Genomic DNA, 450130 nt, shown 5'->3' on the forward strand with positions numbered 1-450130 from the left:
CGTCCAGCTGCTCCGGCGGGAGGTGCGTCAGGTCCAGGTAGACGTGGTCGCCCTCGGGACCGCAGCCGCGGCCCTCGCGGATCTCCGTGTAGATGGAGCGGGAGACGACGTCACGGGACGCGAGGTCCTTCATGACCGGCGCGTACTTCTCCATGAAGCGCTCGCCGTCCTTGTTGCGCAGGATGCCGCCCTCGCCGCGGGCGCCCTCCGTGAGCAGGATGCCCATGCGCCAGATGCCCGTCGGGTGGAACTGGAAGAACTCCATGTCCTCCAGGGGCAGGCCGCGGCGGTAGCAGGCGGCCTGGCCGTCACCGGTCAGGGTGTGCGCGTTGGAGGTCACCTTGAAGAACTTGCCGGTGCCGCCGGAGGCGTAGATCACGGCCTTCGCCTGGAAGATGTGGATCTCGCCGGTGGCCAGCTCGTAGGCGACGACGCCCGCGGAGTGCTTGACCCCGTCGACCTCGGTGATCAGCTGGTCCAGGACGTAGAACTCGTTGAAGAACTCCACGCCCTCCTTGACGCAGTTCTGGTACAGCGTCTGGAGGATCATGTGGCCGGTGCGGTCCGCGGCGTAGCAGGACCGGCGGACCGGGGCCTCGCCGTGGTTGCGGGAGTGGCCGCCGAAGCGGCGCTGGTCGATGGTGCCGTTCGGGGTGCGGTTGAACGGCAGGCCCATCTTCTCCAGGTCGAGGACGGCGTCGATGGCCTCCTTCGCCAGGATCTCGGCGGCGTCCTGGTCGACCAGGTAGTCACCGCCCTTGACCGTGTCGAAGGTGTGCCACTCCCAGTTGTCCTCCTCCACGTTCGCCAGCGCGGCGGCCATGCCGCCCTGCGCGGCGCCCGTGTGGGAGCGGGTGGGGTAGAGCTTCGTGAGCACGGCGGTGCGGCTGCGCTTCGTCGCCTCGATGGCGGCGCGCATACCGGCGCCGCCGGCGCCGACGATGACGGTGTCGTACTTGTGGATCTTCATGAGTGGATTACCTCAGCCCCGTGCCTAGCGGATGTTCGGGTCGAAGGTGAAGATCACCAGCGTGCCCAGAAGGATGGTGAACACCGTGGCGGTGTACAGCAGGCCCTTGAGCCACAGGCGCGTGTTGGCCCGCTCCGCGTAGTCGTTGATGACCGTACGGAGGCCGTTGGCGCCGTGCAGCATGGCGAGCCAGAGCATCAGCAGGTCCCAGACCTGCCAGAACGGGGACGCCCAGCGGCCGGCCACGAAGGCGAAGCCGATCTTGGAGACGCCGCCGTCCAGGAAGAGCTGGATCAGCAGGTGGCCGAGGACCAGCACGACCAGGACGACGCCCGAGAGGCGCATGAAGAGCCACGCGGCCATCTCGAAGTTGCCGCGGGTCGCGCGCGGGGTCTTGCCGGTGCGCTTGCGGGGGGCCTCGATGTACGGCGCGGGGTTGTCCACGTCGTAGTGGGGGGCGCCCTCGACGGGGCCGATCGCGGAGGTGGTGTCAGTCGACATGTCTGGCGTCAGCTCCCGAACAGTTCACGTGCGGCGTGCCCGAGGATGGGGTACAGCGAGCCCGCCATCAGCACGACCCAGATGCCCACGACGGTCCAGAGCATCTGCTTCTGGTAGCGCGGGCCCTTGGACCAGAAGTCCACGGCGATGACGCGGAGGCCGTTCAGCGCGTGGAAGAGGATGGCGGCGACGAGGCCGTACTCAAGGAGAGCGACGATCGGCGTCTTGTAGGTCGCGACGACCTCGTCGTAGGCCTCCGGGGAGACGCGGACGAGAGCGGTGTCAAGGACGTGTACGAACAGGAAGAAGAAGATGAGGACGCCGGTGACTCGATGAGCCACCCAGCTCCACATTCCTTCCCGGCCGCGGTACAGCGTTCCAGCCGGCACGGAAAAACCCTCCGGGAGCGGGGATCAGGGCCGGCCGGCTTCTCTGTCGGTCTGGCCCGGCCGGGTACGGTCCACCGGCCCCGGTCATCGTAGCGACGAGTTGTCGGTTCGCTCGCGCGGGGTCCATAGGTGTGATCAAACAGGCACGGACGGGCTATCGCACAGGCCGGAATCACCGCATTGCGGACGGAATCACGCGCCGGGGTGTCGGGATGTGAGCCCCTCGGCCAGCCGGAAGGCGAGCCGGGCGCGGGCGAGCCGGCGCAGTTCCTCGGCCGCGATCACCCGCTCCTCCTCCGGTTCGTTGCCGAGACGTGACCGGATTCCGGCCAGAACCTGGTCGAGCCGCTCCCCGGGGCGCACTCCGTCGAGGCTGATCACGAACGCGTGTCCGAAGCTGCTCTCGTACGCGGCGTGCGCGGCCCGCAGCGCGGTCCGGGCGGCGGGCGGGGCGTCGGGGTGCGGCAGCGCGGAGGACTCGGCGGCCAGGGCTCCGTCGAGATCGGCGCGGGGCAGGTCGTAGCCGGCCTCGTCGGCGGCGGCGAGCAGCGCGTCCACCGTGGGGTAGGGGCGGTGGGCCGCCACCCGTTCGGCCCAGCGGAGGCTGTGGCAGCAGGAGAGCAGCAGGGCCACGGCCTCGGCGGGGGCCGCCGCGTTGAAGCCCACGAGGCCGCCGGGGTGCCGGGGCGCGGAGTGCTGGACGGGTATGGCGGGGGTGTCCGTGGCGCCCGGCTTCCGGCAGGGGGTGTGGGTGTCGCTGGTCAGCGTGGGCTCCGGTTACTCCGGGACGGGTGGGGTGGGCGTGACGCAACGTTATCGACGGGACGGGGGAAGTGTCCGACGGATGCGCGATTTTCACCCGGAAGGGAGAGTTTCGGAACATCTGATGGACTCCGGGATTCCGCTCGCCCGACCGTGGGTGAACACGGCATGACGATCGTCCCCCTCGCCGCCTTCGTGGCCGCTGCCTCCCTTGTGGACGGCATCGGGGGTTCCGGCGTTCCCTCCGCGGCGGATGCGGGGGTTCCGATTTCGCCATCCGTCCGGTCCGCCCCGTCGCCCGATTGGCCGGACCCTCATCCGTAGGGGAGGATTCCGATTGATGCGGTACTCCATACGGGGGCCCCGGCGGGGCCCCGCACTCCTGGCGACCTCGGTGGCACTGGCCACCGCGGCGGCCTGCTCCGGCGGCTCCGCCTCGGGCCCGGCCTCCGCCCCGTCCCCCGGCCCGGCCACGAGCGCGTCGCCCACCGGCGCGCCGCCCTCGCCGAGCCCGACCCCGACGCCGACCCGTACGTATCCGCTCTCCAGCGCGCCCCTCACGGTCCCGGCCGTCCGCGCCCACGAGGCCGCCCGGGGCCCCGGCTGGAAGCCGGCGCCCACGGGCGGGGTCGTCGTCGCCGCGAACAGCGGGGGCCTCGCGGACGAGGGGAAGCTGATCGCGGGCGAGCTGGGCATCCCCTACCGGGGCGCGGTCGCCGCCGGGCCCGGGGACGTCGAGCTGGCCCTGGGCGGGACGGGCGCCCCCGAGTCGTACACCCTGACCGTCCGGGACGGCCGGGTGCGGATCAGCGGGCCCGACGAGGCCGGGGTCTTCTACGGGACCCGCACCCTCAAGCAGTCGGTGAAGGCGACCGGCGCGATGCCCGAGGGGACGGTGAACGACCGGCCGGCCAAGCCGCAGCGCGGGCTGAACGTCGACACCGCCCGCAAGCACTTCACGGCCGCCTGGATCGAGGACCGCATCCGGGAGATGGGCGACCTCAAGCTCAACCAGCTCGGGCTGCACTTCTCCGACGACCAGGGCTTCCGGATCGAGTCCGACAGCCACCCCGAGGTGGTCTCCGCCCAGCACCTCACCAAGGCCGAGGTGCGGCGGATCCTCGCCCTCGCCGCCGAGCGGCACGTCACCGTCGTCCCCGAGATCGACTCCCCGGGACACCTCGGCGCGGTCATCGCCACCCACCCGGACCTCCAGCTCCGCAGCGCGACCGGCCGGGCCCCGCGCGGCGCCGTCGACATCGCGAACCCGGAGTCGGCGAAGATCGTCGACGACCTGCTGCGCGAGTACGCCCAGCTCTTCCCCGGCGCGTACTGGCACCTCGGCGCCGACGAGTACGTGGCCCTCATGGCGAAGAACCCCGAGGCGACCTATCCGAAGCTGGCGCAGGCGGCGAAGGCGAAGTACGGGCCCTCCGCCCGGGTCCAGGACCTGGCCACCGGCTGGCTCAACGACCGCGCCGCCGTGGTCCGCCCCACCGGCAAGACCCTCAAGGCCTGGAACGACGGCTTCTTCACGGGCGGGGTCGTGAACGCGGCGCAGGACCTGGAGGTCGAGTACTGGACGGGCAAGGAGATCGGCGCCCGGCCGCCCGTCTCGTACCTGAGCCAGGGCCGGAAGATGGTCAACCTCAACGACGAGTACCTCTACTACGTCCTCGGCGAGCCCAACGACTTCGCGTACCCCACAGGCCGCCGGATCTACGAGCAGTGGACCCCGCTCGTGGTGCGCGGCACCGCCCCCGTCCCCGCGAAGTACGACGCCCAGATCCTCGGCGCCCGCTTCGCCGTCTGGTGCGACCTGGCGAACTCCCAGACCCCGGCCCAGGTGGCCGCGGGCATCCGGCTCCCCCTGGCGGCCCTCTCCCAGAAGGTCTGGAACCCGGCGAAGCCGACGGCGAGCTGGGAGCGGTTCAGGGGGTTGGCGGAGCGGGTGCGCGGCTGAGCAGGGCTTTTGGCATGGACGTACCGACTTCGCATCGCGTACGTTCCCCCGGCGGCGGTCGCACGGCCGCCGTCGGCGCCTCGGGGAGGGGCGCCGACCTTCCCCGGGGGGACCCCTGTCTTGATGCTCCGCAATCCGAACGGCCTTTCGCACGCCGTCGTGGCCCTGCTGGCGGGCAACGTCGTCTTCGACGTCCTGTTCGCCGCGATCGAGCTCCGCTTCCTGACGACCGACGTCAACACGGACTTCTTCGATCCGGCCGTCTTCGGCACCCTCGACCTGAACGTCACCTACGACATGGCGCTCACGCTGTACGTGGCGACCGGGATCGTCTTCATCGTCTGGTTCCACCGGCTGCGGAAGAACGCCGAGGTCTGGGCCGGTGACCTGCAGGGCCGCAAGCCCGGCTGGGCCATCGGCGGGTGGTTCATCCCCTTCGCCAACCTGTGGATCCCGCGCGGGATCGCCGCCGACATCTGGCGGGCCAGCCGGTGGCAGCCGTACGCCGCCGACGGCGCCCGGGAGCTGACGCTCCTCAACGCCTGGTGGACGTTCTGGGTCGCCGACATGGTCGTGGAAAGGATCGGCGCGCAGCTGTACAAGCGGGCCGAGACCGCCGAGGCCTACATCACGGCCTCCTCCTGGTCCCTCGCGGGCTACGTGCTCGACATCGCCGCCGCCGTCCTCGCGATCCTCTTCGTCCGGCGCCTCACCTCTATGCAGCACGCCAAGGCCACTGGCATGATTCCGGCCACACAGTGACGAAAAGGCGACTCCCCGCCACGTAAGGGGAACCGCCGCGTCCACATCGGGTGGCGAGGAGGCGTCCATGACGTCGGGGAACGACCGGAGTCTGCGGGAGCTGATCGACGGGGCCGACGAGCGGGCACTGGCCGCGGCCGGCCTCGCCTGTCTCGACCGCTGCCTCCCGCTGCTCGCCGCCGACCGGAGCGACGTCCTGCGCCCCGCCTGGGCGGCCGTCGCGCGCGCCGACGGCGGGGCGTGGGGCGAGGCCGTCGCCAAGGCCCGCGTCGAACTGGACGCCGGGGGCGGCGGGGACGCGGCGGAGGCCGTGCGCGGGATGCTGGCGTCCGCGCCCGCGGAGTGGTCGCCGGAGGCCCTGCGTGCCTGGGTCGGCACCTGCTCCGGCACCGCCCTCGCCCTGCACGGACGGTACGACGCGGCCGGCGCCGACGAGGGCCTCGTCGAGCGCTGCCGCGCCGGGGACGCCGACGGCGCGGGCCCGCTGCTCGCCGGGGAGCTCCGCCGCCAGCGGGCCGTCCTCGAATCGGCCGCCCACGGCCCGACCGGCCTGCGCCGGGCCCGCGAGCTCTCCGTCGAGGGCGGCCGGGTACTGCGCGCGGTCGTCTCGCGCCGGGCCCGCACCACGGCCTGAGGAGGTCACGGCCCGAGAAGACCGCTGCCCCAGGGGACTACCGCCCGGGGCAGCCGCCGCCCCGGGGCGGCGGTCAGGCCTCCGGCTCGGTCTCGGGGGCCCGGACCGTGATCGAGGCGACCGCCTCGGAGATCTCCCGCTCCGCCGTCGCCTTGTCCAGGCCGAGTCCGCTCAGCACGCCCTGCCCGTCCTCGTGCTCCAGGAGCGCGAGCAGGATGTGCTCGGTGCCGACGTAGTTGTGCCCGAGGCGCAGGGCCTCGCGGAACGTCAGCTCCAGGACCTTCTTCGCCGCCGCGTCGTACGGAACGAGCGCGGGCGGCTCGGCGACGGCCGGCGGCAGGGTCGCGGCCGCGGCCTCGCGCACCCGGTCGGGGGTCACGCCCCGCGAGGCGATCCAGTGCGCCGCGAGCCCCTCGGGCTCGACGAGCAGGCCGAGCACCAGGTGGGAGGGGGTGATCTCGGCGTTGCCGACGGCGGTGGCCTCGTTCTGGGAGGCCATGACCACGTTCCGCGCGCGGGGCGTGAAGCGGCTGAACCCGGCGTTCGGGTCCATCTTCTCGGCGTCCGGCTCCTTCGGCACGAACCGCTTCTGCGCCGCCTGGCGCGTGACGCCCATGCTGCGGCCGATGTCGGTCCAGGAGGCGCCGGAGCGCCGGGCCTGGTCCACGAAGTGGCCGATGAGGTGATCGGCGACGTCGCCGAGGTGGTCCGCCGCGATCACCGCGCCGGAGAGCTGCTCCAGGGCGTCCGGGTGGACCTTCTTGATGGCTTCGATGAGTTCGTCGAGACGGACGGGAACGGTCGGGCCGACTGGATTCGTCATGAGGCAACCCTAGGTTGACACCCCAGGGGTGTCAACCGTCAGTTGACATGCGGGAGGGCGTACCGCGCCCACGAGGGTCCGGAGACCGGAAAAGGGGGAAAGGGGAGGGGAAAAGGAGAGACGACCGGGGCCGCCACCCCCCACAGGAGAGGCCCCGGTCGTCCTCCACGGAGCCGCAGCACGGCTCCGTACTCCTTTCAGCGCCGGGAGTGCGCTTTCTGTCACACCGGATCCGGCCACTGGAAGGTTGCAAGTTGTACAAGGGGCGGGCACCGCGTGGACGAGGTGCCGGAGCACCACGTAGCGTGCTGGTGTGTTGGACGGTGTGGCGGCGGTGACCAGCCGCGACGAGACGACGCGACCGACGAACAGGGTTTGGGGAGTGCTGGGGGACGACGCGGAGCTGACGGCCGCGGTGCTCGCCGCACAGCACGGGGACGAGGACGCCTTCCGTGCTGTGTATCGCGCCGTGCACCCCCGGCTGCTCGGCTACATACGCACGCTGGTCGGCGACACCGACGCGGAGGACGTGGCCTCCGAGGCCTGGCTCCAGATCGCCCGCGACCTCGACCGCTTCGGCGGCGACGCCGACCGCTTCCGCGGCTGGGCCGCCCGGATTGCCCGCAACCGCGCCCTCGACCACATCAGGATGCGCGGCCGGCGCCCCGTCGTCGGCGCCGACGAGACCGAGCTCACCGACAAGCCCGCCGAGTCCGACACCGCGAGCGAAGCCCTGGAGGCCCTGGCCACCGGCCGCACCATGGACCTGATCGCCCAGCTCCCGCAGGACCAGGCCGAGGCCGTCGTGCTGCGCGTCGTCGTCGGCCTGGACGCCAAGAGCGCCGCCGACACCCTGGGGAAGCGCCCCGGCGCCGTGCGCACCGCCGCGCACCGCGGCCTCAAGAGGCTCGCCGAACTCCTCGGCGTCGAGGGCGCCCCGGACGGCACCGGCGGGACCGTCGTCCCCCTGGACGGCGTGCCCCCGCAGCGCGGCCGCGCACCGGGAGCGGTGGCGCCCGGCCGTGTGACGCAATCGCGTCCGCGTACGCAGAAGGACATGTGATGGCCGACGAGCGGTACCAGTGGCTCGACGAGGAGGCCGCGGAGCGACTGCTCCGCGGCGAGCCCGCCGACCCCGCCCACCCCGCCGACGGCCTCGCGCGCCTGCGGGCCGACCGTCTCGCGGCGGCCCTCGACGCGGTCCGCGCCCCGGCCTCGGACGCCGTACTGCCGGGTGAGGAGGCGGCCCTCGCCGCCTTCCGCGAGGCCGCGGCGGCCCGCGCCGCCGCCGTACCCGGACCGGCGGGCACGGCCGGAAACCCCGCCGACCTGGGCCGGGTCCGCCTCGCGCGCGTCTCCGCCCCGCCCCGCCGCTGGGGCCGCTCCGCGCGGTACGGTCTCGCCGCCGCGGTCGCCGCCGTCGCCGTCGGCGGGGTCGCCGTGGCCGCGGGCACCGGCGCCCTCCCGCTGGTGGGCCCCGCGCCCGCCAGCTCCGTCTCGGCCGGGGACACCGCCCAGCCGCTCCTGTCGCCGGAGCCCGACGTCATACGCGAGGACCTCGGCATACCCGGCCCCCCGCCGCCCGGCGAGGACCGCACGCCCCGCCCGTCCTCCTCCACCGGCACGGACGCCCCGGCACCCACCACCCCGGCCCCGGACGGCGGCGACGCGGAGGGCGACGGGGACGCGGAGGGCGACGGCGTGAACAGGCCGAAGCGGGACGTCCCGGAGCCCGGCCGGAGCACGGCGGGCACGGACGGCGCCCCGGACCCGGGCCGCACGGGCGGCCGGGACCGCGACCGGGACGGAAACGGCGGCATGGAGTTCCGGGAGAAGGCCGTCGAGGCCTGCCGGGCGTACCGCTCGGGAAAGCTCGACGACAACGGCCGCCGCAAGCTCACGAACACCCTGCGCGACGGCGAGACCCTGCGCCGCTACTGCGACCGCGTCCTCTCCGGCGCCACCGGGGACGCCCCCAAGGGCGGCGCCAAGGACGACCGCCCCGGCACCGGCGGCTCCGAGAACCGCCCCGGCGACGGCGCGAAGGGCGACGGCCGCCCCGGCGGCGGGGGCTCCTGGAACAGGGGCGGAGACGCCCGGCCCTCGGCCCAGCCCTTCGCCGGACCGGCCTCCGCGACCCCCGGGCGACTCCCCGGAACCGGCGCGACGACGCGCCTCCCGCTCGCGGTGTAACACTTTCCGGACCGTCGGCGCAGTACGTAATGCCGACTGGTCATCGGCCGCGCGATGAGCCGGGGTTCCCCCCGTACCTACGGCTCGGCGCACCCGGCGCGGGTGGGGCACGTTCCCCCGGTCCCACCCGCGCCCTTTCTCTTCTCCGTGCCTACCGGAGGATCACGTGCCTACCAGTGGACGACGACCTTGTCCCCGACCTTCACCTGGTCGAAGAGGGTCGCGAGCTTGGCCCGGTCCCGGACGTTGACGCAGCCGTGCGAGGCCCCCGCGTAGCCGCGGGCCGCGAAGTCCGAGGAGTAGTGCACGGCCTGGCCGCCGCTGAAGAACATCGCGTACGGCATGGGCGTGTGGTAGATCGTCGACGTCCACTCGCGGGCCTTCCAGCCCACGCTGAACGTGCCCTCCCGGGTCGGGGTGTTCTCCGAGCCGAAGCGGACGTCCATCGACGAGACGACCTTGCCGTCGATCATCCAGGCGAGGGTCCGGCTCTCCTTGCTGATGCAGAGCACCCGGCCGGTCAGGCACGCCGGGGCCGGGGTGTCCAGGGCGTTGGTGGTCGACGGCTTCAGCTCGTCGGCGGTCGGCTTCCGGCTGGCGCCGAGCAGCCGCTGCCAGGTCGTCTCGTCGACCGAGCCGGTGCCGGGCAGCCCCTGCTTCTTCTGGAAGGCCGTGACCGCGCCGGCCGTCATCTTCCCGTAGAAGCCGGTGGGGGCGCGGTCGAAGACGCCGAGCTGCCGCAGCCGCGCCTGGAGCTCGCGCACCCGCTCGTTCTCGTCCCCGTCCTTCAGGACGGCCGGGGACGCCGGGGTGCCGGTGGAGGCGGAGTCCGAGGGCTCCGGCGTGGGGAAGGTGGGGGAGGAGGACGGCGCCTTGCCGTCGTCCGTCGGGGAGGCCTCGGGGGTCGCCGACTCCGAGGCCGGGTCGGAGGCCGACGGCGACGCCGAGTCCGACGCGGAGGAGCCGCCCGAAGGACTCGCGGAACCGCTCCCCCCGGCGCCCCCCGTACCGGCCGCCTGGGCCGTACAGCTCGCGACGAGCGCCACCGAGGCCGCCGCCAGTACCACTCTCCGTACGACACCTCTGCGCACGACGGCCGAAGACCGCTTCATCGTTGCCCCCCGGGGAAACTCGTTCTGTACGGAGAGGGATGCTTCCCGGGCGCCCGTGGTTGCGCGCCACGACCGAAAACAGCCCGTCCCCCGTCACTCGACACCTTTCCGTGATGCGAAACACGCGGGCGGAACGTCGTACGCACATGCGACACTCCGGCCATGCTGGGTGTCACCGATCTGCCGACCTACCTCGCCGGGCTCGTCCTCATCATCCTCCTGCCCGGACCGAACTCGCTCTACGTCCTCTCCGTCGCCGCCCGCAAGGGCACCCGGACCGGATACAAGGCCGCCGCCGGCGTCTTCACCGGCGACACGGTCCTCATGACCCTGGCCGCCCTCGGCGCGGCCTCCCTCCTCCAGACCACCCCGGTCCTCTTCATGGTCGTGAAGTACGCGGGCGCCGGATACCTGGCCTGGATGGCGTACGGGATGCTGCGGGCGGCCTGGTCGATGTGGCGCTCACCCGCGCGGGCGGCCGAGGAGGAGCCCGCGGGCGCCCCGGCCGCCCCCGCCGAGCGCCCGTACCGGCGCGCGCTGATCATCAGCCTCTTCAACCCGAAGGCGATCCTCTTCCTGATCTCCTTCTTCGTGCAGTTCGTGGACCCCGGCTACGCCTACCCGGCGCTCTCCTTCCTGGTCCTCGGCACCCTGCTCCAGCTCGGCAGCTTCCTCTACCTCACGACCCTCATCTTCGGCGGCACCCGCCTCTCCGCCGCCTTCCGCCGCCGCCGTCGCCTCTCCGCCGGCGCGACCTCGGCGGCCGGCGCCCTCTTCCTCGGCTTCGCCGCGAAGCTCTCCCTCAGCAGCGCCGCCTGACCCCCTCCCCGGACACCGCTTGACCCTCACACCGTGTGAGGCCGTTCCGTAGGGGGCGTCATGTTCACCATCGGAGACTTCGCCCGGCACGGGCGGGTGTCGGTCCGGATGCTGCGCCACTACGACGCCGTCGGACTGCTGCGCCCGGCCCGGGTCGACCCGCACACCGGCTACCGCTTCTACGCGGCGGAGCAGCTGGCCCGGCTCAACCGCGTCATCGCGCTCAAGGACCTCGGCTTCACCCTCGAACAGGTGGGGGCCGTCCTCGACGAGCGGGTCGACGCGCACGAGCTGCGGGGGATGCTGCGCCTGCGCCAGGCCGAGCTGGAGACGGCCCTGGCGGAGGCGCGGGCCCGGCTCGACCGGGTCGGCGCGCGGCTCCGGGCCATCGAGGAAGAGGGACACATGTCCACCCAGGAAGTCGTCGTCAAGAAGATCCCCGCCGTCCGCGTCGCCGAACTGAGCGCGGTCGCCGCGAGCTTCGGCCCGCAGGACATCGGCCCCGTCATCGGACCGCTGTACGACGAGCTGTGCGGCCGGCTCGCGGCGGCGGGCCTCACCGGCTTCGGCCCGGCCGTCGCCTACTACGAGGACGCGGGCCGGGGCGACGGCTCGGTCGTCGTCCACGCCGGGACGACCGTCCCCGAGGGGACGGCGGCGGAGGGCGTCCTCGTGCACGTCCTGCCCGGCGTCGAGGAGGCGGCGACCGTCGTCCACCACGGTTCGATGGACGGCGTGCTGCCCACCGCGCAGACCCTGGCGACCTGGATCGACGCCAACGGCTACGCCTCCGCCGGGTACGCCCGCGAGCTGTACCTGGAGTGCCCGGAGGACCCGGCGGGGTGGGTGACCGAACTCCAGGAGCCGGTCGTCCGCGCCTGAGCACGCGGGCGCGTACGCGCGCGGAGCCCGGGCCCCCGCACGGGTCCCGGGCTCCGGCGCTCCACGGTGGCTATCTCCTCAGCGCCGCGCGCAGCCGCAGCGCCCGGCGGGCGAGGCGGCGGACCTTCGGGTGCCGGGGGAGGGGCAGACCGCCGGGCAGGCCCAGGGCGGTGAGGCGGCGGCGGGTGAAGTGGTGCCGGGTGCGCGCGGCGAGCGGCCCCGACAGGTGCCGTACCGCCGCCGTCCGCAGCTCCGGCCGGATCTTCGGCTGCATCGCGAAGCCGACCGCCGCGACCAGGTCGTTCAGCCCGTCCGTACCGATCGCCGGGCCTCCGCCCGCCGGGTCCTCCAGGGGCGGGACGACCGCGTCCACGACCGTGAGCGGGATCCGGTTGCTGTTCTGGAACGGGGTGAGCCGCTCCAGGAGGGCGCGTGTGCCGACCCGGGCGACCGGCAGGCCGTAGAAGGTGCGGGCGGTGAGCAGCGCCGTCGAGAAGCAGCCGACGACCAGGGCGGGCCGCAGCTCGCGGTAGAGCACCTCCGCGAGGACCGGCCGGTCCTCGACCGTCAGCTCGGCGCCCAGCTCCTGCGCGGTGCGCACGAGGCTCCGCGACCAGGCGTCCGGGGCCGTCGGGTGCGGCTTGAAGACGAGCCGCCGGTGGCCCCGGGCGATCGCGCCCCGCACCATCCGCAGGTGCAGCTCCTCCTCCTCGGCGGCGGTCAGCAGGTTCAGGGCGGCCAGGTACTGGCCCAGGAGCAGGGCCGGGCCCTCCTCGGCGGCCGTACCCGGGTCCGGGCCCGCCAGCTCCTCGACGCACTTCGTGAACGCCTCGACGGGTACGGCCTCCGGCACCGCCCCGAACTCCCCGAGCAGCAGCGGCGCGAGGCCGGGGACCAGGTCCAGGTGGAGCAGCCGGGACACCCGCCCGCCGATCAGCGGGTCGATCTTGTTGCGGGTCGGCCCGTAGCTCATCAGCCCGTCCGCGTACACCGTGATCGACGCCTCGGGGAGGAGCTGGGCGATCGCGAGCGCGGGCGTCACCTGGATCGACTCCAGGGCCAGTTCGACCCGGTCGTCCCCGAGCCCCCAGAGCCTGCGCAGATGCCGCTGGAGGAGCGGCAGGTCGCTCGCGCGGGGGGTCCAGCCGCCCGGGTGGAGCGGGGAGATCACCTCGTTCCAGGAGAGGACGGAGTCGAAGCGGCCGCGCAGCCGCGCGAAGCCCTCGGCCTCGTCGAGGGCGGGCGTCGTCTCCGGCACGGGCGCGTTGTTGGTGACCAGCAGGATCCGGCGGTCGGCGGCGCCGAAGCAGCCGCTGTCGATCGCGGCGGCGAGCGTCACCGCCCCGTAGAGGGTGGAGGCGCAGAAGACCTGGGTGGTGCGGCGGGGACTCACGCGGCCACCTCCGGCGCGGCGGGGGACGGAGAGGCGGGGGAGGCGCCGGGGCCGGACGGCGGGCCCTCCGGCCTCGGGCCGGACGCCGTGCCCGGGCCCTCCGGCGGCGGCGCCGGCCTCCGCCTGCGCAGTCTGCGCAGCAGCGCCGCGCGGTCGCCGCCCATCGCCGTCAGGGCCTCGTCGAGGACGTCCTGCGGCATCCGCCGCAGCGCCCCCGCGCTCATCGCCCGCAACTGCCGGGCCACCTCCGGCTCGAACCTGCCGATCGAACCGACGTGGTGGGAGATCACCGCGCAATAGGTGCGCACGGCTTTAGGGAGAAGGAGGTCCGCGTCCCGGTCCCGCGCCGTTTCCTCGATCACCTGGTCGAAAGCGCGGATGAAATCCAATTGCCGGACGTCGCCGATCTGGGTGAGGGACGTCGCCACTCCGCGCCGGTAGAAGATCCCGAGTTCCCCGACCGCCGCGAACGATTCCGCCTCGCGGTGCAGCCGCCAGATCCACGGCCGGTCCTCGGCCGTCCGCAGCCCGGGCGTGAAGTGCAGCAGCCCCCGCTCCAGGAGCCGCCGGTGGTAGATCCCGGCCCAGGCGTACGGGTAGTCGACGGAGGTCGTCCGGTGCGCCGGCAGGATCGCGTCCCTCGGGCGCAGCACCTCGCCGCGCCGGGGGACCGGCACCCGGCGCACCCCCCGGTCGCGGCCGGTCACGGAGACGTGGTCGGTGCGCAGGAAGTCGCAGCCCAACTCCTCGGCGGCCGCGACGAGCCGGTCGTAGTGGCCGGGGGCGAGCCAGTCGTCCCCGTCGAGGAAGGCGACGTATTCGCCGCGGGCCGCGTCGAGCCCGGTGTTCCGGGCCGTGGCGAGGCCCTCGTTGCGCGCGTGCCGGAGCAGGACGGCGCCCGGGATCTCGCGCGCGGCCCGTTCGAGGAGCTCCGGGGTCCCGTCCGACGAGCAGTCGTCGACAAGCAGGAACTCGAAGTCCTCGCGGGCGTTGGCCCGCAGGCTCGTGAGGGTGTCGGGGGCGTATGTCTGCACGTTGAAGAACGGCACGACGACGGAGAGCTTGACCACGCGGCCGACGCTAGGCGCCGGCCCGGCCTTCCCCCCGACCGGCGGGGGGATGTCCGGTGAACACCAAGCGGCGGGCCGATTAACCGCCTTTTCCGGAGGGGGAAATCAGGCCGCGGACGACCGGATATCGGCCCGCTTCAGAATGCGGTGAGGCTCTGTTCACCGGCTGTTGCGGCCCAGTTGGGCCGGAAAGCGGAATGCCCTTCTAGCGTCCTCGACGTGCCATCACGTACCCGAGAAGCGATACGGGTCGCCGTACTCGCGGACTCCGACACCCGGTGGAAATGGGGCGCCCTCACCGCGCGCCGCATCACGGCGACGAGCGCCGAACCCACCGGCTTCGTCCTGCGCGGACGCGCCACCCCCACCGCCCGCCAGCTCGCCGAGACCGGGGTGTCCACGCACCCCCCGCGCGAGGTGACGGGCGCGGAGTTCCTGCGCGCCGTACGGGACGCGGAGGCGCGCGGCGAGGGGTACGACGTGCTCGTCCTCGCCCTCGTCGGCGGCACCGTCCGGGCCGTCCTCCAGGGCCTGGCCGACCTGGGCCTCGCCCGCCGCCCGGTGATCGTCACCGGCTACGTCGGCGTGGTCTACGAGAAGCTGACCGACGGGCTCCTGCTGCGCCACGGCGCCGACGTCGTCCTCGCCAACTCCCGCCACGACGCGGAGCGCTTCCGCGCCGTGTACGAGGGGGTGGGCGCGGGCGCCGAGCCGGTCGTGGAGGCGGCGCTGCCCTTCCTCGGCGGCGCCCCGTACGCCCCCGTCGCGGGCCGCGACACCCTGGTCTTCGCCGCCCAGCCCTCCGTGCCCGCCACCCGCGCCGAACGCGCCTACGTGCTGCGGCGGCTGATCGGGCACGCCCGGCTCCACCCGGGCCGCGAGGTGCTCCTCAAGCTCCGCTCCAAGCCGGGCGAACACACCACGCACCTGGAGGAGTTCCCCTTCCAGAAGCTGGTCCGCGAACTCGACCCGCCGGACAACTTCCGCCTGGTGTACGGGCACATGGGCGAGGTCCTGGACCGCACCGACCTGCTGGTCACCGTCTCCTCGACGGCCGCCCTCGAAGCCCTGCACCGGCGGATCCCCACCGCGATCCTCACCGACCTCGGGGTCCGCGAGGCGCTCGGCAACCACCACTTCGTCGGCTCCGGCCTGCTGACCTCCTTCGACCGGCTCGACAAGGGGGCCGTGCCGACGCCCGACGCGACCTGGCTGGCCCGCCAGGGAGTCGCCTCCGACGGCTCGTACGAGGAGGCTTTCGACGCGGCCCGCGACCGGGTCGCCGCCCTCCTGGCGCTGCCGGAACGGCCCCCGATCACCCCCTACTACACCGCGGAGACGGCCCCCGGCTACCTGCCCGGGATCCTCGCCCGCCACCGCCTGGACGTCACCGCGCCGGAGCCCCGCGAGAGCGGCCTGCGCCGGATCGTCCGGGAGGCCGCGCGGGGCGCGTACCGCCACGGCGTGCAGCGCGTCGCACCCGTCGTCCGCCGCCTGGGAGAACTCTGATGACCGCCGCACCCGCTTCCGGGACCGCCGTACCCACCCCCGGGACCGCGCCCGCCCTCGCCGGGCCTGCGTCCGTACCTGACGCAGCCGCACCCGCTTCCAGGACCGCCGTACCCGCCTCCGCACCCGCGACCACCCCGCCTGCACCCGGTGCCGCCGCACCCGCCTCCGGGACCATGCCCGCGACCAGGACCGCCACATCCGAGCCCGCGGCCGCGCCCGCGCCCGTCGTGCTCGCCGTGATCCCCGCCCGGGGCGGCTCCAAGGGCGTGCCCGCCAAGAACCTCGCGCCGGTGGCCGGGGTCCCCCTGGTCGGCCGGGCCGTCCACGCCTGCCTCGGGGCCCGCTCCGTCACCCACGTCGTGGTCTCCACCGACGACCCCGCCATCGCGGCGGCGGCCCGCGCGGCCGGCGCCGAGGCCGTGCACCGCCCCGCCGCGCTCGCGGGCGACACCGCCACCAGCGAGGCCGCCGTCCTGCACGCCCTGGACGCCTTCGAGGCCACCCACGGCCGCGCCGCCGACGTGGTCCTCCTGGTCCAGTGCACCAGCCCCTTCCTCACCCCCGCCGAGATCGCGGAGACCGCCGAACGGGTCCTGACCGGCGCCGCCGACACCGCCTTCACGGCCGCCCCGTCGCACGGCTTCCTCTGGCGCGAGACGGCCGAGGGCGCCGAGGGCGTCAACCACGACAAGGCGCACCGCCCCCGCCGCCAGGACCGGGAGCCCGAGTACCTGGAGACCGGCGCCGTCTACGCCATGGCCGCGCCCGGCTTCCGCACCCACCGGCACCGCTTCTTCGGCCGCACCGCGCTCGTCGCCACCGACCCCGCCCGGGTCCTGGAGATCGACGACCCGCACGACCTGGCCCGCGCCAGGGCCCTCGCCCCGCTCCTGGACGCGCCCGTCACCCCCGGCTTCGCCGACGTGGACGCGGTGGTCCTGGACTTCGACGGCACCCAGACCGACGACCGGGTCCACCTCGACGCCGAGGGGCGCGAGTTCGTCTCCGCGCACCGCGGCGACGGCCTCGGCATCGCCGCCCTGCGCCGCGCCGGACTCCCCGTCCTCATCCTCTCCACCGAACAGAACGCCGTCGTCGCCGCCCGCGCCCGCAAGCTCCGCATCCCCGTCCTGCACGGCATCGACCGCAAGGACCGGGCCCTCAAGGAATGGTGCGAGGCCGAGGGCATCGACCCGCAGCGCGTCCTCTACGCCGGCAACGACGTCAACGACCTGCCCTGCTTCCACCTCGTCGGCTGGCCCGTCGCGGTGAGCAGCGCCCACGACTCCGTACGGGCCGCCGCCCGCGCGGTCACCGTCACCCCGGGCGGCGCCGGAGCGATCCGCGAGATCGCCGCCTGGCTCCTCGGACCCGAGCTCGACACCCCCGCACGCACGACCCCCGAATCCTAAGGAACAGCACCATGAGCACCCGTCTCCGCACCCTCGGCGCCAAGACCGCCGGCCCCGGGCAGCCCGTCTACGTCACCGGCGAGATCGGCATCAACCACAACGGCGACCTCGCCAACGCCCTCGCCCTCATCGACGTCGCCGCCGAGGCCGGCTGCGACGCGGTCAAGTTCCAGAAGCGCACCCCCGAGATCTGCACCCCGCGCGACCAGTGGGACATCGAGCGGGACACCCCGTGGGGCCGCATGACGTACATCGACTACCGCCACCGGGTGGAGTTCGGCGAGGAGGAGTACCGGGCCATCGACGCGCACTGCGAGGAGCGCGGCATCGACTGGTTCGCCTCCCCGTGGGACACCGAGGCCGTCGCCTTCCTGGAGAAGTTCGACGTCCCCGCCCACAAGGTGGCCTCCGCCTCCCTCACCGACGACGAGCTGCTGCGCGAGCTGCGCGCCACCGGCCGTACGGTGATCCTCTCCACCGGCATGTCGACGCCGAAGCAGATCCGGCACGCCGTCGAGGTCCTCGGCAGCGACAACATCCTGCTCTGCCACGCCACCTCCACCTACCCGGCCAAGGCCGAGGAGCTGAACCTGCGCGTCATCGAGACGCTCCGGGAGGAGTACCCGAACGTCCCGATCGGCTACTCCGGCCACGAGACCGGCCTCCAGACCACCCTGGCCGCCGTCGCCCTCGGCGCCGTCTTCGTCGAGCGCCACATCACCCTCGACCGCGCCATGTGGGGCTCCGACCAGGCCGCCTCCGTCGAGCCCCAGGGCCTGACCCGCCTGGTCCGCGACATCCGCACCATCGAGACGGCCCTCGGCGACGGGGTCAAGAAGGTGTACGAGTCGGAGCTCGGCCCGATGAAGAAGCTCCGCCGGGTCCAGGGCGCCGTCGCCTCATGACCGGGCAGCTGGCGTTCGTCGAGAGCCCGGTCCAGCTCCTCAACGTCCTGGAATGGGCGCACGCCCGGACCCCGTCCGGGCCCCCCGGCACGGCGGGCGGCGGAACACCCGCACCCACGCCCGCGCCCGGCACGGCGTCCGACACCACGCCGGCGCCCCTCACGGTCGTCGTCCTCTCGCCGACCGACCCCATGTCGCGGGGCCAGCTGCGCCGGATGGCCCAGCTGGCCCGCGACGAGGGCCTCACCGTCCACTGGCAGGAGGCCCGCGGCGGCCGGGGCGCGCTCGTCCGCACCCTGCGCCGGCTCGCCGGGCCGCTGCGCTCGGCGGAGCGGGTGATCATCGGGGACCCGTTCTCCCGGTACGTCCAGCTGCTCCTGACCCTCTTCGGCCCCCGGCACCTGACCGTGGTCGACGACGGCACCGCGACCATGGAGTTCGCCGCCCAGCTCGGCCGCGGCGAGCGCCTGGTCCGCTGGCACCGCAAGGGCGGTCTGGGCCCGCGCGAGCTGGTCCTCGCCCCCGTGACCACCCTGGCCCGGCGGCGGCTCGCCCCGGCCCGGGGCCGTACCGTCGAAATCTTCACCTCGCTGCCCGTGGAGGCGCCGGAGGGCGTCGAGGTCACGGCGAACGCCTACGCCTGGACCCGCGCCCGCTTCGGCCCGCCGCTGCTCACCGGCGGCGCCGACCTGGTCGGCACCTCGCTGGTGGAGACCGGGGTGGTCGACGCCGGCCACTACACCCGGGTGGTCGGCGAGCTCGCCCGGACCCACGGCGCCACCCGCTACTTCGCGCACCGCAGGGAGAGCGCCGAGAAGCTGCACCGGATCGCGGTCGAGACGGGCCTCCAGGTGGTCCGGCCCGAGCTGCCCCTGGAGCTGGTCGCCCGGCGCGGCCCGATCGGCCGCACGATCGTCAGCTTCCCGTCCACGGTCGTCCACACCCTGCCGCTGGCCCTGGCCGGCACGGGCGTGAAGGTCGCCGTCTGCGAGGTGGCCCCCGAGTGGCTGCGGGCCACCGCCTCGCCCCGCGCCCAGGGCTTCCTGTCCGGGGTGACGGGCACGGCGGCCCACGAGGTCGACCGGCTCACGGCACGCAGGACCCCCTCCGTGGACCGGCTGGGATTCGGCTGAGGTTTCCCGCCGCCACGGCGGGGCAATCGGGTGAGGATACCCACATGGGGTGGTCCTTAAGCCCGGAAAATCGAGGTTCTTTCCCCTAACGGACTGAACTTTTCGTGATCAACGGGCAGTTGACCACCCTGAAGGCCTACCCTTCAAAAGGTGAACCAGTTGATGTCCCGTGAGCCAGGCTCCGCCACTCTGCCCGGAAAGCTGCCCGCAACCCTGCGCGACGAACTGATCATGTTCCGCAGGGACTTGCACATGCACCCCGAGCTCGGGAAGCAGGAGTTCCGTACGACCGCCGCGCTGAAGGCCCGCCTGGAGGCGGCCGGCCTCGCGCCGGAGGTCCTTCCGGCCGGCACCGGACTCCTCTGTGACATCGGCACGCCGGACCCGGACCGGCCCATGCTGGCGATCCGCGCCGACCTCGACGCGCTCCCCATCCCGGACGTCAAGACCGTCGCCTACCGCTCCACCGTGGCCAACCGGGCCCACGCCTGCGGACACGACGTCCACACCACCTCCGTCCTCGGCGCGGGCCTCGTCCTCGCCGAGCTCGACCGGCAGGGCCTCCTCCCCAACGCCGTGCGGCTGATCTTCCAGCCCGCCGAGGAGGTCCTCCCCGGCGGCGCCGCCGACGCCGTCGAGGCCGGCGTCCTGAACGGCGTCGGCCGGATCATCGCCGTCCACTGCGACCCGAGGGTCGACGCGGGCAAGATCGGTCTGCGGGCCGGCCCCATCACCTCCGCCTGCGACCGGCTCGAAGTCACCCTGGACGGCCCCGGCGGCCACACCGCCCGGCCGCACCTGACCACCGACCTGGTCACCGCCGCCGCCCGCGTCGCCACCGACGTCCCCGCCGTCCTGGCCCGCCGCGTCGACGCCCGCTCGGGCCTCTCGGTCACCTGGGGCCGCATCGAGTCCGGCCACGCCCCCAACGTCATCCCGCAGCACGCCGAGCTCTCCGGCACCGTCCGCTGCCTCGACCTGCCGGCCTGGCGCGACGCGCCCGACCTGGTGCACGCGGCGATCGACGAGATCGCGGCTCTGCACCGGGCCAAGTCGACCGTCACCTATGTCCGGGGCGTCCCGCCGGTCGTCAACGACGCGACCGTCGCCGAGCTGCTCCGCGACGCCATGACCGCCCGGCGCGGGGTGCACGCGATCGAGGACACCGAGCAGAGCCTCGGCGGCGAGGACTTCTCCTGGTACCTGGAGCACGTCCCCGGCGCCATGGCCCGCCTCGGCGTCCGCACACCCGGCGACACCCGCGTCCGCGACCTGCACGCCGGCGACTTCGACGTGGACGAGGACTCCATCGAGACGGCCGTGGAACTCTTCACGGCGGCGGCCCTGCTCACCGACACGACCCCGGAGGCCTGACCCCGGCCACGCGCCCGGACCTCAGGCCTGACCCCGGCCGCGCGCCCTGGCCTCAGACCTGACCCCGGCCGCGCGCCCTGGCCTCAGACCTGACCAGGGCCGCGCGTCCTGGCCTCAGACCTGACCCGGGCCGCACGCCCGGACCCCGCCCCCGTTCGTATACCCGAGCGACGTTTTCCGGCCGGACGGACCCCTTCATCCGTCCGGCCCACGCCGTCCCCCGTCCGGCCCAGCGCCCGGCGTGTCAGGCGTACGCCCCCTGTCGCACCGGGCGCCCCCGCCGGTATAACCGGCGGTACCGGGCCGAACGCCCTCGGTCGCCCCGCGCGGCCGGTTCGCGACGATCCGATAACGACTCATGAACGGGTCTTTAACTGACATCTACGCGCGTTACGATCGCCGCGAAACCAGCGCCGGAAGAGGCGCTTTCGGTCAGTCTTGAAGGGACCCTCCTCTTGCGCCGGATCACCAGGATCACGACCGTGGGCATCGCCTCCGCGGCGCTCGCCCTCTCCGCCACCGCGTGTGGCAAGTCCTCGACGGACACCGGTTCCAGCTCCAGCTCGGACTCGAAGAACATCACGGCCGCCATCGCGTACGACATCGGCGGCCGCGGTGACCAGTCCTTCAACGACGCCGCCTACGCGGGTCTGAAGAAGGCCGAGGACGAGCTCGGCGTCAAGGGCAAGGAGGCCGAGCCGTCGGAGGGTGAGGGCGACGCCGACAAGGTGCAGCGCCTCACCGCCCTCGCCCGCGCCGGGAACAACCCGGTCATCGGTGTCGGCTTCGCCTACGCCCCGGCGATCGCCAAGGTCGCCAAGGCCTACCCGAAGACCACCTTCGGCCTCATCGACGACACCTCGGTGACCGCCCCGAACATCGCCAACCTCGTCTTCAACGAGGAGCAGGGCTCCTACCTGGCCGGCGTCGCCGCCGCCAAGACGTCGAAGACCGGCACGGTCGGCTTCATCGGCGGCGTCGAGGTCCCGCTGATCAAGAAGTTCCAGGCGGGCTTCGAGCAGGGCGTCAAGGACACCAACCCCAAGGCGAAGGTGCTCGTCCAGTACCTGACCCAGCCGCCGAACTTCGACGGCTTCTCCAAGCCCGACCTCGGCAAGGCCGCCGCGCAGGGCCAGCTCGACAAGGGCGCCGACGTGATCTACGCCGCCGCCGGTCTGGCCGGCTCGGGCTCGATCGAGGCCGCCGCCGCCGCGGACAAGTGGGCCATCGGCGTCGACTCCGACCAGTACAACCAGGCGGGTCTGGCCTCCTACAAGGACCACATCCTGACCTCGGTCACCAAGGACGTCTCGGACTCCGTCTTCAACCTGATCAAGTCGGTCAAGGACGGCAAGCCGCAGAGCGGCGAGGTCCGCTACGGCCTGGCCCAGGACGGCGTCGGCCTGGCCGACTCCAACCCGGCGTACAAGAAGATGACCGACGTCATCGCCGCCGTGGACGAGGCGAAGAAGAACATCGTCGACGGCAAGATCACGGTCAAGACCGCTCCGTAAGGAACCGCAGGTCACCGACCTCAGGGCCCGGCGACGGTGGGACCCCCACCGGAGCCGGGCCCCGTTCCCGTACGGATTTTCACTTTCCGGCAGCGCTACGCGTGTAGATGTCTCCCTGGCACGATAGCTTCGCCCCGCCCTGCCCTCCCGCTCCCACTCCTTCCGGCCAAGGAGAGTGCGTCATCAACGCGTCCAGCCCCCCTGCCGTAGAACTGCACGGCATCACCAAGCGATTCCCCGGCGTCGTCGCCAACAAGGACATCGCCATCACGGTCCGCAAGGGCACCGTGCACGCCCTCATCGGCGAGAACGGCGCCGGCAAGTCGACCCTCATGAAGATCCTGTACGGGATGCAGAAGCCGGACGAGGGCACCATCGCCGTCGACGGCGAGCAGGTCGCCTTCTCCAGCCCCGGCGACGCCATCGCGCGCGGCATCGGCATGGTGCACCAGCACTTCATGCTCGCCGACAACCTCACCGTCCTGGAGAACGTCGTCCTCGGCGGCGAGAAGCTCTACGGCATCGGCGCCCGGGCCCGGAAGAAGATCCGCGAGATCTCCGACCAGTACGGCCTCGGGGTCCGCCCGGACGTCCTCGTCGAGGACCTCGGCGTCGCCGACCGGCAGCGCGTGGAGATCCTCAAGGTCCTCTACCGCGGCGCCCGGATCCTCATCCTCGACGAGCCGACCGCCGTCCTGGTCCCGCAGGAGGTCGACGCGCTCTTCGACAACCTGCGCGAGCTCAAGTCCGAGGGCCTGACCGTCATCTTCATCTCGCACAAGCTGGGCGAGGTCCTGAAGGTCGCCGACGACATCACCGTCATCCGCCGGGGCACCACCGTCGGCACCGCCGACCCGAGGACCGCCACCACCAAGCAGCTCGCCGAGCTGATGGTCGGCAGCGAGCTGCCCTCCCCGGAGACCCGCGAGTCGACCGTCACCGACGTGCCGATGCTCCAGGTCCGCAACCTGACCCTGTCCGAGGCCGGCGCCGTCGCCGCCGCCCCGCTCACCAGCGCGGCCCCGCCGGACCCGGCCAGGGCCGCCACCGTCCTGGAGGAGGGAGCCGAGGGCCGCAAGCTCCTCGACGACATCTCCCTCACCATCCACAAGGGCGAGATCCTGGGCATCGCGGGCGTCGAGGGCAACGGCCAGACCGAGCTCATCGAGGCCCTCATGGGCATGGCCACCCCGGACTCCGGCGTGATCGCCCTCGACGGGCAGGACATCTCCAAGGTCTCCGTGCGCAAGCGCCGCGAGGGCGGCATCGGCTACATCCCCGAGGACCGGCACCGCCACGGCCTGCTCCTGGAGGCCCCCCTCTGGGAGAACCGCATCCTCGGCCACGTCACCGAGGCCCCCAACTCCAAGCGCGGCATCCTCGACCCGAAGGCCGCCCGCAAGGACACCGAGCGGATCGTCCGCGAGTACGACGTGCGCACCCCCGGCATCGACGTCACCGCGGCCTCCCTCTCCGGCGGCAACCAGCAGAAGCTGATCGTCGGCCGCGAGATGAGCCACGCCCCCAAGTTCCTGATCGCCGCCCACCCCACCCGCGGCGTGGACGTCGGCGCGCAGGCGCAGATCTGGGACGCGATCCGGGACGCCCGCCGCGAGGGCCTGGCGGTGCTGCTGATCTCCGCCGACCTCGACGAGCTGATCGGCCTCTCCGACACCCTCCGGGTCATGTACCGCGGCAAGCTGGTCGCCGACGCCGACCCCGCCACCATCACGCCCGAGGAGCTGGGCTCCGCCATGACCGGCGCGGCCTCCGGCCACCTCGAAGGCACCGAAGAGCAGTCCGAAGACGGTGACGCCCGATGATGAAATTCGACAAGGACCGGCTGATCCTGGGCGCGGCGGGACCGGTGCTCGCGCTGGTCTCCTCGTTCGTGCTCACCGTGCTGGTGCTGCTCGCGACCGGACTCGACCCGATCGAGCCGATCCGGATCATGATCGAGAACGCCGGGTACGCCGACATCCAGGTCCTGATCGTCAACCAGACCGGGATCTACTACCTCGCGGCCCTCGCCGTGGCGGTCGGCTTCCGGATGAACCTCTTCAACATCGGCGTCGACGGCCAGTACCGGCTCGCCGCGATGGTCTCCGCCCTCGTGGGCGCCTCCGTCGAGCTGCCGGGCCCGCTGCACATCCTGCTCATCGTGCTCGTCGCGATGCTGACCGGCGCCTTCTGGTCCGGCATCGCCGGCATCCTCAAGACGACCCGCGGGGTCTCCGAGGTCGTCTCGACGATCATGCTCAACGCCATCGCGACCTCCCTGGTGGCCTGGCTGATCCTGCCGAAGAACTTCGGCGTCCAGCCCGAGGGCTCGAACAACCTCACCACCGGTGAGATCGCCGAGTCCGGCTGGTTCCCCGGCATCGACATGGGCCAGGGCAACGGCGTCATCTACGGCTTCACCTTCGTCGCCCTCGCGCTCGGCGTCGTCTACTGGTTCGTCCTCAACCGCACCCGGTTCGGCTTCGACCTGCGCGCCACCGGCGCCAGCGAGTCCGCCGCCCAGGCCAGCGGCGTCGACGCCAAGCGGATGATCCTCACCTCGATGCTGCTCTCGGGCGCGCTCGCCGGCCTCTCCGGTATGCCGACGCTGCTCGGCGAGTCCCACACGTACAGCCTCGACTTCCCGGTCGGCGTCGGCTTCACCGCCATCACCATCGCGCTGCTCGGCCGCAACCACCCGGTCGGCATCCTCTTCGCCGCCCTCCTCTTCGCCTTCCTCGACAAGGCGTCCTCGTCGCTCGACACCTTCGGTTACCCGAAGGAGATCACCAAGATCATGCAGGGCATCATCGTGATCGCCGTGGTCGTCTCCTACGAGCTCGTCCGCCGTTACGGCCTCCGTCGCCAGCAGCAGAAGGTCGGCGAGGAACTCGCCGCCGGCGGCGCCCTCAAGACCGACAAGGAGGTCTCGGCATGAGCACCGCCGCTGCCACCAAGCCGAGCGCCGCGCCCAAGGGCGGCGGACGCCGCAAGCTCACCCTGCCGTGGATCATGCTGATCGTCGCGGCCGGCCTCGTGCTCTTCTCCCTGGTCCGGGCCGTGTCCGGGGCCAACGACCTCACCTCGGTGGGCCAGGTCTCCGGCGCGCTCCAGCTCGCCGTCCCGATCGGCCTCGCCGGTCTCGGCGGTCTGTGGGCCGAGCGCGCGGGCGTCGTCAACATCGGCCTCGAAGGCATGATGGTCCTCGGCACCTGGTTCGGCGCCTGGGCGGGCTACCAGTGGGGCCCCTGGGTGGGCGTCCTCTTCGGCCTCCTCGGCGGCGCGCTGGGCGGTCTGCTCCACGCGATCATCACCGTCACGTTCAACGTGAACCACATCGTCTCCGGTGTGGCGATCAACATCCTCGCGGTCGGCTTCACCCAGTACCTGTCGAACTTCACGTTCGCCGAGGCCGAGGGCGGCTCCTCCAAGCAGTCCCCCCGCATCGAGGCGATCACCAAGATCACGATCCCAGGGCTGTCCGACTGGTTGCAGGACCTCCAGGCCAAGCACTGGTTCCTGATCTCCGACCTGGCCGGCATCCTCGGCGGCCTGGTCACCAACCTGTCGCTGCTCACCGTCGTCGCGATCCTGCTGATCCCGGCCACCTGGTGGATCCTGTGGCGCACGGCCTTCGGCCTGCGGCTGCGCTCCTGCGGCGAGAACCCGGTCGCCGCCGAGTCCCTGGGCGTCAACGTCTACAAGTACAAGTACATCGCCGTCACCGTCTCCGGCGCCCTCGCCGGCCTCGGCGGCGCCTTCCTCGCGATCGTCGCCACCGGCATCTACCAGGAGGGCCAGACCGGCGGCCGCGGCTACATCGGTCTCGCCGCGATGATCTTCGGCAACTGGATGCCCGGCGGCATGGCGCTCGGCGCCGGACTCTTCGGCTTCACCGACAGCCTCAAGCTGCGCGGCGGCGCCGAGAACGTCCACGCGCTGCTGCTCCTGGTCGCGCTGCTCCTGGTGATCGCCGCCCTCTGGCAGCTGTACAAGAAGAAGTACGTGGTCGCGGTGGTCTCCGCCGCCTTCTCCGCCGTGTTCTTCCTCTGGTACGCGCTGACCGACGAGGTCCCGAGCCAGTTCGTCGACGCCGCCCCGTACGTCACCACCCTGCTCGTGCTGGCCCTGTCGGCACAGCGCCTGAGGATGCCGAAGGCGGACGGGTTGCCCTACCGGAAGGGCCAGGGCAAGTGACCGCGGAGCTCTCCGAGGCCGACTGGGAGGCCCTGCGGGTCACGGCCCGCGAGGCGATGTCCCGCGCGTACGCCCCGTACTCGGGCTTCCCGGTCGGCGCGGCGGCCCTCGTGGACGACGGGCGGACGGTCTCCGGCTGCAACGTGGAGAACGCCTCCTTCGGCCTCGGCCTGTGCGCCGAGTGCGGGCTCGTCTCGCAGCTCCAGGCGACCGGCGGCGGCCGGCTGACCCACTTCGTCTGCGTGGACGGCCGGGGCGAGCCCCTGGTCCCCTGCGGACGCTGCCGGCAGCTGCTCTACGAGTTCGGGGGCCCCGAGCTCGTCCTGGAGACCCCGGCCGGGCTGCTGCCCCTGGCCGACATGCTCCCGCAGGCCTTCGGCCCGGACCACCTGTCGCGGTAGCACTTCGGAGCGGCCCTTCCGGCACGATGGAAGGGCCGCTCCTCCTTTCCCCCTCTATGCGCGTAGAAAGAGGCACCACCACATGGACGTCATCTCCGTCATCCGTACCAAGCGGGACAAGGGCGAGCTGAGCCCCGAGCAGATCGACTGGGTCATCGACGCGTACACCCGCGGCGCGGTCGCCGACGAGCAGATGTCCGCCCTGGCCATGGCGATCCTGCTGAACGGCATGAACCGCGACGAGATCGCCCGCTGGACCGCGGCCATGATCGCCTCCGGCGAGCGCATGGACTTCTCCTCGCTCTCCCGCCCCACCGCCGACAAGCACTCCACCGGCGGCGTCGGCGACAAGATCACCCTTCCGCTCGCCCCGCTCGTCGCCGCCTGCGGCGCGGCCGTGCCGCAGCTCTCCGGGCGCGGCCTCGGCCACACCGGCGGCACCCTCGACAAGCTGGAGTCCATCCCCGGCTGGCGCGCGCTGCTCTCCAACGAGGAGATGCTGCACGTCCTCGACACCACCGGCGCGGTCATCTGCGCGGCGGGCGACGGCCTGGCCCCGGCCGACAAGAAGCTGTACGCGCTCCGCGACGTGACCGGCACGGTCGAGGCGATCCCGCTGATCGCCTCCTCGATCATGTCCAAGAAGATCGCCGAGGGCACCGGCTCGCTGGTCCTGGACGTGAAGGTCGGCACCGGCGCCTTCATGAAGAGCATCGAGGACGCCCGCGAGCTGGCCTCCACCATGGTGCAGCTCGGCACGGACAGCGGCGTGAAGACGGTCGCGCTCCTCACCGACATGTCGACCCCGCTCGGCCTGACCGCGGGCAACGCCCTGGAGGTCCGCGAGTCCGTCGAGGTCCTCGCGGGCGGCGGCCCGGCGGACGTCGTCGAGCTGACGGTCGCGCTGGCCCGGGAGATGCTCGACGCGGCCGGGATCAAGGACGCCGACCCGGCGAAGGCCCTCGCCGACGGCTCCGCGATGGACGTCTGGCGCCGGATGATCGCGGCCCAGGGCGGCGACCCGGACGCGACCCTCCCGGTCGCCCGCGAGCAGCACGTCGTGACGGCCCCGTCCTCCGGCGTCCTGACCCGCCTCGACGCCTACGACATCGGCATCGCCGCCTGGCGCCTCGGCGCGGGCCGCGCCCGCAAGGAGGACCCGGTGCAGGCGGGCGCGGGCGTCGAGCTCCACGCCAAGCCCGGCGACACGGTCACGGCGGGCCAGCCCCTCCTGACCCTTCACACGGACACCCCGGAGAAGTTCGACTACGCCCTGGGCTCCCTGGACAACACCTGGGACATCGCCCCCACGGGCACGCCCTTCACGGCCTCCCCGATCGTCCTGGACCGCATCGCCTGACGCTTGGGCATATGCACCTGACACCTTCAGGCGAACGGGACCGGTGGACCCCCACCGGTCCCGTTCCCCATGCTGGGATGACCGCGTGAACACGTACGACGCCCCCGCCGGCCCGGGCGACGACTGGCCCGGCCTGGTGCGCCTCTGGGAGGTCGTGGACGCTCCCAAGAACTGCAAGGTGGAGATCGTCGCGGGGATCGTCACCGTGGCCCCGCCCGTCGACAACTACCACCACCTGATCGCCGGAGGCGTGCAGCGCTCCCTGTACGGGGTGATCCCGGAGACGTGGGGCATCTACCAGACGTAGGCCGTCGCCGTCCCGCCCCTCTTGGGGATGTACGTCCCCGACCTGCTGGTCGCACCCAAGACGGCCCTGCACGGGCCGGGCTTCTCCTTCCCCGCCTCGGAAGCCGAACTGGTCGTCGAGATCACCTCGCAAAGCAACGCGAACCACGACCGGGTCGCCAAGCTCCACGGCTACGCGACCGCCGCCGTCCCCCTCTACCTCCTCATCGACCGCCGGCACTCCGACCGCCCCACCGCCACCCTCTACGGTGAACCGGAGAACGGCCTGTACCGGGTCCTCGACGCGGTCGAGTTCGGCCGGGAGCTCCACCTCCCCGCCCCCTTCGACCTCACCCTCGACACCGGAACCTTTCCGCTCGGCTAGAGCCCCGTCCCCGCCAGCAGCCCCGGCAGCGTCCGCATGTCCTCGAAGACCACCGTGTCCGGGCCCGCGAGGCGGTCCGCGCGGGTCAGGCCGCCGCAGTAGCCGAAGGCGCGCATTCCGGCGGCGCGGGCCGCCTCGACGCCGTACGGGCTGTCCTCGACGACGGCGCAGCGACCGGGCGGGACGCCCATCGTGGCGGCGGCGTGCAGGAAGAGGTCCGGGGCGGGCTTGCCCCGGGCGACGTCGTGGGCGCTGAAGATCCGGTCCTCGAAGCGCTCCAGGAGCCCGGTGCGGCCGAGGTTCCGCCGGATCGTGGGGCGGCTGCCGTTGGAGGCGAGGCAGTACGGGACGGACAGCGCGTCCAGGACGTCGGTGACGCCCTCGACGGCGGTCAGCTCGGCGTCGAGCGCGTCCTCGTACCGCTGCCGGAAGGGCTCGTGCCAGCCGGGCTCCAGGGGGCGCCCGATGCGCTCCTCCAGGATCGCCGTCAGGACCTCGTGGGAGGAGCCCACGAACCGCTCGACGATCTCCGCCTCGGTGAACTCCGCCCCGAGCCCGGCGAACACCTCCCGGTCCACCCGGCAGTAGATCCGCTCGCTGTCCACCAGCACGCCGTCGCAGTCGAAGATCACCAGTTCGACAGGTTCGAGAGTCATGATCGGGAGCCTAGTCAGCGGGTCCTCCGATGAGTTCCCGCCCCCGGCCCGGTCTCATCGGACGTGGACACCAGTCGGCCGGGCACCAGCCGGCCCCTCGTCGTGACCCTGACCGCCCGGCCCGGGCGGGAGGAGGTCGACCGTCTCTGCGCGGAACTCGCCGCCGCCCCGCCGACCGAGGTCGTCTGCGAGGCAGGCGCGCTCGCGCCCGCAGGCCTCGCCGCCGTCGACGCCCTCGCCCGGCTGAAGCTCACGGCGACCCGGCACGGCCACCGCCTCCGCCTCCACGGAGCGGGCCCCGAGCTGCGGGCCCTGCTCCGGCTCACCGGGCTCGAAGACCGCCTAGGCCTCCAGCCGTGACGGCAGGTCGAAGAGCGGGAACCAGCGGTCGGTGTCCAGGAAGAAGTCCATCCCCGCCACCTTGCCCTCCCGCAGCTCCAGGACGATCAGCGCCCACGGGCCGAAGCCGCCCGCCGGGTCCGGGTGGTACTGCGCGAACGCCGGCGAGCCGTTCGCCACGGTCGGCACCAGCCTGGAGCCCGCGCAGACCTCGCCCACGCCCAGCATCCAGCCCACGATGTCCTCGTGACCCCGGAGCCACAGGTCGTACGGCGGCATGGACATCGTCGCGTCCTCGTGGAGGAGCGCGGTCAGCGCCTTCATGTCGTAGCCCTCGAAGGCCGCCACGTACCGCTCCAGGAGCGCCTTCTGCTCCTCGTCCAGCGGGTCCGCCGGGTCGGAGGCGGCCGGCGCCTGCTCGGCCAGGGTCGCGCGGGCCCGCTGCAGCGCGCTGTTCACCGAGGCCACCGAGGTGTCGAGCAGCTCCGCGACCTCGCTCGCCCGCCACGCGAGCACCTCGCGCAGGATGAGGACCGCCCGCTGCTTGGGCGGCAGGTGCTGGAGCGCGGCCACGAACGCGAGCCGCACGGTCTCCCGGGAGACGGCCGCCTCCGCCGGGTCCGCCACCGAGGGCAGCACCCGCCCGTCCGGCACCGGCTCCAGCCAGGTGATCTCGGGCTGCTTCACCAGCTGCGCCCGCGCGACCGGCGTCGGCGACGTCAGGTCCATCGGCCGCGCCCGCCGGTTCCCCGCGCTCAGCGCGTCGAGGCAGACGTTGGTCGCGATCCGGTACAGCCAGGACCGCAGCGAGGAGCGGCCCTCGAAGGAGTCGAGCGCCTTCCAGGCCCGCACCATCGTGTCCTGCACCGCGTCCTCGGCCTCGAAGGAGGAGCCGAGCATCCGGTAGCAGTAACCGGTCAGCTCACGGCGGTACTTGTCGAGTTCCTCGGTCGTCGCGACCACGGTGTCGCTCATCGGTCCACACCCCGCTCACCCTCACCGGCACCCGTCCGGTGCCGATGAGAGCGAAGCTACCGCAGCCCACTGACAGCCGCGGTCACGTTCCCGGCTTGCGCCCGTAGACGTAGACGTCGTCCCCGTTCCGCAGCAGGTTCCAGTACGCCTTCGCGTCGGCCGACGTCATGTTGACGCAGCCGCCCGAGCCCGGCGGGTTCCACATGGACTTGGTGGTCGAGTGGAAGGCCTGGCCGCCGTCGAAGAACTGCGAGTACGGCATGGAGACGTTGTAGAGCGTCGACCAGTGGTTGATGCTCCGCCAGTAGACCTTCTTGAGGCCGGTACGGGTCTCGGTCCCGTCCTTGCCCGTGCGCACCGGCACCGGACCGTACTTCAGCTTGGCGCCGTCCTGGATCCAGCTCAGCTGCCGGGTCAGGTCCACGCAGGCGATCCGGCCCTTGTTGGTCGGACACTTGCGGTCCTTGTTCGGGTTCTTCCCGGCCGCCCGCTGCTGGAGCATCGTGTTCATGGTGCGCCAGGTGATCTCCCCGGCGTACCCGGCGGTCGGCGTGATCCCGTGCTTCTTCTGGAAGCCCTGGATGGCCTTGCAGTCGGCGGACGACTGGCGCCCGTCGGCCTTCAGGCCCAGGAACTTCTCCACCTGCTTCTGGTACGGGCCGGTGGTCACGTTGCAGGAGGCGGCCTCCGCCGTCCCCGTCCCGAGCGCGACCGTCAGCGGCACCACCAATGCCGTCAGACCGGCCGTGACGGCCGCCTTCCGACCCGTCCGGCGTATGACTTCCCTCATGATCCTCTGCACCCCCTGGAGTCCTGTCCCTGAAGACGTACGGGGGAGCCCGGCGGTTGCGGCCCGCCCCGGGAAGTACGGGGCCGGGAGCACGGGCCGTCAGACGGTCGCCGGACGGATCCGCCGGGCCTCCACGCGCGCGCTGTGCGTGCCGTACAGGGTGATCGAGACGACGCCGAGGACCGCGACCAGACCGATCAGGACCGTGCCCGCCCAGCCGCCCGCGTGGAAGGCGACCGCGCCGAGCGTGCCGCCCGCGCTGGAGCCCAGGTAGTACGCCGACTGGTACAGCGCCGAGGCCTGCGCCCGACCGGTCTTCGCCGTGCGGCTCACCGAGGAGGACGCGACCGCGTGGCCCGCGAAGAAGCCGGCCGTGATGAGGACGAGGCCCGCCAGGACCGCCGGGAGCGCGTCGGAGAGCGAGAGCAGCAGGCCCGCGGCCGTGGTGGAGACCGCCAGGTAGAGCGCCCCGCGCCGGCCCAGCCGCCCGACCAGCTTCCCGGCCGCCGCCGAGGAGACCGTGCCGACCAGGTACACCAGGAAGATCGAGCCGATCACGCCCTGCGGCAGCGAGAACGGGGCCTCCACCAGGCGGTAGCCGATCACGGTGTACACCGCGCCGAAGACCGTCATGAACAGGGCGCCGATCGCGTACAGCCGCATGAGCAGCGGGTCGGCGAGGTGCGTGCGGACGGTCCGGGCGAGCGCCTTCGGGTTCAGCGTGCCGGGCGTGAAGTGGCGGGCCTTCGGGAGCAGCGCCCGGAAGGCGAGCGCGCACGCCAGGGAGAGCAGGCCGACGGCGGCCAGGCCCGCGCGCCAGCCCCACAGCTGGGCGACCCAGCCGGACACGATCCGGCCGCTCATGCCGCCGATGGAGTTGCCCGCCACGAAGAGGCCGATCGCGCCGATCAGCGCCTTGGGCCGCACCTCCTCGGCCAGGTACGCCATCGCGGAGGCCGGGAGCCCGGCGAGCGCCGCGCCCTGGAGGGCGCGCAGCGCGACAAGCGACTCCAGGTTCGGCGCGAGCGGCACCAGGAGCGCGAGGGCGACGGCGACGGCGAGGGAGGCGGTCATCAGCGTGCGCCGGCCGAAGCGCTCCGAGAGGGCGCTGAGCGGCAGGACGCACAGGGCGAGGGCGCCGGTCGCGGCGGAGACCGTCCACGAGGCGGCCGACGCGGTGGCGCCGAACCCGGCGGAGATCGCCGGGAGGAGGGCCTGCGTGGAGTAGAGGAGGGTGAAGGCGGCGAGTCCGGCGGCGAAGAGCGCGAGGCTCATGCGGCGGTAGCCGGGGGCACCGGGGGCGAGACGGGTGTCGGCGGACGCGAGGGTGGCGGCCGCCTTGGTACTGGCGGAAGGCATGTCACGAACGTAGGACGGCAGGTTTCATGCGTCCAATGCACGGAACTGCTGTAATCGTTCCCATGGCGCATGAGTACAGGTCACAGCCCCGGCTGTCACCGAGCAGTAACGAAGAAGACATGGGACCGCTGCTCGCGCCCCGGCTCGCGTACTTCGCGGCCGTCGCCCGGCACGAGCACGTGACCAGGGCCGCGGCCGAGATGGGCGTCCCGCAGTCCACGCTCTCGCGGGCGATGGTCCGGCTCGAACAGGACCTCGGCGTGGCCCTCTTCGCCCGCCGGGGCCGCACGGTCTCCCTCACCCCGGCGGGCCGCCGCTTCCTCACCGCCGCCGAGCGGGCCCTCGCCGAGGTGGAGCGGGCCGCCGACACCGTACGGGCCGACGCCGACCCGGCCGCCGGGCGGGTCGCCTTCGGGTTCCTGCACACCATGGGCTCCGAGACCGTCCCCGGGCTCATCCGCGCCTTCCGGGTCGACCACCCCCGGGTCCGCTTCACCCTCGTCCAGAACTACGGCGAGGCCATGATCGAGCGGCTGCGGGCCGGCGACCTCGACCTCTGCCTGACCTCGCCGGTGCCGGACGCCCCCGACCTGGTGGCCCGGCGCCTGGACGAGCAGCGGCTGCGGCTGGTCGTCCCGGACGACCACCGGCTCGCGGGCCGCAAGCGGGTGCGGCTCGCGGAGGCCGCCGACGAGACCTTCGTGACCCTGGAGCCGGGGTACGGGCTGCGCCGCATCACCGACGACCTGTGCGCGGAGGCCGGGTTCAGGCCCCGGGTCGCCTTCGAGGGCGAGGAGGCCGAGACCCTGCGCGGCCTGGTCGCCGCCGGTCTCGGCGTCGCCCTGCTGCCCCCGCCGGCCGTGCCCCGGCCCGGGGTCGTCGAGCTGACCGTCACCGCCCCGCGCGCGGTCCGCGAGATCGGGGTCGCCTGGCTCGACGGCCACCCGGACACGGCCCCGGTGGCCGCCTTCAAGAAGTTCCTCCTGAGCAGACGCGGCCACCTGCTCCCGAAGGAGCCCTCGCCGCCGGCGTGAGACCGCTCTCCGGGGCCTACTTCCGCCGCGCGCCCCCGAACCCCGCCGCGAGCGGCATCCGCAGCCCGAGCGGCGGGGGCGCGGCGAAGGCGTCGGTCAGCGGCCGGGCGACCGGCCGGGCGAAGAGGGCGCCGAGGACGAAGTCGGCGGCCAGGGCCCGGACCTCGTCCGCGTACTGGCGCAGCGCGTGGCCGTCCGAGTGCACCTCGAAGCGGCAGGTGTCCCGGTTCGCCTTCTTGGCCCGCTGGGCGAAGCGGAACGACAGCTCCGGGTCGGTGCGCGCGTCGTTCGTGCCGTGCACGAGCAGCACCCGGCGCCCCGTCAGCTGCCGTACCGGCTCCGGCTCCGCCGCCACGTCGTCCTCCGGCAGCCAGGGGGCGAGCGCCAGGACCGCGCCGACCGCCTCCTCCCCGGCCGCCCGCAGCGCGGCCCGCCCGCCGAGCCCGTGCCCGGCCAGGCAGACCGGGACGTCGCCGTAGCGCCGCACCGCCTCCGCGACCGCCCAGGAGGCGTCCGCCGCGAGACCGGCGTCCGTGCCGTTCCAGCCGCGCGCCCGGTAGCGCACCACGTGCGCCACCAGCCCCTCGGACCGGCCCGCCCGCACCAGGGCGCGCCCGAGCGGGAGCATCGCCGCGTGGGCCCGCGCGGAGGCCCGCCGCCGCGACGACGGCTCCCCGTCCGGCAGGAGCAGCACCACACCGCCCACCGCCGACGTGCCGGAACCTGCGACGGACCGTCCGAGCCGGGGTCTCCGTGCGTCGGGCGGCCCCACGAGTGCGAAGTGCGCCATGGCAGAACAGTCTCAGAAGCCGAGGTGTACGCCAGCCGTACGCGCGGTCACTGTTACGTATCGCCGCCCGCGCTTCGAACGGACGTGCCCGGCAAGCCCGTTCGACGCCGAGGGGCGCCGCCGCGAACGGACGGGAGGACGTGCGCCACGAGGGGCGCTCTACGCGCGTAGGGGCTAGAGTGCGGCAATGACGAGCCAGACCCACAGCGTCCCCACCGCGGACCAGATCCGCCGCGCCCCGAAGGTGCTGCTCCACGACCACCTCGACGGCGGGCTGCGCCCCGGCACGATCATCGAACTCGCCCGCGAGCAGGGCTACGAGAACCTCCCCGAGACCGAACCCGACAAGCTCGGCGTCTGGTTCCGGGAGGCCGCCGACTCCGGGTCCCTGGAGCGGTACCTGGAGACCTTCGCGCACACCTGCGCCGTCATGCAGACCCGGGAGGCCCTCTTCCGCGTCGCCGCCGAGTGCGCCGTCGACCTCGCCGAGGACGGCGTCGTGTACGCCGAGGTCCGCTACGCCCCCGAGCAGCACCTGGAGGGCGGCCTCACCCTCGAAGAGGTCGTGGAGGCCGTCAACGCGGGCTTCCGCGAGGGCGAGCGGCAGGCCAGGGCCGGCGGCCACCGCATCCGGGTCGGCGCCCTGCTCACCGCCATGCGGCACGCGGCCCGCTCCCTGGAGATCGCCGAACTCGCCAACGCGTACCGCGACTCCGGCGTCGTCGGCTTCGACATCGCGGGCGCCGAGGCCGGCTACCCGCCCACCCGCCACCTCGACGCCTTCGAGTACCTGAAGCGGGAGAACAACCACTTCACGATCCACGCCGGCGAGGCCTTCGGGCTCCCCTCCATCTGGCAGGCGCTCCAGTGGTGCGGCGCCGACCGCCTCGGCCACGGCGTCCGGATCATCGACGACATCGAGGTCGCCGACGACGGCTCGGTGCGCCTCGGCCGCCTCGCCGCCTACGTCCGCGACAAGCGCATCCCGCTGGAGATGTGCCCCTCCTCCAACCTCCAGACCGGCGCCGCCGCCTCGATCGGCGAGCACCCCATCGGTCTGCTCCGCACCCTGCACTTCCGCGCCACGGTCAACACCGACAACCGCCTCATGAGCGGCACGAGCATGAGCCGGGAATTCGAGCTCCTGACCGAGGCGTTCGCTTACACGCTCGACGACATGCAGTGGTTCACGGTCAATGCGATGAAATCAGCGTTCATTCCTTTCGATGAACGACTCGCCATGATCAATGAGGTCATCAAGCCCGGATACGCCGAGCTCCGGTCCGAATGGCTGTTCCAGCAGACCGCCGCGACCAGCGGATCTTCCGGTACGGAGGACTGAACGGAGCCCTCGGGAAGGGACGGAGGCGGCCGGGGCGGCGCGACACCCGGCCGCTTTCCGGTGTTTGCGGAGGGGTCCGGCGCTGGTTAGGTTGCAGAGCCGCTCTGCATTCCCCATTCCCCGGATTTCCCCGCACGGCTTTCCCGAAGCCCCCGGATTCCCCCAAGGAAGATTCTCAGATGAAGCAGTCCGCCAAGAAGCTCGGTGTCGTCGCCCTCGGTGCCGCTTTCGCCGCTGCCGCCGCCGGCACGGCCTCCGCCGCCCCGGTCGCGCCCGCCGCCCCCGACGCGCTCGGCCTGGTGACCCAGACCCTGCCGCTGGGCGACGGCCTCACCGAGCTCCCCGACGGTGCCGCCGAGTCCCTCGGCGCCGGGCAGGGCGCCCTCGGCCAGGGCCTGGACCAGGGTGTGAAGACCCTCCCGGCCGCCGCCGGCCAGGCCACCCAGAACCTCCCGCTCGACGCCGCCACCGGCGGCCTCGGCGCCACCCCGCTCGGCGGCCTCCTCGGTGGCCTGCCGCTGAACGGCCTCCCCCTGAACGGCCTGCCGCTCGGCTGACCCACCCCGTACGCACGCCGAAGGGGCGCACCCCCGGAACCTTCCCGGGGGTGCGCCCCTTCGGCGTGTGCCGGCGGCCTCTACCAGGCCTCGCGCGCCGTCTTCCGCTCCGACGGCAGCAGCAGCCACAGCGCCAGGTACAGCAGGAACTGCGGGCCCGGCAGCAGACAGGACACCAGGAAGATCACGCGCATCGTCGTCGCGGAGGTGCCGAAGCGCCGGGCGAGCGCCGCGCACACCCCGCCGATCACGCGTCCGTCACGGGGGCGGATGAGTGCGGCCATGGTGGGCTCCTTCGGAGTCGGTCCGGGAGCCGCTCCGTCGGGCTCCCGATGACTCCATACTGCCGCCGGAAAGGGGACGAAGCGTCGGTCTACCGGGCGATCGGGACCCTGGGAATCGTCGGGGTCGCACCCTGAGAACCCTCGTTCCGCAGCAGGGCGGAACCCCGGCCGCGACCGGTCCCTCCGGAGGACCCCGGACGGCCCGCGTCCGACCTGCGGCGCAGCCAGGTCCGCCCGGCCGGGACGAGCAGGAGGTGCGCGAGGACCACGCCCGCCGTGTTCAGGAGCACCGAGTCCACGTCCACCACCTGCCCCGGCACCGCGGTCTGCAGCAGCTCCACCGCGAGCGACACCAGGGCCCCGGCGGCGGCCGTCCGGACCAGCGAGGCCCAGCCGGGGACGTCGAGCCGCCCGTCGGCCATCGGGAGCAGCACCCCGAGCGGGGCGAGCAGCAGCAGGCCCTCGCCGATCAGCCGGGCCGCCTCGACGGAGCCCAGCGCGAGATCGGCCCGGAGGCCGTCCAGGGGGATCGTGTTCGGCGCGGTCACCCAGGCCACGTCCCGTGGGCGCAGGCTGACCCAGGCGACGAGCAGCAGATGCGCGACGAGGAGGACGAACCCCGTCGCGCGGACGACCACGGCGGCACTGCCGCCCGAACCTTGACGCTGCACGCCCCCCAAGACGTCCCCCGGAGCGGAATCGGTTCCGCCGGGCGACGACTCAGCCGGTCGGGGCCGCGGGCGGCGATCCCGGGACCGGCCCCGAGGCCGAGGCCGTCGCGGTCGGCGGCGGGGCCGTCGGCGGGGCGGACTCCGGGCGCTCGCGCAGCTCCGTCGTACAGCGGTAGCGCTTCGGCGCGTACGAGCCGGGGCCGCCGAGCAGGACCGTGCGGTCGCTCGTGCCCGCCGAGCTCTCCGCGAAGGAGCAGACCAGCTGCGACAGCGCGACCGGCGCCAGGTCCTCCGGCTGCCGGCTCAGCCGCAGCGTGCCCGCCGGATCGTTCCGCTGCCCGCCGCCCACCGTCAGCGGACCGCGCACCGCGGTCGTGAACCCGGCCCGCCGCTCGCTCTCCGAGGGCGCGGCGAGCAGCTGCGTCAGCAGCAGCCGGGCCGTCCGCACCGGATCGGCGTCCGCCTTGCCCTCCGGCAGCGGCGACCGGCGCTCCACCGTCTCCAGCTGCGAGCCGCAGACCAGGAACACCCGGACCGGCACGCCCCGGGCCGCCGTCCCCGGCGTCCCCTCCTCGGCCGTGCTGCACGGCACCCGGGACGGGGCTGCGCCCGCGTCCACCGGGACCGACGTCGTCCTGATCCCGCAGCCGGTGACCAGGGCGGCCAGCACGACCGCTCCGGCCGTGCGCCCGAAGGTGCCGCGCCTCACGCTTCCTCCACCTCGCCCCGGCCGCTGCGGGTCTTGACCTCGCTCGTGATCCCCGAGGCGTCCAGGGGCAGCCGCAGCACGAACACCGCGCCGTCCACCGTCCCGTCCTCGCCCACCGAGTTCGACGCCGTGATCGAACCGCCGTGGATCAGGGCGTTCTCCATGGCGATCGACAGGCCCAGACCGCTGCCCTCCGACCGGGGCCGGGACGCGCTGGCCTTGTAGAAGCGGTCGAAGACGTGCGGCAGCACCTCCTCGGGGATGCCGGGACCGTGGTCGCGGACCGCGATGACCAGCTCCCCGTCCTCCGTGCGCACCGACACCCGCACCGGCGAACCGCCGTGCTTGAGCGCGTTCCCGATCAGGTTCGCCAGGATCACGTCGAGCCGGCGCGGATCGAGCGGCGCCACGATCCCGCGCTCGGCGTCCAGGTCCACCGCGTCCAGCCACGCGCGCGCGTCCACGCACGCCGTGATCTGGTCGGCGATGTCCACCTCGTCGAGGACCAGCCGGGCGGTGCCGGCATCGAAGCGGGTCACCTCCATCAGGTTCTCCACCAGGTCGTTCAGGCGCCGGGTCTCACTCACCACGAGCGCCACCGCCGGGGCGATCATCGGGTCCAGGGAGTCCTGCTCGTCCTCCAGGACCTCCGTGACGGCCGTCAGGGCGGTCAGCGGGGTCCGCAGCTCGTGCGACATGTCGGCCACGAAGCGCCGCGAGGACTCCTCCCGGGCGCTCATGTCCGCGACCTTCTTCTGCAGCGACTCGGCCGCCCCGTTGAACGTCCGGGTGAGGTCGGCCAGTTCGTCCGCGCCGGTGACCCGCAGCCGGGTGTCGAGCTTGCCCTCGCCGAGCTGCCGCGCCGCCTCCCCGAGCCGGTGCACCGGGCGCAGCACGGTCGTCGCCGCGACCTGCGCGAGCAGCACCGAACCGGCCACCGCGAGCGCGGTGGCGATCCCGAGCGACCAGGCCAGCGAGTTCAGATCGGCCTTCTCCGCCGCCAGCGACTTGAACATGTAACCGGCGGGGCCGCCGCCGTCGATCCGCGTCCCGCCCACCAGGTACGGCGTCCCGCCCCGCTCCGTCCGCTGCCAGAACAGGTGGTACGGATACGGGTTGGCGTCCGTCACCGGCCGCCGGGTGTCCACCGCGTCCCGCAGCGAACGCGGCACGTCGGCCAGGGTGAAGTCGTCCGGGTCCGAGGCGCCCACGATCGGCTTGCCCTCGTCCCGCTCGCCGAGCAGCAGCACCTGGTAGCCCGCGCTGCCGCTCGCCATCTGCTCGGCGGTCCGCCGCAGGTCGTCCTGGCCGGGCCGCAGCGGCAGCGTCGCCACCCGGTTCTGCATCTCCTGCCGGAAGTCGTTGAGCGCCCCGTCCTGGGTGCGGGTCAGCACCGCCTCGCGGTTGAGCCAGTACGCGATGCCGGAGGCCGCGACGGCCGCGGTGAGCGCCACCAGCGCGAAGACGACCACGAGCCGCAGGCGCAGGCTGGAGAGGCGCAGCCGCGCGAGGATCCCTCGGCTCACGCAGGAACGTCCAGCCGGTAGCCGACGCCGCGCACGGTGCGGATCAGGGTCGGCGAGGACGGCACGTCCTCCACCTTGGCGCGCAGCCGCTGCACACAGGCGTCGACGAGCCGCGAGTCGCCCAGGTAGTCGTGCTCCCACACGAGCCGCAGCAACTGCTGCCGGGACAGCGCCTGCCCGGGCCGCCGGCTCAGCTCCAGGAGCAGCCGCAGCTCGGTCGGGGTCAGCTGGAGGTCCTCGCCGTTCTTGGTGACCGTCATCGCCGACCGGTCGATGACCAGCGAGCCGTACGTCGCCGAGTCCGTCGACTCCCGCTCCCCGCGCCGCAGCACGGCCCGGATGCGGGCGTCCAGGACGCGGCCCTGCACGGGCTTGACGACGTAGTCGTCGGCCCCGGACTCCAGGCCCACGACCACGTCGATGTCGTCGCTGCGCGCGGTCAGCAGGATGATCGGCAGCTGATCGGTCCGGCGGATCCGCCGGCACACCTCGAAGCCGTCGATGCCGGGCAGCATGACGTCGAGCACGACCAGGTCCGGCCGCTGCTCGCGCAGCAGCTGGAGGCCGTCCTCGCCCGTGGCGGCGGTGGCCACCCGGTGACCCTGCCGGGACAGGGACAGCTCCAGGGCCGTACGGATGGCGTCGTCGTCCTCGATCAGCAACAGAAAAGGCACGGCAGCATTCTGTCTCATTCGGCCGTCCGAGTTCGACCGCCAGGAACCACGCTTCCGCGACGGGCCCTGTGACACGCCTGTGACAGTCGGCGGACAACGCCATGAAGTCCCGGGGGCAAGCTTCTTGGCACACGGACCGAAACACACTCCAGCCGACGGGGGGCGCGAGATGAACGCACTGCACAGCACCAGCTCAAGCGCAGTTGTCACGCGTCTCCACGACGTCGTGCGGAGCACGGAGAAGTCCGGCGCGGTAACGAACGGACGGGGGTGCGTTCGCAGCGTCGGACGTCAGCGCAAGGCGCCGTACATGGTGGCCGTCGCTGACGGGGGAGCGGTGTACGGGGAGGCCACGGGGGAACGCTCCGGCTGTTCGGAGGCCGAGTTCACGGCCTACGTCCAGGAGCGTCGGGCCTCCCTGTACGCCACCGCCTACCACCTCACCGGTGACCGTTTCGAGGCCGAGGACCTGCTCCAGAGCGCGCTGTTCTCCACGTACCGCGCCTGGGACCGGATCAGCGACAAGGCCGCGGTCGGCGGATACCTCCGCCGGACCATGACCAATCTGCACATCAGCGCCTGGCGCCGGCGCAAGCTCAACGAGTACCCCACCGAGGAGCTGCCGGAGACGGTCGGCGAGACGGACGCGATGCGGGGCACGGAGCTGCGCGCGGTCCTGTGGCAGGCGCTGGCCCGGCTGCCCGAGCTCCAGCGCACGATGCTGGTGCTGCGGTACTACGAGGGCCGGACCGATCCGGAGATCGCGGAGATCCTGGACATCAGTGTCGGCACGGTGAAGTCGAGCATCTGGCGCTCGCTGCGGCGACTGCGCGAGGACGAGGTGCTGAGCTTCGGCCGTGACGAGGAGGAGTCCTTCGGCGAGCTGGTGGCCTGAAGGTCGGGGGGAAAGACCCCCGGGAGCCCACGGGGGAAACGGGGCTCGCGGGGGGACCACGGGGGAACGTGGGGGGACCGTACGGGGGTACGGGGGAAAAGAAGAAGCGGATCGTACGGGCCCGGGGGTCTCGTACGGTCCGCTTCTCGCGTGTCGGGGAAAGTCCCTACGGGCGGGCGGCCGGGGTGCGGTGACGGCCCGCCGCCGCGGCGGCCAGCCGGCCCAGGGCCTCCGGCTTGGCGCAGGGATGGGCGCCGAGCTCCGCCTGGCGGGCCACGATCGCGCGCTCGGCCCGCATCAGGCGCCAGCCCCGGCGCAGCAGGAACGGCACCGACTTGCGGCCCTCCCTGAGGTCCCGGGCGAGCCGGCGGCGGAACGTCGTCGAGGGGCGGCCGCGCAGACAGATCGCGTCGGCCAGCACCCCGAGGTCGCGGCAGCGGGCCACGATCTCGGCCGCGAAGATCCCCTCCGCCACGAACAGCGGGGTCCGGCCGATGTCCAGCCCCTCCCGGCCCGTGCGGGAGCTGGTGGCGAGGTCGTACACGGGGACGTCGGTCCGCCCCGTACGGCACAGCTCGACGACGGCGGAGACGGCGGCGTCCGCGTCCCAGGACTGCGGCGAGTCCCAGTCGATGTCGGCGCTGCCGTCGACGAGCGGGAGCGACGGGTCGTCGTGCTCCTTGTAGAAGTCGTCGAGGCGCAGGACCGGGAGGCCGGTGACGGCGGCGAGGGACGACTTGCCGGAGCCGGAGGGGCCCGTCAGCAGGACGACCCGGGTCGGGATCGGTTGGGAACTCACGGAACACCAGTGTGAGGCATTCCCCCGTGCAGGGGACCCTCAGGGAGGGCGTTGGTATCGGGCGTCACACCTCCACTACTGTCGGTGTCCGCCCGAACACCCCCTGGAAGGAACGCCATGGCGCGTCACGCAGCCCCCCGCACCTCCCGTCGCAGCGCCCTGCTCAAGGCCGGACTCACCGTCACGGCGGCGGGCGCCGCGCTGGTCGGCGCGGGGGCCGGGGCCCAGGCCGCCGCCCCGGTGCCGCTGCCGGTGGACTCCCTGGCGCGGACGGACGCCGCGGCGGCCGGGGCGGGCGCGCTCGGCGGGGTCGGCCACGCCCTCGGCCCGCTGACCCGGCTCCAGCTCGACCCGCTGGCCAACACCGGCGTCGACCCCCTCGACAACGGACTCGGCACCCAGGTCGCCGACTTCAAGCCGGTCGGCACGAACCTGGTCACCGACCACCTCACGAAGGGCGGGGCCGTGGCGGACCTGCCGGTGGTCGGACCGCTGACGCAGGGGCTGGTGCCGTAACGCGGACGCGGCGAAGGGCCCCCGGGGTCGCCCCGGGGGCCCTTGCCGTGCGCGTCTTCTAGTACGAGGAGCCGGAGGCGCCCAGGCTGCCCGTCGGGTGCCAGACCGTCTTCGTCTCCAGGAACGCGGTCATGCGGTCCGTGCCCGGGGACTCCGCGAAGTCCTCGGTGCGGCGGCGCAGCACGCGCTTCAGGTTGTCCGCGGCCGCGATCTCCAGCTCGCGGGCGAGGTCGTCGTCGGCCGCGCCCGTCAGGTCGATCGCGTTGACGTCCTGGTGGGCCGCGAGGTGCGGACCCATCTCGGAGGCCTTGCCGGAGAGGACGTTGACCACGCCGCCCGGCAGGTCGGAGGTGGCGAGCACCTCGCCCAGGGAGAGCGCGGGCAGCGGGGCCTTCTCGCTCGCGACCACCACGACCGTGTTGCCCGTCGCGATCACCGGGGCGATCACCGAGACCAGGCCCAGGAAGGACGAGTCCTGCGGGGCCAGGACCGTGACGACACCGGTCGGCTCCGGGGTGGAGAGGTTGAAGTACGGGCCCGCGACCGGGTTGGCGCCGCCCACGACCTGGGCGATCTTGTCGGTCCAGCCCGCGTACCAGACCCAGCGGTCGATCGCGGCCTCGACGACCGCGGCCGCCTTGGACTTCGACAGGCCCTCCGCCTCCGCGACCTCGCGGACGAACTGCTCCCGGCGGCCCTCCAGCATCTCGGCGACGCGGTAGAGGATCTGGCCGCGGTTGTACGCGGTCGCGCCCGCCCAGCCGCCGAAGGCCTTGCGGGCGGCGACGACCGCGTCACGGGCGTCCTTGCGGGAGGACAGGGGCGCGTTCGCCAGCCACTTGCCTTTGGAGTCCGTCACCTCGTACACCCGGCCGCTCTCGGAGCGGGGGAACTTGCCCCCGACGTACAGCTTGTAGGTCTTGAAGACGTTCAGACGGTTCGCGTCAGACATCGAGGTAGGCCTCCAGACCGTGACGGCCGCCCTCGCGGCCGAAGCCCGACTCCTTGTAGCCGCCGAAGGGCGAGGTCGGGTCGAACTTGTTGAACGTGTTGGCCCAGACGACCCCGGCCCGGAGCTTGTTCGCCACCGCGAGGATGCGGGAGCCCTTCTCCGTCCAGATGCCCGCCGACAGGCCGTACTGGCTGTTGTTGGCCTTCGCCACGGCCTCGTCGGGCGTACGGAAGGACAGCACCGACAGGACCGGGCCGAAGATCTCGTCGCGGGCGATGGTGTGCGCCTGCGTGACGCCCGTGAAGAGCGTCGGGGCGAACCAGTAGCCGGCGGACGGGATCTCGCAGGCGGCGGTCCAGCGCTCGGCGCCCTCCGCCTCGCCCCGCTCGACCAGGTCGGTGATGCGGGCCAGCTGCTCCGAGGAGTTGATGGCGCCGATGTCGGTGTTCTTGTCCAGCGGGTCGCCGAGGCGGAGCGTGGACAGGCGGCGCTTGAGCGCGTCGAGCAGCTCGTCCTGGACGGACTCCTGGACCAGGAGGCGGGAGCCCGCGCAGCAGACCTGGCCCTGGTTGAAGAAGATGCCGTTGACGATGCCCTCGACGGCCTGGTCGATCGGGGCGTCGTCGAAGACGATGTTGGCGCCCTTGCCGCCCAGCTCCAGGGTCACCTTCTTGTCCGTGCCCGCGACCGAGCGCGCGATGGCCTTGCCGACGGCGGTCGAGCCGGTGAAGGCGACCTTGTCGACGTCCGGGTGCTCGACGAGCGCGGCACCGGCGTCCCCGTACCCGGGAAGGATGTTGACGACGCCCTTCGGCAGCCCGGCCTGGCGGCAGATGTCCGCGAAGAACAGGGCGGTCAGCGGGGTCGTCTCGGCGGGCTTCAGGACGACCGTGTTGCCGGTCGCGAGCGCCGGGGCGATCTTCCACGCCAGCATGAGCAGCGGGAAGTTCCACGGGATGACCTGGCCGGCCACGCCCAGCGGGCGCGGGTTCGCGCCGTAGCCCGCGTGGTCGAGCTTGTCGGCCCAGCCCGCGTAGTAGAAGAAGTGCGCGGCGACCAGGGGGAGGTCCGCGTCGCGGGTCTCCTTGATCGGCTTGCCGTTGTCCAGGGTCTCCAGGACGGCCAGCTCGCGGCTGCGCTCCTGGATGATCCGGGCGATCCGGAAGAGGTACTTGGCGCGCTCGGAACCGGGCAGCGCGGACCACTTCTCGAAGGCCTTGCGGGCCGCCTTCACCGCGCGGTCGACGTCCTCGGCGCCCGCGCGGGCGACCTCGGACAGGACCTCCTCGGTGGAGGGGGAGACGGTCTTGAAGACCTTGCCCTCGGCCGCGTCGACGAACTCGCCGTCGATGAACAGGCCGTAGGAGGGGGCGATGTCGACGACGGACCGGGACTCGGGCGCCGGCGCGTACTCGAATGCAGATGCCATGTTGATCAGTCCACCGTCACGTAATCGGGGCCGGAGTAGCGGCCGGTCGCCAGCTTCTGGCGCTGCATCAGCAGGTCGTTGAGCAGGCTGGAGGCGCCGAAGCGGAACCAGTGGTTGTCCAGCCAGTCCTCGCCCACGGTCTCGTTGACGAGCACCAGGAACTTGATCGCTTCCTTGGTGTTGCGGATGCCGCCGGCCGGCTTCACGCCCACCTGCACGCCGGTCTGGGCGCGGAAGTCGCGCACGGCCTCCAGCATGAGGAGCGTGTTCGCCGGGGTGGCGTTGACCGCGACCTTGCCGGTCGAGGTCTTGATGAAGTCCGCGCCGGCCATCATGCCGAGCCAGGAGGCGCGGCGGATGTTGTCGTACGTGGACAGCTCGCCGGTCTCGAAGATCACCTTGAGGCGGGCGCGGTCGCCGCACTCCGCCCTGATCGCGGCGATCTGCTCGTACACCTCCAGGTAGCGGCCGGCGAGGAAGGCGCCACGGTCGATGACCATGTCGATCTCGTCGGCCCCGGCGGCGATGGCGTCGGCCGTGTCGGCGAGCTTCACGGGGAGCGCGGCGCGGCCGGCCGGGAAGGCGGTGGCGACCGAGGCGACCTTGACGCCGGAGCCCGCGAGGGCGGCCTTGGCGGTGGCCACCATGTCGGGGTAGACGCAGACGGCGGCGGTCGTCGGGGTCGTGCGGTCGGTCGGATCGGGGTGGACGGCCTTGGCGGCGAGCGCCCGGACCTTGCCCGGGGTGTCCGCGCCTTCGAGCGTCGTCAGGTCGATCATGGAGATGGCCAGGTCGATGGCGTACGCCTTGGCCGTGGTCTTGATCGAGCGGGTGCCGAGGGACGCGGCGCGCGCCTCCAGGCCGACGGCGTCGACGCCGGGCAGCCCGTGGAGGAAGCGGCGCAGCGCACGGTCGGACGTGGTCACGTCGGCGAATGCGAGTGCTGCGGTTGCAGTGGTGGGCATGGTCACCAGTCGAGCATATCTACGCGCGTAGCGACCTGTACAGGGGAGGGGGCCCGCAGAGCCCGAGGTCACAGGCGGGCGGTCGGCGTGGTGGCCGGTGCGGGAGGGGCGAGTGACCCCTGTCACAGGCTCGTGACATGGAGCGGACAAGTCCTGAATGCAAGATCAATAGATTTCTTCTTGCAGCCGGCCAGACCTCACCGGAATCACGACGGACCGAGAAAAAGCGGCATGCGGCTCTCCATCCACCACCTGCCTGAAACACAGGAGTCGTTATGCGCACCGCCCTTCGCACCGCCATCGCCACCGCCCTCGTCGCGGGCGTCGCGATCACCGCCCCGGCCTTCGCCGCCGGTGCCGCCTTCGCGGCCGACGGCCCGGTGGCCATCCCCTCGGCCCCGGCCGGGCCCGAGGCCCCGTCGACCGGGACCGGCGGTGCGAAGAAGGAGGCCTCGAAGGAGGAGACCCCGAAGGCGGAGGCCCCCGAGGGCGAGGCGCCGAAGGAAGGGACCCCGAAGGGCGAGGCGCCGAAGACCGGGGACCCGAAGACCGAGGCTCCGAAGACCGGGGACGAGAAGGAGCAGGGGGCCGGCACCTTCGTCCGCAACCAGATCCTGCCCAACGGCGCCATCGCCAAGATCATCCGGCTCGACGCGGACCACTACCGCGCCGAGATCTACAAGCAGGACCAGCGCGTCGGCACCCTCGACGCCGACGGGCGCCCGGTCGCCGGCAACGACGACGGCACGTTCCTCGTGCTCTTCGAGACCGGTCTGACCTCCACCTGGCAGGGCAACTACTTCCCCGGTGCCCGGCCCGGCGTGTACGAGCTGGCCAACGGCTCCCGCGTGGAACTCGCCGTGGTGTACGGCGCCCACACCCTCCGCACCGCGGGGAACGGCGAGACCCGCGTCCTCACCACCCTCAACGGCACCCGCCAGGTGGTGCAGTACGGCAAGGCCGTCATCGTCGTCGAGCCGGACGGAGGCTTCGCCGCCTACATCAACGGCAGCGTGAACCAGGCCGCCCCGCGCCTCGTCGAGCCCCCGGCCACCGCCCCCACCCCCGGCCCCGCCGTCAGCACCGGCGAGTGCGCCGTCCGGCAGGTCGTGCCCTCGGTCTTCGGCGTCGGCTGGAGCGTCACCCTCAGCAACGGCCTGGAGCACGGCCCGAAGGCCGTCCTCATCGACGACCAGGGCAAGGTGCAGGGCATCGCCGACCGCGCCCACCCCTTCGACAGCCGCGTCGGCCTCAAGATCGACCGCGTCAACACCTCCACCCCGCGCCTCGGCCAGCGCACCCAGGGCGGCGACACGCCGTTCCGCTGGAGCTCCTTCCCGTCGCTGCCCAAGGGCTGCGCCAAGGAGGACTCCGCCACGTCCCCGGCGCCCTCCGCCACCCAGGGCACGAACGTCACCACGAACAACGCCGGTCAGACCACCGTCGTCCCGAAGGGCGGCGTCGCGGCCGGCGCCGAGCTCGGCACCGGGGGCGACTCCACCGCCCTGATCGCGGCCGGCGCCGGCGCCGCCTCGCTCGCCGCCGCAGGCCTCGGCTTCGTCGTCCTGCGCCGCCGGGCGGCCGCCGCCCGCGTCTGATCCCGTAAGGGGACGATCCCGGACGGGGGAGATCCCGTACGGGGGAGATCCCGTACTGGGACGAGCCGTACGAGGGCGATCCCGTACGGGGGTGATCCGTACGCCGTCCCCCACCGCACCACCCGTCTCCCCGCCCCTTGACCCGAGCGGGAGCACCACCCCACCCCAGGCCGGTCGCCGCGTCCCGCGCGGCGGCCGGCCGTACCCCGTCACCCGCCCGCCCGGAGCCCCGCCGTGAACCGCACCCGCACCCGCCCCCGTACCGCCGTCCTGCTCCTCGCCTCCCTGGCCTCGCTCGCCGCGCTCACCGGATGCTCGACCGGGGCCGGGGCCGGGGCCGGGGAGCAGGCCGGACCGCTCGCCCGGGTCACCGAGACCGCCGCGCCCGCGCCGAGTGCCGCCCCCGTCCGGCCGCTGGCGCGCTCCCTGCCCGTCCGGGTCCGGATGGCCTCCACCGGGGTCGACACCGGACCCGTCCCGGAGCTGGGGCTCGCCGCCGACGGCACCGTCGAGGTGCCCTCCGTCGCGGACGCCGACCGCATCGGCTGGTACGGCAAGGGCGTCACACCCGGCGAGACCGGCCCCGCCGTCCTCATCGGGCACTTCGACACCGCACGCGGCCCGGCCGTCCTCAAGGACGTCTCCCGCGCCCGGGCCGGCGACGAGATCGCCGTCACCCGCGCCGACGGGAAGACCGCCGTCTTCCGCGTCAGGGAGCTGGAGCAGGTCGACAAGGACGCCTTCCCGACCGCCAAGGTGTACGGCGACACCGCCCGGCCCGAGCTGCGCCTGATCACCTGCGGCGGCGAGCTGACCGGCGGCCACCGCCCCGACAACATCATTCTGTACGCCGACCTCGTGGCCGTGCGGGCCGCCTGAGCCCCCGTCCGTCCGCTGAGGCAGAATCGGCGGCATGACGACCCCCGAGCCGACCCCCGAGCCGCGCCACGAGCCGAGCTCCGGGTCGACCCCTGAGCAGTCCTACGCCGACCGGGTCTTCCGGTCGCCCCTCGGGATCGCGAGCGGGGTGTTCCTGCTCGCGCTCGCGGCCGTGTTCGCCGGTGACGCGATGCTCCGCGGCGAGGGCCGGACCCCCTGGCTCGCGCTCGCGGGCCTCGTCCTGGCCGTGCCGCTGATCGTCGCCTTCACGATCCGGCCCGCCGTGTACGCCAACGACCGCCGGCTCCGCGTCCGCAACCCGTTCCGGTCGATCGTGCTGCCCTGGGCCTCCGTCGCCGACGTCCGCGCCGGGTACTCCAGCGAGGTGTTCACCCAGGAGGGCGAGAAGTACCAGCTCTGGGCCGTCCCCGTCTCGCTGCGCCAGCGCAAGAAGGCCGCCCGCCGGGCCGCCCGCGCCTCCCAGGACGACCCCCACGGCCGCACCTCCGTCAGCGCCGACGTGCGGCAGAGCGCCTCGCGCACCGCGCCCACCGACCAGACCGTCGCCGACCTGCGCGAGCTCGCCGAGCGGCACGCCGGGAGCCCGGAGGCGCAGGGCGAGCCGCGGGTGCGCTGGGCGTACGAGATCATCGCGCCCGCCGTCGCCGGGCTGCTGCTCCTGGTGATCCTGGGCGCGACGGGCTGAGCGCCCGCCCCCGGACGCGCGTCGGGGCCGGTACGGAAATCCCTTCCGTACCGGCCCCGACGCGTGTGCCGGCGGCTTACAGCCCGGCGGCCTCCGCCAGGTCCCGCTTGAGCGCGCCGAGCAGCTCCGCCGCCGTGGCGCGGGCCGCCGGGAGCGCGTCCGCGCCGGGGACCGGGACCACGACCTCCAGGTAGCACTTGAGCTTGGGCTCGGTGCCGCTGGGGCGCACGATCACCCGGGCCCTGTAGTCGCCCTCCAGGTGGTAGCGCAGGCCGTCCGTGGGCGGCAGCGCCTCCGTGCCCTTCGTCAGGTCCTCGGCCGAGACGACCGTCAGACCGGCGAGGGCGACCGGCGGGCGCTCGCGCAGCGCGGCCATCGCGTGCGCGATGATCCCCAGGTCCTCGACCCGCACCGACAGCTGGTCCGTGGCGTGCAGCCCGTGCTCCACGGCCAGGTCGTCCAGGAGGTCGGTCAGGGTCCGGCCCTCCTCCTTGAGCACCGAGGCCAGCTCGGTGACGAGCAGCGCGGCCGTGACGCCGTCCTTGTCGCGGACGCCCTCCGGGTCGACGCAGTAGCCGAGCGCCTCCTCGTAGCCGTACCGCAGGCCCTCGACGCGGGCGATCCACTTGAAGCCGGTCAGCGTCTCCTCGTACCCGACGCCCGCCGCCTCCGCGATCCGGCCGAGCAGCGAGGACGAGACGATCGACTCGGCGAAGACGCCGGTGACGCCCCGGCGCACCAGGTGCGCGGCGAGCAGCGCGCCCACCTCGTCGCCCCGCAGCATCCGCCAGCCGCCCCCGGCGGCCGGGTCCGGCACGGCCACCGCGCAGCGGTCGGCGTCCGGGTCGTTGGCGATCACCAGGTCCGGGGCCACGGCGCGGGCCGCCTCGAAGGCGAGGTCCATCGCGCCCGGCTCCTCCGGGTTCGGGAAGGCGACCGTCGGGAAGTCCGGGTCCGGGTCGGCCTGCTCGGCCACCAGGGCGGGCGGCGGGAAGCCGGCGCGCGCGAACGCGGCCGTCAGGACGTCCTTGCCGACGCCGTGCATGGCCGTGTAGACGGTCCGCGCGGTGCGGGGGGAGCCGGGGGTCAGGACCGCGTCCGTACGCTCCAGGTAGGCGTCGAGCACCTCGTCGCCGAGGGTCTCCCAGCCGTCCTCCGGGCGCGGCACGTCGTGCAGCGAGCGGACGGCGGCGATCTCGGCGGCGATCTCCGCGTCGGCGGGCGGCACGATCTGCGAGCCGTCGCCCAGGTAGACCTTGTAGCCGTTGTCGCGCGGCGGGTTGTGGCTCGCGGTCACCTCGACGCCCGCGACGGCCCCCAGGTGCCTTATGGCGTACGCGAGGACGGGCGTCGGCAGCGGGCGGGGGAGCAGCGCGGCGCGCAGCCCGGCGCCGGTCATCACGGCGGCGGTGTCGCGGGCGAAGTCGGCGGACTTGTGGCGGGCGTCGTAGCCGATGACGACGAGGCCGCCCTCCTCGCCCTTCGCCCTCAGGTACGCGGCGAGGCCGGCGGCGGCGCGGATGACCACCGAGCGGTTCATCCGCATGGGGCCCGCGCCCAGCTCGCCCCGGAGTCCGGCCGTGCCGAACTGGAGCGTGCCGGCGAAGCGGACGGCGAGCTCGTCCGTCGTACCGGCCCGGCCGGCCTCGATGAGCCGCGCGAGCTCCTCGCGGGTCTCCTGGTCGGGGTCCTCGTCGAGCCATGCCTGGGCCCGGGTGAGGAGGTCGTCGTCCTGCGTCACGGTGTGCCTTTCGGAGGGGACGGGGGCTTGTGCGGGGGCGGGGCTTCGGTGCGGGGGCGGGTGCCGGTGGGTGGGGGTGCGCGGGCCGCTGCGCGGAGCCTTTCCCCACCCCGCCCCTTCCCGTAACCGGGGGCGAGCCCCCGGACCCCGTACGGCCTTCGGCCGTGTCCTCAAACGCCGGACGGGCTGAAAACCCAGCCTCGCCGGCGTTTGAGGCGCGGGGTCCGGGGCGGAGCCCCGGTTACGGGAAGGGGCGGGGTGGGGGGAGAGGCCCCGCGCAGCGGTGTGCCGACCGTGGGGTTCGGTCAGATCCGGTCCAGGACCCGCGTCAGCAGCTCGCCCATCCGGGCCGCCGAGTCGCGGCCCGCCTGGAGGACCTCCTCGTGGTTGAGGGGCTCGCCCGAGAGCCCCGCCGCCAGGTTGGTGACGAGGGAGATGCCCAGGACCTCGGCGCCGGCCTCGCGGGCCGCGATGGCCTCCAGGACGGTGGACATGCCGACGAGGTCGCCGCCCAGGACGCGGACCATGTTGATCTCGGCCGGGGTCTCGTAGTGCGGGCCGGGGAACTGCACGTAGACGCCCTCTTCGAGGGTCTCGTCGACCTCCTTGCACAGCGCGCGCAGCCGCGGCGAGTACAGGTCGGTGAGGTCCACGAAGTTCGCGCCGACGATCGGGGAGGCGGCCGTCAGGTTGATGTGGTCGCTGATCAGGACCGGCTGGCCGGGGCGCATCCCCTCGCGCAGACCGCCGCAGCCGTTGGTCAGGACGACGGTCTTGCAACCGGCGGCGACGGCGGTGCGGACGCCGTGGGCGACGGAGGCGACGCCCCGGCCCTCGTAGAAGTGGGTGCGGCCCAGGAAGACCAGGGCGCGCTTCTCGCCGATCTTGTACGAGCGGATCGTGCCGCCGTGGCCCTCGACGACCGGCGGCGGGAAGCCGGGGAGCTCGGTCACCGGGAACTCGGCCTCGGGGGCGCCGAGGGCGTCGACGGCGGGCGCCCAGCCCGAGCCCATGACCAGGGCGACGTCGTGGCTCTCGACTCCGGTCAGCTCGCGAAGACGCGCGGCGGCGGCCTCGGCGGCCTCGTACGGGGTGGCAGTTGCGTTCACTGACTTCTCTCGCCTCGGGGAGGGGAGTCCGAGGCGGACCCCGGACGATTTTGATACGCGAAGAAGCGTAGCCGGAGAATCCCTACGCGCGTAGATGACGGTGCTGACGGACATGCGATCGTTGTCTTGTCGTTTCCGACGAAAGCACGGCCGGACGGGTCCGCGGGCCGCTCAGCAGGGGCGCTTGCGCAGTTCCATCACGTAGTCGTGCGGGGCACCCGCCGACTCGGCCGCGTCCGCGACCTCGCCCAGGTAGCGGGCCGACGGGAGCCCGCCCTCGTAGCCGTTGAGGACGTACGCCCAGGCGGGTTCCTCGCCGTCCAGGGTGTGCGCCCGCACCCTCATGCGCCGGTACACGTCGAGGCCCACGCCCTCCCAGCGGTCCATGGAGTCCTCGTCCATCGGCGCGATGTCGTACAGCGCCACGAAGACCTGGGAGCGGGGGGCCTCCACGATGGTGGCGAGCGCTCCCTCCCACCCCATCTGCTCACCGCCGAAGGTGAGCCGCCAGCCGTTCAGCCAGCCCGTCCCGCGCAGCGGGGAGTGCGGTGCGCGGCGGCTCATCAGCCGCGCGTCCAGGTTGCCGGCGAAAGCGGCGTAGAGGGACATGGGACCGAGGGTACGGGAGGGGGCGGAGGGGCGGACCGCCTTCCCTGAGGGCCGCCGGACCCCTTCGGAGCCCCCGCCGCGTGACCGCGCCGGACGTGCGGGACAATGGGGTACGCACTTGAAGCGTGCGGGACAATGGCGTACGCACTGCACCCCAGCGGGGGGACCCCCCGGCAGAACGAGAGCGCGAGGCGTAGATCCCAGTGACCCGGATCGTGATCATCGGCGGCGGACCCGGCGGATACGAGGCGGCCCTGGTGGGCGCCCAACTCGGCGCGGAGGTGACCGTCGTCGACACCGACGGCCTCGGCGGCGCGTCCGTCCTGACCGACTGCGTCCCCTCCAAGACCCTGATCGCCACCGCCGAGGTGATGACCACCTTCGACTCCTCGTACGAGGAGCTGGGCATCATCGTCGCGGACGACACCCCGCACGTGGAGCAGGCCGCCCGGGTCGTGGGCGTCGACCTCGGCAAGGTCAACCGGCGGGTGAAGCGCCTCGCGCTCGCCCAGTCGCACGACATCACCGCCTCCGTCACCCGCGCGGGCGCCCGCGTGCTGCGCGGCCGCGGCCGGCTCTCCGGCCGGCAGGCCGTGGACGGCTCCCGCCAGGTGATCGTGACCGCCGCCGACGGCACCGAGCAGACGCTGACCGCGGACGCCGTGCTGATCGCGACCGGCGGCCACCCGCGCGAGGTGCCCGACGCCGCGCCCGACGGCGAGCGGATCCTGAACTGGACGCAGGTCTACGACCTCAAGGAGCTCCCCGAGGAGCTCATCGTGGTCGGCTCCGGCGTCACCGGCGCCGAGTTCGCCGGCGCCTACCAGGCGCTCGGCTCCCGGGTCACCCTGGTCTCCAGCCGCGACCGGGTCCTGCCCGGCGAGGACCCGGACGCCGCCGCCGTCCTGGAGGACGTCTTCCGGCGCCGCGGCATGAACGTCATGGCCCGCTCCCGCGCCGAGTCCGCCAAGCGGGTCGGCGACCGGGTCGAGGTCACCCTCGCGGACGGCCGGGTCATCTCCGGCACCCACTGCCTGATGGCGGTCGGCGCGATCCCGAACTCGGCCGGCATGGGCCTGGAGGAGGCGGGCGTCCGCCTCAAGGACTCCGGGCACATCTGGACCGACCGGGTCTCCCGCACCTCCGCCCCCGGCGTCTACGCGGCCGGCGACGTCACGGGCGTCTTCGCGCTCGCCTCGGTCGCCGCCATGCAGGGCCGGATCGCGATGTACCACTTCCTGGGCGACGCGGTGACCCCGCTCAACCTCAAGACGGTCTCCTCGAACGTCTTCACCGACCCCGAGATCGCCACCGTCGGCTACACCCAGGCCGACGTGGACGCGGGCAAGATCGACGCCAAGGTCGTCAAGCTGCCGCTGCTGCGCAACCCGCGCGCGAAGATGCAGGGCATCCGGGACGGCTTCGTCAAGATCTTCTGCCGCCCCGGCACCGGCATCGTGGTCGGCGGCTGCGTCGTCGCCCCGCGCGCGAGCGAACTGATCCATCCGATCTCGATCGCGGTCGACAACAATCTGACCGTCGAACAGATCGCAAATGCTTTCACCGTGTACCCCTCCCTGTCGGGCTCGATCGCGGAAGTGGCACGGCAGTTGCAGACCCGAAAGTCGGCGGGCGACGCCTAGTCGCCGCGTCCGGCCCGGCTCCCGCCTGCGGGAACGGTTCTCCGACTCGGACAACCCCCGGCAAGCCGGGGCATAGAACGATCAATGACGGGGCCTCCCATACCACTTGGAGGCCCCGTCCATGCGCAACTTCTGCAATTCGCCGCATACTGCTGAAAAGCATCGCGCGGCCACGTTACTGTCAGTTTCGTGTTCGCTGCAGAACGTCGCCAGTTGATCCTCGAAATGGTGCGCGCCAACGGAGCCGTGTCGCTCCGCGAGCTCGCCCGCGTCGTCCAGACCTCGGAGGTGACCGTACGGAGAGACGTACGGGCCCTGGAGGCAGAAGGACTCCTCGACCGCCGTCACGGCGGTGCGGTGTTGCCGGGCGGATTCACGCGAGAATCCGGCTTCCCGCAGAAATCCCATCTCGCGACCGCGGAGAAGACGGCCATCGCCGACGTCGCGGCGAGCCTCGTCGAAGAGGGCGAGGCCATCGTCGTCGGCGCCGGGACGACCACGCAGGAGCTGGCCCGCCGGCTCGCCCGCGTGCCCGGCCTGACCGTGGTCACCAACTCCCTGCTCGTCGCCCAGGCCCTCGCCCACGCCAACCGGGTCGAGGTCGTCATGACCGGCGGCACCCTGCGCGGCTCCAACTACGCGCTCGTGGGCAGCGGCGCCGAGCAGTCGCTCCAGGGGCTGCGGGTCTCCCGGGCCTTCCTCTCCGGGAGCGGCCTGACCGCCGAGCGCGGCCTGTCCACCTCCAACATGCTCTCCGCGAGCGTGGACCGGGCGCTGGTGCAGGCGGCCGCGGAGGTCGTGGTCCTCGCCGACCACACCAAGCTGGGCTCCGACACCATGTTCCAGACGGTGCCCACGGACGTGATCACCCGGCTCGTCACCGACGAGCCTCCGGCCCATGACGAGCGGGCCGCCACCGAGCTCCAGGCCCTCGCCGACCAGGGCGTGCAGATCGCCGTCGCGGGCACGGGCGCGGGGTCCGGACCCGCCGGCGGTGATCAGCTCCCCCCCGGGGCCCGGCCCCGCCGTGACGTGCCGCTCCCGGGCCAGCGCGGCCGGATGGTGGCGGGGCAGTTCCGGGGCCCGGGCGGCGGCATGGCCGCGGAGACGCTGGAGCGCACGGCCCGGGTGGCGGACCTGCGCCGCCGCTGAGCGGCGGCGTCCGGCCCGCCCCGGGGGCCCCGCGCGCCCGGAGGCCGTACGGGCCCTCAGGCCTTGATGCCCCGCAGGGTCAGGGCGAGCAGACGGTCCGCCAGCTCCGTGTCCTCCGGGCACTGTTCCGCCGCGAGCGCGATCGCGTTGGTCAGCTGCATCAGATCGCCGATCGACACGTCGGCCCGCACCCGGCCCGCCTCCCGGGCCCGCGCGAGCAGCCGGTCGCCCGCCGCGCGCAGCGGGTCGCTGCACCGGGAGAGCGCCGAACTCCGGTCGTGCGAGGCGGACATCAGCGCGTGCGCGAGCCCCCGGTACTCGCCCGCGTGGGCGACCAGGGCCCGCAGCCACTCCACGAGCGCCCGGCACGGCTCGTCGGCGTCCGCCAACGCGCGCGAGCGGTCGAGGAGTTCGGCCAGGGCCTCCTGGAAGACGCCGTTCAACAGGTCGGCGCGGGTGGGGAAATGACGGTAGAGGGTGCCGATCCCTACGCCCGCGCGGCGCGCGATCTCCTCCAGGGGAGCGTCGGCGCCCTGACCGGCGAAGGCGGCGCGGGCCTCGACGAGCAGGCGTTCGTGGTTGCGGCGTGCGTCGGCGCGCATGGGTGACGGAGGCCCTCCCCTCGGCGAAGGGCCCGCAGGCGGCTGCCTGCGGGCCCTCCGTACCGTACTGGGTGCGACGGTCAGTCCTTGATGTCGCAGATGGTGGCGCCGGAGGTGACCGAGGCGCCGACCTCGGCGGTCAGGCCCTTGACGGTGCCGGAGCGGTGCGCGTTGAGCGGCTGCTCCATCTTCATGGCCTCCAGGACGACGATCAGGTCGCCCTCCTTGACCTCCTGGCCCTCCTCGACCGCGATCTTCACGATCGTGCCCTGCATCGGGGAGGCGAGGGTGTCGCCCGAGGCCGCCGGGCCGGACTTCTTGGCCGCGCGGCGCTTCGGCTTCGCACCGGCCGCCAGGCCCGTACGGGCCAGGGACATGCCCAGCGACGACGGCAGGGAGACCTCCAGGCGCTTGCCGCCGACCTCGACGACGATCGTCTCGCGGCCCGCCTCGTCCTCGTCGGCGTCCGGGCCGGCCGGGGCGAAGGGCTTGATCTCGTTGACGAACTCCGTCTCGATCCACCGGGTGTGGACCCGGAACGGGTCCGCGGTGAACGCCGGGTCGACCACGACGGCCCGGTGGAACGGGATCGCGGTGGCCATGCCCTCGACCTTGAACTCCGCCAGGGCGCGCGCGGCGCGCTGGAGGGCCTGCTCGCGGGTGGCGCCGGTGATCACCAGCTTGGCCAGGAGCGAGTCCCAGGCCGGGCCGATGACCGAGCCGGACTCCACGCCCGCGTCCAGGCGGACGCCGGGGCCGGTCGGGGGCTGGAAGAGGGTGACGGTGCCGGGCGCGGGCAGGAAGTTGCGGCCCGGGTCCTCGCCGTTGATGCGGAACTCGAAGGAGTGACCGCGCACGGCCGGGTCGCCGTAACCCAGCTCCTCGCCGTCGGCGATCCGGAACATCTCGCGGACCAGGTCGATGCCCGTGACCTCCTCGGTCACCGGGTGCTCGACCTGGAGGCGGGTGTTGACCTCCAGGAAGGAGATCGTGCCGTCCAGGCCGACGAGGAACTCGACCGTGCCGGCGCCGACGTAGCCGGCCTCCTTCAGGATCGCCTTCGACGCCGCGTACAGCTGCTTGTTCTGGTCCTCCGTCAGGAAGGGGGCCGGGGCCTCCTCGACCAGCTTCTGGTGGCGGCGCTGGAGCGAGCAGTCGCGGGTGGAGACCACGACCACGTTGCCGTGCTGGTCGGCCAGGCACTGCGTCTCGACGTGGCGCGGCTTGTCCAGGTAGCGCTCCACGAAGCACTCGCCCCGGCCGAAGGCCGCGACGGCCTCGCGGACGGCGGAGTCGTACAGCTCCGGCACCTCTTCGAGGGTGCGGGCGACCTTCAGGCCGCGGCCGCCGCCGCCGAAGGCGGCCTTGATGGCGATCGGCAGGCCGTGCTCCTTCGCGAAGGCCACGACCTCCTCCGCGCCCGAGACCGGGTCGGGGGTGCCGGCGACCAGCGGGGCGCCGGCGCGCTGCGCGATGTGACGGGCCGCCACCTTGTCGCCCAGGTCCCGGATCGCCTGCGGCGGCGGGCCGATCCAGGTCAGGCCGGCGTCGAGGACGGCCTGCGCGAACTCGGCGTTCTCCGAGAGGAAGCCGTAGCCCGGGTGGACCGCGTCCGCGCCGGAGTCCTTCGCGGCCTGGAGGACCTTGGCCATGTCCAGGTAGCTGGTGGCCGGAGTGTCACCGCCCAGAGCGAACGCCTCGTCGGCCGCACGGACGTGCAGGGCGTCCCGGTCCGGCTCGGCGTACACGGCCACGCTGCCGATGCCGGCGTCCCGGCACGCCCGGGCCACACGGACAGCGATTTCGCCACGGTTGGCGATGAGCACCTTGCGCACGATGGCTCCCTCCTGGAAACAAGCTGAGTTTAGGGACTGCCGACACGGCCTTTCGACCCGTCCCCAGTGGTGAGCTTGCCCACACGGAGGGTGACCCCGGGCCTGCTCGGGTCGTGAATTCCCTTGTCGCACCACGGTACGCAGGGTTCCTTTACGGCACAGTAGCTCCGAGGTGTGGCGCAGGTCTCTGTTCATGCGGCCAGTCGCCGTTCGGGTTTCTTTGTGGGGTCCCTACGAACGGTTCGGCGTTTCTTTGCCCGGCCGTCGGTCGTGGCCCGGCGTGTGCGCACTCTTGTCCAGGGGTTTACCGGCCAGTAGCCTTCCCGCTGTCGATCGTACTGCTGGTAACAGGCGAATCCAGGGGGTGGCCGAGGTGGCCCGCAGACCGATAGCCCTCGTGACGGCCGCGGTACTCCTTCTGGAGGCACCCGGCATCGTCGCGATCAACGCCGTCATGGCGCGCTTCGTGGAGGCCCAGTCGATGTCCCTCGACGGCATGGACCCCGACGCCGTGGTCACCGGCACCTGGGCCCTCGGCATCGCCTCCGGGGCGGCTCTCGTCCTGTGCGCCCTCGTCGCCCTCCTCGCGGGCCTCCGCGACCGCGCCCCGGGCCGCTTCGGCCGGGGCCTGCTCATCGGCTGCGCGATCGTGCACGGCGTCCTCGGCGCGGTCGCCGTCGGCCTCCTCGGCTGGGAGGCCTTCGCCTTCCTGATGGTGGTCCTCGGCCTGATCGTCCTCACCCTGGTGGCGTACGGGAAGGGGGCCGGGGAACCGGTCGCGGAGAAGGCGCCGGTTCCCGCGTAGCCGCCGGGGCCTCAGGCCCAGAGGTCCGTGATCCCGACGTCCAGCTTGCGCAGCAGCCGCCGCAGCAGCGGCAGGGACAGGCCGATCACGTTGCCCGGGTCGCCGTCGATGCCCTCGATGAACGGCGCCGAGCGCCCGTCCAGGGTGAACGCGCCCGCCACGTGCAGCGGTTCGCCGCTCGCCACGTACGCCGCCACCTCCTCGTCCGTCGGCTCGCCGAAGCGGACCACGGTGGAGGCGGTCGCCGACTCGTAGCGCTTGGCGGCCGTGTCGTACACGCAGTGACCCGTCTGGAGGATGCCGACCCTGCCGCGCATCGCCTTCCAGCGGGCCACGGCCTCCTCGGCGTCGGCGGGCTTGCCCAGCGCCCTCCCGTCCAGCTCCAGGACCGAGTCGCAGCCGATGACGAGCGCGCCGGACGCCTCGGGCCGGGCGGCCACGTGGGCGGCCTTCGCCTCCGCGAGGGCGAGCGCGAGTTCGGCCGGGGTCGGGGCGTGGACCTTGTCCTCGTCGACGCCGCTCACGATCACCTCGGGGGCGAGTCCAGCCTGCCGGAGCAGACCGAGCCGGGCGGGGGAGGCGGAGGCGAGCACGACACGGCGCGGATCAGCAGTCATGGGGGCAGCGTAGCCAGTGCGGGAGGCCCGGACCCACCGGACCGCCGGGCACGCGCGCGGGGGTCAGCGCACGCCGACCACGAACATCAGCACCACCATCGCGAGCGCCAGCAGCACGCCCGCGCGGCGGATCATCGCCTGCATCTCGCGCATGAACTTCGGCGGCTGGTTCTTCGGGTCGGACCACAGCATGTCTCCGATCCTGCGGCCGCGGGGGCCGCGGCGCCTGAGTACGGATACTCAACCGGCCCGGTGTCCCCGGACACACGCGCGTAGGAGCCGGAAAACGCGGAGCCGGAAAACGCGGGGCACGCGCGTGGGGCCGGAAAACGGAGGCACGCGCGCGAAGGGCCGGACCCCCCGCACACGGGGTCCGGCCCTCCGGCCCTGACGTCTAGGCGGGCCAGTACGACCTCGCCCAGGCCCGCGGGCCCGGACGGGACCGTACGGCCCGCGCGATGCGGGAGGGGTCCGACCACCCCTCCGGCACCGCCGGGCCGCCGCTCCCGGCGGACGCCGCCGCCGTGGCCGCGGCCCGGGCCTGGACCACCGCCAGTGCGGCGGCCAACTCCTCCGGGGTCGGGTTTCCTCGTACGACCTTGATCATGTCGGCTCCTTGGAGGTCCGGAGGGGCTGCTACAGCGGGATGTTGCCGTGCTTCTTCGGAGGCAGGGATTCCCGCTTCGTACGGAGCTGACGCAGGCCCTTGACGATCTGCGGGCGCGTGTCGGACGGCAGGACCACGCCGTCGATGTACCCGCGCTCGGCCGCCGTGTACGGGTTGAGCAGGGTGTCCTCGTACTCCTGGATCAGCCGCGCCCGCGTCGCCTCGACGTCCTCCGCCTCGGCGATCGTCCTGCGGTGCAGGATGTTGACCGCGCCCTGCGCGCCCATGACCGCGATCTGCGCCGTCGGCCACGCCAGGTTCAGGTCCGCGCCCAGGTGCTTGGAGCCCATCACGTCGTACGCGCCGCCGAAGGCCTTGCGGGTGATGACCGTGATCAGCGGGACCGTGGCCTCCGCGTACGCGTAGATCAGCTTCGCGCCGCGCCGGATGATGCCGCCGTACTCCTGGTCCACGCCCGGCAGGAAGCCCGGCACGTCCACGAAGGTCAGGACCGGGATGTTGAAGGCGTCGCAGGTGCGCACGAAGCGCGCGGCCTTCTCGGAGGCGTCGATGTCCAGGCAGCCCGCGAACTGCATCGGCTGGTTGGCGACCACGCCCACCGGGAAGCCCTCGACCCGGCCGAAACCGGTCAGGATGTTCGGCGCGAACAGCGCCTGCGTCTCCAGGAACTCGCCGTCGTCCAGGACGTGTTCGATGACCTTGTGCATGTCGTACGGCTGGTTCGCCGAGTCCGGGATCAGCACGTCCAGCTCGCGGTCCTCGTCCGACACCTCGGTGTCCGCGGACTCCGGGAAGGCCGGCGGCTCCGACAGGTTGTTCGAAGGGAGGTAGGAGAGCAGGGACTTCACGTACTCGACGGCGTCCTTCTCGTCCCCCGCCATGTGGTGCGCCACGCCCGAGGTCGCGTTGTGCGTCCGGGCGCCGCCCAGCTCCTCGAAGCCCACGTCCTCGCCGGTCACCGTCTTGATGACGTCGGGACCGGTGATGAACATGTGCGAGGTCTGGTCCACCATCACCGTGAAGTCGGTGATCGCCGGGGAGTACACCGCGCCGCCCGCACAGGGGCCGACGACCAGCGAGATCTGCGGGATCACGCCGGAGGCGTGGGTGTTGCGGCGGAAGATCTCGCCGTACATGCCGAGCGCGCTCACGCCCTCCTGGATGCGGGCGCCGCCGGAGTCGTTGATGCCGACGACCGGGCAGCCGGTCTTCAGCGCGAAGTCCATCACCTTGATGATCTTCTGGCCGTACGTCTCGCCGAGCGCCCCGCCGAAGACCGTGAAGTCCTGCGAGAACACCGCCACCGGACGCCCGTCGACCGTGCCGTAGCCGGTGACGACGCCGTCGCCGTACGGACGGTTCTTCTCCAGGCCGAAGTTGGTGGAGCGGTGCCGGGCGAACTCGTCCAGCTCGACGAACGACCCTTCGTCGAGGAGGAGGGCGATCCGCTCGCGCGCGGTCAGCTTCCCCTTCGCGTGCTGCTTCTCCACCGCACGCTCCGAGCCGGCGTGGGTGGCCTCGTCGATACGGCGCTTGAGGTCCGCGATCTTGCCCGCGGTCGTGTGAATGTCGATCTCGTGCTGCTCTGCCGGCTCGGACATCGGGATGCGGCTCCCTGCCTGGTCACGGGGGGTTCGTTGACTGCGAATGGGCTACTGCTGCCCTACTGACCCGTAGCGTATCCACGCCGATACGGTTCGGCACTGCGGTCTTTGCCACACCTACTCTGACTTGCATGACGTCCTCCCAAGGCTCCGGCGGGCGCTGGTCCGACCTCGACCGGCCCCCGCTCAACGAGACCGCCCTGCGCCGCGCGCTCGTCCTCCCCGACGGACTGTGGACCTCGCTCGACGTGGTCCCCACCACGGGATCCACCAACACCGACCTCGCCGCCCGGGCCGGCGAACTGCCCGAGGGCGCGGTCCTCGTCGCCGAGGAGCAGACCTCGGGCCGGGGCCGCCTCGACCGCACCTGGAGCGCGCCCGCCCGCTCCGGCGTCTTCGTCTCCGTGCTGCTCAAGCCGGACGTGCCCGCCCACCGCTGGGGCTGGCTCCCGCTGCTCACCGGCGTGGCGGCGGCGACCGGCCTCGCGAAGGCCGCCGGCGTCGACATGTCCCTCAAATGGCCCAACGACCTCCTCGTTTCCGTACAGGGCGAGGAGCGCAAGACCGGCGGCATCCTCGCCGAGCGGGCCGGCCCGGACGGCGTCGTCGTCGGCCTCGGCCTCAACGTCACCCTCCGCGAGGACGAACTCCCCGTCCCCGGCGCCGGGTCCCTCCTCCTCGCCGACGCGGTCTCCACCGACCGCGACACCCTCCTGCGGGCCGTCCTGCGCTCCCTCGCCCAGTGGTACGGGGAGTGGACGCGGGCCGGCGGCGACCCCGGGGCCTCCGGGCTCCAGGAGGCCTACGCGGCGGGCTGCGCGACCCTCGGCCGCCGGGTCAGGGCCGAGCTGCCCGGCGAGCGGACCCTGGAGGGCGAGGCGATCGCCCTGGACGGCGACGGACGCCTCGTGGTGGCCACCGAGGGCGGCGGCACGGAGGCGGTGGGCGCGGGCGACATCGTCCACGTACGGACGCCGAACGCCTGACGGCCCCCGGCGGGTCCCGCGACGGTCACGGGAGGCCCCGGGCCCGGCCGCGCGGGGCCCCGTCCCCCGTCCGGGGGACGGAACGGCTCGCCTTCCGGGCGTGAGCCATTCCACACCTGTCGTATCGTGGAGCGCGATCCAGGCGACAGATCGGCAGGGCAAGTGGGCAGGGAACGGGCAGGAGGCGGCCGGTGACCGTCGACGACGAGGACTCGGGCGGCGCGCCCGAGCCTCCCGCGTACCCCACCCCCCATCACGAGGTCGACCACACGGCGGAGCCGAGCGACGACCCCCTCGCCATCCGCCTCGAACAGCTCATCCTCGGCGCGGACCGCCGCTACACCCCCTTCCAGGCCGCCCGCACCGCCGGCGTGTCCATGGAGCTGGCCTCCCGCTTCTGGCGCGCCATGGGCTTCGCCGACATCGGACAGGCCAAGGCGCTCACCGAGGCCGACGTGCTCGCCCTGCGGCGGCTCGCGGGCCTGGTTGAGGCCGGACTGCTCAGCGAGCCGATGGCCGTGCAGGTCGCCCGGTCCACCGGACAGACCACCGCCCGGCTCGCCGAGTGGCAGATCGACTCCTTCCTGGAGGGCCTCACCGAGCCGCCCGAGCCCGGCATGACCCGCACCGAGGTCACGTACCCTCTGGTCGAGCTGCTCCTGCCCGAGCTGGAGGAGTTCCTGATCTACGTGTGGCGCCGGCAGCTCGCCGCCGCCACCGGCCGGGTCGTGCAGGCCGCCGACGACGAGGAGATGGTCGACCGTCGGCTCGCCGTCGGCTTCGCGGACCTCGTCGGCTTCACCCGGCTCACCCGCCGCCTGGAGGAGGAGGAGCTCGGCGAGCTGGTCGAGGCCTTCGAGACCACCTGCGCCGACCTCGTCGCCGCGCACGGCGGCCGGCTCATCAAGACTCTCGGCGACGAGGTGCTCTACGCGGCGGACGACGCCGGCATCGCCGCCGAGATCGCGCTGCGCCTGATCGAGACCCTCGGCCACGACGAGACGATGCCCGCGCTGCGCGTCGGCATCGCCTTCGGCACCGTGACGACCCGGATGGGCGACGTCTTCGGCACCACCGTGAACCTCGCCAGCCGGCTCACCTCGATAGCCCCGAAGGACGCCGTCCTGGTCGACAGCGCCTTCGCGAAGGAGCTGACCAGGACCGGCGAGGCGCCCGTCTCCGAGGCGGAGGCGGCCGAGGAGGCGGCCCGCGCGGAGAAGGAGGGCCGCACGCCCGCCGCGTACCGCTTCGCGCTCCAGCCGATGTGGCAGCGCCCGGTCCGGGGCCTCGGCGTCATCGAACCCTGGCTCCTGGGCCGCCGTCCCACTTAGGATCTCCTCCGTGAACGCCGGTTAACAGCCGTTAACGGGCGGAGCCGGCTGGTGGGAGGGTGTGCGGTCATGTCCGAGCAGCGTTTCGGTGAGTACGTGGTGGTCCGGCGGGAGGGGCACGTCGCGGAGCTGGTCCTCGACCGGCCCAAGGCGATGAACGCGGTCTCCTCCGAGATGGCCCGCTCCCTCGCGGCCGCCTGCGACGCGCTCGCCGCCGACGCCGCCGTCCGCGTCACCGTCCTCACCTCCTCGAACGACCGGGCCTTCTGCGTCGGCGCCGACCTCAAGGAGCGCAACTCCTTCACCGACGCCGAGCTGGTCCGCCAGCGCCCGACCGCCCGCGCCGCCTACACCGGCGTCCTGGAGCTGCCCATGCCGACCGTCGCCGCCGTGCACGGCTTCGCCCTCGGCGGCGGCTTCGAGCTGGCGCTCGCCTGCGACGTGATCGTGGCCGACGCGACCGCCGTCGTCGGCCTGCCCGAGGTCTCCGTGGGCGTCATCCCCGGCGGCGGCGGTACGCAGCTGCTCCCGCGCCGGGTGGGCGCGGCCCGCGCCGCCGAGCTGGTCTTCACGGCCCGCCGGGTGGAGGCCGCCGAGGCCCGCGAGCTCGGCCTGGTGGACCTCCTGGCGGAGGACGCGCGGACCGGCGCCCTGGAGCTCGCCGGGCGGATCGCGGCCAACTCCCCGGTGGGCCTGCGTGCCGCGAAGAAGGCCCTGCGGCTCGGCCAGGGCCTGGACCTGCGGGCGGGCCTGGAGGTCGAGGACGCGGCCTGGCGCTCGGTGGCCTTCTCGGGCGACCGGGCCGAGGGCGTGGCGGCCTTCAACGAGAAGCGGAAGCCGGAGTGGCCGGGGGAGTGACCCGGCCGATCCGCCCGACGGGTCACTTTCCGTGACGTCCCGAAGGGGAAAACGGATCAAACCTCCCTAAGCTGGAGGAATGGGTGAGGACGGGCGGCTGCGGGCCGTAGTGGCGCTGGCGCAGGGGATGGCGGCGGCGCACACGCCACGGGAGTTCTGGCGGGCGGCGGCGCTCGGGGCCCGCGACGGGCTCGACGGGAGTTTCGCCGCCCTGTCCGTCTGGGAGCGGGACCACGGACGGCTCAAGGTCCTGGTGAACGCCGGGGAGCGGGCCGTGGGGGAGGAGGAGTTCCCGGACGCGGAGACGTATCCGGTGCACCAGTTCCCCGAGATCACCGAGTTCCTGCACGAGCGGTGGGCGGGCGGCGGCGAGCCGGACGCCTGGGTGGAGACCGCCGCCGACGCCGTCCCCACCGGCCGCGTGGCCGGTCTGCGGCGGCGCGGGCGGGGCTGCTGCGTGGTCGCCCCGATCGTGCTCCACGGGCGGGCCTGGGGCGAGCTGTACGTGGCCCGGCCGCTTCAGGAGAAACCTTTCACCCGCGCGGACGCCGACTTCGCGACCGTCCTCGCGGCGGTCGTCGCGGCGGGCATCGCCCAGGCCGAGCGCCTGGAGGAGGTCCGCAAGCTGGCCTTCACCGACCCCCTGACGGGCCTGGCCAACCGGCGGGCCGTCGACACCCGTCTGGACGAGGCCATCGAGCGCTACCGGACGGACGGCTCCGTGGTGAGCCTGGTGGTCTGCGACCTCAACGGCCTCAAGCGGGTCAACGACACCCACGGGCACGCGGTCGGCGACCGCCTCCTCGAACGCTTCGGCTCCGTCCTCTCCCGCTGCGGCGCCCGGCTCCCCGGCGCCCTCGCGGCCCGCCTCGGCGGCGACGAGTTCTGCCTCCTGACGGTCGGCCCGACGGCGGACGAGGTGGTGGCGGTCGCCGAGGAGCTGTGCGTACGGGCGGCGGAGCTGGAGCTGGGCGAGGGCGTGGCCTGCGGGGTGGCGTCCACGGGCGACCCCATCGGGCCCCTCAAGTCGGCCCGCCGCCTCTTCCGGCTCGCGGACGCCGCCCAGTACCAGGCCAAGGCCGGCCGCTCGGCGAAGCCGGTGGTGGCGGGGCGGGACGGCACGGTCGTGCGCCTCGCGGACGCCCCGCCGGGGGCCCGCGACCGCCGCCGCTTCCGCGACGCGCCGACGGTGGAGCTGCCGGAGCCGGGGGCGGCGGCGGTCCCTGGCCCGCCGGACCCGGCCCCGGACCCCGGCCCCGCCCCGGGGCCCGAGCGCCCCGGGGGCACGGCCTGGCCCGTGGAGCCCCCGGGCGAGGAGCCGACGGAGACGGCCCTCCGACTGGAGGAGCCGTCGGCGGAGGACGGGTGAGCGGGCCGTACGGGTCTGTACGGGGGCCGTACGGGGTCCGGCGGGCCGGGTTGCGGTGGGCGGCCCGGCAGCGGCGGTCGGTGACGGCGGTACCGGTGACAGCGGCGGCACTGGGACCGGCGGCAGCGACGGCACCGGGGCTGGCGGCGGGCTTGGCTGCGGCGGTCCGGCAGCGGCGACCCGGCGACAGCGACAGCACCGGTACCGGCGGCAGCGGCGACGGCAGGACGGCGGCAGCGGAAGCCCCGCAGCGGCAGCGGGACCGGCGACAGCGGCGACAGCGGCACCTGTGGCAGCGACGGCGCCGCTACCGGCGGCAGCAGGACCGGAAGCCGCGGCGGCAGCCGGGCCCGCGGCAGCGGTGACACCGGAGGCGGACGCGGTGACGGCACCGGCCCGGTAAGGGACAACCCCCGTCCGGGACGGTGACGAAATCCCCTAGTGACAGGTCGGTCTTCAATCCGTAGGGTGCTGAATATGGATATGCAGACAGTCGTCCTCGGCACGTCCGGCACGACCCCGCAGGACGTCATCGACGTCGCCCGCCACGGCGCCCGCGTCGAGCTGTCGACCGAGGCCGTGCAGGCCCTCGCCGCCGCCCGGGAGGTCATCGACGCGCTCGCCGCCAAGCCCGAGCCCGTCTACGGGGTCTCCACCGGCTTCGGCGCCCTCGCCACCCGGCACATCAGCCACGAGCTCCGCGCGCAGCTCCAGCGCAACATCGTCCGCTCGCACGCCGCCGGCATGGGCCCCCGCGTCGAGCGCGAGGTCGTACGCGCCCTGATGTTCCTGCGCCTGAAGACCGTGGCCTCCGGCCACACCGGCGTCCGCCCCGAGGTCGCCCGGACCATGGCCGACGTCCTCAACGCCGGCATCACCCCGGTCGTGCACGAGTACGGCTCCCTCGGCTGCTCCGGCGACCTCGCCCCGCTCTCCCACTGCGCCCTCGCGCTCATGGGCGAGGGCGACGCCGAGGGCCCCGACGGGCAGGTCCGCCCGGCCGGCGAGCTGCTCGCCGAGCACGGCATCGCACCCGTCGAGCTCAAGGAGAAGGAGGGCCTCGCCCTCCTCAACGGCACCGACGGAATGCTCGGCATGTTGATCATGGCCCTCGCCGACCTCGACACCCTCTACAAGTCGGCCGACGTCACCGCCGCGCTCTCCCTCGAAGCCCTCCTCGGCACCGAGAAGGTCCTCGAACCCGAGCTGCACGCCATCCGCCCCCACCCCGGCCAGGCCGCCTCCGCCGCCAACATGCTGGCCGTGCTCAAGGGCTCCGGCCTCACCGGCCACGCCCAGGCCGGCGAGGCCCCCCGCGTCCAGGACGCCTACTCGGTCCGCTGCGCCCCGCAGGTCGCCGGCGCCGGCCGCGACACCCTCGCCCACGCCCGCCTCGTCGCCGAGCGCGAGCTGGCCGCCGCCGTCGACAACCCGGTGGTCCTGGGCAACGGCGAGGTGCGCTCCAACGGCAACTTCCACGGCGCCCCCGTCGCGTACGTCCTCGACTTCCTCGCGATCGCCGCCGCCGACCTCGGCTCCATCGCCGAGCGCCGCACCGACCGGCTCCTCGACAAGAACCGCTCGCACGGCCTGCCGCCCTTCCTCGCCGAGGACGCCGGCGTCGACTCGGGCCTGATGATCGCCCAGTACACGCAGGCCGCCCTGGTCAGCGAGATGAAGCGGCTCGCCGTCCCGGCCTCCGCCGACTCCATCCCGTCCTCCGCGATGCAGGAGGACCACGTCTCCATGGGCTGGTCCGCCGCCCGCAAGCTGCGCACCGCGATCGGCAACCTCACCCGGATCGTCGCCGTCGAGCTGTACGCCGCCACCCGGGGCGTGGAACTCCGCGCGGGCCTCACCCCGGCCCCCGCCTCGCGGGCCGTCATCACCGCCCTGCGCGAGGCCGGCGTCCAGGGCCCCGGCCCGGACCGCTTCCTCGCCCCCGACCTGGCCGCCGCCGACGCCTTCGTCCGCGCGGGAGGGGTGGTCGCCGCCGTGGAGCCGGTCACCGGCCCGCTGGCGTAAGGCCGTTGGAGCACGCGCGAGGGCCCGCTCCCGCCGGAGGATTCCGGCGGGAGCGGGCCCTCACCCGCAAGTGCGCGGCGGGGGAACGCGGTTCAGGAGGCCCGGCCCCTGCGGCGCATCGCGAGCACCACGAAACTGGCCCCGACCGCGAGGAACGCCGTCCCGCCGAGCACGTACGGCACGGTGTCCCGGCCGCCGGTCTCCGCGAGGCGCCCGTCGCCCGTGGCGGGGCCGACCCCGCTCACCCCGACCCGTACGCCGCCCCGCTGGTCGGCGGCGTTCGCGGACGGCACGAACCACAGGGCGCACAGCAGCGTTCCCGCGACGGCGGCGGTCAGCAGGAGGCGTCGGGCGGCGGACACGGAGATCTCGATCCTCCTTGCGGAAACCACGAATTGTTCGGCGTGCAGATGCTAATGAACACAGCGGGTCGCGGGAAAGCCGAGACCCTCCGGACCCCTACGCTCCGGAGCATGAGCACTTCTGACACCGCACGCTATGTACGCCTTCGCGTCGATGTGGTCCTGGAGGTCGACGGACCCGCCGAACTGACCGCGGCCGCCGAGGCCCGGATCGACGCCGACGAGTTCATGCCGGAGGAGGAGCGGACCCACGCCCGCGCCGCCGCGCGCGAGGACGCCGCCGAGGCCCTCGCCCACCTCGTCGAACCCTTCGACCTGATCCGCGACGTCCCCGGCATCGAGATGGTCCAGGCCTCCTGGAGCAGCGAGGAGATCGATTACGACCCCGATGCGCTGGAATGGGACCTCGGGGAGGAAGATGGGGCGGAGGAAGACGAAGACGACCGCCCCTGAGGCCGGTGTCCTGCCTGTTCACGGGCCCCGGGACACCGTCCCGGGGCCTTCCCGCGACACCGGGCGCCCGGCGGGGAACCGAACGCTCCGCCGACGCGTGTCGATCAGTGGTGTTCCCCACAAATCGTCCGGTTCCCGAACCGAACGGGTTGTCATGGGTAGGGAAGCAAGCGTGCACAGGGAATCGGCGACGATGGAGAAGCGTGTGATGACGGAAGGCAAGCGCCGCAGGAGCCTGGCCGCCGCGGCTGCCCTGCTCAGCGGTGTGTTGGTGCTCTCGGCGTGCGACGACGGCGACAAGGGCGGCAGCGGCGCCTCCGGAACCGCGACCCCCCAGTCGCAGGAACAGGTCGACGAGGCGGCGGCGCAGAAGACCTCCAAGGCCCGGATCACCATCGAGCCGAAGAACGGCGCCCAGAACGCCTCCATCAACAACGACGCCAAGGTCACCGTCGCCGACGGCAAGCTCACCGAGGTCGTCATGACCTCCGCCGAGGGCGACGCCGTCAAGGGCGAGATAGCGGCCGACGGCCTGAGCTGGAAGCCGACCGTCGCGCTCAAGAGGGCCACGGTCTACAAGATCACCGCCACCGCGGCGGACGCGGCCGGCCTGGAGGCCCACGAGAACTCCTCCTTCACCACCGTCTCGCAGGCCAACAGCTTCATCGGCAACTTCACGCCCGAGGACGGCTCGACCGTCGGCGTCGGTATGCCGGTCTCGATCAACTTCAACAAGGCGATCACCGACAAGAAGGCCGTCCAGAGCGGCATCACCGTCACCTCCAGCTCCGGCCAGGAGGTCGTCGGGCACTGGTTCAGCCCCCAGCGCCTCGACTTCCGCCCCGACGCCTACTGGACCGAGGGCTCGACCGTCACGCTGAAGCTGGACCTCGACGGCGTCGAGGGCGCCGACGGCGTCTACGGCGTCCAGCAGAAGACCGTCACCTTCAAGATCGGCCGCAACCAGGTCTCCACCGTCGACGTCGCCACCAAGACCATGACGGTCAAGCAGGACGGCAAGACGGTCAAGACCATCCCGATCTCCGCCGGCTCCCCGGAGAACCCGACCTACAACGGTCAGATGGTGATCTCCGAGAAGTTCAAGGAGACCCGGATGAACGGCGCCACCGTCGGCTTCACCGACGACGACGGCAAGGGCGAGTACGACATCAAGGACGTGCCGCACGCCATGCGCCTGTCCAACTCTGGCACCTTCATCCACGGCAACTACTGGGGCCCGGACTCGATCTTCGGCTCCTCGAACACCAGCCACGGCTGCGTGGGCCTCAACGACGTCAAGGGCGCCGGCGACCCCAACCAGACGGCCGCCTGGTTCTACGACCACTCGCTCATCGGCGACGTCGTGATCGTCAAGAACTCCAAGGACAAGACGATCGCCCCCAGCAACGGCCTCAACGGCTGGAACATGAACTGGTCGGAGTGGAAGGCCGGATCGGCCGTCTGACCCCGCGCGCACGTGAAGGGCCCCCTCCCGTCCGGAGGGGGCCCTTTCGCACATGCGCCCCGGACGGCCTCCGGGGCGCATGACCCCGGGGGTAATCGACCCGTACGCCCCGCCCCGGCACGCTGTCCCCATGACCGCATACGCCCTCGGAAACCTGCACCCGAAGCCCGTCCTCGACGAGGAGGTCCTCACGTACATGGAGCGCGTCCAGGACACCCTGGACCCCTACGGCGGCCGCTTCCTCGTCCACGGAGCCCCCACCCGCGAGGTCCCGGAGGGCACCTGGCCCGCCGCCCTCGTCGTCATCGCCTTCCCGACCTACGAGAACGCCCGCACCTGGTACGCCTCCGCCCCCTACCAGGCCCTCATCCCCCTCCGCACCCGCCACATGACCGGCGACGTCCTCCTGATCGACGGCGTCCCGGAGGACTACGACCCGGCGGAGACGGCGGCCGCGCTGCGCCGGTCGGTCACACCGTCCGACTGCCCCTGACGCCGGGGTTTCTCGCACCGGCCGGCGCGCGGGTGCGGCGGTCCCGGGTCACCGGTCAGGGTGCAATCCGCGGCGGCCGTGCGCGTTCGGCCGGGTCGGGGGGTGTCGTCCTCCTAGCGTGGGCCGGGAACGATTCCGGCGGGCCGCCGCCGGGATCCGGATCCTACGGAGGTAGCCGGCCATGTCCGTCCCGCTCGCTGAGCTCACCGGGGACTACGTCCTCGACCCGACCCACACCCGGATCGGCTTCGTCGCCCGCCACGCCATGGTCACCAAGGTGCGCGGCGCCTTCCACGAGTTCGAGGGCACCGCGCACCTGGACGGCTCCGACCCGGCCCGGTCCACCGGACAGGTGGTGATCAAGGCCGAGAGCATCGACACCGGCGTCGAGCAGCGCGACCAGCACCTGCGCACCAACGACTTCCTGGACGCGCCGAACTTCCCGGACATCACCTTCCGCACCACCGGGGTCGAGCAGAAGTCCGACACCGAGTACCGGGTCACCGGCGACCTCACCATCAAGGACACCACCAAGCCGGTCACCATCGACTTCGAGTACACCGGCAACGCCGTCGACCCCTACGGCAACCTGCGCGTCGGCCTGGAGGGCTCGGTGACCGTCTCCCGCAAGGAGTTCGGCATCACCTGGAACGCCGCCCTGGAGGGCGGCGGCGTGCTGGTCGGCGACAAGATCGTCCTGGAGTTCGACGTCTCCGCGATCAAGCAGGGCTAGGGGCTTTCCGTGCCGTGCGGCCCCCGGTGCCGGGGGCCGCACGGCACGGGCTCAGCCGTCCGCCTTGGCCACCCCGATCGGGCACGAGACCCCCGTGCCGCCGATCCCGCAGTAGCCCGCCGGGTTCTTGTCCAGGTACTGCTGGTGGTAGCCCTCCGCCGGGTAGAACGGGCGGTCGTCGGCCGGCAGGACGTGGGTGGTGATCTCGCCGTAGCCCGAGCCCGTCAGGACCTTCTGGTAGGCCTCGCGGGAGGCCTCGGCCGCGGCGGCCTGGGCGGGGGAGTGGGTGTAGACCGCCGAGCGGTACTGGGTGCCCACGTCGTTGCCCTGGCGGAAGCCCTGGGTCGGGTCGTGGGACTCCCAGAACAGCTTCAGGAGCGTCTCGTACGACACCTTCGACGGGTCGAAGACCACCCGGACGACCTCCGTGTGACCGGTCAGGCCCGAGCAGACCTCCTCGTACGAGGGGTTCCGCGTGGAGCCGCCCTGGTAGCCGACGAGGGTCGTCCAGACGCCCTCGGTCTGCCAGAACTTGCGCTCGGCGCCCCAGAAGCAGCCCAGGGCGAAGTCGGCGACCTCCAGGCCCTCCGGGTACGGGCCGACGAGCGGGTTGCCGAGGACCGTGTGGCGCGCGGGCACGGAGAACTCCGGCTCGGCGCGGCCGGGCAGGGCCTGCTCGGGGGTGGGGAGGACGGGGGTGCGGGACAGGAACATGCTGCATCTCTCCTCGACGGTCGGCAGCCCGTACAACAAGGGACGGGACACGGGGATTCCCCCGTCGGGTCAGCGCGGCAGCGTCAGCGGGCTGCCGCCGTTCGCCTCGTACCCCGCCACCGCCAGGTTCCGGAAGACCGTGTACTCCGCCGCCGGGTCCGCGCTCAGCGTCCACGGCACCGCGCCCACGTGCCCGTCCACCTTCACCAGCTGGTGCATGGCCTCCGCCCAGCGCTCGCCCCGCACCAGGAACCAGATCAGCAGGTGGCGGACGTGCGCCAGCATCGGGTCGTCCGGACGGGCCGAGTGCACCGCGTACAGCGCGCCCTCGACCGCCTTCGACACCACCGCCGTACGGAAGAAGTCCTGCACGAGCACCACGTCCGGCACGTGCTCGTACACCGCGAACAGCGGCAGCGCGGCGAGCAGCGAGCCGCGCGGGGCGCGCGCCGCGGCCGTCGTCGCGAAGTGGTCGGCCTCCTCGCGCGAACCGTGCCACTTCTCGCACCAGTAGTGCAGGGCCGCCAGGTGCGCCCCCATGTGCTGCGGCGCCCGGTCGATCACCTTCGCCCACACCTGGTCGAACCGCTCCGGCCCGTAGCCCAGACCGCGCGCCACGGCCAGCTGCGTGATGTACGGGACGGGGTCGCCCGGGGCGAGCAGCGCCGCCTCCTCGGTGACCTTCAGCGCCTCCTCCAGGATGATCCGGAAGTCGTCGCTCCCGGCCGCCGAGGAGCGCCACGCCTGCTGCACCAGGAACTCGGCGTGCACGGCCGCCCCGCCCGGGTCCTTCGGCGCGTCCGCCCGCCAGGCCCGCAGCCACGCCCCGCCGGCGCCCGGCCGCTCCTGGAGCTCCAGGGAGGCCGCGCCCGCGAAGGCCTGCACGCGCTGCCAGCGCACCTCGCCGTCCTTGCCGGTGCTGGCGAGCAGCTGCGCGGCCGCCTTCCAGTCCTGCGTGGCCTGCACGACGTTCAGCACGTCGAGCAGGTCCTCGTCCGCCCCCGGCAGCCGCACGTCCTGGTCCTCCTGCGGCACGAACCCGTACGCCGCCGGGTCCGCCGCGTCGGGCGCCCCCGGCACGGCCAGCCGGATGCCACCGCCCCTGCGGCGCAGCAGATAGGGGCCGAGGACGCCGAACAGCAGCCCGAGCGCGATGAGGAACCAGAGAATGTCCATGCCTCGATTTTCGCAGGGACGCCGCGTTTTCAAGCCGGGTGGGTGATCCGGGGCCCGAAGGGGCCGGAAGGCACGGCACGGCGGAGCCGCGGACGCCGTCAGGAGACCGTCGGAAAGCCTTGGTGATCTCCCGGAGTTATGATCACGTTGCACAAAGTGATCGACTGGGGGTGGGGTGGGTTGATCCGTGCGTACAAGTTCCTCATGCGGCCCACCGCGGGTCAGGAGATCGCCCTGGGGGAGATGCTGCGCGATCACCGCTCGCTGTACAACGGGGCCCTGCAGGAGCGCCGTGACGCCTATCGGCACGTTTCGAGGACGAGCGTCGGGTACGCGGCGCAGTCGGCGCAGCTCAAGGACATCCGGGCTTTCGACCCGGACCGCCAGGGCCGCTGGTCGTTCTCCTCCCAACAGGCCACCTTGCGCCGCCTGGACAAGGCCTTCGCGGCCTTCTTCCGTCGGATCGGGTCCGGCGGGAAGCCCGGCTACCCGCGCTTTCGAGGCGCGAACCGGTTCGACACCGTCGAATTCCCCAGGGACGGCGACGGCTGCCGCTGGAACTCCACTCCGCACGACCCGGCCACCCGCGTCCGCCTCCAGGGCGTCGGCCACGTCAAGGTCAACCGGCACCGGCCGGTGGTCGGCAAGGTCAAGACCGTGTCGGTCAAGCGCGAGGGACGCAAGTGGTTCGTCGTACTGGCCACCGAGCGGACCCGGCCGGAGCCGCTCCCCGCGACCGGCAGCGCGGTGGGCATCGACATGGGCATCGCGAACTTCCTCGCCGATTCCGACGGCGGGTTCGTGCCCAACCCGCGCCACGCCCGCACCGCCGCCGCGAGGATCGAAGCCGCGCAACAAGCGCTCGGTCGGTGCGAGCGGGGATCGAAGCGCCGCCGCAAGGCCGCGCGGAAGGTCGCCGACCTGCACCGCAAGGTCCGGCGCCGACGTCTGGACCACGCGCACAAGACCGCCCTCGACCTCGTGCGCGCACACGACCTCATCGCACACGAAGACCTCGGGATCCGGAACATGAGCGCCGCCCCCGCGCCCAGGCCCGTCCCGGGCAGACCGGGCGCGTTCCTGACCAACGGGGCCGCCGCCAAGGCCGGACTGAACCGTTCGATCAACGATGCCGGATGGGGGGTGTTCCTGACGATCCTGCGCGCCAAGGCTGAAAGCGCCGGACGGGCGGTGATCGCCGTGGACCCCCGCCACACCTCCCGGACCTGCCCCGCGTGTGGGCACGTCGCCAAGGAGAACCGGCCCGTACAGGAGAAGTTCCGCTGCGTCGCCTGCGGCCACACCGCGCACGCCGACACGGTGGGCGCCCTGAACGTCCTACGGGCCGGGCTGGTCCGTCGTGAAGCCCCACCGGCCCAGCGAGAAGCCCCTCTCTCGTGAGGGGAGGAGTCACGTGTCCATTGTCCAGGATGTTCTGGAACACCCCATGAGACGAACGCGGCACCGGACGTCCCGCGGCACTACGCTCCTGAGCATGAGCGACCAGCACATCCACCAGAGCTTCGAGACCCGCGCGATCCACGCGGGCAACACCGCCGACCCGCTGACCGGCGCGGTCGTGCCGCCCATCTACCAGGTGTCCACGTACAAGCAGGACGGCGTGGGCGGGCTGCGCGGCGGTTACGAGTACAGCCGCAGCGCCAACCCGACCCGTACCGCCCTGGAGGAGAACCTGGCGGCCCTGGAGGGCGGCCGGCGCGGTCTCGCCTTCGCCTCCGGCCTCGCCGCCGAGGACTGCCTGCTGCGCGCCCTGCTGGTCCCCGGCGACCACGTCGTCATCCCGAACGACGCCTACGGCGGCACCTTCCGGCTCTTCGCCAAGGTCGCCCAGCGCTGGGGCGTGGAGTTCTCGGTCGCGAACACCTCCGACGTCGCCGCCGTGCGCGACGCGATCAACGACCGCACGAAGCTGATCTGGGTCGAGACCCCCTCGAACCCGCTCCTCGGGATCACCGACATCGAGGCCGTCGCGGGCGTCGCCCGCCAGGCCGGGGTGAAGCTCGTCGTCGACAACACCTTCGCCTCGCCCTACCTCCAGCAGCCGCTGGCGCTCGGCGCGGACATCGTCGTGCACTCGCTCACCAAGTACATGGGCGGCCACTCGGACGTCGTCGGCGGCGCCCTGGTGACGGCCGACGCGGCCCTCGGCGAGGAGCTGGCGTACCACCAGAACGCGATGGGCGCGGTCGCCGGGCCGTTCGACTCGTGGATCGTGCTGCGCGGCATCAAGACCCTCGCCGTGCGCATGGACCGCCACGGCGAGAACGCCGAGAAGGTCGCCGAGATGCTGACCCAGCACCCGAAGGTCACCCAGGTCCTCTACCCGGGCCTCCCGGAGCACCCGGGCCACGAGATCGCCGCCAAGCAGATGCGGTCCTTCGGCGGCATGGTCTCCTTCCGCGTGGAGGGCGGCGAGGAGGCGGCCGTCGAGGTCTGCAACCGCGCGAAGCTCTTCACCCTGGGCGAGTCCCTGGGCGGCGTCGAGTCCCTCATCGAGCACCCGGGCCGGATGACCCACGCGAGCGTCGCGGGCTCCGCCCTGGAGGTCCCGGCCGACCTCGTCCGCCTCTCGGTCGGCATCGAGAACGCCGACGACCTGCTCGCCGACCTGCGCCAGGCGCTGGGCTAGACAGTGCTGTAGAGACCGCGTGCGACGGCCGGGCGGGGCCCTGAAAGGTCCCGCCCGGCCGTTCCCGTCTCCTCAGGCCGGGACCTTCTCGTCCTCCAGGTCCGCGCGGACCATGGCCCGCAGCTCGGGGGTGTCCTCGTGGCCGTGGACCGAGACCGCGTGCTCGGCGGCGGCCCGGACGACTTCCTCCTCCTCACCGACGATGGTGAGGGTGCAGTTCATGACGCTCGGCGTCCTGCGGCAGTCGGCGACTTTCCTGGTCATGACAGCCTCCTCGGCACCCGTGCGCGTGCCGTCTCCCTCCAGCGTAGGCCCGTCCTCACCAGGCTTCGAGCGGCGGCGTCGTCCCGGCCGGCGGGGGCTCCCACGGGCGGGCCGCCGACGCCCACACCACGAGAACCAGGAGGGCGAGCGCGGCCAGGGTCCACAGCAGGCGCCGGACCCGCCGGGCCCTGCGCAGCCGTCGCGCGCCGAGGGCCGCCGCCCGGGGCACGAGGTCCCGGGGGACCGGCGGGTGCGGGGTGTCGAGGAGCCGCCGGACCGCCTCCTCCCGGCCCCCGGGCCCCCGGCGCCTCACGCGGCGTCCCGCAGCACGGCGACCGCGCGGTCGCAGACGGCAAGGACGTACGCCTCGGACACCCCGAGCAGCGCCGCGGCCTGCTCCTCGGCGACCCCCTCGTACAGGCGCAGGACGACGACGAGCCGCTCCCGGGGGCCCAGCGCGGCGAGGACGCCGCCGCGTCCGCCGCGGTGGCGGCGGGCGGTGCGCGCGAAACGGAGCACGAGGTCGCCGCGCGCGTACGCGTACGGATCGTCGTCGCGCAGCCGGTCCCACACCGCGTACGTACGGGCGAGGGCGTCCGTCAGGAGGGCGCGGGCGTACGGGTTCCGGGCGCGGGTCTCGGCCGTCAGGAGAGTCGCGACGTGCAGCAGCCGCCCCGCCGCCCCGGCCGCGAACGCGTCGAACTCCCGGGTGCGGGAGGCGCGTCGGACGTCCCGGCCGCTCCGCCGCTCTCGCACCCCCTCATCCGACGACAGCGCGCGGACGGGGTCAAGAGGCCGGGGCCGACTCGCTTCCGCCCGCGGTCCCCGGCTCGGCCGGGAGGTGCCCCGCGTGCGCCGACTGGCGTGCGGACAGGGCGGTGTTGAAGCGGGTGAGCAGGGTGCAGAAGGCCTCGCGCTCGTCCGGCGTCCAGCCCTCCGTGACCTCGACCATCAGCTGGCGGCGCGAGGCGCGGACCTCCTCCAGGCGCGCGAGCCCGCGCGGCGAGAGCTGGAGGACGACCGCCCGCCCGTCCTCCGGGTGCGAGGTGCGCTTCACCAGGCCGGTGTCCACCAGCGGGGCGACCTGGCGGGTCACGGTCGAGGAGTCGATCCCCATGCCCGCCGCGAGCGCCTTGACGCCCATCGGGCCTTCCCGGTCGAGCCGGTTGAGGAGCAGGTACGCGGCCCGGTCCATGGAGTTGCGGAGCTGGCCGGTGCCGCCGAGGCGGGTCTGCTCGGCCCGGCGGGCGAAGACGGCCACCTGGTGCTGGAGGGCGTCGAGGAGACCGGGGTCGAGAGCGGTCGTCATGTCCTGGGACGGGGGCATGGCTGTGGGTCTCTCTCGTGCGGGAGCGGTCGGACGGTGGGGGACAGAGTACGCGGACCCGGGGGGGTCCGTACCGGGCCCGTCCAAACCCGTCGGGACGCCCGTCCGCCGGGCGGTCACCAGGGCCGTGAGCTGCGAGACTTGCTGTCATGAGCTTCCGTACACCACACCCCTTGCACCGGCTGATGCTCGACGACGTGCGCGGGGCGCAGAAGATGCTGTCCGGGGTGGCCCGCGTGACGGCGATGGAGGGCAGCCGGCACCTGTCGTCCCTGGTGGGGGCGCCGGTCCACCTCAAGTGCGAGAACCTCCAGCGCACCGGCTCCTTCAAGCTGCGCGGGGCGTACGTGCGGATCGCCGGGCTGCGGCCCGAGGAGAAGGCCGCCGGGGTCGTCGCCGCCTCCGCGGGCAACCACGCGCAGGGCGTCGCGCTCGCCTCGAAGCTGCTCGGGGTGCGGGCCACCGTCTTCATGCCGGTCGGCGCCCCGCTGCCGAAGGTCGCGGCGACCCGCGACTACGGCGCCGAGGTCCGCCTCCAGGGGCAGGTCGTGGACGAGACGCTCGCGGCGGCGGAGGAGTACGCGCGGGAGACCGGCGCCGTCCTCATCCACCCCTTCGACCACCCCGACATCATCGTCGGGCAGGGCACGGTCGGCCTGGAGGTCCTGGAGCAGTGCCCGGAGGTCCGCACGATCGTGGTCGGCGTCGGCGGCGGCGGTCTCGCGGCCGGCATCGGGCTCGCGGTGAAGTCGCTGCGCCCGGACGTGAAGGTGATCGGCGTGCAGGCCGAGGGCGCCGCCGCCTATCCGCCCTCGCTGGCCGCCGGGCATCCGGTGGTCGTCGAGTCGCCGGTGACGATGGCCGACGGCATCCGGGTGGGACGCCCCGGCGACGTGCCGTTCGACCTGGTCAGGGAGTACGTGGACGAGGTCCGCACGGTCTCCGAGGACGCGCTGTCCTCCGCGCTGCTGCTCTGCCTGGAGCGCGCCAAGCTGGTCGTGGAACCGGCGGGCGCCAGCCCGGTCGCGGCCCTGCTCTCCGACCCGGAGTCCTTCCGGGGCCCGGTGGTCGCGGTCCTCTCCGGCGGCAACGTCGACCCGCTGCTCCTCCAGCGCGTCCTGCGGCACGGCATGGCCGCCGGGGGCCGCTACCTGAGCCTGCGGCTGCGCGTGACGGACCGGCCGGGGGTGCTCGCGTCGCTCCTCGCGGCCCTGACGGTGGTCGACGCCAACGTCCTGGACGTCAGCCACGTACGGACCGACCCGAGGCTCGGACTGACCGAGGCGGAGGTCGAACTGCACCTGGAGACGAAGGGTCCGGAGCACTGCCGGGAGGTGACGGAGGCGCTGCGGGACGCCGGATACACGGTGCTCGGCTGACCCCGCACGCCCCTGACCTCGGCTTGTGGCGCGGATCACTTATTCGCTGGGCGCGGGCCGTCTCCCAAACCTAGGATCGGTGGGAAAAAGTCCCGATCCATGGGGAGTATCCACATGCCAGGCGCGATCTACGCCGAGGGTCTGGTGAAGACCTTCGGCGACGTACGAGCTCTGGACGGGGTGGACCTCGACGTGCCCGAGGGCACCGTCCTGGGCCTGCTCGGCCCGAACGGCGCGGGGAAGACCACCACCGTGCGCGTCCTGACGACCCTTCTGCGGCCCGACAGCGGGCGGGCGGTCGTCGCCGGGATCGACGTCCTCAAGCATCCCAACGAGGTCCGCCGGTCGATCGGCCTCTCCGGCCAGTTCGCGGCCGTCGACGAGTACCTCACCGGCCGCGAGAACCTCCAGATGGTCGGACAGCTCTACCAGATGAAGGCGAGGGCGGCGAAGGCGCGGGCGGGCGAGCTGCTCGAACGGTTCCACCTCGCCGAGGCCGCCGACCGCCCCGCCAAGACGTACTCGGGCGGCATGAGGCGCCGCCTCGACCTGGCGGCGGCCCTCGTGGTCTCCCCGCCGGTCATGTTCATGGACGAGCCGACCACCGGCCTCGACCCGCGCAACCGGCAGGAGCTCTGGGAGGTCATCAAGGAGCTGGTCGCCGGCGGTACGACCCTGCTCCTCACCACCCAGTACCTGGAGGAGGCCGACCACCTCGCCCACGACATCTGCGTCGTCGACCACGGCCGGGTCATCGCGCGCGGCACCTCCGACCAGCTCAAGGCCCGGACGGGCGGCGAGCGCGTCGAGGTCGTGGTCCGCGAGCGGGAGATGCTCACCGGCGCCCGGGAGGTCCTCGGCCGCTACGGCGCCGAGGGGACCGGGGGCGCGGGCCGCGGCGAGGTCTCCGTCGAGGAGCACACCCGGATGCTGACCGTCCCCGTCACCGGCGGCGCCAAGCTGCTCGCCGAGGTCATCCGCGACCTGGACGCCGTCGGCGTCGAGATCGACGACATCGGCCTGCGCCGCCCGACCCTCGACGACGTCTTCATCTCCCTCACCGGCCACGCGGCCGAGCAGGAGGAGCCGGAGGGGGACGGCGCCCCGGACCGGCAGGGCGGCCGCGGCCGCAAGCACCCCGCGAAGGAGGAGGCGAAGTGAGCACCGTGACCACCGAGGCCCCGACCCGGGCCCCGCGGCCGCGCGGCGGGATCGCCCAGTCCGTGGGCGACTCCCTGGTCGTTGCCAAGCGCAACCTCATCCGGATGACCCGGATCCCTGAGATGATCCTCTTCGGGGTCATCCAGCCGGTGATGTTCGTGGTGCTCTTCACGTACGTCTTCGGCGGCTCGATGGCGATCGGCGGCACCCTCGACCCGGACGTCTACCGGGACTTCCTGATGGCGGGCATCTTCGCGCAGACCGTCACCTTCGCCACGGCGGGCTCGGCGGCCGGCATCGCCGACGACATGCAGAAGGGGATCATCGACCGCTTCCGCTCCCTGCCGATGGCGCGGGGCGCGGTCCTCACCGGCCGCACCGTCGCCGACCTCGTGCAGACCTCCGTCACGCTGGTCGTCCTCGCGGTCGTGGCGCTGCTCGTGGGCTGGCGCACCGGCTCCGCCGAGCCGACCAACGCCGGAAGGGTCCTGGGCGGCTTCGCCCTGCTGCTCCTCCTCGGCTACGCCTTCACCTGGATCGGCGCCCTGATCGGCCTCTCGGTCCGCACCCCGGAGGCCGCCACCTCGGGCGGCATCATCTGGCTCTTCCCGGTCACGTTCATCTCGAACGCGTTCGTGGACTCGGACCAGATGACGCCGTGGCTGCGGCACATCGCCGAGTGGAACCCGTTCAGCGCCACCGTGCAGGCCTGCCGGGAGCTGTTCGGCAACCCCGGCGTCTCGACCTCGGACGCCTGGCCGATGCAGCACCCGGTCTGGGCGTCGATCATCTGGTCGGTCCTGATCATCGCCTTCTTCCGGACCCTCGCGGTCCGCAAGTACCGCTCGGCGGCGTCCTGACCCCGGGCCGGGGGCGGAGCCGGAGACGGCTCCGCCCCCGGCCCCGTCAGGGCAGGTAGCCCGAGACGACGAGGCCGTCCGGGAGGGGCACGAAGGCGGCGCCCCCGGCGGTCAGCAGCTCTCCGGCGACCTGCGCGGTGAAGCCCCGGGGCAGGGCGAACCGGTAGGACGCGTCGTTCCCCGTTCCGGCGGGGCCGGCGGCCGGATAGGAGCGGACCTCCGCCTCGTCCGCGACCACGACCCGGTCGCCCGCGAAGTAGACGCGGTCCGCCGGGACGCCCGACACCCGCCACCGCTCCCGGCCGCTCTCCAGGTCGTACACGACGAGCGCGCCGCGCCCGGTCACCCGATCGTCCCCGCCGTCCTCGGCGATCACGGCGACGAGCCCGTCCGCGCGCACGGCGGGCCCGGCCGTGACCCCGGTGCCCAGGGTGCGCAGCGGCCGCAGCAGCGCGGAGTCCAGCACGGCGACGGAGCCGTCCTCGCGGATACGGCAGAGCACCCGGCCGCTCTTCTCGTGGACGGTGAACCCGCCGCAGTACTCCGTCCCGCGCGCCGTCTCCTTCCCGGTGCGGGCGTCGAGGGACACCGGCGCGGTGCCCACCGGGACGAGCACCCGGCCCGCCCCCGCGACCGGCTCCTCCGGCAGGCCGTCGAGCGGCGAGCGCCACAGCTCCTTCCCGTCGCGCAGGCGCACGGCCGTGACCAGGCCGGTCCGCTCGTCGCGCACGTTGACGTACGTGGAGTAGAGGACCCCGTCCCCCAGGTCGGTGCCCTTCACGGCCCAGTCGCGCCCGGGCCCGGGAACGCGGCGCCGCTCCTTCCCGTCCGCGATCCCGTACGCGACGACCCCGTCCGGCCCCGTGACGTACGCGGTGTCGCCGACGACCGCCGGGTACTGCGGCGCGCTGCGCAGCCCCTCGCCCCGGGCCGGCACCTTCCACAGCTCCTCGCCGTCCGCCGCGCCCAGGGCGGTGACCGCGCCGCCCTCGCCCGGGCAGACCAGCGCCTTCGGGGCGAGCGCGCAGGCGCCGGTGCCCCGCTCCACCTCGGCCGTCCAGGGCGACCAGCCCGCCGGGCGGTGCGCCCGGTCCGTGCCCACCGTGCCGAAGTCGTTGGCGCGGCCCGCCCCGCCGTACGGCAGGACGACCCGGTCGAGGGCGGCCGGTGCCGGTGCCGTGGTGGTGCCTGTGGAGGCGCCTCCGTTCCCGCCGGGTTCGCCGCTCCCGCCGTCCGACAGCACCACGCCCGCCGTCGCCAGGACGGCCACCGCCACCGCGCCCGCCGCCAGGGCGCCCCACCGGCGCCGCCGCCCCGCCGGGACGGCCGCCGGGGCGACCGGCCGGTCCGTCACCGCCGTGGGGGAGTACGGCACCACGGGGCCGAGCGTCGGCAGGTCCGCCACGCCCGCGCCCGAGGCCGCCGCCTCCCCGGCCGTGCGGGCCGCCTCCCCGTACTCCGCGAGCAGCGAGAGGACCCCGCCGGGCCACGGGAAGGCCCCGGGCGCGCCCCCACCGTCCCCTTCGAGGAGCGCCGCCAGTTCGGCCGCCGTGGGCCGCTCCGCCGGGTCGAGCCGCAGACAGCGCTCCAGTACGGGCGTCAACTCCCCGGGAACGCCGTCCAGTTCGGCCTCCGCCCGGCTGATCCGGTAGATCACGGCGGCCATCTCGTCGTCGTGGAACGGGCCCCGGCCGCTCGCCGCGAACGCGAGCACCGCCCCCAGGCAGAACACGTCCGACGCGGGCACCACCGCCCGGCTCCCCACCAGGTGCTCCGGCGCCATGAACCCCGGCGAGCCCACCACCAGACCGGTCGACGTCAGAGCCGTCGCCTCGAAGGCCTGGGCGATCCCGAAGTCGATCAGCTTCGGCCCGGCCGCGCCGAGCAGCACGTTCGCCGGCTTCAGGTCCCGGTGCAGCACCCGCGCGCCGTGCACGGCCGCCAGGGCCCGGGCGAGCGCGGCCCCCAGGGCCCGTACGGCCGCGACCGGCAGCGGCCCGGTCCGTACGACCGCCTCCGCGAGCGAGGGACCCGGCACGTACTCCGTCGCCAGCCACGGCGAGGGCGCGTCCGCGTCGGCGTCCACGAGCCGCGCCACCCCCGGGCCGTCCACGGTCCGCGCCGCCGCGATCTCCCGCCGGAAACGGGTCCGGAAGTCCCCGTCGACCTCCAGGTCCCCCCGCACGGTCTTCACGGCGACCATCCGGTACGGATCGGCCGTCGGCGCGTCCGCGCGGCAGGCGAGGTGCACCTCGCCCATGCCGCCCGCGCCGAGCCGGGCGAGCAGCCGGTACGGTCCGACGAGCCGGGGCGGCCGCTCCGGGGACAGGGCTTCCAGCAAGGGACTACTCCTTCTCTCCGGCGGCGGGGGCGGGGGCGGGGGCCTCGCCGAGGGCCTCGCGGGGGAGCCCGACGGAGACGACGACCCCGGTGTCGTACACGACGTGCGCCACCCCGCCCAGCGGCAGCACCTGGGGCGGGCGGACCTCCCGGTCCAGATAGGTCCCGCCCGCGAGGTCGTACTTCTCGTCGGCGCGCGGCCCGGGCGCCCCCGGCACCGGCACGGCCCGCTCCGCGCCGGGCCGGCCGTCCGCGCCGAGCGGCACCACCCGCAGGGCCGAGAAGTCCGCGTACACCAGCGCGCTCCCCGTGATCAGCGGGTTGGAGACGAGTTGGCGCCGGCCGTCCGCCGTGGTGAGCGGGGGGAGCGGGTAGTGGCCGAGGCTCTTGCCGGTGGCCGGGTCGAGGACGTACACCCCGCCGGGCTCGCCCTTGTTCCCGCTGCTCGCCCAGCGCATGGGGCCCGCGTCGAGGACGACGGCGGCGCGGTCGGACACGGCGGCGGGCCAGGCGCCCGACGCGGCGACCCCGGCGGGCACCGCGAGCCGCCCCGGCCCCACCGGGGAGAGCGTCACGGCGTCCAGGCGGTACAGGACGAGCGGGTTCTCGTTCAGCGCGTCGAGCGGCGCGCAGTACGCGTACCGGCCCCGGACGAGCAGGGCGCCGCACCCCTTCGCCTCCGGCGGGACCTGGCCGCGCTGGTCGCCGGTCCTCGCGTCGTACGCCACGAAACCGGCCTCGCTCAGCGCGTACACCAGCCCGTTCGCGTACGCCACCGGCTCGAAGTCCCGGTACTCCGCCCGCGCGAGGTCGGCGTTGGTGAGCGCCTTGGACCACCGCTCGCGCCCGTCGGCCAGCGCGTAGGCCGTCATCCGGCCGCTGGTGTCGTCGCCGGTCGGGACGAAGACGGTGCCGTCGCCGACGACGGGCCGGGTCGCGAGCCCGCCCCCGTTCGGGCCCTCCTTCTCCCAGCGGACCGTGCCGCTCCTGGCGTCCCTGACCTGGAGGCGTCCGCCGGAGAGCAGGACGGCGTACGGGCCGTGGACGGCGGGCACGCCGGTGCCGCCCGCCACGAAGACGCCGCCGGTGGGGCCGATGAAGCTCTGGTCGTCGCGCGGGTCCTCGACCAGGTCGGCGGCCCACAGCCGCTTCCCGTCCGCCGGGTCGAGCGCCTCGTACCGCCCGTCCGTCGTCCGGCAGACGACCGCCGCCTCGCCGGCCGAGCAGCCGAACGCGGGCGCGCCCAGCTTCGCCCGCCAGGGCCGCCACCCGGCCGGGCGCTGGGCCGCGTTCTGCGCGACGACCCCGGACGCGTCGGCGGGGCCCCGGTCGTCGACGCCCGGCACGCGGGGCCCGGCGGCCTGCGCGGGCGCCTTCCCCTCCCCGTCGCCCTCCGGCCACAGCAGGTACGCGCCGGTGCCGCCGGCCGCGACCGCCAGGGCCAGGGCGGCGGCGAGCAGCCGGCCCCGGCGCGGGCGCCGCCGCGGGTGACCGGCGGGGGCGGTCGACGGGGACGCGGGGGCGAGCGTCGGTACGGAGTGGAGGCCCTGGGAGGCCGGGGCGACGACCGGCCCGAACCCGGCCGGCGCCGCCAGGAGCGGCCCGCCCGAGGCGACGAGCTGGGCCAGCTCCCTGCCGTACTCCCCGATGTGCTCCCGTACGCCCTCCGGCCACGGGAAGACCTTCGCGGGCGCCGGTTCGAGGAGCTCCACGAGCCGCTCCGGGTTCGGCCGGTCCGCCGGGTCCACGGCCAGACAGGCGGCGACCGCGCCGCGCAGCTCCTCCGGGACCCGGGACAGGTCGGCCTCGGCGCGCGAGACCCGGTAGAGGACGGCGGCGAGGGGCCCGTCGCCGAAGGGCTCCTCGCCGGTCGCCGCGTAGCAGAGCAGCGAGCCGAGGCAGAAGACGTCGGAGGCGGCCGTGACGCGCCGGGCCCCGGCCACGTGCTCGGGGGACATGAAGGAGGGGGAGCCGACCATCACGCCGGTGGCGGTCATGGTGGTGGCGGTGCTGCTGCGGGCGATGCCGAAGTCGATGAGGCGGGGGCCGTCGACGGAGAGCATGACGTTCCCCGGCTTGAGGTCCCGGTGCAGGACCCCGGCCCGGTGCAGATCGGCCAGGGCGCGGGCGACCCCGGCCCCGAGCGCGCGCACGGCGCCGACGGGCAGCGCCCCGCCGCGCCGCACCGCCTGCGAGAGGCTGGGCCCGGGGACGTACGCGGTCGCCAGCCAGGGCGTCTCCGCGTCGGCGTCCCCGCCGACGGGCGCGGCGGCGTACGGGCTGTCGACGAGCGAGGCGACCCCGATCTCCCGCCGGAACCGCTCCCGGAAGGCGGGCTCCCCGGCGACGTCCCGCCGCACGGTCTTGACGGCGACGAAGACGTCCTGGACGGGGGCGCGCGGGGGGTCGTTGTCGGCGCCGGGGGGCCTGCTGATTCCGATGCCCGGGGTGCCGCCGGTCCCGGCGCCCGAGGGACCACTGGTCCCGACATCCGGGGGCCCGTCGATTCCGGCACCCGGGGTATTGCCGGTCCCGGCACCGGGGAGCCCGCCGGTCCCGACGCCCGGAAGCCCGCCGGTCCCGGCACCGGGGAGTCCGCCGGTCCCGACGCCCCTCGCGAGGAACACCTCCCCCATGCCGCCCGCGCCGAGCCGGGCGAGGACCTCGTACGGGCCGATCCGGCGTGGCGCGTCCTCGCGCAGTGGTCCCAGCATCTCGTCGTCCCCCCTGTGACGCGTCCCCCTGAGACGCCCCTCTGCGACGCCCTCTCGGGGTGTCCCCCTGTGACGCCCCTTCGTGACGTCCCTCGTGACGTCTCCCCGTGACGCGAGCGTGACGCCACGTCAGCGCCGCATCATCGCACGCGCACCCGCACGTATGTGCGTACGGGCGCGTGTGTGCGTACGGGCACGCGTGTCCGCGCACGACGGAGGGCCGGACCCCGTGGGGTCCGGCCCTCCGTGGAAGAGCGGGGTCTCAGCCGGCGTACGGCTTCGCGCTGAGGATCTTCACGGCGGCCTTCTTGCCGTTCGGCAGCTCGTACTCGGCATCGTCGCCGGCCTTCTTGCCGTTGACGCCGACGCCCAGCGGGGACTGCGGCGAGTAGGTCTCGATGTCACCGCTCGCGTACTCGCGGGAGGCGAGGAGGAAGGTCAGGGTGTCGTCCTCGTCGCCGTCGAAGGCGATCGTGACGACCATGCCGGGCTCGACGACGCCGTCGTCCGCCGGGGCCTCGCCCACCTTCGCGTGCTGGAGCAGCTGGGTGAGCTGACGGACCCGGAGCTCCTGCTTGCCCTGCTCCTCCTTGGCCGCGTGGTACCCGCCGTTCTCGCGCAGATCGCCCTCTTCGCGCGCGGCGGCGATCTTGGCGGCGATCTCGGTACGCGCGGGACCAGACAGGTACTCAAGCTCGTCCTTGAGCTTGTTGTACGCCTCCTGGGTGAGCCAGGTGACGTTGTCGCTGGTCTGGGTCACAGGTGCTCCTCGTAGGTACTGGGAATACAAAGCATCGCCCTACACGGGAATGCTGTGCTGTCCCGGGTGGGCGAAACCACGAGCCTAACAATGAGTGGCGAAAAGCGGGAGGACATAAACCACGGAATGGCGTCACCCCAGGTCACGGTGGTGACCCGCCGGGACTCGTCACCGGCTCCCTACCCACCGCTACCGGGTCGTACACCCGATCAGTTCGGCGCTCGTCGCGCGCGCGGTGGTGCGCAGCGAGAAGACCTGGTCGACCCGGGCGGCCGGGTCGTCGATCCGCACGTCCTTGCGGGCCACCTCGGCCCCGTCCTCGGAGCGCGAGCGCAGGGTGCAGACGCCCTCGACGCCCTCGTCCTTGCGGACCTCCAGGTGCACCTGGACCTCGGTGGCGCTCACCACGTCGAACTTGATCATCTCGGCGCTGATCCTGCTGTCGACCACGTAGTACCAGCCGAACCAGCCGAGCAGGCCGAGGAAGAGGACCCCGAGGACCGACCCGACGACCTTGAGCCTGCGGTCGGCCCGCTCGTCCGCGGAGCGCCCGTAGCGCCCCTCGGGAAGCTGCTCTCGCACCGCGCTCATGATCGATCCTCTCGAAGCCGGGGGGTGGCGGAATTTTCGGCCCCCCGATTCCGTCACTATAGAGACCTCCCTCCGCGACCAATCACTGAGGATCGAGTCTTGACTGACCAGCTGCGACTGATGGCCGTGCACGCCCACCCCGACGACGAGTCGAGCAAGGGCGCGGCCACGATGGCCAAGTACGTGTCCGAGGGGGTGGACGTCCTGGTGGTGACGTGCACGGGCGGTGAACGCGGCTCGGTCCTCAACCCCAAGCTCCAGGGCGACCCTTCCATCGAGGAGAACATCCACGAGGTGCGCCGCAAGGAGATGGACGCGGCCCGCGAGATCCTGGGCGTCTCCCAGGAGTGGCTGGGCTTCGTCGACTCGGGCCTGCCCGAGGGCGACCCGCTGCCCCCGCTCCCCGAGGGCTGCTTCGCCCTCCAGGACGTCGACGAGGCGGCCGGCCGGCTGGTCCGCAGCATCCGCTCCTTCCGTCCGCAGGTCATCACGACCTACGACGAGAACGGCGGCTACCCGCACCCCGACCACATCATGACCCACAAGATCACGATGGTGGCCTTCGACGGGGCGGGCGACCCCGAGGCGTTCCCCGAGGACGAGTTCGGCCCGGTCTGGCAGCCCCTGAAGCTCTACTACAACCAGGGCTTCAACCGCCCCCGCACCGAGGCCCTGCACCAGGCGCTCCTCGACCAGGGCCTGGAGTCCCCCTACGGGGAGTGGCTGGAGCGCTGGAAGGAGTTCGAGCGCAAGGAGCGGACCCTGACCACCTTCGTGCCCTGCGCCGACTTCTTCGAGACCCGGGACCGGGCGCTGATCGCCCACGCCACCCAGATCGACCCGGACGGCGGCTGGTTCCGCGTCCCCATGGAGATCCAGAAGAAGGTCTGGCCGACGGAGGAGTACGAGCTCAGCAAGGCGCTGGTGCCGACTTCCCTCCCCGAGGAAGATCTCTTCGCGGGCATCCGCGACAATGCCTGACATGAGCGCACACCTGGCACTGACCCAGCTTGTCCCCTTCGCCGCCGAAGAGCTGGACAAGAACAAGGTGACCCCCGGCGTCCTCGGCTTCGTCGTCTTCGCCGTCCTGGCCCTGGCGGTCTGGATGCTGATGAAGTCGATGAACCGCCACATGGGCCGGGTCTCCTTCGAGGAGGCCCCGGACCCGGCGGCCGCGGCGGCGACGCCGGCGGAGACCCCGAAGAAGTAGCGGCTTCCCGGCCGGCGGGCGCCCCGCCCCGGGAAGCACCGGCTCACGGCCGCCCCGCCCTCCGGGCCGTACCCCCGCGGTACGCCCCGGAGGGCGTCCGCGCGTCCGGACGCGTGCGGGGCGGATACCTGTGGGGCGGATGCCTGTGGGGGCGGACACCTGCGCCTTCGCACGCCCGCGCGTACGGAGGGCCGCGCGTACGGGTGGCCCGCTCGCCCGGTGCTTTCACGCGGGCGAGCGGTGGGCGGTGGGCCGCAGGCGGTACGGGTCGGGGCGCGGCCCCGGCGGAGCGCGGCTCCGGCGGAGCGCGGCTCCGGCGGGGGAGGCCCCGACGCCCGGAGGCCCTACGCCCCCGGTGTCCCCGGCACTCCCGGTGCCGTCGGCACCCCCAGTACCTCCCGGGACCGGCGGTTCGGGACCAGGCCCAGGTCCCAGGCCTGCCACGGCGTGCCCGTGGCCACGCCGCGCGCCAGGACCGCCCCGTACGCCTCGGCGCAGTCGTCCAGGCGCGGGTCGCGCGCCGGGTGCCGGTCCGCGACCAGGGCCGCCAGCTCCTCGCGGGCCGTCGCCGTCCCCGGCTCGGGGGAGCCCGGCACGGCATGCGGGAGCAGGGTGCAGCGCAGGAAACGGGCCCAGTCCGCGCCGCGTAGGTCGCCGTACGAGGCGAACAGCGCCCGCGCCTCGTCGCACAGGCCCAGCGCCTGCGGCACGCGCGCGTTGCCCGCGTCGACGACCGCCAGCTCCAGGCAGGTCCAGGCCTCCCCGTGGGCCACCCCGATCCGGTGGTAGTCCGCCCGCGCGTCCACGAGCAGCTGACGGGCGAAGCCCGAGTTCCGCAGGCCCCCCGTACGGGCGGCCGCCTGGTCGCGGGTGACCCGGCCCGAGTGGTGCCGGGCGCCGGCCAGCCCGTACACGTCCCGCATCCGGGAGAACATCGTCCGCGCCCGCCCCAGCTCCCGCACCGCCTCGTCGCGGTCGCCGCGCTCCTCCAGGGCGTGCCCCAGGTGGTACAGCGTCCACGCCTCGCCCCGCGCGTCCTCCTGCTCCCGGTGGCGGGCGAGCGCCCCGCGCAGCCCCTCCACGGCCGGCTCGGCGTCCCCGGCGGCGAGCCGGGCCCGGGCCAGCTGGGTCAGCGCCCAGGCCTCGCCGCGCCCGTCGTGGATCCGCCCGTACCCGTCGAGGGCGGCCCGCAGCTCGGTCTCGGCGCCCGGCACGTCGCCGCGCAGCAGCAGCACCTGCCCGCGCTGGAAGTGCGCCCACGCCTCGCCGTGCGGGGACTCGTGCGCCCGGTGCAGCGCGAGGGACCGGTCGAGCAGCTCCGCCGCCTCCGCGAGCAGCCCCCGGTCCCGCTCCACGGCCGCGAGCGCGTGCAGCGTCCAGGCCCGGTCGGCGGCCAGCGCCTCCGGCTCCTGGAGCGCGAGCGCCTCCCGCAGCCGGTCCGCCGCCTCCGCCAGCTTCCCCTGGTGGTGCAGGGTGATCCCGAGCGAGCAGAGCGCGAGCGCCGCCCCCGGGTCCTGACGTTCCTCCCGGTACGAGGAGACGACCGAGGCCAGGGTCGTGCGGGCCCGGTCGAGGTCGCCGATCTGCCGGGCCGCGATGCCGGTCCGCCACCGCACCGAGCGGGACAGCGGCCCCTGCCCGAGGGACGCGGCCAGCTCGTCGATCTCCCCGAGCCGGTAGAGGTCGCCGCGCAGCAGGCAGTAGTCGCAGAGCGCGCCGAGCAGGTCCAGGACGGTCTGCTGGTCGGCGCCCCGGTGGTGCCGCAGCGCCGCCGTGATGAAGCTGGTCTCCTCGTCGAGCCAGCTCAGGGCGGCCTCCAGGGAGCCGAAGCCGTGCCCGCCGAACCGGTCGGCGCGGGTCGACATCTTGCCGTCGACCATCCGGATCACCGCGTCCGCCAGCTCCGCGTAGTTGCGGACGAGCCGCTCCTGCGCGGCGGCGATCTCCGCCGTGTCCTCCTCGTCGAGGAGCCGGGCCGCCGCGAAGCCGCGCACCGCGTCGTGCAGCCGGTACCGCTCCCCGCGCACGTGGTCCAGGAGCCCCGCGCCGGCGAGGCCGCGCAGCAGCCGCGCCCCCTCGGCGCCGTCCGCGCCGAGCAGCGCCCCGGCCGCCGCCGCGCCCAGCGAGGCCCGCCCGGCGAGCGCGAGCCGCCGCAGGAGCCGCCGGGAGTCGTCGTCGAGGTCGAGGAAGTAGCGGGCGTCCAGGGCGCGTTCGACGGGACCGGCGCCCCGCCCGGGCCGGCCGAGCAGCTCCGCCACCTCGTCCATGGGCCGCCGCCCGAGCAGCGAACCCGCGACCCGCAGCGCCAGCGGGAGCCCGCCGCACAGCTCCCGGATCCGCCCGGCCGCCTCCGCGTCGTACGGCCCGGGGTCGCCCGCCCCGCCCGCCGCCCGCAGCAGCTCCTCCGCCCCGGCCGCGTCGAGCGCCGCCACCTCGAGGGCGTGCACGGCGGCCGGTACGTCCGGGCCGAGGTCCAGCGGCTCCCGGCAGGTCACCAGGACCAGGCTCCCGGAGCGGCCGGGCAGCAGGGCCCGCACCTGGGCCGCGTCCACGGCGTCGTCCAGGACCACGGTCACCGGCGTCCCGGCCAGCTGCCGGTGGTACAACTCGGTGAGCCCCCGCACCTGTTGCTCCACCGAAGCGCCCTCCCGGAAGAGCAGCCGCTCGCGCGGGGCGCCGAGCCGGTTCAGCAGGTGCAGCAGCGCCTCCCGGGTCGCGACCGGCCCCTCGCCCGCCGTACCCGGCAGGGCCGTGACGTTTCCCCGCAGGTCCACCACGCAGGCCCCGCGGAACCGGTCGCGCAGCGCGTGCGCGGCCCTGACCGCGAGCGCGGTGCGCCCCGAGCCCGGCTCGCCGTGCAGCAGCACCACCGTGGGCCGGGTCTCCACCGAGGCCCTGTCCTCCCGTACCCACCCGGCGATCCGCTCCAGCTCCTCCCGCCGCCCCGCGAACACCCCACCGGAGTCCGGCAGTTGCCCGAAGGACCGCTCCAGGACGGTACGGCTCCGGGCCGCCGCGCTCCGGTCGACACCGCGCAGGGGCGGGGCGACGGGGGCGGCCCGCTCCCGCTGGCGCTCCAGGAAGGGCCGCACCCCACGGCTCTCCAGGGCCGCCAGCCACCGCGCCCGCGCCTCCTCGACGCTCCCGCCGCCCGCCGCCCGGCCCCCGGACGTGGCCTTCAGCACGGTCGCGGCCGCCCCGGCCACCGCCACCACGGCACCCGCGCCGAGCGCCGTCCCCGCCGACGTACCGAGCACCAGGTCCGCACCGACGGCGGCGACGGCCGCGACCCCGACGACCAGCCCGGGCGCCCCGCCCCGGACGCCCCGCCCGCCTCCCGCCTCCCCGGCTTCCCCGGCCTCCACGGCCCGCAGGAACTCCGCGTACTCCGCACCGGCCCCCGCCGCCATCACGTCCAACTCGGCCCGCCCCCGCGCGAGCAGCACCCCGGCGTCCCCCCGGCCCCCGCCCCGCACCTCCTCCGCCACGACCCGCTCCAACAGCCCCTCGGCCTCGGCCCGGTGACTCTCCCTCATCCGCGTTCCCCCTCCGCACACACCCGCCGGACGGGCCCCAGTCTCCTGCGTGACGCGCCCGAGCGCGAGGGAGCGGGGGCGGAGGTGAGGAGACGGCACCTGCGGCGGGGCGAGAAAAGCGGTCTCGCATTTCACTCGCCTTCACCTTGAATTCACCCTTCATTGCGTTATTCGCTCCGCACCTCCTTTCCTGCCTCCGCGAGGAAAAGAAATCATTGACCATGCGCGTTCAAGAAGGGCATAGTCGGCAGCCGCTGTGATGATCGTGTACATCCCGGGGGGAAGTTGTGCTGTCGATGTCGGCGCGCCGTGCCGAGCGCGGGGCCCGTCGCAGAGTGGGCAGAGCACGGGGAACGGCCGCGTTCGCCGTGGTCGTGGCCGTGTGCGGGACCACCGTCCTGGCCGGCGTCCCGGTCCCGGTCCCGGCGGCGCACGCGCAGCCCTCCGCCGCCCGGGCCGCGGAATCCGGAGAGCCGCCGACCGAGGCCGAAAAGGCCTCGGAAAAGGCCGCGGAAACCGGCGAGCGCGTCGAAATCGTCGGAGAGCGCACGCCGTACGAAACGACCTACGCCAATCCGGACGGCGACACCTATTCCCTGTCGATGTCCACCGTGCCGGTGCGGGCGCGGGCCGGGGACGGCTCCTGGACCGAACCGGACGCCTCGCTGGAGCGCCGGCCCGACGGCACGGCGGGTCCCCGGGCGGCCGTCGTCGACGTGTCCTTCTCCGGCGGCGGCGACGGCGCGGACCTGGTGAGCGTGACCGACGGAGACCGCTCGCTGACGATCGGCTGGCCCGGCGAGCTGCCCGCGCCGACCCTGGACGGCCCCACCGCCCTGTACCCGGAGGTGCTGCCGGGCGTCGACCTGCGGCTCACCGCCACCACACAGGGCTACCGCCAGGTCCTGGTGGTGAAGTCGGCCGAGGCGGCCGCCAACCCGGCGCTGAGGGAACTGGAGTTCCCCGTCGACGCCGACGGCCTCACCCTCCGCGGAGGCGCGGGCGGCGGCCTGGAGGCCGTGGACACCGACGGCAACCCGGTCTTCCGCACCCCGGCCGCCCGGCAGTGGGACTCGGCGGGCGACGCCGCCGACGCCCCCGCCGGCCGGGCCTCCGCCACGGCGGGCCGGCCGCTCGCGCTCCCCGGGAAGAGCACCGCCGCCCCGGTCGACGCGGACGGCGAGCCGGACGCCGACCCGGCCGCCGGGCCGGGCGACGGCGACGTGACGGCGGTGCTCCCCGTCACCGTCGGCGCGGACTCGATCACCGTCGTCCCGGACGCCGGACAGCTCGCCGGCACCGGCACCGTCTACCCCTTGTACATCGACCCCGACGTCTCCTGGGGCGAGTCCGAGCGCACCCTGCTCTCCTCCGACGGAGACACCTTCTACAACTTCTCCGGCGGCGACGACGGCAAGGGAGTCGGCTACTGCGGGACCTACGTGACCGGCGGCTACGCCTACGTCTGCGGATCCGGCTACAAGCAGCGCATGTACTTCGAGTTCGCGCCCACGGCCCTGCGCGGCAAGCGCGTCCTGGACGCCACCTTCCGGGTCACCGAGCGCTGGTCGATGTCCTGCACGAAGACCCCCGTACAGCTGGTCCGCACCCCCAACATCTCCTCCGGCACCAAGTGGCCCGGCCCCACCACCAACTGGGACGTCATGGGCGACCGCACGGTGTCGGCCGGCCGGGGCACGGCCTGCTCCCCGAGCCAGCCCGACGCGCCCATCGAGTTCAACGACGACCCGGCGCAGAGCTACGAGAACCTCACCCCGACCGTACGGTCCTTCGCGAACGGCGACTTCTCCCGGCTGACCCTCATGCTGAAGGCCGCCGACGAGTCCGACCCGAACGGCTGGAAGCGGTTCGACGACGACGCCGTCCTCGACGTCGACTTCGTCGGCGTCCCGGCCCCGCCGACCAGCCCCGGAGTGCTCTCCGGCGAGGTCTCCTCGTGCGAGACCGACGCGAGCGCCCCCGACGTCCTGTCCGACCCCACCCCCACCCTCACCGCCGTCGCGCAGACCGCCCCCGGCGGTGAGAGCGGCGCCGACCTGCGCCTCCGCTTCTACGTGCAGCGGCTCAACGGCAGCAGCTGGGAAGTGGCGACCGAACCGGTGCGGCCGTTCAGCCCCGCCTACGTCAACGACGGGCAGAAGGTGTCGGAGAGCTCACCGGTCACCCTGGCCAACGGCGGAACCTACCGGATGGCGGTCTTCACCCGCTCCTACTACAACGGCGGCGGAAGCCACCTGGAGTCGCACAGCACCCTCACCACCAAGGGCTGGTGCTACTTCAAGGTCGACACCACCGCCCCCAAGGCCCCGGTGATCACCTTCAACGGCCCGTACTCGCCGTGCACCGCCAACGACTGCGCGGCGGGCGGCGGCCCCGGGGTCAAGGGCTCGTTCACCTTCTCCCCGGCGTCCGGCGACGCGAGCACGGTCGTCGCCTACCGGTACAAGCTCGCCTCCGCCTCCGCCTGGTCGGCACCGGTCAGCGGCACCACGGTCACCCGGGCCATCGCCCCCGACCTGGCCGGCACCCAGGTCCTGCAGGTGCGCGCGCTGGACAACGTGGGCAGCGGACGCTGGGGAGCCGTCGCCGGCGTGCGGTTCAACGTACGGGAGGGACAGGGCGCCACCGGCCGCTGGACCTTCCTGGACGGCGCCGCGAACCCGGCCTCGAAGACCGCCTCCGACACTGCCACCGCACCCGGCACCCGGCACCCGGCGACCCTGTACCCCTCCGGTTCCGGCTGGTCCGCGCTGGCCCGGCGCGGCGCGGGCGACCGCTCGCTGTGGCTCAACGACACCTCCGACAGCACCCAGCAGACCGGTTACGCCGCCACCTCGGCGTCCGTGGTCAACACCCAGTCCTCCTACACCGTGTCGGCCTGGGCCTACCTCACCGACACCTCCGCCTACCGGGCGGTGCTCTCCCAGACCGGCACCGACCACTCGGGCTTCGTCCTCTACTACTCCGCGGGCGTCAAGCGCTGGGTCTTCCGCTACAACTGGCTCGACGGCTCGGGCACCCGGCAGATGGTCACCATGAACGCGGCGGCCGAAGGCCCCCCGCTCAAGGTGTGGACCCACCTCGCCGCCGTCTACGACGCCGAGGCGCGGACCATCCGGCTCTACGTCAACGGCCGCCCGCAGGGCGCCGGGGTCGCGGTGCCCGCCGGCGGCGAGAAGCAGACTCCCGACGGCGCCTTCCAGATCGGCCGCGCCAGCTACGTGTACGGCGACTTCACCCAGTACTGGAAGGGCCGGATCGACGAGGTCGCCGTGTTCCAGGAGGCCCTGACACCGGCCGAGGTCGCCAAGGAGGCCCGGCTGCTCGATGCCGACAGCACCGCCACGGCCACCGAACTGGTCGCCGCCTGGAACCCGGACGGCGCCTCCGGCACCTCCCTCACCGACACCCTGACCGGCTACAACCGCGTGCTCGCCCTGTCCGGCGGCGCCTCGCTGGACGGCGAGGCGATCGTCCTGGACGGCACCGACGACGCCGCCGTCACCGCCGGGCCGGTCGTCGACGGGACGGGGTCGTTCACCGTCACCACCGAGGTCGAGCTGGACCGGGCGCGGCTCCACGCCAAGGGGACCGGATTCATCGGCCAGGTCCTCGGCCAGCGCTCCGCCGACGGCTCCGCCTGGGGCCTGTGGTACGAGACGACCGGTACCGAGACCCGGTTCGACGACGAGGACAACCCCTACGAAGTGCCCGTCGGATTCTGGCGGTTCGGCCGCCTGGACGCCTCCGGCACCTTCACGGCCGTCGACTCCGACAGCGCGGCGGTGGTGGGCAGCCGGGTGCGGCTCACCGGCGTGTACGACGCGCAGGCGGGAACCATCGCCCTCTACCTGGACTCCACCCAGAACGACACGGACACCCCGTACACCGCGACGGTGGGATCCGGCGACTTCGCCGTCGGCAAGGCCTACGTGGGCGGCTCCTGGGGCCGTCACCTGCCCGCGCGCGTCTCCGACGTCCGGATCTGGGCGGGCGCGGCGGCGAGCGGCACCCAGGTGGACTCCCTCGTCAACGGCTGAACCCCGGCGGGCGGTGTCCTCCGGCCGACCGGACGGGCACCGGCCGCCTCCTCCGGCTCCTTTCCATCCTCCTCCGGCCGTACGCGGCCGTGCCTCGACAGGGGTGTGTCGTGAAAACCGGTACAGCAACACCGCGCTGGAAGCGCGGCGGACGGGCCGGGGCGGTCGCCGCCCTGGTGCTCGCGCTGGCCTCGGGCGCGCTGCCCGGCGCCGGGCCCGCCTCCGCGGCGCCCGGCGGCGGCCTCGGCCGCCCCCAGGTGCCCGAGCAGCGGGACAGCGACGTGAGGGCCGTCACCGGCCTGGGCGCCGAGCAGACCAGGGCCGCAGTGGCCGCCGTACGGGCGGACAACGAGAACCGGGTGCGCCGGGCGACCGCCGAACGGCACGTCGCCTGGCCCGCTGCGGGCCGCGCCTCCCTCACCCTGCCCGGAGGGCGCTCCCGGTCCGTGACCGCGGCGCCCGGCGGGCTGCCCGTCACCGTCGTCGCGTCCGGCGACCCGAAGGCCGCCGCGGGCGCCTCCGACGTCCGGGTCCTGGACCGGTCGTCCGCCGAGGCGGCCGGGGTGCACGGCCTCCTGCTCACCGCCTCCGCCGAGCGGCCCGGCCGGGCACGCCTCACCGTCGACTACGGTGCCTTCGCCTCCGCGTACGGCGGCGGCTGGTCGGGCCGGCTCGGTCTGACCCGCCTGCCGGCCTGCGCCCTGACCACCCCCGGCAGGGCGGAGTGCCGCACCGGCACCCCGCTCGCCACCACCAACGACCCCGCCGCGCGGACCGTCTCCGCCGACGTCCCGCTCGGCGCGGCCGCGGCGGGCGCCACCGTCCTCGCGCTCGCCGCCACCTCGCCCTCCTCGGCGACCGGCGCGGGGACGTACGCCGCCACCCCGCTGTCGTCCTCCTCCACCTGGCAGGCGGGCGGCAGCGCCGGATCGTTCACCTGGTCGTACCCGATGAGCGTGCCCCCGGCGGGCGCCGGTCCGGCCCCCGTCCTGCAGCTCGCCTACGACTCCGGAGCGATCGACGGACGCACCGCCTCCACCAACAACCAGACCACGCAGATCGGCGAGGGCTTCGACCTGTCGACCTCGTCCTACGTCGAACGCTCCTACGGAAGCTGCGACAAGGACGGCCAGAACGACAAGCACGACCTGTGCTGGAAGTACGACAACGCCTCGCTCGTCCTCAACGGCAAGGCGAGCGAACTCGTCAAGGACGACACCACGGGCACCTGGCGGCTGGCCGACGACGACGCCTCCACCGTCACCCACCTCACCGGCGGGGCCAACGGCGACGGCGACGGCGAGCACTGGACGGTGACCACCGGCGACGGCACCCGGTACTGGTTCGGCCTGGACAAGCTCCCCGGTGCCGGGACCGAGCGCACCGGCTCGGTGTGGACCGTCCCGGTCTACGGCGACGACAGCGGCGAACCCGGCCACGCCCAGGGCTCCTCCTTCGCCGACCGCTCCACCGTGCAGGCCTGGCGGTGGAACCTGGACTACGTCGAGGACCCCTCCGGCAACGCGGCCAGCTACTGGTACACCAAGGAGACCAACGCCTACGGCGCGAACGGGGCGGAGAAGGCCACCACCGAGTACGTCCGCGGCGGACACCTCGACAGGATCCTCTACGGCCAGCGCAAGGACTCCCTGTTCACCGGCGTCACCGCCGACAAGGTCACCTTCGGCTACGCCGAGCGCTGCACCGCCGCCGACTGCTCGGAGCTGAAGGAGTCCACCGCCTCCGACTGGCCGGACGTGCCCTTCGACGCGATCTGCCGGAAGGCCGCCGACTGCGACGCCCACAGCCCGGCGTTCTTCACCCGCAAGCGACTCACCCGGATCGACACGTGGGCCTGGTCCGCCACCACGTCGGCCTTCGCCCCCGTCGACTCGTGGGCGTTCGCCCAGGAGTACCTGGACGGCGGTGACATCGGAGACAGCTCCGACCAGACCCTGACCCTGAAGAGCGTCCGGCGCACCGGGAAGAACGGCACCGCGATCACCCTCGACCCGATCGCGTTCACGTACCAGATGCGCGAGAACCGGGTCGACGCCACCGACGACATCCTGCCGCTGAGCCGCCCCCGCGTGGAGAGCGTCACCTCCGAGACCGGGTCGATCACCCGGGTCTCCCTCTCGCAGCCGGAGTGCGTGCGCGGCACGACCATGCCGGCGGCCGAGGACGACAACGCCCGCCCGTGCTACCCCCAGTTCTGGGGGATCAACGGCGCCGCCGAGTCCACGATCGACTGGTTCCACAAGTACCGCGTCCTCGCGGTCACCGTCTCCGACCCGACCGGCGACAACGACGCCACCCAGACCTCCTACGCCTACGCCGACCCGGCCTGGCACTACAACGACAGCCCGCTGGTCGCCCCCGACGAACGGACCTGGTCCGTCTGGCGCGGCTACGGGCGGGTCACCACCACCAAGGGCGCCGGAACCTCCGCCGTCAAAACGGTCACCGTCTACCGGCAGGGCATGGACGGGGACCGGGTCCTGGGGCCCGACGGCGAACTCGACCCCACCGCCCGCCGCTCGGCCACCGTCCGGGGCATCGGCTTCACCGGCCTGACGGTGCCCGCCCAGACCGACAGCGACCAGTACGCGGGCATGGTGCGCCAGCAGATCTCCTACAACGGCTCCACCCCGGTCGGCGTCACCGTCCTCGACCCCTGGTCGAAGCGGACCGCCACCCAGCACAAGTCGTACGCCGACACCGAGGCGTACTTCGTCCGCACCGCGAAGACCTCCACCCACACCCATCTGACGGCCACCGGCGGCTGGCGCACCACGACCACCGCCACCACCTACGACGACTACGGCATGGCCGCCACCGTCGACACCACCGGAGACACGGCCAAGACCGGCGACGAGACCTGCACCCGCACCTGGTACGCCCGCAACGACGCGGCGGGCATCAACTCGCTGGTCTCCCGCACCCGCACGGTCGGCCGCCCCTGCTCCGCCGCGGAGAGCGCGCTGAACCTCCCGGCGTCCTCCGCCGTCCGCGGCGACGTCCTGTCGGACACGGCCACGTCCTACGACGACCCCGCAGCGACCGCGTGGAGCGCCCACCAGACCCCGACCAGGGGCTTGAAGACCTGGGGCGGACGGGCCTCGGCCTACCCGGCGGCCGCGACCGGCGGCGAGCGCCACCCCACGGCCTGGCAGACCACCGGCAGCAGCGCCTTCGACGCCCTGGGCCGGGTGACCACCTCCACGGACGGCGCCGGCCGGTCCACCACCATCGCCTACACGCCCGTCGCCGCGGGCCCGATGACCCGCATGGTCCTCACCAATCCCAGGACGCAGAAGTCGTACACCTACCACGACCCCGGAAACGGCCAGGTCACCAAGGTCTACGACGTCAACACCCGCCTCACCGAGACCACGTACGACGCCCTGGGCCGCACCACCGCCGTCTGGCTGCCCAACCGCAGCCGGTCGGGCGGGCAGAGCGCCAACTACGTGTACGGCTACTCCGTCGGCAACGACCGGCCGTCCTGGACCTCGGCCGGGTCGCTCAAGGCCGACGGCGACACCTACAGCACCTCCTACACCGTCTACGACTCGCTGCTGCGCACCCTGCAGACCCAGTCGCCGACCGCGCTCGGCGGACGGCTGCTGACCGACACCCGCTACGACAGCCGCGGCCTGGTCCACGAGACGTACGCGGACGTCTTCGACGCGGACCACACCCCGAACGGCACGTACACGCGCGCCGAGTACGGCGAGGCGCCCAAGCAGACGGAGACCTCCTTCGACGCGGCGGGCCGTCCCGTCACCACCACCCTGTACGTGTACGGCGTCAAGCGCTGGACCACCCGCACCGGCTACACCGGCGACTCCACCGCCACCACCGCCCTGCCCGGCGGCTCCGGCGTCCGGGACGTCATCGACGCCCTCGGCCGCACCGTGGAGCGCCGCGAGTACGCCGGGACCGCCACCACCGACGCCGCCTACGACGGAGTCGCCGGCGCCTCCTACACCAGCACCGGGTTCACCTACACCCCCGACGGCAAGCAGTCCACGGTGACCGGCCCGGACCGGGCCACCTGGAGCTACGGCTACGACCTGTACGGCCGCCAGGTCTCGGCGACCGACCCGGACAAGGGCACCACGACCACCGCCTGGACCGTGCTCGACCAGGTCGCCCGGGTCGGCGACGCCCGTGGCGCCGCCCTGCTCTACGAGTACGACGTGCTGGGCCGCAAGACGGGGGAGTGGTCGGGCTCCAAGACGGACGCCAACAAGCTGACCGCCTGGGCCTACGACACCCTCGCCAAGGGGCAGCTGGACTCCACCACGCGCTACCAGGGCGGCGTGACGGGCACCGCGTACACCAAGAGGGTCACCGCCTACGACGCGCTGTACCGGGCGACCGGCAACCAGCTGGTGCTGCCCGCGGGCGACCCGCTGGTCACCTCCGGCGCGGTGAAGTCCACCCTCGACTTCTCCACCGCCTACAACCTCGACGGCACCCAGCAGCACATCGACGAGCCGGCCGCCGGCGGGCTGGCGGCGGAGAAGGTGGAGGCCTCGTTCAACGACGTCGGCCTGCCCACCGCGCTCTCCGGCAAGAGCGGCTACGTCCTCGGCGCCTCCTACTCCGCACTCGGCGAGAACAACCAGCTCACCCTGGGCGTCTCGCAGGCGACCGGAGTCAAGAAGGCCTACCTCACCCAGACCTGGGAGGAGGGCACCGGACGGCTCGCCCAGTCGGTGCTCACCGACCAGACGCACCCCTACGAACTCCAGGAGCTCAACTACACCTACGACGACTCCGGGAACGTCACCTCCATCAAGGACCCGACCACCCTGGGCGGAACCTCCGCCGCCGACAACCAGTGCTTCGCCTACGACGGCCACCGCCGCCTGACGGAGGCCTGGACCCCTGCGGGCGGCGACTGCGCCGCCCCCCGCACCGCCTCCGGCCTGGGCGGACCCAGCCCCTACTGGACCTCCTACACCTACACCGACGCCGGACTGCGGGCCACGGAGACCAACCGGTCCGCCACCGCCTCCACCACCCGCACCTACTGCTACGGCTCCGCCAAGCCGCACGCCCTGACCGCGACCACCACCGCGGCCTCCTGCACCGGCGTCGCCGCTGCCTACACCTACGACGAGGCGGGCAACACCAGGACCCGGCCCGACGGCGCCGCCGCCCAGACCCTCTCCTGGTCGCCCGAGGGCAAGCTGGCCGAGGTGAAGGAGGGCGCGTCCGCCACCGGCTACCTCTACGACGCCGACGGCAACCTGCTCGTCCGCCGCAACGCCTCCGGGGAGACCGTCCTCTACCTCGGCACCACCGAGGTCCACCTGGACGGCACCACCGGAAAGTTCTGGGCCCAGCGCTACTACGGGTTCGACGGCAACGCGATCGCCCTGCGCAGCAACAAGTCCGGCACGGACACGCTGTGCTGGCTGGCCGCCGACCGCCACGGCACCTCCACGGTCGCCGTGGACGCCACCACCCAGGCCGTCGCCAAGCGCTACACCACCCCGTTCGGCGCCCCCCGCACGGGCGGCACCGGAAACTGGCCCGACGACAAGGGCTTCCTCGGCAAGACCGCCGACGCCTCCACGGGTCTGACCCACGTCGGGGCCCGTGAGTACGATCCGCTGACCGGCCGGTTCATCAGCGTCGACCCGCTCCTCGAAACGGACAAGCAGCAGACCCTCAACGGTTACACCTACGCCGCCAACAACCCGGTCACCTTCTCCGACCCGACCGGCAACGCCGTACCCGAATGCCTGACCGGACAGATCAAGTGCCGGGCCGGCATCCCCGTCTCCACCGTCAAGGACTCCGGATCCGGCGACAAGGGCAAGGGCAGCGGCAGCGGCAACGGCAACGGCGGGGGAGGCAACGGGAACGGGAGCGGCGGCAACGGCGGCGGGGGCGCCACCGTCGTCCGCAACGGCGGCGAGAGCAACGTCGGCAGCGCCTGCGCCCTCACCTTCGGGATGAGCGGCCACGACGCCGCCGTCTGCCAGTCCGGCTACGCGGCACAGGTGTGGGCCATGGAGTACAAGGTCGAGGGCTACGTGACCGTCGACGTCGGCGACGGCGGCACCACCGCCAACTCCGTCCCGAACGCCAGCGGCAACGCCACCGGCAACGACGGCGCCGCGGACGTCATCCTGTGGACCAAGGACAAGGTCTACATCTGGGAGGTCAAGCCGGGCAACGAATACGGCAAGAAGGACGGGCCCAAGGACCTGACCCGGTACGTCGAGGGGATGAAGGACCACTTCGAGGACGTGGGCGACGGCCGGGAGGTCGAGCGGGGCAGGGACCTGCTGCCCGGCAAGGCGGCTTCCCGCGAGGGCCTGATGAACGTCTGGTCCAAGGCGGACTACCCGGGTATGCGCTTCTACGGGCGGTCCGACCGGCGCAAGCCCACGCCCAAGCCCAGCCCGCTGCCCAGGCCCGGAGCGACCGCGCAGAAGCCGGTACAGGAGCCCGCACCCGGCACCGTCGACGCCCCGATGCCCGAACCCGCGCCCGGCCTGACCGGGTCGCCCGCCGGCAGCAACTCGGGCAACGGCGGGTTCGAGATCTCCCCGGGCACCCAGAAGGCGGGGGCCGGCGCGGCCGTGTTCGCGGGCGTGCTGTTCACGGTCGGCTTCTTCATCAACGGCCTGACCGGGGGAGCCTTCGCCTGACCCGGTCCGCCGCCCGGCCCGATAGGGTCGGGCGGCGGCTAGCCCCAGCACGACGAGGAAAGGAAACCACCGGTGGACGACGAGACCCCCAGCACGGACGTCACCCTCCGGGCCACGCTCGACGAGCAGGCCGCCGCGCCCCGCGGCGAACTCCTCGCCCACTGGTTCCGCACCGCGACCGACCTCCTCTTCCCCGCCGGGGAAAAGGAGTTCTCCGACTCCTGGGCACTGGTCACGGAGTCGATCGACGGCGGCCGGGAGGTCCGTGTGCGCGATGTACGCGCCCACTGGCCGCACCTGGCCGACGCGCTGCGGCCCTCGCCGTTCTACGCGGCGGCGGGCTTCCACGAGCCGTCCCCCGGCGACAGCGACGACTGGATCGACGACTCCGGCCGGATCGGCGGTGTACGAGCGGGCCGCGGCGGCAGCCACACCGAACTGTCGGTACAGCTATGGGGCGGCGAGCGCGTCGCCGACGCCGCCTGGTGCGCACACCTGGTCGACTTCCTCGCCACCGCCCTGGACGGCGCCGACCCCGCCTTCGCGCGGATCGACCACCTCTCCTTCGAGGAGACCACCGACCTGGAGGCGTCCCTGAAACGCCCCCACCGCCAGGCGCTGCGCGAATCCCGAACCCTCCTGCGCGGCTACTCCTGGGTCACCGGCGTCCCCGCTGAACTGGCCGCCCGGCTCGGCGGCCCGGCCACCCTGAAAGCCACCGGCGCCTTCCACGCGGTACACGAACTCCACGCCGGCGGCCTCCTGCTCCAGGCCACCGAAACCCTCGCCGACTACGACCACCCGCACCTGGAGGCGGTGTTCCACGCCCTGGCCCCGGTACTCCCACCGGGCACCCCGGAAGAGGCCCCCGACCGCCCCACCCCCCGAATCGTCTTCGCGGACGCGAGCCGCCTCCGCCCCAGCAGCGGTTCGTGACCTCGACAGTCTGTCCGTCCCTCTGCCGGTCGACCGCTCCGTATGTCACCGGGTCCGGCGCACTCGCTGAATCTGTAAGTGTCGAACAGGCGCGATGCCTTACGGCGCCTGGTGTTGATTCCCGTGTTGCAGTGAGGCGAGAGCGTGAACACGGTAGGCAGGGACGGCGGATCGCGGACTCGTCGTGGTCAACGTGTCTGCCCTTCCACACCTGCCGACCACCTGTCTGCTCAGCAGTGGTGGGAAGCCGTCTCTCCTGGGACGTGCAGACCTTGACCATGAAGGCATTGGTACGCCTTCGACTGCTCTCCGCCTACCTGATTAACAGACCGGTGAGGCCAGTCCGTAGTACGGACTGGCCTCACCGTCGTCCCGGCCGCAGAGGCTGCGTCTGTTTGCGCGGCGACGAGAGATATCAGGACCGCAGGTCCTTCAACGCTTTGATTGCCGCAGGCATGGCGAGGAGGATCCTGGCAGCTGCCGCGGAGGCGGCGATGCCTGCGATCCACGCAGCTGTTGTCGGGACACCGGAACGGCTGGCAAGTGCATATGCGAGCAGACCGGTCACGGCCGAAAGGAATCCGGCGACCGACATCCACGGCAGCACCCAGGCGCCCGAGCGGTTCTGAGCAGGACGGCCAGCCTCGGGACGTTTTCTCCCAGGGCAGCGGAGGCGATAGCGACTCGGCCGGTTCGAGGAGGGCGGACCGCAGGTCGACGTGGAAGCCGAGCTCGCCTGCCACCCTCTGGTTCGAGCGTGATGAGGGCATGAGCGTCGTGCCGTGACCTTCCGCACCGTGCCCGTGCGCAGGAGTCGTGTCTCCTCGGATGGGCTCGAACATCGAAGTGGGCCCTGAGTACTGAGCTTTGGTCGGCCGGTAACGGCTGAGGGGCTACGCCCGTACCGGGAGAGGTGCCGACAGCTTCGTCTCGGAAAATCGACCAGGGTGACGCAGGCAGCCCAAACCGCGGGTGCCACTCGACGCATCGTTCCTTCTGAGCGGCGCGCGCTGCCAATGGTAGACAGGCTGCTCGGCAGAAAGCGCGAAAGGTGTGCCCGATGGTGTGAGTCGCCTTGGTTCCGGAGCGGGTTTTTACTACCCTGGTGGACGGCTCTCGATTTTGATGAGGGCATACTGAAGCCCCCTTCTGGGACGGTGTCCCTACGTGGGTGGGTGAACGGAAGGGCCCTGGCGGGGGCAGAATTGGACCTCTTCACCGCCAGGGCCCCGCTTTTGGGGCTGCTTCTTTTCGCGACGGCCGCGAGCGCGGATCTAGAGCTTGATGCCCTTGGCGCCTGTAGTGACGTCGACGAAGCGGCGCAGTCCCCGATACATGGAGAGCAGCTCCTCTTCGCTGAGTTGAAGCAATTCATGCAGCATGATGGGCCGCCCGGCGAGTTCGCCCAAGTGGACGAGTTCTGTCAGCTGCGACATCGGCTGAGCTGTCTGGGCGTCAACGCTCCGGGCTGCCTGTGGCGGGATCGCATCCACCCGCAAGAGGGATCCGTCGTCCGGCGTCGGCTGGGCGTCGGGGGCGTCTTCGCTGTCGAGCATCTCGTCCTCGGTGATCCCGGCCCGGCCGACCGTGGTATGGGGGTAGTCAGGAAGAGGTTCTGATGGAGTTTCCTCGAACGAGGCAGCGGTATCCGATTGGCTATCCGGATCACACTGGGCAGAGTTCGGGGGTGAGTCGACCACAGGATCCGTTGCCGTCGCCCGACTGGCATCCGCGCCGTGTGAGCTGCGCTTGGGGTCGATGGCCTCGGGTCCCACCTGATGCGCTGTTTCCGATGACTCGGCGGCGAAAGCATGGTTGAAGATCTGCTCGCCATCGCTGGCGCTGGTTACGTCCTCCTTCAGCTCTACTGCCGTTGCCGTATCTGCCGCTTCAGTGGATGCAGTGACACGGGCTTCGGCATTCCAGCGGACGTATCCCTCACGTACAGGAACGAGCAGCCGAGCTTCCAGCAGCCACATGATGAGGATCTCCACCTCACCGCGCCGATCCTCCGGTGCGCGGGCGGCTACCAGCAGGCGATTTGCCAGATCGGCGCGCTGCCCACCATGTTCCCCGAGCGTCTCACGAGCGATTGCGGCGAACCAGGTGCTGTCCAACACGATCGCCAGCTCGCGACGTCCGAGCGTCTCGCTGCGTTCCCAGGCTTCCGCGATCCTGCGTGCTGCCGGCGTAGCACGGTAGATGCCCCGACCGCCACCACGCATCAGCAAGCCGCAAGAATGTAGAAACGCGATCACCAGTCCTTTTCGATGATCGGAAACGCCGGGCACCTCCAGCTGTCGGCTCGTGAAGACGCCCATATGACGCCCGACAGCGAGCGCGACCTTCAATTGATCCGGTTGGCGCGTGCGCACTGTGGGGAGCTGGTGACGCAACGCGCTTTGTTCCCTTTTTTTCCGTGGCTGGCTCATCTGCCTCCCTCCTACAGACGATCTTGCTGTTTTCTGAAGACAGCAAAGCAGAGTCAGCTGCTTTCAGGGATGAGCGACACGGCCAGTGCAGCTGTGGGGGTGCAGCCATTGACGGCTTGACGGGGATTCCGTGTGACCGTACGTACCAGCAGGTCAGCGAGGCATGAAGACATGCTTCAGGATGGTGAGGGCGCCCTTGGTTGCCGTGCTTGTTTCGGTGGCTCGCATGTCAGTGACGGCACCTTTCGCTGTCATAGGGGCTTCCTTCGGTGCCTTCACATGTTGCAGCGTTCCGGATCCATGCATGTGCTCGTGTGGTGAAGCGTCCTGCTTGGGTCATCTCGACTTGACAGGCTTCGTCGCGAGTGTGCTCTGGTCAATGCAGATTGCATAGCCGGGACCAGCGCACACGTGTGTACCGGTCTGAGGGCATGTGGCCTCACCCGGGAGTTGATCGACCTGCGAACCATGGCTGGCGGTTACTCATCACCGAAGCTCACCCCATGTGCCGATCGTGCTGCCAATTCGGATGCCACGCAGTGGCTTTAACTGTTCTGGGTAGTGTGCATTCAGTCAACGAAGGCTAAATGGAACGAAGTTGTTGGCGTGGTGTTGTTCGGCCCGTCGTGCGCCTGGACGTCTGTCACCCTCTCTCCGTCAGGTCTGGCAAACTCCACGAAAGCTTAGATTTATGAATCAACTCTCTTGTAAATCAAGGAGCTTAGGCGCTGTTAGCTTTTACGCGACTGTGAAAGGTGCGGGCCCTGGCGATTCACGTCGTCACGGGCCTCAAGTGGTCGAGGGGGTCTGCGTCTCTGCAGGGTGAAACACTGCGTTGGGCGCCCTGGCCATCCGTGGGTGACAGGTCCACGCCCGACGTTGTCCATAGGCCTTGAAGTTATCGACTGTGCACGGGTTGAAGTGCAGTGGCCCCTCTCTTCAGCGTGCTGACTCACCTTCGTGGTCCGGAGGGTGAGTGAAACGTTCTGCATACGAACGTCGGGGTCCGTCTCGACCTTCCGGCCCGGCCCCACAGCGACATCCAGTGTGTTGGCCAGGGTTTGGGGGGCCGGTCGGTCGTTCTGCTGGGGGCGTGCGGACTCATGGTGACCACCCCGTCCAGGAAGCCAACGCCGACGTACTGTTTTGCAGTGATCCGTGTGCACGTCCACATGGACGTCATCTCCCGGCGGTCACAGAGTGTCTCTGCGGAGGTTCCCTGTGAGGCTCGCCGCAGTGCGCCCGGCTAGCTGCCTCAACGATTGGATTGCCCAGGCGGGTTGTACGGGCGGCAAGGTTGCGGAAAGCGGCGTAAGCGCAATTCGGCCGAGCGAGACGAGTCGATGGGGGTTTCGCCGGTCGCGCCAAGTGCTGTGAGAGGCTGGACCGTATGAACCGGCTGGCTGGTGTGACCTCCCCGTATCTGCTTCAGCACGCTGACAACCCGGTCGACTGGTGGCCGTGGGGACCCGAGGCGTTCGAGGAAGCGAAGCGGCGCGATGTGCCCGTGCTGCTGTCGGTCGGTTACTCCGCGTGTCACTGGTGCCAGTGAACTTACACAACCAGGTAGTCCTACCCTGGGGTGTTGCCAGAAGGTAGCCGCATGGACACATACGATGAGCAGCCGGACGCAAGCATCAACGCTTGGGTAGAGGCCGAGTTGGACGCCTCGCCCGAGTGGGGGCCAGAGAAGTACACCACCATCCGCCAAGCTCCTGGAGGACAGCTCACCCGCTGTCGCTGCCGAGTAGTAGCGGCACGGAGCCGTAAACTGCGGCCCGCGCGCACGGCACCACTGGGACTGGGGCAGTTTTCGTGGTCGCGACTGTGTGAGTCCGGGGTGGTTCAGCCGAGGTCGGGCTTCCCGCAGAGCTGGTCAGCCCGACCGGCAGCGCTCCACCACCCGCAGGCCGTCGCACCGCCTGGCTGAGAGTAACCGCCTCTTTGCGCTGCAACAGACGACACTGCGCTGCGTCTGGCCGGTAGTTTTCCCAAGCTAACTGCCGCTGCGGAGGGGATGGTTGCCATCAAAGAGCCATCTCATTTGGCGAGCCTGCGGCGGGAGATCAGGGGCAGGCGGTACTGGTAAAGGCGAGGAAGCGATCAGCCTTGCGTTCGTAGCCTCGGTGGAGGCGGCGGCAGTCGGCGAGTCAGGCCATGGTGCATTCCACGGTCCAGCGGTGGCGGGCCAGCCGTTGCGAGGGCTCGGCTCCCTTGCGGGCGATGCCGCGTTCACGTCACCATCGCCGCAGGTGGGCGTAGTCGTAGTCCCTGTCGGCGTGAAGTTTGCCGGGATTACGCCGTCGTCGGCTGCGGCGTGAGCGGATGGGCGGGATGCCCTTCACGAGCGGGATCAGGGCCTGGCTGTCGTGCAGGTTGGCCCCGGAGATGCCGACGGATAGGGCACCTGATCGTTCCGCGATCAGGTCGATCTTCGAGCTGTACTTGCCCCGGTCGACAGGGTTCGGGCCTGTCAGGTCCCCCTTTTCAGGGCCTGCATGTTCACCGAGTTGATCGCGCAGCGCGACCAGTCCATCTCGCCTCGGGCGCCGAGTTCGTCAAGGACCAGGCGGTGGAGCTTGGCCTAGACCCTGGCCTTCGACCACTCCGAGAAACCGCCGGCGGACGGTCGCCCAGGACGGGCCGAACGACGCTGAAGGTAACTGCTGCCAGGTACAACCCGACGTAGTTACGAGGGGACGATCACGGCCAGCACCTCCCGGTCGCCGTGTCGACGCCCCCGCCCTGCGGCCGCGACGGCGCCTCCGGCACCACCCGCTGGAACAGTTCCCACAACTCGTCCGGCACCCGCCGCTCAACGATCCCCACCATGACTCACAGACCACCGAATCCCCCAAATGCGATGACTTCTTAGCATTCTAGAAAATTGCCGCATCGGACGGGAAGCGTTTCGTTCAGTGGCTTTCCACTGAAGCGAACTTGGCTGCAGTGATCGATTTTTGAATGTAAACGTTCATCATCGATCAATCTACCTGTTCGGTGACGTTTCGTAGTCAAGTCCAGTAGGCTTTTGGAATGGTCATCGATAGCGGGCTTCCTCTGGATGCGCCCACGCCCCGCCTCGTTCAAGTCACTCCAGGGATGGCGGAGATCCTGCTGTCTCGAACAGTAGTAAATCGTCGCTTGGACTGGGGGCAAGTAGATTTCTTGGCTGATTCAATTATCCGCGGAGAGTGGCAGTTGACACATCAGGGAATTGCCCTCGATGGGCCCCTTGATACTGGATTTCTACTTGACGGACAGCACCGATTGAATGCCGTCATCAAGGCTGGCGTCGCAGTGTGGATTTACGTTTTTGAAGGACTTCCGAGAACGGCCTTTCCTGTCCTGGATACCGGGAAGCGTCGAAGCGGCGTGGACACTCTTTCTTCCACCGGTGAGAAGTATCTGCCCGTGCTTTACTCCACGATTCGCCACGTTATTCTGTTTAAAAACATGCCAGATTCCTCATGGAGTGGCAATGGGGCTCGAATCGCGAACGGTCGGATTCTTGCGGCCTATAACGAGGATAGCGGAATGTATCGAGATGCAGTGGCGATGGGCCGTGAGATTTCTAAGCATGTATTTGCTAGTCAAACCGGAATGGCGGTGGGATATTTTGTCACGACTGAGGCGGCCCCTGCAGTGAAGGCGGAAAGTTGGATTGACGGACTAACCTCAGGCGCAAACCTTGAAGTTGGAGATCCGCGGCTTGCTCTGACCAAGGTCCCTCATATGAAGAAGAGGGGTGCCAAGCGTCGATATACCATGCGTGAGCAAGTGGCAATTTACATTAAAGCGTGGAATGCGTGGGTTCAGGAAGAGAAGGTCGAGAAACTGAATTTCAAGAAGACAGAGAACATGCCGATGCCTGTAGAAGAGAAGTTCGACCGATGAATCGATGGCAAGCACACTAAGGTAGGCCAGCGCTGCTGCGGAATAGTGCGTCCCCTGACTCGTTCATTACGACCACAGGTCTGCTTAGAGACTTGGCCAAACGTTCAATGAAAGCGCGTGACAAAAATGCGCTACCGTCTGTCGGGTGTCGTGCAGTAATACTCACCTCGGTATTTCCCCATGAGGACTTAGTTACCCGCCATCCGATTTTCGTAAATGATGCCTGGATGAACTCATCTTCGCTGATGCGTCGGCTGCGCGACAGCTTTTCCTCTGCTTGATTCACTTCCCCTTCTAGGCTCACTCCACGATATTCTAGTTTTCGAACCAGCAGTAGAATTTCCTCAAGCATCTCCGCCTCAGACCGTTCAGCTGGATTTCGCACACCTTCTGGGAGGGGCACTTTTTGGGCCTCCTGGAGGGCACTTTCCAATTCGGGCCAACTTCGCGTGAATGATCGTTCAAGGCGGTCCTCCGAAACCGTTCGCCCGGATGATGCCTTGTTCAGGTCGCCAATGAGCTTCCGGACGTCTTGCCGATTTCCCCCTACGGTTGCCTGGAACTTGGATAGCGGTCCGGTTAGGTCTGTAATCTTCATGTCGATGAGGAACGGGGTGACATGTGCAATCTCAAATTGTTTTGCAAGTGCCCCTGCTTCGAAGTTGATCCACGTCGATGCCTTGTTCTCGGGAGTCACGCAAATAATCCCGAAATCCGTTGTGGCAAGTTCGTGGGCGAGCTCATCCATCCCCCTACCGCCTTTGGCGATGTCTTGACTTGAGACCCATGGATCAATCTCTTGGATAACATCCGGAAGCCAGTGCTTGAGAGCTTCGGCAACTTTTCTGGAGCGCTCTCCGGACCAACTCAAGAACACTTTCATGAGGGAGCTCTTCTCTTCAGCAACTCACTGTCAAAGGGCCAAGTTGTCATGGGCGTCGGTTTGATTTCAGCAGTTCCTCTTGCTCGACTTTGAGCGTGATGTAAGATTCGCGCACGTACGATAGAAAACCGCTTCCCGGGTGACGGATCAACGTAGAATCGTTGACGGCAACGGTTTCCCAGTCGGCCAATAGGGCATCGTAGGTCGCTGCATGGGCGCAGAAGTCAATTACCACAGACGGCATCTCTCTTTCAATAATGAGATCTCCGCGAGTGGTGACGATTTCTCTTATCTGTTGGGCCCTTGGGGCGAATACCGTCTTAACCCACACGTGCCAACGCGTCGACACCGACTCGGTCAGCGAGCGCTCTGGCGATTCTTCCGGATCGAATGGAAAGTATGTGCTGCGGTATTCTCTCCATGCTCTTTCGTTAGTTTCCGCCAAAACGAGAAGCGGGCCGTATAGGTCTTTTAGCTGGCTACTAACCCAATTGATCCGTTCCTTTCTGAGAGATCTGCGAACTTCACCTCGGTGATTCATCCAGAAGACCATGATCGCGATTGCGACACCGGCTCCAGCCGTCACGATTGATGCGTACATCCCTGTCCTCCATGGTGTGGTCCGCAAGGTATCCAGGTGAAGTCGACACTAAACCTCTCCGCCAATAGAGGTATTGTAATTTTGTCTGCATTTCTGGGGTTGGTGAGATTGATTACTGTGGCCGATGGTCAATCGCTTCCAAGCGGCTGCCAGGATATGAAATGCCCAGATTTCTGTTGCCCATAGACCCCTCACCGGCCGCGTTGCTGGTGGCTCCCATGTGCCGTGCGGTGCTCCCTGGTGCAGCGCCTTGCTGTCCGGCCGCAGTCGACCGTCGGAGGGTACGTTCGTGTGCTGGTGGAGCTCGTCCAGATCCTGGCTGCCGCGCATGCGACGTCCTTGCCGAGCGCCCACGATTATCTTTGCTGCTTCCTGCAGTGATGCCTCCGGCCGTCATCTGGGATGCGCAAGTACGTGATCAGGGAGGCTGCGTAGGAATGAAGGTGGGTAATCTCGTCCGGTGGTGCGAGGCCGATGATCTCACCTGAAAGTCAAGGTCGCTCGCACATGTCTTTACCCTCAAAGAGGCACGCTCCATGACTATGGGCGCTTCGACGTGTATAGCCCGGGAACTCCCATGAGCAGGGTGGACTCTGCAAGAAGCCTGTCGAGGGCGGCCTGAGCCTCAGGGGTTGGCGGACGCAAGGGAGGGGCGTCGACCGGGATGGCATAGGCGATCAGTACCGTGACCACCACGGTCCGGTCCGCCGTCAGTCACGGCACCACCCTGAGGCGAGGAGCGCCGATGCAGACGTGAGCTCTTTCCCCTTTCAGGTGGTTCCGAGGTCGACAGTGACGGGGAACGGAGCGGCAGTCTTGATCGCGCCGGTGAACATCTCGCCGTCCCTGTAGGCCTTGGTGGCGGGGTCGAGGACGTAGGTGTAGACGATCGGGACGCCGGTGGCGGCCTGTTCAACGCGCCAGTAGAAGTGGATGCCCGCCTTGGCGTACTGGTCCACCTTCACGATCCGGTCCGTCGTCTCCGAGCCGGGTGACACGACCTCGACGACCAGGAGTACGTGCTCGGGCCGGGTGGGTGTGAGGTCGATGGTGTCCGCCCGGTAGACGATGACGTCCGGACGGCGGTTGGTGAGCGGAACGTCTTGCAGACGGACGTCGAAGTCCGTGTCCGCGTTCCACTCCGGGCCTGCGGCGGCGTCCAGGGCATTGGCCAGGACCCGGGCCAGCCGGTTGTGCCGCTTCGAGGCGCTCGGGCTCACGACGACCATCCCGTCCACGACCTCGATGCCGGCGCACTGCTCCTCGGACCAGGAGTCGTACTGCTCCGCGCTGATCTGCGTGTGCATCCACGCGGGCGCCACCATCTCGGCGGACATGGTGTACCTCCTTCGAGGAGCCTCGACAGGGCAGGTGCTGTTGCGCCCAGCCTACTGTCGGGGGCTGCCGGGCCGCCCGGTTCGGCGGAACACCGGGGGGCTCGCGCCGCTTTCACCGGCCGCGTCAGCCGCTGTGAGAGGCTGGACCGTATGAACCGGCTGGCTGGTGTGACCTCCCCGTATCTGCTTCAGCACGCTGACAACCCGGTCGACTGGTGGCCGTGGGGGCCCGAGGCGTTCGAGGAAGCGAAGCGGCGCGATGTGCCCGTTCTGCTGTCGGTCGGTTACTCCGCGTGTCACTGGTGCCACGTCATGGCCCACGAGTCCTTCGAGGACGACGCCACCGCCGCCCTGGTCAACGACAACTTCGTCGCCGTCAAGGTCGACCGGGAGGAGCGGCCGGACGTCGACGCCGTTTACATGGAGGCCGTGCAGGCGGCCACCGGGCAGGGGGGATGGCCGATGACCGTCTTCCTCACGCCGGATGCCGCGCCGTTCTACTTCGGGACGTACTTCCCGCCCGAGCCCCGGCACGGGATGCCCTCCTTCGGTGAGGTCCTGGTGGGGGTCCGGGACGCCTGGGCCGGGCGGCGGGGGGAGGTGGACGAGGTCGCGGAGCGGATCGTCAAGGACCTCGCCGGCCGCTCCCTCGCGTACGGCGGCGACGGCGTCCCCGGCGAGGAGGACCTCGCGCAGGCCCTGCTCGGCCTCACCCGCGAGTACGACGCCACCCGCGGCGGCTTCGGCGGCGCGCCCAAGTTCCCGCCGTCGATGGTCCTGGAGTTCCTGCTCCGCCACCACGCCCGCACGGGCTCCGAGGGCGCCCTCCAGATGGCCTCCAACACCTGCGAGGCGATGGCCCGCGGCGGCATCTACGACCAGCTCGGCGGCGGCTTCGCCCGCTACGCCGTCGACCGCACCTGGACGGTCCCGCACTTCGAGAAGATGCTCTACGACAACGCCCTGCTCTGCCGGGTATACGCGCACCTCTGGAAGGCCACCGGCAGCGACCTGGCCCGCCGGGTCGCCCTGGAGACCGCCGACTTCCTGGTACGGGAACTGCGCACCCCCGAGGGCGGCTTCGCCTCCGCGCTCGACGCCGACTCCGACGACGGCACCGGAAGGCACGTCGAGGGCGCCTACTACGTCTGGACCCCCGGGCAGCTCGCCGAGGTCCTCGGGCCCGAGGACGCCGCCGTCGCCGCCGCCCACTACGGCGTCACCGAGGACGGCACCTTCGAGGAGGGCAGTTCCGTCCTCCAGCTCCCGCAGGACACGGGCGTCGCCGACGCCGGGCGGATCGCCTCGATCGCGGACCGGCTCCGCGCCGCCCGCGACGAGCGCCCGCGCCCGGGCCGGGACGACAAGGTCGTCGCCGCCTGGAACGGCCTCGCCGTCGCCGCGCTCGCCGAGACCGGCGCCCTCTTCGACCGTCCCGACCTGGTCGAGCGCGCCACCGAGGCCGCCGACCTGCTCGTCCGGGTCCACATGGACGAGGGCGCCCGCCTCACCCGTACGTCCAAGGACGGCCGGGCCGGGGCCAACGCGGGCGTCCTGGAGGACTACGCCGACGTCGCCGAGGGCTTCCTCGCCCTCGCCGCCGTCACCGGCGAGGGCGTCTGGCTGGAGTTCGCCGGCTTCCTCCTCGACCTCGTCCTCGACCGCTTCACCGCCGAGGGCGGCGCCCTGTACGACACGGCCCACGACGCCGAGGTCCTCATCCGGCGCCCCCAGGACCCCACCGACAACGCCACCCCGTCCGGCTGGACCGCCGCCGCCGGAGCCCTGCTCTCGTACGCGGCCCACACCGGCTCCGAGGCCCACCGGGCCGCCGCCGAAGGGGCCCTCGGCGTCGTCAAGGCCCTCGGCCCGCGCGCGCCCCGCTTCATCGGCTGGGGCCTGGCCGTCGCCGAGGCCCTCCTCGACGGCCCCCGCGAGATCGCCGTCGTGGGCGACCCCGGCGACGAGGCCTTCCGGGAGCTGCGCCGTACCGCCCTCCTCGCCACCGCCCCCGGCGCCGTCCTCGCCGCCGGCGCCCCCGGCGGCGAGGAGTTCCCCCTCCTGGAGGACCGGCCGCTGGTGGCCGGGGGACCCGCCGCGTACGTCTGCCGCCACTTCACCTGCGACGCCCCCGTCACCGACCCGGACGCGCTGCGCCGGAAGCTCTGAGAAGGGCCCCGGAACGGGGACGGCCCCGCCACCCCTCCGAAGAGGGGCGGCGGGGCCGCTCCGGAACCGGGGCCGGTCGCTCAGCCGTTGCCGGCGCCGTTGCCCGACAGGACCGGGATGTCGCTGAGGATGTGCGACAGCGGCTCGTCGCCCTTGGCCTGGGTGGAGTTCTCGACGCACTGCTGGTTCTGCGGGGAGGACAGGACGTTGATGTCCTGGACCGTGATCGGGACGAGGCCGATCAGCGAACCGGCGTTGACCTTGGCCGGCAGGCCCACGCACGGCTTGTTCAGCGAGCCCTGGACCAGCGCCAGCTGCGGGCTCATGTTGCCGTAGGTCGCGGAGTTGCCGTACACCTGGCTGGCACCGTTGCCGCTGAGCGAGGTGGTGCCCCCGTCGTCGGCGATCGCGAGCGCCTGCCCGGCACCCGTCGCCGTCACGCCGAGGACGGACGCGGCCACAGCAGCCGTAGCGAACAGCTTCTTCATCAGTTCAGGCCTTTCGGATACTGGCCCGCCGATTGCCGGGCCGCACTGATCAACCGGTCAAAATCCCGGAGGTTCCGGGAAGTCCACCGGACGGACTACGAGCAGATGAGCGAAATCCCCTCGCCCGCGCCACTTTTCGACTGCCCGCACCGTGTTTCGACCCGCTCGCACACAGGTGCGCGACGCGACATGAAGAGGGTGAATCACCCTCCCGCGGCCTTTGTGTAATGATGCGGGAATCGCAGCGGAAGGAGCGAAGATGGCGCCGGACCCCGGTAAATGGGAACGGATGGCCTTCATTCCGAAGAGCCGGTACGTGAGCGACCCGACCCCCGCCGACCGCACCCCTTTCCCGGTCTATTCCGCCCTGGTGACGCAGTGGACGCAGGCGGGCCGCGCGGTGCCGGGGATGCCGGACCGCGAGTGGGAGCGCCTGATGGCGGCCCCGGTCTGGCCCCGCTGAGGAGTGAAGGCCGAGCAGCGAGGGCCGAGGGGTGAAGGCCGAGAGACGGAAGTCGAGCAGCGAAAGGGGCCGCTCCCTCGGGAGCGGCCCCTGACGCGTGGACGCGAACGTCAGTTGTTGCCGACGCCGTTGCCCGACAGGATCGGGATGTCCTCCAGGATGTGCGACAGCGGCTCGTCGCCCTTCGCCTGGGTGGAGTTCTCGACGCACTGCTGGTTCTGCGGGGACGACAGGACGTTGACGTCCTGGACGGTGATCGGGATGAGACCGATCAGCGAACCGGCGTTGACCTTGGCCGGCAGGCCGATGCAGGGCTTGTTCAGCGAGCCCTGGACCAGCGCCATCTGCGGGCTCATGTTGCCGTAGGTGGCGGAGTTGCCGAACGCCTGGGTGGCACCGTTGCCGCTGAGCGAGGTGGTGCCGCCGTCGTTGCTGATGGCGAGCGCCGGGGAGGCCACGGCGGCGATGGAGACGGCCGCGGCCGCAGTGGCCATAACCTTCTTGAACACGGGAGTTCCCTTCATAGAACCGGCTCCGTGCAGGGAGCCACCCGATCAACAGGGAGCCGGACGCCGGGGTTCCGCCGTGTCACCCTCTTGGCGGAGCGCGCGCGGCAGCGCGAAACGGGGCCCCAGTCGAACGGGTGAAGGGCCGGAACCAAACCCTCCGACGGCAGTTGAGCCGGTCGCATCAATCAGGTCGATTGGTGGGAACAGGAACGGAATCACCGTGATCAAGAAGATTGTGGCGGCTGCGGCTGTTACGGCCTCCGTCGTCGGCGCTTCTGCCGCGGCGGCCTCCCCGGCGCTGGCCATCGCCGACGACGGCGGCACCACCTCGCTCAGCGGCAACGGCGCCTCCCAGGCGTTCGGAAACTCGGAGACCGCGGGCGACCAGAGCCCGCAGCTCACCCTGGTCCAGGGCTCGCTGAACAAGCCCTGCCTCGGTATTCCGGTCAAGGGCAACCTCGGCTCCCTCATCGGTGGCATCCCGGTCACCGTCCAGGACGTCAACGTCCTGTCCTCCCCGCAGAACCAGCAGTGCGCGGAGAACTCCACCCAGGCCAAGGGCGACGAGCCGCTGTCGCACCTCCTCAGCGACATCCCCGTCCTCTCCGGGAACGGCATCGGCAACAGCTGATCCGGAGCGCGTACGACCGGATTGCCGCGACAGGGCCGGAAGGGAACCCCGTGTTCCCTTCCGGCCCCGTCCGTTTCCGGAACCGTTCCGTGCGCATCCGCTGCTGTTCCGTATGAGCGGTTCCGTGCGGGCAATGGGGTGAAACAATCCCCTCCGGAGTTATTCCGGTTTCCTTTGTGCGGGATGTTCGTTGTGTTGTGTACAGCGGAGGCCGGGGAACTTCCCTCCCCGGGCATCACGAGATCCGTGAGAATTCTTCCGCCGAGGAAAGGATCCAGACGAAATGAACTGTAAGAAGGCTGCGGCCGTCGTCGCCGGAATCGTCCTGGCCATGGGTGTGGCGTCGCCCGCCTTCGCGGACGCCGACGCGGAGGGTGCGGCCGTCGGCTCGCCCGGCGTCCTGTCCGGCAACGTCATCCAGGTCCCGATCCACATCCCGGTCAACGTCTGCGGCAACAGCGTGAACGTCATCGCGCTGCTGAACCCGGCCTTCGGCAACGTCTGCGTCAACGACTGACCCGACGCGGTACGCGGACAGGCACGGGGCCGGCCCCGGGAGCACGCGCTCCCCGGGGCCGGCCCTTCGTCGTGCCGCCACCGCGTTCAGCGGGGGGTGAGCCGGTCGGAGGAGTCCTCCGGCGCCCCGCGCGGCGCCGGAGGCCCGGTGGCGGCCGCCGGGCGCGCCCCGCCGGACGCCCACCGCCCGCGCAGCGCCGCCAGGGCCTTGCGCAGCAGGTGGGCGAGCCAGGTGCGGCCCATGACCAGCGCGGGCAGCGGGTCGTCGGCCGCCCACCACGCCCACTCGGTCCGCCGCCGCACCCCGCCGGTCTCGGCCGCGTACCTCCGGCGCGGGACGGCGAGCAGCGAGAGCAGCGCGTAGTTCTCGGCCACGAACCGGCGCCCGTACGCGGGGGAGGGAGGGGGTACGGGGCGCCCGGTGAGGTCCAGGTGCAGCGCCCGGACCGCGTCCAGGCCGTCCTGGTCGGCGAAGAGCCGGAACTGCGCGCCGGGCCGGGGGTTGAAGTCGAGCAGGTGGTACGCGCCGGTCGTCCGGTCGAGCCGGAAGTCCAGGTCGCACACGCCCCGGTAGCCCAGCGCGTCGAGCAGGGCGCGGGCCGTCCGGTCCACGGCCGGGTTCACCGTCCAGCGGCCCGTGGCGGTGAGCCCGGCCCCGGTGGGCCAGGCGCGCTCCTTGCGGCCGGTCGCGCCGGTCGGGCAGCGGCCCGCGGAGTCCACGTACCCCTGGAAGAACCAGTCCAGGTCGCGGCCGGCCGGGAGGAGTTCCTGGAGCAGCAGGCGGCTGCCGGCCTCCGGGGAGCGGGCGTACAGCTCCCGGACCTCGGCGAGCGAGCGCACGATCGACGTGCTGCGCAGCCCGGCGCCGGCCGGCAGCAGCCAGGGCCTGCTCCACTTGGCGACCACCGGCAGGCCGAGCGCCCAGGCCATGGCGGCGGCCTCGTCGGCGCCGGTGGGGAGCGCGGTACGGGGGTGGGGGAGGCCCAGGGCCGCGCAGGTCTCGGCGAGCGCCGCCTTGTCGGCGACCCGCAGCAGTTGCGCCTCGGTCTGCTCGGGCAGCAGGAAGCGCGGGGCGAGTTCGGCGCGGCGGCGGGCCAGGGCGAGCGCGGTGACGTCGTCCAGCGGGACGGCGACCAGGGAGGCCGAGGGCCCGTCGGAGACCTCGTCCCCGACCCGGAGGAGGAAGTCGGCCAGCTCGGCGGAGGTGGCGGCGGCGGGGCCGGGGCGGGCCGACCGGAGGTGGCGGGAGCGGGCCACCGGACTCGTCCGCGATTCGACGACGGCGTGGACCGGAATTCCCGCCCGGCCCAGGGAACGGACCGCCCCGAGGGTGCCGTGGTGAAAGGGGTTCCGGTCGAGCCGCACGAGGACGGCCGGGACGCGGGTGTCAAAACTCGGCACGTCGTGCCCTTCGTCTCGGTGCACCAACCGGGCGATCAAATCCTCTAATGGACTAGCGAGCAGAGGAAAGCCGAGTTCACGGACGGCTTATTAGGAATACTTTCAGAACATCGGATTGACGATCCATCACCTGGCGCACGACGCGGAGGAGCGGCCATGAAAGCTGCATGTCGGAGAAGTTCGAGAGCGTGGCTGGGGGTGTTCACCGCCGGCCTTCTCGCCTCGGGTTCCCTCGCGCTGTCGCCCCCCGCCGGCGCCGCCGAATCCGCCACGGAACGGGAGGCGGAAGGGACGGGGAGGACGCGGGAGGCGCGGGAACCCGCGCCCTCGGTCGCCGGTGCCATGGGCGCCTTCCTCTCCTCGGGCGCGTACGGGGTCGCCCGCATCGCCGAGCTCGAACGCTGGCTCGGCGGCCGCGAACTCCGCGTCGGCCACACCTATCTGCCCGGCGACCGCTGGAAGAACATCGAGGGCCCCCCGGGCTTCCTCGACGCCTGGGCGGACTGGCGCAACGAGAAGGCCGACCGCCTCTTCGTCCTCAACGTCCCCATGATGGAGCGCAACGAAGCCCGCGTCCCCGACGCCGAGGTCCGCCGCCTGCTCCGGCTCGGCGCGTCCGGCGCCTACGACCACCACTTCAGGACCCTCGCCCGGCGCCTGGTCGAGCTGAACGCGAACGACACCGTCCTCGTCCTCGGCTGGGAGATGAACGGCACCACCTACACCCACCGGTGCGGCCCCGACCCCGAGGCCTGGAAGGCGTACTGGAACCGCATCGTCGCCGCGATGCGGTCCGTCCCCGGCCAGGCGTTCCGCTTCGACTTCAACCCGAGCCGCGGCCGCGACGCCGTCCCGTGGACCGAGTGTTACCCGGGCGACGGCGTCGTCGACATCATCGGCATGGATTCGTACGACCAGCCGCCGGGGAGCAGTTTCGACGAGCACGTCAACGAGCCGTACGGCCTCCGGAAGCAGGTCGAATTCGCCGCCGAGCACGGAAAACTGATCTCCTATCCGGAATGGGGCCTCTTCCGGAACGGCGACAATCCGGAATACATGCGCCGGATGCTCGAATGGATGAATCAGCACAAGCCGCTGTACCACACGATCACCGATTACTGCCCGCACGGCGTCTGGCAGTGCGACGACAACCCGCGCTCCTCGCTGGTGTTCCGTCAGATGCTGTACGGGAAGGAGCCGGAACTCCCGACGCAGCCGGAGCCGACGCCCGTGCCGACGCAGCCCACGGAGCCGACGCCCACGGAGCCCGTTCCGACGGAGCCCACGCAGCCGGAGCCGAAGCCCGAGGCGACGCCGATTCCGACGCAGCCGACCCCGACTCCGACCCCGACTGCGACGCAGCCGACTCCGGTCCCGACGTCCACTCCCACGCCCACCCCGACCCCGACGCAGTCCGAGCCCAAACCCGCACCCACCCCGACGCCGACCCCGACTCCCACCCCGACCCCGACGCAGCCGAAGCCGGAACCGGAGCCCACGCCGACCCCCACCCCGACCCCGACTCCCACCCCCACGCAGCCCGAGCCCAAGCCCGCGCCGACCCCCGTGCCCGAGCCCACGCCCGTACCCCTGCCCACCCCCACACCCACTCCCACCCCCGCCCCGAACTGCTGGACCGTCAACCTCGGTTCCTGGGTGGAGAGCTGGATCGGCGGGCCCGTCTGCGTCCCGAAGGAGTCCTGGAAGAAGGAGGCCGACCTCGGCTGGAAGGACGCGCTCAAGGGCGTCTGGCCCTTCTGACCGGAGCGGAGCTCATCCGCCGCCGTGGGGCGGGCGCCCCTTGACCCGGTCGAGCGCCCGCCCCGCCCAGGCCCGTTCCCGCGCCTGGCGGGCCGCCCAGTTCCGCGCGCCGGCCGCGCCCGCGCGGAGCCAGAGCAGCGGGGCCGTACCGGGCCCGGCGAGGAGCAGCCGGCGGTTGCGCACGGGCTCCGGACGCCAGTGCTGCTTGTACGGTTCGCTGCCCCGCAACATGCTCAGCGTGGCCCGCCCGCCCGCACTGGTCTCGCGGGCCCCGTGCCGCAGCAGCATCGCCGCCACGTCGACCTTGCGGGCCCGCAGCTCGGGGTCGGCCCCGTACAGGTAACCGCCGGCCAGGCGCGGCGACATCAGGGTCAGGTCGGCGGCGACCACGTCCCCGGCCAGCCGGAACTCGGTGACCATCGCGTCCCCCCGCTCCACCATGGGCCGCACGGCCCGGTTCAGGTGCTGGGCGAAGCGCTCGCTGGTGTGCTCGGCGGTGACGCCCCGGCCCTGCCACTGGAGCCGGTGCAGCGCCAGGAGCCGGTCCAGGGCGGCCGGGACCTCCTCGCCGGTCACCACGCGCGCGTCGATGCCGAGCGCGTCCAGCTTCCGCAGCTTGGCCCGTACCCGCTGGGCCTTCCCGGAGGGGATCCGTTCGAGGAGGCCCTCCATCGGGACGGCGGGCAGCTCCAGGCACAGCGAGTCGGGCAGCCGCCTGCGCGGCCCCCGCCAGTGCGCGAAGACCCGCTCGCCGGCCGCGCCGGGCCGGACCTCCCGCAGGTCGACCACCGCGCCCCGGGCGACCCGCGCGACCGCCCGGGCCAGGGCGGGAGCCGCCTCCGGGCAGCCGTCGTCGAGGAGCACGTCCGTGAAGTCGGTGATCGAGCCGCCGAGCAGGGTGAGCACGGGCAGCGGACCCCGGACCCGCATCAGGGGCGCGGCGGCGACCAGCACGCCGTCCCCGCGCCGTACGAGCACCACCCGCAGCGCACCGGGCCGCCCGTACGAGAGCCACCAGGAGTGCAGCCAGGAGTGGGACTGGAAGGGGGTGGCGGAGGAGCAGCGGCCGTACAGCGCCGTCCACTCGGCCGCGAGCCGCCCGAACCCCTCCTCGTCACGGCAGACCTCCGTCCGCAGGGCGCCCGCGCTCACACCGTCTCCGGCTGGTGCGCGGCCGCCGCCGGGGCGGGCACCGAGGTCCCGCCCCGGCGGGAGTGGCGGGACTCGCCGCGCGCGGCGGCGCGCTTCGGGCGGACCAGCAGGCCCAGGCCGCCGAGCAGACCGCCCGCGCAGCCGCCGACGAGCGCGGAGAGCGGCGCGGACGGGGAGACCGGGTCGACGGGCTTCGTGGCGCGGGAGAACTGCACGACCTTCACGCCCGTGCTGGCCGCCACGTGCGAGCTGTCGAGGATGAGCGCGCGGGCCACCCCGTCGGCCATGGACACGGCCTTCGAGGGCCGCTCGGCCCGTGCGGTGATCGAGATCATCGGGGCGTCCGGGGAGGTCTCCGCCGTCACCTTCTTCCGCAGCGTCGCGGCGGTCACCCCGGCCCACACCTGGGCGTCGCCGGTCACCGCGATGTCGGTGGCGACCCGCCCGTACGCCTGGGCGAAGCCGAGCGCCCCCGCCGGGTCGGACTTCCCGGCCGGTACGACGATGACGTAGCTGGTCGCCGCGTACTCCGGGGTCTTCAGGGCCCCGTAGCCGCCGCCGAGCACGGCCCCGGCGAGGACGGCGGCGGGCAGCACGGCCCAGCGGCCGGGGAGGCGGAGCCCGGCGGACGGGAAGGCGCGGGACGGTGTGGTGGTCTTCATGGGTCGGGCTTCTCTCAGTTCACGCGGGTCGATGGGGTGGGGACGGCCTGGTCGTAGAGGGACAGCAACTGCCGTGCGCTGCGCGCGATGTCGTAGTGGCGGGCGGCCTCCGGCACCGGGAGCCGGGCGGGCCGGGCCTCCCCGAGGCCGCGGAGGGCGGCGGCCAGCCCGGGGACGCCCCCGCCGGTCCGGCGCGCGCCCGGGGCCGCGTCCGCCGGCAGGTCCTCGATCGCCGGGCAGGCCGCGTACAGGACGGGGAGGCCCGCCGCGAGCGCCTCGACGACCGCGAGCCCGAAGGCCTCGTCGGGGGAGGCGGAGACGAAGACGTCCATCGCGGCCAGCAGTCCGGGCAGCGAGGGCCCGGCCGACCCGGCGGGCGGCGGGTCCTCGCACGCCCCCGGGAGCAGCACCCGGTCGGCCGCCCCGAGGGTGCGGGCGAGCCGCAGCAGCTCCTCCCGCTCGCCGCCCTCCCCGACGAGCAGCAGCCGGGCCTCCGGGACCGCCGCCACCGCCCGTACGAGCAGGTCGAAGCGCTTCCCGGGGGCCAGCCGCCCCACCCCGCCGACGACGTACGCGTCCTCGGGGAGGCCGAGCGCCGCCCGGGTCCGGCGGCGGGCGTCCGGGTCGAACGCGAACCGGGCGGTCTCGATGCCGTTCGGCACCACCCGGATGCGCTCCTCGGGCACCCCCCAGTCCGCGAGGCGGCGGGCCACGCTGGGCGAGACGGCGACCGTGGAGGTGCCGAGCCGCTCGGACGCCAGGTACAGGGCGCGGGTGCCCGCCGACAGCGGCCGGCCCTCGATCTGGTGCTCGCCGAGCGAGTGCTCGGTGGCCACGATCCGGCGCACCCCGGCGAGCCGGGCCGCCGTCCTGCCGTACACGCACGCCCGGTACAGATGCGTGTGCACGAGGTCGTAGCGGCCCTGCCGGACGATCCGGGCGAGCCGGGGGAGCGCCCCGAGGTCGCGGTTGCCGGTCATGCCGAGGTGGGTGACGGGGGTGCCGTCCGCCTCGATGCCCGTGGCGACCGCGCCCGGGTTGGTGAGCGTCACCACCCGGCCCTGGACGGGGAGGTGGCGCAGCAGGAGCCGCAGCTGCTGCTCGGCGCCGCCGATGCCGAGCCCGGTGATGACGTGCAGGACCCTCATCGCGCGCCCACCACGGCCGGGCCGTACGGGACGGGGACCGCCAGGTCGGCGGGGTGACGGCGGCGCAGCGGGTGCAGCAGGCGCTTGGCGGCGAGCCGCCAGGAGGTGTCGTTCTCGCCGATGTGGATCCGGGGCAGGGCGTACGCGCCGGTGTACGGGCCCGGGTCGATCGCGCAGGCGTAGCGGTAGCCGGCCCGGCGCACGGCCCGCATCGCGCGCGGGTCGACCCGCCCGTACGGGTAGCAGAAGCCCTCCACCGGACGGCCCGTCATCTCCTCCAGGAGCTCGCGGCTGCGCCGGGTCTCGGCGGCGAGCGTCCGGTCGTCGGCCTCGGGCAGCGCCACGTGCGTCAGGCCGTGCGAGCCGATCTCCATCCCGGAGCGGGAGATCCGCCGGATCTCCGCCCCGGAGAGCAGCCGCTTGCGCGGACCGGCCGCGTCCCAGCCGTTCTCGCCGCCGAGCCGGCCCGGCAGGACGTACACCGTGGCCGTGAAGCCGTGCCGGCGGAGCAGCGGCAGCGCCGAGTCGGCGAAGTCGGCGTAGCCGTCGTCGAAGGTCAGGCCCACCAGGCCCTTGGCGCGGCCCTCGGCGGTGGCGGCCAGCAGCTCCCGCACCGACACCCCGCGCAGCCCCCGGTCGCCCAGCCAGCGCAGCTGCCGGGCGAAGCGCGCCGGGGAGACGGTCACCCGGTACGGATCATCGGCGGTGTCCGCGACCGAGTGGTACATCGCCACCCACAGGGGCGCCCTTCCCCGTGCGGGAGGGGCGTTTCGCGGGGGAGGGCTCCCGAGCGGGGGAGGGCTCCCGAGCGGGGGAAGGCTCCCGAGCGGAGGAAGGCTTCCCCGCCGGGGCAGGCTCCTTCGCAGGGGCGGCTTCGGCAGCAGACGGCTCAGCGCGGTGACGGCGGGCATGGGGGGTCCTCCGATAGGCGGAGCGGGGCAGGGACGGAAGGCCGGACGCCTCGGGGGCGCAGGCGAGGAGGAGCAGGAAGACGCCGCAGACGGCGAGGGCGGCGACGGCGACGGCGAGGACGGCGGGTCCGATCGCGACCGAGCAGAGCCAGCCGGCCCCGGTGGCGGCCGCGCCGGCGGCGGCGAGCCGGAGCAGCCCCGTGCCGAGCCGGCCGGCCCGGACCGGGACGGACTGGCGGTGCGCGCCCCGCAGGAGCAGGACGGCGGTCAGGGTGATGCCCAGCGCGTTCGCGGCGGCGATGCCGACCGCGCCCCAGTACTGGGCGCCGGGCACGCCCGCGACACCGGTCGCGACGAGCCCGGCGCCCATGGCGGCGGCCGGGTACCAGAGCGGGCGGGCGGCGGAGAAGTAGCAGCGGACCAGGGCGCCGACCATCGTCTGGCCCAGCAGGCCGAGGGCGTACACCCGCATGACGGCGGCGGTCGCGGTGGTGTCCGCCCCGCCGAACTCCCCCCGCTCGAAGAGGATCTCGACGATCCGGGGGGCGGCGGCGATCACCGTCGAGGCGCCCAGGAGCACGACGACGGCGGCGAGCAGCAGGTCCCGCTCGACCCGGTGGCGGGCCGTCTCCTCGTCGCCCGCCGCGAGGGCGCGGGCGACCACCGGGAAGCTGACCGTGCACAGCATCAGGGAGAGGATCATCGGCATCTGCGCGACCTTCTGCGCGTAGTTCAGGTGCGAGATGGCCCCGGCGGGCAGCGGCGAGGCGAGGAAGCGCTCGATCAGCGTCTGGGACTGGCGGCACAGCGAGAACGCGACGACCGGGGCGATCAGGCCGAGCACCAGGATCCGGCCGTCCTGCGCGCTCCGGGACGCCCGGGGCCGGAGCCGGGGCGGGGGCGGGGGCGGCGGTACGGCCCCGGAGCGCAGCTCCCGGACGAGGGAGGGCCCCTGGACGAGGACCATCAGGACCCCGCCGACCGCGACCCCCACGGCGGCCGACCGCACCCCCCACGGCTCGCGCAGGACCAGGATCGTGCCGATGATCCCCACGTTGTACGCCGTGTAGATCATGGCCGGCGGCAGGAAGCGGCCGTGCGCCCGCAGCGCGGCCGAGCAGTAGCCGACCAGGGCGAAGGAGAGCACGCAGGTCGCGGTGAGGCGCGTGCAGTCGACCGCGAGCGCCGGGTCGGGGAGGCCGGGCGCGAGGGCCGTGACGATCAGCGGGGCGGCGACGACGAGGACGACGGCGGCGAGCCCGACGGTGAGGGTGAGCCGGGGGAGCGTCCCGCGCACGAGCGCGCGCACCGGGTCGTCGAGCGCGCCGTCGCCGCGCCGGGCCAGGGCGCGGGAGAAGGCGGGCACCAGGATCAGCGCCATCGCGTCCTCGATGAGCAGCGTCGAGGCGAACTCGGGCACCGTCCACGCCACCAGGAACGCGTCGGTGGCGGCCCCGGCCCCGAAGTACCCGGCCAGGATCTGGTCCCGTACGAGTCCGAGCACCGCCCCGACGGCGGTGAGCGCGGCCGTCACGGCCGCCGCCTTCGCCAGGAAACCCCGGCCCTGCGCTTCTCCGGCCCGTGCCCGGCGGCCCCGCGCGCGCGTGCGGGCGTGGGCCCGGCGGCCGGAGCGGGGGGCCGGGGTCGGAGCCGTCGTCGGCCGCGGTGTCGAAGCCGTGGGCGCGGTGGTGGTCGCGGTCGTGGTCGTGGTGGCCGTACCGCCGGACCGGCTCCGCACGGCCACCGGGCGGGCCCCGGCGAGGCCGCCCGTGGGCACGGCGGCCCCCGGGGCCCACGGGGAGTCCGTGGGGCTCAGGGGCGAGGCCGACCAGGGGTCGGCCAGGGGGGTGCCGCAAGGCCGCCGGGGCGACCACGGCGCGGGGCGCGGCCCGTCGGACCGCGACGGGTCCGCGGGTCCCGCGTCCGTGGGCTCGGGTTCCCCGGCCCACGGGTCACGCACGTCTCGCCCCCACCAGCGACCACCAAGCCGCCAGGCCGAGGACGACCGACATCAGGACCGTCGAGGGGCCGCCGATGTCCGCGTAGAAGAAGTCGACGAGCTGCCAGACCAGCAGGCCCGTGGCGACGAGCGCGCAGTCCGCGCCGGAAACGGGACCGGAGCCGGGGCCCGAGCCGGGGCCTGATCCGACGCGGCACCCCCGCAGCGCGCCCACCAGCAGCGCCGACCAGCTGCCGACCAGGGCCAGCAGCCCCACCAGGCCCTGCTCGCTCAGGACCAGCAGGTACATGTTGTGCGGGGAGAGCAGCGGCTGCCGCTGGAAGACGGCGCCCGCGCCCGCCGTGTCGCTGCCCGAGGACAGCGCGACCGAGGCGTGCGCGTCGCGGTACTGCGGGAAGCCCTTCAGACCGACGCCCGTGAGCGGCTCCGCGCGCCACATCTCCCCGGCCGCCGCCCACATCGTGTACCGGTCGGTCACCGACTGGTCCGGCGCCCCCGTCACCCGCGTGATGCTGGCGACCCGCTGCTCCACCAGGTCCGAACCGATCCCGAGGCCGCCGACGAGGACCACCCCGAGCGCCCCCGCCGCGAGCCCGACCCGCACCGCCCGGAGCGGCCCCGCCAGGACCAGCTGGAGCGCGCAGGCGAGCACGGTCGCGATCCACGCGCCCCGGCTGAAGGAGAGGACCAGCGGAAGGAACAGCAGCCCCGCGCAGACCAGCGCGGCCGTCCGGGCCCGCCCCGGACCGCTGCCGAGCGCGATCCCCGTGACGACGACCAGACCGTACGAGACGACGGTCGCCATGCCCATCACGTCGGTGGCGCCGAAGGTGCCGACCGCCCGGATGTCCTCGCCCTGGTACGAGGCGCCCGTGCCGGTCAGGTACTGGGCGACGCCCACCGCGCCCTGGAGCAGCGCGAGCCCGACCAGGGTCCAGGCGACCACGGCGAAGTCCCGCCGGTCGCGGACCGTCAGGAGCACGGCCGCCGGGACCAGGACGAAGACCTGCACGTAGCGGGCGACGCCCGGCAGGCTCGACGCCGGGTCGTTCGAGGTGATCGCGGCCAGACAGATCCCGAGGACCGGGAGGCCGAGGACGACGGCCGCCGTACGGGTCAGCGGCCGGGCCCCGCCGCGCACCACCCGCACCAGGCAGATCAGGACGAGCAGCCCGGAGGCCGCGTCCGCGACCGTGCCCGTGCCGCCGGTGCCGCCCCGCGCCCCGCCGCCGCCCGGGACGAGCAGCAGCGCGATCACGGCGAGGACCGGGGCGAGCGCCCCGGCCCTGCGGAGCCGGTCCCGCGCCGCCGGGCCGACCACGGGCAGCGTCGCGGCCGTGGCCATCCTCAGCTCCCCGTGGGTCGGACGAGCTCGGCGGCGGTGCGCAGCAGGATGCAGACGTCCTGCCACAGCGACCAGTGGTCGATGTAGTGGTTGTCGAAGCGGCAGCGGTCCTCGATCGAGGTGTCGCCGCGCAGCCCGTGCACCTGCGCGAGCCCGGTGAGCCCCACCGGCATCCGGTGGCGGGCCGCGTAACCGGCGTGGATCTTGCTGAACTGGGCGACGAAGTACGGGCGTTCCGGCCGGGGCCCGACCAGGCTCATGTCCCCGCGCAGCACGTTCCACAGCTGCGGCAGCTCGTCCAGGGAGGTCTTCCGCAGGAAGCTCCCGGCCGCGCTCATCCGCCGGTCGCCCGCCACGTTCCAGCGGGTGGCCGACTCGGTGTCGTCCGAGGGGCGGAGCGTACGGAACTTGAGCAGCGTGAAGTGGCGTCCGTGCTGGCCCACCCGCTCCTGCCGGAAGAGGATCCCGGGGCCGTCCGAGAGGCGCACGGCCAGCGCGCAGAGCAGCAGCACGGGCAGCGCGAGCAGCAGCGCGGGGGCGGCGAGGACGATGTCGAGGGCCCGCTTGGCGGTCAGGCCGCGCCGCTCGTCCAGCGGGACGATCCGGTGCCAGGCGTACCCCCACATGTGCTCGCCCATCGGGCCGTCCTGGTGCCGGCCGCCGACCCGCCAGGTGGTGCAGCCGTACTGCTGGAAGAGCGTCACCAGACCCGGGTCGTCGTCGAGGAACACCGCGTCGCGCACGGTGTTCTGGATGACGGCCCGGTGGATCTCCTCGGTCGTGGTGAGCACCGGGAGCCCGGCCTCCCCGGCCGTCCGGGCGCCGCCCTGCTCCGGCACGCCGACGATCCCGACCGGCAGCACCCCGTACTCGGGGTGCTGGACGGCCGCCGCCGCGAACCGGCGCGCGTCCCCCGTCCCGCCGACGACCAGCGCCGACCGGGGGTGCGCCCGCGCCACCCGGCGCCGCCGCCCGATGACCAGGGCGCGGACCGCGCAGACGAGGAGGACGTGGACGGCGTACGCGGCGGAGAGCCGCAGCGGTCCGATCGCCAGGTGCGGGGAGTGCGCGGCGACGCCCGCCGCCGCCAGGCACCAGGCGACCCCGGCGCGGGAGGCGAGCGCGGGCAGCTCGTCCAGGGCCCGGACGTGCGCGGCGGGCCGGTAGAGCCCGGCGTGCCCGTCGAGGAGCAGGACGACCGCCAGGACCGGCAGGACGAGCCGGGCGTCGTGGTGCGCCGCGCTCAGGACCGAGGCGGCGGCGACGACCGCCAGGGCGTCGACCGCCACGAGCGGCGCGACCCCGGACCGCGGCCGGGTCCGGGGGCGGCGGTGGCGCGGCAGCGCGAGCCGGCCGGGGGCGCGGCGGGGCGGCGCGAGGGAGGCGAGGCCGAAGGCCCGGCCCTGGTTCGCCGCGGGCCAGGGGCCCGGCGAGGAGGGGACGCTGGTGCTTTCCGTGGTCACTGTGCGATCGGCTCTCTGTGCTCGGCCCCCCGCACTCCGGCCAGCTCGCGGTAGACGTCCGCGACGGCCGCGCCGGTGCGCCGGACATCGAAACTGCTGAGTACGTGCGCGTGGGCCTCCCGGCCCAGGCGGTGCCGCAGCTCCGGCCTGCCGAGGAGGCGGCCGAGAGCGGCGGCGAGCGCGGCCGGGTCCTCGGGCGGGACCAGGCACAGGGGTTCGTGGGCGGGCGGCAGGCTCTCCCGGGCCCCGTCGACGTCACTGACGACGACGGGCCGGCCGCTGGCCATGGCCTCCAGGGGCGCGAGCGCCATGCCCTCCCAGCGGGACGGCAGGACGACCACGTCGGCGGCCCGGTACCAGGGGACGGTGTCCCCGACGGCCCCCGCGAACCGCACCGAGGGTCCGGCGGAGGCCCGCAGGCCCTCCGCGTCCGGGCCGTCACCGACCAGGACGAGCCGGGCGGCGGGCACTTCCGCGAGGACGGTGGGCCAGGCCGAGAGCAGGACGTCCTGCCCCTTCTGGCGGCAGAGCCGGCCCACGCAGACGACCGTGGGGGCCGGATTGCGGGGCGGGCCGTCGTTCGCGAACCGGGCGGTGTCCACGCCGTTGTGGACGACCGACCAGTCCGCCTCGACCCCGGCCGCCTCGCCGGTGCGCCGCTCGGCCTCGCTCACACAGAGGATCCGGTCGGTCCAGCGGGCGCCGAACCGCTCCCAGCGCCGGGCGAGCGCGGCGGTCGTCCCCCGGACGGCCTCGAAGGACCAGGCGTGCGGCTGGTAGACCGTGGGGATCCGGCCCCGCAGGACGAGCCGGGCGCACAGCCCCGCCTTGGCGCTGTGCGCGTGGACGAGGTCGGGCCCGACCGTACGGACGAGGCGGGCCAGGGACGCGGTCTCGCGGACGAGGGCGGGGCCCGGGTCGCGGCCGGCCCGCCAGTCGTGGACCTCGGCGCCCTCGGCGCGGACGGCGGCGGACAGGACGGTGCCGGGCGGGCAGGCGACCGCAACCCGCAGGCCGGCGGCGCGCTGGGCGCGGACGAGGTCCACGACGACGCGGGCGACCCCGCCGTCACCGGGCTGGACCGCGTGCAGGACGGTGACGGACCCCGGGTCCGTGTCGAATGGTGACATCACGTCAGCGCCGGACGTCCGCCCGGGCGGCCGACATGCCGCGGGGCACGGCAAGAACCGCTGAATTCCGCATACAGGTTCTCCGCTTTGATGAGAGGAGGAAGGGAAGACCCGCGAAGGCCGGGAGGGGAGAAGGTTTCGTCCGCACGAAATGGGTGAACGCGCGGCCGGCCCGGAAGCAACGTTCGGGAAAGTTATAACCCCGAAGCGGGGCGATAGTAAGCATTAGATGCCCGGTAGTGCTAACTCCCGTATCCACGTGGCCCGTTCCTCGTTGTGCGTGTTGCGCCATTCCGCGCCCGGATGCCCCCGGACCCCTCTTTCGGCCCAAAGGACGGCCGGACGTCACCCGTTCGGGAGAGCAACCGATGGAAAACGGGGGCGTTGTTGAAGGAGTCGGACCGACCAGTCCGCGCAGTCCGATCCGTATGAATTCGATCGAGGAGTACTTCTCCATGTCCCGTATCGCCAAGGCCGTTGTCCTGTCCATGGGTGCCGCCGCCGCCGTCGCCGGTACCGCCGGTGCCGCCGTCGCCGACGCCGGCGCCGAGGCTGCGGCCGTGAAGTCCCCCGGTGTCCTCTCCGGCAACATCGCGCAGGTCCCGGTCCACATCCCGGTCAACGTCTGCGGCAACACCGTCAACGTCATCGGCGTGCTGAACCCCGCCTTCGGCAACACCTGCGCCAACGTCTGATCCGGCACGCCTGATCGGTCCTTCCGAGGCCGGTGCGCCCGCTTCCCGCGAGGGAGGGGCGCACCGGCTTTTCGTTTGTCGTCATGGGCCGTCATGTGTGGTCATGGGCCGGCACTCGCTCGGGCGCACTCCCGCGCGCCGCCCGGTGCAACGGCGTACGCCCCTTTCCGGAGCAGGGCGCGCGGGGGATTCACCCGAACGGATGCGTGGCGCTCCGTAGTTCCACGGTTGCGGAGGGCTATGGCCGCAGGCCTCGCGGGGTGGCGGCCGCCAGGGCCGCGAAGAGGGGGAACGCGTGTGCGGTCGGCAAATAGCACCGGTCTCATCGATCGGGTGCAGTGTCGAGAAATCCTTCTTCCCGGAGTTTCCGGGAAGCGCACTTCCTCGTTACAGAAGAAGAACGGCGCACGGGATTCGTCCAAGAACCCTGTGCGAGAAGTGACTTGAAAGCACATCGGAAGGATTCACCCCATGAAGCCCACCAAGGTCGCCGCGGTCGTCGCCGGTTCGCTGATGGCCCTGGGTGCCGCCGCGCCCGCCATGGCCACGGAGGCGCTCACCCCCACCAGCCTGAACGGCGGCCTGGAGGCGATCGCCGCCAACGGTCTGAAGACGGACGTGCTGAGCAGCACCACGGAGGGCTCCCCGGTGAAGACCGTGACGGACACGGCGACCCAGCTGAATCAGGCCACCAAGGGCGCGCCGCTGCTCGGTGGCCTCCCGCTCCCCGCCGGCCTTCCGCTGGGCGGCTGACCCCACATCAGTACGGGCTGCCCCCACGGGCATTCCGGAGGCCTTCGCGCCCCGTTCCCCACGGTCGGCTGATCGAATGATTTTCAGATCATCTGCCGTGTGGCCCATGCTCCACGCCCCGCTCCGGCTCTTACTCTCACGCCAGTCCCACGCGCACGTCGGTGGGTACCAGGCCGGTCGGAGCGAGGGGGGAGCCTCGTCGGCCTCTCCTTTTCTCAGAGGAAGAGCGGTATGCGGTCCATCATCAGCAGGAAAGTACTCACCGCGGCGGCAGCGACCGGAATCCTGTCGCTGAGCGGCGGATTCGCCCTTGCCGCGAGCTCCCACCCCGGCGCGGGCGACGGACCGGGCCCGGGTGCGGCCGGCCACGTCCAGGGCCCCCTGACGGCGGACGTCTGCGGCAGGATCGCGGAGAAGGGCGCCGCCGCCGCGGCGGCCGTCGGGCACCTCTGCGGCCACCCGGGAGGCCAGGGCGGCGGCTACGGCCAGGACGACGGCGGTTACGGCGGGGACGACGACGGCGGTTACGGCGAGGAGCCCTCGCACCCGCCGACGAAGCCGCCCACCACCCCGCCGACCACGCCGCCGACGACGCCTCCCACCAAGCCGCCGACGACTCCGCCGACGACTCCCCCCACCACGCCGCCGACGACCCCGCCGACGACGCCTCCCACCACACCCCCCACGACGCCGCCGACGACGCCTCCCACCACCCCGCCGACGACGCCGCCGACCACGCCTCCCACCACGCCTCCGACGACGCCTCCCACGACGCCGCCGACCACGCCTCCCACCACGCCTCCGACGACGCCTCCCACGACGCCGCCGACCACCCCGCCCACCACGCCTCCGACGACGCCTCCCACGACGCCGCCGACGAAGCCCCCGACCACTCCGCCGACGAAGCCGCCGACGACGCCTCCCACCAAGCCGCCGACGACTCCGCCGACGACCCCGCCCACCACTCCGCCGCCGACGACGACCACGCCGCCGACGACACCTCCCACCACGCCGCCGACGAAGCCCCCCACCACCCCGCCGCAGCTCCCCGAGACCGGTAGCGAGCCGGCGCTCATGGGGGCGGCCGCTGCCAGTGCCGCGCTCGTCATCGGCGGTGCCGTGGTCTACGTCCGCGCCGGACGACGGTTCGCGCGCCGGCACTGACCCCTCGTACGGACGCCGCGTCAACCGGGGCCCCCGCCTTCACCGGTGGGGGCCTCGCGCGTTGCTGCACACAGGGGACACCCGCCACGTTCTCCCCGAGGCCTCGTTGTCAGAACATGAATCTGCGTTCTCACGCCGGCATGGGTCTCCTCATGACCGCACTCGCCTCCGTCGCCCTGGCCGCGCCGGCCTCCGCCGTCGAGGCGCCGGTGATCGTCCCGCTCGAAGGGCTGGAGCCCGTCCTCCCCATGGACGCTCCCACGGTGGCCACCGGCGTTCCCGTCCCCGTGCCCGGCGCCCCCACCGGCTTCCAGGAGGGCACCGGCACCCTGCCCGGCGTCACCCTGCCCGCCGTGCCGCTCGCCGGCACCCTCCCGAAGACCGTGGTGGACGCCCCGCTGCCCGAGCTGCTGCGCGGCAGCGAGCCCGGCCACGCCCTCCTCACCACCCCGCACTCGGAGATGGCGGCGACCACCCCCGGCGCCACCGTCGGAAACCCGATGGAAGCGCCCCGCGGCAACGGCCTCGACGGGCTGCCCGACCTCACCCTGCCGCGCGTCGGCCTGCTCGCCCCGGCGCTGAGCGGCGCCCTGGACTCCCGGCTCGGCCTGGCGCCCGAGGGGCACTGACCGGGCGGGTGCAGGGACGATTCTTCCCGTCATCTGTCACCCGTCGCCCCGCACCCGTCACCCCGGTGGGTCGTCGATCGTTGCAAGAGAAGGCTTGTCGCATGGCCGAGGCCCGCGGACCGATTCCGTCCCGTCGTATCCGACGGCGGACGGAATTCCGGTCCGCGGGCCATTTTTTCTTTTTTCCTCTTCCCGTTCGGCCCAATGGCCGTGACCCGTACCGCCGACCGGCGTTGAACCGGAATGACGGCCGTGATCCCTGCGGTCGCTTTCCACGTCCAAGGAGTTCTTGATGTCTCGCATCGCGAAGGCTGCCGCTGTTCTCGCCGGCACGGGTGCCGTTGCCCTCAGCGGAGCCGGCCTGGCCGTCGCCGACTCGGGCGCCGAGGCCGTCGCCGCCCACTCGCCCGGTGTCGCCTCCGGCAACGTCCTGCAGGTCCCGGTCCACGTCCCGGTCAACCTCTGCGGCAACACCGTCAACGTCATCGGTCTGCTGAACCCGGCGTTCGGCAACACCTGCATCAACGCCGACGGCGAGGACCGCGAGGACGACGGCGGCTACGGCGGCTGATCCCCCTCGCTCCACGCGCGTGTCCCCCCGGCCCGACAGGACCGGGGGGACACGCGCGTACGGGCCCGGGCGCGCGGACCCGGACGGGACGGCTCAGGCGTACCGGTAGATCCGGCTGTGGTCGAACATCGAGGCCGGGGTCACGCCCCACGGCGCCATCGGCTGGTGCCGGGCCACCACCTTGCGGTACTGGGCGTCGCCCAGCGGGGGCGGCTCCGCCGGCAGGTAGGCGGACCGGGGGTTCCGCTGCTGCCAGCGGGACCAGACCAGGTCCACGAAGGCGTGGTGCAGCCAGAAGACCGGATCGTTCACCGAGCCGCCGCCGAGCATCAGGCCGCCGACCCAGCGGTGCACCCGGTTGTGGATCCGGAACCGGTCGTTGCCCTGCCCCGAGGACCAGCCTTCGAGGCGGTTGCGGAAGCCGGACGGGCTCGTCGAGTTCCAGGGCGTCACGTCGTACACCCGTTCCCTCAGCACCTCCTCCAGCTGGGCCTGGGTGGGGAGCGTGATCGGGTCCCGGGGACGCCCGAAGTCCCTGGTCAGGAAGCGGCCCTCGGACATCGACTGGGTGACGGTCCAGCGGCCGGAGGAGTGCGCGAAGGGGCCGGTCATCACCTGGAGGTCGGACCGGCGCCCGTTGCCGCCCATGAAGTCCTCGCCCCAGATCGACGAGGCCGGGCTGTTGTCCCGGGTCCAGTCCCAGTAGGGGACGGTCACCGAGGGGTTGATCCGGCGCAGCGCCGTCTCGAACTCCAACAGGAACTTCCGGTGCCAGGGCAGGAAGCTCGGCGTCATGTGCGCGATCCGCAGCCTGCCCTCCCCGTCGGCCACGTAGTGGTCGATGTGGGTGCGGACGAAGCGGTCGTACGCCCCGCTGCGCTTGAGCTCCAGGACGGCGGCGACGAACGCGCGGCGCTCGGCGCCGGTCAGGTCGCGCTGGTTCTTACGCGTGTACACCACGCGGACTCCCTCCCGTCGGGTCCGTGGGGACGCCGTGGGCGCCCGCGAGGGGGGAGAGCGGGGCGGTGCCCAGCTCGTCCACGGCCGCGCGGACCGCCGCCAGGGGCGTCGGGCAGGACTCGTAGTGGTCGATCGGGGTGACGTAGCCGCCGTCGGCACAGCGCATCAGGTGCAGCGGGCGGCCGTCGACGAGGGCCACCGGTTCGCCGCCGGGGCCGGAGAAGCCCAGGATGCGGCGGCCGCCGTACATCTCGTCGAAGGCGTGCGGGTCTTCGGCCCGTGGGTCGTCCGGCCCTCCGGCCGGGGCGCGGAGCGCGACGCGGCCGAGGGCACCGCCCGTGAAGGCGGTGACCGCCAGGGCGTAGAGGGACCGCAGTGCGAAGCGGCGCGAGACGATCATCAGTGGTCTCCAGATGGTCGGCTGGGAGTTCCCCCGCCGCGGGTAGGGGGAGCCCTCAGGGGCACAACGATGAAAACCCGGGTTCGTTGCGGCGGAAATGCCAGCGGCCCGAATGTCGGCCGTTCGAGTGAAAGGAGCGTGGGGAATGGGCGGTTGGAGCACTAGCATCCGATTCATGACCACTTCCAACGTCGTTTCCTCGGCCCGCAGCGCCTCTCCGCTGGGAACCCTCACGGTGATCCCGTGGTCCAGCGAGCCCTCCGCCGAGTCGGCGGGCACGCCGTTCCTGATGGCGTATTCGCTCGGCGACGGCCGGGACGGCCCGGAGGCCGGTCAGCAGGCGATGCGGGCGGCCCTGGAGGCCATGGGCCTCTCGGTCGGCGACCGGCTCTTCGACCTGGAGACGGACACCGGGATCAACGCCTCGCTGCTCGTCGAGGGCGGCTCGGCCGTGCTCGGCCTGCCCTTCCTGAAGGTGCAGTGCCCGGTGCCGGACGAGTGGCAGGCGGCCGCCCGCGAGAGCGGCAAGGTGTATCTGATCTGCTCGGTGCGGCCCTGGCCCGAGGCGGTCCCCGGCCGGCCCGTCGACGAGGCGCGGCTGCGGGCCTTCGTGTCGGACGAGGAGATGCTCGCGGACAGCGCCCACGTCCTGCTGCCGGTCCGCCGCGTCCAGGGCTGAACGGGAAGAACCGGGAAGAGGGGTCGCGCCATGGCGACGGTGGACGTACGCGGCGGGGTGCCGGGGCAGCGGCGGCAGGATGCCTCCCGGGAGGCCGACGGCCCGGTCGGGGCAGGCCGGGCCCTCGCCTGGCTCCTGGTGGTCACCGGCGCGGCGGGCGCCCTGGCCGGCTGGGTGATCACGCTCGACAAGTTCAAGCTCCTGGAGGACCCCGGTTTCACCCCCGGGTGCAGCCTGAACCCGGTGGTCTCCTGCGGCAGCGTCATGAAGAGCGAGCAGGCGGCGGTGTTCGGGTTCCCCAACCCGATGCTCGGGCTCGTCACGTACGCCGTCGTCGTCGCGATCGGGGCCGGGCTGCTCGCCGGGGCCCGCTACCGGGGCTGGTTCTGGCTCGGCCTGAACGCCGGGACGCTCTTCGGGGTCGGCTTCTGCACCTGGCTGATGCACCAGTCGCTGTACGAGATCAACGCGCTCTGCCTGTGGTGCTGTCTGGCCTGGGCCGCGACGATCCTGATGTTCTGGTCCGTCACCGCGCACAACGTCCGGACCGGGGTGCTGCCCGCGCCGGCGGGGGTGCGGACCTTCTTCGGGGAGTTCGCCTTCGCCCCGCCGCTGCTGCACGTCGGGATCGTCGGGATGCTGATCCTGACCCGGTGGTGGGACTTCTGGACGAGCTGACGTGACCTCCCTCCCCTCCCGTCTCCTCCGGCCGCGAGCCGCACTGACCGTGCTGTTCGCGGCCGTCCTCGTCCTCTTCCCGTCGTCCGACCGGCTCGCGCCCGGCGGACGGCACGCCGGGGAGCGGCCGCCGGAGGTGCCCTCGGGGTTCTTCACCGGCTCGGACGAGGCGGGGGTGCGCCGGATCGCCGAGGTGCAGGCCTGGCTCGGCGGCGGGGTGCTGACCGTCGGGCACACGTACCTGCCGGGGGACCGCTGGTCCAACATCGAGGGGCATCCGGCGCTGTTCGGGCCGTGGGCGCGCTGGAAGGAGGAGCGGCCGGGACGGCTCTTCGTGCTCAACGTGCCGCTGCTCGACCGCAGCGAGGCGGGCCTGCCGGACGCCGAGGTGCGCGAGGGGCTGCGGCGGGGCGCGGAGGGCGCGTACGACGGGCACTTCCGGGCCCTGGGGGAGCGGCTGGTGGAACACCGGCTCGGGGACGCGGTCCTGGTCCTGGGCTGGGAGATGAACGGCACCACGTACAGCCACCGCTGCGGCCCGGACCCGGAGGCGTGGAAGGCGTACTGGCGGCGGACGGTGGAGGTGCTGCGGGCGGTGCCGGGGCAGCGCTTCCGCTTCGACTTCACGCCGAGCCGGGGGCGCGACGCCGTGCCGTGGCCGCTCTGCTACCCCGGGGACGACGTCGTCGACATCATCGGCATGGACGCCTACGACCAGCCCGAGGGCCTCTCCTTCGAGGACCAGGTGAACGAGGAGTACGGCCTCGCCCACCACGTCCGCTTCGCGGCGGAACACGGCAAGCCCGTCTCGTACCCGGAGTGGGGCCTCTTCCGCAACGGCGACAACCCGGCGTACGTCCGCGGGATGCTCGACTGGTTCACCGTCCACCGCCCCGTCTACCAGACGGTGACGGACTACTGCCCGCACGGCGTGTGGGAGTGCCCGGACAATCCGGAGTCGGCGCGGGTGGTCAGGGGGGCGCTGGGAGCGCGGGGCCGGCCTTGAGGGTGTCGAGGGTTTGGTCGAGGAGGGGGACGAGGTCGGTGGTGCGGTCGTGTTCGGCCCAGTAGGCGGTCGTTTCGCGGAGGGCGCCGAGGACGGCGGCGGTGAAGACGCGGACCTCCAGGGCGTCGGGGGCGCGGCCGGTGCGGGCGGCGAGGACGCGGGTGAGGCGGCGGCCGGTCTCGGTGGTGGTCTCGGTGAGGCGGGCGCGGACGGCGGGGATCTCGACCATGAGGCGGGCGCGCAGCCGGGTCTCCTCCGGCTGTTCCGCGAAGGCGGTGCGGGCCGCTTCGAGGAGGACCGCACGCAGGGATTCCAGGGGGTCCTCGCCCTCGGGGCGGGCGCGCAGCCGGGCTTCGAGGAGGGCGTCGTCCTCGTCGGTGAGGAGGATGTCCTCGCGGACCGGGAAGTAGCGGGCGACGGTCGAGGGGGAGACCTCGGCCGCCGCCGCGATCCGGTCGGTGGTGGCGGCCTCCCAGCCGTGCTCGGCGGCGAGCCGGTAGGCGGCCTTCCGGATCGCCGCGCGGGTCTTCGCCTTCTTGCGCTCGCGAAGGCTGGGACGGGTGGGGGCATCGGCGGCCATGCCGCCATTCTTCCAGGTCAGGCGTGCTGGTACGCGACCAGCGAGATGCCGACGTAGTGGACGATGAAGGCGGCCAGGGTCAGCGTGTGGAAGACCTCGTGGAAGCCGAACCAACGCGGGGAGGGGTTCGGGCGCTTGATGCCGTAGATGATCCCGCCCGCGCTGTAGAGCAGGCCGCCGACGACGACCAGGACGAGGACGGCGATGCCGCCCGCGCGCATGAAGTCGGGCAGGAAGAAGACGGCGGCCCAGCCCATCGCGATGTAGCAGGGGGTGTAGAGCCAGCGGGGCGCGCCGACCCAGAAGACGCGGAAGGCGATGCCGGCGAGGGCCGCCGCCCAGACCGCCCACATGAGCGGCTTCGCGGTGGAGTCGGGGAGCAGGAGCAGGGTGAGCGGGGTGTAGGTGCCCGCGATGATCAGGAAGATGTTGGCGTGGTCGAGGCGCCGGAGGACGGCCTCGCCGCGCGGGCCCCAGGTGCCGCGGTGGTAGAGCGCGCTGATGCCGAAGAGCAGGCACGCGGTGAGGACGTAGATCCCGCAGGCGATGCGGGCGCGGGGCGAGTCGGAGAGGGCGACCAGGACCAGGCCCGCGACGATCACGGTGGGGAACATGCCCGCGTGCAGCCAGCCTCTCAGCATGGGCTTCAGCGGGAGCGCCGGGGCGGGGGCGGCCGGGGTCACGTCCGGTGCTGCTGCAGTCATGACGGAATCGTACCTACGGGCCCGTAGGTCCCGGATACGAGTGGCGATGCTCACGTGTGCAGCCCTCTGGACAGATGGGCGGATCCGTCGGATGATCAAATGAGTGCGGTCGGCACCGGATGAGCAAGCTACGAAGCATCCGGGTCGCGGCCCCCACGGGGCAGACACCTAAAAACCCCTCAAAAGGAGCAATCGTGGCGCGCGACAACGCGGCTCCCACCACCGTCCCCACCCAGCACCAGGAGCTCGTCTCCTGGGTGAACGAGATCGCCGAGATCACCCAGCCGGACAACATCGTCTGGTGCGACGGCTCCGAGGCCGAGTACGAGCGCCTGTGCGAGGAGCTCGTCGCCAAGGGGACGTTCAAGAAGCTCGACCCGACCCTGCGCCCGAACTCCTACTACGCCGCCTCCGACCCCTCCGACGTCGCGCGCGTCGAGGACCGCACCTTCATCTGCTCCGAGAAGGAGGAGGACGCGGGCCCGACCAACCACTGGAAGGCCCCGGCGGAGATGAAAGACGTCTTCGCGGGCGAGGACGGCATCTTCCGCGGGTCGATGCGCGGCCGCACCATGTACGTCGTGCCCTTCTGCATGGGCCCGGTCGGCTCCCCGCTCTCCGCCATCGGCGTCGAGATCACCGACTCCGCGTACGTCGCCGTCTCCATGCGCACCATGACCCGCATGGGACAGGCCGTCCTCGACGAGCTGGGCGACGACGGCTTCTTCGTCAAGGCCGTCCACACCCTCGGCGCCCCCCTCGCGGAGGGCGAGCGGGACGTCCCGTGGCCCTGCAACTCCACCAAGTACATCTCGCACTTCCCCGAGACCCGCGAGATCTGGTCGTACGGCTCCGGCTACGGCGGCAACGCCCTGCTCGGCAAGAAGTGCTACGCGCTCCGCATCGCCTCCGTCATGGCGCGTGACGAGGGCTGGCTCGCCGAGCACATGCTGATCCTCAAGCTCACCCCGCCCCAGGGCGAGTCGAAGTACGTCGCCGCCGCCTTCCCGTCGGCCTGTGGCAAGACCAACCTGGCCATGCTGGAGCCCACGATCTCCGGCTGGACCGTCGAGACCATCGGCGACGACATCGCCTGGATGCGCTTCGGCGAGGACGGTCGCCTGTACGCGATCAACCCCGAGGCCGGCTTCTTCGGCGTCGCGCCCGGCACCGGCGAGCACACCAACGCCAACGCCATGAAGACCCTCTGGGGCAACTCCGTCTTCACCAACGTCGCCCTCACCGACGACGGCGACGTGTGGTGGGAGGGCATGACCGAGGAGGCCCCGGCCCACCTCACCGACTGGAAGGGCAACGACTGGACGCCCGCGTCCGGGACGCCCGCCGCCCACCCCAACGCCCGCTTCACCGTCCCCGCCGGACAGTGCCCGACCATCGCGCCGGAGTGGGAGGACCCGAAGGGCGTGCCGATCTCGGCCATCCTCTTCGGCGGCCGCCGCGCCTCCGCCGTCCCGCTGGTCACCGAGTCCTTCGACTGGAACCACGGCGTCTTCCTGGGCGCGAACGTCGCCTCCGAGAAGACCGCCGCCGCCGAGGGCAAGGTCGGCGAACTGCGCCGCGACCCCTTCGCCATGCTGCCGTTCTGCGGCTACAACATGGGCGACTACATGGCCCATTGGGTCAAGGTCGGTGCCGACGCGGACCAGGCGAAGCTGCCGAAGATCTACTACGTGAACTGGTTCCGCAAGAACGACGCCGGAAAGTTCGTCTGGCCCGGCTTCGGCGAGAACAGCCGCGTCCTCAAGTGGATCGTCGAGCGCCTCGACGGCAGGGCGGAGGGCGTCGAGACCCCGATCGGCATCCTGCCGACCGCGGAGTCCCTCGACACCGACGGCCTGGACCTGCCCGCCGAGGACCTGGAGTTCCTTCTCAAGGTCGACCGTGACGTGTGGCGCGAGGAGGCCGCCCTCGTCCCCGACCACCTGAACACCTTCGGCGACCACACGCCGAAGGAGCTGTGGGACGAGTACCGCGCGCTCGTGGAGCGCCTCGGCTGATCCCGCACCCCGAACTCGTGGTGGGTTGCCCCGAAATTCCGCCCTGACCAGTGGGGTCACGACGGCCCACCACGATCCGCCCGGCCCCCGGAGCCCCCTCAGGCTCCGGGGGCCGGCGCATGGGCCCGGCCGGAACCGGAGGTACCGTGAGCCCGTCGTGAGGGGGGTGTTCACGTGCCGCGCTGGGTGGTCGTACTGCTGGTGGTGACGGGTGCGCTGGTCGTGCTCGTGCCGGTCGGAGGCATCGCCGCGTACATCTACGCGGTCGGGGAGAACCACAAGGACATGAGGTTCCCGTCCGAGGACGTGACGGTGGCGCGGTGCGCCCCCGACCCGGCCACCGGGCGGCCGGTGGCCGAGCTGTCGGTCACCAGCCGGGCCGCCCGCGCGGGCACCTACCGGGTGACGGTGGAGTTCCGGGACGAGGACGGGAAGACGGTCGACCGGGGGACCGGGACCGTCGCGGACCTCGCGGTCGGCGCGACCGGCCGGACGGTGGTGAAGGGCGCGAAGGCGTACGGGGGCGGCACGCCGGTGTGCGTCGTGGAGTACGCGGAGTTCGAGTCGACCGTACCCGTGGCGACCGCCACCGGGTGAACGCGTCCCCGCGCGGGGGTGGTTGGCACCCGGTCCGCGCGGTTCGTGCCGCGCGGACCGGGGCCGTCAGGGGGCGGCGACCAGGGTGGGTTCCCCGGACAGTGCCGCGGTGTGCGCGTCCATCCGCTCGGCGGAGAGGATCGCGGCGGCCGTGTCGGCCCGGGAGGCGGCGACGACCAGGGCGCGGCCCGCGAGGGCGTGCGCCTTCGTGTGCAGCTCCCGCGCGGACGAGCCGCTCAGGGCCGCGTGCCGTGCGGGCGGTGCGCCGCGCAGCCGCGCCACCTGCCGGGCGATGAGCTCGCCGGCCTCCGTGTCGCCCAGCTCGTCGGTGACGGCGAGCAGGGCCGCGAGGTGTCCGGCGAGCTGGATGTCCAGCTCCTCCTCGCGGGAGCGGTGCGGGTACGCGTCGTGGTCGTCGTCGGCCATCCGGTGGACCGACTTGGTGCGGATCGGTTCGTACATGGGACGGCCTCCTGAGGTGCTCTGGAGCCATCCTAGCTTAGATTGAGTCTAAAGTTGAGCGAGGTCCGGAAGGGGGGCGTCCGGGGGCGGGGGGCTACGGCTGGCTGTAGCCGTCCAGGAACCGCCCGATCCGCGTCACCGCGTCCGCCAGGTCCGCCGCCGCCGGCAGCGTCACGATCCGGAAGTGGTCCGGCTCGTGCCAGTTGAAGCCCGTCCCGTGCACCACCATGATCTTCTCGGCCCGCAGCAGGTCCAGGACCATCTGCCGGTCGTCCTTGATCTTGTAGACGTTCGGGTCGAGCCGGGGGAAGAGGTACAGCGCGCCCTTCGGCTTCACGCACGTCACGCCCGGGATCTGCGTCAGCAGCTCGTACGCCGTGTCCCGCTGCTCCAGGAGCCGTCCGCCCGGCAGGACCAGGTCCTCGATCGACTGCCGGCCCTGGAGGGCGGCGGCCACCGCGTGCTGCGCCGGCATGTTCGCGCAGAGGCGCATGTTGGCCAGGATCGTCAGGCCCTCGATGTACGAGGACGCGTGGTGCTTCGGGCCGCAGACCGCGAGCCAGCCCGAGCGGAAGCCGGCCACCCGGTAGTTCTTGCTCATCCCGTTGAAGGTGAGGCAGAGCAGGTCGGGGGCGACGGCGGCGGTCGGGGTGTGCGTGGCGCCGTCGTAGAGGATCTTGTCGTAGATCTCGTCCGAGCAGACGACCAGGCCGTGCCGGCGGGCGATCTCCGTCAGGGAGCGGAGCATCTCGTCGTCGTAGACGGCGCCCGTCGGGTTGTTCGGGTTGATGATCACGATCGCCTTGGTGCGGTCGGTGATCTTCCGCTCGATGTCCGCGAGGTCCGGCATCCAGTCGGCCTGCTCGTCGCAGCGGTAGTGCACGGCCGTGCCGCCCGCGAGCGACACCGAGGCCGTCCACAGCGGATAGTCCGGCGCCGGGACGAGGACCTCGTCGCCGTCGTCGAGGAGCGCCTGCATCGCCATCTGGATCAGCTCGGAGACGCCGTTGCCGAGGTAGATGTCCTCGACGGAGAGCGGGATGCCCTTGGTCTCGTAGTGGCTCATGACCGCCCGGCGGGCCGCGAGCAGCCCCTTCGCGTCGCCGTAGCCGTGCGCGTCCGCGAGGTTGCGCAGCACGTCTTCCAGGATGGCGGGCGGGCACTCGAAGCCGAAGGCGGCCGGATTGCCGGTGTTGAGCTTGAGGATGCGATGACCCGCGGCTTCGAGCCGCATCGCCTCTTCGAGCACCGGACCCCGGATTTCGTAACAGACGTTGGCGAGCTTCGTGGACTGGATCACCTGCATGACGAGAGCTTACGGCCGGGGCGGCCGGGACGCTTCGTGTTTTGGGCCACGTCGGGGGTGGCGCGGTTCCGGGCGGCCGGGTGCGGTGCGGCCCGGCGCGGCCGGATAGGTTGGCACGCCATGTGGGTCTTCAGTGCCTCCGGATGCCGGTGGCTGGGTGCGGGCGGGTCGCTCGCCGTCGCCGTGGGCGGATGGTTCGCCGGGACGCTGCCGGTGCGCGGCGGCTGGGGGCTGTGGGAGCGGCACGGCACGGCGCCCTCGGTCGCCGGGGCCGTCCTCGCGTACCTCGGCCTGACCCTGCTCGTCGCCGCGTGGTGGCGGTACGGCGCGCTGCTCGTCCGGGGCGCCGGGGCCGTACGGGACGGGGTCCTCAAGACCCTCGCCCTCTGGACCGCGCCGCTGCTCCTCGCCCCGCCGCTGCACAGCGCCGACGTGTACAGCTACGTCGCCCAGGGCGCGATGGTCCTCGAAGGGCACGACGTGTACGGCGCCGGGCCCTCCGTCCTCGGCCCCGGCGAGCTCGGCGCCGAGGCGGCGGCGAGCGTCGGCGGGCACTGGACCGACACCCCCGCCCCGTACGGGCCGGCCTTCCTGGTCCTCGCGGCGGCGGTCGTGAAGGTCACCGGCGGGGCCGTCGTGCCCGCCGTCCTCGGGATGCGCCTGATCGCCCTCGGCGCGCTCGCGCTCACCGTGTGGGCCGTACGGGGGCTCGGCGGCGGGCCCGGCGGCCGGGCGGGCGCGCTGTGGCTGGCCGTCCTCAACCCGCTCTTCCTGATCCACGTCGTCGGCGGCACCCACAACGACGGCCTGATGATCGGGCTCGTCCTCGCCGGGGTCCTGCTCGCGACGCGCGGCCGGTGGGTCCTCGGCAGCGTCCTCGTCGGCCTCGCGCTGACGGTGAAGTCCCCGGCGGCGGTCGCCCTGCTCTTCATCGGGGTGATGGTCGCCCGCCGGGCCGGGGGCGGCGCCCTGGGCCTGGCGAAGGGCCTCGTGCTTCCCGGGGCCGTCGCGGGGGCCGTGGCGGCGGGGGCGACCGTGCTCGCCGGGACCGGGTTCGGGTGGCTGCGGACGCAGAGCGTCGCCGGGACCATCCACACCGCCCTGTCGCTCACCAGCGACCTGGGGCTCGGACTCGGGCTGCTCCTCGCGGACGACCCCGACCCGGTCAAGGACCTCGTGCAGAAGCTGGGCCTCGCCGCCGCGCTCGTCCTCATCGCGGTCCTCGCATGGCGCGCCTGGCGGGGCCTCCTCGACCCGGTCCTCGGCCTCGGCCTCTCCCTGGTGGCCCTGGTCGCGCTCTCGCCGATGGTCCAGCCCTGGTACCTGCTGTGGGGGACGGCCGTCGTCGCGTCGGTGGCCTGGTACGGCCGGGCGGGACAGGTCCTCGCGGTGCTGTCGGCGGCCCTCGTGTACGAGACGGCGCCGTCCGGCCGCACGCCCTGGTACGGGTTCGTGGCGGCGGGGGCCGTGGCCGCGCTCGGTCTGCTGTGGGCGCGGCGGGAGCCGTGGCGGGCCGGCGCGGAGGAAGGCGCCGACTCCGTGGGCGCGCCCACGGCCCGTCCGGCGGATCGGGGCCGGGGCCGCGACCCCGATCCGCAGGACGGGTCCTAGCGGGAGACCGGCGTCCTCCTGATCGCGCGGCCCGCCAGGACGTCCGTGCGCCTGCCGTCCTCCATCACGAACCTCCCCCCGATCAGGACGTGCGGGATGCCCGTCGGCGGGGTCCTGGGGTGCTCGTACGTCGCGCCCGAGGCGACCGTCGCCGGGTCGAAGAGGACCAGGTCGGCCACGTACCCCTCGCGGACCAGGCCCCGGTCGGGGAGCCGGAGGCGGGCGGCCGGGCGGGAGGTCAGGTGGGCGACGCACTCCTCCAGGGACAGGACGCCCAGGTCGCGCGCGTACCGCCCCAGGTACTCGGGGAACGTGCCGTACGCGCGCGGGTGCGGCTTGAGGCCCTGGAGGATGCCGTCCGAGCCGCCCGTGTGCACCCGGTGGCGCATGATCGTCCGGACGTTCTCCTCGTGGCCCACGTGCTGGAGGATCGTCGTGCCGAGCCGGTCCTCGACCAGGAGCCGGCGGGCCGTGGCCCAGCCGTCGACGCGGCGGCCGACGAACTCCGCGAGCCCGGGCCCGGTCACCCCCGAGACCTCGATCGTGGACCAGTCGACCGGGACGCCGTGGCAGCCGTCCGAGCCGACCTCCTCCAAGTGGTGCCGGATCCGCTCGGCCGTCGCGTCGTCCCGGAGCCGTGCGAGCACCGCCTCCGGGCCGCCCTCGCCCGCCCAGCTCGGCAGCACGGCCACCAGGGTCGTACAGCCGGGGGTGTACGGGTACGTGTCCAGGCTGATGTCCGCACCCGCGTCCAGGGCCGCGTCCAGGAGGGCGAGCAGCTCGGGGGCCCGGCCCTCGTTCACGCCGAAGTTCATGGTGGCGTGGGCCAGGTGCAGGGCGCACCCGGCCTCGCGGGTCAGGGCGATCATCTCCGCGTACGCGTCGAGGGCCCCGGCCCCGTACGAGCGGTGGTGCGGGCAGTAGTAGCCGCCGTACTCCGCGACGACCCGGCACAGCTCGGTCAGCTCGGCGTCCGGCGCGTACATCCCCGGGGTGTACGTCAGGCCGGAGGACATGCCGACCGCGCCCTGCTCCAGGCCCTCGGCGACGAGCCGCCGCATCAGGTCCAGCTCGGCGTCCGTCGCCGGGCGGTCCTCCCAGCCGACCGCCCGCATCCGGACCGTCCCCTGGGGGACGAGGTAGGCGGCGTTGACGGCGATGCCCCGGCCGCCGTGCGCGCCGTCGAGCCGGTCGAGGTACTCGCCGACCGTGCGCCAGTCCAGGTCCAGGTCGGAGCCGTCGCCGTTCCAGCCGGTGATCGCCCGCCGCACCTCCGCGCGCGTGCGGTCGTCCACCGGCGCGTACGACAGGCCGTCCTGGCCCAGGACCTCCAGGGTCACGCCCTGCGCGGCCTTCGCGGAGTGGTCCGGGTCGCGGAGCAGCGCGAGGTCGCTGTGGGCGTGCATGTCGACGAAGCCGGGGGAGAGGACGAGCCCCTCGGCGTCCAGGATCCGGCGGCCGGTGGGCCGCTGGCAGCCGGCGGCGGCCGCCTCCTGGACGATCGTGGTGATCCGGCCGCCCTCGACGCCGACGTCGGCCCGGTAGGAGGGGCCGCCGCCGCCGTCGACGACCTCGGCGTCGCGGATGACGAGTTCCAGCACTGTTCCGGCTCCCCGGTGCCTAGAAGAACGTACGGATGTGGTCGACCACCGTGCCGTCGGCCTCGACCAGCGGGATGAGCTGCCACTTGTCGAACGACGTGCACGGGTGGGAGAGGCCCATCCCCACCCAGTCCCCGACCTCCAGGTCCGCGCCCGGCTCCGTGCGCAGCCAGGCGTGCTGGTCGGAGAGGCCCGTCACGGTGATGCCCTCGGCGGGGCGGATCTCGCCCGTGCGGGCGTCGCGCACCACCTGGGCCTCGGGGAGGTGCAGGTCGTGGGCGGCGTCGCGCTTGCCCGCGTTGGTGAAGGCCTGCTCGGCGGTGGGCCGGGAGACGACCTGCGACCAGAGCCGGAACGCGGGCTGGAGCGCGCCCTCCGCCGGGACCCGGTTGAAGGGGGTGAGGTGCCGGTAGTGGCCGTCGTCGTGCGAGACGTACGCGCCGGAGCGCAGCAGTTTCAGGACCGGGAGGGAGAGGGCGGGCAGCTCCGCGAAGACCTCCGCGACCGTGTCGAACCAGGCGCTGCCGCCCGCGCTCACCACGATCTCGCCGATCCCGGCGTCGAAGCGGCCCTCCGCGTCGAAGGCGGCGGCCAGGCCGGTGAGCCGCAGCAGCCAGGCGCGGACCCGCTCGGGGTCGGCCCGCGGGACCTCGCCCTCGTACCCGGCGACGCCGACGAGCCGGAGCGTGCCGGTGCCGGCGACCGCGTCGGCGACGGCCGCGCACTCCTCCTCCGTACGGACTCCGGTACGGGCCCCCTCTCCGGCGCCCAGCTCGACGACGACGTCCACCGGGCGGCCCGCCCCGGCGGCGCGCAGGGCCTCGTCCATCAGCTCGACGCCGCGCACGGAGTCGACGTAGCAGACGAAGCGGAAGTCCGGGTCGGCGTCGAGCTCGGCGGCGAGCCAGCGCAGGGCGACGGGGTCGACCAGCTCGTTGGCGAGGAAGATCCGGGCGATGCCGTGGGCGCGGTAGACGCGGGCCTGGTGGGGCACGGCGGCGGTGATGCCCCAGGCGCCGTGCTCCAGCTGCCGCTCGAAGAGCCGGGGGGCCATGGAGGTCTTGCCGTGCGGGGCGAAGGCGAGGCCGTGGCGCTCGGCGTACGTCTCCAGGAGGCGCAGGTTGTGCGCGACGGACTCGGCGGAGAGGGCCAGGACGGGGGTGGTGTAGCCGCCGGTGAAGAGGTCGCGGCGCTGGGCGGAGAGCTCGCCGACGGTCAGGCCCTCGGCGTCCGGGGGGAGGGCCTTGAAGCGGTGGTCGACGCGTTCGGCGGCGAGGTCGGGGACCTCGTGCGCCTTCCGCGCGGGCGTCTCGTTCACCGGGCCGGGCATGGGCTCCTCCTCGTGGGTGTTGCATGATGTGCAACAGTCATTGCGCACCTTGCTCATGGCTGTCTAACATCCGGGCCAAGGCCGGGTCAATGGACCCGTGGGACTCGCAGGGAGCACGAGAGTGAGCGGACACGCGCCCCTGTCGCCGGAGGCGGGCCCGGGCGTGGGCCTGGAGATGGGCCCGGGCGTGGGTCCGGGCGTGGTCCGTGCGGTGGACGTCGCCGGGGGTGTGGACGTAGCCGGGTCTGTGGGAGCGGCCCGGTCTGTTGGTGGTGGCCGGTCCGTCGGTGGTGGCGGGTTCGTCGGTAGTGGCCGGCCTGTCGGTGGTGCCCGGCCTGGGGACGCTGCTGCCTTGCCCGTGAGCGCCGCTCGGTCCGCCGATGCCGCCCGGCCTGTCGGTGGTGCCCGGCCCGTGGACGCTGCCCTGCCCATGAGCGCCGCCCTGCCCACCGACGCCGCCCGGTCCGCCGACGTCACCCCGCCCGGCGGGCCCGTCGACGTCGTCTGTCTCGGTGAGTCCATGGTCACCTTCCTTCCCTCCCGGCCGGGCCGCCTCGCGGACGTGCCCTCCTTCAGCCGGGCGATCGGCGGGGCCGAGTCCAACGTCGCCTGCGCCCTGGCCGCCGCCGGGCACCGGGCCAAGTGGGTCGGCCGGGTCGGCAGGGACGGCTTCGGCGACCACCTGGTCGACGTCATCGGCGGCCACGGCGTCGACGTCACCGCCGTCGGCCGCGACCCGCGCCGGCCGACCGGGATCTACTTCCGCACGGACGAGGACCGGGCCACCGACGCCCACGAGGTCGTCTACTACCGGGCCGGTTCCGCCGCCTCGGCCATGTCGCCCGCGACCGTCCCGTACGAGAGCGTCGCCGGGGCCCGGATCCTGCACCTCACCGGCATCACCGCCGCCCTCTCCGGGGACTGCCTGGCCCTGGTGCGGGAGCTCACCGCCCCGCGCCCCGGCCGGCCGCTGGTCTCCTTCGACGTCAACCACCGGCCGGCCCTGTGGCACGACGGCGACGCCCCCGGCGTGCTCCTCGGCCTGGCCCGCCGCGCCGACGTCGTCTTCGTCGGGGCGGACGAGGCGGAGCGGCTGTGGGGCCTGGAGGACCCCCGCGCGGTCTTCGACGCGCTCCCCGAACCGGGGACCGTCGTGGTCAAGCTGGGCGGGACCGGGGCCGTCGCCGTCGACCGGGGAGCCCATGGGAACGCGGCGGACGCGGCGGACGCGGCGGACGGGGTCTTCGTGCCCGCCCCCCGCGTCGACGTCGTCTCCCCGATCGGCGCCGGGGACGCCTTCGCCGCCGGTTTCCTCTCCGCGACCCTCCGCGGCCTCGGCCTCGGGGCCCGGCTCCGGCACGGGCACCTCGCGGCCGCCGCCGCCCTCACCGTCCCCGGCGACCTGGCCGCCCCGCCCCGCCGGGACCGCGCCGACCGCCTGGCCGCGCTCGGCGACGCGGCCTGGGGGACACTTCACCTCGGCCCCGGCTGGACGGAGGCCGACGAGAAGGACCCCGGGCGGACGGGCGACGGCCCGGAAGGCCCCGGCCGCGCGGGGGACGACCAGGAGGTACGCACGCCATGAGCCAGACCGTCGACCGGGCGCTCAGCATCCTGCCGCTGCTCGCGCGGGGCCCCGCCGACCTCGGGCAGGTCGCCGAGAGCCTCGGCGTCCACAAGTCCACGGCCCTGCGGCTGCTGCGCACCCTCCACGAGCACGGTCTCGTCCACCGCCAGCAGGACCAGCGCTACCGCCTCGGCGCCCGGCTCTTCGCGCTCGCGCAGGAGGCCGTCGAGAACCTCGACGTCCGGGAGATCGCCCACCCCTACCTCACCGCCCTCAACGAGCGGATCGGGCACACGATCCACCTCGCGGTGTACGAGGAGGGCGAGGTCCTCTACATCGACAAGGTCGAGAGCCGCTACCCGGTGCGGATGTACTCGCGCATCGGCCGGCCCGTCGCGATCACCGTCGCCGCCGTGGCCAAGCTGCTCCTGGCCGACCTGCCCGAGGCCGAGCGGCGCGCGGTCGCCGCGAAGCTCGACTACCCCCCGTACACGCCCCGTTCGACGCCGAACGCCGCCGCCTTCCTCAAGGAGCTGGCGACCGTGCGCGAGCAGGGGTGGGCCACCGACCTCGGCGGCCACGAGGAGTCCATCAACTGCGTCGGCGCCCCCATCCGCGGCGCCGACGGGCGGGTCGTCGCCGCGATGTCGGTCTCGGCGCCCAACGTGGTCGTCACGGCCGAGGAACTCCTCACCCTCCTCCCGCAGGTGCGCCGCACCGCGGACGCCATCAGCCGGGAGTACTCCGGCACCGCACCGACCAAGGACACCGCATGAGCGAGCAGCCGACCGAGAAGACCGCCCTGACCCCCGCCACCCACACCACCCCGCCCGCGAAGTTCTCGCACGGCGTGAAGAAGGGCAACATCCTCCAGGTCGCCGGCCAGGTCGGCTTCCTGCCCGCCGTCGAGGGGCAGGCCCCGACCGTCGCGGGCCCGACCCTGCGCGAGCAGACCCTCCAGACCTTCGCCAACGTCAAGGCGATCCTGGAGGAGGGCGGCGCGACCTGGGACGACGTGATGATGACGCGCGTCTACCTGACGGACGTGGACCACTTCGCCGAGATGAACGAGATCTACAACCAGTACTTCGAGGAGCAGGGCCTCAAGGCCCCCGCCTCCGCCCGCACCACCGTCTACGTCGGCCTCCCCGCCGGCCTCCTCATCGAGATCGACGCGCTGGCGGTCCTGGGCTGAAAAGCCCTTCCGTGTGCGACGGTTGACCCTCGGGCCACGAGGGGGGACACCGGATGGGACGCACCAGGAGAACGAAACCGTTCGGCATCGGCGTGCCGGTCGCGGCCGTACTGTGCGCGGTACTGCTCGCGGGCTGCGGCGGGGCGGAGGAGAAGCCGGACCTGGCCGACCAGGACCGCTTCCTCGGCCGGTACGTGGAGCTGCTCAACGCCTCGGACGAGCCCGGCCTGGCCGGCCTCCTCGCCGCCCATCCGCACGGCGGGGACGACGCCCGCGCCCGGATCGAGCGGTACGGCGGCCGGGACTGGGACGTGACGTGGAAGCGCACCTCCGAGTTCCCGGACGTCTGGAGCGTGCGGCTGACCGGCACCGCCGGGGAGCGGAGGCGTCCGGTCGCGGTCGTGGAGACCGTGAGCCGGGAGGACGGGCACTGGCTGCTGACCCCGCTGGACGGGGTGGTCCCGAAACCGTCCGGCGCGGCGGACACGGCGCGCCCGCGCTGACGGGAGCGGGCCCGCACCCCCGGAGGGGTACGGGCCCGCACCGGGCCTTCCGGATCACGCCGCGCAGTACTGCCCCTGCTTGCCGATCGAGCGGTACATGCAGTCCGCGTTCTCCAGGAGTTGGAGCACCGCGTCCCGGTTGCGGGCGGTCTCGCGTTCGATGACCTCGTCGGGCGGGTAGAAGCCGCCGTTCCAGGAGGACGTCGGGTACATCTCGAAGGTGTACGCGAAGATCCTCTGCGCGCCCCACAGGTAGTCGTCGATCGAGCCGTCCGTGACGTACAGGTCGCTGGACTGCTCGGGGGTGTAGCCGTTGCTCGCGGCCATCTTCTTGCCCACGGCCGCGAAGGCGTTCCGGTCGTCCTGGGTCATGCCGGGGGCGGTGTCGGCGGTGGTCCAGCCGAACGGCCACAGCACCAGTTCGCTGTACGTGTGGAAGTCGATCGACGCCTTGATCTGCTGCTTCCCGCCGACCACCCGGGAGCGGACGAAGTCGGCGACGACCTTCACCTCGGGGGCGGACTCGGGGGCCGTGCCCCGGTAGGTCTCGGAGCTCTTGGTTCCGGAGGAGCCGCCGCAGCAGCCCCACTTGTAGTCCCAGTTCCGGTTCGTGTCCGTACCGACGTACGAGGAGCCGGAGTTGGGCTGGCGGTTCTTGCGCCAGCTGCGGTAGGAGCCGGACGCGATGTCGTACTCGCCGCCGTCCGGGTTGAGGTCCGGGACGATCCAGATCTCGCGCCCGTTCACCGCGTTGGTGATCCTGCTGTCCGTGCCGTAGCCCGCGCCGAGTTCGCGCAGCAGGTAGAGCGCCATCTCGACGGTGAGGTGCTCGCGGGCGTGCTGGTGGTGGGTGAAGAGGACCTCGGGCTCGTTCTCGTCGACGGCCACGTTGTCGCTGACCTTGATCGCGACGATGTCCCGGCCCTCGTACGACTTCCCGATCACCCGCTTGCTCATGATCGAGGGGTACTGGGCGAGCCGCTGGTTGATCTCCGCGGTCGCCTCGGCGTAGTTGTGGTAGCGGGAGTCCGCCGACGGGAAGTCCAGCGGGCCGAGCGCGGACCGGCCGGCCTCGCCCCGGTCCGGCGGGCCCGGCAGGGCCACGGGCCGGTAGCCCAGGGCCCGGACGCGCCCGAGCTGCCGGGCGTTCGCGCTGACCACGACCGCGCGGGCGTCGACCTCGTCGATCGAGACCCCGGTGGCGGCGAGCGCGGTGCGGGCGGCCGGGGTGGCGGGCCCGGCCACCTCGTACTGCCGGACCACCTCCTCGTCCGCGGCGGAACGGGCGGCGGGACGAGCGGAAGTGCCGGCGGCGGCCGACGCCGGGTCGGCCCCGGCGGGCGTCGAGAGCGCGGAGAGGGGCGCCACGAGGGCGAGCGCCACGAGGGTCGCGAGGAGGGCGGGCCTCCTGCCCGGCCTCCTGGCGCGGAGGGAACGTCGCATGGTGTCTCCTGGGTGGGGAGGGTGGGGGGTGCGACAACGGCGAAGCGGAACGGCGGCATTGCGAGGGGGAGGTGCGAGGGGGTGGTGCGGGTCGTGCGGGGTCCTGCGGGTCGTGCGGGGTGTTCCGGACATGGTGGAGTCATGTCATGGACCGGTCAAGGTGCGGACTTCGGCCATACTGTCCCGCGTGGGGACCCTCATCGGCAGATACGTCATCGAGCACAAGCTGGGCGAAGGCGGCATGGGCACCGTCTACCTTGCCCGATCGCGCGGCGGCCGCGCCGTCGCCGTCAAAGTGGCGCGGCCGGAACTCGCCTCCGATCCCTCCTTCCGCGCACGCTTCCGCGCCGAGGTCGCCGCCGCCCGGCAGGTCGGCGGCTTCCACACCGCGCAGGTCGTCGACGCCGACCCCGACGCCGAGGCGCCCTGGCTCGCGACCGCCTACGTCCCCGGCCCCACCCTCGCCGCGCTCGTCACCGACGAGGGCCCGATGGACGAGGCGCGGCTGCGCGCGCTCGGGGCCGCGCTCGCGGAGGCCCTGGAGGCCATCCACGCCTGCGGCCTCGTCCACCGCGACCTCAAGCCCGGGAACATCGTCATGGCCCCCGACGGGCCGCGCGTCCTCGACTTCGGGATCGCCCGCGCCCTGGAGTCGACCCGGCTCACCGCCACCGGCTCCGCCTTCGGCACCCCCGGCTACCTCGCCCCCGAACAGGCCCTCGGCGAGGAGGTGACGGGCGCCGCCGACGTCTTCGCCCTCGGCGCCGTCCTGGTCGCCGCCGCGGGCGGCCGCCCCTTCGGGGAGGGGACCCCGATGGGCCTCATGTACCGCTCGGTCCACGAGGCCCCGGACCTGGCCTCCGTCCCGGAGGCCCTGCGCGGCCTGATCGCCCGCTGCCTCGCCAAGGACCCGGCCGAACGCCCCACGCCGGACGAGATCCTGGACGCGCTGGGCGAGGGGGAACCGCACCCCGCCACGCTGGTCGTACCGGCGGCCCCCACCCACGGGCCCCCGCCGGGGCCCGTACCTCCGCACGTACCGCCCCAGGGCTTCGGACCCCCGCAGGGCTTCGGCCCGCCGGGCGCCTTCGCCGTACCGCCACCGCCTTCCCTGCCGCCCTCGGCCCCGCCCGGAGCCGTACCGCCCGGTTTCGTGCCGGAGTTCGTGGCCGCCGACCGGGTGTCCGGGATCGTCGTCGACGGCTCCGGCGTGCACCTCCAGCTCTACGGCGAGGAGATCGACTTCGGCTGGGACGAGATCTCCGGGATCGACCTGCTGCGGACCCGCCGCGGCCGGGGGCTGCGCGTCGTCGTCTCGCTCCACGAGGGCGGCGCCTACACCTGCGAGCTCGACGGCCGCCGCGCCGCCCGGGTCGAGGAGTGGGTGGCCCGGCTCGACCCGGTCCTGGCCACGTTCCTGCCCCGCCGCTGAGCGGCCCGGCCGCCGGACCCCGGGAACGACGCAGCGCCGCCGGGGGAGCGGCGGCGCTGCGGAGCCCGTACGGGGACGGGGAAGGATCCCGTTACGGGAGGCCGTGCACGTGCGGACCGACCGCGTTCGACCAGGCGTTGCCGGCCGTCGCGTCCCAGTTGGTGGACCAGGTCATGGCGCCGCGCAGGGACGGCCAGGCCTGGGCCGGCTTGAAGGAACCGCAGTTGGTGAGCTTGGTCAGGCAGTCCAGCGCGTTGTTCACGATCTGCGGGGAGACGTAGCCGCTGCCCGCGCCCCGGGTGGAGGCGGGGACGCCCAGGCCGACCTGGGACGGGTCGAGACCGCCCTGGATCTGGATGCAGGCGAGCGCGGTGAGGAAGTCCACCGAGCCCTGGCTGTAGACCTTGCCGTCGCAGCCCAGCATCGAACCGCTGTTGTAGTACTGGGTGTTGATCACCGTGAGGATGTCCTTCACGGCGAGCGCGGTCTTGAAGTACTCCGTGCCCGTGGACTGCATGTCGATGGTCTGCGGGGCCATCGTCAGGACCAGGCTCGAACCCGCCTTCGCGGAGAGCTGGCGCAGCGCCTTGGTGAGGTACGTGGAGTTGATGCCGTGCTCGAGGTCGATGTCGACGCCGTTGAAGCCGTACTCCTGCATCAGGGCGTACGTGCTGTTGGCGAAGGCGGTCGCGCTCGCGTCACTGTTGATCGTGACGTTGCCCTTCTCGCCGCCCACCGAGATGATCACGGACTTGCCGGCCGCCTTCTTGGCCGCGACGTCCGACTTGAACTCGGCGACCGAGGAGTAGCCGACGGCCGGGTCGAGGTTGAAGACGATCTGGCCGGGCGTGGCGGTCGAGTCGGCGAAGGAGACGGCGATGATGTCGTACGCCGCCTGCACGTCCCGCAGCTTCTGCTTGGCCGCGCCGTTGTCGAAGTTCTGCCAGTAGCCGGTCACGGCGTGCTTGGGCACGGCCGGGCCGGGGCCCGTCTGGTTCTTGGCGGTGCGCGCCGTCACGGCGGTGGACTTCGCGGACTCGCCCGCGGAGTTCGTCGCGGCGACCTGGAACTGGTAGGCGGTGTCGGCGGTGAGCCCGGTGACCGTGGTGGAGGTGCCGCTCACGGTCTGCGGGTTGGCGCCGTCCCGGTACACCTTGTAGGCCGTCGCGCCGGAGACCGCGCCCCAGCTCAGGTCGACGGAGGAGGAGGTGACGGTGCCCGCCGCGAGGCCGGCCGGGGTGGTCGGGACGACCGGGTCGGGGTCCTGGCCGCCGCCCCCGTCGGGCCCGAAGACGCTCACGTCGTCGACGAGGTAGGGGGAGGTGCCGTACCAGCCGTGGGTGTAGATCTGCACCGAGGTGGTGGTGGCGCCCGTGCTGAAGGTGGTGGTCAGCTGCTTCCAGGACGGCGAGTCCGGCGTCCAGGTGGAGACCGAGCCGGTGCCGGTCCCGGTGCCGCTCGCGCCGAGGTAGGCGTAGCCGCCCTGGACCCAGGCGCTCAGCGTGTACGTCGAGTTGGGCTTCACGGCCACGGTCTGCACGCACTTGGCGTTGTCGAGACCGGCCGGGGTGGCCTTCAGGGCGCCGGCGCCGGTGCGGACCGGCGAGGAGACGGCGGCGCCGCTCCCGGCGGAACAGGCCCAGTTGGCGAGCCCGTTCTCGAAGCCCGCGTTCTTGGCGACGTTGACGTCCGCCGCCTGGGCGGTGCCGGCTCCGCCGACGAGGACGAGCCCGGAGCCGACGGCGAGCGCGAGGGCTCCACCGAGCCATCTGCGCCCGCGCGGGCGGGTGGTGGTGCGGTCCACGTGCATCCTCCGTGGGGGAGTTGGGGATGTGGAGGTGCCGTACGTCGTCGTACGGAGGGGGTTCGTACGGGGGTACGAGGCGGTACGAGGGGTACGGGTACGGACGGTGGCCACCGTTGTGCGAACAAGCTGGTCCAGACCAATCGCGTTGTCAAGACCTCTGACGACAAGCGGTGTTCGGACGGCGGGGGGATTCCGGGGCGGAAAGGGCCGTGGGGCCCAGGCGCCGGGCCCAGGTTCCGGGCCCAGGGCGGGGGCCCGGCACCCCCGGGGGCCGGGCCCAAATAAATGGGGCAGCTTGGCGGATTGTGTGTTCACCACCCCGGGGGACGTGGATAAGGTGCAGAGGCGGCCGCACCCCGGTGTGACGTCGCGAACGCGGTAAGTGAGCCGTGACCCCCGTGACCCCGGGGGCCGGAGGGGACGGGGGCCCGACGTGCCGACAGCGATCGCGGTCACCAGCGCCGACCTGGTGCTGCCGCCGACCGACCCCGGGACCCCGCGCGCCGCCGTACTCCCGCCCCCCGAGGGACGCCCGCTGGACGCCTCGGTCGCGGACCTGCAGCAGCTCCTCGCCCGGTACGGACACGTGGTCGTCGTCTGCCCCACCTCCGCCCCGGCCGCCGTCGAGCGCCGCCTCCACGCCGTCCGCTCCCTCCTGGAGAGCGACCGGATCGCCCTGGTCAGGACCGACCTGCCGCCGCTCGGCGCGGCCGTCCTCGTCCGCCAGCTGTGCCTGCTCGCCGGGTACGACTTCAGCCCCGGAGTCCTCGCCTCCGCCGCCCGGCTGCTCGCCCACTACATCTACGCCGGGGCCGTCCTCGGCTCCGTCTCCCGGCTCGACCGCGTCCCCGTCGGCCTCGGCTCCCACCTCAAGAGCTGGCTGCCCGGCGCCCACTTCGCCGTCCTCGCCGGACCCACCCCGCAGATGGTCCGCGTCGGCGACGGCGGAGAGGCCCTCGCGGGACCGGAGTTCACCACCGAACTCCTCCTCGCCCGGGGCCGCCTCCAGACCGACTGGCCCGCCACCGCCCTCGTGCCCCGCTGGCGGATCCCCGGCCCCGTCCAGGAGACCGCGCTGCCCGCCGCCTCGCCCGGCTGGTGGGGCACCGGCAAGCTCGTCGAGTTCGCCGCGTACCTCCCCGACCCGGCCGTCCTCCACCAACTCGTCTCCTCCGTACGGCGCGAGACCTGCCACTGGTGCGGCATGGACCTCATCGGCGACCGCTGCGGCTTCTGCGCGGCACCCCTGACCCATCCGGAACCGGGGGGACACGGGTACGGAGGTTCCTACGGGGAGGCGGGGGGCGCGGATCCGCGCGCGGGCGCGTACGCGACCACGTATCCGGGCGGTCCCGGCACGGACCCGCACGCGGTGGGCCCGGCGGACCCGCGCGCCGTGGGACCGGCCGATCCACGTGCTCTGGGCCCGGCGGGCCCGCGCGCCGTAGACCCGGCCGATCTGCGCACCGCAGACCCGACCGATCCGCGCGCCCTGGACCCCGCGGACGCCCCCGCACCCCACGCCCTGAGGCCCGCCGTCCCGCACCCCACCCGGTCCCTCGGGCCCGGCGCGCACACCCCCCGCGCCCTGCCGTGAACCGCGCCCGGGACCCCCGCCCCCGTACGCCCGTCCCCGTCCCCGTCTCCGTACGCCCGCCCGCCCACCGTCTCCGTCCGCCCGGACCCACGTCTCCGATCGAGGTAGTACGGCCATGAACTCCCGCCAGCGCCGCGGCGTGATCCTGCTGCTGCTCTCCGTCCTGTGCGCCCTCGGCGCCTTCGTCGGCGTGCTCGCCGTCATCGGGGACGTGAACTCCAAGGTCGGCCCGGAGACCACCGCGTACCGGATCAAGGACGACGTGGAGCCCTACCAGGCCCTGAAGGCGGACCAGTTCGAGAAGATCACCATGCCCAAGCGCTGGCTCTCGGAGACCGCCGTCACCGACCTCGCGCGGATCCGGGGCAAGATCGCCGTCACCCGGCTCAAGGAGGGCTCGCTCCTCCAGGAGGACATGATCGTCGACCGGCCCGCCCTCCAGCCGGGCCAGCAGGAGATCGCCATCATGATCGACGCCGGCACCGGCGTCGCCGGCAAGATCACCGCCGGCGCCACCGTCAACATCTACGCCACCTTCGCCGGCGAGAAGAAGGGCGACCCCGACCAGTCCCGCATGATCGTCTCCGGCGCCCGCGTCCTCGACGTCGGCAAGCTCACCCCGGCCTCCGAACGCTCCGACCGCGCCGACCGGGCCACCTCCACCGTCCCGATCACCTTCGCGCTCTCCACCCTCGACACCCAGCGCGTCGCCTACGCCGAGTCCTTCGCCGAACACGTACGCCTCGCCCTCGTCGCCCCCTCCACGGGCGGCGCCCCCGTCGACCAGCGCGACCGCACCTACACGCTCGACAAGGACAATTGAATCCTCCCCTCCCTAGCGGGAGGGGATTCCTGGCTCACGTCGGCTGCGGACCGGCGGTCCATCAGCTCTTGCACGATCGGCACCAGCCGGGTTGACACCAGCCCGGATCAGCATCACACGGGCGGAGTTCTTGTCCCTGGGGGACACGGTTCCACACGCAGTGCAGGTATAGGTACGTTCCGAAAGAGGTAGCGCGTGCTTGGTTCTCGCTCCGCACTGTGCACAGTCCATGGTGGTGTGCGCGGGATGCACGAGGCGGATGTCCCGCCCGTGCTTACGGCCCATCTCGATCAGGGCCGCCTTGGTCGCGGCGATGGCGGCGTCCGCCGCCCTGCGTGCCATGGTCGTCTTGGCGAGGAACTTCGGCCGGAAGTCCTCGACGGCCAGCACGTCGTGGTCGGTCACCACGCGCTTGGCCCACTTGCGGCCGGTGTCCCGGCGCTGCCGGGCGACTTTCTTGTGGAGCTTCGCGGCCTGCCGCTTGGCCTTCTCGTAGCCCTTCGAAGCCGGTCGGCCGCGCCCGGGCTTGCGGCGGGCCATCATCCGCTGGTACCGGGCCAGGCGCTGCGCGGCGTTCCTCCCGTGTTCCGGATGGGGGAGGTCGTGGGCGTCCGAAGTGGTGGTGGCGGTCTCCTTGACTCCCCAGTCGATGCCGATCGCCCGACCGATGGCGGGCAGGGCCTCGACGGCCGTCGCTACGACGAACGAGGCGTACCAGTGACCGAGGTTGTCGCGGTGGACGCGGACGGAGGACGGCGGCCCGGGGAGGTCGCGGGACCACACGACCGTCAGGACGATGCCGCCCGCGAGGCACAGGCGCCCGTCCTTCAGGCGGAACCCGCGCCGCGTGTAGTTCAGCGACGGGGCGGCGACGCGCTTCTTCTTGTGCTTCGGCATCCCGGCGCGCTGCCGCTGCGGAAGCCGGGCCCCGATGTCCTTCAGCGCTTTCGCGCGGGACGTGGCGAAGGCGCGGACGGTCTGCTGTTGTGGAACCGAACAGCCTTCTCGCAGCCAGGAGTTCGTGGCACGGGCCGCGGTCAGCATCTTGTCCAGCCGGGCGGGCCCGCAGGCCTCCCCGGAGGCGTACGCCTTCTTCGAGCGGGCGCAGCACTCGTTCCAGATCCACCTGCACCGCGCCCATTCCGCGAGCAGGGCGACGCGGGCGGTCGCCGACACGCGGAGCCGGTAGGTGTACCGGGCGAGCCCGATGCCCTCCCGTACGTCCTGTGGTGTCGTCATGGTGTCAGTATGGCACCGTCCAGGTGTCAGGAAGTCATTACAGTGCAGTCATGGACGAAGAGAAGCGCATCACCCTCCGCCTGCCGGCCGACCTCCACGCGTGGCTGGCGGCCGAGGCGAAATCCGCCCGCAGGTCCCTCAACTCCGAGATCATTCACCGGTTGGAGGCCGAACGAGATGGGGCCCTGCCGGGCAGTTGAAAGCGCCGACGGTGATCCGCTTGCTTCCCTCGCGCCTTGCAGGGGCCGGACTCCCTCCCGCCCCGAAGGCCGAGGTGCCTTCCGGAGGGGCCAGGTGAGGCCGGTATGACCACGAGGATCCTGCCGGCCGTCGGCGACCCCGACGCGGCGCGGGCCGTCAGCACGCTGCTCAGTCAGCTGCCCGACGCCGAGCCCGCGCCGCCGGTCGCCGACTCCACCCAGCTCGTCGACACCCTCGCCCGGCTCGCCGCCGCCTCCCTCGACGAACTCCCCGAGGTCGTCCTCGTCCACGAGCGGATCGGGCCCGTCCCCGCGCTCGAACTCGTCCGCGAGGTCGCCCTCCGCTTCCCCGCCGTCGGCGTCGTCCTCATCACCGGCGACGCCGGGCCCGTCCTGTTCTCCGCCGCCATGGACTCCGGCGCCCGCGGCCTCGTCACCCTGCCCCTGGGGTACGAGGAGCTCGCCAGCCGCGTCCAGGCCGCCGCCCAGTGGTCCGCCGGAGTCCGCCGCCACCTCGGCACCGGGCCCGAGCAGGGCACCGGACCCGGCGGCACCGTCGTCACCGTCGCCGGCGCCAAGGGCGGCGTCGGCACCACCGTCACCGCCGTCCACCTCGCCCTCGCCGCCCGCGCCTCGGGCCGGAGCGTCGCCCTCGTCGACATGGACCTCCAGAACGGCGACGTCGCCTCGTACCTCGACGTCCAGTTCCGGCGCTCCGTCGCCGACCTCGCCGCCATCACCGACATCTCGCCCCGCGTCCTCCAGGACGCCGTCTTCGTCCACGAGACCGGCCTCTCCCTGCTCCTCTCCCCGGCCGAGGGCGAACGCGGCGAGGAGGTCACCGACCGCGCCGCCCGCCAGGTCGTCAGCGCCCTGCGCGGCCGCCACGAGGTCGTCGTCGTCGACTGCGGCTCCCGGCTCGACGGCGCCAACGCCGCCGTGATCGAGATGGCCGACACCGCCCTCCTCGTCACCACCCCCGACGTGGTCGCCGTCCGGGCCGCCAAACGGACCGTACGCATGTGGGAACGGCTCCAGGTCCGCAAGGCCGAGGAGACCGTCACCCTCGTCAACCGGCAGCACCGCTCCAGCGAGATCCAGCCGCCCCTCGTCCAGAAGATCACCGGCACCCGCGTCGCCGGCGTCTCCGTCCCCGCCCACTTCAAGGAGCTCCAGGCCGTCGTCGACGCCGGCCGCCTCCACGAACTCGACGCCAAGTCCACCGTCAAGCAGGCCCTCTGGTCCCTCGCGGGCGAACTGGGCCTCGTCCACGCGCCCCGGGCCGCGGGACAGCCCGGCAAGCAGCTCGCCCGCACCGGCGACCGGGGCTCCCTCGGCCTGCGCCGCCGCACCGGGGGCCGCTGAGCCATGCGTGTCCACCGGGGCGACGACAAGGGGCAGGTGGCGGTCGAGTTCCTCGGCATGGTCCCGCTGATCCTGCTCACCCTCGCCCTGCTCTGGCAGGTCGTCCTGGTCGGCTACACGTACACCCTGGCGGGGAACGCGGCGGACGAGGGAGCGCGGGCGGCCGCCGTGGACGGCGACTGCGAGGGGGCCGCGATGCGGCACCTGGACGGGGCGTGGGCGTCCGGCGCGAGCCCTTCCTGCGGCTCCCCCTCCGGCGGCATGGTGACCGTCACCGTCACCGTCCGCGTCCCCGCCCTGGTCCCGGGCTTCGGAGGCCTGTTCCCGGTGGAGGGCCGGGCGGGCGCGGTGTACGAGGGGGAGGCGGGATGAACGTGAGACGTGGGTTCGCGGGCGGGCGCGGAGGCGTCCCGGAGCACTTGGACCATCCGGAGTACTTGGAGCACTTGGAGTACTTGGAGCACTTGGACCGTCCGGGCCACCCGGAGCACCTGGATCACCTGGACCGTCCGGGCCACCTGGACCACCCGGATCACCTGGACCGTCCGGGCCACCCGGACCGGTCCTCCGGTCCCGCCTCCGCGTCCGCCCGACCGCTCCGTGGCCGAGGCTGTGGCTGTGACCGGGACCGGAACCGGGGCCGGGGCCGTGGCGGGGGCCGAGCCCGTGACCGGGGCCAAGCCGCCATCGAGTACCTCGGGTTCCTCCCGATCCTGCTCCTCGTCGGCCTCGCCGGCCTCCAGCTCGGCATCGCCGCGTACGCCGCCCAGCAGGCGGGCACGGCGGCGCGGGCGGCGGCGCGGGCGGCGAGCAGCGACGACGAGGACGGACCGAGCCCGGACGCGGCCGCCAAAGCCGCCGTGAGCGGCTGGATCGCGCGCCGCTCCACCGTCTCCCCCGGAGGGGGGAGCGGCGAGGCCACCTACACCGTCACCGTCGAGATCCCCTCGGTCGTGCCCTTCTGGGGCGGGTTCGACCCCGTGCGGAAGACCGCCACCATGCCGATGCCCGACGAGGAGGACCTGCCGTGAGCCTGCGCGCCCGCATCAACGCCCCCGAGGACCGAGGCGGCGGTGCCGCCGCCCGCGAGGACGGCCACCTCGTCGCCTCCTTCCGCGCCAAGCTCCTGGAGGAGATCGACCTCACGGAGATGTCCGCGCTGGCCGCCGCCGAGCGGCGCGCCCGCCTGGAGCGCGTCCTCGGGCACATCATCAGCCGCGAGGGCCCGGTCCTCTCCACCGCCGAACGCTCCCGGCTGATCCGCCGGGTCGTCGACGAGGCCCTCGGCCTCGGCGTCCTCGAACCGCTCCTCGAAGACGCCTCGATCACCGAGATCATGGTCAACGGCCCCGACCAGATCTTCATCGAGCGGGGCGGCCGCGTCGAGCTCCTGCCGCTCCGCTTCGCCTCCCACGACCAGCTCATGCAGACGATCGAGCGGATCGTGTCGACGGTCAACCGGCGCGTGGACGAGTCGAATCCGATGGTCGACGCCCGCCTCCCCTCCGGGGAGCGCGTGAACGTCATCATCCCGCCGCTCTCCCTCACCGGCGCGACCCTCACCATCCGCCGCTTCCCCCGCGCGTACACGCTCCACGAGATGCTCGGGCTCGGCTCCCTGGACGAGCAGATGCTGCTCCTGCTCTCCGGGCTCGTGCAGGCCAAGTTCAACCTGATCGTCTCCGGCGCGACCGGCACCGGGAAGACCACCCTCCTCAACGCGCTCTCCGGGCTCGTCCCGGACGGCGAGCGGATCATCACCATCGAGGACTCGGCCGAGCTCCAGCTCCAGCAGTCCCACGTCATCCGCCTGGAGGCCCGGCCGCCCAACATCGAGGGCCGAGGCGCCATCTCCATCCGCGACCTGGTCCGCAACTCCCTCCGGATGCGGCCCGACCGCATCATCGTCGGAGAGGTCCGCGGCGGCGAGACGCTCGACATGCTCCAGGCGATGTCCACCGGCCACGACGGCTCGCTCGCCACCGTGCACGCCAACTCCGCCGAGGACGCCCTGATGCGGCTCCAGACCCTCGCCTCGATGTCGGAGGTGAAGGTGCCGTTCGAGGCGCTGCGCGACCAGATCAACAGCGCGGTCGACGTCCTCGTACAGCTGACCCGGCACCCCGACGGCACCCGCCGGATCACCGAGATCGCCGTCCTCGCCTCGCACGGCCGCGAGCGCTTCCTGCTGGCCACCGTCTGCCGCTTCCACGCCGAGCCGCTCGCCGCCGACGGAAGGGTGTACGGACGGTTCACGTACCACCCGCTGCCGCGCCGGGTCGCCGAGCGCCTCTACCTGGCCGGGCAGCCCCTGCCGCAGGCCTTCGGCGTGGCCCCGACCGACGCGCACCTGGCCGTCCGGGAGGCGGAATGACGACCGGCGGGTACGGCGGGTACGACTGGCACGCGTCCGTCCGGGAGGCGGAATGACGACCGACGGGTACGACGGACGCAACGGACGCGCGTCCGTCCGGGAGGCGGAATGATGACCGACCCCTTCTGGCTGACGATCGGCGTCGCGCTGCTCTGCTGCGTCCTGGGCGTGACCGGCGTCCAGTTGTACGCGAGCGGGGCCCGCCGCCACGCGGACCTCGTCGCCCGGCTCGACGAGACGGCCGGACCCGAGGCGCCCGGCCGCCGCAGGCGCCACTTCCGGGGCGTCGACCGGCGGGTGCGCGCGACCGCGCTCGGCCGGAAGCTGGAGCTGCGGATCGCGGCCACCGGCCTGGACGTCACGCCCGGCGAGTTCACGGTCGCCCTCACGGCGACCGTGGCGGTCCTGTGGGCCGTGGGGCAGGCGGCGCTGTCCTCCTTCTTCGGCCCGATCTGCGGCTTCCTCGGGATCTGGGTGGCCCTCGGCTACCTCAACTGGCAGCGCCAGAAGCGCATCGAGAAGTTCATCAACCAGCTTCCCGAGCTCTCCCGCATCCTGGCCAACGCCACCCAGGCCGGACTCGCGCTCCGGATGGCCCTCAGCCTGGCGGCCGACGAGCTGGAGGCCCCGGCGGGCGTCGAGCTGGAGAAGGTCGCCCAGCAGCTGTCCGTCGGCACCTCCCTCGACGACGCCCTCGGCGAGCTCGCCGAACGCCTCCCCTCCCGGGAGCTCGTCGTCCTGGTCACCACCCTGGTCCTCGCCAACCGGGCCGGCGGCACGGTCGTCTCCTCGCTGCGCAACCTCACGGAGACGCTGGAGGAGCGCAAGGAGACCCGGCGCGAGGTCCGCACCCAGCTCTCGCAGGTGAGCATGACGGCGTACTCGGTCCCCGTGATCGGCGTCGGCTCCCTCCTCCTCATCGACAACATGCAGCCGGGGGCCCTGGACCGGATGACGGGTTCGGGCCTCGGACAGTTCGCCGTGATCGCGGCGTTCGCCCTGTACGCGGTCGGCTTCGTCATCATCCGCCGCTTCTCGAAGATCGACGTGTAGGGACGGCCGCCGTGGACCTCCTCCTCGCCCTCCTGGCCGGCCTCGCGGTCGCCGGTGCCTGCTACGGCGTCCGGCTCTACCGGGCCGACGCCAAACTCCCCGACGACCTCCGGCTCGCCCTGGAGGTCGGCGCGACCCGTACCGGCGCGGTCGACTCGGCGGTCGACCGCCTGGGGATGCGCTGGTCGCCCGCCGTGCTGCGGCTGATGGGCCCCAAGCGGGTCAACGCGGTGCGCCGCCGCATCGACCTGGCCGGGAACCCGGGCGGCCTGACGATCGACCGGTACGGGGCGAGGCGGGCGGTGTACGGCTTCCTGGGGGCCCTGGGCGCCCTCCTGATGCTGTCGAAGGGCTCGTACCTCACCGCGCTCCTCCTCCTGGCCTTCGGGGCGTTCTGGACGGAGGTGGGGATCTGGTCGGCGGTCCGGATCCGCAAGGACCAGATCGAGCGCACGCTGCCGGACTTCCTGGACGTCCTCGCCGTCGTCGTCTCGGCGGGCCTCGGCTTCCGGCAGGCGCTCGAACGGGTCGCGGAGAAGTACGAGGGGCCGTGGTCCGACGAACTGCGCATCACCCTGCGGCAGATGGACATGGGCGTCAGCCGCCGCCAGGCCTTCGACGAACTGCGCCGCCGCAACGACTCGGAACAGGTGGCGCAGTTCGTCACCGCGCTCCAGCAGGGCGAGGAGCTGGGCGCCCCGATCGTCGACACCCTGATCCAGATCGCGAACGACATGCGGCGCACGGACGCGCAGAACGCCCGCCGCAAGGCGGCGAAGGCGGTCCCGAAGGCGACGATGGTGATCACGACCCTGATGGTCCCGGCGACGATGATCCTCCTCGGCGCGGGCCTGTTCCTGGGCACGGGGACGGACTTCGGCTCGGTGACGGGCGAGTGAGCCGCTGATGCCGACGCTCCTCACGGTCCTGGTGGTGGACGACGACCCGGTCGTACGGGCGGGCCTGCGCGCGCTCCTGGGCGGCCGTCCCGGCTTCGAGGTCGTCGCGGAGGCGGCGGACGGCCGCGAGGCCCTCCGGGAGACCCTCCGCGTCCGCCCCCACGTGGTCCTTCTCGACGGCCTGACGGCCCTCCCGCGCCTCGCCCGCCTGTCCCGCGTCCTGATGCTCACCCACAGCCGGGAGCCGGAGACCGTGGAGGAGGCGCTGCGCCGGGGCGCGGGCGGCTACCTGGTCCACGGCGAGTTCACGACGGACGAGCTGGTGAGCGCGGTCAGGGACGTGGGGGAGGGGAGGGCCCGGTTCACGGCGACGGCGTCGGGCATCCTGCTGAAGTCGCTGCGTGCGACTGCACACGCAGCGATACCGCCAACTTCCAAAAACCGGCCTTTCTTCGAGAACCCCTCTTCGCATATGCAACCCGATCTGCCACAGTGTGGACTGAGCGCGAGGGAGGCGGAGGTGATGGACCTGATCGCCACGGGCCTGAACAACCGGCAGATCGCCGCGGCCTGTTTCATCACGGAGAAGACGGTCAAGAACCACATCAACCGAATCTTCGCCAAACTCCACACCAACACCCGCGCCGAGGCCATAGCCTCCTGGCTGGGCACGAGGTCCCTCCCATGACCCGACCTGACGAATGGGCCCCGGGACCCTGTGCCCCCACGGCTCCATCGGCATACCGTGCCGGAGCGCAGGCGTCCGAACGCGGAGGGGACCACGATGAACGACGCGATGCTGAAGGCTCTGATCAAGGCCAGGCTGGAATTGACCACTCGTGTGCTGTCCAGGGACCGGGGGCAGACGGCGGTGGAGTATCTGGGGATCATTGTGGTGGTGGTGGCGATTGTGGTGGCGATCACCGGTACGGACATCGGAAGCACGATCATGACGGCGATCAAGAACAAGATTGCCGAACTGGCCGGCTAGCTTTGGGCGGTGGCGGCGGGAGGGACTCGGGGCAGGCGTTTCCCGTTTACATCGCTGCTATCGGAGGGGTGCTCTTCCTGGCTTTCGCCTACTTCATGGTGGGGCAGGTCGCCTCCACCCGTAACGGTGCTCAGACCGCCGCAGACGCAGCCGCACTCGCGGCTGCCCAGGACGCGCGGGATCAGTTGCGTGAGGGGTGGCTCGACGTGATCCTCGACCCTGCGCAGTGGGACAGGTTCCGTGAGGCGAAGGACTACACCACCTCGTCCGCGTGCCGGCAAGCGGCCGTCTTCGCTGCCAGGAACGGCGCGAACTTTGCGGGGGACGAATGTGTTCGCCTTGCTGGGGGGCGTGAGGGATTCAGCGTCACGGTGCGGACGGCAGGAGCGGAAACGTGGCATGTGACCGCTTCCGCGACGGCTGTGATCGAGCCGAAGTGCAGCTTCGAGGCACCGGAAACGCCGGCACCGGAGGAAACCGAGCCGGGGCCCGACCCCGAGGAACCGGAGGATCCGGAACCGGAGGAGGAGCCGGAGCCTATTACGGGCCTGATCTGTGAGGGCGATGCCTGGACGATCGATCCCGCTGACCCGGAACTTCCCAGTGTCACTGATCTCTTCACTGTTCGACTGACCGGCGACGACGAGTAAAGGAAGCACGCTTGATGAACGTTCGACGCGTACGCAAGGGGGTGGCCTCGCTCGCAGTCGCATCAATCGCCCTTCTTGCGGTCGGCTGCGGTGCAGAGGAAAAGCCCAAGGCCGACAAGCCTGCCGCGACGGCGACGCCCTCTCGGGAGGGTGGAACAACGAAGGATTCTCAGCCGACCGACGAGCCGACGGAAACGCTGGCCGTTCTCAAGGGGCAAGACGGATTCGAACTCACCATCAGTTCTGCGGTACGTGACGGTGGTGGGTTCTTGACCCTCAAGGGGGCGCTGAAGAACACCTCCGACAAAGGGCGAGCAGTTCCCGATGTCCTGAGAGGGGACGAGACGGAGGTGCTGAAGCACGGCACATCTCTGGGCGGAGCCACTCTTGTGGACTTCGCGGGGAAGAAGCGTTACTACGTCCTGCGAGACACTGACGGGCGACCGTTGACCACGACAGGTCTGGGGATCGTCTCGGCCGACGACTCGGTCGAGGTCTTCCTGCAATTCCCCGCACCCCCCACCTCCACCACCGAAGTCTCCTTCCAACTCCCCACCTTCGAACCCGCCACCCTCAAGCTCTCCTGAGGCGACGCCATGACGACGACACACCGCCGCCTCGCCGCAATCGCCCTCGTCTCCGTGGTCCTGTGGCCCGCCGCGCCCCTCGCCCACGCCGACGACCCGCCCGGCTCCGCCGGCAGCGCCTCCCCCGTGCCCGTCATCGACGAGACCGCGCCGGGGCTGATGCTGCCCGACGGCGCCGTCCTCGCACCCCCGAAGGTCCTCGACATCAAGCAGATCGTCGAGGAGGAGGGCGGGGCGCAGCGCCGGCAGGACACCAACGTGGACGTGACGTTCGCGCTCCAGGCCGAGGTGCTGTTCCCCAAGGACAGCGCCAAGCTCGGAGCCGCCGCCACGAGCCGCCTCGCCGCGATCGCCGCCGAGATCGACAAGCAGGGCTCCGGCCGCGTCCGGGTCTTCGGCTTCACCGACAACCTCGGCACGTACGAACACGGCCTGAAGCTCTCGAAGCAGCGCGCCGTCGCCGTCCAGCAGGTGCTCGCCCGGAGCCTGGGCCCCGGCACCACCTTCGACATCCGCGGCTACAGCGAGGACTACCCGATCGCTGACAACGCCACCGAAGAGGGCCGCAAGAAGAACCGGCGGGTCGAGATCTCCTTCCCCCGCACCACCCCGCCCGCCACCCCCTGACCGGCGCGGCTCAGCCGCCCGGCGGCCGCCCGGCTCCGCACCTCCGCGACCGGGAGGCCGCGGGGCCCGGGGGCCACGGGACGTTCGCCCCGGCGCCCCGCAGGTGCCGCATTCGAGGATCCGGAGCGGGGAGGGGCGGCAGCTTGTCGCCGAGGCGACGGCGCACGAGGCCCGCGGGGTGGTGGACGGCCCGGGGGAGACCGGTGGTGAGGGCCAGTGCGGTCTTGCCGACCCCGGGGAGGCCGGTCACCACCGTCGTGCTCGCTCCGTCGGGCGCCAGGGCGGCGAGGAGTGTGTCGGTCCGCTCCTTCCGGCCGGTCAGCGGCCGGTCGGGCGGCAGGGAGGCCGTGGCCTGGGGGGCGGGGCCCGAGCCCCAGAAGTGCTGGTCCCGGCCCGCCTGGTGGACCTGGCCGTGGTCGGACGCGCGGGCCCACTGCCGGACGCCGTTGTCCGGCTCCTCGGAGCCGTACCGCTCGCCCAAGGTCTCAGGGCCCCTGGACCGGCTGGTCACCGCCGGTCTGGGCGATGTTTCCGCGGCCGGAGGCCTTCGCGCGCTGTTCGAGCCGGTCGGCGCCGCCGCCCGTCTGGGCGACGGTCGCGTCGTCGGAGGCCTCGGCGTGCTGGTCGACCCGGGAGGGGGCGCCGTTGGGGGGAGGCTGGCCGCCCGCCTGGGTGACCCGGGCGTTCTCGGAGGCCGTCGCCTCCTGCGTCACCGTACGGAGAGGAGTGGGGGCCGGGGGCTGTTCCCGCGAGGCCCACCAGATGCCCACCGCCAGCACCGCCCCGGCCGTCACCGTGCCGAAGGCGAGGGCTGTGTCGAGCCGGGGGCCCTCGCCCTGGGGCAGCCACCCCCACGACACCGCCCGCACCACCCACACGCACACCCCGAACGTGGCGGCGGCCGCCACCACGGTCACCAGCCACCGCACCGCGCGCGTCATCCCCGTCCCCCTTCACGAGATCCTTCCGCCCGGTCACGTCACGGGCCGCTCCCATGGTCCCGGACGGAGGCCGTGCCCGTCACGCCGTACACCGGATCGGGACGACCGGAACGCGCACCGCGCTCAGCCGCGCGGCTTCCACAGGGTGACCCGGAGGCCGATCTGCGTGGGCGGTTCCCCGATCTCGTCGGAGTTGCCCCCGATGAAGCCGGTGACCACGACCCGGGCGATGTTGCCCTTGTCGGTCACGACGCAGAGGACGGTCTTCGCGGGAAGGTCCCACTCGTGCATCTTGACCTCGGTGAAGCCGCCGACCCGGGCCGCCCTGGCGCAGTCCTCGGCCTTCTCCGAGGGGTCCGTGGGCTGGAGCTGGGCGGCGTTGCGGCCGTTCTGCAGGGTGAGGAAGCCGTTGAAGTAATGCCGGTACGTCAGGTCGGCCTCCACCGGGGCCCCGTCCCCGTCGGCCTTCTCCGCCAGGGCCTTCCACTCGTCCTCGGTGTACCGGTGGGTGCCCGGCGCGTCGAAGTCGATGGTGCCGAGGTCGGAGCCGGGCGGCAGGCCCAGGGACATGGTCTGCTTGTCGTAGAAGACCTCGTACGCCCGGTCCGCCGGAGGCGCGGACTCGTCGGCCGACGACTCTCCGGACTCTCCGGACTCCCCGGGCGGCGAGGCCGGCGAGTCCGAGGAGACCTGGGAGGGGGGCTCGGAGGCGGTGGTGGTCGGAGCGGGGGGCCCGGTCGTCACCGTGGGGGACGGTCGCGCGGACGGCTTGGCGTCCGACGGGTCGTCCCCCCGGTCCGTGAGGGCCGCGGTCAGGACGGCGCCCCCCAGTGAGAAGACGCCGGCGATGACCGCGCCGATGATCGTGATGCGGACGCCCTCGCTCTGCCGGGCGAACCAGCCCCGCCGCCGGGGCGGTCGCGGGGGAGGCGGCGGGAACGGACCCATGGGCGCACCGGGGCCCGGCTGCGGGTGGCTGCTCGGAGGCGGGGGAGCCGTGGACACCGGAAGACCTTTTCCTCTCGGCCGCTGACGGTCGTGTTCGAACGTGGTCAACGGACCTTACCGTGAGCCCCGTTGCCGTCACCCGGCCATATGTATGGCGACCGGCCCTACCTCCATGCGTACGCGCGTCCGGTGCCGCACGAAAGGGGGACACCAGGGGCCTTCTGGGGAAAGCCTCGCGAAAGTCATTCCCGGGAAAGTGCAAAAGGGGCGGGACGCGGTCGCCGGACAGGAGCATTCTGGACGGATGACGACGACGCCGAGCGTGACGCCGAGTGTGCAGTTGGTCAGTGACCTCGTCGCCCGGATTCCCGAGTTCCGCGAGGCCTACGAGACCCATGTGCTCCACCAGGGCGGCGTGCTGCCGCACGTGTTCTTCTGGGCCGTCGTCCAGGACACCGTCCGTTCCTTCCTCGGCGAGGACCCGGCCGCCCCCGACTGGCGCCGCACCCTCGCCTTCCTGGAGGAGGAGAGCCGTCGCGGCGTCCTCGGCGTCGACGAGGTCATCGTCACCTCCTTCCTGGCCGACCTGCCCTCCCCGCACGAGCCCGGCCACGCGATCGTCCACCGGCTCGGCCCCGTCATGGCCGGCAAGTTCGCCCGCATGAGACCTCGCGGCTGAGGCCGGGCCACCCCTCCCGGAACCTCAACGGACTTGCTCGACAGGCCCGTTGGGTATCGTTCTGCGGATACGCCGGGGGCGACGCCTTCCGGCGCGAACCGGGGGGTGGCGGAAGCGTGCTGAGCGACGAGGACGTCCTGGCGGCGGTGCGGCGCAGTGTCCAGGAGCGCGGCGAGACCGGCCAAGTGCTGCCGGAGGAAGCGGACATCGGTCGGCACCTCCTCATCGAAGGGGAGATCCTGCGCTCCGTCGAGACCCGCACGGAGGAGGAGCGGTTCCACCAGGGCTTCATAGACCTGTCGGACCGGCCCGTGTACCGCTCCGGCCTCGACCGGCACCGCATACCGCCGCCCGAGGACCCCGGGGCCGAGACGACCCTGTTCCTGGTGCGGCGCGGTTCGGTGGACGACCGGGTCTGCGACTGCGGCAACGGCACGGTGGCCTGCGAACGCTGCAAGGCGACCGGCGAGCTGTCGTGCCCCCCTGCCAAGGCCTGCGGCGACTGCCACGGCATCGCCGCCTGCCTGTGGTGCGACGGCACCGGCCGCCGCAGCCGTCCGTCGCACGACCGGACGGGCGCGGGACAGGCGGGCAGGGAGGGACGCGTCACCTGCGGCCAGTGCGGCACCAGGGAAGCGGCGTGCGCCGGATGCGGCGGGCGCGGCAGGACCACCTGCGCCCGGTGCGGCGGATCGGGGTCCCGGGCCTGCCCCGACTGCGACCGGGCGGGCACCGTCCCCCACCGGTACTGCGGCGGCACCGCGAGGACCGTGACGTGGACCGAGGGCGTCGTCACCAGGCGCCCGGTCATCGAGAAGGTCAAGGTCTCCACCCCCGTCCTGCCGTACGGGGCGTGGAGGAGCGCCCGCGCGCACGGCGACTGGACCGACGTCCGCGTCGTCGGCGAACGCGCCGCCCTGGCGCGCGACGTCGACACGCGCGTGGCCGGGATCCTGGAGCCGCGGCTCCTCCCGCGCGAGGACGAGGTGGGCCGCCGGGTCACCCTGCGCCATCTGTCCCTGGCCCGCGTCACCCTCGCCTCGCACCCCCACCGGGTGTTCTTCGTCGTCCCCGCGCCCGGCGGACCCCCGCACGTCGCCGTGTGGCCCTCCGAGCGGCGGGCCCGGCTCATCGGCGCCGTCGCCCTGGCGGCCCTGGTGGTCCTCGTCGTCGTGTGGCGCCTCCTGGCCTGACCCGGGCCGGGACGGAGCACTCACCCCGGACCAGGCCGGAGCACCCGCCCCGGCCCCCGCGTCCCGGCCCCCGGAATAATCGCCCCCATGCCCCCGCCTCACCTCACTCACCCCACCCACCCCTCCCGTCCCCTCCTCCTCGCCCTCGGCGGCTACGCCGCCACCCGTGCGATCGGCCTCGTCGTTCTCGCGGTCGCCGCCGCCGCGACCGGCGAGGACGGGCTGCACCGGCTCAAGGGGCGCTGGGACTCCGTCTGGTACGTGCGGATCGCCGAGCAGGGGTACGGGTACGAGGTCACCCTCCCGAACGGGGACGTCCACTCCGACCTGGCCTTCTTCCCGCTCCTCCCGGCCCTGGAGCGGAGCCTGTCCGCCGTGCTGCCGCTCGACGCGGCCGGTGCCGGGCTCCTCGTCTCCTGGACGGCGGGGCTCGCCGCCGCCTGGGGGATCTTCCGGTGCGGCGCCCACGCCTTCGGGCCGAGGACCGGGGTCCTGCTGGCCGTCCTGTGGGGCGTGTACCCGACCGCGTTCGTCCAGTCCATGGCGTACACGGAGACCCTCTTCACCGCCCTCGCCGCCTGGTCCCTGTACGCGGTCCTGCGCGACCGCTGGATCCTCGCCGGCCTCCTCTGCGCCGCCGCCGGGCTCACCCGGCCCACCGCCGCCGCCCTGATCGCCGCGCTCGGGATCACCGCCCTCGCCGCCCTCGTACGAGACCGCCGCCTGCCCGCCCGCACGGTGGCCGGCGTGCTGATCGCCCCCCTGGGCTGGCTCGGGTACGTCGTGTACGTGGGGGTGCGGGAGGACAGCCCCACCGCCTACTTCGAGGTCCAGGCCGCCTGGGGCAACTCCATCGACGGCGGCCTCGCGCTCGCCCGCTTCATCGCGGGCCTGCCCTGGCCCGCCGCCCTCGGCCTGACCGCCGCGCTCGCCCTGCTCGCCTGGCTCGTCGTCCTCTGCGTGCGGCAGCGGCAGCCGCTGCCCCTGCTCGTCCACACGATCGGCGTCGTCCTGGTCTCCCTCGTCGGCGCCGCGTACTTCGGCTCCCGACCGCGCCTGATGATGCCCGCGTTCGGGCTGCTGCTCCCGCCCGCCGCCGCCCTCGCGCGGCTCCGGAACCGCGCGGCCGTCCCGGTCCTGGCCGGACTCGCCCTCGCCTCCGCCGCGTACGGCGCCTTCACCCTGCTGGGTCCGGGCCCTCCGTAAGACCTAGGGCCCCTCCACGCGCACGCGTACCCCCGCCCGTACCCCCCACCTCGCCATCGCGCCCGCCTCCGCCTCCAGGACGTGCCGGCCGCGCGGCCGGACCATGCCCAGCCGTCCCGGCCGCATCGTGACCACGGACAGGACCCGGAACGAGCGGTCCAGATACGCCACGTCGATCGCGAACCGCATCCCGAAGGTGTGCACGCTGTTCGTCCGGACGATCAGCAGCGCCCCCGCGATCCCGTCCCGCCCGAGCAGCCCCCGCCGCCGCGCCCGGTACGACGCGGCCACCTCCAGCGGAACCTCCGCCGATTCCCCCGGCACCACCAGCGACCCCGCCCCGTCCGCCCATTTCCCCATGCGCCAGACCGTAGCCCCCTCCGCTCTCCAGGGGGTGTCTCGCCGATCATGCCGGGCTCGCGGGGTCCGGCACCGCACCTCGCCGCGTTGTCGTCACTCGCCAGGGCTCCGCCCTGCCTCCCTCCTCCGCCTTGCGATGCACGGCACCGGACCCCGCTCCCTGATCCGGCCTGATCGGCGAGACACCCCCTAAGGTCTGCCCGTGGACGTCTCGCTGCTGATCACCGCCGCCGCCCTGTGGGGCGCCGCCGCCGGGATGCTCGTCCCGCGGGCCGCCCACCGGCTCGCCGTGGAGCCGGAGGAGCCCTGGCGGGACCGCTGCCCCGCCGGGCACGTGCTCGTGGGGCCCGCGCGCGGCTGGCTCGGCGGGCCCGGCCGGGGGGAGTGCGCCACCGCCGCCCCGGTCGCCGCGCCCCTGCTCACCGCCCTGGTCTGCGCCGCGCTCGCCGCCGCCACCGGCACGCCCCGGCCCGAGCTGGCCGTCTGGCTGCTCGCCGCCCCCTTCGCCGTCCTCCTCGCCTGCGTCGACGCCCGCGTCCACCGGCTGCCGGACGGACTGACCCTGCCGCTCGCCGCCGCCCTGCCGCTCCTCCTCGGGGCCGCCGCCCTCCTGCCGTACGACGCCGGTTCCTGGCTCCACGCGCTGCTCGGCGCGCTCGCCCTCGGCGGCGGCTACCTGGTGCTCTTCCTGGTGAACCCGAGCGGCCTCGGCTTCGGCGACGTGAAGCTGGCGCTCCCGCTGGGCGCGGCCCTCGGCTGGTACGGCTGGGGGATCCTCTTCGCCGGGGCGTTCGCGGGCTTCCTGCTCGGCGCGGTGTACGGCCTCGGTCTGGTCCTGCTGCGACGGGCCGGCCGCTCCTCGGCGATCCCCTTCGGGCCCTTCATGCTCGCGGGCGGACTGCTCGGCCTCCTCCTCGGCGCGTTCACCGCCGTCCCCTGACGGCCCGCCGGAGACCCCCGCGTCAACGTCGCGCCCCCGCCCCCGCGTCCCCCCTGGGAGGGACGGAACCCCGCCGCCACGCCGGGGCGTAAACCCGCCACGAGGCCCCACAGCCCTTGTCCCGCACGGGATCCGGGGGATCGCGCGCGGGACTTCCGGCGGAGGTGGCGCGCGGGACGACTAACGAAGGGTTATGGTGGAAACCCCCCCTCGGGCCGGTCCGTATCCCCCCCACGGACCGGCCCGTTTTTTCTTTCCGGCCCTCCTCCAGGGGAAGGCCCGGGACGTCAGCCCCGGCCGGCCCAGATGTTCGCGCCCGCCGTGTCCACCGCGAACGAGTCGATCTCCGTCAGCTCCTCGTCCGTCAGGGGAGCGCCGGCCAGCGCGGCCACGTTCTCCTCCAGCTGGGCGACGCTGGACGCGCCGATCAGCGCCGACGTCATCCGCGGGTCCCGCAGCACCCACGCCAGCGCCAGCTGCGCCAGGGACTGGCCGCGCCGCTCCGCGATGTCCGCGAGGCCGCGCAGGCGCCGCAGCACCTCGTCGGAGAGCAGGTTCGGGTCGAGGGACTTGCCCTGGGTGGCCCGCGAGCCCTCCGGGATGCCCTTCAGGTACTTGTTGGTGAGCAGGCCCTGCGCCAGCGGCACGAAGGAGATGCAGCCCATGCCGGCCGCCTCCAGGGTGTCGAGGAGGCGGTCCTCCTCGGTCCAGCGGTTGATCATCGAGTACGAGGGCTGGTGGATCAGGGCCGGGACGCCCAGCTCCTTCAGGATCCGCGCGGCCTCGGCGGTCTGCTCGCCGGTGTAGGAGGAGACGCCGACGTACAGCGCCTTGCCCTGCTGGACGGCGGAGGCCAGGGCCCCCATCGTCTCCTCCAGCGGGGTCTCCGGGTCGAAGCGGTGCGAGTAGAAGATGTCGACGTAGTCGAGGCCCATCCGGTCCAGGGAGGCGTCGAGCGAGGACAGCAGGTACTTGCGGGAGCCCCACTCGCCGTACGGCCCGGGGTGCATCAGATAGCCGGCCTTGGTCGAGATGACCAGTTCGTCCCGGTAGGGGGCGAAGTCCTGGGCGAAGAGCTTGCCGAAGTTCAGCTCGGCCGAACCGGGCGGCGGCCCGTAGTTGTTCGCCAGGTCGAAGTGGGTGACGCCCAGGTCGAAGGCGCGGCGCAGGATCGCGCGCTGCGAGTCCAGCGCGCGGTCGTCGCCGAAGTTGTGCCAGAGGCCGAGCGAGACCGCCGGGAGCTTGAGGCCGCTGCGGCCCGTGCGGCGGTACTCCATGGTGTCGTAACGGTCCGCGGAAGCGCGGTACGGGGAGGAATCAGTCACGTATCTCTGCTTATCACGGACTTGTGACCGTCCCGGGCTGGGAGCCCGCGGCCCCCGCGCAGTAGTGTGGCCGCTTGCGGACCGCCGATGCCTGGGGTCCGTCGCTGCACAGAGGGGTAAAGAACGGTGAACCTGCGCGACCTGGTGTACGGGCTCTACGCACGCCGGGTGGAGGGCCGTCTCGACCACGCCCAGGTGCCCAAGCACATCGGCGTCATCCTCGACGGGAACCGGCGCTGGGCCAAGGCGTCCGGCGGGACCCCCGAGCAGGGACACAAGGCGGGCGCGGACAAGATCCAGGAGCTGCTCGGCTGGTGCGCCGAGACCGACGTCGAGGTCGTCACGCTCTGGATGCTCTCCACGGACAACCTGAACCGGCCCGAGGCGCAGCTCGTCCCGCTGCTCGGCATCATCGAGAACGCCGTGCGCGCGCTGGCCTCCGACGGCCGCTGGCGGGTCCACCACGTCGGCACCATGGACCTGCTGCCCGCCCGCACCCAGTCCGTCCTGAAGGAGGCCCAGGAGGCCACCCGGGACAACACGGGGATACTCGTGAACGTCGCCGTGGGCTACGGCGGCCGCCAGGAGATCGCCGACGCGGTCCGCTCGCTGCTCCTGGAGCACGCCGAGCGGGGCACGAGCTTCGAGGAGCTCGCCGAGATCGTCGACGTCGAGCACATCTCCGAGCACCTCTACACGCGCGGCCAGCCCGACCCGGACCTGGTGATCCGCACCAGCGGCGAGCAGCGGCTCTCCGGGTTCATGCTGTGGCAGAGCGCCCACTCCGAGTACTACTTCTGCGAGGTCCACTGGCCGGCCTTCCGCAAGGTCGACTTCCTGCGGGCGCTGCGCGACTACGCCGCCCGGCACCGGCGCTACGGGACCTGAGGCGCCCCCCGGCACCGCGGCCGGAACCGATCACCTCGTGTTCACGAACACGTCGTCATATGCCATGGCATGGCGGGGCTCGTTCGAGGGCATATCCCTGGTGAAGTGAGCGGCACGGAGTCCGCCACCCGGGAGGCCCCTTGCACCAGGACGACCGTGCGGGACACGCACGGGAGAAGCGGAGGGCCGTGGTTCGGCCCGCGCATCGTGGCCTGAACCCGGTCCCATTCCGCAGCGACACCGGTTCCGTCGCGCCCCGACCTCGCAAGGGTCTTCAGAGGGGGTCTGTCCTTCCGTGGTGACCAGCACGAAGCGCCGCCTTTCCGACCGGCGCACCTATGTTCTCGACACCAGCGTCCTGCTGGCCGACCCCAACGCCGTGTCCCGTTTCGAGGAGCACGAGGTGGTGCTCCCGATCGTCGTGGTCACGGAGCTGGAGGCCAAGCGGCACCATCCGGAGCTCGGCTACTTCGCCCGGCAGGCCCTGCGCCTGCTCGACGACTTCCGGGTCCGGTACGGACGCCTCGACGCCCCCCTCCCCATCGGGGACCTGGGCGGCACCCTGCGTGTCGAACTCAACCACTCCGATCCCGGCGTCCTGCCCGCCGGCTACCGGTTGGGGGACAACGACTCACGGATCCTCGCGGTCGCGCGGAACCTCCAGGCCGAGGGGTACGACGTCACGGTCGTCTCCAAGGACCTGCCGCTGCGCATCAAGGCCTCCTCGGTCGGGCTCCTCGCCGAGGAGTACCGGGCCGAGCTCGCCATCACGGACGCCAACGGCTGGACCGGCATGTCCGAGCTCGCCCTCTCCGCCGACCAGGTCGACCTGCTCTACGACCAGGAGACGCTGTACGTGCCGGAGGCCGCCGAGCTCCCGGTCCACACCGGGCTGGTGCTCCAGTCCGAGCGCGGCAAGGCGCTCGGCCGGGTCACCGCCGAGGGGAACGTGCGGCTCGTCCGGGGCGACCGGGAGGCCTTCGGGCTGCGCGGCCGCAGCGCCGAGCAGCGGATCGCGCTCGATCTGCTCCTCGACCCGGACGTCGGCATCATCTCCATGGGCGGCCGGGCCGGCACCGGCAAGTCCGCGCTCGCGCTCTGCGCGGGCCTGGAGGCGGTCCTGGAGCGCCGCCAGCACCAGAAGGTGATGGTGTTCCGTCCGCTGTACGCGGTCGGCGGCCAGGAGCTCGGCTACCTGCCGGGCAGCGAGGCCGAGAAGATGAGCCCGTGGGCGCAGGCCGTCTTCGACACGCTGTCCTCGGTCGCGAGCCGCGAGGTCGTCGAGGAGGTGCTCGGCCGGGGGATGCTGGAGGTCCTGCCGCTCACCCACATCCGGGGCCGCTCCCTCCACGACGCGTTCGTCATCGTGGACGAGGCCCAGTCCCTGGAGCGGAACGTCCTGTTGACCGTTCTGTCCCGGATCGGGGCGAATTCACGGGTCGTACTCACCCATGACGTCGCCCAGCGCGACAACCTCCGGGTGGGCCGGTACGACGGAGTCGTCGCCGTCATCGAGAAACTGAAGGGGCATCCGCTCTTCGCCCACGTCACCCTCACCCGTTCCGAGCGCTCCCAGATCGCCGCGCTGGTGACGGAGATGCTGGAGGACGTTCAGATCTGACCGTTTCGTACCTTTCTGTACGGGTACGGAAGTTGACGCCGCCCGGCGAAGCGCAGGAGCTTAGCCGGGCGGCGTCGCCATGTCCGCCACATCCGCCAAAACACCTGCCCCATTCGCGATGTGAGCTTTCACACGCAACACAGAATTGCCTTGCGGCATCGCCGTCCGGCAAAGTCTTGCTTCCGTCAGGCCCCGCATACGGCACCCGTGCACCCTTCGGGAGCACACACCGCACAACTCAACAGCCGTCCGCCGTATGCCGCCCACAGCACCACGGGCCCGTGTCTCCTGTGACCCCGTACGTCGGAGACCAGTGCCAGGGGCAAGATTTCGCCCGTGTGGTCACCTGTGCGGGCGATGCTGGAAGGAAACCGTGTGAGCCGGATCTCGGTCCGGGGATTCGCGGTGGCTTCGGCCACTGCGGTCACCACCGTCGGCGCCGTCGTCGGCGTCGCCTCGGGCAACGCCGCGCAGCCCGCCGAGGACAACTTCGAGGCCGCTGCCGCCGACACCACGCTGCTCGCGGACATTCCCGCGGGCGAGCAGGCACAGGTGCAGGTCTCGTCCCTCGCGGAGCAGGCCTCCGTCCAGGCCGCCGCAGCCGATTCGGCCGCGAAGAAGTCCGCCGAGGAAGCGGCCCGCATCCGCGCCGCCAAGGACGCCGAGGCCAAGAAGGACGCGGCCGACAAGGCGGCGGCCGAGGCCGAGGCGAAGGCCAAGGCGGAGAAGGAGCGCAAGGCCAAGGAGGAGGCGGAGCGCGCCAGCCGTTCCTCGGCCCGCGACATCTCGTCCTTCGCCGCCCAGGGCTCCTACACCATCGCCGAGGTCAAGGCGATCGCCCGCCAGATCGTGCCGGCCTCGCAGTTCCAGTGCTTCAGCAACATCGTGGACCACGAGTCCAGCTGGAACTACCGCGCGACCAACCCGTCCTCGGGCGCCTACGGCCTCGTGCAGGCGCTGCCGGGCACCAAGATGTCCTCGGCCGGCGCCGACTGGCGGACCAACCCCGCCACCCAGATCAAGTGGGGCCTCAACTACATGGACAGCCGCTACGGCAGCCCGTGCGGTGCCTGGTCCTTCTGGCAGGCCAACCACTGGTACTAGAAACCGGTCCGCGACCCGCCCGAAAGCGGGTCGCGGAGCGCGCACGGCACGGATGCCGGGCGCCCCGGCACGGCCGCGTCCCGTACGCGGCCCGCCCGGGGCGCCCGGCTCCGTCGTTTCCGCGCCGGATCCCGGCGGGCGTGCCGCCGGTGACCCCCCGTCAGGGGCGCCGGCCCCCGTACAGGCCGATCCGCTCGATGGACCGGATCAGCCGGTAGTCCTCCTCGACCGCGCGGGCGGCGCCGGTCAGCACGAGTTCGCCGGGTGACGAGGCGCGGTCGAGGGTCTTGCGCAGCGGGCGCCCCGGCCGCGCGAACCGGATGACGTGGGCGAGGGTCGGCAGGGCCGAGATGGTCCGGAGCAGGGTGGCGTCGAGCGCGCAGCCGTCGGCGGGGGCCGCCAGGGAGACCCGCATCACGGCCCGGTCCCCGCTCGCCGAGGCCCGGCCGAGGCCCTCGGTCGTCGCCGCCCGGGCCGCTGCGGCGATGTGGCTGACCGAGGGGGAGTAGTCGTCGGCCGGGGACGGCTGGGCAAAGGCGCGCGCCGACAGCAGGACCGGCCCGCGCCGCTCGCACCACGCCACCCGGAGCCGGGCGGCGCCGTGGACGATCCCGAGGACGGGCAGCACCCGCAGGGCGTAGGGCGACAGCGCGCGGAAGAGCGGCGCGCGGTGGTCGAGCAGTTCGGAGCGGTCGTGCACCTGCGCGTCCGTCCGGCTCTCGGCCCAGATCGCGGACACCAGGTGCTCGCCGGACGCGGTGCCGCTGACGGTGTGGACGAGGTACTGCGGGCCCGGAACGCGCTCCTGGACCACCACTTCGCCCGACCCGGTCTGGTACCGGGCGGCCCGGTGCGCCCGGCACCAGGCCGCCGTGATCTCGTCCGGCGTGGAGCAGACGGCGGGCCGCGCCGTCACCGAACTGTCGGCCGCCGCGACGACGTAGGACGGGAAGCGGACCATCTCGGCCCATCGCAGGGCGTCCGTCACGTCGGTGGAGTACACCGAGGGGACCGAGGCGATCCCCGAATCGCCCAGCGCGGCGGCCTGGATCGCCCGGTTGGTCCTGACGAACGTCGTGCCGGGGTCGTTTCCCGGGAGGCCGAGGAGGTGGGAGAGGCGGTCGGCGAGCTCCACGCCCAGGCCGCTGCCGGCGACCACCCGGTCGACGCCCCGGCCCGCGAGCTTCCGCACCGTGCGCCGCATCCCGGTGTGCGCGACGGTGCCGGAGCGGTCGGGGGCGTCCGCCGCGCGGTGGGCGGCGGGGCGCTCGTGGTCCGGCAGGGTCACGGTGACGCACTCCCAGCCGAGGCGGGAGTACTCGCGGAGGTGGCCGTCGTCGTCCCCGTACGGCGCGACGACCGCGACGGTGCCGGGAACGGGCCGGCGGGCGGAGGGGGCGTCCGGTGCGCGCGACATGACTGGGCTCCCTCTGGCGGGCAGGGGAGCCGACCGGGCCGCGACCGGGAGCGCTGCCGTCCGGGGCGGTGGCCGGGAGCTGTTCCCGGGCGGCGCGGTCGCACCGCGCCGGCTGCGGAGCACCCCTGCGGTGCGGGTCGATCTTCGTACGGGTGGCGGCGGACCCGGACCGGTCGCCGGCGGCCGCGGAGCGGCGACGCCGCGTCCCGCCCGGACGGGACCCCCGTACCCGTCCCCCGGAACTCCGCGCGCCGGCCCGCGCGCCGCCGCGCGAGGTCACCGTGCGAAGTCCCCGCGGGGACAAGCACGTTCACCGATCCTGCTGCACGCGCCCGGCGGTGTCAACAATTGTGAACTTCCTGGCCGGAGTCGCCCCCCGGAACGGCCGGAGCCCGTGACTCGGGCGGAGACGGGCGGCTAACCTGCACCCAACCGACCGCCCCCGCCCCGCTGGAGACCGCCTCGCATGAACGCCGTCGACCCGCCGCAGGACGACCTCGCGGCGCTGATCACGGCGATCAACGGACTGCTCCCCTCCACGGCGATGACCCACGAGGACCTGGAACTCGACTCGGTGGCCCGCCGGACCGGCATCCCGGAGGACGTCGTCCTCGCCCTCCTCCGGGGCGAGCCGGTCCCGGACGACGCATTGAACCCGGGCTTCACCGACCGCCTGGCCTTCCTCCTCGACACCCGGCGCGCACCGGACGGCAAGCCCTACCGGCAGGTCGACATCGCGGACGCGCTCGGCCTCTCCCGGGGCATGGTCTCCGCCCTCCTCTCGGGCAACCGCGAGGCGGGCAGGGCCGTGACGGCCTCCCTGGAGGAGTTCTTCGACGTGGACCCCGGCTTCCTGAGCACGAGCGGCCGCCGGGCCCTCGCCCGGGCGCTGCGCCCCGTCTACGCGAGCCTCCTCACGCTGAGCACCCTCCGGGGGGAGCGCGTCAGCGGCCTCGCGCTGCGCGGCGGCGTCGACGTCGCGGACATCCGGCTGGCCGACCAGCTCAGGGAGGCCCTCGCGGCGGTCCTCACCCCGCCCCCGCCGGAACCCGAGGCGGACCCGCACGAGCAGGAGCTCCGGGAGATCACCGACCAGGTCCGCGCCCTCGCCCCGCCCTCCCGCACCCGCCTCATGGGCAAGATCCGGGGCCTGCTGCGGCAGCCGTGACGACCCGTCAGGCCCTGCCCTGCCTGTCACACCCCGGGCCTGTCACGCCCCGTTAGACCCTGCCCGGCCGGTCACGCCCCGCGCCCCGGCGCGCCAGTTCCCGGAGCAGTACGGCGGCGCACCCGGCCGGCGGGGGCCCGCACGGGCGGGACACGAGCGACGCCCCGGCCTTCCGCACCGCCGCCGCCCGCAGCTCCTGCACCCCCAGGACGGCGCGCAGGAACGGGCGGTGTGCCCCGGCCGCGAGGTCGACGACCGGCCGGGCCTCCTCCAGGAAGGCGGCGGCGACACCGGTCTGACCGGCGACGAGCGCCGCGACCCGGTCCGCGCGCGCCGTCTCCGGGCGCAGGTCCCGGACCGTCAGGCCGTGCCGGGCGAGGGCCTCGTCCGAGACGCCGACCCTCCCCTCCTCGACGTCCTGCGCGAGGTCCTCCAGGAAGTCGAGCCGCTGCATGGCCGTGATGAGCGCCAGACAGGCCCGCTCGAACGCGGCCGCCTCCGCCCCGTCGCCGGGCGCCAGCAGGCCCATGGACAGCATCAGGGCGGGCAGCGAGTACCCCTCGACGTACCGCTCGACCTCGGCCTCCGTGCCGAACCGCTCCCAGGTGACCTCCTGGACGGCCCCGTCGAGGAACGCCCGCACGCGCCCGCGCAGCACCGGATGCCGGGCCGCCGCCCACGCGAGCGTCCGGAGCACCGGGTGCGGGGACGTGCCGGTGGCCAGGGCCCCGTCCGTGAGCGCCCGCCACCGCCGCAGCGCCTCCTCGCGCTCCGGCAGCCCGCCGCGGTCGATCCGGTCGTCGGTCTCGTGCATGAAGGCGACCAGGACGACGACGTCGGGCTGGAGCGCCGCCGGCAGCAGCAGCCGCGCCGCCGTGTACTCGGCCGGCGCGAACCGGCGCACCGCCCGGCGCTGTTCGGTGTATCCCCGGCGGGCCTCCGGCTCCCGGATTCCCGCACGGTCGAGGACGCGCTTCCACATGCCGGGCTCCCCTCAGCCGTTGATCAGGACGCGGGCGGCCCGGGCGAGGAACCGCACGTCGGTCAGGGCCTTCGGCGGCAGCTCCATGTTCACGACCCCCATGTACCGGGCGTTCACGGCGGAATCGAGCACGGACGCCTCGGTGAGCCGGTCGGCGACCCACTTCCGCACGCGGTAGCCGCGGGGGTACGGGCCGGTGACGTGCGGCTGCGCGAGGTCGGCCGCCGTGGAGAGCTCCCAGGCCCCGTCCACGACCGCCTCGGCGAGGCGGAAGTAGTCCCGGGCCGGGACGTGCGGGGACGGGGCCGAACGCAGGTGGGCGCCCAGGGCGTTCGCCGCCAGCGCCGCCAGCGTCAGGCCCTGCCCGTAGACCGGGTTGACGCTGGCCAGGGCGTCCCCCACCACGACGAGGCCGCCGGGGAACCGGTCCAGGCGGGTGTGGACCCGGCGGCGGCTCTCGACGAAGCGGTACGTCCTGACGCCGCCGATCCTCGCGGAGGCGTCCGCCACCGTCCGGAACGGTTCGACGCAGCGGCGCATCCGCCGCAGGAACTCCTCGGGGTCGGGCCCGGGGCGGTGGCCGGCGTAACCGGCCAGGACGACCGACCAGCGGTCGCCCTCCACCGCGGTCAGGGCGCCGGGCTCCGTCACCGTGGGCAGGTAGCCGCTCGCGGGCCCCGGGCTGGAGTGGGCGACGACCGTACCGCCCAGCTCGTCCCCGCGCCGGAACAGGGCGGTGGCGTACCCGAGGTCGACCCTCATGGCCTCGACGGGCGCCCGGTCCCAGCCCTGCCGGACGAGCCAGTCCTCCAGCGGGCTGTTCCGCCCCATCGCGTCCACCGCGAGATCGGCGTCGAACGTCTCCCCGGGCCCGCCGTCGGGGGCCTCCGTGGTCACGCCGGCCACCCGGTCGCCCCGGAACACGAGACCGGTGGCCCGCGCCCGGACGGACCGCACGTTCCCCAGCCCCTCGACCCGGCGCCGCAGGTGGCCCTCCAGGAACGGCCGGGTGGCGCCGAGCATCCGCGCCCCGGGCACCGGGGCCTTCAGCCGCCCGTCCAGGTAGAACCGCACGTCGTCGCCCTCGCCCAGGAGCGCGCCGCCCTTCACCAGGTCGTCGGTGATCCCGGGGAACCAGCGCTCCAGCTGCGTGTGCCCCATGGACAGCAGGGCGTGGAGCTGGTGCCGCTGCGGGGTCCGCAGCCCGAGGCCGTCGGGCCCGATCGCGTCGGGCTCCACCACCACGACGTCCTCGGCGTGGTCGCTCAGCACCCGGGCGGCGAAAAGCCCCGCGTAGCTCCCGCCCATGACGACGGCCCGCTTCATGTGCCCCCCGTTTCGGCGCAACGGCCGAGTCCTCGAACGCTGTTGGCGGCGCCGTGCCGCGCGCCGGCCGGTCAGGACATTACCGCGCGGTCACCGGAGGTCCCGCGCGGGCCGGCGTCCCCGGGCCACAGCTCCCGCAGCGCCGAGGCGACGAGCGGATGGTCCAGGTGGGCGGCGACGAGCAGGAGCCGGCCCCGCTCGTCGGACGCGGCCGTGTCCTCCCCGGGAAGCGGGGCGACCGGGCCGTCCGGCGGAACCGGACGCGCCCGCCGCGACCGGGCCGCGTCGCGCCGCGCCTCCCGGAGGCGGAGCCCGGCGTCCCGCAGCACGGCCGCCGTCACGACCGCCTGCCGCTCCGCCGCCGGGAGGGGCGGGACGGCCGCCGCCGCGTGACGTACGGCGGCCCCGGCCGCGTCGGCCGACGACCAGGCCCGCAGCACGCGCATCCCGTCGAGGATCTCGACCACCCGGCGGTGCAGCGTGAACCTCACGCGGGTGAGGCGCAGCCCGGCGCCGCCCGGGTCCAGCGCGAGCCTCTCGTCCACGTCCTTCACCGTCAGGTCCCACAGCGGTTGCAGGGCCTTGACGTCCCGCCGTTCCCGCAGCCACGCGCTGACGGCGGCGCCGGTCATCCCGTAACTGGTGAGGACCGCCGCGACGGTGCCGAAGAACGACCCCAGGGTGCCCACGTCGTCGAGGGCGTGGCTGCCCAGGCTCGCGGCGAGGACGGCCGGGGCGTTGCACACCACGTACCCGAAGCAGATCACCATCGCCACGCCGAAGTACCGGACCGCGTGCCGCAGGTCCGGATCCGCCGGGACCGTACGGCGGGCCAGCCGGGCGGTGCTGAGCGTGGCACAGGACAGCGCCGCCAGGAACAGGACCAGGAAGACGAGCACCAGGGGCTGCCCGGCGAAGTCCGTGTTGAAGCGCAGCGGGTCCGCGGGCCGCCCGTCCAGGTCCGCCGACCAGAAGGCGGCCCCCATGGCCACGATCACCACCCCGTACGCCCCGGCCCACGCCCGGGCCCTCCGGTGCACCCCGGCGCGCCCGCCGGGCGACGGGGGCACGGTCCAGAGCACCGTGAGGACGTGCGTGATCGCGTAGCACACGACGATCCCCGCGTACACGGGAAGGGTCGCGGCGCTGGGCCGCCCCGTGGCCTCGCCGAGGCCGCGGTAACCGGCCGGGCTGGCCGCCGCGTACACCAGGACCGACACGGCGAAGCTGAGGGTGATCAGGGCCAGGGTGACCGTCCGCTCCCGCAGGAGGGCCGCGCCCTTCCAGAGGCTGATCAGCAGGTTGACCGCCGCCACGACGAGGTAGACCGCCGTGGTCGCGCGCTCAGACACCGGCGCTCCGGTGCGCGAGGGCGGACGAGACGGGCTCGTCCCCGCGCGCCCCGGAGAGGCGCAGCCGCTGGAGCATGAGCGTCGCGAACGTCTCCGCGCCCAGCTCGGCCCGCTGGGCGTAGTGGGACCTGGTCAGGACCTTCAGTACGGCCCCGGGCCGGAGGCCGGGCAGGAGCAGGCGGATCGTGGCCTCGTCCATCCCCGGGGCGTGACCGCCCTCCTCGGCGGGGTGGTCCTCCCAGAGGTGGAAGAGCTCGTGCAGGGTGGCGTGCGCCCGGGTCAGCTCGCCGGCCTGCGCGTCGACGACGACGTAGTCCCGGTCGTGGCCGCGGACGCAGAAGGCGGACACCTCCGGCGGGAGCGGGACCCCGACCATCACGATCCGCCGGCCCCGCTTCTCCTCGACCGCCCCGACCACCGCGGCCATGTCCCCGGCGCCCATGAGGCCCGGATCGCGGTGGATGAGCCGTCTGGCCCGCCGGGCCGCCGCCCACAGGTGCCCCTGCTCGCGCACGGCGGCCCACCGGCCGCCCGCCCGCCGGCCGCGTGCGCCCGGAGGGCGCGGCTCCTTCAGCGGCATCCTGGACTCCTCCTCGTGATCGCGTCTGTCCCGGCGCGGCCCGACCGCGCGGCGGCGATCAGTCCCAGTCGGGCTCGTGGGGCGAGGCCGGCCCCGACGGCGGGAGCGGCGCGGCCCGGTCCGGCGCGGCCGAGACCACGGACCGGGGCGCGGACTCTCCGGCGGACACGGCCGTCACCACCCCGAAGGACAGGGCGGCGAGGGCCGCGGTTCCGGCAAGTACGGCGACGGCCCTGCTCGCGGTGCGCATGAAGCGGCTCCTTCGTCCCGGTCGCCCCGTGGACGGCACGGCGCGCCGCACCGCGCCACGGAGGCGTTCCGCATGTCTCGTCATGTCTCGTCATCCGGCCGGGAGTTAGGCTGCCGTACCGGTTCGGCGCTCGCAAGGAATCGAGGGGTGCCCATCGGCGCATTGCGCGGATGGGCGGGGAGAGACTGTGGACGAACGCGGCGAAGAGGTCCCCGAGGCCGGCGACCTCGGTCTTTCCGAGGCCGACGTGCGGCTCTACTGGCAGGTCCGGCGCGGGAACGACGACCTGGAGGCGGACGATCCGCGCCTCGAGAACCTCCGGAGCGCCGGGGTCGTCTTCACCGAGCCCCTCACCGACCGGCCCAGCACGAGGCCGCTGCCCCACGTCGAGCGGGAGCTGATCCGCAGGGAACTTGACGAAGTCGAACGCCGCCTCCGGCGCATCCGGCGCATCCCGTCGGTCCTGGGCACCCTGGACCGGGCCGTGTCCGAAGGCCGCTCCGACAGCGACGCCGTCGAGATCGTCACCTCCCCGAAGGCCGTCCACCCCCTCCTCCACAACGCGATCGAGACCTCCACCGCCGTCTGGTCGTCCCAGACGCGGCCGAGGCACCCGGAGCGGATGGCGGCGTCGACCGTCCGCGACGTCGCCCTCCTGCGGAGGGGAGGCGTCCGCTACCGGGACCTCTACCCGGCGAGCGCCCGGACCCGGACCCCCGAGACCGACCACGCCAGGAGGACCGCCGAGACCGGGGCCGCCGAGAGCCGGACCTCCTCGCGCAGGTTCCCCCGCATGATCATCACCGACACGCTGGGACTGATCTCGGACCGCCGGGTCGGCGAGGGGAGCGGCGAGCCCGCCATCGTCGTCCGGGACCCGGCGCTGCTCGCCTGGCTGAGGGAGGAGTACGAGCTGCACTGGGAGGCGTCGGACCCCTGGTTCCCGGCCCCGGCCGACGGCCCCGGCGACCGCGAGCTCGTCGAACGCGACATGCTCCGGATGCTCTCCGAGGGGAGCACCCGCGAGGCCATCACCCGGACGCTCGCCATCAGCCCGCGCACCTACACGACCTACATGGCCGCCCTGCGCGACCGCCTCGGGGCCAGGACCAACGAACAGCTGATGTACGAGCTCGGCAGGCAGGGGCGCACGGCCGTCGGCGGATGATCCCGCCCCCCGCCTCCACGCCGTCCGGCACCGGCGTCTCAACCCCGGGAAGCCCCCCGCCGTCCTACGGTGGGGGGCTTCCCGGCACGGGCGTGTAGGTTCGGGGATCCAGGGGCACCCGGGGAGTCACCGGCAAGAGCAGGTGGGGGAAAGAGGGAAGAACATGTCGAGAGTGCCAGGGTGGCTGAACCGGCTGGGCGAGGGTCTGAGCCGCGCGGGCCGACGACTCGACGAGCGCAGGGCCGAGGCGGAGCGGGACGACGAGCTCGACCTGCCGTACGGGAGACCCGCCGACCGCCCCCGCGCGGCCGCGACCGTCCCCGCCCGGCCCGGGGCCGACCCGGACACCGCCGCGCCCCTGCCGGACCCGGAGGACGCCACCGGCGACGACGAGGCCGCGGAGTCCGGCCTCTCCGTCCCCGCGCCCCCCTCGTACGCCCCCGCCGTCGCCGCCCGCCCCGACCCCGCCGCCGCCATCCCCTGGGGGATGCGGGTGGCCGCCGAGGCGGGCTGGCGCCTGCTCGTCCTCGCCGGGACGGTCTGGGTCCTGATGAAGGTGATCAGCTCCGTGCAGCTGGTCGTCCTCGCCTTCGTCGCCGCGCTCCTCGTCACCGCCCTGCTCCAGCCCACCGTGGCCATGCTGCGCCGCAGGGGCCTGCCCCGGGGACTCGCCACCGCCGTCACCGCGATCTCCGGCTTCGTCGTGATGGGACTGGTCGGCTGGTTCGTGGTGTGGCAGGTCATGGACAACATCGACAACCTGTCCGACCAGGTCAAGAACGGCATCGAGGAGCTCAAGCGCTGGCTCCTCAACAGCCCCTTCCACGTCACCGAGCAGCAGATCAACGGGATCGCCAAGAACCTCAGCGACTCCGTCGGCACCAACGCCGAGCAGATCACCCAGGTCGGCCTCCAGGGCGTCACGGTCGTCGTCGAGACGATGACCGGCATCCTCCTCGCCATGTTCTCGACGCTCTTCCTGCTGTACGACGGGAAGAAGGTCTGGGAGTGGACGCTGAAGCTGGTCCCCGCCCAGGCCCGCCCGGGCGTCGCCGGCGCCGGGCCGCGCGCCTGGCGCACCCTCACCGCCTACGTGCGGGGCACGGTCCTCGTCGCCCTCATCGACGCCGTCTTCATCGGCATCGGCCTCTACTTCCTCGACGTGCCGATGGCCGTGCCGCTCGCCGTCTTCATCTTCCTCTTCGCCTTCATCCCGATGGTCGGCGCCGTCTTCTCCGGCGCCCTGGCGGTCGTCGTCGCCCTCGTCACCAACGGGGTGTTCACCGCCCTCATGGTGCTCGTCGTCGTCCTCGCCGTGCAGCAGATCGAGGGCCACGTCCTCCAGCCGTTCATCCTCGGCCGCGCGGTCCGGGTCCACCCGCTGGCCGTCGTCCTCGCCGTCGCCGCGGGCGGCCTGACCGCCGGCATCGGCGGCGCCGTCGTCGCCGTCCCGCTGGTCGCCGTCGCCAACACGGCGGTCGGCTACCTGCGCGCGTACAGCACCGAACAGGCCCTGCGCAGCACACCGGAGCCGCGCGGGGCGACCGCGTACGAAGTGGCCCCGACGCCGGCCCCCGGCTCGGTGCGGGGCAAGGGGGAGGACATGTGATATCGGAACCGGAGCTGGTGGGCGGCGGGGGATTCGAGAGACCCGAGGTGCTCACCGAGGCGCCACCGCCCCGGCCGCCGAGGGCCCGCCGCCCCTGGCTGTGGGCCCTCGGCGGCGCGCTCACGGCCTCGGCGGTCTGGGGCGGCGGGCTCTACGCGTACGAGCGGGGGAAGCCGGCGGGGCCGGACCTCCAGGGGTACCGGCACGTGGAGGACCTCTGCGAGGTGGTGGGCTTCGAGGCGCTCGCCGGCGTCCTGGGCGAGCGGCGGGAGAGCGGCTCGTCCCCCGTGGTGAACGAGCCGGCGATCAGCGAGGCGTCGTGCTCGGTCGCCTTCGGCCCGCAGGAGAGCGGACAGAGCGTCGACATCACGTACACCCTGCACAAGGTGACCGACCCGGGGCCCGAGTTCGAGGTGCGCGCGCAGCAGGCCGGCCTCCTGCGGAAGGTCGACGGCATCGGCGAGACGGCCTTCTTCGACGACATGGAGGAGGAGGGGGGCCGGCTCCGGGTCCTCGACGGCCAGGCCGAGTTCCAGGTCGACATCTTCAGCCAGGACTACACGATGGACGGGGAGGAGATCGTGTCGTCGCTCGACCTCTCCGGCATCGAGGTCCCGATGACCCAGGACGTACTGGCCCTGATGGCCGCGCTCAAGAAGTGACGGACGCGCGGAAGGGCCCCGGAGCGGGAGGCTCCGGGGCCCTTCTCGTACGGCGCGCGGTCAGGCCTGCTCGGCGAGGACCGCTTCCGCGTCGAGGGTGACGCCGACCGCCTGGATGACGGCGGCGATCTTCACGGCCTCCTGGATGGTGGCGCGGTCGAGACCGGCCTGGCGCAGGACCTGCTCGTGCGAGTCCAGGCACTGGCCGCAGCCGTTGATCGCGGAGACGGCCAGCGACCACAGCTCGAAGTCGACCTTCTCCACGCCCGGGTTGCCGATGACGTTCATCCGCAGACCGGCGCGCAGCGTCCCGTACTCGGGGTCCGACAGCAGGTGCCGGGTCCGGTAGAAGACGTTGTTCATCGCCATGATCGCGGCGGCGGACTTGGCGGCCTGGTACGCCTCGGGCTTGAGGTTCTCCCGGGCCTCCGGCTCCAGCTCCTTGAGCACCTTCGGCGAGCGCGAGGCGATCGCGCAGGCCAGGACGGTGCCCCAGAGCTGCTGCTGGGGGAGGTCGCTGTTGCCGATGACCGAGCCCAGGTTGAGCTTCAGGTCCTTGGCGAAGTCCGGTATGGCGGCCTTGAGTTCATCGAGAGCCACGGCGGATCACTCGCCCGAGAGGAGCTTGACGGGGTCGAGGGTGTTCTCGCCCTTGCTCCAGTTGCACGGGCACAGCTCGTCGGTCTGCAGGGCGTCCAGGACCCGCAGGACCTCCTTGGGGTTACGGCCGACGGAGCCGGCGGTCACCATGGTGAACTGGATCTCGTTGTTCGGGTCCACGATGAAGACGGCGCGCTGCGCGAAGCCGTCCTCGCCCTCGACGCCGCAGTCCCGCATCAGGTCGTGCTTGGAGTCCGCGAGCATCGGGAAGGGCAGGTCGCGCAGGTCGTCGTGGTCCTTGCGCCAGGCGTGGTGCACGAACTCGGAGTCGCCGGAGACGCCGAGGATCTGGGCGTCGCGGTCCGCGAACTCGTCGTTCAGCTTGCCGAACGCGGCGATCTCGGTCGGGCAGACGAAGGTGAAGTCCTTCGGCCAGAAGAACACCACGCGCCACTTGCCCTCGTAGGACTTGTGGTCGATCTGCTCGAACTCCTTGCCGCTCTCCAGCGACACGCAGGCGGTCAGGTCGTAGGTGGGGAACTGGTCACCGACAGTGAGCACGCGCTCTCCTTGCAGCGGGGAAGCGCCCCTTTTGAGGGGCTTCCTTGGGGGTTGGACGGATCACCAGCATGGCACGGAGTGCATTGATCAGTGAAATAGCTAGAGTGGGTCGTGTTGATCGAAGGTGGTTATCAGTGGCATCCCCGTACAGCCCCCCGCACGGCCCGCACCGCACCAAGCAGCCGAGCCTCTCCCAGCTCAGAGCGTTCGCGGCGGTCGCCGAGCATCTGCACTTCCGCGACGCGGCGGCCGCCATCGGCATGAGCCAGCCCGCGCTCTCGGGCGCGGTTTCGGCACTCGAAGAGGCACTCGGTGTCCAGCTCCTCGAGCGTACGACGCGGAAGGTGCTGCTCTCGCCCGCCGGGGAGCGGCTGGCGGTCCGCACGCGGACGGTCCTCGACGCGGTGGGCGCGCTGATGGAGGAGGCGGAGGCGGCCCGGGCGCCGTTCACCGGGGCGCTGCGGCTCGGGGTGATCCCGACCGTCGCGCCCTATCTGCTGCCCACCGTCCTGCGCCTGGTTCACCGGCGCTACCCGGAGCTCGACCTCCAGGTCCACGAGGAGCAGACCTCCTCGCTCCTGGAGGGGCTCGCGGCCGGACGGCTCGACCTGTTGCTCCTCGCCGTCCCGCTCGGGATGCCCGGCGTCACCGAACTGCCGCTCTTCGACGAGGACTTCGTCCTGGTCACCCCGGCCGGGCATCCGCTGGCCGGGCGGGAGGACATCCCGCGCGAGGCCCTGAAGGAGCTGCGGCTGCTGCTCCTGGACGAGGGGCACTGCCTGCGCGACCAGGCCCTCGACATCTGCCGCGAGGCCGGGCGCTCGGACGGCGCCGAGGTCACCACCACCGCGGCCGGCCTCGCCACCCTGGTCCAGCTCGTCGCCGGGGGCCTCGGCGTGACCCTGCTGCCGCGCACCGCCGTCACCGTCGAGACCGCCCGCAACACCGCCCTGTGGACCGGCCTCTTCGCCGAACCGGCCCCCTCCCGGCGCATCGCCCTCGCGATGCGCACGGGCGCGGCCCGCCAGGCCGAGTTCCAGGAACTGGCGGAGGCACTGCGGGGAGCGATGCGGGGCCTTCCGGTACGGGTGGTGGGCGACGGGTCCTGAAAGCCGGGGCGCGGCGGCTCCTGGAACGCACTGCGCGGCGGCTCCCGAAGCCCCCCGGCATCAGGAACCGCCGCCCGTATCCGTACGTGCGGTCGACGGGTTACTCCGTGCGCAGCCCGTCCGCGCGCATCAGCCGCCACAGGACCGGCATACTCAGCAGCGTCACCAGCCCGATCAGGGCGGCGCCGATGCCGACGACGGGCAGGAACACCCACCAGTCCCGGACCTGTTGCCCGCCCATCCTCAGGAGGACGAGCCCGAGCGCGAGCCCGCCCGCCACGGCGAGGGCCAGGCCGAGGGCGATCGGCACCGCCGTCTGCCACAGCACCGACCAGCTCAGGGTGGAGCGCCGGGTGCCGAAGGCGACCAGCGAGGAGAGCAGCCGCTTGCGGTCCCTGAGCTGCTCCAGGGTGGTGACCAGGAGCGAGGCCGCCACCAGGAGCATCGTCAGGGTGGAGCCGACGAGGATGCCGGTGCGGACGCTGGAGAAGGCCGCGTCGCGCTCGGTGTCCTTCAGGTCCTTCACCCAGACGGTCGGGTCGATCGCCGCCGCCGTGTTCCGCACGTGCTCGGCGGCGTCGGGCACGGCCGGGTCGAGCCGGATCATGCTCTGCGCGTAGGGCGCGTCGAGCCGGGCGGAGTCGATCGCCGACGGGGTGACGAGGACGCCGTACCGGTACATGCCCGTCGGGTCGGGGCGGGAGTCCACGACCTTCGCGTGCGCGGGGATCTTCCACCGCGGCAGCGGGCCGTTCGCGGGCCGCTCCGACCCGTCCCGGGGCGGGTGCGGGTCGCGCAGGGCGACCGTGGCGCCCGGCCGCGCGACCGCGGTGATCCGCGCGTCGTCCGGGGCGCCCTGCGCGCCGTGCGCGAGGGCGACGAAGACGTCGCCGTCCCGGCAGGAGGGCAGGGCGGCGAACTCCCGCAGGGAGGCGCAGTCGCCGACCCTGACCGAGGCCGACGGGGCGAAGTCCCGGCCCTCGTCCGGCGGGCCGGGCCGCCACGCGTTCGACTCCAGGACGGACAGCGCCCCGGTGACGCCCTCGGTCCGCGCGAAGCGGGCGGTGATGTCGCGGGCCTCGGCGGCGGTCCTGCCCTGGAAGCCGACGGCGATCCGGCTGCGGGACGGGTCCTCGCCGGTCGGCACCGTGAAGTCGTGCTCCATCGCCTGGAAGAGCATCTGGAGCGCGATGGCGCCGGTGGCCGCGACGACGATGCCGCTGACCGCGCGGGCCGCCGTGCCGCTGCTCAACTGGAGCCTGCGGACGGCGAGCTGCCAGGCCACCGGGCCCGCGTGCAGCCGCTTCACCCCGGCCTCGACCAGCCACGGGAGCAGCGTGGTCAGACCGATGAGGAAGAGGACGGTGCCGGTCACGACGGGCACGGTGTCGATGCTGGTCTCGGTCACCTCGACCCGGCCCATGAGCGGGGCGAGCAGGGCGACGCCGGCCGCCAGGAGCAGCAGCCGCCACCACAGCCGGCGGCGGCGCGGCGCGGAGGCCCGGACGACGCCGAGCGGCTCGATCGCCACCCCGCGCAGCGCGACGAGGGTGACCACGACCGAGGCGACCGGGACCACGACGAGGGCGAGGGCGGCGAGCGCGGGCATCGGCACGACGTCGGAGGGGAAGGCGTTGGCGTCCCAGATGGTGAAGGATCCGGCGAACCGCCGTGCCACCGCGAAGAGTCCGGCACCGGCCAGGAGGCCGAGGAGCGCGCCCGCGAGGGACTCGCCGGCCGCGATCCGCCGGGTCGTGGGGACGTCCGCGCCGACCAGCCGGAGCGCCGCGAGCCGCCGGTCGCGCTGTTCGCCGCCGAAGCGGACGGCGGTCGCGACGAAGACGAGCACCGGCAGCAGCAGGACGACGCAGGCGACGACCACGAGCAGGATCATGAAGGCGTTCATCGGCTCTTCGGGCACCGACCAGCCGAAGCGCTGGCCGCGCCCGTCGAAGTTGTCGGTGTCCAGGAAGTCGGCGTGGGCGACGTACCGCAGATCGGCCGGGCCGATGAGCCCGTCCTTGCCGAGGGTCCCGACCGCCTCGTAGGGGAGCCGTTCCTTGAGCAGGGCGCCCTCGGGGGAGTCGAGCAGGTCGCGGAGCGCGGGGGAGACCAGCATCTCGCCGGCCCGGGGGAACGCGGTCGCGCCCGGGGGGACCGAGGGCGCGTCGCCCTCGGGGCGCAGCAGCAGCCCGGAGACGACGTCGTCCCGGTAGACGGTGGCGCGGGTGAGGTGGAGAAAGGTGTCGGGCCCGGGGGCGGTGACCTCCCTGCTCCCGTCGACGGCGCGGACCGCCTCCCGCACCTCGCGCTGGAAGAGGATGTTCGGCAGCGAGGCGGCGAGCAGCAGCAGCGCCACCCCGAAGCCGACGCCGGTGGCGGTCAGCAGGGTGCGCAGCAGGCCGGGACGGCCGCCGGTGACGGCGAACCGGGCACCGAGCGTCAGGTCACGGGCCCAGGTGCGGAGCTTCATGCCGCCCACTCCGCGTCCCGCACCCGGCCGTCGCGCACGACGATCTCGCGGTCCGAGTAGGCGGCGACCCTGGCCTCGTGGGTGACGAGGACGACGGCGGCGCCGGTGTCCCGGGAGGCCTCGGTGAGCAGGCCCATGACCCGCTCGCCGTTGAGGGAGTCGAGGGCGCCGGTCGGCTCGTCGGCGAAGATCACCCGGGGGGCGGTGACGAGCGCGCGGGCGACGGCGACGCGCTGGCCCTGGCCGCCGGAGATCTCGCCGGGGCGCTGGGTCGCGACGCCGTCGACCTCCAGGCGGGCGAGCCACTCGACGGCCCTGGCCTCGGCGGCCCTGCGCTTCTCGCCGTTGAGGCGCAGCGGGAGGGCCACGTTCTCCACGCAGGTCAGCTCGGGGACGAGCTGGCCGAACTGGAAGACGAAGCCGAAGTCGGTGCGGCGCAGGGAGCTGCGCGCGGTGTCGGAGAGGGCGGTGAGGTCCCGTCCGTCGTAGGCGATGGTGCCCGCGTCGGGGCGGACGATCCCGGCCAGGCAGTGCAGCAGCGTGGACTTGCCGGAGCCGGAGGGGCCCATGACGGCGACGACCTCGCCGGCCCGCAGCGAGAAGTCGGCGCCCGCGAGCGCCGGGGTCGGCCCGTAGGCCTTGTCGAGGCCGGTCGCCCTGAGGAGCGGTGCGGAGGTCATCGGCGGGCCCTTCGTCCGTCGTGTCCGGGGAGGCGGGTGGTCATCGACGGACCTCCTCGGCGAGCCGGTCGAGCCGGGCGGCGGTCAGTTCCAGCCAGCGCAGGTCCGCCTCCAGGTGGAAGAGGGCGTGGTCGCAGATGAGCTGGTCGGCCAGGTCGCCGCCCTTCTTGCGCCGGGTGAGCTCGCGCATCAGGCGCAGGTGCTCGGAGCGCTGGGCGTCGAGGATCTCGTCGGCCCCGCGGCCGGTCAGCAGGGCCAGGACGACCTTGGTGTAGAGCGTGGACTGGAGGTACGGCTCCGGCTTCTCGGGGGTGGCGAGCCACTGGGCGACATCGGTGATGCCGGCCTCGGTGATGGCGTACCGCTTCCGCTCGGGGCCGCCGCCCGCCTCGACGCCGTCGACGACCACGAGGCCGTTCTTCAGGAGCCGGGACATGGTCGAGTAGACCTGCCCGTAGTGGAGCGGCCGGTCGTGGCCGAATCTGTCGTCGAAGGCGCGCTTGAGGTCGTAGCCGTGGCGCGGGCCGGACTCCAGGAGCCCGAGGAGGGTGTGACCGATGGACATGCCGGTCACTGTACATGGTGTGTATACGCGCGATGTATAGCGGAGGGGAGGTAAGCGGAATGGTCCCTTCATGCAACCGTTCGACGGATTTGCGCGTCGGTTTCTCTGGGCGTGGGTGCTGATTCTCACGTCATGAAAAGACGTGATCGGTCTCCTTTGTCCGTCCTGTCGGTGTTAGCTTGCTGAGCTGATCCGGTGCGCGGGCACACGCCGGAGTGCCGGGACACACGACGAGCGGAGCGACGGGACACATGGGCCGACCTGACACGGGCAAGGCGAAGAAGAGCGGCATACGCCGCCTCTTCTCCTGGAAGAAGCTCCTGGGCACCTTCATCGTGTGCTGCCTGCTCGGCATGGGCGCCCTGTACGTGGTCTACCTGATGGTCCCGGTGCCGACGGCCAACGCCGAGGCGACGATGCAGAGCAACATCTACAAGTACGCCAACGGCAAGATCCTCGGCCGCACCGGCGAGGTCAACCGCGAGATCGTCGGCCTCGACAAGATCCCCGAGCAGGTCCAGAAGGCGTTCGTCGCCGCCGAGAACAAGAGCTTCTACAAGGACAACGGCGTCGACATCAAGGGCACCACCCGCGCCGCCTGGTCCACCGTCACCGGCAAGGGCAAGCAGGGTGGCTCGACCATCACCCAGCAGTACGTCAAGAACTACTACCTGAGCCAGGACCAGACGGCGACCCGCAAGCTCAAGGAAATGGTCATCGCCCTCAAGGTCGACCAGAACATGAGCAAGAACGAGATCCTCGCCGGGTACATGAACACCAGCTACTACGGGCGCAGCGCCTACGGCGTCCAGGCCGCCGCCCGCTCGTACTACGGCGTCGACGCCTCCCGGCTCACCACCGCCCAGGGCGCCTACCTCGCCTCCCTGCTCCAGGCGCCCAACCAGTACGACTGGACCTCCGCGAACGCCACCGGCCGCAAGCTCGTCGAGGAGCGCTGGAACTACGTCCTCGACAACATGGTCGAGGAGGGCTGGCTCCCGTCGTCCGAGCGCGCCGGCATGAAGTTCCCCGTGCCGCAGAAGCCCAAGCCCCTCCCCGGCATGGAGGGCCAGACCGGCTACATCGTCGAGGCAGCCAACCAGGAGCTGATGCGCCAGGGTGTCAGCGAGGAGGACATCAAGGCCGGCGGCTGGACGATCACCCTCAACATCGACGAGAAGAAGCAGAAGGACCTCGTCAAGGCCGTCGACGAGGAGCTGGAGTCCAAGCTCGACCGCAAGGGCAACGAGAAGCACGCCGTCGTCCAGGCCGGCGCCACCTCCGTCGACCCGAAGACCGGCGCGGTCGTCGCCATGTACGGCGGCATCGGCGCCACCGAGCACTGGATCTCCAACGCGACCCGCCGCGACTACCAGCCCGCCTCCACCTTCAAGCCGCTCGTCCTCGCCTCCGCCGTCGAGAACCACGCGAAGACCCAGGACGGACGCCACATCGGCCTCGGCACGATCTACGACGGCACCAGCGGCCGCGACGTCGTGGGCAGCGACATCCCCTTCAGCCCGGAGAACGAGGACGACCGCAGCTACGGCCCCGTCACCGTCCAGCGGGCCACCAACAGCTCGATCAACTCGGTCTACGCCCAGATGATCGTCGACGTCGGCCCCGCCAAGGTGAAGAAGACCGCCCTCGCCCTCGGCATGAAGGACGGCAAGGACTTCCCCGAGGCCCCCGCCATCTCCCTCGGCGTCATGAACGCCTCCACCCTGGACATGGCCGGCGTCTACGCCACGCTCGACAACCACGGCAAGCGGGTCACCCCGACCCTGGTGAAGTCCGCCCAGCACAAGGACCGCACGGTCCGGGGCGCCGACGCGATCGGCGACCAGGTCATCACCCGCGAGGCCGCCGACACCGCCACCAAGGCCATGACCGGCGTCGTGCGCAGCGGCTCCGGCACCCGCGCCGCCGGGGACTACGCGGCCGCCGGCAAGACCGGCACCTCCGAGAACAACCGTTCCGCCTGGTTCGTCGGCTACACCCCCGAACTCGTCACCGCCGTCGGCCTCTTCGGCGAGGACGCCAAGGGCAACCAGGTCACCCTGACCAACACCATCAACCCGGGCCGCGCCAACGGCGGCCGGACGCCCGCGAAGATCTGGGGCGACTACACGACCCGCGCCCTGAACGGCGGCTCCGACGCGACGTTCGACCTGGAGACCGAGGGCACCGACCCGGTCGAGCCCGCCCCGGACCCCACCCCCACCACCGAGGCCCCCGAGGAGCCGACGGACGAGCCGACCACGGCCACGCCCGGCACCACGCCCCCGACCACGAGCGACCCCGTCACCACCCCGCCGGCCCCGACGACCGACCCGGTCACCACCCCGCCGGAGCCCACCGAGGAGCCGACGACCGACGAGCCGTCCCCGCCGCCCTCGATCGACCCGCCGGACGGCGGTGGCGGCACCGACCCCGGCGAGGGCGAAGGCGCCACCGGAAAGCCCCGCAACGGCCTGCCGGTACCCCGGTGACGTCGTAGCGCCGGTACGCGGACGCGCGGAAGGCCGGACCCCCTCGGGGGTCCGGCCTTCCGGCCGTCCGGGCGCGGCCCGCTCGTCGCTCAGGTACGGGTCGCCAGCTCGAACCAGACCACCTTGCCGCCCGAGAGCCGGGTCGCCCCCCAGCGCCGGGCCAGCCGGTTCACCAGGAAGAGCCCGCGCCCGCCCTCGTCCGTGTCCCGCGCCCGCCGCTGCCGGGGCAGCTGCGGCGAGTCGTCGCCGACCTCGCAGCGCAGCACGTCCGTACGGAGCAGCCGCAGGGTCACCGGCCGCTCCGCGTACCGCACGGCGTTCGTCACGACCTCGCTGATCAGCAGCTCCACCGAGTCCGTCAGGTCCTCCAGGTCCCAGCGGGCCAGCGCCCGCCGGGCGAGCCGCCGGGCCCGGCCCGGGGCCGCGTCCTCCGGATCCAGGAACCAGTACGCCACGTCGCTCGGCGCGATCCCGTCGAAGCGGGCCGCCAGCAGCGCGATGTCGTCGTCCCGGTCGCCCGGACCCAGCATGTCCAGGACGTCGTCGCAGAGCGCCTCCAGGGGCGGCGAGTGGTCCGGGCCGGTCAGCTGCGCGGTCGCCGCCAGACGCTCCCGCAACTGCTCGATCCCCGTCCACACGTCCCGCAGCCGCGACTCCACCAGACCGTCGGTGTAGAGCAGCAGCGTGGCACCGGCCGGGGCGTCCAGCTCGACCGCCTCGAAGTCCACCCCGCCCACCCCGATCGGGGCGCCCGGCGGCACCCGGAGGACCTCCGCGCGCCCGCCCAGGTGGAGCAGTATCGGCGGCGGATGGCCGGCGTTCGCCACCGTGATCCGGTGCGAGACCGGGTCGTACACCGCGTACATGCAGGTCGCCATCCGGTTCTCGCCGAGCCGCTGCGCCTGCTCGTCCAGGTGGTGCAGGACCTCCTGCGGCGGCAGGTCGAGCCCGGCCAGGGTCTGCGCGGTGGTGCGCAGCTGGCCCATGATCGCCGCCGAGGTCATGGAGTGGCCCATGACGTCCCCGACGACCAGGGCGACCCTGCTGCCGGGCAGCGGGATCGCGTCGTACCAGTCGCCGCCCACCCGGGCCGTCTCGGCCGCCGGGAGGTAGCGCGAGGCCAGCCGGACGCCGGTCGGCTGCGGCAGCGAGTCCGGCAGCATCGTCCGCTGGAGCTCGTCCGCGATGTACGCCTCCCGGCCGTACAGGACCGCCTTGTCGATGCCGAGCGCCGTGTGGGTGGCCAGCTGGGCCGCCACGAGCAGGTCGTTCGGCTCGAAGCCGGACCGCTCCGGACGGCGCAGGAACACGGCCGCGCCGATCACCCGGCGCCGACCGCGCAGCGGAGCCAGTATCGCCCGCAGCCCGCCGGGCAGCGGATGGTCGGTGCCGAGCAGCTCGGACAGCGCCTCCCGGGCGGCGGCGGAGTCGCCGAAGACCGGCCGCACCCCGCGCAGCACCTCGGCGAGCGCCCCGCCGGACCGCACCTCGCAGAGTTCGGCCGCGGGGGTCGGATCCGGATCGGGCACGAGGACGAGCTCCTCGGACTCCGGGTCCGTTAACCGCAGCCGGTCCGTCCGCCGCAGCCGCAGCACGAAGGGCGCCACCGGCCGCTCGTCGCCCACCGGCAGCGGATCGCGCAGGTAGACCAGGATCTCGTCGGAGAAGGTCGGCACGGTCGCCCGGCACAGGCCGAGGACGATCTCGTCCAGGTCGATGCCGCGGGCGATCCGCCGGGTGGCCGCCCCGACGAACCGCAGCCGCTCGCCCTCCCGCCGCGCCGAGGTGCCCCCGGCACCGCCGGACGGCTGCGGGGAGACGGCGACGGCCACGGCGCCGGAGCCGCCCGGGGCGCCGGGCCCGAGGGGCGCCGCGGGCGCGGCGGGCGCCGCCGGGGACTCCGTACCGGGGGCCGCCGCCCCGCCCGGCTGGGCGGGCACGTCGGGCAGGCCGGCCGCCGCCTCCTGGCGGGGTCGCGCACGTTCCTGCGGCCGGGCAGCCAGGGGCTGCCGGCCTTCGTGGGAGGTGGGATGCTCCGTCACGCGTGGGATTCCGTCCGTCCGGGCCGGTGGTGCGATGCACTCGCTCTTCTCGCCGATGCCGCGCCTTCGGCGGGGATAAACCCCTCGTATGCAGCGGATGTGGACGCTCCGCGAGTCGCGGCGACGACGGGGGTCGGAACACCCGGGCAGACGTCCGGCACTGCTCTCCCCCTCGTGGGTGACTGGCGGTCAGGTCCAGTGTGCTATTCGGTCGCTGACGTACTGTTCGGTAGCTCTGACGTGCTGTGCGGTGCCTCTCCGACGTGCGGAGGACGATCCTACGTTTGAACCCCGGGGGCGCATCAAGGGTCTCACGGCCCGGTCCGGGCCGGGGTGCGGTCCCAGTCCGCCGGCAGTTCCGGAACCCGCCACGCCGGATCCGGCCGCCAGTGCTCCCAGCCGTCCGCGAACGGCGGGCCCCACGCCCGGATCAGCTCCACCGCCCGCCGCCCGGCGGCCCGCACCTCCGCCGCCTGCTCCGGGCCCATCAGACCGGACCGCTGGGCCTGCGCGAACTCGTCCTCGTCCCGCCACAGCCAGCTGCGGTCGGGGTAGACGGAGATGTCGAGGAAGTGGTCCTCGGAGTCGAAGCCGCCGGACCAGCGGGTCCGGGGCTCCTCCAGGTTCACGTACCAGCTGCGGAAGCGCCAGCCGCGCTCCCAGAACAGCCACACCGACCACGGCTCGCCGGGCCGCGCCAGCTTCAGCACCCCGCTGCCGGCCCAGCGGGCCCGCTCGGTGGTGCGGGGAGCGGTGTAGCGGGTGGCGAGCGGCTCCTCGTGGACGGGGGTGCCGTCGGCGAGCACGGGCCGGACGCACTCGGTGCCGGGCGCCATCCAGACCGCGAGCAGCTCGGGCGTGTCCCGGACGACCGTCACCGGCCGGCAGATGTGCACCGCTCCGGTGCCGTTGCCGCGGTAGCGCCAGAGGACGTGGTCCCCCGGCGCCCAGTGCTGGAAGCCGCCCGATCCTGTCATGCGCAGATCTTAGGGGGTGCCTCGCCGGTCGGGCCGGGCTCCCGGTGCCTGGCACGCACGCTCGCCGCGTTGTCGTCGGTCGCCATGGCTCCGCCATGCCTCCCTCCTCCGCCTTGCGATCGCACGCACCAGGCACCGCTCGCTGATCCGGCCCGACCGGCGAGGCACCCCCTGGCGCGCTCCCACCGCCGCTGCGATCCGGGTCACGGACGAGCCAGGCAGCCCCTTGCTACGGGTGCGTCATCCGCAGCACGTCCAGCGCCTCGTCCAGCTGTTCCACCGTGAGGTCGCCCCGCTCGACGTAGCCGGACTCCAGGACCACCTCGCGGATGGTCTTGCGCTCCGCGAGGGACTTCTTGGCGACCTTCGCGGCCTCCTCGTAGCCGATGTACTTGTTCAGCGGGGTGACCACGGACGGCGAGGACTCGGCGTACTCGCGGGCGCGCTCGACGTTGGCCGTGATCCCGTCGACCGTGCGGTCCGCGAGCAGCCGGGAGGCGTTGGCCAGAAGCCGTACGGATTCCAGCAGGTTCTTGGCCATCACCGGCAGCATCACGTTGAGCTCGAAGTTCCCGGCCGCGCCCGCCACCGCCACCGTGGTGTCGTTTCCGGTCACCTGCGCGGCGACCATCAGGACCGCCTCGGGGATCACCGGGTTCACCTTGCCCGGCATGATCGAGGAGCCGGGCTGGAGGTCGGGGAGGTTGATCTCGGCGAGGCCCGTGCGCGGCCCGCTGGCCATCCAGCGCAGATCGTTGGCGATCTTGGTGAGCGAGACGGCGACGGTCCTGAGCTGACCGGACGTCTCCACCAGGCCGTCGCGGGCGCCCTGCGCCTCGAAGTGGTCGCGGGCCTCGGTCAGCGGCAGTCCGGTGGTCCGGGCGACCTCCGCGATGACGGCGGCGGAGAAGCCGGCCGGGGTGTTGATGCCGGTGCCCACCGCCGTCCCGCCGAGGGGGAGTTCGGCGAGCCGGAGGAGCGCGCCGCGCAGCCGCTCGACCCCGTACCTGACCTGCGCCGAGTAGCCGCCGAACTCCTGGCCGAGGGTGACCGGGGTGGCGTCCATCAGATGCGTGCGGCCGGACTTCACGACCTTCGCGAATTCGGCCGATTTTCGCTCCAGGGAGGCGGCCAGGTGCTCCAGCGCGGGGACCAGGTCGTGGGCGACGGCGCCGGTCGCCGCGATGTGGATGGAGGACGGGAAGACGTCGTTGGACGACTGCGAGGCGTTCACGTGGTCGTTGGGGTGCACCTCCCGGCCCTCCGGCAGCCGCTCGGTGGCGAGGGTGGCGATCACCTCGTTGGTGTTCATGTTGGACGAGGTGCCCGAGCCGGTCTGGAAGACGTCCACGGGGAAGTGCTCGTCCCAGCGCCCCTCCGCGACCTCCTCCGCCGCCGAGGCGATCGCCTCCGCGCGGTCCTGGTCGATCACCCCGAGCCGGGCGTTGACCTTCGCGGCGGCCGCCTTGATCCGGGCCAGGGCCTCGATGTGGGCGCGCTCCAGGCGCTGGCCCGAGATCGGGAAGTTCTCCACCGCCCGCTGGGTCTGGGCCCGCCACTTGGCGTGCGCGGGGACCCGCACCTCGCCCATGGAGTCGTGCTCGATCCGGAAGTCCCCGGCCCGCTCGCTGTCGTTCATCTTCTCCAACCTCCCGCAAAAGTTGAGCACTTGTCTTGTTCGATGTATTCCCAAGGCGCGTACCGGCCAGTAAAAACCGTGGGTAACCCCACTTCCAGGAGGCGCAATGACGCGCACCAGGTACAGATTCCGCCGGCCCGTCGCCGCCGTCGCCACGGCCGCCGCGGTCCTCGGAACGATGATCGCGGCCGCCGCCCCCGCCGGCGCGGCCGACACGACCGCGGGCACGAGGACCGCCGCCACCGCTTCCGTACCCCTTCCCCCCGCCCTGGAGACGATCCGGGCGGCCGAGGCCACCAGGATCTACGGAAGTCCCGAGGAGCGCCCGCTCGACCAGCGCAAGAGCGGCCTGATCTCGCTCGGCGACAGCGAGATCTCCGGCGAGGGCGTCGGCACCTACGAACCCCCCACCAACGGCCCCACCAACTGGTGCCACCGCTCGCCCGACGCCGCCATCCACCGCACCGGGATCGCCGCGGACCTCACGTTCAACGTGTCCTGTTCCGGCGCGTACAGCGGAAACATCAAGATCGGCGGATCCAAGCAGTACGCCGACGAACTCGTCCAGAGCGACAACCTCGCGATCAAGGCCCGCAACACCCGGATCAAGATGGTCCTGCTCGTCGCCGGGGCCAACGACGACCTCCAGTTCGGCCCGGTCATGACCGACTGCGTCACCCGCTACCTGCTGAGCCAGGGCGCCTGCGAGCCCAAGTACGCCCCCGGCTGGCAGGCCCGCGTCGACGGACTCGTCCCCAAGGTCGAGCAGACCGTCCGCGACCTCAGGACCGTCATGCGCGACGCCGGGTACGCCGACGGCGACTACAAGCTCGTCCTCATGGGCTACCCGAGCCCGATCGGCCCCGACTTCCGCGACAACCCGAACTTCCCCGGCAAGCTGGTCTGCGGCGGCCTGGGCTACGACTCCGACACCGTCTGGGGCCGCAACACCGCCGTCCCCGCCTTCGAGCGCGGGATGCGGAGGGCCGCCGCGTCCACCGGAGCCACCTACCTCGACAACTCCCGCCTCTTCCACGGCCACGAGGTCTGCATGGAGGACCCCTGGGCCCGGGGCCTCTACATCGACCTCTCCAAGCCCGGCCTCCCGGACGAGAACTCCGTCCGGCAGTCCTTCCACCCCAACGCGCGCGGGCACGCCGCCTTCGCGTCCTGCCTCACCCAGCTCTACGCCTCGGGCCTGCGCGAGGCGAGCTGCGCCGACGTCGACTCCACCGGGAAGCCCACCCTCTTCCCGCTCGCCTGGGACGACGTCTACCGGCCGCTGAGGAACCAGGCGACCGGCAACTGCCTGGACGTCGACGCCGCCACCAGCGCCAACGGCACCCGGGTCCTCGGCTGGGACTGCCACGACGGCCGCAACCAGACCTGGTGGTACGACTCCGCCCGGAAGACCGTCCACACCGGCCTCACCCAGGACCGCTGCCTGGACGTGCCCGACCTCCAGTACCGCGCCGGCACGGGCCTGATCCTCTGGAACTGCCACGGCGGTGCGAACCAGAAGTTCGTCCGCGACGGCGCCACCCTCCGGCCCGCCGCCGCGACCGGCATGTGCCTCACCCAGGGCGCGGCGAAGGAGCAGATCAGGCTCCGGGCCTGCGACGGCTCCGCGAACCAGAAGTTCGCGTAGCCCGTACCCCGTACGGAACGCCGCGGCCCCCGTCCGGTGCGGGACGGGGGCCACGGCTCAGAGCGCCTTCAGGCTCGTGCGGGCCAGCTCGTACGCGGGGAGCATCGCGCGGTGCTCACCGGTGTCCATCCCGGCGAGGTGGACGATGACCGTCCCCGCCGGGACGGCGACGGCGAAGGCCCGCTCCTCCTTGTCCTCGTCGAGGAGTGCGCTCCGCACCGTGTAGGTCACCTCGACGGCGGGCAGCGCGCCCGCCGTCGTCTCCCGGTACGAGGCGCCGGAGCCGCCCTTCTCCGCCTTCACGAACCCTTCGAGGGCGGCCCGGGCCGGGCCCTTCCCCGCCGTCCACACCCGCAGGAAGCCGACGTGACCGGCCGGCTTGGCGTCCACCTCGCAGCGGACGGTGGCCGGTCCCCGCCGGGTGAGCTCCGCGAAGTCCGGGTCCTCGGGCTCCTCGACCGCCTCCGGCTCCCAGGCCTTCGCGAGGGAGAAGGAGACCGGCAGCGCGCAGGCCGTCCCCGGCCCGCCGAGGGAGGCCGCCGCGACGGGCTTCGCGGCGGAGGCCTCCGCCGTCGGCCGGGCCCCCGGGGCGACCTCCGGGAGCGGCTCGGGGCCGCCGCAGCCGGTCAGCAGCGTCCCCGCCGCGAGGAGGGCGGGGACCAGGGGCCGTATCGGACGTCGCATGATCGTCAGCGTAACCGCGTACGGCCCCCGCGACCGACTCAGGAGAGCTTGCCGCCGTAGTCCGGCAGCTTGAAGGTGCGCTCGGCGTGACCGCCGACGAGGTCGGTGGTGTTGTTGCCGATGTTCGCGATGATCGTGTAGCCCTTGGCCTCGATCTCCGCGCGCTTCTCCGTCTTGTACGCGCTGACTTCGGCGAACAGGTCGGGCAGCGAGCGCACGTACAGGCCGTCGACCGGGTAGCCGGCCTTCTTCAGGTTCCAGTCGGTGAGCGAGTGGATGATCCCGGGCCGTGCGGTGACGAAGAAGACGGCCACCCCGCGCGCGTGGGCGTCCCGGACGAGGGCGCGGACCTCGGCGATGGCCGGGGTGGGCAGCTCCCAGAACGGGTGGAAGTCCGTCTCCAGGGAGCTGTTGTCGATGTCGAGGACGAGGGCCTGCTTCTCGCGCCCGGCGTCCTTCGCGCGCTCCTCGACGTACGGACGGGCCTCGGCGACGACGGCCGCCACGTCCCGGCGCCAGGTGCCGTAGTCGACGCCCGCGAGCGCGGCGGTCGACACCAGGTGGGCGTCCGGGTCGGAGGCGGTGGCGGCGGACGCGGCGGGCGCGGGCCCGACGACGAGGGCGGCGGAGAGGGCGAGGACGGCGGTGGAACCGGCGGCGGCGCGCCGGTGGCGGGGGGTGGAGGGCATGGGGGGCTCCCGAGAGGTCGACCGACTCAGTGGTTGACATGCTCACGGCCCATACTGACGGGTAGGTGACGGGAGGACTACCGGTCGGTAGCGACTTTCTGAGCGCCCGTCATCAAGAGGTGGCACCGCTTCCGGCGGGGTGACGTGCGTCCCGTTGTGGACGCGGTCCGGGGCCCCGGATGATCGGAGGACCGAACGGGAGGGAACGCCATGCGGTACGCCGAGGGGCCCAGCGTCCACTGCGACATCCACATCGGGGCGGCCGTGCCGCTGGTCTGGGAGCTGGTGACCGACATCCTGCTGCCCGCCCGCTTCAGCCCCGAACTGCGCCGCGCCGCCTGGCTCGACGGCGCGGAAGGACCCCGGGTGGGCGCCCGCTTCGAGGGCCGCAACCACCACCGGCTGCTCGGCGAGTGGCGGACCGTCTCCCACGTGACCGAGCTGGACGGCACGGGCGGGCGGCGGGTCTTCGCCTGGGCCGTCACGGACGCGGACGGCCGCTTCGGCGACCCGGCACCGGACCCGGCGCGGCCCATGGCGGCCTGGCGCTACGAACTCACCCCCGAGGACGGCGGCACCCGCCTCCGCCAGTCGGCCCGCCTCGGCCCGGCCCGCAGCGGCGTCTCCCTGTCCCTCGACCGGTGGCCGGACCGCGAGGAGGAGATCGTCGCCGCCCGCCTGGAGGAACTGCGCACGGGGATGGGGACCACCCTCGCGGGCATCAAGTCCCTGGCGGAACGGGGCGCGTGAAGGGAAGAGCCCCCGCGCCGCTGACGGCCGGGGGCTCTCCGGGGTGCTGCCGCGGGCTCAGGCGAGCCCGGGACCGCGCACCGGGATGTGCGTGAACGTCGGCTCCGGGGCCGGGTTCTGGAAGAAGTCGTTGCCCTTGTCGTCCACGACGACGAACGCCGGGAAGTCCTCGACCTCGATCTTCCAGACCGCCTCCATGCCGAGCTCCTCGTACTCGACGACCTCGACCTTCTTGATGCAGTCCTGCGCCAGGCGCGCGGCCGGGCCGCCGATCGAGCCGAGGTAGAAGCCGCCGTGCGCGCCGCACGCGTCCGTGACCTGCTTCGAGCGGTTGCCCTTGGCCAGCATGACCTTCGAGCCGCCCGCCGCCTGGAACTGCTCCACGTACGAGTCCATGCGGCCGGCCGTCGTCGGGCCGAAGGAGCCGGAGGCGTACCCCTCGGGGGTCTTCGCCGGGCCCGCGTAGTACACCGGGTGGTCCTTCAGGTACTGCGGCATCTCCTCGCCCGCGTCCAGGCGCTCCTTGATCTTGGCGTGCGCGATGTCGCGCGCCACGACCAGCGGGCCGGTCAGCGAGAGCCGGGTCTTGACCGGGTACTTGGTCAGCTCGGCGAGGATCTCGTCCATCGGCTGGTTGAGGTCGATCCGCACCACGTCGGACGTCTCGTCGAGGTGCTCGTCGGTGGTCTCCGGCAGGAACCGCGCCGGGTCCGTCTCCAGCTGCTCCAGGAAGACGCCCTCGGCGGTGATCTTCGCGACGGCCTGGCGGTCGGCCGAGCAGGACACGGCGATGGCGACGGGCAGCGAGGCGCCGTGGCGCGGCAGGCGCACCACGCGCACGTCGTGGCAGAAGTACTTGCCGCCGAACTGCGCCCCGATGCCGATCTTCTGCGTCAGCTCGAAGACCTTCTCCTCCAGCTCCTTGTCGCGGAAGCCGTGGCCGGTCTCGGCCGAGCCCTCGGTGGGCAGCTCGTCCAGGTAGTGCGCGGAGGCGTACTTCGCGGTCTTGAGCGCGAACTCGGCGCTGGTGCCGCCGACGACGATCGCCAGGTGGTACGGCGGGCAGGCGGCCGTGCCGAGCGAGCGGATCTTCTCCTCCAGGAACTTCATCATGGAGGCCTCGTTGAGGACCGCCTTGGTCTCCTGGTAGAGGAAGGACTTGTTGGCGGAGCCGCCGCCCTTGGCCATGAAGAGGAACTTGTACGCGCCGCCGTCGGTCGCGTACAGCTCGATCTGCGCGGGCAGGTTCGAGCCGGTGTTCTTCTCCTCCCACATGGTCACCGGGGCCATCTGCGAGTACCGCAGGTTCAGCTTGGTGTACGCGTCGTAGACGCCCTTGGACAGGGCCTCCTCGTCGCGGCCGGAGGTCAGCACGTTCTGGCCGCGCTTGCCCATGACGATCGCGGTGCCGGTGTCCTGGCACATCGGCAGGACGCCGGCGGCGGCGATGTTCGCGTTCTTGAGGAGGTCGAGCGCGACGAACTTGTCGTTCGAGGACGCCTCGGGGTCGTCGATGATCCGGCGCAGCTGCGCGAGGTGCGCCGGGCGCAGGAAGTGCTGGATGTCGTGGATCGCCTCGGCGGCCAGCCGCCGCAGCGCCTCCGGCTCCACCTTGAGGAACGTACGCCCGTCGGCCTCGAAGGTGGAGACGCCTTCGGCGGTCACCAGGCGGTAGGGCGTGGTGTCCTCTCCCAGGGGGAGCAGATCGGAGTACGAAAACTCTGGCATGACGGCGGTCATTCCTCACTCGGCGGGCGGCGGCGCCGCCTCCGTTGGCAACGCGCCCTCCAGCGTAGAACGCCCCCGTTCCGCCGATCCTGTGAGGTAAGGCTCACTTGGCGCGCGCCCCGTCGGATCCGGTCTCGTCCACAGGTCCCGGCCCCGCCCCCTGGTCGCGATCTATCGCGTTTCGCTAGGCTGGCTCCGTGGACCTCGAAAAGCAGCCCGAACCCGAGAAGCAGCCGCAGCCGCAGCGGTCGGCCGCACCCGCCGAGACCGCCCCCGCGGGGCCCGCCTTCGCCGATCCGCAGGGCTCGCTGCGGGCCTCGGACGCGGACCGGGACCGGATCGCCGACATCCTCAGGGACGCCCTGGCCGAGGGGCGGCTCGACGCCGAGGAGCACTCGGACCGGATCGACGCGGTCTACCGGGCCAAGACGGTCGGGGAGCTGGAGCCGATCGTCCGCGACCTGCCGGCCGCCCGGACCTCCCGCCCCGAGCCCGAGCCGGCGTACTCCTACGGCCCCGACGACCAGGACGGCGCCCCGGACAACCTCGTCGCGATCTTCTCCAGCACCACCCGCAAGGGCCGCTGGCGGGTGAGCCGCCGGACGAACGCCTTCGCGCTCTTCGGCAACATCGAGATCGACCTGACCGAGGCGATCTTCGCCCAGCGCCTGACCACGATCAACGCCACCTCCATCTTCGGCAACGTCGAGGTGCGGGTCCCGGAGAACATCAGCCTGCGCGGCAACGGCAGCGGGATCTTCGGGAACTTCGAGGTCGTGACCCTGGAGGGCGTCGACCCGCAGGCCCCGGTCGTCGTCATCAACGGCTACTCGGTCTTCGGGAACGTCGAGGCGCGGCCCAAGCGCGGCAAGTGGATCACGGACCTCCAGGGCAAGCTGCGCAAACACCTCGGCCACTGACGGACGTTCGCGAGCGGGGAGCCCCTTCGGGCGGATGACCGGAATGCGTCTCCGGGCCTCCGCAGTGCGGAACGGCGCGGCACCCAGTGCATAGGCGCGCGCACAGCGGGTAAGGCTCGTGGCATCGCCTCTCGCTCGCGAAGTCGTCGTCAGTCGTCAGGAGTAGACCGTGCTGCAACTGCCGCATCAGCCCCTCCAGGCCGTCGCCGTCCCCCCTCCCCGTACCCCGGCCCGCGAGGACGAGGGCGGCCCGTGGCACGCGGAGGCGGTGTGCCGCCGTGACGAGGCAGGACTCTTCTTCGCCCCCTCCAAGGAGCCGACGGCCGCGCGCCTCGCCCGCGAGGAGGCCGCCAAGCGGGTCTGCGCGCGCTGTCCCGTGATGGTCGAGTGCCGCGAGCACGCGCTGCTCCAGCCCGAGCCGTACGGGGTGTGGGGCGGGCTCACGGCGGCCGAGCGCCGCGTCGTCCTCGCCCGGCGCCGACGGCGCGAGGTGGAGCTGAGGAAGGCGGCCGCGACCGAGCGGATCGCCCAGGCGGGCTGACGGAGGAGCGGAGAGTTCCGCCGGCCCGTACGGGAAGGGGCGCCCCCACCGCACATGGGGGCGCCCCTCTTCGTACCGTCCGGCGGGCGGGCGACCGCCCCCGGCCTACTTGGCCCGGTCGAAGTCGATCTTGCTGTACGCGCGCAGCTTCGAGAGCCGGTGCGTGGAGTCGATCTGGCGGATCGTGCCGGACTTCGAGCGCATCACGAGGGACTGCGTGGTCGCCGTCTCGGCGCGGTACCGCACCCCGCGCAGCAGCTCGCCGTCCGTGATGCCGGTCGCGACGAAGAAGACGTTGTCGCCGCTGACCAGGTCGTCCGTGGAGAGGACCCGGTCCAGGTCGTGGCCCGCGTCGAGCGCCTTCTGCCGCTCGGCGTCGTCCTTCGGCCACAGCTTGCCCTGGATCACGCCGCCGAGGCACTTGATGGCGCAGGCGGAGATGATGCCCTCGGGGGTGCCGCCGATGCCCATGAGCATGTCGACGCCGGTGCCCTCGCGGACGGCCATGATCGAACCGGCGACGTCGCCGTCCGAGATGAACTTGATCCGGGCCCCGGTCTCGCGGATCTCCTTGACGATGCCCTCGTGGCGGGGGCGGTCCAGGATGACGACCGTGATGTCCTCGGGCGAGGAGTTCTTCGCCTTGGCGACCCGGCGGATGTTGACCGAGACGGGGGCGTTGATGTCGACGAAGTCGGCGGCCTCCGGGCCGGTGACCAGCTTGTCCATGTAGAAGACCGCGGACGGGTCGAACATGGTGCCGCGGTCGGCGGCGGCCAGGACGGCGATCGCGTTCGGCATCCCCTTGGCGTTCAGGGTGGTGCCGTCGATCGGGTCGACCGCGATGTCGACCTCGGCGCCGGTGCCGTCGCCGACCCGCTCGCCGTTGAACAGCATGGGCGCTTCGTCCTTCTCTCCCTCGCCGATGACGACGACGCCGTCCATCGAGACGGTGGAGATCAGGGTCCGCATGGCGTTGACCGCCGCGCCGTCCGCGCCGATCTTGTCGCCCCGGCCGACCCAGCGTCCGGCGGCCATGGCGGCGGCCTCGGTGACGCGCACCAGTTCGAGGGCGAGGTTGCGGTCGGGGGCCTCGGGAGAGACCTCCAGTTCGGGCGGGAGGGTGTGCTCGGTCATCGTTGCGCACCTTTCTGTACGGCGACGGCCGGAAAATAAGAGGGTGCTGCGACTCTATCGTCAGGTCGACAAATTGAGCAGAGGGGCCCACGTATGAGCGCGGGACCGTGATGCGACCATGGGGGGCGTGGCAGGTATGCGAGGCAGGCAGACGGTACGCGGGATGTTCCAGTCCCTCGGTGTGATCATGGTCGCCGCGGGCGTGATGTATCTCTTCATCCCGCACGACGAGCACGCGGACCCGGTGAAGGCGAAGGACTACCGGGTCGAGCTCCTGACGGCCCAGCGGGCGGCGCCGTACCCGGTGCTGGCCCCCGAGGGCCTCGACGAGGGCTGGAAGGCGACGGTCGTCTCGTACAAGCGCGAGAACGCCGACGCCTGGCAGCTCGGCTTCCTCTCCCCGGACACGCAGTACGTGGCCGTCCACCAGTCGACGGCGGAGCCGGGCACGTTCGTGCCCAAGGTGACGCAGAAGGCGAAGGACACCGGGAAGACCCAGACGGTGGCCGGCCAGGTCTGGCAGCGCTGGGAGGGCCCGAAGTACGACGCGCTCGTGCGGACCGAGGGCGGCGCGACAACCGTGGTGACCGGCACGGCGTCCTTCGAGCGGCTGGCCGAGATGGCCGGCTCGCTCCGGTCGCGGAAGGTCTGAGCGGTACGTCCGCGCGGACGTACGGAAAAGGGCCCCGCACTCGTGGAGTGCGGGGCCCTTCGCCGTGCCCGTACGGGCCGTGGTCACCGGTCTCAGACGGTGGTGACGACCTCGTCGAAGGAGAGGCGCGGGGAGCGCGGGAACCAGGCCTCCTCGCCCGGCTTGCCGATGTTGACGACCATCAGCGGGGTGTGGTCGGCGTCGAGGAACTCCTTCTGGACGCCGGCGAAGTCCAGGCCGGTCATCGGGCCGGCGGCCAGGCCGGCGGCGCGGACGCCGACGATGAAGTACGCGGCCTGGAGGGCGGCGTTCAGCAGGGCGGACTGCTCGCGGACCGGGCGCTCGGCGAAGAACATGTCCTTGGCCTGCGGGAAGTGCGGGAGCAGCGCCGGGAGCTCCTCGTGGAACTCGTTGTCGGCGGAGAGGATCGCGACGAGCGGCGCGGTGGCGGTCTTGGGACGGTTGCCCTCGGCCATGTGCTTGACCAGGCGCTCGCGGGCCTCGGGGGAGCGGACCAGGGTGATGCGCAGCGGGGTCTGGTTGAAGGCGGTGGGGCCGTACTTCACCAGGTCGTAGATCGCCTGGACCTGCTCGTCGGTCACCGGCTCGTCGGTGAACGTGTTGGCGGTGCGGGCCTCGCGGAAGAGGAGGTCCTGGGCGGCGGGGTCAAGGGCGAGAGACATGCTGCGTACCTTCCGGACTGCACAAAACTGCACAAGGTGGGGGTTGCTCGTACAAAGTTCGAGCGACGTCCCCGACAGTACGCCCATGATTGGTGAAAGTTCAACTATCCAATCCGGATAGTGATCCGGTTCACTCGTGAGTCTACGCCAGGACGGGCCCGGCCCGAAAGGGCGCCGGGGGTGCGGGTGGCGATGCGGGTCGCCGGTGCCGGTCGTCGGTCGCCTGTGCCGACCGCGTCTCCGTCCTCGTGGGCCACCGCCCGTGCCGGTGCCGTCCGTGTTCTGCTCCCGTCCCCGTAGGTCACTCCCCGTCGCCGGTGCCGTCCTCGCCGTCCGCGTCCGCCGCCAGCGCGGCGTCCAGGCGGGCCCGGGCGCCCTCCAGGCGGAGCCGGCAGACCTTCGCCAGCTCCTCGCCGCGCTCCCAGAGCGCGAGGGAGCCCTCCAGGGTGGTCCCGCCCGCTTCGAGCCGCCGGACGACCTCGATCAGCTCGTCCCGCGCCTGCTCGTAGCCGAGCGCCGCCTCGTCCGTGTCCTTGCGCGTACCCGTTGCCATGTGCGTCGTCCTTCTGCCGATGTGCTGGTGGACCGTCGATGTGCTGGTGGACCGTCGGTGTGCTGGTGGAGGGGAGGGGCCCGCGGCCGCTCAGCCGGAGTCCGCCACGCGCCGTACCGCGAAGTCGCCCTCCGCGACCCGGGCCCGCAGCTCCTCGTCCCCGGCGACCTCCTCCGGGGAGCGGACCACCGTGCCGTCCGCCCGCTGGAGCACCGCGTACCCCCGCTCGAGCGTCGCCGCGGGCGACAGCGCCCGGACCCGCGCCCGGGTGTGCGAGAGCTCCGAGTCGGCCCGGTCGAGGAGGTGGCCGAGGACTCGCCGGCTCCGGGCGAGCAGCGCGGACACCTCGTCCTCGCGGACCTCGACCATCCGCAGCGGCCGCTCCATGACGGGCCGCGCGAGCGCGTGCGCCAGGCCGCGCTCCTCCCGGTCCAGGAGCCCCTGCACGGTCCGCAGCGCCCGGTCGCGCAGCCCGCGCACCCGCTCCAGCTCCTCGCCGACGTCCGGGACGACCTTCTTGGCCGCGTCCGTCGGCGTCGAGGCGCGCAGGTCGGCCACCAGGTCGAGCAGGGGCGAGTCCGGCTCGTGCCCGATCGCGGAGACCACCGGCGTACGGCAGTCGGCCACGGTCCGGACGAGCTGCTCGTCCGAGAACGGCAGCAGGTCCTCGACGCTGCCGCCGCCCCGGGCCACGACGATCACGTCGACGTCCTCGTCCGCGTCGAGCTCCCGGACCGCCTGGACGACCTGGGGGACCGCCTTCACGCCCTGTACCGCGACGTTGCGCACCTCGAAGGCGACGGCGGGCCAGCGGCGGCGCGCGTTCTCCAGGACGTCCCGCTCGGCCGCCGACGCGCGGCCGCAGACGAGGCCGATCCGGCGCGGCAGGAACGGCAGCGGCTTCTTCCGGTCGGGCGCGAACAGCCCCTCGGCCGCCAGGGACCGCTTCAGCTGTTCGAGCCGGGCGAGCAGCTCCCCGATTCCGACCGGCTTGATCTCGGCGGCCCGCAGCGACAGCTGCCCGCGCGGCGCGTACCACTCGGGCTTGGCGTGCACGACGACCCTGGCCCCCTCCGACACGACGTCCGCGACCGCGTCGAAGACCTGCCGGTAGCAGGTGACGCCGACGGAGACGTCGTGCGAGGGGTCCCGGAGCGTCAGGAAGACGACCCCGGCGCCGGGGCGCCGCGACAGCTGCGTGATCTGCCCCTCGACCCAGACGGCCCCGAGCCGGTCGATCCAGCCCCCGATCATCCGGGAGACCTCACCGACGGGAAGCGGCGTTTCGGCGGACGTAGTCAGAGCCATGGACCGAGCGTAACGGCGCGGTACGACAACGTCAGGACGGCGGACGGGGGCGGGAGGGCCGTACGGAGCGGGCTTACGGGGTGGGGGCGGCCGTATGGGGCGGGGGTGGCCGTACGGGGCGAGGGTGGCCGTGCGGGGCGAGGCGCGACGCGGGCGCCGCTCCCGTACGACCTCCGCCCGTGCTCACCGGGCCCGTACGCCCCCGCCCGTACGCCTGCCCCCGCGCCCGTACGCCCCCCGCCCGTACTCACCGCGTCCGCGAAGCCCCCTGGACGGCCAGGGCCACCAGGCCGACGCCCAGCCACACCACGCCCACCACCTGGGCCGCCGCCGAGGCCTCGACGATCACCGCGACCAGGATCGCGGCGCCGACGACCGGCGCCACCACGTGCTTCAGCACGTGCGGCGGCCCCTCCGCCCTCCGTACGGCGAACCAGCCCACCACGCTCGCGTGCAGCAGGACGAAGGCCGTGAGCGCGCCGACGTCGACCACCGACACCAGGTGGTCGAGGCCGTCGTCCCGCCGGGCCGCCCACACCGCCGCGACCATCGTCACCGTGGCCGACACCAGCAGCGCCACGCGCGGCACGCCCCCGTCCGTACGGGCCAGCAGGTGCGGCAGCCGCCGGTCGCGGCCCATCGCGAAGAGCAGCCGCCCGCCGGCCGCCTGCCCGGCGAGCGCCGCGAAGGCCGCGCCGATCGCCTTGGAGGCGGCCACCAGGTCGTGCAGCCAGTCCCCGACCGAGGTGTCCACGGCGTCGTAGAAGGCGGACCCCTGCTTGCCGGGGTCGGCGGCCAGCTCGGCCGAGGAGACCGGTTCGAGCAGCGCCACCAGCCAGGTCTGCGCCACGAAGAGCACGCCCGCGAGCGCCAGGCAGAAGAGCAGCGCCCGCGCCACCTTCGCCGAGCCGCCCGTGACCTCCTCCGCGAAGGAGGCGATCGCGTCGAAGCCCAGGTAGGAGAGGACGGCGACCGAGACCGCGCCGAACACCGCCGCGAGCGAGAACGACGCGTCGCCGGTCAGCGGCGACCACCAGTCGCGCTGCGCCCCGTCCCGTACGAGCACCACCACCGCCGACGCGACGAAGACGAGCAGGACGGCGATCTCCATCGCGAGCACCGCGAAGCCGACGCGGGCCGCCGCCCGGACGCCCCACAGGTTGAGCAGGGTGGTGAGGACCACGGCGATCCCGGTCCACACCCACCGGTCGACCGCCGGGACCAGCGCCTCCATGGCGATGCCCGCGAAGAGGTAGGCGACGGCCGGGATCAGCAGGTAGTCGAGCATCGCCATCCACCCGGCGACGAAGCCCGGCCCCTCCCCGAGCCCCTTGCGGGCGTACGTGAAGACGGAACCGGCCTGCGGGGCGACCCGCACCATCTGGGCGTAGCTGAACGCCGTGAACGCCATGGCGACCGTCGCCACCACGTACACGAGCGCGACCGCGCCGTGCGACTTGGCGTCGAGCGTCCCGAAGACGCCGACCGGCGCCATGGGCGCGATGAAGAGCAGTCCGTAGACGACCAGGTCGCGGAACCCGAGGTTCCGGCGGAGCCCCGTGTGGTCCGTACCGCCCCCGTCGCCCTTGTTCCCGCCCGCCGCCACCTGCGATTCCTCGGCCATGGGGTCAGTTTCGGCCACGACGGCGGCCGAACCGCTGAGCGACGCGGCCGTGGCGGGACGGCGGCGCGGACGCCCGCCCGGGGCGCCCGCCGACGCGGGCGCGCGGGGACGCGGCCTTACGATGGGACGCATGACTGCAACGCCCGCGCCGACGCCCGATTCCGCCTCCGCGACGAACCGCCCGAAGCGTGTCCTGCTCGCCGCTCCCCGCGGCTACTGCGCGGGCGTGGACCGTGCCGTGATCGCGGTGGAGAAGGCCCTGGAGCAGTACGGGGCCCCGATCTACGTCCGGCACGAGATCGTCCACAACAAGTACGTCGTCCAGACCCTGGAGCGGAAGGGCGCGATCTTCGTCGACCAGGCGACCGAGGTGCCGCCGGGCAACATCGTGATGTTCTCCGCGCACGGCGTCGCCCCGACCGTCCATGAGGAGGCCCGGCAGGGCCGGCTCGCGACCATCGACGCCACCTGCCCGCTGGTCACCAAGGTCCACAAGGAGGCCGTCCGCTTCGCCAAGGAGGACTTCGACATCCTCCTCATCGGCCACGAGGGCCACGAGGAGGTCATCGGCACCTCCGGCGAGGCCCCCGACCACATCCAGCTGGTCGACGGCCCCGAGGACGTCGCCAAGGTCGAGGTCCGCGACCCCTCCCGGGTCGTCTGGCTCTCCCAGACCACGCTGTCGGTGAGCGAGACGATGGAGACGGTCGACGCGCTGAAGGAGAAGTTCCCGCAGCTGATCTCCCCGCCGTCCGACGACATCTGCTACGCCACGCAGAACCGCCAGACCGCGATCAAGGAGCTGGCCGGGCAGGCCGACCTGGTGATCGTCGTCGGCTCGAAGAACTCCTCGAACTCGATCCGCATGGTCGAGGTCGCCAAGCAGGCCGGCGTGCCCGCCGCATACCTCGTGGACTTCGCGAGCGAGATCGACGAGGCCTGGCTGGAGGGCGTGACCAGCGTCGGCCTCTCCTCCGGCGCCTCCGTCCCGGACGTCCTGGTGCAGGAGGTCCTGGAGTGGCTGGCCGAGCGCGGCTACGCGGACGTCGAGATCGTCAAGACGGCCGACGAGTCCCTGACCTTCTCGCTCCCCAAGGAGCTCCGCAACAAGGACCTGCGCGCCGTGGCGGAGCGGCTCGGCGCGGGCGGGCCGGCCGAGAAGTAGCCCGGCCGGCCGGTCGCGCGCCGACCCGGTCGAGGAGTAACGGGCCGCCCCAGCCCTTACGGTGGGTCCATGAACGTCTTCGGAGTGGACATCGGCGGCTCGGGCATCAAGGGCGCTCCCGTGGACCTGGAGCGCGGCGCGCTCGCCGAGGAGCGCCACAAGGTACTGACCCCGCAGCCCGCCACGCCCGACGGTGTGGCGGGCTGCGTCGCGGAGGTCGTGGCGCACTTCGGCTGGACCGGCCCGGTGGGGGTGACCTTCCCCGGCGTGGTGACGGGCTCCACGATCCGTACCGCCGCGAACGTGGACAAGTCCTGGATCGACGTCGACGCGGGCGCGCTCATCGGCGAGCGCATCGGGGGCCTTCCGGTGACCGTCCTGAACGACGCGGACGCGGCCGGGATCGCGGAGATGACCTTCGGCGCGGGCCGGGGCCGCAAGGGCACGGTGATCGTGCTGACCCTCGGCACGGGCATCGGCTCGGCCCTCTTCGTGGACGGCCTGCTCGTCCCGAACACGGAGCTGGGGCACCTGGAGCTCAAGGGCCACGACGCGGAGAAGCGGGCCTCGACGAAGGCCAAGGAGGACGAGGACCTCAGCTGGGAGCACTGGGCGACCAAGCGGGTCCAGAAGTACCTCGCGCACGTGGAGATGCTGTTCTCGCCGGAGCTCTTCATCATCGGCGGCGGCGTCAGCCGCAAGGCGGACAAGTTCCTGCCGCTGATCGAGGGCATCCGCGCGGAGATCGTCCCGGCGGAGCTGGAGAACAACGCGGGGATCGTGGGGGCGGCGATGGCGGCGACGGCGGCGGCGGGAAGGGCGTAGGGGCCACCGGGGCGGCCCGGCGGCTCACCGGGCCTTGGCGGCTTTGGCGGCCTTGGCGTTCTTGGTCACGGGGGCGACGGGGCCGACGGACGCGGCGGTCCCGGTGGTCCTGCCGGTCCCGGTGGCGGTCCGGGCGCGCTGCTGGCGCCGCCCCATGTCCCGCACCTTCCGGACGCTGGCGATGACGCCGGCGACCAGGGTGCCGCCGTACAGCCATCCGGCGTGCACGGCGAGGGCGGTCACGACGGCCATGGCCTGGCCGCCGAGGCCGCCCGTGCCGCCCGCGATGGGCAGGACGCCGACGGCGAAGGCGATGGGGACGGAGATGGGGGCGGTGACCAGGTCGGCGGTACGGACCCAGAGCGCGGTCAGGGCGCTGACCGGCAGGAACAGCAGCCCGTAGGCGACGGGGGAGCCGTCGAGGAGCAGCAGGTCGAGGAAGCCGACCGTCAGCATGACGGCGGAGGCGAAGAGCCCGGCGCCGAGCCCGGTGAGCCGGGGCGCGGGCAGCCGCCGCAGGGCGAGGACGACGGGGGGCACGGGCCGGCCGCCGGGCCGCCGTCCGGGGACGGCCCCGGGGGCGCGGCCGGGAGCGCCCGGCGCCGGGGCCCGCTCGACGCGGGCGCCGCCGGGGGTACGGGGGGCTCTGCCGGTCACGCGGTACACGGCGGCGCCCTCCACGGGCGGTCCGGAGGGCGCGGCGGGCGGCGGGGCGGCGGCCGGTGAACCGGACGTTTTCGGCCGTCGGCGCCCCTGGGGCTGACTTGTCCTGTGCTGCTCCACCCGACCAACGTAGGTCGGGAGGGGGCGGGAAACAGGTCCGGGACACGCCCTTTGGGTGACCTTGCCCCCGAGAACGACCGAAGGCGGGCGTCACTGGCCGGTTCGCCCCGCCCGTAAACTGGGGGATCGGCCCACCATCCACACTTCAGGAAGTCGCCACCGTGTCGCTCACGATCGGAATCGTCGGTCTGCCGAATGTCGGCAAGTCGACCCTGTTCAACGCCCTGACCAAGAACGACGTGCTGGCGGCCAACTACCCGTTCGCCACGATCGAGCCCAACGTCGGCGTCGTCGGCGTCCCGGACGCCCGGCTGACCAAGCTGGCGGAGATCTTCGGCTCGCAGCGCGTGCTCCCGGCGACGGTCGACTTCGTCGACATCGCGGGCATCGTGCGCGGCGCGAGCGAGGGCGAGGGACTCGGCAACAAGTTCCTGGCGAACATCCGCGAGTCGGACGCGATCTGCCAGGTCATCCGCGCCTTCAAGGACGAGAACGTCGTGCACGTCGACGGCAAGGTCTCGCCGAAGGACGACATCGAGACGATCAACACGGAGCTGATCCTCGCGGACCTCCAGACGATCGAGAAGGTCCTGCCGCGCCTCCAGAAGGAGATGCGGATCAAGAAGGACACGGCGCCCAAGGTCGCCGCCGTCGAGGCCGCCCAGGCGATCCTGGAGAAGGGCGACACCCTCTTCTCGCAGGGCATCGTCCAGGGCTCGGAGAAGGCGGAGCTCCTCCACGACCTGCACCTGCTGACGACGAAGCCGTTCCTCTACGTGTTCAACGTGGACGAGGACGAGCTGACGGACGACGCCTTCAAGGCCGAGCAGAGCGCCCTGGTCGCCCCGGCGGAGGCGATCTTCCTGAACGCCAAGCTGGAGCAGGACCTGGCGGAGCTGGACGAGGAGGACGCCATGGAGCTCCTCCAGTCCGTCGGCGCCGAGGAGCCCGGCCTCGCCACCCTCGCCCGCGTCGGCTTCGACACCCTCGGCCTCCAGACCTACCTGACGGCCGGCCCCAAGGAATCCCGCGCCTGGACGATCAAGAAGGGCGCCACGGCCCCCGAGGCGGCCGGCGTCATCCACACCGACTTCCAGAAGGGCTTCATCAAGGCCGAGGTCATCTCCTTCACCGACCTCGTCGAAACGGGCTCGGTCGCCGACGCCCGCGCGGCGGGCAAGGCGCGGATGGAGGGCAAGGAGTATGTGATGCAGGACGGGGACGTGGTGGAGTTCCGGTTCAACGTGTGAGCGGATCATTGCTGCGAGCCAAGCGCTCCGCCGCGTTCACCTGTGACAGGGGTCGGCTTTTCCGGAAGTCGGCCCCCTGTTGTCTCCCGCGCCGAGATGTGTCGATAGTGGCACGTCATCCGGTACCACTACCGGGGAGGGGCAAGGACATGTCCACCACTGCGATTGAAGCCCGCAAGGCACTCTTTCCGCTGATCAAGAAGGTCAACGACGATTACGAGGCCATCGAGATTTTCTCCGAGCACGGCAATGCGGTGTTCGTCTAGGCCGAAAACTAAGCGGTGCTGCGTGAAGGCTCGTACCTCCTGGGCCCTCCGGCGAACGGACGCCGGTTGCTCAAGGCCTACGAGAACGCCCTGAGCAACATCAACGTGTCCGAGCGAGAGCTGATCGACTCCGTTTCGCCGAGGCACGTGGCGCGTGAGGGCGCCGAGTGAGTTTGTCTTCGGCCAGGGCTGGGAGGACTGCACGTCCTGGCTAAAGAACGACCGCAAGATGCTCGCCCGGATCAACGAGCTTATCGAGGACGTCAAACATGACCCCTTCGCGGGGAACGGTAAGCCCAAGCTGCTGAAGTGCCACTTGCCAAGATCTTGGTCGCGCCGGATCGACGACGAGCATCGCCTTGTCTACGTGGCCGCCGATAAGGAAGCGGTCATTCTCGCAGCTTGCTATCGCTACTGACATTCGGCGCTTTTTCTTGTGGGTGTGGGCCCGGCGGTAAATTCCAACCACGGAAGGTGCTGCTCAGTCCACAGTCGGCGAGTTTTGTTACCTGTGGATTGCTGCGATCGGGAATCGAATCGTGAGCAACTTGGAGAAACTTCTGGAAGACTGACCGCCGGGTGCTGCCGCCGGTCAGCCGGAACTCAACTTGACCTCAACCTGGGTGACTAGGTCGCGGCACTTCGTGGTGTTCTTGAAGAGCGGTGCGAGATAATTGTTTGAGTAGGTGCTCTCGATGGCCCCGGTTAGGTGGTCAAGGGCGATTCCGGTCACTTTGTGGACCTTCTTGATCTCCTTTTCCCAGTCGTATTTTGCGTCGTTGATCTTGTCCATTCTGAGCTGATTGAAGACCAGCTGCAGCACGATCCTGTTTCCGTGTGCGGCCACGGCGAACTCTCTGTCGACAAGATCCTTCCGGCGATCGGTCAAGTCCGCATCAACCGCACGCATCACCTGGACGCAGCGCCATACCCGGTGCGCGCTGGTCCCGCTGTTGAACAGGTTTGTGTAAGGTGCTCGTTCGGTATTTTCGGACAGGCGACCAACCGCACTCTTCGCCAGAACCGTGTAGTACGGATTGTTGTGCGCGCAGGCGAGGGCGACGATTGCATCTTCGACCGTGCAGCCGTCGCTTTCTGCGGGTACGTTTTCTCCACGCTTGACAGAGTATTGCTTGCGCAGTGACAGGAGCATGTCCCGACGAATGCGTTCCTGCTGTTGGTCAAGCGCGACGAAGTCGCGGCTCTCGACGCTGTTTTGTGTGTTCGTCGCCCGAGTCACAGCTGTGGCGAAATCAGGTGGGCACCCCTCGAGCGAGATGAATCGGACCCATACGCGAGCCTCTTCGAGGGACTTTTCCTCCTTCTTCGTGGCCCGGTGAATGCTTGCCACAGTCTGAGCTCCGTTGACCACACTCACGCCCTCGATCGTGAAGTCCCCGTAGGCGTGAGTAGAGCCACCGCGAGGTGTCTTCTTGATCGACTCACATAGTGCGGTAATTCCATTATTGAAATACCAGAAGTTCTCGCCCTGAGTGAGCAGTGTGTGGGTCAATCCCTCGTTCACCTCGGTATTTCCGAGCGACTTGCGCAGGTTCTGCGAGAAGAGTCGGTCGCCGTGTTGTTCGAACCATGAGGCGATTTCCGTTGCCTGAACAAGTCCGTAGTACGCCTGATACGGAAGGTCGACCTTGCCCCACTGCTCGATAGGCACGACCAGTTCGATCCTTGGTCCTGCTGTCCCTTCGACCACCATGGAGTGAAATTCTCGTAGGCCGAGCACTTCCAGGGTGACTACTGGGTCGTTTTCGTTGGCCTCCTCCAGGAAGTCGTCGAACACGTACTGGGCCTCTGCCGGCAGGGTGCTTCGGCCTGTAGTAGCGACAACCACGATGAAGGTGATTGCGGCGTCGCTCAAGGCTGCAGTGATTTCTGTACGACGCGCTTGGAGCTTGGGGGAGAAGCGGTCGAACTTCATGTTGAACAGGTCACTGCAGCCATTCCGGATCTTAAGGGCATCAGCCTGGGAAAGTCCGGAGTTTCCCGAACTGTCCAATTTTGACTGGACGATGATGATCCGGCGGTTCTCCTCGTCGATGGCCAGAGCGTCGATCCCGTTGTCGCGAAACCCATCGGTCACGGCGGCTGCAGCTTCGTCGAGGGTGCAGCCCGTGAAGCGCTGTACGGCGCGAGCTGCCAATGCCCTGCTGAGAAAGACCGTTTCGGATTGTGCACGCTGACTGTCTGTCAAATCGCTCAAGTCGATGAGGCCGGTGAAGTCCTGACTGAGTGAATCCTTGACATGGTGAACGTGCAGTGTGCGCACGGCGGTTCCCGCCCCTCGTTGTTCTGTGAACCAAGAGATCCAGGATAGCCCTTGGGAATGGCGTAGCCTTGGCCTTTTCGTGAGGATGGCACAGCTGTCAGGCTCTGACTCCGACCGAGATCCGAGCCGGGTGCGGACTGCGGCAGGGATGGCAGAGCCGAGAAAGGTGGACGCCCTTGTCGTCATGGCGTGTGGCGATGGCCTGCAACTGCGCAGGCTTGCTGATTACGGCTCGACGGTGTTGTCCTTTTTGTGTCGTGTGGAGTCGAAGTCCGGGGCTGGATGCCCGACCAGCGTCGACACTGGCGTCCAGCCTGCCGGCGCTGTCGGGTTGTGGACAGTACGGATGGTGTCCTCCCCTGGGCGATAGGGTCGTTGATCGGTGAAGCGCCCGGACCGTTCATCTACTTCCCCACGCGATACGCATGGCCGGGGTCTTCGGTCTACGCCGCCGATCTTGCGACGTCATTGGGATTCGTCTGCTACGCCCCGCAGGCTCGGCGGCTGCGGCCGTGACCGCGTTCGGATTGATGGAGGGTGCTGCGGCTGCAGCCAGGTCCAGCCGTTGGCGAAGTCGCGGTGGAGGTCCGTTCATCGGTGAAGCTCGGCCCGGGGGTTGCTGGGGTAGCCGAAGCGTCCAACGCCCTTGTCCCGCTCGTCCCAGAGGCCGCCGAGTTTCGTGAAGCGGTCGGCGCGATGGGTGCCGAAGCGGGCCAGGGCCAGGCTGTAGGCGCTGCCGGAGTAGCAGACCTCGCCAGCCAGGAGCAGGTCGCCTAGGGAGTTCCCCTCAGATCTTCTGATTGTTGGTTGATGCGTCTCGTTGACTGACGCACAGTGGGCGAGGATCGATTCGTTGCTGCCGGACCGGATGCCGAAGCGGGGTTGACGGTGGCGTGATCACCGGCAGATGATCGACACGGTCGCGTTCAAGTACCGCACCGGGACAACGTGGATGGACCTGCCCGAGCACTTCGGCTCGTGGAAGGGCGTCCACAACCGGCTGCGGAAGGGGGCCGCCGACGGTACCTGGGAGAAGGTCTTCACCGCTCTGCTCGCCCAGGCCGACGCCGAGGGCGACCTCGATGGATCGTCTCGGTCGACTCCATGATCGTCCGGGCTCATCAGCACGCTGCGGGGCCCGTCAAAGGGGCCCCGGCTGGTGAGCCGGACGACCATGCCCTCCGGCGGCCCGGCGGCGGGCTGACCACCAAGATCCACCTTGCGGCCGATGGCCGTTACCGACCGCTGGCGTTCGTCCTTACCCCAGAACAGGCCAGTGACACAGCCGCGTTTCCCCAGGTCATGGCCCACCTACGGGTACTGCGGCCCATCAGCCGGCCAGGACCACACCAGGCGTGGTCCTGGCCGACAAGGCGTACTCGTCGAGCGCCATCCGGACCCGTCTGCGTCAGTGCGGGAGCCGGGCCGTGATCCCGCAGCCATCCGACCAGGTCGCCAACCGGAAGAAGCGATGTCGAACCGGTGGCCGTCCGTCGGCCTTCGACCGCGAGCCTTGCAAGCAGCGGAACACCGTCGAACGCTGTATCAACAGGCTCAAACAGTGGCGCGGTCCTGGCGACCCGTTACGACAAGACCGCCACCATCTACCTCGCCGCACTGCACATCGCTGCCATCTTCATCTGGTCAGCCAGGTGGCTCCAGCCGGGCTGCCTAAACCCATCCCTGGTCGAGGTAAACCGTCCAGGTGTCTCCCACTGCCTTGTGCAGTTCAACCAGGATCGCAACATCGGCGATGGCTGTTGGGGCATCGGACACTCGCAATGGGGAGCATCGTTGAACCATGCGGGACAGTTCTCCGCAGCCCACGCAGCTGCGGCGTCGACACGATCCACATGCACCAGTAGACGCTCAGGAGCAGGCCCACCGCTTAACTGCACGAGGAAGCCGTGAGCGTCCGCTGCCCACCAATCCCACATGGATCCGGGGCGGGGGGTGCCGCAGGAGTGTCGTCATGCCGTCACCGTATCCAGGCCAGATAAGGCTATCGAAGGTGACCCGAAGGAAACAGCCTAGGCGCGTCCGGAACTGTTCACGGCGATCGGACGCCGATCAGCCAGCCAACGGTGAGGCGCGAGCGCCATTCGTATCCAAGGAAGGTTTCCAGTTCCTCATCGGCGATCGCGGTGGTGTCGGCGATCAGATGCCGGGTGAAGCGGGTGGTGTGCCACCACTGGGGGCCTGGGAACCGTCCGCCGTTCAGTGCGAGATAGCGCGGGCAGCCGCCGTACGTCCTCGTCACATAGCTCTCGACCACGTGGCCGCAGCTGATTTTCTCAAGGCGCGGGGACGGCATTGGTCAGCTCTCCGGGTGCGGGTCGGTACGGTCGATCCGGGTGGGGCGACGAAGATGCCGTCGTCGAGGGCTTTGGAGGTTTCAGGGAGGGGACGATGCTCCTCGACCGGCTGCTCCTGGGGCCCAGTCCAGTCGAGTTCCCGATCAGGGGCGGTATGGGAGATCCTGGTCTGCCCCGCCTGCCATGGTCGGCCGGCGGAGCTGGACCCCGTTGTCCTCGTGGAAGCAGACGGGACAGATGCCGTACGAGCCGTGCATTGCGTCGAACACGCGGTGCCCGCAGCGAGGGCAGGGCAGGAGCCACTCGCTTGCGCAGTTTCCATACAGGCCGTCGGTGTGCCAGGAATTTCGCCGCCTCGGAGGCCCCGGCCGGTCCGCCGGGCACTTGTGGACAGCCGCCTGGGGCCCACGAATGACGGTCATACATCCGAGGATGCGCGTGACCGCCCTGAAGCCCGTTCGCTCGGCAGGAAGCTACGAACGCCCGTCGAAGCCGGGTGTGGGCGGTGGGAAGATGCGAGGAGGGTCGGAGAGGGGCGGGAAGCGTGGGGCGTGGCGAGCGGGAGACAGTCGCGAGGGGAGCGCGACTGCATGAGGCGGCGCAGGCAGTGGTCGGTGACCACGGAAGGGCAGTGGAGGCGGTAAGGGCGGCACTGAAGCCGATCCACGATGCGGCGGTCAAGCGCGAGCTCGACGCCATTCCCGTGGCCCGGCTGCAGGACGTCACCGAAGGGCGGCTGCGGCTGGGGAGCGTCGAGAAGAGCGGACTGCGCACCCTGGGCAGTGTTCTCGAAGCGGGCCCCTACCGGCTGCGGCAGATTCCCGGTGTGGGGCAGCGCACCGTCGACCAGATGCTCGCCGCCGCCCGCAGGCTCTCCGAGGCCGTGCACGAGACCGTGGCCGTCCACATCGACGTGGACCGACCGGAACCGCGCACCACCGCGCTCGTCACGGCCCTGCACGTCCTGGTGGAGGCCGGCCCGGACACCCGGCGCGCGGTCGACAAGGCCACCGTCCTGGCGGAACGGCTCGGTCCGCTGCTGGTCGACGCCAGGCCCGCCGCCGGAAGGGTCCGGATGCTGCTGGCCGGCCGGGAGAAGAAGGCTCGCGCGTGGGCAGCGGTCGCCGAGACCCGGTCGCTGGTGGACGAGGCGGAGCAGGCCGGCCTGCCCGAATTGCTCGCCCAGGTGTCGGTGGACCTGCTCCGGGGGCCCTCGTCCGACGTCGCGGCCTGGGTGGACTTCGAACTCCGCTCCGCCGAGTACTACAGCCTGCTCGCCGAGATCTCCGGGCGGCTGCCGGACGCGGCCGCCGCGGAGGGCTTTCTGCCGGACGAGATCGCGGAGCGGGTACGGACCCAACACCTCGACGACACGCACCGGCGGGTTTCCCTGCGCGGCTACCAGGCGTTCGGCGCACGTTTCGCGCTTGCGCAGCGCAAGGTGATACTCGGCGACGAGATGGGCCTCGGGAAGACCATCCAGGCGATCGCCGTCCTCGCGCACCTGGCAGCCGAGGGGCAGAGTCACTTCGTGGTCGTCTGCCCGGCGAGCGTTCTCGTGAACTGGACCCGGGAGATCGAGGCCCGCAGCGCCCTTCGCGTCATGGTGCTCCACGGCCCCGACCGGCACGACGCGTTCGCCGACTGGAAGGGGCGGGGCGGGGTGGGGGTGACCACGTTCGACGCACTGCGCGGATTTCCGGCGCCGGGCGGTGGGGAGGTCGGACTCCTCGTCGTCGACGAAGCGCACTCCGTGAAGAACCCGCAGGCCAAACGGTCTCAGTCGGTCGCCCTGTGGGCGGAGCGCTGTGAGCGGAGCCTCTTCATGACGGGAACCCCGATGGAGAACCGGGTCGTGGAGTTCCGCAACCTGGTCCGGATGCTCGACGGCGACGTCGCGGACTCCCTCGGTGAACGGGACGCGCTGGCCGGATCGGTCGCCTTCCGCAAGGCTGTGGCCCCTGTCTATCTGCGGCGCAACCAGGAGGACGTGCTGACGGAACTCCCGAGCCTTCAGCAGACCGACGAGTGGGAGGAGCTGAGCGCTTCGGACGAGGAGGCGTACCGCGAAGCCGTGCGCGCGGGCAATTTCATGGCCATGCGCAGGGCCGCGTACATGCGCCCCGAGAAGTCGGCCAAGCTGGAACGACTTCGGGAGATCGTTCAGGAGGCCGGCGAGAACGGGCAGAAGACGGTGGTCTTCTCCAACTTCAAGGACGTACTGGGCGTGGTGAAGGAGACCCTCGTGGCCGGAACCGCCGGGGCCGCTCCGGTGTTCGGTCCGTTGACCGGCGGCGTCCCGGCCCAGCGTCGCCAGGAGATCGTCGACGACTTCGCCGGTGTCCAGGGCCCGGCGGTGCTCCTGGGGCAGATCCAGGCAGCGGGCGTCGGCCTCAACATGCAGGCCGCCTCCGTCGTCGTCATCTGCGAACCCCAGATCAAGCCGACCCTCGAACATCAGGCGGTGGCCCGGGCCCACCGCATGGGCCAGGTCAGGCCGGTTCGCGTGCACCGTCTCCTCGCCACCGGAGGCGTGGACGAACGCATGGTGAAGATGCTGGAAACCAAGACGCGCCTGTTCGATGCCTATGCCCGGCGCAGCGCCGTGGCCGAAGCCACCCCGGACGCGGTCGACGTGTCGGACACCGAGCTGGCACGTCGGATCGTCGAAGAGGAACAGGCGCGTCTGGGTATGACGGACGAGAGGCCCACGTCATCCGGGTGAGGGTGTCCTCCGGCCCGTAGCCAGTCCGCAGAACACCCGTAAATAGCCGTCGGGAGCCAAGGCGCGCCGTCCAGGAAGTCCCGGGCCAGGGTCCTGCGCAGGGCTCCGCCGCAGGTCAGGAGCTGCATCCAAGCATTCCGCTGCAATGCCTGACGCGTACGGCGAGAGGCCGCTCGGCCCGTGACGGAGTGGGCCGGGCGGCCTCTCATCGTGTCGGGCCCTCCTGCGCGGCGGGGTCAGTCGTCGTCCACGCCTCCCCGTAGGCCCCACTCGTCGAGGCCGGAGTAGATCATCGCGGTGCGGCCCCGGGGGAAGTCGAGGGCCTTGGCCTCTCCGTCGTAGAGGGCGACCAGTGAGTCGGGTCCGCGCCACCAGGTGTCGGTCAGGCCCCGTACTTCGCGCACCGGTGCGTAGCCGGTCAGGTCGATGCCGTCGACGTCGTCGCCGACGAGTTTGGTGACCTGTTGGGCCCACTTGGAGGCGTGGTACGTCAGGGCGAGCGATTCCACCCAGCCCTCGACGGTCGCGTGGAGGGGAGCCCACTTTCCCGCGTGGATGCCGAACTCGCCGGACGGGCCGATCATGAAGGAGTAGGGGACCGCGGTCCGCTGCATTCCGGCTTCGAACCACCACCCCGCGGAGTCCGCTTCGGGCGCGTCCGGATCGAGGTACTTGGGGCCTCCGTCGTACTTCGGCGCGGGTGGCAGGAGCAGACCGCCCCATCGCTCCTGGTAGGCCGTCATCCGGTCGATCGCCGAGGCCGGGACGTCCCGTTCGAGCCACCACTGCCTGTGCCCCTCGACGGGGCGGACGTCGACCTTGACGCCGTGCGCGGAGACGAAGGACCGCGCTCGTAAAGTCAGGCCGTCGGGCACGTGGTCGATGAGGTGAAGCCGCATCCGGGGATGCTACTCAGCGGGCCCGGGGCGCCGCCGACCCTCCACGTGCCGGGCGAGCGTCTGTATCGCGAGCTTCGCCTGGAAGAGGTCCCGGCGCTGTTCGTGCGTCAGGTGCGCGGGAAGGAGATCGGCCTGCTCCCAAGCCGCGCTCCTCAGCCGGCGGGCCAAGTCGAGCTGCCGGTGCCTCAGGGCGACCTTCAGGCCGAGGAGGCTCGCATCCAACTGCTTGAGGGCGGCCCGCTGCTTCTTCGGCAACTTCTTCCGTGGCGTCGGCTCCGCCGCGGCTCGCCGCTCTTCCCAGGCCGGGCCCCCGGTGAGCAGATGAACTCGAGGTCGACCCCTGTGCGTCATGAACTCTCCTGGCGGGCCACGCGGCATGTTCCGAGGCCACAGTGTCTCCCGTACCGGACGGCAAGAGAGGATCTCTCGGAGGGTGAGAAAGCCGTCTCTCTGCCAGCGGTCAAGAGCCGTGGGTGGGGCCGGCCCCGGCGGTGTCGCGGATCCGCCTGGTGCGGCCGAGTTCAGCGAGGATTTCCACGGCCTCGGTGTTCGTCCCGGCGGCGGTCTTGAGCTGGAGCCAGTCGGACGATGCGAGGAGGTCGTCCGGCCACCGGGGCAGCCCGAGCGTGACGGCGCGGAAGAGGGACCGTTCCCGCAGGCGCCGGACCAGGAAGGGGCGGTCGGCCGTGGCCTCGGTCATCGCCCGCGCCCACTCCTCGTAGGCGGGCCGGGGTGGAGGTCGGCGGCTCGGCGGTCCAGGCGCCGCGGTACGGCGCACCGGGCCATGGTCCCGTCCGGGTGCCACGGGATGTCGTGGGCGTTCACGCGGTCCGCCCCTCGCGTTCGGCCCAGGGGTGGCGCTCGTAGGAGGGCTCGGGTGCCGTGAAGCCGAGACCGTTCTCGTCGAGCGCGTTGAAGACGGTGACCCGGCCGTGCGGGAAGACGAACCCGACGGCCACCGTCCCCCAGGCCGCGTCGTCACCGCGCCACTCCAGGAGCTCGACGTCCTGGAGCACCCGGCCCTGGAGCGAGGCCAGGGCCGGCACCGCGTCGTGGCGCCAACGCAGGTCGAAGCCCGGCCAGTGGGCGGACCCCCGGGGAGCGAGGGAGTTCCAGCCCACCGCGAGGTCGTCGAACTTCCGGTGCTGGATCTCGACCTGCTCCCCGCCGAAGTCGAGCAGCACGGGACCGTCCGCGAACCACGTGTCGTCCGCGACGTCCCAGAGCAGCCAGGCCTGTACCAGCGTCCTCCCCACGAGCGCGCGCAGACGGTCGCCGTGGCGGGCGGCGATCGCGGCGCGGCCGCGCAGCCACTCGGGGGCGTAGGTCTCGATGTCGAAGTCGAACACCGGGGCATTGTGCCAAGCGCGTGACGGGGCGCTCCGTCGGTGGACGGCCCTCGCCGGGCCCACCCCCTCCCTACAGATCCAACGTCAGACGCGCACTCCTCGAACGGCCCACGCAGATCATCATCGTCGTGCCCGTCTCCCGTTCCTCGTCCGTGAGGAGCATGTCGTGGTGGTCCGGGGTGCCCGCGAGGACCTTTGTTTCGCAGGTGCCGCAGAGGCCCTGTTCGCAGGAGGAGGGGACGTTCGGGACCGCTTCGCGGATCACGTCGAGGAGGGTGCGGTCGGCGGGGACGTGGAGGGTCGTTCCGGTGCGGTGGAGTTCCACCTCGAAGCCTCCGTCGGACGGGGGGAGGTCGGGCCGGTCCGGGGCGCGGAAGCGCTCCAGGTGCAGGGCGCCCGGCGGCAGCAGGCGGTCCGTGCGGTTCCGTACCGCCTCCAGCAGGCCCTCCGGGCCGCAGCAGTAGACCGCCGTGTCCGGCGGGAGTCCCGTCAGCGCGCGGTCCAGGTCCGGCAGGCCGTGGCTGTCCTGCGGCCACAGGACGACCTCCCCGCCGCGCAGCGCGGACAGTTCCGGCCGGAAGGCCATGGTGTCCAGGGAGCGGCCGCCGTAGAGGAGCGACCAGGGCGGCGCGTCCGGGCGGTCCGACAGTGCGCGGAGCATCGGCAGGACGGGCGTGATGCCGATCCCGCCCGCCACGAACACGTACCGCGAGGCCGGCACCAGCGGGAAGTGGTTGCGCGGGCCGCGCACCGTCAGCCTCCGGCCGGTCAGCCCCGTCGTGTGCAGCTCCTCCGACCCGCCCCGGCCGTCCGCGACGCGCAGCACCGCGATCCGGTACGCGTCGCGGTCCCCGGGCCGGCCGCACAGCGAGTACGAGCGGACGAGGCCCGACGGCAGCTCGACGTCGACGTGCGCCCCCGGCGTCCACTCCGGCAGCGGGCCGCCGCCCGGGTCCGCCAGCGTGATCCCCAGGACCCCCTCTGCCTCCGGCTCCGCGCGGACGACCGTCAGCTCGCGCACCGGTTCTGCGGTGTTCATCGACGTACTGCCTCTCCTCGGCGTTCGTGGGCGACGGGCACCCATCCTGTGCCGCCCCGCCCGGCCGCGCCACGCCTCCTCCCCGGCACGAAAGTGCATCGCACGAAACTGCCGCGACAGCCGCCTCCACCAGTGGTTTTCCCGGTTCCCCGGGCGTTTTCTGGCACACCCGTGCCATGCATCTTCGTGGCACCCGGGAAGCGGTGACAGGCGGCCCGGACCGCGTGAAGCTGAGTTCCGCCGCAGTACGCCGAGTACGTCGATCACGCCGAGTACGCCGGGCGGACCGGCCCACCCGCACACCCCGAGAGGAACACCGTGCCGACACAGCTGCATCCGGAGACCCAGGCGATCCATGTAGGGATTCCCGATCTGGGTGGGGCCCGGCCGCTGAACACGCCGCTCTACCAGACCGCCAACTTCGGCTACGACGACCCCGAGGACCTGGCCGAGGCCATCAACAGCCCGGAGTCGTTCGCCTACCTGCGCAACTCCAACCCCACGGTGCGCACCCTGGAGGACGCCGTCTCCGCCCTCGAAGGCGCCGCCGCCAGCCTCGCCGCCTCCAGCGGCATGGGCGCGATCCACACGGTGCTGCACACCCTGCTCGGCAGCGGCGACCACGTCATCGTCCAGAAGCACCTGTACGGCGGGACGTTCGCCCTGCTGCGCGACCTCTCCACCCGCTACGGCGTGGACGTCACCTACGTCGACGGACGCGACGCGGCCGAGGTCACCGAGGCCCTGCGGCCCACCACCAAGGTCCTGTACCTGGAGACCCTCTCCAACCCCACCGCCCAGGTCACCGACCTGCCCGCCTTCTTCGCCGCCGGCCGGGCCGCCGGGCTGACCTGCGTGGTCGACAACACCTTCGCCACCCCGATCGGCTGCCGGCCGATCTCCCTCGGCGCCGACGTGGTGGTGCACTCCTCCACCAAGTTCCTCTCCGGCCACTGCGACGTCCTCGGCGGCATCGCCTCCTTCGCCGACGCCGCCCTGCACCGCCGGGTGTGGTCCCGCTCGCTGGAGACCGGCACCATCGCCGACCCGTTCGCCGCCTGGCTGACCCTGCGTGGACTCGCCACCCTGGGGCTGCGGATGCGCCGCCACCACGAGAACGCCGACGGCCTCGCCGCGTTCCTGTCCGGCCACCCGCGGATCGCCGAGGTGCACTGGCCCGGACTCCCCGGCCACCCCGGCCACGAGCTGGCCCGGCGCCTGCTGCCCGACGGGTACGGCGGCGTCCTGGCCATCGACGTCGAGGGCGGCCGCAAGGAGACGATCGAGTTCACCCGGCGGCTGCGGCTCGCCGACCGCGCCGTCTCCCTCGGCGGCTTCAAGACCCTCGTGCAGCAGCCCTCCGCCACCTCCCACCGCTCGATGGACGCCGAAGGGCTGCGCACCATCGGGATCACGGAGGGGACGGTCCGCATCGCCGTCGGCCTCGAACACCTCGACGACCTGAAGGCGGACTTCGCCCAGGCGCTGGACTGACCCCCCGATCCCGGGCCCCGGACGCCCCGATCCCGGGCCCCGGACCCCGGACACGTCGACCCCGGCCCCCGGACACGCCGATCCGCCGCCCGCCCCGCACCCGTAAGGAGCACCCCGCACATGTCCCACCGCGCCACCCTGACCCCGCAGATGCTGCAGTACTCCGAGAAGTTCGACGACCGCGGCGACATCCGCTGGATGCCGTACCTCATGTACTTCCACGCCGCCGGCCACCGCTCCGACGTCGTCAACACCGACCGGCTCGGCTTCCGCCTCTCCCACGGTCCGGACGGGCGGACCGCCTCGGTCGGCGGGCCGCTCCCCGAGGGGCCGGTCCGGCTGTTCGCCGGCAGCTCCACCTCGTTCGGCATCGGCGCCAGTGCCGACCGCCACACCCTGCCCTCGCGGCTGTGGAGCGAGCACGCCCCGTCCCTGCCGTGGCTCAACTTCGCCGGCCGCAGCCACAACTCCACCCAGGAACTACTCCTCTTCACCCTCTACCGCCACCTGCTCCCGCAGGTCGACGAGATCGTCCTCTTCTCCGGCTTCAACGACCTCGGTCTGAGCCGGCTGCCCTCCTCCGTGCGCGGCGACAGCGGCGCGTTCTTCAACTGCAACGACTTCTACGGGCAGATGGAGGAGCTGCGCACCCGCAACCGCAAGGCGTCCGGCGGGCGCGGCCTGTTCGGCGGCCGCGGCCGGCCGGCCCCCGAGCCCGTCGACACCCGGGTCCCGGACCTCTCGGAGCAGATCGACATCGGCTCCGACACGACCCTGCGCCACCTGGACGGCTGGCGGCTGCTGGCCGAGGGCATGGGCGCGAAGCTGACCTTCGTGCTCCAGCCGCTGGCCACCTGGGTCCGCGAGGAGCCCGCCCCGCAGGAGAAGCTGATCTTCGAGGAGCTCGACAGGATCTCCAACTTCGGCGCGGTCTACGGCGACATCTCGTCCATGGACGCCCGGGAGACCTACTCCAAGGCCCTCCAGGCCGGCTGCGAGCGGATGGGCGTGCGCTACCTCGACAGCAACCCGGTCATCGCCGACGCGATCGGCAAGGACGACTGGCTCTTCGTCGACCGCATCCACTTCACCGACGAGGGCCACGACCTCGTCGCCGGCCTCCTCGCCAGGGAACTCGGCCTCCGCTGACCCCCGTCACCTCCACCTCATAAGGACACCGTCATGACCCTCCTGCGCAACCTCGTCAACAAGCTCCTCGGCCGCCGGCCGAAGCCGAAGAACGACGCCTCCATCTACCCGATGTTCTGACCGGTCCCCGACCGGAACCCCCGCACCCGAGAGACCCGAGAGACCGAGAGAGAGGAACGACGTGGCAGCGCCCACCGTGGCCGCGGTACCGACCCGCCCCACCGGCCCGGACCCCACCCCCGCCGCCGAACCCGCCAGGGCCGTCTACGGCAGAGTCGTGGACCCCGAGGCGGCCCTGCCCGCCGGCCGTCTGCCCGGCCAGATCCGCGCCGAGCTCACCGCGGGCCCGGACCCGGACGGCAGCCTGGACGACCTGCGGCAGCGGGCGGCCGACTGGTCGGCGACGGAGGCCCTGCGGTTCCAGGAGCTCGTCGGCCCGCTCGACCCCGGCACCCGGGCCGTGCTCGTCCGGCGCGCCGCGCTGGCCTGCGCGCCGCTCGCGCTGATGTCCGGCGCCTGGCTGCAGTGGCTCAGCTCCCCGGGCAACGGGGACGACCCCGCCGTCCTGGCCGTCCTCGCGCTGTACGCGTCGGACCTCGGCGTCGGCGACCCGCGCGCCTCGCGCGGCGACGCCTACCTGCCGGTGCTGCGGCACCTGGGCGTCTCCGAGAACGCCGTGCCCGCCGGCCGGCTCGCGGCCGACCAGCGCCTGGACGACGGCCACTTCCGCCTCCCGGCCCTGCTGCTCGCCATGAGCCGCCGCCCGGACGACTTCCTGCCGGAGATCCTCGGCGCCGACCTGTGCCTGCGGTCGGCGGGCCTGCTGCCGGCCCTCGCGCCGGTACGGACCGAGCTGCCGGCGGTCACCCGCTGGGAGACCGTCGACCCCGCCACCGGGCGCGGCACGGGCCCCGCCGGCGCCGACCTGGCCCTGACCGCGGTGCGGCGGGTCGTCGAGCGGGACGGCGAGGACGCCCGCGTACGGGTCGCCACCGGCTTCCGCTGGGCGCTGGCCGCCCTCCGGGAGTGGACGCGGCGGGTGTACGACGAGCTGGCTGCCGCCGTCGACCCGGCGTTCGAGATGGCCGAGCTGATGCGGCAGCGGGCCCGCGAGGGCGCGGTGTACCACCACGGGTTCCCCCTGGAGGGGCGGCCGCTCGCCGACTGGCTGAAGGAGTGCCAGACCGACCCGCGGCCCATGCTGGGGGCGCTGTCCCGCAGCCGTCTGGTGCGCCCCGGCGACCCGGGCAGGAGCATGTTGGTCAACGGCCTGGTGGGGGAGAACGGCCAGATGTTCCGGGTGTTCTCGCCCGAGGACCTGGACGTGGTGCGCCGGTGGATCGGCTCCCTGCCCGGGCCCGCCGTCGGCACCCCCGAGGGCGGCGCGGCCCTCGCCCCGTCCCGGCCGCTCGGCCTCACCGCCTGGCGGGCCGAGTCCGACGGGCGGCCCCCGGCGGACCTGCGGGAGGCCTACCACCTGCTCCTGAACCGCACCGACACGCCCGCCGTGCGCGCCTGGGCCCACGAGTACGCGCACGGCTGGCTCGGCCGGTCGCGGCACGGCATGGACGAGGCGGAGATGCCGCTGCCGCAGCGGTGGACGCCGAGGGGCCTGCGGCCCTGGCTGGTGGACATGCACGACCGGCACAGCGAGGCGTTCGAGCAGGGCACCGCGCAGGAGCTGCCCAGCCGCGAGGCGCTCGTCGACTCCACCGTGCAGCTCGCCCCGCTCACCCTGATCGACGGGGCCTGGATCATGGGCTTCACCGACTACGAGCACGCCTCGTCGGAGATCGGGCACTCCCTCTTCGACACCTACTGGGACGAGCTGGGCAACGGCGAGGCGGACCTGAACCACCCGCTCATCTACCGCGAGGTGCTCACCGAGATGGGCGCCGACCTGCCGCCCACCGCCGACCGCGCGTTCGCGGAGTGGGAGGGCTTCCGGGACTCCTCCTTCGAGCTTCCGGTGTACTGGCTGAGCATCGGCCGGTTCCCGCAGACCTTCATGCCCGAGGTGCTCGGCCTGAACCTGGCGATGGAGCTCTCCGGCGTCGGCGGCACCTACCGGCGGGCCCGGCTCGCCCTGAAGAAGTACGGGTTCAGCACCCGCTTCGTCGACATCCACAACACCGTGGACAACGTGGCCACCGGGCACTCCGCGTGGGCCGCCGACGCCATCGACACCTACCTCTCGTCCCTCACGGTCTCCCAGGGCGCGGGCGCGCTGGACGCCGCCTGGGCGCGCGTGCGCACCGGATACCGCTCGCTCAACCCGCCGACGGGCTTCCGGGCCCGCCAGGCCGCGCGCCGGGCCGTCCGCTCGGCGGGCAAGCCCCGCTGACCCGGCCACCCGGCTGCCTACTGACCCGGCCGCCCGCCGGACCGCCCGCCTCACCCCGCAGGTCCCGCAGGTCCCGACCCCATCGACGTACCCCACCGTCGCACCCCACCGACGCACCCACCCCGAGGAGCACTCCCATGCCCGATCTGATCCTGGGCATAGCCGCCTACTACCACGACAGCGCGGCTGCCCTGATCGTCGACGGCGTCCCCGTGGCCGCCGCCCAGGAGGAGCGGTTCAGCCGCGTCCGGCACGACTCGGCCTTCCCCGCCAACGCCATCCGCTACTGCCTGGACGAGGCGGGCGTCACCCTCGACGACGTCTCCGCCGTCGCCTACTACGAGGACCCGGAGCTGAAGTGGCGCCGCGTCCTCACCACCTTCGCCGGCGCCGCGCCGGGCGGCTTCCCCTCCTTCCGCGACACCCTCCCCGGCTGGCTGAAGTGGAAGCGCCGCACCGCCGACGTGGTGCGCGGCGAGCTGGCCGACCTGGGCCTCGGCCGGGTCCCCGAGCTGCACGTCCGCCGGCACCACGAGTCGCACGCCGCCTCGGCGTTCTACCCGAGCCCCTACGAGTCCGCCGCCGTGCTGTGCATCGACGGGGTCGGCGAATGGGCCACCACCACCCTGTGGCACGGCCGCGGCAACGAGCTGAAGGCCGTCTCCGAGATCCGCTTCCCGCACTCCCTCGGCCTGCTGTACTCGGCGTTCACCTACTTCTGCGGCTTCAAGGTCGACTCGGGCGAGTACAAGCTGATGGGCCTCGCCCCCTACGGCAAGCCCCGCTACGCGCAGCTGATCCGCGAGAAGCTGATCGACATCAAGCCGGACGGCTCCTTCCGGCTCGACATGGAGTACTTCGAGTACCTGCGCGGGCAGGTGATGACCGGGCGCGGCTTCGAGAAGCTCTTCGGCGGACCCCGGCGCGCCCCCGAAGGGCCGCTCACCGAGCGGGAGTTCGACCTCGCGGCCTCGGTGCAGCAGGTCACCGAGGAGGTCGTCCTGCTCCTCGCGAAGCACGCCCGCGAGGTCACGGGCGAGCGCCACCTGGTGATGGCCGGCGGAGTGGCCCTGAACTGCGTCTCCAACGGAAAGATCATCAACGCGGGGATCTTCGACGAGGTGTGGGTCCAGCCCGCGGCCGGCGACGCGGGCGGCGCGCTCGGCGCGGCCCTCGCCGTCGCCTCGGACCGGGGCGCCGGGCGCGACCACCTCGGCAACGGCACGGACGGCATGTCCGGCTCGCTGCTCGGCCCGGAGTTCGACGACGAGGCGATCGCGGCCTACCTGGACGGCCAGGGCGTCCCGTACACCCGTCTCACCCCCGGGGAGCTGGCCCGGCAGACCGCGGCGGAGCTGGCCGACGGGAAGATCGTCGGCTGGTTCCAGGGCCGGATGGAGTTCGGGCCCCGGGCGCTGGGCGCCCGGTCGATCATCGGCGACCCGCGCGACCCGGTCATGCAGTCCGCCATGAACCTCAAGATCAAGTTCCGGGAGTCGTTCCGGCCCTTCGCCCCCTCGGTGCTCGCCGAGGACGCCAAGGACTACTTCGAACTCCACCAGGAGAGCCCGTACATGCTGGTGGTCACCGGCGTCTCGCCCGCCCAGCGGATCGAGACCGAGACGGGGGACGAGGGCGTCAGCGGACTCGACCTGCTCAAGGTCCAGCGCTCCACCATCCCGGCCGTCACCCACGTCGACCACTCGGCCCGGGTGCAGACCGTCACCGCCGAGCGGAACGCCCCGTACCACCGCCTGCTCACCGAGTTCAAGGAGCGGACCGGCTGCTCCGTCCTGGTCAACACCTCCTTCAACGTGCGCGGCGAACCGATCGTCGCCACCCCCGCCGAGGCGTACGCCTGCTTCATGCGGACCAACATCGACCGCCTCGCCGTCGGCAACTTCCTGCTCCGCAAGGAGGACCAGCCGGTCTGGCAGGAAGAGACCGACTGGCGAGACGAAATCCCCCTCGACTGACCGGAAAAGCGTCAGAAACCGTCAGAAAGCTACAGAAAGGGCGTACGAGCCGTGCGTACCGTACTCCTGGCCATCGTCTACTACCTGGTGGTCACCCCCATCGGCCTCCTGGCGAGGGCGGTCCGCGACCCGCTCACCCGGGCCGTCGACCCCGAGGCCGCCAGTTACTGGGCCGAACCCATCCCGTCAGCGGTCTGAGTCCCGCCGGCAACCGGGGGGAGAGGGACCACCGAACCCCCTCTCCCCCCGGACGCCCGGGCCCCCACGAACACGAACTCGCAGGAGAGACCATGCGCGCATCGCCGCCCCCCACAGAACGGACGGACCACCGGCAGCCGGAAGGAGGCTTCGGGGAGGCCGTCCGGCTCACCGTGCCCGTCGCCATGGCCTACATCCCGCTGGGAGTGGCGTTCGGCGTGCTGCTGACCGCGAGCGGCATCAACTGGTACTGGGCCCCGCTCTCCACCCTGCTGATCTACGCGGGATCCATCGAATTCCTCGCCGTCGGCTTCATGGTGGCCGGACTGCCGCTCTACCAGGTCGCGTTCACCTCGCTGATCGTGAACTTCCGGCACATCTTCTACGGCCTGTCCTTCCCGATCGACCGGCTGCGCGGGAAGACGCGGAAGGCGTACGGCGTCTTCGCCCTGACCGACGAGACCTACGGCATCACCTCCGCCGGCCCCGGAATGCACCTGACCGGCCGGCAGATCACCGTCCTCCAAGTGGTCAGCCACGTCTGGTGGTTCCTCGGCGCGCTGCTCGGCGCCCTGCTCGGCCAGGTGATCCCGGAGAGCGTGAAGGGCTTCGAGTTCGCCCTCACCGCCATGTTCCTGACCCTCGCGGTCAACGCGGTCCGCACCAGCCGGAGCGCGACCCTCGTCCTGCTCGCCCTGGGCGCCGGAGCGATCGGCTACCTCGTGGACCGGTACGTGGTCGGGGAGTCGTTCCTCATCGTGAGCCTGCTGCTCTACGTGGTCGTCATCAGCGCCATGTACCGGAAGGACCGGGGCAGGAGCACGGACACCGAAGGGCCCGCGAGCACCGGCGGACTCACCGACACCGAAGGCCTCACGGACACCGACGAGAACAACAAGGAGCAGGCGAAGTGAACACCCTCTCCGACGCGCACGCCTTCGCCGTCGTCGGCGTGATCGCCCTGGTGACCCTGGCCCTCCGGGCCGCCCCCTTCGTCGTCCTGGGGAAGCTGGCCGCGAACGGCTACCTGCGCTACCTCGGCGAGAAGATGCCGACCGGCGTGATGGTGCTCCTCGTGGCGTACACCATCAAGGACCTCGACGTGACCGTCTACCCCTTCGGGCTGCCGAAACTGGTCTCGCTCGCCGTGGCGGCGGTCATGTACTGGAAGACGGACAACGCCCTGCTGTCGATCGGCGGCGGCGTCGCGCTGTACATGGTTCTCGTCAACGGGGTGATCTGACATGGGGACGCGACGAGAGGCCGGCGGGACCGGGGGCGCGGTGCTCGTCCTGGAGGACGGCCGCAGTTTCCGCGGCCGCGCCTACGGGGCCGTGGGCGAGACGTTCGGAGAGGCGGTCTTCAACACCGGCATGACCGGCTACCAGGAGACCCTGACCGACCCGTCGTACCACCGGCAGGTCGTGGTGATGACCGCCCCGCACGTCGGCAACACCGGCGTCAACGACGAGGACCCCGAGTCCGGCCGCATCTGGGTCTCCGGCTACGTCGTCCGCGACCCCGCCCGCGTCTCCTCCAACTGGCGCGCGAAGCGCTCGCTGGACGAGGAGCTGGAGCGCCAGGGCGTCGTCGGGATCTCCGGCGTCGACACCCGCGCCCTCACCCGCCACCTGCGCGAGCGCGGCGCCATGCGCGTCGGCATCTTCTCCGGCGACGCGGTCGGGGACGAGGCCGCGCTCCTCGAACGGGTCCGGCAGTCCCCGCCGATGAAGGGCGCGGACCTCTCCGCCGAGGTCGCCACGGCCGAGCCGTACGTCGTCCCGGCCGTCGGCGAGAAGCGGTTCACCGTCGCGGCGATCGACCTCGGCGTCAAGGGCATGACCCCGCAGCGGATGGCCGAGCGCGGCATCGAGGTCCACGTCCTGCCCGCCACCGCCACGCTGGACCAGGTGTACGCGGTGGCGCCGGACGGGGTCTTCGTGTCCAACGGCCCCGGGGACCCCGCCACGGCGGACCTGACGGTGGTCAAGGGAGTACTGGAACGCGGAACGCCGCTGTTCGGCATCTGCTTCGGACACCAGCTGTTCGGCCGGGCGCTCGGCTTCGGCACGTACAAGCTGAAGTACGGCCACCGGGGCGTCAACCAGCCGGTCCAGGACCGCACCACCGGCAAGGTCGAGGTCACCGCGCACAACCACGGCTTCGCCGTGGACGCGCCGCTGGACGGCCCGGTGGACACGCCGTTCGGCCGGGCGGAGGTCACCCACGTGTGCCTGAACGACCGGGTGGTCGAGGGCCTGCGCCTCCTCGACCGGCCGGCCTTCTCGGTGCAGTACCACCCCGAGGCGGCGGCGGGCCCGCACGACGCCGCGTACCTCTTCGACCGCTTCGTATCCCTGATGGAGACCGCCCGCATGGAGACCGCCCGCATGGAGGCCGAGCGTGCCTAAGCGCACCGATATCCAGTCCGTCCTGGTCATCGGCTCCGGCCCGATCGTGATCGGCCAGGCCGCCGAGTTCGACTATTCGGGTACGCAGGCGTGCCGGGTGCTGAAGGCCGAGGGCCTGCGGGTGATCCTGGTGAACTCCAACCCGGCCACGATCATGACCGACCCGGAGATCGCCGACGCCACCTATGTCGAGCCGATCACTCCCGAGTTCGTCGAGAAGATCATCGCCAAGGAGCGCCCCGACGCCCTTCTGCCCACCCTCGGCGGCCAGACCGCGCTGAACACCGCGATCTCCATGCACGAGCAGGGCGTCCTGGAGAAGTACGGGGTGGAGCTGATCGGCGCGAACGTCGAGGCGATCCACAAGGGCGAGGACCGCGACCTGTTCAAGGGCGTCGTCGAGGCCGTCAAGGGCAAGATCGGGCACGGCGAGTCCGCCCGCTCGGTGATCTGCCACTCGATGGACGACGTCCTCAAGGGCGTCGACACCCTCGGCGGCTACCCCGTCGTCGTCCGCCCCTCCTTCACCATGGGCGGCGCCGGCTCCGGCTTCGCCCACGACGAGGAGGAGCTGCGCCGCATCGCCGGCCAGGGCCTGACGCTCTCTCCCACCACCGAGGTGCTCCTGGAGGAGTCGATCCTCGGCTGGAAGGAGTACGAGCTGGAGCTGATGCGCGACAGGAACGACAACGTCGTGGTCGTCTGCTCCATCGAGAACTTCGACCCGATGGGCGTGCACACCGGCGACTCGATCACCGTCGCCCCGGCGATGACGCTGACCGACCGCGAGTATCAGCGGCTGCGGGACATCGGCATCGCGATCATCCGCGAGGTCGGGGTGGACACGGGTGGCTGCAACATCCAGTTCGCGGTGAACCCGGACGACGGCCGGATCATCGTCATCGAGATGAATCCGCGTGTGTCCCGGTCGAGTGCTCTGGCGTCGAAGGCGACGGGTTTCCCGATCGCCAAGATCGCGGCCCGTCTGGCCGTGGGCTACACGCTGGACGAGATCCCGAACGACATCACGGAGAAGACCCCGGCGTCCTTCGAGCCCACGCTCGACTACGTCGTGGTCAAGGTGCCGAGGTTCGCCTTCGAGAAGTTCCCGGCCGCCGATTCGACGCTGACGACCACGATGAAGTCGGTGGGCGAGGCGATGGCGATCGGCCGGAACTTCACCGAGGCCTTGCAGAAGGCCCTGCGGTCGGTGGAGCGGAAGGGGTCGCCGTTCGCTTTCACCGGGGAGCCGGGGGACAAGGCGGAGCTGCTGCGGGAGTCGGTCCGTCCGACCGACGGCCGGATCAACACCGTCATGCAGTCCATCCGCGCGGGTGCCACTCCGGACGAGGTCTTCGACGCGACGAAGATCGACCCGTGGTTCGTGGACCAGCTCTTCCTGATCCACGAGGTGGCCGGGGAACTCGCGGACGCGCACGAGATCACCCCGGAACTGCTGGCGTACGCGAAGCGGCACGGCTTCTCCGATGCCCAGATCGCGGAGATCCGGGGTCTGCGGGAGGACGTGGTCCGTGAGGTCCGGCACGCGCTCGGCGTCCGCCCGGTCTACAAGACGGTGGACACCTGTGCGGCGGAGTTCGCGGCGAAGACGCCGTACTTCTACTCCTCCTACGACGAGGAGTCGGAGGTCGCGCCGCGCGAGAAGCCGGCGGTCATCATCCTCGGCTCGGGTCCGAACCGGATCGGGCAGGGCATCGAGTTCGACTACTCGTGCGTCCATGCCTCCTTCGCGCTGAGCGAGGCGGGCTACGAGACCGTGATGGTCAACTGCAACCCCGAGACGGTCTCCACGGACTACGACACCTCCGACCGGCTGTACTTCGAGCCGCTGACGCTGGAGGACGTGCTGGAGATCGTCCACGCGGAGCAGCAGGCCGGGCCGGTCGCCGGTGTCGTCGTGCAGCTCGGCGGTCAGACCCCGCTCGGTCTGGCGCAGGCGCTCAAGGACAACGGCGTTCCGATTCTGGGTACTTCTCCGGAGGCCATCCACGCCGCCGAGGACCGGGGCGCCTTCGGGCAGGTCCTCGCCGATGCGGGGCTGCCCGCGCCCAAGTACGGCACCGCGTTCTCCTTCGAGGAGGCCGCGCGGATCGCCGGGGAGATCGGCTACCCGGTGATGGTGCGCCCGTCGTACGTCCTCGGTGGACGCGGGATGCAGATCGTGTACGACGAGCCGTCGCTCGCCACCTATCTGCGGCAGCACGCCGGGCTGATAGCCGAACACCCGGTGCTGGTCGACCGGTTCCTCGACGACGCGATCGAGATCGACGTGGACGCGCTCTACGACGGCGAGGAGCTCTACCTCGGCGGGGTGATGGAGCACATCGAGGAAGCCGGTATCCACTCCGGTGACTCGGCCTGCGCGCTGCCCCCGATCACCCTCGGAGGCCACGACATCAAGCGGCTGCGGGCCTCCACCGAGGCCATCGCCAAGGGCGTCGGGGTCCGTGGTCTGATCAACATCCAGTTCGCGATGGCCGGGGACATCCTCTACGTCCTGGAGGCCAACCCGCGTGCCTCGCGGACCGTGCCGTTCACCTCGAAGGCGACCGCGGTGCCGCTGGCGAAGGCGGCGGCCCGGATCTCGCTGGGTGCCACCATCGCCGAGCTGCGTGCGGAGGGCCTGCTGCCGAGGAACGGTGACGGCGGGACCCTGCCGTTCGACGCGCCGATCTCCGTCAAGGAGGCCGTCATGCCCTGGTCGCGTTTCCGCGACATCCACGGCCGGGGCGTGGACACCGTCCTGGGGCCGGAGATGCGGTCCACCGGTGAGGTGATGGGCATCGACTCGGTCTTCGGCACCGCCTACGCCAAGTCGCAGGCCGGCGCGTACGGGCCGCTGCCGACCAAGGGGCGGGCGTTCATCTCGGTCGCCAACCGGGACAAGCGCTCGATGATCTTCCCGGCCCGTGAGCTGGTCGCCCACGGCTTCGAGCTCCTGGCCACCTCCGGGACCGCCGAGGTCCTCAAGCGCAACGGGATCAACGCCACGATCGTGCGCAAGCTCAGCGAGGGCGAGGGCCCGAACGGCGAGAAGACGATCGTCCAGCTCGTCCACGACGGGGAGGTCGACCTCATCGTCAACACCCCCTACGGCACCGGCGGCCGTCTGGACGGCTACGAGATCCGTACCGCCGCCGTCGCCCGCGGCGTCCCGTGCCTGACCACCGTCCAGGCCCTCGCCGCAGCCGTCCAGGGCATCGACGCGCTCCGGAACCTCCCCGGCGAGGTCCGGTCGCTCCAGGAACACCACCGTGCGGTCCGCCGGGACGAGGACCGGGACCGGGACCGGGACCAGGGCTGGAACCAGGCACCGGTCGCCGGTGTCACACACCGCGTGGACCTGGTGGACCGGGTGGTCCTGGCGCCGGGGTCCGGGCACGACGCCCTGGCCGCCGAGCTGGAGACCGCGCTGACGCTCGACCCGGCGCCGAGGTTCCGCGAAGAGGCGGCGCTCGGCGCACGATGAGCCCCCGGCGCCCGCACGCGCCGCCCCTCCCTCCCCTCCTCCCTCCCCTCACGTTCCTCCCCCAGCCGCCGCACCTCCCGGGAATCCCCTGCCATGAACACGTATGTCGTCACCAGCGCCCCTCCGAGCCCCGACGCCGACCCGCACCTCGGGCGGCTCACCGGCTCGTTCCTCGGCGCCGACGTGCTCACCCGCCATCTGCGCCAGCGGGGCCACCACGTGCGGTACGTCGGCTACTGCGACGAGTACTCCCCCCGGGTCGCCTCCCGCGCCGCCGAGGCCGGGGTCACGCCGCACGCCCTCGCCCGGGTCGTCGGCGACCGGATCGCGGACGCCCTCGCGCTGGGCGCGATGCGCCCCGACTGGTTCACCCGGCCGCTCACCGACGCCGCGCACGCCCAGTGGGTGCGCCGGTTCTTCCTCGCGCTGTGGGAGGCGGGCGCGCTGGAGGCGCGGGAGCTGCCGGTCTTCCGCTGCGCCCCCTGCGACCGCTATCTGCACGGGGCCGACGTGCGCGGCGGCTGCCGGCACTGCGCGGCGCCCGTCGACGGCGCGTCCTGCGGCACCTGCGGGCTCCCGCAGGGCCCGGAGGAGCTGGTCGACCCCCGGTGCGCCGACTGCGGGACGGTCCCCGACACCGTCCTCCGGCGCCGGATCGCCTTTCCGCTGGAGCGCCACCGCGAGCGGCTCGTCGCGCACTACGCCGGGGCCCGGGACCGGGCCGGTGCCTTCCTGGACCGGCTGCTGGCCGCCGAACTGCCCGTCGTCCCGGTCAGCGGGGTGGCGGACCACGGCATTCCCGTGCCGCTGCCGGAGTGGGAGGGGCACGTCCTGGACACGGCGTTCAGCGGCGTCTGGGGCCTGTTCGCGGCCACCGAGCGGCTGGCCGAGGCGTACGGCGAGAAGGACGGGGCGCTGCCGCTGTGGTCCGACCCGGACACCCGGATCGTCTCCTTCACCGGTGTCGACCAGCTCTTCGCGCACGTCGTGCTGTGGCCCGCGCTGCTCCTCGCCGAGGGCACGCCGGGCCTGCCCGCCCGGGTGGTGGCGGGCGAGGACGTCCGGCCGAGGGACGCGGAGTCGAGCGCCGTGTGGGGCGTCGACTTCCTGCGCCGGACGAACGCCGACGCGCTGCGCTTCCACCTCTGTCTCACCGCGGCCGAACGAACGGAGGACGAGCCCTTCCCGAGCCACTCCTCTCCGAACCATCCTTCTTCGAACCACCCCTCTTCGAACCACCCCTCTCCGAACGGCTCCTCCCCGGCCGAGTTCTCCCTCGGCGAGTACGCCGACACCGTCGCCACCGTGCTGGCCGGCGGCCTGGAGACGTGGACCGACACCGTCCTCGACCTGCTCGCCGGGGACTTCCACCGCACGGTCCCCCCGGCCGCGCCGGACGGTCCGATGACGGCCGAGCGGCGCGACCTGACCCGGCGGATCGCGGACGCCCTCGCGCCCGGGACGTACGCGCCGGCGCGCGCCGCCGAGGCCCTGGCCGCCGTCGTGGAGCGGGCGCTGATCGACGTGCACCGGCTGCGGGTGCTCCGCGACGCCGGGCAGGAACGGGAGTACGCGACGGGGCTCGCCGCCCACGTCGAGCTGCTCGCCGCGTTCACGGTGACGGCGGCGCCGCTGATGCCCGGCTGGTCCGCCTTCCTCGCCGGGGAGCTGGGCATCGCCGTCGACCGGGAGACCCGGCTGCCGCTCTGGGCCGGCGAGGACGAGCGCCTCGTCCCGGCCGGGACGGTCCTGCCGGAGTCGGTGCCGGTGTACTTCCACGAGCAGGGGTGAGGGGCGGCCGACGCGCGACGGCCCGGGGCGGCCGCACCCGGTGTCGGATGCGGCGGCCTCGGGCCGTCGAGGAAAAGCGGGAAAGCGGGAAAGCGAAGGAGCCGGGGGAGCCGGGGGCGTCAGCCCCAGATGGGCTCCTCGTTCGCCGCCGCGACCTTGGCCGGGAAGCCGATCGCGAGCGCCGGACCGTCCTGCCGCTCCGCCGCGGTGGCCGTGCCGCCCAGGGCGACGAGGGCGAGGGCGACGGCGGTGACGGTGGTGGCGACGGCGGCGCGCAGCATGAGGTGTCCTTTGTTCGCTGGGTGACGGTTCGTGACTGCCGGTGTTCCCCGGCGGTACCGATACTGCCGCCGGGCCGGGCGCGCGGACAGGGAGATCGGCTGGCACGAACCGCCCCGGCACAACCGTGTCACCGGAGGCCGGACGTCCGCCCGTTGGACGTGCGTTGCGCCCTCGCGGTCCGTAACCGACACTGCAGTGCGGCGCGAACGAACGCCGTCGACGGGGGTCGCGCCGCACGACGAAACGAGAAGTCTTACGTCGCAGGGCGGCGACCGCCGAGGACGCCGGTCAGCACCGCCCGTCGCAGCGCTGTGACTTGTGGGGGAGCTGTCCACGTGCTGACTCCGTTCGGTCTCACGGAAGGGGCCGACCGGCTCTACCGGTTCGTCCTCGCCCAGCCGGGGTGCGACGCGGCGAAGGCCGCTGGGGAGTTCGGCGGTTCGGCGGACGCCCTGGACGAGGCGCTCCGGGAGCTGACGCGCCGGGAACTGCTCACGTCGGACGGGTCGGACCACGGCCGGCTGTACGTCGTGAACCCCAAGGCCGCCCTGGACACGCTGCTCGCGTTCCAGCAGGCCGAGATAGCCGAGCGCAACCGCACCCTGGCCCGCAGCCAGGCCGCCGCCGAGATGCTGCTCGCCCAGTACGCCGCGCAGCACGGCGGCGACGAGGAGCCGGAGGTCGAGCAGCTCCGCGGCGCCGAGGCCGTACGGGCCCGGATGACCGACCTGGTGCCGACCATGCACAAGGAGTCCCTGGCCTTCGTGCCCGGCGGCGCCCAGACCCCCGAGGTCCTCGCCGCGAGCAAGGTGACCAGCGCGGAGCCGCTGGCGCGCGGGGTGCGGATGCGCTCGGTGTACCTGGACTCCATCCGCAACGCCCCGGGCACCCTGGAGCACGCCCAGTGGCTCACCGAACGCGGCGCGGAGGTCCGTACCGTACCGGCGCTGCCCATGCGGCTGTGGATCAAGGACCAGGAACTGGCCATGGTGCCGATCGACCCGGCCGACAGCGCGGCCGGCGCGGTGCTGCTGCGCCAGCCCGGCGCGGTGGCGGCGTTCCTCGCGCTGTTCGAGACGGTGTGGGCGTCGGCGGTCCCGTTCGGCGAGGCCCCCCGGCGCAGCCTGGAGGACCCCGGCTCGCAGCCCCGCGAGCTGCTGCGCCTCCTGGCCCAGGGCTACACGGACGAGGCCGCGGCCCGCCGCCTGGGCATCTCCCTGCGCAGCGAGCGCCGCCTGATCTCGGAGCTGATGGAGAAACTGGGCGCCCAGAGCCGCTTCCAGCTGGGCCAGCGCGCGGTCGAGAACGGCTACATCTGAGCGCGCCCCGCCCGCGCCCCGGCCCGCGCTCCGGGCGCCGCCGTACCGCCGCACCGCCGTACCGGTCACTGTGTGGAACGCCACGTCCGGATTCGGCCGACGCGGGCGGTACGGGGGAACTCCGCGTCACGGGCGACCCTCTTCCCCCACGTATCCTCGACTGCCGGGGAAAACGGGGGAGCGTGATCGCGGAGGTGTGAAGGTGGAGTTCCGGCTGCTCGGCTCCGTTGCGATGGTGACGGAGGACGGTGACGTAGCCCTGGGACCCGCCAAGCGGTCCAGCCTCCTCGCCATGCTCCTGCTGCGCCCCAACAGCGCGGTGAACGTCGGGCAGTTGACCGACGCCCTGTGGGAGGAGGAGCCTCCCGTCCACGCCAAGACCGTCCTCCAGGGGCACGTCTCGCGGCTGCGGGCCCTGCTCGCCGAGCACGGGGCCGGGGCGTACGGGGTCGAGCTCGCCACCCAGGGCTCGGCGTACGTGCTGCGGATGCCGGAGTCGCTGGTGGACGTGCACCGCTTCGAGGAGCTGGTGGGTCTCGCCGGGGTGCAGCGGCAGCCCGCCGACGCGGTCCGGATGCTGCGGGAGGCGCTGTCGTACTGGCAGGGCCCGGCGCTCACCGGGACCGTCCACAGCCGGCCCCTGGAGGCCGCCGCCACCGGGCTCGAAGAGCTGCGGCTCGCCACCGTGGAGGCGCTGGCGCAGGCGTACGGGCAGCTCGGCGAGCACGCCAGGGCCGCCGCCGTCCTGCGGACCGAGGCCGTCGCCCACCCCCTGCGCGAGTCCCTCGCGGCCGCCCTGATGCTGGCCCTCGGCCGCTCGGGCCGCCAGTCGGACGCGATCGACTGGTACCACAGGACCCGGCGGCTGCTCGCCGAGGAGCTGGGCGTCGACCCCGGCGAGACGCTCAGCGAGGCGTACGCGACGCTGCTCCGTTCCGCCGAGCCCGCCCCTGCGGCCCGCCCCGTCGCCCCGCCCGTCGAGGTCCCCGCGCCGGAGGGCCTGCCCCGGGCGCCGCGCGGCTTCACCGGGCGCGGCGCCGAGCTGGCCGCGCTCGACCGGGCGGTCCGGGGCGGGGACGGGCCGGTCTGCCTCGTCACCGGGCCCGCGGGCGTCGGCAAGACCTCCTTCGCCGTCCACTGGGCGTACGAGCGGCGCGCCGACTTCCCCGACGGGCGGCTCTTCGCCGATCTGAAGGGCTTCAGCGAGACCCCGGCGCCGGAGACCGCCGCCGTCCTGCGCGAGTTCCTGCTCGCGCTCGGCGTTCCCGCCCAGCGGATGCCGGAAGGGGTCGAGGCGCGGGGCGCGCTCTTCCGCTCCCTGACCGCCGGGCGCCGGCTGCTCGTCGTCCTCGACAACGCCCGCTCCTCCGGGCAGGTCCGGCCGCTGCTGCCCGGCGGCGACCACTGCGCGACCCTCGTCACCAGCCGCGACCGGCTCGGCGGCCTGATCGCTTCCGACGCCGCCCGGCCGGTGCCGCTCGGCCACCTGCCGGAGGCCGACGCCGCCGCCCTGCTCGCCACCGTCCTCGGCGAGGACCGGATCGCGGCCGAGCCGGACGCCGCCGCGCGGCTCGCCGGGCTCTGCGACGGGCTGCCGCTCGCGCTGCGGGTGACGGCCGCCCGGCTCGCCGAGCGCCCGGCCTGGACCCTCGGCGCGATGGTCGGGGAACTCGCGGACGAGCAGAGCCGGTTGACCCTCCTGGACGTCGAGGACCGGGGCGTCTCCGCCGCGCTTCGGCTCACCGTGCAGCAGCTCCCCGACTCCGCCGCCCGCATGTTCCGCGCGCTCGGCCTGCACACCGGCGCCGACCTGGACCGGTTCGCGGCGGGCGCGCTCGCCGGGACCTCGCCCGCGCAGGCCTCCGCCGACCTGGACCGGCTCGCCGCCGCGCACCTGCTCACCGAGGCGGTCCCCGGCCGCTGGACCCCGCACGACCTCGTGCGCCTCTACGCCCGCCACCTCGCCCCGCAGGCCGACCCCGAGGGGCTGCCCCGCCTCCTCGACCACTACCTCTACACCGGGCTCGCGGCCGACGCCGCCGCCGAGCCGGGCTCCCAGCCCTGCTACGCGCTGCCCGCCGACGCCCGGCGGCCCGCCGCCACCAGGGAGTTCGAGGACCGGACGGCGGCCCTGGAGTGGTACGCGGCCGAGCGCGCCGCCCTGGAGGGCGCGGTCGCCGCCGCGGCCGCCCTCGGCCTGCACGACCGGGCCTGGCGGCTCGCCCTGGTCCAGTGGCCGCTGATGCTCATGCGGATCGGGGACGGCTGGACCCCGCTCCTGGAGGCCGGGCTCGCCTCCGCCGAGCGGGTCGGGGACGCCGACGCGCAGTCCCGGGCCAGGGCGCTGCTCGGCTGGATCCTGCACGCGGAGGGCCGGAACGCCGAGGCGCTCGTCCACCTGGAGAGGGCGCCCGGCCTGGCCGCCCGCGCGGGCGACACGATCAGCGAGGCCATCGCCCACGTCAACCACGCCGCCGTTCTGGACGCCACGGGCGAGCACGAGCGGGCCGGGCTGCTCATGCTGCACGCGGTCTCGCTCGCGGACCGCACCGGCCACCCCTCCACCCAGGTCCTCACCCTCCAGCACCTGGCGGGCCACTGCCTGAAGGCGGAGGAGTACGAGGCGGCGCTCGCCCACACCCTGCGCGCGGAGGAGCTCGTCGCCTCCGACGCGGTGGTCGTGCGGGCCCAGCTCCAGATCGTCCGGGGCGAGGCGCTGGCCGGGATCGGACGCCTCGAAGAGGCCACCGACCAGCTGGAACGCGCGATCGTGGCCTCCGAGAAGGCCGGTTTCCCGGAGGGCTCGGCGCGGGCCGCGGACCGTCTTTCGCGCCTGTCAGCCGATCGTTAGCGGCACGCAAGCGGGACGGCAGTACGGAACGGAAAGCTGGATACAGCACCGATCGACGAACCGGTGCGCACGCACCGAAAAGGTGCACCGGCGTGCGAGCACCGAGCGCGTGCCGGCCGACCGCTTCCCGGGGGAGAACCACCATGCGCCACCACCACAAGAACACCGTCCTGGCCGCCGCCGCCCTCGCCGCCCTCTCGCTGGGCCTGACCGCCTGCGGCGGCTCCGACGCCGGCGCCAAGGACGCCGGGAGCGCGAGCTCCGCCCCCCGGGCCTCCGCCGGTACGGGCGACGGCGCGGCCCCCGCCGAGGGCGGCCAGGACTCCACCGGCGGCTCGGCCACCACGACCGGCGGCTCCACGACCGGCGGCTCCACGGCCGGTGGTTCCACGACCGGCGGTGCCACCGCCGGTGGTTCCACGGGCGGCGGCAAGGGCACGAACGCCTCCACCGCGTCCACCGGCTCCACCACCGGCGGCAAGACCGCCGCCAAGGCCCCGGCCTGCGCCCACGGCGACGTCAAGGTGACGACGGAGAAGGCGGACGAGGTCCCGACCGAGCACATCGTCCTCACCGCCACCAACGTCTCCGGCCGCGCCTGCACCCTGCTCAAGTACCCGCTGCTCGCCTTCGGCCCGATCCAGACCGCCAAGGACGTCCCGGCCGTCGCGAAGAGCAGGTCGACCGTTCCGGTCGTGATCGGGAACGGCGAGTCCGCGTACGCCAACGTGCGGGTCTCCCTCGGCGGCGTCCACGAGGAGAACAAGGTGGTGAAGGAGTTCACCGTGAACCTCTTCGCCCCCGACGGCCCGGCCGAGGGCAGCGTCGTCGTCAAGGCCCCGGCCGGCGGCCTCGCCGTCAACGAGGCCGTCGCGAAGACGGGTCACTGGACGTACGAGCTGCGCAACGGCGCCGACGAGTTCTGACCGGTACGGAGGCGGGGGAGCCGCGTCAGGGCGCCAGGCCCGTCTTCGCCCCCGCCCCGCACAGCGGCACCACCGTGAGCCCCGGGCGCGGCGGGGCCGCCTCCACCGCCGCCCAGCAGGCCGTGCCGGTGGCCTCCACGAAGAGACCGCGCCGCGCCAGGTCCCGCTGGGCGGCGCGGATCCGCTCCTCCGGCACCGTCAGGAACGTGCCGCCCGTCGCCCGGACCGCCCGCAGGATCTGCCGGGCCCGGGGCGGCGCCGGGATCGCGATCCCCTCGGCGAGGGTGGGGCGGACAGCGGCGGGCCCGGCGATGTCGTCCGCGCCCGCGTGGAAGGCCTCGGCCAGCGGGGACACCGCCTCCGCCTGCACGGCGACGAGCGCGGGCCGGGCGTCCACGAGCCCGTGCCGGTACAGCTCCTCGACGGCGAGGGCGGCGCCGAGCAGCAGGGTGCCGTTGCCGACGGGAACCACGATCGTGTCGGGCAGGCGCCCGCCGAGCTCCTCCCACAGCTCGTAGACGTAGGTCTTGGTGCCCTGGGTGAAGTACGGGTTGTACACGTGGGAGGCGTAGAAGGTGCCGGGCTCGTCGGCGGCCTCCCGGGCCGCGCGGGCCGTCGCCTCGCGGTCGCCGGGCACCTCGACCACCTCGGCGCCGTGCGCCCTGATCTGCTCCAGCTTCTTCGGGGACGTGCCCCCGGGGACGTACACGCGGCAGGCGAGCCCGGCCCGCGCGCAGTACGCGGCGGCGGCCGTGCCCGCGTTCCCGCTGCTGTCGGCGACGACCCGGTCGAGGCCGCCGGCGCGCGCGAGGCGCAGGGCGTGCGCGGCGAGCACCACCGCGCCCCGGTCCTTGAACGACAGCGTCGGCATGAGGAAGTCGAGTTTGGCCGCGACGGATCCGGTGAGGGGGACGAGGGGCGTGCGGCCCTCCCCGAGGGTCACCTCGGGCGCGTGCGGCAGCGGAGGCAATGCCTCCGCGTAACGCCACAATGAATTCACACGTGACGCGAGTGACGGGAGGGAAACCGGCTCGCTCGCGAAGTCGAGGTCCCACGGCCCCCGGCACTCCGGACAACACCAGGTGAGCGCGGACACGGGCGAGGAAACGCGGCAGCGGGGGCACGTGTAGGCGGTCATGATCCCCAGGATGGCAGCCGTGTGGCGCGCGCGTTACGGGACGCCGGGCACCCTTGTGCGATTCCTATGGATCCGCCAATCTTTCGCTCGACAGCCGGACGTTCGAAACGGCGCGTACATCTCGCGTCGCCTTGTCATGTCCCTGTCGCACCCCCACAGCAGCGCACCACCAATGAGGAGGACCCCTCACATGTCAGTGATGCGTGACTCGCGTCGCAGAATCGCCACCGCCGCCGCCGTGGCCGTCGTCGCACTGAGCCTCGGCTCGCTCTCCGCCCTCCCGGCCACCGCCGCCCCGGCCGCCCCGGAAGGCGTCATCGAGAACGCCGGAGCCGCCGACGCCGTCCCGGGCAGCTACATCGTCACCCTCCACGAGTCCGCCCCGGCGGAGACCGCGAAGGGCCGCGCGATCCCCGCCAAGTTCGGCGCGAAGATCAAGCGCACGTACACCTCGGCGGTCAACGGCTACGCGGTCGAACTCTCCGAGGCGCAGGCGAAGAAGCTCGCCGCCGACCCGGCCGTCAAGTCCGTCGCCCAGGACCGCGTCTTCACCATCGCCGCGACGCAGCCCTCCCCGCCGTCCTGGGGCCTCGACCGGATCGACCAGAAGGCCCTCCCGCTCAACCAGAGCTACACCTACCCGGACGCGGCGGGCCAGGGCGTCACGGCGTACGTCATCGACACCGGCGTCCGCATCAGCCACGGCGACTTCGGCGGCCGGGCCTACAACGGCTTCGACGCCATCGACAACGACAACGTCTCCCAGGACGGCCACGGCCACGGCACCCACGTCGCCGGCACCGTCGCGGGCACCTCGTACGGCGTCGCCAAGAAGGCGAAGATCGTCGGCGTCCGCGTCCTCAACAACCAGGGCTCCGGCACCACCGCCCAGGTCGTCGCGGGCATCGACTGGGTGACGCAGAACGCCGTCAAGCCGGCCGTCGCCAACATGAGCCTCGGCGGCGGCGTCGACACCGTCCTCGACGAGGCCGTCCGCAGGTCGATCGCCTCCGGCATCACCTACGCGGTCGCGGCGGGCAACGACGGGGCCAACGCCTCCAACTACTCGCCGGCGCGCGTCGCGGAGGCCATCACCGTCGGCGCCACCACCAACACCGACGCCCGCGCCAGCTACTCCAACTACGGAACGATCCTGGACATCTTCGCGCCGGGCTCCTCCATCACCTCGTCCTGGAACTCCAGCGACTCCGCGACCAACACCATCTCCGGCACGTCGATGGCCACCCCGCACGTCGCCGGCGCCGCCGCGCTCTACCTCGCCGCCAACCCGACGGCGACCCCGGCCCAGGTCTCCACGGCCCTGACGACCGCCGCCACCCCGAACGTCGTCACCAACCCGGGCACCGGCTCCCCGAACCGGCTCCTGTACGTCGGCGACGGCGGCACCACCCCGCCCCCCGGCAAGAACTTCGAGAACACCACGGACTACGCCATCGCGGACAAGGCGACCGTCGAGTCCCCGATCACCGTCACCGGCGTCGCCGGCAACGCCCCCGCCGCCCTCAAGGTGCCGGTGAACATCGTCCACACCTACATCGGTGACCTCCAGGTCCAGCTGATCGCCCCCGACGGCTCGGCGTACACGCTGAAGTCCTTCGGCACCGGCGGCAGCACGGACAACATCAACACCACGTACACCGTGAACGCCTCCTCGGAGGTCGCCAACGGCACCTGGAAGCTGCGGGTCACGGACAACGCGACCTACGACACCGGCAAGATCGACTCCTGGGGCCTGCAGTTCTGACCCGAGCACCCGGGCCTCCTGAACGCTGAACACCGAACGACGAGGGGCGGTCGCCTGCGGGCGGCCGCCCCTCCGTCACGCGAACGCGCGCGACGGCGCACCGCCCGACCGCGTACGATGCGCGCTCGTTCACCTGTTCGTATCACCGCCCCGCAGGAGCACCCACCCGTGGACCCGACCCAGCCGACCCCGCCGGTCCCGCCGTCCCCCGGGGGCCCGCAGCCGCAGGGGTGGCCCGCCCCGGGGCCGTACACCTCCCCGGGAACGCCCTACGCGGCCGGCCCCTACGGCCCGCCCGGCGGCCCCGGCCCGGGTCCCTACGGGCGGCCCGCGCGCCCCACCAACGGCCTCGCCGTCGCCTCCCTCATCTCCGGCCTCCTCTGCTGCGTCCCGCCCCTCGGTCTGGTCCTGGGCCTCGTGGCCCTCCCGCAGATCAGGAAGAAGGACCAGGCGGGCAGGCCGCTCGCGATCACCGGCATGGTCTTCTCCGCGCTCAGCTGCCTGCTCCTCGTCCTCGGCCTGGTGACCGGCGGCTTCGCCTCGGCCTGGAACGGCTTCAAGGAGGGCGTCGACGAGGCCTCCCGCTCGAAGTCCCCGTTCTCGCTGCGCACCGGCCAGTGCTTCACCGACCGGGGCAAGCTGGAGGAGTACACGACGGAGGTGACCGTCGTCGACTGCGCCCGCCCGCACGACGGCGAGGTCACCGGCGGTTTCAAGGTCACCGGCTTCACCTCCTGGCCCGGCGAGGACGCGATCGACGCGATCGCGGAGAAGCGCTGCGAGACGCTCAACCAGGCCTACGCGCTGGACACCTGGCGGGTCCCGGAGGACGTCTGGGCCTACTACTACCTGCCGAGCAGTCAGAGCTGGCGGTTCGGCGACCGGACCGTGACCTGCGCGTTCGCCACCGACGGAAAGCCGTTCAGCGGCTCGGTGCGCTCCGACGCCACGACCCTGAACGCCGGCCAGACGCACTTCCTGAAGGCCGTGAACCCGATCGAGACGGTCCTCTACCTGATACCGGAGGACGACCCCGACGAGGACCTCGCGGCGAACAAGGCCTGGGCCGCGAAGGTCCGGACGGCGATCGACGCGGCGCACGCGGACCTCGGACGGCGCTCCTGGACCGGTGCCGCGGCGGAGCCCGTCGCGGCGCTCCGCAAGGACCTGGCAGCGGCCTCGAAGGAGTGGCGCGAGCTGGCGGCGGCGGCCGACGCCGACGCGTACTGGGAGGCGTACGACAAGGCCCGCGACCCCCTGCCCGGAAGCGCGTCGGCGCGGACCGCGCTCGGCCTGACGGACACCCCGCCCGAGGGCGGGGGCACGTCGGCCTGAGGCGCGGTCCGCGCGTCCGGGCGCGGGATCAGCGCCGCTTCTTCAGGCCCCGGTCGATGGCGGTGATCAGCTCGCCGTCCGGGGTGTCCCCGTCGAGCGACCAGACCATCGCGCCGCCGAGCCCGTTCTGCCGGACGTAGGCCGCCTTGGCGCGCAGCACGGCGGGGTCGTCGTAGGTCCACAGGGTGGTGCCGTCGAAGAGCCAGGCGTGCCCGTTCCGCACGTCCCGGTGGAGCGTGTACGTCCCCGACTCCGCGAGCCGCTTCAGGAACTTGTAGTCCTCCGAGCCGGCCGTCCAGGTGGCGGGGGCGGGGCCGGTCGCGGGCTTGCCGAGGCCGTTGCCGCCGCCGGTCACACCGGTCCAGCCCTGGCCGTAGAAGGGCATCCCGACCACCAGCTTGTGGGCCGGGGCGCCGCGCCGCAGCCAGGCCCTGACGGTCTGGTCGACGCTGAAGTCGTCCTTCGCGTACAGCGCGGACTGCTGGTTGGTCCTCGACTCGCCGGAGACGTGGAAGTCGTAGCCCTGGAGGTTCACGAAGTCGAAGTCCCGCATGATCTTCGCGACTTCGAAGCCCGCGTCGATCTTGGCGGGGGCGGTGGGCACGTACGCGCTCAGCTCGTAGTGCTTGCGCTTCTTCAGCGTGCGCCCGTAGGCGTCGAGCTGGACGCGGAACTCCCGGACGAGCTTGGTGAAGTTGGGCTTGTCCTCGGGGCGGATCACGTTGCCCGGGGCGCCCTCCGAGCCCGGCCACTCCCAGTCGAGGTCGATGCCGTCGAAGACCCCGGCGGCCGCTCCGGCGCCGCCCCGGGCGCCGTCCACGGGCAGGTTGCCCTTGATGTACGTGTCGATGCAGGAGGCGACGAGGGTCTTGCGGCCGGCCTCCGTGCGCACCGCGTCGGAGAAGTGCGCGGAGCCGGTCCAGCCGCCCAGCGAGATCATGACCTTGAGCCCGGGGTGCTTCGCCTTCAGCTCGCGCAGCTCGTTGAAGCTTCCGGCCAGGCGCTGCCCGTCGGCGTCACCGACGCCGTCCACGGAGTTCGCGGCGTCGACGGGGCGCACGTAGTCGGCCCAGGGGTCGGAGCCGGGCGCGTTGCCCATGAGGCACTTGCCGTCCGTGCCGATCACGCCGAAGGCGTAGTTGATGTGGCTGAGCTTGGCGGCGGTGCCGCTCGTCTCCAGGTCCTTGACCTGGAAGTTCCTTCCGTAGATGCCCCATTGGGTGAAGTAGCCGATCCGCTTGAGGGCCTGCCCGTGGGCGGGCTTGTGGGCGGATCCGTGCGGGGCCTGGTGCGCGTCGGCGGCGGGGGCCAGGGCGGCGAGGAGGCCGAGGGTGACGGCGGTGGCCGCGCCGAAGGTCAGCTTGGTCATGGCTCTGGGACGCATGGGCTCGTTCCTGTGCGAGGCGGGAGGGAGCGTGCGGATGGAGCGGATGCGCGTGCAGGGAGGAAGGTATTGGTCTGTACCAATAGAGGTCAAGAGATCCGGCCGCATCCGTCGCCCGGCGACCCTCGGTAACCGGGGGTGTGAAGCCGGGGCTTCATCACTTCGGGTGAAACTTTGGCCCATGCTTGCGGTCTGCGACCCACGGTTGCCACGCTGTTGCTGACAGTCAACCTGAGGGGAGTGTCCAGTGACGTTCGGTGAGCAGCCCGCCTACCTGCGCGTGGCGAGCGATCTGCGGGAGAAGATCGCCGACGGCTCGCTTCCGCCTCATACCCGTCTCCCCTCGCAGGCACGCATCCGCGAGGAGTACGGGGTGTCGGACACCGTCGCACTGGAGGCCCGCAAGGTACTGATGGCCGAGGGGCTCGTCGAGGGGCGCTCGGGCTCCGGGACCTACGTGCGGGAGCGCCCGGTGCCGCGCCGGATCGCCCGCTCCGGCTACCGCCCGGCCTCGGGCGCCAGCCCCTTCCGGCAGGAGCAGGCGGCCGAAGGGGCCCGCGGCACCTGGGAGTCGAGCAGCGGGCAGGAGCCCGCGAGCGCGGAGGTGGCCGCGCGGCTCGGCATCGAGCCGGGGGAGCGCGTGATGCGCACGCGGTACGTGTACCGGGACGGCGGCGAGCCCATGATGGTCTCCACCTCCTGGGAGCCCCTCGCCGTCACCGGCCGGACCCCGGTCATGCTCCCCGAGGAAGGACCCCTGGGCGGCTGCGGGGTCGTCGAGCGGATGGCCGCCATCGACGTCGTCGTGGACAACGTGGTGGAGGAGGTCGGCGCCCGCCCCGGCCTCGCCGAGGAACTCCTGGCGCTCGGCGGGGTCCCGGGCCACGTGGTGATGGTGGTCGAGCGGACCTACTACGCCTCGGGCCGGGCCGTCGAGACGGCCGACGTGGTGGTCCCGGCCGACCGCTACCGGATCGCGTACCACCTGCCGGTGCGGTAGCGCCCTCGCCGGCGGTGTGCCGCCCCGCCCGTGCTCCCCGGCCCGTCGCCGGTCCGGGGGCGGGCGGGGGGCTTTTGGTGCCGCGTGCGGCTGTGGGTCCCGGGGCCTTTCGGCTCCGGGGCGGGTCGGTCCCGGGCCCGGGTGCGTACTTCCGTGAGGTGACGGGCCGTCGGGTCGGGTCGCCGTCCGATCGTTTCTGTGTCGGTGCCCGTTGCCCCGATGCCGGTGGCCGTCGTCCCGGGGGCGGGGGTCGTCGTCCCGGGGGCGGTGGCCGGGGCCCGACTTCGGCCTCCCTCCGTCGGTAACCGGCCGAACCGTGCCTCTTTGTGCAAACCCGTATCCGCTGTGTGAAGGTCAGGCGTAAGCTCCGGCATATGCGGATTGCGGTTTCCCGGAGATCCATGAGGGCACCCGGACCGGCGGAGGGAGAAGCCCGATGACCGACAGCGGCCCCGTGCTCGCCTGGCTCGTCATTCGTCAGGACGACAACGGCAACCGCTACCGGGTGGGGCGGTACGCGACCCGGGACGAGGCGCAGAAGATCGCGGACAGCCTCGACGACCGCGGCCACAAGCAGCTCTACTGGGTCGAGCGCGTCGGCAGCCCGGCCCTCTGAACCGCCCGGCGACGCCCCGGAGCGACCCCTGGGCCGCCCCGGAGCGCGGGTTACGCTCCCGCCCATGACGGAACGCACCACCACCGAGCCCCACCACGACCGCGGCCCCGTGGTCGTCGTCGCGGGCGCCCTGTACGACCGGGGGCGGCTGCTCGCCGCGCGGCGCAGCGCCCCCGAGGAGCTCGCCGGCCGCTGGGAACTGCCCGGCGGCAAGCTCGAACCGGGCGAGAGCCCCGAGGAGGCCCTGGTCCGGGAGCTCCGGGAGGAACTCGGCGTGGAGGTCGAACCGGGCGAGCGCATCCCCGGCGAGTGGCCGCTGAAACCCGGTTACGTCCTGCGGGTGTGGACCGCCCGGCTGCTCTCCGGCGAACCGCGGCCCCTGGAGGACCACGACGAACTGCGCTGGCTCACCCGGCCGGAACTGGACTCGGTCGACTGGCTCGACCAGGACCGCCCGGCCGTCGCCGAGGCGGCGCTGAGGTTTCCGGAGCGCTGAGCCCGTCGGAGCGCCGAGGTTTCCGGGGCTTCCGGAAGCGTCCGCCGGAAGGGTGTCCTCCGAGGGGGCGCGCGGACGGCTCCCTACGCCGTTCGTGCCACCGTGCGCCGGTGACCGCCCCCAGTGGGATAACTTGCCCCGAATGGTGGGTATGTCCCCATTGGTACCTCGCAAGGGGGACGTGGGCCTTCCTGCTGACACGCGGCTGGGGAAGTGATCGGGTGTGATCTACACCGACGGCGACCGCGCCGAGTGGAGCTTCCCGGCCGAGGCGAACGCCGTGCGCACGGCCCGCCACGCGGTGCGCGAGACCCTGCGCTCCTGGGAGCTCGACGGCCCCCTCGGCGACGTGACCGTCCTGCTGGTCAGCGAGCTGGTGACCAACTCCCTGCGGTACGCCTCCGGGCCCATCGGGGTCCGCCTGGTCCGCGTCCACCCCGACGGCGCCGACCCCGCCCGCGCGGCGGCCCTGCTCGTGGAGGTCTCCGATCCGCTTCCGGATCCGCCGACCGCGAAGGTCCCCGGACCCGACGACGAGGGGGGCCGCGGCCTCGGCCTCGTGGCCTGCACCGCCCGCCGCTGGGGGATCAGGATGGGGGCCGTCGGCAAAACCGTATGGTTCGAGCTGGCTCTCCCTGGTGAGTAAACAGGGTGGGACAACGATCACCGGTACTCGGCGCGGAACGAACGAGACCACCCTGTGATCGTGAACGTCGTACCGCCGGAGCCCGCCGTATTGAATACTGCGGGCATGGCCGGTCCGGTGCGGTGAGCTGGAGGGGACGGTCGCGTGAGCGAGATACCTGAGACGGCGAGCGGCGGCGTCGTGTGGCAGAGCAGCCCGCCCGGCTCCATCTATGACCACATCCGGGTGGCCTCCTTCTCGATCGGGCCCGACGGCCTGGTCGAGCAGTGGAGCCGAAGGGCCGTGGACCTCTTCGGAGTCAGCGCGGAGGAGGCCAGGGGCAAGGACCCGGTGGAGGTCTTCGTGCCCGCCGACCTGCGCGAGCGCGGCCACCGGCGGGTCAAGGAGATCCTCGACGGCAAGGAGTGGACCGGCCTCGTCCCCTTCCGCACACCCGGCGAGGAACAGCCCCACGGCATGGCCGAGATGTACGTCATGCCCACCGAGACCGACAGCGGGGAGCGGGCCGCGCTCTGCATCGTCGTCGACGTGCGCGCCCTCCGCCGCATCGAGACCGACCTCGCCGCCTCCCAGGCGATATTCGGCCAATCCCCCTTCGGCTTCCTCCTCTTCGACACCGACCTGACCGTCCGGCGGGCCAACCGCCGCTTCGCCACCGTCTTCGGCGGCGAGGCCGACGACCACCGGGGCCGCACCGTCCACGACTACCTGGGCCGCCCCGAGGCCGAGCGGATGACCACCGCGCTCCGGAAGGTCCTGGAGACCGGCGAGTCCGTCACCGACCTGAGGATCGTCGGCGCCGCCCCCGGCGCCAGGGACCGCCGCCACTGGTCCATCAACCTCTACCGGGTGCACAGCGGGTCCGGCCGCCCGATCGGCGTCGCGGGCCTCGGCATCGACGTCACCCGCCGCCACAACGCGGCCAGGGAGGCCGCCAGCGCCCGCCGCAACCTCGCCCTCCTCAACCAGGCCGGCGCCCGCATCGGCAACACCCTCGACCTGGAGGCCACCGCCCGCGAACTCCTCGACGTCGCCGTCCCCGGCTTCTGCGACCTCGCCTCCGTCGACCTCTACCAGGGCCTGCTCACCGGCGACGAGGCACCGCCCGGCCGCTGGGGCAGCTCCCACGACGTCGGCTACGGGGCCGGCAGCGCCGAACTGCGCCGGGTCGCCTTCGCCAGCGCCGTCTCCGACACCCCCCGCAGGACCGACGGGGGGCACGCCCCCGACCCCGACCGTCCGGGCACCGCGCCCATCGAGGTCGGCGCCGTCCACCGCTACCCCTTCAACTCCCCGTACGCCGGAGCCCTCCGCACCGGCCGGATCCGCACCGTGTCCGGCGACGACGGCGACCTCGCCCGGCACACCCTGGCCGTCCCCATGACCGCCCACGACACCGTCGTCGGCCTCGTCCAGTTCTCCCGCGCCAAGGGCAGCGAGCCCTTCGGCGAGCGCGACCGGGCCCTCGCCGCCGAACTCGCCGCCCGGGCCGCCGTCTGCATCGACAACGCCCGCCTCTACCGCCGCGAGCACGAGCGGGCCCTGATCCTCCAGCGCAGCCTGCTCCCGCCCGGCGACCCCGAGGCCGCCGGACTCGACATCGCCTGCCGCTACCTCCCCGGCGCCGACGCCACCGAGGTCGGCGGCGACTGGTTCGACGTCATCGAACTCCCCGGCCACCGCACCGCCCTCGTCATCGGCGACGTCATGGGCCGCGGCCTGCGCGCCGCCGTCGCCATGGGCGAACTCCGCACCGCCGTGCGGACCCTCGCCCAGCTCGACCTGGAACCGGCCGAAGTCCTCTCCCACCTGGACGAGATCGCCCGCGGCCTCGGCGCCCCCATCGGCACCCAGCAGTCCCGCGCGCACAAGAACCGCGGCCCCGAACTCTCCGAGGTCTACCTCGCCACCTGCGTCTACGCCGTCTACGACCCGGTCACCCGGCGCTGCACCTTCGCCAACGCCGGCCACCTCCCGCCGGTCCTCGTGGAACCCGGCGAGGCGGCCCGGCTGCTCGACGTGCCCCCCGGGATGCCGCTCGGGGTCGGCGGCGAGCCCTTCGAGGAGGTCGAGGTCGAGATCCCCGAGGGCGCCCTCCTCGCCCTCTACACCGACGGCCTCGTCGAGTCCCGCGACCACCCCCTGGACGAGGGCCTCAGCGCCTTCCGGCGCGCCCTCACCGACCCGTCCCGCCCCCTGGAGGACGTCTGCGACCGGGTCCTGGGCAGCCTGAACACCGGGCACGGCGAGGACGACATCGCCCTCCTCATGGCCAGGATCCAGGGCCTGCCCGGCGAGGCCGTCGGCGACTGGCGGCTGCCCAGGGAGCCCCGCTCGGTCGGCCGGGCCCGCGAGCTCGCCCGCGCCCAGCTCGCCGCCTGGGACCTCGAACCGCTGGTCGACACCGTCGAACTCCTCGTCAGCGAACTCGTCACCAACGCCCTGCGCTACGGCGAGGGGGAGATCCGGCTGCGGCTGCTGCGCGACCGCACCCTCGTCTGCGAGGTCTGGGACGCGGGCCTGGTCCAGCCGCGCCGCCGCCGGGCCAAGGACACCGACGAGGGCGGCCGCGGCCTCCAGCTGGTCGGCCTCCTCAGCTCCTCCTGGGGCTCGCGCCGCACCCCGCGCGGCAAGACCGTCTGGTTCGAACTGGCCCTGCCGGAGGGCGGGGAGGCGGCGGAACCCACGGTGGAGCAGCTGCTCAGCATGTTCTGACCCGTACGGGTGCGGCTGGCCGGTACTTGACCGTACGGGTACGGGAGCGGCGTCCGGTCAGTCCTTGAGCGCGGCCAGCCGGGCCTCGATCTCGGCGTCGTCCCCGAGCGCGTCCAGCTGCTCGAACTGCGCGTCCAGGGAGGAGGCCGCCAGCTCCTGCTTGCCGAGGGCCCGCGCCTCCTCCCGGCGGACCTTGTCCTCGAAGCGGCTCAGCTCGCTGGTCGGGTCGAGCACGTCGACGTTCTTGACGGCGTCCATCATCGTGTTCTGCGCCCGCGCCGACTTCGCGCGGGCCACCAGCTCGTCCCGCTTGGCCTGGAGCTCGGCGAGCTTCGCCTTCATCTGGTCGAGCCCGGTCCTGAGCTTCGCGACCACCTCGGTCTGCGCCGCGATCGTCGGCTCCGCCGTCCGCGCCTCCTTCTCCGACTGGAGCTGGCGGCCCAGGGCGACCTTCGCCAGGTTGTCGAAGCGGTCCGCCTCCGCCGTCTGACCGCCGCCCCGCAGCTCGTCCGCCTTCCGGCTGGCGGCCAGCGCCTTGCCGCCCCACTCCTTCGCCGCCTCCACGTCCTCCTGGTGGTCCTGCTCCATCAGCCGGAGGTTCCCGATGGTCGCGGCCACCGCCTCCTCCGCGTCCGCGATGTTGTTCGCGTAGTCGCGGATGAGCTGGTCCAGCATCTTCTGCGGATCCTCCGCCTGGTCCAGCAGGGCGTTGATGTTGGCCTTCGCCAGCTGGGTGACCCGGCCGAGGACGGTCTGCTTGCTCATGGGGTTCTCCTTGGGGGCGTATGTGGGGTGTACGGGGAGGGGGAAGGCGCGGGGAGAGGGGACGTACGGGATGGAGGGGGCCCGGGGAGAGGGAGACGTACGGGATGGGGGCCCGGGGTGGCCCCGGGTCAGAAGCGGCCGCCGCCTCCCAGCCGGCCGCGCGTGCCGCTGCCGCCGAAGCTGCCGGGCCCGCTGCCACCGAAGCCCCCGCCGCCGAAGCCCCCGCCCCCGCCGAACCCCCCGCCCCCGAAGCCTCCGTGCCCGCCCCGCCCGCCGCCCCCGCCGAACAGGCCGCCCAGGATGATGCCGCCGAGCACCGCCCCGCCCAGCCCGCCGCCCGCGTTTCCCGCCGTCCCCGGCGCCCCGCCCGGACCGTTCGGGTTCCCGTAGGCGCGGACGTCCCGCTCGGCGAGCTCCTGCGCCCGCCGGGCGAGCGCGTCCGCCTGCCGGGCCTCCGCGAGGGCGGACTGCGGGTCGTCGGCCGCGAGGGCCCCCGCCTTCTCCCAGCGGCGCCCGGCCTCGGCCAGCCGTGTCCGGGCCTCGCTGCCCACCGCGCCCCGGTGGGTGGTGATGTAGTCGGACGCCGCCCCGATCGCCGAACGGGCCGTCAGCATCGCCTGGTCGAGCAGCGCGCGTGCCCGCCGCGTGCCCGATTCGCGCTCCCTGGCCCCCTCAAGCGCCTCGTCGAGGGCCGCGTCGGCCTCCTCGACCCGGCGCAGGGCGCCGATCGGGTCGTACCGCCCGGCCTCCGCGCTCCGCCGCACCTCGGCCGCCACCGCCTCGGCGCGGGCGATCCGCCCCTGGAGGTCGGCCGTGGACACCCCGGCGGCGGTCCCCTCCAGCAGGCCGCGGGCGTCCGCGAGGTCCGCGTCCGTCTCCGCGAGCACGCCTGGCAGCCGGCCCACGGCCTCCGCCAGCTCCTGCGCCCGCCGGTCCACCGCCTCGATCAGCCGGGCCGCCTGGTCCACGGCGCCCTCGGCGGCCCGGACGTGCACGGCGGCCGCGCCGTTGTCGCCCGCCTCGATCCGCTGCCGGGCCCCGTCGGCGTGCGTCCTCGCGAAGACCAGCCGGTCCTTCGCCTGCTCGACGTCACCGGCGACGGGCGCGGACGCCGTCTCCGCGTACCGCTCGCGCATCGCGGTCAGCGCCGCCTCGGCCGTGCCCATCCGGGCCGTCTGCTCCCGCAGCGCCGCCTCGACCGCCGCCAGCGCCTCGGGGGCGGTCCGCTCCAGGGCGCGCAGCCGGTCGAAGGACTCGGTCTCGGCGTCGAGCCGCGCGTCCGCCTCGCCGCAGCGGCGCAGGATCTCCTCCAGCATGGACCGGCGGGTCGCGTCGTCCTCGGGGAAGGCGTCGTCGAGCCTCTGCCGCAGCCGGAACGACGCCGTCAGCTGCTCCCGGGCGAAGGCGAGGGACTCGGTGAAGGGCCGCACCGCCTCCTCGCCGAACTGCGCCGACGCGAAGCCCAGCTCCTCCTGGCTGGTGCGGACGGCGTCGTCGGTGGCGACCAGGGTCCGGCGCGCCTCCCCGTCCAGCTCGTCCAGGGTCGGCGGCGCGGGCTCCTTCGGCGGCCCCCAGCCCTGCCCGCCCCCCGGTGTGGTGCGGGTCCCGGTCCGCCGGCGCCGCCTGGCGTACGCGTAGGCCCCCACCGCTCCGGCGCCGCCGACCAGCACCGCGGGCAGGATCAGGTCGGAGCCGGAGGGGCCGTCGTCGGCCGCGTGGCCCGGGTCGGCGGGCCCGGGGGTGATCGGGGGAGCGGTGACGGGCCGGCCCGAGAGGGCGGCCGCGTACCCGTCCGCCGCGCCGATGGCGGCACCCGCCCAGTCGTTCTGCCGCAGCGCCGGCTCGATCGCGGTCCGCGCGACCTCGTCCAGCCGTGCCTGGGTGAGGCCGGAGCCGGGGTCGGCGGAGTAGCCGTACAGCCGGTCGTGGGTGGCGACGGCGAGCAGCAGGTCGTCGGGGCCGAACCCGTTGCGCTCGGCGGTGGCGTCGGCCCAGTCCTGGCCCGGGCGCCCGGAGAAGTCCCGTACGTAGACGACGAAGAGCTGGACGCGCTCCTCCTCGTACAGCCGGTCCAGGGCCTGCTCCACGGAGGCGCGGCGGTCGCGCAGCGCGCCCACCCGGTCGGTGATCTGTCCGTCCCGGGACAGGACGACGGGGTCGTCGGCGCGGGCACCGTGCACGGCGGGGACGACGAGCCACCACGCCGCCACCAGTACCGCGAGGAGGGCTCGGGTGGCTGTTCGCGTCACAAGCGTGAGGCTATGTCCGGGTATGTCCGCCCGCGACCGGTCCCGCGCGCCGGAGGTCGGGGGTTGGGCCGCCCGAGTGGCATCTTCCGGCCATTTCGCCGTGTCGCTATGGCCGGATCCCTCTCCTCCTTTTCAGTGGACAAGCAATAGGTGTGATCATCTCCAAATGGAATGAATCTGGACGAAGGGGTACAAGACATGTCCCAGATCGGCGCCCCTCACGGGGGGACATGCCCCAAGAGCCCCCGCTCCCGCACGCTCCGCACCGTCGCCGCCCTCACCAGCGCCGTCCTCGCCGTCACCGCCCTCGCCGGATGCAGCGCGGACGACGAGACCGACGCCGCCCCGCTCGCCGCCCAGGACAACGCGCCCGCCCCGCGCGACCGGGTCGCCGACGGCGGCACCCTGCGCTGGGCCGTCGACGCGGCGCCCACCACCCTCAACGCCTTCCAGGCCGACGCCGACGCCACCACCTCCCGCATCGCCGGAGCCGTGCTCCCCGCCCTCTACACCCTCGACCAGCGGGGCCGGCCACAGCTGAACCCCGACTACCTGGAGTCCGCGCAGGTCGTCGAGACCGAGCCCAAGCAGGTCGTCCTCTACAAGCTCAACCAGCAGGCCGTGTGGAGCGACGGACGCGAGATCGGGGCGCCCGACTTCGTCGCCCAGTGGCGGGCCCTGAGCGGCCGCGACACCGCGTACTGGACCGCCCGGAACTCCGGCTACGAGCGGATCGAGAAGATCGAGCGGGGCAAGAACGACCTGGAGGTGCGGGTCACCTTCGCCAAGCCCTACGCCGACTGGCAGTCCCTCTTCACCCCCCTCTACCCGAAGCAGGTGATGGGGTCCCCGGACTCCTTCAACGACGGCGCGCGCACCGCCCTCAAGGCCACCGCCGGACCGTTCCTGCTGAAGTCGGTCGACTCCGGGAGCGGCGACGTCACCCTCACCCGCAACCCCCGCTGGTGGGGACAGGCCGCCAAGCTCGACACCGTCGTCCTCAAGGCCGTCCCCCGCGCCGACCGGGCCGAGGCCCTCGCCGCGGGCACCCTCGACCTGGCCGAGATCGACCGCTCCACGGCCGACCGGATCGCCCTGGCCCTCCGGGACGCCCGCGCCGGCCGGAACGGCGCGCAGGCCGCCCTCGCCCACGGCCCCGGCTCCTCGATCACCCCCTCCAAGGCCCTGGCGTCCTGGGCCCTCGCCCACGGCTCCGACGAGGAGAAGGCGGAGGAGGTACGGGCCGCCCGCAAGAAGAACCAGGAGGCGATCGCCCGGTACGCGAGCGCGCAGGACACCCTGGCGAAGTACGCGGTCCGCAAGTCCCTGGAGCCCGCCTACACCCAGCTCTCGCTGAACGGCGAGTCCGGGCCGCTCTCCGACGAGCGGGTGCGGCGCGCGGTGGCCCGCGCCATCAACCGCCAGGAGCTGGCCGAATCCGTGCTCAAGCCGCTCGGCCTCCCGGCCCAGCCCCCCGGCAGCCACCTGGCCCTCGCCGGCCAGGCGGCGTACAAGGACAGCAGCGACGCCCTCGGCGGCCAGGACACCCAGGAGGCGCGGGCGCTCCTCGCCGACGCCGGCTGGGTCCCCGGCGGCGCGGTCAAGCAGCCCGCAGGCACGAAGGCGGGCAGTGAGGCGGAGAAGGGCGAGGCGGAGAAGGCCGGGGCGGAGAAGAAGGAAAAGGAAGAGGCCGAGAAGGCCGCCGTCGAGTCCGGGAAGCCCGCGAAGAGCACCGCCACCGCCCCTACCGACGCCAAGAAGAAGAGCGACGACGCCTCCGGGGACGCCCCCTCCGACGAGGGCCTCTACATCGTCGGCGACGACAAGCCGGGCGAGCGCCGGGCCGCCCCCGCCCCTGTCGCAGGCGGCCCCGAGAGCGCCACCCGCGTCCTCGTCCCGGCCCCCGCCGCCGCCCGCGAGAGCGCCGCGCTCCGGGCCCGCGCCGAAGCCCTCGACACCCGGCCCGAGGCGCTCGAAGCCCGGCCCGGGGCCCTCGACGCCGGTACGGGTGCCGCCGCCCGGGCCGACGCCCGGCAGGCCGCCCAGCCCGACCGGGGGATGCCCGGGGCCTACGCCCCGCGCGGCACCGCCGCCCCCGCCGCCGTCCCCGGGGCCGGCCAGGCCCTCGGCAAGGACGGCAAGGCGCTCAGCCTCCGCTTCGTCCTGCCGTCCGGGCCGGGCTCCGAGTCGCTGCGGGCGGTGGGCGACCGGATCGTCCGGATGCTCGACGCGGTCGGGATCCGCACCGAGGTCACCAAGGTCTCCGACGAGAGCTTCTTCAAGGACCACATCGCCTCGGGCGACTACGACCTGGCCCTCTACTCCTGGCCCGCCTCCGCCTTCCCCGCGACCGACGCCCGGCCGATCTTCGCCAAGCCCGAGCCCGCCTCGGACGGCTCGCTCATGGTCGAGCAGAACTACTCCCGGGTCGGCACCGACCGCATCGACCAGCTCTTCGACCAGGCGGCGGGCACCCTCGACGAGGAGGAGGCCCGGGAGCTCGTCCGCCAGGCCGACGCCCGGATCTGGGCCGCGGCCGGCTCCATCCCCCTCTACCAGCGCCCCCAGCTCGTCGCCGCCAGGGCGGATCTGGTGAACGCGGGCGCCTGGGGCTTCGCCGCCCCCCGCTACCAGGACATCGGCTTCAAGAAGGCCGAGACCCCCAAGGGATCCGAGCGGAACCGGTAAAACCACGGCACGAAACCGCTGAAACCACTGAAAGCTCTGAAACCGCAGGTCACAACCTCAGAACCAGCTCAACTTCCTTGCCCGCCGGTGTCCCCGGCGGGCAGGATCGCGTCGGCCCCTTGACCCGGCCGCACGACCTCCCCCACACCCTCGGAACCTCCCAGTAGACCCTCTCGGAACCCGGGCGGGGAAGCCTCTTGCACGGCAGCCCCGTACCATGGGACATAGCCGTGGCGCGTCCGCCCGGCGGGCGTAAGAGGAACTGACGCCGATTCCCACGATCCGAGAGAAGCGCAAGCCACCCATGCCCACGCGCCACGACATCCGTAACGTCGCCATCGTCGCCCACGTCGACCACGGCAAGACGACCATCGTCGACGCCATGCTCAAGCAGGCCGGTGCCTTCGCCGCCCACCAGCAGCTCGACGACCGCATGATGGACTCGAACGACCTGGAACGTGAGAAGGGCATCACGATCCTCGCCAAGAACACGGCGGTGAAGTACCACCCCAAGGACGGCGGGGCCCCGATCACGATCAACATCATCGACACCCCCGGCCACGCCGACTTCGGCGGCGAGGTCGAGCGCGGTCTGTCGATGGTGGACGCGGTCGTCCTCCTCGTGGACGCCTCCGAGGGTCCGCTCCCGCAGACCCGCTTCGTGCTCCGCAAGGCGCTCCAGCAGCGCAAGCCCGTCATCCTCTGCATCAACAAGACGGACCGCCCGGACTCCCGGATCGACGAGGTCGTCAACGAGACCTACGACCTGTTCCTGGACCTGGACGCGGACGAGGACCAGATCGAGTTCCCGATCGTCTACGCCTGCGGCCGCGACGGCATCGCCTCGCTGACCAAGCCGGAGAACGGCACCGTTCCCGCGGACAGCGACAACCTGGAGCCGTTCTTCAACGCCATCCTGGAGCACGTCCCGGCCCCGGTGTACGACGAGGAGGCCCCGCTCCAGGCCCACGTCACCAACCTGGACGCCGACAACTTCCTCGGCCGCATCGCGCTGCTCCGCGTCGAGCAGGGCGAGCTGCGCAAGGGCCAGACGGTCGCGTGGATCAAGCGGGACGGCACGATCTCCAACGTCCGCATCACCGAGCTGATGATGACCGAGGCGCTCACCCGCAAGCCCGCCGAGGTCGCCGGCCCCGGTGACATCTGCGCCGTCGCCGGCATCCCCGACATCATGATCGGCGAGACCCTGGCCGACCCGGAGAACCCGATCGCGCTCCCGCTGATCACGGTCGACCAGCCGGCCATCTCCATGACCATCGGCACCAACACCTCGCCGCTCGTCGGCCGCGGCGGCACCGGCAAGGGCGCGGACGCCAAGGCCGCCGTCAAGAACCGCAAGGTCACCGCCCGCCAGGTCAAGGACCGTCTGGACCGCGAGCTCATCGGCAACGTCTCGCTCCGCGTCCTCGACACCGAGCGCCCGGACGCCTGGGAGGTCCAGGGCCGCGGTGAGCTCGCGCTCGCCATCCTGGTCGAGCAGATGCGCCGCGAGGGCTTCGAGCTCACCATCGGCAAGCCGCAGGTCGTCACCAAGCTCGTCGACGGCAAGGTGCACGAGCCCGTCGAGCGCCTCACGGTCGACGTCCCCGAGGAGCACATGGGCGCGGTCACGCAGCTCATGGGCGTCCGCAAGGGCCGCATGGACAACATGTCGAACCACGGCTCCGGCTGGGTCCGCATGGAGTTCGTCGTCCCGTCCCGGGGCCTCATCGGCTTCCGTACGGAGTTCCTGACCAACACCCGCGGCACGGGCATCGCCCACTCGATCCACGAGGGCCACGAGCCGTGGTTCGGCACGCTGACGACCCGTAACAACGGTTCGCTGGTCGCCGACCGCGCCGGTGCCGTCACCGCCTTCGCGATGACCAACCTCCAGGAGCGCGGCGTCCTGTTCACCGACCCCGGCACCGAGGTGTACGAGGGCATGATCGTCGGCGAGAACTCGCGCTCCGACGACATGGACGTGAACATCACCAAGGAGAAGAAGCTCACCAACATGCGCTCCTCCTCGGCCGACTCCTTCGAGGCGATCGTGCCGCCGCGCAAGCTCTCCCTGGAGCAGTCCCTGGAGTTCTGCCGCGACGACGAGTGCGTCGAGGTGACCCCGGAGGCCGTCCGCATCCGCAAGGTGATCCTGGACCAGAACGCGCGCGGCCGCGCGTCCTCGCGCGCCAAGAACGCCTGATCCGGGGCCGGTTCGTCCGGCCCGCACGCACGACTGAGCCCCGCCGGCCCCGGCGGGGCTCAGTCGTGCCTCCTCGCCGCCGTAAGCGGCCCACGGGGCCGCCACGGGGCCGTCACCGGGCCGTCGCGGGGCCGGTGGGGGAGGGCGGCTCCCGCACCCGCCGTCAAGTCGAATTCAGAGACCCGGCGTCCGGATACCGGTCATCGCTCTCCGGAACGTGTATTAACAGTCCGTTTCGGGGGTGTCTGTCTGGACTCACTTTGTCCGGATTTCGGTACCTCGGGGCGGGGTGATGTTGTCAAAACGAGACCACTTAAGTGTGGTTTACGGCCCGGACGTACTTAATAGTTGGCTCCATTGAGCTCGGGTCAATGGGTCACGCACTGTGGGGAGTGCCGACTCACGAGCACACTCGGGGCACTTGAGTGCATAGCCGTCAGGGGTGTCGGCGAAACTCGGAGTGCCCCTCTTGTAGTGACAAAGTGGACTCATGAGGAGGAACCCATGCGCGGTGCCAAGAGCGCCAAGTGGGTAACGGGCGCGATCATCGTCGCCCTTGCTGCGACCGCCTGTGGCGGGGGGAAGAGCGACGGCGGCAGCGACGCCAAGGGCGCTGTTGACCCGAACGGGATCTTCTCCATCGAGCTCGGTGAGCCCGAGAAGCCCCTGTACACCGGCGACACGATGGAGTCCAACGGCTCCGCCGTCATGGCCGGCCTGTTCTCGACCCTGGTCGACTACAAGGCCGACGGCTCGCTGGAGATGATCAACGCCGAGTCGGTCACCACGACGGACTCGAAGACGTGGACCGTCAAGCTCAAGCCGGGCTGGACCTTCCACGACGGCACCCCGGTGACCTCGAAGTCCTACGTGGACGCGTGGAACTGGAACGCCAACGTCAAGAACGCCATGGGCCTCAACTCGTGGTTCGCCGACATCAAGGGCTTCGAGAAGCTCAGCCCGGCCGAGGAGGGCGCCAAGCCCACCGCGGACAAGCTGGACGGCCTGAAGATCGTCGACGAGAACACCTTCACCATCGAGCTCTCGAAGGCCGTTCCGTACTTCGGCCACAAGCTCGCCTACATCGTCTTCGCCCCGCTCTCCGAGTCCTTCTACAAGGACCCGAAGGCCGCCGGTCAGAAGCCGGTCGGCAACGGTCCCTACAAGTTCAAGAGCTGGGACCACAAGAAGCAGATCGAGATCGTCCGTTACGACGACTACAAGGGCCCGAACAAGGCGAAGAACGGCGGTGTGGTCTTCAAGAACTACACCACCCTCGAGGCCGCGTACGAGGACCTGAAGTCGGGCAACGTCGACGTCCTGCGTCAGCTCGCCCCGAAGGACCTCCCGGTCTACCGCCAGGACCTCGGCGACCGCGCCGTCGACCAGGCCTACTCCGCGGTCCAGACCATGGCCGTCGCGTTCTACGCCGACCAGTGGAGCAAGCCGAAGCCGGTCGACCCCAAGGTCATCCAGGGCATCTCGATGGCGATCGACCGCGCCACCATCACCAAGACGGTGCTCCAGGGCACCCGCGAGCCCGCCACCGGCTGGGTCGCCAAGGGTGTGCTCGGCTACCAGCCGAACGCGGTCGACGTCACCAAGTTCGACCCGGCCAAGGCCAAGGAGCTCATCAAGGCCGGCGGCGGCGTCCCCGGCAACAAGATCTCCCTGCAGTTCAACGCCGACGGCGGCCACAAGGAGTGGGTGGACGCGGTCTGCAACTCCATCACCCAGTCCACGGGCGTCGCCTGTGTCGGTGACGGCAAGCCGGACTTCCAGGCCGACCTGACCGCTCGTAAGAACAAGCAGGTCAAGTCGTTCTACCGCTCCGGCTGGGTGCTCGACTACCCGGTGAACGCGAACTTCATCTCGGACCTGTTCCGTACGGGTGCGGCGGGCAACCAGGGCGGCTTCTCCAACAAGGAGCTGGACGCCAAGATCGCCAAGGCGGACTCCGCGTCGACGCTGGACGAGTCGGTCAAGCAGTACCAGGCCATCGAGAAGGACCTGGTCAACTACATGCCGTCCATCCCGCTCTGGTACTACAAGGTCAACGCGGGCTACTCCGAGAAGGTTTCGGGCGTGGCTTACGGCCAGGACGGCGACCCGATCCTGACCGGCGTCGAGGTCCACAAGTAAACCCGAAAGCGTAGTCCGCAAGCCGTCACGGGACTGACGGATCGTCAGTCCCGTTCCGGCGCCTTACGCAGCGGCTGGGGGGCCCTTCCACGGCATCGTGCTGCCCGAATCCGGGCAGTACGTCGGGGGAGGGCCCTCGGCTGCGGCCGTCACATCTCAACGGAGGCATGATGGGGCGCTATGTCGCACGACGACTGCTCCAGATGATCCCGGTTTTCTTCGGGACAACCCTGCTGATCTTCCTCATGGTCTACAGCCTGCCCGGTGACCCCGTGGCCGGTCTGTTCGGAGACAAGGGGGCGTCCCCCGCGACCATCGCGGAGATCAGACACAAGCTCGGTCTCGACCAGCACATCCTGAAGCAGTACTGGGACTACATCAGTGGAATCATCTTCCACTTCGACTTCGGTACGCAGATCCGCAACGACCGGCCTGTGACCGAGGTACTGGGTGACGCGTTCCCCGTCACGATCCAGCTGGCGGCCCTCGCCTTCGCCTTCGAGCTCGTCTTCGGCCTCAGCCTCGGCATCATCGCCGGCCTCCGCGCCGGACGCATGGCCGACAACGCGATCCTGATCTTCACCCTGCTGATCATCTCGATCCCGGTCTTCGTGCTCGGCTTCCTGATCAAGATGGTGTTCGCCTTCCAGCTCGGCTGGATCGAGCCGAACGTCAGCAACGACCAGCTGCTGTCCGAGATGATCGCCCCCGCCATCGTCCTCGGTGGTCTCTCCCTTGCCTATGTGGCGCGGCTCACCCGCACCTCCATGGCGGAGAACCTGCGCGCCGACTACATGCGCACGGCCGTCGCCAAGGGCCTGCCGAAGCGCCGCATCATCGGCGTCCACCTCATGCGCAACTCGATGATCCCCGTCGTCACCTTCCTCGGCACCGACATCGGCGCCCTGATGGGCGGCGCGGTCGTCACCGAAGGCATCTTCAACGTCAAGGGTGTCGGTGGTCTGATCTACGAGTCGATCAGCCGCCGCGAGGGCAGCACCCTCGTCGGTCTCGTCACCGTCCTGGTGGTCGTCTACCTGATCACCAGCCTGCTCATCGACCTGCTGTACGCGGTCCTGGACCCGAGGATCCGGTATGCCTGACGTGACCAAGACCGCCACCACGGCGCCGGACGCCGTAGCCGCCTCCCCGGCGGCCGCGCCCGCCCCGCAGGGCAAGCCGGAGAAGCCCCGCTCGCTCTGGGGCGACGCCTGGCGCGACCTGCGCCGCAACCCGTACTTCCTCGTGTCGTCGGTGCTGATCTTCTTCCTGCTGCTCATCGCGGCGTTCCCGGGGATGTTCACCAGCGCCTCGCCCACGGCAGGCGACCTCGTCAAGCACTACGTCGGCAAGCCCGAGCTCGGCAACATCGGCTCGCCCGGGTGGCTCGGCTACGACATCCAGGGCCGCTCCGTCTACGCCCGCCTGATCTACGGCACCCGTGCCTCGATCATCGTCGGCGTCTGCGTCACCCTGATCGTCACCGTCATCGGCGGCGCCATGGGCATGATCGCCGGTTACTTCGGCGGCTGGGTGGACGCGGTCCTCTCCCGCCTCACCGACGTCTTCTTCGGCATCCCCTTCCTGCTCGGCGCGATGGTCGTCCTCCAGGCCTTCGTCGAGCGCACCGTCTGGGTCGTCGTCTTCGCCCTCGCCTTCCTCGGCTGGACGCAGATGGCCCGCGTCATGCGCGGCGCCGTGATCACGGTCAAGCAGGCCGACTACGTCCACGCCGCCAAGGCGCTCGGCGCCGGCACCGGCCGGATCCTCTTCCGGCACATCCTGCCGAACGCCATGGCCCCGGTGATCGTCGTCGCCACCATCGCCCTCGGCGGCTACATCTCCGCCGAGGCGACCCTGTCCTACCTGGGGCTCGGCCTCGCCGCCCCGACCGTCTCGTGGGGTGTCGACATCTCCGCGGGTGTTCAGGCGATCCGTACGTCGCAGCACATCCTGCTGTACCCGTCGATCATGCTGAGCCTCACCGTTCTGGCGTTCATCATGCTCGGCGAAGCCGTCCGCAACGCCCTCGACCCCAAGCTGCGCTGAGGAGGGCGTAAAAGATGAGCATCATCGACAAGACCGCGGCCGTCCCCGCGCCGCGCGACGGGTCCGGCACCGGCCCGCTGCTCGAAGTCCGCGACCTGCACGTGGAGTTCCACACCCGTGACGGCGTGGCCAAGGCGGTCAACGGCGTCAACTACTCGGTGAACGCCGGCGAGACCCTCGCCGTCCTCGGCGAGTCAGGCTCCGGCAAGTCCGTCACCGCCCAGGCCATCATGGGCATCCTCGACATGCCCCCCGGCCGGATCCCGCAGGGCGAGATCCTGTTCCGCGGCCAGGACATGCTGAAGATGTCCGAGGAGGAGCGCCGGAAGATCCGCGGCCGCAAGATCGCGATGATCTTCCAGGACGCGCTGTCCTCCCTGAACCCGGTCCTCAACGTCGGCTACCAGCTCGGCGAGATGTTCCGGGTCCACCAGGGCCTGTCCAAGAAGGACGCCAGGCTCAAGGCCATCGAGCTGATGGACAAGGTCAAGATCCCGGCCGCCAAGGCCCGGGTCTCCGACTACCCCCACCAGTTCTCCGGCGGTATGCGCCAGCGCATCATGATCGCCATGGCGCTCGCCCTGGAGCCGGACCTGATCATCGCCGACGAGCCCACCACGGCTCTCGACGTGACCGTCCAGGCCCAGGTCATGGACCTCCTCGCGGAGCTCCAGCAGGAATACAACATGGGCCTGATCCTGATCACCCACGACCTCGGCGTCGTCGCCGACGTCGCGGACAAGATCGCCGTGATGTACGCCGGCCGGATCGTCGAGCAGGCGCCCGTGCACGAGCTGTACAAGCGCCCGGCCCACCCGTACACCCGGGGTCTGCTCGACTCGATCCCGCGCCTGGACCAGAAGGGCCAGGAGCTCTACGCGATCAAGGGCCTGCCGCCCAACCTGCTCCGCGTGCCCACCGGCTGCGCCTTCAACCCGCGCTGCCCCAAGGCCGACGACATCTGCCGCACGGAGATCCCGGCCCTGGCGCCGGTCACCGAGCGGGACGGCACGGACCTCCCGGGCCGCAAGAGCGCCTGCCACTTCTGGAAGGAGACGATCCATGGCTGACCTCAGCAAGAACGACGAGGCCGTGGCCGCCGCCAACGAAGAGGCCCTCGTCGCCGCCATCGAGGCCCCCGTGGTCCGCGGCGAGCCGATCCTCCAGGTGCGCGGTCTGAAGAAGCACTTCCCGCTGACGCAGGGCATCCTCTTCAAGAAGCAGGTCGGCGCGGTCAAGGCCGTGGACGGGGTCTCCTTCGACCTCTACCAGGGCGAGACCCTCGGCATCGTGGGCGAGTCCGGCTGCGGCAAGTCCACGGTCGCCAAGCTCCTGATGAACCTGGAGCGGGCCACCGCCGGCGAGGTCTTCTACAAGGGCCAGGACATCACCAAGCTGTCCGGGCGCGCCCTGAAGGCGGTCCGCCGGAACATCCAGATGGTGTTCCAGGACCCGTACACCTCGCTCAACCCGCGCATGACGGTCGGCGACATCATCGGCGAGCCCTTCGACATCCACCCCGAGGTGGCCCCCAAGGGCGACCGGCGCCGCAAGGTGCAGGAGCTCCTGGACGTCGTCGGTCTGAACCCGGAGTACATCAACCGGTACCCGCACCAGTTCTCCGGCGGTCAGCGCCAGCGCATCGGCATCGCCCGCGGCCTCGCGCTCAACCCCGAGATCATCATCTGCGACGAGCCGGTCTCGGCCCTGGACGTCTCCGTCCAGGCCCAGGTCATCAACCTGATGGAGAAGCTCCAGGACGAGTTCAACCTCTCCTACCTCTTCATCGCGCACGACCTGTCGATCGTCCGGCACATCTCGGACCGCGTCGGCGTCATGTACCTCGGCAAGATGGCCGAGATCGGTACGGACGCCGAGATCTACGAGCACCCGACGCACCCGTACACCCAGGCGCTGCTCTCCGCGGTGCCGGTGCCGGACCCGGAGGCCCGCGCGCACCGCGAGCGGATCATCCTCACCGGTGACGTCCCCTCGCCGGCGAACCCGCCGTCGGGCTGCAGCTTCCGCACCCGCTGCTGGAAGGCGCAGGAGCGGTGCGCCCAGGAGGTCCCGCTCCTCGCGGTGCCGGCGCACTTCCAGGGCCAGGACACCCCGGCCGCCCACTTCTCGGCGTGCCACTTCGCCGAGGAGAAGCAGGTCGTGCCGGTGCACTGACACCCCGCGCGGTTCTCCACGGCCGGCTCCCGGCGCCCCACGGCGCCGGGAGCCGGCCGTTTTCGCGCGCCCGCCGTCGCGCCCGCCCCCGCCCCCGCCGTCGCACTGATGGGCGCCGACAACGTGCAGGCGAGCTGATGCGGGGTGATATTGGGGCTCTCAGTGCGAATCGGTACATACGGGAGGCACTCCATGCGCGGAGCCACGCACGCCAAGTGGGCCGCTCTGGCCACCGCCGTCGCCCTCGCGGCGACCGCCTGCGGCGGCGGTGACAGCGGCGGCGGCGGAGGGGCCGACGGCGTCGTGTCCTCCTCGTGGGGAGACCCGCAGAACCCGCTGGAGCCCGCCAACACCAACGAGGTCCAGGGCGGCAAGGTCCTGTCCATGATCTTCCGGGGGCTCAAGCAGTACGACCCCAAGACCGGCGAGGCCAAGGACATGCTCGCCGAGAAGATCGACACCACCGACTCCACCAACTTCACCGTCACCGTCAAGGACGGCTGGACCTTCTCCAACGGCGAGAAGGTCACCGCCAAGTCCTTCGTCGACGCCTGGAACTACGGCGCCCACCTGAAGAACAACCAGAAGAACGCCTACTTCTTCGGCCAGATCGAGGGCTACGACCAGGTCCACCCCGAGAAGGGCGACCCCACCGCCGAGACCATGTCCGGCCTCAAAGTCACCGGGGACCGCACCTTCACGGTCAAGCTCACCCAGAAGTTCTCCACCTGGCCCGTCACCCTCGGCTACGCGGCCTTCGCCCCGCTGCCCCAGTCCTTCTTCAGCGACCACGCCGGCTGGCTCTCGAAGCCCGTCGGCAACGGCCCGTACACCATCGACTCCTACTCCAAGGGGTCCCAGATGGTCCTGAAGAAGTGGGACGCCTACCCCGGCAGCGACAAGGCGCAGAACGGCGGCGTGACCCTCAAGGTCTACACCGACAACAACACCGCCTACACCGACCTGATCGCCGGGAACCTCGACCTCGTCGACGACGTCCCCGCCGCCCAGCTCAAGAACGTCGAGGCCGACCTCGGCGACCGGTACATCAACGTGCCCGCCGGCATCATCCAGACCCTCTCCTTCCCGTTCTACGACCCCAACTGGAACAAGCCCGGCCAGGAGAAGCTCCGCCAGGGCCTGTCACGGGCGATCGACCGGAACCAGATCACCGAGACGATCTTCCAGAAGACCCGCACCCCCGCCGTCGACTGGACCTCGCCCGTCCTCGGCGAGGAGGGCGGCTTCAAGGACGTCTGCGGCGACCTCTGCAAGTACGACCCGGCCGAGGCGAAGAAGCTGGTCGCCGAGGGCGGCGGCATCCCCGGCGGCACCATGAAGATCTCGTACAACGCCGACACCGGCAGCCACAAGGAGTGGGTGGACGCGGTCTGCAACTCCATCAACCGCGCCCTCGGCAACGACCGCGCCTGCGTCGGCAACCCCGTCGGCACCTTCGCCGACTACCGCAACCAGGTCACCACGCAGAAGCTCACCGGCCCGTTCCGCGCCGGCTGGCAGATGGACTACCCGCTCATCCAGAACTTCCTCCAGCCGCTGTACTACACCAACGCCTCGTCCAACGACGGCAAGTGGACGAACCCCGAGTTCGACAAGCTGGTGAACCAGGCCAACGCCGAGGCCGACACCGCCAAGGCCGTCGGCATCTTCCAGCAGGCCGAGGAAGTCCTCCGCGACGACATGGGCGCCCTCCCGCTCTGGTACCAGAACGGCAGCGCCGGCTACTCGGAGCGCGTGAGCAACGTGACCCTGAACCCCTTCAGCGTCCCGGTCTACGACCAGATCAAGGTGAACTGACGCCGTAGCGAGGCCGACGGCACACGGCCCGGCCGCGGACCCCCGCGCCGGGCCGTACGCCTTCCCGCATCCCTTCCCGGAGCCAACCCCCGGAGTCCCTCATGGGTCGATACGTGATCCGGCGACTGCTGCAGATGATCCCGGTCTTCTTCGGCGCCACGCTGCTGATCTTCCTGATGGTGAACGTGATGGGCGACCCCGTCGCCGGACTGTGCGGCGACCGCCAGTGCGACCCGGCGACCGCCGCCCAGCTCAAGAAGGAGTTCGGCCTCGACAAGCCGGTCTGGCAGCAATACCTGACCTACATGGGCAACGTCTTCACCGGGGACTTCGGCACGGCCTTCAACGGCCAGGAGGTCACCGAGCTGATGGCCAACGCCTTCCCGGTCACCATCCGCCTCACCATCGTCGCGATCCTCTTCGAGATCGTCATCGGCATCAGCCTCGGCGTCCTCACCGGCCTCAAGCGCGGCCGGCCCGTCGACACCACCGTGCTGCTGCTCACCCTGGTCGTCATCTCCGTCCCGACCTTCGTCACCGGCCTGCTCGTCCAGCTCCTCTTCGGCGTCAAGTGGAAGTGGATCGACCCCTCGGTCTCCTCCGCCGCCACCTTCGACGAACTGATCGTCCCCGGCCTGGTCCTCGCCTCCGTGTCGCTCGCCTACGTCACCCGGCTCACCCGGACCTCGATCGCCGAGAACAAGCGCGCCGACTACGTCCGCACCGCCGTCGCCAAGGGCCTGCCCCGCCGCCGGGTCATCACCCGGCACCTGCTGCGCAACAGCCTCATCCCCGTGGTCACCTTCATCGGCACCGACATCGGCGCGCTCATGGGCGGCGCCATCGTCACCGAGCGGATCTTCAACATCCACGGGGTCGGCTACCAGCTCTACCAGGGCATCCTCCGCCAGAACACCCAGACCGTCGTCGGCTTCGTGACCGTCCTCGTCCTGGTCTTCCTGGTGGCCAACCTGCTCGTCGACCTCCTGTACGCCGTCCTTGACCCGAGGATCCGCTATGCCTGAGATGCCCGAGCACCACGACGAAGGGTCGGCCATCGCCTCCACCGGGGCCGGCGGCGCCACCGACCTCGCGATGTCCGAGGCCGAGACCCTGGAGAAGGCCCCCGGCGGCCCCGACGGCACGGGCCCCGAGAAGAAGGCCCGCTCCCTCTGGTCCGACGCCTGGCACGACCTGCGCCGGAACCCGGTCTTCATCATCTCCGGCCTGGTCATCCTCTTCCTGGTGGTCATCGCGATCTGGCCGCAGCTCATCGCCAGTGGCAACCCGCTGGACTGCGACCTCTCCAAGGCCCAGGAGGGCTCCCAGCCCGGCCACCCCTTCGGCTTCAACGGCCAGGGCTGCGACGTCTACACCCGCACGGTCTACGGAGCCAGGGCCTCCATCGAGGTCGGCGTCCTCTCCACCCTCGGCGTGACCCTCCTCGGCTCGGTCCTCGGCGGCCTCGCCGGCTTCTACGGCGGCGCCTGGGACGGCTTCCTCTCCCGGATCACCGACATCTTCTTCGCCATCCCCGTCGTCCTCGGCGGCCTGGTCCTCCTCTCCGTCGTCAGCAACAACACCGTCTGGCCCGTCATCGGCTTCATGGTGCTGCTCGGCTGGCCGCAGATCTCCCGCATCGCCCGCGGCTCCGTCATCACCGCCAAGCAGAACGACTACGTGCAGGCCGCCCGCGCGCTCGGCGCCTCCAACTCCCGGATGCTGCTGCGGCACATCACGCCCAACGCCGTGGCCCCCGTGATCGTCGTCGCCACCATCGCCCTCGGCACGTACATCTCCCTGGAGGCCACGCTCTCCTTCCTCGGCGTCGGCCTCAAGCCCCCCACCGTCTCCTGGGGCATCGACATCTCCGCGGCCTCGCCGTACATCCGCAACGCCCCGCACATGCTGCTCTGGCCGGCCGGCGCGCTGGCCGTCACGGTGCTCGCCTTCATCATGCTCGGCGACGCCGTCCGCGACGCCCTCGACCCCAAGCTGAGGTAGGGATCCATGCTGCTCGAAGTGCGCGACCTGCACGTGGAGTTCCACACCCGGGACGGGGTGGCCAAGGCGGTCAACGGCGTCGACTACTCCGTCGACGCGGGGGAGACCCTCGCCGTCCTCGGCGAGTCCGGCTCCGGCAAGTCCGTCACCGCCCAGGCCGTCATGGGCATCCTCGACGTCCCCCCGGGGAAGATCACGCGGGGCGAGATCCTCTTCCAGGGCCAGGACCTCCTGAAGCTCAAGGAGGACGAGCGGCGCAAGATCCGGGGCGCCAAGATGGCGATGGTCTTCCAGGACGCGCTGTCCTCCCTCAACCCCGTCCTCAGCGTCGGCGACCAGCTCGGCGAGATGTTCCAGGTCCACCGGGGCATGTCCCGCAAGGACTCCCGGGCCAAGGCCGTCGAGCTGATGGACCGGGTCCGCATCCCCGCCGCCAAGGAACGCGTCGGCCAGTACCCCCACCAGTTCTCCGGCGGGATGCGCCAGCGCATCATGATCGCCATGGCGCTCGCCCTCGAACCCGAGCTGATCATCGCGGACGAGCCCACCACCGCCCTCGACGTCACCGTCCAGGCCCAGGTCATGGACCTCCTCGCGGAGCTCCAGCGCGAGCTCAACATGGGGCTCATCCTCATCACCCACGACCTCGGCGTCGTCGCCGACGTGGCCGACAAGATCGCCGTGATGTACGCGGGCCGGATCGTCGAGCGGGCCCCCGTCCACGAGATCTACAAGGCCCCCGCCCACCCCTACACCAAGGGCCTCCTCGAATCGATCCCGCGCCTGGACCAGAAGGGCCAGGACCTGTACGCGATCAAGGGCCTGCCGCCCAACCTGCTGCACATCCCGCCCGGCTGCGCCTTCAACCCGCGCTGTCCGATGGCCCAGGACGTCTGCCGGACCGACGAGCCCCCGCTGTACGAGGTGACCGAGTCCCCGGTGCCGCGCGCCAGCGCCTGCCACTTCTGGAAGGAGTGCCTCCATGGCTGAGACGACCGGGGCGGCCGGGACGGGCGAGGCGATCCTCGAAGTGCGGGACCTCCACAAGCACTACCCGCTGACCCAGGGCATCCTCTTCAAGAAGCAGGTCGGCGCCGTCAAGGCCGTCGACGGGGTCGACTTCGACCTCGTCGCCGGCGAGACCCTCGGCATCGTCGGCGAGTCCGGCTGCGGCAAGTCGACCGTCGCGAAGATGCTGGTCAACCTGGAGCGGCCCACCTCCGGCACCATCCGCTACAAGGGCGAGGACATCACCAAGCTCTCCGCCCGCGCCCTGAAGGCGGTCCGCCGGAACATCCAGATGGTGTTCCAGGACCCGTACACCTCGCTCAACCCGCGCATGACGGTCGGCGACATCATCGGCGAGCCGTACGAGATCCACCCCGAGGTCGCGCCCAAGGGCGACCGGCGCCGCAAGGTCCAGGACCTGCTGGACGTCGTCGGCCTCAACCCCGAGTACATCAACCGCTATCCGCACCAGTTCTCCGGCGGCCAGCGCCAGCGCATCGGCATCGCCCGCGGCCTCGCCCTCCAGCCCGAGGTCATCGTCGCGGACGAACCCGTCTCGGCCCTCGACGTCTCCGTCCAGGCCCAGGTCGTCAACCTCCTCGAACAGCTCCAGTCCGAGTTCTCCCTGTCGTACGTCTTCATCGCCCACGACCTGTCCATCGTGCGGCACATCTCCGACCGGGTCGGCGTCATGTACCTCGGCCGGATCGTCGAGATCGGCACCGACGCGCAGATCTACGACCACCCCACCCACCCCTACACGCAGGCGCTGCTCTCCGCCGTCCCCGTCCCCGACCCCGAGGCGCGCGCCCACCGCGAGCGGATCATCCTCACCGGCGACGTGCCCTCCCCGGCCAACATCCCCTCCGGCTGCCGCTTCCGCACCCGCTGCTGGAAGGCGCGGGAGCGCTGCGCCCAGGAGGTCCCCCTCCTGGCGGTCCCGGCCGTCTTCCGCCTCACCGACAGCCCGGCCCGCCACGACTCGGCCTGCCACTTCGCGGAGGAGAAGCACGTGGTGGCGGAGGAACACCGGGCGGTCCTGGAGAAGCCGGGGGAGGACGGCGCCGGGACCCCGCCGGAGGACGGCGTCGGCATCCCACCGGAGGGCGCCCCGGACCTGGAGAAGAGGCCCGGCACTCCGCCCCCGGGAGGCAGCCACCTCCTCCGCCCGGACGACGGGGCCCCGGAGACGGACCCCCCGGAGGCGGACCCCCCGCCCCCCGGCACCCCTTAACACCGGGGCAACCCGCCCGACTCGGCTCCGATATACGGACACGACAGACTGCACACCGTACGGCCGTGCGGGTGCCGTGGGCCGGCCGGGACGCATCGAGCGCCCCGGCCGGCCACCCCCGCCCCTCCGGATATCCGGAACCGCTTGTTTCGGCCGGTCGCGACCGTGAGTATCGAAGCCGTGACTGTGACACGACCGGCACGACTCACCGGCGCCGCCCTCTGCGGCGCCCTCGTCCTCGTCGCCGCCGTGTGGATCCTCAAGGACCTCGCCGCGCTCGGCTCGCCCGCCGACCTCGCGTGGTACTGGGCCGGGGACCGGTTCTTCCTGGCCCGGGGCCGGGCCGCCACCTCCCTGGCCGACCCGGTGCTCCTCGCCGCCTCCGCGGCCACCGCCGTCGCCGCCCTCCGCTCGCGGCACGCCGCCTCCGCGCTCGCCGCCACCGGCACCGTCACCCTCGCCCTGCGCCTGCCCGGCCTCTGGGCGCCCGGGAGCGGGGCCCTCGTCACCGCCCTCCTCGAACTGGCCCTCGCCGCCGGCCTCGTCCTCGTGGCCGCCCTCGGCCGCCGCCCGGCGGACACCCCCTACGAGCCGCTCCCCGGCCGCCCCCGCACCGGCCCCGCCGTCACCGCCGGGGTCCTCCTCGCGGCCGCCGCCGTCACCGTCACCGGCTGGGAGCTGTACTGGGGCGTCCGGCTGCCCGCGGAGATCACCGTCGACCGGTTCACCGGCGGCCGGTCCGTCGTCAAGGCGACCCTCGCGCCCCCGCCCGGCTGGCTGTCGGCGGTCCTCGTCGCGCTGTACGCCACGGCCGCCGCCTCCGCCTTCGCGCGGGCCCGCCACGCCCGCGCCTCCGGGCTGCTCGCCGGGGCGTTCCTGGCCGCGGGCGGCCTCGCCGGGACGGCGGGGGCCCTGCGGTACGGGATCCTCGAACGGCTCGCGGACCTCCCCGCCCCGCACCGGACGGACGTCCTCACCTCCGTCCTCGGACTGCTCGCGGGCCTCGTCGTCCTGGTCCTCCTGGCCGGGCGCGGCGCCCCCGCCGCCGCGCCCGCCCCGTACCCGCCGGCGGGGGCGCTGCCGCCGCCCCCGCCGCACCCCCGGCCACCCGGCTGGTGAACCGGCCCCGGCTCCAGCCCCGTTTCCAGCCCTGGTCCCGGTCCCGGTCCCGCCCTCAGTCCCGGTCGAGCCCGAGGGACCGCTTCAGGAAGTCCACCTGGAGCAGGAGCAGGTTCTCCGCCACCTGCTCCTGCGGCGTCATGTGCGTGACCCCCGACAGCGGCAGCACCTCGTGCGGCCGGCCCGCCGCGAGCAGCGCGGAGGAGAGCCGCAGCGCGTGCCCCACCACCACGTTGTCGTCCGCGAGCCCGTGCACGACCATCATCGGCCGCACCGGCACCTCCGGCGAGGACAGCCCGTCGTCGGTGAGCAGCGACTGCGCCGCGTACACCTCCGGGTCGTCCTGCGGCGTCCCGAGGTACCGCTCGGTGTAGTGCGTGTCGTAGAGCCGCCAGTCCGTCACCGGCGCCCCGACCACGGCCGCGTGGAAGACGTCCGGCCGCCGCAGCACCGCCCGGGCCGCCAGATAGCCGCCGTACGACCAGCCCCGGACCGCCACCCGGCCCAGGTCGAGCGGGAATCGCCCGGCGAGCGCGCGCAGCGCCTCCACCTGGTCGTCGAGCGTCGGCGTCAGGTCGCGCAGGATCGCCTTCTCCCAGGCGGGGGAGCGGCCCGGCGTGCCCCGCCCGTCCGCCACGACCACCGCGAAGCCCTGGTCGGCGAACCACTGGGACGTCAGGTGCGGATGGTGTGCGGCCACCACCCGCTGCCCGTGCGGGCCGCCGTACGGGTCCATCAGGACCGGCAGCGGCCCGTCGCCCTCCGCGTACCCCGAGGGCAGCAGCACCGCGCACGGGATCCGCCGGGCCCCGGCCTCCGTGAGCCGGGGCCGGGCGGTGACCACCGGCCGCTGCGCGTACGAGGCGACCACCGCGACCTGCTCGCCGTCCCGCAGCACCCGCGCCGTGCTCCCCGGCTCCTCGGGCCGCGCCGACACCAGGACGGTCACCGACCCCGCGCGCACCGCGCCGTGCGTGCCGACGCCTCCGGACACCCGCTCGGCGCCCTCCTCCGTCACCCGGTACACATGGATCTCGCCGGTCTCCGGCGCCGCCGCGCCCGTACCCGCCGAGGCCGACACGAGGAGGTCGTCAGGACCGGCGTCGAGCAGCGCCCGGACGTGCAGCCGCCCGTCGGTGAGGACCCGGTCCCCGACGGCCAGGACCCGCGTCCCGCCGTCGCCCGTGTCCACGTCCGCGCCCCCGTCCGCGACGTCCGCGATCCGTACGAGCCGCCCGTCCGCGCTCCACGCCGGCACCCCCGGAAGCAGCTCCAGCCACGCCGGGTCCTCCTCCACCCGCACCACCGAGGCCGTCCCGGTCGCCGGGTCCACCGCCAGGTGCGCCTGCTCCCGCTGCTCCCGGGTCTGGACGAGCAGCAGCGGTGGCCCGGCCGCCGACCAGTGCACCCGCGCCAGGTAGGGGTACCGCTCCCGGTCCCACGCCACCTCCGTACGGGACCCGTCGAGGCCCACGAGGAACAGCCGCACCTCCGCGTTGTCCGTCCCCGCCGCCGGGTAGCCCACCCGCTGCGGCTCCCGCTCCGGGTGCGCCGGGTCCGCGATCCACCAGCCCCGCACCGCCCGGTCGTCCACCCGCGCCACGAGCAGCCGGTCCGACGCCGGGGACCACCAGTGGCCGCGATACCGCCCCATCTCCTCCGAGGCGATGAATTCGGCCAATCCGTAGGAGACGTGCGGGTCCTCCGGACCGGCCAGCTCCCGGTCGTCCGCGCCGTCCGCGCCCACCACCCGCAGCGCGCCCTCCGCCACGTACGCCACGAGCCGTCCGTCCGGCGAGGGGCGCGGGTCGATCACCGGGCCCGGCACCGGCAGCTCCCGCGCCGTCCCCGCCCGCAGCTCCGCCGCGAACAGCCGCCCCGACAGGGCGAACGCCGCCAACTCCACGGCGCCGTCCACCGCGTACGCCACGATCCCGGAGGAGCCCTCCCGGCTCCGCTCCCGGCGCGCCCGCTCCTGCGGGGACAACTCCTCCTCCGCGCCCGCGAGCAGCGCCTCCGGGTCGGCGGCCACCCGCTCCGCGGGCGCGCCGTCCCGGGGCAGGTCGAGCACCCAGAGCCGGTGCGAACGGTCCGTGCCGGAGCCGGATCTGACGAACACCACGCGCTCCCCGTCGGGAGAGACCGAGAAGCCGCGCGGGACCCCCAGGGTGAAGCGCTGGGTCCTGGCCTGCTGGCGGGGGAAGGAGAGTCCGGCCGAGGATGCGGCGGACTGCTGTCGAGACGAGGTCATGAGGCCGAAACTAGCGCTGTGCGCCCCCCTCGTGCCTCCGTCCGCCGATCGATGCGATGGCACGGATAGTTATGATCCGTAGCGCTGGGTGGGTATGCATCCGTCTGGCACATGCTCTCTGCTCCATGCCCGAACCGCTCCGGGCGAACCGACCGAAGAAGTCCGACCGAGAAGTGTGGAGGTGAACCGCCGTGGCACTCTCGATCTCCGTGGTGGTGCTGCTGGCGATCGTCGTCTTCCTTCTGATCCGGAAATCCGGACTGAAGGCCGGACACGCGGCGGTCTGTGCCCTCCTGGGCTTCTACCTGGCGAGCTCGTCCATCGCCCCGTCCATCAGCACCCTCACGACGAACGTGGCGGGCATGATCGGCGGCCTCAAGTTCTGAGCCCCCGCACCCGGGGCCTCCTCCCGGTCCGGCCGCGCGGGGTCTCGTAGGGTGGGGGCATGTCCGATCTCCCCGCCCGCCGTCTGCTGCTGGTGCACGCGCACCCGGACGACGAGTCGATCAACAACGGCGTCACCATGGCCAGGTACGCGGCCGAGGGCGCCCTCGTCACCCTCGTCACCTGCACGCTCGGCGAGGAGGGCGAGGTCATTCCGCCCGGCCTCGCCCACCTGGCCCCGGACCGGGAGGACCGGCTCGGCCCGCACCGCGTCGGCGAACTCGCGGCCGCGATGGCCGAGCTGGGCGTCACCGACCACCGCTTCCTCGGCGGCCCGGGACGCTTCCGCGACTCGGGGATGATGGGTGCCGAGCAGAACGGCCGGGACGGCGCCTTCTGGAGCACGGACGTCGACACCGCCGCCCCGTACCTCGTCGAGGTGATCCGCGAGACCCGCCCGCAGGTCCTGGTCACCTACGACCCCGACGGCGGCTACGGACACCCCGACCACATCCAGGCCCACCGGGTCGCCACCCGCGCCGCCGAACTGGCCGCCGACCCGGCCTTCCGCCCCGACCTCGGTCCGGCCCACACCATCGCCAAGGTCTACTGGAACCGCGTCCCGCGCCCCGTCGCCGAGGCCGGCTTCGCCCGGCTGCGCGCCGAGGGCTCCGCCTTCCCGGCGGTCGCGGACGTCACCGACGTCCCCGGCGTCGTCGCCGAGGACCGGATCACCGCCGAGATCGCCGCGACCCCGGAGCAGGCGGCCCGCAAGACCGCCGCGATGGCCGCGCACGCCACCCAAGTCGCCGTCGACGGGCCCTTCTTCGCCCTCTCCAACGACCTCGGGCAGCCGATCCTCACCACCGAGTACTACGAGCTGGTCCGGGGCGTCCCCGGCGCCCCCGAGGGCGAGCGCGAGACGGACCTCTTCGCGGGGGTGACCGCGTGAGCCCCTCCTCTTCCTCCCCGGAGCCCTCCCCGAAGTCCTCTCCGGGGTCTTCGCCGAACCCGTCGCGCGGGCGCGCGGCCTCGTCGGGCCGCCCCGCCGCGCCCGGCCGTCCGGCCGCCGCGTCCGACGGCTTCCCCGTCTCCCGCAACGCCCGATACGTCTGGTACGCCCTCCTGTTCGTCCTCGGCGCCCTCGTCGGGACCGCCGGGGCCCTCGTCCAGGCCGCCTGGCTCCCCGCCGGCCTGCTCCTGGCGCTCCTCGCCGCCGCCGGCCTCTTCTACGGCGGGCTGCGCGCCACCGGCACCCAGGTCGGCGTGGCCGCCGCGGGCGGCGGCTGGCTCGTCGCCGTCGTCCTGCTCAGCTTCGGACGCCCCGAGGGCGACGGGGTGTTCGGCGGGGGCGTCGGCGAGCTGCTCTTCCTCTTCGGGGGCATGGGCATCGCTGTGATGTGCACCACGCTGGCGCGGCTGCCGCGACCGGCCCGGTGAGCAGGAGGACTTGAGGTCGGGGACGTCCCGACTTCAGCCGGATTGCCCGTCGTCGGCGGCCCGGGGGTCGGGTGCGTGACGGCGGCGGCCAGTATGGTGGTGCGCGCCGCCGAACCGCCCGGGTCACACGAGCATCAGCAAGAGCGGGCGGTGGAGCCAACCGGGAGATCCTGCTTTGAGTCGTGAAACTGGTCGAGAGACTGACAGTCCGTCCTCCGGCGCCCAGGGGCGCGGTGGAGCCGCATACCCCTCGGGCACCCCGCCGTACGGTTCCCGCCAGTATCCGTCGCTCCACCCCTCGCAGGACGCGCCGGAGGAGACCGCCGCCGCGTCCGCGCCGCCGGAGGAGCCCAAGACCGAGACGACGCTGACGACCCGGATCCGGATCAACATCCCGGGTTCGCGTCCGATTCCGCCGGTCGTGGTCCGCAAGACGGTCAACGAGACGCCCGCCCCGGAGGCCGAGCCGGAGCCCGCCCCCGCCGTGGAACCGGAGCCCGAGCCGGTGGCGGCCCCGGAGCCGCCGAGGGCAGAGGAGGCCGCTCCGAAGGCGAAGGAGACGAGCGACTGGTTCGCCCCCCGCAAGTCTTCCGCGCCCGCACCCGCCCCGGCTCCCGCGCCCGCTCCGGCGCCGTCCCCGGCCCCCGCGCCGGGCCCGAGGCGGACGGCTCCCGGCCCGGACGCCCCGGGCACGGGCTTCGCGGGCTCCGCGACCTCGGGCGTCCCGACGGTCGGCGGCGCCCCGTCGAGCCGCCCGGTCGCCCAGCCCGGCCCCGGCCCCGTCCCCGGCAACCCGCTCTACGAGACCGGCACCCCGGCGGGCGGCACCCCGGCGTACGACGGGACCCCGGCGGGCGGCGTACCGCGCTACGACGGGACTCCCGCGGGCGGCGTGCCGCAGTACGACGGGACCCCTGCCGGCGGTGTGCCGCAGTACGACGGCACTCCCGCCGGTGGCACCCCCCTGTACGACGGAACCCCGGCCGGCGGCACGCCCGTCCACGGGGGCCCGGCGGCTCCGACCGGGCCGACCACCGGCCCGGCCAGCGGCATCGCCTCGCTCGGCGGCCCCGGCGGCGCGGGCCAGGGCCCCTTCCGGGGCCAGGGCCAGGGACAGCCGCAGGGCCCGGGTCAGGGGCCGGGGCCGGGGCACGGCGGTCCGGGCGGGGGTTCCCCGTTCCCCGGCGGCGCCCCCCGCATGTCCGACGACACCGCGGTCCTGACGCCCCAGCAGCCCGCCCCGGCGCCCGGTCCCGGCCGTGGCCCCGGCCCGGGCGGCCCGGCGGCCGGGGGCGGCGGTCACGTCTCCGGCGACACGCTCACCAGCGGCATCCCCGTCGTCCCGCCGACGGCGGCCCGCCCGAACCTCACCCCGAGGATCGAGGAGCGGCCGGCCCCGGCCCCCGCTCCCGCCCCGGCCGCGCGCCAGGCGCCCCCGGCGGGCCGGGCCCCGGCGAAGAAGGGCCGCTCCAAGCTGGTCCTCCTCGGCGCCGGAGTCGTCGGCCTCCTCGGCATCGCCTACGGCGCGGGGCTGCTCCTCAACCACTCCGACGTCCCCAAGGGCACCACGGTGCTCGGCGTGGACATCGGCGGCGGCACGAAGGAGGAGGCCGTCAACAAGCTGGAGAAGGCCCTCGGCAAGCGCGCCCAGGCCCCGCTCCAGCTCTCCGTCGCGGGCAAGAAGGTCCAGCTGCCGCCGGACCGGGCGGGCCTGTCCCTCGACAGCCAGGAGACCGTCCGGGGGGCCGCGGGCAGCGACTACAACCCCGTCTCGGTCATCGGCTCCCTCTTCGGCGGCGAGCGGGTCGCCAAGCCGGTCTTCCCGGTCGACGACGAGAAGCTCGCCGTCGCCCTGACCGACCTGGCGGGCACCTCCGGCTCCGCGACCGAGGGCACGATCCTCTTCGCGCCGAACAAGGTGACCCCGGTCGAGGGCAAGCCCGGCAAGGGCCTGGACGTCCGCCGCGCGATGTTCTCGGTCAAGGACGCCTTCCGCGCCCAGGTCGAGACGGGGCGGAGCAACCTGGTCGAGCTGCCGGTCACGTCCCGCCAGCCGTCGGTCACCAAGGCCGAGCTGGACCGGGCCATGAAGGAGTTCGCGGAGCCCGCGATGTCCGACCGGATCACGATCAGGGCGGGCGGCAAGGAGATCCAGTTCGGCCCGGCGCGGTCGCTGCCGCAGATCCTCTCCATGAAGGCCGTCGACGGCCGCCTGGTCGAGGTCTACGACAAGAAGGCGATCGAGCGGCTCCTGGACGGCGCCTTCGAGGGCATCATGATCACCAAGGGCGACGGCACCAAGCACGAGGTCTCCGCCGACGACGTGGCCTTCGTGATGCGCGACGCGCTGCTCGGCAAGACGCCCGCCGAGCGGACGAAGACGATCGACCTGTCCGGCCAGGGCTGACGGCCCGGGGACGAACGTTCGTGGGGGGCGAGTGGCGCACCACTCGCCCCCCACGGCCGTTCCCGGCCGGCCGCCGGCCGCCGGCCGCCAGCCGCCAGCGCCGTCGCCTGTGCCCGCGCCCGCCGGACCGGCCCTAGTTCAGCCGGGCCCGCGCCGCCAGTGCCCGGCGGCGGATCGTGGTCGCCGCCTCCGGGTCCACCGCGTCCATGACCTGCGCGTACGCCTCCATCTCCACCGCGCCCGTCAGGAAGTCCCCGCGCCGCACCAGCAGCTCGGCGCGCTCGTAGCGCAGTCTCGCCGGGTGGGAGGGGAGCAGCAGGGCGAGCTCGACCGCCCACAGGGCGACGCCGGAGCGCTCGGGGCGGGGGGCCGCCCAGGCGCGGATGTTGTTGAGGACGCGCAGCACGATCGCGCCGGGCTCGGCCGGCCGGAGCATCGAGCGGTCGAGCGCCTCGCCGGTCGCGCTCGTCACCAGCAGCTCGGCGTCCGCGCCCGTCATGGCCCGCCCGCCCGCGAACGGGTCCGCGAGGTCCAGGTCGGCCGGGTCGCCGAAGCCGACGACGAAGTGGCCGGGCAGCCCGAGCCCGTACACGGGCGCCCCGGCCCGGCGGGCGACCTCCATCCACACCACCGAGAGCAGGATCGGCAGCCCCCGGCGCCGCCGCAGCACCTCGTGGAGCAGCGAGGACTCCAGACGCTGGTAGTCGGCGGGCACGCCCTCGAACCCCTCGTGGCGGCCGAGGAGCGCGGCGAGCGCGGCCGCCCAGTCGCCGGTGACCCGGGTCGCGTACGGGACGAGCCCGGCGAGCCGGTCGAGTTCGATCTCGGCCGCGTCGAGGTCGTGCCGGGTGACGGCGGGGTCGGCCACCGCCCCGATGAGCAGGCAGAGCCGCGCGAGGTCGGGCCGCTCGGCCCGCGCCTCCTCGGCGAACTCCCGCCGCCAGTCCGGCGGTCCGGGGGCCTCGTCCTCCGGCCCGTCGGCCGGGTCGCCGAGGGGGTCCTCCCGCGTCACGACTCCGCCCGCAGGTAGTGGTGGTAGTGGTGGTGGGGCGCGAAGCCCATGCCGTCGTACAGCGCCCGCGCGCCGTCGTTGCCCGCCTCCACCTGGAGCCAGGCCGCCGACGCGCCCTCGTCCAGGGCCCGGCGGGCGAGCGCGGTCATCACGGACGTGGCCAGGCCCCGGCGCCGCAGGTCCGGGTCGACCTCGACGGCCATGAAGCCGGCCCAGCGCCCGTCGACGACGCAGCGGCCGATCGCCGCCGGCACCCCGTCCGCGCCCGCCACGGACGCGAACCACACGCTCGGGCCGGAGGCGAGGACCGCCCGCACCGCCGGACCCGGCTCCCCGGAGCGCCCGTAGCGGCGCAACCAGGCCTCGTCGACCGTACGGGAGAGGAGAACGGCGGAGACGTCGGCGTCCTGGTCCCCGATCGGGGCGAGCGCCGCGATCCGCACCTCGGCGGACACCTCGCGCCGCCAGCCGAGCCGCTCCAACTCGGCGCAGAGCAGCTCCTGGGTGCCCTCGGCGCCGGTCGCGGCCTGGACGTACGCGGGCAGTCCCCGGTCCGCGTACCACTCCCGCACGCGCGTCAGCGCCTCGGCGACCGGGAGCCCCGGATCACCCAGGGGGAGCACGGAGTTGGCCCGCCGGGTGAATCCGTCGGAGGCGCGCAGGACCCAGTCCCCGAGCATCTCGCTCTCGACCGGCTCCCACGCGCGCGCGGTGGCCCGCGCCAGCTCCGGGAAGGTGGCCGAGGGGCCCCGTCGGCGGGCCGGCGCGGCGGGCACGACCTTGCCCGCGACCAGGGAGGATTCCGCGATCCGGACGGTCTCGCCGCTCCTTCGTGTGATCAGCAGCACGCCACCGTCCCATGATGTGAGAACCCCGACCGTGTCGGTGAACATGCCGCCCGCCTCGCCCGAGTCGGTCACGCACCGAACGGAGACACGTTTTCCCACGTCAGCGCTGGTGACACGGATCTCAAGGCGCCCACCGCCGGTGAATTCCACTGCTTCTCCACCCCTCCTGTTCGGATCGCCCCCGAGAACGGAGATACTAGGTGCGGGCATCGACGACGCCGCGCTCCCGCGCAGACCAGCCCTATCGAGGAGGAACGACAGCGTGACCTACGTCATCGCGCAGCCTTGTGTCGACGTCAAGGACAAGGCGTGCATCGAGGAGTGCCCCGTCGACTGCATCTACGAGGGCAAGCGGTCCTTGTACATCCACCCGGACGAATGCGTCGACTGCGGGGCCTGTGAGCCGGTTTGCCCGGTCGAGGCGATCTTCTACGAGGACGACACTCCGGAGGAGTGGAAGGACTACTACAAGGCGAACGTCGAGTTCTTCGACGAGCTCGGTTCGCCCGGTGGTGCCTCCAAGCTCGGCGAGATCGAGCGCGACCACCCCTTCGTCGCCGCCCTGCCGCCGCAGAACGGCTGATCGACCGCATCCGGTCCCGCACGGCGTCGAGCGCCGTGCGGGGCCGACGCGTTTCCCGCGACAGCCAGTCCGAGTCCGCCAGTCCGTACGGGCCCGCACGCGCCCCTACGAGGAAGTGAGCCAATCCGTGAGCGCAGTCTCCTCGCGCCTCCCCGTCTTCCCCTGGGACAGGCTGGAGCCGTACAAGAAGACGGCCCTGGCGCACCCGGACGGGATCGTGGACCTGTCCGTCGGCACGCCCGTCGACCCGGTCCCCGCGCTGATCCGGGAGGCCCTGGTGGCGGCGGCGGACTCGCCGGGCTATCCGACGGTGTGGGGGACCCCGGCGCTGCGGGACGCGCTCACCGGCTGGTGCGAGCGGCGCCTCGGCGCGGTCGGGTTCGTCCACGAGAACGTCCTCCCGGTGGTCGGCTCCAAGGAGCTGGTGGCCTGGCTGCCGACGCAGCTCGGTCTCGGCCCGGGAGACGCGGTCGCCTACCCGCGCCTCGCCTACCCGACGTACGAGGTCGGCGCGCGGCTCTGCGGCGCGACCCCCGTCGTCTACGACGACCCGGTCGCCGACCTCGACCCGGCCGCCGTCAAGCTGCTCTGGCTCAACTCCCCGTCCAACCCGACCGGGAAGGTCCTCGGCAAGGAGGAGCTGACCCGGATCGTGGCCTGGGCGCGCGAGCACGGCGTCCTGGTCTTCTCCGACGAGTGCTACCTGGAGCTGGGCTGGGAGGCCGACCCGGTCTCCGTCCTGCACCCGGACGTCAACGGCGGTTCGTACGAGGGGATCGTCGCCGTCCACTCGCTCTCCAAGCGCTCCAACCTGGCCGGCTACCGGGCCGCGTTCGTCGCGGGCGACCCGGCCGTGCTGGGCGAGCTGCTCCGGATCCGCAAGCACGGCGGCATGATGACCGCCGCCCCGGTGCAGGCGGCGACGGTCGCGGCGCTCGGCGACGACGCGCACGTGGCCGAGCAGCGCGGACGGTACGCGGCCCGGCGGGCGGCCCTCCGGACGGCCCTGGAGGCGCACGGCTTCCGGATCGAGCACAGCGAGGCGAGCCTGTACCTGTGGGCGACCCGGGACGAGCCGTGCTGGGAGACCGTGGAGTACCTGGCGGAGAAGGGGATCCTGGTGGCGCCCGGCGACTTCTACGGCGAGGCCGGGGAGCGGTTCGTGCGGGTGGCGTTCACGGCGACCGACGAGCGGGTCGAGGCGGCCGTCAAGCGTCTGGGCTGACCGGAAACGGCACACGGGGAAGGGCCCGGGGAGCGACGCGCGCTCCCCGGGCCCTTCCGGCGTTCCGTGCGGAGGTCAGCCGCCGAGGGGCAGGCCGCCCAGCGTCTGGCCGGTCGGCAGGCCGCCGAGGCCGCCGCCCAGGGCGCCGCCGGTCGGGGCCTCGGTGCTCTCGGCGGCCGCGCCGGCGGTCTTGCCGAGGGCCTCGCCCGCGCCGCCGGCGGTGTCGCCCGCGACCTTCTGGGCGACCGGGGTGGCGGCCTTGCCGGCCTCGCCGACGACGTCGGTGGTGGTCCGCGAGGCGCTGTCGACGGTGCCGCCCGCTTCGGCGGAGTCCAGGGCGGACAGGGTGCCCAGGGCGCCGGTCGGCGCGAGGCCGTGGTCGAGGGCGCTCGCGGAGCCGGCCGCACCGACCACGGGGGCTGCTCCGGCCGCGAGGATGAGGGCGGCGCGGGCGATCCGGCGGGTCAGGGGGAGGGACATGGTGCTCCTTCGACGAGGTGCGACGTGTGCGTTCGGACGCAGTGACAACCGGCTCCGGGGAGGGAGAGGTTGCGGCGGTCGAAGGTAAAGAATTGGCAATGCGTCGTATTGTCGGGCGGGGAGGAAAATGGACGAAGGCGTCATCGCGAGGGCACCTGGCGAACCGTCACTTCCCTTGCGGGGCAAGGGGATTCGGGGTCGGAAAGAGCACCCCGGAAATCCGCTCCGAAGGCGTGCCGAATTCCCCGTGCCCCGGACCCGGCCCGTGCCACGGGCGGGTGAGGGAGGGAACGGCCGTACGGGAGGTTCCGGCTACCGCGCCAGCCGGATGCGGACGGACCCGCCGCCCTCCGCCGGGGTGCCCGAGGGCTTCGACCAGCCGCCGAGGGCCTCGCCCGCGCGCCAGACCCGGTCCCCGTAGGAGACCTCCGTGATGCGCAGGGCCTCCGCCCGCGCCACCGCCCACTGCGCCAGCTCCCAGCCGCGCCGCTCGTCCGCGCCGGACCCCGCGCCCGCCACCGGCCGCACCGGCACCACCAGGACCGGAGGCTCCGCCGCCGACCGGCCCGCGCTCGGACCGCCGGTCACCGCCGTCGGGGCCGCCCTCTCGCCGAAGGCCCGTATCAGCTCCGCGCGCACCTTCCGCGGGTCGCCCGGCCGGCCCTCCTCCGGATTCGCCGTACAGGAGAGCCCGGCCGGCGTCCGGCCCGTCAGGGCGGCGGCGAGCAGCGCGGCGTCCGGCTCGTGCTTCGCGTACGCCTGCGGGAAACCGCTCTTCTGCACCTTCTGCGCCGCCACCGTCAGCGGCAGCCGCGAGTACCCCGGGACCTTCTCCAGGCCCGCGTAGAACTTCCCCGCCGAGTACACCGGGTCCATGATCTGCTCCGGCGTCCCCCAGCCCATCGAGGGGCGCTGCTGGAAGAGGCCGAGCGAGTCCCGGTCGCCGTACGCGATGTTCCGCAGCGCCGACTCCTGGAGCGCCGTCGCGAGCGCGATCGTCACCGCCCGCTCCGGCAGCCCCCGGGTGGTGCCCACGGCCGAGATCGTCGCCGCGTTGGACGCCTGCTCCGGAGTGAACTCGTACCGGTGGTCGCCGCTGCCCACGCTGCACCGGGGGGTGCCCTTGCTGCCGGTCATCTGGTGGAGACCGACGTACGAGGCAAGGCCGAGGAGCACGGCGAGGGCGGCCGCGGAGCGGGCGAGGCGGCCACGGCGGGCGGGGCGGATGGGCTCGGACACGGGGCCCACCGTACTGGAGGCCGGGTTAGGGTCGGCATATGGCTGACATCACCCCGCTCGACGCCCCCCTCGACCTGTCCCTGGACGGGGCCGCGCTCACCGCGGCCCTCGTCGACTTCCCGTCCGTCAGCGGGACCGAGCGGCCCCTCGCGGACGCGATCGAGCGGGCCCTGCGCGCCCTGCCGCACCTCACCGTCGACCGGTACGGCAACAACGTCGTGGCCCGCACGACGCTCGGCCGCGCGGAGCGGGTCGTGCTCGCCGGCCACGTCGACACCGTCCCGATCGCCGACAACGTGCCCTCGCGGCTCGACGAGGACGGCGTCCTGTGGGGCTGCGGCACCTCCGACATGAAGTCCGGCGTCGCCGTCCAGCTCCGGATCGCCGCCACCGTCCCCGAGCCCAACCGCGACCTCACCTTCGTCTTCTACGACAACGAGGAGGTCGCCGCCGACCTCAACGGCCTCGGGAAGATCGCCGCCGCGCACCCCGACTGGCTGGAGGGCGACTTCGCCGTCCTCCTCGAACCCTCCGACGGCCAGGTCGAGGGCGGCTGCCAGGGCACCCTGCGCGTCGTCCTGCACACCGCCGGGGAGCGCGCCCACTCCGCCCGCTCCTGGATGGGCTCCAACGCCGTCCACGCCGCCGCCCCGATCCTCGCCCGCCTCGCCGCCTACGAGCCGCGCAAGCCGGTCATCGACGGCCTGGAGTACCACGAGGGCCTCAACGCCGTGGCGATCGCGGGCGGCGTCGCCACCAACGTCATCCCCGACGCCTGCACCGTCACCGTCAACTACCGGTACGCGCCCGACCGCTCCCCGGCCGAGGCCCTCGCCCACGTCCGCGAGGTCTTCGCCGACTGCGACATCGCCGAGCTGGTCGTCGACGACGAGAGCCCCGGCGCCCTGCCCGGCCTCTCCCACCCCGCCGCGGAGGCCTTCATGAAGGCCGTCGGCGGCAGCGCGCACCCCAAGTTCGGCTGGACCGACGTCTCCCGCTTCAGCGCCCTCGGCGTCCCCGCCGTCAACTACGGGCCGGGCGATCCCATGTACGCGCACAAGCGGGACGAGCACGTCGTCGTCGAGCGGATCCACCACTGCGAGGCACGCCTCCACGACTGGCTGACCGCCCGACTTCCGTAATTTCGCGTTTCGTCACCTGTGTCGTCCTACCCTGTCCGGACCAGAAGATCAGTTGGCGGTCCAGGGCGGACCGCCGATCGGCGGAGGGAGCAGGCCATGGGCATTCCCGAGGGAGTGGCGAAGCCCGAGGAGCAGCGTCAGGGCCCGGTGCTCAGGCGCAGGGACCAGGTCCAGCCGGGCACGGCGGACCAGCGGCTGCTCGACACCGAGGGCGACTCCGAGTGGGTGCACACCGACCCCTGGCGGGTCATGCGCATCCAGTCCGAGTTCGTCGAGGGCTTCGGCGCCCTCGCCGAACTGCCGAGCGCGATCAGCGTCTTCGGCTCGGCCCGCACCAAGCCGGACTCGCCCGAGTACGAGGCGGGCGTGCGGCTCGGCCGGGCGCTCGTCGAGGCGGGCTTCGCCGTCATCACGGGCGGCGGCCCGGGCGCCATGGAGGCGGCCAACAAGGGGGCCAGCGAGGCCAAGGGCGTCTCGGTGGGCCTCGGCATCGAGCTGCCCTTCGAGCAGGGCCTCAACCCGTACGTCGACATCGGCATGAACTTCCGGTACTTCTTCGTCCGGAAGACGATGTTCGTGAAGTACGCCCAGGGGTTCGTCGTCCTGCCCGGCGGCCTCGGCACCCTCGACGAGCTCTTCGAGGCGCTCACCCTGGTGCAGACCCGCAAGGTCACCCGCTTCCCGATCGTCCTCTTCGGGACGGAGTACTGGAAGGGCCTCGTCGACTGGCTGCGCGACGCGGTCGTCGCGGGCGGCAAGGCGGCGGAGCAGGACCTGCTGCTCTTCCACGTCACGGACGACGTGGAGGAGGCGGTGGCGCTGGTGAGCAAGGAGACCGGCAAGTAGGACCCGCCCGGGGGCGCCGCGCGGCGGCGCCCCCTCCCGCCGTCCTACGCCAGCCCGCGCCGTGCCACGGCCGGCGGGCGGTGGCCCGCGATGGACGCCACCATGTCCAGGACCTGCCTGGTCTCCGCGACCTCGTGCACCCGGTACACCCGGGCCCCCAGCCACGCGGACACCGCCGTCGTCGCCAGGGTGCCGAGCAGCCGCTCCTGCACCGGACGGTCCAGCGTCTCGCCCACGAAGTCCTTGTTCGACAGGGACACCAGCACCGGCCAGCCCGTCTCCGCCATCTCGCCGAGCCGCCGGGTCGCCTCCAGGCTGTGCCGGGTGTTCTTCCCGAAGTCGTGCCCCGGGTCGATCATGATCGCGTCCCGGCGCACCCCCAGCGCCGCCGCCCGCTCCGCGAGCCCCACGGTCACCCGCAGGACGTCGGCCATCACGTCCTCGTACTCCACCCGGTGCGGCCGGGTCCGGGGCTCCGCGCCGCCCGCGTGCGTGCAGACGAGCCCCGCCCCGTACGTCGCCGCCACCTCCGCGAGCCGGGGGTCGACCCCGCCCCACGCGTCGTTCAGGACGTCCGCGCCGGCCTCGCAGACCGCCTCGCCGACGTCCGCCCGCCAGGTGTCCACGCTGATCACCACGTCCGGGTGGCGCCTGCGCACCTCGGCGACGAAACCGACCGTGCGCCGCGCCTCCTCCTCGGCCGTCACCTCCTCGCCGGGGCCCGCCTTCACCCCGCCGATGTCCACGATCGCCGCCCCCTCGGCCACGGCGCGCTCGACCCGGGCGAGCGCCGGCTCGTCCAGGAAGGTCGCGCCCCGGTCGTAGAAGGAGTCCGGCGTCCGGTTCACGATCGCCATGATCACCGGCTCGTGCGGCCCGAATTCACGCCGTCCCAAGCGCAGCATCCCTTTTGTCCTCCCTCGCGTCCGTTCGCCTGCGACCCTAACCGTCGGTGACGCATGGCACGATCGGCACCGGACGGTTTCCACTCCGGGAAGAGGCGCGCAGGTGTTCTGGTTTCTGCTCATCACGATGGTCGTGGTCGTGGCCGCGGTGACCCTGGCCGTGGTCGGCGGCGGCGACAGCGAGGTGCTGCCCGACGTGGCGCCCGAGCAGCTCGTCGACCCCCTGCCGGTCAGCCGGCCGGTCGACCGCGCCGACGTCGAGGCGCTCCGCCTCCCCGTCGCCGCCCGGGGCTACCGGATGGCCGACGTGGACGACGTCCTGGTCCGCCTCGGTGCCGAACTCGCCGAGCGGGACGCCCGGATCGCCGAGCTGGAGGAGGCGCTCACGGGCGCGGGCGACGGCCCCGGCTTCGGCCCGGCGTCCGGCTCCGGCTTCGGCCCGGCGTCCGGTCCCGGGTCCGCCTCCGGTCCCGGGTCCACTTCCGGCGGCGAGGACGACCGCCCGTGACGGCCGGCGGGACGGTCACCGGCCCGGACGGCCTCGCGCGCTGTCCCTGGGGCCTGTCGGCCGAGGACTACGTGGCGTACCACGACGAGGAGTGGGGCCGCCCGGTCCACGGCGACGACGCCCTCTTCGAGCGGCTCTGCCTGGAGGCCTTCCAGTCGGGCCTGTCCTGGATCACGATCCTGCGCCGCCGCGAGGGCTTCCGGCGCGCGTTCGCCGGCTTCGGCATCGCGGCCGTCGCCGCCTTCGGCGACGAGGACCGCGAGCGGCTCCTCCTGGACGCGGGCATCATCCGCAACCGGGCCAAGATCGACGCCACCCTCGCCAACGCGAAGCTGCTCGCCGGCTGGGACCCGGGCGAGCTCGACGCCCTGATCTGGTCCCACGCGCCCGACCCGGCGGCCCGCCCGGCCCCGCGCACGCTCGCCGACGTCCCGGCGGTCACCGACGAGTCCACGGCCCTGTCCAAGGCCCTCAAGAAGCGCGGCGTCCGCTTCGTCGGCCCCACCACGGCCTACGCCCTGATGCAGGCGTGCGGGCTCGTCGACGACCACCTGGAGGAATGCGTGGCCCGGGGCGGCGGAACGGCCCCGGACCACTGAGCCCGGCGGGCTAGAAGACGTGGACGCGGTCGGCGGTGTCCCAGCTCATGTCCGCCTGCGGGCCGCCGATGCCGCCGCGGCCGTTGCCGGCGTAGACGTACAGCTGCTGCCCGTCGATCGGCCGCATGATGTCCGACCTGCCGTCGCCGGTCACGTCGCCGACGGAGAGGACGGGCGCGTCCGACGGCCAGGAGTACGACAGCTTGGTGCGGGCGCCGAACGCGCCCTTGCCGTTGCCCGGGTAGAGCCAGAGGCCGCGCGCGTTGTCGCGGGCCACCAGGTCGGACCGGCCGTCGCCGTTCATGTCGCCGGGCGCCACGAGCCGGGTCATGGCGTTCCAGCCGCCGCCGACCTTCGTGCGGGCGCCGAACCAGCCCTTGCCGTTGCCGGGGTACGTCCAGAGCACGCCCGCAGTGTCGCGCGCGACCAGGTCGCGGCGGCCGTCGCCGGTGATGTCGCCGACGGCCTTGAGCTCCTTCATGGCGTTCCAGCCGCCGCCGATCTTGACGCGGGGCTTGAAGTACCCCTTGCCGTTGCCGGGGTAGAACCACAGGACGCCGGCCTTGTCGCGGGCGAAGACGTCCTCGTTGCGGTCGCCGTCGTAGTCCCCGTGCCGGACGATCTGGGTCATGCTGTTCCAGCCGCCGCCGATCAGCACGGCCTTGGGGGAGACGTCCCAGCGGGCGCTGTAGCCGTGCAGGTACCACAGCCGGCCGTCGTCGGCCCGCTCCAGGAGGTCGGGCCGGGAGTCGTTGTTGAGGTCGCCGAACTGCGCGGCGGCGGGAAGGCCGGCGGGGCGCTTCTCCTGCGGCCACCAGTCCATCCACGCGACGCCCGAGCTGGCCTCCCAGTGGGTGGTGGCCACGCGGATCGAGCTGATCCTGTTGTCGAGCTGCCCCATGACGGAGCCGTCGAGGCTGACCCCGCCGTTGTGCGGGTCGACGACGAGGGAGTCGTTCCCGCCGTAGTCGCGGTCGACGCTGAGGACGGCGTGCAGGGCGGAGTGGTTGACCAGCGAGGAGATCGTGTTGTCCCACGTCCCCAGGGAGGCCTGGCTGGACGTGATGATCTTCATCTCGCCCTTGTACTCCGGGTACTGGAAGACGCACAGCCTGCCCGAGGGGCAGCGCTCCTCGCCCGCGGCGGCGGGGGGAGCGGCGGTCATCAGCGTCGCGAGGGAGGCGGCCGTGGTCACGGCCGCGGCCAGGGCGCGGCGGCCCCGGACGGTGCGGATCATGCGCGGGAATCCGTTCGGGAAGGGGATCAGAAGACGAAGAGCGAGGAACGGACCTGGGCGAGGTCGCGGGGCGCCTGGAGGCGCCCGTCGGCGGTGCCGGGGTAGACGGTGAGGAGGAAGTGGCCCGCCTGGACGTAGGTCCCCCAGGCGTGGGCGACCAGGTCGGGGCGGCCGTCGCCGGTCACGTCGCCGAGGCCGGCGAGCTCCTTGTGGCCGTTCCAGCCGCCGGTGCCGATGAGCTTGCGGGCGCCGAACCAGCCCTTGCCGTTGCCGGGGTAGAGCCAGAGCTTGCCCGCCGTGTCGCGGGCGACCAGGTCGGCCTTCCCGTCGGAGTTCATGTCGCCGGCGCCGACGAGCTCGTTGATCGCCTTCCAGCCGCCGCCGACCTTCTTGCGGGCGCCGAACCAGCCCTTGCCGTTGCCCGGGTACGTCCACAGGACCCCGGCGGAGTCGGTGGCGAGCAGGTCGCCCTTGCCGTCGCCGGTCAGGTCGCCGGCCGCGGCCAGGTCGCTCATGGCGTTCCAGCCGCCGCCGACCTTGGCGCGGGGCTTGAACCAGCCCTTGCCGTTGCCGGGGTAGAACCACAGGACGCCGGCCTTGTCGCGGGCGAAGACGTCCTCGTTGCCGTCGCCGTCGTAGTCGCCGTGGCGGGCCAGCTTGGTCATGCCCTCCCAGCCGCCGCCGACCAGCAGGGGCCGGTGGGGGCTTTCGTAGCTGGGGGTCGTCCACAGCTGGCCGAGCATGTTGCGGGAGAGGACGTCGGCGTAACCGTCGCGGTCGATGTCGCCGAACGCGCCGTGCGCGGGAAGCGTCTTGGGCCGGGGCTCGACGGTGTCCCACAGCATCGGGAACCGGCTCTCGCCGCCGCAGAAGTCGTCGGCCTCGGGGCCGACGTCCACGGAGCTGACCGCCCGGTCGAGCTCCGGGAAGGCGCTCTCGTCGAAGGACGCCGAGGTGTAGAAGTGCGTGGACCCCTCGGGGTCGAGCCCGGCCTTCGGGAAGAAGCACACCGCGTCGCCGGGCCCCGAGAGCTTGTTGACGAAGGACCGGATGCGGTTGTCCCAGGACCCGAGCGAGGCCATCGGCTTGCGGATGACCAGCATGTCGCCCTGGTACAGCGGCTTGCTGAAGCCGCAGACGCTGCCCTGCGGACAGCGGTCCCAGCCGTCGGCCGCCCGCGCGGGCGAGGACAGGGCGGTGGCGGACAGGCCCAGGGCCAGGCCCGCCGTGAGCGCGCCGCGAAGAAGGCGCGCGGAAGAATGGAGACGCACGGAACCCCCCAGGTCATGTGCGTACGAATGGTGAGCGGATCCTATAGCTCCGCCCACCGTCCGGACGACCGGGTTCCCTCCCTGCTCAGCCGCTGGTCAGCGGCCTGTTCGGCCGTCCGCTCAGCGGCCCAGGTACACCGGCTTCTCCTTGGCGACGAAGGCGCGGACCGCGATGGTGTGGTCCTCCGACGCGCCCGCCAGGTTCTGGAGCTCCTCCTCCTTGCCGAGGGCCTCGGAGAGCGAGTGGTCGGCGCCGTACGCGAGGGACTCCTTCAGGGCCGCGTACGCCACCGTCGGGCCCTCCGCGAGCTTCCGGGCCGTCTTCTCGGCCTCGGCGGCCAGGTCGGCGGCCGGGACCAGCCGGTTCGCGATGCCCAGCTCGTACGCCTCCTGAGCGCTGATCGAGCGCGGGAAGAGCAGCAGGTCGGAGGCGCGGCTCGCGCCGATCAGGCGCGGCAGCGTCCAGGACACGCCCGAGTCGGCGGTCAGCGCCACGCCCGCGAAGGAGGTGTTGAAGGAGGCCGTCTCGGCGACCACCCGGTAGTCCGCCGCGAGGGCGAAGCCGAAGCCGGCCCCGGCCGCGACGCCGTTCACGCCCGCCACCACCGGCTTCCGCATCCCGGCGAAGGCCCGGACGATCGGGTTGTAGTGGTCGCGGACCGTGTTCATGGTGTCGCGCGTGCCGGACTCCTGGTCCGCCAGGAGCAGTCCCACGTGCTCCTTCAGGTCCTGCCCGACGCAGAACGCCCGGTCCCCGGCCGCCGTGAGCAGCACCGCCCGTACGGCGGGGTCCGACGCGGCCGTCTCCGCCGCGTCCCGGAGGGCGACCTTGGTCGCCACGTTCAGCGCGTTCATGGCCTCGGGCCGGTTGAGCGTGATGGTGGCGAGCCCGTCGCTCACCTCGTACAGCACCGTGTCGGCCATGGGTTTCCTCCGCCTCGTCGCGTGGTTGACCAGCACAGCATGGCGGAGATCACCCCCGTCGCACATGTGAGCTGCGTCAAAGAACGAGGGGGTCCCGCCGGACGCCGGGCGGCGAAGTATCGCAGGCCGATCGCCGAAATGTGGGGTTATGAGAGAGCGCGTTGCGCAAGCGATGCCATTCGATGTTGGTCATCGGGTCCTGCCATGCGGGATAATGACCTGGAAGCAATGTGTTCGAAGCCGGTGACGCGTGCTCCACATCAAGGAGCTGCCCGGTTGTCTATGGGCTGGTTTCAGGAAGGGGAACAAGCATGGCGGCCATGAAGCCGCGGACGGGTGACGGCCCGCTCGAGGTGACCAAGGAGGGGCGGGGCATCGTCATGCGCGTTCCGCTCGAAGGCGGCGGTCGGCTTGTCGTCGAGCTGACCCCGGACGAGGCCGAGGCGCTGGGCGACGCACTCAAGAAGGTCGTCGGCTGACCCTCTCTCCACGCTTTCCACCGCTGCCCCGGTACGGTCCGCCGTGCCGGGGCAGCGGTGTCTCCGTATCCCAGGGGGTGCGTACGGCTCCGGTCAGCCGCGGCGCACCGCGCACAGCAGGCCGTCGCCCACCGGCAGCAGCGAGGGCACCAGGTCCTGGCTCTCCCGCACCGCGCGCAGCAGCTCGCGCACCCGCTGCACCTCCGCCGGCTGCGCCGACGAGTCGATCGTCCGGCCGTCCGCGAAGACGCCCTCGAAGCAGACCAGACCCCCAGGTCGCAGCAGGCGCAACGATTCAGCGAGGTAGTCCAGGTACTCGAGCCGGTCGCCGTCGCAGAACACGAGGTCGTACCCGCCGTCCGCGAGCCGGGGCAGCACGTCCAGGGCGCGGCCGGGGATGAACCGGGCCCGGTTGCCCGCGAAGCCCGCCGCCCGGAAGGCCGTCTTCGCCAGCTGCTGCCGCTCCGGCTGGAGGTCCACCGTCGTCAGGACCCCGTCCGGCCGCATCCCGAGCAGCAGATAGATGCCCGACACGCCCGTGCCGGTGCCGATCTCCGCCACCGCCTTGGCGTCCGCCGTCGCGGCGAGCAGGCGCAGCGCCCCGCCGGTGCCCGGCGACACCGAGGGGAAGCCCGCCTCCAGGGCCCGCTCACGGGCCCAGCGCAGTGCTTCGTCCTCGGCGACAAAGGCGTCGGCGAACGCCCAGCTCGTCTGCCGGTTGGCGGTAATGGCCCTCTCCTGTCCCCGTAGTTGACGCAACGGTGACTGTATCCGCTGCCGGCGGGAACCCGCAGATGGGACCGTGCGTTCACCAGGGGAGGGACGCGACGGAGGCAGCCGGGCGAGCCGGTTCCAAATTCGCGTAAAGATTCTTATCCGGAACTAACGGGCGAGGTGGCTATGGTAGGGGCTCCACTGGACACCACCAGAGCCGACAGGGGAGGTGCGGCTGCGCCTGTGGATCGGGGAGGAGTGCTTCGGCGTCTTCTCAGGTCGGCGGGTGAGCCGAAATCCGTGACCGACACCGCTGACCGTTTCCGCACCGCCGACTCCGCACCCACCACCGCGACCTTCGCATCGGATGCGGAATCGCAGGCGTGGACCCCTCCCACGTGGGAGGAGATCGTCAGCACGCACAGTGGCCGGGTCTACCGCCTCGCCTACCGCCTCACGGGCAACCAGCACGACGCCGAGGACCTGACCCAGGAGGTCTTCGTCCGCGTCTTCCGCTCGCTGTCGACGTACACCCCGGGCACCTTCGAGGGCTGGCTCCACCGCATCACCACCAACCTCTTCCTCGACATGGTCCGCCGCAAGCAGCGCATCCGCTTCGACGCGCTCGCCGACGACGCCGCCGAGCGGCTCCCCAGCCGCGAGCCCTCGCCGCAGCAGGCCTTCAACGACACGCACTTCGACGCCGACGTCCAGCAGGCCCTCGACACCCTCGCGCCCGAGTTCCGCGCGGCCGTCGTCCTCTGCGACATCGAAGGACTGTCGTACGAGGAGATCGCCGCCACCCTCGGCGTGAAGCTCGGCACCGTCCGCAGCCGGATCCACCGCGGGCGCTCCCACCTCCGCAAGGCGCTCAAGCACCGCTCGCCCGAGGCCCGGGCGGAGCGTGCGCTCGCCTCCGTCGGATGGGAGGCGGGCACAGCGTGAGCGGCACACTCCCCACGTCACCGACCCCCGCGGAGCACCACCTCGGGGACCGGCTCGCCGCGCTCGTCGACGGCGAGCTGGGCCACGACGCCCGCGAGCGGGTCCTCGCCCACCTCGCGACCTGCGCCCGCTGCAAGGCCGAGGCCGACGCGCAGCGCACCCTGAAGAGCGTCTTCGCCTCCGCCGCGCCCCCGCCGCCCTCGGAGGGCTTCCTCGCCCGGCTCCAGGGCCTTCCCGGAGGACCCGGTGGACCGTCGGGAGATCCCGGGGCCCCGGGAGGCCCCGGGGGCCTCAGGGGCACGGGGGGTCCGAAAAGCCCCCTCGAAGAGCTCCTGGGAGCCGGGGGACTGAAGTCGGACGGCTTCGCCACGGCGGCGGTCGTCACCCCGCACCCGGGGCGGTCCGTCACCGGCTTCCGCATACACGAGGTCGGTGACCGCCCCTCGGGCTCCGGCGGGCGCGGCCGGCGCTTCGCCTTCGCGGCGGCCAGCGCCGTCTCGTTCGCGGCCATCGCCCTCGGCGGCACCCTGCCGCTGGACGCGTCGGTGAGCGCGAGCGGGCGCGGCGCCCAGGGCACGGGCAGCACGGTCACCCCGCTGCGCGCCACCACCACCGGCGGCACCGGCACCGGCACGTCCCTCGGCCGGGGCACGCGCTCCGGCGAGCGCACGGGCGCGCAGGCCGTCGCCGCCGAGCCGCTCGCCGCGGTCACGCCCGCGGCGGTCCCGCAGGCGCCCGTGGCGGTCGCGGTCCCGTTGATGGCGCGCTCCTTCACCCCGCCCCTGGTGGCCGTGGGCCTCTCGTACCCGCCTTCCCGGTCCCCATTCCCCCTCTCGCCTTACGTTCGGTCGACGGGCCCGGTCCCGCCGCCGGCCTTCGCTCCCGGACCCAGTCCGGCGCCGAGCCCGACGACCGTGCCTCTCGGCTCCCCCCGTTGACCCGCGACCTGGTTGAATCCAGGGACAGACGCGCCCGACCCAGGGGCGCGGACGGGTCAGCGGTTGCGGGGAGAGCATGAACAACGGGAAGCCGAACTGGTGGAGCCGTCCTTCGAGCACACCGGAGGCGGCGCGGATACCCTCGCCGCCTCCGTCCGGTGACGGCGAGGGCGACTTCCCCCTGCCCGCGCCGCAGCCGCAGGCGGCCCCGGAACCGCCGGTGGCGGCCGCCCCGGCCGAGCCTCCCGCGCCCTCCGTCGTCCTGACCAAGGGCGACCCGCAGGAGCAGGTACGGGACCAGGACCAGGACCGGGTCCAGGTGCCGGAGCAGGCCCAGGACCCGGCGCCCGAGCCCGCCCCCGCCCCCGTCCCCCCGGCGGACCCGGCCCCCGCGCCGCAGGCACAGCCCCTGCACGCCCCCGACGAGTACCGGACGCCGCCCTACGGCGAGCCCGGCCCGTGGGCGCCCGCGCCGCCCGTGCAGCGTCTCCCCGGTCCCGTACCGCCCCAGCAGGGCCCCGGGCACCCCGTACCCCCCGTGCCGCCGCAGCCGCGGGGCCCCGCGCCCTGGGGGCAGTACGACCCCTGGGGCGTCGGCGGTGCCGCGCTTCCGCCCGCGCCCGCGAAGAGGTCCCGGAAGGGCCTCGCCGTCGCGGGGGCGCTCGTCTTCGCGCTGCTCACCGGCGTCATCGGCGGCGGGATCGGCGCCTATGTCGAGCGGAACGGCGGACTCACCACCGTCGAGCTGCCCCAGGCCGCCGCCGAGGACACCGGCCGCGCCCCCGACAGCGTGGCCGGGATCGCCGCCAGCGCCCTGCCCGGCGTGGTCACCCTGCACGTCAAGGGCAGCGGCTCCTCCGGCACCGGCACCGGCTTCGTCCTGAACACCAAGGGCCACATCCTCACCAACAACCACGTCGTGGACGGGGCCCGGTCCTCCGCGGACATCTCGGTGACCTTCTCCAGCGGCGAGACCGCCCGCGCCAAGCTCGTCGGCAAGGACACCGGCTACGACCTGGCCGTCGTCCAGGTCACCGGCGTCTCCGGCCTCAAGCCCCTGCCGCTGGGCAACTCCGACAACGTGCGCGTCGGGGACCCCGTCGTCGCCATCGGCGCCCCCTTCGACCTCTCCAACACCGTCACCTCCGGCATCATCAGCGCCAAGGAGCGCCCGATCACCGCGGGCGGCGAGAAGGGCGACGGCAGCGACATCAGCTACGTCGACGCGCTCCAGACCGACGCCCCCATCAACCCCGGCAACTCCGGCGGCCCCCTCCTCGACTCCAAGGCCCGGGTCATCGGCATCAACAGCGCGATCCGCGCGGCCGGCGGCTCCGGCGGCGACGGCGAGGGCGGCGGCGCGAGCCAGCCCGGCTCCATCGGCCTCGGCTTCGCCATACCGATCAACCAGGGCAAGCGGGTCGCCGAGGAGCTCATCAGGACCGGGAAGGCCACCCACCCGGTCATCGGCGTGAGCCTCGACATGCAGTACAACGGCGACGGCGCCCGCGTCGGCGAGAAGGGCAAGGACGGCACCGCCTCCGTCACGCCCGGCGGCCCGGCCGCCAAGGCGGGGCTCCGGCCCGGCGACGTCATCACCAAGGTCGACGGCCAGCGCGTGCACAACGGCGAGGAGCTCATCGTGAAGATCCGCGCCCACCGCCCCGGCGACCGCCTGGAGCTCACCCTGAACCGCGACGGCAAAGAGCTGACAAAGACGCTGACGCTCGGCTCCTCGCAGGGCACCTGAGCGCCATGCGGCCGACACCGCGAGGTACCCGCCCGGCGGTTTCGGCGGGTACCGTGGACCGGGCCCCGGACCGGCGTGAAGGAGCTATCAGGTGTTCAGCGACATAGGCGCACTCGAGCTGGTGACGCTCGTCGTCCTCGCCGTGCTCGTCTTCGGGCCGGACAAGCTCCCGAAGGTGATCCAGGACGTCTCCCGCTTCGTCCGGAAGATCCGCGAGTTCTCCGACAGCGCGAAGAACGACATCCGCAGCGAGCTGGGACCGGAGTTCAAGGACTTCGAGTTCGAGGACCTCAACCCCAAGACGTTCCTCCGCAAGCAGATGGAGAGCAACGAGGACCTCCGGGAGCTGAGGGAGCTGCGCGGCACCTTCGACCTCAAGAAGGAGATGAACGAGGTCGCCGACGCGGTCCACGGCCGCGAGACCCTGCCCGCCGTCAACGGCTCGGCGGGCGCCGGAGCACCGGCCGGCGGCGCCCCGGCGGGCACCCCGGACCTGCTCAAGAAGCAGGACAAGCCGGACGTCGGCGAGCGGCCCCCGTACGACTCCGACGCGACCTGACGACGGGCTGTCACCGATCCGGCGCGCCCCGGTGGCTATCCTCGCTCTGTTGACGGAACGAGGAGGCGGCCTAGATGGAGACCACGAGCCGGGTGGAGGGCACGCCCGTGGCCCGGCGGATCGACGAGGGCTACCTGCGGGCGCCCTTCGCCTGGTACGGCCTCGACGAGGCGTTCACCGGGCCGCGCCGGCTGATGCAGGTCGGCACGGCGGCCGACGGCAGCGTGCAGCACGGATCGACCGGGCACGGTGACGTGCCGTCGATAAAGTCCGACGCGAGCACCGCGGAGAAGGAGCGCTTCACCGTCGTCGTGACGGTCGCGGCGAGCCCCGTGCGGCGGACCGGCGACGGGACGGGCGTCCTCGACGCCACCACGGTCTCCTCCGCCGCCTGGCTGGCCGGCTCCGGACTGCTCGTCCACACCTGGCCGGCCTCGCTCGACCACGTGACCCGCGACCACTGGCTGGACCAGCAGACCGAGACGGCCTTCGAGCTCGCCGACGACCTCGACGGGCCCGCCTGGACGACGCTCTCGCTGCCCGTGGACGGGGTGCCGGTGCCCTTCCACTACCGCGAGTCCGAGTTCGGCTGGGTCCTGGCCGGTTCGGCGGCGGGCGTGCACCTGGGGGCGTACGGGCGGGGGATGAGCGCGTACGGGCTCGGGTTCTCGCAGATCAAGGACCTCGACGCGTACGCCTGAGGACGGCGGAAGGGCGCCCCGGCGAACCGGGACGCCCTTCTTCTCTTCGTGAACCGCTCAGAACTTCGTGAACCGCTCAGAACTTGTTGCGGGGCGTGATGCCCAGGCTCATGCCCGACAGGCCGCGCTGGCGGCCGCCCAGCTTGCCCGCGATGGCGCGGAGCGCCGCGCCGGCGGGGGAGTCCGGGTCGGACAGGACGACCGGCCTGCCGTCGTCGCCGCCCTCGCGCAGCCGCACGTCGATCGGGATCGAGCCGAGGACCGGGACCGTCGCGCCCGTGGTCTGCGTCAGCCCGTCCGCGACCTTCTGGCCGCCGCCGGTGCCGAACACGTCCACCATCTCGTCGCAGTGCGGACACGGCAGGCCCGCCATGTTCTCCACGACGCCGACGATCTTCTGGTGCGTCTGCACGGCGATCGAACCGGCCCGCTCGGCGACCTCGGCCGCCGCCTGCTGCGGGGTGGTGACGACCAGGATCTCCGCGTTCGGCACGAGCTGCGCGACCGAGATCGCGATGTCGCCGGTGCCCGGGGGCAGGTCGAGCAGGAGGACGTCCAGGTCGCCCCAGTACACGTCCGCGAGGAACTGCTGGAGCGCGCGGTGCAGCATCGGGCCGCGCCACACCACCGGCGCGTTGCCCGGGGTGAACATGCCGATCGAGATGACCTTCACGCCGTTCGCCGACGGCGGCATGATCATGTTCTCGACCTGGGTCGGCCGCCCGTCCGCGCCCAGCATCCGGGGCACGCTGTGGCCGTAGATGTCGGCGTCCACGACGCCGACCTTCAGCCCGTCGGCGGCCATCGCGGCCGCCAGGTTCACGGTCACGGACGACTTGCCGACGCCGCCCTTGCCGGACGCCACCGCGTACACCCGGGTCAGCGAGCCGGGCTTCGCGAAGGGCACCTCGCGCTCGGCGCCGGTGCCGCGCAGCGCCGCCGCCAGCTCCTTGCGCTGCTCGTCGCCCATCACGTCCAGCGACACGTCGACGGCGGTGACGCCCTCGACGCGGGACACGGCATCGGTCACCCGCTGGGTGATGGTGTCGCGCATGGGGCAGCCGGCGACGGTCAGGTAGACCGTGACGGCGACCCTGCCGTCCGGTTCGATCTCCACCGACTTGACCATGCCGAGCTCAGTGATCGGCTTGTTGATCTCAGGGTCGTTCACCGTCGCCAGTGCCGCGAGCACCGCGTCTTCCGTAGCCATACCGACGATGGTACGGCGCCGACCACCGCCCCATGAAAGGGCCGTCAACGGTCGGGTACGTCACTTCCCCGGCCGCCGCCGGACGGGAATAGATCCCGGCGCTCCTCCATCTCCTTGAGGAGGTCCTGGAGCTCCGAGCGGATCCAGTCGCGCGTGGCGACCTCGCCCAGGCCCATGCGCAGCGCCGCGATCTCCCGCGTCAGGTACTCGGTGTCCGCGATCGACCGCTCGTTCTGCTTCCGGTCCTGTTCGAGGTTGACCCGGTCCCGGTCGTCCTGCCGGTTCTGGGCGAGCAGGATCAGCGGTGCCGCGTACGAGGCCTGGAGGGACAGCGCGAGGGTCAGGAAGATGAACGGGTACTCGTCGAACTTCAGCGCCCCCGGCGCGAAGATGTTCCACAGCACCCAGACGACGATCGTCAGCGTCATCCAGACCAGGAACCGCCCGGTCCCCAGGAAGCGGGCGATCCGCTCCGACATCCGCCCGAAGGCCTCGGGGTCGTACTCCGGAAGCAGTCTGGCCCGCCGCTCGCGCGGCAGGTCGAGCCGGATCCGGGGCACGGACCGCTCCCGCTCCCGGTCCCGCTCGCGGTCCTGCGTGCGTTCAGCGGCCATGCCCGGCCCCCTCCTCGTGGAACTCGGTCTCGCGCCAGTCGTCCGGCAGCAGGTGGTCGAGCACGTCGTCGACGGTCACCGCGCCGAGCAGGGAGCCGCTCTCGTCCACGACGGGCGCGGCGACCATGTTGTACGCGGCGAGGTAGCTGGTGACGGCCGGCAGCGGGGTGTCCGGCCCGAGCGGCGGCAGGTCGCTGTCCACGATCGAGCTGACCAGGGTGAACGGCGGGTCCCGGAGCAGCCGCTGGAAGTGCACCGTGCCCAGGTACTTCCCGGTCGGCGTCTCGTCCGGCGGCCGGCACACGTACACCTGCGCGGCGAGCGCCGGGGACAGGTCCTGCTGGCGGACCCGGGCCAGCGCGTCCGCGACGGTCGCGTCCGGCCGCAGCACGATCGGCTCCGTCGTCATCAGACCGCCCGCCGTGCGCTCCTCGTACGCCAGGAGGCGGCGCACGTCCGCCGCGTCGTCCGGCTGCATCAGGGTCAGCAGCCGCTCCTGGTCCTCCTCGGGCAGCTCGGACAGCAGGTCGGCCGCGTCGTCCGGGTCCATCGCCTCCAGGACGTCGGCCGCGCGCTCCTCCTTCAGCTTGCCGAGGATCTCGATCTGGTCGTCCTCGGGCAGCTCCTCCAGGACGTCCGCCAGCCGGTCGTCGTCGAGGGCCGCGGCCACCTCGGCGCGCCGCTTGGGGGAGAGGTGGTGCAGCGCGTTGGCCAGGTCGGCCGGGCGCAGCTTCTCGAAGGTGGCGAGCAGGTTCTCGGCGCCCTGGCCGTGCTCCTCCAGGGAGAAGCCGGTGACGGCCGACCACTCGACGGTCAGCGTCTCGCCCTTGCGGCGCAGCGCCCCGCCCTTGCCCTTGCGGACGAAGACCTTGTCGATCTCCCAGTCGCGGCGGGCGGGCAGCTGCTGGATGGCGACGTCGAGGACGGTGACCTCCTCGCCCTCCCGCCCGTCGGCCTCCACGAGCCGGACCCGCCGGTCGAGGAGCTCGCCGAGGACGAGCCGCTCGGTGGGCCGCTGCTCGAACCGGCGCATGTTGACCACGCCGGTGGTGATGACCTGCCCGGACTCGACGCCGGTGATCCGGGTCATCGGCACGAAGACCCGGCGGCGGCTCAGCACCTCCACGACCATCCCGAGCAGGCGCGGCGGCCGGCGGCCGACCCGCAGCATGGCCACCAGGTCGCTGACCCGGCCGACCTGGTCGCCGACGGGGTCGAAGACGGGAACCCCCGCCAGGTGGGAGACGAAGATCCGGGGGGCGCCTGCCGCCATGCCACGCGCCTCCTCGGTGCCGCACGATTCGAGTCCTCGCAGCGCCCGGCCGGTGATCGCGGAGCGCTACCGGTTCAGGCTAGCCCGTGCCGTTGCGGGCCGCCCCGGCAGTGCCTCCGTACGGCTGCCTGCGGGGGCCGCCGGCCGGCCCGGGTACGCTGCGGTCTGCTGTTACCCCGGTACCGGAGCCGGAACCCCCGGTACCGCCCGCGGTACCGGACCCCGCCCCTCCGCCCGGCCGGGGCCCGGCGCCCGTACGCCCGCACGACACGAGAGGCAGCGCAGATGACCGTCCGCACCCCGTCATCGCGTATCCGCGGGGCCGTCGTGCCCCTGGCGCTCTGCGCCGGACTGACGGCGGGGCTCACGGCCTGCGCCGCCGACCCGGACGAGGGGACCAACGGGGTCGGGCGGCTCGCCGCCCCCGACATCGAGCGCGAGGCGCGGACCGTGGCGGACGCGGCGAAGGCGGTGCGCCTGGCCGGCACCCTGGTCAGCAAGGGCGGCACCTTCAAGCTGAACATGCGGCTCAAGCGGGACGGCGCCACCGGTTCGGTGACGACGCGGAACAGCACCTTCGAGCTGATGCGGGTCGGGGACACGCTCTACCTGAAGGCCGACGCCGGCTTCTGGTCCCACGACAAGGGCGACGACAAGCCGACGAAGGCGGACGCCGAGGCCGCCGAGAAGCTCGACGGCAAGTACGTGAAGGTGCCGCAGGACGACCCCTCGTACAAGCAGCTGCGCGGCTTCACCGACATGAAGCCGCTGCTCGACGGGCTGATCGGGCTGCACGGCGAGAAGGTCAAGGGCGACCGCACGCGGGTCGGCGCGGTCCGCACGATCAAGGTCAAGGGCGGCGCGGACGGCGAGGGCGGCGTCCTCGACGTGGCCCTGGACGGCTCCCCGTACCCCGTGCAGTTCGCGCGCGGCGGCGGCGGGGGCGTGGTGATGCTCTCCGACTGGAACAAGGACTTCCCGCTCGCCGCGCCGACGAAGGACGAGACCGTGGACTACGGCAAGCAGCTGCCCCGCACCTGAGGGGAAGCGGTCTCCCGGCTCCTCAGCGGCGCTTGCGGCGCTTCAGGAGCAGCCGGGGGAGCGCGGCCGGCGCGGGACGCCGGGTCGTGGCCCCCGTCGGCAGCGGTACGGCCGCCAGGGAGCCGTCCGGGAGCTCCGCGGCGATCTCCCGGGGGTCCAGCCGCACCACCCGGCACTCGCGCGCCCAGCGGCCCGGCATCGCCTCGCCGTCGGGCGCGTTGAGCCGCTTGCCCTTCAGCTCCGCGACGGCCGCGTCCCACTCCTCCGTACCGGCGGCGAGCTCGCGCACGGCGGCCGTCCAGGCGACGATCCGGCCGCCCTTGTCCTTGCTGCGGACGGTCACCTCGGCCGTCCCGCCGTCCACCAGGCCCGGCAGCGGCTGCTCGCCGGGGCCGTCGCCGACGACGAACGCGGCGCCGTCGTGCCAGACGTGCCAGAGCGCGCGGGCGGACCCGGTGCCGCGCACCCACACCAGGCCGGACTTCTTGGTGGCCTCCTCGACGAGGGCGGGCCCGAGGGACTGATCGGTCATGGCCGCAGCCTATCCACCCGGGTCCGGGCTACAGCCAGCCGTTGCGCTTGAGGGTGCGGTGGATGGTGAGGCAGACGACGACGATGCCGGTGAGCACCATCGGGTAGCCGTACTTCCAGTGCAGCTCCGGCATGTGGTCGAAGTTCATGCCGTACACCCCGCAGACCGCCGTGGGGACGGCGACGATCGCCGCCCACGAGGTGATCTTGCGCATGTCCTCGTTCTGCGCGACGGTCGCCTGCGCCAGGTTGGCCTGGAGGATCGAGTTGAGCAGCTCGTCGAAGCCGACGACCTGTTCCTGGACGCGGGCGAGGTGGTCCGCGACGTCCCGGAAGTACTTCTGGATGTCCGGGTCCACGAGCCGCATCGGCCGCTCGCTGAGCAGCTGCATCGGCCGGAGCAGCGGGGTGACGGCCCGCTTGAACTCCAGTACCTCGCGCTTGAGCTGGTAGATCCGGCCGGTGTCCGTGCCGCGCGTGGAGCCCTTCACGGCCGGCGAGAAGACGTCGATCTCCAGCTGGTCGATGTCGAGTTCGACGGCGTCGGCGACCGCGATGTAGCCGTCGACGACGTGGTCCGCGATGGCGTGCAGGACGGCCGAGGGGCCCTTGCACAGCAGCTCGGGCTCGCCTTGGAGGCGGTGGCGGAGGTTGCGCAGGGAGCCCTGGCCGCCGTGCCGGACGGTGATGACGAAGTCGGGGCCGGTGAAGCACATGACCTCGCCGGTCTCGACGACCTCGCTGGTCGCGGTGAGTTCGGTGTGCTCGACGTAGTGGATCGTCTTGAAGACGGTGAAGAGGGTGTCGTCGTACCGCTCCAGCTTGGGTCGTTGGTGGGCGTGGACGGCGTCCTCGACGGCGAGCGGGTGCAGCCCGAACTCGGCGGCGATTCCGGCGAATTCGGCCTCGGTCGGCTCGTGCAGGCCGATCCAGGCGAAGCCGCCCTTCTCCCGCACGCGCCGCATCGCGCCGCGCGGGGTCAGGCACTCGTCGTCCTCGACCCGGCGCCCGTCGCGGTAGACGGCGCAGTCCACGACGGCGGTGGACGCCGAGTGGTCGCGGGTGGGGTCGTACGCGGTGTACGTGGTGGGGGTCTTGCGCAGGGGGTGCCGCAGGCTCGGACGGACGGCGGCGCGCAGGTCACGGATCATCGACATGGGCATACTCCTTCACGGAGAGGCCGTCGGCGAGCGTGGCACAGCCCGGAATGGGGACGTGGAGCTACGTCGTCCACAAAGCGGGCGGCACCGGGGGATCGCGGTGACGGCGTTCGCTACAGACATTCGCTACGGACAAGCGAGGGCGAAGTGCTCTTCCGTCGTGCGAGATGCCGGAGAAGGGGGTCGCGCGGTCCGTGCGGATCGGGGGATCGCGCGGTCCTGGAATCGCGTACCCGGAATCACCGGGAGGAAAAGCGCACCGGGCTGGGGTGCGGGGCGGAAGAGCCGCTGGTACTGCCCGACCGACTTCGGTCCATCGCAGCCCCACCTCCTCCGGCCGGTCCCCCGTGGGGGATGACGTGTGACGAGTGGTCGGGGATTCAGCGCTCCCGGCCAGCGGCCAAGGCTATCAGCCGACAGAGGGTCAATCCTGTCCTTTGCCCGTTCCATACGCGCTTTATGCTCAACCCATGGGAGAAGTTCTTGCTCTGGTCGAGGCCCGGTTGCGTACGGCCCTGGGGGAACCGGACGCGCGCGCCGCGGTGACGTTCCTCGGCACGGACCGGATCGAGGTGCTCCGCTTCGCCGAGGGCGATCTCGTGCGGTACGCGACCCTCGGGATGTCCGCGCAGCCGATGGCCGATCCGACCGCCGCGCTCGCCGATCCGGTGAAGGGCCCGCGCGCGGAACTCGTCCTCACCGTGCGGGCCGGGCTCGCCGACACCGACAAGGTGCTGCGCCCGCTCGCGGTGCTCGCCGCCACCCCGCAGGTCGAGGGCGTGGTCGTGGCCCCCGGCGCCTCGCTGGACGTGGGCGACCCGCTCTGGCCGGGCGCCCCCTTCAGCTCGGTCCTGGTGGCGGAGTCCGGCGGCCTGGTCGAGGACCTGGACCTGGACGAGCCGATGGACCCGGTGCGGTTCCTGCCGCTGCTGCCGATGACGTCGAACGAGGCGGCGTGGAAGCGGGTGCACGGGGCGCAGGCCCTGGAGGAGCGCTGGCTGGCCCGGGGGACGGACCTGCGGGATCCCCTGCGGAGGTCCGTGGAGCTGGACTGAGGGGTCCCGGCTCCTGTGCGCGGCCGGCGCCCGTGCGGGTGCGCGGGCGCGAAGCGTGCCGGATGGTCATATAGATGTAAATTACATCTATATGCGGAGGTGGAGTGCGGGTATAGCGGAAGGGATGTGCGAGTGGGCGGCCCGTGTCGGACGGGTGATCGTTCGGGGTCGTCCTTGACGCGGGACGGAAGGGGTAGGACCGTTGAGCCCTATGAGGGGCGAACCCAGTTGCCCGAAGTGCGGTGGCCGGGTCAGAGCGCCCGGTCTCTTCGCCGACTCCTGGCAGTGTGACGCGCACGGCTCGGTGCACCCGCTCCAGCCCGTCGTCCCGCCCAGCGTCGAGGCCCTCGGCGTCGTGGCGCACCGCTCCCAGGTGCCCGTGTGGATGCCGTGGCCCCTGCCCGTCGGCTGGCTCTTCACCGGAGTCGCCTACGCGGGCGACGACCGCAGCGGCGGCCGTGCGACCGCCGTCGCCTGCTCGGGCCCCGGCCCGCTCGGTGGCATCGGGGAGCTGCTCCTGGTCGCCGAGGAACTCGGCGTCGGCCTCGGTGCCCGCTACGCCGGCATCGACGGACTCGACCCCGGCTCCGGCATGGCCATCGAGAAACCGCCCCAGACGAAGGTCCTCGCCGCCGGGCGCCCCACCCCCCTCTGGCACGTCAGCGGCGCCCCGCACGACCGCGCGGTCTTCGCGGGCGAGGCGCGCGGCCTGTGGCTGTGGGCGATCGTCTGGCCCGAGCAGTCCGGCCTCCTGATGTACGACGAACTGGTCCTCACGGACCTGCGCGACGCCGGCGCCGAGGTCGAACTCCTGCCGTGCGGGGCACTCACCCCGAGACTGCTGGGCTGAGACCGCCGCTGGACTTGAGGCCCCCGGACTTGAGGCCCGCCGGGCCGGGGCTCGCCCGCGCCGGGGCGCTGCCGTGCCGGGGCGTCGACGTGCCAAGGTGCTGTCGGGGCGAGGCGCTGCCGTGTCGAGGTACTGCCGTGCCGGAGTCGCCGCGCCGGGGCGCCGTCCGTGCCTGGGTCTCCGCGTTTCGTCTCGCCGGGCCCCCGCCTCTCCGGCGGATCGCCGTCCGGGTCCCACCCCGCCTAGCCGGGCCCAGGCCCTCCAGTGGATCGCCGTCCGGGCCACGGCCCCGCCCCGCCGGCCCCCCGCCTCTCCGGCGGATCACGGCCCAGGTCCCACCCCGCCTCGCCGGGCCCAGGCCCTCCAGTGGATCGCCGTCCGGGCCACGGTCCCGCCCCGTCGGGCCCGTGCCTCTCCGGCGGATCGCCGTCCGGGCCGTGCCCCGCCTCCGGCCGCGCCCCGCCCCGGGGCCCGGCGTTCCTTCCGTACGGTCGTGTTCGATTCGCCCGTTATGCTGGAGCGTCCCTCGTCCGTCCCGAGCCCCCGGAGTACCGCGTCGTGCGCATCGATCTGCACACCCACTCCACGGCCTCCGACGGCACGGACTCCCCGGCCGAACTCGTGCGGAACGCGGCCGCCGCCGGGCTCGACGTCGTCGCCCTCACGGACCACGACACCACCCGCGGCCACGCCGAGGCGATCGCCGCGCTGCCCGAGGGGCTGACCCTCGTCACCGGGGCCGAGCTGTCCTGCCGGGTCGACGGGATCGGCCTGCACATGCTCGCGTACCTCTTCGACCCGGAGGAGCCCGCGCTCCTCGCCGAGCGCGAGCTCGTCCGCGACGACCGCGTGCCCCGCGCCCGCGCCATGGTCGGCAAGCTCCGGGACCTCGGCGTCCCCGTCACCTGGGAGCGGGTCGCCCGGATCGCCGGCGACGGCTCCGTGGGCCGCCCGCACGTCGCCGAGGCGCTCGTCGAGCTCGGGGTCGTACCGGACGTGTCCGGCGCCTTCACGCCCGAGTGGCTCGCCGACGGCGGCCGGGCGTACGTGGGCAAGCACGAGCTGGACCCGGTCGAGGCGATCCGCCTCGTCAAGGCGGCCGGTGGCGTCACCGTCTTCGCGCACCCCCTCGCCGTCAAGCGCGGCCAGGTCCTCCCGGAGGCCGCGATCGCCCGGCTCGCCGAGGCCGGTCTCGACGGCATCGAGGTCGACCACATGGACCACGACGAGGCGACGCGGGCACGCCTGCGCGGCCTCGCGAAGGAGCTCGGTCTGCTGACCACCGGCTCCAGCGACTACCACGGCAGCCGCAAGACCTGCCGCCTCGGCGAGTACACCACCGACCCCGAGATCTACGGCGAGATCACCCGCCGCGCGGCGGGGGCCTTCCCGGTCCCCGGCGCCGGGGGACCCGTCACCGCCTAGGCCTCCGGCCCCGCCGTCCGGGGCCCGTACCTTCACGGAACCCGCCCCGGGCGCCGACGCGCGCCCGCGCGGCCCCTTTCGTCGAGCCGCCCACAGGCCTCCCCTTCCCGGTCCACCCCCGCACGGCCGCGCGCCGCGCGCGGGGCGGCACACCCCCTGCCCCGATGCCGGAATCCCACATTCCGCGGCACGTGGGCGACACCCCACCGTTCCACCTCTCCCGCAAGGCACCCCACCGTGTTCGACGTCGCCGTCTTCGGCTCGCTGTTCCTGACCCTCTTCGTGATCATGGATCCCCCCGGGATCACCCCGATCTTCCTCGCCCTCACCTCCGGCCGCGCGGCCAAGGTGCAGCGCCGGATGGCCTGGCAGGCCGTCGCCGTCGCCTTCGGCGTCATCACCGTCTTCGGCATCCTGGGCCAGCAGATCCTGGCGTACCTGCACGTCTCCGTCCCCGCGCTGATGATCGCGGGCGGACTGCTCCTGCTGCTCATCGCGCTCGACCTGCTCACCGGCAAGACCGACGAGCCCAAGCAGACCAAGGACGTCAACGTCGCCCTGGTCCCGCTCGGGATGCCGCTGCTCGCCGGACCCGGCGCGATCGTCTCGGTCATCCTCGCCGTGCAGCACGCCGACGGCGCGGCCGCCCAGATCTCCGTCTGGGCCGCCATCGCCGCCATGCACATCGTCCTCTGGCTGACCATGCGGTACTCGCTGGTGATCATCCGGATCATCAAGGACGGCGGCGTCGTCCTGGTGACCCGGCTCGCCGGCATGATGCTCTCCGCCATCGCGGTGCAGCAGATCATCAACGGCGTCACCCAGGTGATCCGGGGCTCCTGACCCGCACCCGGGCGGCCCCGGACACCACTGCGCCCCCGTACGGATTCCGCTGTCGCGAAGTCCGTGCGGGGGCGCGGTGCGTGGGGTGGACCCGACCTGTTACGAGGCCGAGGTCTCGGCGGGGCGGATCCAGATGCGCTGGCCGATCGAGGCGGCCTGCTGCACGATCCGGTTGACGGAGGCGGCGTCCACGACCGTCCGGTCGACGGGCGTGCCGTCGACGTCGTCGAGTCGCAGGATTTCGAAGCGCACGGGCTTCTCCCTTCGTCTGAGTTGATCCTCCTGGTGGAGAACTGCGTTACATCGCTGTACAACGACGTGCACCCTGCAAACATTCCTTACGCTAAGGAAAATTTTCGGATGGCTAAATACTGACGAGTAAGAGGGTGTGGCGGCCGGCCGGACGGCGGCGGACAATGAGCCGCGTATGAACGACGCAGACACCCCACAGGTGACCGAGACCGACACCCGCCTCCGCGCACTCGACGCACGCCTGGAGCGCACCAACGACCTCCTCCGGCGGATGCTGGCCGAGGTCGCCAAGACCCCTTCCACCCACGCCATCTTCGTCGACGCGGGTTACGTCCATGCTGCGGCCGGGTTGCTGGTCGTCGGCACCGAGGACCGGCGCTCCTTCGACCTCGACGCGGAAGGGCTCATCGAGGCCTTCATCGACAAGGCCCGCACGATCTTCGCGGACAGCAGGCTGCTCCGCGTCTACTGGTACGACGGCGCCCGCCGCCGCATCCACACCCCCGAGCAGCAGGCCATCGCCGAACTCCCCGACGTCAAGGTCCGCCTCGGCAACCTCAACGCCAACAACCAGCAGAAGGGCGTCGACTCCCTCATCCGCACGGACCTGGAGTCCCTCGCCCGCCACCGCGCCATCAGCGACGCCGCCCTCGTCGGCGGCGACGAGGACCTCGTCTCGGCCGTCGAGGCCGCTCAGGGCTACGGCGCCCGCGTCCACCTCTGGGGCATCGAAGCCGCCGAGGGCCGCAACCAGGCCGAGGCCCTCCTCTGGGAGGTCGACAGCCAGCGCACCTTCGACCTGGACTTCTGCCGCCCGTACGTCACCCGCCGCCCCGTCACCACGTACGAGAACGAGGGCGAGCCGCCGCCCTCCCGCGAGGAGGTGCGCTTCGTCGGCGCCCAGATCGCGGCGACCTGGCTCGCCGAGCGCGGCCGGGACCGGCTCGCCGAGCTCCTGCCGGGCGCGCCCTACCTGCCCGGATCGGTCGACCAGGACCTGCTCGTCGAGGCGGAGCGCCTGCTCAGCCGCTCCCTGCGCGGCCACGCCTCGCTCCGGCGCTCCCTGCGGGACGGCTTCTGGCAGCACCTCAAGGCGCAGTACTGACCTCCGGGGCGGCGACCACGCGCTCCCAGAAGCAGAGGAGACGGGCCGTCAGCTCCTCGGGGTGCGACACGTTGGGGGAGTGGCCCGCGCCCGCCACCACCGTGTGGTGCGCGCCGGTGCGGGCCGCCGCCGCGGCGAGGTCGGCCGTCGACCAGACCATCTCGTCCGTCCCGTACGCGAAGTGCAGCGGCGTCCGCAGCGCGAGCAGCTCCTCCGTACCGTCCTTGCGGTCCAGCAGCAGCCGCCCGGCGCCCCTCAGCTGGGCGATCCGGGTGCGGTTCCAGCGCCGCAGCAGGAAGTCCGCGAGCCCCGGCACGTCGGACGTGTCCGGCTCCTCGCCCCGGCTGTCCAGCCAGCACATCGCCCGCCACACCCGGTCCTTCGACAGCAGCGCGAGCCCGGTCCGCAGCGCCCGCACCCGGACCCGCTGCGGCCGGGAGACCCGGCCGACGCCGGAGGAGAGCAGGGTGAGGGAGCGGAAGGCGTCCGGCGCGACCGCCACCGCCGCCCGCGCCACCAGACCGCCGAACGAGTGCCCCACCAGGTGCACGGGGCCGTCCCCGAGCGCGGCGGCCTGCGCCACCGCGTCGAGCGCGAGCGCCCGGCGGCGGTAGGCGGCCCGGCCCCGGGGGCCCGGGCTGTCGTTCTGCCCGCGCCCGTCCACGGCCACCGCCCGGTACCCGGCCCCGGTCAGCGGCCCGAGGAGCGCCAGGAAGTCCTCCTTGCTGCCGGTGTACCCGGGCAGCAGCAGGACCGTCCCCCGCCGCTCCCCGTCCGGCTCCGCGTCGAGCACGGCGAACGGTCCGCGCACGGTGTCGAGACGGCGGACGCGGGTGCGCGGCGGCAGGACCAGGGACCTGGGCTTACTCATACCGGGACTGTAATCCCCGGCGCGCGGGACGGCGCGGCCCGGGGACACGGCGACGGCCCGGCCCCCGGGAAGGGGGACCGGGCCGTCGCCGTGGTGCGGGGCTCAGCTCTCGGCCGGGGCCGCCGCCGTCTTCTTGGTGGTGTGGCGGCGCGGGGCCGCCTTCTTCGGCTCCTCGGCCACGGCCTCGGCCCCGGCGGCCGGCTCCGCGACGGCCTTCTTCACCGTACGGCGACGGGCCGGAGCCTTCGGCGCCTGCGGCTCGGAGGCGTCGGGCGCCTCGGCGGCGACCGTCTTCTTGGCCGCCCGGCGACGGGGAGCCTTCGGGGCCTCCTCGGCGGCCGGGGCCTCGGTCGCCGGAGCGGCCTCGGCGACGGCGGCCTCGGCCACCGCCTTCTTCGTCGTGCGGCGGCGCGGGGCGGCCTTCTTGGGGGCCTCCTCGGCGACCGGCTCCGTGGCGGGAGCTTCGACCACCGGCGAGGCGGTCGCCTTGCGGGCGGCGCGGCGGCGCGGGGCGGGCTCGGGAGCCTCCTCGGCCACCGGCGCCGGTGCCACGGCCGGTACGACGATGATCGCGGCGGCCTCGGCGGACGCCGGGGAACCGGCGGCCCGGGTGGCCGCGCGACGGCGGCGCGGTGCGGGCGCCTCCTCGACGGCCGGAGCCGCGACCGGCTCGGCCACCGGCTCGGCGGCCGGGGCCTCGGCGGTCACCGGCGAACCGGCGGGCCTCCGGGCGGTACGGCGGCGGCGCGGGGCCGGAACCTCGGCCGGGGCCTCGGCGGCGACCGGCTCGGCCATGACCGGGGCGGCGGTCTCGACGGTCTCGACGGGCGCCGGGGCGGTCTCGACGGCCTTGGCGGCCGTGCGGCGGCGCGGGGCCCTCTTCGGCTCCTCGGCCTCCGGCGCCACGACGGCGGCCGGGGCCTCGGTCTTCGGCGCCTCGACGGCCGTCTGCGCCCGCAGGGCGGCCGCGGCGGTCTCGGGCGTCTGGAAGGAGACGGTCTCCTCGGCCGGACGGACCCGGGCGCGGCGACGGCGCACGGCCGGAGCCGGCTCCCGGACGGCGGGGGCCGCGGGGGTGCGGACCGCCGGAGCGGCCTGGACGGCCTCCGGGCGGGCGGCGCGGTTGCGGCGACGGGGGGCCTTCGGCTCCTCGGCCTTCGGCGCTTCGGCCTTCGCGGCCTCGGCCTTCCGCTCCTCGGTCTTCGGGGCCTCGGTGACGACCGGGGCCGGAGCCGGAGCCTCGGTCTTCGGCGTCTCGACCGCCTTCGGGGCCTCGGCGACGGCGACCTGAGCGGCCTGGGCCGGCTGCGCGACCGGAACGCCCTGGGTGCCGACCCGGGTGCGACGGCGGCGGCGCGGCGTGCGCGGACCGGACTCGGTCCGGGCCTCGTCACCCGCCGGAGCGGCCTGCTCGGTCTGCTGGGTCTGCTCGGACGGCGCCGGGGCGTCGACGGAGTCGCCGCCCCGGGTGCGCCTGCGCTGGCGCGGGGTCCGGGTGCGCTCGGGGCGCTCCTCGGTCCGCTCCGTCCGCTCGGCCGCCTTCGGGCCGCGGCCACGGCGTCCGCCGGGCTCGCCCAGGTCCTCCAGCTCCTCCGCGCCCAGACCCGCGCGGGTCCGCTCGGCGCGGGGCAGGACGCCCTTGGTGCCTGCCGGGATGTCCAGCTCCTCGTACAGGTGCGGGGAGCTGGAGTACGTCTCGACCGGGTCGTGGAAGTCCAGGCCGAGCGCCTTGTTGATCAGCTGCCAGCGCGGGATGTCGTCCCAGTCGACCAGGGTCACCGCGGTGCCCTTGGCACCCGCGCGGCCGGTGCGGCCCACGCGGTGGAGGAACGTCTTCTCGTCCTCCGGCGACTGGTAGTTGATGACGTGGGTGACGCCCTCGACGTCGATGCCGCGCGCGGCGACGTCGGTGCAGACGAGCACGTCGACCTTGCCGTTGCGGAAGGCGCGCAGCGCCTGCTCGCGGGCGCCCTGGCCGAGGTCGCCGTGGACGGCGCCGGAGGCGAAGCCGCGGCGCTCCAGCTGCTCGGCGATGTCGGCCGCCGTGCGCTTCGTACGGCAGAAGATCATCGCGAGCCCGCGGCCGTTGGCCTGCAGGATGCGGGAGACCATCTCCGGCTTGTCCATCGAGTGCGCGCGGAAGACGTGCTGCTTGATGTTGGCGACGGTGACGCCCTCGCCGTCGGGCGAGGTGGCGCGGATGTGCGTCGGCTGCGACATGTAGCGGCGGGCGAGACCGATGACCGCGCCCGGCATGGTGGCCGAGAACAGCATGGTCTGGCGCTTCGCCGGAAGCATGTTCATGATCTTCTCGACGTCGGGCAGGAAGCCCAGGTCGAGCATCTCGTCGGCCTCGTCCAGGACGAGGACCTTGACGTGGGAGAGGTCGAGCTTGCGCTGGCCGGCCAGGTCGAGCAGGCGGCCGGGGGTGCCGACGACGACGTCGACGCCCTTCCGCAGCGCCTCGACCTGCGGCTCGTACGCGCGGCCGCCGTAGATGGCGAGCACGCGCACGTTGCGCACCTTGCCGGCGGTCAGCAGGTCGTTGGTGACCTGCGTGCACAGCTCGCGGGTGGGCACGACGACGAGCGCCTGCGGGGCGTCGGTCAGCTGCTCGGGCTTCGCCCGGCCGGCCTCGACGTCCATGGGGACCGTCACGCGCTCCAGGATCGGCAGGCCGAAGCCGAGGGTCTTGCCCGTGCCGGTCTTGGCCTGGCCGATGACGTCGGTGCCGGTGAGGGCGACCGGGAGGGTCATCTCCTGGATGGGAAAGGGGTTCACGATGCCGACGGCCTCGAGGGCCTCGGCCGTCTCGGAAAGGATTCCGAGCTCTCGGAAAGTCGTAGTCAGGGTGCTGCCTCTTCTGTGAGACGCGGCGCGAGGCGAACGAAGGGGGTCGTACCGTGCCGGATCGCTGTCGGCGCGATCGGGAAGACCGCTGCCGGGTGGCACGGGACCACTGCCGTCGCTCGAGCGTCGTACCGCTGAGGGTGACCCCTCCGCGGGTCCGCCGGAAGGGCTGTCGGGCCGGAGCCGATCGGGCCACCGACCGGGCATCCTCATTCATGAGTCGGCCCACCGGATACGTCCGAACGTGCGAAAGCATGTCCGCATACTCAGCAGGCGCCTTACCACTGTACCCCGGAATCGCGCAGGTGTGTCGGGAGAAAACGTGATGAGGGCACGGTCACACTGACTGACCAGGGCCTTACCGGGCCGCGCGGGCGGGCTATTGTGCGCTCCATGGAGACGCCTGACAACGCCACACCCACCGGGATCGCCGCCAAGGACTGGGCGACGGCTTCCGCCGAGCCGCAGTACCGCGCCGCCGTGATCGACCTCCTCGGCGCCCTCGCCTACGGAGAGCTGGCGGCCTTCGAGCGGCTCGCCGAGGACGCCAAGCTGGCGCCGACCCTCGCGGACAAGGCGGAGCTGGCGAAGATGGCCTCGGCCGAGTTCCACCACTTCGAGCAGCTCCGGAACCGCCTCGCGACCGTCGAGGCGGAGCCGACGGCGGCCATGGAGCCCTTCGCGAAGGCGCTCGACGACTTCCACCGCCAGACCGCGCCGTCGGACTGGCTGGAGGGCCTGGTCAAGGCGTACGTGGGCGACTCGATCGCCAGCGACTTCTACCGGGAGGTCGCGGCCCGGCTCGACTCCGACACCCGCGCGCTCGTGCTCTCCGTGCTCGACGACACCGGCCACGGCAACTTCGCCGTGGAGAAGGTGCGCGCCGCGATCGACGCCGACCCGCGCGTCGGCGGCCGGCTCGCGCTCTGGGCGCGCCGGCTGATGGGCGAGGCGCTCTCCCAGGCCCAGCGCGTGGTCGCCGAGCGGGACGCGCTCTCCACGATGCTGGTCGGCGGCGTCGCGGACGGCTTCGACCTCGCGGAGGTCGGCCGGATGTTCTCCCGGATCACCGAGGCGCACACCAAGCGCATGGCCGCGCTCGGGCTCGCCGCCTAGGGCCGTACCGAAGGGGCGTACGGCGCGGGCGTACGGAGGGGCCGTACGGAGAGCGGGCGTACGGAGGAGGGCGGCGGCGTCAGACGGTGGCTGATCGGCGCAGCCGGCGCGAGGCCGGGCGGACCAGCAGCGAGAGCAGGACCGCCGCCACCGCCACCGCGCCCACCAGGGTCGCGAGGGAGTGACCCGGGCCGAGCGCCCCGTGGGTGACGAACGCGCCGAACACGCCGCCGAGCGCGCCGGCGGAGAGGACGAGCCCCCGGCCGGGGAGACGGTCGGGCAGCCGGTGCACGGCGGCCCAGGCCAGAACGAGACCGAGCAGGGCGGAGCCGAGGACTTCCAGGTACATCGGGGAGATCACCTCGCGAGGGGTGCGGGGCGGGTGGTGCGGTCGAGGTCCTACCTACCCGTGGCGCTCGGCGCGCAATCCTCCCGTACCGCCCGACGTGGACATACGGGTACGCGAAGGGCCCGGTGGACCGAAGACGGTCCACCGGGCCCTTTCCGCAGATCCTGGGCTCAGATCGCGCCGAAACCCACGCGGCGGACGGCGGGCTCGCCGAGCTCCACGTACGCGATCTTGTCGGCCGGGACGAGGACCTTGCGGCCCTTCTCGTCCGTGAGGCTGAGCAGCTGCGCCTTGCCGGCCAGCGCGTCGGCAACCGCGCGCTCGACCTCCTCGGCGGACTGCCCGCTCTCCAGAACGATCTCCCGGGGCGCGTGCTGCACGCCGATCTTGACCTCCACGGCTATGTCCCTCCGAACGGTCAGCGTTGCGCGATTCATCCGCGCCGTACGCTGCACACATTAGCCCGGTGAGGGGACGAGCACGGCGCGGTCGCCACACGCCAGGAGCGAACACGCTCGGGGGCGAACCGACGGCGCGGGGTCAGTGGCCCTCGGCGCCCGGCTGGCCGTCGACCGGGTGGAGCGGGAAGCCCGCGATGCCGCGCCAGGCCAGCGAGGTCAGCAGCCCCACCGCCTTGTCGCGTGGGATGGGGGACTCGCTCGACAGCCAGTAGCGGGCGACGACCTGGGAGACGCCGCCGAGGCCCACGGCGAGCAGCATCGACTCGTCCTTGGACAGACCGGTGTCCTCGGCGATCACCTGCGAGATCGCCTCGGCGCACTGGAGGCTGACCCGGTCCACGCGCTCGCGCACGGCCGGCTCGTTCGTCAGATCGGACTCGAAGACCAGCCGGAACGCGCCGCCCTCGTCCTCGACGTACGCGAAGTACGCGTCCATGGTCGCCGCGACCCGGAGCTTGTTGTCCGTGGTGGAGGCCAGGGCGGTGCGCACCGCCAGGAGGAGGGACTCGCAGTGCTGGTCGAGCAGGGCCAGGTAGAGCTCCAGCTTCCCCGGGAAGTGCTGGTAGAGCACCGGCTTGCTGACGCCCGCCCGCTCGGCGATGTCGTCCATGGCGGCGGAGTGGTACCCCTGGGCGACGAAGACCTCCTGGGCCGCGCCGAGCAGCTGGTTCCGTCGGGCACGTCGCGGCAGGCGCGTGCCCCGAGGGCGTGCTGCCTCTGTCTGCTCGATGGCGCTCACGCGGCCTCCCAAGATTCGATCCATGCGCGCTGTAGCGACGCGCCGCCATCGTACTTTTGGGTAACCCGGCTGTGCGCGGTGCGGACGCAGAATTTCACGGACCGGACACCGGGGTCGACAGCCGGTTCACGATTGAACCGAACGAATCGACGGGAAGCGCGGCCCGGGGGCCGCCGCCCCGCGTTCCTCCGGGCTTCTCCGCACGGACGCCTCCCGGCGTTCGCGCCGGTGCTCAGCGGTAGTCGTCCTCGTCCAGTTCGACGACGCGCGCCTGCTCGGACGCGTCGGCCTCGTTCGCCGACTCGCGTTCGACGTGGGTCAGCGGCTCGTCCCCGCGGGGCCGGAGCTCGGCGTGCTGCTCGGCGGCGTCGGCCTCCGGCGTCTCCTCGTCCAGCTCGACGACCTCCTCCTCGGCGAACGTGTCCGGCTCGGTCGGATCGACGGTCATGCGGCTCCCTCCGGTACGGGGTCGAGGCCCCTCCCCGACGGCTTCCCTTCGAGCCTAGGAGTACACGCGCCCCGCCGCACACGGACTTGTGACCGCACCCACACGCGGGGGCGCGTGATCGTCTCGTAATATTGCGGCCATGTCCTCGACCGAGCTGCCGGAAACCCGGACCGCCGCCGCACCACCCGCGTCGCGGACCCGCGCCGTACGGGTCGCCGACGGCGAGGAGCTCCGCTCCGTCGCCCTGCCCGGCCTCAGCCTGACCGTCCGCTCCCGGCCGGGCACCCGGCCCGGACTGCCGCCCGCGCTGTACGTCCACGGCCTCGGCGGCTCCTCGCAGAACTGGTCCGCCCTGATGCCGCTGCTCGCGGACGTCGTGGACGGCGAGGCCGTCGACCTCCCCGGCTTCGGCGTCTCCCCGCCGCCCGAGGACGGCGACTACTCGGTCACCGGCCACGCCCGCGCCGTCATCCGGCTCCTCGACTCCGAGGGACGCGGACCGGTGCACCTCTTCGGCAACTCGCTGGGCGGCGCCGTCGCCACCCGCGTCGCCGCCGTCCGGCCCGACCTGGTCCGCACCCTCACCCTGGTCTCGCCGGCCCTGCCCGAGCTGCGCGCCCAGCGCACCGCCTGGCCCACCGCGCTCCTCGCGCTGCCCGGCGTCTCCTCCTTCTTCGCGCGGCTCACCCGGGACTGGACGGCCGAGCAGCGGGTCCGCGGGGTCATGGCGCTCTGTTACGGAGACCCCGGCCGGGTGACCGACGAGGGCTTCCTGCACGCGGTCGAGGAGATGGAGCGGCGCCTGGAGCTCCCGTACTTCTGGGACGCGATGGCCCGCTCCTCGCGCGGGATCGTCGACGCGTACACCCTCGGCGGGCAGCACGGACTGTGGCGGCAGGCCGAGCGGGTCCTCGCCCCGACGCTGCTGGTCTACGGCGGGCGCGACCGGCTCGTCTCGTTCCGGATGGCCCGGAGGGCGGCCGCCGCCTTCGGCGGCTCGCGGCTGCTTACCCTGCCCGACGCGGGGCACGTGGCGATGATGGAGTACCCCGAGACGGTCGCCCAGGCCGCCCGGGAACTGATCGCCGATCACGGCGGGAGCTGATCCGGGGCGTGGGACGACACAGCCGCAAGGGCGCCGCGCCCTCACCGGCCGACACCGGCCGGCCGCCGGCCGCCGGACAGCAACGGACCGGCCAGCAACGGACCGCACCGGAACCGGCCGCGGCCGGACCGGCCCCCGGCACGGGCCGCCGCCGCAGGAGCGCGGCCGCGACCGACGACGGCCGGGACCCGACGGCCACGCCGCCGCGCGGGACACAGCCGTACGGAAAACCGCCGTACGGCGCCCCCGGCCAGGGCTCCCCGACGCACGGAACGCCCGCGCACGGGACCCCCACGTACGGCACTCCCGGGCGCGGGGGCTCCGCCCACGGGACCCCGGCGCACGGCACTCCCGCCCACGGCACCCCGGTCCACGGGACCCCCGCGCACGGCACCCCGGCGTACGGTGGCCCCCCGCAAGGCCCCCCCGGCCGTCGGGTCCCGCGTCACGGCGCCCCCGCCGCGGCCGCCCCCGCGTCCGTCTCCGACACCCCGGCCCACGGCACCCCCGGCACCCCCGCTCACCGGACCGCCCCCGCGCGGGGTGGGCACCCGCAGCACGACGAGGCCGGTGCGCGTCCCGTGCCCTACGGCGGGCGGCGTGGTCGGACGCTGACCGCCGAGCCCGAACAGGCCGACGAGCAGGGGCCGTTCGTCCCCGGGCCCCGTCACGAGGACGAGCCCGAGGCCGAGGTCCCGGCCGGGCGCGGCGGGCTCGGCCGTACCCTCGCCGGGGTCGCGGCCGCCGCCGTCGCGACCGTCCTCGCCGTCGTCGTCGCCGGGCAGGTCGCCGGCCAGGAGGAGCCCGAGGCGGCTTCCCAAGCGGCCGGGGAGGCGGCCGAGCGGGCCGTGGACGAGTCCTCCGCCTCCCGCTCCGACGACCGGATCACCCCGACGCGCCCCGTGCCCCGGAAGCCCGTGGTCCTCACGTACGAGCAGCTGATGACCCATCAGTTCCCCATCGATCCCCAGTTGAAGGGGTCCGGGGCCTTCGAGGCCGTCCGGGGCTTCGAGAAGGCGCCCGGGAAGGGGCGGCTCATCCGCTACCGGGTCGACGTCGAGAAGGGCATCGGGCTCGATCCGAAGCTCTTCGCCGACGCCGTGCAGAAGACCCTCAACGACCCGCGCAGCTGGGCCGGCGACGGCGCGATGACGTTCGAGCGGATCTCCAGCGGGGAACCGGAGTTCGTCATCACGCTCGCCAGCCCCGGCACCACCGGCGACTGGTGCCGGAAGTCCGGGCTCGACACGACGGTCGACAACGTCTCCTGCGACTCCGCCTCCACCGAGCGCGTGATGATCAACGCGTTCCGCTGGGCCCAGGGCTCCAGCACCTTCGGCCCCAAGGCCATGCACGCCTACCGCCAGATGCTCATCAACCACGAGGTCGGCCACCGGCTCGGGCACAACCACGTGTCCTGCCGCACTCCCGGCGCCCTCGCCCCCGTGATGCAGCAGCAGACGAAGTCCCTGAACGTCGACGGCGTACGCTGCCGTCCCAACCCCTGGGTGCACCCCGGAAGTTGAGGTAGCGTCCGGTCAGCGGACACCCCGTGGCCGATCGTATGCCGAGACGCTTGTCTCAAAAGTAATGCGCATCGCGTTGACATCGCTCGCGTGTTCGTCCATATTTCTCGGCATGTCGCCCCGTCACGCCGTTTCCGAGTGCGCCGCCATCGAGCTGGCGCTCATCGGCGTGTCCGGACATGCCGTGTCCGACGTTCTCTGTCGCTGACCACCGCCCGAGCGCACGTCGGCCCCTTCGCCTTTCCCGCACCGGCCGATGCCCTTCCGCGCCCGGGTTCCCGTCTCCGTGGGCGCGGCTCCTCCGTGTGACAGGAATGCTCGGCACCTCTCTGCTCGACACCTCCCTGGAAACACCGTCTCTCGCCGCTGCCCGCGAGGAATTCCCCTTCCTTCCGCCGCAGTTCTCCGAGAGGTCTTCTCCGATGCGTCAACCGTCCGTCATTTCCCGCCGCGTGGCAGCGGCCGCCGTCAGCGTCGTCCTGGCCTCGGGCGCCGCGGCCTGCGCGGGACCCGAGGACGCCGGCGCCGAGAGCGGCACCTCCGGCAAGGGCTCGTCCGCCCCGCAGAAGGGCGGCACGCTCACCGTCCTCAACGCCGAGGCCCAGACCGACTTCGACCCCGCCCGCCTCTACACCTCCGGCGGCGGCAACGTCCCCTCGCTCGTCTTCCGCACGCTCACCACCCGCAACCGCGAGGCGGGTGCCGCCGGCACCCAGGTCGTCCCCGACCTCGCCACCGACATCGGCCGTCCCAACAAGGACGCCACCGAGTGGACGTACACCCTCAAGGACGGGCTGAAGTTCGAGGACGGCACGCCCATCACCAGCGCCGACGTCAAGTACGGCATCGAGCGCTCCTTCGCCGCCGAGCTCTCCGGCGGCGCGCCCTACCTGCGCGACTGGCTGGTCGGCGGCGACACCTACCAGGGCCCCTACAAGGACCCCAAGGGCCTCGCGTCCATCGTCACCCCCGACCCGAAGACCATCGTCTTCAAGTTGCGGAAGCCCGAGGGCGAGTTCCCCTTCGTCGCCACCCAGACGCAGTTCGCCCCCGTGCCCAAGGCCAAGGACAAGGGCGCCAAGTACGAGGAGCACCCCGTCTCCTCCGGCCCGTACAAGGTCGTGAGCAACGAGAACGACGGCGAGCGCCTCGTCCTGGAGCGCAACGAGCACTGGGACCCCAAGACCGACGAGGAGCGCAAGGCCTACCCGGACAAGATCGACGTCCGGTCCGGGCTCGACGAGGCCGTCATCAACCAGCGCCTTGCCACCTCCTCCGGCGCCGACGCCGCCGCCGTCACCACCGACACCAACCTGGGCCCCGCCGAACTCGCCCAGATCGGCTCGGACAAGGCGCTCGCCGCCCGCGTCGGCACCGGTCACTTCGGCTTCACCAACTACATCGCCTTCAACCCGAAGGTGAAGCCCTTCGACAACCCGAAGGTCCGCCAGGCCATCTCGTACGCGGTCAACCGCACCAGCGTCGTCAACGCCGCCGGCGGCTCCGCGCTCGCCGAGCCCGCCACCACCTTCCTGCCCGAGCAGAAGGCCTTCGGCTTCACGCCGTACGACCACTTCCCGGCCGGCAGGACGGGCAACCCGGAGAAGGCGAAGGAACTGCTCAAGGAGGCCGGCTTCCCGAACGGGCTGACCGTCACCCTGCTGCACTCCACCGCCCAGAACCGCACCACCAGCCCCGAGATCGCCACCGCCGTCCAGGAGGCCCTCGGCAAGGCCGGCATCACCGTCAAGCTCGACGGCCAGGAGCCCAACTCCTTCAACGAGAAGCGCTGGAGCGTCAAGGACGCGCCCGGCTTCTTCCTCTCCCGCTGGGGTGCCGACTGGCCGGCCGGCGGCCCGTTCCTCGCGCCGATCTTCGACGGACGCCAGATCGTCACCAACGGCTCCAACTACAACCACGCGCAGCTCAACGACCCGGCGGTCAACAAGGAGATCGACGAGATCAACAAGCTGACCGATCTCAAGGCCGCCGCCGCGCGCTGGGGCGCCCTCGACAAGAAGATCGGCGAGCAGGCCCTCGACGTGCCGCTCTTCCACCCGGTCTACAAGCGGCTCGTCGGCAAGGACGTCAAGAACGTCGTCATCAGCGACTGGACCGGCGTCCTCGACGTCTCGCAGGTCGCGGTCAAGTGACCACCCTGACCGACACGCCGGCGCCCGTGGCGGGGATCCCCGCCACGGGCGCCGCCCGGCAGGTGTGGCGACGGCTGCGCACCCGCCCGGCCGCCCTCGCCTCCCTCGCCGTCCTGCTCCTGCTCGTCCTCCTCGCCCTCGCCGCGCCGCTGCTCGCCGCCCTGGAGGGCCAGGACGCGTACGCGTACCACGACGACCTCGTCGACTCGGCGCGCGGCGGCGTCCCGTACGGCTCCTTCGGCGGCGCGAGCGCCGACCACTGGCTCGGCGTCGAGCCGGGCACCGGCCGCGACCTGTTCGTCCGGCTCCTGTACGGCGCCCGGATCTCACTGCTCGTCGGCATCGGCGCCACCGTCGTCCAGATCCTCATCGGCGTCCTCGTCGGCCTCGCCGCCGGGCTCGGCAACCGCTGGGTCGACACCGTCCTCGGCCGCGCCACCGACGTCCTCGTCGCCCTGCCGATGCTGGTCCTCGCCATCTCGCTGACCGCCGTCGTCCCCCGCGACTTCCCCCGGCCGCTGCTCCTGATCCTCGTCATCGGGTTCCTCGGCTGGGCCGGCACCTCCCGGATCGTGCGCGCCCAGACGCTCACCCTCAAGAGCCTCGACTTCGTCGCCGCCTCCCGCCTCGCCGGCTCCGGACGGTGGCGGACCGCCCGCCGGGAGCTGCTGCCCGCCCTCGCCGCCCCCGTCATCACCTACGCGGCGATCCTCGTCCCCACCAACATCGTCGTCGAGGCGTCCCTCTCCTTCCTCGGCGTCGGCGTCACCCCGCCCACCCCGTCCTGGGGACAGATGCTGTCGACCGCGCAGACCTGGTTCCGCGCCGACCCGGCGTACGTCCTGCTGCCCGCCGGACTGCTCTTCACCACCGTGCTCGCCTTCACCGTCCTCGGCGACGCGGTCCGCACGGCCCTCGACCCGCGCGAGGCGAGCCGGCTGCGCGTGGGCACCCGTAAGGAGTCCTCCCGATGACCCGCTTCGTCCTCAAGCGGCTCGCGGGTGCCGCGCTCGTCCTCCTGGCGCTCTCGGTCCTCGTGTACGGCCTCTTCTACCTGGCCCCCGGCGACCCCGCCCGGCTGGCCTGCGGCGAGCGCTGCAACCCCCAGCAGATCGCCCAGGTCCGCGAGCAACTCGGCCTGAACCAGAGCGTGTTCGCCCAGTACCTGCACTTCCTCCAGGGCGTCTTCACCGGCCGCGACTACTCCACCGGAACCTCCGTCGTGCACTGCGACGCGCCCTGCCTCGGCCTGTCGTACCAGAGCGACCAGCAGGTCACCCAGCTCGTCCTGGAGCGCCTGCCCGCCACCGCCTCCCTGGCCCTCGGCGCCATGGCCGTCTGGCTGCTCGTCGGCGTCGGCACCGGACTGCTCTCGGCGCTGCGCCGGGGCGGGATCACCGAGCGCGTCCTGACCGTGCTCACCCTCGCCGGCACCGGCACGCCCGTCTTCATCCTGGGCCTGCTCCTCCTCATGGCCGTCTGCGCCTACCTCCAGTGGCTGCCCTTCCCCAGCTACGTGCCGCTGGGCGAGGACCCCGAGCAGTGGGCCTGGAACATGCTGCTGCCCTGGATCACCCTCGGCTTCTTCGAATCCGCCAAGTACGCCCGGCTCACCCGCAGTTCCACCCTGGAGACGCTCGCCGAGGACCACATCCGCACCTTCCGCGCCTACGGGGTGGGGGAGCGGTCCGTCGTCACCCGGCACGCCCTGCGCGGCGCCGTCCCGCCGGTGATCGCGATCAGCGCCGTCGACCTCGGCTCGATGTTCGGCGGGGCCGTCCTCACCGAATCCCTCTTCGGCATCCCCGGCCTCGGCAAGACCCTCATCGACGGCGTGCGCCAGATCGACCTGCCCGTGGTCGTCGGCGTGGTCATGGTGATGGGCACGGCCGTCGTCCTCGCCAACGTCGTCGCGGACCTGCTGTACGCGGCCGCCGACCGAAGGGTGGTCCTGACGTGACCGCGTCCGACACTCCGGCCCCCCTGAAGGGTGGCCCTGACGCGACCGCGTCCGAGACCCCGGCCCCCCTGGTCGACGTGCGGGACCTGTCGGTCTCGTTCGCCCGCGAGGGCGGCCCCGTACGGGCCGTCGACGGACTCTCCCTCACCCTGGCCGAAGGCCGCGCGCTCGCCCTCGTCGGGGAGTCCGGCAGCGGCAAGTCCACCGTCGCCGGCGCCCTCCTCGGCCTCCACCGGGGCACCGGCGCGCAGGTCACCGGCACCGTGCGCGTCGGCGGCGTCGACGTCGCCACCGCCGGCCCCGCCGACCTGCGGCGGCTGCGCGGCGGGATCGCCGCCATGGTCTTCCAGGACCCGCTGTCCTCCCTCGACCCCTACTACGCCGTCGGCGACCAGATCGCCGAGGTCTACCGGATCCACGCCGGGGGCTCGCGGAAGGCCGCCCGCGCCCGGGCCGTCGAGGTCCTCGACCGGGTCGGCATCCCCGACGCGGCCCGCCGCTCCCGCTCCCGCCCGCACGAGTTCAGCGGCGGCATGAGGCAGCGCGCCCTCATCGCGATGGCCCTCGCCTGCGAGCCCCGGCTCCTCGTCGCCGACGAGCCGACCACCGCCCTCGACGTCACCGTCCAGGCCCAGATCCTCGACCTGCTGCACGAGCTGCGGCGCGAGACCGGCACCGCGCTGCTCCTCGTCACCCACGACGTGGGCGTGGCCGCCGAGAGCGTCGACGAGGTGCTCGTCATGCGCGACGGACGCGAGGTCGAACGCGGCCCCGTCGGCGCCCTCCTCGGCGCGCCCTCGGAGCCGTACACGCGCAAGCTGCTCTCCGCCGTGCCCCGGCTCGACGGGCCGGTCAGGACCCCGGCCCGGCAGGGCGAGCCGCTGCTCGAAGCGGTCGGTCTGCGGCGGGAGTTCGGGCGCGGCAAGCGGGCCGTGGCCGCCGTCGACGACGTCTCCCTCACCGTCCGCGCGGGCGAGACCCTCGGCGTCGTCGGGGAGTCCGGCAGCGGCAAGACCACCCTCGGCCGGATGCTGGTGCGGCTCCTCGACCCGACCGGCGGACGACTCCGCTACCGGGGCACGGAGATCGGCGCCCTGCCGGAGCGGGAGCTGCGCCCGTACCGCCGCGAACTCCAGATGGTCTTCCAGGACCCCGTCGCCTCCCTCAACCCGCGCCGCTCCGTCGGCGAGTCGATCGCCGACCCGCTGCGGACAGCGGGGGAGCGCGACGAGAAGCGGATCCGGGACCGGGTGCGGGAGCTGCTCGACCGGGTGGGGCTCGACCCCGACCGGTACGAGGCCTATCCGCACGAGTTCAGCGGCGGCCAGCGCCAGCGCGTCGGCATCGCCCGCGCGCTCGCCGCCGAACCCCGGCTGATCGTCTGCGACGAACCCGTCTCCGCGCTCGACGTCACCACCCAGGCCCAGGTGACCGCGCTGCTCGCCGAGCTCCAGGCCGAACTCGGCCTCGGACTCGTCTTCATCGCCCACGACCTCGCCGTCGTCCGGCAGGTCAGCGACCGGGTCGCCGTCATGCGCGGCGGCCGGATCGTCGAACAGGGCACGGTTGAGGAGGTGTACGGGACGCCCCGCGACCCCTACACCCGGCAACTGCTCGCCGCCGTCCCCTCCCTCGACCCGGTCCTCGCGGCGGCACGCCGGGAGGAGCGCCGGGAACGGCTCGGGGAACGGGGCCAGGAACTGGCCGTCGCCTGACCCTCCGTGACCGTCCTGCCGCTTACCGCGACAGAACGCGACCGGGGTGGGAAAGTTACGAGCATTCACCCCTTCCGGTGATGCGACGGACAACCGTCCGTCGCACCACCGACTTCTTTGTTTACGTTCTTCCCGCTGCGAGTCACCGGACCAACGGTGGCCGCCGTCAAGGGAGATCGGGGGTGCACTCGTGCGGATCGCACTGCTCACGGAGGGTGGCTACCCGTACGCCGTCGGTGAGTCCGGAGTCTGGTGCGAGCGCCTCGTGCGCGGACTCGGACAGCACCGGTTCGACCTGTACGCCGTCGGCCGCCCCTCCGCCACCGGCGCCACCCTGCCGCTGCCCCCCCACGCCCGGCTCGTCCGCGCGGCCGACCCCGGGGGCGCCTCCGGGAACCTCCTCGAACGCGCCGCGCTCGGCGCGCACCGCGCCGCCCGCCGCGCCTACGGCCGCCGCGACCGCCGCCGCTTCACCGAGGCGTACGAACTGCTCGCCACCGGTCTCTGCGCGGAGGAGGGGGAGGAGACCGCCGCGGACCTCTTCGCCGAAGGGCTCCACGCGCTCGCCGGACTCGCCCGCGAGCGCGGCGGCCTCCCCGGCGCGCTCCGCTCCGACGACGCCGTCCGCGCCCTCGAAGCCGCCTGCCGCGCGCCCGGCGCACGCCGGGGCGCGGCCGCCGCCGGACTTCCCGACCACCTCGCCTTCGCCGAGCACCTGGAGGCGGTCCTGCGCCCCCTCTCCCTCGACTGGTACGAGGAGGACGCCCTCGGCGCCGCCGACCTCTGCCACGCCGCCGCCGGAGGCACCACCGCCCTCCCCGGCCTCCTGGCCCAGTACTTCTTCGGCACCCCGCTGCTCGTCACCGAGTACGGCGTCCCGCTCCGCGCCCACTACCTCTCCTCCTCCGGCGCCGACCGCTCCGCGCCCCTGCGCACCCTGCTCGCCGCCCTCCACGGACGGCTCGCCGCCGAGGTCTACCGGCAGGCCGCCCTGCTCACCCCCGGCAACGCCCACACCCGCCGCTGGCAGGAGAGGTGCGGCGCCGACCGGGCCCGCGTCCGCACCGTCCACCCCGGCATGGCGGCCGAGCGCTTCGACGGCGTCGGCGAGGACGAGGAGAGCGGCGACCCCACCACCCTGGTCTGGGTCGGCCGCCCCGAACCCGCCAAGGACCTGATCGCCCTGCTGCACGCCTTCGCCGAGATCCGGGCCCGGCAGCCCGACGCCCGGCTGCGGATCGTCGCCGTCCCCGCACGGGACCCGGGCGCCGACGCGTACCTCGCCCACTGCAAGGGCTTCGCCGCGCAGCTCTTCCCCGACGAGGCCGCCGGGGCGCACGCCGTCGGCGAGAACCCCGTCTCCTTCGAGGAGCTCGGCGGCCCGGAGGCCCCCACCCTGGAGGAGACGTACGCCTCCGGCGCGGTCGTCGTCCTCTCCAGCGTCGTCGAGGGCTTCCCGGCCGGCCTCGTCGAGGCGATGTTCTGCGCGCGGGCCACCGTCTCGACCGACGTCGGCGCGGTCGTCGAGATCATCGGCGGCACCGGGCTCGTCGTCCCCCCGCGCAACCCCCGGGCGCTCGCCGACGCCTGCCTCGCGCTGCTGCGCGACCCCGGCCGGCGACACCGGCTCGGCGCCGCCGCCCGCGCCCGCGCGCTCGAACTCTTCACCGTCGAACAGAACCTGGCCGCGTTCCGCGACATCTACCTCGAACTCCTCTCCCGCGCCCCGGTGCGCCACCGCCCCGGCGACGGAGCCCTCTTCGCCCACCCCGCCGAGGCGCACGTGCCGGGCAGCTGGAACCCCGGAGCCCTGACCGCGGGCACAGGAGCCCCCGATGCCTGAAGGAGACGACCCCATGCGCGGCTCCGCCGCCCCGCCGGGCCCCACCGCCCGGGACGCCCGCTCCGAGGTCCTCCTCGGCGCCCCCGCCCTCACGGCCGGCACCGTCGAGGACGCCCCGCCCGCGATAGCCCAGGCCCCGGGGACGACGGCGGCGGCGCCCCCGCGGCCGCAGGAGGAACGGTCCGCCGAACCGGCCGAGCCGGAGCGCGAGGACGAGAACCGGCCGTCGCGGGACGGGGCCGCACCGGAGGGTACGGACACGGCACCCCCGCCCGCCACGACGACCCCCGCCCCCGCCTCCCGTCCCCGCCACGGCACCGCCGACCCCGTCAAAGTGCTCATGCACCGGCACCGGGAGCTGTGCGAGCGGGCCGTCGACCCCCTGGAGGTGGCCGCCGGGCTCGAAGCCCAGGGCTTCACCGACCGGACCGCCGCCCGCTACCGGCACCGGGACGTCTTCTCGCTCGCCGAGGAGCTGTACGCGCGCGTGCCGCGCGGCCGGGAGGAGACCGGGACCGCCGTCGCCGCCGTCCGGACCGAGCCCGTCGCCCCCTGGGCGCTCGCCGTGCTCGCACCCGGCGCCGTCGCCGCCCTCGCCGCGCTCGGACTCGCCCTCACCCACGGGCCCGCGCGCACCGCCGTCGGCGCCGCCGGGGCCCTCGGGCTCGGCGGGGCGCTGTTCCTCGCCGTCCGGCGCGGTCCCTTCCGCGCGCCCGGCGGCCGGACCGTGCCCGCCGCCCGCCTCTGGACCCTCTGGCTCCTGGCGTACGCGGCCGGCGGCGACGGACTCCTCGCGGAGGTGCTCACCGGCGGCCCCGACGGCCCCTGGGACCTCACCCCCGGCCCCCTTCTGGGCCTCGCCCTCGCCGTCGCCCCCGCCGCCTGGTGCGCCCACCTCTTCGCCCGCCGGGCCCGCCGCCGGATCGCCGACAGCCGGGGCCTCGCCGACTTCGCCGCCGCCGTCCGGCCGCTGCTCCTCGGCACCGTGACCCTCCAACTCCTCGCCCTCGCCGCCCTCCTCGCCCCCACCGGGGCCGGCCCGGGGGCCCTCGCCCTCGGCGCGCTCCTGCTGCTCGCCCGGCTCCTGACCGTCCACGGCCACCCCGAGACGGCCTCGGCCGCCCTCGCCGCGGCCTGCGCCGCCGAGGCGCTCGCCCTCGCGAGCGTCCTCTCCTCCCGCCTCCCCCTCCCCGGCTTCGACGCGCTCGCCGTCCCGGTGCGCGCCGTCGTCGACACCTGGGGCCCCGGGGCCGTCCCCGCCCTCGTCTGCGGCGCCGCCGCGCTCGGCCTCCTGGCCCACGCGACCGGCTCCCTCGCCCGGGCCTCGGCCCACACCACCCCGTGAACCCCCCGCGCACCCGCGGAGCCGACGCCGCGGGCGTGCTCCTCCGCCCCCCTCACCACCCCTCTCATCACCCCGCAAGGAGAACGAAGACCATGACCCCGCAATCCCGAGGAACGGCCGGTCGGCACGAAGGGGCCGCGCGATGAGGGTGCTACTGCTCGGAGCCAACGGCTTCATCGGCCGCTTCGTCGCCGACCGGCTGCTCGCCGACCCGGCCGTCCACCTCACCGCCCTCGGCCGGGGCGACGACGCCGACGTGCGGTTCGACCTCGCGTCCGGCAGCCCCGGCGCGCTGACCCGCTTCCTCGACGCCGTCCACCCCGGAGTCGTCGTCAACTGCGCCGGCGCCACCCGCGGCGGCGCCCGCGACCTGACCCGGCACAACACCGTCGCCGTCGCCACCGTCTGCGAGGCCCTGCGCCGCAGCGGCTGCGGCGCCCGGCTCGTCCAGGTCGGCTGCGCCTCGGAGTACGGGCCGAGCCAGCCCGGCTCCTCCACCGCCGAGGACGCCGTGCCCCGCCCCGGCGGCCCGTATGGCGTGTCCAAGCTGGCCGCGACCGAACTCGTCCTCGGCTCGGGCCTCGACGCCGTCGTCCTGCGGGTCTTCTCGCCCGTCGGCCCCGGCACCCCCGCCGGCTCCCCGCTCGGCCGCCTCGCCGAGGCGATGCGCCGGGCGATGCAGGCCGGGGACGGCGAGCTCAAGCTCAGCGGCCTCGGCGTGCAGCGGGACTTCGTCGACGTGCGGGACGTGGCGCGGGCCGTCCACGCGGCCTCGCTCTCCGCCGCCCAGGGCGTCGTCAACATCGGCACCGGCCGCGCGGTCCGGCTCCGCGACGCCGCCGCCGTCCTGGCCCGGGTCGCCGGCTACTCCGGCAACCTCAACGAGCTGGACGCCCCGCACGGCATCCCGCAGCGCCCGATGATCGGCGCCCCCCGCACCGAGGGGACCATCGCCGACCAGCTGGCCTCCGCCCCCTACCCGTACCCCGACGGCTGCGGGCCCTGGCAGCAGGCCGACGTGCGCACCGCCCGCGACCGGCTCGGCTGGCGGCCCCGGATCAACCTGGAGGAGTCGCTCGCCGACATCTGGATGGAGGCGGCGTGTCGCATCTGACGACCCCCGCGGCCACCGGGGCGGTCCAGGCCCTGGGGGTGGGCGTCCCCGGCTACGCCCACCCGCTGCTCGCCCCCGTCGAATGGGCCGAGCTGACCCGCCCCGGCACCCCCCTGCACTGGGCCGTCCTCAATGTCGCGGACGGGCCGGGCAGCCGCCCCGACCCGCACTGCCTGGAGGCGGCCGGGAAGCTCCGCGCCGCCGGGGTCAGGGTCCTCGGGCACCTGGACGCCGCCCACGGCTCCCGGCCCTTCGGGGAGTTGGTCACCGACGCCCACCGCTTCTTCGACTGGTACAAGGTGGACGGCTACTACCTGGACCGCTGCCCCGTCGACCGGGCCGACCTGGTCGGGGTGCGGCGGGTCTGCGCGACCCTGGAGAGCGTCCTCGGCGGCGAGGCCCACCTCGTCCTCGGCCACGGCACCCACCCCCACCCGGGGTACGCCGAGACCGCCGACCAGCTGGTGACCTTCTCCGGCGCCTGGACGGACTACCGCTGGTCGCAGGTGGCCGAGTGGACCGCCGAGTACACGGAGACGAAGTTCGTCCACCTCGTGCACGGCGTCCCGAGGACCCACCTCGACGAGGCCCTGCGGATCGCCCGCTGGCAAGGGGCGGGGACGATCTTCTTCACCGACCGGACGGGGCCTCCGGGACAGACCGTGCCATTTCACTCGCTGCCCGGCTACTGGGACGAAATCGTCTCGCGGATCGGACCGGGTGTCTCGGAATGAGAAGGGGCGTGGCAGTGTTACGGGGAGAACAACCGTACTGACATACCGACCACCGGAGTCCCCGTGTCGCTGCCACCCCTGGTCGAGCCGGCCGCCGAGCTCACCGTAGACGAGGTCCGCAGGTACTCCCGCCACCTGATCATCCCGGACGTCGGGATGGACGGGCAGAAGCGGCTGAAGAACGCCAAGGTGCTGTGCGTCGGCGCCGGTGGCCTCGGCTCGCCGGCGCTGATGTACCTGGCCGCCGCCGGCGTGGGCACGCTCGGCATCGTGGAGTTCGACGAGGTCGACGAGTCGAACCTCCAGCGCCAGATCATCCACAGCCAGGCCGACATCGGCCGCTCCAAGGCGGCGTCGGCGCGCGACAGCGTGCTCGGCATCAACCCGTACGTGAACGTGGTCCTTCACGAGGAGCGGCTCGAGGCCGACAACGTCCTGGAGATCTTCGGCCAGTACGACCTGATCGTCGACGGCACGGACAACTTCGCCACCCGCTACCTGGTCAACGACGCCTGCGTGCTGCTGAACAAGCCGTACGTCTGGGGCTCGATCTACCGCTTCGACGGCCAGGCGTCGGTCTTCTGGTCCGAGTACGGCCCCTGCTACCGCTGCCTCTACCCGGAGCCCCCGCCGCCGGGCATGGTCCCGTCCTGCGCCGAGGGCGGCGTCCTGGGCGTGCTCTGCGCGTCCATCGGCTCCATCCAGGTCACCGAGGCCATCAAGGTCCTGGCCGGCGTGGGCGACCCGCTGGTCGGCCGCCTGATGATCTACGACGCCCTGGAGATGCAGTACCGCCAGGTCAAGGTCCGCAAGGACCCCAACTGCGCGGTCTGCGGCGAGAACCCGACCGTCACCGAGCTCATCGACTACGAGGCCTTCTGCGGCGTCGTGTCCGAGGAGGCCCAGGAGGCGGCGGCCGGCGCGACGATCACTCCCAAGCAGCTCAAGGAGTGGATCGACGACGGCGAGAACATCGACATCATCGACGTCCGCGAGCCGAACGAGTACGAGATCGTCTCGATCCCCGGCGCCCGTCTGATCCCCAAGAACGAGTTCCTGATGGGCACCGCCCTCCAGGACCTCCCGCAGGACAAGCGGATCGTCCTGCACTGCAAGACGGGTGTCCGCAGTGCGGAAGTCCTCGCCGTGCTCAAGTCCGCGGGCTTCGCGGACGCCGTGCACGTCGGCGGCGGCGTGATCGGCTGGGTCCACCAGATCGAGCCCGAGAAGCCGGTCTACTGACCAACCGGGCGGACCCGCACGGCCGGGGGCCGTCGGCCACGAGGATCCTCGTGGCCGACGGCCCCTCCGGCGTTTCCGGACGAAGCGATGCGAGAATTCCCGGGTTTGAATCGGAGAATCCGAGAGAGACGGAGTGCAGGGCCGGTCGGACAACCGGACCCGATGACCCCGGACATCGCATTCGTCTCAGGAGGATTCTCGTGACCACCCCCGAAAACAACGTGTGGAACTACGGATCGGCCTCCGGCTACGACGCGGGAACCGACCTGACGGGCTACCGCGTCGAGGCGACCGACGGCCACATCGGGAAGGTCGACAAGCACTCCAACGACGTCGACTCGCAGTACATCGTGGTCGACACGGGCGTCTGGATCTTCGGCAAGGAGGTCCTGCTGCCGGCGGGCACCGTGAAGCACGTCGACACGGCCAACGAGACCGTCTACATCGCCCGCACCAAGGACGAGATCAAGAGCGCCCCCGAGTTCGACAAGGAAAAGCACCTCGGCAACCCGGGTTACCACGACGAGGTCGGCGGCTACTACCACGGCCACGGCCCGCGGATCTGACCTCCGGGCCGGGACCCGCATTTCCCCGGAATATGCCCGCCGGCCGGAAACCATCACGGTTTCCGGCCGGCGGGCATATTTGATTTCTTCTTCTCGCTATTCCGCGCTACTTGCAGACGGTCCCGGACTTCGGCACCTTCCCGTCCAGCAGGTACGCGTCCACCGCCTTCTTCACGCACGCGCTGCCGCCGTTGTAGGCGCCGTGCCCCTGGCCCTCGTACGTCAGCTCCACGCCGACGCCCTTGCCGAGCGCGTTCACCATCGCCCGGGCGCCCTCGTACGGCGTGGCCGGGTCGCCGGTGTTGCCGATCACCAGGATCGGCGCCGAGCCGGGCGCCGAGACGTCCGGGTGCTCCCAGGTCCCCGGCACCGGCCACTGCGAGCAGCCCGCGAGCGACCAGCCCATGAAGTCCCCGAAGACGGCCGAGGCCTCGCGGAACTCGCCGAGCCGCTCCTTCGCCTGGCCCAGGGTGTAGCGCTCCTTGAAGTCCACGCAGTTGATGGCGGCGTTGGCGGCCTGGATGTTGCTGTACGAGCCGTTCTGGCTGCGCCCGTTCATCGAGTCGGAGAGCGAGAGCAGCAGCGCCCCGTCGCCGCCGTCGGCCGCGTCGAGCCCCTGCTCCAGATAGGTCCAGAACTCCTTCGAGTACAGGGCCTGCGCGATGCCGTTGGTGGCCTGCGTCTGGGTCAGCTTGCGGTCCCCGATCCCGGCGATCGGCTTCTTGTCGAGGGAGGCCAGGAGGTCGGTGATGAAGGTCTCGATCTCGGCGACGCTGGAGCCGGGCAGGGTGCACTCGTCGCCCCGGTCCACGCAGTCCTGGGCGAAGTTGTCCAGGGCCAGCTGGAAGCCCTTCGCCTGGCCGAGGGCGCCGTCCTCGACGCCCGCCTCCGGGTCGACGACGGCGTCGAAGACGGCCCGGCCGACGTTCTTCGGGAACAGGTGGGCGTAGACCCCGCCGAGCTCCGTCCCGTACGAGATGCCGAAGTAGTGCAGCTTCTCGTCACCGAGGACCTGGCGCATCAGGTCCATGTCCCGGGCCGCGTTCTCGGTGCCGACGTGCGGCAGGGAGGGACCCGAGTCCTTCTCGCAGCCGGCCGCGTACTTCTTCTGCGCGTCGGACAGCGTCCGCTCCTCGGCCGCGTCGTCGGGCGTGAAGTCCAGGGCGTAGTACGCGTCGAGCTCCTTGTCGCCCAGGCACTCGACGGGATCGCTGCGGCCCACCCCGCGCGGGTCGAAGGAGACCAGGTCGTAGCGGCCGCGCAGGGTCTCGTAGTCCTCGGCGAAGCTCGGCAGGCCGGTGATGCCGGAGCCGCCGGGGCCGCCGAAGTTGAAGACCAGGGAGCCGATCCGGCGGGAGGCCTCCCGGGCGCGGGCCCGGATGAGGGCCAGCTCGATGGTCTCGCCCTCCGGCTTCGACCAGTCGAGCGGGGTCTGGAGGAACGCGCACTCCCAGGAGCCGCCGCCGGGCAGCGCGGACGGCGCGGGACCGCCGCCCTCGGCCGCGGACGGCGGCGGACAGGGCGCCCAGGACAGCTTCTGCGCGGTCAGCGCCGGGCGGCCGCTGGGGCCCGACTCCTTCGGCGGCTCCGCGGCGTCGTCCCCGCCGTCCGAGCACCCGGCGGCGAGCAGCACGGCGGTGGCGGCGAGCAGGGCGGCGCGGTGGGCTGCGGAGGTCGGCATGGATCCATGGTGGGCCGTCGCCCGCGCGTTCGCGCGGGAGGGGGGCCAAGCGGGTGGCCGGGCGTGTCGGGCCGTCCGGCGGATCACGGCCGGGGCCGCGCCCGATCCGCCGGACGGGCCCTACAGCGCCTCGCGCCTCGTCAGCCAGTTGAAGCAGAGCCAGCCCGGCAGGACCGGCAGCCACAGGGTGAGCAGGCGGTAGAGGAGCACCGCCGGGGTCGCCACCTCCAGGGGGAGGCCCACCGCCACCAGGCCGAAGGTGAGCGCGCCCTCGACCGCGCCGACGCCGCCCGGCGTGGGCGCCGCCGAGCCGAGCGCGTTGCCCGCGAGGAAGACGACGGCCACGCTCGCGTAGCTGATCGACTGGCTGTCGTGGCCGAAGGCCCGGATCGAGGCGTCCAGACAGAGCACGAACGCGCCGGTGAGCAGCAGCATCCCGCCGATGCCGGTCAGCAGCTTCACCGGCCGCTGGAGCACGTCCAACATGCGCGGCACCACGCCCGCGAAGAGCGAGCGCAGCCGGGTCGACACGAACTTGCGCATGAACGGGATCGCCGTCACCACCAGGACGAGCACCGCGACCGTGAGCAGCCCGGCGATGACCGTCCTCGACGGGGTGAAGGACTGCGACTTCTCCGTCCCCGTCAGATAGCCGAAGGCGAGCAGGAGCAGGATGTGCGCCCCGAGCCCGAAGAGCTGCGAGGCGCCCACGCTGGCCACCGCGAGCCCCGGCCGGACCCCGGCCCGCTGGAGGAAGCGGGTGTTCAGGGCGACGCCGCCGACCGCCGCCGGGGCAACGATCTTCACGAACGAGCCGGCGACCTGCGCCACCACCGTCCGCCAGAAGCCGACCCGCTCGGGCACGAAGCCCAGCAGGCTCATCGCCGCCGCCACGTAGCTCAGCGCCGAGAACAGCACCGCCGCCGCCACCCACCGCCAGTCCGCCTGGCTGATCGTCGACAGCGGGGTGCGGGCGATCTGCGAGAGCAGGAAGTACGCGGCGACCGCGCCCGCGATCAGACTGACCAGGGTCCGCGGCTTGATCCGCTCCAGGCGCACCGGCTCCACCGGGGCCTGCGGGCGGATCAGCAGCACCTGCTGCCGGATCTGGGCGAGCAGGTCCTCCTCGCGGGCCTCGTCGAGCGCCGTGTCCAGGGCCCGCTTCTCGGCCTTCTTGTCCGCCTTCTTCTCGGCCTTGGTCTCGGCCTTCGTCTCCGTCCGCACGACGACCCGGTCCGCGGCGGCGTCGGCGGCCTCGGTCTTGGCGAGCTCCCGCTCGCGCTTGGCCGCCTCGGAGGCCGCGAGGACGGCCTCCCGCTCCCGCGCCGACCGCTCCCGCGCCAGCTTCCGCAGCGTCGCGCGCGTGGAGCGGCTCAGGGCGATCGGCTGGAGCAGCGGCAGACAGTCCGCGACCGTGTCCGGGCCGAGCACCTCGACGGCCGCGGCGACCGTCCGCTCGGCCCCGACCCGCAGCCCGAGGGTGGTCAGCAGCTGGGCGACGTCCATCCGCAGGACCAGGTCGCCGGCCGCGATCTCGCCGCCCCGCAGATCGGTGAGGACCACCCTGCCGGAACGATCCACCAGAATGGCGTCGCCGGTGAGCCTGCGGTGCGCGATCCGCCGCGACTGGAGCGCCTTCACCTGCCGCCAGGCGCTGCGGACCAGGTCGTCGGTGATCTCGTCGTCGTCCAGCGCGTCCAGGCTGCGGCCCCCGATGTGCTCGTACACGAGCATCACGGCGTCCGGGCCGAGCTCCGAGGTGGCGATCAGCTTCGGCGCGTTCGCCCCGGCGGCGATCGCCGCGTACGCGAGGAGCGCCTCCTGCTCCAGGGCCTGGCGCAGCGAGACGATGGAGCGGCGGGTGGTGATCGTCCGCAGGGTGATCCGCCGCCACGCGCGGTAGAAGAAGCCGTGCGCCTGCTGCTCCCGGTCGACGACGGTGACGTCGAGCGGTGGGCCGTCCTCCAGGGTCACGATGTACCGGCGGCCCCGGTCCCCGCTGTCGGCGGAGTCGGGCACGCCCTCCGCGCGCAGCGCCGTCACCGGCCGGAAGCCGACCCGGCGCAGACCGGCGAGGAGGGTCTGCCCGGTGGGCCGGACGTTCGGCGAGCCGACCGCGTACAGCGTGCCGTACGCCACCGTCCAGCCGATGAGGACGGTCAGGACGATCGAGAGGGCCGTGGTGTAGCCGGCCACCAGCATGGTGAACGCGTCGAGCAGCAGCACCACCCAGAGCGACACCCGCCAGCGGGGTCTTCGGGCCATCCCGACGGCGGTCATGTACGCGATCACCGGGGCGAGGTAGTTGTGCACCGGGTCGGTCAGGCCGCCCCCGGACTGCGGCTGGGTCAGCGCGTCCCGGATCGTGCCGGGCGCGGCCTCGGCGACCCAGAGGTCGGTGGCGAGGGTGACGCCGTGCGCGAGGACGGCGGCGAGCACGCCGTCCGCGATCCGCAGCCCGTCGCGTTTGATCAGCCGCTCGATGGCGAAGGCGACCGGGACGAGGAGGACGGCGATGGAGGAGACGAGGCCGGCGATCCTGACGAAGACGTCCGGGGCGCCGCCGGCGCCCTCGTTGATGTCCTTCTCCAGGCCGGAGGTGGTGGCGTGGGCGAATGCGGCGACGGCGAGGACGAGCCCGATCGCGAGCAGGCCGCCGAGCAGCCGCATCAGGTCGGAGGGCCGGTGGACACGGGCCGCGAGCAGCGGTTCGTCGCCGGAGACCCGCTCGGGCACGTCGGCCCTGCCCTCCTCGGGAGGCTGCGTGTCCTGCCCCATCACCATGTCCGTCTCTGCCCGCGCGCCGTGTCGTTCTCGTTCTCGTACGCGTTCCCGTACGTGTCGCTCTTGTCGCTCTTGATCTCGTATCACCAGTCACCGCCCGCACGATGGTGGCACGAAGAGCCGCCGGGCGGAGGCATCAGGGCCATGTCGGTGGCGTGAGGCAGGATGGGGCGCGGGAGCCCGGAGGGGCCCGTGGGACGGGACGGACGAGGGTGGAGGGGCCCGTGGGGAAGACCGGAGGAGCACCGGAGGAACGGCCCGGGGACGTGGAGGAGCTGCCCCCGTACGCGGAGCGGGTGCTCGACGTCGCGGACGCGATCCCGCCGGGCCGCGTGATGACCTACGGCGACGTCGCCGAGTGGCTGGAGGAGGGCGGACCGCGCCAGGTCGGCCGGGTGATGGCCCTGTACGGCGGGGCGGCGCCGTGGTGGCGCGTGGTCCGCGCGGACGGCACGCTGCTGCCCGGCGCCGAGCTCCGGGCCCTCGCCCACTACCGCGAGGAGGGCACGCCGCTGCGGCAGGCGGGCCCGGCGTCCGAGGGGCACGTGCCCAGGATCGACATGCGGCGGGCCCGGTGGGACGGCGTCACGGACGCGGCCGGGAACGACGCCGGCGGTGCCCCCGGGGGTGCCGGAACTCACACGTGAGGGCATCGGCCCAGGAGGCGCGGGCCGGGCGGGACGGACGGACCGGACGCGGTACGGGGAGCGGTGCGGAGTACGGCTCGTCGCCCTCCGGCTTCGCGTAACGTCGTCGTTCGCGTCTTCCGGGGCGGCCACCGCACACGGCCGCCTCACCCGCACCACCACACCCACCAGGACCGGCGATCCACGTGAGCTCCTCCTCCACCACCCGGCGTACGCCGCCGCACCAGGGACAGCCGCACCCGGGTCCGGGACGGCAGCGGACCCCGGGCGCGTACCGGCTGGTGCGCACCGCGCCGGCCCCGCTGGATCCCCCTCGACTGGACGCGGCCCAGCGGGAAGTGGTTGAGCACGACGGCGGACCCCTCCTCGTCCTCGCCGGACCCGGCACCGGCAAGACGACCACCCTGGTCGAGGCGGTCGCGGCCCGGATGGAGAAGGGTGCCGACCCCGAGCGGCTCCTCGTCCTCACCTTCAGCCGCAAGGCCGCCGTCGAACTCCGCGACCGGATGGCGACCCGGCTCGGCGGCCGCCGCCCGCCGCAGGCGACGACCTTCCACTCGTACTGCTACGCCCTGATCCGCGCCCACCAGGACGCCGGGCTCTTCGCGGAACCGCTCCGTCTGCTCTCCGGACCCGAGCAGGACCTCGCGGTGCGCGAGCTGCTCGCCGGCCAGATCGACCTGGAGAGGAGCGGCCTCGGCGGGGTCCGCTGGCCCGACGAACTGCGCGCCTGCCTCACCACCCGGGGCTTCGCCGACGAGGTGCGGGCCGTCCTCGCGCGCTCGCGGGAACTGGGCCTCGAACCGGACGCCCTCGCCCGCTTCGCCGACCGGGTCGGCCGCCCCGACTGGAAGGCGGCGGCCGGCTTCCTCGCCGAGTACCTCGACGTCCTCGACCTCCAGGGCGTCCTCGACTACACGGAGCTGGTCCACCGGGCCGTCCTGCTCGCCGGGAGCGTCACCCTGCCCCGGTACGACGCGGTGTACGTCGACGAGTACCAGGACACCGATCCGGCACAGGTCCGGCTCCTCCACGCGCTCGCGGGCGGCGGCCGGAACACGGTGGTCGCCTTCGGCGACCCGGACCAGTCCATCTACGCGTTCCGGGGCGCCGACGTGAACGGCATCCTCGACTTCCCCGCCTCCTTCGGCGGCGCGCCCGTCCGGGTCCTGCGCACCTCCCGGCGCTCCGGCGCGCGGCTCCTCGCCGCCACCCGGGAGCTCGCCCGGCGGATGCCGGTGCCCCGGCTGCCCGCCGACCGGGTCCGCGCCCACCGCGAGCTGACGGCGGTGCGGGACGGGGGCCGGGCGGAGGCGTACACCTACCCCACGGCCTCGGCGGAGGCCGAGAACGTCGCGGACCTGCTGCGCCGCGCGCACCTGGAGGACGGGGTCCCCTGGCAGGACATGGCCGTCCTCACCCGCGCCGGGGCCTCCCTGCCGGCCCTCCGCCGCGCCCTCACCTCGGCGGGCGTCCCGGTCGAGACGGACGCGGCGGACACCCCCCTCCGCCACGAACCGGCGGTGGCCCCGCTGCTCCTCGCCCTGCGGGCGGTATCGGGAGCGGGGACCCCGCCGGGCGGCTCCGACGAGGGCGCGCCGGCCCCGGCGTCCGGTCCCACCGCGGAGCCCGTACGGGACGATTCGGTCGACGATGTCCGGGATGTCGTACGCGAGGAGGGCCCCGACGGCGACGCGGCTCGGGACGGGGACGTTTCCGAGGGGACCGCCCCGGACGGGACCGGTCCGGACGGGGCCATGCTCGACGGAGCCGCTTTGGACGGGGCCGCTTCGGACGGGGCCGTGCCTGGTGGAGCTGTGCCTGACGGGGGCGCCCCGGACGGGACCGGTCCGGGCGGGGCCGTGCTCGACGGAGCCGCTCCTGACGAGACCGCTTCGGACGGGAACGTGTCTGAGGGAGCCGCTCCTGCCGGGACCGCTCCTGCCGGGGCCGCTTCGGGCGGGGCCGTGCCCGACGGAGGGTCAAGCGCGGGCGCGGGCCCGGGGCGGCACGGTGACGGCGGGTGGCTCGACACCGAGACCGCGCTCGCGCTGCTCGCCTCGCCGCTCGCCGGGGTCGACCCGGCGGACCTGCGGCGGCTCGGGCGGGCGCTGCGGGACGAGGAGCGGGCCGCCGGGAACAAGGTGCCGCCGCCCTCCGACGTGCTGCTCGCCCGCGCGCTCGCCGAGCCCGAGCGGCTCGTCGCCCACGACTCCGCGTACACCCACGGCGTGCGGCGGCTCGGCAGGCTCCTGCGGGACACCCGGACGCTGCTCGCCGCGGGCGGCACCGCGGAGGAGGCCCTCTGGGAGCTCTGGAAGGGCACCCCCTGGTCCGGCCGCCTGGAGCGCGCGGCCCTGCGCGGCGGCCCCGCCGGGCGCAACGCCGACCGCGACCTCGACGCCGTCTGCGCCCTCTTCGAGACCGCCGCCCGCGCCGAGGAGCGCGTCGGCGGCCGGGGCGTCGTCAACTTCCTCGAAGAGCTCGACGCCCAGGACATCGCCGCCGACACCCTCACCCGCCGCCACACCCGCCCGGACGCCGTCCGGCTCATGACCGCGCACCGCTCCAAGGGCCTGGAGTGGAGCCTCGTCGTCGTCGCCGGGGTCCAGGAGGGCCTCTGGCCCGACCTGCGCCGCCGCGGCTCCCTCCTGGAGGCCGACCGCATCGGCCGCGACGGCCTGGCCGAACCCCTCACCCCCGGCGCCCTCCTCGCCGAGGAGCGCCGCCTCTTCTACGTCGCCGCCACGCGCGCGCGTGACCGGCTCGTCGTCACCGCCGTGAAGGCCGCCGCCGAGGACGGCGACCAGCCCTCCCGGTTCCTCACCGAGTTCGGCGAGGAACCGAAGGACGTGCCCGGCCGCCCCCGCCGCCCCCTCGCCGTCTCCGCCCTGGTCGCGGAGCTGCGCGCCACCACCGTCGACCCGGACGCCTCGCCCGCCCTCCGGGAAGCCGCCGCCCACCGCCTCGCCCGGCTCGCCGCCCTCACCGACGACGAGGGCCAGCCGCTGGTCCCGGCCGCGCACCCGGACCGCTGGTGGGGCCTGTTCGAGCCGACGCGCAGCACGGCCCCGCTCCGCGAGCGCGACCGGCCCGTCGCGCTCTCGCCCAGCTCCCTCGACAACCTCGTCAGCACCTGCTCGCTCCAGTGGTTCCTGGGCCGCGAGGTCAAGGCCGCGGAACCCGCCACCGCCGCCCAGGGCTTCGGCAACGTCGTCCACGTCCTCGCCGACGAGGTCGCCTCCGGTCGCACCCCGGCCGACCTCGACGTCCTCATGGCCCGCCTGGACTCCGTCTGGGACGCCCTCGCCTTCGACGCCCCCTGGAAGTCGGCCCAGGAGAAGCAGAACGCGCGCGTGGCGCTCGAACGCTTCCTGAGCTGGCACGTCATGGACCGCGCGGGCCGCACCCCCGCCGCCTCCGAGCACGACTTCGACGTGACCCTGGAGGCGGGGGAGTACGAGGTCCGCATCCGGGGCTCCATGGACCGCGTCGAGACCGACGCGCAGGGCCGCGCCTACGTCGTCGACTTCAAGACCGGGAAGTCGGCCCCCACCAAGGACGAGGTCGCCCGCCACCCGCAGCTCGCCGTCTACCAGCTCGCCGTCCGCGAGGGCGCCCTCGACGAGGTCTTCGACGGCCGCCGCCCCGAGCCGGGCGGCGCCGAGCTCGTACAACTGCGGCAGGCCGCCGCGAAGAAGGAGGGCGGCGACGCCCTGCCGAAGGTGCAGGCGCAGGAGCCGCTGTCCGGGGAGTGGGTGGGGGAGCTGCTCGCCGGAGCCGCCGGCCGGGTCCTCGACGAGCGCTTCACCCCCACCACCGGCCAGCACTGCGCCACCTGCTCCTTCCGCGCCTCGTGCAGCGCCCGGCCGGAGGGCCGGCACGTGGTCGAGTAACCACGCGCGCGAGCCCCCGTCGGAAAGAGAGGTCGGTCACGCGCGCGTGGGCACGGCGTCCGCAGCCCCCGGCGCCCCGCGCCGGAACTCCCGGCGGAGGACGTCCGTAACTCCCGGTACGGGGCACCCCGGACGCCCGGCGCCGGGCCCGCGCCCGACCGGCACTGTCCGACCGCCCCGCTAGCCTCTTCCGGTGACCGCACGCATCAGCGACCCCGAGGAGCTCAAGGAGCTGCTCGGCATCCCGTTCACCCCGGAGCAGACGGCCTGCATCACCGCGCCGCTCGCCCCGCAGGTCGTCGTGGCCGGAGCCGGTTCCGGCAAGACGACGGTGATGGCCGCCCGCGTGGTCTGGCTCGTCGGCACGGGCCAGGTCGCCCCCGAGCAGGTCCTCGGCCTCACCTTCACCAACAAGGCCGCCGGCGAACTCGCCGAGCGCGTCCGCACCGCCCTCGTCCGCGCCGGCGTCACCGACCCCGACGTGATCGACCCCGACAACCCGCCCGGCGAACCCCGCATCTCCACCTACCACGCCTTCGCCGGGCAGCTCCTCACCGACCACGGCCTCCGCATCGGCCTGGAGCCCACCTCCCGGCTCCTCGCCGACGCCACCCGCTACCAGCTCGCCGCGCGCGTGCTCCGCGAGGCCCCCGGCCCGTACCCGGCGCTCACCCGGTCCTTCCCGACCCTCATCACCGACCTGCTCGCCCTCGACGCCGAACTGGCCGAGCACCTCGTCCCGCCCGACCGGCTCCGCGCGTACGACTCCGACCTGCTCACCGCCCTCGCGGGCGCCAGGCTCAGCAACGCCGAGCTGCGCAAGGTCCCCGAGGCCGCCGCCGCCCGCCGCGAGCTGCTCGACCTCGTCGTCCGCTACCGGGCCGCCAAGCGCTCCCGCGACCTGCTCGACTTCGGCGACCAGATCGCCCGCTCCGCCGAACTCGCCACCACCCGGCCCGAGGTCGGCACGATCCTGCGCGAGGAGTTCCGGGTCGTCCTCCTCGACGAGTACCAGGACACCTCCGTCGCCCAGCGGCTGCTGCTCTCCGGTCTCTTCGGCCAGGGCACCGGACACGCCGTGACCGCCGTCGGCGACCCCTGCCAGGCCATCTACGGCTGGCGCGGCGCCTCCGTCGCCAACCTGGACGACTTCCCCGAGCACTTCCCGCACCGCGACGGCAGCCCCGCGAGCCGCTACGCGCTCTCCGAGAACCGGCGCAGCGGCGGCCGCCTCCTCGACCTCGCCAACGGCCTCGCCGCCCCCCTGCGCGCTCTGCACGCGGGCGTGGAGGCGCTGCGGCCCGCACCCGGCGCCGAGCACGACGGCACCGTGCGGATCGCCCTGCTGCCCACCCACGCCGAGGAGCTCGACTGGCTCGCGGACTCCCTCGCCCACCTCGTCCGCACCGGCCGCGAGCCCGGCGAGATCGCCGTCCTGTGCCGCACCGCCACCGACTTCCCCGCGATCCACGCGGCCCTCGTCGCCCGGGACGTGCCCGTCGAGGTCGTCGGCCTCTCCGGCCTCCTCCACCTGCCCGAGATCGCGGACCTCGTCGCCGTCTGCGAGGTCCTCCAGGACCCGGGCGCCAACGCCCCCCTCGTACGGCTCCTCACCGGCCCCCGCTGGCGGATCGGCCCCCGCGACCTCGCCCTCCTCGGCCGCCGCGCCCGCCTCCTGGTGCACCGGGGGAGCGGCGAGACCGACCCCGAGCAGCGGCTTGCCGCCGCCGTCGAGGGCGTCGACCCGGCCGAGGTGATCTCCCTCGCCGACGCGCTCGACACCTTCCTCGACTCCGGCGGCACCCCCGACGACGGCCTGCCCTTCTCCGCCGAGGCCCGGGTCCGCTTCGCCCGCCTCGCCGCCGAGCTGCGCTCCCTGCGCACCTCCCTCGCCGACCCCCTCATGGACGTGCTCCACCGGGTCCTCGCCACGACCGGCCTGGAGGTCGAGCTCTCCGCGTCCCCGCACGCCCTCGCCGCCCGCCGCCGCGAGACCCTCGGCCACTTCCTCGACGTCGCCGCCGGCTTCGCCTCCCTCGACGGCGAGGCCACCCTCCTCGCCTTCCTCGGCTTCCTGCGCACGGCCGTCCAGTTCGAGAAGGGCCTCGACAGCGCCCTGCCCGGCGGCGAGAACACCGTCAAGGTCCTCACCGCCCACAAGTCCAAGGGCCTGGAGTGGGACGTCGTCGCCGTCCCCGGCCTGGTCACCGGTCAGTTCCCCAGCGCACGCGCGCGCGAGGCGTGGACCTCCCAGCCGCAGGTCCTGCCGCACGCCCTGCGCGGCGACGCCGCCACGCTGCCGCCGATCGACACCTGGGACGCCAAGTCCCTCGCCGCGTTCAAGACCGACATGCGCGAGCACCAGCACACCGAGGAACTGCGCCTGGGCTACGTCACCTTCACCCGCCCCCGCTCCCTCCTCCTCGGCTCCGGCCACTGGTGGGGCCCGAGCCAGAAGAAGCCCCGCGGCCCCTCGGACTTCCTCCTCGCCCTGTACGAGCACTGCGCGGCAGGGCACGGCGAGATCGAGGCCTGGGCGGACGCGCCGGAGGAGGGCGCGGAGAACCCGACCCTGGCGGCGGCGGACCGCGACGAGGCGTGGCCGCTGCCGCTGGACCGGGAGTCCTTCGCGCGCCGCCGGGAAGCGGCGGAGCGGGTGACGTCCCTGCTGTGGGCGGTCGCCCCGCAGGACGGAACGGAGGGGAGCGGCCCCACGGGCGCGGTACCCGCCCTCGGGGACCCGCGCCCCGGGGAACCCCGGGAGGACGAGGAGCCGGTCTGGGACGAGGAGCCGATCTGGGGCGAGGACGAGGAGTCCCTCCCCGAGGACACCCACGCGGACGCGGTCCCGGCCCCGAGGCCCCCGGAGCCGGAGGGGCCCGGGGCCCCGGGGCAGGAGGTTCCGGAGGAGTCCGACGCCCCCGAACCGGCGGTGTCCCGGGAGCCCGGAGCCCCGCAAGGGACCGACGCCCCGGCCCCGGGGACCCGGGGACCGCAGGCGTACGCGGCCCAGGGAGACCCCGGGGCCCCGGAAGGGACCGGCACCCCGGGAGACCCCGGGGCCCCGGACGGGCCCGGCGCCCTCACCCCCGAGGACGCCAGGACCGTCGCCTCCTGGGACCGCGACCTCACCTCCCTCACCACCGAGCTCCGCCGCGCCCGCGCCACCACCCGGGACGTCCTGCTCCCCCCGTACCTCTCCGCCTCCCAGGTGCTGCACCTCGCCGCCGACCCCGACGGCTTCGCGCGGGAGCTGGCCCGGCCGCTGCCGAAGCCGCCGCAGCCCGCCGCCCGCCGGGGCACCCGCTTCCACGCGTGGGTGGAGTCCCGCCACGAGGAGCTGCCGCTGCCGTTCCTCGGCCCGGAGGAGCTGCCCGGCGGCGAGGACTTCGCGGGCGAGCCCGAGATCCTCGACGAACGGGACCTGGACGAGCTGAAGGAGGCCTTCGCCCGCACCCCGTACGCCCGCCGCACCCCGTACCGCGTCGAGGTCCCCGTGCACCTCTCCCTCGCGGGCCGGGTCGTCCGGGGCAGGATCGACGCCGTCTACCGGGACCCGGAGACCGGCGCGTACGAGATCGTCGACTGGAAGACCAGCCGGACGCGCAGCGCCGACCCGCTCCAGCTCGCGATCTACCGGCTGGCCTGGGCCGAGCAGCACGGCCTCGCGCCCGAGGAGGTGGCCGCCGCCTTCGTGTACGTGCGGACGGGCGAGGTCGCCCGGCCCGCCCGGCTGCCCGGCCGGGCCGGGCTGGAGGCGATCCTGCTGGGCGGGGCACCCCCGGACGCCCGATAGGCTCATATGTATGAGCGAGACCCCGGACAGCGCCGTCCACGCAGTGCGCACGTACATCGAGCGGCACCGCACCGCCTTCCTCGACGACCTCGCCGAGTGGCTGCGCATCCCGTCCGTCTCGGCGCAGCCGGAGCGGGCCGGTGACGTGCGGCGCAGCGCCGACTGGCTCGCCGCCAAGCTCACGGAGACCGGCTTCACGACGGCCGAGGTCTGGGAGACCGCCGGCGCCCCCGCCGTCTTCGCGGAGTGGCCCTCGGACGACCCCGGCGCCCCGGTCGTCCTCGTCTACGGCCACCACGACGTGCAGCCCGCCGCCCGCGAGGACGGCTGGCACACGGACCCGTTCGAGCCGACCGTGGTCGACGGCCGGATGTACGCGCGCGGGGCGGCCGACGACAAGGGCCAGGTGTTCTTCCACACCCTCGGCGTCCGCGCCCACCTCGCCGCCACCGGCCGCACGGCCCCCGCCGTCCACCTCAAGCTCCTGATCGAGGGCGAGGAGGAGTCCGGCTCCCCGCACTTCCGCGAGCTGGTCGAGGCCCGCGCGGAGCGGCTCGCCGCCGACGCCGTGATCGTCTCCGACACCGGCATGTGGTCCGAGACCACCCCCACCGTCTGCACCGGAATGCGCGGGGTCGCGGACTGCGAGATCGAGCTGTACGGCCCCGACCAGGACATCCACTCCGGTTCCTTCGGCGGCGCCGTGCCGAACCCGGCCACCGTCGCCGGCCGGATCGTCGCCGCCCTCCACGACGACGCCGAGCGCGTCGCGATCCCCGGCTTCTACGACGGCGTGACCGAGCTCACCGACACCGAGCGGGCCCTCGTCGCCGAGCTGCCCTTCGACGAGGCGGCCTGGCTGCGCACCGCCAAGTCGCACGGCACCCTGGGCGAGGCCGGCTTCTCCACCCTGGAGCGGGTCTGGGCCCGCCCCACCGCCGAGGTCAACGGCATCGGCGGCGGCTACCAGGGCCCCGGCGGCAAGACGATCGTCCCCGCCTCCGCCCACCTCAAGCTCTCCTTCCGGCTCGTCGCCGGCCAGGACCCGGCCAAGATCGAGCTCGCGGTACGGGACTGGCTCGCCGGACTCGTCCCGGCCGGGATCCGGTACGAGATCGTCTTCGGCGCCCCGACCCGCCCCTGCCTCACGCCCCTCGGCCACCCCGCCCTGAAGGCGGTGGCCGGGGCCATGAGCCGGGCCTTCGACGGCGCCGAGGTCCGCTACACCCGCGAGGGCGGCTCGGGTCCGGCCGCCGACCTCCAGGACGTCCTGGAGGCACCCGTCCTGTTCCTCGGCATCTCCGTCCCGTCCGACGGCTGGCACGCCCCGAACGAGAAGATCGAGCTCGATCTCCTCATGAAGGGCGTCGAGACGACCGCTCATCTCTGGGGCGACCTGCCCGTCGCCCTCCGGGCCGCCGAGCGCTGAACCCACCACACCGAACCGGGGGAGTTGGAAGCAACCTGTGAGCACCTTGAAGAACGCGCCGGCCCTGAACAACGCGGCGGCCCCGGAGAACGCGCCGGGCGCCCCGGCCCCGGCGCACGCGTCGGCGGACCGTCCGATCTCGCTCACCGCCCCGAGCGGCATCGACCGCGCCGCCCACCACCGCCTCGACGAGGCGTGGCTCGCGGCGGCCTGGAGCCACCCCACGACCCGGGTCTTCGTGGTCTCCGGCGGCCAGGTGCTGATCGACGACCGGGCCGACGGCACCACCGAACTCGTCATGACCCCGGCGTTCGAGGCCCCGGTCACCGAGACCCACCGCTACTTCCTGGGCACCGACGCCGACGGCGTCTCCTACTTCGCGCTCCAGAAGGACTCCCTGCCCGGCCGCATGGACCAGTCCGCCCGCCCCGCCGGGCTGCGCGAGGCCGGGATGCTGCTCTCCGACCGGGACACCGCCCTGATGGTGCACGCCGTGGCCCTGGAGAACTGGCAGCGCCTCCACCGCTTCTGCTCGCGCTGCGGCGAGCGCACGGTCATCGCCGCGGCCGGGCACATCCGCCGCTGCCAGGCCTGCGGCGCCGAGCACTACCCGCGCACCGACCCCGCGGTGATCATGCTCGTCACGGACGAGCACGACCGGGCCCTGCTCGGCCGCCAGGTCCACTGGCCGGAGGGCCGCTTCTCGACCCTCGCCGGCTTCGTCGAGCCGGGCGAGTCCATCGAGCAGTCGGTGGTGCGCGAGGTCTTCGAGGAGGCGGGCGTCACGGTCGGCGAGGTCGAGTACGTCGCCAGCCAGCCCTGGCCCTTCCCGTCCAGCCTGATGCTGGGCTTCTTCGCCCGCGCCACCTCCTCCGAGATCACCGTGGACGGGGAGGAGATCCACGAGGCCCGCTGGTTCTCCCGCGAGGAGCTGGCCGCCGGCTTCGAGACCGGCGAGGTCCTCCCCCCGTACGGCATCTCGATCGCCTCCCGCCTGATCGAACGCTGGTACGGCAGACCGCTCCCGAAGCCGGGCGACGTGCTCTGACCCGCGCGGCCCGCCCGGGGCCCGGACCCCGCTCCGGGACCCGGACCCGGGCCGGTCAGGAACGGACCGCCTCCCCCGCGAGGGAGGCGGCAGCCGTGGAGATGACCTCGTCCAGGACGTCGCGGGAGCGCACCAGGTCCGCGATCGTACGGTCGATGCGGTCGCGCTCCGCGCTCAGCTCGTCGACGAGCCGGGGCGTGGCGATCTCGCTCGCCGCCCCGTCCGTGTCCCGTATGCAGGGCAGCAGCAGCGCGATCTTCCTGCTGGTGAGCCCGGCCGCGTACAGCGCCTGGACGCGGATGACGCGGTCCACCGCCCATGCGCCGAAGACGCGCTGCCCTCCCGGCGTGCGCTCGGACGCCAGGAGGCCCTGCGTCTCGTAGTAGCGCAGCGACCTCTCGCTCACCCCGCTGCGCCGGGCGAGTTCACCGATCCGCATGTCACATCCCCGTTCGCCGGAACCGGACTTGAACCTGACACCAGTGTCAACTCCTACCGTACGGGCATGACGAACGCACCGGACGCATCCCGCCCCTCCCGCCTCTTCGACTCCGCCCGTCTCGGCCCGCTGGAACTGCCCAACCGGCTGGTGATGGCGCCGATGACCCGCAACCGCGCCACGGCCGACGGCGTCCCGAAGCCCGTCATGGCCACCTACTACGCCCAGCGCGCCTCCGCCGGCCTGATCATCGCCGAGGCCTCCACGCCGAACGCCGTGGGCCAGACCTACCCGAACATCACGGCCATCCACAACGACGCCCACGTGGCCGGATGGCGGCGGGTCACCGACGCCGTGCACGCGGCCGGCGGCCGGATGTTCCTCCAGCTCCAGCACGGCGGCCGGGTCGGCCACCCCGACAACAGCGGGCTCACGCCCGTCGCCCCCTCGCCGGTCGCCCTCCCCGAGCCGATCCACACGCCGGGCGGACGCCGGGAGGCCGTCGTCCCGCGCGAGATGACCGTGGAGGAGATCCGCGCCACCGTCGCCGACTTCGCGGCCGCGGCCCGCAGGGCCGTCGACGCGGGCTTCGCCGGCGTGGAGGTCCACTCCGCCAACGGCTACCTGCTGCACCAGTTCCTGGCGAAGAACACCAACCTCCGCACCGACGCGTACGGCGGCTCCGTCGCCGGGCGGATCCGCCTCACTGTCGAGGTGGTCCGGGCCGTCGCCGACGCGATCGGCCCCGAGCGGGTGGGCGTGCGGCTCGCGCCCGGCCTGACCGTCAACGGCATCGAGGAGGGCGACACCGAGGACGTCTACCCGGCCCTCGTCGCCGCCCTCGCCCCCATCGGACCGGCCTATCTGCACCTCGTCTTCGCCGACCCGGACCAGCCGCTCTTCCAGGACATCCGGAAGACCTGGGAGGGAACCCTGATCGCCAATCCCGTTCTGGGCTGGGGCGGGCCCCTGCCCGCCGACGGCGGCCGGCACGCGGCCGAGCGGCTCCTCGCCGCCGGGGCCGACCTGATCTCCCTGGGCCGTCCCTTCCTCGCCAACCCCGACCTCGTCGAACGCCTCCGGACCGGGGCCGCGATCAACCCCGTCCGCGAGGAGGGCCTGATGTACACGGGCGGCGAGAACGGCTACACCGACTACCCGACCCTCGCGGACGGGCCGTCGGAGCGTCCGGAGCACGAGAACGCCCCCTCCGGTCGGGTGTGACCGAAGGGGGCGTGACGCGAGCGGCGGCCGCAGTGGCCGAAAATCGATCAGGTGCCGATCTTCTGCTTGACCTGCGCGAGGCTCGGGTTCGTCAGGGTGGAGCCGTCCGGGAAGAGCACGGTCGGCACGGTCTGGTTGCCGCCGTTGGCCTTCTCGACGAACGCCGCCGAGTCCGGGTCCTGCTCGATGTTGATCTCCGTGTACGCGATGCCCTCGCGGTCCATCTGGCTCTTCAGCCGACGGCAGTAGCCGCACCACGTGGTGCTGTACATCGTCACAGTGCCCTGCATGGCCGGACGCTCCTCTGGTTCTTCGCTTGCGTTCGCTGACGGGTCCGAGAAGGAGAACGTACGCCCTGTCCGTCCCATTCCCGGAACCGGTTCCGGGCCGGCGCGGGACTGCTTCCGGACCGCTTCCGGACCGGCCGGGGGCCCGGCCCCTCCGCCCCGGAATTCGTATGACCGGCGCCTCCCGCCTGTGGACAACCCGACGCACCGGCCCCGCGCGACCTGGCAGCATGGCGGGGTGACAGCAGCGACGCACTCCACTCTCTTCCCCCAGGTGCCGGAGACGGCCGACGCGGTGCTCGACGGACTCGACCCCGAGCAGCGCGAGGTCGCGCTCGCCCTGAGCGGCCCGGTGTGCGTGCTCGCGGGAGCCGGCACGGGCAAGACGCGGGCCATCACCCACCGGATCGCGTACGGGGTCCGGGCGGGCGTCCTCCAGCCCGCCGGCGTGCTCGCCGTCACCTTCACCAACCGCGCCGCGGGCGAGATGCGCGGCCGGCTCCGGCAGCTCGGCGCGGGCGGCGTCCAGGCCCGCACCTTCCACTCCGCGGCCCTCCGCCAGCTCCAGTTCTTCTGGCCGAAAGCCGTCGGTGGCGACCTGCCCCGGCTCCTGGAGCGGAAGGTCCAGCTCGTCGCCGAGGCCGCCGCCCGCTGCCGGATCCGGCTCGACCGCAACGAGCTGCGGGACGTCACCGGCGAGATCGAATGGGCCAAGGTCACCCAGACCGTCCCCGCCGACTATCCGGCCGTCGTCGCCAAGTCCCTCAGGGACGCCCCCCGCGACCCGGCCGAGATCGGCCAGATCTACGCCACGTACGAGCAGCTGAAGCGCGACCGCTCGGTGATCGACTTCGAGGACGTGCTGCTGCTCACCGTCGGCATCCTCCAGGACCGGCACGACATCGCCGACCAGGTCCGCCGCCAGTACCAGCACTTCGTGGTGGACGAGTACCAGGACGTCTCCCCGCTCCAGCAGCGGCTGCTCGACCTGTGGCTCGGCGACCGCGACAACCTCTGCGTGGTCGGCGACGCCAGCCAGACGATCTACTCCTTCACCGGCGCCACCCCCGACCACCTGCTGAACTTCCGCGCCCGGCACCCCGGCGCCACCGTGGTCAAGCTGGTCCGCGACTACCGCTCCACCCCCCAGGTCGTCCACCTGGCCAACGGACTGCTCTCCCAGGCCCGGGGCCGGGCCGCCGAGCACCGCCTGGAGCTGATCTCCCAGCGCGACCCCGGCCCCGAGCCGGTCCACACGGAGTACGCCGACGAGCCCGCCGAGGCCGAGGGCACCGCCCGCCGCGTCCGCGACCTCGTCGCCGCCGGCGTCCCGGCCGGCGAGATCGCCGTCCTCTACCGGATCAACGCCCAGTCCGAGATCTACGAGCAGGCCCTCGCCGACGCCGGGGTGCCCTACCAGCTCCGCGGCGCCGAGCGCTTCTTCGAGCGCCAGGAGGTCCGGGAGGCGGGCATCGCCCTGCGCGGCGCGGCCCGCGCCGGGGGGAACGACTCCCTCCTCGACGACGCCGAGGACCTGCCCGCGCAGGTCAGGGCGGTCCTCTCCACCAAGGGCTGGACCACCGAGCCGCCCGCGGGATCCGGCGCCGTCCGCGACCGCTGGGAGTCCCTCGCCGCCCTCGTCCGGCTTGCCGAGGACTTCGTCCGCGCCCGGCCCGGCGCCACCCTCTCCGACCTGGTCGCCGAACTCGACGAGCGGGCCGCCGCCCAGCACGTCCCGACCGTCCAGGGCGTCACCCTCGCCTCGCTGCACGCGGCCAAGGGCCTCGAATGGGACGCCGTCTTCCTGGTCGGCCTCACCGAGGGCATGATGCCGATCACCTACGCCAAGACCGACGAGCAGGTCGAGGAGGAGCGCCGCCTGCTGTACGTGGGCGTCACCCGCGCCCGGGTCCACCTCACGCTCTCCTGGGCCCTCTCCCGCTCCCCGGGCGGCCGGGCCTCCCGGCGCCCCACCCGCTTCCTCAAGGGCCTGCGCCCCGGCTCCGGCCCCCTCGGCGCCACGGGACACGGCGGCGGCCCGGCCTCCGTCGAGCGGGGGACCGCCACCGCCCGGCGCAGGCCGCGCGGCCCCGTCCTCTGCCGCGTCTGCGGCGCGACTCTCACCGAGGCGGGCGCGATGAAGCTGATGCGCTGCGAGGACTGCCCCTCGGACATGGACGAGGGCCTGTACGAGCGGCTCCGCGACTGGCGCGCCGAGCGGGCGGGCGAGCTCGGCCAGCCGGCCTATTGCGTCTTCACCGACAAGACGCTCATGGCGATCGCCGAGCGCGTCCCCGCCACCGGCGGAGAGCTCGCCTCGATCTCCGGCGTCGGCACCCGCAAGCTGAACCGCTTCGGAGCCGACGTCCTGGCCATCTGCGCAGGTGAGGAGGGAGGGGAGGGGGTCGACGAGCTCTGAGGAAAACTCGTCGGAAAAATAGTTTGCGCCTGCCCCGTCAAGCCCCATAGGTTCTTAACCACGGACACGGCGGCTTCTTCGAAGCCCTGTCTTCGTGCTGTACTTGTCCAAATAAACATGAGGGTCCGGCTCGCACCCGAGCCCTCCGAGACGCCGAGAGGAGGCGATTCCAGTGATCAGCTACACGATTCAGACCAGCACCGTCAGCTTCGTCAGCACCGCCAAAATGACCGATCGCTCGGTCGTCTCCGCCTGCACGCTCGGCCTCTCCGCCTCGGCGTTCGTCGGCACCGGTCTGCCTACCACCGGTCTCTCCGGTCTCGGCGTGTCCGGCGCCCTGGAGCTCCGGCCCTCCGTGGGCCTGCGCAACGAGCGACCGACCAAGGCACTGGAAGCAGGAGCAGCGGGCAAGGCCAAGGCCTATGCCTTCGCGGCGACCGGTGCCGGCACCCAGCAGCAGACGACGCACCACATGATGTGGGCCTTCCGTGGGCTCGAACCCTGGAGTGATCCAGCCTGATCCAGGATCAGGCAGGCGCCTTCAGGGCCGCGGAACCCCACCCGGGATCCGCGGCCCTTCTGTTTGTCCCCGAACGGGGACGGACGGGCGAAGGGGCCTCGGGACAGAAACACCCGGTACCAGCCGAAAGCCCGGCCAACAGGCCGGAACGACCAGACGAGGAAAGAACACCGTGCAACTCGAAGCGCACGCCCCGTCCGTACCGCCTTCCGCATCGCTCCCCCAGACCGGCCGCCCCACGGAGGACCCCGCTTTGACCCCCCTCACCCCCCTCACCGCGCTCACCGCGCTCGACGACGCCATCGAGAACCTCGGCGTCCCCGTCCCCTGCCGCTCCTACGACCCGGAGGTCTTCTTCGCGGAGTCCCCGGCCGACGTGGAGTACGCGAAGTCCCTCTGCCGCACCTGCCCGCTCATGGCCGCCTGTCTCGCCGGCGCCAAGGAGCGGCGCGAGCCGTGGGGCGTCTGGGGCGGTGAGCTCTTCGTCCAGGGCGTGGTCGTCGCCCGCAAGCGGCCGCGTGGCCGTCCGCGCAAGAACCCGGTCGCGGCATGAACGCCACCGGAACCATCGACCGCCCCCACACGCACGATCCCCAGAAGCAGGCCCCGATGACCTCTTCCACCAGCGAGCCCGCCGGCTCCGCGACCCCCAGCTTCTCCCCCGCCGCCGCGCCCGTGGCGCGTCAGAACAGGACCCGTGAAATGCAACTCATCCCAGAAGCCCTGGCCCGTGCCCATATGCACGACCGACGGCGCGAGGCCGACGCGGAACGCCAGGCCGTGCGCCTGGTCGCCGCCCGGCGTATGCAGCGCCGCGCCGAGCGCGTCTCGCTGCGCGCCCGCCGCGCGCTCGCCATGGCCGTCATGCACTGAGAACCCGCGCCCTCCGGGGCGCCGTCGCGGGGGCCGGTCCTTCAGGACCGGCCCCCGCGGTGCGTGGTGCGGGACCGCGGGCGCCCGGCCGGGCTATCGTCGCAAGGGTGAACGACGCCGGTGCACCCGAAGAGCCCCTCACCTGCGCGCGCTGCGGCAGGACCGCCGACACCCTGCCGCTGACCTGGACCCGCGCGGTCGAGGACGGCCGCCGGGTGTACTTCTGCGAGGACTGCTCCCGGGCCAACCTCCGCGCCATCGAGGGCAGGCTCGACTCCTCCTGGTGGGACGCCTCCTAGTCGGCCTCGACCTCGGTCGCGGCCTTGGTCTCCGGCTTCGGTTCCGCCTCGGTCTCCGGTTCCGGCTCCGGCTCCGCGAAGCCCGGGAGCCACTCGTCCAGTTCGTCGCGCAGGCGGACCGTCGCGTTCAGCTGGCACAGCACCCCGATGGTGCTCAGCGTCACCCGGTGTATCAGCAGGTACGAGGGCGGCAGGTTCAACTGCTTGCCCAACTGGTGGGCGGGGGAGCGGGGATCGGCGATCCGGGCCGCCTGGGTGCGCATCCAGGAACGGGTGAAGACGAACGACTCCGCCTCGGCCGGCTCGATGATCGGCAGCAGGTACTCCAGGACCGCGTCCGGGTCGAGCGAGACGGTCTCCTTGACGAACCCCTCCGCGCGCAGCAGGTCGTGGACCGTCTCCGCCTCACCGGCGAGCGTCATCCGCAGACAGGTGCCGATCATCTCGGGCAGCCCGCCCGGCAGCCGGTCCACGGTGCCGAAGTCCAGGACGCCGAGCCGCCAGCCCTCCGGGTCCCCCTCCCCGCCGGCCCCTTCGTCCTCCCCGGTCCCGGGCAGCAGCCGGAAGTTCCCCGGATGCGGATCGGCGTGCAGCAGACCGGTGCGCGCCGGGCCGGAGAAGAGGAAGCGGGCGAGGAGCTGACCCGCCCGGTCCCGCTGCTCCCCGGTGCCGTCCGCGATCACCTCCGCGAGCGGAAGGCCCTCCATCCACTCGGTCACCAGGACCTGGTCCGACTGGTGCACCACCGCCGGGACCACCACGTGCGGGTCGTCCGCGAACTCCTCCGCGTGCTTCCGTTGGGCCGCCGCCTCCAGGGCGTAGTCCAGCTCCTCCGAGACCCGGTCCCGCATCTCGGCGATCAGCGGCTTGATGTCCATGCCCGGCACCAGCGGGCCGAGCAGCCGGGCGAAGCGGCTCAACTGCGTCAGGTCCGAGAGCAGCGCCTCCCCGGCGCCCGGGTACTGCACCTTGACCGCGACCTCGCGCCCGTCGTGCCACACGGCCCGGTGCACCTGCCCGATCGAGGCCGCGGCCGCCGGCTTGTCCTCGAACTCCAGGAACAGCTCCCGCCAGTCGGCGCCCAGCCGCTCCTCCAGGACCGCGTGCACCGTCCGCGTCGGCATCGGCGGCGCCGCGTCCTGGAGTTTCGTCAGCGCCGCCCGGTAGGGCCCGGCGACCTCCTCCGGCAGGGCCGACTCGAAGACGGAGAGGGCCTGCCCGAACTTCATGGCCCCTCCCTTCAACTCCCCGAGGACTTTGAAGAGCTGATCGGCCGTGCGCTGCTGGAGCTCGCGGGCGACGATCTCCGCGGACCTGCCGCCGATCCGCTTGCCCAGGCCCCAGGTGGCCCGGCCCGCGAAGCCCAGGGGCAACGCGGCCAACTTGGCGGTCCGGGTGACCGCCTTCCGGGGAAGATCAGACATGCGCCCCTCCATAACCCAGACTGCCGTGCCGCGCGGGACCGTTACCCCGCCATTGTGTCGTGCGCGTCCAGCACCGCCGAGGCGCGCTCCCCCTCTCCTCCGCGCGCCGCCCCGCAGGGGCAGGCCGGATGGGGTCTCAGCCGCTCCGACCGCCACTCCAGGAACGGCAGCGACGCCTTCCAGCGGGTGCCCGTGCTCGCCGGCAGGTCCCCGTCCAGGAAGGCGAGGGCGTGCGCGGCGGCCAGCCCCGCCACCGCCGTGGCCAGCCCCAGGTCGCAGGCGGGCAGCGGATGCGGGGCGCCGGAGCGCCACTGGGCGAGCAGCCGGGGCCGGAGCGGGTCCCGGTCCGTCCGCTCCTCCTGGAGGCAGCGGGCGCAGGCCGTGCCGCCCGGCAGCACCAGCGGGCCGACCACCCCCGTGGCCTCGACGACCCCGGCGTACAGGTGGGGGGTGCCGGTGGAGACCCACCGCTCGGCCGGGAGCGGATCGGGGACGTACGCGCCGAGCCCGTCCCTCGGCGTCACCACCACGAGTGAAAGCCCGGCTCCGCCCCTCCCTTCACCCGCCCCACCGTCCGGCCCGCCCCTTCCTTTCCCCGAACCCCCGCCCGGCCCGGTGCCGCCCCCGCCGCCCCGTCGGCCCCCGCGTGCCGCGCCCCGTGACCAGTGGCCGACCAGGCGCCGGGCGGCCGTCGCCCGGCGTTCGCCGACGGCCTCGGGCGGCAGGCCGCCCGGGGCCGTCTCCCAGGGCTCGACCCGGCCCGAGTCCAGCACCTCGACCCGGCCCACGCCCGCCGCCGCGAGCAGGGCCGCCACCGTCGCCCCCACCCGCCCCGCGCCCCGGACCTGGACGCGCAGGGCCCGCCGGGCCGCCAGGGTCCCCGCCGCCCGCTCCGGCTCGGGATGGACCACGGACAGGGAGGCCAGGTCCGCCCGGAGAGGATCGAGGGCCGCGTCCGCCGCCCCGGCGGCCGGACCCGCCCGCCCGGGCCGCCCCGCCGCCCCGTCCGTGAGGAGCCCGGCCGACTCCAGACGGCCGAGGAGGGCCTCAAGACGCCCGTCCGGCAGACCGCGCGCCCGTGCCTCGGTCCGCAGCAGTTCCACCCCGCGCGTCCCGTCGAGCAGCCCGAGCACCGCCTCCGTCTCCGGGCCGACCGGGTCGAGCACCACGGCATGGGCCGGAGTGACCCCGAACTGCACGCACCGCAGGCTCCGCCAGGCCCGCCGCAGTGCCGGTTTCACCATCGGATGCATTTCCCCGCCCCCCGTCCGCTCCCATGACCCGCGCCCATGATCCGCACGCGCGATCCGCATTCATGATCGACAACGGATTTCCGTCGTCACGGGAGTGAGAATGCCCCCGCAGCCCCGACCGGTGCGGAAAGTTGTCCACAGGCCGGGGGATTAGTCATTCAAATGGGGCGCGGTGCGGCCGGACCGTTCCCGAAACCGTCCCGGCAACGGGTAACGTCGGGGCCGTGCCCGCCGATCCACGACGCAGCGTCACCAGCAAGCCGCCCCGCGACCCGGGGACGAGCGCGGTCGAGGTCCGCAGGAGCGCGCGGCGCAGCAGGACCGTCTCGGCCTACCGCGAGGGCGACCGGACCGTCGTCCTCATCCCCGCCCGCATGTCGGAGGCGGAGGAGCGGCGCTGGGTCGGGGTCATGCTGGACAAGCTCGCCGCCAAGGAGAGCCGGAGCGTCCTCGGCGACCGCGAGCTCACCGAGCGGGCGCGCCGCCTGTCGGACCAGTACTTCGACGGCCGGGCCCGCCCCGGCTCGGTCCGCTGGGTGACCAACCAGAACACCCGCTGGGGCTCCTGCACCCCCTCCGAGGGCAGCATCCGCCTCTCCCACCGGCTCCAGGGAATGCCCGAGTACGTCGTCGACTACGTCCTCCTGCACGAGCTGGCCCATCTGCTCGTCCCCGGCCACGGCCCCCGCTTCTGGCGGCTCCTGGAGGCCTACCCCCGCACCGAGCGGGCCCGGGGATACCTGGAGGGCGTGGTCGCCGCGGAGCGCCTCCCGAACCTCCGGGACGACTCGGCCCGACCGGATCACCCGGCCCGACGGGATCATCCGGATCACCCGGGCCACCCGGGCCACCCGGACCGCCCCGGTCTCCCGGACGCTCGCGAGGAGTGACGGCGCCGCCACGCCTCGGCACGCGGATTTCCCGATTCCGTACCGAAAACGACCTGGCCTGTCTCAATGTCGCACGCAGCGGTTAGCCTGGCGCGAGCATTCGCCATTCGGGATGGGGGACGGTCGTTACGCATGGCCAGGGAATTCCAACGCGGCCACAAGGCCAAGATCAGTGATCTGACCGCGGGGACCGATCTGTACGTGGGCGTGCAGATCGCGGCGCCCGGACTGACTTTCGACATCAGCTGCTTCGGCCTCGACGCCGACGAGCGGCTCTCCGACGACCGCTACTTCGTCTTCTTCAACCAGCCGAAGTCGCCCGAGGAGTCCATCCAGCAGCTCGGCGCCCAGGCCGGTGACACCGAGTCCTTCCGCGTCACCCTCGACCGCGTCCCCGCGCACATCCACAAGCTGTCCTTCACCGCCACGATCGACGGCGCCGGCCAGATGTCCCAGGTCGGCCCCGGCCACCTGCGGATCGTCGCGGGCGGCGAGGAGGTCGCCCGGTACGCGTTCACCGGAGCGGAGTTCTCCACCGAGCGCGCGGTGATGCTCGGCGACTTCTACCTCAAGGACGTCTGGCGGTTCGCCGCCGTCGGCCAGGGCTTCGACGGAGGCCTGGAGGCGCTCCTGCGGAACTTCGGCGGCGAGGTCGCCGAGGAGGAGCCCGCCGCCCCGCAGCAGCAGGCGGCCGCGCCCGGCTTCGCCCCGCCGCCCCAGGCGGCGGCGCCCCCGGCCTTCGGCGCCCCCGCCCCGGCTCCGGCACCCGCGCCCGCGTTCGGCGCCCCGGCGGCCCCGCCCGCCCCGGCCCCCGCGCCCGCCCCGCCGGCGCCTCCGGTCCACACGGCGCCCACGATGGTCGCGCCCCTGGCCCCGGCCCCCGTGCCCCCGCCCGCTCCGGCCCCCGCCCCGTACGGGCAGACGCCGCCCCCGTACGGGCAGGTCCCCGGGCAGCCCCCGGGCCAGTACCCCGGCCACGGCCAGCCGCCGCAGACCCCGCCCCACGGCCACCAGCAGCCGTACGGCCAGCAGCCCCCCTACGGGCAGACCCCGCCCCCGTACGGCCAGCAGCCGCCCGCGTTCGGGCAGCAGCACGCGGGCGTGCCCCAGGGCGTCCCCGCCGCCGGCGCGGGCCTCGCGGCCGCGCTCGCGCCGTACAAGGAGACCGCCACCGGCTCCCGCTGGACCCCGCAGAACCAGCAGCTCATGCGGGTCGACCTGGCCATGGGCGGCACGCCCGTCCTGGCCCGGCAGGGCTCCATGGTCATGTACCAGGGCAAGGTCGACTTCGGCTACAAGGGCGCGGGCTTCGCCGGCCGGATCGTCGGCAACGCCACCGGCCAGGAGATGCAGCTGATGCGCTGCACCGGCCGCGGCCAGGTCTTCCTCGCCGAGGAGGGCGCCCAGCTGCACCCGATCGAGCTCCAGGGCGACGGCATCTGCGTCTCCGCCGAGAACGTCCTCGCGTTCGACGAGACCCTCCAGTACGAGATCCGCCGCATCGAGGGCCACGGCATCCCCGGCGGCGCCCTCTTCACCATGCAGTTCCAGGGCAGCGGAACGGTGGTCGTGAAGACCCGCGGCATCCCCGTGGTCCTCCCGGTCACGCCCACGACCTTCGCCGACTGCAACGCCGTCGTCGCCTGGTCGTCCGCCTCCCAGGTCATCCTCTCCAGCCAGGTCCGCCTGCGCCGCAACGCCTACCCGGGCCACAGCGGGGAGACCGTGAACCTGCAGTTCCGGGGCGCCCCCGGCAACTTCGTCGTCGTCCAGCCCTACGAGGTCTGAGGGAGCCCGAAGCCATGAACCAGCAACTCGCGGGCTACGCCCCGACCCCCGTCGCGGCCCGGATGGAGAACCACGGCAGCGCCATGCTCAAGGTCGCCATGGCGAGCGGCCAGGACCTCTACGCCCGCTCGGGCTCGATGGTCGCCTACGAGGGCTTCATCACCTACGAGCCCAATCCGCCCGCCGTCCGGCAGTATGCCCAGCAGTGGGTCACGGGCGAGGGCGCGCCGATCATGAAGTGCTCCGGCGACGGCCTGCTCTACCTCGCCGACTACGGCGCCGACGTCGTCGTGATCAACCTGAACAACGACTCCCTGTCGGTCAACGGCACCAACCTCCTCGCCTTCGACGCGCACCTCCAGTGGGGCGTCGAGCGGGTCAAGGGCCTCGCCAAGTTCGCCGGACAGGGCCTGTTCAACGTGACGATCGCCGGCACCGGCTGGGTCGCGCTCACCTCGCGCGGCACCCCGATCGTCGTCGACTGCGGCCGCGGCGAGGACGAGACGTACGTCGACCCCGACGCGCTCGTCGCCTGGTCGCCCGGGCTCAAGGTCAAGGGCAAGCGCAGCTTCAAGGCCTCCTCCCTCATCGGACGGGGCAGCGGCGAGGCGTACCAGATGGCCTTCTCGGGCCAGGGCATCGTCGTCGTACAGCCGAGCGAGGACAGCACCGACCGCCTGCGGGCCCGGGGCTGAGGGGGAGCGAGAACACACCATGCAGAGCCCGCTTTTCAACCACGCCGAGCAGCAGAGCCAGGAGCGGTACGTCGTCCAGAACCCGCAGCTCCTGCGGGTCAGCCTGACCGGGCAGGACGACGTCCTCGCCCGCAAGGGCGCCATGGTCGCCTACCAGGGCCTCATCGACTTCGACGGCGAGTACCAGACCGCGAACCAGCGCCGGGCGCGCGCCCGGACCGGCGAGGGCCTCGACCTGATGCGCTGCTCCGGGCAGGGCACGGTCTACTTCGCCAACCTCGCGCAGTACGTCCACGTCGTGGAGGTCGAGCAGGAGGGCCTCACCGTCGACAGCGCCTATGTCCTGGCGCTCGACTCGACCCTCCACACCGAGGTCATCGCCGTCGACAGCCAGTACGGCGTCTCCGGCTCCGGCAAGTACCAGCTCAACATCTCCGGCCGCGGCAAGGTCGCCCTGATGACCTCAGGGCAGCCGCTGATGATGCAGGTCACGCCCGAGAAGTACGTCAGCGTCGACGCGGACGCGATCGTCGCCTGGTCCACCGGCCTCCGCGTCCAGATGCAGGCCCAGACCCACAACTCCAGCGTCCGCCGCCGGCGCGGCGACACCGGCGAGGGCTGGGAGCTCAGCTTCCTCGGACAGGGCTTCGCCCTCGTCCAGCCCAGCGAGGTCATGCCCCCGCAGCACGCGGCCATCGGCCAGGGCATCGCCGCCCAGTACGGGGCCGGACAGCACGGCGCCCACGGCCAGAACCAGAACAACGCCTGGAACTAGACAGGGGTACGGAGAAACAGGGGTACGGAGAAGGGGGCGGGCGCCGGTCGGGCGCCCGCCCCCCTTCCCGTCTCCTCACAGCCGCGCCAGCGTGCCCTCCAGGAGGCGGACCACCGACGTGTCCGCCGTGCCCGCCACGTCCTCGTACGCGAACCAGCGCAGGTCCAGCGACTCCTCGCTGATCCGCTCCACCGCGTCCGCCGGGGCCAGGGCCGCGTATTGCACGTCCAGGTGCCAGTGGCAGGGCGCCGGGATCGGGTGCCGGTCCAGCCGCACCGGACCGCCCGGCAGCAGGACGAGCCCGGGGATCCCGGACTCCTCCGTCGCCTCCCGCAGCGCGGCCGCCTCGACCGTCGTGTCGCCCGGCTCGCAGTGGCCGCCCATCTGGAGCCACAGGCCCAGCTTCTTGTGCAGGGTCAGCAGCACCCGGCCCCGCGAGGGGTCGACCACCAGCGCGCTGGACGTCAGGTGACCGGCCGCGCAGGGCTTGTACATGCCGTCCGGGTGCGCGTCCAGATGGTCCAGGTAGGCCTGGCGCAGCTCTTCCTGGCCCCCGTACTCCTTGAGCACGAGGACCGCGTCGTCGTGCAGGGTCACTCCTTGCCGTCCCCGCCGCCGTTGTTCCCGTCCCGGCCGCCCTCCGGAGCGTCGCCCTCCGCCGAGCCGCCCTCCGGGGCGTCACCCTTCGGGGAGCCGCCCTTCGCGGCCTCGCCCAGCATCTTGTCCAGCTCGGAGAAGTCCAGGTGCTCGCGGTGCACGAAGCCGTCCGGGTCGTCCAGGTCGGTCGCCGTCGGCAGCATGTCCGGGTGCTCCCACAGGCCGTCCCGGCCGTCGACCCCGCGCGCGTCGGTGAGCGAGGCCCACAGGCGCGCCGCGTCCCGCAGCCGCCTCGGCCGCAGCTCCAGACCGATCAGGGTCGCGAAGGTCTGCTCGGCGGGACCGCCCGACGCCCGGCGCCGGCGCAGCGTCTCGCGCAGCGCGTCCGCCGAGGTCAGACGGGTCTTGGCGGCCTCGTGGACCACCGCGTCCACCCAGCCCTCGACCAGCGCGAGCGCCGTCTCCAGACGGGCCAGGGCCGCCTTCTGCTCCGGGGTGTCCTCCGGCTGGAACATGCCCTGCTGGAGCGCCTCCTGAAGCTGCTCGGGATGCGTCGGGTCGAGCTGGCCCACCGCCTCCTCCAGCTTCGAGGTGTCGACCTTGATCCCGCGCGCGTACCCCTCGACCGCGCCGAACAGGTGCGCCCGCAGCCACGGCACGTGCGCGAAGAGGCGCTGGTGGGCCGCCTCGCGCAGGGCCAGGTAGAGCCGCACCTCGTCCGAGGGAACGCCCAGGTCCTTGCCGAAGGCCTCGACGTTCAGCGGCAGCAGCGCGGCGCGCCCGGCCGGGCCCAGCGGCAGGCCGACGTCGGTCGAGCCCACGACCTCACCGGCGAGCGCGCCCACGGCCTGCCCGATCTGCTGGCCGAACATGGCGCCGCCCATGGAGCGCATCATGCCGATCAGCGGGCCCGCCATGGCCTGCATCTCCTCCGGCAGCACGTCGCCCATGGCCGTGCCGACCCGCTCGGCGACCGGGTCCACGAGCTGCTGCCACGCCGGCAGCGTCGCCTCGACCCACTCCGCGCGGCTCCACGCCACGGCGACGTTCGCCCCGGAGGGCAGCGAGGTCACCTGGTCCAGCCAGAGGTCGGCCAGGCGCAGGGCCTCCTGGACCGCCGACTTCTCGGCCGGGCCCACGCTGGCGTCCTTGGTGCCGTCGGGGGTGCCCTGGGCCACCACCTGGCGCGCGATCTGCTTGGCCATGTCCCAGTTCACGGGACCGCCCTCGTAGCTCAGCATCTGCCCGAGCTGCTGGAAGGCCGCGCCCAGATCGTTGGGGTTCAGCGAGCCGAACATCGCCGCGAACGGATTGTCCGCGCCGCCCGGTCCGCCCATGCCCGGCAGTGCGCCGAAACCGAACGGGTTCGCCCCGAACGGGTTGCCGCCCTGGCCACCGGACCCCTGGCCACCTCCGGCGGGGTCCTTCTTCTTGCCCTCGTCGCCGTCCTCCGGCTCCTCCGGCGGAAGGCCGAATCCGAATGGGGTGTCACTCACAGGTTTCCTCGGCTCGTAGGGCCGCCGGCCTCCTGCCGACGGCGACTGCCCGACCAGAGCCTGCCCACGACAGGCTCCGCACACCACCAGCGTAGACATCCGGGCCGGAAACGGGCTCGGTGCTCCGCCGGGGCACGGCCTGCGGCAGGATGGACGCCACCTGGTCCGTACGTCGTGCGGCGTACGTACTGAAGACAACCGCTGGAGACGCCCGGTGAGTTCCCCAGATCCACAGGTTCGCGGAACGCGAAACCACTCGACCCGGTCCACCGCGCGCGGGCCCGTCGTCGCGGTCACCGGCGCCGCGTCCGGCGTCGGCGACCTCCTGACCAGGCGCCTCGCCGCCTCCGACGAGGTCAAGCGGGTCGTCGCCATCGACGAGCGCCGGGGCGAGGTCCCCGAGGCCCAGTGGCACGTCCTCGACGTGCGCGACCCGGCCATCGCGGAGAAGCTGCGCGGCGCCGACGTCGTCGTGCACCTCGCCGTCGACCTCGACCTGGAGACCGACCCCGCGGCCCGGACGGCCTACAACGTGCGCGGCACGCAGACCGTCCTGACCGCCGCCGCGGCCGCCGGCGTCCACCGGGTGGTGCTCTGCACCTCCGCGATGGTCTACGGCGCCCTGCCCGACAACGACGTCCCGCTCTCCGAGGACGCCGAGCTGAAGGCCACGGCGGAGGCCACCGGCGTCGGCGACATGCTGGAGATCGAGCGCCTGGGCCGCCGGGCGCCCCGCGCGCACCCCGGCCTCCACGTCACCGTGGTCCGCCCGGCCGTCCTCGTCGGCGGTACGGACACGGCGCTGACCCGCTACTTCGAGTCGCCCCGGCTGCTCGTCGTCGCCGGCTCCCGGCCCACCTGGCAGTTCTGCCACGTCGAGGACCTGGTGAGCGCCCTGGAGTACGCGGCCCTGGAGAAGGTCGACGGGGAGTTCGCGGTCGGCTGCGAGGGCTGGCTGGAGCAGGAGGAGGTCGAGGAGCTGTCCGGGATCCGGCGCATGGAGCTGCCCTCCGCCGTCGCCCTCGGCACGGCGGCCCGCCTCCACCGGATCGGCCTGACCCCGTCCCCGGCGGGCGACCTCGCGTACACCATGCACCCCTGGGTGGTCAGCGTCGGACGCCTGCACGACGCGGGCTGGCGGCCGAAGTGGACGAACGAGGAGGTCCTCGCCGCGCTCCTGGAGGAGGTCGAGGGCCGCCACACGGTCGCCGGCCGCCGCCTGGGCCGCAAGGACGCGACGGCGGCCGGGGCGGCCGGGGCGACGGTGGCCCTGCTCGGCACGGCGGCGCTCGTCCGGCAGATGCGGAAGCGGCGCGGGATCTGACCCGCGCCCGGGGGACGTGCCCCCCGCGATGCGTCCCGAGGGCCGTCCGAGGGCCGTCCGCATCCGGGAGGGGGCCTTCCGGCGGACTGTAGGACCCTCCTACGGAGGGTCCCGAGCGCCGGTCGAAACCGCTCTTCCGGGTTGTCGGCGGCGTACGGCACGATGGGCTCATGGCACTGACGTTTGACCACCCCGGCGAGCAGGCCTCGGCCGACCCCATCAAGCTCCTCGCGATCCGGGAGACACCGCTCTCCGTCGACGAGGTCTTCCGGGCCGTCGGGGACGACGCCTCCGGCGGCACCACCCTCTTCGTCGGCACCGTGCGCAACCACGACGGCGGCGCGGACGTCGACGCGCTGGGCTACTCCTGCCACCCCACGGCCGAGGCGGAGCTGCGCCGCGTCGCCGAGAAGGTCGTCGCGAACCACCCGGTCCGCGCCCTGGCCGCCGTCCACCGCGTCGGCGACCTCCGGGTCGGCGACATCGCGGTCGTCGTGGCCGTCTCCTGCCCCCACCGGGCCGAGGCCTTCGAGGCCTGCCGCAAGCTGATCGACGACCTCAAGCACGAAGTACCCATTTGGAAGCACCAGACCTTCTCGGACGGAACCGAGGAATGGGTGGGTGCCTGCTAGGGGCGCCCGGGAAGCAAGGCGACGCGCCGACGGGGCGTAGCCGAACGCCCGATTTGCGTAACCGACCCCCGCACGCGAGCGTTGACGACACGGATGAAACAGTCTGCTGATCAACTCACTGGGGATGGGAGGTCGGGATGGCAGCGCTGGCCTGGTTGCTGATTCCGCTTTTCGCAGTCGTCGGCGCGGCGATATGGGGAAGCTGGGCTTCGAGGAACAAGACCATAGGTGACGTGGCCGAGCTCGCCGGCTACGCCCGCTTCCGGGACGCGATGGAACGCGTCCACCCCGCGCCCTCCGACGCCGCGCACCCCGTGCACCCCGTGCTCCCCGACTCCGCCCGCCACGAGCGCGAACCGGCCGCGGCCGCCACCGCCGTCACCCCCTCCTCCTCCGGCTGACTCCGGCTGACTCCGGCCGGCCCCCGGCCGATCCCCGGCCGACGCGGGCCGCCCCGTACGGACCCGCCCCGGGGGTGCACCCACAGGCGAGTCCCGTACTGTCGTTCCATGCCACGCCGCACCGCGACGATGCTCGCCTCCACCCTGGTCCTGATCTGCCTGCTCATCGCGGGCGTTCTGATCCCGGTGCCGTACGCGGAGATGAGCCCCGGACCGACGGTCAACACCCTCGGCGACGCCCGCGGGGAGCCCGTCCTGCAGATCTCCGGACGCAAGACGTACCCGACCGACGGCCACCTCAACATGACGACGGTCCGCGTCACCGGCGCGGACTACCGGATGAACGCCGTCGAGGCCGTCTACGGGTGGCTCGCCCACGACAACGTGGTGGTGCCGCACGACACGCTCTACCCGGACGGCAAGACCGAGGAGCAGTCGAGCCAGGAGAACGCCGAGGAGTTCAGCCAGTCCCAGGAGAGCGCCAAGGTGGCGGCCCTCGGGGAGCTGGGCATCCCGGTGGTCTCCCGGGTCGTCGTCGCCACGGTCGTCAAGGGCGCCCCGGCCGAGGGCAAACTGCACGCCGGGGACGTCATCAAGGCCGTCGACGGCGTGGCGATCACCGAGCAGAGCGACGTCGCCGCGCAGGTGGTCAAGCGGAAGCCCGGCCAGAAGGTCGAGTTCACGATCGTCCCCGCCAAGGAGGCGGCCGCCGCCGAGAAGGCGGGCAAGGAGCCGACCGCGACCCGCGAGGTGGTCATCACGACCACCACCTCCGAAGAGGGCGACCGGGCCGTCGTCGGCATCCAGGCCGGCACCGACCACGTCTTCCCGTTCACGATCGACATCAAGCTCGCCGACGTCGGCGGCCCCAGCGCCGGGCTGATGTTCGCGCTCGGCATCATCGACAAGCTCACCCCGGACAGCCTCACGGGCGGCCGGTTCATCGCGGGCACCGGCACCATCGACGACAAGGGCGAGGTCGGCCCGATCGGCGGCATCGAGATGAAGCTGGTCGGCGCGCGCAACGCGGGCGCCGAGTACTTCCTCACCCCGGCCGACAACTGCGCCGCGGCCGCCTCCGACATCCCCGACGGCCTCACCCTGGTCAAGGTGGACACCATCGACGACGCCACGAAGTCCCTGGAGAAGCTCCGCAAGGGCGACACGGCGTCCCTCCCGAGCTGCTCGAAGGGCTGAGCGGCCCCGCAGGGACACGAGAGGGCGGCACCCCCACCGGGGGCGCCGCCCTCTCTTCCGTACGTACGGCCCTCAGCCCTCGAAGGTGGCCGCGAGCGCCTCGGCGAGCCCCGGCACCAGGTCCGGGCCCGTCAGCACCTCGGTCGCCGAGTCCTTCTCGCGCAGCCGGATCGCCGCCTCGCGCGCCCCGCTCCGCAGCACCGCCACGGTCATCCGCACCTCCTGGCGGTCCGGGTGCCCGGCCACCCACTTGGCGAGCTGCTTCTCACTCAGCCCCTGCGGCACCTGGGCCTCCGCCGACGGGGGCAGCATGAGCCGCTCCACCGTCATGGCGCAGCCGGCGACCGCGTCGGGCCAGGCGATCGTGCCGAGGAACTCGTCGAGGGGCTTCCCGCGCGGCAGCTTGTCCTGCTCGATCGGGGTGTAGGAGGTGGAGTCGTCGCCCAGGCCGAGCTGGGAGGCGAGCTTGGGCTCCTGGGCGCGCAGCCGGGCGGTGTCGACCAGGGCGAACAGGCGGGCGGGCTGGTCCCAGCCGAGGCCCGACGCGTACTCGTCGATCTCGAGCACGGTGCGGGTGAGGGGGCTCGCGGCCATCGCCGGGCCGGAGGGGGAAACGTTGGACATGACCAATATCCTGCCTCCTCTTTCCCCGAAGCCGGGAACTAGGTAAAGCCTCGGTAAGTTGCATCAGTGGGCCCTACGATCGCGGGGCCTGCTTCAGACCCACCAGCACGCATCGACACATCGACACCGAGACGCATCAACATCGAGGGGCGCACGTTGGCTTTCCAGATGCCGGACCGCGGCGGAGGCCCGTCAGGGCCAAGGATGAGAGTCGGCCGGCCGTCCCGGCGGGCCCGTACCCTGCTCATGACACTCGGGGTGCTGGCCGTCCTGGCCATGGCGTTCGTGATGTTCGCCGGGTTCTGGACGGACTGGCTCTGGTACCGCTCCGTCGCGTACTCGTCCGTGTTCACCACCACCCTGTGGACCAAGATCGGCCTCTTCGCGGTCTTCGGCCTCCTGATGGGGCTCGCCGTCGGCTTCAACATCTGGCTGGCGCACCGGCTGCGGCCGCCGCTCAGCGCGATGTCGCTGGAGCAGCAGAGCCTCGACCGGTACCGGATGGGCCTCGCCCCCTTCAAGAAGTGGGTGCTGCTCGCGGTCACGGCCCTGGTGGCCCTGATCGCCGGCGCCTCCGCCTCCGGCCAGTGGCGCACCTGGCTGATGTGGGTCAACGGCGTGAAGTTCGGCCAGAAGGACCCGCAGTTCGGGCTCGACGTGTCGTTCTACGCCTTCGACCTGCCCTGGTACCGCTTCCTCCTCGCGTTCGGCTTCGCCGCCGCCGTCCTGTCGCTGATCGCCGCCGCGCTCACGCACTACCTGTACGGCGGGCTGCGGGTCACCAGCCCGGGCGCGCGCGCCACCGCCGCCGCCACGGGCCACCTGTCGGTGCTGCTCGGCGTCTTCGTGTCGCTGAAGGCCGTGGCGTACTGGCTCGACCGGTACGGCCTGGCCGTGAAGTCCAGCGACTTCAAGGCCACCGGCAACTGGACGGGCCTGCGGTACGTCGACGCCAACGCGTACCTGCCGGCGAAGACCATCCTCTTCTGCATCGCCGCGATCTGCGCCGTGCTGTTCTTCGCGACGCTCTGGCGCCGCACCTGGCAGCTGCCGGTGATCGGCTTCGGCCTGATGGTGCTGTCCGCGGTCCTGATCGGCGGCCTGTACCCGGCCATCGTGCAGAAGTTCCAGGTCCAGCCGAACGAGCAGGCCAAGGAAGCGCCGTACATCCAGAAGAACATCGACGCGACCCGCAAGGCGTACGCGATCGACGGGACGAAGCCCGAGAACTACTCGGGCAAGTCGACGGTCAAGGACAAGGACAAGCTGCGGACGGACGCCGACACGGCGGCCAGCTACCGCGTCCTCGACCCGAACATCGTCTCGCCCACGTTCCAGCAGCTGGAGCAGAAGCGTAAGTACTACCAGTTCCCGACCACCCTGGACGTGGACCGCTACCAGGGCAAGGACACCGTCATCGGTCTCCGCGAGCTCAACATCCGGGGCATCCCGAAGCGGAACTGGATCAACGACCACTTCACCTACACCCACGGCTACGGCGCCATCATGGCCTCGGGCACGCAGACCGACGCCAACGGCTCCCCGGTCTTCACCGAGTCCGGCCTGCCGACCACCGGCCAGCTCCCGAAGTACGAGCAGCGGATCTACTACGGCGAGAAGACCGACCAGTACTCGATCGTGGGCGGGCCCCAGCGGGAGCTCGACTACGAGGAGAACGGCGAGAAGACCACCAGCTACAAGGAGAAGAGCGGCGTCAGCCTCTCCAGCGCCTTCAACCGCGCCGCGTACGCGGTGGCCTTCAGCGAGCCGCAGATCCTCTACTCGGGGGCCATCGGCGACGGCTCGCGGATCCTCTACAACCGCACGCCCAAGCAGCGCGTCGAGGCGGTCGCGCCCTGGCTGACCATCGACGGCGACGCCTACCCGGCGGTCGTCGGCGGCCGGATCCAGTGGATCGTCGACGCGTACACGACGACCAACGGCTACCCGTACGCCTCGCGCACCACGCTCGGCGACACCACGGCCGACTCGCTGACCGTCGGCAACCAGCAGCGCACGGTCGTCGCCCAGCAGAACCAGGTCAACTACATCCGCAACTCGGTGAAGGCCACCGTCGACGCCTACGACGGCACGGTGAAGCTGTACCAGTGGGACACCCAGGACCCGGTCCTCAAGACCTGGATGAAGGCCTTCCCGGACACGGTGAAGCCGAAGTCCGAGATCAAGGGCGACCTCCTGGAGCACCTGCGCTACCCGCAGGACATGTTCAAGGTCCAGCGCGAGCTGCTGACCCGGTACCACGTCACCAACCCGGCGCAGTTCTACAGCGGCTCGGACGCCTGGCAGGTGCCGGACGACCCGACCAACAAGGACGGCAACGCGGTCCCGCCGTACTACCTGAGCATGAAGATGCCCGGGGACGCGGCGCAGCGCTTCTCGCTGACGACGACGTTCACGCCGAACGGGCGGCCCAACCTGGGCGGCTTCATGGCGGTCGACGCCGACGCCACCAGCAAGGAGTACGGCCGGCTGAGACTGCTGCGGGTCACCCAGGACGTGCCGGGCCCGGCCCAGGTGCAGAGCAAGCTCAACGGCCTGCCGTCTGTGGCCCAGTTCGTCCGGGACATGAAGGGCGCCGACTCCGACATCCAGTACGGCAACCTGCTGACCGTGCCGCTCGACGGCGGGTTCCTGTACGTCGAGCCGGTGTACGCCCAGGGACGGAACGCGCTGTATCCGCTCCTGAAGAAGGTCGCGGTGTCGTACGTGGACGCGGACCAGCCCGAGGGCGACACGACCAAGGACACCACGGTGTTCGAGGACAACCTCACCAAGGCGCTCAACGCGGTCTTCGGGGTGGAGGCGCCGACGCAGCCGACGCCCGAGCAGCCGGGCACCACGCCTCCGCCGCCGGCGTCGAACGACGCCGCGCTGAAGCAGGCGATCGCCGACGCCCAGAAGGCGTACGACGCGGGCGAGGCCGCCCTGCAGAAGGGCGACTGGACCGCGTACGGCAAGGCGCAGGAGGACCTGCAGGCGGCCCTCCAGAAGGCCGCCGAGGCCGGGGCGAAGCTCAAGTCACCGGGAGCAGGCGGCTGACCTGAGGTTTTCCACCTCCGCGTCGTGATACTGTTACGTCACCGACGCGGGGTGGAGCAGCTCGGTAGCTCGCTGGGCTCATAACCCAGAGGTCGCAGGTTCAAATCCTGTCCCCGCTACTCTGTGGCAAACGAGGGCCCGGATCCATAAGGATCCGGGCCCTCGTCGTGTGTCGACGTGCCAGGGGGTACCGAAGAGCGGTAGGGAAGGGGCGAGTTGGCGTGAGTCGTGTTTGACTTGTCTCTCTGTGGGCATGTCGACAAAACGCTGAGTGACCTCACTGGCTGCGGTTTACCAGGTGTGCTCGGGTGGCGGGTGGTGCGACGATGGTATTTATGGGGGACAGGGCAACTCTGTTGGAGACAGGGCGGTTTGTGCAGCGGCATACCAGGAGCGCCGCGGACGAGATCATCGAGGCGGTGGGGGCCGCCGAGACGGTCCTCGGCACCACGGCCGTGGCCGATGCCGACACCGAGAACGAGACCGAGACGGAGGCCCGGCACCGCCGTGCCGCCGAGTACGGGGACCTCGCCTCGATGAGCGCCCTCGGCGCCCTGCTGCTGCGCCGCGGCGACCTGGACGGCGCCGAGCCCTACCTGCGCGGCGCCACGGCCGAGGGGGACCGGGCCGCCGCCAACAACCTGGGCGTCCTGCTGCACCAGCGCGGCTACGCCGACGAGGCCGCCGGCTGGTGGCGGGTCGCCGCCGTCGCCGGCTCCGCCCCCGCCGCCCACGCCCTCGGCCGCCACCACCGCGAGCGCGGCGACGAGCCCGCCGCCGAGTACTGGCTGCGCCAGGCCGCCGAGCAGGGCCACGCCCTCGGCGCGTACGCCCTCGCCGACCTCCTGGAGCACCGCGGCGACGTCGGCGCCGAGCGCTGGCTGCGCGCCGCCGCCGAGCAGGGCCACCGCGAGGCCGCCTACCGGCTCGCCATGGCCCTGGAGCGGCGCGCCACCGAGACGACCCGCGGCCCGCACGCCACCGGCACCCGGCTCCCGGTCCCCGGCGCCGCCAGGAGCGCCGCGGAGGCGGCCCCCGGCATCCTGCCGGAGGCCCCGGCCGCCGAGACCGTGGGCGAACTCGCCGAGGCCGAGCAGTGGTTCCGGCAGGCCGCCGCGCGCGGCCACCGGCGGGCCGCCCTCCACCTCGGCGCCATCCTGGAGCAGCGCGGCGAGCTGAAGGAGGCCGGCCGCTGGTACCTCAGCTCCGCCAAGGAGGGCGAGGCCAGGGCCGCCTGCGCGCTCGGCTTCCTGCTCCGCGACGCGGGCGACGAGGAGAGCGCCGCCGTGTGGTGGCTGCGGGCCGCCCAGGACGGCGACGGCAACGCCGCCAACGCCCTGGGGGCCCTGCACGCGGCCCGGGGCGAGCAGCAGACCGCCGAGCGCTGGTACCGGGCCGCCATGGACGCCGGCGACGTCAACGGCGCCTACAACCTCGGGCTGCTCTGCGCCGCCCAGGACCGCATCCCGCAGGCCGAGCAGTGGTACCGGCGGGCCGCCTACGCGGGCCACCGCGAGGCCGCCAACGCGCTCGCCGTGCTGCTCCTCCAGGCCGGCGACGCGAACGGCGCCGAGCCGTGGTTCTCCAAGGCCGCCGAGGCCGGCAGCGTGGACGCCGCCTTCAACCTGGGCATCCTGCACGCCGGGCGCGACGACGACCGCACGGCCCTCGTCTGGTACGAGCGGGCCGCCGCCGCCGGGCACACCGAGGCCGCCCTCCAGGTCGGCATCGCCGCCCTGCGCGACGGCGACGAGCGGACCGCCGAGCGGCACCTGCGCTGCGCGGCGGGCGGCGGCAGCGCCGAGGCGGCCTTCCGGCTCGCCTCGGTGCTCGACGCGCGCCGCCCCGAGCCCGGCCCCGCCGTGCTCGGCGCGCCCCGCGAGGAGAAGAGCGAGTGCGAGGAGTGGTACGAGCGGGCCGCCCGGCAGGGCCACCGGCGCGCCCAGGTGCGGGTCGGGATGCTCGCCGCCGCGCGCGGCGACCTGGCGGAGGCCGACCGCTGGTACCGGGAGGCCGCCGAGGCGGGCAGCCGCAACGGCGCCTTCAACCTGGGACTGCTGCTCGCCCGCGAGGGCAGCGAGCGCGAGGCCTCCCTCTGGTGGACCCGGGCCGCCCGGGCCGGCCACGGCCGCGCCGCGCTCCGGCTCGCGCTGCTCGCGGCGCGCCGGGGCGAGCTCACCGAGGGGCGCCGCTGGTGCGCCCGCGCGGTGGAACTGGGCCCGGCCGAGGTCGCCGAGCGGGCGGCCCGGCTGAGCGAGGCGCTGCACCAGGAGCTCACGGCGTGACGGCCGGACCGGAGGCGGCGGGCGTTAACGGATTTGCGCGGGTGACGGGAGAGCCGTAAGGTTGGGTTCACCGACGCGGGGTGGAGCAGCTCGGTAGCTCGCTGGGCTCATAACCCAGAGGTCGCAGGTTCAAATCCTGTCCCCGCTACTCAGTAGCAAACGAAGGCCCGGATCCTCTTGGATCCGGGCCTTCGTCGTGTGTGCGCCGGCCGCACGAAGAAGCCCCCGCCGCGGCGGGGGCCTCCGTCACTCTCAGGCCGTCGTGGCGCAGCTCGGGCAGATGCCCCGGTACGTGACCTCGACGTCGGAGATCGTGAAGCCGAAGCGCTCGCTGTCCGGCAGGTCCGCCAGCGGGTCGCCGCCCGGGTGCACGTCGCGGATCGCGCCGCAGCGGCCGCAGACCAGGTGCTGGTGCGGACGGTGGGCGTTCGGGTCGTACCGCTTGGCGCGTCCGTCGGTGGCCACCTCGATGACCTCGCCGAGCGTCACCATCTCGCCCAGCGTGTTGTAGACGGTCGCGCGCGAGATCTCGGGCAGCCGCGTCACGGCGCGCGCGTGGACCTCGTCGGCGGTCAGGTGGACGTGGTCCCCGTCGAGCACTTCGGCCACGACACGTCGCTGCGCGGTCATGCGCCAGCCACGTCCGCGCAGTCGTTCCAACAGGTCGCTCATGAGGGTCAGCCTAACAGTCGGTGACAAGATCGCGAACGAGTGTGATTTTGGAGTCACCTTTGAATTGGACTTTGTCCAAGGTAGGGTCGGGGCTTCGGTGGGCGGCCGGAGGTCGCGGTCCAGGCCCTGCGCGGCCGACGGCGGCCCGCCGGGGAGAGAGGGCCGGTCCCCCGTATTCGTACGGTGGACCGGCCCTCTCGTGCGTGCTCAGGCGGCGGCGCTGTGCACCGGGATCCAGCAGCGGACGATGTCGCGTACGGAGACGATGCCGACCGGCCCGTGGTCGTCGAGGACGACCAGATGGCGGAAGCCGCCCCGGGTCATGGCCTCGGCCGCCTCCGCCAGGGTCCAGGTGGGCGCGGCGAAGACGACGTCCCGGGTGGTGTGGGCGTCGGCGGTCTCGTGGTCGGGGTTCCGGTCGGCGCCGACGGCGTCGAGGATGTCGCGCTCGGTGAGGATGCCGATGCCGCCGGAATCCCCGTCCTGGACGACGGCGGCGCCGACGCGGCGCGCCGACATCAGTCGTGCCGCCTGGCGGAGGGTGTGGGCCGGGCCGATGGTGAGGGTCACGGGACTCATGGCGTCGCGGACGAGCATGGAAGGGACCACCTCCGGTTCGAGAACTTTTTCACAAGTTCACAAGTGGGGGGAGTCTCAGAGTGGCACCGGGGGAGGGGGCCGACAAGAGGGCGCGCGAGGCGTCTCCGGGAGCGCCGGGGGGCGCCCGGTGCTCCCGGAGGGGCCGTCAGTCCTCCCCGGGCGCCCGCTGGTTCAGGTACGAGAGCAGCTCGCCGTGGAGCAGTCCGTTGGACGCCGCCGCGTTCCCGCTGTGCGGCCCGTGCCGCCCGTCCAGGCCCGTGTACGTGCCGCCGGCCTCCTGGACCACGATCGACACCGCCGCCATGTCCCACAGCGACAGCTCCGGCTCCGCGCAGAGGTCCACGGACCCCTCCGCGACCATCATGTACGGCCAGAAGTCGCCGTACGCCCGCGTCCGCCAGCACGCGCGCGTGAGGTCCAGGAAGCCGTCGAGGCGGCCCCGCTCCTCCCAGCCGCTCAGCGAGGAGTACGCGAACGACGCGTCCGCCAGGGAGGAGACCTTCGAGACCCCGAGCCGGGTCGCCGAGGCCAGACTGCGGCCCGTGTACGCCCCGAGGCCCTTCGCCGCCCACCAGCGGCGGCCGAGCGCCGGGGCCGACACCACGCCCACCACCGGCTGGAACCCGGTCTCCCCGGCCTCCATCAGCGCGATCAGGGTCGCCCAGACCGGCACCCCGCGCACGTAGTTCTTCGTCCCGTCGATCGGGTCGATCACCCAACGGCGCGGACCCGAGCCCTCCACGCCGTACTCCTCGCCCAGGATCGCGTCGCGCGGCCTGGCCCGCTGGAGCTGACCGCGGATCAGCTCCTCCGCCGCCTTGTCCGCCTCGCTCACCGGCGTCATGTCCGGCTTCGTCTCGACCTGGAGGTCGAGCGCCTGGAAGCGGTCCATGGTGGCCGCGTCGGCGGCGTCGGCGAGAACGTGGGCGAGGCGCAGGTCATCGTGGTAATCGGCCATGGTCGGCACTCTATCCCCGGGTGATCCGGGCCGGACGAACCGTCCACCGCGGCCCCGGGCTCCTTGACAGGGCGGGGAAGCCTGCCGACTCTGTGTGAGGGTCCGCGCACGGAGCGTGCCGCACCCCGCACCGACACGTACGGCCCGGGAGGCGCCGATGCCGACTGCCCGCGAGGCCCTGCTCGACGCGGCGCTCGCCGCGCTCGCGCACCGGCCCTGGTCCGCCGTGCGGATGGCCGACCTCGCCACCGCCGCCGGGGTCTCCCGGCAGACCCTCTACAACGAGTTCGGCAGCAAGGACGGGCTGGCCCGCGCACTCGTGCGCAGGGAGGCCGACGCCTACCTCCAGGGCGTCCGGAAACTGCTCGCCGACCCCGGGCCGGCCGCCCGGACCCTCGCCACCCTCGCCGAGTGGATCGTGGCCAGGACCGCCGCCCGGCCGGTCCTGCGGGCCCTGCTCACCGGCGCCTGGGACGCGCGGCTGCCCGCGCCCCGGCCGGCCCGCCCGGGCGCCCGGCCCGCGGCCGTCCCCGCCCAGCGCCGCGCCGACGCCGGGCCGCCCGCGCCCGGGGAACTGGTGGCGGCCACCGTGGCCTGCGCGGACGAGCGGTGGGCGGCCGGCTGCGAACTCGCCGTCCGGATCGCCCTCAGCCACGTCGTCGCGCCCCCGGTGCCGTACGGAACGCCCCCGGTGCCGTACGGAACGGCCGCGGGGGCGCGGAGGGCGGAGGGTCAGTGCGCGGAGCCGGAGAGCTGGAGCCCGATGACGCCCACGATCACCAGGGTGATCGAGACGATCTTGAGTGTGGAGACCACGTCCCCCAGGAAGACCATGCCGTAGATCGCGGTCCCGGCCGCGCCGATCCCCGTCCACACCGCGTACGCCGGACCCACGTCGAGCTTCCGCAGCGCCAGCGTGAGCAGACCGAAGCTGCCCAGCGCGAAGGAGGCGAAGGCGACCGTCGGCCACAGGCGCGTGAACCCGTGCGAGAGCTTGAGGCAGACCGCGAAACCCGTTTCCAGGAACCCTGCCACCACCACCAGCAGCCACGCCATCGTCAGTGCCTCCCACGCCGTCGGTGACTGCTTCGTCGCACTTGGTGCGATTATGCACTTACCGGTACCGAACGGACGTAAACCCGGGCGGCTCAGTCGCCCTCGCGTCGCTCCCGGGTCGAGAGCAGCCGCCGCAGCGACACGAGCCGCGCCGGATCGGCGTGCCCCTCCGCCACGTACGCGTCGAGGGCGCAGTCCTGCTCGTCGTGGCTGCACGCGCGCGGGCAGTTCTCCGTGCCCGGCACGAGGTCGGGGAAGGCCAGGATCACCCGGGACGGGTCGACGTGGTTCAGGCCGAAGGAGCGCACGCCCGGGGTGTCGATCACCCAGCCGCCCTCCTTGTCGTCCAGCGGCAGCGCGAGCGCCGAGGTCGTGGTGTGCCGGCCCCGGCCCGTCACCGCGTTCACCACACCGGTGGTGCGCCGCCGCTCCGGCGGCACCAGGGCGTTCACCAGGGTCGTCTTCCCGACGCCGGAGTGCCCCACGAACGCGGTGGTCCGCCCCTTGAGGTGCTCACGCACCCGCTCGGCGGCCGCCCCGTCGACGAACTCGTCCCGGGTGGTCACCACGTGCGGCACGCCCAGCGCCCCGTACATCTCCAGAAGCGCGTCCGGCGGCGCCAGGTCCGACTTGGTGAGCACGAGCAGCGGCGAGAGGCCGCCGTCGTACGCGGCGACCAGACAGCGGTCGATCAGCCGGGGCCGCGGCTCGGGGTCGGCGAGGGCGGTGACGATCGCCAGCTGGTCGGCGTTGGCCACCACCACCCGCTCGTACGGATCGTCGTCGTCGGCCGTGCGCCGGAGCACCGAGGTGCGCTCCCCGATCCGTACGATCCGGGCCAGCGTGTCCCGCTCCCCGGAGAGGTCGCCGACGATCGAGACCCGGTCGCCGACCACGGCGGCCTTGCGGCCCAGCTCGCGCGCCTTCATCGCCGTCACGACCCGGTCGTCGACCAGACAGGTCAGCCGGCCCCGGTCGACGGTGAGGACCATGCCCTCGACGGCGTCCTCGTGCTTCGGCCGGATGCTGGTCCGGGGGCGGGTCCCCTTGCGGTTGGGCCGCTGGCGGATGTCGTCCTCGTCGGTGTGCTTGCCGTAGCGCCGCATGGCTCAGGCCCCGAGCATTTCGGTCCACATCGCCGGGAAGTCGGGCAAGGTCTTGGCCGTCGTCGCCACGTCCTCGATCTCCACGCCCTCGACCGCCAGGCCGATGACCGCGCCCGCCGTCGCCATCCGGTGGTCGTGGTACGTGCGGAAGACGCCGCCGTGCAGCGGGCGCGGACGGATGTGCAGACCGTCCCCGGTCTCCGTCACGTCCCCGCCCAGCTCGTTGATCTCCTTGGTGAGCGCCGCCAGCCGGTCCGTCTCGTGCAGCCGCAGATGGGCGACCCCGCGCAGGGTGGAGGGGGAGTCGGCCAGGGCCGCGACCGCCGCGATGCCCGGGGTCAGCTCGCCGACCTCGCCGAGGTCCACGTCGATGCCGTGGATCCGGCCCGTGCCGGTGAAGGTCAGACCCGCCTCGGTCAGCTCGCAGGAACCACCCATCTCGGTGAAGATCTCCCGCAGCGCGTCACCGGGCTGGGTGGTCCGCGCGGGCCAGTCCCGGACCGTCACCCGGCCGCCGGTCACCAGGGCGGCCGCCAGGAACGGCTGCGCGTTCGACAGATCCGGCTCCACGACCAGGTCGCGGCCGCGCAGCGCGGAGGACGCCACCCGCCACACGTCCGGCTCCCCGCCGTGCTCCGGCTCGTCGACCCGCGCGCCGACCGCCCGCAGCATGTCGACCGTCATCCGGATGTGCGGCATCGAGGGCAGCCGCGACCCCACGTGCCGCACCTCCACCCCCTGGTTGAAGCGGGGCGCGGAGAGCAGCAGGGCGCTGACGAACTGGGAGGACGAGGAGGCGTCGATCTCGACCGTGCCGCCGTCCAGGCCCCCGGCGCCGTGCACGGTCATCGGCAGCGCGCCCCGGCCGTCGTCCTCGATCCGGGCGCCGAGCGCGCGCAGCGCGTCGATCACGCCGTGCAGCGGGCGCTCGTGGGAGCGGGGGTCGCCGTCGAAGCGCACCGGTCCGTCGGCGAGCGCCGCGACCGGCGGCAGGAAGCGCATGACCGTGCCGGCGTTGCCGACGTCGACGGTCGCGGGGCCGCGCAGCGGCGCGGGGATGATCCGCCAGGCCTCGCCGGACCCGTCGGGACCCACGCCCTCCTCGATCCGCACGCCGAGGGTACGGAGCGCCTCGGCCATCAGGAGGGTGTCCCGGGAGCGCAGCGGACGGCGCAGCCAGCCGGGCTCGGCGGCCAGCGCGGCGAGCACCAGGGCGCGGTTGGTGACCGACTTCGACCCGGGCACGGTGACGGTCGCGTCGACGGCGCCGCGCGCGTACGGAGCGGGCCAGAGGTCGGTGGACGGGTCGGTGTGCGGGGAAGCTGCTGCGGTCATGCCCTCACTGTACGGGGGCGTCAGAACCGCAGGAGCCAGCGACCGCCGCCGATCAGACAGCAGATCGAGACCGTGTGGAAGAAGATCAGCCACACCCCGGCGGGCACGTGGGTGAGCCGCGCCAGCTGGTCCGCGTCCGAGTCCGGGGCGCCGCCCCGGCGCCGCTTCGCCTGGAGCTCGAAGGCCGGCCGGACGCCGCCCAGGAGCAGGAACCAGACCGCCGCGTAGGCGAAGGTCCCCTGCACGTCGGGCCCGGTGAGGAGGGAGACGAGGAGGAAGGCGGCGCCCGTCACCAGGACGGTGAGGATCCCGTACGCGTTGCGGACCATCACGAGGAGCGCGAGGAGCAGCGCGGTCGCGGCCCACAGCAGCAGCGTGGTCCGGTGGGTGCCGAGCAGCGCCGCGCCGCCGAGGCCGAGGAGCGGGGCCGCGGGATAGCCGGCGGCCAGCGTGAGGACTATCCCGAGGCCGGTCGGGCGGCCCCGGGACACGGTCAGGCCGCTGGTGTCCGAGTGCAGCCGGATCGCTTCCAGGCGGCGGCCGGTGGCCAGGGCGACGATGCCGTGGCCGCCCTCGTGCGCGATGGTGATCGCGTTGCGGGCCGGCAGCCAGAGCCGCCGGAACACGACCAGGGACAGCGCGCAGCCGGCGGTGAACCAGACGATCCACTCGTCCGGGGCGGGCTGGGTGCCGAGGATGTCGTTCATTCGGCGGAAGCTCCTCGGTCGCGGGCGGGATCGTGGCAGTCTGGCACGTATGTGCGGACGGTTTGCATCGAGTCGACGGCCCGAGGACCTCGTGGAGACCTTCGGGGTGGAGCAGTGGGAGCCGGAGGAGACCCTGGCCCCCGACTGGAACGTGGCCCCCACCAAACAGGTCTGGGCCGTTCTGGAGCGTCCTGTGAAGGACGCGGAATCCAAGGAGCCGGTTCGCCAGCTGCGCACCCTGAAGTGGGGGCTCGTCCCGTCCTGGTCGAAGTCCCCGGACGGCGCCGCCCGGATGATCAACGCGCGCTCCGAGACCCTCCACGAGAAGCCCTCCTTCAAGCGGGCCTTCGCCTCCCGCCGCTGCATCATTCCCGCCGACGGCTACTACGAATGGGTGACCGGGACGGCGGAGCGGGACCTGGAGGTCGAGGGGAAGAAGAAGCGGCCGCGCAAGCAGCCGTACTTCGTGACCCCGGCGGACGGCTCGGTCTTCGCGATGGCGGGGCTCTACGAGTTCTGGCGCGACCGGACCCTCCCCGACGACCACCCCTCCTCCTGGTGGGTCACCTGCTCGGTCATCACCACGGAGGCGGAGACCGGGCCGCTGGGCGTGGCCCCGGCCGAGGGGCCCCGCTCGCTCGCCGACATCCACCCCCGGATGCCGCTGATGCTGACCGAGGACCGCTGGGACGCCTGGCTCACCCCGGAGAACAGCGACCTCGAAGAGCTGCGCGGACTGCTCGCCCCGCCGCCGGAGGGCCTGATGCGGGCCTATCCGGTGCCGACGGCCGTCAGCAACGTCCGCAACAACGGCCCCGAACTCCTGACGGAGCTGGAGGGCCCGGAGGTGGGCACGCTCTTCTGACCCGCCTCCTCTTCCGACCCGCCCCCGCGCGGCAGAATGAGGACGTGACCGATGAAGCGACGACCGACGGCGCGACCGACGATGTGACCGGCGGAGCGACCGACGACGTGACCGGCGGAGCGACGCGCCGCGAGACCGTCCCCACCGACGCCGGAGACGCCCGCGTCACCTGGTACGAGCCGGACGGGGGCGCGGAGCCGTGGACCGTCCTCGCCCTCGGCCACGGCGCCGGCGGCGGGATCGAGGCCCGCGACCTCCGGGCCCTCGCCGGGGCGCTGCCCGCCCGGGGCGTGACCGTCGCCCTGGTCGAACAGCCCTGGCGGGTCGCGGGCAAGAAGCTCGCGCCCGCCCCCAAGACCCTCGACACCGCCTGGCGCGGCCTCTGGCCCGCCCTCGCGAAGCCCGGCCTCCCCGTGGTCGCGGGCGGCCGCAGCGCCGGCGCCCGGGTCGCCTGCCGCACCGGCCGCGAACTCGGCGCCACGGCCGTCCTCGCCCTGAGCTTCCCCCTGCACCCCCCGGGCAGGCCCGAGAGGTCCCGCGCCGGCGAACTGCTCGGCACCGGCCTGCCCACCCTCGTGGTCCAGGGCGGCAACGACCCCTTCGGCCGCCCCGAGGAGTACCCGGAAGGCCCGTACGCCCTCGTCGGGATCCCTTACGGGGACCACGGCTTCGCCCTGCCCAAGCGCGCCCCCCTCGGCGCGGACGAGGCCCTCGGGCTCCTCGTGGACGCCGTCGCCGAGTGGCTCGACGCCCTCCGCTGACGCCCTGTCCGCCCCGCCCCCGCACCGGGAATGCCGAGCGGGGGAGCGCTGTTGTTCGGTACGTCGTACGACAGCAGGGAAGAGCAAGAGGAGAGGGAGTCCGTCGCATGGGTTCGACCATCTGCCCGGAGCGCGCGCAGGGCGCTGACCTCGACTGGACGGTGCTGCCCGCGCCCAAGGGCGCCCCGATTCGGGCGGCGGGCGGAGCGGTTCCTCGTCTATCCTCCGAAACGAGCGGGTCCGTCCCCGGGCTCGCCGCCGCGCTGGAGGAGGTGGGTCCGGTCACTGGGACCGACACAGGGACCGACGACGGCCCCGAGGAGACGACCGAGGAGCGCAACGCGCGCTTCGAGCGGGACGCCCTCGGCTACCTCGACCAGATGTACTCGGCCGCGCTCCGCATGACGCGCAACCCCGCGGACGCGGAGGACCTGGTGCAGGAGACGTACGCCAAGGCGTACGGGTCCTTCCACCAGTTCCGCGAGGGCACGAACCTCAAGGCGTGGCTGTACCGGATCCTCACGAACACCTTCATCAACTCGTACCGCAAGAAGCAGCGCGAACCCCAGCGCAGCGCCGCCGAGGAGATCGAGGACTGGCAGCTCGCCCGCGCCGAGTCGCACATGTCGACCGGCCTGCGCTCCGCCGAGTCCCAGGCCCTCGACCACCTTCCCGACTCCGACGTGAAGGAAGCGCTGCAGGCGATCCCCGAGGAGTTCCGCATCGCCGTCTACCTCGCCGATGTCGAGGGCTTTGCGTACAAGGAGATCGCGGACATCATGGGGACACCCATCGGTACGGTGATGTCCCGACTGCACCGGGGCCGCCGCCAGCTGCGCGGAATGCTCGAGGACTACGCCCGCGACCGCGGGCTCGTCCCCGCGGGCGCCGGAGAGTCGTCGAACGATCTGAAAGGCTCGGGCTCATGAGCTGCGGAGAGCCGCACGAGACGGACTGCTCAGAGGTCCTGGACCATCTCTACGAGTTCCTCGACAACGAGATGCCCGACAGCGACTGCACCAAGTTCGAGGTGCACTTCGAGGAGTGCTCCCCGTGCCTGGAGAAGTACGGCCTGGAGCAGGCCGTGAAGAAGCTCGTCAAGCGCTGCTGCGGCAGTGACGACGTCCCCACCGACCTGCGGGCCAAGGTCATGGGCCGGATCGAGCTGATCCGCTCCGGCCTGCCCGCCCCCGAGCAGGACGTCGCGGCGGGCGCGCCCGCGACGCCCGCCCCGCAGGAGTAGCACCGCCCCCGTACGGACGCACGGGCACGGAAGGCCGCCGCGACGCGATCGCGGCGGCCTCCGGCGTAAGTCGGCTTGTATCACCCGAAGGTGCGAATCAGTCGTACCGCGCCGTCCCGGGCCGCCCGACTCGCTAGCGTGACGGGGATGATGGGCGTGAAGGTCATTCCCCCGGCGGCCCGCGTGTACATCGGCTGCGCCCTGCTCGCCGCCGGCGCGTGCGTCCTGCCCGCGCTGCGCCCCGGCGCGCCCTGGGAGACGATCGCGCTCCTCGCCGCCCTGTACGCGCTCTGCGAGCTGCCCGCCCGCTGCCCCCTCATGGGCCGCGCGCTCGGCGGCTCCGTCCCGCTGGGCACCGGCTCCTTCTTTCCCGTCCTCCTCGCCGCCGCGCTGCTCCTGCCGCCCGCCGCCGCCGCGCTCACCGCCCTGCCCGGCAGCCTCCTCGCCCGCGTCGAGGAACCCCCGGCCGCGCCCCGCCGCGCCTGGCGGGCCGCCGCCACGGCCCTCGCCGTCTGGGCCGCCGCCCACGCCGCCGGGGCCCTGGGCGGCCCGGCCGCCCTCGGACACGGCCCGGACGCCCCCGACTTCCCGTACGCGCTGCTGCCCGCCTGCGCCGCCGCCCTCGTCTTCTGCCTGGTCCTGACCGCCCTCGACGGCGGCGTCCGCGCCACCGCCGACGGACTGCCCCCGCGGGCCGCCTGGCGCGGCCTCCTCGGCCGGGCCCTCGCCCCGCACCTCGTGCACGGCCTCGCCGGGCTGATGATGGCCGTCCTGTGGCGCGGCAGCCACGGGCCGGTCGCGGGGCTCTTCGTCCTCCTGCCCATGTACATCTCCTGCTGGGTCTTCGCCCAGTACCACCGCGAGCGCGCCGCCCACCACGCCACCATCCGCGCCCTCGTCCAGGCCGTCGACATCAAGGACCGCTACACCCGGGGCCACAGCGAGCGCGTCGGCCACGCCTCCGTCCTGATCGCCCGCGAACTCGGCATGTCCGGGGACCGGCTCGACGCCGTCCGCTTCGCCGGCATCCTGCACGACGTCGGCAAGCTGGGCGTGCCCACCCGGGTGCTCCGCAAGGACGGCCCGCTCACCCCCGAGGAGCGCCGGGTCATCGAGCTGCACCCCGAGTACGGGCACGAGATCGTCCGGGGCATCGGCTTCCTCGGCGAGGCGCGGGCCGCGATCCTCCACCACCACGAACGCATGGACGGCAGCGGCTACCCCTACGGGCTGCGCGGCGAGCAGATCCCCGAGTTCGCCCGGATGGTCGCCGTCGCCGACGCCTTCGACGCCATGACCTCCAACCGCTCCTACAGCCGCGCCCGGCCGGTGCCGACCGCCGTCGCGGAACTGGAGCGGTGCGCCGGCACCCACTTCGACCCCCGGATGGTCGACGCCCTCGTCCGGGCCCTGGACCGGCACGGCTGGCGGCCCGCCGTCACCGCCGACGAGACCCCGTCCGGCGGAAGCGTCCCCCAGGCCCGCGAAGCCTCCTCCCCCTCCAGGGAGCGCGCGTGAGGCCCGGCGCCCCCACCGTCGGCGCCGTCCGCGCGGCCGCCCTGCTCCTCGGCCTCGCCGCCCTCGGCTCCACCCTCTGGTACGGCGTCGACCAGCCCGGCGAAGCCCTCGCCTTCGGCACCCTCGTCGCCCTCGGGGAGCTGGCCCGCTGGGGCGCCGCCCCCGGCGAGCGGGAGCCCGCGCCGCTCGCCGCCGCCGGAGCCCTCGCGTACGCCCTGCTGGGGGAGAGCGCCGGGAGCGCCACCACCCACGGCGTCCTCCAGATCGTCGCCGTCGTCGCCGCCGCGAGCCTCGCCGGGATCGTCCCCCACCTCGCCCGGGGCCGGGGTCCGGGCCCCGACCACCTCGCCCGCCGTGTCCTCGCCGTCGGCTTCGCCGCCGTCTGCTTCCAGCCCCTCTACAACTCCGGCGCCGTCGTCCGGCACCTCGGCGACGGCCCCCTGTACGTCCTCCTCCTCGGGCTCCTGCTCGTCCTCACCTTCCTGTGGGACGCCGTGCTCGCCGCGCTCCTGCTCCGCGCCCGTACGGGATACCCCTACGGCCCCCTCCTCCGGGACGAGCTGCGCGCCCTCCTCGGCATCGGCTCCGCCGTCTGCGCCACCGGCACCGTCATGGCCCTCGGCGTCGCCGCCGCCGGACTGTGGGCCCTGCCCGTGCTCGCCGTCCCGCTCCTGCTCACCCAGGTCTCCTACCGGCGGTACGAGGCCGTGCGCACCGTCAACCGGCAGACCATCGCCTCCCTCGCCCGGGCGACCGAGGTGGCCGGCTGCACCCCGCCCGGCCACGCCCACCGGGTCGCCGCCCTCAGCGCGGCCGTCGGACGCGAGCTGGGCCTCTCCGGCACCGAGCTGACCGTCCTCGAACACGCGGCGCTCATGCACGACATCGGCCAACTCTCCCTGGTGGACCCGGTCGAGGGCGGTGCCACCGCCCTCCTGCCGACCGAGGAGCAGCGCCGGATCGCCCTCCTGGGCGGCGAGGTCGTCCGCAGGACCGGGGTCCCGGCGGCCGTCGCCGTGATCGTCGAGCGGCAGGCCGACCCGTACCGCGAGCAGCCGCTGCCCGCCCGGATCGTCCGGACCGTGAACGCCTACGACGACCTGGCGAGTGCCGGGCCGGGGAGCGGGGTAGGAGGTGGTCCGGGCGCCGCCCTCGGGGCCCTGGAGCGGCTCCGGCTCGGCACCGCCCGGGACCACCACCCGGACGTCGTCGAGTGCCTGGCCAGGGTCCTGGCCCGGGGCGGGGCGGCTGGGGTGACCCCGGTCGTCCCTGGGTAACCCATGGGTAATGAGCGCGCGTCCGACCGGGCATGGTTGGATGCGAACAAGAGGGTGAAGCGACCGGCAGGCGGGAATCGTGAAGATCTTCGGGAAGGTACGGCATCGGCCCTCCGCCTCGTGGCGGCAGGCCACCGACCGCGCGTTCACGCTGATCGGTGACGGCCGGTACGAGGACGCGGGCGCCCTGCTCACGCGCGCGGCGGACCTGGAGCCCTGGCTCTCCGAGTCCTGGTTCAACCTGGCGCTGCTGCACAAGTTCCGGCACGACTGGGAGCAGGCCCGGGCCGCCGGGCTGCGCGCGGTCGCGCTGCTCGACAAGGAGACCGGCGCCCCCGACTGGTGGAACGTCGGGATCGCCGCCACCGCCCTCCAGGACTGGCCGCTGGCCCGCCGCGCCTGGCAGGCGTACGGGCTGCGGGTGCCCGGGGCCGCCTCGGGCACGGGCGAGCCCGCCGGCATGGAGCTGGGCAGCGCCGCCGTCCGGCTCTCGCCCGAGGGCGAGGCCGAGGTCGTGTGGGGCCGCCGGCTCGACCCGGCCCGGATAGAGGTGCTCTCCATCCCGCTGCCGTCCTCCGGGCGCCGCTGGGGCGAGGTCGTCCTCCACGACGGCGTGCCGAACGGCGAGCGGACCACCACCGCCGGGCCCTCCTACCCGGTCTTCGACGAGATCGAGCTGTGGGCGCCCTCGCCCGTCCCCACCTGGGTGGTCCTCCTGGAGGCCGCCACCGAGGCCGACCGGGACGCCTTGGAGCAGCTGGCCGCCGAGGCGGGCTTCGCCGCCGAGGACTGGTCGTCCTCCGTGCGGCTGCTCTGCCGCGCCTGCTCGGAGTCGACCATGCCGAGCGCCGAGGGCGAGGGCGAGCACTCCGACCCGCACGACCACAGCGAGCCGGGGCACCCCGGGCCGCTCGGCCACCGCTCGCCCGGCGAGCTGTGGGTGCCGGAGCGGGAGTGCGGCATCGCGGCCCCGGCCGGTCTGGTGCGCGGGCTCCTCGACGGCTGGGTGGCGGACAGCCCGGACAGCCGCGAGTGGCGGGATCTCGAAGAGGTCTGCTGAGCGGCCCGTCCCTTCCCCGTAGGCTGTCCTCCGACGGAATCGGGTTTTCAGGAAGGCGCGGCCGGACATGGCGCAGCAGGAGACGGACGAGCAGACGCAGATCAACGACGGCTTCGTCGTGGACACGGAGGACTGCGAGGCGCGTGAGCTCGCCTACCGTGAGCGCGGCACGGCCCGCCCGATCACGGTCGTCGGCAACCCCGTGCTGCACAAGGAGTGCAAGGACGTCACCGAGTTCGGCGACGAGCTCGCGGCGCTGATCGACGACATGTTCGCCAGCCAGAAGGCCGCCGAGGGCGTGGGCCTGGCCGCGAACCAGATCGGCGTGGACCTCAAGGTCTTCGTCTACGACTGCCCGGACGACGAGGGCGTCCGGCACACCGGCGTCGTGGTCAACCCGGTGCTCCAGGAGCTGCCGGCGGACCGCCGCGTCCTGGACGAGTCCAACGAGGGCTGCCTCTCCGTGCCGACCGCCTACGCCGAGCTGGCCCGCCCGGACTACGCCGAGGTCCACGGCCAGGACGCGCGGGGCAACCCGATCAAGGTGCGCGGCACCGGCTACTTCGCCCGCTGCCTCCAGCACGAGACGGACCACCTCTACGGCTACCTGTACATCGACCGCCTCTCCAAGCGGGACCGCAAGGACGCCCTGCGGCAGATGGAGGAGGGCACCCCGCGCTACGAGACGGTCCCGAACGCCTGATCCACGCGCGCGCGTACGCGAAAGGGCCCCGCACTCCGGAGAGTGCGGGGCCTTCGCCGTACCCCGGCGGGGTCGTGCGGTCAGCGCAGCACCCGGAGGACTCGGTCCCGCAGGTCTTCGTCCTCGATCGTGTCGGCGTGGCGCCATGCCGCCGCCGTGACCTCGTCGCTCTGGAGGGCGACGACGTCGGCCGACGTACGGAAGAGGAACCGGAAGTCGAAGTGCCGGTGATCGGGCTCGTCCTTGGCCGGGTTGTCCGGGATGGGGTGGGCGTCGATGTGCACGGGCCGACTTCCGGCCGGGACGACGTCCGAGGCCGCGATCCCGGTTTCCTCGGTCAGCTCGCGCTGTGCGGCGGCGAGGAGAGTGGTGTCGTGGTCCTCGACGTGCCCTCCGGGCAGGAGCCAGCGGTTCAGCGCGAGGTGCTTGATGTGCAGCACTCGGCCGGCGGGGTCGACCAGGATCGCACCGGCGGTGACATGGCCCCGGAACTCCTTACGGCTCGTGAGCTCGGCCCCGGCGTCGAGGAGTTCCGTGAGGACGGAGAGCCGCCGCTTCTCGTCGGGGTGGACTTCCAGGTAGGCATCCAATGTCTCGCGGATGTGATCGGACGTGATGGACATCGGGTGTCTCCTCAGCGGTTGAAGTAGTCCAGCCAGGTCGTGGCGATGGCGGCGCGATCGGCCGGGCGGGTCTCGTGCATTCCGGGACCGAGATCGCCGCGGGCGATCGCGGCGGAGGCGGCGAGCAGTTCGGCTTGGACGAGGAAGATGAACGGCCCTACGCCGGCGCCGTGCAGGAAGTTGACGGCGTTTCCTCCGTTGAGCAGGTAGAAGTAGTGGCCGGTCGTCACATAGCGCGTGACGTGCTCGCCGATGTGAGCACGCTCGTACACGTTGGGCAGCCCGGTGAGTTCCAGCTCGTCCTCACTGCTGGTAACGGTCGCGACGTACGCTCCGTTGCGCAGTCTGGGGAAGTCTTCTCCGCGCAGCGCGAGCGCCCCGGTCGCGCACAGTACGAGCCCGGCCTCGCCGAGCCCCGCCTCGCGGTCACGCGCGACCGTGAAGCCCTGTGCGAGTGCCTGCGTACGGCGTACGGGATCGATGTCGTACACCGTGACCCTGACACCTTGGGCGTGCAGCAGCCGGGCGATGCTCGACCCGAGCTTGCCGAAACCGATCACGAAAGCCGTACGGCCGTGCAGGATGTCGCCTCGGCCGCGCATGAGCGCCTCGGTGGAGAACACGATCGACTGGCCCACGAGGAAGTCCTCGGGGTCCTTGAGGGGCGAGCGTGCCACCGAGACGATCGGGCACGGCGGGTCGACGAGGTTGGAGTAGCGCCGGTGGCCGTTCTCCGTGTCCTCGACGACGCCCAGGATCCGGCCCGAGAAACGGGCGCACAAAGCCTCGATCGACGGAGCGAAGTAACCACCGACGTCGAACAGCACCATCGGGCGCCCGGCGGCGCGCGTGTCGAGGTACCGCACGGCGCGCTCGGGATCGGCGAACAGCTCCCGCGACAGCTTGTCGCACACGTGCCCGTCGCCCTCGACCCGGCGCAGCGCTTCGGTGTGCACGGACTTCGGTTTAGGCAGTACCGCGCGGACCTCGGTCATGGCGGCCACGCCCCGGACGAAGGCCGGGCGCTCCGGCAGCAGGTGGGTGATCAGTAAGGAGGCGGGGCGCTCGGTGGGTGCGAAGAGGGAGGCTATCCGGTCGAAGTAGGCGTCCAGCCGAGCGCGCTCGAAGGTCTCCATCACCGATCGCCTCCCCGGACGGACGCGACCTTGAAGCTGCTCCAGACGGTCTTGCCGACGACGTGCTCGTCGACACCGAAGTCGTCGGCCAGAGCCGAGACCAGCCGAAGCCCCCGGCCACCGCAATCGTCCGTTCCCCCCTTGTACGACCCTCGGATGCCCTCCGCCGCTGTCACGCAGCTCGATGCGAACCGTCAGGTCGTCCGCCGTCATCCGCAGACAGAACTCACGCCCTGCCGGGACCCCGTGCAGCAGGGCGTTGGTGGCGAGTTCGGAGACGCAGAGACGGATCTCCTCCCGACGGTCCGTGATCCCCCACTCCGCCAGAGCTTCGAGCGCGAAGGCCCGCGCCGCCGGAACCGAGCTGCGCGCACGAGGGAACCGTCGCTGCCACGACAAAGCCATGGTGACCACCACCTTGATCCTGGGCTGTACGAGCTCCAGCTCCGTATCGCTATTCGCGAAAAGCAGTAAGGATGTCATTCCGGGGCCCTGGGAAGCGCGTCGCTTAACGTGCAAAGCAGCAAGGTCGAACAAGGCGGTCGCACGGGAGGACGTCGTGAGCGAGAAGGCCTGGATCAGCACTTCTGTGCCGTACCTGACGCCGCAGAACGGCGAGGGGCAGTCCGACGCCTGGGCTGCCGAAGCCACCGCCCGGGGCGGTACGGGAAGTCAGCGCATCGTTCACGCCGGTGAGGTGCCGGCCCCGAGCGCCGTCGCATCTCTGCTCGGCCTGGCCGACGGGGTACCGGTCGTCGTACGGCGCCGAGTCATCGAATTCGACGGTGAACCATGCGAGTTGACCGACACCTATTACCCTGCGTCCATCGCACGGGGCACCCGGCTGGCCGAGACGCTCAAGATCCGGGGAGGTGCCGTCGCACTGCTCGCCGAACTCGGCCACGTCGGCGTCCGCGTCCGTGAGGACGTGAGCGCACGGATGCCCAACGCCGACGAGCGGGAAGCACTGCGAATGGAACGTGACGAGCCGGTGCTCCGACTCGCGAGGGTGACTCTCGACGACCGGGACCGGCCCATCCAGGTCGACATGATGACCATGCCCGCGCATCGGCAGCGGCTCCGCTACGAGATCACGATCGGATGACCGTGCCCGACATCGAAGACCGGCGCTCACTGCACGAACGGATCGCCGCCGACCTGCGCGACGAGATCATGAGCGGAGATCTCGCGCCCGGCGCCAAACTGCCGTCCACGGTGCACCTCAAAGCCCGGTTCGACGCCTCCAGCGCCACCGTGCAGAAGGCACTGCAACTCCTCAAGGAGGAGGGACTGGTCATCGGTCGTGCGGGTGCCTCGGTCACCGTCCGGGAGCATCGCCAGCGGACCGTGCGCCCTTCCGCCTTCATGGCCCCGGCCGCTGCCGGGGAACCGTACCGGTGGCTCACCGAAGCCGCGCGGCTCGGCACGAGACCGCACAGCACCCTGCTGGAAGTCGCCGAGACCAGGCCCCCGGCCGACGTCTCCGCCGCCTTGCGCCTGGAAGACGGCGAAACCGCACTCCTGCGCCGTCAGGTGCTCTCGCTCGACGGGGAGCCGGCCGAACTCGTCACGTCCTACTACCCCTTGGACATCGCCCGTGCCACCCCTCTCATGGAGAGCCGCAAGATCAAGGGCGGTACACCGACACTCCTCGCCGCCCTGGGCTTCCCGCCCCGGCTCAGCGTCGACCGGGTCTCCGCGCGCGTCCCCACCCAGGACCAGTACCGGGCCCTGAAGCTGCCGAGCGACCTCCCCGTGCTTCGTACGCTTCGTGTCGTCCACAGCGACGACGAACGACCCATCGAAGTCACCGTCATGGTCAAGGCCGGACACCTCTACGAGGTGCAGTACGCATTCACACCGGAGTGACATCCCAGTACGAGAGGGGGCCCCGCACTCGACCGATTGCGGGGCCCCCTCTCGTCATGTCTGGGTCTAGAAGTCCTCGTCCAGGTCCACCGAGCCCTCGACCGCCACCTGGTAGGCGGACGGGCGGCGCTCGAAGAAGTTGGTCAGCTCCTGGACGCCCTGGAGCTCCATGAAGGAGAACGGGTTCTCCGAGCCGTACACCGGGGCGAAGCCGAGGCGCTGGAGGCGCTGGTCGGCGACGCACTGGAGGTACTCGCGCATCGACTCGGTGTTCATGCCCGGCAGGCCGTCGCCGCACAGGTCGCGGCCGAACTGCAGCTCCGCCTCGACGGCCTCCTTCAGCATGTCGGTGACCTGCTGCTGGAGCTGGTCGTCGAAGAGCTCCGGCTCCTCCTTGCGGACGGTGTCCACGACCTCGAAGGCGAAGTTCATGTGCATCGTCTCGTCGCGGAAGACCCAGTTGGTGCCGGTCGCCAGGCCGTGCAGCAGGCCCCGGGACCGGAACCAGTACACGTAGGCGAAGGCGCCGTAGAAGAACAGGCCCTCGATGCACGCGGCGAAGCAGATCAGGTTGAGCAGGAAGCGGCGGCGGTCGGCGGCCGTCTCCAGGCGCTCGATCTTCTCGACCGAGTCCATCCACTTGAAGCAGAACTGCGCCTTCTCGCGGATGGAGGGGATCTCCTCGACCGCGTCGAACGCGGCGGCGCGGTCGTCCGGATCGGGCAGGTAGGTGTCGAGCAGCGTCAGGTAGAACTGGACGTGCACGGCCTCCTCGAAGAGCTGCCGGCTCAGGTAGAGCCGCGCCTCGGGGGAGTTGATGTGCTTGTAGAGCGTCAGGACCAGGTTGTTCGAGACGATCGAGTCGCCCGTCGCGAAGAACGCGACCAGACGGCCGATCATGTGCTGCTCGGCCGGGGTCAGCTTGGCGAGGTCGGCGACGTCCGAGTGGAGGTCGACCTCCTCGACGGTCCAGGTGTTCTTGATCGCGTCCCGGTAGCGCTCGTAGAAGTCCGGGTAGCGCATGGGACGCAGGGTGAGTTCGAAGCCCGGGTCGAGCAGGTTCTTCTCGGTGTTCGGGGTGGACATTACTGGCAGGCCTCGCAGGACTCGGGGTTTTCCAGGGAGCAGGCGACCGCGTCGGGGTCGGCGACCTGCTGGACGGGGATGGGCGCGGCGGCTGCCGTCGACGCCTGGGCGGCGCGGGCGATCCGGGTCGCCGGGCGGGAGCGCAGGTAGTACGTCGTCTTCAGGCCCTGCTTCCAGGCGTACGCGTACATCGACGACAGCTTGCCGATGGTGGGCGTCTCCAGGAACAGGTTCAGCGACTGCGACTGGTCCAGGAACGGGGTGCGGGCGGCGGCCATGTCGATCAGGCCGCGCTGCGGGATCTCCCAGGCCGTGCGGTACAGGTCGCGCACCTCGGCCGGGACCCAGGTGAAGCCCTGCACCGAGCCGTTGGAGTCGCGCAGCGCCTCGCGGGTCTGCGCGTCCCACACGCCGAGCTTCTTCAGCTCGTCCACCAGGTACGAGTTGACCTGGAGGAACTCGCCCGACAGCGTCTCGCGCTTGAACAGGTTGGAGACCTGCGGCTCGATGCACTCGTACACGCCGGCGATCGAGGCGATCGTCGCGGTCGGCGCGATGGCGAGGAGCAGGGAGTTGCGCATCCCGACGGCGGCGATCCGCTCGCGCAGCGCGGACCAGCGCTCCGGCCAGTTCAGCTCGACGTCGTAGTGGTCGGGGTGCAGCACGCCGCGGGCCGCGCGGGTCTTCTCCCAGGCCGGGAGCGGGCCGTTGCGCTCGGCCAGGTCGGCGGAGGCCTCGTACGCGGCGAGCATGATCCGCTCGGCGATCCGGGTGGAGAGCGCCCGCGCCTCGGGGGAGTCGAAGGGCAGCTTCAGCTGGAAGAAGACGTCCTGGAGGCCCATGGCGCCCAGGCCGACCGGACGCCAGCGGGAGTTGGAGCGGCCCGCCTGCTCGGTCGGGTAGAAGTTGATGTCGACGACCCGGTCGAGGAAGGTGACGGCCGTGCGGACGGTCGCGTCCAGGCGCTCCCAGTCGATGTCCGAACCGACCACGAACGCGCCGAGGTTGACCGAGCCCAGGTTGCAGACCGCGGTCTCGCCGTCGTCGGTGACCTCCAGGATCTCCGTGCAGAGGTTGGAGGAGTGGACGGTGTGGCCGGGCTCGGCGGTCTGGTTGGCCGTCCGGTTCGAGGCGTCCTTGAAGGTCATCCAGCCGTTGCCGGTCTGGGCCAGGGTCCGCATCATCCGGCCGTACAGGTCGCGGGCCGGCATCGTCTTGCGGGCCAGGCCGGCCGCCTCGGCCTTGCGGTAGGCGGCGTCGAACTCCTCGCCCCACAGGTCCACGAGCTCGGGCACGTCCGAGGGGGAGAACAGCGACCACTCGGCGTCGGCGTTCACGCGGCGCATGAACTCGTCCGGGATCCAGTGCGCCAGGTTCAGGTTGTGCGTGCGGCGCTGGTCCTCGCCCGTGTTGTCGCGGAGCTCCAGGAACTCCTCGATGTCCGCGTGCCAGGTCTCCAGGTAGACGGCGGCGGCGCCCTTGCGGCGGCCGCCCTGGTTCACGGCGGCGACGGAGGCGTCGAGGGTCTTCAGGAACGGCACGATGCCGTTGGAGTGCCCGTTGGTGCCGCGGATCAGCGAACCGCGGGCGCGGATGCGGGAGTACGAGAGGCCGATGCCGCCCGCGTGCTTCGAGAGGCGCGCGACCTGGTGGTAGCGGTCGTAGATGGAGTCCAGCTCGTCCTGCGGGGAGTCCAGGAGGTAGCAGGAGGACATCTGCGGGTGGCGGGTGCCGGAGTTGAAGAGCGTGGGGGAGGACGGCAGGTAGTCCAGTCGGCTCATCAGGCGGTACAGCGCGGCCACCTCGTCGAGCGCGCGGACGCTCTCGTCCTCGGCCAGGCCGCAGGCCACGCGCAGCATGAAGTGCTGCGGGGTCTCGATCACCTTGCGGGTGATCGGGTGGCGCAGCAGGTAGCGCGAGTAGAGGGTGCGCAGGCCGAAGTAGCCGAAGCGGTCGTCGCCGGCCCGGTCGATCGTGGCGTCGAGGCGGTCGGCGTGCAGCGCGACGAACTCGGCGGTGCGGTCGGCGATCAGGCCCTCGTGGTGCCCGACGGCGACCGAGGAGGAGAAGTTCACCGAGCCCTGGGAGGCGGCCTCGTCCGCGATGGTGATGGTGAGGAGCCGGGCGGCGAGCCGGGAGTACGCCGGGTCCTCGGCGATCAGGCCGGCGGCCGCCTCGGTGGCCAGCTCGCGCAGCTCCGCCTCGTCCGCGGCGGCGCTGCGGCCGCGGAGCGCGGCGGCGGCGACCCGGCCGGGGTCGGTGTCGGGGAGATCGGCGGTGAGGTCGGTCAGGGTCCGCAGCAGTACGGTCCCGGGGCCGTCGCTCTCGACCGCGGAAGCCTCGGCCGAAGCCGGATCGGCGGGCGCGATGGTCACGTGGGGGCTCTCCCTCGCTCGGCTCGGGGCCTCGGCGGGGGAAGGGCGGACGGGCGGGCGTCCACGCACGACGCACCGCGTCCACCGGCCCACTCCGCGAGGCCCGGACGTCTGTGGCACCCGGAACGGAAGGACCGGGCGCGCTGTCGGCAGGTGTTCGGACTCACTCCGGACGAAACCGCACGAAGTACACCGTTGCGGGACAGTTCCGGATTCGCGCCGGATTCCCCTGCGTCGACAGCGAGGACGAGCATACATGTGGGGGGCGCCGCTCGTGGCACCCCCCACATGTTGTGTCGCCCCCTGGACGGGACTTGGGCTCAGAACTCCAGGGAGTAGGTGCGCAGAGAGTGATCGGGGATCGGCTCCCAGTCCCGGTGAGGGGTGCGGACGAAGCCCATCCGCTCGTAGATCCGGTGCGCCGCGACCATCTCCGCGCCCGTGGAGAGCACGATCCTGGCGCACCCCGGGAGGGCCCTCGCCCGGTCGACACAGGCCCGTACGAGCGCCTCCCCGACGCCCCGGCCGCGGGCCTCCCGGGCGACCGCGAGCATCCGGAACTCGGCCTCGCCGGGCACGGCGATGTCGGCCCACGGGGTGCCGCCGCGGGCGAAGGTCACCCCGCCGACGATCCGCCCCGCCGCGTCCCCGGTGTCCTCCGCGACGAGGACCTCGCTCTCCCGGGCCCGGCGCGCCGTGTCCCGCAGCACCGCCAGGTAGGAGTCGTCCGCCCCGTGCGCCAGCAGCCCGTCGTCCAGATAGGTGCGCCCGGTCAGCTCGCCGAGCACCTCGTACTCCTCGGGCCGTACCGCCCTGATCGTGAAGTCCATGGGGGAAAGTGTGCCCGCCGGGAACGCGACGGGGCCCGGGGCCTCCTGGCGGAGGTCCCGGGCCCTGCGTGCCGGTGGCGTCAGTGGGTGGGGACGGTGACCTTCTCCATCTCGGTCTTCACGCCCGGGTCGCCGGCGTCGGCCGTGTAGTCCGACGGGGAGGTCTCGTCGATGCCCTCGGGGGCCTTGACGGCCTTGAGGACGAAGGTGAGGACGACGGTGACCAGGACGTTGAGGACGAAGGCGGTGAGGCCGATGTAGCCGATCTCGCCGATGCCCGGGATCTCGGCGGAGGAGCCGCCGAAGTGCTTCTGGGTCGGGCTGGCGACGCCGTACGCGGCGGCCGTGCCGTAGACCATGCCGACGGCCCAGCCGGCGAGCAGCGCCCAGCGGTGGAACCAGCGGGTGAACAGGCCGCCGACCAGGGCCGGGAAGGTCTGCAGGATCCAGATGCCGCCGAGCAGCTGGAAGTTGATCGCGACCGTCTTGTCCATGGTGAGGACGAAGGCCAGGGCGCCGACCTTCACCAGGAGCGAGACGATCTTGGAGACCTTGGTCTCCTGCGCCGGGGTCGCGTCCTTCTTGATGAAGTCCTTGTAAATGTTTCTGGTGAAGAGGTTGGCGGCGGCGATCGACATGATCGCGGCCGGGACGAGCGCGCCGATGCCGATCGCGGCGAACGCGACGCCCGCGAACCAGTCCGGGAACATGGTCTCGAAGAGCTGCGGGATGGCGAGCTGGCTGTTTCCGACCTTGATTCCAGCGGCGATCGCCATGAAGCCCAGCAGCGCGAGCAGGCCCAGCATCAGGGAGTACAGCGGCAGGATCGTGGTGTTGCGGCGGATGACCTCGCGGCTCCGGGACGACAGCGTCGCCGTGATGGAGTGCGGGTACATGAAGAGCGCCAGCGCGGAGCCGAGGGCCAGGGTCGCGTACGTCCACTGGCCGGCCTCGCCGGGCACGAGCGCGCCGCGCGGCTTGTGGGTATCAGGGTTGGTCTGTGCGTACGCCTCGCTCGCCCTGGCGAAGATCTCGTCGAAGCCGCCCAGCTTGATCGGGATGTAGATGATCGCCACCGCGATGACGATGTAGATCAGGGTGTCCTTGACGAAGGCGATGAGCGCGGGGGCGCGCAGGCCGGAGGAGTACGTGTAGGCCGCGAGGACGCCGAAGGCGATGAGCAGCGGCAGGTCCTTGACGAACCAGTGGGTGGTCTCGCCGCCGCCGACGCCCATCACGTCCAGGACGGCCTGGATGCCGACCAGCTGGAGCGCGATGTACGGCATGGTGGCGAGGATGCCGGTGACCGCCACCGCGAGCGACAGGCCCTTGGAGCCGAAGCGGCCCCGGACGAAGTCGGAGGTGGTCACGTACCCGTGCTTGTGCGAGACCGACCACAGACGGGGCAGGAAGGTGAAGATCAGCGGGTAGACGAGGATCGTGTAGGGGACGGCGAAGAAGCCCGCCGCACCCGCCGCGTAGATGGCCGCCGGGACGGCGACGAAGGTGTACGCGGTGTAGAGGTCGCCGCCGAGCAGGAACCAGGTCACCCAGGTGCCGAAGGACCGGCCGCCCAGACCCCACTCGTCGAGGCTGTTCTCGTTCTCGGCCTTGCGCCAGCGCGAGGCCAGGAAGCCCATGACCGTCACGGCCAGGAAGAAGAAGACGAAGACGCCGAGCGCCACGCCGTTCACGCCGTCCTTCATCGCGCGTCACCCCCCTTGCGGGACCGCTGGTCCCGCTGCCACAGCTTGTACGCGACCATGGTGAGCGCGGTGGAGACCAGCACCCAGAGCATCTGGTACCAGTAGAAGAAGGGGATGCCGGCGAAGAGGGGTTCGGTCTTCGCGTAGGAGCTCACCCAGAGCATCGCCACGAACGGGGCGACGAGACAGAGCGCGATCACCACCCGCAGGGGGGTGATGGTCGGTTGTTTCCCTTGTGCCACTTCTGACATGGCGATTCCGTCCCCTCGCTGATCACCTCGGTAATGCTGGGGAAATCTAGGGGACGCGTCCGCTTCATGGAACCCCTGTCCGCATAACGGATGCGATTTGTCAGAACCGGCCCTCTTTGGTCTCCCGCGGTGCCGTGGGAAGGGAATACGACATTCCCGGAAACGCGGAACGGCCGCACCCGTCGGGGGGTGCGGCCGTCGTCCGGGAGCCCTCGCGGCGGCTCAGCCGTTGGGGCGCTTGAGGCGGGCCACGAACTTGTACCGGTCGCCGCGGTAGACGGACCGCACCCACTCCACCGGCTCGCCCTGCGCGTCCAGCGAGTGGCGGGAGAGCATCAGCATCGGCAGGCCCACGTCCGTACCGAGCAGCCCGGCCTCGCGCGGGGTGGCGAGGGAGGTCTCGATGGTCTCCTCGGCCTCGGCGAGGTGCACGTCGTAGACCTCGGCGAGCGCGGTGTAGAGCGAGGTGTACTTCACGAGCGAGCGGCGCAGGGCCGGGAAGCGCTTCGCCGACAGGTGGGTGGTCTCGATCGCCATCGGCTCCCCGCTGGCGAGCCGCAGGCGCTCGATGCGGAGCACCCGGCCGCCGGCCGAGATGTCGAGCAGTCCGGCGAGGGTGTCGTCGGCGGTGACGTAGCCGATGTCGAGGAGCTGGGAGGTGGGCTCCAGGCCCTGGGCGCGCATGTCCTCGGTGTACGAGGTGAGTTGCAGCGCCTGGGAGACCTTGGGCTTGGCGACGAAGGTGCCCTTGCCCTGGATGCGCTCCAGGCGCCCCTCGACGACCAGCTCCTGGAGCGCCTGGCGCACGGTGGTGCGGGAGGTGTCGAACTCGGCGGCGAGCGTCCGCTCCGGCGGGACCGGCGTGCCGGGCGGCAGCGTCTCGGTCATGTCGAGCAAGTGCCGCTTCAGCCGGTAGTACTTGGGCACGCGCGCGGTACGGGTGGGCGTCCCGCTCTCTGTCTCCGTGCTGCCCGCGTCCGTGGCCATGGCCTGCCTTCCCGACTCCTGTGCTGTTGCCGTCACCGGCTCCTCCGTCTGTCGCGGCTCACATGGTGGCACGCTTCATGTGCCTCCACGGTTTCTCCTGCCGATATGTGCCGGTTCGGCGAGGAGGAGTCGTCCCCTGCTTCTTATACACCGTGATATCCCCCGTTGGTCTAGGCCATTCCGGCGAGAGGTGAGAGGCTTCTTCCGGCGGAACAGGAGGTCCCCTCCGCTCCGCCGGGGGTGCGTGCGGCGTCTCCGGAAGGGCGGCGACTGGCGTGAATCCTGCGGTCGTGGCCGGACGTCGACCAGGTGTCGGTCCGATAACGGACGCCCTTACCCGTCTTGCGCACCCTTGACACCCAAAAAGGTCTAGGCCAAGCTCCGAGTACTGGTCTAAACCATTAAAGACCAGGTCCCAGCCCCACGAGCATTACCCGACGTATGTCTTCGCGCGGTGGGCAGGGGGGTTGCAGGCATCCCTGAGGAGGGTGGCGTGAAGCGCAAGCTCATCGCGGCGATCGGCGTCGCGGGCATGATGGTCTCCATCGCTGCATGTGGTTCCGACAGCGACAAGGCCAAGGACGGCGACAAGGGCACGGCCGGGGGCGACAAGACCCTGACCGTCTGGGTGATGGACGGTTCCGCTCCCCAGGAGTGGATCGACGGGGTCAACAAGGAGTTCGAGGCCTCGCACCCCGGCGTCAAGGTCAAGGTCGAGACGCAGCAGTGGACCGACATCCAGACCAAGGTCACCACGGCCCTCTCCGAGAACACCCCGCCGGACGTCCTGGAGATCGGCAACACCCAGACCACGGGTTACGCCGCTTCCGGCGGTCTCGCCGACCTCAGCGGTGACAAGGACAAGCTCGGCTACGCCAACTGGAGCGAGGGCATCAAGCCCTCGGCCGAGCTGGAGGGCAAGCTCTACGCCGCTCCGTGGTGGGCCGCCAACCGCGCGGTGATCTACGACAAGGCCGCCTTCAAGAAGGCGGGCGTCACCCCGCCGAAGACCCGCGCCGAGTGGATCGACGGTCTCAAGAAGCTCAAGGCCGCGGACCCGAAGTCCCAGCCGCTCTACCTGCCCGGTCAGAGCTGGTACGTCTTCGCCGGCTTCCTGTGGGACGAGGGCGGCGACCTCGCCACCAAGGACGGCGACAAGTGGAAGGGCGGTCTCGGGACCGCGGAGGCCGCTTCGGCCATCAACTTCTACAAGGAGCTGCAGTCCTACTCGACCGCTCCGAAGGACAAGGACGAGGCGACCCCGCAGCAGTCCACCGACATCGTCCCCAAGGGCGGCGTGTCGTCCTGGATCGGTCTCGGCTGGGAGGCCGGCGGCGCGATCGACGCCATCAAGAAGGCCGGCAAGACGGCCGACTTCGGCTACTTCCCGATCCCGGGCAAGACCGCCGACAAGCCGGGCTCCGTCTTCTTCGGCGGCTCCAACCTCGCCGTCGCCGAGCGTTCGCAGAACAAGGACCTCGCGAAGGAGTGGCTGGCCCTCGCCACCAACAAGAAGGGGATGCAGGCCTACGGCACCGCGGTCAAGGGCGGCATCGTCCCGAACGACCCGTCCGCGCAGATCCAGCCCGAGGCCGGCTCCTTCGCCGAGGCGATGGTGAAGTCCGCGAGCAGCGGTCGCATCACCCCGATCACCGAGGGCTGGGCCAACGTCGAGACCGAGCCCAACCCGATCAAGGGCTACATGACCAAGGTCCTGAAGGGCGAGGACCCGAAGAAGGCCGGCGAGGAAGCCGACAAGGTCATCGCCGAGCGCCTCAACCAGTAGCGGTAACCACCCCGGTGGCGCGGCCGGATCGTACCGGCCGCGCCATTCGGTCATAGCAGTGAACAGCGGCCCGCTCCCCCCGGGCCGCGCCCCGGTGGGCGCGGGAGCCCCAGAACCGCGAGGAAGAAGACCATGACCGTGGACTCCCAGGGGACGGCCAGCGCCGTTCCTCAGGACGCGCCCGGGAGGGCGGCAGGGAAGTCGCAGACTCCGCCACCCCCTTCCGGCGCGAAGGAATCCCTTCGGCCTCCGCGTGGCAGGCGCTCCCTGCCCAGCGGGCTGCTGCCGTACCTGCTCGTCACGCCCGCCCTGCTCTCCATGGCGGTGCTGCTGCTCTACCCGCTGTTCCGCAACGTGGTCCTCTCCTTCCAGGGGGTCAACAAGCGGGAGATGATCCGGCGCGAGACGCCCTGGGTCGGCTTCGAGAACTACACCAAGCTGCTGAGCGACCCCGACTTCTGGAACGTCGTCGTCCGGTCGCTCGTCGTCACCGCCGTCAACGTCGCCCTCGTCATGCTGTTCGGCACGCTGATCGGCATGTTGCTCAACCGCCTCGGCAAGAAGATGCGGTTCGTGCTCTCCCTGGCGCTGATGTTCGCCTGGGCCATGCCGATCGTCGCCTCGGTCACCGTCTTCCGGTGGCTCTTCGACGAGCAGTTCGGCGTCGCCAACTGGCTGATGCGGTCGATCGGCTTCTCCGGCTACGACCAGCACAACTGGTTCGAGACCGGCTTCTCCACCTTCGTCATCGTGACGATCCTGCTCGTCTGGGGCTCGATCCCCTTCGTGGCCCTCAACATGTACGCCGCCCTGACCACGGTCGGGTCCGAGCTGTACGAGGCCGCCAAGATGGACGGCGCGAGCGGCTGGCGCACCTTCTGGTCCGTGGTCTTCCCGAACCTGAAGCCGTTCTTCATGATCACCACGTTCCTGGAGATCATCTGGATCTTCAAGGCCTTCACCCAGGTCTACGCCATGAACCAGGGCGGCCCCGACCGCTCCTCCGAGACCCTGCCGGTCTTCGCCTACATCGAGGGCATGGGCCAGCAGCACTACGGCCTCGCGGCCGCCATCTCGATCCTCACCATCGTGATGCTGCTCGTGGCCATGTCCTTCTACTTCCGCCTGATCCTGAAGCAGGAGGACGAGCAGTGAGCACCACGACCCCGACCCCCCAGAAGCTGCGGACCCGCAGCCCGCTCCGGCCGGCGACGGTGGCGAAGAACCTCGCCGCCCTCGTGGTCGCCGTGGTCTTCGTCTTCCCCGTCTACTGGATGTTCTCGTCCTCGCTGAAGCCGCAGAGCGAGATCCTGACCAAGGATCCCGTCTTCTTCTTCACGCCGACCTTCGAGAACTACTCGACGGCCACCGGTGTCGACCTGTTCTGGACCTACGCCACGAACAGCCTGATCGTCACCGCCAGCGCCGTCCTCCTGGCCCTCCTCGTCGCCCTGGCCGCGAGCTTCGCGATCGCCCGCATGAAGTTCAAGGGCCGCAAGGGCATCGTCCTGATCGTGATGATGGCGCAGATGGCCCCCTGGGAGGTCATGGTCATCGCGATGTACATGATCGCCCGCGACAACGACATGCTGAACAGCATCCCGCTGCTCACGGCGATCTACTTCGTGATGGTCCTGCCCTTCACCATCTGGACCCTGCGCGGCTTCATCGCCGCCGTCCCGGTCGAGCTGGAGGAGGCCGCGCAGATCGACGGCTGCACCCGCGGCCAGGCCTTCCGCAAGGTGATCTTCCCGCTGCTCGCCCCCGGCCTGATGTCGACCTCGCTCTTCGGCTTCATCACCGCCTGGAACGAGTTCGCGATGGTCCTCGTCCTGAACAAGGACAAGACGGACCAGACCCTCACGCTCTGGCTGACCCAGTTCCAGACCGCCTTCGGCAACGACTGGGGCGCCACCATGGCCGCCTCGACCCTCTTCGCGCTCCCCGTGCTCGTCGTCTTCATCTTCCTCCAGCGCAAGGCCGTCGGCGGCATGACCGCCGGCGCGGTGAAGGGATAACGGGTCTCATGACCACTCTCGTACACGCCTCGGACACGCTCACCCGCGACGCGCTCACGGTCCTCCAGCCCGGCTTCGTCGGCACCACCGCCCCCGACTGGCTGCTCCGCCGCATCGGCGAGGGCCTGTCGTCGGTCGGCCTCTTCGGCCGGAACATCGTCACCCCCGAGCAGCTCACCGCGCTCACCGCGCAGCTGAGGGCCGAGCGGGACGACGTCCTCGTCGCCATCGACGAGGAGGGCGGCGACGTCACCCGCCTGGAGGTCAAGCAGGGCTCGTCCTTCCCCGGCAACTACGCCCTCGGCAGCGTCGACGACGTCGAGCTCACCCGGGCCGTGGCCCGCGAGCTCGGCCGCCGGCTCGCGCAGTGCGGGGTGGACCTCAACTGGGCCCCCTCCGCCGACGTCAACTCCAACGCCGAGAACCCGGTCATCGGCGTCCGGTCCTTCGGACCCGACCCGGACCTGGTCGCCCGGCACACCGTGGCGTACGTCGACGGCCTCCAGGGCGTCGGGGTCGCGGCCTGCACGAAGCACTTCCCCGGACACGGCGACACGAACGTGGACTCCCACGACGCGCTGCCCCGGATCGATGTGGACCTCGCCACACTGCACGCCCGTGAGCTGGTACCTTTCCGCGCGGCCGTCGCCGCGGGTACCAAAGCGGTCATGAGCGCGCATATCCTTCTGTCCGCGCTCGACCCGCACCGCCCGGCCACCCTGAGCCCGCAGATCCTCACCGGTCTGCTGCGCCAGGAGCTGGGCTTCGAGGGGCTGATCGTCACCGACGGCATGGAGATGCAGGCCGTCTCGGCGACGTACGGCATCGAGCGCGGATCCGTCCTCGCCATCGCCGCGGGCGCCGACGCCATCTGCGTCGGCGGCGGGCTGTGCGACGAGGACACCGTGCTGCGACTGCGCGACGCGCTCGTCAACGCGGTACGGACCGGTGAACTGCCCGAGGAGCGGCTGGCCGACGCCGCGGCGCGCGTGCGCGCCCTGGCGGCCTGGACCCAGGCGCACCGGGTCAGGGGGGCTGGATCGGTGCCGGGCGCGGCAGTGCAGGAGGGGACCGCGCCCGGCGCCGACATCGGACTCGTCGCCGCCCGCCGGGCCCTGAAGGTGACCCGCGGGGAGCGCCCGTACACGCCGATCACCGGCGCCCCGTACGTGGCCTCCTTCACCCCGGTCGCGAACTTCGCGGTCGGTGACGAGACCCCCTGGGGGATCGCCGCGGAGCTGGAGCGCCTGCTGCCCGGCACGGAGACCGGCTCGTACGACGAGTCCTCCGCCGAGTCCGTCCTCGCCGCCGCGGGGGAGCGGCGCGTGGTGGCGGTCGTACGCGACCTCCACCGGCACCCGTGGATGATCCGGGCCCTCGACGGCCTCCTCGCGGCCCGCCCCGACACCGTCGTGGTCGAGATGGGCCTCAACGAGGCGGAGCCCCGCGGGGCCCTGCACATCGCCACGCACGGCGCGGCCCGGGTCTGCGGCCGCGCGGCCGCCGAGGCCGTCGTCGGAACCGGCGCCTGACGGCCGCCCGCACCCGTCCCGTACGAAGGGGCCCGGCACCTGGAGACAGGTGCCGGGCCCCTTCGCGCCGTCGCCGCCGGGGGTTCCGGGCGGCTCAGATGCCCTGCCAGGCCGGCTTGGCGGCGAAGGTGTGGCGGAAGTAGTCCGCGAGCTTCAGCTTGGAGGCGGCGGCCTCGTCCACGACGACCGTGGCGTGCGGGTGCAGCTGGAGCGCGGAGGCCGGCACGAGCGCCGCCACCGGGCCCTCGACGGTCTGCGCCACGGCCTCGGCCTTGCCCTCGCCGGTGGCGAGCAGCACCAGGTGGCGGGCCTCCAGGATGGTGCCGATGCCCTGGGTGATGACGTGGTGCGGCACCTGCTCGATGTCGTTGTCGAAGAAGCGCGCGTTGTCCACCCGGGTCTGCTCGGTGAGCGTCTTGATCCGGGTCCGAGAGGCGAGCGAGGAGCACGGCTCGTTGAAGCCGATGTGCCCGTCGGTGCCGATGCCGAGGATCTGGAGGTCCACGCCGCCGGCCTCGCGCAGGGCCCGGTCGTACTCCTCGCAGGCCGCCTGGACGTCCTCGGCGGAGCCGTCGGGCCCCATGAAGGCCTCCGGGGAGAGCCCGAGCGGCTCGACGACCTGCCGGAGCACGGTGGAGCGGTACGACTCCGGGTGCCCGGCGGGGAGGCCGACGTACTCGTCCAGCTGCGCGATCCGGGCCCGCGAGGCGTCCACCGAGCCCGCCCGCACCTGGGCGGTCAGGGCGTCGTAGATGGGCAGCGGAGTCGAACCGGTGGCCACGCCGAGCAGCGCGTCGGGCTTGCGGCGCAGGAGGTCGGCGATGCCGTCCGCGATCAGCTCGCCGCCCGCCTTGGCGTCCTTGACGATGACAACTTCCACGCTGTGCCTGCCGATCTGGTGAGGGGCTGGGAAGGGGTCCGGTGGTATAGACCAATCTAAGGTCAAATCTAGCAGAGGAGGGGCTTCCGTCCCATGCCGTTCCGCCCCCCGGACGGCCCCGCTCCCATCGTCTGCCGCACCGGCCCCCTCAGCCACTCGGCCCCCGGGCTCGGGCCCCGGATCAGGGCGCGCCCGGCTGATGAAAGCCACGGAACCGGGGGAGGCGGGGGGCGGGGGCGTGAGCCCGCGGAAGGACGTCCCGGTCTCCGTCGCGGCCCCGGAAACACCCGCGGGCCGCGGCGCCCGGCGGGACCCTCAGCCCGCCCGGCACCGCAGCCCGGAGTTGCTCGGCCGGGGGTGTGCGGTCCCTCGGCCGTGTGGGAGGTCTCGACGCAGTCAGGGCAGAGAGCGTCGGGTACCTCGTTCCACCCTCCTGTGCGGGGAGGATGGAGGCTCTGTTGCATTCATTGTGGACTAGACCATTCTTGTCTGTCCATCCACGGGAACGCGGTCTTTCCTGGCCCATACTCCAACACGCGGCCCCGGAGATCCAGGTTCACCGCCCCCGAATTCCGCGGGTACGCTCGCACCGTGCCCTCCATGAACGACCTCGTGCGCCAGCACACCGCCCTGAGCGACTCCGACCTCGAGTGGCTCCACCTGCTGGTGTCGGAGTGGCAGCTGCTCTCCGACCTCTCCTTCGCCGACCTCGTCCTCTGGGTCCCGACCCTCGACGGCACGCGGTACGTCTCCGTCGCCCAGATGCGGCCGAACACCGGCCCCACCTCCTACCAGGACGACATGGTCGGCCACCTGGTCCCGCGCGGCCGCCGCCCGCTGCTCGACGCCGCCCTCGACGAGGGCCGGATCGTCCGCGAGGGCGACCCGGAGTGGCGCGAGGAGGTCCCGGTGCGGGTCGAGTCGATCCCCGTGCGGCGCGAGGGCCGGGTCCTCGGCGTCATCGCCCGCAACACCAACCTGCTGACCGTCCGCACCCCCTCCCGGCTGGAGCTCACCTACCTCCAGTCGGCCTCCGACCTGGCCCAGATGATCGCCGCCGGAACGTTTCCCTTCCCCGGCGAGCAGGTCGACATGGACTCCTCGCCCCGCGCCGGCGACGGCCTCGTCCGCCTGGACGCGGAGGGCATCGTCCAGTACGCCTCGCCCAACGCCCTCTCCGCCTACCACCGGCTCGGCCTCGCCGCCGACCTCGTCGGCCAGCACCTCGGCCAGATCACCGCTGAACTCGCGCCCTCCCGGGGCCCGGTGGACGAGGCCCTGGTCACCCTGGCCTCCGGCTACGCGCCGCGCGAGTTCGAGGTCGAGGGCAACGGCGGGGTGATCCAGCTGCGGGCGATCCCGCTCAAGCCCAAGGGCACCCGCATCGGTTCGCTCGTCCTGCTCCGGGACGTCACCGAACTGCGCCGCCGCGAGCGCGAGTTGATCACCAAGGACGCCACCATCCGGGAAATCCACCACCGGGTGAAGAACAACCTCCAGACGGTGGCCGCCCTGCTGCGCCTCCAGGCCCGCCGGATGGACTCCGACCGGGGCCGCGAGGCCCTCAACGAGGCCGTGCGGCGCGTCGGTTCGATCGCCATCGTCCACGAGACGCTGTCCCAGAACCTGGACGAGCGCGTGGAGTTCGACGAGATCGCCGACCGCGTCATCGCGATGGTCGCGGAGATCTCCCCGGGCAAGGTCACCTGCCGGCGCAACGGCCGCTTCGGCATCCTCGACGCCGAGGTCGCCACCCCGCTCTCCATGGTCCTGACCGAGGTCCTGCAGAACGCGCTCGAACACGCCTTCGCGCAGGGGGAGCAGGGCACGGTCGAGGTCTCCGCCGTCCGCGGCGAGGCCCGGGCCGACGCCCGCCTCCTCATCACGGTCAAGGACGACGGCCGCGGCCTGCCCGAGGGCTTCGACCCGCAGCGTGCCGGAAACCTCGGCCTCCAGATCGTACGGACCCTGGTGGAGGGGGAGTTGGGCGGAACCTTCGACATGCTGCCGGGCACGGAGCGCGGTACGAAGGTGGTCCTCGACATTCCCGTACAGCCCCAGAAGTAGCACCGCGCGGCGGCGCACAGCAGCGAGCCCCGGACCGAAGGGGATTCGGTCCGGGGCTCGAATGCTGTGGGGTACTACTGCGCGCTGCGACTCAAGGGCGGTGATTGCACACGCGATGTGTGCGCCGCTCGCCTGAGGCTGTGAGTGGGGCGTCAGGCGCTGGCGTTGCGCGCCCGGTTGCGAGCGGCACGGCGCTTCATCGCGCGGCGCTCGTCCTCGCTGAGGCCACCCCAGACGCCGGAGTCCTGGCCGGACTCGAGCGCCCACTGCAGGCACTGCTCCATGACGGGGCAGCGGCGGCAGACGGCCTTGGCTTCCTCGATCTGCAGCAGCGCAGGACCGGTGTTGCCGATGGGGAAGAACAGCTCGGGGTCTTCCTCACGACAAACGGCGTTGTGACGCCAGTCCATGGCTGCTACCTCTCTTGGTATTACGTGCAGGTTGCTTGTGAATGTGAACGCTTTCACGAATCCCCCCGCAAGGGAAGGGCCGACTGCCAGATCAACTGGTGTGGTCCTTGGACTGAGGAGGGGTTCTGGCTCTCAGTGGAGGCCGGTCTTGCGGGCCGTCCCGATCGCCAAGAAGAGACTCGCAAACCTCGGCAGCGGATACAACCCCTTCTGGAAAGTTTTTTTTGATTCCTCGGTGTCGGCTAGGTCACAGCCGTACTTCTTAGGGGTGGATGCGCGCCTAAACGTTCGAGTGAAAGGACTTTGGGCCCTTCCACTCACACAATCACACGCAGTGCACGGCGAACGCCTGTGAACGCCACGCTCGTACGCAGTCCCAGGTGGTCTCCGTCCATCTGGAGGGGGAGGGGGACCTTCGAATGCAAGGTGAAGTCGGTCAGATCGTGCAGGGAGACCGCGTGCTTGCCGCGGGGCCCGCGTTCCGGGGACGAAGTGAGCAACTGGGTGGCATACCGGGCGACCGCCGGGGTGGAGAGACGCCTCAGTCCGAGCACGTCGAGCGCGGTTTCGAAGGAGGCCTCCGGAGACGCGTACACCGGACGATTGCCCAGGTAGGTCCAGGGGGAGGTGTTGCAGATTATGGAGAGGACCAGGTCCTCGACCGGCTCCGCGCCCGGGCGCTCCAGGGTGATCGTGCCGTGCCGGCGGTTCGTCTCCCCCAGGAACTGGCGCACCACCTGGCGGAGGTAGAGGGCGTGGGTGGATCTCTTCCCGCGCTCCCGCTGCTGTTCGACCCGGCCGATGACGCTCGCGTCGAAACCGAGGCCGGCGCAGAAGGTGAACCAGCGGGACGGCACCGACTCGTCCTCCGTGCCCGGCGCCCCGGAGGCGAGCCCGAGGCTCACCGTACGTGTTCGCTCCTCACGCAACGCGTCGAGCAGGGCGCCGGTCGCCTCCACCGCGTCGTTCGGCAGTCCGAGCGCGCGGGCGAAGACGTTGGTCGACCCGCCGGGGACGACCGCGAGGCCCGGAAGCCGCTCCGGATCGGGCCCGCCGTGCAGCAGTCCGTTGACCACCTCGTTGACCGTGCCGTCCCCGCCGAGGGCCACGACCAGGTCGACGCTTCCGGTGTCGGCGGCCCGTCGGGCCAGGTCACGCGCGTGTCCGCGGTACTCGGTGGTGACCGCCTCCAGCTTCATCTCGCTGGCAAGGGCGTGGATGAGCACGTCACGGGTGCGGGCACTGGTGGTGGTGGCTGCCGGGTTGACCACGAGAAGTGCGCGCATGGTCGCCAGCGTACCTACCCGGCGGTACCGGGCCCAGTCCCGGCCCGCTCGGCGGCACCCGGCCCCGGCGGTCCCGGAGGCGGCCCCGCTACCCTGCCTTCCATGAGCAGTGCGGAGCAGACCCCCCTCAGCGGTACGGAGCGGACCTCCGCCGGCGGCGCGCAGAAGGCCGTCGGCGGTACGGAGAAGGTCGTCGGCCGTACGGAGCGGACTCCCCCTCCCACCCGTCTCGCCGCCGCGGCGGCCGTGGCCGCCGTCGAGGCGCTCGGGCTCGTCGCCGGGGGTGTGTACATGCTGGTGAAGGCCCTGACCGGATCGCCCGGCGACCTCACCGGAGCGCTGACGGGCGCCGTGACGCTCGTCGTGCTCGGCCTGATCCCGCTCGCCGCCGCCCGCGGCCTGTGGCTGCGCCGCTCCTGGAGCCGGGGCCCGGCCGTCATCACCCAGATCCTGGCCCTGCCGGTCGCCTGGCAGATGCTCCAGGCGAACAGCGCGCTGATCCCGGCGGGCGCCGTCCTCGGCGTCCTGGCCGTCACCGGGCTCGTCCTCCTGGTGAGCCCGGCCACGACCGAGGCGCTCGGCATCCGGCGCCCCGGCCAGGACACCCCGTGAACGGAATCCGCTGAACGGAATTCGCTGAACGGAATCCGCTGAGCGGATCCGGGTGAATGGAACTCCGTAAGCGGGGCAAGCGAACGGACAGCGGCGGGTTCTACTCCTCCACCAGGAGCTTCTCCCGCAACTGCGCGAGCGTCCGGGCCAGCAGCCGGGAGACGTGCATCTGCGAGATGCCCACCTCCTGCGCGATCTGCGACTGGGTCATGTTCCCGAAGAAGCGAAGCAGCAGGATCCGCTTCTCCCGGGGCGGCAGGTCCTCCAGGAGCGGCTTGAGCGACTCGCGGTACTCGACCCCCTCCAGGGCCTCGTCCTCCGCGCCCAGGGTGTCCGCCACCGCGGGCGACTCGTCGTCGGTGTCCGGCACGTCCAGGGAGAGCGTCGAGTAGGCGTTCGCCGACTCCAGCCCCTCCAGGACCTCCTCCTCCGAGATCCCCAGCCGCTCGGCCAGCTCGTGCACGGTCGGGGAGCGGCCGTGCTGCTGGGAGAGCTCCGCCGTGGCCGTGGTCAGCGAGAGCCGCAGCTCCTGGAGCCGGCGGGGCACCCGTACCGCCCAGCCCTTGTCCCGGAAGTGGCGCTTGATCTCGCCGACGACCGTGGGCGTCGCGTACGTCGAGAACTCGACCCCGCGCTCCGGGTCGAACCGGTCCACCGACTTGATCAGGCCGATCGTCGCCACCTGCGTCAGGTCGTCCAGCGGCTCGCCGCGGTTGCGGAAGCGCCGGGCCAGGTGCTCCACCAGCGGCAGGTGCATCCGCACCAGCCGGTTGCGCAGCTCCGCCTTCTGGGGGGAGCCCTCGGGCAGCTCGCGCAGCTCGACGAAGAGGGCGCGGGCGCCGTTCCGGTCGTGCGGGGCGGGGACGACGGGGGTCTCCGGCGCCTCGCCGGCCCCGTCCTCGTCCGGGGAGGCGTCCTTCTCCGGGGAAGCGTCCTTCTCCCCGGCCCCGTCCTCGTGCCCGGCGGCGCCGGGCACCGGGGGCCCGGAGGCCTCCGCGGGGGCCTCGGAACCCGCGGAGGCCCCGGGGACGCCCGGTGTCCCGGCACCCTCGTGCTGCTGCTCGTGCTCGCTCATCTGGTCCGCCCGCTCCGTAGCGACCTCATGCGGCCGCGCCTTCTGCCCGGGGATGCCGGCCGTCGCGTCCCCGCTCCTCACGCCGGGCCTGGCCCCGCGCCGCGCTGTTTGTACAGGCTGATCGAGACCGTGCGGTCGTCGGCCACCGACGACTCCACCTTCCCGGCCAGCGCCGACAGCACCGTCCAGGCGAAGGTGTCCCGCTCGGGAGCACGGCCGTCCGTCGTCGGGGCGGAGACCGTCACGTCCAGCGAGTCGTCGACCAGCCGGAAGACGCAGCTGAGGACGGATCCGGGCACGGCCTGCTGGAGCAGGATGGCGCAGGCCTCGTCGACCGCGATCCGCAAGTCCTCGATCTCGTCGAGGGTGAAGTCCAAGCGCGCCGCGAGGCCGGCCGTGGCCGTACGCAGCACGGACAGATAGGCACCCGCAGCGGGCAGCCGGACTTCCACGAAGTCCTGGGTCCCGGGCTCGCCTGCGATCTGGGACACCCTCACCTCCAAGGTGGCACAAACTCATTCGGGGCTCGGGGGGAGAGGCCCCCGAACCGGGCGGTACGCAGGGGGCTGCGCGGTCCGCCGTGACGCTATCGCGATCCGTCCCGCCGTGTCGCCGTGCGTTCTCCGACCCCGTCACGACCCGTCACCCATGGTAGGCCCATGGGTGCGGACGGTGGACGAAGGCCTGTGGACAACGGAACCGAGCGACCGGCGGAGGGGTGACGTACCCAAGCGGGAGCCCGTCGAACCGCGCGCCGCGCAACCGTCAGACGATCGCACCGTCCACGAAGCACCAGCGCCACCGCTCGCCCGGCTCGAAGGTCCGCATCACCGGGTGCCCGGTCGAGGAGAAGTGCGCGGTCGCGTGGCGCCCCACCGAGGAGTCGCAGCAGCCCACGTGCCCGCAGGTCAGGCAGAGCCGCAGCTGGACCGGATGCGTTCCGTCCGCCAGGCACTCGGGGCAGGTGTCGGTCAGCGGCGCCGGTTCGGGGCGCGGCAGTTCGGCAAGGTGCGGGCACTCGCTCATGATGGCCAGGTTACGTCGCGGTACGGGCGAGAGGGCGGACGGACGGGCATGGACGCACTGCAACTGGTGGCACTGGTGGCGGCGAGCGCCGCGATCGCGGGGGCGGCCCGCCGGACCCCGGTGCCCGCCCCGCTGCTCCTGGTCGCCGTCGGCCTCGCCGCCTCGTACGTCCCGGGCGTCCCCGACTACACGCTCGACCCGCACGTCGTGCTGCCGCTGATCCTGCCCCCGCTCCTCTACACGGCCGCCGTCGACTCCTCCTACCTCGACCTGCGGGCCAACATCCGGCCCGTCGCCCTGCTCTCCGTCGGGTACGTCCTCTTCGCGACCGTGGCCGTCGGCTGGCTCGCGTACGTCCTCGTGCCCGACCTGCCGCTCACCGCCGCCCTCGTGCTCGGCGCGGTGATCGCTCCGCCGGACGCGGTCGCCGCCACCGCCATCGCCCGCAGGCTGGGCCTGCCGAACCGGATCACCACGATCCTCCAGGGCGAGTCCCTGGTGAACGACGCGACCGCGATCACCGCCTACAAGGTCGCCCTCGCGGCGGCCGTCGGCGAGGGCGTCACCTGGGCCGGCGGGCTCGGGGAGTTCGCGCTCGCGGCCGTCGGCGGCGTCGGCGTCGGCCTGGTCCTGATGGTCCCCATCCACTGGCTCCGCGTCCACCTGCGGGAATCCCTGCTCCGGAGCACCCTCGCCCTGCTCGTCCCCTTCGTCGCCTACGCGGCCGCCGAGGAGGTCGGCGCCTCCGGGGTCCTCGCCGTCGTCGTGGTCGGCCTCTTCCTCGGCCACCGCGCCTGGCAGGTCGACTTCGCCACGCGGCTCCAGGACGAGGCCGTGTGGAAGATGGTCGCCTTCATCCTCGAATCCGCCGTCTTCGCCCTGATCGGCCTCCAACTCCCGTACGTCGTCCAGGGCCTCGGCCGGTACGGCGTCGGCGAGGCGGCCGGGTACGCGGTCGGCGTCTTCGTCGCCGTCGTCCTGGTCCGCTACGTCTGGGTCTACCCGGCGACCTTCCTGCCCCGGTGGCTCTCCGCCCGCGTCCGGGAGCGGGAGCCGGGGGTGGACTGGCGGGCTCCGCTGGTCGTCGGCTGGGCCGGGATGCGCGGAGTGGTCTCGCTCGCCATCGCCTTCTCCATCCCCGTCGTCGCCGACGGCGAGGAGTTCCCCGCCCGCAACCTGGTCCTCTTCCTCACCTTCACCACCGTGATCGGCACCCTGGTGGTGCAGGGCCTCACCCTGCCGCCCCTCATCCGGCTCCTGAAGCTCCCCGGCCGCGACCGGTACGCCGAGACGCTGGCCGAGGCGCAGGCCCAGAGCGAGGCCTCGCGGGCCGCCGAGGAGCGCCTCGACGAGCTCCTCGCGGACGAGCGCAACGCCCTGCCGGAGCCCCTCGCCGACCGGCTGCGCACCGTCCTCGAACGGCGCCGCAACGCCGTCTGGGAGCGCCTCGGCTCGGTCAACGAGACCACCGGCGAGACCGCCGACGACACCTACCGGCGCCTCTCGCGCGAGATGATCGACGCCGAGCGGGAGGTCTTCGTGCGGCTCCGCGACGAGCGCCGGATCGACGACGAGATGATGCGCACCCTGCTCCGCCGCCTCGACCTGGAGGAGGCGGCCGCCTACCGCGAGGAGGAGGACGGCTGAACCCCGTCCGGGGCGCCCGTGACCACCGCCGCGATCCGGGTGCCCGGGGGGAACGCGCCCTCCTCGGCCAGGGTCACCAGACCATGCAGCATTTTGGCCACATACAGTCGCTCGATGGCGAGTTCATGCCGTTCCTCGAAGTCCTGTGTGAACGCCTCCAGAGCCGGGGACACGCGCGCGTAGCCCCCACCGTGGAAGCGCTCGTCCAGGGACCAGTCGCCGCGCGGGCCGCCGAACGCCGCCTCCTGGAGGGCCCGGACCTCCCCGCCCAGGAAGCCCCCCTTGAGGACCGGGAAGCCGAGGGCCCGCCGCCCGGGGCCGAGACCGGCCGCCAGGCCCGCCAGGGTGCCGCCCGTCCCGCAGGCGACGGCGACCGCGTCCACCGCCCCCGCCAGCTCCCGGCCCAGCTCCGCGCAGCCGTGCACGGCGAGCGCGTTGCTGCCGCCCTCCGGGACCACGTACGCGCCCGCGGGCGCGCGCTCCAGGAGCGCCGCGAGGACGGCGGGATCGCCCTTCGCGCGGTACGTGGACCGGTCCACGAACTCCAGGCGCATCCCGTCCGCCGCGCACCGCGCGAGGGACGGGTTGAGCGGGCGCCCGGCCAGTTCGTCGCCCCGGACCACCCCGACCGTGGTGAAGCCGAGCAACCGGCCGGCGGCCGCCGTCGCCCGCAGGTGGTTGGAGTACGCCCCGCCGAAGGTGAGCACGGGCCGCCCGGCCGCCGCCTCCAGGTTGAGCGCGAGCTTGCGCCACTTGTTGCCGGGCAGGTCCGGGTGGATGAGGTCCTCGCGCTTCAGGAACAGCGTGAGGCCGCGCCGGGCGAAACGTTCGTCCCGCACCGGTTCCAGGGGCGAGGGGAGCCGGGGCCGCAGCCGGGAGAGGTCGAACGCGTTCACGGGACCATTGTGTCGTCCGGAAGCCCGGAAGCCCGGAAGCCCGGAAGCCCCGGTGCCCGGCTCCGGCTACCGCATCCGCTCGGCGATCCGCTCCCGCATGGAGGCCATCGTGAAGCCTCTCGGGTCCGACTTGCCCGGTTGCCACTCCAGGTGGCCGATGACCGACCGGTGGGTCCAGCCGTGCACCCGGCACACGGCCGCGGCCGCCTTCGCGATGGCCTCCAGCTGCACCTTCGGCCACGGGTCCACGCCGTCCCCGAGGTTCTCGCACTCGAAGCCGTAGAAGTGCCGGTTGCCGTCCGTGGTGGCCTCGTCGTCCGGTGGCAGGCGGCGCTCGGCGATGACCGCCCGGAGCACCTCGTCGTCGCCGAGCCCGGCGTGGTTGGCGCGCCCGTAGCCGACGAGGTGGACCGTGCCGTCCTTGGCGATCACGCCGTGGCAGAGCGGCCCGGGCAGGCCCGCGTAGCCGTCCCGGCAGATGCGGACGGTGCCGGCGGTGCCCCGGGTCACGGTGTGGTGGATCATCACGCCGTGCACCGGGCCCCAGGGGCCCTTGTGGTTGCGGTTGTGGGTGGACCAGTCGCCGACCTGGACGACCGCGAGGCCCTCGGCGCGCAGCGCGGTGAGGAACCTGTTCGCGGACATGGGTGCAGCCATGGCTGACTCCTTCCGGAGGACGGGTGAGGTTCCGGAGTACCGGAGTCCGCCGCTCCGCCGCCATCCGTTCGGACGGTGTGCGAGCCGATCCGGACAGTGGCCGGAGGGGCCGAGGTGACTGGACTGTCCGGATGGAAAACCAGTGACATGCCCCGAAGATCTTCGAACAGTCCCACTCGATTGTGTAATGGCGCCGGCACGCTGCGTACTGAAAGGCTGCTCTCGCAACTCAGTCATACGAGAGGGAGTTCCATGTCCGTAGGTTCGGTTGGCGACGAGGTCCGCGCGGAGCAGCAGGCGCCGCAGCAGAGTCTCGGCACCGCCGCCGCGCGGAACCTCGCCACGACCACCAAGTCGGCCCCGCAGATGCAGGAGATCACCTCCCGGTGGCTGCTGCGGGCGCTGCCGTGGGTCCAGGTGCAGGGCGGCACGTACCGGGTGAACCGGAGGCTCAGCTACTCCGTGGGGGACGGGCGCGTCACCTTCGTCCAGACCGGCGAGCGCGTCGCGGTGATCCCCGCCGAACTCGGCGAACTCCCCGCCCTGCGCGGTTACGAGGACGAGGACGCGCTGTCCGAGCTGGCGTCCCGCTGCACCCAGCGGGAGTACGCGGCGGGCGAGGTCATCGCCGCCGCGGGCGCCCCCGCGGACCGGGTGTACCTCCTCGCCCACGGCCGGATCGAGCAGATCGGCGAGGGGCCGTACGGCGACGAGGCCGTCCTCGGCGTCCTGGCCGACGGCTCCTACCTCGGCGAGTCCTCCCTGATCCGCGAGGACGCCACCTGGGAGTGGACCGCCCGCGCCGCCACCGCCTGCACGGTCCTGGAGCTCACCCGGGCCGACGTGCGGAACCTCGCGGACCGGGCCGGCTCGCTCGCCGACCACCTCGCGGCCGTCGCCGCCCTGCCCGAGCAGCGCACCAACAAGTACGGCGAGGCCGCCATCGACCTCTCCGCCGGCCACGTCGGCGAGGCCGTCGTCCCGCACACGTACGTCGACTACGACGCCTCGCCCCGCGAGTACGAGCTGAGCGTCGCCCAGACCGTGCTCAAGGTCCACAGCCGGGTCGCCGACCTCTACAACCAGCCGATGAACCAGACCGAGCAGCAGTTGCGGCTCACGGTCGAGGCGCTCCGCGAGCGCCAGGAGTACGAGCTCGTCAACAACAAGGAGTTCGGCCTCCTCTCCAACTGCGACTACGAGCAGCGGATCCAGCCCCACGACGGCGCTCCCGGCCCGGACGACATGGACGAGCTGCTCTCCCGCCGCCGGGGCTCGAAGATGTTCCTCGCCCACCCGCGTGCCATCGCCGCCTTCGGCCGCGAGCTCAACAAGCGCGGACTGGTCCCCGAGACCATCGACGTCAACGGCAACCGCATCCCGACCTGGCGCGGCGTGCCGATCTACCCGTGCAACAAGATCCCGGTCTCGGACGCCCGCACCACCTCGATCATCTGTATGCGTACCGGCGAGGCCGACCAGGGCGTGATCGGTCTGCACCAGACCGGCATCCCCGACGAGATCGAGCCCAGCCTCTCCGTCCGCTTCATGGGCATCGACGAGCAGGCGATCATCTCCTACCTGGTCACCACCTACTACTCGGCGGCGGTCCTCGTCCCGGACGCGCTCGGCGTCCTGGAGAACGTCGAGGTCAGCCGCTGGCGCTGAGCCCGTGACGCCCGGCGGCGGGGGCGGACCCCCCCGCCGCCGGGCGTTCCCGGCCCGCTGCGGCGGACGACCGCCGCGAAGGACGCGAAGGAAGTGACCGTGACCATGACCAGCGCGGATGCCGCCACCGGCGGCCAGGGGGCCGTGACGCTCCTGGACCGGACGCGGACGGCCGTCCAGCCCCAGCTCCGCTCGACCGTCGAGACCCTGCCCGGTTCCATACGCCGGGTGGCGATGTACCACTTCGGCTGGGAGCACGCCGACGGCACCCCGGCCGCCGAGCAGGCGGGCAAGGCCATCCGGCCCGCCCTCGTCCTCGCCGCGGCCCGCGCGCTCGGCGCCGAGGAGGCCCGGGCCGTGAAGGCCGCCGCCGCGGTGGAGCTCGCCCACAACTTCACCCTGCTCCACGACGACATCGTCGACGGTGACCCGACCCGGCGCCACCGGCCCACCGCCTGGACGGTCTTCGGCATCCCGGACGCGCTGATAGCGGGCGACGCGATGAGCGCGCTCGCCCTGCGGCTGCTCGCCGAGGACCCGCACCCCGCCTCGGCGGCCGCTTCCGCGCGCCTCGCCGCCTGCATCATCGAGCTCTGCGCGGGACAGCAGGCGGACTGCGCCTTCGAGCAGCGCGGCCCGCGCGAGGTCTCCCTCGACGAGTGCACGGCCATGGCCACCGCCAAGACCGGCGCGCTGCTCGGCTGCGCCTGCGCCCTCGGCGCGCTCTACGCGGGCGCGGACGAGGAGGAGGTCGCGGCGATGGACGCCTTCGGCCGGGAGGCGGGGCTCGCCTTTCAGCTGATCGACGACCTCATCGGGATCTGGGGGGACCCGGAGCGCACGGGCAAGCCGGCCGGGGCCGACCTGGCCGCCCACAAGAAGTCGCTGCCCGTGGTGGCGGCGCTCACCTCCGGGACCCCGGCGGGGGAGGAGCTGGCCGAGCTGTACTCCCGGCCGGTCCTCGACGTGGCGGGGGTGCGGGCGGCGGCGGACGCGGTGGAGCGGGCCGGCGGGCGCGACTGGGCGCAGGCCCAGGCGGCCGAGCGCATGGGCCGGGCCGTCGAGTACCTGGCGCAGGCGGTCCCGGACCTGGCGGCCGCGGGGGACCTGCTCTCCCTGGCGGAGTTCGTCACCCGGCGCACGCGCTGAGTCCCGTCCCGGCGCCCGGGACGGTCAGGCCTCGGGGACGACGCGGGTGACCACGGTCTCGATCAGCTCGTCCAGGTCCCGCTCGCCGTGCAGGCCGGGGACGGTGAAGTGGTCGAGCAGCAGCCCGGTGAGGGCGAAGTAGAGCAGCCGGACCGTGTCCGCGTCTCCGGGCATCTTGGAGTCGAGGTGCAGCCGGATGTTCTCGTCCAGGTCGGAGCGGAGCACCCCGGTGAGCCGGTTCCGCAGCTCCGGGCGGCGCACGGCCTCGAGGCGCAGTTCGAAGAGCCCCAGGTAGCAGGCGCGTTCGGCCGCCATGCGCCGGGCGAGCCAGCGCATCAGCTCGACCACCAGCTCCCTGCTGGGTTCGGGCCGCAGGGCGGTGTCGATGGCGCCGGGGGCCGGGGTCAGCCGGACGAAGATCCGGTCGGCGACCTGGGAGAGCAGCAGGTCCCGGTCGCTGAAGTAGTTGGACGAGGTGCCCGTGGGGACTCCGGCCCGGGCGTCGACCGCCCGGAAGGTCAGACCGCGGGCGCCTTCGTCCGCCAGTACCTCGATCGCGGCGTCGAGCAGGGTCGTACGGCGTTCCGGGTTTCTCGCCACGTGGGGCTCCATCCGTGCTGAGCGTGTGCGCATCGACGATAGGGCTTGCGCAACCACTACAGGTGAAGCACTATGGCTGTCGTGGTTGCGAGAGCGGCCACGTCCCCAGCACCCCCGAGGAAGAGGACCGGTTTGCGCAAGCTCACCTACTACATCGCCTGCACCATCGACGGTTTCATCGGCGACCCCGAGGGCGACGCCACCTCCATGTTCAAGTTCACCGAGGGGCCGTACGCCCAGTGGATGGGGGCCGAATACCCGGAGACGATCCCCACCCAGGGCCGGGAGGCCTTCGGTGTCGACGGCCCCAACCGGCACTTCGACACCGTCGTGCAGGGGCTCGGGTCGTACCGGCTCGCCCTGGACGTCGGCATCACCAGCCCCTACAACCACCTGCGCGAGTTCGTCGCCACCCGCTCCCTGGCCGAATCGCCCCACCCGAACGTCGAGCTGATCCACGACGACCTGGTCGGCCGCGTCCGCGAACTCAAGGCCGAGGACGGCCCGCTGGGCGTCTGGCTCTGCGGCGGCTCGACCATCGCCGGGGAACTCGTCGACGAGATCGACGAGCTGATCATCAAGACCTACCCGCAGGTGTACGGCACCGGAATGCCGATGTTCGGCGCCGGCTTCGAGCCCCGGGACTTCACGCTGGACGACGTGCGCGCCTTCGACAACGGCGTGATCGTCCGCACGTACGCCAGGAAGCGGTAGCGCGGGGCCCTCCGCGCGGGGGCGCGAAGGGGCGGAAGCCGCACACCGCATGTGACCGGCAAGAACGGCGAGACCGGGATAAGTCCGGCCCCGGGGCGACCGGACGCGCGGTGGAGCCGGTCATACCGCTACAGTCCGCGCATGTCATCGGAGTCGACGGAAGTCTGGACCGGCTGGTACCGGGACCGCAGCGGCGCGGAAGCGATCGTCATCACGGCCGACGGACGGCGCGTCGCCGTTCGGATCAGGGGGGCCGAGTACGCGGGCGAGAGCTTCGCCGCGCTCGCGGCCGCGGACGGGCAGGCCCTCACCGGCTGTGTCCTGGAATGGGACCTGCCGCTCCCCGTCGTCGTGGACGGCGCCTCCCAACAGGCCACGCTGAGCTGCCTGCTGACCCTCGGCGAGCGGTCCGACCTCAGCCTCACGCTGCACTACGGCGGCGCCGCCTTCGAGGCGTGCGTCGCGGGGGGCGACTTCGAGGGGGCCCTCGACCGGGTCCGGCGCCAGCTGCCGCCCGGCGCGGACTTCGGCCGCCGGCTCCTCCAGCCGGCCTGACGGCCCGAAGGTCCCGGGGCGGGGAACGGGGACGGCGGCGCCCGGGGAGGGACGCCGCCGTACTCGTTGCTCGTACCGGTCTCCTGCCCGTCAGCCCTTGAAGGCCGACGCGAGGCCGTAGCGCCACAACTGGTCGACGCGCGCCCGCTCCTGCGCGTTCGGCTGGGCGTTCCGGCAGGACGTGCCGGGGCCGCCGCCCGACATCAGCTCGCTGCACGGACCGCTGTAACGGTCCGGGAGGCCGAGGACGTGCCCGGTCTCGTGGGCGGTCACCCGGGTGGAGTCGTACTGCTGGTTCTGCCGGTAGTCGAGGAAGATGTAGCCGCTGCCGTGGCCGTCGGTGCTGGCGTACGAGCCGCGGGAGTCGTTGCCCTCGTAGTAGCGGAAGTCGGGGTTGCTGCCCTCGACGAGCCGGACGTTCACCACCGAGCTGTTCCATATCTGGGTCGAGCGGGCGATCTGGGTGCGGAAGCTCGGTGCGTTGGAGGCGCTGTAGACGACCGTGACGGCGGCCGCGCCGGGGGCGGCGGCCCGCTTCTTCGCCACCGACTTCACGACGGCGTCGAAGAAGGCCTGGTTGGCCTTGGCCTCCTCGGCCGAACCGGCGTACGCCACCTTGGCGTCGGCGGGGGACACGGCCCGGTCGTCGGGCGCGGCGGCGGCCGGGGACGCGCCGAGGGAGACGGCGAGACCGAGGCCGAGGGCGGTGGTCAGCGCGGAGGCGAGGACCTTGGAACGAGGCATGGGGGGCTCCTCCTGTGTGGGGTTGGGGAGAGTCTGGGGGGAGCCGGGACGTGCGGGGATGATGTCAACCGCCGATAGCCCCGCCGCATCACCTTCCTCCCCCTCCCCAACGACCTTGGAATGAAAGGTGATTGAGGGGTTCCGGGTATCTGGTGCGACTCAGGGCGCCGCCCTACCCTCGGGGCATGGAGCTGGAGGTGAGACATCTGCGCGCGCTCTGCGCCATCGCGGACGCGGGCAGCCTGCACAAGGCGGCGCGTCAACTGGGCATGAGCCAGCCCTCGTTGACCACCCAGCTGCGCCGGATCGAGAACTCCCTGGGCGCCGAGCTCTTCTCGCGCGGCCGCACCGGCTGCCGCCCCACCCCGCTCGGCCGCTCGCTGCTCAGCCGGGCCCGCCCCCTGGTCGCGGACATGGCCGCGCTCGTCACCGAGACCCGGGCCGCGGCCGCCCGGGCCGGCGGCCCCGGACTCCGCGTCGGCTCCACCGCCAGCCGGGCGCTCCCCGGCTGGCTGCGCCGGCTCCGCCAGCGGCTGCCCGGCACCGAGGTCGGCCTGCGGGTGGACGTCTCCGCCCACGCGCTGCTCCGCATGGTCGCCGCCGGGCAGCTCGACGTGGCCTTCGTGCACGAGGTGGAGGGCTGCCCGTTACAGGTCCCCGAGGGCCTCACGGGGCGCGTCCTGGTCGCCCGCGAACCGCAGTTCGTCTCCATGGCCCGCGACCACCCGGCCGCCGCCCGGCCCGTCGTGGACCTCACCGACCTCGCCGACGACCACTGGATGGTCGACCCGACCGTCGACGGCGAATGGGACGGCCTGCGCCGGGTCCTGCACGCCGCCGGCATCGACCCGCCGCTGCTCCACGGCGACTACCACACGGCCGCCTCCCTCATCGTCCTCGGCGAGGCCGTCGCCCCCTGCCAGCCGACCTCGGGCCCGCGCGAGGACATGGCCGTCCGCCCCCTGCGCGGCGACCCCCTGGCCGTCCGCCTCCTGCTGTACGCGCGCCCCGGCGCGCCCCTGGACGTCCTCTACGCGGAACTCGCCGCCGCCTACCGCGAGGCGGCCCTGCGCGCGGCCCCGTACCGCGAATGGTTACGGGGACAGGGGGCGGCGGCGGGCCTGTCGGTGGGGCCGTGCCTGACGCCGGTGTGAACGCCCGGGTCCGTGCGACCCGTCTCCACGGAGCCTTCACCCGGGCCCTGGGCCTGCGTCTGCCCCCCGTGCTCGCGCCTGCCCCCGTGCCCGTACCCGCCTCCACGCCCGCGCCCCGGAAAATCCCTCGCCCGGCCGCCGCGCGCCGACGCACACTCTCCGGGTGATCACCCTGCACCCCGTCCTGGAGACCCGCCCGACCGCCGGCTTCGACCTGTGGCCGGTGGCGGCCCTCGCCCCGTACGGCTTCCTGCCCCTGAACGGCGACCTGGCGCCGGCCGAGGTCGGCACCGCCGTCATGAGCATCGCGATGGCCAACGACATCGAGCCGGAGGACGGATCGCGAAAGCCGCAGGGCCCGCTGGGGTCCCTCCTCCACGGCCTGCTCACCCTGGACGACCTCTTCGTCCCCGGCGGCCTGCAGGTCACCGACACGGCGACCGGCGTCGTCCTGTCACCGGGGTGCTGCAACGGCCTGGAAGAGCGCGGCGACTGGTCGGAGGTCGTCGACGGTGACGGGGCGGCCTCCTTCGGCCACGACCCCTTCCCGACCGCCGAACGGACCGGTGCCCGGGCCCGCCTCACCGTCGACGCGGACCACGAGGACAGCCCGGTGATTGACCTCCCCCTCACCGACCTGCGCCGTCTCCTCACCACCGCGGAACCCGCCTCCACGGGGCCCTCGCCCGGGCCCTGGACCTGCCCGGTGAGGAGCGGAACCACTCCTGAGGGGCCGTCTCACCGGGGGGAGGCGCCGCCGGACGAACGGCGCCGTCCCCAGGACGACCGCGGCGAAGACGGCCAGGCGCTGGAGGCCTGGCTGAGCGGCGAGATCACCGTGCCGGAGGCCGTACACCGCGTACCAGTTGGCGGCGAGGTCGATCGCCACGACGGCGCAGGAGAGGCCGATCCCCCGGCGTTCGCCCCGGAGCAGGAACACGGCGGCGAGCACGTCGAACAGCGCCGGCGACGGCCAGTAGAGGTTGAGCCGCCCCGGCGCCCAGCCGTACGGGCGCAGACCGTGCCGCATCCATCCGGTCACGTCGCGGATCGTCTCACCCGCCGAGACGCCGGCCGCGGCCCGTTGAAGACGACCGCACCCGGCCGCAGCGGACGCCGTGTTCGGCGCCCCGCGGACCGGGTGCGGTCGGATGAGCGGATCGGTTTGCGGAAGCGCAGGCCGAGCCGCTCAGCGGGAGATCAGGCCTTCTTCGTCTCCTAGTAACGGGGCGGGTCGGTGACCTGCGGGGATGGGTGCCGCAGGTCGCTGACCTGGCCTTTTGGTGATGGGTGGCGATGGGGTGCGACGGTCCTGATCGGGTGTCCTGCGGACTGTGTGCGGACTGCTGCCCGGCTGTGGATCAGGGGGCTGCCGGCAGCGCGGTCTCATCGCGCCGACACAGGGAACGCCAGGCAGCATGGTCACCAACCACCAAGGTGTGGGCGAAGCTACCGTTTTGCCTCCCGTTGGGAGCTGCCGGTGTCTCCAGGTCGCCCAGCAGCTACTCCAGTTCCATGCCTGTCAAAGATCGCATTCCCCTGCAACGGACTTCCCGCTTCGATATTTTCCTCTTATGGTCAACGCCGCTGAAGCCGCCGTCGCAGTCACCGAAGCTGTCGCCGCAGGCGCAGCCACAGGGCTCCTCGACCACGTACGCGAACGCGTCAGGGCGCTCGTCTCTGGTGAGCCCCGGGAAGTCCAGGACCGATACGCGGAGGAGGCCGCCGACCATGCGGTCCTGCTCAGGGAGGAAGCTCTCCCGCTGGAGGACATCGCCGCCTACTGGAGGGTCAGGCTCATCCAGCACAACCTGATGATCGACAACTCGACCTCCACCGTGACGTTCGGCGAGGTGCACGCTCAGACGAACTACAACGTGGGCAGAGACTTCAGCGGCACCATCAACCTCTGATGGGCGACAAGTACCTCTCCTTCCACTCCGGCCGGGACACCCACGTCGTGATCAACGAAGTGGCGAAGGAGTTCCCCGAGGTCGCCTCAGCCCTCAACCGCCTGGACTCAAAGGTCCTCAAGGACTTCTCCAACGCGCTGTCGAGCAAGATGAACTGGTCGATGGCTGAAATGTTCAGCCAGGCGGCCAACGGTCTGAGCATGGATGTCCTCGAAGGTTTCGCCAGCACTGCGCATCTGGTGGATTCGAGGCGGTTGGACGACTTCTCACGGGCCGTGAACTACCTGGAGAGCGATCCTGTGGTCTCAGACCTTGGCCAGGTCCTGGAGGACATGAAGAAGCTGGTGGAGGCCAAGAGGGAAACGCTGTCCCTCATCGCCGAAGCGAACCAAGGGCTCACGGAAGCGAACCGAGGGCTCGCGGAAGCGAAGAATTCTCTCGTCAAGCTGGACGTGGTGGCCCTCGCGGAGAGGTACCGCCGGCAGGAGGAGCAGACTAAACGGCAGTACAACGCGAAGCTGAAGAAGCAGGAGCAGGAGCTTCGGGACTGGAAGACCCGATGCATGTACGCGGTTGCCATCGCAGCGATCGCCGTTTTCCTGTTGGTGCGCTGAATGCTAGTCAGAAGTTCGCGAGCCTGTGGCGCAGTACGTCCCGCGCGACCAGGTCCTACTGCCAATTGCGGCGGCGCCCACCCTGCTTGTTGCGTCTTCCGACCAACACCGGTCGGGGCGGGCCTGGCAGCCGACGTCGGGGGGATTCCTGAGCGGGCTACCCGGGCGCCGGACTCGTCATCCCACACCGTGCGAGCGCGGCCAGGCCGAGGTCCCGGACTGGAAGGAAGAGCACAATCGGTCTGACAAGCAGGACTGGGCCCGGGTTGAACACGCCTTCGCCTGCATGAAGACCTGGAAGATCCTCCGCGACTGCCGTTCAGGGGAGACGGTGTCCACCACGCGACGGTCGGCATTGCCCGCATGCACAACCTTGCCCTTGCTGGATAGGTAAGGGTCGCACGGCGACTCACCCCGCGGTGTCTCGGCGATCATTACGGGACAAGCTCTTAGCCGGTATTACGGGCGCCGATCACGCGGCCAGGCGTTGACAGCTTCCTCAGGCGGATGCCGCTGTAGCCATTTGCGTGCGGCCTCGTCGCCGAAGCCGTGTGACCGGAGGACTTCAAGGGCGGCTGCTCGTACTTCTCGCGCTTTGTCTACGAGGTTCAGGTGGACCTTCATGCGTGCCACCACGTCGTCATAGTCGTAGTCATAGCGGCCGTTGACCTTCTCTGCGAATAGCGGCAGGAGTTTGTAGTAGCGACGTTCGCTGATTCCGACCTGTGTCCACGGGTACCGATCTGGCGCCTCGCTCTTCCGATGCTGCATGATCGCGATGCTGGCCTTCCGGCGCACGTACCGACGAGTAGCCTCCGCGCCCCGCGCCGGATCGAATCCGGGGTGGATCAGTTGTTCGAGTAGCGTTGCGGCCGCCGAGGCTCTGTCTGGGGCACGGGTCTCACGCTGGATGCGGTCGACCTGTCGCGGGTACGCCATCGCGACGGCGTTCGCTAGTGCGGGCTCGTTGCCCTCGATGTAGCCATGCCAGTAGCCCTTCAAGACCACCTGGCACGCGATCTCGTAAGGGGTCGAGGCGGGGTCGAGGGTGATGGTCGGTATGCCGTGACCGTGGATAGCCTTCGCGAGCCTTCTCCATGGCCGATCGATAGGGCGCTGAACCTGCTCGGTCCAGATGCGTGCCGTGAATGCCCAGTCTGCCGGGTGTCGCGTGATCGGGGCCACGGTCAGGATAGCCTCGACGGCTGCAAGTGGAGGGATCTGTCCTTCGGTGGTCCGCTTGTCCAATAGCGGTTCGATAAGCCGCCCTTCGTCCTCGGTATCGCTCGTCACCCAAATGAGACGCCGGGCGATTTGGATCCACCATCCGTTGATGGGGGCCCCGAGAATCGGGACGTAAAAGCGAACCGCAGGGTCCATAACGCGGCGAAACAGATCTTTTCGCTTCTCACGGTCTACGGACGTACCCAGCCAGCGGAGGACATGCTCCGCTGACAGTCGCCCCGCCTGCGATGCCCCGGCGACGAGTTGGCCAGCAACCCAGAGCGCGTCCGCCGCACGCACGGCACTCGGGCCAGGGCTAGGCAAGGGTGAGACCTGCAGGACGGTCGCAATTTCGCCGTCCACCGGGTCGGGGACCTCCCATACAGCTGCCCCTCGTTCCATCGAGCCGACCTGCACGTCTGGGACGTCCACGAAGGGCAAGCCGTTGGGCTCTATGACTGAGGTCGTTCGGCGCAGCGGCTGGAAGGTGCGGCCTGAGAGAACATCGATCTCACGGCCGGCTTGGAAGAGCATGTCCGTCAGCACCTGGCGATCTGGGCTGTCGCCGATCAGCTTCGCGGCCTCGTCGACAAGGCCCTCAGACCAATGTCCCATACGGGCAGTATACGAGGGCATGGAGAACAAGAATCCCGGTCTTACGCGGCTGCGGAACACCAGAAAGCTCACGGTCTCGCCGTTGATCACGCCCCACTGGGCCCGAGGCCGTGAGGATGAAGCCCGCAAGGCAGCGGCCCGCAATGCCCGCAGGGAATGCAAGAAGGAGGCGGCCCGATGAGCACACCAGTTCGGCAGCCGGCCGCATCCCCCGGGCCGCCACCGTCCGGTCCGAACGGCCGACGGATGCTGGGCGGGACTGTCCTCGGCGGCGGGGGCGCCATCGGCGCGCTCGCCTTCGTGGGGGCCCCATGGTGGGCGGTGGCCATCGCAGTCGTCCTCACGATCACCGCGGCCTTCGGCATCCTCATTGCGCTGGTGCTTATGCCGTCGGACTCCGAGCACAAACGTGACCTGTGGCTGGCCGCTATGCGGTACCGAGACCGGCGCTCCCAGCGTGCTGAGCAGCGAAAGGTGCCCGCCTCGCGGAAGCCCCGGAATAGCGTCCCCCGGCGCGGCCACACTGAATAGGAACCCGCCCGTGATTCGCCTGACAGAACCCAGGGGCGGGCATCAGGGCGTGCGAAGTGCTTCCGGGAGGAAGCGGTCAATCTCTGAGCTGCTGAACGTCATGTCCTCGTCGATCTGCAGGGCTCGCTGGGCTGCACGGTAGGCACGGCTCGATGTGTCAGGCGCCAGCCGGTAGATGTGGTTCAACTTCTCGAGCAGCTCGTCCCTGCGGCGCGGGATGTCCACGGTCTGTGGATCGGTCTGTATGTCGGTGAGCAGGTGCAGGTACAGCTCCCGGACGTACCAGAGTTCCTTGGCGGCGGCCCGGTGCTGCTCAGCGGCCTTCTCCGGGTTGAAGCTGAGCTGGAAGATGGTGAAGGCGAGTGCCAGGGCAGACGCAACGCTGCTGATGTAGAGAAGGATCCGCTCGTTCGTGATCACGGAGGTCAGTAGTGTCCCGGCGGTGAGCGTCAGCAGGATGATGTTGACCCACTTGGCCCGCTCAGCCTTGGTGGCCTCCAGCTCCCGGGCCTTCTCGTGGGTCTTGTGTGAGTAGACGACGCGGCCGAAGGCTTCCCGGATGGACTGGACGTTGGCCGAGTGCCTGGTGCTCGGGCTAGAACTCATACTGACCCCCGAAAATCTTGCGCCACTCTGTTGCGGCGCTGAGCTGCTTGCCGGCCAGCTCGTACTCACACGCCTTGATCGCCCGTCCGTGGGCGCTCTGCGCCTTGCTCAGCCAGGCGTCACCGTACTGCTTCTTCTCACTGGTGCCGGGGATCGTGTGCCAGGAGTTGGCCTTCTTGATGAGCTCGGCGAAGAAGTCTCGCACCATCCAGTCGTAGTAGGTCGTGGACGACTGGGCGTACCCCCACCCCTTCAGGAACTCCACGCTTCGAAGTTCCAGGACCAGCGACTTGATGGGAACCGAGCAATATGTCTGCCACACCTTCATCATTTGGATGAGATTTCGGGTGTTGCCGTTGGTCTTGGCGTCGGAATCGGCGACGAAGGCGATCTCCGCGTTGTGGTCGACGTGCTGCCAGCTGCCCCCGTCGTGGGTATTGGGCACGATCATCCCGCCGCCTTGCCGATGCCAGCCGGGCAGGACCTCTACTTTGTGTCCGGTGGCGAAGTCGACCACTACGACCTGGCCGTCGCCGCCGATTTCGGTCCGCGAGTAGCGCTGCAGGAGAAGGCGACGGATGTCTTGCAGGAGTGCCGACTGCCCATTGTGCGTGCGCCTGGTGTAACGGTCGTACTCGTGGACGGGCATGAAGAACAGGACGTCGACATCCCTTGGCGGGCGTACCGCCGTCCCCTTCCCGTACGAGCCGATCACCATCCGCCAGGCATCCGTGTACGGCGCGTTGCTGTAGTGCCCCTGCAGTTTGCGGGCTATGGCGTTAACGCTCGTCAGTGCGGCTACACGGTGATCACTCGTCACCTTGATGTTCTTCAGGAATTTGTCGAACCTGCTCGCCGTGCTCAAGGCCCCCCCTTGCTGGTACTGGAGGGATGAGCGTAGAGGGCGTCACTGACAAATGGACGGCGTATCGGCGAGCCCATTAGGCGCTACGCCCACCCCTCCAGGGACACCTGGGGCCCGTCTACGAGGTAGCGGTGGAGGGCACTGGCGGTGGTGTCGACGAAGGCGTCAGGGATGGCGTCGACGCCGACCCAGCGGACCTGGGAGTGCTTGCGCGGTTCACGGTTTTCGGGTTCGCCGGTCCATTCGTGGGTGGCGAAGACGACCGTGAGGAAGCCGTTGGGGGCTTCGACGCCCCAGGCGCCGTGGATGATGTGGGCGACCTTGAGGGACTCGGGCTTCACCGTGAGGCCGGTTTCCTCGTAGAGCTCCCGGACCGCGGTTTCGGTGATGGGCTCGCCCGGTTCGCTCTTGCCGACAGGGAGGTCCCACATGCCCTGGGCGAACTTGGCGTTCTCGCTGCGTTGAAGGAGGACGACGCGGTTGGTGGCCTTGTCGTGGACGATGACGGCCGCGACCAGCAGGGTCATCGATTCGAGCGCCGGCTTGAGGGCCTTGGGCTGGTCGTCGGTCTGCTGGGTCACGGTGTTCCCTTCGTCGGGCGGGTTGTTGGGCATGTTAGGCGAGGGCCTCGCGGGCGCGGCGGGCGAGATCTGCGGCGCCGGGAACGCGGCGGCGCTGGTAGACCGCGAGGGTGGAGCGGATCGAGGTGATCGCCTTGCGGGTGCGGTCGGAGGTCATGCCCTCCATGAGGGCCAGGGCCTGGGTCCAGGCGGCGACGGCTTCGTCGGCGCGGGCTTGGGCGGCGAGGCTGTCGCCGAGGTCGGCGTGGGTGAGGGCGTGGACGCGCTTGTACTTTTCGGGGTCCCAGCGGGTGAGAGCGTCGCGGTGCTGCTGCTCGGTACCGATGTGGTCGGCGAGGTCGGTGAGGGTGCGGGCGGTATGGCTGGCCACGGTGCCGGCGGCGGGGCCGCTCACGCGGGAGTAGCTGGGCTGGGGACCGTCGTCTCGTAGGAGGGCGTCTTCGGCGGCAAGCAGGGCGCGCGCGGCCTGGGGGTTCTCGTTCACGGCGGCGTAGGCGCGGGCGTGGGTGATGTGGAGGAGTGCCTCGGTCTGGCCGTCGACGTGGCCGAGACCTGTGCGGAGGGCGCCTTCGACGAGGTCGACGCAGTGGTGGGGTTGCTTGAGGCTGAGGGCCTGGTGGGCGAGGGCGCGCATCATCCAGGCGGCGTGGCCGTGGGGGTCGGCTTCGCAGGCGAGCTTGTAGCCGACCTGGTAGTAGCGCTGGGCAGCGCCTTCCTGGCCGAGGTCGTGGTGCTTCCAGCCAGCGAGGTAGGCGAGTTCGGCGACGGCGCCGAAGGCGGCCTGGCGTAAGGCTTCGCTGGGGAAGCGTCCGCGGAGCATCGGGGCGGCTGTGTCGGCAAGATACGCAGTGACGGTGGTCAGGCCGTGCCCGCCGCCGAGTCGTTCGTCGGCGGCGCTGAAGGCCGTGGTGATCTGGCGTACGACGTCCACGTCCTCCACCCCGATCAGGGATGTGCCGGTGCGGGCGCGAAGCATGCGGGTGGCGGCTTCGTGGTCGTAGCCGAGAGGCATGGCGACGCCGGCGGTGGTGAAGGCCGCGATGGCGAGGAAGCGGCGGCGTTCGACGTCGGCGCGGCCGAGGTCGGTAGCGGCGAGGACGGGGTCGGATTCCGTCGGTGCTTCGTCATCGCTGGCCTGGAGGCCGATCTCGGTCTGAGTGACCGTGCGCCCCGCTCGGCGGGACAACGCCTCGGCCAGGTACTGACCTACCCGGCCCGACGGGGTGCGGGTGCCGTTCGCCCAGTGGGAGATGGCCGACTTGTTGGTCTGGAGGATCTCGCCGTTCTCGGCCGCGATGCGCCGCACGTCTCTGGCGAGGGCCTCATAGGTGCAGTCGACCGCCGCGACGACGTCACGCAGACGGGAGTTGGGTTCTCTCGGCGCCGCCACGATCGCCTCCGCTCCGGAGCTGTAAACCGCGTATACCGCTTCAACTTCCTTCCACCGTACCCACTGAGCGTGACCACCGGTTCACTTATCAGCAGCCGCCCGGAACGGCGCGACCGTGATCCAGGCTCCCCCTTGGTCCGGGCGGCACCCCGAAGTTCCGTACGCCCACACCAGGCTCGGGCATTCCTGTGCCCGGACCCGGCCGATCAGAGACGGAGACACGGTGACCACCATCGACACCACGGCCATCACGGTCGAGCTGCCCGAGGCGTTCGACGCGCGCTGGAGCCGCCTGCCCGGCATCCAGGTCGACGGCCGGCGCATCACCATCGACCCGGCCGAGTACTTCTTCCGCTTCGAGTCGAACACCTGGCTCGTCGCCGACTGGGAGCTGGTCAAGTCCCAGCTCCTGAACGTGGACGAGACGACCGAGAGTGCGGTCGAGCAGCTCGCGCTCGACTTCATCAAGCAGCAGAGCAAGTCCACGTCCGACGCAGCCCGCGTCCTGGCCACCGCGTACGAGGTGTACGCCTACCTCTTCCGCGACGAGCACCTGGCCGGCCTCGGCCTGCCACAGATCACCGCCGAGCACCTGCGGATGCTCCGCGAGGCGGCCACGTTCATGGCGCTCAACAAGGTCGAGCTCGACGGACACATCTCCAACGTCGGCCCGTGCTGGTTCTTCCCCGCCGCCACCTCTGTCGTCTTCGACCTGGACGACGAGACGGGCGGGATGCTCGACGAGGTCTACCACGGCGGCTGGTTCAACGAGCACCGCCGGATCGAGTCCATCAAGGCCCACGCCGCCCTCGGCGGCCGGCTCGTACACGGCTGCCAGTCCGTGCCGGACCAGTCCGGCGGCGTGGTCGCGCCCTACGGTGCCTCGATGGCGAACTTCCGCGACGACCTCGCCGCGTTCAAGGCGGGCTGGATCGAGCAGGTCTACGCCCACCGCGTGAACCCCGCCGCGTAACCCACCACCTGATTGGGCTCCGGGGCGGGTCGGCATCCCGCGCCCGCCCCGGACGCCACCACCCATCCCCGGAGCCCTCCCGTGACCACGAACCCCAGCGCCGAACTCCTCGACAACCTGCTCACCGCGACCGGCCAGACCACCGCCGTACGGGAGGAGGTGCGCGTGTGGTCCATGTCCGGCGTCGAGCGCGTGGCCTTCCCCGAGGGCTCCACGGCCATCTTCAAGTACGCCAAGAAGCCCTTCGACAGCGAGGACCAGGCCCTCCGGCTGGCCCATACCCTCGGCGTACCCGTCCCCCAGGTCCACGCCTACGCCGTCCTGGACGGCTGGCTCGGCATGCTCATGGAGGACCTCGGACCGTTCGTCCGCGAGGCCGACGACCTCGACGGCGTCGCCGCGGCCGTGGTCCTGCACAGCACCCGTACGGCTCCGCCCTTGCCCCTCCTCGACCAGGAGCGGCTGCGGACGCTCCCGGCCCGTGCGCTGGAGCATCTCGAACGGCTGCGCAAGGTCGACCGGTGGCAGGACGCCGACGACGTCGAGGACGCGCTCGACCGGATCGCCCGGGCCGCCGAGGCCCGCTCGGCCGGAGCGACGCTGGAACCGTTCGGCTGGGTGCACTCCGAGTTCCACCCCACCAGCCTCCACATCGGCAAGCGCGGCTGGCGACTGCTCGACTTCGCCCGCGCCTTCACCGGTCCCGGCCTGCTCGACCTCGCCAGCTGGCACGGCACCATCGAGCCCCCGCACCCCGTACGCCTCCGCGTCTTCCTGGAGCAGTACGTCGCCGCCGGCGGCACCCCCGACGCCCTCGCCCCGCGCGGCGGGCTCACCGCCGAGAACTGGGCCCTGGGCTGGCACCGCATGTGGGCCGTCGAGTGGTTCATGGAGCAGTCCGTCCGCTGGATCGACGACCCGGCCACCGACCCCGCCTACCTCAAGGCCGTCCGCCGCCACCTCACCGATGTCCTTCACCTCCTGGGGATCTGACGTGCTCGCCCAGGCATCCCCCTGGCACGCCCACGCCGCCCAGCGCACCGCCGCCGGACTCGCCGAACCCCTGTCCGTACCCCCACGGATGGAATGGACCACGAGACCCGGCCAGGGGCCCGGGGCTGACGTCCTCGGCCCCGACCTGCGCGGCAAACGACTCCTGGAACTCGGCTGCGGCCCCGGCCACAACGCCGCCCACCTCGCCACCCGCCACGGCGCCCACGTCACCGGCGTCGACCTGGTCGGCCTCCAGGTCTGCCGCGCCCGCTCCCATTACGGACGGCTGAACAACCTCACCTTCGTGGCCGGCCACGCGCTGCACTACCTGCACGCCTCCGACGAGCAGTTCGACGCGATCTACTCCGTCTTCGGGGCTATCGGTCTCGTCGCTCCCGAGCTCCTGCTTCCGGCCATCGCCCAGCGCCTTACGCCTGGACGAGTGCTCGCCTTCTCCGTCCCCCACCCGCAGCGTGGCGGCCGAAGCCCTTCCAGCGACGACCGGCCTCGCCGCGACTACGTCACCCTCCCCGACCGCACCCGGATCCCCATCGCCCGCTGGGAGTTCGACACCGACCGCTGGGAGAGGCACCTCAGCCGGGCGGGCTGCTGGCTTACCTCGGCCCAGGAGTTCCACGACCCGCGCATGGGCCACTGGCCCACCACCCTGCTGATCCGCGCTCGCAAGCTCTGACCGCCGACCCTCGCCCCGGCCCTTGGAGGACCGATGCGCCCGCCCTACCTGCTCCTCGACATCGACGGCGTCCTCATACCCTTCCCTGACGAGCACGGCTCGACCCCAGCCACCCACGCCCGCCACGACGTCGTCCCCACCGGCCGGAGCGCCGACAACCCGGTCACCGTCTGGCTCCACCCCGACCACGGCCGCCTGCTCATGGACGTGATCCGCACCGGCCTGGTCACCCCGGTCTGGTGCACCAGCTGGCGCCAGGACGCCACCGCCCTCATCGGCCCGCTCCTCAACCTTCCGAGCCTGCCTTACATCGACCTGCCGCGGCCCCGGATCACTACCAGCCATCCCAACGGCTACCTCTGGAAGCGCGACCACGTCGACGCCTGGCTCGGTGACGCTCCCGTCGTCTGGATCGACGACGACTTCACCGACCTCGACCATGCTTGGGCCGCGGAGCGCACCACCAGGGGAGTGCCGACCTTCCTCATTCAGCCCGTCTCGCGTCTCGGGCTGCAACCCGAGCATCTGGACGAGCTCGCGGCATGGGTCTCGCAGCTGCCCGTAGTTGCTCGTACCGTTTAACGCCCGAAGGGGCACGACCGCCAGGCGGTCGTGCCCCTTCGGATCGGGGACGGAAGGTCAGGCCTTCTTCGTCTCCCAGAAAATCCGGTCGATCTCGGCGATGAGCTCCAGCGCCTTCTCGCCCGTCTTCGGGTCCGTCGACGCCTTGGCGGCCGAGAGGGCCTTCAGGGTGTCGTTGACCAGCTGGTTGAGCTCGGGGTACTTCTCGAAGTGCGGGGGCTTGAAGTAGTCGCTCCAGAGCACCGAGACGTGGTGCTTGGCGAGCTCCGCGCGCTGCTCCTTGATGACCGTGGCGCGGGCCCGGAAGTGCGGGTCCTCGTTGGCCTGGTACTTCTCCTGGACAGCCTTGACAGACTCGGCCTCGATGCGGGCCTGGGCCGGGTCGTACACGCCGCACGGGAGGTCGCAGTGGGCGCTGACCTTCACCTTGGGGGCAAACAGGCGGGAGAGCATTGAGCCGTCCTTCCTCGTGATCGTCTTCTCAGGTGGGACATTACTCGGTGAGAAGGGCGTTTTCTCGGGCGCCCCCGGGGGCTTAGGTCAAAAGTCCAGGGTCACCATGGGACTCGTGTACGAGTGGACGAGTGGATCGGGAGGTGCCGGATGAGCGGGTCGGGGCGGGAGCGGGCGGGGGAGGCCGGGGCTCCGTTCGGGATCGCCGAGGTGACGGGCGTGTCGATGGTGCCCACGCTGCTGCACGGGGACCGGCTGCTCGTGCACTACGGCGGGCGGTTGCGGCCCGGGTGCGTGGCCGTGCTGCGCCATCCGCTCCAGCAGGACCTGCTCGTCGTGAAGCGCCTGATCGAGCGACGCGACGGCGGCTGGTGGGTGCTCGGCGACAACCCGGACGCCGAGGGGGACAGCCGGGTCTTCGGCGCCGTACCGCCCGAACTCGTGCTCGGGCGGGTGCGGGCGCGGTACCGGCCGGTGACGCCGGGGCGTCAGCGTTCGGCCGGGGTGGTGCTCTCCTGGCTCGTCTCGTGCGTCAGGCCCGTGCGGTCCGTGCGCTCCGCCTCCAGGCGCTTGCGGGCCCGGTAGGCCGCCACGTTGGCGCGGGTCGCGCAGCGGTCCGAGCAGTAGCGGCGGGACCGGTTGGTGGAGGTGTCCAGGTAGGCGTTGCGGCAGGGCGGCGCCTGGCACAGGCCGAGCCGGTCCGCGCCGAACTCGGTGAGGTGGAAGGCGAGCCCCATCGCGCAGATGGCCGCGTACCCCGTCGTCGCGTTCGAGGAGTGGTCGGCGAGGTGCATGTGCCAGCGCGGCCGGCCCTCCTCGTCGAGGAAGTCGTGGCCCGAGATCTGGGGGCTGACCGGGAACTCCAGGAGCAGCGAGTTCAGGAGGTCCACGGCGCCCGTGTGGTCGCCCTCGTCGGCCGCGGTGAAGACCGCCCGCAGCCGCGTCCGGATCGCGCGGAAGCGGGGCAGGTCCGCCTCGGTGACCCGCCGGGCCATCTGGGAGGCCTCCCCGAAGAGGTCCCGCACCACCTCGACGGAGGTCAGGGAGTCCTTGCCGCGGGCCGGCTCCTCGGTGTTGACCAGACGCACGGCGAAATCCGAGTAATGGGCCAGTTCCACTTGTAGTCCTTACTTCGGCGGGCTAGTGTCTCGGTCGAAGGGGGTAACGACTGTTTTCCCTTCGAGGGTATTACGAAGTGGGGAGGGCACGGCGATGACCGGAACCGACTGGGCGGGCTGGCAGCAGAGCTGGGACCGTCAGCAGGAGTGGTACATGCCGGACCGCGAGGAGCGGTTCCGCGTGATGCTCGACATGGTCGAGGCGGTGGTGGGACCGAAGCCCCGCGTCCTCGACCTCGCGTGCGGTACGGGAAGTATCACGGATCGGCTCCTCAAGAGGTTCCCGGAGGCGACCAGTACCGGTGTCGACCTCGACCCCGCCCTCCTCGCCATCGCCGAGGGGTACTTCGCCGGGGACGGGCGCGTCGCCTTCGTGACCGCCGACCTCAAGGACCCCGCGTGGGCCGCGAGCCTGCCGTACGACTCGTACGACGCCGTTCTCACCGCCACCGCCCTGCACTGGCTCCACAGCGAGCCCCTCGCCGCCCTCTACGGGCAGCTCGCCGGGCTCGTCCGGGACGGCGGCGTCCTCATGAACGCCGACCACATGATCGACGAGTCCACGCCCCGCATCAACGCCGCCGAGCGCGCTCGGCGGCACGCGCGCATGGACCGCGAGAAGGCCGCCGGCGTCCTCGACTGGGCCGACTGGTGGGCCCTCGCCGCGAAGGACCCCGTCCTGGCCGGGCCCACCGCCCGCCGCTTCGAGATCTACGGCGAGCACGCCGACGGCGACATGCCCTCCCCGCGCTGGCACGCCGACACCCTCCGCGCCGCCGGCTTCGGCGAGGCCCGGACCGTCTGGGCCTCGCCCTCCGACACCCTGCTCCTCGCGGTGAAGTAACCGCCGGGTACGCGGGAAGGGGCGGTACGGGAGATCCCGTACCGCCCCTTCCCGTACGCCCTACAGCACCTTGGACAGGAACGCCTTCGTCCGGTCGTGCTGCGGGTTGCCCAGGACGTCGCGCGGGTTGCCCGACTCGACCACCACGCCGCCGTCCATGAAGACCAGCGAGTCACCGACCTCGCGGGCGAAGCCCATCTCGTGCGTGACGACGACCATCGTCATGCCCGACTCGGCCAGGTCCCGCATGACGTCGAGGACGTCGCCGACCAGCTCCGGGTCGAGCGCCGAGGTCGGCTCGTCGAAGAGCATCAGCTTCGGCTCCATCGCCAGCGCGCGGGCGATGGCCACGCGCTGCTGCTGGCCGCCCGAGAGCTGCGAGGGGTAGTTGCCCGTCTTGTCCCGCAGGCCGACCCGGTCGAGCAGGCGCTCGGCGCGCTCGCGCGCCACCGCCTTGGACTCGCCCTTGACCTGGATGGGCGCCTCCATGACGTTGGCCAGGGCCGTCATGTGCGGGAACAGGTTGAAGCGCTGGAAGACCATGCCGATGTCGCGGCGCTGGAGCGCGACCTCGCTGTCCTTCAGCTCGTAGAGCTTGTCGCCCTTCTGGCGGTAGCCCACCAGGTGCCCGTCGACCGAGAGCCGGCCGGCGTCGATGCGCTCCAGGTGGTTGATGCAGCGCAGGAAGGTCGACTTGCCGGAGCCGGACGGGCCGACCAGGCAGAAGACCTCGCCGTTGCGGACCTCCAGGTCGATGCCCCGGAGGATGTGGGCGGCGCCGTAGGACTTGTGGACGCCTTCGGCCTTGACCATGGGCTCGCCGGTCATCCGGACACCGCCGATCGCTTGAAGGTGGTCAGGTTCGCCTTGATCCGCTGCCAGGGGGTGGGCGGCAGGTTGCGGGTCGAACCGCGGGAGAAGCGACGCTCCAGGTAGTACTGGCCGACGCTGAACACACTGGTCAGCGCGAGGTACCAGATGGAGGCGACGAAGAGCATCTCCATCACGGCGCCGGCCGTGCTGCCGATGTTCGACGAGGCCCTCAGGAGTTCGGTGTACTGCACGGCCGAGACCAGCGACGAGGTCTTCAACATGTTGATGAACTCGTTGCCCGTCGGAGGCACGATCACCCGCATGGCCTGCGGAAGGACGATCCGGCCCATGGTCTTCGTCTGGGACATGCCGAGCGCGTGCGCCGCCTCGGTCTGGCCCTCGTCGACCGACTGGATGCCGGCCCGGACGATCTCCGCCATGTAGGCGCCCTCGTTCAGGCCGAGGCCGAGCAGGGCCACCATGAACGGCGTCATGACGTCCACGGTCTCGTTCTTGTAGATCGGCCCGAGGTCGATGTACTGGAAGATCAGCGACAGGTTGAACCAGACGAGCAGCTGCACGTAGACCGGCGTGCCGCGGAAGAACCAGATGTAGAGCCAGGCCACCGCGCCGGTGACCGGGTTCTTGGACAGCCGCATCACGGCGAAGAGCACGCCGAGGACGAGGCCGAGCGCCATCGAGGCGACGCTGATGAGGATGGTGTTCCACAGGCCGCTGATGATCGACGGGTCGAACACCTTGTCCCACACCGTGTCCCAGATGACGTTGCCCTGGGAGAAGGCGTAGACCAGCCAGCCGAGGAGGACCACGACCACCACGGCGCTGACCCAGCGGCCGTAGTGCCGCACGGGAACGGCCTTGATCGCCTCGTACGGGCTGGAGCCCGCGGGGTCGGACCCGGCCGGAGCGGCGGCCGGGTCCTTGTTGATCTTGTCAGTCATGACGACTGCCCTTCAGTGGTGCGACGAGGTCACTTGCCGGCGTTGACGGTGGCCGACTTGACCGCGCTGTCCTCGACGTCCCACTTCTTCAGGACCTCGGCGTAGGAGCCGTCCTTGATGATGGCGTCGAGCGCTTCCTTGACGGCGTCGCGCAGCTGGGGCTTGTCCTTGGAGACGCCGATGCCGAAGAGGCCGACGTCGCTCTGGCTGCCGACGACCTCGAAGTCGTTGCCGCCGCCCGAGGTCTTCGCGATGTACGCGGCCACCGGGTAGTCGTTCAGGTCGGCGACCGCCCCGCCGGCCTTGACGCGGGTCTGGGCCTCGGCGTCGGTGTCGAAGGCCTGGATCGTCAGCTTCTTGTCGCCGCACTTGGCGGCCTGCGCCTTGAAGGTGTCCTCGTAGATCGTGCCGCGCTGGACGGCCACGGTCTTGCCGCAGAGGTCGTCGAGGGAGTTGATGCCCTGCGGGTTGCCCTTCTTGACCAGGAGGGAGACGCCGGAGCTGAAGTAGTCGACGAAGTCGATGCCCTTGCCGATCTTCTTCCCGGCGTCGTCCAGGCCCTCCTGACGCTTCTTGTTGTCCGTCATCGAGGACATGATCAGGTCCTGGCGGCCGGTGTAGATCGAGGTGATCAGGCCGTCGAAGGTGCCGGAGACGAACTCCAGCTTCACGCCGAGCTGCTTGCTCAGGGCCTGCGCGATGTCGGGGTCGACGCCGACGATCTTGCCGCCCTCGGTGAACTCCATCGGGGCGTACGAGGCGTCCGTGCCGACCTTGATGACGCCGGACTTCTGGATCTCGGCCGGGAGCTTCGAGAAGAGCGGCGCGTTGGAGGCCGGCTTCTGGGAGGGCGAGGTGCCCTCCGCCGAACCGCTCTCGGTCTGGTCGCCACAGGCGGTCAGCAGCATGGAGCCGGCGACCGCGATGGCGGCGACCGCGGCAAGACGGGACGTGCGGGTCTTGGCGGCGGTCGTACAGCGCGTGGAGCGTGCGGTCATGGTCGGGTTCCTCCGGCGTATCAGGGAGATGCCAGGTGGCCACGTACGCATCTTCGAGTGTCGCGGCCTCGTGTGATTACGGCATCTTGCCATTCGGACTGCCTCAAACAGACGGCCACGGATGTCAAAATCGGGTAACGGGTGACCCCCGAATCGCGACAGACCGCTCCATCAGGGCCGGACCTTCTGCGGAATCCCTTCCCCGACACCGAAAAATCTCCGGTTGATCTCGCCATTCGGACGACAGGAAGGCCGCCAATCGGGTGCCCTGGGCACCTATACGGACATCGTGTGACGTGTCATCACCCGACCGTGCCCGGATGCTCTCGGTATGAGTCGTGTCACCGAACGGGTATGGACTCGTCTGCGGTGCCGTCCGTCCGGTAAGAAGGATCCTTACACCCCTCATCCGGGGCTCAGGGCGCGTTGTGCGGCGTGCCCGAGCGGCTGCCCGACAAGGCGGCCGCGGTGCCTCCCCACCCCTCCTCAACCAGGAGCGGCCACCCTCAAATGAAACAGACTCAAGGGGTCAACCCAATGGCAGCGGAGATCGTCAACCCTCGCAACGACAGCGGTACGGAGGCTCCCGAGGAGCCCTTCGATCCTGTCTTCGCCCTCCACCGGGGCGGCAAGATGGCCGTGCAGGCCACCGTTCCCCTCCGGGACAAGGACGACCTGTCCCTCGCGTACACGCCCGGCGTCGCCAAGGTGTGCACCGCGATCGCCGAGCAGCCCGAACTGGTCAACGACTACACCTGGAAGTCCCAGGTCGTCGCGGTCGTGACCGACGGCACCGCGGTGCTCGGCCTCGGCGACATCGGCCCGGAGGCCTCCCTCCCGGTCATGGAGGGGAAGGCCATCCTCTTCAAGCAGTTCGGCGGCGTGGACGCGGTCCCGATCGCCCTCGCCACCACCGACACCGACGAGATCGTCGAGACCGTCGTCCGGCTCGCCCCCTCCTTCGGCGGCGTGAACCTGGAGGACATCTCGGCCCCCCGGTGCTTCGAGATCGAGCGCAAGCTCCAGGAGCGCCTCGACATCCCGGTCTTCCACGACGACCAGCACGGCACCGCGATCGTCACCCTCGCGGCCCTGCGCAACGCGGCGAAGCTGACCGACCGGAACCTGGGCAACCTGCGCGCCGTCATCTCCGGCGCCGGCGCGGCCGGGGTCGCCATCGCCAAGTTCCTCCTGGAGGCCGGCCTCGGCGACGTCGCCGTCGCCGACCGCAAGGGCATCGTCAGCCGCGACCGCGGCGACCTCACGGACGTCAAGCGTGAACTCGCCGAGATCACCAACAAGGCGGGTCTGACCGGCTCCCTGGAGGACGCCCTGGCCGGCGCCGACGTCTTCATCGGCGTCTCCGGCGGTACGGTCCCCGAGGCGGCCGTCGCCTCCATGGCCCCGAACTCCTTCGTGTTCGCCATGGCCAACCCGAACCCCGAGGTCCACCCCGACGTCGCGCACAAGTACGCGGCCGTCGTGGCGACCGGCCGTTCGGACTACCCGAACCAGATCAACAACGTCCTCGCGTTCCCCGGCATCTTCGCCGGCGCGCTCCAGGTCCGGGCCTCCCGGATCACCGAGGGCATGAAGATCGCCGCGGCGAACGCGCTCGCGGACGTGGTCGGCGACCAGCTCGCCGCCGACTACGTGATCCCGTCGCCGTTCGACGAGCGGGTCGCCCCGGCCGTCACCGCCGCGGTCGCCGCCGCCGCCCGCGCCGAGGGCGTCGCCCGCCGCTGACGCGCCTCCGGCACGCCCGAAGGGCCCCGCTCCGCACACCGGGACGGGGCCCTTCGGCGTACGAGGGGTTCCGGGCGCGCGAGGCCCGTACGGGCGCGGATCCGGCGCCCAGGGCCTTCGTGAGCCGTACGTACGGGGCACGGGCCCGTGCCCAGGAGCTTGTACGGGGGCGGGCCCCGTGTCCAGGGATCGCCGGGCGACACGGGTCACACCGGGGTGTGGTTCCCCCGCCCGCCCGCGCGCCCTAGGGTCGGGGCCATGTTCGCTGCCTACGCCGCCCGAATCGACCGTGACCAGCCGCTGAACGGCCTCGAGTTGGGCGAACGCCCCGAACCCGAGGCGCGGGCCGGATGGACCACCGTCACCGTCAAGGCCGCCTCGCTCAACCACCACGACCTGTGGTCGCTGCGCGGAGTGGGCCTGCCCGAGGAGAAGCTGCCGATGATCCTCGGCTGCGACGCCGCCGGAATCGACGAGGACGGCAACGAGGTCGTCCTGCACTCCGTGATCGGCCAGACGGGCCACGGCGTCGGCCCGGACGAGCCCCGGTCCATCCTCACCGAGCGCTACCAGGGCACCTTCGCCGAGCGGGTCACCGTCCCCCGCTGGAACGTGCTGCCCAAGCCGAAGGAGCTCTCCTTCGAGGAGGCCGCCTGCCTGCCCACCGCCTGGCTGACCGCGTACCGGATGCTCTTCACCAACGCCGGTGTGCGGCCCGGGGACTCGGTCCTCGTGCAGGGCGCGGGCGGCGGCGTGGCCACCGCCGCGATCGCCCTCGGCAAGGCCGCCGGCCTGCGGGTCTTCGCCACCAGCCGGGACGAGGAGAAGCGCAAGCGGGCCGTCGAGCTGGGCGCCGTCGAGGCGTACGAGGCGGGGGCGCGGCTCCCGCAGCGGGTGGACGCGGTCATCGAGACCGTCGGCGCCGCGACCTGGTCCCACTCGGTCAAGTCGCTGCGGCCGGGCGGCACGCTCGTCATCTCGGGCGCCACGAGCGGCGACCGCCCCTCGCACGCCGAGCTGACCCGGATCTTCTTCCTGGAGCTGAAGGTCGTCGGCTCCACGATGGGCTCCAAGGACGAGCTGGAGGACCTGCTGTCCTTCTGCGCGGCCACCGGCCTCCGGCCGGTCATCGACGACGTCCTGCCGCTGGACCGGGCGCGGGAGGGCTTCGAGAAGATGGCCGCGGGCGACCTCTTCGGAAAGGTCGTCCTGACGGCCTCCTGACGACCGCCCGGGGGTCCTCCGACGACGGATCTTCCGACGACCCCTTGATGACTCGTCAGTAATGCTGATGGGATCTCCGGCACGCGCACCCCGAACACACCGTCGTGCCGGAGGTCCTCCATGCCGCGAACCACCTGGCGA

411 protein-coding genes, 2 tRNA genes, 7 pseudogenes and 1 riboswitch (2 of these 421 cut by a window edge) are annotated in these 450130 nt (G+C 72.5%); of the genes and pseudogenes, 240 read left to right on the top strand and 180 right to left on the bottom strand.

Annotation, left to right across the window (positions count from 1 at the left end; translation table 11 throughout):
- The 4 genes from sdhA to ACIQVI_RS15355 all read right to left on the bottom strand — a co-directional run.
- Positions 1-970, bottom strand: partial view of a succinate dehydrogenase flavoprotein subunit gene (gene sdhA / locus ACIQVI_RS15340; protein ID WP_121832351.1) — the 5' portion only. The gene continues 785 nt to the left of window position 1, outside the view; only the first 970 of its 1755 coding nucleotides appear in the window; its start codon is at positions 968-970; the stop codon falls past the left edge of the window.
- Between the two features lie 24 nt (positions 971-994).
- Positions 995-1471 (bottom strand): succinate dehydrogenase hydrophobic membrane anchor subunit, encoded by a 477-nt coding sequence (locus tag ACIQVI_RS15345; RefSeq protein WP_121832352.1) that lies wholly within the window; start codon positions 1469-1471, stop codon positions 995-997.
- Positions 1472-1479: 8 nt separating this feature from the next.
- Positions 1480-1860: a succinate dehydrogenase, cytochrome b556 subunit gene (gene sdhC, locus ACIQVI_RS15350; protein ID WP_073809812.1), complete on the bottom strand. Its 381-nt coding sequence runs from the start codon at positions 1858-1860 to the stop codon at positions 1480-1482.
- Between the two features lie 192 nt (positions 1861-2052).
- On the bottom strand, positions 2053-2526 hold the full coding sequence (locus ACIQVI_RS15355; RefSeq protein ID WP_351969166.1) for a 2-oxo-4-hydroxy-4-carboxy-5-ureidoimidazoline decarboxylase: 474 nt from the start codon (positions 2524-2526) through the stop codon (positions 2053-2055).
- Between the two features lie 436 nt (positions 2527-2962).
- Between ACIQVI_RS15355 and ACIQVI_RS15360 the strand changes: the two genes are divergently transcribed.
- The 3 genes from ACIQVI_RS15360 (at position 2963) to ACIQVI_RS15370 (ending at position 5981) form a co-directional block, all read left to right on the top strand.
- Positions 2963-4585, top strand: a complete 1623-nt coding sequence (locus tag ACIQVI_RS15360) for a family 20 glycosylhydrolase (protein ID WP_403595587.1) — start codon at positions 2963-2965, stop codon at positions 4583-4585.
- Positions 4586-4708: 123 nt separating this feature from the next.
- Positions 4709-5347: a DUF4328 domain-containing protein gene (locus ACIQVI_RS15365; RefSeq protein WP_403595590.1), complete on the top strand. Its 639-nt coding sequence runs from the start codon at positions 4709-4711 to the stop codon at positions 5345-5347.
- A 67-nt stretch (positions 5348-5414) separates the two neighbouring features.
- The gene (locus ACIQVI_RS15370; protein WP_403595593.1) at positions 5415-5981 is read left to right on the top strand and encodes a hypothetical protein; all 567 of its coding nucleotides are present in this window, start codon (positions 5415-5417) and stop codon (positions 5979-5981) included.
- A gap of 73 nt (positions 5982-6054) precedes the next feature.
- On the opposite strand, the gene ACIQVI_RS15375 is transcribed toward ACIQVI_RS15370, so the two are convergent.
- A complete protein-coding gene (locus tag ACIQVI_RS15375; protein WP_403595596.1) occupies positions 6055-6804 on the bottom strand; it encodes a Clp protease N-terminal domain-containing protein in 750 nt (249 codons plus the stop codon).
- A gap of 382 nt (positions 6805-7186) precedes the next feature.
- Between ACIQVI_RS15375 and ACIQVI_RS15380 the strand changes: the two genes are divergently transcribed.
- Together ACIQVI_RS15380 and ACIQVI_RS15385 are read left to right on the top strand one after the other, a co-directional pair.
- Positions 7187-7867 carry an RNA polymerase sigma factor gene (locus tag ACIQVI_RS15380; RefSeq protein ID WP_121833848.1) on the top strand — a complete coding sequence of 227 codons (681 nt, stop codon included), beginning with the start codon at positions 7187-7189 and terminating at the stop codon, positions 7865-7867.
- Complete coding sequence (locus ACIQVI_RS15385; protein WP_403595600.1) at positions 7867-8997, top strand: hypothetical protein; 1131 nt, start codon at positions 7867-7869, stop codon at positions 8995-8997. Before ACIQVI_RS15380 ends, ACIQVI_RS15385 begins: the two co-directional genes overlap by 1 nt.
- A 170-nt stretch (positions 8998-9167) precedes the next feature.
- Here the strand turns inward: ACIQVI_RS15385 and ACIQVI_RS15390 are convergent, their stop codons facing one another.
- Positions 9168-10058 carry a L,D-transpeptidase family protein gene (locus ACIQVI_RS15390; RefSeq protein WP_403596857.1) on the bottom strand — a complete coding sequence of 297 codons (891 nt, stop codon included), beginning with the start codon at positions 10056-10058 and terminating at the stop codon, positions 9168-9170.
- A 213-nt stretch (positions 10059-10271) separates the two neighbouring features.
- Here ACIQVI_RS15390 and leuE point away from each other — a divergent pair, with 213 nt between their 5' ends.
- Entirely contained in the window at positions 10272-10928 is a 657-nt protein-coding gene (leuE, locus tag ACIQVI_RS15395) for a leucine efflux protein LeuE (RefSeq protein ID WP_403595604.1), read from the top strand.
- Between the two features lie 60 nt (positions 10929-10988).
- Positions 10989-11810 carry a MerR family transcriptional regulator gene (locus ACIQVI_RS15400; protein WP_403595607.1) on the top strand — a complete coding sequence of 274 codons (822 nt, stop codon included), beginning with the start codon at positions 10989-10991 and terminating at the stop codon, positions 11808-11810.
- A 70-nt stretch (positions 11811-11880) separates the two neighbouring features.
- On the opposite strand, the gene ACIQVI_RS15405 is transcribed toward ACIQVI_RS15400, so the two are convergent.
- Entirely contained in the window at positions 11881-13203 is a 1323-nt protein-coding gene (locus ACIQVI_RS15405) for a polysialyltransferase family glycosyltransferase (protein ID WP_403595610.1), read from the bottom strand.
- Complete coding sequence (locus tag ACIQVI_RS15410; RefSeq protein ID WP_403595612.1) at positions 13200-14273, bottom strand: glycosyltransferase family 2 protein; 1074 nt, start codon at positions 14271-14273, stop codon at positions 13200-13202. The genes ACIQVI_RS15405 and ACIQVI_RS15410 overlap by 4 nt, the downstream gene beginning before the upstream one ends.
- A 219-nt stretch (positions 14274-14492) precedes the next feature.
- Here ACIQVI_RS15410 and ACIQVI_RS15415 point away from each other — a divergent pair, with 219 nt between their 5' ends.
- The 13 genes from ACIQVI_RS15415 (at position 14493) to ACIQVI_RS15475 (ending at position 28751) form a co-directional block, all read left to right on the top strand.
- Positions 14493-15782 carry a DUF6716 putative glycosyltransferase gene (locus ACIQVI_RS15415; RefSeq protein ID WP_351969178.1) on the top strand — a complete coding sequence of 430 codons (1290 nt, stop codon included), beginning with the start codon at positions 14493-14495 and terminating at the stop codon, positions 15780-15782.
- 176 nt (positions 15783-15958) lie between these two features.
- On the top strand, positions 15959-17197 hold the full coding sequence (locus ACIQVI_RS15420; protein ID WP_351969179.1) for an acylneuraminate cytidylyltransferase: 1239 nt from the start codon (positions 15959-15961) through the stop codon (positions 17195-17197).
- Between the two features lie 11 nt (positions 17198-17208).
- On the top strand, positions 17209-18102 hold the full coding sequence (locus tag ACIQVI_RS15425) for an N-acetylneuraminate synthase family protein (protein ID WP_351969180.1): 894 nt from the start codon (positions 17209-17211) through the stop codon (positions 18100-18102).
- Positions 18099-19235 (top strand): hypothetical protein, encoded by a 1137-nt coding sequence (locus ACIQVI_RS15430; protein ID WP_403595617.1) that lies wholly within the window; start codon positions 18099-18101, stop codon positions 19233-19235. Before ACIQVI_RS15425 ends, ACIQVI_RS15430 begins: the two co-directional genes overlap by 4 nt.
- Positions 19236-19397: 162 nt before the next feature.
- Positions 19398-20609, top strand: coding sequence for an amidohydrolase (locus ACIQVI_RS15435; RefSeq protein ID WP_351969182.1), 1212 nt, complete (start codon positions 19398-19400; stop codon positions 20607-20609).
- Between the two features lie 455 nt (positions 20610-21064).
- A complete protein-coding gene (locus tag ACIQVI_RS15440) occupies positions 21065-22123 on the top strand; it encodes a BMP family ABC transporter substrate-binding protein (protein ID WP_351969183.1) in 1059 nt (352 codons plus the stop codon).
- 107 nt (positions 22124-22230) lie between these two features.
- Positions 22231-23946 carry an ABC transporter ATP-binding protein gene (locus ACIQVI_RS15445; protein ID WP_351969184.1) on the top strand — a complete coding sequence of 572 codons (1716 nt, stop codon included), beginning with the start codon at positions 22231-22233 and terminating at the stop codon, positions 23944-23946.
- Complete coding sequence (locus ACIQVI_RS15450) at positions 23943-25061, top strand: ABC transporter permease (protein WP_351969185.1); 1119 nt, start codon at positions 23943-23945, stop codon at positions 25059-25061. Before ACIQVI_RS15445 ends, ACIQVI_RS15450 begins: the two co-directional genes overlap by 4 nt.
- The gene (locus ACIQVI_RS15455; protein ID WP_351969186.1) at positions 25058-26320 is read left to right on the top strand and encodes an ABC transporter permease; all 1263 of its coding nucleotides are present in this window, start codon (positions 25058-25060) and stop codon (positions 26318-26320) included. Before ACIQVI_RS15450 ends, ACIQVI_RS15455 begins: the two co-directional genes overlap by 4 nt.
- A complete protein-coding gene (locus ACIQVI_RS15460) occupies positions 26317-26721 on the top strand; it encodes a cytidine deaminase (protein ID WP_121829501.1) in 405 nt (134 codons plus the stop codon). Before ACIQVI_RS15455 ends, ACIQVI_RS15460 begins: the two co-directional genes overlap by 4 nt.
- An 82-nt stretch (positions 26722-26803) precedes the next feature.
- On the top strand, positions 26804-28081 hold the full coding sequence (locus tag ACIQVI_RS15465; protein WP_351969187.1) for a thymidine phosphorylase: 1278 nt from the start codon (positions 26804-26806) through the stop codon (positions 28079-28081).
- A gap of 85 nt (positions 28082-28166) precedes the next feature.
- Entirely contained in the window at positions 28167-28388 is a 222-nt protein-coding gene (locus ACIQVI_RS15470) for a hypothetical protein (protein ID WP_403595624.1), read from the top strand.
- Positions 28389-28415: 27 nt separating this feature from the next.
- Positions 28416-28751 (top strand): Uma2 family endonuclease, encoded by a 336-nt coding sequence (locus ACIQVI_RS15475; RefSeq protein WP_403595627.1) that lies wholly within the window; start codon positions 28416-28418, stop codon positions 28749-28751.
- Here the strand turns inward: ACIQVI_RS15475 and ACIQVI_RS15480 are convergent.
- A complete protein-coding gene (locus ACIQVI_RS15480; RefSeq protein ID WP_403595630.1) occupies positions 28748-29407 on the bottom strand; it encodes an HAD family hydrolase in 660 nt (219 codons plus the stop codon). The genes ACIQVI_RS15475 and ACIQVI_RS15480 overlap by 4 nt on opposite strands.
- 63 nt (positions 29408-29470) lie before the next feature.
- Here ACIQVI_RS15480 and ACIQVI_RS15485 point away from each other — a divergent pair, with 63 nt between their 5' ends.
- A complete protein-coding gene (locus tag ACIQVI_RS15485; protein ID WP_403595632.1) occupies positions 29471-29767 on the top strand; it encodes an STAS domain-containing protein in 297 nt (98 codons plus the stop codon).
- On the opposite strand, the gene ACIQVI_RS15490 is transcribed toward ACIQVI_RS15485, so the two are convergent.
- The 3 genes from ACIQVI_RS15490 to ACIQVI_RS15500 form a co-directional block, all read right to left on the bottom strand.
- Positions 29750-30721, bottom strand: a complete 972-nt coding sequence (locus ACIQVI_RS15490) for a sigma-70 family RNA polymerase sigma factor (RefSeq protein ID WP_403595635.1) — start codon at positions 30719-30721, stop codon at positions 29750-29752. The genes ACIQVI_RS15485 and ACIQVI_RS15490 overlap by 18 nt on opposite strands.
- 82 nt (positions 30722-30803) lie before the next feature.
- Positions 30804-31511: a L,D-transpeptidase family protein gene (locus ACIQVI_RS15495; protein ID WP_403595638.1), complete on the bottom strand. Its 708-nt coding sequence runs from the start codon at positions 31509-31511 to the stop codon at positions 30804-30806.
- 99 nt (positions 31512-31610) lie between these two features.
- Entirely contained in the window at positions 31611-32870 is a 1260-nt protein-coding gene (locus tag ACIQVI_RS15500; protein ID WP_403595641.1) for an MFS transporter, read from the bottom strand.
- Positions 32871-32932: 62 nt separating this feature from the next.
- Between ACIQVI_RS15500 and ACIQVI_RS15505 the strand changes: the two genes are divergently transcribed.
- On the top strand, positions 32933-33904 hold the full coding sequence (locus ACIQVI_RS15505) for a LysR family transcriptional regulator (RefSeq protein ID WP_351969192.1): 972 nt from the start codon (positions 32933-32935) through the stop codon (positions 33902-33904).
- Between the two features lie 16 nt (positions 33905-33920).
- Here the strand turns inward: ACIQVI_RS15505 and ACIQVI_RS15510 are convergent, their stop codons facing one another.
- Complete coding sequence (locus ACIQVI_RS15510; RefSeq protein WP_403595644.1) at positions 33921-34694, bottom strand: alpha/beta hydrolase; 774 nt, start codon at positions 34692-34694, stop codon at positions 33921-33923.
- Positions 34695-34881: 187 nt separating this feature from the next.
- On the opposite strand from ACIQVI_RS15510, the gene ACIQVI_RS15515 reads away from it, so the two are divergent.
- Positions 34882-36036: an adenosine deaminase gene (locus tag ACIQVI_RS15515; protein ID WP_403595647.1), complete on the top strand. Its 1155-nt coding sequence runs from the start codon at positions 34882-34884 to the stop codon at positions 36034-36036.
- 179 nt (positions 36037-36215) lie between these two features.
- A complete protein-coding gene (locus ACIQVI_RS15520; RefSeq protein WP_351969195.1) occupies positions 36216-36593 on the top strand; it encodes a hypothetical protein in 378 nt (125 codons plus the stop codon).
- Between the two features lie 80 nt (positions 36594-36673).
- On the opposite strand, the gene ACIQVI_RS15525 is transcribed toward ACIQVI_RS15520, so the two are convergent.
- The 5 genes from ACIQVI_RS15525 to afsQ1 all read right to left on the bottom strand — a co-directional run bounded on the left by ACIQVI_RS15525 (position 36674) and on the right by afsQ1 (position 40457).
- Positions 36674-36877: a PspC domain-containing protein gene (locus ACIQVI_RS15525; RefSeq protein WP_351972726.1), complete on the bottom strand. Its 204-nt coding sequence runs from the start codon at positions 36875-36877 to the stop codon at positions 36674-36676.
- Between the two features lie 89 nt (positions 36878-36966).
- Positions 36967-37548, bottom strand: coding sequence for a VanZ family protein (locus ACIQVI_RS15530; protein WP_351972727.1), 582 nt, complete (start codon positions 37546-37548; stop codon positions 36967-36969).
- A 49-nt stretch (positions 37549-37597) separates the two neighbouring features.
- Positions 37598-38257 (bottom strand): hypothetical protein, encoded by a 660-nt coding sequence (locus ACIQVI_RS15535; RefSeq protein WP_351972728.1) that lies wholly within the window; start codon positions 38255-38257, stop codon positions 37598-37600.
- Entirely contained in the window at positions 38254-39783 is a 1530-nt protein-coding gene (locus ACIQVI_RS15540) for a HAMP domain-containing sensor histidine kinase (RefSeq protein WP_351972729.1), read from the bottom strand. The genes ACIQVI_RS15535 and ACIQVI_RS15540 overlap by 4 nt, the downstream gene beginning before the upstream one ends.
- Complete coding sequence (gene afsQ1, locus ACIQVI_RS15545; RefSeq protein ID WP_017239746.1) at positions 39780-40457, bottom strand: two-component system response regulator AfsQ1; 678 nt, start codon at positions 40455-40457, stop codon at positions 39780-39782. The genes ACIQVI_RS15540 and afsQ1 overlap by 4 nt, the downstream gene beginning before the upstream one ends.
- Before the next feature lie 169 nt (positions 40458-40626).
- On the opposite strand from afsQ1, the gene ACIQVI_RS15550 reads away from it, so the two are divergent.
- Positions 40627-41352: a SigE family RNA polymerase sigma factor gene (locus ACIQVI_RS15550; RefSeq protein ID WP_403595654.1), complete on the top strand. Its 726-nt coding sequence runs from the start codon at positions 40627-40629 to the stop codon at positions 41350-41352.
- Between the two features lie 166 nt (positions 41353-41518).
- On the opposite strand, the gene ACIQVI_RS15555 is transcribed toward ACIQVI_RS15550, so the two are convergent.
- The gene (locus ACIQVI_RS15555) at positions 41519-42151 is read right to left on the bottom strand and encodes an ATP-binding protein (protein WP_351972731.1); all 633 of its coding nucleotides are present in this window, start codon (positions 42149-42151) and stop codon (positions 41519-41521) included.
- Positions 42152-42268: 117 nt separating this feature from the next.
- On the opposite strand from ACIQVI_RS15555, the gene ACIQVI_RS15560 reads away from it, so the two are divergent.
- Positions 42269-42667, top strand: a complete 399-nt coding sequence (locus tag ACIQVI_RS15560) for a hypothetical protein (RefSeq protein WP_351972732.1) — start codon at positions 42269-42271, stop codon at positions 42665-42667.
- A 58-nt stretch (positions 42668-42725) separates the two neighbouring features.
- On the opposite strand, the gene ACIQVI_RS15565 is transcribed toward ACIQVI_RS15560, so the two are convergent.
- The 3 genes from ACIQVI_RS15565 to deoC are packed head-to-tail and all read right to left on the bottom strand — an operon-like array spanning position 42726 to position 46013.
- A complete protein-coding gene (locus ACIQVI_RS15565; protein WP_351972733.1) occupies positions 42726-43619 on the bottom strand; it encodes an aldehyde dehydrogenase family protein in 894 nt (297 codons plus the stop codon).
- Complete coding sequence (locus ACIQVI_RS15570) at positions 43612-45048, bottom strand: aldehyde dehydrogenase family protein (protein ID WP_403595660.1); 1437 nt, start codon at positions 45046-45048, stop codon at positions 43612-43614. Before ACIQVI_RS15570 ends, ACIQVI_RS15565 begins: the two co-directional genes overlap by 8 nt.
- A 5-nt stretch (positions 45049-45053) precedes the next feature.
- Positions 45054-46013: a deoxyribose-phosphate aldolase gene (deoC, locus tag ACIQVI_RS15575; RefSeq protein WP_403595663.1), complete on the bottom strand. Its 960-nt coding sequence runs from the start codon at positions 46011-46013 to the stop codon at positions 45054-45056.
- A gap of 275 nt (positions 46014-46288) precedes the next feature.
- On the opposite strand from deoC, the gene ACIQVI_RS15580 reads away from it, so the two are divergent.
- The 3 genes from ACIQVI_RS15580 to ACIQVI_RS15590 all read left to right on the top strand — a co-directional run bounded on the left by ACIQVI_RS15580 (position 46289) and on the right by ACIQVI_RS15590 (position 49196).
- Positions 46289-47611, top strand: a complete 1323-nt coding sequence (locus tag ACIQVI_RS15580; RefSeq protein WP_403595666.1) for a hypothetical protein — start codon at positions 46289-46291, stop codon at positions 47609-47611.
- Between the two features lie 234 nt (positions 47612-47845).
- Positions 47846-48490, top strand: coding sequence for a class F sortase (locus ACIQVI_RS15585; RefSeq protein ID WP_403595669.1), 645 nt, complete (start codon positions 47846-47848; stop codon positions 48488-48490).
- Positions 48491-48524: 34 nt separating this feature from the next.
- Positions 48525-49196 (top strand): PH domain-containing protein, encoded by a 672-nt coding sequence (locus tag ACIQVI_RS15590; RefSeq protein WP_403595672.1) that lies wholly within the window; start codon positions 48525-48527, stop codon positions 49194-49196.
- A gap of 76 nt (positions 49197-49272) precedes the next feature.
- Here ACIQVI_RS15590 and ACIQVI_RS15595 read toward each other — a convergent pair whose 3' ends face one another.
- From ACIQVI_RS15595 to ACIQVI_RS15605, 3 genes are all read right to left on the bottom strand, one after another.
- Complete coding sequence (locus ACIQVI_RS15595) at positions 49273-50937, bottom strand: phospho-sugar mutase (RefSeq protein WP_351974331.1); 1665 nt, start codon at positions 50935-50937, stop codon at positions 49273-49275.
- 305 nt (positions 50938-51242) lie between these two features.
- Entirely contained in the window at positions 51243-52046 is an 804-nt protein-coding gene (locus tag ACIQVI_RS15600; RefSeq protein WP_383414857.1) for a purine-nucleoside phosphorylase, read from the bottom strand.
- A gap of 171 nt (positions 52047-52217) precedes the next feature.
- Positions 52218-52655, bottom strand: a complete 438-nt coding sequence (locus ACIQVI_RS15605) for a gamma-glutamylcyclotransferase (RefSeq protein ID WP_121829525.1) — start codon at positions 52653-52655, stop codon at positions 52218-52220.
- A gap of 203 nt (positions 52656-52858) precedes the next feature.
- Here ACIQVI_RS15605 and ACIQVI_RS15610 point away from each other — a divergent pair, with 203 nt between their 5' ends.
- A complete protein-coding gene (locus ACIQVI_RS15610; RefSeq protein ID WP_351971837.1) occupies positions 52859-54298 on the top strand; it encodes an NAD(P)H-quinone dehydrogenase in 1440 nt (479 codons plus the stop codon).
- Between the two features lie 225 nt (positions 54299-54523).
- Positions 54524-55450 carry a DeoR/GlpR family DNA-binding transcription regulator gene (locus tag ACIQVI_RS15615; RefSeq protein WP_121829527.1) on the top strand — a complete coding sequence of 309 codons (927 nt, stop codon included), beginning with the start codon at positions 54524-54526 and terminating at the stop codon, positions 55448-55450.
- 56 nt (positions 55451-55506) lie between these two features.
- Here ACIQVI_RS15615 and ACIQVI_RS15620 read toward each other — a convergent pair whose 3' ends face one another.
- A complete protein-coding gene (locus ACIQVI_RS15620) occupies positions 55507-56052 on the bottom strand; it encodes a TetR/AcrR family transcriptional regulator (protein ID WP_403595679.1) in 546 nt (181 codons plus the stop codon).
- Positions 56053-56132: 80 nt separating this feature from the next.
- A complete protein-coding gene (locus tag ACIQVI_RS15625) occupies positions 56133-57887 on the bottom strand; it encodes an acetyl/propionyl/methylcrotonyl-CoA carboxylase subunit alpha (RefSeq protein WP_403595683.1) in 1755 nt (584 codons plus the stop codon).
- A 364-nt stretch (positions 57888-58251) separates the two neighbouring features.
- On the opposite strand from ACIQVI_RS15625, the gene ACIQVI_RS15630 reads away from it, so the two are divergent.
- Positions 58252-58692: a hypothetical protein gene (locus ACIQVI_RS15630; RefSeq protein ID WP_351973264.1), complete on the top strand. Its 441-nt coding sequence runs from the start codon at positions 58252-58254 to the stop codon at positions 58690-58692.
- An 11-nt stretch (positions 58693-58703) separates the two neighbouring features.
- Here ACIQVI_RS15630 and ACIQVI_RS15635 read toward each other — a convergent pair whose 3' ends face one another.
- From ACIQVI_RS15635 to ACIQVI_RS15650, 4 genes are all read right to left on the bottom strand, one after another.
- The gene (locus tag ACIQVI_RS15635; protein ID WP_351973263.1) at positions 58704-59309 is read right to left on the bottom strand and encodes a nucleoside triphosphate pyrophosphatase; all 606 of its coding nucleotides are present in this window, start codon (positions 59307-59309) and stop codon (positions 58704-58706) included.
- 63 nt (positions 59310-59372) lie between these two features.
- Positions 59373-59501, bottom strand: coding sequence for a morphogenic membrane protein MmpB (gene mmpB, locus ACIQVI_RS15640; protein WP_272922277.1), 129 nt, complete (start codon positions 59499-59501; stop codon positions 59373-59375).
- Between the two features lie 202 nt (positions 59502-59703).
- Positions 59704-59916, bottom strand: coding sequence for an acyl-CoA carboxylase epsilon subunit (locus ACIQVI_RS15645; RefSeq protein ID WP_351973262.1), 213 nt, complete (start codon positions 59914-59916; stop codon positions 59704-59706).
- A 29-nt stretch (positions 59917-59945) separates the two neighbouring features.
- Entirely contained in the window at positions 59946-61538 is a 1593-nt protein-coding gene (locus tag ACIQVI_RS15650) for an acyl-CoA carboxylase subunit beta (protein WP_351973261.1), read from the bottom strand.
- 134 nt (positions 61539-61672) lie between these two features.
- On the opposite strand from ACIQVI_RS15650, the gene ACIQVI_RS15655 reads away from it, so the two are divergent.
- The 5 genes from ACIQVI_RS15655 to hutH all read left to right on the top strand — a co-directional run bounded on the left by ACIQVI_RS15655 (position 61673) and on the right by hutH (position 68110).
- A complete protein-coding gene (locus tag ACIQVI_RS15655; RefSeq protein WP_403595689.1) occupies positions 61673-62527 on the top strand; it encodes a biotin--[acetyl-CoA-carboxylase] ligase in 855 nt (284 codons plus the stop codon).
- 191 nt (positions 62528-62718) lie between these two features.
- The gene (locus tag ACIQVI_RS15660) at positions 62719-63858 is read left to right on the top strand and encodes an adenylate/guanylate cyclase domain-containing protein (protein ID WP_121829535.1); all 1140 of its coding nucleotides are present in this window, start codon (positions 62719-62721) and stop codon (positions 63856-63858) included.
- 69 nt (positions 63859-63927) lie between these two features.
- Positions 63928-64716, top strand: coding sequence for an enoyl-CoA hydratase-related protein (locus tag ACIQVI_RS15665; RefSeq protein ID WP_351973259.1), 789 nt, complete (start codon positions 63928-63930; stop codon positions 64714-64716).
- Positions 64717-64795: 79 nt separating this feature from the next.
- A complete protein-coding gene (locus ACIQVI_RS15670; protein ID WP_403595694.1) occupies positions 64796-66085 on the top strand; it encodes a diguanylate cyclase domain-containing protein in 1290 nt (429 codons plus the stop codon).
- A 483-nt stretch (positions 66086-66568) separates the two neighbouring features.
- Complete coding sequence (hutH, locus tag ACIQVI_RS15675) at positions 66569-68110, top strand: histidine ammonia-lyase (RefSeq protein WP_403596862.1); 1542 nt, start codon at positions 66569-66571, stop codon at positions 68108-68110.
- 92 nt (positions 68111-68202) lie between these two features.
- Here hutH and ACIQVI_RS15680 read toward each other — a convergent pair whose 3' ends face one another.
- The gene (locus ACIQVI_RS15680; RefSeq protein WP_351973735.1) at positions 68203-68472 is read right to left on the bottom strand and encodes a hypothetical protein; all 270 of its coding nucleotides are present in this window, start codon (positions 68470-68472) and stop codon (positions 68203-68205) included.
- A 111-nt stretch (positions 68473-68583) separates the two neighbouring features.
- Here ACIQVI_RS15680 and ACIQVI_RS15685 point away from each other — a divergent pair, with 111 nt between their 5' ends.
- The 4 genes from ACIQVI_RS15685 to ACIQVI_RS15700 all read left to right on the top strand — a co-directional run bounded on the left by ACIQVI_RS15685 (position 68584) and on the right by ACIQVI_RS15700 (position 71616).
- Positions 68584-68925: a hypothetical protein gene (locus ACIQVI_RS15685; RefSeq protein ID WP_351973736.1), complete on the top strand. Its 342-nt coding sequence runs from the start codon at positions 68584-68586 to the stop codon at positions 68923-68925.
- A gap of 193 nt (positions 68926-69118) precedes the next feature.
- Positions 69119-70390, top strand: coding sequence for an Ig-like domain-containing protein (locus ACIQVI_RS15690; RefSeq protein ID WP_403595698.1), 1272 nt, complete (start codon positions 69119-69121; stop codon positions 70388-70390).
- Positions 70391-70520: 130 nt separating this feature from the next.
- A complete protein-coding gene (locus ACIQVI_RS15695; RefSeq protein ID WP_403595701.1) occupies positions 70521-70883 on the top strand; it encodes a DUF1330 domain-containing protein in 363 nt (120 codons plus the stop codon).
- Positions 70884-71064: 181 nt separating this feature from the next.
- On the top strand, positions 71065-71616 hold the full coding sequence (locus ACIQVI_RS15700; protein ID WP_403595704.1) for a YceI family protein: 552 nt from the start codon (positions 71065-71067) through the stop codon (positions 71614-71616).
- A 51-nt stretch (positions 71617-71667) separates the two neighbouring features.
- On the opposite strand, the gene msrA is transcribed toward ACIQVI_RS15700, so the two are convergent.
- Together msrA and ACIQVI_RS15710 are read right to left on the bottom strand one after the other, a co-directional pair.
- Entirely contained in the window at positions 71668-72330 is a 663-nt protein-coding gene (gene msrA, locus ACIQVI_RS15705; RefSeq protein ID WP_351970427.1) for a peptide-methionine (S)-S-oxide reductase MsrA, read from the bottom strand.
- A gap of 69 nt (positions 72331-72399) precedes the next feature.
- Entirely contained in the window at positions 72400-73506 is a 1107-nt protein-coding gene (locus ACIQVI_RS15710; RefSeq protein WP_403595707.1) for a hypothetical protein, read from the bottom strand.
- A 180-nt stretch (positions 73507-73686) separates the two neighbouring features.
- On the opposite strand from ACIQVI_RS15710, the gene ACIQVI_RS15715 reads away from it, so the two are divergent.
- Positions 73687-74907: an RNA-guided endonuclease InsQ/TnpB family protein gene (locus ACIQVI_RS15715; RefSeq protein ID WP_403595710.1), complete on the top strand. Its 1221-nt coding sequence runs from the start codon at positions 73687-73689 to the stop codon at positions 74905-74907.
- Positions 74908-75001: 94 nt separating this feature from the next.
- Positions 75002-76156, top strand: coding sequence for a cystathionine gamma-synthase (locus ACIQVI_RS15720; protein WP_351970411.1), 1155 nt, complete (start codon positions 75002-75004; stop codon positions 76154-76156).
- 72 nt (positions 76157-76228) lie between these two features.
- Here ACIQVI_RS15720 and ACIQVI_RS15725 read toward each other — a convergent pair whose 3' ends face one another.
- From ACIQVI_RS15725 to ACIQVI_RS15740, 4 genes are read right to left on the bottom strand one after another with little or no spacing between them, the layout of a single operon-like run.
- Positions 76229-76420, bottom strand: coding sequence for a DUF1059 domain-containing protein (locus ACIQVI_RS15725; protein WP_351970412.1), 192 nt, complete (start codon positions 76418-76420; stop codon positions 76229-76231).
- Between the two features lie 55 nt (positions 76421-76475).
- Entirely contained in the window at positions 76476-76733 is a 258-nt protein-coding gene (locus ACIQVI_RS15730; RefSeq protein ID WP_403595713.1) for a hypothetical protein, read from the bottom strand.
- Positions 76730-77176: a sigma factor-like helix-turn-helix DNA-binding protein gene (locus tag ACIQVI_RS15735; RefSeq protein WP_403595716.1), complete on the bottom strand. Its 447-nt coding sequence runs from the start codon at positions 77174-77176 to the stop codon at positions 76730-76732. The genes ACIQVI_RS15730 and ACIQVI_RS15735 overlap by 4 nt, the downstream gene beginning before the upstream one ends.
- Positions 77177-77207: 31 nt before the next feature.
- Positions 77208-77747, bottom strand: a complete 540-nt coding sequence (locus ACIQVI_RS15740; RefSeq protein ID WP_351970415.1) for a MarR family transcriptional regulator — start codon at positions 77745-77747, stop codon at positions 77208-77210.
- A gap of 149 nt (positions 77748-77896) precedes the next feature.
- Between ACIQVI_RS15740 and ilvA the strand changes: the two genes are divergently transcribed.
- The 3 genes from ilvA to ACIQVI_RS15755 all read left to right on the top strand — a co-directional run bounded on the left by ilvA (position 77897) and on the right by ACIQVI_RS15755 (position 81147).
- Positions 77897-79126 (top strand): threonine ammonia-lyase, encoded by a 1230-nt coding sequence (gene ilvA / locus ACIQVI_RS15745; protein ID WP_403595720.1) that lies wholly within the window; start codon positions 77897-77899, stop codon positions 79124-79126.
- 114 nt (positions 79127-79240) lie between these two features.
- Positions 79241-80287 carry an ATP-binding cassette domain-containing protein gene (locus tag ACIQVI_RS15750; RefSeq protein WP_351970417.1) on the top strand — a complete coding sequence of 349 codons (1047 nt, stop codon included), beginning with the start codon at positions 79241-79243 and terminating at the stop codon, positions 80285-80287.
- Positions 80288-80292: 5 nt separating this feature from the next.
- Complete coding sequence (locus ACIQVI_RS15755) at positions 80293-81147, top strand: ABC transporter permease (RefSeq protein WP_403596866.1); 855 nt, start codon at positions 80293-80295, stop codon at positions 81145-81147.
- Positions 81148-81193: 46 nt separating this feature from the next.
- Here the strand turns inward: ACIQVI_RS15755 and ACIQVI_RS15760 are convergent, their stop codons facing one another.
- From ACIQVI_RS15760 to ACIQVI_RS15775, 4 genes are all read right to left on the bottom strand, one after another.
- Positions 81194-83488, bottom strand: coding sequence for a protein kinase (locus ACIQVI_RS15760; protein WP_403595725.1), 2295 nt, complete (start codon positions 83486-83488; stop codon positions 81194-81196).
- Between the two features lie 4 nt (positions 83489-83492).
- The gene (locus tag ACIQVI_RS15765) at positions 83493-86201 is read right to left on the bottom strand and encodes a PQQ-binding-like beta-propeller repeat protein (RefSeq protein WP_403595728.1); all 2709 of its coding nucleotides are present in this window, start codon (positions 86199-86201) and stop codon (positions 83493-83495) included.
- Positions 86202-86463: 262 nt separating this feature from the next.
- The gene (gene greA / locus ACIQVI_RS15770) at positions 86464-86961 is read right to left on the bottom strand and encodes a transcription elongation factor GreA (protein ID WP_351970421.1); all 498 of its coding nucleotides are present in this window, start codon (positions 86959-86961) and stop codon (positions 86464-86466) included.
- Between the two features lie 189 nt (positions 86962-87150).
- Positions 87151-87552, bottom strand: a complete 402-nt coding sequence (locus ACIQVI_RS15775) for a DUF4307 domain-containing protein (RefSeq protein WP_351970422.1) — start codon at positions 87550-87552, stop codon at positions 87151-87153.
- A 99-nt stretch (positions 87553-87651) separates the two neighbouring features.
- Between ACIQVI_RS15775 and mca the strand changes: the two genes are divergently transcribed.
- Positions 87652-88533, top strand: coding sequence for a mycothiol conjugate amidase Mca (mca, locus tag ACIQVI_RS15780; RefSeq protein WP_351970423.1), 882 nt, complete (start codon positions 87652-87654; stop codon positions 88531-88533).
- The gene (locus ACIQVI_RS15785; protein ID WP_121833824.1) at positions 88526-88762 is read left to right on the top strand and encodes a hypothetical protein; all 237 of its coding nucleotides are present in this window, start codon (positions 88526-88528) and stop codon (positions 88760-88762) included. The genes mca and ACIQVI_RS15785 overlap by 8 nt, the downstream gene beginning before the upstream one ends.
- Positions 88763-89106: 344 nt before the next feature.
- Here the strand turns inward: ACIQVI_RS15785 and ACIQVI_RS15790 are convergent, their stop codons facing one another.
- The gene (locus ACIQVI_RS15790; protein WP_403595732.1) at positions 89107-92298 is read right to left on the bottom strand and encodes a tetratricopeptide repeat protein; all 3192 of its coding nucleotides are present in this window, start codon (positions 92296-92298) and stop codon (positions 89107-89109) included.
- A 335-nt stretch (positions 92299-92633) separates the two neighbouring features.
- On the opposite strand from ACIQVI_RS15790, the gene ACIQVI_RS15795 reads away from it, so the two are divergent.
- From ACIQVI_RS15795 to ACIQVI_RS15805, 3 genes are all read left to right on the top strand, one after another.
- Entirely contained in the window at positions 92634-96359 is a 3726-nt protein-coding gene (locus ACIQVI_RS15795) for a LamG domain-containing protein (RefSeq protein WP_403595735.1), read from the top strand.
- Between the two features lie 110 nt (positions 96360-96469).
- On the top strand, positions 96470-103036 hold the full coding sequence (locus tag ACIQVI_RS15800; RefSeq protein ID WP_403595738.1) for an RHS repeat-associated core domain-containing protein: 6567 nt from the start codon (positions 96470-96472) through the stop codon (positions 103034-103036).
- A 72-nt stretch (positions 103037-103108) separates the two neighbouring features.
- Positions 103109-103972, top strand: a complete 864-nt coding sequence (locus ACIQVI_RS15805) for a hypothetical protein (protein WP_403595741.1) — start codon at positions 103109-103111, stop codon at positions 103970-103972.
- Between the two features lie 1274 nt (positions 103973-105246).
- Here ACIQVI_RS15805 and ACIQVI_RS15810 read toward each other — a convergent pair.
- Positions 105247-106404, bottom strand: a complete 1158-nt coding sequence (locus tag ACIQVI_RS15810; protein ID WP_403595744.1) for a hypothetical protein — start codon at positions 106402-106404, stop codon at positions 105247-105249.
- A 1390-nt stretch (positions 106405-107794) separates the two neighbouring features.
- Between ACIQVI_RS15810 and ACIQVI_RS15815 the strand changes: the two are divergent.
- A pseudogene (locus tag ACIQVI_RS15815) lies at positions 107795-107950 on the top strand (DUF255 domain-containing protein); the annotation flags it as partial.
- Between the two features lie 494 nt (positions 107951-108444).
- Here ACIQVI_RS15815 and ACIQVI_RS15820 read toward each other — a convergent pair.
- A pseudogene (locus tag ACIQVI_RS15820) lies at positions 108445-109236 on the bottom strand (IS5 family transposase).
- A 204-nt stretch (positions 109237-109440) separates the two neighbouring features.
- Here ACIQVI_RS15820 and ACIQVI_RS15825 point away from each other — a divergent pair.
- Positions 109441-110301: a hypothetical protein gene (locus ACIQVI_RS15825; protein WP_403595747.1), complete on the top strand. Its 861-nt coding sequence runs from the start codon at positions 109441-109443 to the stop codon at positions 110299-110301.
- A 16-nt stretch (positions 110302-110317) separates the two neighbouring features.
- Here ACIQVI_RS15825 and ACIQVI_RS15830 read toward each other — a convergent pair whose 3' ends face one another.
- From ACIQVI_RS15830 to ACIQVI_RS15840, 3 genes are all read right to left on the bottom strand, one after another.
- A complete protein-coding gene (locus ACIQVI_RS15830) occupies positions 110318-111184 on the bottom strand; it encodes a TIR domain-containing protein (RefSeq protein ID WP_403595750.1) in 867 nt (288 codons plus the stop codon).
- A gap of 46 nt (positions 111185-111230) precedes the next feature.
- Complete coding sequence (locus ACIQVI_RS15835) at positions 111231-111770, bottom strand: hypothetical protein (protein WP_403595753.1); 540 nt, start codon at positions 111768-111770, stop codon at positions 111231-111233.
- A 785-nt stretch (positions 111771-112555) separates the two neighbouring features.
- Positions 112556-113122, bottom strand: a complete 567-nt coding sequence (locus ACIQVI_RS15840; protein ID WP_403595756.1) for a Uma2 family endonuclease — start codon at positions 113120-113122, stop codon at positions 112556-112558.
- Positions 113123-113272: 150 nt separating this feature from the next.
- Here ACIQVI_RS15840 and ACIQVI_RS15845 point away from each other — a divergent pair, with 150 nt between their 5' ends.
- Complete coding sequence (locus tag ACIQVI_RS15845; protein ID WP_403595759.1) at positions 113273-115291, top strand: thioredoxin domain-containing protein; 2019 nt, start codon at positions 113273-113275, stop codon at positions 115289-115291.
- Between the two features lie 80 nt (positions 115292-115371).
- Here the strand turns inward: ACIQVI_RS15845 and ACIQVI_RS15850 are convergent, their stop codons facing one another.
- Entirely contained in the window at positions 115372-115779 is a 408-nt protein-coding gene (locus ACIQVI_RS15850) for a rodlin (protein WP_053640312.1), read from the bottom strand.
- A gap of 289 nt (positions 115780-116068) precedes the next feature.
- Between ACIQVI_RS15850 and ACIQVI_RS15855 the strand changes: the two genes are divergently transcribed.
- Entirely contained in the window at positions 116069-116242 is a 174-nt protein-coding gene (locus ACIQVI_RS15855) for a hypothetical protein (RefSeq protein WP_403595763.1), read from the top strand.
- A 110-nt stretch (positions 116243-116352) separates the two neighbouring features.
- Here ACIQVI_RS15855 and ACIQVI_RS15860 read toward each other — a convergent pair whose 3' ends face one another.
- On the bottom strand, positions 116353-116751 hold the full coding sequence (locus tag ACIQVI_RS15860; RefSeq protein ID WP_161374238.1) for a rodlin: 399 nt from the start codon (positions 116749-116751) through the stop codon (positions 116353-116355).
- A gap of 220 nt (positions 116752-116971) precedes the next feature.
- Here ACIQVI_RS15860 and ACIQVI_RS15865 point away from each other — a divergent pair, with 220 nt between their 5' ends.
- Entirely contained in the window at positions 116972-117382 is a 411-nt protein-coding gene (locus ACIQVI_RS15865; protein WP_351972213.1) for a rodlin, read from the top strand.
- 283 nt (positions 117383-117665) lie between these two features.
- Entirely contained in the window at positions 117666-117899 is a 234-nt protein-coding gene (locus tag ACIQVI_RS15870) for a chaplin (RefSeq protein ID WP_351972214.1), read from the top strand.
- An 86-nt stretch (positions 117900-117985) separates the two neighbouring features.
- Here ACIQVI_RS15870 and ACIQVI_RS15875 read toward each other — a convergent pair whose 3' ends face one another.
- On the bottom strand, positions 117986-119299 hold the full coding sequence (locus ACIQVI_RS15875) for an ATP-grasp domain-containing protein (protein WP_403595768.1): 1314 nt from the start codon (positions 119297-119299) through the stop codon (positions 117986-117988).
- Positions 119300-119455: 156 nt separating this feature from the next.
- Between ACIQVI_RS15875 and ACIQVI_RS15880 the strand changes: the two genes are divergently transcribed.
- Positions 119456-121060 (top strand): glycoside hydrolase family 26 protein, encoded by a 1605-nt coding sequence (locus ACIQVI_RS15880; protein WP_403595771.1) that lies wholly within the window; start codon positions 119456-119458, stop codon positions 121058-121060.
- A gap of 12 nt (positions 121061-121072) precedes the next feature.
- On the opposite strand, the gene ACIQVI_RS15885 is transcribed toward ACIQVI_RS15880, so the two are convergent.
- From ACIQVI_RS15885 to ACIQVI_RS15920, 8 genes are all read right to left on the bottom strand, one after another.
- A complete protein-coding gene (locus ACIQVI_RS15885; RefSeq protein ID WP_403595775.1) occupies positions 121073-122212 on the bottom strand; it encodes a GNAT family N-acetyltransferase in 1140 nt (379 codons plus the stop codon).
- Complete coding sequence (locus tag ACIQVI_RS15890) at positions 122209-122874, bottom strand: lipopolysaccharide biosynthesis protein (RefSeq protein ID WP_403595778.1); 666 nt, start codon at positions 122872-122874, stop codon at positions 122209-122211. Before ACIQVI_RS15890 ends, ACIQVI_RS15885 begins: the two co-directional genes overlap by 4 nt.
- A 14-nt stretch (positions 122875-122888) precedes the next feature.
- Complete coding sequence (locus ACIQVI_RS15895) at positions 122889-124022, bottom strand: glycosyltransferase (RefSeq protein ID WP_403595781.1); 1134 nt, start codon at positions 124020-124022, stop codon at positions 122889-122891.
- Positions 124019-124750 (bottom strand): polysaccharide deacetylase family protein, encoded by a 732-nt coding sequence (locus ACIQVI_RS15900; RefSeq protein ID WP_351972225.1) that lies wholly within the window; start codon positions 124748-124750, stop codon positions 124019-124021. The genes ACIQVI_RS15895 and ACIQVI_RS15900 overlap by 4 nt, the downstream gene beginning before the upstream one ends.
- On the bottom strand, positions 124719-126467 hold the full coding sequence (locus tag ACIQVI_RS15905) for a lipid II flippase MurJ (RefSeq protein ID WP_403595784.1): 1749 nt from the start codon (positions 126465-126467) through the stop codon (positions 124719-124721). The genes ACIQVI_RS15900 and ACIQVI_RS15905 overlap by 32 nt, the downstream gene beginning before the upstream one ends.
- Positions 126468-126885: 418 nt before the next feature.
- Entirely contained in the window at positions 126886-128238 is a 1353-nt protein-coding gene (locus tag ACIQVI_RS15910) for an O-antigen ligase family protein (RefSeq protein ID WP_403595787.1), read from the bottom strand.
- A 2-nt stretch (positions 128239-128240) separates the two neighbouring features.
- A complete protein-coding gene (locus tag ACIQVI_RS15915; RefSeq protein WP_403595790.1) occupies positions 128241-129701 on the bottom strand; it encodes a sugar transferase in 1461 nt (486 codons plus the stop codon).
- Complete coding sequence (locus ACIQVI_RS15920) at positions 129698-130831, bottom strand: glycosyltransferase (protein ID WP_403595793.1); 1134 nt, start codon at positions 130829-130831, stop codon at positions 129698-129700. Before ACIQVI_RS15920 ends, ACIQVI_RS15915 begins: the two co-directional genes overlap by 4 nt.
- A gap of 455 nt (positions 130832-131286) precedes the next feature.
- Between ACIQVI_RS15920 and ACIQVI_RS15925 the strand changes: the two genes are divergently transcribed.
- Complete coding sequence (locus ACIQVI_RS15925; protein WP_402442539.1) at positions 131287-131526, top strand: chaplin; 240 nt, start codon at positions 131287-131289, stop codon at positions 131524-131526.
- Between the two features lie 471 nt (positions 131527-131997).
- Positions 131998-132279 (top strand): hypothetical protein, encoded by a 282-nt coding sequence (locus tag ACIQVI_RS15930; protein WP_351973197.1) that lies wholly within the window; start codon positions 131998-132000, stop codon positions 132277-132279.
- Between the two features lie 524 nt (positions 132280-132803).
- On the opposite strand, the gene ACIQVI_RS15935 is transcribed toward ACIQVI_RS15930, so the two are convergent.
- Positions 132804-133388 (bottom strand): hypothetical protein, encoded by a 585-nt coding sequence (locus ACIQVI_RS15935; protein ID WP_403595797.1) that lies wholly within the window; start codon positions 133386-133388, stop codon positions 132804-132806.
- 207 nt (positions 133389-133595) lie between these two features.
- Between ACIQVI_RS15935 and ACIQVI_RS15940 the strand changes: the two genes are divergently transcribed.
- Both ACIQVI_RS15940 and ACIQVI_RS15945 read left to right on the top strand, forming a co-directional pair.
- Positions 133596-134072, top strand: a complete 477-nt coding sequence (locus ACIQVI_RS15940) for a hypothetical protein (protein ID WP_351973199.1) — start codon at positions 133596-133598, stop codon at positions 134070-134072.
- A 292-nt stretch (positions 134073-134364) separates the two neighbouring features.
- Positions 134365-134643: a chaplin gene (locus ACIQVI_RS15945; protein ID WP_351973200.1), complete on the top strand. Its 279-nt coding sequence runs from the start codon at positions 134365-134367 to the stop codon at positions 134641-134643.
- A gap of 93 nt (positions 134644-134736) precedes the next feature.
- Here ACIQVI_RS15945 and ACIQVI_RS15950 read toward each other — a convergent pair whose 3' ends face one another.
- Together ACIQVI_RS15950 and ACIQVI_RS15955 are read right to left on the bottom strand one after the other, a co-directional pair.
- Positions 134737-135603, bottom strand: coding sequence for a tyrosinase family protein (locus ACIQVI_RS15950; RefSeq protein ID WP_351973201.1), 867 nt, complete (start codon positions 135601-135603; stop codon positions 134737-134739).
- Positions 135587-136003 (bottom strand): tyrosinase family oxidase copper chaperone, encoded by a 417-nt coding sequence (locus ACIQVI_RS15955; protein WP_351973202.1) that lies wholly within the window; start codon positions 136001-136003, stop codon positions 135587-135589. Before ACIQVI_RS15955 ends, ACIQVI_RS15950 begins: the two co-directional genes overlap by 17 nt.
- A 175-nt stretch (positions 136004-136178) precedes the next feature.
- Here ACIQVI_RS15955 and ACIQVI_RS15960 point away from each other — a divergent pair, with 175 nt between their 5' ends.
- Genes ACIQVI_RS15960 through ACIQVI_RS15970 form a run of 3 tightly spaced genes read left to right on the top strand, consistent with a single transcriptional unit; the run spans position 136179 to position 138366 of the window.
- Positions 136179-136682 carry a DUF5949 family protein gene (locus tag ACIQVI_RS15960; protein ID WP_351973203.1) on the top strand — a complete coding sequence of 168 codons (504 nt, stop codon included), beginning with the start codon at positions 136179-136181 and terminating at the stop codon, positions 136680-136682.
- Between the two features lie 30 nt (positions 136683-136712).
- Complete coding sequence (locus tag ACIQVI_RS15965) at positions 136713-137360, top strand: vitamin K epoxide reductase family protein (RefSeq protein ID WP_403595803.1); 648 nt, start codon at positions 136713-136715, stop codon at positions 137358-137360.
- 1 nt (position 137361) lies between these two features.
- The gene (locus ACIQVI_RS15970; protein WP_403595806.1) at positions 137362-138366 is read left to right on the top strand and encodes a glycoside hydrolase family 26 protein; all 1005 of its coding nucleotides are present in this window, start codon (positions 137362-137364) and stop codon (positions 138364-138366) included.
- Here ACIQVI_RS15970 and ACIQVI_RS15975 read toward each other — a convergent pair.
- Together ACIQVI_RS15975 and ACIQVI_RS15980 are read right to left on the bottom strand one after the other, a co-directional pair.
- Positions 138332-138946, bottom strand: a complete 615-nt coding sequence (locus ACIQVI_RS15975) for a TetR/AcrR family transcriptional regulator (protein ID WP_403595808.1) — start codon at positions 138944-138946, stop codon at positions 138332-138334. The two genes, ACIQVI_RS15970 and ACIQVI_RS15975, sit on opposite strands and share 35 nt — an antisense overlap.
- A 17-nt stretch (positions 138947-138963) precedes the next feature.
- Positions 138964-139650, bottom strand: coding sequence for a hemolysin III family protein (locus ACIQVI_RS15980; protein WP_351973206.1), 687 nt, complete (start codon positions 139648-139650; stop codon positions 138964-138966).
- A gap of 194 nt (positions 139651-139844) precedes the next feature.
- Between ACIQVI_RS15980 and ACIQVI_RS15985 the strand changes: the two genes are divergently transcribed.
- Positions 139845-141668: a phosphoenolpyruvate carboxykinase (GTP) gene (locus ACIQVI_RS15985; RefSeq protein ID WP_403595812.1), complete on the top strand. Its 1824-nt coding sequence runs from the start codon at positions 139845-139847 to the stop codon at positions 141666-141668.
- A gap of 174 nt (positions 141669-141842) precedes the next feature.
- Positions 141843-142265: a hypothetical protein gene (locus tag ACIQVI_RS15990; RefSeq protein ID WP_403595814.1), complete on the top strand. Its 423-nt coding sequence runs from the start codon at positions 141843-141845 to the stop codon at positions 142263-142265.
- A 66-nt stretch (positions 142266-142331) separates the two neighbouring features.
- Here ACIQVI_RS15990 and ACIQVI_RS15995 read toward each other — a convergent pair whose 3' ends face one another.
- Positions 142332-142727 (bottom strand): hypothetical protein, encoded by a 396-nt coding sequence (locus ACIQVI_RS15995; RefSeq protein WP_403595817.1) that lies wholly within the window; start codon positions 142725-142727, stop codon positions 142332-142334.
- A gap of 94 nt (positions 142728-142821) precedes the next feature.
- Complete coding sequence (locus tag ACIQVI_RS16000; RefSeq protein WP_351972739.1) at positions 142822-144033, bottom strand: pyridoxal phosphate-dependent aminotransferase; 1212 nt, start codon at positions 144031-144033, stop codon at positions 142822-142824.
- Positions 144034-144153: 120 nt separating this feature from the next.
- Between ACIQVI_RS16000 and mptB the strand changes: the two genes are divergently transcribed.
- Entirely contained in the window at positions 144154-145644 is a 1491-nt protein-coding gene (mptB, locus tag ACIQVI_RS16005) for a polyprenol phosphomannose-dependent alpha 1,6 mannosyltransferase MptB (protein WP_403595820.1), read from the top strand.
- Here the strand turns inward: mptB and ACIQVI_RS16010 are convergent.
- A complete protein-coding gene (locus ACIQVI_RS16010) occupies positions 145641-147245 on the bottom strand; it encodes an amidohydrolase family protein (RefSeq protein WP_403595823.1) in 1605 nt (534 codons plus the stop codon). The genes mptB and ACIQVI_RS16010 overlap by 4 nt on opposite strands.
- Positions 147246-147264: 19 nt before the next feature.
- Positions 147265-148575 (bottom strand): amino acid deaminase, encoded by a 1311-nt coding sequence (locus tag ACIQVI_RS16015; RefSeq protein ID WP_403596870.1) that lies wholly within the window; start codon positions 148573-148575, stop codon positions 147265-147267.
- A 520-nt stretch (positions 148576-149095) separates the two neighbouring features.
- On the opposite strand from ACIQVI_RS16015, the gene ACIQVI_RS16020 reads away from it, so the two are divergent.
- From ACIQVI_RS16020 to ACIQVI_RS16035, 4 genes are read left to right on the top strand one after another with little or no spacing between them, the layout of a single operon-like run.
- Entirely contained in the window at positions 149096-150160 is a 1065-nt protein-coding gene (locus ACIQVI_RS16020) for a sugar kinase (RefSeq protein ID WP_403596873.1), read from the top strand.
- Positions 150157-150918, top strand: a complete 762-nt coding sequence (locus tag ACIQVI_RS16025) for an IclR family transcriptional regulator (RefSeq protein WP_121833998.1) — start codon at positions 150157-150159, stop codon at positions 150916-150918. The genes ACIQVI_RS16020 and ACIQVI_RS16025 overlap by 4 nt, the downstream gene beginning before the upstream one ends.
- Complete coding sequence (locus ACIQVI_RS16030; RefSeq protein ID WP_351972744.1) at positions 150915-151337, top strand: RidA family protein; 423 nt, start codon at positions 150915-150917, stop codon at positions 151335-151337. Before ACIQVI_RS16025 ends, ACIQVI_RS16030 begins: the two co-directional genes overlap by 4 nt.
- A 53-nt stretch (positions 151338-151390) precedes the next feature.
- Complete coding sequence (locus tag ACIQVI_RS16035; protein ID WP_403595828.1) at positions 151391-151840, top strand: hypothetical protein; 450 nt, start codon at positions 151391-151393, stop codon at positions 151838-151840.
- Between the two features lie 54 nt (positions 151841-151894).
- Here ACIQVI_RS16035 and ACIQVI_RS16040 read toward each other — a convergent pair whose 3' ends face one another.
- Complete coding sequence (locus ACIQVI_RS16040) at positions 151895-153283, bottom strand: M14 family metallopeptidase (protein WP_403595831.1); 1389 nt, start codon at positions 153281-153283, stop codon at positions 151895-151897.
- A 187-nt stretch (positions 153284-153470) separates the two neighbouring features.
- On the opposite strand from ACIQVI_RS16040, the gene ACIQVI_RS16045 reads away from it, so the two are divergent.
- Positions 153471-154715 carry a serine/threonine-protein kinase gene (locus ACIQVI_RS16045; RefSeq protein WP_403595834.1) on the top strand — a complete coding sequence of 415 codons (1245 nt, stop codon included), beginning with the start codon at positions 153471-153473 and terminating at the stop codon, positions 154713-154715.
- A gap of 91 nt (positions 154716-154806) precedes the next feature.
- Here the strand turns inward: ACIQVI_RS16045 and ACIQVI_RS16050 are convergent, their stop codons facing one another.
- The gene (locus ACIQVI_RS16050; RefSeq protein WP_351970983.1) at positions 154807-156525 is read right to left on the bottom strand and encodes a glycoside hydrolase family 18 protein; all 1719 of its coding nucleotides are present in this window, start codon (positions 156523-156525) and stop codon (positions 154807-154809) included.
- A 430-nt stretch (positions 156526-156955) separates the two neighbouring features.
- Between ACIQVI_RS16050 and ACIQVI_RS16055 the strand changes: the two genes are divergently transcribed.
- Positions 156956-158119 (top strand): hypothetical protein, encoded by a 1164-nt coding sequence (locus ACIQVI_RS16055; protein ID WP_403595837.1) that lies wholly within the window; start codon positions 156956-156958, stop codon positions 158117-158119.
- A gap of 115 nt (positions 158120-158234) precedes the next feature.
- Complete coding sequence (cpaB, locus tag ACIQVI_RS16060) at positions 158235-158942, top strand: Flp pilus assembly protein CpaB (protein ID WP_351970981.1); 708 nt, start codon at positions 158235-158237, stop codon at positions 158940-158942.
- A gap of 12 nt (positions 158943-158954) precedes the next feature.
- On the opposite strand, the gene ACIQVI_RS16065 is transcribed toward cpaB, so the two are convergent.
- Entirely contained in the window at positions 158955-160181 is a 1227-nt protein-coding gene (locus ACIQVI_RS16065; protein ID WP_403595841.1) for an RNA-guided endonuclease InsQ/TnpB family protein, read from the bottom strand.
- A gap of 50 nt (positions 160182-160231) precedes the next feature.
- Between ACIQVI_RS16065 and ACIQVI_RS16070 the strand changes: the two genes are divergently transcribed.
- From ACIQVI_RS16070 to ACIQVI_RS16125, 12 genes are all read left to right on the top strand, one after another.
- On the top strand, positions 160232-160381 hold the full coding sequence (locus ACIQVI_RS16070) for an Arc family DNA-binding protein (protein ID WP_351970979.1): 150 nt from the start codon (positions 160232-160234) through the stop codon (positions 160379-160381).
- A gap of 105 nt (positions 160382-160486) precedes the next feature.
- Complete coding sequence (locus ACIQVI_RS16075; protein ID WP_351970978.1) at positions 160487-161746, top strand: P-loop NTPase; 1260 nt, start codon at positions 160487-160489, stop codon at positions 161744-161746.
- A 3-nt stretch (positions 161747-161749) separates the two neighbouring features.
- Positions 161750-162118, top strand: coding sequence for a TadE/TadG family type IV pilus assembly protein (locus tag ACIQVI_RS16080; protein WP_351970977.1), 369 nt, complete (start codon positions 161750-161752; stop codon positions 162116-162118).
- Positions 162115-162777 carry a TadE/TadG family type IV pilus assembly protein gene (locus ACIQVI_RS16085; protein WP_403595847.1) on the top strand — a complete coding sequence of 221 codons (663 nt, stop codon included), beginning with the start codon at positions 162115-162117 and terminating at the stop codon, positions 162775-162777. The genes ACIQVI_RS16080 and ACIQVI_RS16085 overlap by 4 nt, the downstream gene beginning before the upstream one ends.
- Positions 162774-164120 carry a CpaF family protein gene (locus tag ACIQVI_RS16090; protein ID WP_351970975.1) on the top strand — a complete coding sequence of 449 codons (1347 nt, stop codon included), beginning with the start codon at positions 162774-162776 and terminating at the stop codon, positions 164118-164120. The genes ACIQVI_RS16085 and ACIQVI_RS16090 overlap by 4 nt, the downstream gene beginning before the upstream one ends.
- Before the next feature lie 108 nt (positions 164121-164228).
- Entirely contained in the window at positions 164229-165173 is a 945-nt protein-coding gene (locus ACIQVI_RS16095) for a type II secretion system F family protein (protein WP_403595852.1), read from the top strand.
- A gap of 11 nt (positions 165174-165184) precedes the next feature.
- Complete coding sequence (locus ACIQVI_RS16100; protein ID WP_351970974.1) at positions 165185-166072, top strand: DUF5936 domain-containing protein; 888 nt, start codon at positions 165185-165187, stop codon at positions 166070-166072.
- 7 nt (positions 166073-166079) lie between these two features.
- Complete coding sequence (locus tag ACIQVI_RS16105) at positions 166080-166760, top strand: LuxR C-terminal-related transcriptional regulator (RefSeq protein ID WP_403595855.1); 681 nt, start codon at positions 166080-166082, stop codon at positions 166758-166760.
- A gap of 96 nt (positions 166761-166856) precedes the next feature.
- The gene (locus ACIQVI_RS16110; protein WP_399757286.1) at positions 166857-167063 is read left to right on the top strand and encodes a Flp family type IVb pilin; all 207 of its coding nucleotides are present in this window, start codon (positions 166857-166859) and stop codon (positions 167061-167063) included.
- A 2-nt stretch (positions 167064-167065) separates the two neighbouring features.
- Positions 167066-167713: a pilus assembly protein TadG-related protein gene (locus ACIQVI_RS16115; protein WP_403595858.1), complete on the top strand. Its 648-nt coding sequence runs from the start codon at positions 167066-167068 to the stop codon at positions 167711-167713.
- Positions 167714-167727: 14 nt separating this feature from the next.
- The gene (locus tag ACIQVI_RS16120) at positions 167728-168300 is read left to right on the top strand and encodes a hypothetical protein (RefSeq protein ID WP_403595861.1); all 573 of its coding nucleotides are present in this window, start codon (positions 167728-167730) and stop codon (positions 168298-168300) included.
- A gap of 9 nt (positions 168301-168309) precedes the next feature.
- Positions 168310-168927, top strand: a complete 618-nt coding sequence (locus ACIQVI_RS16125) for an OmpA family protein (RefSeq protein WP_351970971.1) — start codon at positions 168310-168312, stop codon at positions 168925-168927.
- A 10-nt stretch (positions 168928-168937) separates the two neighbouring features.
- On the opposite strand, the gene ACIQVI_RS16130 is transcribed toward ACIQVI_RS16125, so the two are convergent.
- The 3 genes from ACIQVI_RS16130 to ACIQVI_RS16140 all read right to left on the bottom strand — a co-directional run bounded on the left by ACIQVI_RS16130 (position 168938) and on the right by ACIQVI_RS16140 (position 170816).
- Positions 168938-169408, bottom strand: coding sequence for a hypothetical protein (locus ACIQVI_RS16130; protein WP_403595865.1), 471 nt, complete (start codon positions 169406-169408; stop codon positions 168938-168940).
- Between the two features lie 4 nt (positions 169409-169412).
- Complete coding sequence (locus tag ACIQVI_RS16135; RefSeq protein WP_403595868.1) at positions 169413-169868, bottom strand: hypothetical protein; 456 nt, start codon at positions 169866-169868, stop codon at positions 169413-169415.
- Between the two features lie 123 nt (positions 169869-169991).
- Complete coding sequence (locus ACIQVI_RS16140; protein ID WP_403595871.1) at positions 169992-170816, bottom strand: hypothetical protein; 825 nt, start codon at positions 170814-170816, stop codon at positions 169992-169994.
- Positions 170817-171120: 304 nt separating this feature from the next.
- Between ACIQVI_RS16140 and ACIQVI_RS16145 the strand changes: the two genes are divergently transcribed.
- The 3 genes from ACIQVI_RS16145 (at position 171121) to ACIQVI_RS16155 (ending at position 173894) form a co-directional block, all read left to right on the top strand.
- Positions 171121-171495, top strand: a complete 375-nt coding sequence (locus tag ACIQVI_RS16145) for a hypothetical protein (RefSeq protein WP_403595874.1) — start codon at positions 171121-171123, stop codon at positions 171493-171495.
- A gap of 116 nt (positions 171496-171611) precedes the next feature.
- Positions 171612-172688, top strand: coding sequence for a hypothetical protein (locus ACIQVI_RS16150; protein WP_403595877.1), 1077 nt, complete (start codon positions 171612-171614; stop codon positions 172686-172688).
- Between the two features lie 87 nt (positions 172689-172775).
- Positions 172776-173894: a hypothetical protein gene (locus tag ACIQVI_RS16155; RefSeq protein WP_403595880.1), complete on the top strand. Its 1119-nt coding sequence runs from the start codon at positions 172776-172778 to the stop codon at positions 173892-173894.
- A gap of 3 nt (positions 173895-173897) precedes the next feature.
- Here ACIQVI_RS16155 and ACIQVI_RS16160 read toward each other — a convergent pair whose 3' ends face one another.
- On the bottom strand, positions 173898-174254 hold the full coding sequence (locus ACIQVI_RS16160) for a DUF192 domain-containing protein (protein ID WP_403595883.1): 357 nt from the start codon (positions 174252-174254) through the stop codon (positions 173898-173900).
- Between the two features lie 202 nt (positions 174255-174456).
- Here ACIQVI_RS16160 and ACIQVI_RS16165 point away from each other — a divergent pair, with 202 nt between their 5' ends.
- A complete protein-coding gene (locus ACIQVI_RS16165; protein ID WP_351970963.1) occupies positions 174457-175194 on the top strand; it encodes an A24 family peptidase in 738 nt (245 codons plus the stop codon).
- A 287-nt stretch (positions 175195-175481) separates the two neighbouring features.
- Here the strand turns inward: ACIQVI_RS16165 and mgrA are convergent, their stop codons facing one another.
- Entirely contained in the window at positions 175482-176519 is a 1038-nt protein-coding gene (gene mgrA, locus ACIQVI_RS16170; RefSeq protein ID WP_351970962.1) for an L-glyceraldehyde 3-phosphate reductase, read from the bottom strand.
- A 126-nt stretch (positions 176520-176645) separates the two neighbouring features.
- On the opposite strand from mgrA, the gene ACIQVI_RS16175 reads away from it, so the two are divergent.
- The 3 genes from ACIQVI_RS16175 to ACIQVI_RS16185 all read left to right on the top strand — a co-directional run bounded on the left by ACIQVI_RS16175 (position 176646) and on the right by ACIQVI_RS16185 (position 180132).
- Positions 176646-177407 (top strand): isoprenyl transferase, encoded by a 762-nt coding sequence (locus ACIQVI_RS16175; protein ID WP_351970961.1) that lies wholly within the window; start codon positions 176646-176648, stop codon positions 177405-177407.
- Positions 177408-177702: 295 nt separating this feature from the next.
- Positions 177703-179028 carry a PhoH family protein gene (locus tag ACIQVI_RS16180; protein WP_351970960.1) on the top strand — a complete coding sequence of 442 codons (1326 nt, stop codon included), beginning with the start codon at positions 177703-177705 and terminating at the stop codon, positions 179026-179028.
- 357 nt (positions 179029-179385) lie between these two features.
- Positions 179386-180132, top strand: a complete 747-nt coding sequence (locus ACIQVI_RS16185; RefSeq protein ID WP_121831548.1) for a transglycosylase SLT domain-containing protein — start codon at positions 179386-179388, stop codon at positions 180130-180132.
- Between the two features lie 160 nt (positions 180133-180292).
- Here the strand turns inward: ACIQVI_RS16185 and ACIQVI_RS16190 are convergent, their stop codons facing one another.
- Positions 180293-181549, bottom strand: coding sequence for a hypothetical protein (locus tag ACIQVI_RS16190; protein ID WP_351973275.1), 1257 nt, complete (start codon positions 181547-181549; stop codon positions 180293-180295).
- Between the two features lie 466 nt (positions 181550-182015).
- On the opposite strand from ACIQVI_RS16190, the gene ACIQVI_RS16195 reads away from it, so the two are divergent.
- Positions 182016-182717, top strand: coding sequence for a helix-turn-helix transcriptional regulator (locus tag ACIQVI_RS16195; RefSeq protein WP_351973274.1), 702 nt, complete (start codon positions 182016-182018; stop codon positions 182715-182717).
- Between the two features lie 52 nt (positions 182718-182769).
- Here ACIQVI_RS16195 and ACIQVI_RS16200 read toward each other — a convergent pair whose 3' ends face one another.
- From ACIQVI_RS16200 to ACIQVI_RS16220, 5 genes are all read right to left on the bottom strand, one after another.
- The gene (locus ACIQVI_RS16200; protein ID WP_403595894.1) at positions 182770-183699 is read right to left on the bottom strand and encodes a phytoene/squalene synthase family protein; all 930 of its coding nucleotides are present in this window, start codon (positions 183697-183699) and stop codon (positions 182770-182772) included.
- A gap of 12 nt (positions 183700-183711) precedes the next feature.
- A complete protein-coding gene (locus ACIQVI_RS16205) occupies positions 183712-185025 on the bottom strand; it encodes an FAD-dependent oxidoreductase (RefSeq protein WP_403595897.1) in 1314 nt (437 codons plus the stop codon).
- A gap of 71 nt (positions 185026-185096) precedes the next feature.
- Complete coding sequence (locus tag ACIQVI_RS16210) at positions 185097-186377, bottom strand: MAB_1171c family putative transporter (protein ID WP_403595900.1); 1281 nt, start codon at positions 186375-186377, stop codon at positions 185097-185099.
- Positions 186370-186957: a hypothetical protein gene (locus tag ACIQVI_RS16215; RefSeq protein WP_351973270.1), complete on the bottom strand. Its 588-nt coding sequence runs from the start codon at positions 186955-186957 to the stop codon at positions 186370-186372. The genes ACIQVI_RS16210 and ACIQVI_RS16215 overlap by 8 nt, the downstream gene beginning before the upstream one ends.
- A 58-nt stretch (positions 186958-187015) precedes the next feature.
- On the bottom strand, positions 187016-187207 hold the full coding sequence (locus tag ACIQVI_RS16220) for a hypothetical protein (protein ID WP_351973269.1): 192 nt from the start codon (positions 187205-187207) through the stop codon (positions 187016-187018).
- 187 nt (positions 187208-187394) lie between these two features.
- On the opposite strand from ACIQVI_RS16220, the gene ACIQVI_RS16225 reads away from it, so the two are divergent.
- The 3 genes from ACIQVI_RS16225 to ACIQVI_RS16235 all read left to right on the top strand — a co-directional run bounded on the left by ACIQVI_RS16225 (position 187395) and on the right by ACIQVI_RS16235 (position 190646).
- Entirely contained in the window at positions 187395-188375 is a 981-nt protein-coding gene (locus tag ACIQVI_RS16225; protein WP_403595904.1) for a LuxR C-terminal-related transcriptional regulator, read from the top strand.
- Positions 188376-188538: 163 nt separating this feature from the next.
- Positions 188539-189984 carry an AI-2E family transporter gene (locus tag ACIQVI_RS16230; protein ID WP_403595907.1) on the top strand — a complete coding sequence of 482 codons (1446 nt, stop codon included), beginning with the start codon at positions 188539-188541 and terminating at the stop codon, positions 189982-189984.
- The gene (locus ACIQVI_RS16235; RefSeq protein WP_403595910.1) at positions 189981-190646 is read left to right on the top strand and encodes a hypothetical protein; all 666 of its coding nucleotides are present in this window, start codon (positions 189981-189983) and stop codon (positions 190644-190646) included. Before ACIQVI_RS16230 ends, ACIQVI_RS16235 begins: the two co-directional genes overlap by 4 nt.
- Positions 190647-190706: 60 nt before the next feature.
- Here ACIQVI_RS16235 and ACIQVI_RS16240 read toward each other — a convergent pair whose 3' ends face one another.
- Complete coding sequence (locus tag ACIQVI_RS16240; RefSeq protein ID WP_053645869.1) at positions 190707-191246, bottom strand: alkyl hydroperoxide reductase; 540 nt, start codon at positions 191244-191246, stop codon at positions 190707-190709.
- Positions 191247-191252: 6 nt separating this feature from the next.
- Positions 191253-191807: a peroxiredoxin gene (locus ACIQVI_RS16245; protein ID WP_121831559.1), complete on the bottom strand. Its 555-nt coding sequence runs from the start codon at positions 191805-191807 to the stop codon at positions 191253-191255.
- A 134-nt stretch (positions 191808-191941) separates the two neighbouring features.
- Here ACIQVI_RS16245 and ACIQVI_RS16250 point away from each other — a divergent pair, with 134 nt between their 5' ends.
- Positions 191942-192916 carry a LysR substrate-binding domain-containing protein gene (locus ACIQVI_RS16250; RefSeq protein ID WP_351972321.1) on the top strand — a complete coding sequence of 325 codons (975 nt, stop codon included), beginning with the start codon at positions 191942-191944 and terminating at the stop codon, positions 192914-192916.
- A gap of 100 nt (positions 192917-193016) precedes the next feature.
- Here the strand turns inward: ACIQVI_RS16250 and ACIQVI_RS16255 are convergent, their stop codons facing one another.
- Genes ACIQVI_RS16255 through ACIQVI_RS16265 form a run of 3 tightly spaced genes read right to left on the bottom strand, consistent with a single transcriptional unit; the run spans position 193017 to position 196634 of the window.
- Positions 193017-195389, bottom strand: coding sequence for an FtsX-like permease family protein (locus ACIQVI_RS16255; RefSeq protein ID WP_403595914.1), 2373 nt, complete (start codon positions 195387-195389; stop codon positions 193017-193019).
- The gene (locus tag ACIQVI_RS16260; protein WP_403595917.1) at positions 195386-196069 is read right to left on the bottom strand and encodes an ABC transporter ATP-binding protein; all 684 of its coding nucleotides are present in this window, start codon (positions 196067-196069) and stop codon (positions 195386-195388) included. The genes ACIQVI_RS16255 and ACIQVI_RS16260 overlap by 4 nt, the downstream gene beginning before the upstream one ends.
- Before the next feature lie 40 nt (positions 196070-196109).
- Positions 196110-196634 carry a PadR family transcriptional regulator gene (locus ACIQVI_RS16265; RefSeq protein ID WP_403595920.1) on the bottom strand — a complete coding sequence of 175 codons (525 nt, stop codon included), beginning with the start codon at positions 196632-196634 and terminating at the stop codon, positions 196110-196112.
- Positions 196635-196885: 251 nt separating this feature from the next.
- Between ACIQVI_RS16265 and ACIQVI_RS16270 the strand changes: the two genes are divergently transcribed.
- The gene (locus ACIQVI_RS16270) at positions 196886-199126 is read left to right on the top strand and encodes a transglycosylase domain-containing protein (RefSeq protein ID WP_403595923.1); all 2241 of its coding nucleotides are present in this window, start codon (positions 196886-196888) and stop codon (positions 199124-199126) included.
- 89 nt (positions 199127-199215) lie between these two features.
- On the opposite strand, the gene ACIQVI_RS16275 is transcribed toward ACIQVI_RS16270, so the two are convergent.
- The 3 genes from ACIQVI_RS16275 to ACIQVI_RS16285 form a co-directional block, all read right to left on the bottom strand.
- Positions 199216-201168, bottom strand: coding sequence for a SpoIIE family protein phosphatase (locus ACIQVI_RS16275; RefSeq protein WP_403595926.1), 1953 nt, complete (start codon positions 201166-201168; stop codon positions 199216-199218).
- Positions 201169-201479: 311 nt separating this feature from the next.
- Positions 201480-202145: a DUF402 domain-containing protein gene (locus ACIQVI_RS16280; RefSeq protein ID WP_403595929.1), complete on the bottom strand. Its 666-nt coding sequence runs from the start codon at positions 202143-202145 to the stop codon at positions 201480-201482.
- 229 nt (positions 202146-202374) lie between these two features.
- On the bottom strand, positions 202375-203784 hold the full coding sequence (locus ACIQVI_RS16285; protein ID WP_403595932.1) for a class II fumarate hydratase: 1410 nt from the start codon (positions 203782-203784) through the stop codon (positions 202375-202377).
- A gap of 106 nt (positions 203785-203890) precedes the next feature.
- Between ACIQVI_RS16285 and ACIQVI_RS16290 the strand changes: the two genes are divergently transcribed.
- Positions 203891-205432 (top strand): ricin-type beta-trefoil lectin domain protein, encoded by a 1542-nt coding sequence (locus tag ACIQVI_RS16290; protein ID WP_403595935.1) that lies wholly within the window; start codon positions 203891-203893, stop codon positions 205430-205432.
- Between the two features lie 57 nt (positions 205433-205489).
- Here ACIQVI_RS16290 and ACIQVI_RS16295 read toward each other — a convergent pair whose 3' ends face one another.
- Together ACIQVI_RS16295 and ACIQVI_RS16300 are read right to left on the bottom strand one after the other, a co-directional pair.
- Positions 205490-206116 carry a lipoprotein gene (locus tag ACIQVI_RS16295; protein WP_403595938.1) on the bottom strand — a complete coding sequence of 209 codons (627 nt, stop codon included), beginning with the start codon at positions 206114-206116 and terminating at the stop codon, positions 205490-205492.
- A 38-nt stretch (positions 206117-206154) separates the two neighbouring features.
- On the bottom strand, positions 206155-206805 hold the full coding sequence (locus ACIQVI_RS16300) for an HAD family acid phosphatase (RefSeq protein WP_403595941.1): 651 nt from the start codon (positions 206803-206805) through the stop codon (positions 206155-206157).
- A gap of 210 nt (positions 206806-207015) precedes the next feature.
- Here ACIQVI_RS16300 and ACIQVI_RS16305 point away from each other — a divergent pair, with 210 nt between their 5' ends.
- A complete protein-coding gene (locus ACIQVI_RS16305) occupies positions 207016-207555 on the top strand; it encodes an SRPBCC family protein (RefSeq protein ID WP_403595944.1) in 540 nt (179 codons plus the stop codon).
- 57 nt (positions 207556-207612) lie between these two features.
- On the opposite strand, the gene ACIQVI_RS16310 is transcribed toward ACIQVI_RS16305, so the two are convergent.
- Entirely contained in the window at positions 207613-209283 is a 1671-nt protein-coding gene (locus ACIQVI_RS16310) for a fumarate hydratase (protein WP_351970285.1), read from the bottom strand.
- Between the two features lie 197 nt (positions 209284-209480).
- Here ACIQVI_RS16310 and ACIQVI_RS16315 point away from each other — a divergent pair, with 197 nt between their 5' ends.
- Both ACIQVI_RS16315 and ACIQVI_RS16320 read left to right on the top strand, forming a co-directional pair.
- Complete coding sequence (locus ACIQVI_RS16315; RefSeq protein WP_351970286.1) at positions 209481-210203, top strand: DUF1707 domain-containing protein; 723 nt, start codon at positions 209481-209483, stop codon at positions 210201-210203.
- 169 nt (positions 210204-210372) lie between these two features.
- A complete protein-coding gene (locus ACIQVI_RS16320; protein ID WP_351970287.1) occupies positions 210373-210744 on the top strand; it encodes a WhiB family transcriptional regulator in 372 nt (123 codons plus the stop codon).
- Positions 210745-210849: 105 nt separating this feature from the next.
- Here ACIQVI_RS16320 and glpX read toward each other — a convergent pair whose 3' ends face one another.
- Entirely contained in the window at positions 210850-211881 is a 1032-nt protein-coding gene (glpX, locus tag ACIQVI_RS16325; RefSeq protein ID WP_121832572.1) for a class II fructose-bisphosphatase, read from the bottom strand.
- 118 nt (positions 211882-211999) lie between these two features.
- On the opposite strand from glpX, the gene ACIQVI_RS16330 reads away from it, so the two are divergent.
- The gene (locus ACIQVI_RS16330; RefSeq protein WP_403595949.1) at positions 212000-212533 is read left to right on the top strand and encodes a DUF4245 domain-containing protein; all 534 of its coding nucleotides are present in this window, start codon (positions 212000-212002) and stop codon (positions 212531-212533) included.
- Between the two features lie 92 nt (positions 212534-212625).
- Here ACIQVI_RS16330 and ACIQVI_RS16335 read toward each other — a convergent pair whose 3' ends face one another.
- The 4 genes from ACIQVI_RS16335 to ACIQVI_RS16350 form a co-directional block, all read right to left on the bottom strand.
- Entirely contained in the window at positions 212626-213216 is a 591-nt protein-coding gene (locus ACIQVI_RS16335; protein WP_351970289.1) for a malonic semialdehyde reductase, read from the bottom strand.
- 301 nt (positions 213217-213517) lie between these two features.
- A complete protein-coding gene (locus ACIQVI_RS16340; protein ID WP_403595952.1) occupies positions 213518-213769 on the bottom strand; it encodes an exodeoxyribonuclease VII small subunit in 252 nt (83 codons plus the stop codon).
- Between the two features lie 90 nt (positions 213770-213859).
- The gene (gene xseA, locus ACIQVI_RS16345) at positions 213860-215077 is read right to left on the bottom strand and encodes an exodeoxyribonuclease VII large subunit (protein WP_403595954.1); all 1218 of its coding nucleotides are present in this window, start codon (positions 215075-215077) and stop codon (positions 213860-213862) included.
- Positions 215078-215324: 247 nt separating this feature from the next.
- Positions 215325-216701, bottom strand: a complete 1377-nt coding sequence (locus ACIQVI_RS16350; RefSeq protein WP_403595957.1) for an APC family permease — start codon at positions 216699-216701, stop codon at positions 215325-215327.
- Between the two features lie 121 nt (positions 216702-216822).
- Here ACIQVI_RS16350 and ACIQVI_RS16355 point away from each other — a divergent pair, with 121 nt between their 5' ends.
- Positions 216823-217866 (top strand): 4-hydroxy-3-methylbut-2-enyl diphosphate reductase, encoded by a 1044-nt coding sequence (locus ACIQVI_RS16355; protein ID WP_403595960.1) that lies wholly within the window; start codon positions 216823-216825, stop codon positions 217864-217866.
- Positions 217867-217935: 69 nt separating this feature from the next.
- Entirely contained in the window at positions 217936-218691 is a 756-nt protein-coding gene (gene ppgK / locus ACIQVI_RS16360) for a polyphosphate--glucose phosphotransferase (RefSeq protein WP_403595963.1), read from the top strand.
- 24 nt (positions 218692-218715) lie between these two features.
- Here ppgK and ACIQVI_RS16365 read toward each other — a convergent pair whose 3' ends face one another.
- Positions 218716-219231 carry a DUF6542 domain-containing protein gene (locus ACIQVI_RS16365; protein ID WP_403596876.1) on the bottom strand — a complete coding sequence of 172 codons (516 nt, stop codon included), beginning with the start codon at positions 219229-219231 and terminating at the stop codon, positions 218716-218718.
- Between the two features lie 404 nt (positions 219232-219635).
- On the opposite strand from ACIQVI_RS16365, the gene ychF reads away from it, so the two are divergent.
- From ychF to ACIQVI_RS16380, 3 genes and pseudogenes are all read left to right on the top strand, one after another.
- On the top strand, positions 219636-220724 hold the full coding sequence (ychF, locus tag ACIQVI_RS16370) for a redox-regulated ATPase YchF (RefSeq protein WP_121833549.1): 1089 nt from the start codon (positions 219636-219638) through the stop codon (positions 220722-220724).
- Between the two features lie 149 nt (positions 220725-220873).
- A pseudogene (locus ACIQVI_RS16375) lies at positions 220874-221161 on the top strand (type II toxin-antitoxin system Phd/YefM family antitoxin).
- Positions 221145-221408: a Txe/YoeB family addiction module toxin gene (locus ACIQVI_RS16380; protein ID WP_403595968.1), complete on the top strand. Its 264-nt coding sequence runs from the start codon at positions 221145-221147 to the stop codon at positions 221406-221408. The pseudogene ACIQVI_RS16375 and the gene ACIQVI_RS16380 overlap by 17 nt, the downstream one beginning before the upstream one ends.
- A 174-nt stretch (positions 221409-221582) precedes the next feature.
- On the opposite strand, the gene ACIQVI_RS16385 is transcribed toward ACIQVI_RS16380, so the two are convergent.
- Together ACIQVI_RS16385 and ACIQVI_RS16390 are read right to left on the bottom strand one after the other, a co-directional pair.
- Positions 221583-223274, bottom strand: a complete 1692-nt coding sequence (locus ACIQVI_RS16385) for an AIPR family protein (RefSeq protein ID WP_403595971.1) — start codon at positions 223272-223274, stop codon at positions 221583-221585.
- 591 nt (positions 223275-223865) lie between these two features.
- On the bottom strand, positions 223866-224144 hold the full coding sequence (locus tag ACIQVI_RS16390; protein WP_403596879.1) for a DUF6000 family protein: 279 nt from the start codon (positions 224142-224144) through the stop codon (positions 223866-223868).
- On the opposite strand from ACIQVI_RS16390, the pseudogene ACIQVI_RS16395 reads away from it, so the two are divergent.
- Positions 224095-224918 (top strand): annotated as a pseudogene (locus ACIQVI_RS16395) (IS5 family transposase); the annotation flags it as partial. The gene ACIQVI_RS16390 and the pseudogene ACIQVI_RS16395 overlap by 50 nt on opposite strands.
- A 406-nt stretch (positions 224919-225324) precedes the next feature.
- Here the strand turns inward: ACIQVI_RS16395 and ACIQVI_RS16400 are convergent.
- Positions 225325-225549, bottom strand: a complete 225-nt coding sequence (locus ACIQVI_RS16400) for a DUF6000 family protein (protein WP_403595974.1) — start codon at positions 225547-225549, stop codon at positions 225325-225327.
- Positions 225550-225732: 183 nt separating this feature from the next.
- Entirely contained in the window at positions 225733-226011 is a 279-nt protein-coding gene (locus ACIQVI_RS16405) for a CPCC family cysteine-rich protein (RefSeq protein ID WP_403595977.1), read from the bottom strand.
- A 122-nt stretch (positions 226012-226133) separates the two neighbouring features.
- Between ACIQVI_RS16405 and ACIQVI_RS16410 the strand changes: the two genes are divergently transcribed.
- The gene (locus tag ACIQVI_RS16410) at positions 226134-228314 is read left to right on the top strand and encodes a DEAD/DEAH box helicase (protein WP_403595980.1); all 2181 of its coding nucleotides are present in this window, start codon (positions 226134-226136) and stop codon (positions 228312-228314) included.
- 236 nt (positions 228315-228550) lie between these two features.
- On the opposite strand, the gene ACIQVI_RS16415 is transcribed toward ACIQVI_RS16410, so the two are convergent.
- From ACIQVI_RS16415 to ACIQVI_RS16435, 5 genes are all read right to left on the bottom strand, one after another.
- Complete coding sequence (locus tag ACIQVI_RS16415) at positions 228551-229213, bottom strand: hypothetical protein (RefSeq protein ID WP_403595983.1); 663 nt, start codon at positions 229211-229213, stop codon at positions 228551-228553.
- Between the two features lie 9 nt (positions 229214-229222).
- On the bottom strand, positions 229223-229468 hold the full coding sequence (locus tag ACIQVI_RS16420) for a hypothetical protein (protein WP_403595986.1): 246 nt from the start codon (positions 229466-229468) through the stop codon (positions 229223-229225).
- 205 nt (positions 229469-229673) lie between these two features.
- Positions 229674-229913: a hypothetical protein gene (locus tag ACIQVI_RS16425; protein ID WP_403595989.1), complete on the bottom strand. Its 240-nt coding sequence runs from the start codon at positions 229911-229913 to the stop codon at positions 229674-229676.
- 121 nt (positions 229914-230034) lie between these two features.
- Complete coding sequence (locus tag ACIQVI_RS16430; RefSeq protein WP_403595992.1) at positions 230035-230562, bottom strand: hypothetical protein; 528 nt, start codon at positions 230560-230562, stop codon at positions 230035-230037.
- A 70-nt stretch (positions 230563-230632) separates the two neighbouring features.
- Positions 230633-231601 carry a PDR/VanB family oxidoreductase gene (locus ACIQVI_RS16435; RefSeq protein ID WP_403595995.1) on the bottom strand — a complete coding sequence of 323 codons (969 nt, stop codon included), beginning with the start codon at positions 231599-231601 and terminating at the stop codon, positions 230633-230635.
- Between the two features lie 318 nt (positions 231602-231919).
- Here ACIQVI_RS16435 and ACIQVI_RS16440 point away from each other — a divergent pair, with 318 nt between their 5' ends.
- The 10 genes and pseudogenes from ACIQVI_RS16440 (at position 231920) to ACIQVI_RS16485 (ending at position 246454) form a co-directional block, all read left to right on the top strand.
- Positions 231920-233095, top strand: a complete 1176-nt coding sequence (locus tag ACIQVI_RS16440) for a trans-sulfuration enzyme family protein (RefSeq protein ID WP_403595998.1) — start codon at positions 231920-231922, stop codon at positions 233093-233095.
- A gap of 120 nt (positions 233096-233215) precedes the next feature.
- Positions 233216-234244: an SGNH/GDSL hydrolase family protein gene (locus ACIQVI_RS16445; protein WP_351970302.1), complete on the top strand. Its 1029-nt coding sequence runs from the start codon at positions 233216-233218 to the stop codon at positions 234242-234244.
- Positions 234245-234425: 181 nt separating this feature from the next.
- Positions 234426-236588, top strand: a complete 2163-nt coding sequence (locus ACIQVI_RS16450; RefSeq protein ID WP_403596002.1) for an iron-containing redox enzyme family protein — start codon at positions 234426-234428, stop codon at positions 236586-236588.
- 137 nt (positions 236589-236725) lie between these two features.
- Complete coding sequence (locus ACIQVI_RS16455) at positions 236726-238564, top strand: carbamoyltransferase (RefSeq protein ID WP_351970304.1); 1839 nt, start codon at positions 236726-236728, stop codon at positions 238562-238564.
- 51 nt (positions 238565-238615) lie between these two features.
- The gene (locus ACIQVI_RS16460; protein ID WP_403596005.1) at positions 238616-238762 is read left to right on the top strand and encodes a hypothetical protein; all 147 of its coding nucleotides are present in this window, start codon (positions 238616-238618) and stop codon (positions 238760-238762) included.
- Between the two features lie 92 nt (positions 238763-238854).
- Complete coding sequence (locus ACIQVI_RS16465; RefSeq protein WP_403596008.1) at positions 238855-239676, top strand: AzlC family ABC transporter permease; 822 nt, start codon at positions 238855-238857, stop codon at positions 239674-239676.
- Positions 239673-240005 (top strand): AzlD domain-containing protein, encoded by a 333-nt coding sequence (locus ACIQVI_RS16470; RefSeq protein WP_351970307.1) that lies wholly within the window; start codon positions 239673-239675, stop codon positions 240003-240005. The genes ACIQVI_RS16465 and ACIQVI_RS16470 overlap by 4 nt, the downstream gene beginning before the upstream one ends.
- A gap of 1 nt (position 240006) precedes the next feature.
- Positions 240007-241173, top strand: coding sequence for a glutamine-hydrolyzing carbamoyl-phosphate synthase small subunit (carA, locus tag ACIQVI_RS16475; RefSeq protein ID WP_403596011.1), 1167 nt, complete (start codon positions 240007-240009; stop codon positions 241171-241173).
- A pseudogene (gene carB, locus ACIQVI_RS16480) lies at positions 241166-244465 on the top strand (carbamoyl-phosphate synthase large subunit); the annotation flags it as partial. The gene carA and the pseudogene carB, both read left to right, overlap by 8 nt.
- Before the next feature lie 291 nt (positions 244466-244756).
- On the top strand, positions 244757-246454 hold the full coding sequence (locus tag ACIQVI_RS16485) for a class I tRNA ligase family protein (protein ID WP_403596014.1): 1698 nt from the start codon (positions 244757-244759) through the stop codon (positions 246452-246454).
- A gap of 119 nt (positions 246455-246573) precedes the next feature.
- Here ACIQVI_RS16485 and ACIQVI_RS16490 read toward each other — a convergent pair whose 3' ends face one another.
- On the bottom strand, positions 246574-246735 hold the full coding sequence (locus ACIQVI_RS16490; protein WP_403596016.1) for a hypothetical protein: 162 nt from the start codon (positions 246733-246735) through the stop codon (positions 246574-246576).
- 336 nt (positions 246736-247071) lie between these two features.
- Here ACIQVI_RS16490 and ACIQVI_RS16495 point away from each other — a divergent pair, with 336 nt between their 5' ends.
- The 3 genes from ACIQVI_RS16495 to ACIQVI_RS16505 all read left to right on the top strand — a co-directional run bounded on the left by ACIQVI_RS16495 (position 247072) and on the right by ACIQVI_RS16505 (position 251832).
- Positions 247072-248055, top strand: a complete 984-nt coding sequence (locus ACIQVI_RS16495) for a DUF6879 family protein (protein WP_403596019.1) — start codon at positions 247072-247074, stop codon at positions 248053-248055.
- Positions 248056-248257: 202 nt separating this feature from the next.
- On the top strand, positions 248258-250906 hold the full coding sequence (locus ACIQVI_RS16500) for a BTAD domain-containing putative transcriptional regulator (RefSeq protein WP_351972755.1): 2649 nt from the start codon (positions 248258-248260) through the stop codon (positions 250904-250906).
- A gap of 143 nt (positions 250907-251049) precedes the next feature.
- Entirely contained in the window at positions 251050-251832 is a 783-nt protein-coding gene (locus tag ACIQVI_RS16505; RefSeq protein WP_403596022.1) for a DUF4232 domain-containing protein, read from the top strand.
- A gap of 25 nt (positions 251833-251857) precedes the next feature.
- Here ACIQVI_RS16505 and ACIQVI_RS16510 read toward each other — a convergent pair whose 3' ends face one another.
- Positions 251858-252970, bottom strand: a complete 1113-nt coding sequence (locus ACIQVI_RS16510; RefSeq protein WP_403596025.1) for a pyridoxal-phosphate dependent enzyme — start codon at positions 252968-252970, stop codon at positions 251858-251860.
- A gap of 190 nt (positions 252971-253160) precedes the next feature.
- Here ACIQVI_RS16510 and ACIQVI_RS16515 point away from each other — a divergent pair, with 190 nt between their 5' ends.
- A complete protein-coding gene (locus ACIQVI_RS16515; RefSeq protein WP_351972752.1) occupies positions 253161-254735 on the top strand; it encodes a S8 family serine peptidase in 1575 nt (524 codons plus the stop codon).
- Positions 254736-254903: 168 nt separating this feature from the next.
- The gene (locus tag ACIQVI_RS16520; protein ID WP_403596028.1) at positions 254904-256070 is read left to right on the top strand and encodes a DUF4190 domain-containing protein; all 1167 of its coding nucleotides are present in this window, start codon (positions 254904-254906) and stop codon (positions 256068-256070) included.
- A 28-nt stretch (positions 256071-256098) separates the two neighbouring features.
- Here the strand turns inward: ACIQVI_RS16520 and ACIQVI_RS16525 are convergent, their stop codons facing one another.
- Positions 256099-257454: a glycoside hydrolase family 18 protein gene (locus tag ACIQVI_RS16525; RefSeq protein WP_403596031.1), complete on the bottom strand. Its 1356-nt coding sequence runs from the start codon at positions 257452-257454 to the stop codon at positions 256099-256101.
- A gap of 247 nt (positions 257455-257701) precedes the next feature.
- Between ACIQVI_RS16525 and ACIQVI_RS16530 the strand changes: the two genes are divergently transcribed.
- From ACIQVI_RS16530 to ACIQVI_RS16550, 5 genes are all read left to right on the top strand, one after another.
- The gene (locus ACIQVI_RS16530; RefSeq protein WP_351971547.1) at positions 257702-258454 is read left to right on the top strand and encodes a GntR family transcriptional regulator; all 753 of its coding nucleotides are present in this window, start codon (positions 257702-257704) and stop codon (positions 258452-258454) included.
- Between the two features lie 436 nt (positions 258455-258890).
- Positions 258891-259070: an SPOR domain-containing protein gene (locus ACIQVI_RS16535; RefSeq protein WP_121833032.1), complete on the top strand. Its 180-nt coding sequence runs from the start codon at positions 258891-258893 to the stop codon at positions 259068-259070.
- A 64-nt stretch (positions 259071-259134) separates the two neighbouring features.
- On the top strand, positions 259135-259566 hold the full coding sequence (locus ACIQVI_RS16540) for a (deoxy)nucleoside triphosphate pyrophosphohydrolase (RefSeq protein ID WP_351971548.1): 432 nt from the start codon (positions 259135-259137) through the stop codon (positions 259564-259566).
- Positions 259567-259789: 223 nt separating this feature from the next.
- The gene (locus ACIQVI_RS16545; RefSeq protein ID WP_403596036.1) at positions 259790-260212 is read left to right on the top strand and encodes an ATP-binding protein; all 423 of its coding nucleotides are present in this window, start codon (positions 259790-259792) and stop codon (positions 260210-260212) included.
- Between the two features lie 144 nt (positions 260213-260356).
- Positions 260357-262927 (top strand): SpoIIE family protein phosphatase, encoded by a 2571-nt coding sequence (locus ACIQVI_RS16550; protein WP_351971550.1) that lies wholly within the window; start codon positions 260357-260359, stop codon positions 262925-262927.
- Positions 262928-262984: 57 nt separating this feature from the next.
- Here the strand turns inward: ACIQVI_RS16550 and ACIQVI_RS16555 are convergent, their stop codons facing one another.
- Together ACIQVI_RS16555 and ACIQVI_RS16560 are read right to left on the bottom strand one after the other, a co-directional pair.
- On the bottom strand, positions 262985-263692 hold the full coding sequence (locus tag ACIQVI_RS16555) for a PspA/IM30 family protein (protein ID WP_403596040.1): 708 nt from the start codon (positions 263690-263692) through the stop codon (positions 262985-262987).
- 128 nt (positions 263693-263820) lie between these two features.
- A complete protein-coding gene (locus ACIQVI_RS16560; protein ID WP_403596043.1) occupies positions 263821-265941 on the bottom strand; it encodes a TPM domain-containing protein in 2121 nt (706 codons plus the stop codon).
- A gap of 198 nt (positions 265942-266139) precedes the next feature.
- Between ACIQVI_RS16560 and ACIQVI_RS16565 the strand changes: the two genes are divergently transcribed.
- From ACIQVI_RS16565 to ACIQVI_RS16625, 13 genes are all read left to right on the top strand, one after another.
- Positions 266140-268629, top strand: a complete 2490-nt coding sequence (locus ACIQVI_RS16565; RefSeq protein ID WP_403596046.1) for an ABC transporter family substrate-binding protein — start codon at positions 266140-266142, stop codon at positions 268627-268629.
- Between the two features lie 304 nt (positions 268630-268933).
- Positions 268934-270835 carry a translational GTPase TypA gene (typA, locus tag ACIQVI_RS16570; protein WP_351971554.1) on the top strand — a complete coding sequence of 634 codons (1902 nt, stop codon included), beginning with the start codon at positions 268934-268936 and terminating at the stop codon, positions 270833-270835.
- Positions 270836-271339: 504 nt separating this feature from the next.
- Positions 271340-272977: an ABC transporter substrate-binding protein gene (locus ACIQVI_RS16575; protein WP_403596049.1), complete on the top strand. Its 1638-nt coding sequence runs from the start codon at positions 271340-271342 to the stop codon at positions 272975-272977.
- A 170-nt stretch (positions 272978-273147) separates the two neighbouring features.
- Positions 273148-274080: an ABC transporter permease gene (locus ACIQVI_RS16580; RefSeq protein ID WP_351971559.1), complete on the top strand. Its 933-nt coding sequence runs from the start codon at positions 273148-273150 to the stop codon at positions 274078-274080.
- Positions 274073-275026: an ABC transporter permease gene (locus ACIQVI_RS16585; RefSeq protein ID WP_351971556.1), complete on the top strand. Its 954-nt coding sequence runs from the start codon at positions 274073-274075 to the stop codon at positions 275024-275026. The genes ACIQVI_RS16580 and ACIQVI_RS16585 overlap by 8 nt, the downstream gene beginning before the upstream one ends.
- Before the next feature lie 14 nt (positions 275027-275040).
- The gene (locus tag ACIQVI_RS16590; protein ID WP_351971557.1) at positions 275041-276096 is read left to right on the top strand and encodes an ABC transporter ATP-binding protein; all 1056 of its coding nucleotides are present in this window, start codon (positions 275041-275043) and stop codon (positions 276094-276096) included.
- The gene (locus ACIQVI_RS16595; RefSeq protein ID WP_351971558.1) at positions 276089-277201 is read left to right on the top strand and encodes a dipeptide ABC transporter ATP-binding protein; all 1113 of its coding nucleotides are present in this window, start codon (positions 276089-276091) and stop codon (positions 277199-277201) included. The genes ACIQVI_RS16590 and ACIQVI_RS16595 overlap by 8 nt, the downstream gene beginning before the upstream one ends.
- A 192-nt stretch (positions 277202-277393) precedes the next feature.
- Complete coding sequence (locus tag ACIQVI_RS16600; RefSeq protein WP_351973829.1) at positions 277394-279019, top strand: ABC transporter substrate-binding protein; 1626 nt, start codon at positions 277394-277396, stop codon at positions 279017-279019.
- A gap of 101 nt (positions 279020-279120) precedes the next feature.
- Positions 279121-280044 (top strand): ABC transporter permease, encoded by a 924-nt coding sequence (locus ACIQVI_RS16605; protein ID WP_383416664.1) that lies wholly within the window; start codon positions 279121-279123, stop codon positions 280042-280044.
- Between the two features lies 1 nt (position 280045).
- The gene (locus tag ACIQVI_RS16610; protein ID WP_403596882.1) at positions 280046-281023 is read left to right on the top strand and encodes an ABC transporter permease; all 978 of its coding nucleotides are present in this window, start codon (positions 280046-280048) and stop codon (positions 281021-281023) included.
- A 6-nt stretch (positions 281024-281029) separates the two neighbouring features.
- Complete coding sequence (locus tag ACIQVI_RS16615) at positions 281030-282013, top strand: ABC transporter ATP-binding protein (protein WP_351973831.1); 984 nt, start codon at positions 281030-281032, stop codon at positions 282011-282013.
- Positions 282006-283265, top strand: coding sequence for an ABC transporter ATP-binding protein (locus ACIQVI_RS16620; RefSeq protein ID WP_403596056.1), 1260 nt, complete (start codon positions 282006-282008; stop codon positions 283263-283265). Before ACIQVI_RS16615 ends, ACIQVI_RS16620 begins: the two co-directional genes overlap by 8 nt.
- A gap of 180 nt (positions 283266-283445) precedes the next feature.
- Positions 283446-284384 (top strand): hypothetical protein, encoded by a 939-nt coding sequence (locus ACIQVI_RS16625; protein ID WP_403596059.1) that lies wholly within the window; start codon positions 283446-283448, stop codon positions 284382-284384.
- Positions 284385-284439: 55 nt separating this feature from the next.
- On the opposite strand, the gene ACIQVI_RS16630 is transcribed toward ACIQVI_RS16625, so the two are convergent.
- Positions 284440-286635: a prolyl oligopeptidase family serine peptidase gene (locus ACIQVI_RS16630; RefSeq protein ID WP_403596062.1), complete on the bottom strand. Its 2196-nt coding sequence runs from the start codon at positions 286633-286635 to the stop codon at positions 284440-284442.
- Between the two features lie 191 nt (positions 286636-286826).
- Here ACIQVI_RS16630 and ACIQVI_RS16635 point away from each other — a divergent pair, with 191 nt between their 5' ends.
- From ACIQVI_RS16635 to ACIQVI_RS16650, 4 genes are all read left to right on the top strand, one after another.
- The gene (locus ACIQVI_RS16635; RefSeq protein ID WP_015035959.1) at positions 286827-287021 is read left to right on the top strand and encodes a hypothetical protein; all 195 of its coding nucleotides are present in this window, start codon (positions 286827-286829) and stop codon (positions 287019-287021) included.
- Positions 287022-287080: 59 nt separating this feature from the next.
- Positions 287081-287971 (top strand): N-acetyl-1-D-myo-inositol-2-amino-2-deoxy-alpha-D-glucopyranoside deacetylase, encoded by an 891-nt coding sequence (gene mshB / locus ACIQVI_RS16640; protein ID WP_403596065.1) that lies wholly within the window; start codon positions 287081-287083, stop codon positions 287969-287971.
- The gene (locus ACIQVI_RS16645) at positions 287968-288459 is read left to right on the top strand and encodes a DUF6113 family protein (protein WP_403596068.1); all 492 of its coding nucleotides are present in this window, start codon (positions 287968-287970) and stop codon (positions 288457-288459) included. The genes mshB and ACIQVI_RS16645 overlap by 4 nt, the downstream gene beginning before the upstream one ends.
- A gap of 175 nt (positions 288460-288634) precedes the next feature.
- Entirely contained in the window at positions 288635-290866 is a 2232-nt protein-coding gene (locus ACIQVI_RS16650; protein WP_403596072.1) for a hypothetical protein, read from the top strand.
- Between the two features lie 133 nt (positions 290867-290999).
- On the opposite strand, the gene ACIQVI_RS16655 is transcribed toward ACIQVI_RS16650, so the two are convergent.
- Together ACIQVI_RS16655 and ACIQVI_RS16660 are read right to left on the bottom strand one after the other, a co-directional pair.
- Entirely contained in the window at positions 291000-291878 is an 879-nt protein-coding gene (locus tag ACIQVI_RS16655; RefSeq protein ID WP_403596075.1) for a tetratricopeptide repeat protein, read from the bottom strand.
- Positions 291875-292876 (bottom strand): GNAT family N-acetyltransferase, encoded by a 1002-nt coding sequence (locus tag ACIQVI_RS16660; RefSeq protein ID WP_403596078.1) that lies wholly within the window; start codon positions 292874-292876, stop codon positions 291875-291877. The genes ACIQVI_RS16655 and ACIQVI_RS16660 overlap by 4 nt, the downstream gene beginning before the upstream one ends.
- A gap of 112 nt (positions 292877-292988) precedes the next feature.
- Here ACIQVI_RS16660 and fdxA point away from each other — a divergent pair, with 112 nt between their 5' ends.
- Both fdxA and dapC read left to right on the top strand, forming a co-directional pair.
- On the top strand, positions 292989-293309 hold the full coding sequence (fdxA, locus tag ACIQVI_RS16665; RefSeq protein ID WP_053640884.1) for a ferredoxin: 321 nt from the start codon (positions 292989-292991) through the stop codon (positions 293307-293309).
- A 127-nt stretch (positions 293310-293436) separates the two neighbouring features.
- Positions 293437-294534 carry a succinyldiaminopimelate transaminase gene (dapC, locus tag ACIQVI_RS16670; protein ID WP_351974178.1) on the top strand — a complete coding sequence of 366 codons (1098 nt, stop codon included), beginning with the start codon at positions 293437-293439 and terminating at the stop codon, positions 294532-294534.
- Positions 294535-294609: 75 nt separating this feature from the next.
- Here dapC and ACIQVI_RS16675 read toward each other — a convergent pair whose 3' ends face one another.
- Positions 294610-295014: an ATP-binding protein gene (locus tag ACIQVI_RS16675; protein ID WP_403596082.1), complete on the bottom strand. Its 405-nt coding sequence runs from the start codon at positions 295012-295014 to the stop codon at positions 294610-294612.
- A 312-nt stretch (positions 295015-295326) separates the two neighbouring features.
- Positions 295327-296262 carry a hypothetical protein gene (locus ACIQVI_RS16680; protein ID WP_351970650.1) on the bottom strand — a complete coding sequence of 312 codons (936 nt, stop codon included), beginning with the start codon at positions 296260-296262 and terminating at the stop codon, positions 295327-295329.
- 29 nt (positions 296263-296291) lie between these two features.
- Between ACIQVI_RS16680 and dapE the strand changes: the two genes are divergently transcribed.
- Together dapE and ACIQVI_RS16690 are read left to right on the top strand one after the other, a co-directional pair.
- Positions 296292-297395 (top strand): succinyl-diaminopimelate desuccinylase, encoded by a 1104-nt coding sequence (dapE, locus tag ACIQVI_RS16685; RefSeq protein ID WP_403596087.1) that lies wholly within the window; start codon positions 296292-296294, stop codon positions 297393-297395.
- Positions 297396-297491: 96 nt separating this feature from the next.
- On the top strand, positions 297492-298241 hold the full coding sequence (locus ACIQVI_RS16690) for a TIGR00730 family Rossman fold protein (RefSeq protein WP_121833362.1): 750 nt from the start codon (positions 297492-297494) through the stop codon (positions 298239-298241).
- Positions 298242-298285: 44 nt separating this feature from the next.
- On the opposite strand, the gene folP is transcribed toward ACIQVI_RS16690, so the two are convergent.
- Entirely contained in the window at positions 298286-299146 is an 861-nt protein-coding gene (gene folP / locus ACIQVI_RS16695; RefSeq protein WP_403596091.1) for a dihydropteroate synthase, read from the bottom strand.
- Between the two features lie 103 nt (positions 299147-299249).
- Between folP and ACIQVI_RS16700 the strand changes: the two genes are divergently transcribed.
- Together ACIQVI_RS16700 and ACIQVI_RS16705 are read left to right on the top strand one after the other, a co-directional pair.
- Positions 299250-299654 carry a hypothetical protein gene (locus ACIQVI_RS16700; protein ID WP_403596094.1) on the top strand — a complete coding sequence of 135 codons (405 nt, stop codon included), beginning with the start codon at positions 299250-299252 and terminating at the stop codon, positions 299652-299654.
- Positions 299651-300253 (top strand): DNA-3-methyladenine glycosylase I, encoded by a 603-nt coding sequence (locus ACIQVI_RS16705; protein ID WP_351970654.1) that lies wholly within the window; start codon positions 299651-299653, stop codon positions 300251-300253. The genes ACIQVI_RS16700 and ACIQVI_RS16705 overlap by 4 nt, the downstream gene beginning before the upstream one ends.
- A gap of 10 nt (positions 300254-300263) precedes the next feature.
- On the opposite strand, the gene ACIQVI_RS16710 is transcribed toward ACIQVI_RS16705, so the two are convergent.
- The 3 genes from ACIQVI_RS16710 to ACIQVI_RS16720 all read right to left on the bottom strand — a co-directional run bounded on the left by ACIQVI_RS16710 (position 300264) and on the right by ACIQVI_RS16720 (position 303685).
- Positions 300264-301490, bottom strand: coding sequence for an FG-GAP-like repeat-containing protein (locus ACIQVI_RS16710; protein ID WP_403596097.1), 1227 nt, complete (start codon positions 301488-301490; stop codon positions 300264-300266).
- Positions 301491-301516: 26 nt separating this feature from the next.
- The gene (locus tag ACIQVI_RS16715; RefSeq protein WP_403596100.1) at positions 301517-302761 is read right to left on the bottom strand and encodes an FG-GAP-like repeat-containing protein; all 1245 of its coding nucleotides are present in this window, start codon (positions 302759-302761) and stop codon (positions 301517-301519) included.
- A 120-nt stretch (positions 302762-302881) separates the two neighbouring features.
- Complete coding sequence (locus tag ACIQVI_RS16720) at positions 302882-303685, bottom strand: enoyl-CoA hydratase-related protein (RefSeq protein WP_351970657.1); 804 nt, start codon at positions 303683-303685, stop codon at positions 302882-302884.
- Between the two features lie 311 nt (positions 303686-303996).
- Here ACIQVI_RS16720 and ACIQVI_RS16725 point away from each other — a divergent pair, with 311 nt between their 5' ends.
- Positions 303997-304164, top strand: coding sequence for a DUF3117 domain-containing protein (locus ACIQVI_RS16725; protein WP_009997451.1), 168 nt, complete (start codon positions 303997-303999; stop codon positions 304162-304164).
- A gap of 93 nt (positions 304165-304257) precedes the next feature.
- Here ACIQVI_RS16725 and ACIQVI_RS16730 read toward each other — a convergent pair whose 3' ends face one another.
- Complete coding sequence (locus ACIQVI_RS16730) at positions 304258-304923, bottom strand: O-methyltransferase (RefSeq protein ID WP_121833367.1); 666 nt, start codon at positions 304921-304923, stop codon at positions 304258-304260.
- A 141-nt stretch (positions 304924-305064) separates the two neighbouring features.
- On the opposite strand from ACIQVI_RS16730, the gene sigE reads away from it, so the two are divergent.
- The 5 genes from sigE to ACIQVI_RS16755 all read left to right on the top strand — a co-directional run bounded on the left by sigE (position 305065) and on the right by ACIQVI_RS16755 (position 309771).
- The gene (gene sigE, locus ACIQVI_RS16735; protein ID WP_121833368.1) at positions 305065-305823 is read left to right on the top strand and encodes an RNA polymerase sigma factor SigE; all 759 of its coding nucleotides are present in this window, start codon (positions 305065-305067) and stop codon (positions 305821-305823) included.
- Positions 305820-306761, top strand: coding sequence for an anti-sigma factor family protein (locus ACIQVI_RS16740; protein WP_403596105.1), 942 nt, complete (start codon positions 305820-305822; stop codon positions 306759-306761). Before sigE ends, ACIQVI_RS16740 begins: the two co-directional genes overlap by 4 nt.
- A 76-nt stretch (positions 306762-306837) precedes the next feature.
- Complete coding sequence (locus ACIQVI_RS16745; protein ID WP_403596108.1) at positions 306838-308511, top strand: S1C family serine protease; 1674 nt, start codon at positions 306838-306840, stop codon at positions 308509-308511.
- A 91-nt stretch (positions 308512-308602) separates the two neighbouring features.
- Complete coding sequence (locus ACIQVI_RS16750; RefSeq protein ID WP_403596111.1) at positions 308603-309070, top strand: sec-independent translocase; 468 nt, start codon at positions 308603-308605, stop codon at positions 309068-309070.
- Between the two features lie 74 nt (positions 309071-309144).
- A complete protein-coding gene (locus ACIQVI_RS16755; protein WP_403596114.1) occupies positions 309145-309771 on the top strand; it encodes a hypothetical protein in 627 nt (208 codons plus the stop codon).
- Between the two features lie 76 nt (positions 309772-309847).
- Here the strand turns inward: ACIQVI_RS16755 and ACIQVI_RS16760 are convergent, their stop codons facing one another.
- Genes ACIQVI_RS16760 through ACIQVI_RS16770 form a run of 3 tightly spaced genes read right to left on the bottom strand, consistent with a single transcriptional unit; the run spans position 309848 to position 312868 of the window.
- On the bottom strand, positions 309848-310981 hold the full coding sequence (locus ACIQVI_RS16760) for an Mrp/NBP35 family ATP-binding protein (RefSeq protein ID WP_121832729.1): 1134 nt from the start codon (positions 310979-310981) through the stop codon (positions 309848-309850).
- A 44-nt stretch (positions 310982-311025) separates the two neighbouring features.
- Positions 311026-311595 carry a DUF1003 domain-containing protein gene (locus ACIQVI_RS16765; protein ID WP_403596117.1) on the bottom strand — a complete coding sequence of 190 codons (570 nt, stop codon included), beginning with the start codon at positions 311593-311595 and terminating at the stop codon, positions 311026-311028.
- Entirely contained in the window at positions 311585-312868 is a 1284-nt protein-coding gene (locus tag ACIQVI_RS16770; protein WP_351970663.1) for a magnesium transporter MgtE N-terminal domain-containing protein, read from the bottom strand. The genes ACIQVI_RS16765 and ACIQVI_RS16770 overlap by 11 nt, the downstream gene beginning before the upstream one ends.
- Before the next feature lie 285 nt (positions 312869-313153).
- Here ACIQVI_RS16770 and ACIQVI_RS16775 point away from each other — a divergent pair, with 285 nt between their 5' ends.
- Positions 313154-313909: a hypothetical protein gene (locus ACIQVI_RS16775; RefSeq protein WP_403596120.1), complete on the top strand. Its 756-nt coding sequence runs from the start codon at positions 313154-313156 to the stop codon at positions 313907-313909.
- Between the two features lie 22 nt (positions 313910-313931).
- Here ACIQVI_RS16775 and ACIQVI_RS16780 read toward each other — a convergent pair whose 3' ends face one another.
- Both ACIQVI_RS16780 and ACIQVI_RS16785 read right to left on the bottom strand, forming a co-directional pair.
- On the bottom strand, positions 313932-314441 hold the full coding sequence (locus tag ACIQVI_RS16780) for a hypothetical protein (protein ID WP_403596123.1): 510 nt from the start codon (positions 314439-314441) through the stop codon (positions 313932-313934).
- 28 nt (positions 314442-314469) lie between these two features.
- A complete protein-coding gene (locus ACIQVI_RS16785; RefSeq protein ID WP_121832724.1) occupies positions 314470-315597 on the bottom strand; it encodes a magnesium and cobalt transport protein CorA in 1128 nt (375 codons plus the stop codon).
- A gap of 473 nt (positions 315598-316070) precedes the next feature.
- Here ACIQVI_RS16785 and ACIQVI_RS16790 point away from each other — a divergent pair, with 473 nt between their 5' ends.
- The 4 genes from ACIQVI_RS16790 to ACIQVI_RS16805 all read left to right on the top strand — a co-directional run bounded on the left by ACIQVI_RS16790 (position 316071) and on the right by ACIQVI_RS16805 (position 319773).
- Complete coding sequence (locus ACIQVI_RS16790; protein ID WP_403596126.1) at positions 316071-316655, top strand: suppressor of fused domain protein; 585 nt, start codon at positions 316071-316073, stop codon at positions 316653-316655.
- Between the two features lie 211 nt (positions 316656-316866).
- Positions 316867-317505, top strand: coding sequence for a DUF6758 family protein (locus ACIQVI_RS16795; RefSeq protein ID WP_351970667.1), 639 nt, complete (start codon positions 316867-316869; stop codon positions 317503-317505).
- Positions 317506-318063: 558 nt separating this feature from the next.
- A complete protein-coding gene (locus ACIQVI_RS16800; protein ID WP_403596129.1) occupies positions 318064-318930 on the top strand; it encodes a PHP domain-containing protein in 867 nt (288 codons plus the stop codon).
- A gap of 237 nt (positions 318931-319167) precedes the next feature.
- The gene (locus ACIQVI_RS16805; RefSeq protein WP_403596132.1) at positions 319168-319773 is read left to right on the top strand and encodes a MarC family protein; all 606 of its coding nucleotides are present in this window, start codon (positions 319168-319170) and stop codon (positions 319771-319773) included.
- Between the two features lie 99 nt (positions 319774-319872).
- Here the strand turns inward: ACIQVI_RS16805 and ACIQVI_RS16810 are convergent, their stop codons facing one another.
- Positions 319873-320025, bottom strand: a complete 153-nt coding sequence (locus tag ACIQVI_RS16810; protein WP_104860408.1) for a hypothetical protein — start codon at positions 320023-320025, stop codon at positions 319873-319875.
- Between the two features lie 175 nt (positions 320026-320200).
- Here ACIQVI_RS16810 and ACIQVI_RS16815 point away from each other — a divergent pair, with 175 nt between their 5' ends.
- Entirely contained in the window at positions 320201-321130 is a 930-nt protein-coding gene (locus tag ACIQVI_RS16815; protein ID WP_351970669.1) for an NYN domain-containing protein, read from the top strand.
- Here the strand turns inward: ACIQVI_RS16815 and ACIQVI_RS16820 are convergent.
- The gene (locus tag ACIQVI_RS16820; protein WP_403596136.1) at positions 321114-322001 is read right to left on the bottom strand and encodes an alpha/beta fold hydrolase; all 888 of its coding nucleotides are present in this window, start codon (positions 321999-322001) and stop codon (positions 321114-321116) included. The genes ACIQVI_RS16815 and ACIQVI_RS16820 overlap by 17 nt on opposite strands.
- Before the next feature lie 102 nt (positions 322002-322103).
- The gene (locus tag ACIQVI_RS16825; RefSeq protein WP_403596885.1) at positions 322104-324758 is read right to left on the bottom strand and encodes a DEAD/DEAH box helicase; all 2655 of its coding nucleotides are present in this window, start codon (positions 324756-324758) and stop codon (positions 322104-322106) included.
- A 486-nt stretch (positions 324759-325244) separates the two neighbouring features.
- On the opposite strand from ACIQVI_RS16825, the gene ACIQVI_RS16830 reads away from it, so the two are divergent.
- Positions 325245-325967: a ferritin-like fold-containing protein gene (locus ACIQVI_RS16830; RefSeq protein WP_351973251.1), complete on the top strand. Its 723-nt coding sequence runs from the start codon at positions 325245-325247 to the stop codon at positions 325965-325967.
- Between the two features lie 79 nt (positions 325968-326046).
- Here ACIQVI_RS16830 and ACIQVI_RS16835 read toward each other — a convergent pair whose 3' ends face one another.
- The 4 genes from ACIQVI_RS16835 to ACIQVI_RS16850 all read right to left on the bottom strand — a co-directional run bounded on the left by ACIQVI_RS16835 (position 326047) and on the right by ACIQVI_RS16850 (position 327964).
- On the bottom strand, positions 326047-326316 hold the full coding sequence (locus ACIQVI_RS16835) for a hypothetical protein (protein ID WP_351973252.1): 270 nt from the start codon (positions 326314-326316) through the stop codon (positions 326047-326049).
- 170 nt (positions 326317-326486) lie between these two features.
- Entirely contained in the window at positions 326487-326714 is a 228-nt protein-coding gene (locus ACIQVI_RS16840) for a DUF3107 domain-containing protein (protein WP_121833100.1), read from the bottom strand.
- A 142-nt stretch (positions 326715-326856) separates the two neighbouring features.
- Positions 326857-327516, bottom strand: a complete 660-nt coding sequence (locus tag ACIQVI_RS16845; protein WP_121833099.1) for a TetR/AcrR family transcriptional regulator — start codon at positions 327514-327516, stop codon at positions 326857-326859.
- Between the two features lie 232 nt (positions 327517-327748).
- Positions 327749-327964 carry a hypothetical protein gene (locus ACIQVI_RS16850; protein WP_351973253.1) on the bottom strand — a complete coding sequence of 72 codons (216 nt, stop codon included), beginning with the start codon at positions 327962-327964 and terminating at the stop codon, positions 327749-327751.
- Positions 327965-328103: 139 nt separating this feature from the next.
- On the opposite strand from ACIQVI_RS16850, the gene ACIQVI_RS16855 reads away from it, so the two are divergent.
- From ACIQVI_RS16855 to ACIQVI_RS16915, 13 genes are all read left to right on the top strand, one after another.
- Positions 328104-329069 (top strand): alpha/beta fold hydrolase, encoded by a 966-nt coding sequence (locus ACIQVI_RS16855; RefSeq protein WP_402445095.1) that lies wholly within the window; start codon positions 328104-328106, stop codon positions 329067-329069.
- 8 nt (positions 329070-329077) lie between these two features.
- Entirely contained in the window at positions 329078-330595 is a 1518-nt protein-coding gene (locus ACIQVI_RS16860; protein WP_403596142.1) for a DUF3152 domain-containing protein, read from the top strand.
- A gap of 112 nt (positions 330596-330707) precedes the next feature.
- The gene (locus ACIQVI_RS16865) at positions 330708-330803 is read left to right on the top strand and encodes an Ms4533A family Cys-rich leader peptide (protein ID WP_343308350.1); all 96 of its coding nucleotides are present in this window, start codon (positions 330708-330710) and stop codon (positions 330801-330803) included.
- A gap of 214 nt (positions 330804-331017) precedes the next feature.
- Entirely contained in the window at positions 331018-332748 is a 1731-nt protein-coding gene (locus ACIQVI_RS16870) for an ABC transporter substrate-binding protein (RefSeq protein WP_351973256.1), read from the top strand.
- Entirely contained in the window at positions 332745-333722 is a 978-nt protein-coding gene (locus tag ACIQVI_RS16875; protein WP_403596145.1) for an ABC transporter permease, read from the top strand. Before ACIQVI_RS16870 ends, ACIQVI_RS16875 begins: the two co-directional genes overlap by 4 nt.
- Positions 333719-334708 (top strand): ABC transporter permease, encoded by a 990-nt coding sequence (locus ACIQVI_RS16880; RefSeq protein ID WP_403596148.1) that lies wholly within the window; start codon positions 333719-333721, stop codon positions 334706-334708. The genes ACIQVI_RS16875 and ACIQVI_RS16880 overlap by 4 nt, the downstream gene beginning before the upstream one ends.
- Positions 334709-334731: 23 nt before the next feature.
- Positions 334732-336423, top strand: coding sequence for an ABC transporter ATP-binding protein (locus ACIQVI_RS16885; RefSeq protein WP_403596889.1), 1692 nt, complete (start codon positions 334732-334734; stop codon positions 336421-336423).
- A gap of 190 nt (positions 336424-336613) precedes the next feature.
- A complete protein-coding gene (locus ACIQVI_RS16890; protein WP_403596151.1) occupies positions 336614-338266 on the top strand; it encodes a DUF3492 domain-containing protein in 1653 nt (550 codons plus the stop codon).
- Complete coding sequence (locus ACIQVI_RS16895) at positions 338259-339611, top strand: hypothetical protein (RefSeq protein ID WP_403596154.1); 1353 nt, start codon at positions 338259-338261, stop codon at positions 339609-339611. Before ACIQVI_RS16890 ends, ACIQVI_RS16895 begins: the two co-directional genes overlap by 8 nt.
- Before the next feature lie 142 nt (positions 339612-339753).
- Positions 339754-340725 carry an NAD(P)-dependent oxidoreductase gene (locus tag ACIQVI_RS16900; protein WP_125665393.1) on the top strand — a complete coding sequence of 324 codons (972 nt, stop codon included), beginning with the start codon at positions 339754-339756 and terminating at the stop codon, positions 340723-340725.
- Entirely contained in the window at positions 340713-341459 is a 747-nt protein-coding gene (locus ACIQVI_RS16905; RefSeq protein ID WP_403596157.1) for a spherulation-specific family 4 protein, read from the top strand. The genes ACIQVI_RS16900 and ACIQVI_RS16905 overlap by 13 nt, the downstream gene beginning before the upstream one ends.
- 63 nt (positions 341460-341522) lie before the next feature.
- Positions 341523-342701, top strand: a complete 1179-nt coding sequence (gene moeZ / locus ACIQVI_RS16910) for an adenylyltransferase/sulfurtransferase MoeZ (protein ID WP_356542484.1) — start codon at positions 341523-341525, stop codon at positions 342699-342701.
- A 200-nt stretch (positions 342702-342901) separates the two neighbouring features.
- Complete coding sequence (locus tag ACIQVI_RS16915; protein ID WP_403596160.1) at positions 342902-343267, top strand: PRC-barrel domain-containing protein; 366 nt, start codon at positions 342902-342904, stop codon at positions 343265-343267.
- A gap of 106 nt (positions 343268-343373) precedes the next feature.
- Here the strand turns inward: ACIQVI_RS16915 and ACIQVI_RS16920 are convergent, their stop codons facing one another.
- A complete protein-coding gene (locus ACIQVI_RS16920; protein ID WP_403596163.1) occupies positions 343374-344948 on the bottom strand; it encodes an alpha/beta hydrolase in 1575 nt (524 codons plus the stop codon).
- Positions 344949-345068: 120 nt separating this feature from the next.
- Entirely contained in the window at positions 345069-347732 is a 2664-nt protein-coding gene (locus ACIQVI_RS16925) for a lysylphosphatidylglycerol synthase domain-containing protein (protein WP_403596166.1), read from the bottom strand.
- A gap of 224 nt (positions 347733-347956) precedes the next feature.
- Here ACIQVI_RS16925 and ACIQVI_RS16930 point away from each other — a divergent pair, with 224 nt between their 5' ends.
- The 5 genes from ACIQVI_RS16930 (at position 347957) to nudC (ending at position 358548) form a co-directional block, all read left to right on the top strand.
- On the top strand, positions 347957-348379 hold the full coding sequence (locus tag ACIQVI_RS16930) for an MGMT family protein (protein WP_351971562.1): 423 nt from the start codon (positions 347957-347959) through the stop codon (positions 348377-348379).
- 185 nt (positions 348380-348564) lie between these two features.
- Entirely contained in the window at positions 348565-352275 is a 3711-nt protein-coding gene (locus ACIQVI_RS16935) for an ATP-dependent helicase (RefSeq protein WP_403596170.1), read from the top strand.
- Between the two features lie 193 nt (positions 352276-352468).
- The gene (locus tag ACIQVI_RS16940) at positions 352469-356071 is read left to right on the top strand and encodes a UvrD-helicase domain-containing protein (protein ID WP_403596173.1); all 3603 of its coding nucleotides are present in this window, start codon (positions 352469-352471) and stop codon (positions 356069-356071) included.
- Positions 356072-356081: 10 nt separating this feature from the next.
- Positions 356082-357500, top strand: a complete 1419-nt coding sequence (locus tag ACIQVI_RS16945; RefSeq protein ID WP_403596176.1) for a dipeptidase — start codon at positions 356082-356084, stop codon at positions 357498-357500.
- A 64-nt stretch (positions 357501-357564) separates the two neighbouring features.
- Positions 357565-358548, top strand: a complete 984-nt coding sequence (gene nudC, locus ACIQVI_RS16950) for an NAD(+) diphosphatase (protein ID WP_403596892.1) — start codon at positions 357565-357567, stop codon at positions 358546-358548.
- A gap of 55 nt (positions 358549-358603) precedes the next feature.
- On the opposite strand, the gene ACIQVI_RS16955 is transcribed toward nudC, so the two are convergent.
- A complete protein-coding gene (locus ACIQVI_RS16955) occupies positions 358604-358987 on the bottom strand; it encodes a MerR family transcriptional regulator (RefSeq protein ID WP_403596179.1) in 384 nt (127 codons plus the stop codon).
- A gap of 66 nt (positions 358988-359053) precedes the next feature.
- Between ACIQVI_RS16955 and ACIQVI_RS16960 the strand changes: the two genes are divergently transcribed.
- A complete protein-coding gene (locus tag ACIQVI_RS16960) occupies positions 359054-360211 on the top strand; it encodes an alkene reductase (RefSeq protein ID WP_403596182.1) in 1158 nt (385 codons plus the stop codon).
- 47 nt (positions 360212-360258) lie between these two features.
- Here ACIQVI_RS16960 and ACIQVI_RS16965 read toward each other — a convergent pair whose 3' ends face one another.
- On the bottom strand, positions 360259-360501 hold the full coding sequence (locus ACIQVI_RS16965) for a mycoredoxin (protein ID WP_403596185.1): 243 nt from the start codon (positions 360499-360501) through the stop codon (positions 360259-360261).
- 235 nt (positions 360502-360736) lie between these two features.
- Here ACIQVI_RS16965 and ACIQVI_RS16970 point away from each other — a divergent pair, with 235 nt between their 5' ends.
- From ACIQVI_RS16970 to ACIQVI_RS16990, 5 genes are all read left to right on the top strand, one after another.
- The gene (locus ACIQVI_RS16970) at positions 360737-362917 is read left to right on the top strand and encodes an ATP-dependent DNA helicase UvrD2 (RefSeq protein WP_403596188.1); all 2181 of its coding nucleotides are present in this window, start codon (positions 360737-360739) and stop codon (positions 362915-362917) included.
- A gap of 172 nt (positions 362918-363089) precedes the next feature.
- Positions 363090-363437 carry a hypothetical protein gene (locus ACIQVI_RS16975; protein WP_403596191.1) on the top strand — a complete coding sequence of 116 codons (348 nt, stop codon included), beginning with the start codon at positions 363090-363092 and terminating at the stop codon, positions 363435-363437.
- Between the two features lie 172 nt (positions 363438-363609).
- Complete coding sequence (locus ACIQVI_RS16980; RefSeq protein WP_403596194.1) at positions 363610-363990, top strand: WhiB family transcriptional regulator; 381 nt, start codon at positions 363610-363612, stop codon at positions 363988-363990.
- Positions 363987-364310: a hypothetical protein gene (locus ACIQVI_RS16985; protein WP_121831596.1), complete on the top strand. Its 324-nt coding sequence runs from the start codon at positions 363987-363989 to the stop codon at positions 364308-364310. Before ACIQVI_RS16980 ends, ACIQVI_RS16985 begins: the two co-directional genes overlap by 4 nt.
- 107 nt (positions 364311-364417) lie before the next feature.
- Positions 364418-364609: a hypothetical protein gene (locus ACIQVI_RS16990; protein ID WP_403596198.1), complete on the top strand. Its 192-nt coding sequence runs from the start codon at positions 364418-364420 to the stop codon at positions 364607-364609.
- Here ACIQVI_RS16990 and ACIQVI_RS16995 read toward each other — a convergent pair.
- Together ACIQVI_RS16995 and ACIQVI_RS17000 are read right to left on the bottom strand one after the other, a co-directional pair.
- Positions 364606-366033 carry an ABC1 kinase family protein gene (locus tag ACIQVI_RS16995; protein WP_403596201.1) on the bottom strand — a complete coding sequence of 476 codons (1428 nt, stop codon included), beginning with the start codon at positions 366031-366033 and terminating at the stop codon, positions 364606-364608. The genes ACIQVI_RS16990 and ACIQVI_RS16995 overlap by 4 nt on opposite strands.
- Before the next feature lie 41 nt (positions 366034-366074).
- The gene (locus tag ACIQVI_RS17000) at positions 366075-367286 is read right to left on the bottom strand and encodes a TOMM precursor leader peptide-binding protein (RefSeq protein ID WP_403596204.1); all 1212 of its coding nucleotides are present in this window, start codon (positions 367284-367286) and stop codon (positions 366075-366077) included.
- Between the two features lie 224 nt (positions 367287-367510).
- On the opposite strand from ACIQVI_RS17000, the gene ACIQVI_RS17005 reads away from it, so the two are divergent.
- From ACIQVI_RS17005 to ACIQVI_RS17020, 4 genes are all read left to right on the top strand, one after another.
- Positions 367511-368176 (top strand): M48 family metallopeptidase, encoded by a 666-nt coding sequence (locus ACIQVI_RS17005; protein ID WP_403596206.1) that lies wholly within the window; start codon positions 367511-367513, stop codon positions 368174-368176.
- A 132-nt stretch (positions 368177-368308) separates the two neighbouring features.
- A complete protein-coding gene (locus tag ACIQVI_RS17010) occupies positions 368309-369964 on the top strand; it encodes a TerD family protein (RefSeq protein WP_403596209.1) in 1656 nt (551 codons plus the stop codon).
- A 14-nt stretch (positions 369965-369978) separates the two neighbouring features.
- Positions 369979-370659 (top strand): AIM24 family protein, encoded by a 681-nt coding sequence (locus ACIQVI_RS17015; RefSeq protein WP_351972965.1) that lies wholly within the window; start codon positions 369979-369981, stop codon positions 370657-370659.
- A gap of 19 nt (positions 370660-370678) precedes the next feature.
- Entirely contained in the window at positions 370679-371434 is a 756-nt protein-coding gene (locus ACIQVI_RS17020; RefSeq protein ID WP_121832790.1) for an AIM24 family protein, read from the top strand.
- Between the two features lie 75 nt (positions 371435-371509).
- Here ACIQVI_RS17020 and ACIQVI_RS17025 read toward each other — a convergent pair whose 3' ends face one another.
- Complete coding sequence (locus tag ACIQVI_RS17025) at positions 371510-372031, bottom strand: NUDIX hydrolase (protein WP_403596213.1); 522 nt, start codon at positions 372029-372031, stop codon at positions 371510-371512.
- Entirely contained in the window at positions 372028-373527 is a 1500-nt protein-coding gene (locus tag ACIQVI_RS17030) for a zinc-dependent metalloprotease (protein ID WP_403596216.1), read from the bottom strand. Before ACIQVI_RS17030 ends, ACIQVI_RS17025 begins: the two co-directional genes overlap by 4 nt.
- A gap of 214 nt (positions 373528-373741) precedes the next feature.
- On the opposite strand from ACIQVI_RS17030, the gene ACIQVI_RS17035 reads away from it, so the two are divergent.
- The 4 genes from ACIQVI_RS17035 to ACIQVI_RS17050 all read left to right on the top strand — a co-directional run bounded on the left by ACIQVI_RS17035 (position 373742) and on the right by ACIQVI_RS17050 (position 377081).
- Positions 373742-374851 (top strand): SDR family oxidoreductase, encoded by a 1110-nt coding sequence (locus ACIQVI_RS17035; protein ID WP_053646788.1) that lies wholly within the window; start codon positions 373742-373744, stop codon positions 374849-374851.
- Between the two features lie 170 nt (positions 374852-375021).
- Positions 375022-375483 carry a molybdenum cofactor biosynthesis protein MoaE gene (locus ACIQVI_RS17040; protein WP_351972962.1) on the top strand — a complete coding sequence of 154 codons (462 nt, stop codon included), beginning with the start codon at positions 375022-375024 and terminating at the stop codon, positions 375481-375483.
- Positions 375484-375716: 233 nt separating this feature from the next.
- The gene (locus ACIQVI_RS17045) at positions 375717-375884 is read left to right on the top strand and encodes a hypothetical protein (RefSeq protein ID WP_351972967.1); all 168 of its coding nucleotides are present in this window, start codon (positions 375717-375719) and stop codon (positions 375882-375884) included.
- A gap of 108 nt (positions 375885-375992) precedes the next feature.
- Positions 375993-377081: a PDZ domain-containing protein gene (locus ACIQVI_RS17050; protein ID WP_351972961.1), complete on the top strand. Its 1089-nt coding sequence runs from the start codon at positions 375993-375995 to the stop codon at positions 377079-377081.
- A 72-nt stretch (positions 377082-377153) separates the two neighbouring features.
- Here ACIQVI_RS17050 and ACIQVI_RS17055 read toward each other — a convergent pair whose 3' ends face one another.
- Entirely contained in the window at positions 377154-377705 is a 552-nt protein-coding gene (locus ACIQVI_RS17055; RefSeq protein WP_351972960.1) for a PPA1309 family protein, read from the bottom strand.
- 168 nt (positions 377706-377873) lie between these two features.
- Here ACIQVI_RS17055 and ACIQVI_RS17060 point away from each other — a divergent pair, with 168 nt between their 5' ends.
- The 4 genes from ACIQVI_RS17060 to ACIQVI_RS17075 all read left to right on the top strand — a co-directional run bounded on the left by ACIQVI_RS17060 (position 377874) and on the right by ACIQVI_RS17075 (position 383198).
- Positions 377874-380765 carry a UPF0182 family protein gene (locus ACIQVI_RS17060; RefSeq protein WP_403596221.1) on the top strand — a complete coding sequence of 964 codons (2892 nt, stop codon included), beginning with the start codon at positions 377874-377876 and terminating at the stop codon, positions 380763-380765.
- Positions 380766-380810: 45 nt separating this feature from the next.
- Positions 380811-380884 (top strand) — tRNA-Met (locus ACIQVI_RS17065).
- A 207-nt stretch (positions 380885-381091) separates the two neighbouring features.
- The gene (locus ACIQVI_RS17070) at positions 381092-383050 is read left to right on the top strand and encodes a tetratricopeptide repeat protein (RefSeq protein ID WP_403596224.1); all 1959 of its coding nucleotides are present in this window, start codon (positions 381092-381094) and stop codon (positions 383048-383050) included.
- Between the two features lie 74 nt (positions 383051-383124).
- Positions 383125-383198, top strand: a tRNA-Met gene (locus ACIQVI_RS17075).
- Positions 383199-383302: 104 nt separating this feature from the next.
- Here the strand turns inward: ACIQVI_RS17075 and ACIQVI_RS17080 are convergent.
- The 3 genes from ACIQVI_RS17080 to hisN form a co-directional block, all read right to left on the bottom strand.
- The gene (locus ACIQVI_RS17080; protein ID WP_121832781.1) at positions 383303-383722 is read right to left on the bottom strand and encodes a Fur family transcriptional regulator; all 420 of its coding nucleotides are present in this window, start codon (positions 383720-383722) and stop codon (positions 383303-383305) included.
- A gap of 207 nt (positions 383723-383929) precedes the next feature.
- Positions 383930-384319, bottom strand: coding sequence for a cyclic nucleotide-binding/CBS domain-containing protein (locus ACIQVI_RS17085; protein ID WP_030207283.1), 390 nt, complete (start codon positions 384317-384319; stop codon positions 383930-383932).
- 148 nt (positions 384320-384467) lie between these two features.
- Positions 384468-385280 carry a histidinol-phosphatase gene (hisN, locus tag ACIQVI_RS17090; protein WP_351971039.1) on the bottom strand — a complete coding sequence of 271 codons (813 nt, stop codon included), beginning with the start codon at positions 385278-385280 and terminating at the stop codon, positions 384468-384470.
- Between the two features lie 157 nt (positions 385281-385437).
- On the opposite strand from hisN, the gene ACIQVI_RS17095 reads away from it, so the two are divergent.
- On the top strand, positions 385438-386121 hold the full coding sequence (locus ACIQVI_RS17095) for a TetR/AcrR family transcriptional regulator (protein ID WP_403596229.1): 684 nt from the start codon (positions 385438-385440) through the stop codon (positions 386119-386121).
- Here ACIQVI_RS17095 and ACIQVI_RS17100 read toward each other — a convergent pair.
- From ACIQVI_RS17100 to ACIQVI_RS17115, 4 genes are all read right to left on the bottom strand, one after another.
- Positions 386013-386336 carry a multidrug efflux SMR transporter gene (locus ACIQVI_RS17100; protein WP_078968180.1) on the bottom strand — a complete coding sequence of 108 codons (324 nt, stop codon included), beginning with the start codon at positions 386334-386336 and terminating at the stop codon, positions 386013-386015. The genes ACIQVI_RS17095 and ACIQVI_RS17100 overlap by 109 nt on opposite strands.
- A 92-nt stretch (positions 386337-386428) precedes the next feature.
- The gene (gene rsgA / locus ACIQVI_RS17105) at positions 386429-387442 is read right to left on the bottom strand and encodes a ribosome small subunit-dependent GTPase A (RefSeq protein WP_351971041.1); all 1014 of its coding nucleotides are present in this window, start codon (positions 387440-387442) and stop codon (positions 386429-386431) included.
- Positions 387443-387445: 3 nt separating this feature from the next.
- On the bottom strand, positions 387446-388777 hold the full coding sequence (gene aroA / locus ACIQVI_RS17110) for a 3-phosphoshikimate 1-carboxyvinyltransferase (RefSeq protein ID WP_403596232.1): 1332 nt from the start codon (positions 388775-388777) through the stop codon (positions 387446-387448).
- Between the two features lie 20 nt (positions 388778-388797).
- The gene (locus tag ACIQVI_RS17115) at positions 388798-389484 is read right to left on the bottom strand and encodes a M50 family metallopeptidase (RefSeq protein ID WP_403596235.1); all 687 of its coding nucleotides are present in this window, start codon (positions 389482-389484) and stop codon (positions 388798-388800) included.
- A gap of 49 nt (positions 389485-389533) precedes the next feature.
- Here ACIQVI_RS17115 and ACIQVI_RS17120 point away from each other — a divergent pair, with 49 nt between their 5' ends.
- The 8 genes from ACIQVI_RS17120 to def all read left to right on the top strand — a co-directional run bounded on the left by ACIQVI_RS17120 (position 389534) and on the right by def (position 396911).
- Entirely contained in the window at positions 389534-390349 is an 816-nt protein-coding gene (locus tag ACIQVI_RS17120; RefSeq protein WP_403596238.1) for an SOS response-associated peptidase, read from the top strand.
- A gap of 83 nt (positions 390350-390432) precedes the next feature.
- Positions 390433-391110 carry an alpha/beta family hydrolase gene (locus ACIQVI_RS17125; protein WP_403596895.1) on the top strand — a complete coding sequence of 226 codons (678 nt, stop codon included), beginning with the start codon at positions 390433-390435 and terminating at the stop codon, positions 391108-391110.
- A 272-nt stretch (positions 391111-391382) separates the two neighbouring features.
- Positions 391383-392039: a sigma-70 family RNA polymerase sigma factor gene (locus ACIQVI_RS17130; RefSeq protein WP_030207302.1), complete on the top strand. Its 657-nt coding sequence runs from the start codon at positions 391383-391385 to the stop codon at positions 392037-392039.
- Positions 392036-392353 (top strand): mycothiol system anti-sigma-R factor, encoded by a 318-nt coding sequence (gene rsrA / locus ACIQVI_RS17135; RefSeq protein ID WP_121833759.1) that lies wholly within the window; start codon positions 392036-392038, stop codon positions 392351-392353. The genes ACIQVI_RS17130 and rsrA overlap by 4 nt, the downstream gene beginning before the upstream one ends.
- Before the next feature lie 156 nt (positions 392354-392509).
- Positions 392510-393871: an HD-GYP domain-containing protein gene (locus ACIQVI_RS17140; RefSeq protein ID WP_403596897.1), complete on the top strand. Its 1362-nt coding sequence runs from the start codon at positions 392510-392512 to the stop codon at positions 393869-393871.
- The gene (locus ACIQVI_RS17145) at positions 393868-395148 is read left to right on the top strand and encodes an HD-GYP domain-containing protein (RefSeq protein WP_403596241.1); all 1281 of its coding nucleotides are present in this window, start codon (positions 393868-393870) and stop codon (positions 395146-395148) included. The genes ACIQVI_RS17140 and ACIQVI_RS17145 overlap by 4 nt, the downstream gene beginning before the upstream one ends.
- A gap of 79 nt (positions 395149-395227) precedes the next feature.
- Positions 395228-396208 carry a hypothetical protein gene (locus tag ACIQVI_RS17150; protein ID WP_053646821.1) on the top strand — a complete coding sequence of 327 codons (981 nt, stop codon included), beginning with the start codon at positions 395228-395230 and terminating at the stop codon, positions 396206-396208.
- 67 nt (positions 396209-396275) lie between these two features.
- Positions 396276-396911 carry a peptide deformylase gene (gene def / locus ACIQVI_RS17155; RefSeq protein WP_403596244.1) on the top strand — a complete coding sequence of 212 codons (636 nt, stop codon included), beginning with the start codon at positions 396276-396278 and terminating at the stop codon, positions 396909-396911.
- Between the two features lie 80 nt (positions 396912-396991).
- On the opposite strand, the gene ACIQVI_RS17160 is transcribed toward def, so the two are convergent.
- From ACIQVI_RS17160 to ACIQVI_RS17170, 3 genes and pseudogenes are all read right to left on the bottom strand, one after another.
- Positions 396992-397534 (bottom strand): NUDIX hydrolase, encoded by a 543-nt coding sequence (locus ACIQVI_RS17160; protein ID WP_403596246.1) that lies wholly within the window; start codon positions 397532-397534, stop codon positions 396992-396994.
- An 11-nt stretch (positions 397535-397545) separates the two neighbouring features.
- Complete coding sequence (locus ACIQVI_RS17165) at positions 397546-398670, bottom strand: adenosylhomocysteinase (protein WP_403596900.1); 1125 nt, start codon at positions 398668-398670, stop codon at positions 397546-397548.
- Positions 398671-398877: 207 nt separating this feature from the next.
- A pseudogene (locus ACIQVI_RS17170) lies at positions 398878-399153 on the bottom strand (ATP-binding protein); the annotation flags it as partial.
- A 76-nt stretch (positions 399154-399229) separates the two neighbouring features.
- On the opposite strand from ACIQVI_RS17170, the gene ACIQVI_RS17175 reads away from it, so the two are divergent.
- The gene (locus ACIQVI_RS17175; RefSeq protein WP_403596248.1) at positions 399230-399775 is read left to right on the top strand and encodes a GntR family transcriptional regulator; all 546 of its coding nucleotides are present in this window, start codon (positions 399230-399232) and stop codon (positions 399773-399775) included.
- The gene (locus tag ACIQVI_RS17180) at positions 399772-400539 is read left to right on the top strand and encodes a GntR family transcriptional regulator (protein ID WP_403596250.1); all 768 of its coding nucleotides are present in this window, start codon (positions 399772-399774) and stop codon (positions 400537-400539) included. Before ACIQVI_RS17175 ends, ACIQVI_RS17180 begins: the two co-directional genes overlap by 4 nt.
- 66 nt (positions 400540-400605) lie before the next feature.
- On the opposite strand, the gene ACIQVI_RS17185 is transcribed toward ACIQVI_RS17180, so the two are convergent.
- From ACIQVI_RS17185 to ACIQVI_RS17210, 6 genes are all read right to left on the bottom strand, one after another.
- Complete coding sequence (locus ACIQVI_RS17185; protein ID WP_403596253.1) at positions 400606-401625, bottom strand: ribonucleotide-diphosphate reductase subunit beta; 1020 nt, start codon at positions 401623-401625, stop codon at positions 400606-400608.
- Positions 401625-404000 carry a ribonucleoside-diphosphate reductase subunit alpha gene (locus tag ACIQVI_RS17190; RefSeq protein WP_351971048.1) on the bottom strand — a complete coding sequence of 792 codons (2376 nt, stop codon included), beginning with the start codon at positions 403998-404000 and terminating at the stop codon, positions 401625-401627. Before ACIQVI_RS17190 ends, ACIQVI_RS17185 begins: the two co-directional genes overlap by 1 nt.
- A 130-nt stretch (positions 404001-404130) precedes the next feature.
- Positions 404131-404271, bottom strand: a riboswitch (cobalamin riboswitch).
- A gap of 49 nt (positions 404272-404320) precedes the next feature.
- On the bottom strand, positions 404321-404830 hold the full coding sequence (locus ACIQVI_RS17195) for a GNAT family N-acetyltransferase (protein ID WP_351971049.1): 510 nt from the start codon (positions 404828-404830) through the stop codon (positions 404321-404323).
- Positions 404831-404910: 80 nt separating this feature from the next.
- Positions 404911-406536, bottom strand: coding sequence for a monocarboxylate uptake permease MctP (gene mctP / locus ACIQVI_RS17200; protein ID WP_403596257.1), 1626 nt, complete (start codon positions 406534-406536; stop codon positions 404911-404913).
- Complete coding sequence (locus ACIQVI_RS17205; protein WP_121829620.1) at positions 406533-406787, bottom strand: DUF3311 domain-containing protein; 255 nt, start codon at positions 406785-406787, stop codon at positions 406533-406535. The genes mctP and ACIQVI_RS17205 overlap by 4 nt, the downstream gene beginning before the upstream one ends.
- Before the next feature lie 222 nt (positions 406788-407009).
- A complete protein-coding gene (locus ACIQVI_RS17210; protein ID WP_053649500.1) occupies positions 407010-407774 on the bottom strand; it encodes a GntR family transcriptional regulator in 765 nt (254 codons plus the stop codon).
- 493 nt (positions 407775-408267) lie between these two features.
- Here ACIQVI_RS17210 and ACIQVI_RS17215 point away from each other — a divergent pair, with 493 nt between their 5' ends.
- The 4 genes from ACIQVI_RS17215 to ACIQVI_RS17230 all read left to right on the top strand — a co-directional run bounded on the left by ACIQVI_RS17215 (position 408268) and on the right by ACIQVI_RS17230 (position 413110).
- Entirely contained in the window at positions 408268-409560 is a 1293-nt protein-coding gene (locus ACIQVI_RS17215; RefSeq protein ID WP_351971053.1) for an extracellular solute-binding protein, read from the top strand.
- A gap of 132 nt (positions 409561-409692) precedes the next feature.
- Positions 409693-410715 (top strand): sugar ABC transporter permease, encoded by a 1023-nt coding sequence (locus ACIQVI_RS17220; RefSeq protein ID WP_351974184.1) that lies wholly within the window; start codon positions 409693-409695, stop codon positions 410713-410715.
- A gap of 26 nt (positions 410716-410741) precedes the next feature.
- Positions 410742-411578 (top strand): carbohydrate ABC transporter permease, encoded by an 837-nt coding sequence (locus ACIQVI_RS17225; RefSeq protein ID WP_403596903.1) that lies wholly within the window; start codon positions 410742-410744, stop codon positions 411576-411578.
- 8 nt (positions 411579-411586) lie between these two features.
- Positions 411587-413110 (top strand): glycoside hydrolase family 3 protein, encoded by a 1524-nt coding sequence (locus tag ACIQVI_RS17230; RefSeq protein WP_351974185.1) that lies wholly within the window; start codon positions 411587-411589, stop codon positions 413108-413110.
- Between the two features lie 94 nt (positions 413111-413204).
- Here the strand turns inward: ACIQVI_RS17230 and nagB are convergent, their stop codons facing one another.
- Positions 413205-413990, bottom strand: coding sequence for a glucosamine-6-phosphate deaminase (nagB, locus tag ACIQVI_RS17235; RefSeq protein WP_351974256.1), 786 nt, complete (start codon positions 413988-413990; stop codon positions 413205-413207).
- Positions 413991-414590: 600 nt separating this feature from the next.
- Between nagB and ACIQVI_RS17240 the strand changes: the two genes are divergently transcribed.
- Complete coding sequence (locus ACIQVI_RS17240) at positions 414591-416057, top strand: histidine kinase N-terminal domain-containing protein (protein ID WP_351974255.1); 1467 nt, start codon at positions 414591-414593, stop codon at positions 416055-416057.
- 152 nt (positions 416058-416209) lie between these two features.
- Here the strand turns inward: ACIQVI_RS17240 and ACIQVI_RS17245 are convergent, their stop codons facing one another.
- Together ACIQVI_RS17245 and ACIQVI_RS17250 are read right to left on the bottom strand one after the other, a co-directional pair.
- A complete protein-coding gene (locus ACIQVI_RS17245; protein WP_003953983.1) occupies positions 416210-416467 on the bottom strand; it encodes a WhiB family transcriptional regulator in 258 nt (85 codons plus the stop codon).
- Positions 416468-416784: 317 nt separating this feature from the next.
- Complete coding sequence (locus tag ACIQVI_RS17250; RefSeq protein ID WP_351974237.1) at positions 416785-417753, bottom strand: diacylglycerol kinase family protein; 969 nt, start codon at positions 417751-417753, stop codon at positions 416785-416787.
- Between the two features lie 102 nt (positions 417754-417855).
- Here ACIQVI_RS17250 and ACIQVI_RS17255 point away from each other — a divergent pair, with 102 nt between their 5' ends.
- Positions 417856-418365, top strand: a complete 510-nt coding sequence (locus tag ACIQVI_RS17255; protein ID WP_403596265.1) for a hypothetical protein — start codon at positions 417856-417858, stop codon at positions 418363-418365.
- Positions 418366-418465: 100 nt separating this feature from the next.
- On the opposite strand, the gene ACIQVI_RS17260 is transcribed toward ACIQVI_RS17255, so the two are convergent.
- The 3 genes from ACIQVI_RS17260 to ACIQVI_RS17270 all read right to left on the bottom strand — a co-directional run bounded on the left by ACIQVI_RS17260 (position 418466) and on the right by ACIQVI_RS17270 (position 420466).
- Positions 418466-419521, bottom strand: coding sequence for a SigB/SigF/SigG family RNA polymerase sigma factor (locus tag ACIQVI_RS17260; protein ID WP_403596267.1), 1056 nt, complete (start codon positions 419519-419521; stop codon positions 418466-418468).
- A complete protein-coding gene (locus ACIQVI_RS17265; protein ID WP_019889334.1) occupies positions 419518-419931 on the bottom strand; it encodes an anti-sigma regulatory factor in 414 nt (137 codons plus the stop codon). Before ACIQVI_RS17265 ends, ACIQVI_RS17260 begins: the two co-directional genes overlap by 4 nt.
- Positions 419932-420205: 274 nt before the next feature.
- A complete protein-coding gene (locus ACIQVI_RS17270; RefSeq protein WP_121829612.1) occupies positions 420206-420466 on the bottom strand; it encodes a UBP-type zinc finger domain-containing protein in 261 nt (86 codons plus the stop codon).
- Positions 420467-420514: 48 nt separating this feature from the next.
- Between ACIQVI_RS17270 and ACIQVI_RS17275 the strand changes: the two genes are divergently transcribed.
- Complete coding sequence (locus tag ACIQVI_RS17275; protein WP_351972843.1) at positions 420515-422113, top strand: Na+/H+ antiporter; 1599 nt, start codon at positions 420515-420517, stop codon at positions 422111-422113.
- On the opposite strand, the gene ACIQVI_RS17280 is transcribed toward ACIQVI_RS17275, so the two are convergent.
- A complete protein-coding gene (locus ACIQVI_RS17280; RefSeq protein ID WP_403596272.1) occupies positions 422089-423009 on the bottom strand; it encodes a 1-aminocyclopropane-1-carboxylate deaminase/D-cysteine desulfhydrase in 921 nt (306 codons plus the stop codon). The genes ACIQVI_RS17275 and ACIQVI_RS17280 overlap by 25 nt on opposite strands.
- Before the next feature lie 66 nt (positions 423010-423075).
- Positions 423076-423666, bottom strand: a complete 591-nt coding sequence (locus tag ACIQVI_RS17285) for an N-acetylmuramoyl-L-alanine amidase (RefSeq protein ID WP_202528258.1) — start codon at positions 423664-423666, stop codon at positions 423076-423078.
- Between the two features lie 252 nt (positions 423667-423918).
- Between ACIQVI_RS17285 and ACIQVI_RS17290 the strand changes: the two genes are divergently transcribed.
- Together ACIQVI_RS17290 and ACIQVI_RS17295 are read left to right on the top strand one after the other, a co-directional pair.
- A complete protein-coding gene (locus ACIQVI_RS17290; RefSeq protein ID WP_403596275.1) occupies positions 423919-425334 on the top strand; it encodes a family 2B encapsulin nanocompartment shell protein in 1416 nt (471 codons plus the stop codon).
- Between the two features lie 105 nt (positions 425335-425439).
- Entirely contained in the window at positions 425440-426483 is a 1044-nt protein-coding gene (locus ACIQVI_RS17295) for a family 2 encapsulin nanocompartment cargo protein polyprenyl transferase (RefSeq protein ID WP_351972851.1), read from the top strand.
- Positions 426484-426507: 24 nt separating this feature from the next.
- On the opposite strand, the gene ACIQVI_RS17300 is transcribed toward ACIQVI_RS17295, so the two are convergent.
- The gene (locus tag ACIQVI_RS17300; RefSeq protein WP_403596278.1) at positions 426508-427083 is read right to left on the bottom strand and encodes a TetR/AcrR family transcriptional regulator; all 576 of its coding nucleotides are present in this window, start codon (positions 427081-427083) and stop codon (positions 426508-426510) included.
- Positions 427084-427215: 132 nt separating this feature from the next.
- Here ACIQVI_RS17300 and ACIQVI_RS17305 point away from each other — a divergent pair, with 132 nt between their 5' ends.
- Together ACIQVI_RS17305 and ACIQVI_RS17310 are read left to right on the top strand one after the other, a co-directional pair.
- Positions 427216-427797, top strand: coding sequence for a dihydrofolate reductase family protein (locus tag ACIQVI_RS17305; protein ID WP_403596281.1), 582 nt, complete (start codon positions 427216-427218; stop codon positions 427795-427797).
- A gap of 141 nt (positions 427798-427938) precedes the next feature.
- The gene (locus tag ACIQVI_RS17310; protein ID WP_351972848.1) at positions 427939-428352 is read left to right on the top strand and encodes a DUF6304 family protein; all 414 of its coding nucleotides are present in this window, start codon (positions 427939-427941) and stop codon (positions 428350-428352) included.
- 90 nt (positions 428353-428442) lie between these two features.
- Here ACIQVI_RS17310 and snpA read toward each other — a convergent pair whose 3' ends face one another.
- Positions 428443-429096, bottom strand: coding sequence for a snapalysin (gene snpA, locus ACIQVI_RS17315; RefSeq protein ID WP_403596285.1), 654 nt, complete (start codon positions 429094-429096; stop codon positions 428443-428445).
- A gap of 185 nt (positions 429097-429281) precedes the next feature.
- Between snpA and ACIQVI_RS17320 the strand changes: the two genes are divergently transcribed.
- The 5 genes and pseudogenes from ACIQVI_RS17320 to ACIQVI_RS17340 form a co-directional block, all read left to right on the top strand.
- Positions 429282-430250, top strand: coding sequence for a LysR family transcriptional regulator (locus ACIQVI_RS17320; RefSeq protein ID WP_205613813.1), 969 nt, complete (start codon positions 429282-429284; stop codon positions 430248-430250).
- A 163-nt stretch (positions 430251-430413) separates the two neighbouring features.
- A complete protein-coding gene (locus ACIQVI_RS17325; protein ID WP_403596289.1) occupies positions 430414-431472 on the top strand; it encodes a hypothetical protein in 1059 nt (352 codons plus the stop codon).
- A 352-nt stretch (positions 431473-431824) separates the two neighbouring features.
- Entirely contained in the window at positions 431825-432163 is a 339-nt protein-coding gene (locus ACIQVI_RS17330; protein ID WP_403596292.1) for a hypothetical protein, read from the top strand.
- Complete coding sequence (locus ACIQVI_RS17335; protein ID WP_403596295.1) at positions 432163-432777, top strand: hypothetical protein; 615 nt, start codon at positions 432163-432165, stop codon at positions 432775-432777. Before ACIQVI_RS17330 ends, ACIQVI_RS17335 begins: the two co-directional genes overlap by 1 nt.
- 155 nt (positions 432778-432932) lie before the next feature.
- A pseudogene (locus ACIQVI_RS17340) lies at positions 432933-433167 on the top strand (IS5/IS1182 family transposase); the annotation flags it as partial.
- 69 nt (positions 433168-433236) lie between these two features.
- On the opposite strand, the gene ACIQVI_RS17345 reads toward ACIQVI_RS17340, so the two are convergent.
- The 5 genes from ACIQVI_RS17345 to ACIQVI_RS17365 all read right to left on the bottom strand — a co-directional run bounded on the left by ACIQVI_RS17345 (position 433237) and on the right by ACIQVI_RS17365 (position 438589).
- Entirely contained in the window at positions 433237-434616 is a 1380-nt protein-coding gene (locus tag ACIQVI_RS17345; protein ID WP_403596298.1) for a hypothetical protein, read from the bottom strand.
- Between the two features lie 573 nt (positions 434617-435189).
- Entirely contained in the window at positions 435190-435753 is a 564-nt protein-coding gene (locus ACIQVI_RS17350) for an SLATT domain-containing protein (RefSeq protein WP_403596301.1), read from the bottom strand.
- On the bottom strand, positions 435743-436618 hold the full coding sequence (locus tag ACIQVI_RS17355; protein ID WP_403596304.1) for a nucleotidyltransferase: 876 nt from the start codon (positions 436616-436618) through the stop codon (positions 435743-435745). The genes ACIQVI_RS17350 and ACIQVI_RS17355 overlap by 11 nt, the downstream gene beginning before the upstream one ends.
- A gap of 83 nt (positions 436619-436701) precedes the next feature.
- A complete protein-coding gene (locus ACIQVI_RS17360) occupies positions 436702-437232 on the bottom strand; it encodes an NUDIX domain-containing protein (protein ID WP_403596307.1) in 531 nt (176 codons plus the stop codon).
- Position 437233: 1 nt separating this feature from the next.
- Positions 437234-438589, bottom strand: a complete 1356-nt coding sequence (locus ACIQVI_RS17365; protein WP_403596310.1) for a tetratricopeptide repeat protein — start codon at positions 438587-438589, stop codon at positions 437234-437236.
- A gap of 223 nt (positions 438590-438812) precedes the next feature.
- Between ACIQVI_RS17365 and ACIQVI_RS17370 the strand changes: the two genes are divergently transcribed.
- From ACIQVI_RS17370 to ACIQVI_RS17385, 4 genes are all read left to right on the top strand, one after another.
- On the top strand, positions 438813-439562 hold the full coding sequence (locus tag ACIQVI_RS17370; RefSeq protein ID WP_403596313.1) for a hypothetical protein: 750 nt from the start codon (positions 438813-438815) through the stop codon (positions 439560-439562).
- Positions 439563-439643: 81 nt separating this feature from the next.
- On the top strand, positions 439644-440555 hold the full coding sequence (locus tag ACIQVI_RS17375) for a phosphotransferase family protein (protein WP_403596316.1): 912 nt from the start codon (positions 439644-439646) through the stop codon (positions 440553-440555).
- A gap of 1 nt (position 440556) precedes the next feature.
- A complete protein-coding gene (locus ACIQVI_RS17380; protein WP_403596319.1) occupies positions 440557-441249 on the top strand; it encodes a class I SAM-dependent methyltransferase in 693 nt (230 codons plus the stop codon).
- Between the two features lie 33 nt (positions 441250-441282).
- Positions 441283-441831 carry an HAD domain-containing protein gene (locus ACIQVI_RS17385; protein ID WP_403596322.1) on the top strand — a complete coding sequence of 183 codons (549 nt, stop codon included), beginning with the start codon at positions 441283-441285 and terminating at the stop codon, positions 441829-441831.
- A gap of 57 nt (positions 441832-441888) precedes the next feature.
- On the opposite strand, the gene sodN is transcribed toward ACIQVI_RS17385, so the two are convergent.
- A complete protein-coding gene (sodN, locus tag ACIQVI_RS17390; protein WP_053640538.1) occupies positions 441889-442284 on the bottom strand; it encodes a superoxide dismutase, Ni in 396 nt (131 codons plus the stop codon).
- 150 nt (positions 442285-442434) lie between these two features.
- On the opposite strand from sodN, the gene sodX reads away from it, so the two are divergent.
- Positions 442435-442869, top strand: coding sequence for a nickel-type superoxide dismutase maturation protease (sodX, locus tag ACIQVI_RS17395; RefSeq protein WP_079131032.1), 435 nt, complete (start codon positions 442435-442437; stop codon positions 442867-442869).
- Here the strand turns inward: sodX and ACIQVI_RS17400 are convergent.
- Positions 442773-443402 carry a CGNR zinc finger domain-containing protein gene (locus ACIQVI_RS17400; RefSeq protein WP_351974261.1) on the bottom strand — a complete coding sequence of 210 codons (630 nt, stop codon included), beginning with the start codon at positions 443400-443402 and terminating at the stop codon, positions 442773-442775. The two genes, sodX and ACIQVI_RS17400, sit on opposite strands and share 97 nt — an antisense overlap.
- Positions 443403-443496: 94 nt before the next feature.
- Here ACIQVI_RS17400 and ACIQVI_RS17405 point away from each other — a divergent pair, with 94 nt between their 5' ends.
- Complete coding sequence (locus ACIQVI_RS17405) at positions 443497-444246, top strand: class I SAM-dependent methyltransferase (protein ID WP_403596327.1); 750 nt, start codon at positions 443497-443499, stop codon at positions 444244-444246.
- Positions 444247-444306: 60 nt separating this feature from the next.
- Here the strand turns inward: ACIQVI_RS17405 and ACIQVI_RS17410 are convergent, their stop codons facing one another.
- From ACIQVI_RS17410 to ACIQVI_RS17420, 3 genes are read right to left on the bottom strand one after another with little or no spacing between them, the layout of a single operon-like run.
- Complete coding sequence (locus ACIQVI_RS17410; RefSeq protein ID WP_121829592.1) at positions 444307-445074, bottom strand: amino acid ABC transporter ATP-binding protein; 768 nt, start codon at positions 445072-445074, stop codon at positions 444307-444309.
- Positions 445071-446021 carry an amino acid ABC transporter permease gene (locus tag ACIQVI_RS17415; RefSeq protein ID WP_383409393.1) on the bottom strand — a complete coding sequence of 317 codons (951 nt, stop codon included), beginning with the start codon at positions 446019-446021 and terminating at the stop codon, positions 445071-445073. Before ACIQVI_RS17415 ends, ACIQVI_RS17410 begins: the two co-directional genes overlap by 4 nt.
- A gap of 29 nt (positions 446022-446050) precedes the next feature.
- The gene (locus ACIQVI_RS17420; RefSeq protein ID WP_351974292.1) at positions 446051-447019 is read right to left on the bottom strand and encodes an ABC transporter substrate-binding protein; all 969 of its coding nucleotides are present in this window, start codon (positions 447017-447019) and stop codon (positions 446051-446053) included.
- A 537-nt stretch (positions 447020-447556) separates the two neighbouring features.
- Here ACIQVI_RS17420 and ACIQVI_RS17425 point away from each other — a divergent pair.
- The 3 genes from ACIQVI_RS17425 to ACIQVI_RS17435 all read left to right on the top strand — a co-directional run.
- Complete coding sequence (locus ACIQVI_RS17425) at positions 447557-448765, top strand: NADP-dependent malic enzyme (protein ID WP_403596332.1); 1209 nt, start codon at positions 447557-447559, stop codon at positions 448763-448765.
- A 258-nt stretch (positions 448766-449023) separates the two neighbouring features.
- Positions 449024-449989, top strand: a complete 966-nt coding sequence (locus tag ACIQVI_RS17430; RefSeq protein ID WP_403596335.1) for a zinc-binding dehydrogenase — start codon at positions 449024-449026, stop codon at positions 449987-449989.
- Positions 449990-450109: 120 nt separating this feature from the next.
- Positions 450110-450130: the beginning of a cellulase family glycosylhydrolase gene (locus ACIQVI_RS17435; RefSeq protein ID WP_403596338.1), read on the top strand. 1386 nt of this gene lie beyond the right edge of the window; 21 of the gene's 1407 nt are visible here — the first part of the coding sequence; the start codon lies at positions 450110-450112; its stop codon lies off the right edge, out of view.

The sequence above is a fragment of the Streptomyces sp. NPDC098101 genome (assembly GCF_044760185.1).
Classification (GTDB): domain Bacteria; phylum Actinomycetota; class Actinomycetes; order Streptomycetales; family Streptomycetaceae; genus Streptomyces.

Bases quoted from the DNA above. Each gene is read 5' to 3' on its own strand.
- ACIQVI_RS15345 (WP_121832352.1), bottom strand. From the start codon at position 1,471: ATGTCGACTGACACCACCTCCGCGATCGGCCCCGTCGAGGGCGCCCCC.
- ACIQVI_RS15360 (WP_403595587.1), top strand. From the start codon at position 2,963: ATGCGGTACTCCATACGGGGGCCCCGGCGGGGCCCCGCACTCCTGGCG.
- ACIQVI_RS15365 (WP_403595590.1), top strand. From the start codon at position 4,709: ATGCTCCGCAATCCGAACGGCCTTTCGCACGCCGTCGTGGCCCTGCTG.
- ACIQVI_RS15370 (WP_403595593.1), top strand. From the start codon at position 5,415: ATGACGTCGGGGAACGACCGGAGTCTGCGGGAGCTGATCGACGGGGCC.
- ACIQVI_RS15375 (WP_403595596.1), bottom strand. From the start codon at position 6,804: ATGACGAATCCAGTCGGCCCGACCGTTCCCGTCCGTCTCGACGAACTC.
- ACIQVI_RS15385 (WP_403595600.1), top strand. From the start codon at position 7,867: ATGGCCGACGAGCGGTACCAGTGGCTCGACGAGGAGGCCGCGGAGCGA.
- leuE (WP_403595604.1), top strand. From the start codon at position 10,272: ATGCTGGGTGTCACCGATCTGCCGACCTACCTCGCCGGGCTCGTCCTC.
- ACIQVI_RS15400 (WP_403595607.1), top strand. From the start codon at position 10,989: ATGTTCACCATCGGAGACTTCGCCCGGCACGGGCGGGTGTCGGTCCGG.
- ACIQVI_RS15420 (WP_351969179.1), top strand. From the start codon at position 15,959: ATGCCCGCGACCAGGACCGCCACATCCGAGCCCGCGGCCGCGCCCGCG.
- ACIQVI_RS15425 (WP_351969180.1), top strand. From the start codon at position 17,209: ATGAGCACCCGTCTCCGCACCCTCGGCGCCAAGACCGCCGGCCCCGGG.
- ACIQVI_RS15430 (WP_403595617.1), top strand. From the start codon at position 18,099: ATGACCGGGCAGCTGGCGTTCGTCGAGAGCCCGGTCCAGCTCCTCAAC.
- ACIQVI_RS15435 (WP_351969182.1), top strand. From the start codon at position 19,398: ATGTCCCGTGAGCCAGGCTCCGCCACTCTGCCCGGAAAGCTGCCCGCA.
- ACIQVI_RS15445 (WP_351969184.1), top strand. From the start codon at position 22,231: ATGTCTCCCTGGCACGATAGCTTCGCCCCGCCCTGCCCTCCCGCTCCC.
- ACIQVI_RS15450 (WP_351969185.1), top strand. From the start codon at position 23,943: ATGATGAAATTCGACAAGGACCGGCTGATCCTGGGCGCGGCGGGACCG.
- ACIQVI_RS15455 (WP_351969186.1), top strand. From the start codon at position 25,058: ATGAGCACCGCCGCTGCCACCAAGCCGAGCGCCGCGCCCAAGGGCGGC.
- ACIQVI_RS15465 (WP_351969187.1), top strand. From the start codon at position 26,804: ATGGACGTCATCTCCGTCATCCGTACCAAGCGGGACAAGGGCGAGCTG.
- ACIQVI_RS15475 (WP_403595627.1), top strand. From the start codon at position 28,416: ATGTACGTCCCCGACCTGCTGGTCGCACCCAAGACGGCCCTGCACGGG.
- ACIQVI_RS15480 (WP_403595630.1), bottom strand. From the start codon at position 29,407: ATGACTCTCGAACCTGTCGAACTGGTGATCTTCGACTGCGACGGCGTG.
- ACIQVI_RS15490 (WP_403595635.1), bottom strand. From the start codon at position 30,721: ATGAGCGACACCGTGGTCGCGACGACCGAGGAACTCGACAAGTACCGC.
- ACIQVI_RS15495 (WP_403595638.1), bottom strand. From the start codon at position 31,511: ATGAGGGAAGTCATACGCCGGACGGGTCGGAAGGCGGCCGTCACGGCC.
- ACIQVI_RS15500 (WP_403595641.1), bottom strand. From the start codon at position 32,870: ATGCCTTCCGCCAGTACCAAGGCGGCCGCCACCCTCGCGTCCGCCGAC.
- ACIQVI_RS15505 (WP_351969192.1), top strand. From the start codon at position 32,933: ATGGCGCATGAGTACAGGTCACAGCCCCGGCTGTCACCGAGCAGTAAC.
- ACIQVI_RS15510 (WP_403595644.1), bottom strand. From the start codon at position 34,694: ATGGCGCACTTCGCACTCGTGGGGCCGCCCGACGCACGGAGACCCCGG.
- ACIQVI_RS15515 (WP_403595647.1), top strand. From the start codon at position 34,882: ATGACGAGCCAGACCCACAGCGTCCCCACCGCGGACCAGATCCGCCGC.
- ACIQVI_RS15520 (WP_351969195.1), top strand. From the start codon at position 36,216: ATGAAGCAGTCCGCCAAGAAGCTCGGTGTCGTCGCCCTCGGTGCCGCT.
- ACIQVI_RS15525 (WP_351972726.1), bottom strand. From the start codon at position 36,877: ATGGCCGCACTCATCCGCCCCCGTGACGGACGCGTGATCGGCGGGGTG.
- ACIQVI_RS15550 (WP_403595654.1), top strand. From the start codon at position 40,627: ATGAACGCACTGCACAGCACCAGCTCAAGCGCAGTTGTCACGCGTCTC.
- ACIQVI_RS15560 (WP_351972732.1), top strand. From the start codon at position 42,269: ATGGCGCGTCACGCAGCCCCCCGCACCTCCCGTCGCAGCGCCCTGCTC.
- ACIQVI_RS15565 (WP_351972733.1), bottom strand. From the start codon at position 43,619: ATGTCTGACGCGAACCGTCTGAACGTCTTCAAGACCTACAAGCTGTAC.
- ACIQVI_RS15570 (WP_403595660.1), bottom strand. From the start codon at position 45,048: ATGGCATCTGCATTCGAGTACGCGCCGGCGCCCGAGTCCCGGTCCGTC.
- deoC (WP_403595663.1), bottom strand. From the start codon at position 46,013: ATGCCCACCACTGCAACCGCAGCACTCGCATTCGCCGACGTGACCACG.
- ACIQVI_RS15580 (WP_403595666.1), top strand. From the start codon at position 46,289: ATGCGCACCGCCCTTCGCACCGCCATCGCCACCGCCCTCGTCGCGGGC.
- ACIQVI_RS15590 (WP_403595672.1), top strand. From the start codon at position 48,525: ATGACGACCCCCGAGCCGACCCCCGAGCCGCGCCACGAGCCGAGCTCC.
- ACIQVI_RS15605 (WP_121829525.1), bottom strand. From the start codon at position 52,655: ATGTCCCTCTACGCCGCTTTCGCCGGCAACCTGGACGCGCGGCTGATG.
- ACIQVI_RS15615 (WP_121829527.1), top strand. From the start codon at position 54,524: ATGGTGCGCGCCAACGGAGCCGTGTCGCTCCGCGAGCTCGCCCGCGTC.
- ACIQVI_RS15620 (WP_403595679.1), bottom strand. From the start codon at position 56,052: ATGCGCGCCGACGCACGCCGCAACCACGAACGCCTGCTCGTCGAGGCC.
- ACIQVI_RS15635 (WP_351973263.1), bottom strand. From the start codon at position 59,309: ATGACTGCTGATCCGCGCCGTGTCGTGCTCGCCTCCGCCTCCCCCGCC.
- mmpB (WP_272922277.1), bottom strand. From the start codon at position 59,501: ATGCTGTGGTCCGACCCGAAGAACCAGCCGCCGAAGTTCATGCGCGAG.
- ACIQVI_RS15645 (WP_351973262.1), bottom strand. From the start codon at position 59,916: ATGATCAAGGTCGTACGAGGAAACCCGACCCCGGAGGAGTTGGCCGCC.
- ACIQVI_RS15650 (WP_351973261.1), bottom strand. From the start codon at position 61,538: ATGTCCGAGCCGGCAGAGCAGCACGAGATCGACATTCACACGACCGCG.
- ACIQVI_RS15655 (WP_403595689.1), top strand. From the start codon at position 61,673: ATGACGTCCTCCCAAGGCTCCGGCGGGCGCTGGTCCGACCTCGACCGG.
- ACIQVI_RS15665 (WP_351973259.1), top strand. From the start codon at position 63,928: ATGTCCGAGCAGCGTTTCGGTGAGTACGTGGTGGTCCGGCGGGAGGGG.
- ACIQVI_RS15670 (WP_403595694.1), top strand. From the start codon at position 64,796: ATGGGTGAGGACGGGCGGCTGCGGGCCGTAGTGGCGCTGGCGCAGGGG.
- hutH (WP_403596862.1), top strand. From the start codon at position 66,569: ATGCAGACAGTCGTCCTCGGCACGTCCGGCACGACCCCGCAGGACGTC.
- ACIQVI_RS15685 (WP_351973736.1), top strand. From the start codon at position 68,584: ATGAGCACTTCTGACACCGCACGCTATGTACGCCTTCGCGTCGATGTG.
- ACIQVI_RS15690 (WP_403595698.1), top strand. From the start codon at position 69,119: ATGGAGAAGCGTGTGATGACGGAAGGCAAGCGCCGCAGGAGCCTGGCC.
- ACIQVI_RS15695 (WP_403595701.1), top strand. From the start codon at position 70,521: ATGACCGCATACGCCCTCGGAAACCTGCACCCGAAGCCCGTCCTCGAC.
- ACIQVI_RS15700 (WP_403595704.1), top strand. From the start codon at position 71,065: ATGTCCGTCCCGCTCGCTGAGCTCACCGGGGACTACGTCCTCGACCCG.
- msrA (WP_351970427.1), bottom strand. From the start codon at position 72,330: ATGTTCCTGTCCCGCACCCCCGTCCTCCCCACCCCCGAGCAGGCCCTG.
- ACIQVI_RS15710 (WP_403595707.1), bottom strand. From the start codon at position 73,506: ATGGACATTCTCTGGTTCCTCATCGCGCTCGGGCTGCTGTTCGGCGTC.
- ACIQVI_RS15720 (WP_351970411.1), top strand. From the start codon at position 75,002: ATGAGCGACCAGCACATCCACCAGAGCTTCGAGACCCGCGCGATCCAC.
- ACIQVI_RS15725 (WP_351970412.1), bottom strand. From the start codon at position 76,420: ATGACCAGGAAAGTCGCCGACTGCCGCAGGACGCCGAGCGTCATGAAC.
- ACIQVI_RS15740 (WP_351970415.1), bottom strand. From the start codon at position 77,747: ATGCCCCCGTCCCAGGACATGACGACCGCTCTCGACCCCGGTCTCCTC.
- ilvA (WP_403595720.1), top strand. From the start codon at position 77,897: ATGAGCTTCCGTACACCACACCCCTTGCACCGGCTGATGCTCGACGAC.
- ACIQVI_RS15750 (WP_351970417.1), top strand. From the start codon at position 79,241: ATGCCAGGCGCGATCTACGCCGAGGGTCTGGTGAAGACCTTCGGCGAC.
- ACIQVI_RS15765 (WP_403595728.1), bottom strand. From the start codon at position 86,201: ATGCTGGGACCACTGCGCGAGGACGCGCCACGCCGGATCGGCCCGTAC.
- ACIQVI_RS15775 (WP_351970422.1), bottom strand. From the start codon at position 87,552: ATGAGCGCGGTGCGAGAGCAGCTTCCCGAGGGGCGCTACGGGCGCTCC.
- ACIQVI_RS15785 (WP_121833824.1), top strand. From the start codon at position 88,526: ATGCCTGACATGAGCGCACACCTGGCACTGACCCAGCTTGTCCCCTTC.
- ACIQVI_RS15790 (WP_403595732.1), bottom strand. From the start codon at position 92,298: ATGAGGGAGAGTCACCGGGCCGAGGCCGAGGGGCTGTTGGAGCGGGTC.
- ACIQVI_RS15810 (WP_403595744.1), bottom strand. From the start codon at position 106,404: ATGAGCCAGCCACGGAAAAAAAGGGAACAAAGCGCGTTGCGTCACCAG.
- ACIQVI_RS15825 (WP_403595747.1), top strand. From the start codon at position 109,441: ATGGTCATCGATAGCGGGCTTCCTCTGGATGCGCCCACGCCCCGCCTC.
- ACIQVI_RS15830 (WP_403595750.1), bottom strand. From the start codon at position 111,184: ATGAAAGTGTTCTTGAGTTGGTCCGGAGAGCGCTCCAGAAAAGTTGCC.
- ACIQVI_RS15840 (WP_403595756.1), bottom strand. From the start codon at position 113,122: ATGTCCGCCGAGATGGTGGCGCCCGCGTGGATGCACACGCAGATCAGC.
- ACIQVI_RS15845 (WP_403595759.1), top strand. From the start codon at position 113,273: ATGAACCGGCTGGCTGGTGTGACCTCCCCGTATCTGCTTCAGCACGCT.
- ACIQVI_RS15850 (WP_053640312.1), bottom strand. From the start codon at position 115,779: ATGAAGAAGCTGTTCGCTACGGCTGCTGTGGCCGCGTCCGTCCTCGGC.
- ACIQVI_RS15855 (WP_403595763.1), top strand. From the start codon at position 116,069: ATGGCCTTCATTCCGAAGAGCCGGTACGTGAGCGACCCGACCCCCGCC.
- ACIQVI_RS15870 (WP_351972214.1), top strand. From the start codon at position 117,666: ATGAACTGTAAGAAGGCTGCGGCCGTCGTCGCCGGAATCGTCCTGGCC.
- ACIQVI_RS15880 (WP_403595771.1), top strand. From the start codon at position 119,456: ATGAAAGCTGCATGTCGGAGAAGTTCGAGAGCGTGGCTGGGGGTGTTC.
- ACIQVI_RS15890 (WP_403595778.1), bottom strand. From the start codon at position 122,874: ATGAAGACCACCACACCGTCCCGCGCCTTCCCGTCCGCCGGGCTCCGC.
- ACIQVI_RS15895 (WP_403595781.1), bottom strand. From the start codon at position 124,022: ATGAGGGTCCTGCACGTCATCACCGGGCTCGGCATCGGCGGCGCCGAG.
- ACIQVI_RS15900 (WP_351972225.1), bottom strand. From the start codon at position 124,750: ATGTACCACTCGGTCGCGGACACCGCCGATGATCCGTACCGGGTGACC.
- ACIQVI_RS15910 (WP_403595787.1), bottom strand. From the start codon at position 128,238: ATGGCCACGGCCGCGACGCTGCCCGTGGTCGGCCCGGCGGCGCGGGAC.
- ACIQVI_RS15920 (WP_403595793.1), bottom strand. From the start codon at position 130,831: ATGTCACCATTCGACACGGACCCGGGGTCCGTCACCGTCCTGCACGCG.
- ACIQVI_RS15925 (WP_402442539.1), top strand. From the start codon at position 131,287: ATGTCCCGTATCGCCAAGGCCGTTGTCCTGTCCATGGGTGCCGCCGCC.
- ACIQVI_RS15930 (WP_351973197.1), top strand. From the start codon at position 131,998: ATGAAGCCCACCAAGGTCGCCGCGGTCGTCGCCGGTTCGCTGATGGCC.
- ACIQVI_RS15935 (WP_403595797.1), bottom strand. From the start codon at position 133,388: ATGACGAGCGCGGCACTGGCAGCGGCCGCCCCCATGAGCGCCGGCTCG.
- ACIQVI_RS15940 (WP_351973199.1), top strand. From the start codon at position 133,596: ATGACCGCACTCGCCTCCGTCGCCCTGGCCGCGCCGGCCTCCGCCGTC.
- ACIQVI_RS15945 (WP_351973200.1), top strand. From the start codon at position 134,365: ATGTCTCGCATCGCGAAGGCTGCCGCTGTTCTCGCCGGCACGGGTGCC.
- ACIQVI_RS15955 (WP_351973202.1), bottom strand. From the start codon at position 136,003: ATGATCGTCTCGCGCCGCTTCGCACTGCGGTCCCTCTACGCCCTGGCG.
- ACIQVI_RS15960 (WP_351973203.1), top strand. From the start codon at position 136,179: ATGACCACTTCCAACGTCGTTTCCTCGGCCCGCAGCGCCTCTCCGCTG.
- ACIQVI_RS15965 (WP_403595803.1), top strand. From the start codon at position 136,713: ATGGCGACGGTGGACGTACGCGGCGGGGTGCCGGGGCAGCGGCGGCAG.
- ACIQVI_RS15975 (WP_403595808.1), bottom strand. From the start codon at position 138,946: ATGGCCGCCGATGCCCCCACCCGTCCCAGCCTTCGCGAGCGCAAGAAG.
- ACIQVI_RS15980 (WP_351973206.1), bottom strand. From the start codon at position 139,650: ATGACTGCAGCAGCACCGGACGTGACCCCGGCCGCCCCCGCCCCGGCG.
- ACIQVI_RS15995 (WP_403595817.1), bottom strand. From the start codon at position 142,727: ATGTACGAACCGATCCGCACCAAGTCGGTCCACCGGATGGCCGACGAC.
- ACIQVI_RS16000 (WP_351972739.1), bottom strand. From the start codon at position 144,033: ATGCAGGTGATCCAGTCCACGAAGCTCGCCAACGTCTGTTACGAAATC.
- mptB (WP_403595820.1), top strand. From the start codon at position 144,154: ATGTGGGTCTTCAGTGCCTCCGGATGCCGGTGGCTGGGTGCGGGCGGG.
- ACIQVI_RS16015 (WP_403596870.1), bottom strand. From the start codon at position 148,575: ATGCCCGGCCCGGTGAACGAGACGCCCGCGCGGAAGGCGCACGAGGTC.
- ACIQVI_RS16020 (WP_403596873.1), top strand. From the start codon at position 149,096: ATGGTCACCTTCCTTCCCTCCCGGCCGGGCCGCCTCGCGGACGTGCCC.
- ACIQVI_RS16025 (WP_121833998.1), top strand. From the start codon at position 150,157: ATGAGCCAGACCGTCGACCGGGCGCTCAGCATCCTGCCGCTGCTCGCG.
- ACIQVI_RS16030 (WP_351972744.1), top strand. From the start codon at position 150,915: ATGAGCGAGCAGCCGACCGAGAAGACCGCCCTGACCCCCGCCACCCAC.
- ACIQVI_RS16035 (WP_403595828.1), top strand. From the start codon at position 151,391: ATGGGACGCACCAGGAGAACGAAACCGTTCGGCATCGGCGTGCCGGTC.
- ACIQVI_RS16040 (WP_403595831.1), bottom strand. From the start codon at position 153,283: ATGCGACGTTCCCTCCGCGCCAGGAGGCCGGGCAGGAGGCCCGCCCTC.
- ACIQVI_RS16050 (WP_351970983.1), bottom strand. From the start codon at position 156,525: ATGCACGTGGACCGCACCACCACCCGCCCGCGCGGGCGCAGATGGCTC.
- cpaB (WP_351970981.1), top strand. From the start codon at position 158,235: ATGAACTCCCGCCAGCGCCGCGGCGTGATCCTGCTGCTGCTCTCCGTC.
- ACIQVI_RS16065 (WP_403595841.1), bottom strand. From the start codon at position 160,181: ATGACGACACCACAGGACGTACGGGAGGGCATCGGGCTCGCCCGGTAC.
- ACIQVI_RS16070 (WP_351970979.1), top strand. From the start codon at position 160,232: ATGGACGAAGAGAAGCGCATCACCCTCCGCCTGCCGGCCGACCTCCAC.
- ACIQVI_RS16075 (WP_351970978.1), top strand. From the start codon at position 160,487: ATGACCACGAGGATCCTGCCGGCCGTCGGCGACCCCGACGCGGCGCGG.
- ACIQVI_RS16080 (WP_351970977.1), top strand. From the start codon at position 161,750: ATGCGTGTCCACCGGGGCGACGACAAGGGGCAGGTGGCGGTCGAGTTC.
- ACIQVI_RS16085 (WP_403595847.1), top strand. From the start codon at position 162,115: ATGAACGTGAGACGTGGGTTCGCGGGCGGGCGCGGAGGCGTCCCGGAG.
- ACIQVI_RS16095 (WP_403595852.1), top strand. From the start codon at position 164,229: ATGATGACCGACCCCTTCTGGCTGACGATCGGCGTCGCGCTGCTCTGC.
- ACIQVI_RS16105 (WP_403595855.1), top strand. From the start codon at position 166,080: ATGCCGACGCTCCTCACGGTCCTGGTGGTGGACGACGACCCGGTCGTA.
- ACIQVI_RS16110 (WP_399757286.1), top strand. From the start codon at position 166,857: ATGAACGACGCGATGCTGAAGGCTCTGATCAAGGCCAGGCTGGAATTG.
- ACIQVI_RS16120 (WP_403595861.1), top strand. From the start codon at position 167,728: ATGAACGTTCGACGCGTACGCAAGGGGGTGGCCTCGCTCGCAGTCGCA.
- ACIQVI_RS16125 (WP_351970971.1), top strand. From the start codon at position 168,310: ATGACGACGACACACCGCCGCCTCGCCGCAATCGCCCTCGTCTCCGTG.
- ACIQVI_RS16135 (WP_403595868.1), bottom strand. From the start codon at position 169,868: ATGACGCGCGCGGTGCGGTGGCTGGTGACCGTGGTGGCGGCCGCCGCC.
- ACIQVI_RS16140 (WP_403595871.1), bottom strand. From the start codon at position 170,816: ATGGGTCCGTTCCCGCCGCCTCCCCCGCGACCGCCCCGGCGGCGGGGC.
- ACIQVI_RS16145 (WP_403595874.1), top strand. From the start codon at position 171,121: ATGACGACGACGCCGAGCGTGACGCCGAGTGTGCAGTTGGTCAGTGAC.
- ACIQVI_RS16155 (WP_403595880.1), top strand. From the start codon at position 172,776: ATGCCCCCGCCTCACCTCACTCACCCCACCCACCCCTCCCGTCCCCTC.
- ACIQVI_RS16160 (WP_403595883.1), bottom strand. From the start codon at position 174,254: ATGGGGAAATGGGCGGACGGGGCGGGGTCGCTGGTGGTGCCGGGGGAA.
- ACIQVI_RS16185 (WP_121831548.1), top strand. From the start codon at position 179,386: ATGCTGGAAGGAAACCGTGTGAGCCGGATCTCGGTCCGGGGATTCGCG.
- ACIQVI_RS16190 (WP_351973275.1), bottom strand. From the start codon at position 181,549: ATGTCGCGCGCACCGGACGCCCCCTCCGCCCGCCGGCCCGTTCCCGGC.
- ACIQVI_RS16195 (WP_351973274.1), top strand. From the start codon at position 182,016: ATGAACGCCGTCGACCCGCCGCAGGACGACCTCGCGGCGCTGATCACG.
- ACIQVI_RS16200 (WP_403595894.1), bottom strand. From the start codon at position 183,699: ATGTGGAAGCGCGTCCTCGACCGTGCGGGAATCCGGGAGCCGGAGGCC.
- ACIQVI_RS16205 (WP_403595897.1), bottom strand. From the start codon at position 185,025: ATGAAGCGGGCCGTCGTCATGGGCGGGAGCTACGCGGGGCTTTTCGCC.
- ACIQVI_RS16215 (WP_351973270.1), bottom strand. From the start codon at position 186,957: ATGCCGCTGAAGGAGCCGCGCCCTCCGGGCGCACGCGGCCGGCGGGCG.
- ACIQVI_RS16220 (WP_351973269.1), bottom strand. From the start codon at position 187,207: ATGCGCACCGCGAGCAGGGCCGTCGCCGTACTTGCCGGAACCGCGGCC.
- ACIQVI_RS16230 (WP_403595907.1), top strand. From the start codon at position 188,539: ATGTCGAGAGTGCCAGGGTGGCTGAACCGGCTGGGCGAGGGTCTGAGC.
- ACIQVI_RS16255 (WP_403595914.1), bottom strand. From the start codon at position 195,389: ATGAAGCTCCGCACCTGGGCCCGTGACCTGACGCTCGGTGCCCGGTTC.
- ACIQVI_RS16260 (WP_403595917.1), bottom strand. From the start codon at position 196,069: ATGACCTCCGCACCGCTCCTCAGGGCGACCGGCCTCGACAAGGCCTAC.
- ACIQVI_RS16265 (WP_403595920.1), bottom strand. From the start codon at position 196,634: ATGTCCATCGGTCACACCCTCCTCGGGCTCCTGGAGTCCGGCCCGCGC.
- ACIQVI_RS16270 (WP_403595923.1), top strand. From the start codon at position 196,886: ATGGGCCGACCTGACACGGGCAAGGCGAAGAAGAGCGGCATACGCCGC.
- ACIQVI_RS16280 (WP_403595929.1), bottom strand. From the start codon at position 202,145: ATGACAGGATCGGGCGGCTTCCAGCACTGGGCGCCGGGGGACCACGTC.
- ACIQVI_RS16285 (WP_403595932.1), bottom strand. From the start codon at position 203,784: ATGAACGACAGCGAGCGGGCCGGGGACTTCCGGATCGAGCACGACTCC.
- ACIQVI_RS16290 (WP_403595935.1), top strand. From the start codon at position 203,891: ATGACGCGCACCAGGTACAGATTCCGCCGGCCCGTCGCCGCCGTCGCC.
- ACIQVI_RS16295 (WP_403595938.1), bottom strand. From the start codon at position 206,116: ATGCGACGTCCGATACGGCCCCTGGTCCCCGCCCTCCTCGCGGCGGGG.
- ACIQVI_RS16300 (WP_403595941.1), bottom strand. From the start codon at position 206,805: ATGCCCTCCACCCCCCGCCACCGGCGCGCCGCCGCCGGTTCCACCGCC.
- ACIQVI_RS16305 (WP_403595944.1), top strand. From the start codon at position 207,016: ATGCGGTACGCCGAGGGGCCCAGCGTCCACTGCGACATCCACATCGGG.
- ACIQVI_RS16310 (WP_351970285.1), bottom strand. From the start codon at position 209,283: ATGCCAGAGTTTTCGTACTCCGATCTGCTCCCCCTGGGAGAGGACACC.
- glpX (WP_121832572.1), bottom strand. From the start codon at position 211,881: ATGACCGAGCACACCCTCCCGCCCGAACTGGAGGTCTCTCCCGAGGCC.
- ACIQVI_RS16330 (WP_403595949.1), top strand. From the start codon at position 212,000: ATGGGGGGCGTGGCAGGTATGCGAGGCAGGCAGACGGTACGCGGGATG.
- ACIQVI_RS16335 (WP_351970289.1), bottom strand. From the start codon at position 213,216: ATGTCTCTCGCCCTTGACCCCGCCGCCCAGGACCTCCTCTTCCGCGAG.
- ACIQVI_RS16340 (WP_403595952.1), bottom strand. From the start codon at position 213,769: ATGGCAACGGGTACGCGCAAGGACACGGACGAGGCGGCGCTCGGCTAC.
- xseA (WP_403595954.1), bottom strand. From the start codon at position 215,077: ATGGCTCTGACTACGTCCGCCGAAACGCCGCTTCCCGTCGGTGAGGTC.
- ACIQVI_RS16350 (WP_403595957.1), bottom strand. From the start codon at position 216,701: ATGGCCGAGGAATCGCAGGTGGCGGCGGGCGGGAACAAGGGCGACGGG.
- ACIQVI_RS16355 (WP_403595960.1), top strand. From the start codon at position 216,823: ATGGGACGCATGACTGCAACGCCCGCGCCGACGCCCGATTCCGCCTCC.
- ppgK (WP_403595963.1), top strand. From the start codon at position 217,936: ATGAACGTCTTCGGAGTGGACATCGGCGGCTCGGGCATCAAGGGCGCT.
- ACIQVI_RS16405 (WP_403595977.1), bottom strand. From the start codon at position 226,011: ATGACCGTCATTCGTGGGCCCCAGGCGGCTGTCCACAAGTGCCCGGCG.
- ACIQVI_RS16415 (WP_403595983.1), bottom strand. From the start codon at position 229,213: ATGCGGCTTCACCTCATCGACCACGTGCCCGACGGCCTGACTTTACGA.
- ACIQVI_RS16425 (WP_403595989.1), bottom strand. From the start codon at position 229,913: ATGACCGAGGCCACGGCCGACCGCCCCTTCCTGGTCCGGCGCCTGCGG.
- ACIQVI_RS16435 (WP_403595995.1), bottom strand. From the start codon at position 231,601: ATGAACACCGCAGAACCGGTGCGCGAGCTGACGGTCGTCCGCGCGGAG.
- ACIQVI_RS16445 (WP_351970302.1), top strand. From the start codon at position 233,216: ATGTCCCACCGCGCCACCCTGACCCCGCAGATGCTGCAGTACTCCGAG.
- ACIQVI_RS16455 (WP_351970304.1), top strand. From the start codon at position 236,726: ATGCCCGATCTGATCCTGGGCATAGCCGCCTACTACCACGACAGCGCG.
- ACIQVI_RS16465 (WP_403596008.1), top strand. From the start codon at position 238,855: ATGCGCGCATCGCCGCCCCCCACAGAACGGACGGACCACCGGCAGCCG.
- carA (WP_403596011.1), top strand. From the start codon at position 240,007: ATGGGGACGCGACGAGAGGCCGGCGGGACCGGGGGCGCGGTGCTCGTC.
- ACIQVI_RS16485 (WP_403596014.1), top strand. From the start codon at position 244,757: ATGAACACGTATGTCGTCACCAGCGCCCCTCCGAGCCCCGACGCCGAC.
- ACIQVI_RS16490 (WP_403596016.1), bottom strand. From the start codon at position 246,735: ATGCTGCGCGCCGCCGTCGCCACCACCGTCACCGCCGTCGCCCTCGCC.
- ACIQVI_RS16505 (WP_403596022.1), top strand. From the start codon at position 251,050: ATGCGCCACCACCACAAGAACACCGTCCTGGCCGCCGCCGCCCTCGCC.
- ACIQVI_RS16510 (WP_403596025.1), bottom strand. From the start codon at position 252,970: ATGACCGCCTACACGTGCCCCCGCTGCCGCGTTTCCTCGCCCGTGTCC.
- ACIQVI_RS16515 (WP_351972752.1), top strand. From the start codon at position 253,161: ATGTCAGTGATGCGTGACTCGCGTCGCAGAATCGCCACCGCCGCCGCC.
- ACIQVI_RS16525 (WP_403596031.1), bottom strand. From the start codon at position 257,454: ATGCGTCCCAGAGCCATGACCAAGCTGACCTTCGGCGCGGCCACCGCC.
- ACIQVI_RS16535 (WP_121833032.1), top strand. From the start codon at position 258,891: ATGACCGACAGCGGCCCCGTGCTCGCCTGGCTCGTCATTCGTCAGGAC.
- ACIQVI_RS16540 (WP_351971548.1), top strand. From the start codon at position 259,135: ATGACGGAACGCACCACCACCGAGCCCCACCACGACCGCGGCCCCGTG.
- ACIQVI_RS16555 (WP_403596040.1), bottom strand. From the start codon at position 263,692: ATGAGCAAGCAGACCGTCCTCGGCCGGGTCACCCAGCTGGCGAAGGCC.
- ACIQVI_RS16565 (WP_403596046.1), top strand. From the start codon at position 266,140: ATGTCCCAGATCGGCGCCCCTCACGGGGGGACATGCCCCAAGAGCCCC.
- typA (WP_351971554.1), top strand. From the start codon at position 268,934: ATGCCCACGCGCCACGACATCCGTAACGTCGCCATCGTCGCCCACGTC.
- ACIQVI_RS16575 (WP_403596049.1), top strand. From the start codon at position 271,340: ATGCGCGGTGCCAAGAGCGCCAAGTGGGTAACGGGCGCGATCATCGTC.
- ACIQVI_RS16580 (WP_351971559.1), top strand. From the start codon at position 273,148: ATGGGGCGCTATGTCGCACGACGACTGCTCCAGATGATCCCGGTTTTC.
- ACIQVI_RS16585 (WP_351971556.1), top strand. From the start codon at position 274,073: ATGCCTGACGTGACCAAGACCGCCACCACGGCGCCGGACGCCGTAGCC.
- ACIQVI_RS16590 (WP_351971557.1), top strand. From the start codon at position 275,041: ATGAGCATCATCGACAAGACCGCGGCCGTCCCCGCGCCGCGCGACGGG.
- ACIQVI_RS16595 (WP_351971558.1), top strand. From the start codon at position 276,089: ATGGCTGACCTCAGCAAGAACGACGAGGCCGTGGCCGCCGCCAACGAA.
- ACIQVI_RS16600 (WP_351973829.1), top strand. From the start codon at position 277,394: ATGCGCGGAGCCACGCACGCCAAGTGGGCCGCTCTGGCCACCGCCGTC.
- ACIQVI_RS16605 (WP_383416664.1), top strand. From the start codon at position 279,121: ATGGGTCGATACGTGATCCGGCGACTGCTGCAGATGATCCCGGTCTTC.
- ACIQVI_RS16610 (WP_403596882.1), top strand. From the start codon at position 280,046: ATGCCCGAGCACCACGACGAAGGGTCGGCCATCGCCTCCACCGGGGCC.
- ACIQVI_RS16615 (WP_351973831.1), top strand. From the start codon at position 281,030: ATGCTGCTCGAAGTGCGCGACCTGCACGTGGAGTTCCACACCCGGGAC.
- ACIQVI_RS16620 (WP_403596056.1), top strand. From the start codon at position 282,006: ATGGCTGAGACGACCGGGGCGGCCGGGACGGGCGAGGCGATCCTCGAA.
- ACIQVI_RS16630 (WP_403596062.1), bottom strand. From the start codon at position 286,635: ATGACCTCGTCTCGACAGCAGTCCGCCGCATCCTCGGCCGGACTCTCC.
- mshB (WP_403596065.1), top strand. From the start codon at position 287,081: ATGTCCGATCTCCCCGCCCGCCGTCTGCTGCTGGTGCACGCGCACCCG.
- ACIQVI_RS16675 (WP_403596082.1), bottom strand. From the start codon at position 295,014: ATGTCCCTCCCCCTGACCCGCCGGATCGCCCGCGCCGCCCTCATCCTC.
- dapE (WP_403596087.1), top strand. From the start codon at position 296,292: ATGGCTGACATCACCCCGCTCGACGCCCCCCTCGACCTGTCCCTGGAC.
- ACIQVI_RS16690 (WP_121833362.1), top strand. From the start codon at position 297,492: ATGGGCATTCCCGAGGGAGTGGCGAAGCCCGAGGAGCAGCGTCAGGGC.
- folP (WP_403596091.1), bottom strand. From the start codon at position 299,146: ATGCTGCGCTTGGGACGGCGTGAATTCGGGCCGCACGAGCCGGTGATC.
- ACIQVI_RS16710 (WP_403596097.1), bottom strand. From the start codon at position 301,490: ATGATCCGCACCGTCCGGGGCCGCCGCGCCCTGGCCGCGGCCGTGACC.
- ACIQVI_RS16720 (WP_351970657.1), bottom strand. From the start codon at position 303,685: ATGGCCGACACGGTGCTGTACGAGGTGAGCGACGGGCTCGCCACCATC.
- ACIQVI_RS16725 (WP_009997451.1), top strand. From the start codon at position 303,997: ATGGCGGCCATGAAGCCGCGGACGGGTGACGGCCCGCTCGAGGTGACC.
- sigE (WP_121833368.1), top strand. From the start codon at position 305,065: ATGGTAGGGGCTCCACTGGACACCACCAGAGCCGACAGGGGAGGTGCG.
- ACIQVI_RS16745 (WP_403596108.1), top strand. From the start codon at position 306,838: ATGAACAACGGGAAGCCGAACTGGTGGAGCCGTCCTTCGAGCACACCG.
- ACIQVI_RS16755 (WP_403596114.1), top strand. From the start codon at position 309,145: ATGGAGACCACGAGCCGGGTGGAGGGCACGCCCGTGGCCCGGCGGATC.
- ACIQVI_RS16760 (WP_121832729.1), bottom strand. From the start codon at position 310,981: ATGGCTACGGAAGACGCGGTGCTCGCGGCACTGGCGACGGTGAACGAC.
- ACIQVI_RS16765 (WP_403596117.1), bottom strand. From the start codon at position 311,595: ATGGCCGCTGAACGCACGCAGGACCGCGAGCGGGACCGGGAGCGGGAG.
- ACIQVI_RS16770 (WP_351970663.1), bottom strand. From the start codon at position 312,868: ATGGCGGCAGGCGCCCCCCGGATCTTCGTCTCCCACCTGGCGGGGGTT.
- ACIQVI_RS16775 (WP_403596120.1), top strand. From the start codon at position 313,154: ATGACCGTCCGCACCCCGTCATCGCGTATCCGCGGGGCCGTCGTGCCC.
- ACIQVI_RS16780 (WP_403596123.1), bottom strand. From the start codon at position 314,441: ATGACCGATCAGTCCCTCGGGCCCGCCCTCGTCGAGGAGGCCACCAAG.
- ACIQVI_RS16785 (WP_121832724.1), bottom strand. From the start codon at position 315,597: ATGTCGATGATCCGTGACCTGCGCGCCGCCGTCCGTCCGAGCCTGCGG.
- ACIQVI_RS16790 (WP_403596126.1), top strand. From the start codon at position 316,071: ATGGGAGAAGTTCTTGCTCTGGTCGAGGCCCGGTTGCGTACGGCCCTG.
- ACIQVI_RS16795 (WP_351970667.1), top strand. From the start codon at position 316,867: ATGAGGGGCGAACCCAGTTGCCCGAAGTGCGGTGGCCGGGTCAGAGCG.
- ACIQVI_RS16815 (WP_351970669.1), top strand. From the start codon at position 320,201: ATGAACGACGCAGACACCCCACAGGTGACCGAGACCGACACCCGCCTC.
- ACIQVI_RS16820 (WP_403596136.1), bottom strand. From the start codon at position 322,001: ATGAGTAAGCCCAGGTCCCTGGTCCTGCCGCCGCGCACCCGCGTCCGC.
- ACIQVI_RS16825 (WP_403596885.1), bottom strand. From the start codon at position 324,758: ATGACCCTCCCGGTCGCCCTCACCGGCACCGACGTCATCGGCCAGGCC.
- ACIQVI_RS16830 (WP_351973251.1), top strand. From the start codon at position 325,245: ATGGAGACGCCTGACAACGCCACACCCACCGGGATCGCCGCCAAGGAC.
- ACIQVI_RS16835 (WP_351973252.1), bottom strand. From the start codon at position 326,316: ATGTACCTGGAAGTCCTCGGCTCCGCCCTGCTCGGTCTCGTTCTGGCC.
- ACIQVI_RS16850 (WP_351973253.1), bottom strand. From the start codon at position 327,964: ATGACCGTCGATCCGACCGAGCCGGACACGTTCGCCGAGGAGGAGGTC.
- ACIQVI_RS16855 (WP_402445095.1), top strand. From the start codon at position 328,104: ATGTCCTCGACCGAGCTGCCGGAAACCCGGACCGCCGCCGCACCACCC.
- ACIQVI_RS16865 (WP_343308350.1), top strand. From the start codon at position 330,708: ATGTCGCCCCGTCACGCCGTTTCCGAGTGCGCCGCCATCGAGCTGGCG.
- ACIQVI_RS16870 (WP_351973256.1), top strand. From the start codon at position 331,018: ATGCGTCAACCGTCCGTCATTTCCCGCCGCGTGGCAGCGGCCGCCGTC.
- ACIQVI_RS16880 (WP_403596148.1), top strand. From the start codon at position 333,719: ATGACCCGCTTCGTCCTCAAGCGGCTCGCGGGTGCCGCGCTCGTCCTC.
- ACIQVI_RS16895 (WP_403596154.1), top strand. From the start codon at position 338,259: ATGCCTGAAGGAGACGACCCCATGCGCGGCTCCGCCGCCCCGCCGGGC.
- ACIQVI_RS16900 (WP_125665393.1), top strand. From the start codon at position 339,754: ATGAGGGTGCTACTGCTCGGAGCCAACGGCTTCATCGGCCGCTTCGTC.
- ACIQVI_RS16920 (WP_403596163.1), bottom strand. From the start codon at position 344,948: ATGCCGACCTCCGCAGCCCACCGCGCCGCCCTGCTCGCCGCCACCGCC.
- ACIQVI_RS16925 (WP_403596166.1), bottom strand. From the start codon at position 347,732: ATGGTGATGGGGCAGGACACGCAGCCTCCCGAGGAGGGCAGGGCCGAC.
- ACIQVI_RS16945 (WP_403596176.1), top strand. From the start codon at position 356,082: ATGAGCGAGACCCCGGACAGCGCCGTCCACGCAGTGCGCACGTACATC.
- ACIQVI_RS16955 (WP_403596179.1), bottom strand. From the start codon at position 358,987: ATGCGGATCGGTGAACTCGCCCGGCGCAGCGGGGTGAGCGAGAGGTCG.
- ACIQVI_RS16960 (WP_403596182.1), top strand. From the start codon at position 359,054: ATGACGAACGCACCGGACGCATCCCGCCCCTCCCGCCTCTTCGACTCC.
- ACIQVI_RS16965 (WP_403596185.1), bottom strand. From the start codon at position 360,501: ATGCAGGGCACTGTGACGATGTACAGCACCACGTGGTGCGGCTACTGC.
- ACIQVI_RS16985 (WP_121831596.1), top strand. From the start codon at position 363,987: ATGAACGCCACCGGAACCATCGACCGCCCCCACACGCACGATCCCCAG.
- ACIQVI_RS16995 (WP_403596201.1), bottom strand. From the start codon at position 366,033: ATGTCTGATCTTCCCCGGAAGGCGGTCACCCGGACCGCCAAGTTGGCC.
- ACIQVI_RS17000 (WP_403596204.1), bottom strand. From the start codon at position 367,286: ATGCATCCGATGGTGAAACCGGCACTGCGGCGGGCCTGGCGGAGCCTG.
- ACIQVI_RS17010 (WP_403596209.1), top strand. From the start codon at position 368,309: ATGGCCAGGGAATTCCAACGCGGCCACAAGGCCAAGATCAGTGATCTG.
- ACIQVI_RS17015 (WP_351972965.1), top strand. From the start codon at position 369,979: ATGAACCAGCAACTCGCGGGCTACGCCCCGACCCCCGTCGCGGCCCGG.
- ACIQVI_RS17020 (WP_121832790.1), top strand. From the start codon at position 370,679: ATGCAGAGCCCGCTTTTCAACCACGCCGAGCAGCAGAGCCAGGAGCGG.
- ACIQVI_RS17040 (WP_351972962.1), top strand. From the start codon at position 375,022: ATGGCACTGACGTTTGACCACCCCGGCGAGCAGGCCTCGGCCGACCCC.
- ACIQVI_RS17050 (WP_351972961.1), top strand. From the start codon at position 375,993: ATGCCACGCCGCACCGCGACGATGCTCGCCTCCACCCTGGTCCTGATC.
- ACIQVI_RS17055 (WP_351972960.1), bottom strand. From the start codon at position 377,705: ATGTCCAACGTTTCCCCCTCCGGCCCGGCGATGGCCGCGAGCCCCCTC.
- ACIQVI_RS17060 (WP_403596221.1), top strand. From the start codon at position 377,874: ATGCCGGACCGCGGCGGAGGCCCGTCAGGGCCAAGGATGAGAGTCGGC.
- ACIQVI_RS17070 (WP_403596224.1), top strand. From the start codon at position 381,092: ATGGTATTTATGGGGGACAGGGCAACTCTGTTGGAGACAGGGCGGTTT.
- ACIQVI_RS17080 (WP_121832781.1), bottom strand. From the start codon at position 383,722: ATGAGCGACCTGTTGGAACGACTGCGCGGACGTGGCTGGCGCATGACC.
- ACIQVI_RS17085 (WP_030207283.1), bottom strand. From the start codon at position 384,319: ATGCTCGTCCGCGACGCCATGAGTCCCGTGACCCTCACCATCGGCCCG.
- hisN (WP_351971039.1), bottom strand. From the start codon at position 385,280: ATGGCCGATTACCACGATGACCTGCGCCTCGCCCACGTTCTCGCCGAC.
- ACIQVI_RS17095 (WP_403596229.1), top strand. From the start codon at position 385,438: ATGCCGACTGCCCGCGAGGCCCTGCTCGACGCGGCGCTCGCCGCGCTC.
- ACIQVI_RS17100 (WP_078968180.1), bottom strand. From the start codon at position 386,336: ATGGCGTGGCTGCTGGTGGTGGTGGCAGGGTTCCTGGAAACGGGTTTC.
- rsgA (WP_351971041.1), bottom strand. From the start codon at position 387,442: ATGCGGCGCTACGGCAAGCACACCGACGAGGACGACATCCGCCAGCGG.
- aroA (WP_403596232.1), bottom strand. From the start codon at position 388,777: ATGACCGCAGCAGCTTCCCCGCACACCGACCCGTCCACCGACCTCTGG.
- ACIQVI_RS17115 (WP_403596235.1), bottom strand. From the start codon at position 389,484: ATGAACGACATCCTCGGCACCCAGCCCGCCCCGGACGAGTGGATCGTC.
- ACIQVI_RS17120 (WP_403596238.1), top strand. From the start codon at position 389,534: ATGTGCGGACGGTTTGCATCGAGTCGACGGCCCGAGGACCTCGTGGAG.
- rsrA (WP_121833759.1), top strand. From the start codon at position 392,036: ATGAGCTGCGGAGAGCCGCACGAGACGGACTGCTCAGAGGTCCTGGAC.
- def (WP_403596244.1), top strand. From the start codon at position 396,276: ATGGCGCAGCAGGAGACGGACGAGCAGACGCAGATCAACGACGGCTTC.
- ACIQVI_RS17160 (WP_403596246.1), bottom strand. From the start codon at position 397,534: ATGTCCATCACGTCCGATCACATCCGCGAGACATTGGATGCCTACCTG.
- ACIQVI_RS17165 (WP_403596900.1), bottom strand. From the start codon at position 398,670: ATGGAGACCTTCGAGCGCGCTCGGCTGGACGCCTACTTCGACCGGATA.
- ACIQVI_RS17180 (WP_403596250.1), top strand. From the start codon at position 399,772: ATGACCGTGCCCGACATCGAAGACCGGCGCTCACTGCACGAACGGATC.
- ACIQVI_RS17185 (WP_403596253.1), bottom strand. From the start codon at position 401,625: ATGTCCACCCCGAACACCGAGAAGAACCTGCTCGACCCGGGCTTCGAA.
- ACIQVI_RS17195 (WP_351971049.1), bottom strand. From the start codon at position 404,830: ATGGACTTCACGATCAGGGCGGTACGGCCCGAGGAGTACGAGGTGCTC.
- mctP (WP_403596257.1), bottom strand. From the start codon at position 406,536: ATGAAGGACGGCGTGAACGGCGTGGCGCTCGGCGTCTTCGTCTTCTTC.
- ACIQVI_RS17205 (WP_121829620.1), bottom strand. From the start codon at position 406,787: ATGTCAGAAGTGGCACAAGGGAAACAACCGACCATCACCCCCCTGCGG.
- ACIQVI_RS17210 (WP_053649500.1), bottom strand. From the start codon at position 407,774: ATGGCCACGGACGCGGGCAGCACGGAGACAGAGAGCGGGACGCCCACC.
- ACIQVI_RS17220 (WP_351974184.1), top strand. From the start codon at position 409,693: ATGACCGTGGACTCCCAGGGGACGGCCAGCGCCGTTCCTCAGGACGCG.
- ACIQVI_RS17230 (WP_351974185.1), top strand. From the start codon at position 411,587: ATGACCACTCTCGTACACGCCTCGGACACGCTCACCCGCGACGCGCTC.
- ACIQVI_RS17240 (WP_351974255.1), top strand. From the start codon at position 414,591: ATGAACGACCTCGTGCGCCAGCACACCGCCCTGAGCGACTCCGACCTC.
- ACIQVI_RS17245 (WP_003953983.1), bottom strand. From the start codon at position 416,467: ATGGACTGGCGTCACAACGCCGTTTGTCGTGAGGAAGACCCCGAGCTG.
- ACIQVI_RS17250 (WP_351974237.1), bottom strand. From the start codon at position 417,753: ATGCGCGCACTTCTCGTGGTCAACCCGGCAGCCACCACCACCAGTGCC.
- ACIQVI_RS17255 (WP_403596265.1), top strand. From the start codon at position 417,856: ATGAGCAGTGCGGAGCAGACCCCCCTCAGCGGTACGGAGCGGACCTCC.
- ACIQVI_RS17270 (WP_121829612.1), bottom strand. From the start codon at position 420,466: ATGAGCGAGTGCCCGCACCTTGCCGAACTGCCGCGCCCCGAACCGGCG.
- ACIQVI_RS17275 (WP_351972843.1), top strand. From the start codon at position 420,515: ATGGACGCACTGCAACTGGTGGCACTGGTGGCGGCGAGCGCCGCGATC.
- ACIQVI_RS17285 (WP_202528258.1), bottom strand. From the start codon at position 423,666: ATGGCTGCACCCATGTCCGCGAACAGGTTCCTCACCGCGCTGCGCGCC.
- ACIQVI_RS17290 (WP_403596275.1), top strand. From the start codon at position 423,919: ATGTCCGTAGGTTCGGTTGGCGACGAGGTCCGCGCGGAGCAGCAGGCG.
- ACIQVI_RS17295 (WP_351972851.1), top strand. From the start codon at position 425,440: ATGACCAGCGCGGATGCCGCCACCGGCGGCCAGGGGGCCGTGACGCTC.
- ACIQVI_RS17310 (WP_351972848.1), top strand. From the start codon at position 427,939: ATGTCATCGGAGTCGACGGAAGTCTGGACCGGCTGGTACCGGGACCGC.
- snpA (WP_403596285.1), bottom strand. From the start codon at position 429,096: ATGCCTCGTTCCAAGGTCCTCGCCTCCGCGCTGACCACCGCCCTCGGC.
- ACIQVI_RS17320 (WP_205613813.1), top strand. From the start codon at position 429,282: ATGGAGCTGGAGGTGAGACATCTGCGCGCGCTCTGCGCCATCGCGGAC.
- ACIQVI_RS17330 (WP_403596292.1), top strand. From the start codon at position 431,825: ATGGTCAACGCCGCTGAAGCCGCCGTCGCAGTCACCGAAGCTGTCGCC.
- ACIQVI_RS17335 (WP_403596295.1), top strand. From the start codon at position 432,163: ATGGGCGACAAGTACCTCTCCTTCCACTCCGGCCGGGACACCCACGTC.
- ACIQVI_RS17345 (WP_403596298.1), bottom strand. From the start codon at position 434,616: ATGGGACATTGGTCTGAGGGCCTTGTCGACGAGGCCGCGAAGCTGATC.
- ACIQVI_RS17350 (WP_403596301.1), bottom strand. From the start codon at position 435,753: ATGAGTTCTAGCCCGAGCACCAGGCACTCGGCCAACGTCCAGTCCATC.
- ACIQVI_RS17360 (WP_403596307.1), bottom strand. From the start codon at position 437,232: ATGCCCAACAACCCGCCCGACGAAGGGAACACCGTGACCCAGCAGACC.
- ACIQVI_RS17385 (WP_403596322.1), top strand. From the start codon at position 441,283: ATGCGCCCGCCCTACCTGCTCCTCGACATCGACGGCGTCCTCATACCC.
- sodN (WP_053640538.1), bottom strand. From the start codon at position 442,284: ATGCTCTCCCGCCTGTTTGCCCCCAAGGTGAAGGTCAGCGCCCACTGC.
- sodX (WP_079131032.1), top strand. From the start codon at position 442,435: ATGAGCGGGTCGGGGCGGGAGCGGGCGGGGGAGGCCGGGGCTCCGTTC.
- ACIQVI_RS17405 (WP_403596327.1), top strand. From the start codon at position 443,497: ATGACCGGAACCGACTGGGCGGGCTGGCAGCAGAGCTGGGACCGTCAG.
- ACIQVI_RS17410 (WP_121829592.1), bottom strand. From the start codon at position 445,074: ATGACCGGCGAGCCCATGGTCAAGGCCGAAGGCGTCCACAAGTCCTAC.
- ACIQVI_RS17415 (WP_383409393.1), bottom strand. From the start codon at position 446,021: ATGACTGACAAGATCAACAAGGACCCGGCCGCCGCTCCGGCCGGGTCC.
- ACIQVI_RS17420 (WP_351974292.1), bottom strand. From the start codon at position 447,019: ATGACCGCACGCTCCACGCGCTGTACGACCGCCGCCAAGACCCGCACG.
- ACIQVI_RS17425 (WP_403596332.1), top strand. From the start codon at position 447,557: ATGGCAGCGGAGATCGTCAACCCTCGCAACGACAGCGGTACGGAGGCT.
- ACIQVI_RS17430 (WP_403596335.1), top strand. From the start codon at position 449,024: ATGTTCGCTGCCTACGCCGCCCGAATCGACCGTGACCAGCCGCTGAAC.